Source organism: Pseudomonas sp. VD-NE ins (assembly GCF_031882575.1).
Taxonomy (GTDB): Bacteria; Pseudomonadota; Gammaproteobacteria; order Pseudomonadales; family Pseudomonadaceae; genus Aquipseudomonas; species Aquipseudomonas fluorescens_BZ.
Window position 1 is genome coordinate 367,194 of record NZ_CP134772.1, and the last position, 452,807, is coordinate 820,000.

Here is a 452,807-nt window from a genome sequence, read left to right on the forward strand (position 1 = left end):
CGTATTGAAGCGTATGATGTTGCGCGCGGCCTCCAACATCGCCGATCGCCTGCAGATCGAGGCGCTGGTCACTGGCGAGGCGATCTCCCAGGTGTCGAGCCAGACGCTGCCGAACCTGTCGGTGATCGACTGCGTGACCGACAAGCTGGTCCTGCGTCCGCTGATCGTGGCGCACAAGCAGGACATCATCGACACCGCCAACGAGATCGGCACGGCCGATTTCGCCCGGCACATGCCGGAATACTGTGGGGTCATTTCGGTCAACCCGAAGACCGCCGCCAAACGCGGTCGCGTTGAACACGAAGAGAAAGAATTCGACATGGCAGTCCTCGAGCGTGCGCTCGAAAACGCCAAACTGGTGCCAATCGATCGGGTAATCGACGAATTGGGCCAGGACGTACAGATTGAAGAAGTCAGCGAAGCACTGGCAGGCCAGATCGTGATCGACATCCGTCACCCGGATGCCGCCGAGGATGAGCCGCTGGAACTCGCTGGCGTAGAAGTACAGACGATGCCGTTCTACGCAGTGAACGCTCGTTTCAAGGAGCTGGATCCGACTCGCCAGTACCTGCTGTATTGCGACAAAGGCGTGATGAGTCGCCTGCATGCTCACCATTTGCTCAGTGAGGGGCATGCCAATGTGCGCGTTTATCGACCGAGCTAAGTGCCCGGGGCTGTTTGCCTGTGGCCTGCGTCACCGGCCCCCCGACACCGCCGTCAAGCTGTAACGGCCATGCCGGACACTACTGCTAATCGCTGCCAAGACTTGTCAGCAAACCGAATCCTCTGATCGAGATACACAAGTGATCGAAAATCTACGCAACATCGCCATCATTGCCCACGTTGACCATGGTAAAACCACCCTGGTAGACAAACTCCTGCGTCAATCCGGCACTCTGGAGCGCAACGAGCTCAACGACGAGCGCGTGATGGACTCCAACGACCAGGAAAAAGAGCGCGGTATTACCATTCTGGCGAAAAACACCGCCATCAACTGGAACGGCTACCACATCAACATCGTGGACACCCCGGGCCACGCCGACTTCGGTGGCGAAGTTGAACGCGTAATGTCGATGGTTGACTCCGTTCTGCTGCTGGTTGACGCTCAAGACGGCCCTATGCCGCAAACCCGTTTCGTGACCAAGAAGGCTTTCGAAGCCGGCCTGCGTCCAATCGTGGTGATCAACAAGGTTGACCGTCCAGGCGCGCGTCCGGACTGGGTTCTGGACCAGATCTTCGACCTGTTCGACAACCTCGGTGCAACCGAAGAACAACTGGACTTCCAGGTTGTTTACGCTTCGGCCCTGAACGGCATTGCCGGTCTGGATCACACCGCCATGGCGGAAGACATGACTCCGCTGTACCAAGCGGTAGTCGACCACGTTCCGCCTCCGGCTGTTGACCGTGACGGCGCGTTCCAGATGCAGATCTCCGCTCTGGACTACAACAGCTTCCTGGGTGTTATCGGCGTTGGCCGTATCGCTCGTGGCCGCGTCAAGCCGAACACCCCGGTTGTGGCGATCGGTGCCGACGGCAAGCGCCGTAACGGCCGTATCCTGAAACTGATGGGTCACCACGGTCTGCACCGCATCGACGTTGAAGAAGCTGCAGCAGGCGATATCGTTTGCATCAGCGGTATGGACTCGCTGTTCATCTCCGACACCCTGTGCCACCCGGACACTGTCGAGGCGATGAAGCCTCTGACCGTTGACGAGCCAACCGTTTCGATGACCTTCCAGGTAAACGACTCGCCATTCTGCGGTAAAGAAGGCAAGTTCGTGACGTCCCGTAACATCAAGGACCGTCTGGACAAAGAGCTGTTGTACAACGTTGCACTGCGCGTTGAAGAAGGCGACACCGCTGACAAGTTCAAGGTTTCCGGCCGTGGTGAGCTGCACCTCTCGGTACTGATCGAAACCATGCGTCGCGAAGGCTTCGAGCTGGCCCTGGGCCGTCCTGAAGTAATCATTCGTGAAGTGAACGGCGTTAAACAAGAACCGTTCGAAAACGTCACCATCGACATCCCTGAAGAAGCTCAGGGCAAGGTCATGGAAGAGATGGGTCTGCGTAAAGGCGACCTGAGCAACATGGTTCCTGATGGCAAGGGCCGTGTTCGTCTGGAATACAACATCCCTGCTCGCGGTCTGATCGGTTTCCGTAACCAGTTCCTGACCCTGACCAACGGTGCTGGCATCCTGACCTCGATCTTCGATCGCTACGACACCGTCAAGTCGGGCCACATGTCCGGCCGTCAGAACGGCGTTCTGGTTTCGGTTGAAACCGGTAAGGCACTGACCTACTCGCTGGAAACCCTGCAGGCTCGTGGCAAGCTGTTCGTAGAACACGGCCAGGAGATCTACAACGGTCAAATCGTTGGTCAGAACAGCCGCGACAACGACCTGGGCGTTAACCCTACCAAGGGCAAGAAGCTCGACAACATGCGTGCTTCGGGTAAAGACGAAACCATCGCTCTGGTACCACCTGTTCGCTTCACCCTGGAACAGGCTCTGGAATACATCCAGGAAGACGAGCTGTGCGAAGTGACTCCTAAGTCCATCCGTCTTCGCAAGAAGATCCTGGACGAAAGCGAGCGTACCCGCGCTGCCAAGAAAGCCAAGGTGTAATTTAGCCCGAGCTTGAAAAAAACGCCCCCGGTCGCGAGACCGGGGGCGTTTTTGTTTGTCTGGGGGAAGTGTGTTGAAGCTGAAAAGCCCCTCACCCTAGCCCTCTCCCGGAGGGAGAGGGGACTGACCGTGGGATATTCATGAGATGCATCGACTTGAAAGAATTCTGCTGAATCCATAATCGATTTGGTGGGGCTGTACCGAATCTATAATCGACTATATTTTTCAGGTCGATGTCAGGCGCAAGACACTTCGGTCGGCTCCCTCTCCCTCCGGGAGAGGGCTGGGCGGGCGGCGTTCCGATGAGGGTAAGCTTTTAAAACTTCTCGATCGCGCGGAAATTCTGCACGCGCTCAACTTCTTTCGGCTTGTAAGCGCAATACCCCGGCCGCGGCCCGATCTTCGGGTGATTGCGGCAGGTATCCGGGCGCTTGTCATAAATGGTGCACAAGCGGCTCTTACGATCCAGGTAGTAGCAATCGTTGTTGCTCATGCGCTGCAGGGTAAAGATGCCGGACTTCTGATTGAAACGCTCAACCAAGCCTTCCTTTTGCAGACGCTTGGCGATGTTCTTTGGCGGATCGCCCAGTTCGAACTCGTCGACCACACCGATGCGCACCAGATCCTTGATCTTCACCTCGACCGGCAGCGTGCAGCAGCTGGACACGCAGGAACCGCACATCGGGGCTGAGTATTTTGCCCACGTATCGAGACGATCGATCTCGGCGGCGGCAATCAGGTTGGGCTTCATCATCGGGAGTTACCAGGCGTGTGTGCATCAGGGCGCGCGATCATACCGGGACTGGTGGATTTTTGAACAACCTTTCGCCAGATTTTTTCTGCGTGCAGGCACATTGCCGGACAATTCGGCACGGCCCCTGCATTCATTAGCTCACTCGACAAGGTAATGCCGGGCTATCTCACAGTCTCAGGAAATACTGCCGAACCAGAGCCCTCACCGTCGGTCAGACCGTCTAGGCTCAGACAATTCCCGCTCGCTCGAGGTCCTATTGATGACTCAAGAACCACTAGTTCGCGAAGCAGAGGTGGCCGCATTCCGCGACGCCGTCCTGACCAAACTCACCTATGCGGTGGGCAAAGACCCCGATCACGCGTTCGACCATGACTGGTTCGAAGCCATCGCCCTCGCGGCGCGTGATCACATGGTCGAGCACTGGATGGACCACACCCGGCAGATCTACCGCAAAGGCCAGAAGCGGGTGTATTACCTCTCGCTGGAATTTCTTATCGGCCGTTTGCTCTACGACAGCTTGAGCAATCTTGGCTTGCTCGACGTCGCCCGTGAAGCGTTGACCGAACTCGGTGTCGATCTGGAGCGCATTCGTTTGCTGGAGCCCGATGCTGCGCTTGGCAACGGCGGCCTTGGTCGTCTGGCGGCGTGCTTCATGGAAAGCATGTCGACCCTCGGTATCGCCGGCCATGGTTATGGCATTCGGTATGAGCACGGCTTGTTCCGCCAGGCCATCGTCGACGGCTGGCAGCAGGAGCAGACCGAGCACTGGCTGGATTTCGGCAACCCGTGGGAGTTCGAGCGGCCAGAGGTCGTCTACTCCATCGGCTTCGGCGGCAGCGTCGAAACCGTCACCGATGTCAGTGGTAAATCCAAACAGGTCTGGTCGCCGGCAGAAACCGTCCGCGCGATCGCTTATGACACGCCGGTGGTTGGCTGGCGCGGGGCGAGCGTCAATACACTGCGCCTCTGGCGTGCCCGCGCCATGGAAGATTTGCACCTGGAGCGCTTCAACGCCGGTGACCACTTGGGCGCCGTCGCCGAAGTGGCCCGGGCCGAAAGTATCTCCCGCGTGCTCTACCCGGCGGACAGCACTGAAGCAGGGCAAGAGCTGCGCCTGCGCCAGGAATACTTTTTCGTCGCGGCCTCGCTGCAGGATTTGCTGCGTCGTCACCGCAACATGCACACCTCGGTGCTGACCCTTGGTGATCACGCGGCGATCCAGCTCAATGATACGCACCCTTCGATTGCCGTCGCCGAGCTGATGCGGCAACTGGTCGACGTCTACGACGTCGCGTGGGATGCGGCGTGGCAAGTGACCGTCGACACGCTGTCGTACACCAACCACACGCTGCTGCCGGAAGCGCTGGAAACCTGGCCCGTGGGTTTGATGGAGCGCATGCTGCCGCGACACATGCAGATCATTTACCTGATCAACGCTCAGCACATCGATTCGCTGCGCGCCAAGGGCATCCACGATTTCGACGTGCTCCGTGCGGTGTCGCTGATCGAAGAAGACAACGGTCGTCGCGTGCGCATGGGCAACCTCGCATTCCTCGGTTCGCACAGTGTCAACGGCGTGTCTGGCTTACACACGCAACTGATGCGAAAAACCGTGTTCGCCGAACTGCACAAGCTGTACCCGGAGCGGATCAACAACAAAACCAACGGCATTACCTTCCGCCGCTGGCTATATCAGGCCAACTCCGAACTGACCTCGATGCTGGTCGATGCGCTAGGGCCGGATTTGCTGGATAACCCCGAAGAGCGACTGCTCGATCTCGAGCCTTTCGCCGAGAAAACCGCGTTCCGCAAAGCCTTCGCCGAACAACGCCTGCACAGCAAAAAAGCCCTGGCCTATCTGATTCATGAACGTTTGGGTATCGCGGTCAATCCGGCGGCGATGTTCGATGTGCAGGTCAAACGCATCCACGAATACAAACGCCAGTTGCTCAACCTGATGCACACCGTGGCGCTGTATCAGGCGATTCGCGCCGAGCCGGAAGTCGACTGGGTGCCACGGGTGAAAATCTTCGCCGGCAAAGCGGCGGCGAGTTATCACCAGGCCAAGCTGATCATCAAGCTGACCAACGATATCGCCCGTGTGGTGAACAACGACCCGACCGTGCGCGGCCTGCTCAAAGTAGTGTTTCTGCCCAACTACAACGTCAGTCTGGCGGAGAGCATCATTCCGGCGGCGGACTTGTCCGAGCAGATTTCCACTGCCGGGTTCGAGGCGTCGGGCACCAGTAACATGAAGTTCGGCCTCAACGGCGCGCTGACCATCGGCACGCTGGACGGTGCCAACGTCGAGATGTGCGAGCGCATCGGTGCGGAGCACATGTTCATCTTCGGCCTCAGCGCCCAGCAGGTCGAGGCGCGCAAGCAGAACCACGAGTTCAGCGCGTTGCCGGACATTGCCGCGTCGCATCGTTTGAACGATGTGCTGCAAGCGATCCGCAGTGGGGTGTTCTCGCCGGATGACACCTCGCGCTATACCGGGCTGATCGATTCGCTGGTGGATTACGACCGCTTCCTGGTCTGCGCCGACTTCGATTCCTACTGGGAAGCGCAAAAACGCGTTGAAGCGCATTGGCACGATTCCAACAACTGGTGGCGTTCGGCGGTGCTCAACACGGCGCGGATGGGCTGGTTCTCTTCGGACCGGACGATTCGCGAGTACGCCACGGATATCTGGAAAGCGTTGGAGTAACTTTCCACAACAAATGTGCGCAAGGCCCAACGTTTGTTGGGCCACATCGATATACTGAGCGCCGGTTACCGGCTGCTCCAGTCACCACCGATCCAATGTGGGAGCGAGCCTGCTCGCGAAGCGGTTGTCATGTTAAACAGAAATGTTGGCTGACAAACCGCTTTCGCGAGCAGGCTCGCTCCCACAGGGTTTGTGCCTAGACTGAAGCAATCGCCGGACTCGCCCCGTCTTGGGGCTGCTTAGGGATATCGACCATGCAATGGATGTTCATGTTGATCGGGCTGGTGCTCGGCTGGCTGCTTGACGAGTCGTTCAGCGCGGCTTTGTTGGGCGCGCTGCTGGGGCTGGCGATCGGGCAAACGATCCGCATCGCTCGGCTTGGCTCGCTGGCGACGGCGCAACAGCAGCAACTTGAGCAGGCGAAAGTCGCTTTGCAGGGTGTCGAGCAACGTCTGTTTTTGCTGGAGGGCGCGCGCCTTCATGCTGCCCCTCCACCGAGTGCGGCGCCGGTTACCGAGCCCGTCGCAGAACCCGTCAAAGTCGCCGAAGAAGCCCCGGCCCCCGAACTGGTCTGGGAACTGCCGCCCGAACTCGAACCGATTGCCGCCGTCGCCAGTGAAACCAGTCAACCGCTGCCCGCTGATGTCTGGCGCCTTGACGCCGTCACGCCTGAACCGCAACAACCTGCCGAACCCCGTGGCCCGAACCTCATCGAGCGCGGCATCAGCGCCGCGCGCAACTGGTTGTTCGGCGGTAACACCGTACTGCGCGTCGGTGTTGTGTTGCTGTTCTTCGGTCTGGCGTTCCTGCTGCGCTACGCCACCGAAGGCATGGTCGTGCCGATCGAGGTGCGCTACGCCGGTGTTGCGGCAGCTGCGTTGGGCTTGCTCGCGCTGGGCTGGTGGCTGCGGCGGCGCAACAGCAGTTACGCGTTGATGCTGCAAGGCACCGGGATTGCGGTGCTGTACCTGACGGTGTTTGCGGCGATGCGCCTGCATCCGTTGCTCGATCCGTCTGCCGCGCTGGGATTGCTGGTCGCGGTGACAGTCTTTTCGGCGATTCTGGCAATCACCCAAGACTCGCTGGCGCTCGCCGCTGTGGCCGCACTGGGCGGATTCGCTGCACCGATCCTGACCTCGACCGGTGCCGGTAACCATGTCGCGCTGTTCAGTTATTTTGCACTGCTCAACGCCGGCATTCTCGCCATCGCCTGGTTCAAGGCCTGGCGCCTGCTCAACCTGATCGGTTTTGTCGGCACCTTCGGTATCGGCTTCGCCTGGGGCCTGCGTTCGTATGCGCCGGAGCTGTTGTGGAGCACCGAGCCGTTCCTGATTCTGTTCTTCCTGATGTACCTCGCTATCGGCCTGCTGTTTGCGCGGCGCAAGTTGCGCGACATGCCTGATGCGCCGGCAAATGACGACCGCGAAGCGTTGTTGCAGTGGTCAGCACGCAAGGGCGATTACGTTGACGGCACCATGCTCTTCGGCCCGCCGATTATTGGCTTCGGTTTGCAGTTTGCGCTGGTGCAGCATCTGGAATTTGCCGCCGCGTTCAGTGCGCTCGCACTGGGCATGATCTACATGGCACTGGCCAGGGTATTGATGGGCGGCCGTGCGGTGCTGCTGGGCGAAACCTGTCTGGCGCTCGGGGTGATTTTTGCCAGTCTGGCGATTCCGTTGGGTCTCGATGCGCGCTGGACGTCGGCGGCATGGGCGGTGGAAGGTGCGGGGATTTTCTGGCTCGGTCTACGTCAGCATCGACCGTTCGCCCGGGCCTTTGCCTTGCTGCTGCAATTGGGTTCGGCGTTGGCATTTCTCAGTCAGTTGCGCTTTGGCGAGAGCAGTTTGCTCGACGGTGCGCCGTTGGGCGCTTTGATGCTCGGCCTCGCGTTGCTGTTCAGTTTCTACCAATTGCGCAAGGCTTCGCCGGAACAAGCCGCGCCCTGGGAACGTCAAGGTTTGCCGGTGCTGGCGTGTCTGGGTTTGACATTCCTCTATCTACTGGCGCCGCTGTTCTTCTTCGTTCAGGCCACGGCGATCAGTTGGGCGTTGGCCGGTTTGGTGACGTTGTTTGTCGGTCTGCGGATTCAATCGCGTACGTTCCTGTTCAGCGCGTTTGCCGTGCAGTTGCTCGGCGGCGCGCTGTTCTTGTTGCGCCTGCAAGGCGCGGGCGAAGATTCGGCGGCGGTGTTCAGTGCGGGGTGGAGCGGTTTGCTCAGCGCTTCGTTGATCGGTCTGGCGCTGATCGCCGGCATGCTGTTGGCGGCACGCGATGAGATGGTGCGCGGTGATGTGCGTCTGCTGCGCGGGCTGTCGGTAGTGTTGCTGGCCGGGTTGGTGTTGATCAATCTCGCGGTGTTGTTTGTCCTGCCGTGGCAAACGGCGAGCGCGGTGTGGGCGGCGAGTGGTTTGCTGATCATCTGGCTGAGTCTGTACCTCAAGCAACGCGTGAGTTTTGTCTTCGGCCTGCTATTGCAGGTGATTGGCGGCGCGGCGTTCTTGCTGGCCGGGCCGGAGCTGCTCGGGCCGCTGTCCAGCGAAGGCCTGAAGCCGTTGGCCCACGGTGGATTCTGGACGCCGCTGGTGCTGGGGCTGGCGGCGATGATCGGTGCCTGGCGCCTGCAACTGGGCAATCACGCTTCGGCATTCGACGCGTTGAGTTTGCAGCGTTTGTCCGAAGTCTTGCTGGTGTGGGGCGCCGGTTGGTGGGCGCTGGCGTGGGTCAGTGAAGTGCTGCGTTTTGCCGTGCCGAGTCTGCAAGGCTCGTTGTTGCTGTTGGTTGCAGCCGTAAGCGTGGCGTTGTGGACTGTGTTCTCGCTACGTTTGAAATGGCCGGCGCTGGGCTTGCTCTGCACCTTGCTGATTCCGGCGGCGGGTCTGGTGTTGCTTGCTGCCTGGCATTCGCGTTATCACCCGGCAGCCGATTTCGGTTGGCTGGCGTGGGCAGCCGTGTTCGCCGTGCATTTCTTCAGCCTGCGACGTTTGGCACCGATGCTGCCGGCGCGCGCCTTGAGCACGGCGCATGTGCTCGGCTGCTGGCTGCTGATCGGTGTGCTGGCGCTGGAGTTGCGCTACGGTCTGCTGCTGTTGTCCGAGCAATACAACGCCTGGCGCTGGCTGGGCTGGGCGATTCTGCCGAGCGTTTATCTGTTGCTGGCGGCGGCACCGCGCACTTGGCCATGGCCGGTCGCCGCGTTTGCCCGCGAATACCGTTTGTATGCCGCCGCGCCGTTGGCGGTGTTGATGCTGGCGTGGTTCTGGCTGGCGAATGGTGTCAGCGATGGCAATGCTGAACCGTTGCCCTACGTGCCGCTGCTCAACCCGCTGGAGCTGGGCCTGCTGTTCGCTTTGTTCGGCGTCTATGTCTGGTCGCGCAGTGCGATTTCGCAGTTGTCGATCCGTCAGGACTACGCCGATTACGGCACGCAATTGATCGCCGGAGTTTCGCTGTTCGCCTTCTGCACAGCGATGGTTACCCGCGCCGCGCACCATTGGGCCGGGATCCCGTTCGAGCTGGATACGCTGCTCGCCTCGATGCTGGTGCAGGCCGGTTTGTCGATCGTCTGGACGCTGATGGCGCTCGGGCTGATGATCGGCGGCCACCTGCGCCATCGCCGCGAGGTCTGGCTGATCGGCGCGGCGCTGATTGCGCTGGTGGTGGCCAAACTGATTTTTGTCGAACTGAGCAACCGTGGTGGCCTCGCCCGGATCGTCTCGTTTATTGGCGTCGGCGTGTTGCTGCTGGTCGTTGGCTATTTCGCGCCGCTGCCGCCAAAACGCCTAGACGTTGAACCAGCGGCGGACAAACCGGCCCCGAACACCGAAGGAGTTTCATCTTGAGTCGCATGGGAAATCTGTGTTGGTTGGCGTTGGGCGTGGTGATGGTGGCCGGTGCCCAGGAAAAACCGGCGGACTTCGCCACGCAGGTGCCGTTGGCAGTCAGTGGCAACGGCCCGTGGTATCGCCTCGAATTGCCGCTGAGCGTGCAATTGCAGGCGCGCCAGACCGATCTCAGTGATCTGCGGGTGTTCAACGCTGCCGGCGAACCGCAGGCTTACGCTTTGGCACGCGAGTCGGCGCAGACCCGCGACGACGGCCAGTTGCACGAGGTTAAGTGGTTCCCGCTGTACAACGCCGCCGACGCCAGCGAACGCGCGCCGAACGTGCGCGTGCAATCGACCACCAACGGCACGCTGGTCGAAGTACAACCGTCCAGCCAGTTGGAGGCGGGTGAAGAAGTGCTGCGAGGCTGGCTGCTCGATGCCAGCGCGATCAAGGCGCCGTTGCAGCAGTTGATCCTCGACTGGACCAGCGAACGCGACGGCTTCCAGCGCTTCAGCATCGAAGCCAGCGATGACCTGCAACACTGGCAAGCGTGGGGCGAGGGGCAGGTGGCACGGCTGACCTTTTCCGATGAACGCATCGAGCAGCACGAAGTGCCACTGCCGGGGCAGTCGGCGCGTTATGTGCGGTTGTTATGGGAGTCGCCGAATTCGGCGCCGATCCTGACCGCGGCACAATTGAAAAGCAGTGATCCGCGCAATGTGCCGCTGCCGTTGGTCTGGTCACAGGCATTGGCCGGCAGCAGCACCAAGGCCGGTGAATACACCTGGCAGCTGCCGATGGGGTTGAACGTCGAGCGGGTCCAGGTCGAGTTGAAGCAGCCGAACAGTCTGGCGCCGGTGACATTGGCGGGACGCCGCGAAAGCAGCTTGCCATGGCAGGCCCTGAGCAGCGGTTTGCTGTATCGCCTGACCCAGAATGGTCAGGACGTGGTGCAGAACGAATTGCAGCTCTACGGGCAGACCGTGCAGCAGTTGAAGCTGACGGTGGATGAGCGCGGCGGTGGTCTGGGCGAGCAGGCGCCAAGCGTGAAGTACGCGGTGCGGGCGACACAGGTGATTTTCCTTGCGCGCGGGGAGGGGCCTTACAGTCTGGCGCTGGGTAATCCGACTGTAAAAACGGCGAACTTGCCTCTGGCGACGCTGATCCCGGATTTCAAACCGGAGAAGCTGGCGGCGTTGGGTAAGGCTGTGGTTCAGGGGGAGGCGGTGAGCACGCAGACTTCGCCGGCTACCACGGCGGCAGTGGCTGAGACCAATTGGAAGAAAATCGGCTTGTGGGCGGTGTTGTTGCTCAGTGTGGTTTTTCTCGGTGCGATGGCGTTCAGCTTGTTGCGCAAGCCGCCGACCAACACCTGAGAATGGCTGGCGCTGCTCGCCATTCGCTGGCAAGCCAGCTCCCACAGGTTATTTGGTGTACACAAAATAGATGAACGACCGAAGTCCTTGTGGGAGCTGGCTTGCCAGCGATGACGGCCGATCAATCAACAAAAATCCTCAACCTGCCGCTATCACTCAACCACCATCCGTCCCGAACCGGACTACGCTAAACCCGCTACCTGAACTCTCCCCCGACAATCACGTCTCATACAGGCAATTACACCCCAACGCACGTTACCGGGCGTCTTCGCTCGCTACGTTTTCAGACTCCCTGTAAACTGCGCGGGTTTTTAGCCCCCCATTCCACCGGAGCCGTCCATGTCCCGCGTTACCCTGAGTCGCTATTTGATTGAGCAGACCCGCAGCAATAACACTCCTGCTGATCTGCGTTTCCTGATCGAAGTGGTGGCGCGTGCTTGCAAAGAAATCAGCCACGCCGTGTCCAAAGGCGCCCTGGGTGGTGTTCTGGGCAGCATGGGCACTGAAAACGTTCAAGGCGAAGTGCAGAAGAAGCTCGACGTGATCTCCAACGAGATCCTGCTCGAAGCCAACGAGTGGGGCGGTCACCTGGCCGGCATGGCGTCCGAAGAAATGGACAACGCCTACCAGATCCCGGGCAAATACCCGAAAGGCGCGTACCTGCTGGTATTTGACCCACTGGACGGCTCGTCGAACATCGACATCAACGCCCCGGTCGGCACTATCTTCTCGGTACTGCGTTGCCCGAACGAATACCTGAGCCAGAACGAGCCGCTGAACGAGAAAGCGTTCCTGCAGCCAGGCACTCAGCAAGTTGCCGCCGGTTACGCAATCTACGGCCCGCAGACCATGCTGGTACTGACCCTGGGCGACGGCGTCAAAGGCTTCACCCTCGACCGTGAAATGGGCAGCTTCGTGCTGACCCACGAAGACATCACCATTCCTGAATCGACCCAGGAATTCGCCATCAACATGTCCAACCAGCGTCACTGGGAAGCCCCGGTACAACGCTATGTGGGCGAGCTGCTGGCCGGTGAAGAAGGTCCGCTGAAAAAGAACTACAACATGCGTTGGGTCGCCGCGATGGTTGCCGACGTACACCGCATTCTGACCCGTGGCGGTCTGTTCATGTACCCGCGCGACAGCCGTGAGCCATCCAAGCCAGGCAAACTGCGTCTGATGTACGAAGCCAACCCGATGTCGTTCCTCGTGGAACAAGCGGGCGGCGCGTCCACCGACGGTCACCAGCGCATTCTCGACATCCAGCCGGAAGGCCTGCACCAGCGCGTAGCAGTGTTCCTCGGCTCGAAAGAAGAAGTCGCCCGCGCTACGGCCTACCACAAGGAGTAAATCATGACCGCGCCCTGGCAGCCGTTGCTCGATTGGTGGTTCGGACAAGCCGAATCCCCCGACGAGATTGCGGCTGACAAGGGCAAGTTGTGGTTCGGCAAGCGAGACAGCCAAGACCTCGAAGCGCGTGAGCGTTTCGGGGTCTTTGTCGATCAGGCCCTCGCTGGCGGATTGATCGAGTGGACGCAACGTCCCGAAGGTTGGCTGGCGGTAGTGCTACTGCTCGATCAACTGCCGCGAATGATCTTTCGCGACACCCCCAAAGCGTTCTCCGGTGATCTGCGCGCGCAGAAACTCGTCGCCCAAGGCATTGCGGCGGATTTTGATCGGCAGTTGAAACCGATCCAGCGTGTATTCATTTATCTGGTGTTTGAGCACTGCGAGAATCTTGCGGTGCAGAACGAAGCGGTTTCCAGATTTATTGAGTTGGTGGCTGAACAGCCGGAAGGGGAGCGGTCGGTGTTTGCCGACAATCTGGATTATGCCGAGCGGCATCAAAAGGTGATTGCACGGTTTGGCCGGTTTCCGCATCGCAATGCGGTGTTGGGGCGGGAGTCTACGGCTGAGGAGTTGGTGTTTCTTTCCGAGCCTGGCTCTAGATTTTAAGAGCTTACCCTCACCCTAGCCCTCTCCCTGAGGGAGAGGGGACTGACCGAGGTGATTGGGCGAGGTACGCCGACCTGAAATATCGAGTCGAACTCAGTTCTGGAACACCCCCCGATCGGCTCCCTTTCCCCCTCGCCCCCTTGGGGGAGAGGGCTGGGGTGAGGGGGTAAAGCCCTTGATCTTTAAATGCGAAAGCTACCGACCAACTGTTTGAGACGCGCCGCCTGCTGCTCCAGATCCGAGCACGCCCGCAACGTCGCCTGCAAGTTCTCCACACCTTCCTGGTTCAGCGTGTTGATCTCGTTGATATCCACGTTGATCGATTCAACCACAGCGGTCTGCTCTTCAGTCGCGGTGGCCACCGACTGGTTCATCCCGTCGATCTCGCCGATACGCTGGGTCACGCTGCCCAGGCGTTCGCCTGCCTGATTGGCGATGCCGACGCTGCTTTCGCTCTCGCGCTGGCTCTCGGTCATGATGCTGACTGCCTGACGTGCGCCGACCTGCAGCTCTTCGATCATCTTCTGCACTTGCTGCGCCGAATCCTGAGTGCGGTGCGCCAAGTTGCGCACTTCGTCCGCGACCACCGCGAAACCACGACCGGCTTCACCGGCACGCGCAGCTTCAATCGCGGCGTTGAGTGCGAGCAGGTTGGTCTGCTGGGAAATGCTGGTGATCACTTCGAGAATCTGGCCGATGTTCACCGTGTTGCTGTTCAGGGTTTCGATGTTGCCGCACGAATCGCTGATCTTCGCCGACAACTGCTGCATGGCCTGGATGGTTTTATCGACAACCTGCTGACCGTCGACCGCGAGGCTGCGCGCATCACTGGAGTGCTGCGAGGCGAGCGCAGCGTTCTGGGCAATTTCCTGGGCGGCGGCGCCGAGTTGGTTGATCGCCGCGGCCACGCTGTTGGTGCGGGTGGCTTGCTGGTCGGAGTTGTACATCGACGAGTTCGACGCTGCGACCACGCGCAGGGCGACTTCGTTGACTTGGCCGGTGGCCGAGGACACTTCGCGGATCGAGGTGTGGATGCGCTCGACGAAACGGTTGAACGAGGTGCCCAGCGCGCCGAATTCGTCGTTGCCGTGAATCACCAGACGTTTGGTCAGGTCGCCTTCACCTTCGGCAATGTCATGCATCGCGCGGCCCATGGTCAGCAGCGGTTGCATCAGCACACGGATCAGCATGCCGAGCAGGGCGATGATGATCACCACGGCAATAACCATGGCGATCAGCGCCGATGTGCGGAATTCGCTGAGCATCGAGAACGCGGTGTCCTTATCCAGCACCAGCGCCACGTACCAGTCGGCCGACGGCACGCCGTTGATGTGGGTGAAGGAGATCAGTTGGGTCTTGCCGGCGAACTCGACTTCTTTCAGGCCCGGGCTGACCTTAGGTGCGCCGTTCGGATAGGCCTCGGCGAGGGTCTTGAGTACCAGTTTGCTGTCCGGGTGAATCAGGATCTTGCCCTCGGTGCTGACGATGAACGCGTGGCCGTGGCCGCCGAAATTCAGCGAGTTGATGATCGCGCTGACGCTGGTCAGGTCGATGTCGGCACCGGCAACGCCGAGCATCTGGCCCTGACGTTGTACCGGGGTGGCGACGGTGATCACCAGTTTGCCCGAGGAGGCGGCAATGTACGGTTCGGTGACGATAGTCTGCTGCGCGCTGTTTGCCGCTTTGTACCAGCCACGGGCGCGTGGATCGTAATCCGGTGCGCGGTTGCCGGCCGGTACGGAGAACATCACGCCGTCAGCGCCACCGAAGTAACTGAGCTGGAAATTGCCGGTGTAGGCGGGCAGGTCGATGATGCGTTTCAAGCTGGCCGGGGCGTTGCCGTCGACGGCCACTTGCTGGGACATCGATTGCAGCAACTGAATGCGGCTTTCCAGCCACGTCTGGATGTTGCTGGTGGTCAGGCTGCCCAGCTCCTGCATCGACGCTTCGGTGCTCGTGCTCAGGGCTTCGCGCTGTCGATAGTCGTTGAAGAAAATGAAACAGGCGAACGCAACGGCCACCACGAGGGCGGCAGCCAGCAAGATCTTGTGGCTGAATTTCATGTTTCTGGTCATCGAATGAACTACCGCGAAGGGGCTGGTCAAGAAAGGGCGGCAATTTGCCACACTCGGGGGCTTTGCGCTGCTCTTATTTCGACCGCGGCGCGCCAAAGATTAGGCGTCTTTTGTGAAAGGCGACGAAATGCTCAATAGCCCTACAAAGTGTCTGATTTACCGGCAAATGCCAGACGGGCGGGCTAATAAATAGCCATTCCACCACGGAACCAGATGAGGGTTTTCTCTTCTAAGCTTCTGGTTGGCACCATGCCATCCCCCCTCGTTCCAGGAGTTACACCATGTCGCTGCGATCTCTCGCCCTGCTGTCGTTTTGCGTGCTGTTGGCCGCATGCAGCAAGGTCAATCAGGAAAACTATTCGAAGCTCTCGGCCGGTATGGCCAAGGCTGAAGTCGAGACTCTGCTCGGCAAGCCCACCGATTGCTCGGGCGCGCTCGGCATGTCCAGTTGCACCTGGGGCGACAAGAACAGCTTTATCAGCGTGCAGTACGCCGGTGACAAAGTGCTGATGTTTTCCGGCCAAGGCCTGAAGTAAACCGGGGCTTCGCGCCCACGGAGAAGAAAAATGAAGCGGTTATTGCTGATCCTTTTTGCCGGCCTGGTACTGGCCGGCTGCGCCACTTCCGGCGTCGACCCGTTGGCGCCGAAAACCGTCAACAGCGTCAATCTCAAGCGCTATCAGGGCACGTGGTACGAGCTGGCACGCTTGCCGATGTACTTCCAGCGCAATTGTGCGCAGTCCGAAGCCCATTACACCCTCAAGCCTGACGGCAATGTCGCGGTGCTCAATCGCTGCCTGACCCCGCAATGGCAGTGGGAAGAGGTCAAGGGCACGGCTTATCCACAGGTGTCGGGCAAGACCGACAAGCTCTGGGTCGAATTCGATACCTGGTTCTCACGCCTGATTCCGGGTGTGGCGAAAGGTGAATACTGGGTGCTGTACGTCAGCGATGACTACAAGACCGCCATCGTCGGTGACCCGAGCCGCAAGTACATGTGGTTGTTGTCGCGCACGCCGACCGTTAATGGTGTGGTGCGTGAAGAACTGCTGAGCAAGGCGCGTCAGCAAGGCTATGACACCACGCGCTTGATCTGGCGCGCGTCGGATCGGCAGATGGCCAAGACCTCAAATTAAGCATCGCCACAAATCAAATGTGGGAGCGAGCCTGCTCGCGAAGGGGGCGTGTCAGTTAACGAAAATGTTACTGATACACCGCTTTCGCGAGCAGGCTCGCTCCCACATTTCGTTTGTATCAGCCTAAAAGATCGCGCAGGACCTGGGTGAAGGCACGCGCACTGTCTTCTTCGCCAGCATGCCGGCCATCACGTACAACCCACTGGCCATTGACCAATACATCGCGCACCTGACGATCGCCGCCGGCAAACAGCCAGCGATTCAAAATTCCGTCGCCACTGGCCGTCGCCAGATACGGATCATTGCCATCGAGCACAATCCAGTCCGCACGCTTGCCCACTTCCAGCGCCCCGATCGGCTGCCCCAACGCCTGCGCACCGCCATCCAGCGCCGCGTCATACAACGTGCGCCCAACCATCGGCTGATCCGCACCGTACAAACGGTTACGCCGCTGATCGCGCAGACGCTGGCCGTATTCCAGCCAACGCAACTCTTCCACCACACTGAGCGACACATGGCTGTCGGAACCGATGCCCATGCGCCCGCCCTGAGCGAGGAAATCCACCGCCGGGAAAATCCCGTCGCCCAGATTCGCTTCAGTGGTCAGGCACAGGCCGGCAATGGCGCGACTCTTGGCCATCAGCGTGACTTCTTCCGGGTTGGCGTGAGTGGCGTGCACCAGGCACCAGCGCTGATCGACTTGGGTATTTTCGTACAGCCATTGCAGCGGCCGCCGACCGCTCCAGCTCAGGCAGTCGTCGACTTCCTTCTGCTGTTCGGCGATGTGAATATGCACAGGGCATTGCTTGTCGCTGGCCGCCAATACTTCGCTGATCTGCTGCGGCGTGACTGCGCGCAACGAGTGAAAGCACAGGCCCAGCGACTGCGCCTTTTGCTGCGCCAGTAACGGCTGCAAACGCGATTGCAGGTTCAGGTAATTTTCGGTGCTGTTGATAAAGCGACGCTGGCCGTCATTCGGTGTCTGGCCGCCAAAACCGGAGTGGCTGTAGAGCACCGGCAGCAAGGTCAGACCGATGCCGCTTTCGCTTGCGGCCTGACTGATGCGCAACGCCAGCTCAGCCGGATCGGCATAAGGCTGGCCGTTGCTGTCGTGGTGCACGTAGTGAAATTCGGCGACCGAGGTGTAACCGGCCTTGAGCATTTCGATGTACAGCTGACGGGCAATCACGCCGAGTTGATCGGGGCTGATTTTTCCGACGAGCCGGTACATCAGATCGCGCCACGTCCAGAAACTGTCATTGGGGTTGCCGGCCACTTCGGCCAGTCCCGCCATCGCCCGCTGGAACGCGTGGGAGTGCAGATTCGGCATGCCCGGCAGCAGAGGACCACTCAGCCGTTCGGCGCCATCTGCGGTGGAATCGGCCTGGATTTGGGTCAGCACGCCCTCGGCGCTGACCTCAAGACGTACATTGTTGGCCCATCCGTTAGGCAGCAGCGCGCGTTCGGCAAAGAAGGCGGACATGGTTCAGCACCCCATCGTGTGTTATTTGTATATACATATACAGACGTTTGCCTGCCCGGTAAACTCCGGCAAGCTAGCCACTTTCACCAATGAACAGGGATCAACCGTGCCGACTCCGCCTCCAGTCTCCCCGTTGGCCGCGAACATGGGCGACAGTCCGGCGCCCTTGTACGCCCGCGTCAAACAGATGATCACCCAGCAGATCGACAGCGGAAACTGGCCGCCGCACTACCGCGTGCCGTCCGAAAGCGAGCTGGTCAATCAACTCGGCTTCAGCCGCATGACCATCAACCGCGCCCTGCGCGAGATGACTGCTGACGGCTTGTTGGTGCGCATGCAAGGCGTCGGCACGTTCGTCGCCGAACCGAAGAGCCAGTCTGCGCTGTTCGAAGTGCATAACATCGCCGACGAAATTGCTTCCCGTGGTCATCGCCACACCTGCCAGGTCATCACCCTCGAAGAAGAGGCCGCCGGTTCCGAACGCGCGCTGGCGCTGGACATGCGTGAAGGGCAGAAAGTATTTCACTCGCTGATCGTGCATTACGAAAACGATATCCCGGTGCAAATCGAAGACCGTTTCGTCAACGCGCTGGTCGCCCCGGAATACCTCAAGCAGGACTTCACCCTGCAAACGCCTTACGCCTATTTGAACCAGGTGGCGCCGCTGACCGAAGGCGAGCATGTGGTCGAAGCGATTCTTGCCGAGTCGTCCGAATGCAAGTTGCTGCAGATTGAAAAAGGCGAGCCGTGCCTGTTGATTCGTCGCCGCACGTGGTCGGGGCGTCAGCCGGTGACGGCTGCACGTTTGATTCACCCAGGTTCCCGTCATCGTCTGGAAGGGCGGTTCCATAAATAGAGAGCATAAATGAGTCCGGTGAAGGTTTTACGCGCTGAAGGCTACCCGCGCATGCCGTGGAAAAACGGCGGTGGCAGCACTGAAGAAATCACCCGTGATGCGGGCGCCGGTCTGGACGGTTTCGGCTGGCGCCTGTCGATTGCCGACATCGCCGAGTCGGGCGGCTTCTCGACCTTCGCCGGTTACCAGCGAGTGATTACGGTGTTGCAGGGTGACGGTATGACCCTGTGCGTCGACGGCGACGATACGCGACCATTGCTACCGCTCGACCCGTTTGCCTTCAGCGGCGAAAGCCAGGTGTCGTGCACACTGCTCGGTGGCGCGATTCGTGACTTCAATCTGATTTACGCGCCACAGCGTTACAGCGCGCGTTTGCAGTGGCTGGACGGTGAGCAGCGGTTCTTCAGCTCGGCGGGGACGGTATTGGTGTTCAGTGTCAGTGAGCTGCTGGAAGTGGCGGTTGGCGACAGCACATCGCAGTTGGGGCGACATGATTGTCTGCAGCTGGACGGTAACAGTGGGCTGGCCGAAGTCTCCACCAATGCCGCATGCTGCGTGATCGAGCTGACTGCGCGCTGATTCAAAAATCTTAAAAGATCGCAGCCTTCGGCAGCTCCTACAGGGACTACATGAATCCCAATGTAGGAGCTGCCGAAGGCTGCGATCTTTTGCTTTTGGGGTGTTCCCAACCCACGCACCAACTTGTTACCGAACGCCCCAGCGTGGCGCAAAATCACGCTCTCGTAACAATCCCCCAACTCCCCAAAATACTCCCGCAAAAAATTTCATCCACGCCAGAACCCTCGATTCAGGCGCTCTCCAGCCGTGCCCGCGATTTTTCTTGAACGCCCCTCCAACAAGTTGGCCGCTTGATTGCATATGCTTGTATGTACAAGTAAAGACGTATGCGTATGAGTCGCTCGAGGCTCTCCGCAGCGTCCACTGATTCGCTTGTCGCGCATCGAAGCGCACAGGCTGCTTGCCCACTGCCAGGGTTGGTTTGAATTGATCGCTGAGGAGTCTTTTTCGTGACTGACAATAAGCCTACTAAGGTTCGTAACGTCGAAATCCGTGCATCGCGCGGCAACAAGCTGACCGCCAAGAGCTGGCTGACCGAAGCGCCGCTGCGCATGCTGATGAACAACCTCGACCCGGAAGTCGCCGAGAACCCGAAAGAGCTGGTGGTTTACGGTGGTATCGGTCGCGCCGCGCGTAACTGGGAGTGCTACGACAAGATCGTCGAAAGCCTGACCAACCTGAATGACGACGAGACCCTGCTGGTGCAATCCGGCAAGCCGGTCGGCGTGTTCAAGACCCACAGCAATGCCCCGCGCGTACTGATCGCCAACTCCAACCTCGTCCCACACTGGGCGAGCTGGGAGCACTTCAACGAACTCGACGCCAAAGGCCTGGCCATGTACGGCCAGATGACCGCCGGCAGCTGGATCTACATCGGCAGCCAGGGCATCGTGCAAGGCACCTACGAAACCTTTGTCGAAGCCGGTCGCCAGCACTACAACGACAACCTCACCGGCAAGTGGGTGTTGACCGCCGGCCTCGGTGGCATGGGCGGCGCACAACCGCTGGCAGCAACCCTGGCCGGCGCTTGCTCGCTGAACATCGAATGCCAGCAAGTCAGTATCGATTTCCGTCTGAAAAGCCGTTACGTCGACGAGCAAGCCAAAGACCTCGACGACGCCCTGGCGCGCATCGACAAATACACCAAGGAAGGCAAAGCGATCTCCATCGCCCTGCTCGGTAACGCGGCAGAAATTCTGCCGGAACTGGTCAAGCGCGGCGTGCGCCCGGACATGGTCACCGACCAGACCAGCGCCCACGACCCGCTCAACGGTTACCTGCCGGCCGGCTGGACCTGGGACGAATACCGCGCCCGCGCCAAGACCGAACCGGCCGCTGTGATCAAAGCCGCCAAGCAGTCGATGGCCGTGCACGTCAAAGCCATGCTGGAATTCCAGAAGCAAGGCATTCCGACCTTCGACTACGGCAACAACATCCGTCAGATGGCGCAGGAAGAAGGCGTCGAAAACGCGTTCGATTTCCCGGGCTTCGTACCGGCCTACATCCGTCCGCTGTTCTGCCGTGGCATCGGCCCGTTCCGTTGGGCGGCGCTGTCGGGCGATCCGCAAGACATCTACAAAACCGACGCCAAGGTCAAAGAGCTGATCCCGGACGACGCGCACCTGCACAACTGGCTGGACATGGCCCGCGAGCGCATCAGCTTCCAGGGTCTGCCGGCACGTATCTGCTGGGTCGGTCTGGGCCTGCGCGCCAAGCTCGGTCTGGCCTTCAACGAGATGGTCCGCAGCGGCGAATTGTCCGCACCTATCGTGATCGGTCGCGACCACCTCGACTCCGGCTCGGTCGCCAGCCCTAACCGCGAAACCGAATCGATGCAGGACGGCTCCGACGCCGTGTCCGACTGGCCACTGCTCAACGCTTTGCTCAACACCGCGAGCGGCGCGACCTGGGTTTCCCTGCACCACGGCGGCGGCGTCGGCATGGGCTTCTCGCAGCACTCGGGCATGGTGATTGTCTGCGACGGCACTGACGAAGCGGCCGAGCGTATTGCGCGCGTACTGCACAACGACCCGGCCACCGGTGTCATGCGTCACGCCGATGCCGGTTACCAGATCGCCATCGACTGCGCCAAGGAACAGGGCCTGAACCTGCCGATGATTACCGGCGGCAAGTAACACGTTTTGGCTTTATGTGGGAGCGAGCTTGCTCGCGAAAGCAATCTGTCAGCCAGCAAAGATGTTGAATGTGCTGGCCAATTCGCGAGCAAGCTCGCTCCCACAGAAAAGCAGCCCTACCGGCTCAGTGAACAATTTAAACAATCCACAGAGGTTGAATCATGGCTGTCAACACCGATCGTGCAGGCAACAAACCGTTGATCGAAAGGCGTTCGATCGACTACATCCCGGAAGCGGAAAGACACGGTCGTCTGTTTAGCCAGTTCACCCTGTGGATGGGGGCCAACCTGCAAATCACCGCGATTGTCACCGGGGCGTTGGCCGTGGTGCTGGGCGGTGATGTGTTCTGGTCGCTGATCGGTCTGTTGATCGGTCAATTGCTCGGCGGCGGGGTGATGGCGCTGCACGCGGCGCAAGGGCCGAAACTCGGTCTGCCGCAGATGATCTCCAGCCGTGTGCAGTTTGGCGTGTATGGCGCAGCGATCCCGATCGTGCTGGTGTGCCTGATGTACCTGGGTTTCACCGCAACCGGCACCGTGCTTTCCGGCCAGGCGCTGGGCCAGTTGTTTGGCGTCAGCGACAGCGTCGGCATCCTGATTTTTGCCAGCGTCATCGTGCTGGTGACGGTGCTCGGTTATCGGGTGATCCACTGGATCGGCCGTGTTGCCAGCGTCATTGGCGTGATCGCTTTCGTCTTCCTGTTCTGGCGCCTGATGAGCCAGACCGACGTCGGCGCACTCCTGCAAATTCGTCATTTCAGCTGGAGCAGCTTCCTGCTCGCGGTGTCGCTCGCGGCCTCCTGGCAGATCGCGTTCGGCCCCTACGTGGCTGACTATTCCCGTTACCTGCCGAGCAACACGTCGGCGGTCAAAACCTTCTTCGCCGCCGGTGCCGGCTCTGTGGTTGGCGCGCAAGTGGCGATGATCCTCGGCGTCTTTGCTGCAGCTTCTGCCAACGGCCAGTTCGCCGGTCATGAAGTCGCCTACATCGTCGGTCTGGGCGGCACCGGTGCCACCGCCGCGCTGCTGTACTTCAGCATCGCGTTCGGCAAGGTGACCATCTCGACACTGAACTCCTACGGCAGCTTCATGTGCATCGCGACCATCATCAGTGGTTTCAAAGGCCACCTGACCGTAACGCGCATGCAACGTCTGGTGTTCGTGCTGGTCATCGTTGGCACGGCGACCTTGATTGCGCTGCTCGGCCAGCACTCGTTCCTCGGTGCGTTCAAGTCTTTCATCCTGTTCCTGCTCGCGTTCTTCACGCCTTGGAGCGCGATCAACCTGGTGGATTACTACTGCATCACCCGCGAGCGTTATGACGTGCCGGCACTGGCCAATCCGAACGGTCGCTACGGTCGCTGGAACCTGCTCGGCATCAGCGTCTACGTGTTCGGCGTGCTGGTGCAGCTGCCGTTCATCTCCACCAAGTTCTACACCGGCCCGCTGGTGGCGGCCCTCGGTGATGTGGATATCTCCTGGATCATCGGCCTCGTGCTGCCGGCCGTCGTCTACTACGTGTGCGCAAAAAAATGGCACAGCGCGGTACCCGATCAACTGATTCTGCCGGTCGAGCAGAACAGCGTTGTACAACCTAAAACAAGCGGGGCCGGTCGCGCTGCGGCGCAGGCCTGATTTGGACGTGGACAGGGCTGGATGCCTCTTGACTGCCGTAAGCCAATTCATGATTAGGAGCGTCACAACAATGAAATCGAACAAGACCCTGCTGACCACATTGCTGTCCATGGGCCTGTTGGCCAGTGCCGGTGCGACGCAAGCCGCCGGCTGGTGCGAATCGGGCAAACCGGTGAAGTTCGCCGGTCTGAACTGGGAAAGCGGCATGCTGCTGACCGATGTCCTGCAAGTGGTGCTGGAGAAAGGTTACGACTGCAAGACCGACAGCCTGCCGGGCAACTCCATCACCATGGAAAACGCCCTGAGCAGCAACGATATTCAAGTGTTCGCCGAAGAATGGGTCGGCCGCAGCGAGGTCTGGAACAAGGCCGAGAAGGCCGGCAAGGTCGTCGGTGTCGGCGCTCCGGTCGTCGGCGCGGTGGAAGGCTGGTACGTGCCGCGCTACGTGATCGAAGGCGACGCCAAGCGCAAGCTTGAGCCGAAAGCCCCAGACCTGAAAAACATCGCCGACCTGGGCAAATACGCCGCCGTGTTCAAGGACGCTGAAGAGCCGTCCAAGGGCCGTTTCTACAACTGCCCGGCCGGCTGGACCTGCGAACTCGACAACAGCGAAATGCTGAAAAGCTACGGCCTCGAAAGCAGCTACACCAACTTCCGTCCGGGCACCGGCCCGGCGCTGGATGCGGCGGTGCTGTCGAGCTACAAGCGTGGCGAGCCGATCCTGTTCTACTACTGGTCGCCAACCCCGCTGATGGGCCAGGTGGATCTGGTCAAACTCGAAGAAAAACCGGGTGTCGACAAGACCGTAAGCATCAAGGTCGGCCTGTCGAAAACCTTCCACGACGAAGCCCCGGAACTGGTCGCCGTGCTGGAAAAGGTCAACCTGCCGATCGATCTGTTGAACCAGAATCTGGGCCGCATGGCCAAGGAACGTATCGAGTCGCCAAAACTGGCGAAAATCTTCCTCAAGGAACATCCTGAGGTCTGGCATGCGTGGGTCAGTGCAGACGCAGCCAAGAAAATCGACGCGGCGCTGTAGGTCGATACCTCCCGGTCAACCGTGAGGCTGGCCGGGAGATATGCCGTAAACGCTTGATTGAGATTTCTGATTGAGAGCCGCTTATGTTTCCCGAAAGCTTTACCTTTTCCATCGCCGACTGGGTCAACGGTTGGGTCGATTCGCTGGTCACCAACTACGGTGATGTATTCCGCCATATCTCCGACACCCTGCTGTGGGCCATCGTCAACCTTGAAGGCTTGCTGCGCGCTGCGCCGTGGTGGTTAATGCTGGCGATCGTCGGTGTGGTTGCCTGGCACGCCACGCGCAAAGTCGTGACCACGGCGGTCATCGTCGGTCTATTGTTCCTGGTCGGCGCCGTTGGCTTGTGGGACAAACTCATGCAGACGCTGGCGCTGATGATGGTCGCGACGATCATTTCGGTGCTGATCGGCATCCCGCTGGGGATCCTCTCGGCGCGCAGCAATCGCCTGCGTTCGGTGCTGATGCCGCTGCTCGACATCATGCAGACCATGCCCAGTTTCGTGTACCTGATCCCGGTGCTGATGCTGTTCGGTCTGGGCAAGGTCCCGGCGATTTTCGCCACGGTGATCTACGCCGCACCGCCGCTGATTCGCCTGACTGATCTGGGTATTCGCCAGGTCGACGGCGAAGTGATGGAAGCGATCAACGCGTTCGGCGCCAACCGCTGGCAGCAGCTGTTCGGCGTGCAACTGCCGCTGGCGCTGCCAAGCATCATGGCCGGGATCAACCAGACCACGATGATGGCCCTGTCGATGGTGGTGATCGCCTCGATGATCGGTGCCCGTGGCCTCGGTGAAGATGTGTTGGTGGGGATTCAGACCCTCAACGTCGGACGTGGCCTCGAGGCCGGTCTGGCGATCGTGATTCTCGCAGTGGTCATCGACCGCATTACTCAGGCGTACGGTCGGCCACGGCATGAGGTGAGCAAATGAGCAACGCAACCGTGAGCAAGATCGAAGTCAAAAACGTCTTCAAGATTTTCGGCAACCGCGCCAAGGATGCACTGGCGATGGTCGGCCAGGGCAAGACCAAGGATCAGGTGCTGAGCGAAACCGGTTGCGTGGTCGGCGTCAACGACCTGTCGCTGAGCATCGGCACCGGCGAGATCTTCGTGATCATGGGCCTGTCCGGCTCGGGCAAATCGACGCTGGTGCGCCACTTCAATCGTCTGATTGACCCGACCAGCGGCGCGATCCTCGTCGACGGCGTCGACATCCTGCAATACGACATGGACGCCCTGCGCGAATTTCGCCGGCACAAGATCAGCATGGTGTTCCAGAGCTTCGGCCTGCTGCCGCACAAGAGCGTGCTCGACAATGTCGCCTACGGCTTGAAGGTGCGTGGCGAGAGCAAGCAAATGTGCTCGGAACGCGCGCTGCACTGGATCAACACCGTGGGCCTCAAAGGTTACGAAAACAAATACCCGCACCAGCTCTCCGGCGGCATGCGCCAGCGTGTCGGCCTGGCCCGTGCTTTGGCGGCGGACACCGACATCATCCTCATGGACGAAGCGTTCAGTGCGCTGGATCCGCTGATCCGCGCGGAGATGCAAGACCAGTTGCTGGAGCTGCAAAAGACGTTGCACAAGACCATCGTCTTCATTACCCACGACCTTGATGAGGCGGTGCGCATCGGCAACCGCATTGCGATTCTCAAGGATGGCCGGCTGATTCAGGTCGGTACGCCGCGCGAGATTCTGCATTCGCCGGCGGATGAGTATGTCGACCGGTTTGTGCAGCGGCGGGCGGCGGTGGTTTAAGCAGTTTTGTGTTGGCTGGGCGGGCCTCTTCGCGAGCAGGCTCGCTCCCACAGGAGACTGCATTCCAATGTGGGAGCGAGCCTGCTCGCGAAGGCGGCGGCACAGCTGCATCAATGTTCGGATGAGGTTAATGATGTCCCAGGCTGAAAAAATCGTTATCACTGGCGCCCCTCTGCGCTGGCAGGACGTAGTCGCTGTCGCCCGTCACGGCGCGCCTCTGGAACTGTCCAGCGACACCTGGGCGCGCATCGAAAATGCCCAAGGCATCGTTCAGCGCATCGTCACCAGCGGCGAACGGGCCTATGGCGTCAACACCGGCCTGGGCGGTTTGTCCAATGTCTCGCTGCAGGACGAACAACTCAGCCAGCTCTCGCGCAACACCTTGCTCAGCCACGCCTGTGGCGTCGGCCCGGTACTCGCCGACGAGCAGACTCGCGCGATCATCTGCGCGGCGATCCACAACTACAGCCACGGCAAATCCGGCATCCACCGCCAAGTGGTCGAAGGCCTGCTGGCGCTGATCAATCGTGGCATCACTCCGCAAGTACCGTCGCAAGGTTCGGTGGGTTATCTGACCCACATGGCGCACATCGGCATCGCGTTGCTCGGCGTCGGCAATGTCAGCTATCGCGGCCAGATCACTTCGGCGCAACAGGCATTGGCCGAAGAAGGCTTGAAACCAGTGCAGCTAGGTGCGAAGGACGGTTTGTGCCTGGTCAACGGCACGCCGTGCATGACCGGCCTCAGCTGCCTGGCGATTGCCGATGCCACGCGTCTGGTGCAGTGGGCCGATGTCATCGGCGCGATGAGTTTCGAAGCCCAGCGCGGTCAGATCGACGCGTTCGATGCCGAGATCATCGCGCTGAAACCACATCCGGGCATGCAGCAAGTGGGGATCAATTTGCGTGCGTTGCTCGATGGCAGTGAAGTCATCGCCTCGAGCAAAGGCATTCGCACTCAGGATGCGCTGAGCATCCGTTCGATTCCGCAGGTACACGGTGCCGCGCGTGATCAACTCGACCACGCAATCAAGCAAGTCGAAGCCGAACTCAATGGCTGCACCGACAACCCATTGCTGCTCGGCACGCCGGACAACTTCCGGGTGATGTCGCAAGCCAACCCGCACGGTCAATCGGTGGCGATGGCGGCGGATCTGCTGGCGATTGCCATGGCCGAAATCGGCTCGATTGCCGAGCGTCGCCTCGATCGTCTGGTGAACCCGCACGTCAGCGGTTTGCCGGCGTTTCTGGTGGCCAATCCGGGGGTGAACTCGGGGATGATGATCGTCCAATACGTCGCCGCATCGCTGTGTGCGGAAAACCGCCAATTGGCGCAACCGGCGGTGCTCGACAACTACATCACCTCGGGCTTGCAGGAAGACCATTTGAGCATGGGCACCAACGCCGCGCTGAAGCTGCACCGCGCGCTGGAAAACTGTACGCAGATCCTCGCCATCGAATATCTGCTGGCGGCGCAGGCGTTTGAATTCCTCAAGGAACAAGGCTTTGGCGTGGGCACTGACCGCGCGTGGCGACTGCTGCGCGAAACGGTTCCGGCCTACGATCAGGACCGCTGGCTGGCGCCGGATATCGCTGCCGCTGCGAGCGTTTTGAAAAACCCGAATTCGCTGCACAACGTATTACCGAATCTGCACTGACAATACCCACGCCAGCGTGCCAAGGCGCGACTCCCCAAAAGGCGAGACGCGACGGACAACGGACATCTCCGGAGCGTCTGGCGAGTTAATAACAAACTCTCAAAAGGAGCACAAAATGACTGCGCTGAACCTGATTCCCGGCCAACTGAGCCTGGCCCAACTGCGTGACGTCTACCAGAACCCGGTCAAGTTGACTCTCGATAACAGCGCCTCGGCGCAGATCGAAGCCAGCGTCGCCTGCGTTGAGCAGATCCTCGCCGAGAACCGCACTGCGTACGGCATCAACACCGGTTTCGGCCTGCTGGCCTCGACGCGCATTGCCAGCGAAGACCTGGAAAACCTGCAGCGCTCACTGGTGTTGTCCCACGCCGCCGGCGTTGGTGTGCCGATCAGCGATGAGCTGGTGCGGCTGATCATGGTGCTCAAGGTCAACAGCCTCAGCCGTGGTTTCTCCGGTATTCGCCGCGTAGTGATCGATGCGCTGATTGCGCTGATCAACGCCGAGGTTTATCCGCATATTCCGCTGAAAGGTTCGGTGGGCGCTTCGGGTGACCTCGCACCATTGGCGCACATGTCGCTGGTGCTGCTGGGCGAGGGCAAGGCGCGTTACAAGGGTGAGTGGATGGAAGCCACTGAAGCGCTGAAAGTTGCTGGCCTGACGCCGCTGACTTTGGCGGCTAAAGAAGGTTTGGCGCTGCTCAACGGTACTCAGGTTTCTACCGCGTTTGCCTTGCGCGGTCTGTTTGAAGGTGAAGACTTGTTCGCTGGCGCACTGGCGCTGGGCGGTCTGACGGTTGAAGCCGTATTGGGTTCGCGTTCGCCGTTTGATGCACGCATTCACGCCGCGCGTGGCCAGAAAGGTCAGATCGACGCGGCTGCCGCTTACCGCGATCTGCTCGGTGAACGCAGTGAAGTCTCCGACTCGCACCAGAACTGCGAGAAAGTGCAGGATCCGTACTCGCTGCGTTGCCAGCCGCAAGTCATGGGTGCCTGCCTGACCCAGTTCCGTCAGGCTGCTGAAGTATTGGTCGTCGAAGCCAACGCCGTTTCCGACAACCCGCTGGTCTTCGCCGCAGAAGGTGATGTGATTTCCGGCGGTAACTTCCATGCCGAACCGGTGGCCATGGCCGCTGACAACATGGCGCTGGCTATCGCTGAAATCGGCTCGCTGAGCGAGCGCCGCATCTCGCTGATGATGGACAAGCACATGTCGCAGCTGCCGCCGTTCCTCGTCGCCAATGGCGGGGTGAACTCCGGGTTCATGATTGCTCAGGTGACTGCAGCGGCGCTGGCCAGTGAGAACAAGGCGTTGTCCCATCCGCATTCTGTCGACAGTCTGCCGACTTCGGCTAACCAGGAAGACCACGTGTCGATGGCGCCTGCTGCGGGCAAGCGTTTGTGGGAAATGGCCGAAAACACCCGCGGGATTCTTGCGGTGGAATGGCTGGCGGCGGTGCAGGGGCTGGATCTGCGTAACGGCCTGAAGACTTCGGCGAAGTTGGAGCAGGCGCGGGCGATTCTGCGTAAGGAAGTGCCGTTTTATGAGAAGGATCGTTTCTTTGCGCCGGACATTAACGCGGCGACTGAGCTGTTGGCTTCGCGGTGTTTGACTGGGTTGGTTTCGGCGAAATTGCTGCCTAGTTTGTAAGTGTGTTTTCAGGGGGAGTTTTGTTGTTAGTGAAATCGATCCCCCTCACCCCAGCCCTCTCCCCCAGGGGGGAGAGGGGGAAGGGAGCCGATCTTCGTGGTTTTTAAAGCCTGAGTTCGGCTCAAGATTTTCAGGTCGATGTACTTCGACAGAACAACCCCGTCAGTCCTTCTTCTCCCGGGAGTGACAGAGGGAAGGGAGCCGATCTTCAGGGTTTTCAGAGCCTGAGTTCGGCTCAAGATTTTCAGGTCGATGTACCTCGACAGAACAACACGGTCAGTCCTGCTTCTTCCAGGCGAGAGCAGGGAGCCGATCTTCAAGGTTTTCAGAACCTGAGTTCGGCTCAAGACGTTCAGGTCGATGTATCTCGACAGAACAACCCCGGTCAGTCCCCTCTCCCTCCGGGAGAGGGCTAGGGTGAGGGGCTTTTCGGGGCCGCCCACCAAACCAGCCCCAACGGAGGCCAACAGTGAAAACCCTCTGGCAACACTGCCATGTCGCTACCATGGCGCAAGGCGTCTACTCGATCATCGAGGATGCGGCCATCGTGACGTCCGGTGCGCTCATCGAGTGGATCGGCCCGCGCAATCAATTGCCCTCCGGCGAGTACCCGGCGGTCAATGACCTGCAAGGCGCATGGGTTACTCCCGGCCTGATCGATTGCCACACCCACACGGTGTTCGGCGGCAACCGCAGTGGCGAATTCGAAAAGCGCCTGCAAGGCGTCAGCTATGCGGAAATCGCGGCATCCGGCGGCGGCATCGCCAGCACCGTGCGCGCGACGCGCGAAGCCACTGAAGACGAACTGTTCGTCAGCGCCGCCAAACGCCTGAAAAGCCTGATGCGCGACGGCGTGACCACGGTTGAAATGAAGTCCGGTTACGGTCTCGATCTGGTCAACGAACGCAAAATCCTCCGCGTGATTCGTCGCCTGGAAAAAGAGCTGCCGATCAGCGTGCGCAGCACCTGCCTGGCCGCCCACGCGTTGCCACCGGAATACAAAGATCGCGCCGACGACTACATCGACCTGGTCTGCAGCGAAATGCTTCCCGCGCTGGCTGCCGAAGGGCTGGTCGATGCCGTGGATGCCTTCTGCGAATACCTGGCGTTCTCGCCAGAGCAAGTCGAGCGCGTGTTCATTGCGGCGCAAAAACTCGGCCTGCCGGTGAAGCTGCACGCCGAACAATTATCGTCGCTGCACGGCTCCAGCCTCGCCGCGCGTTATAAGGCGTTGTCCGCCGATCACCTGGAGTTCATGGACGAGGCCGACGCCATCGCCATGGCCGAAGCTGACACCGTCGCCGTGCTGCTGCCGGGCGCGTTCTACTTCCTGCGTGAAACCCAACTGCCGCCGATGGAAGCCCTGCGCAAACACAAAGTGAAAATCGCCATCGCCAGCGACCTAAACCCCGGCACCTCGCCGGCGCTGTCGTTGCGCCTGATTCTGAACATGGCCTGCACCTGTTTGCGCATGACCCCGGAAGAAGCCCTGGCCGGCGCGACCATTCATGCCGCGCAGGCGTTGGGCATGGCTGACACCCACGGCTCGCTGGAAGTCGGCAAGGTCGCGGACTTTGTTGCTTGGCAAATCGATCGTCCGGCGGATCTGGCCTATTGGCTGGGTGGCGATCTGGACAAACGCGTCGTGCGTCACGGCGTCGAATCAAGTCTGTAGGAGAGCGGTTGTGGATAAGGTTCTGAACTTCAAACAAGGTCGCGTGCCGCTGCTGATCAGCATGCCGCATGCCGGGGTGCGGTTGACGCCAGCGGTGGAAGCCGGGTTGATCCCGGACGCGAAAAGCCTGCCGGACACTGACTGGCACATCCCGCAGCTGTACGACTTCGCCGAAGAGTTAGGTGCGAGCACTTTGGCTGCCGAGTACTCGCGGTTCGTCATTGACCTGAATCGTCCGTCCGACGACAAACCGCTGTACGCAGGGGCGACCACCGGACTGTACCCGGCGACGTTGTTCGATGGCATTCCCTTGTTCAGGGACGGGCTCGAGCCGTCGAAAGAAGAGCGCGCGACTTACCTTGAGCAGATCTGGACGCCATATCACCGCACGCTTCAAGAAGAGCTGGCGCGGTTGAAAGCCGAATTCGGTTACGCGCTGCTGTTCGATGCGCACTCGATCCGCTCGATCATCCCGCACCTGTTCGACGGCAAACTGCCGGACTTCAACCTCGGCACCTTCAACGGCGCCAGTTGCGATCCGCAACTCGCTACGCAACTGGAAGCGATCTGCGCACGCCACAGTGATTACAGCCATGTGCTCAACGGTCGCTTCAAGGGCGGCCACATCACCCGTCATTACGGCAACCCGGCGCAGAACATCCACGCGGTGCAACTGGAACTGGGCCAGTGCACGTACATGGAAGAGTTCGAACCGTTCCGCTATCGCGCCGATCTGGCCGAGCCGACGCGGGTGGTCCTCAAAGAGTTGTTGCAAGGCTATCTGGCCTGGGCAAAGTCTCGCTACAGCGCATAACCCCTGTCTTGATCGTTGCCACGCTCCGCGTGGGAATGCAGCCCGTGACGCTCCGCGTCACTGGACGCGGAGCGTCCCAAGAGGCATTCCCACGCAGAGCGTGGGAACGATCAGGCCCCGGAGCATGCTCATTGACGTAAATCGGGTTTATGATGCCCAACGGCAGAATAATAGAAGTCCCCCCAGGGATGACCTCGACCCCTTACGGAGCGCGCAATGCAGACTTTGTTTCCGCAGATCAAACCTCACGCCCGGCACGATCTGGCTGTCGACGACACCCATACGCTATACGTCGACGAAAGCGGTTCACCGGAGGGTTTGCCGGTTGTGTTCATTCATGGCGGCCCCGGCGCCGGTTGCGACGCGCAGAGCCGTCGCTATTTCGATCCGAACCTGTATCGCATTGTCACCTTCGACCAGCGCGGTTGCGGCCGCTCCACGCCGCATGCCAGCCTCGAGAACAACACCACTTGGGATCTGGTCGCTGACCTTGAGCGCATCCGCAAACACCTGGGCATCGACAAGTGGGTGCTGTTTGGCGGTTCCTGGGGCTCGACCCTGGCGCTGGCTTACGCACAAGCCCACCCTGAGCGTGTGCACGGTTTGATCCTGCGCGGGATCTTTCTCTGCCGTCCACAGGAAATCGAGTGGTTCTATCAGGCCGGTGCCAGCCGTCTGTTCCCTGATTACTGGCAGGATTACATTGCGCCAATCCCGCTGGACGAGCGCGACGATCTGCTCAGCGCATTCCACAAGCGCCTGACCGGCAACGACCAGATTGCGCAGATGCACGCGGCCAAAGCCTGGTCGACCTGGGAAGGGCGCACCGCGACCCTGCGGCCGAACCCGCTGGTGGTCGACCGGTTCTCCGAGCCGCAGCGCGCTCTGTCGATCGCGCGGATCGAATGCCATTACTTCACCAACAACGCCTTCCTTGAGCCGAACCAGCTGATTCGCGACATGGGCAAGATCGCCCATCTGCCGGGCGTGATCATTCACGGTCGCTATGACGTGATCTGCCCGCTCGACAACGCCTGGGAACTGCATCAAGCCTGGCCGAACAGCGAACTGCAGGTAATCCGTGATGCCGGCCACGCAGCTTCTGAACCGGGCATCACCGATGCACTGGTGCGCGCTGCGGGCAACATGGCCCGGCGCCTGCTCGACCTGCCGCCCGAAGAAGCATGAAGGGCCTTTTACAGCGCGTTCGCGGTGCGCGAGTTGAAGTGGCTGGTGAAGTCGTCGGCGCGGTAGATCACGGTTTGTTGGTGCTGGTGGCGGTCGAACCCGACGACACGCGTGTCAGCGCCGACAAACTTCTGCATAAGCTGCTTAACTATCGGGTATTCAGTGACGCGGAGGGCAAGATGAACTTGTCCCTCGCCGACGTTGGCGGTGGGTTGCTGCTGGTCTCTCAGTTCACCCTGGCTGCCGACACCAAAAGCGGGTTGCGCCCGAGCTTTTCGACGGCGGCGCCGCCGGCCTTGGGCGAGGAATTGTTCGACTATCTATTGAGCAGTGCGAAACAGGTGCATGGCACTGTGGCATCAGGTAGATTCGGCGCCGATATGCAGGTGCATTTGGTCAACGATGGCCCGGTTACCTTTTTGTTACAGACCTGAAAGCGCTTGAAACACCTTTTTGGGAAATTTCGAGCGTTTTTAGGGTGTTTTCGCGATAAATACTTTGTTACCCCTGATGCGTTGTCATGCGGGCTACTAGATAATCGCGCGCACTGGGATCAGCGTTCGCTGATCCATTTTTCACTAGGTAGAGACTTGTCCGGATCCGATTGGGGAATCATTTTGCCCCAGCGGAGTCGGAACAATGCTCGCCAACCTGGCATATAGATAGCTGGCCGTTGGTTTATTGATCTGTTTTCGGCGAGGGTTGCTCGTGATTGTTAGTCCCTGTAATGCAGCAAAAATGTCTGCCAAACGCATGCGAAGTGCCCTGGTAGCGGGTTCGGCGCTCCTGTGCCTGCTCAGCGCCGGTCAGCTTTGGGCGTTCAATCTTGACGATGTATCGGCCAAGGCCAAAGAGCTGGCCGGGCAGAAGTTCGAAGCCCCGCGCAGCAACCTGCCGAACGAATTCCGCGACATGAAATTCGCGGACTATCAGAAAATCCGCTTCCTCACCGAAAAGGCTGAGTGGGCTGATCAGAAGACCCCGTTCAAACTGTCCTTCTATCACCAGGGTATGCATTTCGATACACCGGTGAAAATCAACGAAATCACAGCGAACACCGTCGAAGAGATCAAATACGATCCGACGCGCTTCGATTTCGGCGACCTGAAATTCGATCCGAAAGCCACCGAACAACTGGGTTATGCCGGTTTCCGTGTGCTGTACCCGATCAACAAGGCCGACAAGCAAGACGAAATCATGACCATGCTCGGCGCGAGTTACTTCCGCGTTGTCGGCAAGGGCCACACCTACGGCCTCTCGGCGCGTGGTCTGGCGATTGATACCGCGCTGCCGTCGGGTGAGGAATTCCCGCGTTTCCGCGAGTTCTGGATTCAACAGCCGAAGCCGGGCGACAAGCACCTGGTGATCTTCGCCCTGCTGGACTCCCCGCGCGCTACGGGTGCCTACCGTCTGATTCTGCGTCCGGGCAGCGACACCATTGTCGACGTCAAGGCGCAGATGTTCCTGCGTGACAAGGTCGGCAAACTGGGCATCGCACCGCTGACCAGCATGTTCCTGTTCGGCGCCAACCAGCCGTCGAAAGTCCTCAACTACCGTCGTGAACTGCACGACTCCAGCGGTCTGTCGATCCATGCCGGCAACGGCGAGTGGATCTGGCGCCCACTGAACAACCCGAAACACCTGGCCGTGAGCAACTTCAGCGTCGAGAACCCGCGTGGTTTCGGTCTGCTGCAACGTGGCCGCGACTTCAGCCACTACGAAGACCTCGACGACCGCTACGACAAGCGCCCTAGCGCCTGGATCGAACCGAAGGGCGAGTGGGGCAAAGGCACCGTTGATCTGGTAGAGATTCCGACCGCCGACGAAACCAACGACAACATCGTTGCGTTCTGGAGCCCGGAAAAAATGCCGGAGCCGGGCCAGCCGCTGGACTTCGCTTACCGCATGCACTGGACCATGGACGAAGCGGCGATTCACGCGCCGGACAGCGCCTGGGTTTCCCAGACCCTGCGTTCGACCGGTGACGTCAAGCAATCGAACCTGATCCGTCAGCCAGATGGCAGCGTTGCCTACCTGGTCGACTTCGAAGGTCCATCGCTGGCCGCGCTGACCCCGGATGCCGACGTGCGCAGTCAGGTCAGTGTCGGCGACAACGCCGAACTGGTTGAGAACAGCGTGCGCTACAACCCGGAAACCAAAGGCTGGCGCTTGACCCTGCGGATGAAAATCAAGGACGCGAGCAAGTCGACCGAGATGCGTGCCGCTCTGGTTCAGCCAGTCGTGACCGCTGATCTGGCGAAATCGGTGCCGGCGTCCAACTCGTCCGTTGCCAAGGCCGACAAGGTTGCCGCCAAGCAACAAGAGAAGATCGACAAGGAAGCCAAGGCCGCCGAAGCCAAACAGGCCGACGCCAAGCCAGCCGCAGATGCCAAGGACAAGGCCAACAAAGACGCCAAGCAGCCAGTTGCTGCGGACGCGGCCCCAGCCACACCGGAATCGGCACCGACTGAAGAAGTCCTGACCGAGACCTGGAGCTATCAGTTGCCTGCCGATGAGTAACTCTCAAGTACAGCCAGAGACTCTGTCCGAGTATCTGGCGCATCTGCCGATGACCGACGAGCAGCGCGCGGAACTCGCAGGCTGCCAGTCGTTCAGCGAGCTGCATGAACGCCTGTCGTCTTCAACGTTCGACGCTCCTGCCGAGGCCGCCCAGGCTTCGGTCGGCAAGCGCTTGATCCTGAGCACTGCCGAACAGTTGGAAGAAGCGGAAATGCTGGTGCTCGACGCCAGCGGTCGGGTCAGCCTGAAAGCGACCCCGCCGATCCGTCGGACCAAAGTCGTGCCGGAGCCATGGCGTACCAATATTCTGGTGCGTGGCTGGCGCCGGATGACCGGTCGCACCAACCCGCCGCAGCCGCCGAAGGACGAAAACGTCCTGCCGGCCGCGCGCTGGCGCACCGTCGGTTCGATCCGTCGCTACATTCTGTTGCTGCTGATGCTCGGCCAGACCATCGTCGCCGGCTGGTACATGAAAGGCATCATGCCGTACCAGGGCTGGTCGTTCGTCGACCTCGACGAGGTTCTGCATCAACCGCTGCTGCAAACCGCCACGCAAGTGCTGCCGTATGCGCTGCAAACCAGCATCCTGATTCTGTTCGGGATTCTGTTCTGCTGGGTGTCGGCCGGCTTCTGGACCGCGCTGATGGGCTTCCTCGAGTTGCTCACCGGTCACGATAAATACCGTATCTCCGGCAAAAGCGCCGGCAACGAGCCGATTGCCAAAGACGCGCGTACCGCGTTGGTCATGCCGATCTGCAACGAAGACGTACCGCGCGTGTTCGCCGGTCTGCGCGCGACGTTCGAGTCGGTCGCTGCCACCGGTGATCTCGATCGCTTCGACTTCTTCGTCCTCAGCGACAGTAACGACACCGATATCTGTGTCGCCGAGCAACAGGCCTGGCTAGACGTTTGCCGCGAAGCCAAAGGTTTCGGCAAGATCTTCTATCGCCGTCGCCGCCGTCGTGTGAAACGCAAGAGCGGCAACCTCGACGACTTCTGCCGTCGTTGGGGCGGTGACTACAAGTACATGGTCGTGCTCGACGCCGACTCGGTGATGAGCGGCGAGTGCCTGACCAGTCTGGTGCGCTTGATGGAAGCCACGCCGGACGCCGGGATCATCCAGACCGCGCCGCGTGCGTCGGGCATGGACACCCTGTATGCGCGCATGCAGCAGTTTGCGACCCGCGTATACGGCCCGTTGTTTACCGCCGGTCTGCACTTCTGGCAGTTGGGTGAATCCCACTACTGGGGTCACAACGCGATCATCCGGATGAAGCCGTTTATCGACCACTGCGCTTTGGCGCCGTTGCCGGGTAAAGGCGCGTTCTCGGGGGCGATTCTGTCTCACGACTTCGTTGAAGCCGCGCTGATGCGCCGTGCCGGTTGGGGCGTGTGGATTGCCTACGATCTGCCGGGCAGCTACGAAGAGTTGCCGCCCAACCTGCTCGACGAACTCAAGCGTGACCGTCGCTGGTGCCACGGCAACCTGATGAACTTCCGCCTGTTCCTGGTCAAAGGCATGCACCCGGTGCATCGCGCGGTGTTCCTGACCGGCGTGATGTCGTACCTGTCGGCGCCGTTGTGGTTCTTCTTCCTGGTGTTGTCGACCGCGCTGCTCGCGGTGAACACATTGATGGAGCCCCAGTACTTCCTCGAACCGCGTCAGCTCTATCCGTTGTGGCCACAGTGGCACCCGGACAAGGCGATCGCGCTGTTCTCGACGACCATCGTGCTGCTGTTCCTGCCGAAACTGTTGAGCATCATCCTGATCTGGGCCAAGGGTGCGAAAGAGTTCGGCGGCAAGTTCAAGGTGACCCTGTCGATGCTGCTGGAGATGTTGTTCTCCATGCTGCTGGCGCCGGTGCGGATGATTTTCCACACCCGTTTCGTCCTCGCCGCGTTCCTCGGCTGGGCCGCGACCTGGAATTCGCCGCAGCGTGACGACGACTCGACGCCTTGGAGCGAAGCGGTCAAACGCCACGGTCCGCAGACCTTGCTGGGTTTCTGCTGGGCGCTGCTGGTGATCTGGCTGAACCCGAGCTTCCTCTGGTGGCTGGTGCCTATCGTCGGTTCGCTGATGCTGTCGATCCCGGTGTCGGTGATCTCCAGCCGCGTTGGTCTGGGCCTGAAGTCCCGTGACGAGAGCCTGTTCCTGATCCCTGAGGAATACAATCCGCCACAGGCGCTGTTGGCGACCGATCAGTACACCCACGAAAATCGTTACCACGCCCTCAACGACGGCTTTGTCCGTGCGGTGGTCGATCCACAGCAGAACGCTTTGGCGTGCTCGCTGGCGACCTCGCGTCACGGTCAGGCCGAGCCGATCGAGTGGCTGCGTCAGGAGCGTGTGCGTCACGCGCTCAAGGTTGGCCCGGCCGGGCTGAACAACCATGATCGTCTGCAACTGCTGAGCGACCCTGTTGCCTTGGCGCGTCTGCACGAGCAGGTTTGGGCCGAAGGTCACGCCGAGTGGCTGGATGCCTGGCGGGCGTCGGTGAAAGCTGATCCCCATGCGCCGTTGCTGCCGCTGCGACCGGTGAGCTTGCAGGCGCAACCGGCCTGATGAGAAAACCCCGCTGATTCAGCGGGGTTTTTTTATGGCGCCGAAAAGCCCCTCACCCTAGCCCTCTCCCAGAGGGAGAGGGGACTGACCGAGTTGGATGTTCGAGTTACACCGACCTGAGATATCGAGTCGAACTCAAGTTTTGAATATTCCCCGATCTGCTCCCTTTCCCCCTCGCCCCCTTGGGGGAGAGGGCTGGGGTGAGGGGGTAGCTCTTGATTGTTAAACAAATCGTCCATTAAACCTTGTGCAAAAAAACGAGTGCGTTAGCATCCGTCCCCGAATTGGCGCACCCGGGCTTTTTTGCCCGTCACTGTTGGTTTTCGCGCCGCACACGCAATGGTTTTGGGGGCTTGAAGATGAAGAAGTATCTGTCGATGCTGCTGGTCGGCGTCACGGCACTGGTTGCAGTCAATGCGGCGCAGGCTGGCGCAATCGATGACGCGGTCAAGCGCGGCACGTTGAAAGTCGGTATGGATCCGACCTACATGCCGTTTGAAATGACCAACAAGCGCGGCGAAATCATCGGTTTCGAAGTCGACATTCTCAAAGCCATGTCCAAGGCCATGGGCGTCAAGCTGGAACTGGTTTCCACCGGTTACGACGGCATCATCCCGGCACTGATGACCGACAAGTTCGACATGATCGGCAGCGGCATGACCCTGACCCAGGAACGCAACCTGCGCCTGAACTTCAGCGAACCGTTCATCGTGGTCGGCCAGACCCTGCTGATCCGCAAGGAGCTGGAAAGCACCATCAAGTCGTACAAAGACCTGAACACCGCCGACTACCGCATCACCTCCAAGCTCGGCACCACCGGCGAAATGGTCGCCAAGAAGCTCATCTCCAAAGCCAAGTACCACGGCTACGACAACGAGCAGGAAGCCGTGCTCGACGTGGTCAACGGCAAGGCTGACGCCTTTATCTACGACGCGCCGTACAACGTCGTTGCGGTGACCAAGGTCGGGGCCGGCAAACTGGTGTTCCTCGACAAGCCATTCACCTACGAGCCATTGGCGTTTGGTCTGAAGAAGGGTGACTACGACAGCCTCAACTTCATCAACAACTTCCTGCACCAGATCCACGAAGACGGCACCTACGATCGCATCCATGACAAGTGGTTCAAGAGCACCGAGTGGATCAAGGACATGGAATAAGCCCGGTCAGATAGACCGAGTCGCCTCATTCGCGAGCAAGCTCGCTCCCACATTGGAATGCGTTCCTCTGTGGGAGCGAGCTTGCTCGCGAAGGGGCCATCCAGCGCAACACAAAATCCGGAACCTGCAATGAAACAGAAAAAAGCCCAATGGCCCTGGCACGTCCTCACCGTGCTGGTGCTGGTCGGCCTGGCCGGCGCGTTGTATTACGCGACGTCGCTGATGTCCTACGAATGGCGCTGGAACCGCGTGCCGCAGTACTTCGCCTATCAGGCTGAAGAAACCCAGCGCGCCACTGACATTTCCACCGTCACTGAACTCGTGCGCAAGGGCAGCAGCGCGCAAGTCACTCTGCGCAATGACGCCGGTGACGAGCAGCACCTGACCGTCGACGAAAACAGCCTGCAATTCGCTCAGGGCGACGATGTCGCTGAAGGCGACGTCGTGGGCGTCACTCGCCATTGGGCAGCAGGCCCGCTGTTGTGGGGGCTGTGGACGACGCTTTGGCTGTCGGTGGTGTCCGGGATTCTCGGGTTGTTGATCGGTCTGGTCACTGGCCTGTGCCGTCTGTCGAACAACCCGACCTTGCGCGACCTCTCGACCATTTACGTCGAACTGGTACGCGGCACGCCGCTGCTGGTACAGATCTTCATTTTCTACTTCTTCATCGGCACAGTGATGAACCTGTCCCGCGAATTCGCCGGGATCGCCGCACTGTCGCTGTTCACTGGCGCCTACGTGGCCGAGATCATCCGCTCCGGAGTGCAATCGATTGCCCGTGGCCAGAACGAAGCGGCGCGCTCGCTTGGTCTGAGTGCCGGTCAATCGATGCGCCATGTGGTACTGCCGCAGGCGCTGAAACGCGTGCTGCCGCCGCTGGCCGGGCAGTTCATCAGTCTGGTCAAGGACACCTCGCTGGTGTCGGTGATCGCCATCACCGAGCTGCTGAAAAGCGGCCGTGAAGTCATCACCACGTCGTTCTCGCCGTTCGAGATTCTGTTCTGCGTCGCCGGCCTGTACCTGTTGATCAACCTGCCGCTGTCGAAAATCGCCAGCCGGCTTGAGCGGAGGCTCGCGCAAAGTGATTGAAGTCCGCGATCTGGTAAAAGTCTTCGACACCCGTGGGCAAGTGGTGCGCGCGGTGGATAACGTCAGCACCACGGTCGCCAAAGGCGAAGTGCTGGTGGTCATCGGGCCGTCCGGTTCCGGCAAGTCGACCTTCCTGCGCTGCCTCAATGGTCTGGAAGAATTCGACTCTGGTTCGGTGAGTATCGACGGCCTGCAACTGGCCGACCCGAAAACCGACGTCAACGCCTACCGCCGCGAAGTCGGCATGGTGTTCCAGCATTTCAACCTGTTCCCGCACATGACCGTGCTGGAAAACCTCTGTCTGGCGCAGAAAGTCGTGCGCAAGCGCGGCAAGAAAGAGCGCGAAGCCAAGGCGATGGAGTTACTGCAGAAGGTTGGCATCGCACAGAAGGCCAACGAGTTTCCGTCACGCCTGTCCGGCGGTCAGCAACAGCGCGTGGCGATTGCCCGGGCGCTGGCGATGGAGCCGAAGGTGATGTTGTTCGATGAGCCGACTTCGGCGCTTGACCCTGAGATGGTCGGTGAGGTGTTGGACGTGATGAAAAACCTGGCCGTGGAAGGCATGACCATGGTCTGCGTGACGCACGAGATGGGCTTTGCTCGGGAAGTGGCGGATCGGGTGTTGTTCTTCGATCACGGCAAATTGCTGGAAGATGCTGCGCCGGCAGAGTTCTTTGATGCTCCGAAGGATCCGCGTGCACAGGCCTTTCTGCGTCAGGTCTTGTAACTGCGGCGTCCCCTCGGACGCCATCGCTGGCAAGCCAGCTCCCACAGGATTTGTAGTCGATCACAAAGTTTGTGTTCAACCCATTCACTGTGGGAGCTGGCTTGCCAGCGATAGCATCACCTCGGTTCACAGCGAGCCGAGGTGGATGGATCACCTCAAACCTTGAATCGCCCCACCAGCATCTGCAAGTGCGTCCCCAACCGCGCCAGCTCAACGCTGGACGCCGCGGTCTCTTCACTCGCCGCCGATGTCTGATCCGACACATCCCGCACATTCAGCACGCTACGGTTGATCTCTTCAGCCACCGCGCTCTGTTGCTCGGCCGCTGCCGCAATTTGCTGGTTCATCGCCTGGATCGCCGACACGGTGCGGGTGATGCTTTCCAGCGAACCGCCCGCGCGACGGGTCAGCTCAACGCTGCTGTCGGTGAGGGTGCGGCTGTTGTCCATGATCGTCGCCACTTGCTGGGTGCCGTTCTGCAGGCCGACGATCAGCTCTTCGATCTCTTCGGTGGACTTCTGCGTGCGCTGCGCGAGGCTGCGTACTTCATCGGCCACCACGGCGAAGCCGCGTCCGGCTTCACCGGCACGCGCAGCCTCGATGGCCGCGTTGAGGGCCAGCAGGTTGGTTTGCTGGGCCACGGATTTGATCACGTCGAGGACGCTGCCGATCTTGTCGCTTTCGCGCTTCAGTTCGCCCATGGCCTCGGTGGAGTGGCCGACTTCAAGCGCCAGACGCTCGATCTGCGCGATGGCTTCGCCGACGACTTTGTCGCCTTCGCGGGCTTGTTGGTCGGCAGCCACGGCAGCTTCAGACGCTTCCTCGGCGTTGCGCGCGACTTCCTGCACGGTGGCGGCCATTTCGTTCATGGCGGTGGCGACCTGATCGGTCTCGATTTTCTGATTGTTGACCCCGGCGCTGGTCTGCTCGGTCACGGCGGAGAGTTCTTCGGCGGCGCTGGCGATCTGGGTGACGCCGTCGCTGATCCCGCCGACCAGTTCACGCAGGCCTTGGGTCATGCTCTGCATCGAACGCTGCAACTGGCCGAGTTCGTCGCGGCGCAAGGACACCAGATTGTGGGTCAGGTCGCCGGCGGCAACGCGCTCGGCGACTTTCAAGGTCTGGTTCAGCGGGATGATGATCTGGCGAGTGATCGCCCAAGCGGCGAGCAGACCGAACGCCACGGCCAGTAGAGTGGCGATGATCAGCATGTTCTTGGCGTGAGCGGCGTCGGTGTCGCGCACGATGGTTTGCGATTCAGTGAGTTTCTTGCTGACGTCGATGAGGATGTCGCCCTGCGTCGACATGCGCGCGGCGGCCTTGGCATTGTTGACCTGCGAGTCGCGGAACTGCGCAACGGCCGCACGATAGGCTTTGATCGAGGCGGTAGCCTGTTGCAGGTTGGCGATGTGCTGTTCCGGTAGTTTTGCCGGCAGGCTGTCGAGGTTTTTCAGGGCGTTGTCGATGGCGTCGAGCGCCGGTTGCTCGGCTTCGGCCTTGCCGCTGTAGGTGTAGCCGCGTACTTGGTAGCGGGCTTGCTGCAGCAGTTTGCTCAGCTCGATCACGCTGTTGAATTGCGCGACGCTGTCACCCGCCAGCATGGACTTTTCCACTTCGGCGACTTTCGCCACGGCATTGTCGGCGCTGGCGCCGAGCTTGCTGCGGGCGTCTTCGCGTTGCACGGTGGCTTGGGTCATGTCGGCAAATGCGCGTTTGTATTCGGCAACGGCGGCCAGTTGTTGATCGACCATCGCCGCGTCGGACGGCTGTTCAATCAGGCTGCGAGCGGTTTGCAGGCCGCTCTCGAGTTTGTTGAGCAGATCGGTGACCGCGCCCGGGCCTTGTTCGCCACGGCGTGCTTCGTAGTCCAGACGCGCGAGGCGCAGGTCCTTGGTCAGCTCATTGAGGCTGGAGATAAAACCGAGCTTGTCACCACGGCTGATAATGCCGCTCATGCCGGTCCAGCCGGTGAAGGTGATCAACAGTGTCAGCAACAGCACCAGGCCGAAACCGATTCCCAGCTTGCGTTTGACGCTGACGTTTCCAAGATTCTCGGCTAACCAACGGTACATGCGACGACTCCCCGACCACTAATTGGACTTATGGGGAGGGTATCGGCCGAATGATGGCAATCTGTAACACCATTTATCCGCCGGCCCCGCACGGTGCAAATGTAGGAGCTGCCGAAGGCTGCGATCTTTTGATCTTGCTTCTAAAAACAACATCAAAAGATCGCAGCCTGCGGCAGCTCCTACAGGGGAGCGGTGTTTGGTTAGAAGAGGCGGGCGAGCAGGGCGGTGACGGCGGTTTCGACGCGCAGGATGCGTTCGCCCAGTTGCACCGGTTGCAGGCCGGACTTGGCCAGCAGATCGATTTCGTAGGGAATCCAGCCGCCTTCAGGGCCGATGGCCAGCGTCACGGGTTCGCTGAGCGCGCGTGGGCACGGTGGATAGTTACCTGGATGGCCGACCAAACCGAGGGTGCCGTCGGTAATCGCCGGCAGCCGATCCTCAACAAACGGCTTGAAGCGCTTCTCGATGATGATCTCCGGCAGCACGGTATCGCGGGCTTGTTCGAGGCCGAGGATCAAGTTTTCGCGAATCGCCTCAGGCTCAAGAAACGGTGTCTGCCAGAAGCTTTTTTCGACCCGATAGCTGTTGACCAGAATCACCTTGGACACGCCCATGGTCGCCACGGTCTGAAACACTCGGCGGAGCATTTTCGGCCGCGGCAGCGCCAGCACGAGAGTCAACGGCAGCTTGGCTGGGGGCGGCTGATCGAGAGTGACGCGCAGCTCAGCTTCGCCTGTTTCCAGTCGCAGCAACTCAGCCGAACCCATCAGCCCGTTGATGCGCCCGACGCGCAGGCTGTCACCGACTTCCGAACGGTGAACTTCCTGCATGTGCGTCAAGCGCCGATCACGCAGCACTACACGGTCGGCCGCAATGAAGTCGGCCTCTTCGAGCAACAGCAGGTTCATGCCTGGGTCGCTGGCGGCTGGTCGTTGTGGTCGTCGGCCGGGTTCTCGTCCGGGCGCTCGCGCTTGCTGATCAGGCCACCGAACAGGATGCCGATTTCGAACAGCATCCACATCGGCACGGCCAGCAGGGTCTGCGAGAAGATGTCCGGTGGCGTCAGGATCATGCCGACCACGAAGCAGCCGATGATCACGTACGGGCGGATTTTCTTCAGGTATTTGACGTCGACCACGCCGATCCACACCAGCAGCACCACGGCCACCGGAATCTCGAACGCCACGCCGAAGGCGAAGAACAGCGTCATGACGAAATCGAGGTAACTGGCGATGTCGGTCATCATTTCCACGCCGGCCGGGGTGGCCGCAGCGAAGAATTTGAAGATCAGCGGGAACACGAAGTAATAGGCGAACGCCATGCCGGTGTAGAACAGCAGGATGCTCGACACCAGCAATGGCACCGCGATGCGCTTCTCATGCTTGTACAGGCCCGGCGCGATGAAGCCCCAGATCTGATGCAGGATCACCGGGATCGCGAGGAACAGCGAGACCATCATCGTCAGCTTCAGCGGCGTCAGGAACGGCGACGACACGTCGGTGGCGATCATCGTCGCGCCGACCGGCAGGTATTGGCGCAGCGGCGTCGAGACGAAGGTGTAGATCTGCTGGGTGAAGGCGAACAGCCCGGCGAAGATGATGAAGATCGCCGCCACACAACGTAGCAGGCGGGTGCGCAACTCGGTGAGGTGCGAAACCAGCGGCATGTGCTGGTCGTTTTCGGGGAGATCGCTCATGGGGCTCGCGGCGGCAGAGTAGGGTCGTGAGGCGCGGGTGTAATCGGCGCGGCGGTTGGGGCTACGTGTTCAACCGAAGGCTCTGCAGTTTCAGGCACAGATTCAGTCGGCGCTACAACGGCAGCGGGTGCCGGTGCTGGCGTAACAGGCGCGGTCGGCGCATGAATCGTCTGCTGACCCACATGCTCAACCGGCGTCGACTCTTGCTGAACAGGGCTGAAAATCTTCCGCGCTTCCTGCTCCAGCGACAGAATATGCTCGTTGTGCAGTTGCCGACGGATCTCGTCGGCACCGATTTCACGTTCAACTTCCTGTTTGATCGCGTTGAAGCTGCGCTTCAGCCGCCCGACCCACAGGCCGGCGGTGCGCGCAGCGCCCGGCAAGCGCTCGGGACCCAGCACCAGCAGGGCAACGAGGCCGACGAGCAGCAGTTCAGAGAAGCTGATACCAAACATTAGTCAGTGCTCACACGTCTTTGCGGATCGGCTCTTCGACTTTCTGCGCCTGCACGTCGATGGTGTGCGGCGGGTTGGCCTGAGCGGTGGCTTGCGGCTGCACCGGTGGCACCGGCTGCGCAGGCGTCACGGTTGGATCAGCGGCAGGCTTCTCGTCGTCGTTCATGGCTTTACGGAAGCCCTTGATCGATTCGCCAACGTCGGTGCCGAGGTTTTTCAGTTTCTTGGTGCCGAACACCAGCACCACGACAACCAGAATGACGATCCAGTGTTTCCAGTCAAAAATGCCCATGTTGCTGTTCCTCTCTAAAAGTTGTTCAGGCGGACGGACGCGAGGCTTTCTCGACGTGTCCGGACAGGCCGAAGCGACGATCCAGTTCATCCAGCACGGCCTGCGGATGCTGCCCCAGTTGGGCGAGCATGACCATGCTGTGGAACCACAGATCGGCGGTCTCGTAGATCACGTCGCTGCAGTCGCCGCTGATCGCGGCGTCCTTGGCGGCAATAATGGTTTCGACCGACTCTTCGCCGACTTTCTCCAGAATCTTGTTCAAACCCTTGTGGTACAGACTGGCCACATAGGAGCTGTCGGCGGCTGCGCCTTTGCGCTCTTCAAGTACCTGAGCGAGGCGGGTCAGGGTGTCACTCATGTTTGTGTCCTGCGGAATAGATAGCGTGCGGGTCTTTCAGAACCGGGTCGACGGTCTTCCAGTCGTCGTTCTCGAAGACACGGTAAAAGCAGCTTTTACGGCCGGTATGGCAAGCGATGTCGCCGATCTGTTCAACCATCAGGATGATCACGTCGGCGTCACAGTCCAGACGCATCTCATGCAGCGTCTGCACATGGCCGGACTCTTCGCCTTTGCGCCACAGCTTGCCACGGGAACGTGACCAGTAGATTGCACGGTTTTCCGCAGCGGTCAGTTCGAGCGCTTCGCGGTTCATCCAGGCCATCATCAGCACGCGTCCGGTCTTGTGATCCTGGGCAATCGCCGGCACCAGGCCATCAGCGTCCCATTTGATCTCGTCCAGCCAGTTTTTCATCTTCAATTCCCGAAACGCAGCTACAAGCTTTGAGCTTCAAGCTGCAAGTAAAAGCAGATTGCGGTGTTCCAGTATCGTCAGGCTTGCAGCTCGCAGCTTATAACTTGCAGATGATTCGTGCTATCGGCGAACGACCAGATACAAGCCCACGGCCACCATGATTCCGGCCGGCCAATGCCCCAATTCGTGCAATGGGCCACCGATGGCGAGGATCACCCCGCCGGCCAGATGCGCGCAACCGAGCAGGCGCAGGAACCAGTCATCCTTGCGTTTGTGCCACGGTGGTGGCGGGTCGTAGGCGTGCGGCTGGGACATGCGTTCGAGCAGATCGCGAGCCATGTTGGCCAGGTGCGGCAGTTGTTCGAACTGGCTCTGCACGTTGCCGAGCAAGGCTTTCGGGCTGACGCGCTCGCGCATCCAGCGCTCCAGGAACGGCTGCGCGGTGTTCCACAGATCCAGATCCGGGTACAGCTGACGGCCGAGGCCTTCGATGTTCAGCAGGGTCTTTTGCAGCAGCACAAGTTGCGGCTGCACTTCCATGTTGAAGCGCCGCGCAGTCTGGAACAGACGCATCAGCACCTGGCCAAATGAAATATCTTTTAACGGTTTTTCGAAGATCGGTTCGCACACGGTACGGATCGCCGCTTCGAATTCGTTGAGCTTGGTTTCCGCCGGCACCCAGCCCGAGTCGATGTGCAACTGCGCCACACGCCGGTAGTCACGCTTGAAGAAGGCGAACAGATTGCGCGCCAGATAGTCCTGGTCTTCCGGGGTCAGGCTGCCGACGATGCCGCAGTCGATCGCGATGTACTGCGGGCTCCACGGATTGACGGTGCTGACGAAGATGTTGCCCGGGTGCATGTCGGCGTGGAAGAAACTGTCGCGGAACACTTGGGTGAAGAAAATCTCCACACCGCGTTCGGCAAGCATTTTCATGTCGGTGCGCTGGTCGGCGAGGGTCGCCAGATCGGTGACCTGAATGCCGTAGATGCGCTCCATCACCAGCACTTTCGGCCGGCACCAGTCCCAATAGACTTGCGGTACATACAGCAGCGGCGAACCTTCGAAGTTGCGCTTCAATTGGCTGGCGTTGGCCGCCTCGCGCAGCAGATCGAGTTCGTCGTAGATGGTTTTTTCGTAGTCCTGGACCACGTCGACCGGGTGCAGCAGGCGCGCGTCGGCCGAGAGTTTTTCAGCGGCGCGGGCGAGGATGAACAGCCACGCCAGATCCTGGGCGATGATCGGCTTCAGGCCCGGACGAATTACCTTGACCACCACTTCTTCGCCGGTTTTCAGTTGCGCGGCATGCACCTGCGCCACCGAGGCCGAAGCCAGCGGTTCGACGTCAAAGCGGCTGAACACGTCGCTGATCTTTTTGCCGAGCTGTTCTTCGATCAACTTGATCGACAGCTGCGAATCGAACGGCGGCACGCGGTCCTGCAACAGCATCAGCTCATCGGCGATGTCTTCCGGCAGCAGGTCGCGGCGGGTCGAGAGAATCTGCCCGAACTTGATGAAGATCGGCCCGAGATCCTGCAGCGCCAGACGCAAACGCGCACCGCGGCTCAGGTCCAGCGGCTTGCGCGGGAACCAGCGCCACGGCAGCACATAGCGCAGCGCCAGGAGAAACCAGGGCAGCGGCAGATCGAACAGCAGGTCATCGAGGCGGTAGCGGATCACGACAGACTGGATGCGCAGCAGACGGCGGACGGCGAGCAGCTTCATGCGTTATCGCTTGGGTCGAGGGATCGGGAAAGGCGCTCGAAACGCGCCTCGAGGCGTTCCAGATCAAGTTTGATCCGGTCCAGTTCGCTGAACCGCGCTTCGGCTTCGCGTTGCCCGACGAGGGTGCGCGATTCTTCGGCGAGGTATTCGGCGAGATTCTGGTTAAGGCTGGCAAATCCTTGTTGATACCAGCGCGAGCGGCTGCGCAGATGGCCACCGACCAGTTGCGTGGCGACCGGGCCGAGCCAGCGCGAGAGTTCGTACTCCCAGTCCAGCTCCAGGTCTTGCAGCACACCGGCCAGCTCCAGCAGCACGCCACTGTCGCCATCGAGCTCGACTTCCGGGGCGTGCAGCACCGCGGTCTTGTCTTTGCTCACGGCCAGTTTGATCAGGCTCGAGGCCGGCGCACGCAGGGTGCAGTCGACGCCGGTTTCCCAGTGCGAGGCCAGCATCAAACCTTCGTCGCTCGGCAGGATGAACAGTTGCAGCGCCGGGCTGCGGCAGTCGACGGCAATCACCTTGCCGGTCATGTGCGCCAGCCGCGGCAGCGCCGTGCTGTCGAGACGCAACACCCGGTTGAGGCCGAGTTCAACGCTGGCGAGCAGCCCGGTGAGCAACATCAGGGCTTGATGCCACGGTGCAGGGCGACGATGCCTGCGGTCATGTTGTGATAGGTCACGCGGTCGAAACCGGCATCAACCATCATCGACTTCAGGGTTTCCTGATTCGGGTGCATGCGGATCGATTCGGCCAGGTAGCGATAGCTTTCCGAGTCGTTGGTGATCAGCTTGCCCATCAGCGGCATGAAGGCGAACGAGTAAGCGTCGTAGGCTTTCGACATCAGCGCGTTGGTCGGCTTGGAGAATTCCAGCACCAGCAGACGACCGCCAGGCTTGAGCACGCGCAGCATCGAACGCAGGGCGTCTTCTTTATGCGTCACGTTGCGCAGGCCGAAAGCGATGGTCACGCAGTCGAAATGGTTGTCCGGGAACGGCAGTTTTTCGGCGTCCGCCTGCACGAATTCGACGTTGCCGGCGACACCCAGATCGAGCAGGCGGTCACGGCCAACCTTGAGCATCGATTCGTTGATGTCGGCCAGCACAACCTGACCGGTAGGACCGACCAGATGCGAGAATTTTTTGGTCAGGTCACCGGTGCCGCCGGCGATGTCGAGTACGCGGTTACCGCTGCGCACGCCCGACAGTTCGATCGCAAAACGCTTCCACAGACGGTGCATGCCGCCCGACAGAAGGTCGTTCATCAGGTCGTACTTGGCGGCTACCGAGTGGAAAACTTCAGCGACTTTTTCCGCTTTCTGGCTTTCCGGAACGTTTTTGAAGCCGAAGTGAGTGGTGGGTTCGGCATCGCTGCCTTTGCGCTGATCAGTCATATCGCTGTCACCAAAAGAGAATGCGCGACATTCTAATCCCCAAGCCATGCTTTGTCTTGGAATGGCTAAAGGTAAGATGGACAACCTTCGGGACGATTTGCCGCAGCGGCGGTCAAGATTTACCGACACATCTTTTTCGCCCCATTCAAAAAGCAGGAGTCAATCAATGGCCAAAATCACTGTTGAGCGTGCCCACAACCTGGGTAAGGAAGCCGCCCGCGAGAAGGCCGACAAGCTGGCGCAGAAACTCTCCGATCAATACGGCCTGGAGCCGCAATGGTCGGGCGACACCCTGAACCTCAAACGCTCGGGCGTGAAAGGCGCGGTGCATGTGACGGACGATTCGATCAAGGTCGACGTGGAACTGGGCATCATGATGTCGGCCATGAGCGGCATGATCAAAGCCGAAATCGAAAAAGCCCTCGACAAAGCCCTGGTTTGAACATCAAAAGATCGCAGCCTTCGGCAGCTCCTACAGACGAACACATTCCCCTGTAGGAGCTGCCGAAGGCTGCGATCTTTTCATTCAGGCACCACCGATTCATGTCAGTTGTTAGGGTGCCGTTTCTAATTTTTCTGCCTACTTTGTGCCAGAGCCCGACACTTTCGCGGGCAGTTCCTCAAACCTTCTGCGCGTGAGGTGCACCATGGCCAAAGTTATTTTGAAGAAAAAAATCGACGCTTCGACTTCTGCTCTGAGCGACGTCAAATCCTATGCCCGCAAGATCTGGCTGGCAGGCCTGGGTGCCTACGCCAAGGTCGGCCAAGAGGGCAGCGACTACTTTCAAGAGTTGATCAAGGCTGGTCAAACTGTTGAAAAGAAAGGCAAAAAAGCCGTCACCGAAAAACTCGAAGCGGCCAACGCCGAGATCGATGAAGCCAAGAGCGAAGTGAGTTCTTTCAAAGGTCGTGTCGAAGTGCAACTCGACAAGGTCGAGAAGGCGTTCGACTCCCGTGTCGCAAGCGCCTTGAATCGTATCGGCATTCCGTCTAAACATGACGTTGAGACACTCTCTGCTAAGCTCGATGAGCTGACGGCATTGCTCGAACGCGTCGCGCGTAAATCTTAAGGAGAACGGGATGGCTGGTAAAAAGAACACCGATAAAGAAGGCAGCTCGTGGATCGGGAAAGTCGAAGACTACTCCCGCAAAATCTGGCTGGCTGGTTTAGGCGTGTACTCGAAGATCGACACTGACGGCAGCAAGCTCTTCGATACATTGGTCAAAGACGGCGAGAAAGCCGAGAAGCTCACCAAGTCCGCAGTCGGCAAAAAAGTCGATGCTGCCAAGGATTCCGCTTCTTCGGCCAAGTCGCGCATCAGCGGCGTGAAAGATCGCGCACTGGGCAAGTGGGACGAGCTGGAAGGGGCTTTCGACAAGCGCCTGAACAGCGCAATCTCGCGCCTGGGTGTACCGAGCCGCAATGAGGTCAAAGCACTGCATAGCAAGGTGGAAACCTTGACCAAGCAGATCGAAAAACTCACCGGTCTGAAAACCCAACCGGTGGCTGCGAAAACCGCTGCGGCAAAACCGGCAGCGAAAACGGCTGCGGCCAAACCAGCGACCAAGTCTGCTGCCAAGCCGCTGGCCAAAGCAGCAGCTAAACCTGCTGCAAAAGCCGCGGCTAAACCGGCTGCGAAAACCGCTGCCGCCAAGCCAGCAGCCAAAGCCGCAGCCAAACCGGTTGCCGCTAAAGCCGCTGCGAAACCGGCAGCAAAACCTGCGGCCAAAACGGCAGCGAAACCAGCCGCCAAGCCAGCCGCGAAAACCGCTGCCGCCAAACCGGCTGCCAAGCCTGCAGCCAAACCGGCTGCGGCGAAAAAACCGGCAGTGAAAAAACCGGCCGCGCCGAAAGCCGCTGCGCCGAAACCGGCTGCACCTGCTGCAGCCAAACCGGCTACCCCGGCAGCTCCGGTAAGTGCGTCGAACTCCGCCGCAGCACCGACTCCGGTGGCTACCCCGACTGTTGCATCGACGCCGTCGACGCCAACCAGTCAGTCCTGATTTTTCAGGGCAAAATAAAGCGCCCGGCCTGCGAAGGTCGGGCGTTTTTGTTTGTGCATTTCAAGGCCGCCCCTCACCCCAGCCCTCTCCCAGAGGGAGAGGGGGCAGACCGCAATGTCTTGCGTCATGCATCGACCTGAAAAACCGAGTCGATTATGGATTCAACAGAGAAATTTCAGGTCGGCGTAGCTCATCAGCATCCCCCAATCAGTCCCCTCTCCCTCCGGGAGAGGGCTAGGGTGAGGGGCTCTTGATTCACTCGTGATCTTCGAGGTATTGCAGGGCCATGCGTTCGGTGGCGACCTTAACCGGCGGCAGCAAATGCGGCGCCACCAGCATCATGATCTGATAAACCACCAGCCTCACTTCCCCCTCACGATCAAGAATCCGCTGATAATCCAGCGAAAACAGCAGCGTCATGGTGATCTGCTCCACCAGTTGCCCCAACGCCTGCGTATCACTGACCAACTGACCCCCAGCCTTCAACCGTGCCAACAGCGATGCCAGCGTACGCTTCAACGCATTGAGCAGATGACGAATGCCCTTGGCCAGCTTCGGCAACCGCCCGGCGAGGTTCGACAGGTCCTGAAACAGAAAGCGGTACTGCGCCAGCCGCTCGACGATCAAATGCAAAAACAGCCAGTAATCTTCCGGCGCCAGTTCCACATCCGCCGGCGGATCGAGCAGTGGCGCCAGTTCATTCTGGAAACGTTCGAACAACCCGAGAATCAGCGGTTCCTTGCCGTGGAAGTGGTAGTAAAGGTTGCCCGGGCTGATGCCCATTTCGTTGGCCACCTCCATGGTGGAGACGTTCGGCTCGCCCTTTTCGTTGAACAGTTGCAAAGCACATTCGAGAATCCGGTCGCGGGTTTTCATCCAGTCTTCTTAGAAAAGTTCGGTTAAGCGTCAGCGCACGCGCACGTAGGTACCGGGTGCGGCCTCCATCGGTGGATAGTTCGGGTTACCGAGGGTGAACGAGGTGTCGTGCTGGGCGCCGGAGCGCTGTTGAATCCATACCAGCCACTGCGGCCACCAACTGCCGTCAACGTGCTTGCCGTCGTAGTACCAGGCACGCGGGTCGCTGCTCATCTTGGCGTTCTCGACGTAGGCGGCTTTCGGGTTGCTCGGCGGGTTGAGGATGCTCTGCACATGGCCGCTGTTGGACAGCACGAAGCGCCGCTCGCCACCGAGTAGCAGGGTCGAGCGATACACCGCATCCCACGGCGTGATGTGGTCATTCATGCCGGCGACGCTGAAGCTGTCGACAGTGACTTTCTGCAGATCGATCGGCGTGCCGCAGACCTCCAGACCACCCGGATGGGTCAGCGGGTTGTGCTTGAAGAAGTCCAGCAGGTCACCGTGAAATGCCGCCGGCAGACGGGTGTTGTCGTTGTTCCAGTAGAGGATGTCGAAGGCCGGCGGCTCTTTGCCCAGCAGGTAATTGTTGACGAAGTAGCTCCAGATCAAATCGTTGGGGCGCATCCAGGCGAAGACCTTGGCCATGTCGCGACCGTCGAGCACGCCCTTTTGATACGAGCGGCGCTTGGCGGCTTCGAGGGTTTGTTCGTCGGCGAACAGCGTCGCCGAGGTTTCGATTTCACTGTCGAGCAGGCTGACCAGATAGGTTGCGCTGGAAACCCGCCGCAGTTGTCGTTTGGCCTGCAAATGCCCTTGCAGAGCGGCGATGGTCAGCCCGCCAGCGCAAGCGCCCATCAGATTGACCTCGCGGGCGCCGGTGATCGCGCGGCAGATGTTCATCGCTTCTTCCACCGCTTCGACGTAGGTCGACAGGCCCCATTCGCGATGGCGTACATCCGGGTTGCGCCAACTGATCATGAAGGTCTGCAAGCCGTTCTTCAGGGCGTACTGGACGAAGCTGTTGTGTGGGCTCAGGTCGAAAATGTAGTACTTGTTGATTTGCGGCGGCACCACCAACAGCGGCTTGGCGTACTGCTTTTCGCTCATCGGTCGGTACTGGATCAGCTCAAGCAGATCGTTGCGAAACACTACCGAGCCGGTGGTGGTGGCGACGGTCTTGCCGACCTCGAAAGCCTGTTTGCTCACCTGACGTGGCAGGCCGTCGTTGTGCAGCAAGTCATCGAACAAATGGCTGAGGCCGCGCACCAGGCTGTGCCCGCCGGAGTTGAACAGCTCCTTGACCGCCAGCGGATTGAGCAGGGTGTTGGACGGCGCCACGGCGTCGTTGAGCAAGGTGAAGGCGAAGTGCGCGCGGGCACGATCGTCATCGCTCATGTTGCTTTCGTCGATCCAGCTTTTGACCTGTTTTTGCCAGGCCAGATAGGCCTGCAGGCTGCGCCGGTAGAACGGATTGAGGCTCCACGCCGGATCAGTGAAACGGCTGTCGTTCGGATTGGTCGGGTGCAGGGTTTCGCCGAGCAGCACGCGGCCCAATTGACCGCCGAGTTTCAACGCGTGCTTCGCACTGTGAATCGGATTGCGCAGGCCATGGGCGGCGACGCTGCGCAAGGTCGAAATCAAATCCCGCCCACGCAGGCCGGTGATCGCACTTTGTGCATTGATAAACACGGCGGGGCTGGGCACCACGCCCGTCGCTGGTTTGTCGCGCATGACTCAACACTCCTTCGTCTTCAGGCCAAAAACAAACTCACCGAACCAGAACACCATAGACGCTGTTGCGGGTTGCTGCCTGCGCGGCGTCCTGCCGCGCACTCTTTGCCAAAGGCCTGCATAAAGCCTGCCGCCGGGGTTAACCGCCGAGCGGTGTCGGATGCGGGTGCATCACCGCCCGCTGACGTTCCTCCTGAAGGAATTTCATGATGATCGGCGCCACCGCTTCAGCACGGGTAATCAGGAACAAATGACCGTCGTCGATGATGTGCAGTTGGGCATTGGGAATGCGCCAGGCGAGCATGCGCATGTTGATCAGCGGGATCAGCGGATCGTCGTCACCGGCCAGCACCAGCGTCGGCTGATGGATCTTGTGCAGCCAGTGAATGCTGGTCCAGCCGAGGCCGGCGAACAGTTGCCAGTAATAACCGAGCTTGCCCGCTGAACGCACTTTTGCCGCGTGGCTGGCCGCCAGCGTCGGGTCGCGACGGAACGAGCCGCCGTATATCAGCGGCGCGATGCGGATCACATGGGACGGCTGGATGTAGCGCCGGGGACTGGCCATCATCCACAGCACTTTCGGTTTGCCCGGCACCATCACTGCACCGGCCGCGGTCGCCGCCAGCACCAGTTTCTTGCAGCGCTCGGGGTAGTCGTAGGCGAACTGCTGCGCGAGCGCACCGCCCCACGACACGCCGATGACGTTGACCTGACCGTAGTCGAGGTAATCGAGCATGCGCGAGGTCAGCTTGGCCAGCCCGGGAAAGCGATACGGCCGGTTCGGCGTCGAGGAACCGCCGACACCGGGCACGTCGAAAGCGATCACTTCCAGATCCGGGTCCAGCGCCGCGACAAACGGAAACACCAGCTCCAGGTTGGCGCCGATGCCGTTGAAAATCAGCAAGGGCGTCAAGTGAGGCTTGCCGGGGCGCACCGCCGTGCGGAGGGTCTGGCCATCCAGATCGACGGTACGGAATATGAACGGTTGCGGCATGCTTCAGGCCCTTCGGGTTAGAGTGGAGCAGCTACAAGCAGCAAGCTTCAAGCAGAACCTGCTCAGCTTGCGGCTCGTAACTTGTGGCTTGCCGCTATCTTTCATGAACATAAGTGCCCGGCGATGCTTCTCCGGCTGGGTACGCCTTGTTGCCCAGTTTCAGCGGGGCCTTTTTCAGGTTGCCCGAGCGCTCGGCCTGCCATGTCTGCCAGTACAGCCACCAGGAATCAGTGTGCTTGGTCGAATTCTCTTGCCATTCATCGGCATTCGCCGCCATCTCTTCGCTGGTCATGTAACGCGATTTCGGGTTGCCCGGCGGGTTCAGGATGCTCTGGATATGCCCGCTGCTCGACAGCACGAACTCAACCTTGCCGCCAAACAACTGCGCCGACTTGTAGCAGGACTTCCACGGCGTGATGTGGTCGTTGGTGCCAGCCAGCGAGAAAATGTCGGCGGTGACCTGCTTGAGGTCGATCGGCGTGCCGCACACTTCCAGTGCATTCGGGCGAATCAGTGGATTGTTTTTGAACATCTCGATCAGGTCACCGTGGAACGCCGCTGGCAACCGTGTGGTGTCGTTGTTCCAGAACAGGATGTCGAACACCGGCGGCTCGTTGCCGAGCAGGTAGTTGTTGACCCAGTAGTTCCAGATCAGATCGTTCGGGCGCATCCAGGCGAAGACCTTGGCCATGTCTTTGCCTTCGAGCACGCCGGCCTGATACGAGTGGCGCTTGGCGGTCTCCAGGGTCTGCTCATCGACGAATAGCGCGACGTCGCTGTCCAGCGTCGTGTCGAGCACGCTGACCAGCAGCGTGAGGGCATTGACCTTCTTCTCGCCGATCGCCGCGTAGTGGCCGAGCAGGGCGGTGCAGGTGATGCCGCCGGAGCAGGCGCCGAGCATGTTGACGTCTTTGCTGCCGGTGATCGCGGTGACCACGTCGACGGCCTCTTTCAGCGCGTCGATATAGGTCGACAGGCCCCACTCGCGCTGCGCCTTGGTCGGGTTGCGCCAGCTGACGATGAACGTCTGCACATTATTGCGCAGGCAGAAGCGCGCCAGACTCTTGTCCGGACTCAAGTCGAATACGTAGAACTTGTTGATCTGCGGCGGCACCACCAGCAAGGGACGCTCGTGGACTTGCTCGGTGATCGGCTTGTACTGGATCAGCTCCAGCACGTCGTTGCGAAACACCACCGCGCCTTCGGTCACGCCGAGGCTCTTGCCGACCTCGAACGCGCCCATGTTGACCTGGCTCGGCATGCCGCCGTTGTGCACCAGATCCTTGGCCAGATGCGAGAGACCGTCGAGCAGACTCTTGCCGCCGGTTTCGAAGAAGCGTTTCACGGCGGCCGGGTTGGCGGCAGTGTTGGTCGGGGCCATGGCTTCGGTCATCAGGTTGATGACGAAGTGGCCGCGCGCGATGTCCTTGGGTGACAGGCTGCTGTCATCGATCCAGGCATGGAGTTCCTTGCGCCACGCCAGGTAAGTTTGCAGATAACGTTTGTAGAGCGGGTTCTGGCTCCACGCAGGATCAGCGAAGCGACGGTCATCGCCTGCCGGTTGCAGTTCGGATTTGCCGAACAGCACGTTCTTCAGTTCGAGGCCGAAATGGGTGACGTGCCTGACGCTATGGATCGGTTGTTTGATGGCCTGTTTCAGCACCATGCGAGCAGAGGCCAGCAGATCCTTTCCGCGTAGCCCAACGACGGGATTAAGCCCCAGGGTGTTTTCCGAGGCTTGGTACTTCAGGTCATCGTTATTCTTGTTACTCATCTACGACGCTCCATTGTCCTGAGACGAGTACCCGGTTTTCTGCTGTGCAGTTCCACAGCCAATGCCAGGTACTACTGCTCGGGTGACCGTTAATTCTGCATAGCTGCTTTACAGTCGTAGAGCACTGCAGGGAACTTGCCAGCTCCATTGGTTACCCGAGTTTAATTTTTTTCGCAAGCAGGCCGATCCTCGGCCACACAGCAGAGCATTCAAACAGATGAATTTAGAAAATGCCCTCTAATGAGCGCAACGCTCGGGCTAGAGCATCAGCTTGACGATCGACTCACTCGGGTCCCGGGTTTTTCCGGCGGCTTTGAGCTCGGCCAGATAATCGGCCCAGAGTGCGTCATAACGTCGCCCCAGCTCGTAGAGATAATCCCAGGTGAACAAGCCGCTGTCGTGACCGTCGTCGAAGGTCAGTTTCAGTGCGTAGTGACCGGCCGGTTCCAGCTTGCTCAGGCCGACGTTGAGCTTGCCGAATTGCAGGATCGGTTTGCCGTGGCCCTGAACCTCGGCGGAGGGGGAATGCACGCGCAGAAATTCGGCGGGCAGGGTGTATTCCTCGCCGGACGCGTAGGTGAGCGTCAGGGTTTTCGAGGCTTTGTGCAGTTTGATGTCGGTGGGAATCATAAAAACAGCCCTGAGCGGCAAGCAACAAGCTGCAAGCTTAACTCAGCCCGCATCTTGTCGCTTGCAGCTCGGAGCTTGCCGCTCTACAGAATGTAGCGGGACAGGTCTTCGTTCTGCGCCAATTCGCCGAGGTGGCTGTTGACGTATTCGGCGTCGATCAGAATCGGCTTCTCATCGTGGGTGCTGGCCAGATCGCCGGCACTGAACGACACCTCTTCAAGCAGACGCTCAAGCAGGGTGTGCAGACGACGGGCACCGATGTTCTCGGTTTTCTCGTTGACCTGCCAGGCGATCTCCGCCAGACGCTTGATGCCTTCGGGCTGGAACTGGATGTTCAGGCCTTCGGTTTTCAGCAGCGCGCAATATTGCTCGGTGAGCGAAGCGTGCGGTTCGCTGAGGATGCGTTCGAAGTCCGACGGGCTCAGGGCTTTGAGTTCGACACGGATCGGCAGACGACCTTGCAGCTCAGGCACCAGATCGCTCGGCTTGCTCAGGTGGAACGCACCGGACGCGATAAACAGGATGTGGTCAGTCTTGACCATGCCCAGCTTGGTGTTGACGGTGCAGCCTTCGATCAGCGGCAGCAGGTCGCGCTGTACGCCTTCACGGGAGACATCGGCGCCGCCGACGTTACCGCGCTTGGCGACTTTGTCGATCTCGTCGATGAACACGATGCCGTGCTGTTCAACCGCTTCCAGCGCTTTCGCCTTCAGCTCTTCTTCATTGACGAGACGCCCGGCTTCTTCGTCGCGCACCAGTTTCAGCGCTTCTTTGACCTTGAGCTTGCGCGCCTTCTTCTTGCCCTTGCCCATGTTGGCGAACAGCGACTGCAACTGGTTGGTCATTTCTTCCATGCCGGGCGGCGTGGCGATTTCGATGCCGGCCACTTCGGCGACTTCGATCTCGATTTCCTTGTCATCCAGCTGACCTTCGCGCAGGCGCTTGCGGAACAGCTGACGAGTGTTGGAATCGCTGCTCGGCGCTTCTTCATTGCTGAAGCCCATGCGGGCCGGCGGCAGCAGTGCGTCGAGGATACGATCCTCGGCAGCATCTTCAGCGCGATGGCGAACGCGGGTCATTTCCTGCTCACGGAGCATCTTGATCGCGGCGTCGGCCAGATCACGGATGATCGATTCGACGTCACGGCCAACGTAGCCGACTTCGGTGAACTTGGTCGCTTCGACCTTGATGAACGGCGCGTTAGCCAGTTTCGCCAGACGACGGGCGATCTCGGTTTTACCGACACCGGTCGGGCCGATCATCAGGATGTTCTTCGGGGTCACTTCAACGCGCAGCTCTTCAGGCAGCTGCATGCGGCGCCAGCGGTTGCGCAGGGCAATCGCGACGGCGCGCTTGGCATCGTCCTGGCCGATGATATGGCGGTTGAGTTCGTGGACGATTTCGCGGGGAGTCATGGACATAGTAGTTGGCGGTCCTCAAGCACAAACAAGCCGTGGCACGGTGGCCAAGACAGGCTTATTCGGCGAGATCCTGCTCCTCAATGGTCTGAGTGTGGTTGGTGAATACACAGATGTCGCCGGCGATGCCAAGGGCGGTTTCGACGATTTCGCGGGCCGACAGGTCGGTCTTTTTCAACAGGGCGCTGGCCGCGGCTTGCGCGTAGCCGCCGCCGGAACCCATGGCGATCAGGCCATCTTCGGGTTCGACCACGTCACCGTTGCCGGTGATGATCAGCGAGGCGTCTTTGTTGGCGACCGCGAGCATGGCTTCGAGGCGGCTCAGGGAGCGGTCGGTGCGCCATTCTTTGGCGAGTTCGACAGCGGCGCGCACCAGGTGGCCCTGATGTTTTTCAAGCTGGCCTTCGAAACGTTCGAAGAGGGTAAAGGCGTCGGCGGTGGCACCGGCAAAACCGGCGATGACCTGGCCGTGGTACAGGCGACGGACTTTTTTCGCGTTGCCTTTCATCACGGTATTGCCGAGAGAAACCTGGCCGTCGCCGCCCATGACGACTTTGCCGTGACGGCGGACTGAAACGATGGTGGTCAAGGGAAGAGTCTCCACACAGCGGGGCGAAAGTGCCTTATGCCCATTCATATGGGGGTGCTGGAGAGGATTTCAACCGGGGAGGGTGCGGAGGGACGAACGGCGAGGACTGATCAGGCATATGTGGTGTTGCAAACATTGCCTTCGCGAGCAGGCTCGCTACCACAGGGAAAGCGCATATCCTGTGGGAGCGAGCTTGCTCCGGGCGGCGTTCCGACGAATGAACGATGACGCGGTACTACTGGTGGAATCAGCGGCTTTGGCGTTGTTGTAACAACAGGTTACTGAAGCCGGCGCCGGCCAGTTGTTTTTGCGCAGTAGTCAGCTGTTCGCGGTTGCTGAACGGGCCGACCAACACGCGATACCAGGTTTCATCCTTCACTGTGCCGGACTCAACCGCGACCGCCTGGCCGAGCAGAATGATCTGCGCGCGGACCTTGTCGGCATCGGTTTCCTTGCGGAACGAACCCGCCTGCAGGAAGAACTTGGTCACCGGCGCGGCTTTGCTCACTGGTGGCGCTGGCGGCGGGGTAATCCCGGCCAGCGCGGCCTGAGCGCGCGCGGTGTCGATCTTCGCCGCTTCCGCCGGTGTCACTGGCGTAGTCGGAATGGCCGGCACTTGTGGCGTCGGCAAGGTCTTCTCCGGCACCGCGTCCGGCGGCACGATCACTTCCGATTCCGGCAACAGGGTGTAGAAGTCGTACTTCGGCTTCACCGGTTGCGTCGGGCTCGGCGGGGTCTTGTTGGCCTCGGCGATCTTCGACGCTTTCTGTTGTTGCGCCTGTTCGACCTTCTCACGCTTGACCGTGTCGCTACCCTTGCCCGGCTCCAGCTTCATCAGAAACACGATGAATGCGCCGACCGTCAGGCCGATGGCCATCCACAGCCAACCCGGAATCGGTTGCTTCGCAGGAGCTTGGTAACGGCTGGCGCCACGCTTGGGTGCAGGTTTTTTCTTGGCAGCCAACTTACATACGCTCCAGAGTTTCCAGACCCAACAGCTCCAGGCCTTGCTTGAGGGTGCGACCGGTCAGCGCGGCCAGGCGCAGACGGCTCTGCATCTGGGCTGGCGTTTCGGCAGCGAGGATCGGGCAGTTCTCGTAGAAGCTGGAGAACAGACCGGCAACGTCGTACAGATAAGTGCAGAGAATGTGCGGCGTGCCTTTGTCGGACACGTTGTTCAGCACTTCGCCGAACTGCGCCAGTTTCGCCGCCAGCTCCAGTTCGTGTTCCGCCTCGAGAACGATCTGGCCATCGACTTCGCTGAAGTCCTTGCCCAGTTTGCGGAACACACCGGCCACACGGGTGTAGGCATACAGCAGGTACGGTGCGGTGTTGCCTTCGAAATTCAGCATCAGGTCGAAGTTGAAGCTGTAGTCGCTGGTGCGGTGCTTCGACAGGTCGGCGTATTTCACCGCGCCGATGCCGACGACTTTGGCGATGTTGCGCAGTTCGTCTTCGGCCAGTTCCGGGTTCTTTTCTTTGACCAGGTTGTAGGCACGTTCCTGCGCTTCGGTCAGCAGGTCGATCAGCTTCACGGTGCCGCCGTCACGGGTCTTGAACGGACGGCCGTCGGCGCCGTTCATGGTGCCGAAGCCCATGTGCTCCATTTCCATCGGATGGGTGACGAAGCCGGCCTTGCGCGCCACGGCGAACACTTGCTGGAAGTGCAGGGCCTGACGCTGGTCGACGAAGTACAGCGCGCGATCGGCTTTCAGCTTGCCACTGCGGTAGCGCACGGCGGCGAGGTCAGTGGTGGCGTACAGGTAGCCGCCGTCAGCCTTGACGATGATTACCGGCAGTGGATCGCCGTCGGCGTTCTTGAACTCGTCGAGGAACACGCACTGTGCGCCGTTGCTCTCGACCAGCATGCCGGCCGCTTTCAGGTCGTTGACCACATTGATCAGGTCGTCGTTGTAGGCGCTTTCGCCCATCACGTCGGCCATGGTCAGTTTGACGTTGAGCAGTTCGTAGATCTTCTGGCAGTGCGACAGCGAGATGTCCTTGAACTTGGTCCACAGCGCCAGGCACTCGGCGTCGCCGGCCTGCAGCTTGACCACCAGACCACGGGCGCGGTCGGCAAACTCTGCGGATTCGTCGAAACGCTGCTTGGCGGCGCGGTAGAAGTTCTCCAGGTCAGACAGCTCATCGCTGGTGATCGGGTTTTCTTGCAAGTAGGCCATCAGCATGCCGAACTGGGTGCCCCAGTCGCCGACGTGGTTCTGACGGATCACTTCGTCGCCAAGGAATTCGAGTACGCGGGCCACGCCGTCACCAATGATGGTCGAGCGCAAATGGCCGACGTGCATCTCCTTGGCCAGGTTCGGCGCCGACAGATCGACCACGGTGCGTTGCGCCGGACCGGCCTTGCGTACGCCAACATGGACGTCCGCCAGTGCAGCGTCGAGACGCGAGGCCAGCGCCTGGGTGTTCTGGAAGAAGTTGATGAAGCCCGGGCCAGCGATTTCGGCCTTGGTGACGTTCTCGTCGGCCGGCAGCGCGGCGATGATTTTTTCCGCCAGATCGCGCGGCTTCATGCCCGCAGGCTTGGCCAGCATCATCGCGATGTTGCTGGCGAAGTCGCCGTGGGTCTTGTCGCGGGCGTTCTCCACCTGGATCGCCGGCGACAGGCCTTCAGGCAACACACCTTCGTTGACGAGTTGGGTGAGGGCTTGTTGGATCAGCTGGCGAATGGTGTCTTTCATGGTCTTCTCTTTCGACCGCAAGCGCGGCGGGCGCATCGATGCGCGGGTGGAAAAACTGGGCATTATCCGTTGCGAAGACGGGCTTGCCAACCTTAGCAGGCAGGATGTGGATATGTGGTGACATTAAAAGCAAAAGATCACAGCCTGCGGCAGCTCCTACACGGGGATCCGGGTTTTCCTGTAGGAGCTGCCGAAGGCTGCGATCTTTTGATCTTCAATACAAATCGACGGGATCGACATCCAGGGACCAGCGCACCGCCCGCCCACTCGGCATTTGCTCCAGCACCAGCAACCAACTGGCCAGCAACCGATGCAGCGGCGCCCGCGCCGTCGCCTGCAACAACAACTGCGCGCGATAGCGCCCGGCGCGGCGTTCCATCGGTGCCGGCACTGGCCCGAGCAATTCGATGCCGGTCAAATTTTGCTCAGCCAGCAACCGTTCAGCCTCGCTGCACGCTTCATCGAGAAAACCTTCAGCTTGCCCCGGCTTGTGCGCTTCGGCACGCAGCAGCGCCAGGTGCGCAAACGGCGGCAGCCCGGCGGCCCGGCGCTCGCTCAAGGCTTGCTCGGCGAAGGCGAAATAACCTTGCTCGGTCAGTTGTACCAATAAAGGATGGTCGGCGAGGTGCGTCTGAATAATCACCTTGCCCGGCTCTTCCGCTCGCCCGGCGCGCCCGGCCACTTGAACGATCAACTGCGCCATGCGCTCGCTGGCGCGGAAGTCACCGGAGAACAGCCCGCCGTCGGCATCCAGAATCGACACCAGCGTCACCCGTGGAAAATGGTGACCCTTGGCCAACATCTGCGTGCCGACCAGAATGCACGGCTGGCCCTTCTGAATCGTCGCGAACAGCTGATTCATCGCGTCTTTGCGCGAAGTACTGTCACGGTCGACGCGCAGCACCGGATAGTCGGGAAACAGAATCGCCAGACGTTCTTCCGCGCGCTCGGTGCCGGCGCCCACCGGTCGCAAATCGACCTTGTTGCACTTCGGGCACTGGCGCGGCGTGCGCTCGACGTAGCCGCAGTGGTGGCAGCGCAGTTCACCGTAACGCTGGTGCACGGTCATCCGCGCATCGCAGCGCGAACATTCGGACATCCAGCCGCAATCGTGGCACAGCAACGTCGGCGCGAAACCGCGACGGTTGAGGAACACCAGCACCTGTTGGCCATTGGCGAGGGTCTGGCCGATGGCTTGTTGCATCGGCCCGGAAATCCCGCTGTCCAGCGGACGACTTTTTACATCGAGGCGTAGGAAACGTGGCTGCTTTGCGCCACCGGCACGCTCATTCAGGCGAAGGAGGCCGTAACGACCGGTGTAGGCGTTGTGCAGGCTTTCCAGCGATGGCGTGGCGGAACCGAGGACGATCGGAATGTTTTCCTGCCGCGCTCGCACCAGCGCCAGATCACGGGCGTGGTAGCGCAAACCTTCTTGCTGTTTATAAGAGCCGTCGTGTTCTTCATCGATGATGATCAGCCCGGGATTTTTCATCGGTGTGAACAGCGCCGAACGCGTGCCGATAATAATGTCGGCTTCGCCATCGCGTGCCGCGAGCCAAGCGTCCAGGCGCTCGCGGTCATTGACCGCCGAATGCAGCAGGGCGATGCGCGCATTGAAGCGCTGCTCGAAGCGCGCCAGGGTCTGCGGGCCGAGGTTGATTTCCGGGATCAGCACCAGCGCCTGTTTACCGGCCTCGAGGGTTTCGCGGATCAGTTGCAAATAGACTTCGGTCTTGCCGCTGCCGGTGACCCCGGCCAGCAGGAACGCATGATAGCTGTCGAACCCGGCGCGGATCGCCTCGTAGGCAGCGCGTTGCTCGGCGTTGAGCGGCAATTCCGGTTGCGCCAGCCAGTGTTCGTGACGCGCGCCCGGTGCGTGGCGGCGGATTTCCACCTGCACCAGATTTTTCGCCAGCAACAGATCGAGGCTGTCCTTGCTGAGCATCAGTTTGCTCAGCAACTGATGGGCGACGCCATGCGGGTGCTGGGCCAGCGTCGCGAGTGCTTCGCGCTGGCGCGGGGCGCGGGCGATGCGCGGATCATCAAGGCTGGCGCCGGGTGTGATCGACCAGAAACGCTCCTGCCGGGCCTCGGCCAGTTCGCCTTGGCGCAGCAGTACTGGCAGCGCCCAGCTCAAGGTGTCGCCGAGGCTGTGCTGATAATACTGCGACGTCCACAGGCACAGCTTGAACAGCGCTGGTGGCAGCGGCGCTGTGGCATCGAGCAGGGCCAGCGCCGGTTTGAGTTTCTCCACCGGCACTTCACTGGTGTCAGTGACCTCGACCAGAATCCCGATCATCTCGCGCCGACCGAACGGCACCCGCAGGCGCATGCCCGGCTGCAATTGTTCACGCAGCACGCCGGCCGGGGCTCGATAGTCGAACAGGCGGCGCAAGGGTGAAGGCAGGGCTAGGCGCAGAATGGCGTCGGGCACGCGGGGGGATCTCTATAAACGCAAAAGAAGGGTTGAGCGCAGATCAATTGTGGGAGCGAGCTTGCTCGCGAAGGCGGTGTATCAGGCGCTTAAAGACTGACTGACACAACGCATTCGCGAGCAAGATCGCTTCCACAGGGGAATGCGTTCAAGGCCGGGAGCCTAGCAGACGGTCGGTCTCGGTGACAGCTTGCGTGTTTGAAAAGGTCTGGTAGAATCCGTGGCCTAATTACGTGCGGTATTCAACAATAGTGTTGGGTGGCGGCACGCTAGCTGAGGAAGACACCATGAAAGCTGATATCCACCCGAATTACCCAGTCATCGCTGTTACCTGCAGCTGTGGCAACAAGTTCGAAACTCGTTCGACTTTCGGCAAAGCTCTGCCAATCGACGTTTGCAACGAATGCCACCCGTTCTACACCGGTAAGCAGAAGACTCTGGACACTGGCGGCCGCGTTCAGCGCTTCGCAGACCGTTTCGGTGCTTTCGGCAAGAAACCTGCTGCTGCAGAGTAAGGTTGAAGGGCCCGGTGGGCTTTTCCTCGTTGCTGAAAAAGGCGTCCCTCGCGGGCGCCTTTTTTGTGTCTGCGATTTGGCTAACCGGCGCGCAGGCCTTCTGCCCGGCGCCTGTGGGACTGGCCAGCGTCACGGTGCAGCGCGTGGTCGATGGCGACACGCTGCGCCTGAGCGATGGTCGCAGCGTACGGATGATCGGCCTCAACACGCCTGAGTTGGGCAAGCAGGGCCGCAGCGACGAACCGTTTGCAGTAGCGGCACGCAAACGCCTGCAAGCGCTGGTCGATGCCAGTGGCGGTCGCGTCGGTTTGCAGCCCGGCAAGCAAGCCAAAGATCATTACGGGCGTACGCTCGCACATATTTACAGCGCCAGCGGCGCCAATCTCGAAGCGCAAATGCTCGCCGATGGCCTGGGTTTCCAGGTCGCCGTTGCGCCGAATGTCGATCTTGTTGCCTGCCAGCAAGCCGCCGAACGCAGTGCGCGAAAGGCCGGGCTGGGCCTCTGGCGGCAGTCGCCTGTACTGAAAGCGGAGCAGATCCAGCGCTCGGGTTTCGCCGTGATCAGTGGGCGTGTGAGCAAGGTTCAGCGCAATCGTGGCGGAATCTGGATCGAGTTGCAGGATGCGCTTGTATTGCGCGTTGCACCCAATCTGGTCGGACAATTCGACAATGCTCGTTTGCAGGCCCTGAAAGGCAAGCAGATCGAGGCTCGCGGCTGGATCGTTGATCGTTCCCGGCGCGGTGGATTGCAATCCGGTCAGTCGCGCTGGCTACTTCCATTGACGGATCCTTCAATGTTGCAAACGCCGCGCTGAAGAAAAATTGTAGACATTTTTTCTGTCGATTGTGAACAGTCCAGCCCTTGTGCGCCGTGGCTCTTGGCCCAAAGTCGTAGGGCAGGGCGCTTGACAGGGGTGACCGCTCAGTCTTGTGGGGACTTTGCGAGGCGCGTATCCTCGCTGACCAGTCTGTCCAACAGTAAAAAGCGGAATGCCAAAATGTCTGATCTGAAAACTGCCGCTCTCGAATATCATGCCAATCCTCGTCCAGGGAAGCTGAGTGTCGAGCTCACCAAGGCCACTGCTACCGCTCGCGACTTGTCGCTGGCCTACAGCCCCGGCGTAGCTGAACCAGTGCGTGAGATCGCTCGCGATCCTGAACTGGCCTACAAATACACCGGCAAGGGCAACCTGGTTGCAGTCATTTCCGATGGCACCGCGATTCTCGGCCTGGGCAACCTCGGCCCATTGGCTTCCAAGCCAGTGATGGAAGGTAAAGGCGTACTGTTCAAGCGCTTCGCCGGCATCGACGTTTTCGACATCGAAGTCGACTCCGAAAGCCCGCAAGCCTTCATCGACACCGTAAAACGCATCTCCATCACCTTCGGTGGCATCAACCTGGAAGACATCAAGGCACCAGAGTGCTTTGAGATCGAGCGCGCTCTGATCGAGCAGTGCGACATTCCGGTATTCCACGATGACCAGCACGGCACCGCGATCGTGACCGCTGCGGGCATGATCAACGCCCTGGAAATCGCTGGCAAAACCCTGCCGGAAGCCAAGATTGTTTGCCTGGGCGCCGGCGCTGCCGCCATCTCCTGCATGAAATTGCTGGTGAGCATGGGCGCTCGCATCGAAAACATCTTCATGGTTGACCGTACCGGCGTGATCCACTCCGGCCGTGACGACCTGAACCAGTACAAAGCAGTATTCGCTCACGCCACTGACAAGCGCAGCCTGGCTGACGCACTGGCAGGCGCTGACGTGTTCGTCGGTCTGTCCGGCCCGAACCTGCTGAGCGCTGAAGGCCTGCTGTCGATGGCGGCCAACCCGATCGTGTTCGCCTGCTCGAACCCGGACCCGGAAATCTCCCCGGAGCTGGCGCACGCTACCCGTAGCGACGTGATCATGGCCACCGGCCGTTCGGACTACCCGAACCAGGTCAACAACGTACTGGGCTTCCCGTTCATCTTCCGTGGTGCCCTGGACGTTCGCGCCAAGCGCATCAACGAAGAGATGAAAGTGGCTGCCGCCAACGCCCTGCGTGAACTGGCCAAACTGCCTGTTCCACAGGACGTGTGCGATGCCTACGGCGGTGCTCCGCTGGAATTCGGCCGTGAGTACATCATTCCGAAGCCAATGGACAAGCGCCTGATCACCCTGATCTCCGACGCTGTGGCCAAAGCCGCGATCGAGACCGGTGTGGCGACCCTGCCGTATCCGAAGAACTACCCGCTGAAAAGCGTGGATGACGTGTTCAACGGCTAAGTCGTTGTAGCGCTTCAACCGAAAGCCCCGGCTCGTGAGAGTCGGGGCTTTTTTGTTTCTGGGAGTTCTCAGGATCGCATTTCATATCAACAAGGGCCCTCACCCTAACCCTCTCCCAGGGGGAGAGGGGACTGATTGGGGGATGTTCGGGAGTTACGCCGACCTGAACGTATTGTTTTGAATCCATAATCGACACAGCTCTCTCAGGTCGATGTAGAGCGCTAGACAACTCGGTCAGTCCCCTCTCCCTTTGGGAGAGGGCTAGGGTGAGGGGCTCTTGATCTTCAGGCAATAAAAAGCCCCGCACTTCAATCGAAGGCGGGGCTTTTCAGTGTCAGCGGATCAGAACAAATCGATCGGCGCCTGCTCATCCGCCGGCAACGGGCTGCCCGGCGCAGTGCCATTGCCCAGCTCATTCACCGACGGCGGCGTGTCTTCAGACTTGAACAGCTCGAAATACGCGCCTGGCGTGCTCGGCGTCGCCGCTCGGCCACTGACCGGGTCCACGCGCAGGCTCAGCAAACCTTCCGGCTCAGGCTGCACGTGCGGCGGCTTGTCCTTCAGTGCAGCCGACATGTAGTTCATCCAGATCGGCAGCGCCACAGTACCGCCGAATTCACGACGACCGAGGCTTTCCGGCTGGTCGAAGCCAGTCCACACCGTGGTCACGTAGTCGGCGTTGTAACCGGAGAACCACGCATCTTTCGATTCATTGGTGGTACCGGTTTTACCGGCGATATCGCTGCGGCCCATGGCCAGCGCGCGACGGCCGGTGCCGAGCTTGATCACGTCCTGCAACATGCTGTTGAGGATGTACGTGGTGCGGCCGTCGACAATTCGCTCGGCCACGGCTGGTGCCTGCGGCTCGGCCGCGCTGCCCGGCACTTCGCCCGCAACAGGTGTGGCGTTGACCGTAAACGAATCGGTGTGCGGCGCCGCGATACCGTCCGTCGCCGAACCACCCTGCGGCACGGTCGGCGGATTGGCGACGAACAGCGTGTCGCCATTACGGCTTTCGATCTTGTCGATGATGTACGGGGTGATCTTGTAACCGCCGTTGGCGAACGTACTCCAACCGGTCGCAATCTCCATCGGCGTCAGCGTTGCAGTGCCCAGCGCCAGCGACAGGTTGGGCGGCAGATCCTGCTTGTTGAAACCAAAGCGAGTGATGTAGTCGATGGTCTTGCCCACGCCCATGGCCTGCAGCAGGCGGATCGACACGAGGTTACGCGACTTGTACAGCGCTTCACGCAAGCGGATCGGGCCGAGGAAGGTGTTGGTGTCGTTCTTCGGGCGCCAGACCTTGTCCAGGTACTCGTCGACGAACACGATCGGCGCGTCGTTGACCAGCGTCGCAGCGGTGTAGCCGCTGTCCAGCGCGGCGCTGTAGACGAACGGTTTGAAGCTCGAGCCCGGCTGACGCTTGGCCTGCATCGCGCGGTTGTAGTTGCTCTGTTCGAAGGCAAAACCGCCGACCAGCGAGCGAATCGCACCGTTCTGCGGATCCAGCGACACCAGCGCACCCTGCGCTTGCGGGATCTGGCTGAATTTCAGCGAATTGTCTTTCTGGCGCTGCACGCGAACCAGGTCACCGACCGCCGCGACATCCGACGGCTGGCGCGGATTGGCGCCCATGCTGTTGGTGTTGAGGAACGGTCGTGCCCATTTCATGGTGTCCCAGGCGACGTGTTCTTCGCCGGTGCGGGTCAGCACTTGCAGACCGTTCTTGTCGACCTGAGTGACGATGGCCGGTTCGAGGCTGCTGATGGTGCGTTGTTTGGTCAGCTCACTGGCCCAGGCTTCGCGCGTCTTGCCTGGCAGGCGCGACTCGGGGCCGCGGTAGCCATGGCGCTGGTCGTAGGTCATCAAACCTTCGTGCAGCGCGGTATTGGCCATTTCCTGCAGGTTGCTCGGGACCGTGGTGGTGACGCGGAAACCTTCGGTGTAAGCGTCGCTGCCGTAGCGGCCGACCATTTCGGCACGGGCCATCTCGGCGATGTACGGCGCGTTCACTTCCGGGGTCGGCACGTGATAGCTGGCGTTCAGCGGTTCATTGATGGCGGCGGTGTAATCCGCTTCGCTGATCTTGCCAAGCTTGTACATGCGCCCAAGGATCCAGTCGCGGCGTTCTTTACTGCGCGCCGGGTTGGCCAGCGGGTTGAAGCGCGACGGGGCTTTCGGCAGGCCGGCGATCATCGCCATCTGCGCCAGGCTGACATCGCGGATCGATTTGCCGTAATACACCTGCGCCGCCGCTTCGATGCCATAGGCGCGGTTGCCCAGATAGATCTTGTTCACGTACAGCTCAAGGATTTCGTCCTTGGTCAGTTGCCGCTCGATCTGCAGTGCCAGAAGAATTTCAGTGGTTTTGCGCGAGAAGCTGCGTTCGCTGGTCAGGAAGAAGTTCTTCGCCACCTGCATGGTGATGGTGCTGCCGCCGGACTGAATGTGGCCGCTTTTGACCAGTTGGGTCGCGGCGCGCATCAGGCTGCTCGGATCGACGCCATAGTGGTTGGCGAAATTGTCGTCTTCAGCACTTAGTAACGCATTAATGAAATTGGGCGGAATGTCGGCGAAACGGATCGGTGTACGGCGCATTTCGCCAAACTCTGCGATCAACTTGTTATCGCTGGAGTAGACGCGCAACGGAATCTGCAACTGAATGCTTCGCAGAGCCTCCACAGACGGCAAACCCGGACTAAGGTAAAGAAACGCGCCGCTGAGACCTAAAAGCAGTCCGCAGAAAACGGCGACGATGGACCAACCGAAAAATTTCAGCAGACGAATCAAGGCTTTTGGACATCCAGTGCAAAGAATGAATTTGGCGACGGGGTTCCGGCTACACAGAACCATCCGCGCTTGCAGTAAAAAGCGGAAAAAAAACGCTGGGCATTATAAGCACTTTTCTGCTGGGGGCGTCATTTGCGCTTCTGTCAAGACGGGGTGAAGGAACGCAATGCGTATTACAGAGTCCGTAACTCACGGAAAGTCATAGGGAATTGGTAGTGCTGGGACTCTTCAATAAAAAGGCCAATACGTTACTGGGGATCGACATCAGTTCCACATCAGTGAAGCTGCTGGAACTGAGCCGTCAGGGTGATCGCTACCGGGTCGAGGCGTACGCGGTAGAGCCATTGCCTGTCAACGCCGTGGTCGAAAAGAACATCGCCGAGCTTGAAGGTGTCGGTCAGGCCGTGAGCCGCGTGCTGGTCAAGGCGCGCACCGGGCTCAAGAGCGTGGCGGTGGCAGTGGCCGGTTCCGCCGTGATCACCAAGATCATCGAGATGGACGCCGGGCTGTCCGACGACGAACTGGAAAACCAGCTCAAGATCGAAGCCGACCAATACATTCCCTATCCGCTGGACGAAGTTGCCATCGATTTCGAAGTCCAGGGCGTGTCGCCGCGCAACCCCGAGCGGGTCAGCGTGCTGCTGGCCGCCTGTCGCAAGGAAAACGTCGAAGTTCGCGAGGCGGCGCTGGCCCTCGCCGGGCTGACCGCGCGGGTAGTCGATGTCGAAGCCTACGCCCTGGAGCGCTCGTTCGGCTTGCTGGCAACACAACTGGCCGCCTCTCAGGAGCGCCTGACCGTCGCCGTGGTCGACATCGGCGCGACCATGACCACCCTCAGCGTCCTGCACAACGGCAAGATCATCTATACCCGCGAACAACTGTTCGGCGGTCGACAACTGACCGAGGAAATCCAGCGCCGCTATGGCCTGACCCTCGAGCAGGCCGGGCTGGCGAAAAAGCAGGGCGGCCTGCCCGATGATTACATCAGCGAGGTCTTGCAACCCTTTCGCGAGGCGCTGGTGCAGCAGGTGTCGCGCTCCTTGCAGTTCTTCTTCGCCTCCGGGCAATACAACGCGGTCGATCACATTCTGCTGGCCGGCGGCACGGCGTCGGTGCCCGGGCTGGACCGCTTGATCGAGCAACGCCTGAACACGCCAACGCAAGTGGCCAACCCCTTTGCCAACATGGCCTTGAGCAGCAAGGTCAACGCTGGGGCACTGGCCAGCGATGCGCCGGCTCTGATGATCGCCTGCGGGCTCGCGCTCAGGAGTTTCGACTGATGGCGCGGATCAACCTCCTGCCCTGGCGCGAAGAGCGTCGCGAAGAGCGGCGCAAACGCTTTCTGCTGGCCTTGATCGGCGTGGTGGTCGGCTCGGTGGGCGCGGTGCTGATTGCCGATCAGGTCATCAGCGCGGCCATCGAGCGGCAAGTGGCGCGCAACGACTACATCGGCAAGCAGATCGCCGTGGTCGACGAACGGATCAAACAGATCAGCGATCTCAAGGCGCGCCGCCAGCAACTGGTCGAACGCATGCGCATCATCCAGGACTTGCAGGGCAACCGGCAGATCAGCGGGCGGATCTTCGATCAACTGGCACGCACGCTGCCGGACGGGGTGTATTTCACCGACGTGAAGATGGTTGGCAAGACACTGTCGATCAGTGGCGCCGCAGAATCGAACAACCGGGTCTCCGAGCTGATGCGCAATCTGGATGCCTCCGACTGGTTCGACGCACCGAGCCTCAATGAGGTGAAAGCGACGACCGCAGGTCAAGTGGATCAGGCCAACACGTTTGAACTGACCGTGCGGCAGACCCAGCCACGCACCTTGGAGGACGAGCAATGAAGCCGTCCGAATGGCTGGAAAGTCTGCGCGACATCGATTTCAACGACCTCGATACCAGCAACATCGGCTCGTGGCCGGCGGCAGTGAAAGCCATCGCCGGGGCGCTGTTGATGGTGCTGGTATTGGCGCTCGGCTATAACTTTTTTATCAGTGATGTGGAGAGCCAGCTGGAGGCCAAACGCGAAGAAGAGGCCACGCTCAAGGAGCAGTTCGCCAGCAAGGCGCGGCTGTCAGCCAACCTTGAGCTGTACACCCAGCAAATGAAGGAGATGGAAAACACCTTCGGCGTGTTGTTGCGGCAATTGCCCAGTGACACCGAGGTGCCGGGCCTGCTCGAGGACATCACCCGTACTGGTCTGGGCAGTGGCCTGGAGTTCGAAGAGATCAAGCTGCTGCCGGAGGTCACTCAGCAGTTTTATATCGAACTGCCGATCCAGATCACCGTCACCGGCGCCTATCACGACCTTGCTACCTTCGTCAGTGGCGTGGCGGGGCTGCCGCGCATCGTTACCTTGCATGACTTCGAACTCGCTCCTGCCGATAAAGAGGGTGGGCCGAAGCTGCGCATGAGCATCCTTGCCAAGACCTACCGGTATAACGACAAGGGGCTGCAGAAATGAGCCCGATTCGTTGCATCGCGTTGTCGATGACGCTGCTCGCGTTGAATGGTTGTGGTGGCAGCGATGACTTCAGCGATCTTGATGCCTACATGAATGAAGTACGCCTGCGCCCGGCAGGCAAGATTGAACCAACCCCGACATTCCGGTCTTACCCGACATTCACTTACAGCGCGGCCAACCTGCGCAGTCCGTTCTCGCGCCAGGTGCGTGTCGATCTGGCCGGGCAGAAACATGGCTCGCGCAACGTCAAGCCCGACCCCAATCGGGTCAAGCAATACCTCGAAGGTTTCAACATCGAGCAGTTCGAGATGGTCGGCACGATTGCCAATGCTTCCGGCTCCTTCGCGCTGCTGCGCGGTGCTGGCGGCGTGCATCGATTGAAAGTCGGCGATTACCTGGGGCGCAACGACGGTCGCATCGTCGCCATCAGCGCCACCCAGGTCGATGTGGTCGAGATCGTTCCCGACGGCGAAGGCGCCTGGCTGGAGCGTCCGCGCACCATTCCTTTGAAAGAGCACTCATAGTGGAAGTCGAACAATGAACAGGATTTTCTCCACCCTCGGTTTTTCGCTATGGATAGCGCTGATGTCGCCGATGGTACTCGCGGCCAATCTGAAGACGCTGGACGTGGCGGCATTGCCGGGTGATCGCGTCGAGCTGAAGTTGTCGTTCGACGGCCCGCCGCCACAACCCAAGGGCTACACCACCGAATCGCCGGCACGGATTGCGCTGGACCTGCCCGGTGTCGCCAGTCAGTTGCCCAACAAGAACCTCGATCTGGGTAGTGGCAATGCGCGCACGGCCACGGTGGTTGAGGCCAAGGAGCGGACGCGGCTGATTGTCAGCCTGACGCAGCTCGCGCCTTACAGCACGCGGGTCGAGGGCAATAATCTGTTCGTAGTGGTCGGTCAGGGCGCACCGGCACCCGTGTCGCGTCCTGCTGCCGTTGCGCCGCGCGTTACCGCTAAAGCGCCTGCGCCCGCCAGGGCATTTGTGCCGAAAACCCGGGCGATTCGCGGTGTGGACTTCCAGCGCGGTACGGCAGGTGAAGGCAATGTCGTCATCGACCTGTCTGACCCGACCATCGCTCCGGATATCCAGGAGCATGACGGCAAGATCATCCTCAGCTTCGCCCGCACGCAATTGCCGGAAAAGCTGCGCGTACGCCTCGACGTCAAGGATTTCGCCACACCGGTGCAATTCGTCAATGCCGGAGTGAGCGCTGATCGCACGGTTATTACCGTTGAACCCAGTGGCACCTACGAGTACTCCACCTTCCAGACCGACAACAAACTGACCGTCAGCATCCGGCCGATGACCGTCGATGATCTGCAAAAGCGTAACGCAGATCGTCAGGCTTACGTCGGCGAAAAGCTCTCGCTGAATTTTCAGGACATTGATGTGCGCTCGGTGCTGCAACTGATCGCCGACTTCACCAACCTCAACCTGGTCGCCAGCGATACGGTGCAGGGTGGCATCACTTTGCGTCTGCAAAACGTGCCGTGGGATCAGGCGCTGGATCTGGTGTTGAAAACCAAAGGCCTGGATAAACGCAAGATCGGCAATGTGCTGCTGGTGGCGCCGGCCGATGAAATCGCTGCCCGCGAGCGCCAGGAACTGGAGTCGCAGAAGCAGATCGCCGAACTGGCGCCGTTGCGCCGCGAGCTGTTGCAGGTGAACTACGCCAAAGCCGCGGACATTGCCAAGCTGTTTCAGTCGGTGACCAGTGCCGAGGCGAAAATCGACGAACGCGGTTCGATTACAGTGGATGAGCGGACCAATAACATCATTGCCTATCAGACGCAGGATCGACTCGATGAGCTGCGGCGGATCGTGGCGCAACTGGATATTCCGGTGCGTCAGGTGATGATCGAAGCGCGAATTGTCGAAGCCAACGTCGATTACGACAAAAGCCTCGGCGTGCGCTGGGGCGGCTCGATCCAGAACAAGGGCAACTGGAACGCTTCCGGGGTCAACGGTTCATCGACGACCATCGGCACGCCGGGCAGCACCAGCACCAACTCGCCGTTCGTCGACATGGGCACAGTGGGCAATACCTCAGGGATCGGCATCGCTTTCATCACCGACAACGTGCTGCTCGATCTAGAGCTGACCGCGATGGAGAAGACCGGTAACGGCGAAATCGTCTCGCAGCCGAAGGTGGTCACCTCCGACAAGGAAACCGCAAAAATCCTCAAAGGCACCGAGATTCCGTATCAGGAAGCCAGTTCCAGTGGCGCGACGTCGGTGTCGTTCAAGGAGGCTTCGCTGTCGCTGGAAGTCACCCCGCAGATCACCCCCGACAACCGCATCATCATGGAGGTCAAAGTCACCAAGGACGAACCGGATTACCTGAACAAAGTGCAGGATGTGCCGCCGATCAAGAAAAACGAGGTCAACGCCAAGGTGCTGGTCAACGACGGCGAAACCATCGTGATTGGCGGTGTTTTCTCAAATACTCAAAGCAAGGTCGTAGATAAGGTGCCATTTCTTGGCGATGTGCCGTATCTTGGCCGCCTTTTCCGGCGTGATGTGGTTTCGGAGAAAAAATCCGAGCTGCTGGTATTTCTCACACCACGTATCATGAATAACCAGGCGATTGCTGTGAGTCGTTGATTCTGTGCGAAATTTGATTCTTGTAGGACCGATGGGCGCTGGCAAAAGCACCATCGGCCGGTTGCTGGCCAAAGAGCTGCGCCTGCCGTTCAAAGATTCCGACAAGGAAATTGAACTGCGCACGGGCGCCAATATCCCGTGGATCTTCGACAAGGAAGGCGAACCCGGCTTTCGTGACCGTGAGCAGGCGATGATTGCCGAGCTGTGTGCGTTCGATGGCGTGGTGTTGGCGACCGGCGGTGGCGCAGTCATGCGCGATGCCAATCGCAAGGCCCTGCATGAGGGTGGGCGAGTGGTGTATCTGCACGCCTCCGTCGAACAGCAGGTCGGGCGCACGGCTCGCGACCGCAATCGACCGTTGCTGCGCACTGCCAATCCGGAGAAAACCCTGCGCGACCTGCTGGCGATCCGCGATCCGCTCTATCGGGAAATCGCCGATCTGGTGGTGGAAACCGACGAACGGCCGCCACGCATGGTCGTGCTCGATATTCTCGATCGTCTGGCGCAGTTGCCTCCCCGTTAAAGCATCGCTCGAAATGCGCTATCCTCGGCGTCCTGTCACAGCCCGCCGAGGTTGTGGCGGATGGCGGGCGAGCGGCGTCATACCCGCTATAGGCCGCAGATAACCAATAATTCAGGGCAGGACGCCTGCTTCCATCTTCACTGTGGGGACACATGCAGACACTCAAGGTCGATCTAGGCGAGCGCAGCTACCCGATTCATATTGGCGAAGGTTTGTTGGATCAGTCCGAGTTGCTGGCACCGCATATCCATGGGCGGCAGGTGGCAATCATCTCCAACGAGACCGTTGCGCCGCTCTATCTCGAACGTCTGACTCGCAGCCTGGCGCAGTACTCGGTGATCTCCGTGGTGCTGCCGGACGGCGAAGCCTTCAAGAACTGGGAAACCCTGCAACTGATCTTCGACGGTCTGCTGACCGCCCGTCATGATCGCCGTACCACCGTGATCGCCCTCGGCGGCGGTGTGATCGGCGACATGGCCGGTTTCGCCGCTGCCTGCTACCAGCGCGGCGTCGACTTCATCCAGATTCCCACAACATTGCTGTCCCAGGTCGATTCGTCGGTGGGCGGCAAGACCGGCATCAATCACCCGCTGGGCAAGAACATGGTCGGCGCGTTCTATCAGCCGAACGTGGTGCTGATCGATACCGCGTCGCTGAAAACCCTGCCAGAGCGCGAGCTGTCCGCCGGTCTGGCCGAAGTCATCAAGTACGGGCTGATCTGCGACGAGCCGTTCCTGACCTGGCTCGAAGACAACGTCGACGCCCTGCGCGCACTGGACCAGAAGGCCCTGACTTACGCCATCGAGCGTTCCTGCGCAGCCAAGGCTGCGGTGGTCGGTGCCGATGAGAAGGAAACCGGTGTGCGCGCCACGCTCAACCTTGGCCACACCTTCGGCCACGCCATCGAGACCCACATGGGCTATGGTGTCTGGTTGCACGGGGAAGCGGTCGCGGCTGGCACGGTGATGGCGCTGGAGATGTCCGCGCGTCTGGGCTGGATCAGTGAGCAGGAGCGTGATCGCGGTATTCGTCTGTTCCAGCGCGCCGGCCTGCCGGTGGTGCCGCCGACGGAAATGACCGAAGCCGATTTTCTTCAACACATGGCAATCGACAAAAAAGTGATCGACGGTCGTCTGCGCCTGGTGCTGCTGCGCCGGATGGGCGAAGCGGTAGTGACCGACGATTATCCGAAAGAGGTTCTACAGGCCACGCTGGGAGCGGATTACCGCGCCCTGGCTCAGCTTAAAGGTTAATAAGATTCCGATGACTAGTTTGCATGCCGACGAGGCGTTCCTCGGCCATTTCCAGTTAAGTCACGACCCGTTCGCGCCACGCGTTCCGGGTTTCAAGTTCTTCCCGGCCCAGCGCAAACCGGTGCTGGGTCAATTGCATCATCTGGCGCGCTATAGCCAGTTGCTGCTGGTGGTCACCGGGCCGCAAGGCAGCGGCAAGACGCTGCTGCGTCAGGCGCTGGTCGCCAGCACCAACAAGCAGTCGGTACAGAGCGTGGTGGTTTCCGCCCGTGGTGCCGGTGATGCCGCTGGCGTGCTGCGCCAGGTGGCGCAGGCGCTGAACGTCGCTCAGGCCGAAGTTGGCGCGATTCTGGATCAAGTGGTGCAACTCGCACTGACCGGCCAGGAAGTCTATCTGTTGGTGGACGACGCCGAGCAGCTCGATGAATCCGCCCTTGAAGCGCTGATGGCGCTGGGTGCCGGCGCACCGGAAGGTCGCCCGCACGTGTTCCTGTTCGGTGAGTCGTCGCTGATCGCTCAGCTCGAGGCTTTGCACCTTGAGGAAGAGCGTTTCCACGTCATCGAGTTGCAGCCGTACACCGAAGAAGAGACCCGCGAATATCTCGACCAACGGCTCGAAGGTGCGGGCCGGGGTGTCGAACTTTTCAGCGCAGATCAGATCTCTGATATTCACGAAAGTGCCGAGGGTTGGCCGGGCAACATCAACCAGGTCGCTCGCGATGCTCTGATCGAAGTCATGATTGCCAGCCGCTCTGCGGTCAAGCGTCCAAGTATGGGGTTCAACATGCCGAAGAAACACGTATTGGCCATTTCTGCCGTCGTTGTGGTCGCGGTCGCCGCCGCCTGGCTGATGCCGGGTCGCAACAAGGCGCCGACCACCGGTGCACCGGCCAATGAGCAGGCACAGTTGCCATTGGGCCAGGGCGCAGCCAATGGCGGCGCGCCGAACGTCGAGTTCGCCGGTAATACACAGCCGATGCCGCTGCCGCTGGTCGGCAACTCGCAACCGGTGATGCGCGGCCCGCTGGCCGAAGCGGCCGGTGGCATTACCGAAGGCGACGATGGCGTGCCGCTGGAAGGTTCCAGCGCTACTCCGCCAACCGTGACCACTTCCGCGCCACCTGCGGGCGTTCCGGCCGGTCCTGCGCCGACTCCGGTTCCGTTGCCAGCCGCCAAGCCGACGCCGGCGCCGACGCAAGTTGCCACCGCCAAGCCTGCTCCGGCAGCGCCAGCGGCGAAACCGGCTCCAGCGCCGGCCAAGCCAGTGGCTGCCGCCAAACCGGCCGAGAAGCCGGCGACCGTCGCCAAGGCTGCCGGTGGCAGCTGGTACGCCGGCCAGCCGACCGGCAACTACGTGGTGCAGATCCTCGGCACCAGCTCCGAAGCCACTGCGCAAAACTTCGTCAAAGAGCAGGGCGGCGAGTACCGTTATTTCAAGAAAGTCCTCAACGGCAAACCGCTTTACGTGATCACCTACGGCAACTTTGCCAATCGTGATGCGGCCGTTTCTGCCATCAAGGCCTTGCCAGCGAAGGTTCAGGCTGGTAAACCTTGGCCTCGCACTGTCGCCAGCGTCCAACAGGAACTGGCAACAACTCGCTGAAGATTCGGCGGCCTTACCCAGGCCGCCTCTCCAAGCACCTCAAAATTTCTACGAGTGCGCGCTTCCTTCCAGGTCGCGTGCCTTGTGGTGTCTGCGTCACAGTAGTCTTTGAGTCGTTGCGGTCAAAATTAAAAAAGTTTTGACTAGCACAGCAGATCGCTTTAAACCTTTCACAAATGCGACATGAATTTGCGACATTTCGTCGTCAAATTTGTGAGCCTCTGTGTCGCTGTGTACAATGACCACCCTTTTGCCCCCGCCAAGCCGGCGTACGTTCGGCGCAGGACGCAAGTGGTTGAATTGAAAAGAAATTTGCCTCGAAAAGAGGCAGCCTGGTGAGAAAGTGTCTATGAAAGCAGGTCTGTACCAACCAGATGAATTCAAGGATAACTGCGGTTTCGGCCTGATAGCCCACATGCAGGGCGAGCCCAGTCATACCCTTTTGCAAACGGCCATCGAGGCCCTGACCTGCATGACCCACCGCGGTGGGATTAATGCCGACGGCAAGACCGGTGACGGTTGCGGTCTGCTGATTCAAAAGCCTGACGCGTTCCTGCGTGCCATTGCCCAGGAAACCTTCAGCGTCGAACTGCCCAAGCAATATGCCGTGGGTATGGTCTTCTTCAACCAGGATCCGGCCAAAGCCGAAGCCGCTCGCGAGAACATGAACCGCGAGATCCTCGCTGAAGGCCTGCAACTGATCGGCTGGCGCAAAGTGCCGATCGACACCAGCGTCCTCGGCCGTCTGGCCCTTGAACGCCTGCCACAGATCGAGCAGGTGTACATCGGCGGCGAAGGCCTGAGCGATCAGGACATGGCCGTGAAGCTGTTCAGCGCACGTCGCCGTTCGTCGGTGGCCAACGCCGTCGACAGCGACCACTACATTTGCAGCTTTTCGCACAAGACCATCATCTATAAAGGCCTGATGATGCCGGCCGATCTGGCCGCGTTCTATCCAGACCTGAGCGACGAGCGCCTGCAAACCGCGATCTGCGTATTCCACCAGCGCTTCTCGACCAACACCCTGCCGAAATGGCCGCTGGCTCAGCCATTCCGCTTCCTCGCCCACAACGGCGAGATCAACACCATCACCGGCAACCGTAACTGGGCACAGGCCCGTCGGACCAAGTTCACCAATGATCTGATGGATCTGGAAGAACTCGGCCCGCTGGTCAACCGTGTCGGCTCCGACTCGTCGAGCATGGACAACATGCTCGAGCTGATGGTCACCGGTGGCATCGACCTGTTCCGTGGCGTGCGAATGATCATTCCGCCTGCGTGGCAGAACGTCGAAACCATGGACCCGGATCTGCGTGCGTTCTACGAGTACAACTCGATGCACATGGAGCCGTGGGACGGCCCGGCTGGCGTAGTAATGACCGACGGTCGTTACGCGGTGTGCCTGCTCGACCGTAACGGTCTGCGTCCGGCGCGCTGGGTCACCACCACCAACGGTTTCATCACCCTCGCCTCGGAAATCGGCGTGTGGGATTACAAGCCTGAAGACGTGATTGCCAAGGGCCGTGTCGGCCCTGGCCAGATCTTCGCGGTGGACACCGAAACCGGGCAGATCCTCGACACCGATGCGATCGACAACCGTCTGAAGTCCCGTCATCCGTACAAGCAATGGTTGCGCAAGAATGCCCTGCGCATTCAGGCGACCATGGAAGACAACGACCACGGTTCGGCGTTCTACGACGTCGATCAGCTCAAGCAATACATGAAGATGTATCAGGTCACGTTCGAAGAGCGCGATCAGGTGCTGCGTCCGCTCGGCGAACAGGGCTACGAAGCCGTTGGCTCGATGGGCGACGACACGCCGATGGCCGTGCTGTCGCAGCGCGTGCGCACGCCGTACGACTATTTCCGCCAGCAGTTCGCGCAGGTCACCAACCCGCCGATCGACCCGCTGCGTGAAGCGATCGTAATGTCGCTGGAAATCTGCCTCGGTGCCGAGCGCAACATTTTCCAGGAGTCGCCGGAACACGCTTCGCGCGTGATCCTCAGCTCGCCGGTCATCTCCCCGGCCAAGTGGCGCTCGCTGATGAACCTCGACCGCCCGGGTTTCGAGCGGCAGATCATCGACCTCAACTACGACGAAAGCGTTGGCCTCGAAGCGGCGATCCGCAATGTCGCCGATCAGGCTGAAGAAGCCGTGCGCGGCGGGCGTACCCAGATCGTCCTGAGCGACCGCCATATCGCCCCGGGCAAGCTGCCGATCCACGCCTCGCTGGCGACCGGTGCCGTGCACCACCGTCTGACCGAAAAAGGTCTGCGTTGCGATTCCAACATCCTCGTTGAAACCGCGACCGCCCGTGACCCGCATCACTTTGCGGTGCTGATCGGTTTCGGCGCCTCGGCGGTGTATCCGTTCCTGGCCTACGAAGTGCTGGGCGACCTGATCCGTACCGGTGAAGTGCTGGGCGACCTCTATGAGGTGTTCAAGAACTACCGCAAAGGCATCACCAAAGGTCTGCTGAAGATTCTGTCGAAGATGGGCATCTCGACCATCGCTTCGTACCGTGGTGCGCAGCTGTTCGAAGCCATTGGCCTGTCCGAAGAAGTCTGTGACCTGAGCTTCCGTGGCGTGCCAAGCCGCATCAAGGGTGCGCGTTTCGTCGACATCGAAGCCGAGCAGAAAGCACTCGCCACTGAAGCCTGGAGTCCGCGCAAGCCGATCCAGCAGGGCGGTCTGCTGAAGTTCGTCCACGGTGGCGAATACCACGCCTACAACCCGGACGTGGTCAACACCCTGCAAGCCGCTGTGCAGCAGGGCGACTACGCCAAGTTCAAGGAATACACCTCGCTGGTGGACAACCGTCCGGTGTCGATGATCCGCGACCTGTTCAAGGTCAAGACCCTCGATACGCCGCTGGACATCAGTGAAATCGAGCCGCTGGAATCGGTGCTCAAGCGCTTCGACTCCGCCGGTATCTCGCTGGGCGCCCTGTCGCCGGAAGCTCACGAAGCCTTGGCCGAAGCCATGAACCGCCTCGGTGCGCGTTCCAACTCCGGCGAAGGTGGTGAAGACCCGGCGCGTTACGGCACCATCAAAAGCTCGAAAATCAAGCAGGTTGCGACTGGCCGCTTTGGTGTGACGCCGGAATATCTGGTCAACGCCGAAGTGCTGCAGATCAAGGTCGCGCAAGGCGCCAAGCCGGGCGAGGGCGGGCAACTGCCGGGCGGCAAAGTCAACGGGCTGATCGCCAAGCTGCGTTACGCAGTGCCGGGCGTAACCCTGATTTCGCCGCCGCCGCACCACGACATCTATTCGATCGAAGACTTGTCACAGCTGATTTTCGACTTGAAACAGGTCAACCCGAAGGCGCTGGTTTCGGTGAAACTGGTAGCTGAAGCAGGCGTCGGCACTATCGCCGCCGGTGTGGCCAAGGCCTATGCGGACTTGATCACCATCTCCGGCTATGACGGTGGCACCGGTGCTTCGCCGCTGACCTCGATCAAATACGCCGGCGCACCGTGGGAACTCGGCCTCGCCGAAACCCACCAGACCCTGCGCGGTAATGACCTGCGCGGCAAAGTCCGGGTGCAGACCGACGGCGGCCTGAAAACCGGTCTCGACGTGATCAAGGCTGCGATCCTCGGCGCCGAAAGCTTCGGCTTCGGTACTGCGCCAATGATCGCGCTGGGCTGCAAATACCTGCGTATCTGCCACCTGAACAACTGCGCCACCGGCGTTGCGACCCAGAACGAGAAGCTGCGCAAGGATCACTACATCGGCACCGTCGACATGGTGGTGAATTTCTTCACCTACGTCGCCGAAGAAACCCGTGAGTGGCTGGCCAAGCTCGGCGTGCGCTCCCTCGAAGAGCTGATCGGTCGTACCGATCTGCTGGAAATCCTCGAAGGCCAGACCGCCAAGCAGAACCACCTCGATCTGACGCCGCTGTTGGGCAGCGATCACATCCCGGCGGACAAGCCACAGTTCTGCGGCGTTGAGCGCAACCCGCCGTTCGACCAAGGCCTGCTGGCCGAGAAAATGATCGAGATGGCCTCGTCGGCGATCAATGACATGAGCGGCGCCGAGTTCGATCTGGACATCTGCAACTGCGACCGTTCGATCGGCGCGCGGATCTCCGGCGAAATCGCCCGCAAGCACGGCAACCAGGGGATGGCGAAAGCGCCGATCACCTTCCGCTTCAAAGGCACTGCCGGTCAGAGCTTCGGCGTGTGGAACGCCGGCGGTCTGAACATGTACCTGGAAGGCGACGCCAACGACTACGTCGGCAAAGGCATGACCGGTGGCAAGCTGACCATCGTGCCGCCGAAGGGCAGCGTTTACAAAACTCAGGAAAGCGCCATCATCGGCAACACCTGCCTGTACGGCGCGACGGGCGGCAAGCTGTTTGCCGCCGGCACCGCAGGCGAGCGTTTCGCCGTGCGCAACTCCGGTGCCCACACGGTTGTGGAAGGCACTGGCGATCACTGCTGTGAGTACATGACCGGTGGTTTTGTCTGCGTTCTGGGCAAGACCGGTTACAACTTCGGCTCTGGCATGACCGGTGGTTTCGCCTACGTGCTCGACCAGGACAACACCTTCGTTGACCGGGTCAACCACGAACTGGTGGAAATTCAGCGGATCAGCGGCGAGGCGATGGAAGCCTATCGCAGCCACCTGCAAAACGTGCTGAACGAGTACGTCGCGGAAACCGACAGCGAGTGGGGTCGTGAACTCGCCGAAAACCTCGATGACTACCTGCGCCGTTTCTGGCTGGTCAAACCGAAGGCGGCGAGTTTGAAATCTCTGCTCTCCAGTACTCGTGCGAGTCCGCAATAACGGCGCAGCTGCAAGCCACTGGCTTCAAGCGGCAAGCTGGAGCCAGTGCGCGCTGTAATGGACTAATGTGATTTTCTTGCAGCTTGAAGCTTGTAGCTTGGAGCTGTCGTGTAAGAGGTTTTGAAGATGGCCGAACGTCTCAGTAACGACTTTCAATTCATCGATGTCGGGCGCAAAGATCCGAAGAAGAAACTGTTGCGTCAACGCAAGAAAGAGTTCGTCGAAATCTACGAACCGTTCAAACCCCAGCAGTCGGCCGATCAGGCCCACCGCTGCCTGGGTTGCGGCAACCCGTATTGCGAATGGAAGTGCCCGGTGCACAACTTCATTCCGAACTGGCTGAAGCTGGTGGCCGAAGGCAACATCCTTCAGGCCGCCGAACTGTCGCACCAGACCAACACCCTGCCGGAAGTCTGCGGCCGGGTGTGCCCGCAGGATCGTCTGTGCGAGGGTGCCTGCACCCTTAACGACGGTTTCGGCGCGGTGACCATCGGTTCGGTCGAGAAATACATCACCGACACCGCGTTCGCCATGGGCTGGCGCCCTGACATGTCCAAGGTCAAACCGACCGGCAAACGTGTCGCGATCATCGGTGCGGGCCCGGCGGGTCTGGGCTGTGCCGACGTGCTGGTACGCGGCGGCGTGACCCCGGTGGTGTTCGACAAGAACCCGGAAATCGGTGGCTTGCTGACCTTCGGCATCCCCGAGTTCAAGCTTGAGAAGACCGTGCTGAGCAATCGTCGCGAAGTCTTCACCGGCATGGGCATCGAGTTCCGTCTGAATACCGAAGTCGGCAAAGACGTGACCATGGAGCAACTGCTCGCCGAATACGATGCGGTGTTCATGGGCATGGGCACCTACACCTACATGAAGGGCGGTTTTGCCGGTGAAGACCTGCCGGGCGTCTATGACGCACTGGACTTCCTGATCGCTAACGTCAATCGCAACCTGGGCTTTGAAAAGTCGCCGGAAGATTTCGTCGACATGAAAGGCAAAAAGGTTGTGGTGCTCGGCGGCGGCGACACGGCGATGGACTGCAATCGCACGTCGATCCGTCAGGGCGCCAAGTCGGTGACCTGCGCTTATCGTCGTGACGAAGCGAACATGCCCGGCTCGCGCAAAGAGGTGAAGAACGCCAAGGAAGAAGGCGTGAAATTCCTCTACAACCGCCAGCCGATCGCTATCGTCGGTGAGGACAAGGTCGAAGGCGTTAAAGTGGTCGAGACCCGTCTCGGCGAACCGGACGCCCGTGGCCGTCGCAGCCCTGAGCCGATCCCGGGCTCCGAAGAGATCATCCCGGCCGACGCCGTGGTCATCGCCTTCGGTTTCCGCCCGAGCCCGGCGCCGTGGTTCGAACAGTTCGAGATCCAGACCGACAGCCAGGGCCGCGTTGTTGCGCCTGAGCAAGGTCAGTACAAGCACCAGACCAGCAACCCGAAAATCTTTGCCGGTGGCGACATGGTGCGCGGTTCCGACCTGGTGGTGACGGCGATCTTCGAAGGCCGCAACGCCGCCGAAGGGATCCTTGATTACCTGGGCGTCTAAACCCGTCTAGCTGACTGCAATGCAATACCTGTGGGAGCTGGCTTGCCAGCGATAGCATCACCTCGGTTAATCTGGCACACCGAGGTGTCCGCATCGCTGGCAAGCCAGCTCCCACAGTGTTTTGTGGTGTTGCAAAATCTGTATTCCAACGCAATAAATTGACCCGATAGACAAAAGGCTGACCTGCATCCGTGCCTTTTGCGTCGCGCTCTGAGAAAATGCCCGCACTTTTTTTCCGGATGCCGACATGACTGCCCTGAAGAACGACCGTTTCCTCCGCGCCCTGCTCAAGCAACCCGTTGACGTCACCCCGGTGTGGATGATGCGCCAGGCCGGCCGCTACCTGCCGGAATACCGCGCCAGCCGCGCCCAGGCCGGTGATTTCATGAGCCTGTGCATGAATCCGGAATTCGCCTGCGAAGTCACGATGCAACCGCTCGACCGCTATCCACAACTGGACGCGGCGATCCTGTTTTCCGACATCCTCACCATCCCCGATGCCATGGGCCAGGGCCTGTACTTCGAGACCGGTGAAGGTCCGCGTTTCAAGAAAGTTGTCAGCACCCTCGCTGACATCGAAGCCCTGCCGATCCCTGATCCACACAAAGACCTCGGCTACGTCATGGACGCGGTCAGCACCATCCGTCGCGAACTGAACGGTCGTGTGCCGCTGATCGGTTTCTCCGGCAGCCCGTGGACCCTGGCGACCTACATGGTCGAAGGCGGTTCGTCGAAAGACTTCCGCAAGACCAAAGCGATGCTCTACGACAACCCGCAAGCCATGCACCTGCTGCTGGATAAACTGGCGCAGTCGGTGACCTCGTACCTCAACGGCCAGATCATGGCCGGTGCGCAAGCGGTGCAGATCTTCGATACCTGGGGCGGCAGTCTGTCGGCGGCGGCGTATCAGGAATTCTCGCTGGCCTACATGAAGAAAATCGTCAGCGGCCTGATCCGCGAACACGACGGACGCAAAGTGCCGGTGATCCTCTTCACCAAAAACGGCGGCCTGTGGCTGGAAAGCATCGCCGAGGCTGGCGCCGACGCATTGGGCCTGGACTGGACCTGCGACATCGGCAACGCCCGCGCCCGTGTTGGTGACAAGGTTGCGCTGCAAGGCAACATGGACCCGACCGTGCTCTACGCCAAACCGGAAGCGATCCGCACTGAAGTCGGACGCATTCTGGCCAGCTACGGCAAGGGCAGCGGCCACGTGTTCAACCTCGGCCATGGCATCACCCCTGAGGTTGATCCGGAGCATGCTGGCGCTTTCCTGCGTGCGGTGCATGAGTTGTCGGCGCAGTATCACGAGTGATCGCCACACAGCTCTAATAACAGAAAACAAAACGCCCGGCTTTTGCCGGGCTTTTTTTCAAGATCAAAAGATCGCAGCCTTCGGCAGCTCCTACATGGGATTAATGTAGGAGCTGCCGAAGGCTGCGATCTTTTGCTTTCAGGCTCTGACACCGCTGAGAGGCGGCAACTTCGCCAGTTTCAACGCCACCAGCAACGCGATCAGCAACAACGAGCCGATAAACAAACCAATCCCGTTCCAGCTGCCCAAATGCCAGAACACCCCGCCCGCCGTCCCGGCAATGCTCGACCCGGCGTAGTAGCTGAACAGATATAACGACGACGCCTGCCCCTTGGCCTTGGTCGCGCGACGGCCGATCCAGCTGCTCGCCACCGAATGCGCGCCAAAGAAGCCAAAGGTGAAAATCAACATGCCGACAATCACCAGCGGCAGCGGCGTAAACATTGTCAACGCAAGACCGGCAAACATCAGCGCAATGGTCGCCCACAACACTTTGCGTCGCCCCAGTTTATCGGCGAGCGAACCGATCTTCGCCGAGCTGTAGATACCCGACAGATACACCACCGACAGCAAGCCCACGAACACCTGATCAAGGTTGTACGGCGCCGCCAACAGGCGATAGCCGATGTAGTTGAACAGCGTGACGAATGCGCCCATCAACAGGAATGCTTCAAGAAACAGCAGCGGCAGGCCGGCATCACGAAAGTGCATGGTGAAACCGTCGAGCAAACTGCGTGGGTGCAGTGAGCGCGAACGGAAGTTGCGCGACTCCGGAAGGATCTTCCAGAACACCGCTGCGGCAATCATCGCCAGACCGCCGATCACCAGCATCGCCGTGTGCCAGCTGACAAAATCGATCAGCACACCGGTGATCAAGCGCCCGCTCATCCCGCCAATCGCGTTGCCGCCGATGTATAAACCCATCGCAAGACCGATGTGTTGCGGATAGATCTCTTCACTCAGATAGGTCATTGCCACCGCCGCAAGTCCGCTCAGCGACAGCCCGATCAGCGCACGCATGATCAGCACGCCTTCCCAACTCGGCATCATCGCACTGGCCATCGTGCAAAGCGCTGCCGCGAACAGCGCAGTCACCATCACCGGCTTGCGTCCGACCCGATCAGAGATCGGCCCGGTGATCAGCAGGCCGATGGCGAGCATGCCGGTGGCGACCGAAAGGATCAGGCTGCTCTGCGCCGCGTTGATCCCGTACTCATGGGACAACAGCGGCATCATCGGCTGCACGCAATAGAGCAGGGCAAACGTCGCGAAGCCGCCGCTGAACAGCGCCAGCACCGTGCGCATGAACATCGGCGTGCCTTTTTCGATGTAGATATCTTGCAGCTCGGCGACGACATCGTCGGCCGCAGCGGGCGGGACTTCATGGGCTAGGGGCGCGACAGCAGTTTTCACTTCAGACCTCGGAGGGCACGGCCAGGCAGGCAATGAAAAAATCATATAGCTGGCTAATGTTTCTATCCAATATATTGTTCGACCTGTTTGATAGCTTTAACGACCTAATGGGGTTTCCATGGAATTGCGTCATCTGCGCTACTTCATCGCCGTCGCCGAAGAACTGCATTTCGGCCGCGCGGCACAAGTGCTGGGCATCTCGCAGCCGCCGCTGAGCCAGCAGATTCAGGCGCTGGAGCAAGAGGTCGGTGCGCGCTTGTTCGAGCGCACCAATCGTCGGGTCGAGCTGAGTGAGGCGGGGCGATTGTTTCTGGAGGAGGCGCGGCTGGTGCTGGCGCAGGTCGACAAAGCGGCAGATGTTGCCAGGCGTGCGCAGCTCGGTGAACTGGGCGAGTTGAAGATCGGTTTCACCTCGTCGGCGCCATTCAACTCGACTATTCCGCAGGCGATCTTTTCCTTTCGCCAGCGTTTTCCGGCGGTGCACCTCAACCTGCGCGAAATGAGTAGCACGCAAGTTGCCGAGGGCTTGGTGGATGAGTCAATCGAGGTAGGGATCATGCGCCCGCTGGGGTTGCCGGATTCCTTGAGTGTGGTGGAGTTGATGCGCGAGCCGCTGGTCGCGGTGCTCGGTTCCAAGCATCCGTTGGCGCAAGGCAGTGAAGAAGGACTGTTCCTCTCGGCGCTGGCGCTGGAGCCGTTCGTGTTCTTTCCGCGCAGTTACGGCAGCGGGCTGTATGCGCAATTGCTGAGCCTGGCGCGCGATGCCGGGTTCAGCCCGCACTTCGCCCAAGAGGCGGGCGAGGCGATGACCATTATCGGCCTGGTCGCAGCGGGGCTGGGGGTTTCGGTGCTGCCGGCGTCTTATCAGAGGATGCGCATCGACGGCGTGGTCTACCGACCGTTGCTCGATCCGGAAGCGGTGTCTGCGGTGTGGCTGGTGCAGCGCAAGGATCAGAAATCGCCAATGGCCAAGGCGTTTGTCGACCTTCTTACGCGAAAGGTCGAGTCCGCTTAAAAGATCGCAGCCTTCGGCAGTTCCTACGGAGAAACGCGAATTCCATTGTAGGAGCTGCCGAAGGCTGCGATCTTTTGATCTTGCCGTTAGGGCAACCGCACCAAATCCCCCCTCAACGACACCCGCGTGACAAATATCCCCGCCCTGCATTCATACGTATTCAAATCCTTGCGCACATGCTGGTCGTAATAACTGACGATATTGACCACCGCATTCGCCCCGACCCGTTTGGCATCGGCCTGCAGCTTGATCAGATTCGACTGCAACACCCACTCGCAGGAATCGTGGTCACTCTTGTTGAAGCCGTTGGTCTTCAAATCACTGACCACCCCCCGGCGCAACAACTGCTGCGTCCCCTGCGGCCCATTGCCGAGCAGATAGAACTTCACGCTGCCATCCAGCCGTCCGGCGCGAATGGCGTCCGAGAGCACGGTTTCGAAGGGCATGTACATCAGGTGGGTGGCGTGGCTGGCGCTGGGCAGTAGCGCGAAAAGCGCGGCGGCGATCAGGGCTTTCACATGCATGGTCATCTCCTTGACGTAGCGATGAACATTCGCTGATTGAAAGAGTGTAGACACCGTACATCTGCTACAGAGAAAACAGTGTGGAGCATGTGTAGCTCAAAGGCTACACTTCGGCCATGACTGAGATTCTTCGAAGTTCTACATTTTCCAGCTGGCTTTTAAAGTTGGCTGATAGTCGCGCCAGGATGCGTATTCAGGTGCGGATTGATCGTATGGCTGACGGAAATTTTGGCGATGTCAAAGCTATCGGTGAAGGGCTCAGCGAAGTCAGAATTGACTATGGCCCCGGAGGAGTCTATTTCATGCAACAAGGTCGGCAAGTGGTCATCCTCCTATGCGGCGGAGACAAGAGCAGCCAACCCCGAGACATCAAGCAAGCCAGGCTCATCGCGGAGTCCTGGCAGGAGCAAAACCCATGACCGAAAAATTCACTCGTTGGGACTCAGCCGAGTACCTCAAGACAGAAGAGGACATGGCTAACTATCTGGACGCCTGCATGGAGGAGGCTGGAGATGACCCGGCTTTTATCGCCAAGGCACTTGGCACCATAGCGAGAGCGCGAGGCATGACTCAGGTCGCACGTGACGCAGGGTTGTCCCGAGAGAGCCTCTACCGCGCACTATCAGGTGAAGGAAACCCCGAGTTCGGAACAATCCTGAAAGTGGTGAAGGCGTTAGGGTTGAAGTTACACGCCAGTACTTGATCCGGGCTGAATGACAAAGGGCGCCGAATGGCGCCCTTTGTCGTTTCTACAATCCCATCAATCCACGTGCGCCAGATCCCCGCGCAACGCCACACTCGACACCACCAGCCCGGCACGGCACTGGAATTTTTCGGTGTCTTTGTACAGGTCGCGCTGGTCGACGCTGGCGATGTTGATCACCGCGTTGGCGTCGGCTTTCTTCGCGGCGTTCTGCAAGGTGGCCAGCGCCGATTGCAGGGCCCAGAAGCAGGCGTCTTGGTCGGATTTGTTCGAGCCGTTGGTCTTGCGGCTGCTGCTCACGGTGTCAAGTTTGCGCACCTGTTTTGGCAGCGTTTCGCCAGCCAGGTAGAACTTCACGCTGCCATCGAGCAGGCCGGCGTCGGTGGCGCGTTTGACGCCTTCACGGAAGCTCAGGTAAGTCGGCTCGTCGGCGCCTTGTTTGACGATGCCCAGGTCGTTGACGAACTCGATGTCCGGGTTGATCGACAGTTCTTTGAGCACGTTGTCGCGCAGGCGGTTGACCCAGCGGTTGTAGTTGCCGTGGATCTTGCCGTCCTTGGCATCGAGGCCGTAGCTGCTGCGGTAGTCGATTTCGAACGAAGTCGGGGTGAACGGAATGTCGACCTCAGCGTGATGGCGACCGCGTACGGTGATCGCCGCTTTGATCATGCCCGGACGCACCGATTGCACGACCCATTGGCGGTCGTTGAGCGCGGTGACGATGGCGCGGCTCATCTGTTGCTGGGTGAAGCCGAGGTTGGGCGAGAACTCTTCCTTGGCGTTGTAAACCGGTTTGCTGGTGCAACCGCCGAGCACAAAAGCCAGTGCCAACAGAGCGGCGATGCGGTGAAACTGAGTCATTCCCTTCACTCCAAACGTGGTGCGGTCAGTGCCAGCGGCGGAAAATCAACGAGGTGTTGACGCCACCAAAAGCGAAATTGTTGTTCATCACATAGTCGTGATGCATCTGGCGGAATTCGCCGCGCAGGTAATCGAGTTTGCCGCAGTGCGGATCGACCTCGTCGAGGTTGAACGTGTGCACGTACAGGTCGCGGTTCATCATCTCGATGCTGAACCACGACTCCAGCGCGCCGCAGGCGCCAAGGGTGTGGCCGAGGAAGCTCTTCTGCGAGCTGATCGGCATGCGTTCACCGAACAAACTGCTGGTCGCCAGTGTTTCGGCAATGTCGCCCTGTTCTGTAGCCGTGCCGTGACCATTTACATAACCAATGTCATCCGGGGTCAGGCCGGCGTCTTCCAGCGCCAGTTCCATGGCGCGGCGCATGGTCACTTGTTCCGGGCGTGTGGTGTGCTGGCCGTCGGCGTTGCTGCCGAAGCCGACGATCTCGGCGTGAATGTGCGCACCGCGGGCGAGGGCGTGCTCCAGCTCTTCGAGGACCAGAATGCCGCCACCTTCACCGATCACCAGACCATCGCGGCCCTTGTCGTACGGGCGTGGACTGGTCTGTGGCGCATCGTTTTTCAGGCTGGTGGCGTAGAGCGCGTCGAAGACCATGGCTTCGGTCGGGCACAGCTCTTCGGCGCCGCCGGCGAGCATCAACGGCAGGCGGCCGAACTTGATCGCCTCGTAGGCGTAACCGATGCCCTGGCTGCCGCTGGTGCACGCGCTGGACGTCGGGATCAGCCGCCCGGTCAGGCCAAAAAAGATGCTGATATTGGCCGCCGTGGTGTGCGGCATCATCCGCACGTAGGAGTTGGCATTGAGGCCTTCGGCCACCGAGTTGAGCAGCATGTTGCCGAACGCTTTGATCTCGTCGGTGCTGCCGGTAGACGAACCGCAAGCCACGCCCATTCTGCCGTCCTTGATCGATTCGTCACCGAGCAAACCGGCGTCAGCCAGGGCGTTTTCTGCCGCACGAACCGCCAGCCGCGACACCCGACCCATGCTGCGCAATTGCTTGCGGGTCCAGTGCGCGGGCACTACAAAGTCATCGATCGGCCCGGCCAAGCGGGTGTTGAGTTCGCTGAAACGATCCCACTCGTCCATCCGGCGGATGCCACTGCGGTTGGCTGCGAAGTTGCCGGCGATGGTCTCCCAGTCACTGCCCAGCGAGGTGATGCCGGCCATGCCGGTGACGACGACGCGCTTCATCAGCACAAGCCTCCGTTGACCGCCAGCACCTGGCGGGTGATGTACGAGGCTTCCGCCGACATCAGGAAATTCACCGCACTGGCCACCTCTTCCGGGGTGCCCATGCGTTGCGCGGGGATCATCTTCATCAATTCTTCCACCGGCACGTTTTCGTCGAGCATCGCGGTGTCGATCAGGCCCGGTGCGACGCAGTTAACCGTGATTTTGCGCTTGCCCAGCTCGATCGCCAACGCCTTTGCCGCGCCGATCACCCCGGCCTTCGAAGCGCTGTAGTTGACCTGGCCACGGTTGCCGATCAGCCCCGACACCGAGGTGATGCAAACAATGCGACCCGCGGCGCGACGGCGGATCATCGGCATCATCACCGGGTGCAGAACGTTGTAGAAACCGTCGAGGTTGGTGCGTAAAACTACGTCCCAGTCGTCGTCGCTCAGCGCCGGAAAGGCACCGTCGCGGGTCAGCCCGGCGTTCAACACCACGCCGTAATAGGCGCCATGGGTTTCGACGTCGGCTTCCAGAATGGTTTTGCAGGTTTCGCGATCGGCGACGTCGAATTGCAGTATCCGCGCCTTGCGGCCCAGCGCTTCGACATCAGCCTGAACGGCTTGTGCTTCGGCCATGCCGCTGCGGCAATGCAGGACGATATCGTGCCCGGCCTGCGCCAGACGCAAGGCAATGGCGCGGCCGATGCCACGGCTGGAGCCGGTGACCAGTACGGATTCAGTCATCGTTCGACTCCTGTGTCTGTTGCAGATATTGGGATGGCTGGGGTGGGCGGAACACGTTCAGCCGCGCGCTGGCATGGATGCCGGCGCCGTGGATATGACATTCGAATACGCCCATGCCGTTGTCGTCTTCCAGCGAGCGCAGACCATGGATGGTCAGTTCGCTGCCGGCGGGAAACGCTTCGACGTTGCACTCGAACTTGCGCGTACCGAGCAGAAAGCCCAGTTCCACTGGATTGCCTTTCTGCCGCGCGTGGCAACCGGCAAATGCGGCGACGCTCTGCGCCATCAGTTCGATGCCGACCCAGGCCGGCAGGCTGCCGTCGGGCAGGTTGAACAGGCCATCTGGCTGGACCGTGAGGCGGGTGTAAATCTGCTCATCGTCAAAGCTTGAGATGTTGTCGATCAGAATCATGTCGCCCGCGTGGGGCAGCAATTCGGCGAGCGGCCAATCAATCATGGGGCGTCTCCGATAATCAGGCTGACGTTGTTGCCGCCAAAGGCAAACGAGTTGCTCATCAGGTAGCGGGGTGCAATGGACGTCAGGCGTTCGCTCGCGGTCACCCACTTCAGCGGCGGCAGCGCGGGATCGGCCTGCGCATCCCAGACGTGCGGCGGCAAGGCGTGAGCGGGGTTGTCGGCGCTCAGGCTCAGCCAGCAGAACGCCGCTTCCAGTGCGCCGGCTGCACCGAGGGTGTGGCCGGTCATCGGTTTGCTCGATGAGCAGGCGACGCCCTCGGGAAACAGTTCGGCGACCGCCAGACTTTCCATGGCGTCGTTGTGCTGGGTGGCGGTGCCGTGCAGGTTCAGGTAGTTGATCTGCGCTGCTTGCAGATGTGCGCGGCTCAAGGCTTTCTGCATCGCTTGCAGAGCGCCGCGCCCCGTCGGTTCAGGGGCGGAAATGTGATGGGCGTCGGAACTGGCGCCGGCGCCGAGCAGGGCAATGGCCGGGCCTTCGCCTTGTTGTTTGCTCATCACGAACAGCACCGCTGCTTCGCCGATGTTGATACCGCTGCGGTTGGCCGAGAACGGATTGCAGCGCTCGTCGGATATCGCTTCGAGTGACGAGAAACCGTTGAGGGTCAACTTGCACAGGCTGTCGACGCCGCCACACAGCACCGCGTCGCACAGACCCAGATCGAGCAAGCGCTGAGCGCTCATCAGCGCCCGGGCGCTGGAGGTGCACGCCGTGGAAATCACATAGGCCGGGCCGCTCAGTTGCAGCCAGTCGGCGAGGAAATTCGCCGGCGCGCCGAGTTCCTGTTGACGGTAATCGTATTCCGCCGGGAACTGCTGCTCGCGGATGTAGTGCGCCAGACCACGGCTGGCCTCGTCGATGCCCGAAGTGCTGGTGCCGAGGACCACGCCGATGCGCTCACGGCCGAAGGTCTGGATCGCTTGATCGATGTCATCGCGAATCTGCAACGCCGCCTCCAGCAGCAGCTGATTGTTGCGGCTGCGCTGATCAGCCAGTTCTGCGGGGATCGGCGCCAGTTCGCCGTGGACGGCGGCCACCGGCAGCTCACGTTCCGCCACCCAGCCGGACTCGCGACGCATGCCCGAGCAGTCACCGGCGAAGAGGTTGCGCGCGACGGTTTGTTTGTCGCGGCCCAGTGCGCAGATCACGCCGAGGGCATTCAGGTAAGCGGTCATGGCGTCGGTTCACCCAACGGAGAAACGCGATAGCGCGGGCCTTGAGGCAGGTTCAATTCGAAGCTCAACGGTTGTGAATAACGGATATCCCAGCGCGCCGGCAGAGAACGTTGCCCGGCCTGTACCTGCGCAGTGGGGTAATTGCGCAGCAGCTCGCCGGACGGGGTCAGGGCGAACAGCAGCGCGGCAAACAACTCCCGGGCTTCCGGGTTCGGCGGCAGCAGACCATCGGCCTGCCAGCGACCGTCAATCAGTTGCTGACGGGCCTGAGGAATACCCAATGGATCCATCATCGACCAGCGAATGCCGGGGCCTTCGCGCTGGATCACCAGCAGCCAGTCCTGGCGTTGTTCGGCTTGTTGGCGTTCGATGTGCAGTTGCAACGGGAGAGGCAAAGTCGGGTTGCCCGCAGGCAGCGGGGCCTGGCTCGCGCAGGCACTCAGGAGGACAAATACCACCAACATTAGCCACGCCACAAACCTTGTGGGAGCTGGCTTGCCAGCGATGGCGTCGGCACATCGAGCATTTTTGTTGACTGACACACCGCTATCGCTGGCAAGCCAGCTCCCACAGGGTTTCGGGTGTGCAGGTCGATAGCTGTGCATCAGAAAGTACCTTGCAGCGGCTTGCGCGCTACCACGTTGACCAGCGTTTCCTCACGCTGCCCGAAGGGTTTCGGCTTGCGCACCCCAAACCGCTCCAGCAACCCAAAATCCTTCGACCGGCTCCACCACAGATACGGGTACGAAACGTTGCGTTCGGCAAACTCAAACCCCTGCCCGCGAATCATTTCCAGATACTGCGCCGCACTCTTCTGCACGTGCATCGGATGGCGGAACAACCAGCGAATCACCCACGTATCAATGTATGCCTCGGTGGACTCGGCGAACAGCAGATAGCCGCCCGGTTTCAGCACCCGATAAAACTCGGCGAGGGCCTTTTCCTGCTCGACCAGATGATGAAAAGTCTGATGGCAGAACAGCAGATCGACACTGGCGTCCGGCACATTGAGCGTCGCGCAATCGCTACCGATCAATTCCACGTCCAGATCCAGCCGCGCCGCTTCTTCGCAACTCAATTCAAGGCTGTGCGGATCGGCATCAACGCCGATCAAACGCTGTGGCGCAAAGGTCTGGCGCAGATGACCGAATGACTTGCCTTGACCGCAACCGGCGTCCAGCAACACCGGGTTTTCCGGCAGCGTTTCACTGAACAAGCCGCGTAAATCATTGATCGCCACGCGCAACACGTGGTGCTGCCAGGTGTGGCTGCGCAGGAACCAGAAACCGAAACGGGTTTCCTCGACGTAGCTGTCGCTCAAGTAATTCATGTGGCGTCCTTTGCACAGAGTTCGGAAATCATCTTCAAGCGGCGGCGCGCTTCGCTGACGAACGGGTTGCGTTCGTCCCAGGCGTAACCGGCGAGGATCGAGCAGATCATCCGGCGAATTTCCGCCTGGCTGTCTTCATAAAAAATCACGTCCTGGAAGGTGCCGGCGTACCAGCCCTCGACGTAGCAGCGAAAGGTGTCGACGCCGCGCTTGAGCGGTTCGGCGAACTCGCTTTGCCAGTCGACGGTTTCGCCCTGCAACTGACGGTGCAAAACCGCTGCCGCCATGCTCGCCGAACGCATGGCGATGGTCACACCGGAGGAGAACACCGGGTCAAGAAATTCTGCCGCGTTGCCGAGCAAGGCAAAGCCTGGCCCGTGCAGGCTTTTCACATTGGCCGCGTAACCGCCGAGCGTGCGCGCCGGGATGTCCCACACAGCATTGTCGAGTACGCCGGCAAGGCTCGGGGTTTCGGCGATGAAACCGCGCAGGCAGGCATCCAGATCGCTGTCGCGGCCGTTGAAATGCTCTTGCGCTGCGACCACACCCACCGAGCAGCGTCCGTTGCTGAACGGGATCGTCCAGAACCAGATATCGCGGTGTTCCGGATGGGTGGTGACGAGAATTTTTTCGCGGTCGAACGCCGGGTTGTCGATGTGATCTTCGACGTGGGTGAACACTGCCTGACGCACCGGGAAATTCGACGGTGCTTCCAGGTCCAGCAAGCGTGACAGCACACGACCGTAGCCGCTGGCATCCAGCACAAAATCGGCTTCGACGCGGTATTCGCTGCCGTCCTCGCGGCGCACGTCGAGGTGCGGTTTCGCTCGGCTGAAGTCGACGCTGACGATGGCATCGCCGTAGCGGATTTCCGCGCCTTGCAGCGCTGCTTGATCGGCCAGCAGTTTGTCGAAGTCGGCGCGTTGCACCTGAAACGTGCTCGGCTTGCCATCGGTGAAGGTGTCGCTGAAATCGAAGGCGCTGTAGCGCTCGCCCCAAGCGAAGGCGGCGCCGGTCTTGCGCTGGAATCCGGCGGCGTTGACGGCATCGAGCATGCCGGCCTCTTCGACGAAATCCAGGCAATGGCTGAGCAGGCTTTCGCCGATGGAAAAGCGTGGAAAGTGCTGGCGCTCGAGCACCAGCACATCGTGGCCCTTGCGCTTGAGCAGCGCTGCGGCGATGGCGCCTGAAGGGCCGGCGCCGATGATCACGACCTGACGGGATTCCATTTCAACGATTGGCACGTGAACTCCGGGGCAGAGGATGTTGCAGATTCAAAGGCGCGCGATGCAGGCCGATCAGGGCCGGTAGCAGCGTCGCGATCAGGCCCATCAGCATCAGCGCGAAGTACAGCGCCGGGGTGATGAGCTGTTGTTGCAAGAGCAAATTGAGAAAGACGATTTCGCTCAGGCCACGAATGTTCAGCAGCACACTTTCGCGCCAGCGGCTGGCGCCTTCGAACGAGGCGCCGGCCCAGCCGAGGCCGAGCCAGTTGCCGAGCAGTTTACTGGCAATCGGCAACAGCAGCAGCGCCGCCCATTGCAGCGGACCAAGGCTGGAAAGGGCGCTGTGCACGTCGATCTGGACGATGCCGAACGTCAGAATCAGCGGAATCGCCAGCCACGTTTGCAAACGGCTCATCCAGCGCGCCGGCAACGGTAGCACCAGCGGCACTTTCAGCGCGGCCATGCACAGCAGGTAGCCGATGCCGAAGATCAACGCGTTGAGTTTGTAATGCTCAGCCATCACCAGCAGTGCAAAGAAACCGAGGCTGTAGGTCAGCGGCCGACGCACACGCAACAGATTTAATAGCAGCGGCACACAGGCGAGACCCAGCGGCAGCAACAGACTGCTCAGATGCAGACTGCCCTGGGCGAGGCCGAACAGTGTCCAGCAGGTCAGATCGATGAGGATCGCGGTCTGCACCAACCGGCGCGTGGCGGCGGGCGGATAATCGATGTGGCGCAGGTAAAGGTACAGCACCGGGATCGCGGTAATCGCGAACACCAGACCCACGGCCAGCGAGTTGAGCCACGGTTGCGCCGGCAGTAGCCAATACGCCGCGGCAAGGCCACAGGCGAACGGCACGACAAAACTCGGCACGGCGATTTTCACACTTTGGCGATCGAGTTTCAGATCGATCACGTCACTGAGAATGTGCCCGAGCAGCAAGGCAAAGCTCAGGCTGTAGAGGTTTTTCAGCCAGTCTGGCGCGATCAGTTCGGCGCCACTGAGCTGCCAGCCCGGTTCGATCCAGAAGTACATCAGCAGCGGCAAGCCGAAGCTCGCCAGCAGCAACTGGCTGACAATCGGGATCAGGCCGAAATGGCGGCCAATACGAGTGGCCACGGCGAACAGCGCCATGGCCAGCACCCAGAAACCGAGGACCATCACGTTGCTGGCTCCGCGACTGTCGCGGCGTGTTCGTGACGTCCGGCCCACGGTGCGAGCATGAAGCTGAAGGCCAGACCGAGGCTCACCGACAGGCCGAAATTGCTCACCGCCGGTGTGCTGGAAACCGCCAGCAAACCAAACGACAGCCACGTCGTCACAGCGGCGAGCAAGGTGCCAAGCAGGCTCACCGCCGCACCACCGACTTGTTCACGCATGAGAATCGCGTAGTCGACGCTGATCGCCGTGACCAGCAGCAGGCCGAACAGGCTGAACAGGGTCAGTGGCTGACCGAGCCAGCCAAGGCTGGCCAGACTGCACAGCGCCGCGAGCAGCGGCAGGGCAACAATGCGCAGCGCGCCGCCGAGACCAAATGGCAGCATCAACACCAGCACGATCAACACACAGGAGGCGAGTTTCAGTTCAGCAGCGCTGATTTGCGTGGCGGCAAAAACTTCATTCAATTCCCCGAGGCGATCGACCAACACCACCCCTGGCAAATCGAGCGCCTGTACCCGCAGCAGCGCCGGGTTATTCAATCCTTGCAGACTGGTCATTGCCGCCACGCCGTCTTCGCTCGGACCGAGCCAGAGCGTGCGATAAGGCTCGCCGAGCGGGCCGGCCAATGCCGCGTCGATGTCTTCGGCGGGCACAGTCTGCAATTGCTGTAGTTCGCTTTGCAGCGCGGCGAGCGGCACGCCGAGGTCGAGCAGTGGCTGCCAATATTGCGGCAGTTTGTTCAGTGCCTGGCGTACCTGTTCTTGCTGGTTCGGCGGGCTGACCAGTTGATCGAGGGCGAGATAGCCTTGCAGCTTGTCGAGGTTGACCAGTTGCTCCAGACGCTCGCTCAGCGCGGCCTGCCGCTCGAGCAATTGCTGCTGATTGTTGGCGCGCACGAGGAAAAACTGGCTGGTCGGCTGATAGCCGGTGATGCGCGCGATGGTCTGCGCTTCGTCGGTCAGATGTTGCGGTGCGCCGACCCATTGGCGGATGTCATTCTTGCTTTGCAGCTGCACCAGACCACCCACACAGAAGGCGATCAGCAGCGCCAGCAACACCGGCGTACGCACGCGTTCGAGGAGTTTTTCGCGCAGGTTGACCATGCGCTCGGCCAGATGCAGCGGCCATTGCGCGGGACGCAGTTCGACGTTTTTCAACAGCGCCGGCAACAGGCATACCGCCGACAAATACGCGCCGAGCAGGCCGGCGGCAGAGAACACGGCGATTTGCGTCAGCGCCGGGAACGGCGTCCACGCCAGTGCCAGATAACCGATGGCGCTGGTGATCAGACTCAGGGTCAGACCAGAAAGCGTCAAACGCAACGCCGGCCAACTGCGCCAAGGCTTCAGGCTCCAGCTCTTCGATAGATAATGCAGCGGATAATCCACCGCCACGCCGATCAGACTGGAACCGAGCACCAGCGTCATCACATGCATATGGCCGAACAGCGCCACACACGCCACCGCGCCGAACAGCATGCCGACCAGCACCGGCACGAACGCCAGCAACACGCGCCAGCGACGAAAAGCGAGCAACAGCAGCAGCAGAATGCCGACCGTGGCACCGCCACCGACCCAGGTCATTTCGCGAGTCGCTTGCTGCTGACCGTTGGCCGCATACAACAGGCCACTGGCGGCCAGCAGTTGCACGTCTGATTTCGCGGCCTGCTCGCGGCTGTGTTGCAGCAGCGCGGCGACTTGCAGCGGCAGGTTCATATCGAAGGCATTGCCGGTGGTGCGTGCGCGCAGCAGCACCCAGCTCTTGCCGTCGGCATCGGCAATCAACGCGCCGCTGCCGATGTCCAGTTGTACCGAACCGTGCTGCGGCTGGCTGTTCTGGATGCGCCCGGTCAGGCCGAGCCAGTCGTCCTGACTCGGCACCAGACTGAAACCGCTGAACGGGTCGAACAACGCCTGCACCCGTTGCTGAATGAACACGTCGGGGTGTTCGATCAGCAATTGTCGGTCGTCCGCCGAGAGCATCGCCAATCGCCCTTGCAACAGTTGTGTGCGCAGCGCTGGCAGGTCTGCTTGCAGATTCCACTGCACCTTTTCGAACAGGCCGCTGGCTTGCCATTGCTCGCCCAGCGTCTGCGCCATGGCCACGGCTTGCTGGCGATCGGCGTGGCCGACCAGCACCAGCATTTCGCGGTTGAGCGGCTCCTGCATGCGTTGCTCGGCGCGCTGTTCAAGGGCGTCCGGGTGAGTGCCGGGCACCAGCTCCATCAGGTTCGCCGACAGGGGCGCACCGTCGCGCCATTGCCAACCGGCCAACGCGACGACCGCCAGCAGCAGGATCAGGAAAAACCAGGGCAGCCTGCGTTCACTCGGCAAAGTCATGTTGCTCCGCGTCGCTCAACGGTTGGCCAGCGGTGCTGTCCTGCATGCGCAGCACGGTGCTGTCGCCCTGGGTTTCCAGCAGTTCGATGGTTTGCACCAACGTGCCGCCGTCGATATTGATCTGGTTGAACACTTGCTTGAGCAGCAGGGAACGCGGGGTCAGGGTGAGTTTCCACTGCTGTGCGTCGCCGCTCAGCGCCAGTTCGAAATCCCGTTGCAGGCCACTGCTGTCACCTTGCAACACGGCGAGGAACAAACGGTTTTGCTCGGCGCCGGCGCTCTTGTTCGGCAACAACTGCCAGCCATTGCTGTCACGCCGGGCGATGCCCTTGGCGGTGATACGGTAATCCTGCTGCAGCGGCGTTTTCAGCAACCAGAGCAGGCCGTGGTTTTTGGCGAGGACGAAACTGCCCTTGCTGATCAGCGGCTGGGGCAGGGCGCGCAGGTGTTTTTCCTGTGTGAAATGGCCGTGGATCACGTCCGGTTTCGCCAGTTGCGCGCTCAGTTGTTGCAGGTCGAAGGCATTGGCCAGCGCTGACATCGTCAGCAGCACCAATACGCTCAGGCTTTTAACCAAAACATTCATCGCAGCATCCTTTCCACGGCATCGGTGAAGACTTTCGGCGAAGCCAGTTGCATCTCGCGGCTGCTGACTTCAACGGCGACCTGCACCGAGCTGGCGCGGGTCAGGCGCTCGCCGCTGTGCAGGTCGGTGATCAGGTAATTGATCTTCAGACGGTTTTCCCATTCGACCAGACTGGCGCGCACATTCAGGCGCTGACCGAACACCGCGCCGCGCACATAGCGCAGTTGCAGGTCGATGACCGGCCAGGCGAACCCGGACTCGACCATGTGCGTGTAGTTGTGGCCGATCTTGTCGAGCAGCGCGCAACGCGCCACTTCGAGGTATTTGACGTAATGGCCGTGCCAGACGACGTGCATGGTGTCGATGTCGAAAAACGGCACAAGGATTTCCGTGTCGGCGTGAAGCACTCCGGCGCTACGCATGCAGCCTCCAGTGTTGCGCGGCGATGCGTTGCAGGCACAGGCGCAATTCGCCTTCCAGGGCACGGTCTTCGATCACCGGCGGGAAGTCCTTGGCCAATTCTGCGTGCATCGCCGCCAGCGATGGCGGCAGCGGCCGGGCGTCTTCGGCCTGGGCGCGCAGCCACACGCCTTGGTTGGCGGCGAGCAGGGTGGCGGCGGCGACCTGTTCGGTCAGCTCCAGCACGCGGATCGCATCGCGGGCGGCGATGGTGCCCATGCTCACCTTGTCCTGGTTATGGCACTCGGTGGAGCGCGAGAACACGCTGGCCGGCATGGTGTTTTTCAGCGCTTCGGCGGTCCAGGCGCTGGTGCCGATCTGCACGGCTTTGAAGCCATGGTTGATCATCGCGCGGTCCGCTGGCGCGCCGGAGAGATTGCTCGGCAGACCGTGGTTGTAGCGCTCGTCGACCAGCAAAGCGAGCTGGCGATCCAACAGGTCGGCGACGTTGGCCACGAGGTTTTTCAGGCTGTCCATGGCGAACGCAATGTGGCCGCCGTAGAAATGCCCGCCGTGCAGCACGCGTTCGGCTTCGGCGTCGATGATCGGGTTGTCGTTGGCGCTGTTCAGTTCGGTTTCGATAAACGAACGCAGCCAGTTCAGGCTGTCGGCCAACACGCCGAGCACGTGCGGTGCGCAGCGCAGCGAATAGCGATCTTGCAGGCGATGCAGCGGCGCGGTCGGCGCGTCGATCGCCAGATCCTTGCGCAGCCACGCAGCGACCTGCATTTGCCCAGGATGCGGTTTGGCGGCGAACAGACGCTCGTCGAAGTGCTCCGGATTGCCTTGCAGCGCGACCACATTGAGCGCGGTGATGCGCGTGGCCAGTTGCAGCAGGTAGTCGGCGCGAGCGAAAGCGAGGCAGGCGAGACCGGTCATCACCGCAGTGCCGTTCATCAGTGCCAAGGCTTCTTTCGGGCGCAGCACCAGTGGCGTCCAGCCGAGTTCGCGATGCACGTCGGCGGCCTGACGGCGTTCGCCACGGAACATCACTTCACGCTCGCCGGAGAGTGTCGCGGCGACGTAGGACAGCGGCGTCAGATCGCCGCTGGCACCGACCGAGCCTTCCTCGGGAATCAGCGGCAGGATGTCGTATTCGAGAAACGCGTGCAGGCGTTCGAGAAGCTCTACGCGCACTCCGGAAACACCGTGGCACAACGACTGCAAACGTGCCGCCAGCACCGCACGTGTGGCTTGTGCATCAAGCAGTTTGCCCAGCCCGCAGCCGTGGAAGGTGTAGAGATGACGCGGCAGCGCTTCGACGTGATGCAACGGCACCGCGACCACGCAGGAGTCGCCGTAGCCGGTGGTCACGCCGTAGATCACGCCTTCCTTGTCCAGCAGCGAATCGAGGAACCGCGCGCCCTTGGCGATGCGTTCGCGATAGTCGGCGTCGCTCTGCAACTGCACGGGTGCCTGACGGTTGGCCAGGGCCAGCACGTCTTCGATGCGCAAAGGGCGTTCGCCGAAGGTTACCGGCTCATGGGTTGGCGTGGTCATCGGTCTTCCAGAAAGGGTAAAAGTTGAACCATTGTTGCGGCGCTTCGAGGCAATAGTGACTCAGGCGCTGCGCATACCGGGTGGCCCACTGATGAATGACCTGCTCGCGCTCGCTGCGCTTCCATACCACGGCGTCGGCGAAGGGCTCGAGGGTCAGGCGATAGTGGCCGTCCGGCTGTTTCAGGCACATCAACAGATTGACCGGGCATTTCAGCAAACCGGCCAGCAGCCACGGGCCTTGCGGGAATGGCGCCGGGTGGCCGAGGAAGTCGACGGTCACACTGCGGCCGCCGTGCAGCGGCACGCGATCGCCGGCAATCGCCAGCCACTCGCCGCGCTCCAGCCGTTCGTGCAGTTGCAGCATGATCACCGGGTCGAGTTCGCTGACCTGAATCAGGCGCAGATTGGTCGCGCCGGCTTCACCGAGCAAGCGGTTGAATTGCTCGGCGTGCTTGGTGTGCACCAGCACGTTCATGGTGACTTTCTCGCCGATCTCGGCCAGTGCGCGACAGACTTCGAGATTGCCCAGGTGCGCGCCGACCAGCAGTTGTCCGCGACTGCCGCGCAACTGATTGCGCAGCAGCGCCGGGTCGATGATTTCGATCTGTTCGATACGGAGTTTGCCGTTCCACACGTCGAGCTTGTCGAGCATGGAGTCGGCGAAGGCCATGAACTGGCCGAACACCCGCCAATGTGTCGGGCGCAATTCCTCGCGCTGGCTCCATGCGGCCAGGCGCTGCTGGTATTGCCAGGCACTGCGCCGTGCGGTGCGGCCGAACAGGAAAAAGTACAGAACGATGCCGTACAGCAATGGGCTGAGCAGGCGTCGGCCAAGGACCTTGGCGGCGAACGCGGTGAATCTCATCAGCAGGAAACTGCCGCGCTCTTCGCGGTCAGCCCAGTGCTTCTTGTCGGCCTCGCCAGTCATGCGCGCCACCGCCGCCAGAGGATCACCGGGAAACGCAGCAACATGCCGAGAAACAGCCGCGTGTGCATGCTGGAAATCAGCGCGTTGTCGTGGAACAGACGGAAGTGCGACACGCCGTCCAGCGGGTAGTGCACGCTGGTTTGCAGCCAGCGCATCGGCTGATTGCGCCACGACAGGCGCACGAGAATGTCCGAGTCGAAATCCATGCGTTTGCCGACTTTCGCCGAGTCGATCACCGCCAGCGTTGGGGCCAGTGGATAGACGCGGAAACCGCACATCGAATCGCGGATCTGCAGCGACAGCGTGTTGATCCAGACCATGACGTGGGTCAGATAACGTGCGTACAAACGGCCTTTCGGCACGCTCTCGTCGAACAGCGGATAACCGCAGATCATCGCCTCGGGATGGGCGCGGGATTCATCGACGAAACGCGCCACGTCGTGCAAGTCGTGCTGGCCGTCGGCGTCGACCTGCAATGCATGGGTGAAGCCCAGCAGCGCGGCCTCGCGCAGACCAGTCATCACCGCGCCGCCCTTGCCTTGGTTGGCGGTGAGGCGTACCAGATGCACGTTGTCGCGCTCGGCCAGAGCGTCGAGGACCCTGGCGCAAGAGGGCTTGCTCGCATCGTCCACCAGAATGCACGGCAGGCCTTGCGCGAGCAGAGCATCGACCACAGTGCCGATGGCAGTTTCGTGGTTATAAACCGGGATCACTGCACAAGGATTATGCATACCGGTGATCCCTGCAGGAGCGAGCCTGCTCGCGATTGAGTGCGCAGCACTCACCAAGATCAATCATGCTCTGCACCCACAAGAATCCGCCCACTGGAGCAGGTTGCCGTGTCATTACGGTAAGCGAAATACAACTTGCGGCGCTCCGGATCGAAGCGCAGGTGCAACTGGATTTCATCGCCGGGGCGCACCAGTTGCTGGAACTTCAGCACTTCCATGCCGGCAAACGGGCCGGTCAGGTTGAGCAGTTGGCGACCGAGGTTCAGTGCCCATTCCACCTGCACCACGCCGGGCAGGACCGGGGCTTTGGGGAAGTGGCCGCTGAAGTAGGCCAGGTCCGGGGGCACGCTCAGTTGCAGGCTCCACTCGCCAGCGGTTTCGACTTGTTCCAGCACTTCGGGCGCTTTCGCTCGCGGTGCCATCAGCAGCGCTTCGATATCGGCCTGCGGCAGCTTGCCTTGGCTGTTCAACGGCAATTGCCGCACCAGTCGCCAGCGTCGTGGCAGCGCCAGGGCTTCGCAGTGTTGGCGCAAATGCTGGCGCAGGGTTTCGGTCAGGCTGCGGCGGCCGTGTTCACGCAAGGCAAACAGGCCCGACTCGCTGAGCACCAGCAACGCACCGAGGGAGGCGCGGTTTTCCTGCACTACGCCGAGACGTGCTTCGGCGACCCAGTCGTGGGCAACCAAGGCTTGTTCGAGCATCGGCAGCGAGATGCGTTTTTCTTCCAGTTTGATGATCCGGTCCAGCCGTCCGAGCAGTTCGAAGCGGCCATCGGCGGCGATGCGCGCGGCGTCAGCGGTGTGCTCGATGTGGCCTGCAGGCAGGTAGGGCGAAGCAACCAGCAGCGCACCGTCGCTATCCTGGCTCAGCTCGACACCGGCAAAGGGTTGCCACAGCGGTTGGCCCTGACGCCAGGCGATACCGCCGGTTTCCGAGCTGCCGAGGATTTCCGTCGGCCATTGCTGCAAGCGTTGTTGCAGGCTCTGCGCAGCTTCAAAGGGCAACGCGCCGCCGGAGGAAAACACCCGGCGCACGGCGCTCAGGGCTGGCCAGTCGAGGTTGTCGCCCATGCGTTTGAGCAACGCCGGGCTGGCGACCCAGGCGAAGGCTGGATGTTCGCGGCTGGCACGCTGCAAGTCTTCGGGGAACGCCAGTTGTTTGCGCACAAACGGGCGTCCGGCGCACAGCGGCCACAGCACCCGAAACAGCAAACCGTAAATATGCTGGGTGGCGACGCTGCCGATAATGCAGGCCTCACCGAGACCCGCGCCCCACAGTTGTTCCAGCGCTTCGACCTCGTTGGCCAGTTGGCGCAGGGTCTTGTCGATGCGTTTGGGCTCGCCGCTGGAGCCGGATGTGCACAGGCTCAGGCGACACTGGTCGAGGTCCAGTTCGGCGCCGGCTAGCGGCGGCTGCTGAACGTCGTTCAGTTGCGCATCATCGGCTTGATCGGTCAGCCACAGATCGACTTCAGCCGACCAGCGCTGGCGGGTTTGTGCTTGCAGATCCGAAGGCAGCAGAACACTCACGCCGGCACGCCATGCGCCCAGCAGAGCGATAGCCAGTTCGGCGGCATCTTCCAGGTGCACAGCCAGGCGTTTCACGCCTTGCGCTTGCAGACCGGCGGCAACGCTCAGGGCCTGTTCGCACAGTTGTGTGTGTTCGAGGGCCGGTGCGTGGCTGATGGCCCGCGCCGGCACAGGCTTGAGCAACAGCTGCTCAAGTTTTATCCAGTTCATGTACGGCCTCTTACCCGTTGTCGTATCAGCCATTCAATGGCAAACATCAGGCCGATCAATCCATAGGAGATCAGGCCGGTGTACAACATCCACCAATTCAGCGGCGCCCACAGGGTCAGCAGGGCGGCGCACAAACCGTTGCAGAAGAAAAACACGCTCCAGGCCACGGTGACCTTGCGCGTATAGCGAATCGCAATGGCCGGCAGCTCTGGCTCACGCAGGCGCGCCAGGCGCTCGACCATCGGTGGCCCGAATTTCAGGCTCAGGCTGAACAGCACCAGCATGAAGCCGCTGATCAGCACCGGGTACCAGCGCAGCAACAGCGGACTGTCGAACAGCGCCAGCAGCAGGCAGAACACAATGGCCACAGCGGCCATCCACAGGCTGCCGGGTTTGCGTTCGCCGGTCAGCGCCCGCGCCAGCCACAGGCTGCCCAGCAGCAGACCAAACTGCCACGGGGCAAAGTGCTCCATGCCGAAATACACCGCAAAGGGGTACAGCAGACCGGCCAGCAGCAGGCCGAGGCCGATCAGTCGGCTCATGCGGCCGGTTGAACCAAGCGGTAGACCGCCTCGACCACGTCACCGACAGTGCGCACCGATTTGAATTCGTCGGCGGCGATTTTGTAGCCGGTCTGGCGCTTGATGTGATCGATCAGATCGACCGCGTCGATGCTGTCGATTTCCAGATCCTGATACAGGTTGGACTCCAGGCTCACACGGGCCGGATCCAGTTCGAACAGCTCGACCAAGGCAGCGCGCAGGGTGTTGAAAATATCGTCACGAGTTTGCATGGTCCGGTCTCAAGCTGCCTGTTTTGCCGTGACGAATGCCGCAAGGCTGGCCACGTTGGTGAAATGGTTACGGGTGTCTTTGGCGTCGGCGTCGATTTTGATGCCGTATTTTTTCTGGATCGCCAGACCCAGTTCCAGCGCGTCGACGGAATCCAGGCCCAGGCCTTCGCCGAACAGCGTCTGCTCATCGCCGATGTCGTCGACGCTGATGTCTTCGAGGCCGAGGGCATCGATGATCAGCAGTTTGATGTCACGATTCAGATCGCTCATCTTCGGCGAGCTCCTTAATGAAGTAGGTGTGCAAATAATCGTTGAGCTTGCGCGAGGCCTGCGGTGCGGGCCCCTGCGCGGCGAAAGTCTGTGGGTCTATATCGGCCCCGACGCGAAAACTGAAGTGCACGCGGCGGCTGGGGATCCGATACCAGGGTTCGGCTTTGGTCAACGTGGTCGGGCTGACCTTGATGATCACCGGCGTGAGGATTTTCGCACCGCGCAGGGCAATTGCCGCGGCGCCCCGATGGAAGGCTGGCGCCTGGCCCGGCTGGGTGCGGGTGCCTTCCGGGAAAATGATCAGGGTCTGGCCGTTTTGCAGGGACTGCGCGGCGGCATCGAGCATGTCCATGCTGCCGTCGTTGCTGATGTATTCGGTGCTGCGCAACGGGCCACGGGTGAAGGGGTTTTCCCACAGGCTTTTCTTCACCACGCAATTGGCCTGGCGCACCAGGCCGATGAGGAACACCACGTCGATCAGCGACGGGTGGTTGGCGATGATCATCTGCCCCGGTCGACCCAGACGTTCGGCGCCCTGAATGTCATAGGTCAGCACGCCGGTGCGGGCCATGAACCGCACAAAAAACCAGAACAGCCGACTGACGGTCTCCCGCGCGCGCTGGCGATGCACAACGGCGTCACCGGGCAGGCAAGCCAGCAGCGGAAACACCAGCACACGCAGGCACAGCCCGCCTAGCCCGAACAGGGTAAAGCTTGCGGCGGTGGCCAGCAGGCGCCAGTAATAGGCATCGCGGTTTTTTTCGGTCACGGATTGCGTTGCCAGGTCCATACACGATTTTTCCAGGCATGTTGGCAATGGGTTTGCTGGCCAAGCAGGGTTTGCAACAGATTGAGCGCGTGGGGCCAGTGCGCTTTTGACCGTGTTTCTGTGACGCTGTTCAGGGTCAGCCGCCAGTCGGTACCGGGGGTCAGCAAAAGACCGAGCGCGTAGGGAAAAGGCACATCGTCGATCCACGCTGAATAGGCTTCGGGTGGTTGTTCTTCGGTGATCACCAGCAGCACCGCCGGGGCGCCTTCATTGAGCAGCGCCGCCGCTTCGAGCATGCCGTGCTCAAGACCGTCGCCGGCCGCGGCGAGGGCAGTCATTTCGCTGGTTTCGCCACGCATGATCGACCACAGGCCGATGATCGCGTTGTGCACGGACAGGCTGAACTGGGTCGGCGACAGCGGCTGCTCGGTCGCCAGATCACTGAGAATGTCGTAAGTGCGTGGGGTTTCACCGTGGCGCGAGATGAATACCAGCGGCAGATTGTCCCGTCCGTCGGCCAAGGGCCAGCCAACACTGAACGCCATCCGTGCCAGTCGGCTGAGGCGGCGGCGCTGCATGGCCGGCAAGAACGACACATCGGGCGCGGCATCACTGCGCTGGAGCACGACCGGTTGTCGGCTCCAGGCCTGCCAGGCGTCCACGCTGTCGAGGCCAGGGGCCCACGCGCGCCATTGGGCGATGTTGAAGTTGATCACGGACATTCATCCCGCCCCTGCGGGCTTTTGTTGACGCGTTTGGTCGCCAAAGCCGCAGCAGGCTTGACGTGGCGCTTGGCGCCGGGTGGCGCGCATTATCCCGGTGCGACGAGTGTGTAGCAAATGCTGGTTACATTTTGCGCAGCGAAATGTACCGAGTGGTTCGCAAGAAAACTGTCACTTGGCCATTATCCAGATTGTCAGCGGCTTGTCTGTCGGGGATCTCGGCGATCAATGGCGGTAATTGCGCTATCTGTCCGCGGATATTTGCACCTGACTCTGTAGTCCATGTCCGTGAAGGTAGCGAAGCGAGGTCGCGCGCATCTACACTCGGTCATTCTTTGATACACGGAGGTTTGGTCATGCGGCGCGTGGTGTTCAATCAGAAAGGTGGCGTAGGCAAGTCCAGCATTGCCTGCAATCTGGCGGCGGTCAGTGCCAGCGAGGGTTATCGCACGTTGTTGGTGGATCTCGATGCCCAGGCTAATTCCACTCAATATCTGACCGGGCTCACCGGCGACGACATTCCGATGGGTATTGCCGACTTCTTCAAGCAGACCCTGTCTTCCGGGCCGTTCTCGAAGAAGAATCAGGCGGACATCTACGAAACCCCGTTCGACAACCTGCACATCATCACCGCCACCGCCGAGCTGGCCGACTTGCAGCCCAAGCTCGAGGCCAAGCACAAGATCAACAAGCTGCGAAAGTTACTCGATGAGCTGTCCGAGGATTACGACCGGATTTACCTCGATACGCCGCCAGCGCTGAATTTCTATGCGGTATCAGCGTTGATTGCAGCCGATCGCGTGCTGATCCCTTTCGATTGCGACAGTTTCTCGCGTCAGGCCTTGTACGGGCTGATCGCGGAGATCGAAGAGCTGAAGGACGACCACAATGAAGGCCTGGAAGTTGAGGGCATCGTGGTCAACCAGTTCCAGGCCCGGGCAAGCCTGCCGCAGCAGATTCTTGATGAGTTGATTGCCGAGGGGTTGCCGGTACTGCCGGTGTATCTGACCAGTTCAGTGCGCATGCGCGAATCGCACCAGGCCAGCATGCCGCTGATCCACCTCGACCCGCGCCACAAGCTGACCCAGCAGTTTGTCGAACTGCACAATCTGCTCGAAGATCACTGATCTCGTGAGCTATCCATGAACCCCTGTGGGAGCGAGCTTGCTCGCGAATGCGTCAGTTCAGTCGACATCCTCGTTAACTGATCCACCGCTTTCGCGAGCAAGCTCGCTCCCACAGTGGGTTCTGGGTGGGTCAGATCCCTTGGCTACGCAGCCACGCCATCAACTGCGGCAACGGCAACGCACCACTCTGCCGCGCCACTTCCCGGCCGTTCTTGAACAGAATCAAGCTCGGAATCGAACGAATCCCCAACTGCGCCGACAATTGCTGATTCGCTTCGCTATCAAGCTTGGCCAAGCGGCACTTGCCCGCCAACTGCGCCGCCGCCTGCTCGAACACCGGCGCAAACGACTTGCACGGCCCACACCAGTCCGCCCAGACATCCACCAGCAACGGCAGATCACCCTTGATCTGGCTGGCGTAATCGCCTTGCTTGAGTTCGAACGGTTTGCTCAGCAGCACGGCGGATTTGCAGCGTCCGCACTTGGGTTGATCCGCAAGGCGCTCGGCGGGGATGCGGTTGAGGCCGTTGCAGGAGGGGCAGGGGATGAGGAGTGGTTCGGACATGATGGGTTCTCAGGCAGGACGTCTATGAGACTGATCTGGAGGCAAAGTCACGATTATCAAGGAATTGATCTGTAGGTCGTTACCTTCCTCAGTTGAGGAAAGGGCCTACGCACGTCTGCGCGGAGGCTGACTATCTGTATTTTATCTAATCGGTCATCTTGTGCAGAACTGAGCGAAATACCTTCCTATGACCGTCAAGACCGTTAAACGCCTTCCACTCTCGGAGCTTTTGAAGGGCTCTGAATATCTAAAAACCTTAAATGCCCGGACGAGTTGTTCGCTCACCGGGGACTCTGTTGGCTTTGAGAGTGTTTGCCTTGATTCCGGTGCGTACCAAGGTTCGGGTCTCTTTACTCGTTTTCTGCAGTTGCCAGAAAACGAAGAAGACTACGATGCCTTGGTGTTGGCGGTCGACGAACTGCTGGAAATTACCGGTGATGACGAGTCTCATCCGTTGATGAGCTTGGTGGATATCATTGGTGACTGGATTGAAGAATGGGATCAAACGCACCACCCGGTCCCAAAACCTCCGGGTTTTGAAGTATTGGGATATCTGATGCGTGAGCATGGTTTGACCCAGAGCGACTTGCCTGGAGTGGGCACTCAGTCAGTCGTCTCTGAGATCCTGAGCGGCAAGCGGCAACTAAACCTGCGACAGGTTCGATGGTTGGCTGAGTACTTCAAGCTGCCTGTAGACGTGTTTATCTAGGCCGCCTCAGGAAGAACAACTGATCTCCAAATGCTTGCCCCACTCCGGCGGCCGCTCGGCATAACCGTCCATCCCCGACTGCTCTTCAAATGGTTTGCTCAGCACCGCGTGCAGCCGGCGTACTTCTGAGTAATCCCCTTGCTCAGCCGCATCGATGGCTTTTTGCGCCAGATAATTGCGCAGGATGTACAGCGGATTGACCGCATGCATCCGCGCTCGGCGCTGTTCCTGGTCAGCGTCGCCATCGCGGGCAACCCGGGCGACGTAGCGTTCACCCCAGGCATCAAAACCGTTGATGTCGACGAAGTCATCACGCAACCGGGCGACGGCCTGTTCGGCGGATTCTTCACCGAGTCGACGGAAGAACAGCGTGTAATCGACGCCGCTGTTCTGCATCAGTTGCAGCAGGTTTTCCAGCAGCGTTTGGTCGTCATCTTCAGCTGTGGTGAAGCCTAAACGGCGGCGCATCAGGTCGAGGTAGTGCGCCTGGAACAATGGCAAATACAAGCCGAGGGTTTCGCGCAGGGCTTCGACACTGATAAACGGCGTCAACGCCTGCGCCAGTGCGCTGAGGTTCCACTGGCCAACCGGCACCTGATTGCTGAACGAGTAACGCCCCTGATCATCCGAATGGTTGCAGATGAAGTTCGCGTCGAAGTCATCGAGAAAAGCGAACGGGCCGAAGTCGAAAGTGATGCCGAGGATCGACATGTTGTCGGTGTTCATCACGCCGTGACAGAAGCCATAAGCCTGCCATTTGGCGATCAGTTCGGCATTGCGCTCGACGACCTCGCGGAACATCGCCAGATACGGTTCCGGCTGTTCCAGACATTCGGGGAAGTGCATCGCCAACACGTGCTCGCCCAGCTGCTTCTGCTGCTCGGGGCGTTTGGTGTAGTAGAAATATTCGAAGTGACCGAAGCGGATGTGGCTCGGCGCCAAACGCAGCACCATCGCCGCGCGCTCCTGTTTTTCGCGCCAGACCGGGGTGTCGGAGCCGATCACGCAGGCCGCACGCGAGGAGGGAATGTTCAGCGCGTACAAGGCTTCGGAGGCAAGGAACTCGCGGATCGACGAACGCAGCACCGCACGACCATCACCCATGCGCGAAAACGGCGTCTGCCCGGCGCCCTTGAGGTGCAGGTCCCAATGCTCGCCGGCTGCGTTGTACACCTCGCCCAACAGCAAGCCACGACCGTCACCCAATTGCGGCGTGTAACCGCCGAACTGATGCCCGGAATAGACCATCGCCCGCGGTTCGGCATCAGCCCACAACTTGTGGCCGCCAAACAGTTCGGCAAATTCCTCGGTTTCAGCGGTCGCCGGGTCGAGATCCAGCAAAGCCAGCGCCGCCGGGCTCGCGACGACCAGACGCGGATTGTCGATCGGCTCGGGCAGCACGTGGGCGGAGAACGCATCGCCCAGGCGGGCGAAGCGATTGTCGAAGGTCAGTTCGTCGAGGGCTTTCAAGGGCCGGCTCCAGCAGAATGTCCGAGCATTCTGCTGGGATTAGACCGGTTAGTCGAGTTTGGCCGGCGGCGGCTCTTGCAGCGGTTTCTGATCGTCGGCGACCGGCACGATGGTTTTCGTTTCCGGCTCGATCGGCACCATCTTGTATTCCTGACCGTGGAGGTTCTTCAAGTAGACCTCCATCTGGCGGAACGAGATGTTGATGTGCTGCTTCTTGAACTCGCGGTTGATGAAGCGGTTGACCTCATCGAGCACCGGGTTGCGGTCACCGAGGTCACGCACGTGCATGCGCAATTCGTGGTCAAGGGTACTTTCGCCGAAGTTGAGGAAGTACACGTGTGGCTCTGGCTCTTTGAGTACGCGCGGGTTTTCCCGGGCAGCCTTGAGCAGCAGTTCCTTGACCAGATCCAGATCCGAGCCGTAGTCGACGCCGAGTTTCAGCGTGACGCGGGTGATGGTATCGGTCAGCGACCAGTTGATCAGTTGTCCGGTGATGAACGTCTTGTTCGGGACAATGATGTCCTTGCGGTCGAAGTCGGTAATGGTCGTGGCGCGGATGCGGATCTTGCTCACCGTGCCCGACAGGTTGCCGATGGTGATGGTGTCACCGATCCGCACCGGACGTTCGAAGAGGATCATGATGCCGGAGATGAAGTTCGCAAAGATCTCCTGCATACCGAAACCGAGGCCGACCGACAGCGCCGCCACCAGCCATTGCAACTTGTCCCAACTGACGCCGAGGGTCGACAGGGTCGAGACGAAGCCGACGCCGGCGATCACGTACGACAGCAGCGTCGTGGTCGCGTAGGCACTGCCCTGAGCCAGATTGAGCTTGGACAGCACAAACACTTCGAGCAGGCCCGGCAAGTTGCGCGCGAGGGCGAAGGTGATGCCGATGATGATCAGTGCGCCGAGCATGTCGCCGATGCTGATCGGCACCATGCTCATGTTGGCGCCGGTGCCGCTGGTGTATTCGTAGAGGGTGATGTTGTCGAGGTACGAGAACACCGAAATCAGGTCCGACCAGACCCAGTACAACGCGGCAATGAAACCGCCGAGCAGGGCCAGACGGATCAGGCGCAGGGACTGCTCGTTGACCTTTTCGATGTCCAGCGTCGGCTCTTCGATCACCGCTTCACCGTCGCCAGCCTCTTTCGCCGCCTGCCGTTTGGCCAAGGCACGCTGATAGGCCAGACGTCGCGCGGCGACGCTCAGGCCACGGACGAAAGTCGCTTCGATCACCAGCCAGAACATCAGCAGGTACAGGGTGTTGATCAAGCGGTCGCTGAGCTTCAGCGCGGTGTAGTAGTAGCCAAAGCACACCGCCACGAACAACGCGATCGGCAGCAGGGTGAACATCACGCCGACGGCTTTGCGGAACAGCGACGTGTTCTCGTGAGCCGGGCTGCTGATCAGCAAACGGCTGAGCAGCCATGCCATCAAAGCGTAGCAGGTCAACACCACCGGCATGCCGAGCACATCGTCGGCGAGTGCGGCCGGTTGCAGTTCGGCCACGGCAACAATGGTCACCAGCGCCATGACCACCAGACCCAGTCGACGGATCCAGCCCTGGAGGAATTCAACCTGCGGCTTTTCCCAACGGAAGTGCAGTTCTGCCACACCACCCGGCGCGAGAATCCGGTAAGCGGTGTAGAACACCAGCCACGCCTGACCCATCTGCAGCAAAGCCGCGCCCATGTTGGCGTTCTGTCCGCGCGCGTCGATCTGCAACGCCAGACCACACAAGGCCAGGCCCAACGCGACCGGCATCGCCAACAGAATATTGATCAGAATCGCCTGCGGCGTGTGCCACTGGCTGTCACGCTTGAAGTGGCCGATGTCCTGGTGAACCTTGTTCAGCCGCGCATACAGATTCTTGCGTCGCCACAGCAATGCACCGATCAGCAGCGCCAGCGGCAGGAACAGCAACGGTCGCTGGATCAGACCGTCTGTCAGCTCACTCAGGCTGGAGGCCCACGGCAGGGTGTCGACCTGACGTTTCAGGCGCTCTGGCACTGCGCGCATCCATTCCAGGTCCAGCGGCTTGTTGCTGGGGATCCAGAACATCTGCTCATCCAGCGTAGCGCGCAGGCTCTGTGCGGTGCTCAGCAGTTGTTTCTGGTTGAGTTGCAGGGTAATCGACTCGTTGAGCATGGCGCTCAGTTCGCGATTCAGTCGCTCCAGCAGGTCGGCGCGGGTATTGGCCAGCTCCAGCAGGTTTTTGCGCAATTGCGGGGTGACCTGCTCCGGTGGCTGCGTGGACAGCAGATTGTCGACATAGGCGGCCGGATTACTCAGTTGCTCACGCTGCTGGCTGACGTCGAATTGCCACAGGCGAATGTCGGCGATCTGATCCGCCAGATCGCGATCGACCTTGAGCCGCGGCAGGGCTTGTTTCTGCTTATAGAGAATCTTCGACAGCAACAGGCTGCCCTTGAGCACGCTGATCTGCTCGTCCAGTGCTGAATCGCTTTGGGTCAGGCTGTCGAGCTGTTGTTTGGTCTGCAGATTCTGTTGGGTGACTTCGTTGAGGCGGTCAGTGCTTTTGAGCAGGTAGTCGGAGAGCTTGAGGTTTGCCGTGCTTTCGATGGCCAGCAGGCTGCTGCTACCGGCCTTCTGCGCCTCGATCGACTGCTGCGTTACGGTTTCCTGCGACTGCGCCAGACGTTTCTGGTTGATCAGGGTTTGCAGTTCCTGGATCTCGCGGTCGAGGCGCTCGGACTTCTCCGAGAGCAAGTCATGCTGAGCATTGCCAAGATCCTGCAACTGGCTGTTGCCGGCCAGTTCCTGGCGACGCAGTGGAATCAGCGCATTCAGCGCCGCCAGTTCGGCGTTCAACTGATCGCGCTGTTCGGCGGTGACGGTTTTACCCGCGTCCTTGCCGGATTTGAGGATGTTGTTGATCTGCTGGATGCGCGTCTGGCTGGCGGATATCTCCGCTTGCGCGCGCTCGGGACGCGTCTGCGCGGTGATGATCAGGCTGTTGGCGTCGGCCAGGGCCTTTTGCAGGTCACTTTGCTGGGTCGAGCGATCGGTGAGGATTTGCTCCAGTTGCTGAATCGACTCCTTGGGAAAACGCTGCGCCACCGGCACCACGGGCGTGGCCTTGAGGCGTGTCAGTTCGCGGGTGTTTTCAATCGTCTGCTTGGGCGCGGTCGCCAGTTGCTGCTTGAGATCGATCAGCTTCTGTTCGTAATCACGCTGGTTGTTCAGCTGATTGAGCGTGTTCTGCAGGACGGTCTGCAGGCTCTTTTTATCGGCATCCGGCAGTTTGCTGTCGGCGAGTTTGTCGAGGCTGGCCTGCACGGCGTCGCTGGACGGTGGTTCGGCGGCGTACAGCGGGCCGACAGTAAGACTCAGGCCCAGCAGGGCCGCGGCGAAAAAGGAGCGCAGGGTAGGCATAGAGACCGGTCAAGCAAGTGAGAGTGGACGCAGTTTAGAGGAAGAGCCCGGGGCCCGGGCGACTTCCTTCGGGGAATCTGACGCCCACTTTGCCGATCTTGTTCCCGTCCATGACCGCAACCGTCCAGTGGGTGTTGTTCCACTCCACCTGGTCACCGACGATCGGTGCGCCGCCGACTTTGTGCGCGATGAAGGCGCCCAGGGTCATGTACGGATCAATGCCCTCGGCCGGCAACCCGTAGAGCGCCGCAACCGCTTTAAGCTGGGCGTCTCCTTCGAGCACGAAGTCACCGAAGAAGCGCAGATCGAGACCGCGTTGCGGCGCCTGGCTGAAGAGTTTTCCGAGGGCGCCAAGGTTGTGTTCATGGCCGATAACACACAGTAAATCATCGACTTCCAGCACCGTACTACCCGACGGATGGAGCAGTTGCTGACCACGAAACAGTGCAGCGATACGCGTGCCTTCGGGCATTTTCAGCTCGCGCAGGGGCGAACCGATGCACCATTTCTCCGCGCCGAGCTTATAAACGAACAGCTCCCACTCGCTGGTGACGTGGACTTCCAGCGCCGCGCGGGAAATCGGCGCTGGCTCCGGCGGTACGGTCACCTTCAACAGCTTGGCCACCCACGGCAGGCTCGTGCCCTGCACCAGCAGCGACACCAGCACGATGAAGAACGCGAGGTTGAAGTACAGCTGCGCATTCGGCAGCCCGGCCATCAGCGGGAACACCGCCAGAATGATCGGCACCGCTCCGCGCAGGCCAACCCAGGAAATAAACGCTTTTTCGCGGCCATGGAACGCCTTGAACGGCAGCAGACCGACCATCACCGACAGTGGCCGCGCAAACAGAATCATCCACAGTGCCAGACCCAGCGCGGGCAGGGCGATTGGTAGCAAATCATGCGGCGTCACCAGCAACCCCAGCACGAGGAACATGCCGATCTGTGCGAGCCACGCCATGCCGTCGAGCATGTGCAGAATGCCGTGACGGCTGCGCACCGGGCGGTTACCGATCACCAGACCGCACAGATAAACCGCGAGGAAGCCGCTGCCATGCAGGGCGTTGGTCAAGGCGAATACCACCAGACCGCCGGCGATCACCAGAATCGGATACAGGCCGGCCGCGAGATTGATGCGGTTGACCAGTTGCAGCATCAACCAGCCGCCACCGAGGCCGATCACGCCGCCGATGCCGAACTCGCGGATCAGGTGGGTCAGCAGGCTCCAGTGCAAACCGGTCTGGCCGCTGGCGAGCATATCGATCAGGGTCACGGTGAGAAACACCGCCATCGGGTCATTGCTACCGGATTCGATTTCCAGGCTGGCCGTCACCCGTTCGTTCAGGCCTTTGCCGCCGAGCAGCGAGAACACTGCTGCGGCGTCGGTTGAGCCAACGATGGCGCCGATCAACAAACCTTGAATCAGATTGAGGTCGAACAGCCATGCGGCGGCCATGCCGGTCAGCCCGGTGGTGATCAACACTCCGACCGTGGCCAGCGACAGCGCCGGCCACAAGGCCACGCGGAAACTCGACACCCGCGTACGCAAGCCGCCGTCGAGGAGGATCACCGCGAGTGCGAGGTTGCCGACCAGATAGGCTGTCGGGTAGTTATCGAAAATAATGCCGCCGCCATCGACCCCGGCGGCCATGCCAACCGCGAGAATAATGACCAGAATCGGGATGCCGAGACGGGAGGAGAGGGAGCTGACGAGAATGCTTGCGCCTACCAGCAACGCGCCGATCAAGAACAGGCTGTTGATGGTCGTCGCATTCAAAGGCAGTACTCCAGAAGCGTAAAGACGGGCACAAACTGACCATGCAGTCTGCGTGCCAGCGATTCTAACCTGTTGAAATGTGATGCTGTCAAAAAGGTTTTTCAGTGTGGCATCAGGTTTTGTGTTCGGCGGGCGATTGCTGCCCTCACCCTAGCCCTCTCCCGGGGGGAGAGGGGACTGATCGCGGTGTTTGTTCAAGTTACACCGACCTGAAATTCCGGGTCGAACTCAGGTTTTGAAAAAACACGAAGATCTGCTCCCTTTCCCCCTCTCCCGGGAGGAGAGGGGGACTGATCGCGGTGTTTGTTCAAGTTACACCGACCTGAAATTCCGGGTCGAACTCAGGTTTTGAAAAACACGAAGATCTGCTCCCTTTCCCCCTCTCCCTCTGGGAGAGGGCTGGGGTGAGGGGCTTTTGACCTTAATCTCAAAATTTACAGGCTGAACCGCCCAACCATGTTGTTCAAATCCAGCGCCAACCGCGACAGCTCATTACTCGCCGCACTGGTCTGATTCGCCCCGGTCGCCGACTGCACCGACAGATCGCGGATGTTGACCAGATTACGATCCACTTCCCGCGCCACTTGCGCCTGCTCTTCAGCCGCGCTGGCGATCACCAGGTTGCGCTCGTTGATCTCGACGATGGCGGTGTTGATGGTGTCCAGCGACATGCCGGCACCACGAGCGATGTTCAGGGTCGACTCAGCGCGCTCGGTGCTGTTGCGCATCGAATCCACGGCGTGTTCGGTGCCGCTCTGAATGCTGCCGATCATCCGCTCGATTTCGCTGGTCGACTGTTGAGTGCGGTGCGCCAAGGCACGTACTTCATCCGCCACCACGGCAAAACCACGACCGGCTTCACCGGCGCGTGCCGCTTCAATCGCTGCGTTCAGAGCCAGCAGGTTGGTCTGATCGGCCAGACCACGGATCACATCCAGCACCTTGCCGATGTCACGGGATTCATTCGCCAGATCACCGATCAGCGAAGCAGTGCTCTGCACATCGGCGCTCATGCGTTCGATCGCGCTGACGGTTTCCTGCACCAGATCACGGCCGTCGCCGGCAGACGTGGTGGCGTTTTTCGAAGCTTCCGAAGTGCTCACGGCGTTGCGTGCGACTTCTTCCACGGCGCTGGTCATCTCGTTGACCGCCGTGGCCGCCTGTTCGATTTCATTGTTTTGCTGAGTCAGGCCACGCGCGCTTTCGTCGGTGACGCTGTTCAGTTCTTCAGCCGCCGAAGCCAGCTGAGTGGCCGAACCGGAAATGCGCTGCAGGGTGTCACGCAGCTTCGATTGCATTTTGGCCATGGCCGCGAGTAGACGTCCTGCCTCGTCTTCACCGTCAACGTGGATCGGCTGGGTCAGGTTGCCTTCAGCGATGGTTTCCGCAGCGTCCAGTGCTTTGGAGATCGGCTTGGTAATACTCACGGTCAGCAGCCAGGCGAAGAGGAACGTCAGGCCAGTGGCGATCACCAACAACGTGACCACAAGGTTGAAAGACATCGAAAACTGATCGCTCGCGCCTTTATCCGTCTCGGCGATTTGCTGGGTGTTGATCTCCAGCAGGCGCGCCAGGGCGGTGTTCACCGCTTCCGAGTTGCTCAGCAAGTCCGAGTTGAGCATCTGCCGCAGTTCATCAATCTGATTGTTGCGCGACAGGGTTTTCATCCGGTCTTCAAGCTGGCGGTACTGCGCGAGCAACTGCACGTATTGATCATAAGCCGCACGTTCTTGCGGGCCGTCGATCAACGGTTCGTAGGCGCGCTGGGCGTCGGCGATCTGTTTGTTGCGCAACTCGAACAGTTCGACAGTCTTTTGTTGAACGTCCGGTTCACGGTTGATCAGCAACCGATACGACAAGACGCGCAGGCGCAGGGTCAGTTGGGTGAATTCGTCGAGAGCCTTGATGGAAGGCACGCTGGCCGTCGCAATGTCTTCGCCTGCTGCGCGGATTTTGCTCATCTGATTCAGCGCGAACACGCCGAGAATCAGCATCAGGCCGCCGATCAGGGCGAAGCCGGTAAACGCCCGTGGGGCGATATTCATATTGCGAAGGGACATGGGGCGGATACCAAGAGAGGGCCGCATCCATGCGGGCTGAGACTGCTGTATGGATGACTTATCGGTCATACGACTAAAGTCTTGAGGCACTGTGCGTATTTGTCGCAGAAGGGCTCGGGCGACGAAGTGCAGGAACCAGATCGGCAGATCACAGTCTTTAAAACTCGCGAGAACGGTCGGCCACCAGGAAAATCAAGGCTTTGCGCCGGTTTAACCCTGGCATCCGTGATGACTTTTCTTTATCGTACGCGCCCTTTGAAAAACGCTTGGAAGATCAAAATGTTGGAAGCATCCCTCAGCCAATTGGAACAGCTCGTCAGCGACCTGGTGCAACAGAACCAGACCCTCGCGCAAACCAACCAGACCCTGTCCACGGAACTGGCCCAGGCCAAGGATGAAAACGAAAGCCTGCAACTGAACCTGATGGAGCAGGAAGAAAAGCACGGCGCCACCGCCGCCCGCATTCAAGCCCTGGTTGATCGCGTCAACGCAGGTCCTGTCAGCGCATGAACCACCACACAGCAGGGGTAAAGGTCGTCTCCATTCTCGGGGAGGACTATTCGATCAAGGCACCGGCCGGGGAAGAACAGACCCTGCTGGACGCGGCCATGATGCTCAAGGCAGCGCTGGATGACACCAAGCGCAAATACCCGACATTGATCGGTGACCGCTTGCTGGTGCTGGCGGCGATGAATCTGTGCTCGCAGCAGATTGAAATGAAGAAACAGCACCAGGAAGAACTCGACCGTTATCAAGAGCAAGTCAGCGCCACGGTCGATACCATCGCCAAGACCATCAATCAGGGTTGAAGCGCGTTTTTGCAGCGCCTCGGTACTTCGAGGCGCTAAATTTCGGACAGCTCTGTGTTTATTGAGTTTTAGTTACTGGCTGCCAGTAGATCTTCCTCAACCACTCTCCGTTGGTTTGCTTCTTGAACTCTCCGTGGGAGACCCTGTAGGTCGTCTCGTCGATCGTCACTTCATCTCCGCGCGAAAGCAGGTTTTGATATTCCGATCCTGCGATTGGCTGAATTGTGCTGTACGTTGCGCCTGAGAACGTGGTGATCGTCGCTTTGTAATGGATTACGGGGAAAACCATGACTTCGGTAAAGTGTTTTCGGGTGATCACCGATAGCATGCTGGATCCGTCGACAAAGTCGCCGACCTGCGCTGATTTCACAAACGTATCGTTGTCAGACATTGTCTGTACAAAGCTTTCAGCTGGACTTGTATCAGCCATGATTTTTCTCCTGCTAGTACAGCGTGAGTCTGTGAAGCGAACGCTTGGGCACAGACAGGGAAACTGCAATCTATGCCACGCGATGCGAGCTGTAACCTGTCAGAGTTGACAGTGTTCTCGCCATGAAATCGGCCCGCTTCTTGCTGGTCGAAGATCACTGCTTCAAGGTTTGTCTCTTGTTTACGTGATTTTTGTATACATCTGGCGCGACAGTTGCAGTGTTTCTGCCTCTTATCCTTTGGGGGTGCTCCATGCAGTTGTGGCGACGCAGTATTCAATGGCAGTTGATTCTCAGCATGGGCACGGCCCTGCTGGTCAGCATCCTGATCGTGGTTGGCATTTATACCCTGGTGGTCAACCGCCTCGCCCAGAGCTATCTGGTCGAACAAGCACTGCCGTCGAGCATCGAAGCGACGCGCAACGATATCGAACGGATCCTCGTCCAGCCGCTGACGGCGGCCAAGGACATCGCCAGCAATTCCATGGTGCGCGATTGGCTCGCATCCGGCGAAGACAGCAGCAAAACGGCGGCCTTCGCGCAGTATCTGGAAGGCATCCGCGCCGAACATAAAGCTTTCACGGCTTTGATCATCGGCACCGAATCCAATCACTACATCACCGAAAAAGGCCTGGATCGCACCCTCAGTCGCGCCAAACCGGCGGATGCCTGGTTCTATTCTTTTCTCGACAGCAATCAGCCGCGCACCCTGAACATCGACAACGACGGGGCGACCGGAGAGTTGGCGCTGTTCATTGATTTGAAGGTGGAGCAGGCCGGCAAAGTGGTCGGCGTGGCCGGGCTCGGTTTGAGCATGAAAGAGCTGTCGGAGCTGATCCACAATTTCAGCTTTGGTGAGCGCGGCAAGGTCTATCTCGTGCGTTCCGACGGTTTGATTCAGGTGCATCCGGAAGCGCAGTTCAGCGGCAAACGCACCTTGAGCGAGCAAATTGGCGCCCATGCGGCGCAGGCCGTCATGGGCCAGAAAGCGGCGATCAGCAGCAGCTTCCAAAGAGATGGCGAAGACTTTCTCGCCTTAAGTCTGCCTTTGCGCGATCTGGGCTGGACGCTAGTGGCCGAAGTGCCGCAGTCGCAGATCTACGCCGAGGCCCGTAAAGCGATGTGGATGAGCGGCGGTATCGGTCTGGCCGTGGCGCTGGTGTGCCTCGCTTTGGTGGTGTGGCTGGCGCAAGGTTTGGTGCGACCGATTCGCCAAGTAACAGCCGCGCTGGTAGCAATCGGTAGCGGTGGTGGAGATTTGACCCATCGGTTAGATTCCAGCCGTGCCGATGAGCTGGGCGACCTCGCTCGCGGTTTCAACCGTTTTCTCGATAGCCAGCGCGGGATGATCGGCGAAGTGCTGACAACCAGCGAACGTCTGCGCACGGCCGTGGGGCAGGTGGCGAAGGTAGTGGAGAACACCGCTGAGCGTTCTGGCCGTCAGCAGGAAATGACTGACATGGTCGCCACTGCCGTTCATGAGATGGGCCTGACCGTGCAGGAAATTGCGCAGAACGCCGGCAACGCGGCACTGGCCTCGCAAACCGCGCGGGATGAAGCGATGCAAGCGCGGGAAGTGGTCGGCGGCTCGATCAAGCATATTGAAAGCATGTCCGATGAGATCGGCGTGGCGGCGGGCGCGGTCGGCGAGTTGGCGCATCAAGTGGCGTCGATCGATTCTGTATTGGCGGTGATTCGTGGTGTGTCCGAGCAGACCAATCTGCTGGCGCTCAATGCCGCCATCGAGGCGGCCCGAGCCGGTGATATGGGGCGCGGCTTTGCAGTTGTCGCCGATGAAGTGCGCACCTTGGCGCGCCGCACTCAGGCATCTACTGACGAAATCCAGCAAATGATCGGCAGCCTCAAGCAAGGCGCGGAAAACGCTGTGTCGTCGATGCGCACCGGCCAGGCGGCGACCGGCACCGGGGTTGAGTCGAGCCAGCGCACCGGGGCGTCGTTGACGGCGATTACCGGGCAGGTCGAGCGCATCAGTGACATGAACCATCAGGTGGCGACGGCGACGGAAGAGCAGTCGGCGGTGACGGAAGAGATCAACCGTAACGTGCAGGGGATTTCTGATTTGGCCCGGGCGACGGCGGGGGAGGTTCGGGCCTGTCGTGAGGATTGTCAGATGTTGCAGAGGCTGGCGGATGATCTGGCGCGGCAGATGGGTGGGTTCAAGTTGACTTGAGTGCTGAGCCAGAAAAGCCCCTCACCCTAGCCCTCTCCCAATGGGAGAGGGGACTGACCGAGTGGTGTTGCGTCATGCGCCGACTTGAACGACCGAGTCGAATATGGATTCGGCAAGGCACTTTCAGGTCGATGTACTTCTTAAATATCCCCCGGTCGGCCCCCTCTCCCTCTGGGCGGTCCGACGTTTCGGGAGGGCTGGGGTGAGGGTCGGCTTTCAGAACCACGCATCCTGCATCGCCAGACACGTATCATCCCGCGCCTCCAGCAACGCCAGTTCATGGTGGCACCCCGGCACTTCCCACGTCAGAAAATACCGCGCCGCCTGCAACTTGCCCTTATAGAAGTCGATATCCGCCGCATTACCTTTCAGCAACCCTTCCTCAGCACGAATCGCCTGCTCCAGCCAGCGCCAGCCAATCACCGTGTGCCCGAACACCTTCAGGTACAGCGCCGAATTCGCCAGGCTGCTGTTGACCTTGCCCTGCGCCAGATCGGTCAACAAACCGATGGTCACCGTTTGCAGGCGCGCCACCAGTTTCTCTAAAGGCTCACGCAGTGCGGTTAGCGAATCGTACGCCGTAGCGCGCTCGGCGGTGTTGGCGATCAGCCGAATCAACTGCTTCAGTCCTGCGCCACCGTTCTGCGCCAATTTACGCCCGAGCAAGTCCAGCGATTGAATGCCATGGGTGCCTTCGTGGATCGGATTCAGGCGGTTATCGCGGTAGTACTGTTCAACCGGGTATTCGCGGGTGTAGCCGTGGCCGCCAAGGATCTGGATCGCCAGTTCGTTGGCCTTGAGGCAGAACTCCGACGGCCAGGATTTGACGATCGGCGTCAGCAGATCCAATAGCTCATGGGCCTGTTTACGCTCGGCTTCGGTTCCCAGCGTCGTGGTGTCATCGAACAAACGCGCCGCGTACAGGCCAAGGTCGAATGCACCTTCGACGTAGGATTTTTGCGTCAACAGCATACGTCTGACATCCGCGTGCTGAATGATTGCCACTGGCGCTGTGGTCGGATCCTTGCTGTCCGGCACCCGCCCTTGTGGACGCTCGCGAGCATACTCCAGCGAATACAGATAACCGGCATAACCGAGCATCACTGCACCCATGCCAACGCCGATCCGCGCTTCGTTCATCATCTGGAACATGTAGCTCAAGCCGCGGTGCGGCTCGCCCACCAGATAACCGACACATTCACCGTTATCGCCGAAGTTCAGCGCTGTGGAGGTGGTGCCGCGCCAGCCCATCTTGTGGAACAGCCCGGCCAGCAGCACGTCATTGCGTGGGCCGAGGCTGCCGTCATCGTTGACCAGAAACTTCGGCACGATAAACAGCGAGATGCCTTTCACCCCCGGCGGCGCGTCGGGCAGCTTGGCCAGAACCATGTGCACGATGTTTTCCGAGAGCGGGTGATCGCCGCCGGAAATGAAGATCTTGTTGCCCTTCAGGCGATAAGTGCCGTCGGACGCCGGCTCGGCGCGCGTACGAATATCCGACAGGGACGAACCGGCATGCGGCTCGGTCAAGGCCATGGTGCCGAAGAAGCGGCCATCGATCATTGGCTGCAGGAAGCGCTGTTTCTGCTCGTCGGTGCCAAAGCTCTCGATCAGGTTCGCCGCACCCATGGTCAGGAACGGGTACGAAGTCGACGCAGCGTTGGCCGACTGAAAATGGGCGAAGCAGGCTTGCGACAGCAGTGTAGGAAGCTGCATGCCACCGGCATCGAAACTTCTCGCAGCGTTGAGGAATCCTGCCTCAAGGAAGGCATCCACTGCCGGTTTCACTTCAGGAATCAGAATCGCCTTACCGTCTTCATAGCGCGGCTCGTTCTCGTCGCCCTTGCGGTTGTGCGGTGCAAAGTACTTCTCGGCGATGTTGCGCGCGGTGCCGATGGCGGCGTCGAAGGTCTCGCGGTTGTGCTCGGCAAAGCGCTCACGCCGGGTCAGGCCCTCGGCATCAAGGACTTCATACAGCTCGAAAGCCAGATTGCGGGAACTGAGCAGCGTCTCGGACATGGCGGCCTACCTGAAATTGGGGTTGGGCCGAGTCTAGGCGTGCTGATAAACACTGAACAGGAAGATTGATAAGCGTGATATTGGAGCCGCGCGCAGACTTAACAAACACCCCCAAAACACTGTGGGAGCTGGCTTGCCAGCGATGGCGGCAGTTCAGTCGACATTGATGGTGACTGAAAAATCGCTATCGCTGGCAAGCCAGCTCCCACAGGGACTGTTGCTATGCCGGGCACCTATGCAGGTGACCGGTTTATCGCTGTTAACCGATAGTCATCAAGCTCGCATTACCACCCGCCGCCGCAGTGTTAACGCTCAACGCCCGCTCGATCACCAGACGCTCCAGTGCAATGTTGGTCTCGCCCTGGGACAAGCCCTGAACCCCAACGATCGCGCCGGCACGCTTGGCAATTTGCTGGCAAACGCCGCGCAACTGGTCGGAATGGCCGTGATGCAGAACCGCATCGAACACCACCTCATCCTTGTTCCAGTCGGAAACCAGCTTGATCCGCACCTGAATCTCCTTCGGCAAGCGTGCGAACAAGGCCTTGCTGATGTCGGACTCCGGCCAAACTGCCGAACCGCCCACGGCCAATACCGCAGCCAGTTGCGTCAGCAGATCACCTTCAACCTCCGCCAGGCACAGCACGTGCTCGCGCGGCAGAATCGCATAGCTGTTTTTCTCGCCGGTCGGGCCGGCCAGCATGCGGGTGATGCCGCTCTGCGATTGCGCAGCGTACTGCACGCACAGCGTGCTCAGGTCGGCAAACTTGTTGCTTTCAGCCCAGGCTTTCAAGGCGTTCAGCGGTTTGCTCATGGCGTCGCGCAAACGAACGTCCGGGGCGACAACGGCGTCACCGCGAGCGAAGGATTGTTCGATGGCATCGGTAGGGCGGGTCGCCAGCAAACGGTACAGGTACAGCGGGCCACCGGCTTTCGGGCCAGTACCCGAGAGGCCTTCGCCGCCGAACGGCTGCACGCCGACTACAGCACCAACGATGTTGCGGTTAACGTAGACGTTACCGGCGTTGACGTTGTCGATCACCTTGGCGATGGTCTCGTCGATTCGGGTGTGCACGCCCAGCGTCAGGCCATAACCGGAAGCGTTGATCTGGCCGATCAGTTGATCGATCTCTTTGCGCTTGTAGCGCACCACGTGCAGCACCGGGCCGAAGATCTCGCGTTGCAGCTCGTCGAAGCTTTCCAGTTCGATCAGGGTCGGCATGACGAAGGTGCCGCGTTTGACCTCTTCGGTGTCGGCGATCGCCACCTGGTAAACGTTGCGACCTTTATCGCGCATGCCCTGGATGTGCTTGTCGATGCCCGCCTTGGCTTCGGCGTCGATCACCGGGCCGATGTCCACGGACAGACGCTCAGGGTTGCCGAGACGGCTTTCAGCCATGGCACCTTTGAGCATTTCGATGACGCGATCGGCGGAATCTTCCTGCAGGCACAGTACGCGCAGCGCCGAGCAACGCTGACCGGCGCTGTCGAAGGCCGAGGACACCACGTCGATCACAACTTGTTCGGTCAGTGCCGATGAGTCGACGATCATCGCGTTCTGGCCACCGGTTTCGGCGATCAGCGGAATCGGACGGCCCTGGCTGTCGAGACGGCCAGCGATGTTGCGTTGCAGCAGACGCGCGACTTCGGTGGAGCCGGTGAACATCACGCCTTTGACGCGCTCATCACCGACCAGACCGGCACCGACGGTTTCACCGCGACCCGGTAGCAGTTGCAGCACGCCTTCCGGGATACCGGCTTCGAGCAGCAAGCGCACGGCTTGAGCCGCCACCAGTGGAGTTTGCTCGGCAGGTTTGGCCAATACCGGGTTACCGGCTGCCAGTGCGGCAGCGACTTGGCCACTGAAGATTGCCAATGGGAAGTTCCACGGGCTGATGCACACCACCGGGCCCAGTGGGCGGTGGGCGTCGTTGCTGAAATCGTTGCGCGCCTGCACCGCGTAGTAACGCAGGAAGTCGACCGCTTCACGGACTTCGGCAATGGCGTTGGCGAAAGTCTTGCCGGCTTCGCGAGCCAGCAGGCCCATCAGCGGCTGGATCTCGCCTTCCATCAAGTCAGCGGCACGTTCCAGAATTGCGGCGCGTTCGGCAGGCGGGGTGGCTTGCCAGATCGGTGCGGCGTTCAGTGCGCATTGAATGGCGTTGTCGACGTCTTCGACGGTGGCTTCCTGCACGTGACCGACCACATCACGGTGATCAGCCGGGTTCAGAACAGCTGCCGGCGTTTCAGTGCTGGAAGCGCAGCCGAGCATCGGCGCGGCTTTCCAGTCGTTGTGTGCGGTGGCCAGCAAAGCGCAGGACAGCGAAGCCAGACGATGTTCGTTGGCCATGTCGATGCCGCTGGAGTTGGCGCGTTCGGAACCATACAGATCACGCGGCAGCGGAATGCGCGGGTGCGGCAGGCCGAAACCACCTTCCACGGTTGCCATCTGCTCGATCTGCGCCACCGGATCGGCTACCAGTTCCTGAATCGAAATCGACTGGTCGGCGATGCGGTTGACGAACGAGGTGTTCGCGCCGTTTTCCAGCAAGCGACGTACGAGGTACGCCAGAAGGGTTTCGTGAGTACCCACCGGAGCGTACACGCGGCACGGACGGTTCAGCTTGCCTTCGGAAACCTTGCCTACAACCTGTTCGTAAAGCGGTTCGCCCATGCCGTGCAGGCACTGGAATTCGTACTGGCCCGGGTAATAGTTCTGACCGGCAATGTGGTAAATGGCCGACAGGGTGTGGGCGTTGTGCGTGGCGAACTGCGGGTAGATGACTTCCGGCACCGACAGCAGTTTGCGTGCGCAAGCAATGTAGGAAACGTCGGTGTACACCTTGCGGGTGTAAACCGGATAGCCTTCCAGGCCTTCGACCTGGGCACGCTTGATTTCGCTGTCCCAGTACGCGCCTTTCACCAGACGGATCATCAGGCGATGACGGCTGCGACGGGCCAGATCGATCACGTAATCGATCACGTACGGGCAACGCTTCTGATAAGCCTGGATGACGAAACCGATGCCGTTCCAGCCAGTCAGTTGCGGCTCGAAGCACAGGCGCTCGAGCAGATCCAGCGACAGTTCGAGACGGTCGGCTTCTTCGGCGTCGATGTTCAGGCCGATGTCGTATTGCTTGGCCAGCAGGGTCAGCGACAGCAGGCGCGGGTACAACTCGTCCATCACACGCTCGTACTGCGCACGGCTGTAACGCGGGTGCAGTGCCGAGAGCTTGATGGAGATGCCCGGGCCTTCATAAATCCCACGGCCGTGGGAGGCTTTGCCGATCGAGTGGATGGCCTGTTCGTACGACGCCAGGTACTTCTGCGCATCGTGTTCGGTCAGTGCCGCTTCACCGAGCATGTCGTAGGAATAACGGAAGCCCTTGGCTTCGAACTTGCTCGCGTTGGCCAAGGCTTCGGCAATGGTTTCGCCGGTGACGAACTGCTCGCCCATCAGGCGCATGGCCATGTCGACGCCCTTGCGGATCATCGGCTCGCCGCTCTTGCCGATGATGCGACTCAGCGACGACGTCAGGCCGGCTTCGTTGTGCGTGGACACCAGTTTGCCGGTCAGCAGCAGGCCCCAAGTGGCGGCGTTGACGAACAGCGACGGGCTGTTGCCCAAGTGCGGATGCCAGTTGCCGGTGCTGATCTTGTCGCGGATCAGTGCATCGCGAGTGCCCTTGTCCGGGATACGCAGCAGCGCTTCGGCCAGGCACATCAGGGCTACGCCTTCCTGGGACGACAGAGAAAATTCCTGCAGCAGACCCTGAACAATGCCTGCACGACCGCCGGCACTTTTCTGGTTACGCAGTTTTTCCGCGATGGAGGCGGCGAGCTTATTGGTGGCTTCAGCCATGGCAACCGGCAGGCGAGCCTGCTCGATCAGCATCGGCACCACTTCCGGCTCAGGGCGACGGTAAGCGGCAGTAATCGAAGCGCGCAGAACCGACTGCGGCAGGATGCTTTCGGCGAATTCGAGGAAGCACTGGTGGGCGTGATCGGTGTGGATTTCGCCCGCCTCATCGGCGTCCTTGGCGGTCAAACCGTTCAGCTCGGTCAGGGTTGCACCACCCTCGAGTTTTTCCAGGTAATTGAAAATTGCCTGCTTGATCAGCCAGTGCGGTGTGCGATCAATCGAGGTAGCGGCGGCCTTCAGGCGCTCGCGGGTCGGGTCATCGAGTTTGACCCCAAGGGTGGTGGTAGCCATATTTTTATCCTCATGGTTGCCACAGTTGCGTGGCATCAGCTGGCGGCAAGATTAGCCGTGCGCTGAAAGAGGTGCAACCGGGTGCAACCCTTTTTTATCGGAATAATAAGCAGCTCGTCAGGAATTATTTTCTGGTACGAAAGTGCCGCACTTGCTTGGTGCTTTTGCTTCTAGCAACGCGCCTTGACTGCGCTAAAAGGGAGCAAAAACCGCCTGTTTCTCGGAATATCCGACTAGGTGCAACTGATTCTCGCGAAACTGGTTGCACCTTTTTAACTTTGTTGCATAGCATTCGCGCCCTAGGTGCAACCGGGATAACCCGGTGCATCGGCTGGTGGCTTTCCTGGGGAAACATCAGTCCTAAATGCGCGGGATCCCGAATCGTCTGCCAAACGTCGTCGTTTGCGCGGGGTTCATCACCGCTGCTACATAAAAACAAAGCCAGGGCGTAACTTAATGAGCGTAAGCAATCCAACACTGATCACGTTCGTGATCTACATCGCAGCAATGGTGCTGATCGGCTTCATGGCCTATCGCTCCACCAATAACCTGTCTGACTATATTCTTGGCGGCCGTAGCCTGGGCAGCGTCGTCACCGCGCTGTCTGCCGGTGCTTCCGACATGAGCGGCTGGCTGTTGATGGGCCTGCCGGGCGCCATTTACATGTCCGGTCTGTCTGAAAGCTGGATCGCCATCGGCCTGATCGTCGGCGCCTACCTGAACTGGCTGTTCGTTGCCGGCCGTCTGCGCGTGCAGACCGAGCACAACGGCGATGCCCTGACCCTGCCAGACTACTTCTCCAGCCGTTTCGAAGATAAAAGCGGCCTGCTGCGCATCATTTCGGCGATCGTGATTCTGGTGTTCTTCACCATTTATTGCGCTTCCGGCATCGTGGCTGGCGCCCGTCTGTTCGAAAGCACCTTCGGCATGTCCTACGAGACGGCGCTGTGGGCCGGTGCTGCGGCGACGATTGCCTACACCTTCGTTGGCGGTTTCCTCGCGGTGAGCTGGACTGACACCGTGCAAGCCACGCTGATGATTTTCGCGCTGATCCTTACGCCAATCATCGTGCTGCTGGCCACCGGCGGCGTCGACACCACGTTCCTCGCCATTGAAGCCAATGACCCAAGCAACTTCGACATGCTTAAAGGCACCACTTTCATCGGCGTCATCTCGCTGATGGGCTGGGGTCTGGGCTACTTCGGTCAACCTCACATCCTCGCGCGTTTCATGGCGGCGGATTCGGTGAAGTCGATTGCCAAGGCACGTCGCATCTCCATGACCTGGATGATCCTGTGCCTGGGCGGCACCGTGGCCGTGGGCTTCTTCGGTATTGCTTACTTCTCGGCACATCCGGAACTCGCCGGCCCCGTCACCGAGAACCACGAGCGTGTGTTCATCGAACTGGCCAAGATCCTCTTCAACCCATGGATTGCCGGTGTGCTGCTGTCGGCCATTCTGGCCGCTGTGATGAGCACCCTGAGCTGCCAGTTGCTGGTGTGCTCGAGCGCCCTGACCGAAGACTTCTACAAAACCTTCCTGCGTAAATCCGCTTCGCAACTGGAGCTGGTCTGGGTCGGTCGCGCCATGGTGCTGTTGGTTGCACTGATCGCGATCGCCCTGGCAGCCAACCCGGAAAACCGCGTGCTGGGCCTGGTGTCGTACGCCTGGGCTGGTTTTGGTGCTGCGTTCGGTCCGGTTGTACTGATCTCGGTGGTCTGGAAAGGCATGACCCGCGACGGCGCACTGGCCGGTATTCTGGTCGGCGCGATCACCGTAGTGGTGTGGAAGCATTTCGAGGTGATGGGTCTGTACGAAATCATCCCGGGCTTTATCTTCGCCAGCCTGGCCATCTACATCGTCAGCAAGATGGGCGAGCCGACCAAAGGCATGGTGCAGCGCTTCGAAGCGGCGGAAAAAGATTTCCACCTGAACAAGTAATGCCCTGAGCTTCGGCTCACACGAAAACGGCCCGTTTCCTACAGGAGGCGGGCCGTTTTTTTGTGCCTGTGTTTTTTTGCTGACACTTGAGAAACCTGTGGGAGCTGGCTTGCCAGCGATAGCGGTATGTCAGTCAGCGAATAGGTTGAATGTGCCGACCTCATCGCTGGCAAGCCAGCTCCCACAGGATTCGTGGTGGGATTTTAGGATTTGTCTGTAGTTGAAGGCGCCGCTTTTTGCAGGGTTTTTCATCAATGAAAGTAGGGCAAATCTGATTTTCCCGTCACCCATTCATCACCCCTTGCCCCTCATGCAGAATCGCCCGCCCTTCATTCTGCAGAGAGACATCGGATGTTCGCGCCTGCCAATCAACCGCGTTTCACGTTGACACTCGAAGGCGCCCAACATGACCTCAAGGTCCTTGAGTTCACGGGCAAGGAAGCCATCAGCCAACCCTTTCGTTTCGAGCTGGAACTGGTCAGTGAGCGGCCGGATCTGGATCTCGAAAGCCTGCTGCACTGTCAGGCGTTTCTGAGCTTTGATGCGGACGGCTCCGGCGTTCACGGTCAGATTTATCAGGTCGGGCAGGGCGATTCCGGGAAACGTCTGACGCGTTATCACCTGAGTCTGGTACCGCGTCTGACGTACCTCGGTCACCGCATCAATCAGCGGATTTTCCAGCATCAAACGGTGCCGCAGATTATTGCGCGGGTGCTCAAGGATCATTCGATCCTGCGTGATGCCTTCGAATTTCGCCTCGGCAGCGAATACCCGGTGCGCGAGTATTGCGTGCAGTACGCCGAGAGCGATCTGGCGTTTATCCAGCGTCTGTGTGCCGAGGTCGGCATTCATTACCATTTTCAGCACAGCCCCCAGGGTCACCTGCTGGTGTTCGGCGACGACCAGACCGTGTTCCCGCGTCTCGCCGAGTCGACGGTGTATCTGCCGGGCAGTGGCATGTCCGCTGGTGCGCCGGCGATTCAGCGTTTCAATGTTCGCGTGGAAACCCGCACCAGCGTGGTCACTCGGCGCGACTACAACTTCGAAAAGCCGCGGCTGCAGTTGCAGAGCCGTATCGACGGCGAGCAGCGCCCGGTGCTCGAGGACTATCACTACCCCGGTCAATTCAACGATCGTGAAACCGGCAAGCACCGGGTGCAGCGTGCGCTCGAGCGGCATGTCGCCGACTACCGTCAGGCCGAGGGCATCAGCGACGAATCCGCGCTGGTTTGCGGACATTTCCTGCACCTGGCCGAGCATCCGCGCCACGACTGGAATGACCTGTGGCTGTTGACCGCCGTTGAACACCATGGCCGTCAGCCGCAAGTGCTGGAGGAATCGGTGACCAGTGATGGGGAAGGATTCCAGGGTTACCGTAATAGCTTTCTCGCCACGCCGTGGGACGTGTTCTTCCGCCCGGCGCTGGGGCTGGAGAAGCCGCGCATGCTCGGCTATCAACCGGCGGTTGTGACCGGGCCGAAAGACACCGAAATCCACTGTGACGAGTATGGTCGGGTCAAGGTGCAACTGGCCTGGGATCGCGACGGAGAATTGAACGAACATTCCAGTTGCTGGCTGCGCGTTGCCACTAACTGGGCCCATGACCGTTACGGCAGCGTGTTGATCCCGCGAGTCGGCATGGAAGTACTGGTCGGCTTCATTGATGCCGACGCCGACAAACCCTTGGTCGTGGGCTGCCTGCCCAACGCCGCGACGCCGATCCCGCTGGATCTGCCCGCAGACAAGACCCGCAGCATTTTCCGCAGCCAGAGCAGCCCCGGCGGTGGCGGCTACAACGAACTGCGCATCGAAGATCGCAAAGGCGCCGAAGAAATCTACCTGCGCGCCCAGCGCAACTGGACGCAGCATGTGTTGAATGATCAACAGGTGCAGGTCGATAACCAGCGCAGCATTGTTGTCACCGGGACCGCTCGGCACGAGTTGAAGGCTGATGAGCAGCGCATTACTCACGGTCAGCGGCAGACCGAAGTGAAGCAGGACGACCATCTGAGCGTGATCGGCGACCGGCATATTCGCGTGAGCAATCAGGCGATCAGCGCCAGTGGGCAATTCCACGTCAGCGCCGGTCAGCAAGTGGTCATTGATGGCGGGGCGAGTGCGACGATTCAGGCCGGTGGGCAGTGGATCAACATCGGCCCGGGTGGCATTTTCAGCAGCGTGCCGATTGTCGTGGGCGGCGCGCCGATGGCGGCGATGAGTGCCGCGCCGGTTGTACCGGGATTGCCGGAGAAACTCGCCGCCGCGCCGGCTGCCATGCTGACGGCTGCACAAATCATGAGCTTCAAGGGTGACGCGCCATTCTGCGAAGAGTGTGAACGTTGTAAGGATGGTCTCTGTGCAGCCTGATTTTCTTTTGCCAGCCGATTGGTTGGCGCGGGAGCCGTTGAAAGCGTCCGAGCAAATGTTCGCGGTATTCAGCAATACCAGCGAGGCGAAGCCGCTTGAGGGTTGGCCAGGCATGGCGAGTCCGATCTGGGCCGAGACGATCTATGCCGAGTGGGATGCGGTGATGCCTTACGTGGGAATTGTCGCTACTGACAGTGAGTTTCTGCATTGGGTCGCCACTACCGAGTCGCTGGATTGGGGATGGTTGGCGGTTTCTTCGGCGAATCTTGAAGAGGTGGTGGCGCACTTTCGCAGCCTGACTCAAGTGCTGATGCCTGACGGCAAAACGGTGTTTTTTCGTTTCTGGGATGGGCGGTTTCTCTTGCCGATTTTGCAGGCCGATGAGGTGGGCGCGGCGCAACTGTTTCCGCTGATCGGGCGTTGCTTGATCAATGGGCAGGCGCTGGAAATTGGTGGCAGGGCGCAGGTTTCGGTGCGGTCATTTCCGTGGTGGCAGGTGCCGGAGTCAGTGCTGGCACAGCAGGGTAATGACGTTCCAACGGCCAACGCGTTGCAGTGGTTGAGCGAGGAGTATCCGGCTCTTTTCGAGGCCTTTCCCGAAGCAGTTTTGCGTTGCAAGGTCAGGCGGTTTTTTCAGGTTTCAATGTCGGAAGAATCGTCGCAATCGGCGTTGCTGGCGTTTTTGCTGGCAGAGTCGGAGTGAGTTTTCGGGGCGAAGGTCTCGGACGATTCCTTCGAGTTGCGGCGGTTTTCATGAACTGGTGGGCGGTGGGTTGCAGGGATAGTCTTAAAAGGTCACCGCAGATGCGGCGACAGGGTGTAGGAGCCTTGAGACTAGAAGAGTGCATAAACGTCGTTGCCTGGTTTGCGGCAGTCTATGTGCGTCCGTAAGATCATTTGCGGCGGTTATGTGCGGGCACGCTTCGGCGTGGCCGAGTTCTCTGGTCTCGGTACTCCTACCCCGCGCATGGCTGCCACCCAAACCCGTAGGAGGGCGATGGTGGAAGCTCATTTCACTACCAGAGGTTCAAAAATGAAAACGCTAACACCCGATCCACCCTACGAAAAGATCATCCCTCATCCCGACAACCGCTTCATGGCCCTGACCGGCAATTGCAGCGACATGCCGGCCCTGTTCATCGACACCCACGTGCCTCTCGACATCCTCATGGACGCCGCCAACCATCGTCTGCGCGCCGTGATCCAGGTGCTGGAAAACATGTGCATGCGCGGCTCGGTCGAATGCGACTCCGTCATCCTCAGCGATTTCGCCCAGCTCTGCGTTATCCCATTGCGTGATGGCTGTGATGTGCTTGATGTTATCGGCAGGCGCCTGCGCAGCATGCCCTCCTGAAAAAGATCAAAAGATCGCAGCCTGCGGCAGCTCCTACACCGGAATAACGTTCACCCTGTAGGAGCTGCCGAAGGCTGCGATCTTTTGATGTTGATGGCGATCGGAGCGTCAGTCGGAAATGTACGCGTCCTGAGTGTTGATAAAGCGGTTGAACGCCTCGGAGTTGTAGACCTTCAGGCACGCAAGGAACACTACTTTTTCATTCGAGTATTTGCTGTTTGAAGGTGTCTGTTGGTAAGCCGCCAACACGTAGTTTCGGGTTTCTTTATAGGGATCGTGCAGCACCTGCAGCGTGTCTTCATTTTGCAGAATGGTATGCATGCCTTTGCCCATAAACGAATAGGCATTGGCGGACAGTGCAATGTCTTTTTCCAGCAAGGAGTGTTCGTTGAATGGCTTTAGGATGCAGTGGCTCAGGCCGTAGTTCTTTAGTGTCTGGCGTGCCTGTTCAATGTGGGTTTCGTCGGCAAGGGCGAGGTATGGGTCAAGCAGACTGAGTAAGCAGATGATCAGATATCGCATGAGTTTTTGACTTCCTGTCGTCATGGTTAGCCAGTTTAACGCCATAAAAGCAAAGCCCCTCACCCTAGCCCTCTCCCAGAGGGAGAGGGGACTGGCCGAGGTGTCTGGGGGATATACGCCGACTTGCGACTTCAGTGGTGAACTTCGCTTGGCCAAGCCTGGATGTTGGTGTTCTTTCGGGGGGACTGACCGAGTTGTCTGGGTGATGTACGCCGACCTGCGAGTTCAGCGGTGAACTTTGTTTGGCCAAGCCTGGATGGGGGTGTTGTTTCGGGGACTGACCGAGTTGTCTGGGGGATGTACGCCGACCTGCGACTTCAGTGGTGATCTTCGCTTGGCCAAGCCTGAGATCACGCTGATCTTTCAGGTCGATGTAACCCGCAAGATCACCACCGTCAGTCCCCTCTCCCTCCGGGAGAGGGCTAGGGTGAGGGCAGGCTTTTGTCCGCTCGGCTGCGAACCCCTGACTTGCCGCCCGGTAAAAGGTAAACTTTGCGCCCTTCGCAGGAGCAGCCATGAATTATCGTCACGCCTTCCATGCCGGCAATCACGCCGATGTGTTCAAACACCTGACCTTGACCCGCCTCATCGCCCTGATGTCGCGCAAGGAGCAGCCGTTTGCCTATCTCGACACGCACGCCGGCATCGGTCTGTATGACTTGCAGGGTGATCAGGCCAACCGTACCGGTGAGTACCTGGAAGGCATCGCGCGCTTGTGGGAGCAGCCGGATCTGCCAGCGCTGACCGCCGACTACATGAAGGTGCTGCACGAGATGAACCCGGACGGCCAGTTGCGCTACTACCCGGGTTCGCCGGAGCTGGCGCGGCGCCTGACCCGCCCGCAGGATCGGGTGATGCTCAACGAGAAGCACCCGGAAGACGGCGTGCTGCTCAAGGACAACATGGCCGGCGATCGTCGGGTCAAGGTTCATCTCGGCGAAGGCTGGCACGTCGCTCGGGCGATGTTGCCGGTTCAGGAAAAACGCGCGGTGATGTTGATTGATCCGCCATTCGAGCAGCTCGACGAAATGCAGCGTTGCGCAGCGTCGTTGAAAGAGGCGATTGGCCGGATGCGTCAAACCGTGGCGGCGATCTGGTATCCGGTAAAGGATCAGCGTTCGTTGCGGCGTTTCTATCAGGATCTGGCCGGCACCGGTGCGCCGAAGTTGTTGCGCGTGGAATTGTTGGTGCATCCGCTGGATACGCCGAACAGCCTGAACGGTTCGGGCATGGCAATTGCCAATCCGCCGTGGGGGCTGGAAGAGGAATTGCGTGAGCTGCTGCCGTGGTTGTCGAAGAAGCTGGGGCAGACTCAGGGTGGCTGGCAGATGGATTGGCTAATAGCGGAGTAAAGCTTCGAGCTACAAGCTACAAGCTGAAGCGAACGGAGCGCTTGCAGCTTGACGCTTGTAGCTCGCAGCTTTAGTTCGGCATGCACACGCCGGTGCCGCCAATCCCGCAATAGCCTTCAGGATTCTTCGCCAGATACTGCTGGTGATACGTCTCGGCGAAGTACACGGTCGGCGCCTGTTCGATCTCGGTGCTGATTTCACCCAGACCCGCCTTCGACAGTTCCGCCTGATACACAGCCTTGCTCTTCAATGCCGCATCCAGATGCTCAGGCGAGGTCGCGTAGATCACCGAGCGGTACTGCGTGCCGATGTCATTGCCCTGACGCATGCCCTGCGTCGGGTTGTGCAATTCCCAGAACATCGCCAGCAGCTCTTCGTAGCTGACTTTGGCCTTGTCATACACCACCAGCACCACTTCCGCGTGGCCGGTCAGGCCCGAGCAGACTTCTTCGTAAGTCGGGTTCGGCGTGAAACCGCCGGCATAACCGACGACCGTGCTGACCACGCCTTCACGCTGCCAGAAGCGCCGCTCGGCGCCCCAGAAGCAGCCCAGACCGAAAATCGCAAAATCAACGTCCTGGAAAAACGGGCCAAGCAGCGGGGTTTCTTCAAACACGAAGTGCTTTTCAGGCAGGGTCATCGCGGTTTCGCGGCCGGGCAGAGCTTGTTCTTTAGTCGGGAGCACGTTTTTGTTCACCAGAATTTCCGAGCGCAGAACCATGATCGTTCCTCTCAGTCAGGTTGGATGTAAAAAGTCAGACCGCCAGTGTGCCCAATGATGCCCGACTTCGCACTCTCCAATGTAGGAGCTGCCGAAGGCTGCGATCTTTTGATCTTGTCTTTAAAAAACAGGATCAAAAGATCGCAGCCTGCGGCAGCTCCTACATGAGGGGGCGGCGGGAGTTAGAGGCAGAGCGGGCCGCGCGGGTAGCGTTTGAGCGCCTGGATCAGTTCGCCGCCGGGTATCGGCCGGTCGAACAGGTAGCCCTGGCCGACGTCGCAACGATGCCGACGCAGGAACGCCAGTTGTTCGGCGGTCTCGATGCCTTCGGCCACGACCTTGAGTTTCAGGTTGTGCGCCATGGCGATCACCGCTGAGGTGATTTCCATGTCGTCCTGATTGTCGGGGATTTCGTGGATGAAGCTGCGATCGATCTTGATGATGTCGATCGGGAATTTCTTCAGATAGCTCAGCGACGAATAACCGGTGCCAAAGTCGTCCATGGCCAGCGTCAGTCCGAGGCGCTTGAGTTGATCGAGTTGCAAGTGCGTGTCTTCGGTAGCTTCCAGCAACAGACCTTCGGTCAGCTCCAGTTCGAGCAGATTGGCCGGCAGCGCTTCTTCCTTGAGGATGTTGGCAATGGAGGCCACCAGATCCGGGTCGGAGAACTGTTTCGGCGACAGGTTGATCGCCACTTGCAGATTGCCCATCCCGGCAGCGGTCAGCGCTTTGCTCATGCGGCAGGCCTGGCGCGCGATCCACTTGCCGATCGGAATGATCAGGCCGGTCTCTTCGGCGACGCTGATGAACTGGTCCGGGCGGATCATCCCGCGTTCCGGGTGGTTCCAGCGCAACAGCGCTTCCATGCCCAGCAGACGACCGCTGCGCAGGCACAGCTTGGGCTGGTAGAACACGTCCAGTTCGTTCTGGGTCAGGGCGCGGCGCAGGTTGTTCTCGACGAACAGTTTGTAACTGGCCTCGGCATTCAGTGCTTCGGTGAAGACTTGTACCTGATGTTTGCCGTTGGCCTTGGCCTTGTGCAGCGCCAGACCGGCGTTACGCATCAGGGTTTGCGGGTCGCGACCGTGCAGCGGCGCGCACGCCAGGCCGACCGAACCGGTCACGCTGATCAATTGGTTGTCGACAAACATCGGCTTGTCGAGGGTCGCCAGCAATTGGTTGGCGATCTGCTGGCCGGTGGCAAGGTCGGTGTCATCGAGCAACACGGCAAACTCGTTACTGGCAAACCGCGCGAGGCTGCCGCTCGGACTCAGGCTGTTGCGCAAGCGTCGGGCCAGACTGATCAGCAGTTTGTCGCCGGTCTGATGACCGAGGCTGTCGTTGATCCGCTTGAAGTTGTCGATGTCCACCAGCAACAGGCTGATCGGCGTATCGCTGTCGCGGGCGAAGCGTTCGTCCAGATTGCGGATAAACGCCGGGCGATTGCCGAGGTTGGTCAGGTTGTCGGTGTAGGCCAGACGCTCGATGCGCTGCTGCGCCAGTTTGGTCTGGGTGATGTCTTCGTAGATGCCGATGTAGTGCGTCAGTTCGCGGTTGTCGCCATAGACCTTGGAGATCGACAACTGGCCCCAGTACGGTTCGAGGTTTTTCCGGCGGCTCTTGAATTCACCCTGCCAGCTGTTGCTCTTGGCCAGCGCCGAGGGCGCGTCGAACAACAGTTCACTGAGGTTTTCCAGCGCCGGCAGCTCGGACAGACGCTGGCCGTGGACTTCTTCGGTGGTGTACTGGGTGATCGCGGTGAAACTCGGGTTGACGTACTCGACCACGCCGTCGCAGTTGACCAGCAAAAACGCGTTGGCGCTTTGCTCGACCGCACGCTGGAACAGGTGCAGGGCGCTGGTGGCGGTGCGGCGGTTATGGTTGTTGATGACTTGCGCGAACTGGTCGGCGAGCTCGCCGGCAAAAGCGATTTCGTCGGACTGCCAAGCGCGGGTGACGCCAGTCTGCTCCAGGCACAGCACGCCGACCACCTGGCCATCGACGCGAATACTCGCGTCGAGCATGGCGTTGACGTCGCGCGGGCGCAGCGCTTCGGCCATCTCCCGGGTGCGTGGATCACGCATCGCATTGTGTGCGTCGATGGCGCGGCTGCTGTGCAGCGCTTCCATGTAGTCGGGGAAACTGCTGATGTCGATCCCGTCCGGGAGGATGTATTCCTGGGTCGCGCGGTGATACGCGGAGATCGGTACTAGCTGCTGGCCTTCGAGGTTCCACAGGCTGGCGCAGTCGATTTCATAGATATCGCAGGCACAGCGGGTGATCAGCTCAGCGGCTTCCTGCAGCGAGTTGTGCGTGCTGTAGCGCTGACGAGCGAGCAACAGAATCAAGTCCTGCTGGGCGCGCACGCGTTCCAGGTGCTGCAGTTGTTCCTGCTGCGCCCGTTGGTTGAGTTCAAGGGCGATTTGCAGGCGCGAATTCTGCGTTTCGAGGTCGACGGAAGGCGGCAGTGGCACTTCATCGAAGACGTGATCCACCGCCAGCAGGTAGCCGCGCAGCAGGTGACGATTGTGTTGTTTGTAGGCTTCGCCCAGCTCAAGGATGTTCAGCGCCCCGGCAGCCGTGTGCAGGGTGTATCGCACCAGATAATGCGGGCTGGCGGTCAGCTGTTGCTGGATCGTGTCGTGCAGTTGGTAACGCGCTTCCGGTTCCATCAGGCTGGCGTAGGGTGAGCCGACCAGCGCGCAAAGCTCGACGGCCGGCTGACCGAACTGGCGTTCGCAGTTGGGATCGAGAAACAGCATGGCCCAACTGGCTTCATTCAAGCGCTCGAAACGCAGCATGCCGAGCCGCGAGGGCACAGGCAACTGCGTCACTACCTCGGCCGCCATACGGCTGGCGGCATCGGGTTGGCTCTTCATGAAGGGAACTCGCTTGGAAATATGCTGAACGCGCCGGGCTCGCGCCCTCTTTACTGTTGCCTGCGGCAAGGTTGCATCATTGCGGCACCGACTGACAAGAGACATGAAGGCCAAGTGCTATAAGAATATGTCGGCTGCGCTGAACATTTCTCCAGCGTGCGCTGAAAACTAATGCTGTTGAATTGAAAGAACGCCGTCCCAGAGCGGTTCTCGCCCCGCCACGGCGCACTTTTGACCGGCGCATCAACGCAGTGCAATGCTGATCGATTGCAGGCGTTTGCCATCGCGGTCGTGGTAATTGACCTGAATCTGGCCCGCCTCGACGACCAGGTGAGCGAAATTGTCTTCACTCACCACGGTGCTGGTCAGTTCATGCCGGTAATCGCCCGCCGCCGTGCGCACCAGCGGCTGATCCAGAATGAACGTGGACGTTTTCGCATACGGCAGCAGTTTGCTGTTGCACAGCGGCGAGGACACGATGGTGTGCACTTCGAAGTCCGGGTCTTCGCTGTGACTCAGGCGAGCAGTCAGCGAGCCATGCACGTCCCCGGAGATGAACACGACATTCTTGATGTGCCGGGTACGGATGGTTTCCAGCAGGCGCAGGCGTTGCTCGGGGAAGGCTTTCCAGGCGTCATCGCCATGAAGTTTGCGATCCGGATAGAACATCACGCTGGTGACCACGAACTTGACCCGCGCCGTGCTGTTGCTCAGCCATTTGAGCAGGGCCTGTTCCTGTGCCTCGTCAAGGATGCGTCGGTCATCGACTGACAAGTTGCGGCGGGTGCGGCTATCAGTGACAAACCATTCGATATCGCCGTCGCTGAATTGATACCAGTAATGCTCAAGTTTCGAGTGATCGACTTCACCGTTAGTTGTCAGCGGATGTGCTGGACTGTGACTGGCCTGATACAACTCATAAGCGGCCATGGCGTTACGGTACAAGTCACCGTCGGACTTGCTGGCATTGGCGGGCCAGTTGTCTTCGATTTCGTGATCATCAAGAATCATGTAAGTCGAAGTGCCGGACATCAGACGTTGAATATTCGGTTGGGAAAAGGCAGCGCGGTACTTGCTGAGGATGTCTTGGTATTCGCGGTCCGGTGCGATCAAGTTCAAATCGTCCACATAGATTTGATCACCGGTCATCAATACCGCGCTGATCGGTGGTTGCAGGCCTTCGATCACCTGGTTGATGGACGCGAAGATCCGGTCGCCCAGTTGCGGCCGCGAAGCGATACCGGCGGTCATGCGCAGATAGCGGCAGGAGCCGACGATATAGGCTCTGGGTTGCAAGGCTTTGCTGGAGCGGGTGCGCAGGCGGTAGATTTCTCGCGGCCATTGCAACGGCAACTCTGCAACGCTGTCCGGCGTATGCACCGGATTCATCGGGCTGAACCAGCCGGCCTGATATTCATATTCGGTGTCGGCACTCAAGTTGTTGAGGGCAAATACTTGCGACATGTCACGTATTTCGCTCAATCGTGCGAAATGACCTTTTGACCATGCTTGTGTGCCGGACACACGGTAACGTACTCCAGCAAATACCAATGCATTGTTCTGCCGCTCGCCACGCATGAATATACGCGCGTGATGAGTTGTAACGTGGCCGATTATCGGGCCGATAGTTGGTTTTAACATGTCGAATCCATTCGAATTAACTTTAATTAACAGGTTTCTACTAAGTCTTCTTAGTTGAATTGGCTGCGCCTAGGTTAGTTGCGTATCGAATAAAAAAGATCGGTGCCAAGTCGACTGTGGTTGTGGCCGATGTCAGCGCGACATGTGGGAAAAGAACCTGAGGTGGGTTTCTTCAGGCAAAAAAAAGCCCCGCCAAACTGACGGGGTTGAGGTACGAGCGTGTGGCGCTCGAAAGGGTGCAGCAATCGGCCCTCCGTTGCCGGAGGGCCGATCGAGTTACAGCAGGATCGTGCGGATGTCCGCCAGCAGGCTGCCCAGACGCTGGGTGAAGCGTGCGGCAGCAGCGCCGTTGATCACACGGTGATCGTAGGACAACGACAGTGGCAGCATCAGTTTCGGCTGGAAGGCTTTGCCGTCCCAGACTGGCTGGATGGTTGCCTTGGAAACACCGAGGATCGCCACTTCCGGCGCGTTGACGATCGGCGTGAAGCCGGTGCCGCCAATGTGGCCGAGGCTGGAAATGGTGAAGCAGGCGCCTTGCATGTCGTCAGCGGTAAGCTTCTTGTCGCGGGCCTTGGCGGCCAGCGCAGCGGCTTCGGCTGCCAGTTGCAGCAGGCTCTTCTGGTCGACGTTCTTGATGACCGGTACCAGCAGGCCATCCGGAGTGTCGACGGCGAAGCCGATGTTCACGTATTTCTTGCGGATGATCGCTTTGCCGCTTGGTGCCAGCGAACTGTTGAAGTCCGGCAGCTCCTTGAGCATGTGCGCGCACGACTTGAGCAGCAGCGGCAGGATGGTCAGCTTGACGCCAGCCTTCTCTGCAACGGCTTTCTGTGCCACGCGGAAGGCTTCCAGCTCGGTGATATCAGCCGAATCGAACTGAGTCACGTGCGGGATGTTCAGCCAGCTGCGGTGCAGGCTCGACGCGCCGATCTGCATCAGGCGAGTCATCGGCACTTCTTCGATTTCGCCGAAACGGCTGAAGTCGACGACCGGGATCGGCGGGATGCCCGCGCCACCGGTTGCGCCCGCTGCAGCGGCCGGTGCTTCCTTGGCCTTCTGCATCATCGCTTTGACGTAAACCTGCACGTCTTCTTTCAAGATACGACCGTGCGGGCCGCTGGCGCCGACAGCGTTCAGCTCGACGCCGAACTCACGGGCCAGTTGACGCACGGCTGGGCCGGCGTGAACTTTGGCGTCCGGCTTGGCCGGTGCGGCGGCCGGTGCGGCGGCTGGAGCGGCAGCAGGTGCAGCGGCAGCCGGAGCGGCAGGTGCCGGAGCGCTCGGAGCAGCAGCAGCAGCGGCAGCAGCAGGCGCTGCGCCTTTGACTTTCAGCTTGAGGATCAGGTCGCCGGTACCGACTTCGTCATCCAGCTTGATGGAAACGCTTTCCACCACGCCAGCGGCAGGCGATGGAATTTCCATGCTCGCCTTGTCGGATTCCAGAGTGATCAGCGACTGGTCGGCTTCAACGCTGTCGCCAGCCTTGACCAACACTTCGATGATCTTGGCTTTGCCGGCCGAACCGATGTCCGGAACGTGGATGTCCTGAACGCTGTCAGCCACCGGGGCTGCTGGCGCGGCTGCCGGAGCAGGCGCAGCGGCAGCGGCCGGTGCAGCAGCCTGAGCCGGAGCGGCCGCAGCAGGGGCCGCAGCACCCGCCACTTCCAGATCCAGAATCAGGTCGCCGGTGCCGACTTCGTCGTTGAGCTTGACGCTGATGGCCTTGACCACGCCAGCGGCAGGCGACGGGATTTCCATGCTCGCCTTGTCGGATTCCAGAGTGATCAAAGATTGATCAGCCTCGACGGTATCGCCGACCTTGACCTGGATTTCGATGATCTGCGCCTTGCCCGACGAACCGATGTCCGGCACGTGCACTTGCTGGACCGATGCGGCAGCAGGGGCAGCGGCTGGTGCAGCGGCAGCAGGCGCGGCAGCCGGTTTGGCCTCCGCTTTTGCAGCCGGTGCAGCGGCAGGAGCAGGGGCCGCTTCAGCGGCGCCCTCGACTTCCAGCTCAAGCAGTTCGTCGCCTTCTTTCAGACGGTCGCCCAGCTTCACTTTCAGGCTTTTGATGACGCCGGCTTTCGGGGCCGGCACTTCCATGCTGGCCTTGTCCGATTCCAGAGTCAGAATGCTCTGGTCGGCTTCGATACGGTCGCCGACCTTCACAAACAGTTCAATTACTTCACCTTCACCGCTGCCGATGTCAGGTACGCGAATGAGTTCGCTCACAAAATGTCTCCTCAGCAGTCCAGTGGGTTGCGTTTTTCCGGGTCGATGCCGAACTTGACGATGGCCTCAGCCACCACCTTAGGTTCGATATCACCACGGTCAGCCAGTGCTTCCAGGGCTGCCAACACCACGAAATGACGGTCAACTTCGAAGAAATGACGCAGTTTCTTGCGGCTGTCGCTGCGGCCGAAACCGTCGGTTCCGAGGACTTTGAATTCCTTGGATGGTACCCACTGACGGATCTGCTCGGCGAACAGCTTCATGTAGTCGGTAGACGCGATAACCGGACCTTTACGGCCGTTCAGGCACTCTTCGACGTAGCTCAGCTTAGGCTTCTGGCCCGGCTTCAGACGGTTGCTGCGCTCGACAGCGAGGCCGTCGCGACGCAGTTCGTTGAAGCTGGTAACGCTCCAGACGTCAGCGCCAACGTTGAACTCTTCACGCAGAATCTTCGCCGCTTCACGGACTTCACGCAGGATGGTGCCGGAGCCCATCAGCTGGACGTGGTGCGCCGCATCGCGGGTGTCTTCTTCGAGCAGGTACATGCCTTTCTTGATGCCTTCTTCGGCACCGGCCGGCATGGCTGGCTGCTGGTACGACTCGTTCATCACGGTGATGTAGTAGAAGATGTCCTGTTGCTCTTCGGTCATCTTCTTCATGCCGTCCTGAATGATCACCGCCAGCTCGTAGCCGTAGGTTGGATCGTAGGTGCGGCAGTTCGGGATGGTCGCGGCCAGCAGGTGGCTGTGACCGTCTTCGTGTTGCAGACCTTCACCGTTCAGGGTGGTACGGCCGGCGGTGCCGCCGATCAGGAAGCCACGGGTACGGCTGTCGCCAGCGGCCCAGGCCAGGTCACCAATCCGCTGGAAGCCGAACATCGAGTAGAAGATGTAGAACGGCAGCATCGGCTGGTTGTGGCTGGAGTACGAAGTACCGGCAGCGATGAACGAGCTCATGGCGCCTGCTTCGTTGATGCCTTCTTCAAGGATCTGACCTTTCTGGTCTTCCTTGTAGAACATCACCTGGTCTTTATCGACTGGCTCGTAGAGCTGGCCGACGGACGAGTAGATGCCGAGCTGACGGAACATGCCTTCCATACCGAAGGTACGGGCTTCGTCCGGGATGATCGGGACGATGCGCGGGCCGATTTCCTTGTCCTTGACCAGTTGCGCGAGGATCCGCACGAAGGCCATGGTGGTGGAAATTTCACGGTCGCCGGAACCGTCAAGGATCGCCTTGAGGGTGTCCAGGTCCGGAGTCGGCACGCTGAAGCTTTGTGCGCGGCGCTGAGGCACGAAACCGCCCAGTGCAGTGCGACGCTCGCTGAGGTAGCGGGCTTCGGCGCTGTTTGGCTCTGGCTTGAAGAACGGCAGGTTCTCCAGCTCTTCGTCCTTGACCGGGATGTCGAAACGATCGCGGAACAACTTCAGGCTGTCGACGTCGACTTTCTTGGTGTTGTGCGCAGTGTTTTTCGCTTCGCCGGCACCGGTGCCATAACCCTTGATGGTCTTGGCGAGGATGACGGTTGGTTGTTCTTTGTGGTTGACCGCTTCGTGGTACGCCGCATAGACCTTGTACGGGTCGTGGCCGCCACGGTTGAGTTTCCAGATCTCGTCGTCGGACAGATCAGCAACCATCGCCTTGAGTTCTGGCGTGTTGAAGAAGTGTTCACGGACGAACGCGCCGTCTTTGGCTTTGTAGTTCTGGTACTCGCCGTCGATGACTTCGTCCATGCGACGTTGCAGGATGCCGTCGACGTCTTTGGCCAGCAGTGGGTCCCAGAAACGGCCCCAGATGACTTTGGTCACGTTCCACTGAGCACCGCGGAACACGCCTTCGAGTTCCTGGATGATCTTGCCGTTGCCGCGAACCGGGCCGTCGAGGCGCTGCAGGTTGCAGTTGATGACGAAGATCAGGTTGTCCAGCTTCTCGCGGCCGGCCAGGGAGATCGCGCCCAGGGATTCCGGCTCGTCACACTCGCCGTCGCCCAGGAAGCACCAGACTTTCTGTTTGCCCGGCTGGATGAAGCCACGGTGTTCCAGGTACTTCATGAAGCGTGCCTGGTAGATCGCCTGGATCGGACCCAGACCCATGGAAACGGTCGGGAACTGCCAGAAGTCAGGCATCAGCCAAGGGTGCGGGTAGGACGACAGGCCCTGACCGTCGACTTCCTGGCGGAAGTTGTTCATCTGGTCTTCGGTGATGCGGCCTTCCATGAACGCACGGGCGTAAACGCCTGGCGAAGTGTGGCCCTGGAAGTAGATCAGGTCGCCGCCGTGTTCGTCGGTCGGGGCCTGGAAGAAGTAGTTGAAGCCGATGTCATACAGGGTCGCACTGGAAGCGAAGCTGGAGATGTGACCACCCAGGTCAGAATCTTTCAGGTTCGTACGCATTACCATGGCCATCGCGTTCCAGCGTACCAGCGAGCGAATGCGGCGTTCCATGAACAGGTCGCCAGGCATGCGTGCTTCGTGGGTTACCGGGATGGTGTTGCGGTAAGGCGTGGTGATGGCGTAAGGGAGCTGCGAACCGCTGCGGGTTGCCAGTTCACCCATACGGGTCATCAGATAGTGAGCACGGTCTTCGCCTTCTTTGTCGAGAACCGATTCCAGGGCGTCCAGCCATTCCTGGGTTTCGACGGGATCGAGGTCTTGCATGGCTTGCTCCAGGGCGGAAAGGCTTCCAGAATCGGTTGCCTGAGTTTGCGACTGGCCTTGTGGGCAGACGATTTAAAATTCTTGGATTGCCGATAGGTTGTTCCGGCGGCGTGTAGTTTTACTACAAATCTTCCGGCATTTCAGCCTTTCGAATGTATAGACGAGTAGTAAAACTACAGAAGAATGGCTTGTGGCCTCCGGCTGCGTTGTGAGAATAATCGTTAAGGTTGGTCTTTTGCCATCTGAAAAAGGTGAAACTTTGATGTTCGCTGCCAAAGAGAAAGAAATTTCAGCTATTTCTAACTTTTGTTCGACAGTCCTCCGGGTAGCGGCTTTTCACCAATCACTACAAGCGGCCATTTACACGCCGATCAAGGATAGACCATGACCCTGCCCGTGCTTGCCGAACTGCCCGCCATTCTCCTGCCGTTGGTCACTCGATCCGAGCAGTCGTTCCGTACGGCCGTCGCTGCGCTGGAAAACGATCACGGCTTCGCCAACTGGACGCCAGAGCGCTGGGCGCAGTTCGCCCGCGTCACCGGCGCCAGCGAGTTTGTCATTGAACAGAGCGTTCGTGACCCTTTGATGTTGCTTGCGCTGGTGCAGTCCGGCGAGCTCGACCGGGCCTTCGCGCCGGGTGAATTGTGTGCGCAGATTGCCGCGGCGGTGAACGCCGCGCAAACCGAAGATGAACTCGGCCGCGCCTTGCGTCGTCAGCGCGCTCGACATCAAGTGCGGATCATCTGGCGCGATCTCACCCGTCAGGCCGATCTGGTGCAGACCTGCCGTGATCTCTCGGACATGGCCGACGCCACCATCGACCAGGCTTATCAATGGTTGTACAGCCGCCATTGCGAACAGTTCGGCACGCCGACCGGCCGCCGCAGCGGTGAGCCGCAGCAAATGGTCATCCTCGGCATGGGCAAGCTCGGCGCGGTGGAGTTGAACCTGTCTTCCGACATCGATTTGATCTTCGCCTACCCCGAGGGCGGCGAAACGGTGGGCGTGAAGCGCTCGCTGGATAATCAGGAGTTTTTCATCCGCCTCGGTCAGCGCCTGATCAAGGCGCTGGATCCGATGACCGTCGACGGCTTCGTTTTCCGCGTCGACATGCGCTTGCGCCCGTACGGCTCGTCCGGCGCGCTGGTGCTGAGCTTCAATGCGCTGGAGCAGTATTACCAGGATCAGGGCCGCGACTGGGAACGCTACGCGATGATCAAGGCGCGGGTGGTGGCCGGTGATCAAGTCGCAGGCGCGCAGTTGCTCGACATGCTGCGCCCGTTCGTTTATCGGCGTTATCTGGACTTCTCGGCAATCGAAGCGCTGCGCACCATGAAGCAGTTGATCCAGCAGGAAGTGCGGCGCAAGGGCATGGCCGACAACATCAAACTCGGCTCCGGCGGCATTCGCGAGGTCGAGTTCATCGCTCAGGCCTTTCAGTTGATCCACGGTGGCCGCGACTTGAGCCTGCAACAGCGTCCTCTATTAAAGGTGCTGAGCACGCTGGAAGGGCAGGGTTATCTGCCGCCGGCAGTGATCAGCGAGTTGCGCGAAGGCTACGAATTTCTCCGTTACACCGAGCACGCCATCCAAGCGATCGCCGACCGCCAGACCCAGATGCTGCCGGACGGTGCACAGGATCAGGCGCGCATCGCCTTCATGCTCGGGTTCGCCGACTGGGACGCCTTCCACGAGAAGCTGATGTTCTGGCGCGGTCGCGTGGCCTGGCACTTCGCTCAGGTAATTGCCGACCCCGATGAGGATGAAGGCGCTGAAAGTGAAGTGGTGGTCGGCGGTGAATGGCTGCCGCTGTGGGAAGAGGCGCAGGACGAAGAGGCGGCGTGCCGGCAGTTGGAGGAGGGCGGTTTTGCTGACGCGAGCAAAGCCCTGAAAGCGTTGGCCGGATTGCGCAGCAGCCCGCAACTGCGCGCGATGCAGCGGTTGGGACGGGAGCGTCTGGATGCCTTTATTCCGCGTTTGCTCGCGCAGGCGGTTGAGCACGCCAACCCGGACCTGGTGCTTGAGCGGGTGCTGCCGTTGGTGGAGGCAGTTGCTCGGCGTTCGGCTTATCTGGTCTTGCTGACGGAAAACCCCAGTGCATTGCGACGCCTGCTGACGTTGTGCGCAGCGAGTCCGTGGATCGCTGAGCAGATCACCCGCTTCCCGCTGCTGCTGGATGAATTGCTTAACGAAGGTCGTTTGTTCAAGCCGCCCTTGGCGCCGGAACTGGCCGCCGAGTTGCGCGAGCGGCTGACGCGGATTCCCGAGGACGACCTCGAACAACAAATGGAAGCGCTGCGCCATTTCAAGCTGGCGCACCGTTTGCGCGTCGCTGCTTCGGAAATTGCCGGCAGCCTGCCGCTGATGAAAGTCAGCGATTACCTGACCTGGCTCGCCGAGGCGATTCTTGAGCAAGTGCTGGCCTTGGCCTGGCGCCAGACGGTGGCCAAGTACGGCACGCCGCTGCGCACCGACGGCACGTTGTGCGATCCCGGCTTCATCATTGTCGGTTATGGCAAGGTCGGCGGTCTGGAGCTGGGGCATGGTTCCGATCTCGATCTGGTGTTTATCCACGACGGCGATCCGCAGGCGGAAACCGATGGGCCGAAGTCGATCGATGGCGCGCAGTTCTTCACGCGGCTCGGGCAGCGGATCATTCACTTGCTGACGGCGCAGACCAACTCCGGTCAGCTCTACGAAGTGGACATGCGTCTGCGGCCTTCCGGTGCTTCGGGGCTGTTGGTGAGTTCGCTCGGCGCGTTTGCCCGCTATCAGGAAAATGAAGCCTGGACGTGGGAGCATCAGGCCTTGGTGCGCGCACGGGTGTTGGTCGGCAGTCAGGATGTCGGACAGGCGTTCGAGAAGGTGCGCGCGCAGGTCTTGGGCAAGGCGCGTGATCTGGCGAAGTTGCAACAGGAAGTCAGCGAGATGCGCGCGAAGATGCGCGATAACCTTGGCACCAAGAGCACCGCAGCCGGTATGGCAGCAAATGCCTTCGACGCCACGGCGCCGTTCGACCTCAAGCAGGACGCCGGAGGTATCGTCGATATTGAATTTATGGTGCAATACGCGGCTCTGGCGTGGTCGCACAGCCACCCGCCACTGCTGCGCTGGACCGATAACATCCGCATTCTGGAAGAGCTGGAACACGAAGGGCTGATGCCTGCCGAAGATGCCAGTCTGCTGCGTGAGGCCTATAAAGCCTACCGCTCCGCCGCCCACCGGCAGGCCTTGCAGAAGGACGCCGGGGTGATATCGGGCGATCAGTTTGCCGAAGAGCGCCGGCAGGTTTTGCGGATATGGAAAGAGATGGGGCTAAGCTGAGTCGCAGATGTATGAATGAATGCAAAACCCTGTGGGAGCTGGCTTGCCAGCGATAGCGAAGTATCAGACGACAATAATGTTGGATGTGAAAACCCCATCGCGAGCCTGCCCGCTCCCACAGTAGATCTACAGTGTTTGTAGAATTATCGAGGCGGGGAGGCGTAAATGCCTCCCCGGTTCGTTTTTGGAAACCACATGAATATTCTGATCGTTGGGCCCAGTTGGGTCGGTGACATGGTGATGGCGCAGACACTGTTTCAGTGTCTCAAACAGCGCCACCCGCAATGCGAAATCGACGTGCTGGCCCCTGAGTGGAGCCGGCCGATCCTTGAGCGCATGCCCGAAGTGCGCAAGGCCTTGAGCTTTCCGCTCGGTCACGGCGCGCTGGAATTGGCGGCGCGTCGGCGCATCGGCAAATCCCTGCGCGGTCAGTACGATCAGGCGATCCTGCTGCCCAACTCGCTGAAGTCGGCGCTGGTGCCGTTTTTCGCTGGCATCCCGAAACGCACCGGCTGGCGCGGCGAATTCCGCTACGGCTTGCTCAATGATGTGCGCACTCTCGACAAAGAACGCTATCCGCTGATGATCGAGCGCTTCATGGCGCTGGCCTATGAAGCCAACGCCGAGCTGCCGAAGCCGTATCCACGGCCAAGCCTGCAAATCGACCCGGTCACCCGCGAAGCCGCACTGACCAAGTTCGGCCTGACCCTCGACCGTCCGGTGTTGGCCCTGTGCCCCGGCGCCGAATTCGGCGAGTCCAAACGCTGGCCGTCCGAGCATTACGCCAAAGTCGCCGAAGCGCGTATTCGCGAAGGCTGGCAGGTGTGGCTGTTCGGTTCGAAAAACGATCACTCAGTGGGCGAAGATATCCGCGCACGTTTGATCCCGGGCCTGCGTGAGGAATCGGTCAACCTCAGCGGCGGCACTTCGCTGGCCGAGGCCATCGACTTGATGTCCTGCGCCGACGCGGTGGTCTCCAACGATTCCGGTCTGATGCACGTTGCCGCCGCGCTGAACCGCCCACTGGTCGCCGTCTACGGCTCGACCTCGCCGGGTTTCACTCCGCCGCTGGCCGAGCACGTTGAAGTCGTCCGTCTGGGCCTTGATTGCAGCCCGTGCTTCGACCGTACCTGCCGTTTCGGCCATTACAACTGCCTGCGCCAGCTGATGCCGGACGCGGTCAACGATGCCTTGCAGAAACTGCAGGGCGCTGTGGTCGAGGTTCATTAAGTTGCGGGTATTGCTGATCAAGACTTCATCGCTGGGCGACGTGATTCATGCGTTGCCGGCGCTGACCGACGCCGCCCGAGCCATCCCCGGGATCAAGTTCGACTGGGTCGTGGAAGAAGGCTTTGCCGAGATTCCGACCTGGCACCCGGCCGTCGACAAAGTGATTCCGGTGGCGATTCGCCGCTGGCGCAAAAACATCTGGAACACCATCACCAGCGGCGAATGGAAACGCTTCAAGCAAAGCGTGCGCGTCAACAAATACGATTTGGTCATCGACGCTCAGGGTTTGCTGAAAAGTGCCTGGCTGACCCGTTATGTCAAAGCGCCGGTGGCCGGACTCGACAAAGGTTCGGCCCGTGAGCCGATGGCTGCGCGTTTCTATGATCGCAAACTGGCCGTGGCCCGTGGTCAGCACGCCGTCGAACGGGTGCGGCAGTTGTTCGCCATCGCCCTCGGTTACGACTTGCCCAAAGGCTTGGGCGACTACGGCCTCAACGTCGAACGACTGGTCGAGTTGCCGCGCAAAAACGCCTTTGTGGTGTTCCTCCACGGCACCACGTGGGACACCAAACACTGGCCGGAAAGTTACTGGCGTGAGCTGACCGAACGCGTCGGTTATCTCGGCGTCGGCGTAAAGCTGCCGTGGGGCAACCCGCAGGAAAAGGCTCGTGCCGAACGCATCGCCGCCGGTTTCAAACACGCCGAAGTGCTGCCGAAGCTGAATCTGGCCGGCGTCGGCAAAGTTCTCGCTGGCGCGCAAGCGTGCGTGGCGGTGGACACCGGTCTCGGCCATTTGGCCGCCGCGCTGGATGTGCCGACCATTTCGCTGTTCGGCCCGACCAACCCGGGTCTGACCGGCGCTTACGGCAAGCTGCAGATTCATCTGGCCAGCGATTTCCCGTGCGCACCGTGTCTGCAAAAGAAATGTACCTATCAACCGACCGCGCAGGATGCCCGTCAGTTTGACCTGAAGCGTGAACAGCCGCTGTGCTTCACGCGTCTGAACCCCGAGCGTGTCGCCAGCCGACTGAGCACGTTGTTAATGGCTGAGGAGCTGCGCTGATGCAATTGGCATTCGTCCTGTACAAATATTTCCCGTTCGGTGGTTTGCAGCGCGATTTCATGCGCATCGCCCTCGAATGCCAGAAGCGCGGGCATCAGATTCGCGTCTACACACTGATCTGGGAAGGCGACGTGCCGCCCGGTTTCGAGGTGCTGGTGGCGCCGGTCAAGGCGTTCTTCAACCATCGTCGCAATGAAAAACTCAGCGCATGGATGGCAGCGGATCTGGCCAAGCGTCCGGTGGATCGCCTGATCGGTTTCAACAAGATGCCAGGGCTGGACGTCTATTACGCGGCCGACGGCTGCTTCGAAGACAAGGCGCAAAACCTGCGTAACTCGCTGTACCGTCGCTGGGGTCGCTATCGCCACTTCGCCGAGTACGAGCGCGCAGTGTTCGCCAAGGACGCGAAGACCGAAGTGCTGATGATTTCCGAAGTGCAGCAGCCGCTGTTCATCAAGCATTACGACACGCCGCTTGAGCGTTTCCATCTGCTGCCGCCAGGCATCGCCCAGGATCGTCGCCGCCCGGCGGATGCCGATGAGATTCGCGGCGGTTTCCGCGCTGAGTTCAATCTCAAGGACGACGAGCTGTTGCTGGTGCAGATCGGCTCGGGGTTCAAGACCAAAGGTGTCGATCGCAGCCTGAAAGCGCTGGCCGCCTTGCCCGCCGAACTGAAGAAACGCACCCGGCTGTTTGTAATCGGCCAGGATGACCCCAAATTGTTCCAGATGCAGAGCGCGACTTTGGGTCTGGGCGACAACGTGACGTTCCTCAAGGGACGCAGCGATATCCCGCGTTTCCTGCTCGGCGCCGATCTGTTGATCCATCCGGCGTACAACGAAAATACCGGCACGGTGTTGCTGGAAGCGCTGGTCGCCGGATTGCCGGTGCTGGTCAGTGCAGTCTGTGGTTACGCCCATTACATTGCCGAGGCCGATGCCGGGCGAGTGCTGGACGAGCCGTTCGAGCAGGCGCAGCTGACGCAATACCTGACTGAAATGTTGAATGATGACGCTGCACGCGCGGCCTGGAGCCGCAATGGTCTGGCCTTCGCCGAGACGGCCGACCTCTACAGCATGCCGCAGCACGCGGCTGATGTGATTCTGGCGGAGCACGCTTAATGAAGTTGATGCTGGCTGAACCGTTCAAGAGCCTTTGGGCCGGACGCGACCCGTTCGCCGAAGTCGAAGGCTTGCAGGGCGAGGTATACCGCGAGCTGGAAGCGCGTCGGACACTGCGCACGGAAGTCGACGGCAACGGATTTTTCGTCAAGATCCACCGTGGCATCGGCTGGGGCGAAATCTTCAAGAACCTGCTGACCGCCAAGCTGCCGGTACTCGGCGCAGGTCAGGAGTGGAAGGCTATCCAGCGTCTGCAGGAAGTCGGCGTGCCGACCATGACCGCCGTTGCTTACGGCGAGAAGGGCAGCAACCCGGCGGATCAGCACTCGTTCATCGTCACCGAAGAGCTGGCGCCGACCATCAGCCTGGAAGACTTCAGCATCGACTGGGTCAAGCAGCCGCCGGAGCCAAAACTCAAGCGCGCGCTGATCGCCGAAGTCGCACGCATGACCGGCATGATGCACCGCGCCGGCGTCAACCATCGCGACTGCTACATCTGCCACTTCCTGCTGCACACCGATAAACCGGTGACACCTGAAGACTTCAAGCTCTCGGTGATCGACCTGCACCGTGCCCAGACCCGCGCGAAAATCACTCAGCGCTGGCGCAACAAGGATCTGGCCGCGCTGTATTTTTCCGCGCTGGACATCGGCCTGACCCGTCGCGACAAACTGCGGTTCCTCAAAGGCTATTTCCAGCAACCGCTGCGCCAGATTCTGGCGCAAGAAGCCCCGCTGCTGAACTGGCTCGAAGGCAAAGCCAACAAGCTCTATGCACGTAAGCAGCGTTACGGGGATGCGCTCTGATGGCGGGTTGGACTCTCGAGCCGCAATACAGCGAGCTTGCCGAAGACTTCGGCAGCCTCGAAGCGGTATTTGCGTTGCAGGGCGAACGCCTGACCCGTGATCCGCTGTCGGAAGTGATTCGCGTGCAGCGCAATGGCGTCAACTATTACGTCAAACGCTATGTCGGCGCCGGTAAAGGCTTGCGCCGCTACCTCGGCAAGCCGCGAGTAAAGATGGAATGGCAGAACCTCAAGCGCTTCGCCAAGTGGGGCATTCCCACCGCTGAAGTGGTGGCCTGGGGCCTGGAACGACGTGGCGCGGCGTATGATCGCGGCGCCATGATCACCCGCGAATTGCCCAACACCGAAGACCTTTCGGCGCTTGCCGAGCGCAAGGATCCGAAGCTCAAGGATCGCGCCTGGGTCGACGGCGTCAGTCGGCAATTGGCCGGCTATACCCGGACGATGCATGATCACCGATTTACCCATAACGATCTGAAATGGCGCAACCTGTTGATCGATGAGCAGGCCCGCATATTTCTGATCGATTGCCCTAACGGCGAGTTCTGGCGCGGCTTCTGGCTCAAGTATCGGATCACCAAGGATCTGGCCTGTCTCGATAAACTCGCCAAATACCACCTGTCCAATACCCAGCGCCTGCGTTTCTATAAGCAATATCGCCAGTGCGATCGGCTAGATAGCGCCGACAAGAAACGGATTCGGCACGTGGTGAGATTTTTCGAGGGACGCGAATGACTGATTTTCTGGCTGCTGAAGACCGCGCACTGCTTGAGCGCCATGGTCTCGGCACTTTCGACGCACTGTGGGCCAAACAGCTTGAAGCTGTGGACGAACCCAATACCGCCCGTGGTGGCTGGAGTAGCGTCTTCCGTCTGGACCTGGAAGGGCAGGGTTATTACCTCAAGCGCCAGAGCAATTACCTGACGCGCACCTTGCACGCGCCTTTCGGTGAACCCAGCTTTGCCCGCGAGTTTCGCAATATCAGCCGCTATCGCAAGCTCGGTATTCCCGCGCTGCAAGCGGCGTTCTTCGGTGAGCGCAAGGTTGACGGCGAGGTTCGCGCGATCCTGCTGACCCGGGCACTCGATGGCTGGAGCGATCTGGAGTCGCTATTGCAGCGTTGGGCACAGCTCAGTGCCGCGCAACATTCGGCCATCCTCAAGGCCTGCGGATTGCTCGCGCGACATCTGCACGGTGTGCGTCAGGTGCACGGCTGCTTCTATCCCAAACATATTTTTCTGCGCGCCAGCGGTGACGGGTATCAGGCGCAATTGATCGACCTGGAAAAAACCCGCCCCTTGTTGTTCGGCATGCGTGACCGGATCAAGGATCTGGAGCCATTGCAGCGCCGCGCACCGGAATGGAACGAGGCGCAGCTGCGTGAATTGCTGGCGGCTTATCTTGATCAATCGACCGACAGCTCGCTGCTCGACAGCTGGCTCGCCCGGCTGACCGCGCGCCGCAGTCACAAGGAGACGCGCTGATGCAATTGTCCGAGCTGGCCGGTGTCGGGCGAGCCCCACAACTGCCGCTGACGGTGACTCTGGCCGATGCCGCTGGCAGTGCGGATCTGCAATTGCTGAGTCTGCTGCGAGTCCTGCCGGGGCAGCGTTACGTCGGCGCCGGTGTCTGGCGCGGGCGTCCGGTGTTGGCCAAATTGCTGGTGGGCGGCAAGGCTGCCCGGCATTTTCAGCGCGAACTGGAAGGCGTGCGCTTGCTGGCGGGGCAAGGTATGACGACACCGCTGCTGCTGGCCGATGGCTTGCAGAATGGCGAAGGTGGCTGGCTGCTGTTCGATTTCCTTGAAGGTGCTGAAAGCCTCGGCGATGCCTGGGCGAAAGTCGAGTCGCTACCGGTATTGGCCGACGAACAATCGACGGTGCTGGCCGAAGCGTTGGGCGCCATTGGCCAATTGCACGGCAAAGGGCTTTGGCAGGAAGACCTGCATCTGGACAATCTGCTGCGTCACGGTGGCCAGTTGTACTTGATTGATGGTGCCGGTATTTGTGCCGAGACCGCCGGCCAGCCGCTGTCGCGACAAAAAGTCCTGGAAAACCTCGGGGTGTTTTTCGCCCAGTTGCCCAAAGCGCTGGAGCCATTCACCGAAGAGCTTTTGGTGTATTACCTGTTGAGCAACAGTGAGCACGCGTTGCCGCTGGAGGCCTTGCAGAAGCAGATCGACAAAGTGCGGCGCTGGCGCTTGAAGGATTTTCTGATCAAGGTCGGTCGCGAGTGCACGCTGTTCAGTGTGCAGCGTGGAGCGTTCGCTCTGCGCGCGATCCGTCGCGAAGAAGAATCAGCCATGCTGCCGGTGTTGGAGCAGGCCGATGCGTTGCTCGATCAGGGCCATCTGTACAAGACCGGTGGCGCGGCGAGCGTCGGCAAGGTTCAGGCCGGTGCGCGCACGCTGGTGATCAAGCGCTACAACATCAAGGGCTTTGCGCATTGGCTCAAGCGTTTCTGGCGTCCGAGTCGCGCCTGGCATTCGTGGCGCGAAGGCAATCGCCTGGCGTTCCTCGGTATCGCCACACCCAAACCGCTGGCGGTGCTGGAGAAGCGCTTTTTGTGGCTGCGCAGCCGTGCGTATCTGGTGACCGAGTTCCTGCCGGGGCCGGATATCATCGAGCGCTTTGCGCCGTATGTGGAAAATGGCGATGCGCCGGAAGCGGAACTGCAGGCGCTGGACCTGTTGTTCGCGCGCTTGATTGACGAGCGCATCAGCCATGGCGACTTCAAGGGGCACAACCTGTTCTGGCAGCAGGATCGCTGGGCGCTGATCGATCTGGATTCGATGTGCCAGCATGGATCCGCCGGCAGTTTCGCCCCGGCCTATGTCCGTGACCGTGCGCGATTCATGCGCAACTGGCCCGAAAGCAGTGCGCTGTATCAGATTATTGATCGGCGTTTGCCGAAAGACATTTCCAGCGCGGCCTGAGTCAAACCACTACAGCAGTAGAGGACAAGATTCAGCGACTTGTCCTACAGCTTCTCCAGAAGGCATGAACTGTGCCCCGTTCAGTCCCGATGCTAATTTGCCCGACGACCTTGGAGGGCGAATCTTGACCATCAAACAGACTGTAACGCTGGGCGTATTTTCATGGGTTCTGGCTGGCTGTGGCAGCACCATGACCGTCTTGCAGGACGATGCCGACGTGGCGCGGGACATGCGCAAGCAAAAAACCTATTGCCAATCCATTCCGCGGATTTACAGCGGTCTGGCCTTTGATTTCTGCGTATTGAATGCGCCTCCTGATCCCAGCGGATTTCTTGTACCGTTCGTGCTGCTGGATCTGCCATTGTCCGGTGTATTCGATACAGTCGCGTTGCCCTATACGGTTTATCGTCAGGTCACTGATGGCAACCTTGGCATTTACTGGCGCAGGGGCGGTTATTGAGCAGGTGGGCAAGGTTTCTCCCAACCATTCACCCTGAGGCAATCGCACAGGGTAATTCCCCTCTCGTTTACGCTATAATCCCGCCCTTTAGCTGTCACTCGCCGTGTGCGAGGGCACATCAATTTTCAAGGCGCATCGCGCCTGCACGCAGACTAAAGAGGCTAGACCCCTGTGGCATTGACGATTCTTGGCCTGTCCGGCGCCCTTAGCCATGACCCTTCAGCAGCCTTGTACATCGACGGCAAGCTGGTGGCGGCGGCTGAAGAAGAGCGCTTCGTACGCGATAAGCATGCAAAGAACCGCATGCCCTACGAATCGGCGAAGTTCTGTCTTGAACAGGCCGGCATCAAGCCGTCCGACGTTGACGTGGTAGCGATCCCGTTTGCGCCAATCAGTTTGTTCGGCAAGGCCCGCTGGCACTACGCCAAGCGTTACTGGTACGCCCCGGACCGCGCCCTTGATGCGATCCTGATGGGCAACCGTCGCTACAAGCGCTATCGCAACAAGATTGTCTGGTGCCTTGAACAACTGGGTTTCGATCCGAAAAAGATCAAGATCGAGCCGGTCGAGCATCACCTGGCCCACGCCTCCAGTGCTTACCACTGCTCCGGTTTCAAAGAGAAAACCGCGATCCTCGGTATCGACGGCAAAGGCGAATACGCGACAACCTTTTTCGGCTATGGCGAAAATGGCAAGATTCACAAGATCAAGGAATTCTTCGATCCGGACTCCCTCGGCGGCCTGTATGGCGCGATCACCGAGTTCCTCGGTTTCGAGATGCTCGACGGTGAGTTCAAGGTCATGGGCATGGCGCCGTACGGCGACGCCAGCAAATACGATTTCTCGCGTCTGGCCTCGTTCGAGAATGGCGAACTGGTGATCAACACCGACTACGCCAACGTCATCGGCCTGCGCCGCTACAAAGAGAAGGGCAAAGGTTTCTACTTCTCGCCGAAGCTGATCGAATGGCTGGGGCCGAAGCGCGAAGGCGATATCGCTGACGAGCCGTACATCCACTACGCCGCGAGCATGCAAGCGTTGTTCGAGAAACTGGCGTTGCAGATGATCGACCACTACCTGGGCGACGTGCTCAAGGAAACCGGCAAGCTGGCATTCGCCGGTGGCTGTGCGTTGAACGTCAAGCTGAACCAGAAAATCATCGCCCGCGACGACATCAAAGAACTGTTCGTGCAGCCGGCGTCCGGCGATGCCGGTACTGCGGTCGGTGCCGCTGCCTACGTGTCGCACGCTCGTGGCGTACCGGTCGAGAAGATGGAACACGTCTACCTCGGCCCGTCGTACAGCAACGAAGACGTGATCGCCGCCTGCGCCCGTCACGAGAGCAAGCCGACCTGGCGCAAGCTCGACAACATGCCGGAGCAGATCGCCAAGATCATGGTCGATGGCAATCCGGTGGCCTGGTTCCAGGGGCGCATGGAGTTCGGTCCGCGTGCTTTGGGTGGTCGTTCGATCATCGGTTGCCCGAGCGTGGCCGGGGTAGCTGACCGGATCAACCATCAGATCAAGTTCCGCGAGCGCTGGAGGCCATTCTGCCCGTCGATGCTCGACACCGTGGCGCCACAGATGATCAAGATCGATCACCCGGCGCCGTTCATGACCTTCACCTTCGAAGTGGCGGAAGAGTGGAAGACCCGCGTGCCGGAAGTTGTCCACGAAGACGGCACTTCCCGTGCCCAGGTGCTCAAGCGTGAATACAACCCACGCTACTACGACATGATGAAGGCGCTGGAAACCCTGACCGGCAACGGCGTATCGCTGAACACCTCGCTTAACCGTCGTGGCGAACCGATGATCTGCTCGCCGACTGACGCGCTGAACATGTTTTTCGGCTCGGATCTGGAATACCTGATCATGGAAGATATTCTGGTCGTAAAAGAGGGTGTAAAAGGATACGAACTTGACTGAAACACTGATCAGCGTCGTCATTCCGGTTTACAACTATGCGCGAACCCTGCCACGTGCAGTGGAGTCGGTGTTGGCGCAGTTGGATGAGGCGGCGGCGGATCTGCTGGTTATCGACGACGGGTCGACGGACGATACGCCTGAGGTAGTAGAACAGCTCCTGCTCAAGCATGGCGGGCGTTTTCGCGCGCTGCGTAAAAGCAACGGTGGCTTGTCGTCGGTGCGCAATCGGGGGCTGGAAGAGACAGCCGGACGGTATCTGGTGTTTCTCGACTCCGATGATGAAATGGCGCCCGGTGCCTTGGCTGCACTTTCCCAGCACCTCGAAAGTAATCCACACAGCCTGATGGTGATCGGCGCGCATTGGTCAGTGTTTGCTGACGGGCGCCGCAGCTTGCAGGCGGCCAAGCCGCTGCCTGTGACGCCCCGCCAGTGCCTGCAGGGTTACCTGCTGAACAAGACGGTGTCGATTTCCAACGGTGCCTGTGCGATGCACCGCGATGTATTCGTTTTGGGTAATTACCCGGAAAATTTGCGCAACGTCGAGGACTTGCCAGTATTCGCCCAAGTGCTGGCGCGCTACCCCTGCACCGTTCTGGACGAGCCCTTGGCGCTGATTTACAAGCACGCCGACAGCATGCGCCATGATCTGCGCCAAAGCCTTGCTGCCGGAACGGAGCAGGTGGTCAGTGAAGTTTTTTCCAGTCGGCGGATGCCCGAGGAAATGTTTGATTTGCGCCAGGCGTTTTTGGCGCAGCGTTGCCTGTCGTTGTTTCGCGACTGTTATTCCCATGGCGAGTACAAACTGGCCAAATCGTTTTACTTTCAGGCCTTGCGTGCAGACTGGCGGACGTTTTCGCGCTGGTCTTACACGCGCAAGGCGTTGCGGGTGCTGTTTCGGTAATCGGGTCGCGGAGACTATGCGGACCCTGTAATGGATGTCGGTGAGGTGGCTGGGTGAAAGGTACGGGCGGCAAGGTGGGAGCTCAAGTCTCCAGAATCATCGACGAATACCCGGTTTGGCTGGCGTTTCTGGGCAGTGCGCTGTTATCGCTGATAGCAGTCATGGGCACCGCGACAGTGGGGCGTGATGCCGCGCTGTACATTGATATCGCGCAACAGGTCACCGAGCACGGGCCTAATGTGGCCTGGGCCGCTTTCGACTGGCCCTGGTTTTCCTTTTTGCTGGCCGCTACTCATGCCGTCCTGCATTTGCCGCTGGAGCTGAGTGCCTATCTGTGGTGCGCGCTCTTTTTTGCCGGCACCAGCGCGCTGATGGTGGACTGCGTACGTCAACGGTCGGTGCATCTCGCCGGTTGGGCTTGTCTGGTGGTATTGGCAATGCCGGCGGTGAATGCCTTCCGAAACGACATCATCCGTGAATGCGGTTTCTGGTTCTTCTGCACCCTGACACTCTGGCTCGCGCTGCGCTGGCAAGCCCGTGGCGGCTGGCTGCGGGCGGCACTCATTCATGTGGCCGTCATCGCGGCAGCCTTGTTTCGGCTCGAAGCCTTGCTGCTGGTGCCAGCATTAGCGCTGTGGCAGTTGCCCAATCTTTGGTCGTCGAACCGGCGAATGCAGTTCGTTCAGTTTTCGCTGTTGCCGGTTTTAGGGCTGCTGGCTGTTTCGGTCTCAGGTGTGCTTCTGTCGGCACGCGTGATGCTGTATCTGGACATGATTGCGCCACACAGCGTGTTTGCTTCCTTCCAGATGCTGTGCGATCAGTTTGCCAATTCGCTCATCAACAAGTACTCCCAGGATGAATCTGGCCGGATCATTTTCTTCGGCATCCTGGCGACCATGACCATCAGTTTCGTGAAGCTGATGGGGCCTTTCGCCGTTCCCTTCATTCTGCGGCGCAACTGGGGGGTGCTAGCTGTCTACTGGCGCGACTATCGACCTTTTGCCTGGACGGCATTGCTGTATCTGATGGTACTGGTGCTGTTTTTCATCAAGCAGCAGTTCATGAATACGCGCTACCTGAGCTTTCTGAACCTGTTGTTTGTGCCCGTGCTGGCGATGGGGCTGGCGGCGTTCGTTCGCGAGTTCCCGCGTTGCGGCAAATGGCTGGTGGTTCTGGGGTTGCTGGTGATGCTCTCGAACGTCATTTCCACAGGGGCCGGTAAAACCCATTACGTCGAGGCCGGCCACTGGATGTCTGCCCACGTCGAGCCAGGTGCGAAGACGTATTTCGAGGATGGGCGGATCAGCTATTACGCCGGTCGCGGCTACGTGATGCCGGTGCTGACCGCAGAGGAAGCGATGTCGGCAGCGCACGCTGGCGACTATCAGTACTTCCTCATCGAGGCCAAAGGTGACGAGCCGTGGCTGAGTGAGTGGCTGGCGGCGCACAAGCTGCGCATCATCGAGCATTTCGCCAATCGCAAAGGGGCTACCGTGGTGGTCATCGGCCGCTAGGGTTTAGCCGAGCAGCGGACGCAGGCGCGAGATCAGTGGCGCTTGTCGGTGGCTCGGCAGCGCCTGGCGATAGCCTTCGACAAAGGTTTCGCCGGCGTCCTGGCCGAGCAGCCATTGGCGATCTTCCTTGTAACGCAGCAAGTGCGCGAAGTTACGCAGGCGCTTGCTGTCACTGAGTGCGCGCTTCTGGCAGCGTAGATCGGCGATATCGATCAGGCCCAAGCGGTTGTCGGGGGTCTGCACGACGTTGCCGAAGTGCAGTGATCGAAAGTACACACCTTTTTCGTGCAGCAGGGCGAAGTACCCGCCCAGCTGGAATCTCAGTGTGTCAGCCTCATCGCCAGCGCTCTGCAACTGACGCACCGTATGGCCTTCCAGCGGGCTGTAATACACGCAGTCACGTTCGATGCTCGGAATGCGATAGACCGCAATGACTTTGGGGCAAAGGATGCCGCGTTGTTCGAGGGCGCGGGTGTTGTCGGCAAAGCGTTGCGCATAGGGGTAGAACAGCGCCGAACTAAGCAACCGCTTGCGGCGGAACAGCTTGAGCATGCGTCCATCGGCCAATCTGAGCACCTTGTCGCCGGAACCGTCGGCTTCCAATACGTGTGCACCCTCGCGCAGTGCCTCGTAAGTGCTGTGATCAATCGATTGCATATCGGGCTCCCCATCATTAGCGGAGTATCTTAACCGACTTGGTCGAAGGCTGGCTTGAAGTCATGTTTATCGGGGCAAAAACGCGTGTGATATCATCGGCGCCTCACTGAATTGCGCGGATCACCATGAGCAGTCCTGAACCGAAAGCCCAGTCCACGCTGGCGATCTATTTCCGCCTTTTGGCTTACGTGCGGCCTTATGCCGGCCTTTTCCTTCTCAGCATCGTCGGGTTTTTGATTTTCGCATCGACTCAACCGATGCTCGCTTACATCCTCAAATATTTTGTCGACGGTCTGGCCAATCCTGAGGCCAGTCTGTTCCCGGGCAACCCTTATCTGGGCAAGCTGCAGCTGCTCGAGACCGTGCCACTGATGATTGTATTCATCGCACTGTGGCAAGGCGTGGGGTCGTACCTGGGTAACTTCTTCCTGGCGCGGGTTTCGTTGGGTCTGGTGCATGACTTGCGGGTGGTGCTGTTCAACAAATTGCTGGAGTTGCCCAATCGCTTCTTCGACAAGAACAATTCCGGCCATCTGATTTCCCGAATCACCTTCAACGTGACGATGGTCACCGGTGCGGCAACGGATGCGATCAAAGTCGTCATCCGTGAAGGCATGACCGTGATTTTCCTGTTCTGCACGCTGTTGTGGATGAACTGGAAACTCACCTTGGTGATGGTCGCCATCCTGCCGTTGATCGGTTTGATGGTGAACAGCACCAGCAAGAAATTCCGCAAGCAAAGCAAGAAGATTCAGGTCTCGATGGGGAACGTCACGCACGTCGCCTCCGAGACCATTCATGGCTACCGCGTTGTGCGCAGCTTCGGCGGCGAGCAGTACGAAAAGGATCGCTTTCGCGATGCCAGCCAGAGCAACACCGACAAGCAGTTGACGATGACCAAGACCGGCGCGGTTTACACGCCGATGCTGCAACTGGTGACGTACAGCGCCATGGCGGTGGTCATGTTCCTCGTGCTGTACCTTCGCGGCGACGCTTCGCCGGGCGATCTGGTGGCTTACATCACCATGGCCGGTTTGCTGCCCAAGCCGATCCGTCAGTTGTCGGAAGTCAGCTCGACCATTCAGAAAGGTGTGGCCGGTGCCGAAAGCATTTTCGAGCAACTGGATGAGCCAGCGGAAGTGGATCAAGGCACGGTCGAGCAGGATCGTCTCGAAGGTCGTCTGGAAGTGCGCAATCTGAGTTTCCACTACCCCGACACCGACAAGGCGGTGCTTAACGACATCAGCTTCGTCGTCGAGCCGGGGCAGATGGTCGCTCTGGTGGGGCGCTCGGGCAGTGGCAAGTCGACCCTGGCCAGCCTGATTCCACGCTTCTATCAGCATGATCACGCGCAGGGCCAGATCCTGCTCGATGGCGTGCAGGTGCAGGACTTCACCTTGCGCAGCCTGCGTCGGCAGATTGCACTGGTGACCCAGCAGGTCACGCTGTTCAACGATACGGTGACCAACAACATCGCCTACGGCGATCTGGCCGGCGCACCGTTCGATGAGGTCAAGCGCGCGGCTACCGAGGCGTATGCCGACGAGTTCATCATCAAGATGCCGCAGGGCTACGAAACCATGGTCGGCGAAAACGGCGTGCTGCTGTCCGGCGGCCAGCGTCAGCGCATCGCCATTGCCCGGGCGCTGCTCAAGGATGCGCCGCTGCTGATTCTCGACGAGGCTACTTCCGCGCTTGATACCGAGTCGGAGCGGCATATTCAGGCAGCGCTGGATCATGTGGTGAAAAACCGCACGACCCTGGTGATCGCCCACCGCTTGAGCACCATCGAGAAAGCCGACCTGATTCTGGTCATGGACGAAGGCCGTATTGTCGAGCGTGGCTCTCACGCGCAATTGCTCGAGCAGAACGGCTATTACGCGCGTCTGCATGCCAAAGAGTTTGAAGAGGGTGACGAACCTCAGCCGGCACACGCGACCGACGTATGCTGACGATGTTTCGCAGCTTTCGCGAGCGTGGCTGGAGCGAAATCGACCGCGACATCTACGCTCAAGCCTGGCAGCGTTTCGGTGGCAGCTTTGCCACGCATCCCGAAGTCGTCGAGCGCTTGTCGACGTTCCTTGGCATCGAATTACGCTACCTGGGCTGGATCGTGGGTGGTGATGTGCTGGCCGCCATCCCTTGCTGGGGGCGGCATGTCGCGTTGTCCAAGGAAGTGCTCAAGCGCGAGGGCAAGCGCGGATTGCTGGACATGGGCAATGCGGAAATCATTCTGCCGATCGCAGCCGATGTCAGCGTGCCGGTGCGCCAGCGCATGGCGTATGTGTCCCAGCTCAATGCCGGGCAGATCAGCACGTTGAAGCCGCAGCCCGAAGGCCTGGCCCTGGCCCGGTTGCCGGAAGAGTATTCGAAGAAGTTTCGCTACAACCAGCGTCGTGAGCAGCGCCTGCTGGAAGAGGCCGGTGGATCACTGGTGCCGATGTCCGACTTTACCCCGCAGGAACAAGCCGCTGCTTACGGTGATTTGTTTCAGCGTCGCTGGGGCTTTGAGGTGCCGGGCAAGGCCGGGCTGGTTGAGGTCTTTACTTTGTTGCGCGAGTTCATGACCGGTTCGGTGGCGATGCTCGATTCGGCACCCGTGGCCATTCAAGTGCTGTACCGGGTCGAGGCCCCGCAATGGGTGTCGCTGGAGTACATCAACGGTGGCGTCGATCCGCAGAGCCGCGAGTTCAGTCCCGGCAGCGTGCTGAGTTTCGTCAACACCCAAGAGGCCTGGGCGCACGCGCAAGCGCTGGGCAAACCTCTGCGTTATTCATTCGGTCGTGCCGACCGTGAGTACAAGGATCGCTGGTGCCATACGGTGCCGGTCTACAAGGTCTGAATTCATGAGTGCTCGCAAGCAACAGCTTCTCAAGGCCCATCGGCGTAACAAACGTCTGTTCCTGATCGCCTTTCTGGCGGGGTTGTTGCTGATCGGATGGCTGGTTGCGTGGTGGCTGGTGCCATTGTTGCTGGTGCTGGCCTGGATCGCACACGAGGCCTGGTTCGCCGATCATCTGTTCTATCGGCCTGCTGACGACTATCAATACAACTTTCCAGCGCAAGCGGCCCGCCAGAGTGTGAGCCTTGAGGGCAGTCTGTTGCGTCTGAGCGAGCCGCTGGCGCAGGGCGAGACATTGGTACTCGAGCTTGAAGTGAAATCCACTTGGCTGGGGCGTTGGCTCGATCCCTGCGTTGAGGTGGGCGATGATCGCCAGGACTTCGAGCGCGGCGTCAAAGGGCGGCGTTTCCTTAATCTGTCCGGTCAGGCCGATGCGCTGGCGCAAGGTACTCTGGCGCTGCGTGGCCGATATTGCGTACCGGCTGCGACCGGTGTGTTGTGGGTCATGGCCAATCCTGAGTATTCCCGCCAGCGGGTGATGGTCATTGCTCCCCATGCCGATGATGCGGAACTCGCCGCATTCGGCCTGTACAGTCGTTGCGAAGACGTCAGTATCGTCACCCTGACCCAAGGCGAGATCGAAGCTGAAGACTTCCAGCGTCTTGGCCTTGATCAAGCCGCAGCGGCACGTTTGAAGGGCCGTTTGCGCAGTTGGGACAGTCTGGTGATCCCTCTTTGGGGGGGCGTGCCTGCCGATCGCTGCGTGCAATTGGGTTATTACTGCCTGCAACTGCCCTCGATGGCCGAAGCGCCTGCGAAGGCGTTCGGCTCTCGTGAGTCGCAGGAAAACGATGTGCGCAGCGTGCGCCGGCACAATCCGTTGACCCTGCCTGCCGACATCGATGGGCAGCCGACCTGGCAAAATCTACTGGGCGACCTGAAGGCCCTGCTTGAGCACTATCGTCCAGAAGTGGTGGTGACGCCCCATCCTGAGCTCGATCCCCACAGCGATCACGTAGCCTCGACCCGGGCGTTGCTTGAGGCTATCGCGCTGAGTAGCTGGAAGCCGACAACCCTGCTGATGTACGCCAATCACCTGCACGACAACGATCGTTGGCCGATGGGGCCAGCCGGTGCCGGTATTGCGTTGCCACCGGCCATCGAGCCGTTGCCGGCTGACCGGCTGTGGAGTCCGCTGCTGTCCGCGGAGGTGCAACTGGACAAAGCCATGGCCTTGGCCATGGAGCACGATCTGCAGGGCGAACAGGTGTTCAAACGGCAATTGCGCCGCTGGATCCAGCAGGTGCTGGCGGGGCGTCGCTGGCCTGAAACGGGCAGTAACGAGTTTTTCCGCAAGGCGGTCCGGCGCCACGAGTTGTTCTGGGTGCGCGACCTTTCAGATTGAGGCGGACGGCGCTTTACCCTGTGTTAATATCGCGCCCCTGTTCATTTTGTATGTGGGTTGCTCCATGAAGTTGTCCATGCCGCGTTTCGATCAAGCCCCGGTCTTGGTAGTCGGCGATGTCATGCTCGACCGTTACTGGCATGGCGGAACCTCACGGATTTCCCCTGAGGCGCCGGTGCCGGTCGTTAAGGTCGAGCAGATCGAAGATCGTCCGGGCGGTGCCGCGAACGTTGCCTTGAACATTGCCGCGCTGGGTGCGCCGGCGTCGCTGGTCGGTGTGACCGGCGACGACGAAGCCGCCGACAGCCTGAGCAACAGTCTCAAAGGCGCGGGCGTACGCGCTCTGTTCCAGCGCATTGCGCACCAGCCAACCATCGTCAAGCTGCGGGTCATGAGCCGGCACCAGCAACTGCTGCGTATCGACTTTGAAGAACCGTTCGCCACCGACGCTCTGGCCCTTGGTTCGCAGGTCGATGACCTGCTCGAAGGCATCAAGGTACTGGTGCTCTCCGACTACGGCAAAGGTGCCCTGAAAAACCATCAGGCACTGATCCAGGCCGCCCGCGCGAAGAACATTCCGGTGCTGGCCGACCCGAAGGGCAAGGATTTCTCGATCTATCGCGGCGCCAGCCTGATCACCCCCAACCTCAGCGAATTCGAAGCCATCGTCGGCGGTTGTGTCGATGAGCATGAGCTGGTGAGCAAGGGCGCTGCGCTGATGCACGACCTCGAACTCGGTGCGCTGCTGGTAACGCGTGGCGAGCATGGCATGACCCTGTTGCGCCCGGACCAACCGGCGCTGCACCTGCCGGCCCGTGCCCGTGAAGTGTTCGATGTCACCGGTGCTGGCGACACGGTGATCTCCACCCTGGCTGCAGCGATTGCCGCCGGTGAAGACCTGCCCCACGCCGTCGCGCTGGCCAATCTGGCCGCCGGCATCGTGGTTGGCAAACTCGGTACGGCCGCCATCAGTGCCCCGGAACTGCGTCGCGCCATTCAGCGTGAAGAAGGTTCCGAGCGTGGTGTTCTGGGTCTTGAACAGTTGCTGCTCGCCGTGGCCGATGCCCGCGCGCACAACGAAAGGATCGTCTTCACCAACGGCTGCTTCGACATCCTGCATGCCGGGCATGTCACCTATCTGGAGCAGGCACGGGCACAGGGCGATCGTCTGATTGTCGCGGTCAACGATGATGCTTCGGTCAGCCGCCTCAAAGGCCCGGGCCGTCCGATCAACAGCGTTGATCGACGCATGGCGGTTCTCGCCGGCCTCGGCGCGGTGGACTGGGTGATCAGCTTCCCTGAAGGCACCCCGGAAAATCTGCTGCGCGAAGTTAAACCGGACGTGCTGGTCAAGGGTGGCGATTACGGCATCGATCAGGTGGTCGGCGCCGATATCGTTACCGCTTATGGCGGCACCGTAAAGGTCTTGGGGCTTGTGGAAAACAGCTCGACAACGGCGATTGTCGAGAAGATTCGCAGTCGTTGATCAGATGAACTTTTACCGTTGTGTACTGCGTGTGAACGGATTTTGCCTTGGGGATTTTACCGTTTCCGTTGATGTAGGCAGCTTTGAATCCGATGCGCTTGCCTGCCTACGTCGCGTGGTCAATTAATCTATGAAAGTCATGCTCCTGGTGATGGACGAGCAGCGGGTCATTCTCGACCGGCTCTACGACATCGTGCAGCAGAACTGTGATGAATGTTTCATCTATCGTTTGAGCAAACAGCAGCAGTTGAATCTGGGGGCGTTTCTCGCCTCGGTCGATTACCAGACCTTCGATCGCGTGGTGATTTTCTCCCGGGTCAAACGTCTGGCGACACAACTGCGGGTGCTCAAATGCATACCCGGGCTGGTCTTTCTCGAGCACGACGCCTATCAGAACTACATGCCAGCGAGTAAGTATCGCGGTGTGTATTCAAGGCTCTACCGCCGCCTGCCGAGTTGTCGTGCACTGGTGTCCGGTGCTGTTGTCGCGCGCAAGATGCAGGCGGAAGGTATCGACACGGTGTTCGTCTCCAAGGGTTATGACGAACAGATGCTGCACAATACTGGCGTTGAGCGGGACATTCCCATTGGCTTTCTTGGCAGCCTGAAAAGCACCGAGTACGCCGAGCGTAAAGCCATGCTCGAGTCGCTCTCCAAGCGTACCGGGATGCTGGTAACCCGCACCAAGTCGGGTGAGGAGTACCTGCAGACGCTCAATCGCATCATGATTTTCGTCAGTGCCGACATCGGCATGAACGAGTTCATGATCAAGAACTACGAAGCCATGGCATGCGGCTGTGTGCTGCTGGCCTGGAGTCAGGGCGAAGAAGACCGCTTGCTCGGCTTTGAAGACATGCACAACACCGTGTTCTACCGCAGCGAAGAAGAGGCGGTGGAGAAGATCAAGCTGCTGCAAAGCGATCCGGACCTGGCAGAGCGCATTGCCCGCAACGGCCAGGAGTTCGCGCAAAACCGCTATTCCTTCGCCCGTGTCGGTCAGGCGCTGGCCACGGAAATCCAGCGTGAGATGCGCCCGTGGCAACCGCCTTCGGCGTTCACACGCTTCTGGGTGAAGCTGCGTTACGGGATGAAGGTGCCGGTCTGAATGAAGGACGAACACATGGCGCTGGATGCGCTGCCCGGTGGTGATCAGTCCGTACTGGGGGCTTTACCTCCAGAACTTCTCGACTGTCTGAGCCGTGCGCCTCGGGTTGTGCTGATTGCCAACAATCCGGCCATCACCGCAGAGGACTTTCAGGCACTGAACATTGGCGTCGATGACGTCGTCGTCAGCTTCAATGCCTGCATCAAGGCAGCGCTGCTCAACGAGCACAGCGTCAATCTCTTCGTGCATGGCTATAACGCGCCGGATGCGTATTTTTTTGGTCTGCCTTACGCGCCGCCGCTACAGCGGATGTTCGAGCAGTCGAGCGAGCGCTGTTTCAGCATGCTGGTGGGCTGCGCCGCACCGATGTGCCCACTGCCACGTGTGGCCATGTACTGGGATCGCATTCCACTGCCGCCACTATGGAACTACCCGGTCGATCGCCCGGGTGGCAAGCGCTACGTCGGGCCTTCCACCGGTTTCAACACGCTGGTGTTGTTCGACTGGTTGCGCGCTCATGCCGGTTTCAGCTATCAGCTCATGACGCTGGGTTTTTCCAACGAAGCAGGAAAGTTGTGGGGTGGCCATGCCTGGGACTATGAGCGTGACTGGCTGCAGAAGTCGGACATCATCGTGGTGCCGCTGCAGCCCCGTCGCTGGTGGCAAAAGTTGTTCCGGCAGAAGTAAGCGATATCGTCTATCCGGTTGGCAGCAGGCCCGACCTACTTTCAAAAGGTGCTGTTGAGTGTTGAAAATTGCCGTGGCTTTTTTCGGGATCCCGAGAAATTCGCCGATCTGTTTCCCTTCCATCGAACAGAACGTGCTGGCGCAGCTGCCTGCGGGCAGCGACGTGAAGTGCTTCTACCATCTGTACAAGATCGATGAGGTGCAGAACACGCGGTCCGGCGAAACAGGCGAATTGAAGGCTGATAATTATCAGCCCTTCGAGTCGATGACCGGTGCACTTACTTCGACCGCAGGCGTGCTGGAGCGCTGGGATTTCGAGCAGGTCAAGGCACAGGGCGACACTTGGGCCGATGACTATGCGTCATTGCGCAACTTGATCTATCAGCTCAACTCACTGCACACCGTGACCGCGATGATCGAATCCTTCAATCCGGATTTCGTCGTGTTCGTGCGACCGGATAACTTTTTCCACACGGCGTTGCCCGGCTATGTGTTCAATCATCCGCAGGTGCGGCGACACAATGTCTACATTCCGGACTGGCAGTGGTGGGGCGGTTTGAACGACCGTTTTGCCGTGTGTGGGCGCGATACCTATGTCGCGTACGGCAAGCGCATCGAGCGCATTTTCGAATTCTGCAAGGCGACAGGTCGCAAGCTGCATTCCGAACGCTTGCTCAAATATGCACTGCAGCAGGTGGATGCGAAAATCTGCACGCTGCCGACCCAGGCATCACGGGTGCGCATTACCGGCGCATTTGCCGAAGAATCGTTTTCGCCCAAGCGCGGCATGGGCAAGCGCGAAAACCGCTATTTTCATTTCTTCGCCGGGTTGCGTACCTGGTGGGATCGCCGCCGCTAAACCGCTATTTGGCGGTTTTTTTGCCCAGACCGACCAATCGCAGCGCCTTGATACTCAACTGCTTGAGCCCCTGACGCGGGGTTTTCGCCGGTTGCAGGCCCTGTTGCACCAGCCAGTCCTTCCAGCGAATCCGCTCCTCGCGCACGACCCAGCCGGTTTGGGTCGCAAAGCTTTCGGCCAGGTACAGACCACGGGTGCTGGCCGGTACGAGTTTGTCGCGCTTGAGTGTGTACAACTCGGCCAGTGGTGCGCCGTCCTTGAGTGGCATCAAGTACAGGTCGGGCCGCTTGCGGTCGAGCCGTGCCACCAGTTGATCACCCTCCAGACGCTCATCGACATGGAACAGGCTCAGGGACTTGGCTTCCTTGGGCACATCCAGGCGCAAATCGTAGATCAATTGCAGTGACGCGGTCGGCAGGTGCACATAGGCCCGTGGCCGTTCGAGCAATTGCAGATTGGCGCTGCGTATGGGCCGCGCCGAGCCGGACAACGGGGTCAGGCGAAACGGCAGAGCCTCGCGATAATGCAACGCCGCCGAGTAGGGCGCCGGCAGCCAGGTCTCGTTGAAACGTCCGCCGAGCCAGCCTTCCGGTGTCTCGAGCAAGCACTCTTCGGCAATTTCCTGAATGGCCGTGTGCAGTGGAATATTCAATTCGTGGGCCGGCACGTAACCGGAAATCAATTTGAGCACGACGTCGCCGCGGTCCTGACGGCGCTGGCGCACCAGCACCCAATAGTCGCGATTCTGCCAATGCAGGGTCAGGCGCACCGAAACGCCGAGATTGGCCAGCTCCAGCGAGAAACGCTCAGTGTCGGCGACGCTCACCGGTTTGCGCCGCTGCAAGGTCTGCGCGAAGTTCAGCGGCATGCCGACGCTCTGGTAGGTCAGGCCTTCTGGGGTAGCTTCGACGAACAGCGGCAGGGTCTTGAAGTTGCTCGGGTTCTTTCTGATGAGCGTGCGCGGCATATCGGCTCCTGCTTAAGGCCGCGAGGCGGCGTCAGTGACCACGTAGGACCTGGGCAACGGTCGCAACGTTGTGGGCGAGGTGCAGCGGATTGATCGTCCCGACAATAGCACTGGCCACGCCAGGCTGCGCGAACAGCAATTCGAAGCTGGCGCGCACCGGATCCACGCCCGGACTCAAGCAGACGTGACCGCTGGCCAAGGCTTTTTTCACCAGAATGGCTTTGCCGTGGGCAGCAGCATAGTCAATGACAGCTTTCTCGTTTTGTTCGTTCAGATTGTAGGTGACCATCGCGCAGTCGCCTTGCTCCAGTGCTTTCAAGCCACCTTCGACGGTTTTGCCGGAGAAGCCGAAGCCGCGAATCTTGCCTTCGGCCTTGAGCGCCGCGAGGGTGACGTATACCTCTTCGTGCTCGAGGATGGCCATGTCGTTGCCGTCGGAATGCACCAGCACCAGGTCGATAAAATCGGTTTCAAGACGTTGCAGGCTGCGTTCCACCGACATCCGTGTGTGCGCCGCGCTGAAGTCGTGGCGCGACAGGCCATCGGCAAACTCCTCGCCGACCTTGCTGACGATTACCCAGTCTTGTCGCTGGCCGCGTAGCAACGGGCCGAGGCGTTCTTCGCTGCGGCCATAGGCCGGGGCGGTGTCGATGAGGTTGATGCCCAATTCCCGCGCCTGACGCAGCAGCATCCGCGCTTCGTCATCACCTGGGATCTGGAAACCGTTGGGGTATTTCACCCCTTGGTCGCGGCCGAGTTTGACCGTGCCCAGACCCAGTGGCGAAACCATCAGGCCGGTGCTGCCCAGCGGGCGATGAAAGTCATGCAGGCTGGCAATGGTCATGGCAGCAGTTGCTCCCAGGCTGGAACGCCCATCGGTGGTTTTGGCAGGGCCGGTAAAGGTTCAGAGGATTGCGGCTGGATGCCGTCGCGCTCGAGGGAGGCAATGACGCGATCGGCGAAGTCCGGCGCCAGCGCCAGTTTGGTCGGCCAGCCAACCAGCAAGCGACCCTGTTCGGCGAGGAAGGCGTTGTCCGGGCGCGTCAGGCCGGTTTGCAGCGGCTCGGCACGGTCCACTCGCAAGGTCGCCCATTGCGTAGTGCTGAGGTCGATCCAAGGCAACAACTGCGCAATCTCTTTCTGTGCGGTAGCGATCTGCTCGGCCGGCTCGCGGTGCACACCTTCGCTTTCGGCGATGTCGCCGCCCATGTACCAGACCCACTGGCCGTCAGCGGCCGGATGGGTGGTCACGGTGATGCGCGGTTTGGTGCCGCCGCCCAGGCAGTGGGCATACAGCGGTTTCAGGCCCGGGCCTTTGGCGATGATCATGTGCAGCGGGCGGCGTTGCATGGCCGGCTGGCTCAGACCGAGGTCTTCGAGCAGTTGGGCCGTACCAGCGCCGGCGCTGAGGACGATGCGCTGGGCGCGAATCTCGAGGCCGTCGACTCTCAAGCCGACCAGCACGCCCGCTTCCAGCAACGGTTCGATGGTCTGCCCGGCGAGCAGGCCATCGCCGGCCAGATCGGCCAGACGCTGGATCAGGCTCGGGACATCGACCACCAGTTCGGCGAGGCGATAAACCTTGCCCTTGAAGCGCTTGTCTTGCAGGGCCGGCGGCAGCTGCTCGCCCTTGACCTGATCGACCCGGCCGCGCACCGCTTTACTGGCGAAGAAACTGGTGAGGTTGCCGGCCAGAGTGCCCGGCGACCACAAATAGTGAGCTTCGGACAGCAGGCGCACACCGGACAGATCCAGTTCGCCATTGCCGGCCAGCGCTTCACGCCAGCGCCGCGGCATGTCGGCGATGGCTTCCGAGGCACCGGTCAGCGCACCGTGCAACGCGTATTTGGCGCCGCCGTGGATGATGCCCTGGGACTTCACACTCTGCCCGCCGCCGAGGCTGGCGCTTTCCACCAACACGGTCGAAAAACCCTGACGACGCAGGCGCGCATTCAGCCAGAGGCCGGCGACACCAGCGCCGACAATCAGAACGTCGGTGGAAATAACGGATGGCATGCAACGACCTCGGGGCTTAGAGAAGCCGCAAGTTTCAAGCTTCAAGCCGCAAGCTGCAACCCGGCGCTGGAAAATCAGCTCTGCTTGCCGCTCGGGGCTTGATGCTTGTCGCTGCTTTTAATGGCCGGCGGTTTTCGAGAACAACTGGATCACCACGACGCCAAGCACGATCAACGCCATCCCCAGCATCGCCGGGATATCCAGCTTCTGCCCGTAGATGAACAGCGCCGCGACGCTGACCATCACAATCCCCATACCCGCCCAGACCGCATAGGCCACGCCGACCGGAACGGTACGCACCACCAGCGTCAGCATCCAGAACGCAATCGCGTAACCGACGATAACCAGCACCAACGGCAGCGGCGTGCTGATGCCTTTGACGGCTTTCATCGACACAGTGGCGATCACTTCGGCGCAGATGGCAATGGCCAGGTAGGCGTAGGCGTTCATGTTCAAATCCTCAATGTGAAACGTTGCTTGCTGAGGCGGCATTCTAGTGATTCGTCAGATGGGGTAAAGTCATTACCTATCTGTTAAAGAGATGGGTCGGTGAATCAGCATGCAGTGGAATCTGGATCAACTTCGGGTGTTTGTCGACGTCGCCGAGCACCGCTCGTTTTCCGCCGTGGCGCGTCAGCAGCGTAAAGCGCAGTCGGCGATCAGCAGCGCGATTGCCATGCTCGAAGATGACTTGGGCGTCAGCCTGTTCGAGCGTAGCAGCGGCCGTCAGCCAACGCTCACCGAGGCGGGCGAAGCGCTGTTGGAAGAGGCGCGTGAAGTCCTGCGCCAATGCGAGCGTCTCAACGGTCGCGCCATGGCGATGATGCGCGGTCAGGAAGCGCAACTGCGCGTGGCCCAGGACGAGGCGATGCCCTATCAGGCATTGGTGGAAAGTTTCGGTGAACTGGCCGAGCAGTTCCCCAGCCTGGAAGTGCAACTGACCAGCGCCGCGCAAGGCGAGGTCGCGCGCAAACTGGTCGAGCGTCGTGCCGACCTCGGTCTGCTGTTTTATCACGATGAAATCCCCGAGGCGCTGGAGCGCCGAGTGCTGGGCAGTGTGGAAATGGTCACGGTCTGCGGCATCAATCATTCGCTGGCGAAGCAGTCTTATGTGACCTGCCAGCAACTGGCACAACATCGGCAATTGCTGATGTCGACGCAAACCAGTGTCTATCCCGGCAACGAGCCGGCCAGTCCGCAGGTGTGGCGCGCTGACAGTTTCTACGTGATGTCCGAATGGCTGGTGCGCGACCTCGGCTGGGCCTGGTTGCCGCGGCATGTGGTGCAGTACTCGGCCTATCAGGGTTTGATGGTCGAACTCGACAGCGAATGGACGCCACCCGCGCTGGTGGTCGAACTGGTCTGGCGCCGCGACGAACCCCTCGGCCCGGCCGCGCGCTGGCTGGCCGAACGTTTTGCCGTGCACTTGCGGGCGATCGGCGACAAAAGTCGATAAACTCCGCCGCCATGAATAGAACTCTGTACACCGCGCTGTTTTACCTGGGGCTGCCATTGGTGGCAATTCGGCTGTGGCTGCGCGCACGCAAGGCGCCGGCGTACGCCAAGCGGATTGGCGAACGTTTCTCCTACGGCATGCCGACACTGCAACCCGGCGGCATCTGGGTGCACGCGGTGTCGGTGGGCGAAAGCATCGCCGCCGCGCCGATGATCCGCGCCTTGCTGCAACGTTATCCGACGCTTCCGATCACCGTGACCTGCATGACCCCGACCGGTTCGGAGCGGATTCAGGCGCTGTTCGCCAATGAGCCGCGCATCCAGCATTGCTATTTGCCGTACGACTTGCCGTGTGCGGCGGCGCGTTTTCTTGATCGCGTTCAGCCCAAGCTCGCGGTGATCATGGAAACCGAGCTGTGGCCCAATCACATTCATCAGTGCGCCAAGCGCGGAATTGCGGTGGCATTGGCCAATGGACGCTTGTCCGAGCGTTCCGCCAAAGGCTATGGCCGCTTCAGCAAACTGACCGCGCCGATGCTCGCCGAAATGAGTTTGTTCGCCGTGCAGACCGAAACCGAAGCCCAGCGTTTCCGCGATCTGGGTGCGCGCCCGGAAACGGTCGAGGTCACCGGTTCGATCAAGTTCGACCTGACCATCGACCCGCAACTGCTGCAACGCGCCGCTGAACTGCGTGGCCAATGGCAGGCGCTGGAGCGTCCGGTGTGGATCGCCGCCAGCACACATGAAGGCGAGGACGAAGTGATCCTCGACGCCCATCGGCGCTTGCTGGCCAATCACCCGGATGCGTTGCTGATTCTGGTGCCACGTCACCCGGAACGCTTCAATTCAGTGTTCGAACTGTGCCAGCGCGAAGGCTTCGCCACGGTGCGACGTTCGACCGGCACCCATGTCGATGCGCAGACGAGCGTGCTGCTCGGCGACACCATGGGCGAGTTGCTGTTTCTCTATGCCTTGGCGGACAGCGCGTTTGTCGGCGGCAGTCTGGTGGCCAACGGTGGGCACAACCTGCTGGAGCCGGCAGCACTGGCGAAACCGGTGATCAGTGGCCCGCACCTGTTCAACTTCCTCGATATCGCCGCGCAATTGCGTGAAGCCGGGGCGTTGGCGGAAGTGGATGATGCCGAAGGGCTGGCGGTGGAGGTGCAACGCTTGTTCGAATTGCCGCGTGATGCGCAGCGTATGGCCGAGGCCGGGCTGGCGGTGATGCGCCGTAATCAGGGCGCGTTGCAGCGTTTGCTGGATGGCTTGGGCCGACTGATCAAGTAAAGCAAAAAGATCGCAGCCTTCGGCAGCTCCTACATTGGAATACGTTTCCTGTAGGAGCTGCCGAAGGCTGCGATCTTTTGTTTTTAAGGGCGGGCCTTGAGCTGCGCCTCGGCAGCCTTGGCCAGATCCGGCGGCAGGAAGTCCTTGTCCGGGTTGTAGTCAGCCTTCAGATAGCGCCGCAGATCTTCCAGATCACCCGGGTTCAACGTCCCCGCCGCCTGCTTCAAGCGCAGGTTGTCGAGAATGTAGTCGTAGCGCGTGTTGTTGTAATTGCGCACCGAGGTGTACAGCTGACGCTGCGCATCGAGCACGTCAACGATGTTGCGTGTACCGACCTGATAACCGATTTCCGTGGCTTCCACCGCGCTCTGGTTGGAGATGATCGACTGGCGGCGCGCCTGCACTTGCTCGACATCGGTGTTCACTGCGCGGTGCAGGTTGCGGGTGTTCTCGACGATTTGCCGACGAAGCGATTCGCGCTGTTGTTCGCTCTGATTCAGTTGCTCATACGACTGGCGCACTTGCGAGCTGGTCAGCCCGCCGCTGTAGATCGGGATGTTCAGTTGCAGGCCGACTGTGCTTTGTTCGACGTTGCCGTGATAAGGCGTGCCGAAAGAGTTCGGGTTGGCGAAACCCAACGCATCGTTGTCACCTTTTTCGTATTTGGCTACCGCATCAAGGGTCGGCAGGTGACCGGCCTTGCGCTGCTTCAACGTTTCTTCTGCCGAGCTGACGGCGAAGTTGCTGGCGAGCAGATTGAGGTTTTGCCGCGCCGCCGTGTCGACCCAGGATTTCGCATCGTTCGGCGCCGGCGGCAGGATCGGCAGCGTGTGGACGATGCCCTGAAGCGAGTTGTACTGGCGGTTGGTCAGGGTGATCAATGCTTCGAAGGCATCATCGACCTGACGCTGGGCAACGATGCGGTTGGCCCGGGCGGTGTCGTAACTGGCTTGCGATTGCAGGACGTCGGTCTTGTCCGACAGGCCAACATCGAAACGCTCGTTGGACTGATCGAGCTGGCGCTTGAACGCGGCTTCTTCGGCTTTGGTCGAGGCGAGGTTGTCCTGGCTGCGCAGTACGTTGAAATAGCTTTCCGCCGATTGCAGGATCAGGTTCTGTTCGGTCGCCGAGAGCTGCAATGCGGCTTGTTCGTTGACGTCCTTGGCCGCCTGATACTGGAACCAGCGATCTGCACGGAACAACGGCTGCGCCAGCGTCGCTTGATAAGAGTGAGCGCTGCGATTGGCAATGGCCGACGGCTGATCGATCGAGGTGCGCACGTTGGCGGTCTCGGCGCCGCCGGACAAATTCGGCAACAGCCCGGCGCGGGCCTGCGGCACCACTTCTTTCTGCGCGCCGTACTGCGCGCGGGCGGCGGCGAGGTCGGCGTTGTTGTCGACCGCCTCCTGATAGACGCTGACCAGATCGGTTTTGGTCGACAAAGGCGCTTCTGCTGCCCAGGCCATTGCGTTGGACGCACAAGACACGGCAACAGCCAGTGAGAGTTTGCGCAGCATGAGGCGATCCCTAGCATTAATATTATGGAAGTAATCCGGGCGCCAACGTTAAGGCGCAGGCCCCGCAGCGTCAAGGCGTGGCGGGGCAAAGCGAGTGTAGTTGTGCATTTGCCTCACAACAATCGGCCAAGCCCCTGTATTTATGCCATTCATCATGGTGTTTGCTGCGGTGTTGGCGTTCTTTGCCGGTTGTGTCTAGACTGGCCGGGTTCTTGTCGGGGTGCCTTGCTATGAGGCTGAGATCGAATAATTTCGGATCCCGTTGAACCTGATCAGGTTAGCGCCTGCGTAGGGAACAAGATTTCTCGTCACCCGGCGAGTCCTCTTGTGCTTCGTCCGGGAAATTGTTCGACAATCGAACGCTCGACGACGATGCACAGCACCGGTCCCGGTGCGTCCGTGCCTTTCAGGTTCTGCTCCGACAATCCACTGCCTGGATGCTGTCTGGAGAGCCCGTGATGACTACAAAATCAAAAAACGCGATCAACCTGAGTGACTCGGCCAAGGTCGATGAGCAATCGGTCAAGCCGTTCACCCGTTCGCAAAAAGTCTACGTTCAGGGCTCCCGCCCGGACATCCTCGTGCCGATGCGCGAAATCACCCTTGACGTGACGCCGACCGATTTCGGCGGCGAAATCAACGCGCCGGTGACCGTCTACGACACCTCGGGCCCGTACACCGATCCGAACGTGGTGATCGATGTGCGCAAAGGCCTCGCCGATGTGCGTTCGGCGTGGATCGACGACCGCGGCGACACCGAGCGTCTGGCGGGTCTGAGTTCCAACTTCGGTCGCGAACGCCTTGCCGATCCGGAATTGACCAAGCTGCGCTTTGCCCACGTCAACAACCCGCGCCGCGCCAAGGCCGGCGCCAACGTCACGCAAATGCACTATGCGCGTCAGGGCATCATCACGCCCGAGATGGAGTTCGTCGCCATCCGCGAAAACATGAAGCTTGAAGTGGCCCGCGCCGCTGGCTTGCTGGATCAGCAACACCCGGGCCACAGCTTCGGTGCCAGCGTGCCGAAAATCATCACCCCGGAATTTGTCCGTGAAGAGATCGCCCGCGGCCGCGCAATCATTCCGGCCAACATCAACCACACCGAACTGGAACCGATGATCATCGGCCGTAACTTCCTGGTGAAGATCAACGGCAATATCGGCAACAGCGCGCTGGGTTCGTCCATCGAAGAAGAAGTGGCGAAACTGACCTGGGGCATTCGCTGGGGCGCGGACAACATCATGGACTTGTCCACCGGCAAGCACATTCACGAAACCCGCGAGTGGATCATCCGCAACTCGCCGGTGCCGATCGGCACGGTGCCGATCTATCAGGCACTGGAAAAAGTCGGCGGGGCGGCCGAAGACCTGACCTGGGAGCTGTTCCGCGACACGCTGATCGAGCAGGCCGAGCAGGGCGTCGACTACTTCACCATTCACGCCGGCGTGTTGCTGCGCTACGTGCCGCTGACCGCCAAACGCGTGACCGGTATCGTGTCCCGTGGTGGTTCTATCATGGCCAAGTGGTGCCTGGCGCATCACAAGGAAAACTTCGCCTACACGCATTTCGAAGAAATCTGCGAAATCATGAAAGCCTATGACGTCAGCTTCTCGCTGGGCGATGGCTTGCGTCCGGGGTCGATTGCCGACGCCAACGATGCCGCGCAATTCGGCGAACTGGAAACCCTCGGCGAACTGACCAAGATCGCCTGGAAGCACGACGTGCAAACCATGATCGAAGGCCCGGGCCACGTGCCGATGCAGTTGATCAAAGAGAACATGGACAAGCAGCTGGAGTGCTGCGACGAGGCGCCGTTCTACACCCTCGGCCCACTGACCACCGACATAGCGCCGGGCTACGACCACATCACCTCGGGTATCGGTGCAGCGATGATCGGCTGGTTCGGTTGCGCGATGCTTTGCTACGTGACGCCGAAGGAACACTTGGGCCTGCCGAACAAGGATGACGTGAAGACCGGGATCATCACTTACAAGATCGCGGCGCACGCAGCGGACTTGGCCAAAGGACATCCGGGCGCACAGATTCGCGATAACGCCTTGAGCAAGGCGCGTTTCGAATTCCGTTGGGAAGACCAGTTCAACCTCGGTCTGGACCCGGATACCGCGCGTTCGTATCACGATGAAACCCTGCCGAAGGATTCGGCGAAGGTCGCGCATTTCTGTTCGATGTGCGGGCCGAAATTCTGCTCGATGAAGATCACCCAGGAAGTCCGTGAATACGCGGCCAACCAGCGGATCGACGCGGTCGACGTGGACGTCGCCCAAGGCCTGGCGGAACAGGCCGAGCGGTTCAAAAAGGAAGGCAGTCAGCTGTACAAGAAAGTCTAGCCCCGAGCGGCAAGCCACAAGCTGCAAGATCAGAAGCAGTCCGCGCACTGCTTCTAACTTGTAGCTCGCAGCTTGCAGCTTTTTCTCTGCTCCTTTTTGAGATAACACCCTTGAGCATTCAACCCAGCACCTATTCTCCCGATCTCGCCGTACCCGCCGACAAGCGTGTGTTCGGCGGTCGTGATCTGTTTTCCCTGTGGTTCTCCCTCGGCATCGGCCTGATGGTTTTGCAGACCGGTGCATTGCTCGCGCCTGGCCTCGGCCTGTCCGGTTCGCTGCTGGCGATTTTGCTTGGCACGCTGGTCGGCGTACTGTTGCTGGCCGCCGTCGGCGTGATCGGCAGCGATACCGGCCTGTCGTCGATGGCCGCCCTCAAACTGAGCCTCGGCAGCAAAGGCGCGAGCCTGCCGGCGCTGCTTAATCTGCTGCAACTGATCGGTTGGGGCTCGTTCGAAATCATCGTCATGCGCGACGCCGCCAGCCTGCTCGGCACCCGCGCGTTCAGCGAAGGTTCGCTGTGGTCGAACCCGATGTTGTGGACGCTGTTTTTCGGCGCCCTGGCGACTCTGCTTGCGGTCAGCGGACCGCTGACTTTCGTCCGGCAGATCCTGCGCAAGTGGGGCATCTGGTTGCTGCTGGCGGCGTGCCTGTGGCTGACCTGGAACCTGTTCGCCAAAGCCGATCTGGCCGATCTCTGGTCGCGTGCCGGTGACGGTTCGATGCCATTTGCCGTGGGCTTCGACATTGCCATTGCGATGCCGCTGTCGTGGCTGCCGCTGATCGCCGACTACTCGCGTTTCGGCAAACGCGCAAAGAATGTTTTCGGTGGCACGGCTGTCGGGTTTTTCATCGGCAATTTCTGGCTGATGAGCCTCGGCGTTGCCTACACATTGGCCTTCGCGCCGAGCGGTGAAGTCAACGCGCTGCTGCTGGCACTCGCCGGCGCCGGACTGGGCATTCCTTTGCTGCTGATTCTGCTCGATGAGTCGGAAAACGCCTTCGCCGATATTCACTCGGCGGCGGTTTCGAGCGGGATTCTGTTGCGCCTGAAAGTCGAGCATCTGGCCTTGGCCATCGGCGTGATCTGCACGCTGATCGCACTGCTGGCGCCGTTGGCGCAGTACCAGAACTTCCTGCTGTTGATCGGTTCAGTGTTTGCGCCGCTGTTCGGCGTGGTGCTGGTGGATCACTTCATCCTGCGCAAGCGCAGTGCTCAGGTCGCATCGGCTGCATTGCGCTGGCCGGCGTTGTTGGCGTGGCTGGGTGGCGTGAGCACCTACCATTTGCTGGCGAATCTGTATCCGGATGTCGGCGCAACCCTGCCGGCGCTGGTGCTGGCAGGGCTGTTGCAGCTAGTGCTCGGTCGGGCCTTCAGTTACGGCCGGGAAACAGCTCAGGCTTGAGAATGCCGTTCAGGCGCGGGTAAGGAATCTTCAGTTCGACGTGGCCCAGCGCGTAAGGCGCAATGGTGCTCACGTCGTACTTGAGGATCACGCCGCCATAGGTCAGCGCCACGTTCGGGGTTTTCACGAACGGCCAGCTCTTCACAAAGTCCGCTTCCTGATCGAGCTTGGTGCTGATCAACCAGCTGTTGTGCGCGACCTGCGCTGCCTTCCAGAACGCCTCTTCCTGACCCGGCACAAGCATGTCGGACAGGTTCAGTACTTTGTGCTGCTGGCGCGAATAATTGATGAAACCGCGACCCGGTGTGCCATGGGCGCCGCCGGTGTCGAGGTAGCTCGACACCTCGATGATCACCAAGCCGTCATGCTGCTCGCGTACTTTTGCTTGCAAGTAGCTGCTGTTGCGCGGACTGGCGCTGGCCAGGAACTGATCACGGTAGGCCGCCAGGGTTGGCGCTACCGGGGCGTTTTTCTCTGTGCGGGTCATTTGCAGCAGGCGTTTTTCGATGATGCCGTCCAGCGCAGGTTCGGCCGGGAAGCGCAGGGTGTCGATGTTCACCAGCGGGCAATCCGGGTTGGAACAGCCCGGTTTCAGTTGTTCCGACGCATCGCGGGTGGTCTCCAGCGGCGTGCGGTAGTTGGGCTGGAACAGGCTTGCGCACGCGCCGAGGGTCAGGGCGATGGCGGCCACGGAGGCAATTTTGAAAAGCGACATGGGCGTCCTTTCGAAAGCAGGGGAAGGCAAAAAGATATCCGCTTCGACTCTCGCAGAAGCAGTCAGTTCGCCACTAAGCTAATTAGAGTGGGTTTCGCCTCCACCGTCCATCCCGCTGACGGTAAAGGGGCTGCATCAAACGGTGCGGGCGCGTTAGGATGGCGCGAAGTCGAGGTTGCCAGTAACAAGCGGCAACTCGTAATGGATCTGCAGTAAAGAGGATGCTCATGACTGATTTTGCCAACGCCATTCCGACCACCGTCGACGTCGTGCGACGCGAACGCTGCTACGAGGGTTTTTACAAACTCGACCGTTTGCACCTGCGCCATGAATTGTTCGCCGGTGGCATGAGCCGCGAGATCAACCGTGAAGTGTTTGTGCGCCACGACGCGGTGTGCATGCTGCCCTACGATCCGCAGCGCGACGAAGTGGTGTTGATCGAACAGTTCCGCGTCGGTGCCATGGGCAAGGCCGACAATCCGTGGCTGGTCGAGCTGGTCGCTGGTCTGATCGACAAGGATGAACAACCGGAAGAAGTTGCTCACCGCGAGGCGCAGGAGGAAGCTGGGCTGGACATCAAGGCCTTGTGGCCGATGACCAAATATTTCCCGTCGCCGGGCGGCAGCAACGAGTTCGTGCATTTGTATCTGGGGCGTTGCAGCACTGACGGCGTTGGCGGCCTGCATGGCCTGGAAGAAGAGGCAGAAGATATCCGCGTCACGGTCTGGGCCTTTGAAGATGCCTTGCAGGCCGTCCGTGACGGTCGCATTGCCAACGCGGCGAGCATCATCGCTTTGCAGTGGCTGGCGCTGAACCGCGCCGAAGTGAGGGGGTTATGGTCGTAAACAAGTTGCGCGATCGTTATCGAGTCGACCTCGTGGGGCTGCAAGCCGCCTGCGAGGCCAACTATGCGCGCCTGATGCGACTGGTGCCGGACATGCGCAACGAGCCTGAGGCGCGGCGCATCGCCGTGACCCAGGGCGAGCAGATGCTCGGCGTGCTGGCCCTCGAAGTGCTGCAAACCTGCCCGTACACCACCACCTTGCAAGTGCGCCAGGAACACAGCCTGCCATGGCTACCGGTCCCGCAACTGGAAGTGCAGGTCTATCACGACGCGCGCATGGCCGAAGTGGTCAGCGCCGAACATGCACGACGCTTTCGTGGTATCTACCCTTACCCGAACGCGGCCATGCATCAACCTGATGAAAAGGCCCAGCTCAATCTGTTCCTGGGGGAATGGTTGAGTCATTGCCTGGCGCTGGGGCACGAGTACGAAGTCGTTCGTTAGTTGTGAACTGCGTCCGGTTCGGCGGTTTCCTCTTTTACTGATCCCCCAGCATAATTGCCGCACTTGATCGATTCCGTGCTTTTGCCTTGGGAGAACGCCTTGCCGAGCGTATCCACGTTGACCACCGCCGATACGGCGCTGCTGGTGCAGTTGTCCGACAGCCATCTGTTCGCTGAAACGGATGGCACGCTGCTGGGCATGAACACCCGCGACAGCCTGCAAAAGGTCATTGAGTTGGTGCTGGAGCAGCAGCCGCAGATCGATCTGATTCTGGCCACTGGCGATATTTCACAGGACGGCACGCTGGAGTCGTATCAGCAGTTTCGCCAGATGAGCGCGCAGATCGCTGCGCCGGCGCGCTGGATTCCCGGCAACCACGACGAACCGATGATCATGGCCCAGGCCGCTGTGCAGAGTGCCTTGCTGGAATCGGTGGTCGATATCGGTAACTGGCGGGTGACTTTGCTGGATTCGGCGGTGCCGGGTTCGGTGCCGGGTTTTCTGCAGGACGATCAACTGCAACTGCTGGCCCGCTCGTTGAGCGAAGCGCCGGAGCGCCATCATCTGGTGTGTTTTCACCATCATCCGGTGTCGATCGGTTGCGCGTGGATGGAGCCGATTGGCTTGCGCAATCCTGAAGCGTTTTTCGACGTGCTGGATCGTTTTCCACAGGCCCGGGCAGTGTTGTGGGGGCATGTGCATCAGGAGATCGATCGCCAGCGTAATGGCGTGCGCTTGATGGCTTCGCCTTCGACGTGCATTCAGTTTGAGCCGGGGAGTGAGGATTTCAAGGTGGGGGAGCAGGCGCCTGGGTATCGCTGGTTGCGGTTGTTGCCGGATGGGCGGTTGGAAACCGGGGTTGAACGTGTCACCGGTTTCGCCTTCACTGTCGATTACGGCTCCAACGGCTATTGAGCGACAAATCAAAACCCTCATCGGAACGCCGCCCGCCCAGCCCTCTCCCGGAGGGAGAGGGAGCCGACCGAGGTGTCTGGCGTCATACGCCGACCTGAAAGAGTGTGTCGATTATGGATTCGGTGAAGAACTTTCAGGTCGGCGTACTTCTGAAATATCCCCCAATCAGTCCCCTCTCCCTCCGGGAGAGGGCTAGGGTGAGGGCCGCACCTGCTGAATGACCAATTTCTCGAAACCACCCCCCAATCCAATCTTCTCTCCCTGTAAACTCCGCAAACCCAAACCGACACCCAGGGAGCTCAAATGTCCGGTTCGATCCTCTATATCCACGGTTTCAACAGCGCCCCGGCCTCAAAAAAGGCCTGTCAGCTGGTGACGGTGATGGAGCAACTGGGTTTGAGCGACAAGCTGCGTGTCCCGGCACTGCATCACCATCCGCGCGAAGCCATCGGTCAGTTGGAGCAGGCAATCGCCGAGCTGGGCAGCCCGCTGCTGGTGGGAAGCTCACTCGGCGGCTACTATGCGACTCACTTGGCCGAGCGCCATGGCCTGAAAGCCTTGCTGGTCAACCCGGCGGTCAGCCCGCACCGGATGTTCGACGGCTATCTGGGCCCGCAGAAAAACCTGTATACCGATGAAACCTGGGAATTGACCCACGACCACGTCACCGCTCTGGCTGAACTGGAAGTGCCGGCGCCTCAGGATGCCCAGCGCTATCAGGTCTGGTTGCAGACCGGCGATGAAACACTGGATTATCGCCTCGCCCAGCAGTATTACCGGGCCTGTGCCTTGCGCATTCAGGCCGGCGGCGATCACAGTTTCCAGGGTTTTGCCCGGCAATTGCCGGCGTTGCTGAGTTTTGCCGGCATTGGCGCCGATGTGTATCAGGCAATCGATTTCACCGCATTGTGAAGTCTTGCCCCTATTTCATGAATGACTGACGACGAGACCCTATGGCCACTCCCAGCGCTAGCTCTTATAACGCCGACGCCATCGAAGTCCTCTCGGGCCTCGACCCGGTGCGCAAACGCCCCGGTATGTACACCGACACCAGTCGGCCGAACCACCTCGCCCAGGAAGTCATCGACAACAGTGTCGACGAAGCCCTGGCCGGCCACGCCAGATCGGTGCAGGTCATCCTGCACGCCGACCACTCGCTGGAAGTCAGCGACGACGGCCGTGGCATGCCGGTCGACATTCACCCGGAAGAGGGCGTGTCGGGCGTCGAGCTGATCCTCACCAAGCTGCATGCCGGTGGCAAGTTTTCCAACAAGAACTACCAGTTCTCCGGCGGTCTGCACGGCGTGGGTATTTCCGTGGTCAACGCCTTGTCGACCGAAGTCCGCGTGCGCGTAAAGCGTGACGGCAACGAATACCAGATGACCTTCAACGACGGCTTCAAAGCCTCGGAACTGGAAATCGTTGGCACCGTCGGCAAGCGCAACACCGGCACCAGCGTGTACTTCGCGCCGGATCCGAAATACTTCGATTCACCAAAATTCTCCATCAGCCGCCTCAAGCACGTGCTCAAGGCCAAGGCCGTTTTGTGCCCGGGGCTGCTGGTCAGCTTTGAAGACAAAGGCACCGGCGAGAAAGTCGAGTGGCATTACGAAGACGGCCTGCGCTCCTATCTGGTCGACGCCGTCAGCGAATTCGAACGCCTGCCGAACGAGCCGTTCTGCGGCGCTTTCGCCGGTAACAAAGAAGCGGTCGACTGGGCGCTGCTGTGGTTGCCGGAAGGTGGCGACGCGGTGCAGGAAAGCTACGTCAACCTGATCCCGACCGCGCAGGGCGGTACCCACGTCAACGGTTTGCGTCAGGGCCTGCTCGATGCCATGCGCGAGTTCTGCGAATTCCGCAGCCTGTTGCCGCGCGGTGTGAAGCTGGCGCCGGAAGACGTCTGGGAGCGCATCGCGTTCGTCCTGTCGATGAAAATGCAGGAGCCGCAATTCTCCGGCCAGACCAAAGAACGTTTGTCGTCCCGTGAAGCGGCGGCATTTGTCTCCGGCGTGGTCAAGGACGCCTTCAGCCTGTGGCTCAACGCCAACCCGGAAACCGGTCTGGCGCTGGCCGAACTGGCGATCAACAACGCCGGTCGTCGTCTCAAGGCCAGCAAGAAAGTCGAGCGTAAACGCGTCACTCAGGGCCCTGCGTTGCCGGGCAAACTGGCCGACTGCGCCGGGCAGGACCCGATGCGTTCCGAGCTGTTCCTGGTCGAAGGTGATTCCGCCGGTGGTTCCGCCAAGCAAGCGCGGGACAAGGAATTCCAGGCGATCCTGCCGTTGCGCGGCAAGATCCTCAACACCTGGGAAGTCGACGGCAGCGAAGTGCTGGCCAGCCAGGAAGTGCACAACATCGCTGTGGCCATCGGTGTCGATCCGGGCGCGGCGGACATGAGCCAGTTGCGTTACGGCAAGATCTGCATCCTCGCCGACGCCGACTCCGACGGTCTGCACATTGCCACGCTGCTCTGCGCTTTGTTCGTCCAGCACTTCCGCCCGCTGGTGGATGCCGGTCACGTCTACGTGGCGATGCCGCCGCTGTACCGCATCGACCTGGGCAAAGAGATCTACTACGCCCTCGACGAAGCCGAGCGCGACGGCATTCTCGACCGTCTGGTCGCCGAGAAGAAACGCGGCAAACCACAGGTCACTCGATTCAAAGGTCTGGGTGAAATGAACCCGCCGCAGCTGCGTGAAACCACCATGGACCCGAATACTCGGCGTCTGGTGCAACTGACGCTGGGTGAAGACTTCGCCGAAACCTCGGAAATGATGGACATGCTGCTGGCGAAGAAACGCGCCGGTGACCGCAAGACCTGGCTCGAATCCAAAGGCAACCTCGCCGAGGTGCTGGCCTGATGCGGTTTGGCTGGGCCTTGGCGGGTGCGTTGCTGCTGAGTGCGATGAGCGTGTCGGCCGAGCCGTTGCAGGAATTGCGCGTGCTCTCCGAGCACCCGGTCGACGGCATGCGCGGCGGCAACCTGTCGGGGCTGGCCATGTGTGGCGGCGAGTTGTGGACGGTGTCGGACCGCGATGACGATCAGATCTATCGGCTCAATACCGCCGATAAGGTCTGGCAGGCCGAAGCCTTGCACATCGACGTGCCGCTGGTGCCGGACACCGGTTTGCCGTGGGGGTTGCGCTCGCGCAATTGGGCCGCGTCGTTCGTGCGCGGTGGCGATCTGGATTTCGAGGGCATCAGCTGCGACAGCGCCGGCAATCGCTACATTGTCAGCGAAGGTCATGCGGCGGTCTTGCAGGTGCCCGTCAGCGGCCCGGTCAACTGGCTGAAGATCTCGCCGATGATGGTTCGCGAAGCGCGGGCCAGCGGCATGCTCCTGCACTTCAATGCGATCTTCGAAGGCCTGGCGATCAGCCCAGCGGGCGATCAGATGTGGCTTGCCGCCGAGCGGCAAAGCCGTGGCTTGCTGCTGATCAAGCGCCAGCAGACGGTGTGGGATTGCGACGGTCGTTGCGTGCTGCTCAGCGAAGGCGGCAAGGAAATGCAGCCGCCGCAGTTCCCGAAGGCCAGAGCGGTCGACCGAGACTTTTCCGACCTTTCGTTGTTTAACGGCAAATTGTTTACCCTTGAGCGCAACGCCTTCCAGATTTGTCGGCGCGATGCGCAGACCGCCAAGGTCGAGCGTTGCTGGTCGTACGCCGCTGAACTGTTGCAGGCCAACCGCCGTTATTCGCAGAACTTCGGGTTGGAAGAGGCGCTGATCGTTGACGCTGATGGTGCATGGGTCGGCGTCGACAACAATTTCGGCCCGCGCGCCGACGGTGAGGTTCGCCCGATCGTCTGGCGCTTCGCCGCACCTGACGGTGGCTGGAGCGCCAAGCCATGAGCCAGCAACCGCCGGGCAAGCGCGCCGGTCGGGTGCTGATGATTCTGGCGTGGTGCGCGGCGCTGTTTCTGGCCACACGGTTTTTCGGCCAGTGGGAGCAGCGCCAGCAGAATCCGAACGTGGTGGTTACGTCGGAGCAGGGCGAAGGTTTTATCGAGGTGAAACTGGCCGGCAACGCCCAAGGGCATTTTGTCGCCAGTGGTCAGATCAACGGTGAGCCGGTGGAGTTCATGCTCGACACCGGCGCAACCGACGTGGCGATCCCGGCGGATCTGGCCAAGCGTTTGAAACTGGAAGAAGGTTTCGGTGTGACCCTGAGCACGGCCAATGGCTTGAGCCAGGGCTATCGAACCAAAATCGACCGCCTGCAACTGGGCGACATCGTGCTGCGGGATGTTCGCGCACTGGTGGCGCCGGGGCTGCATGGCGATCAGGTACTGCTCGGCATGAGCGCCCTGAACAAACTTGAATTTACTCAGCGCGGTGGCACCATGCTGCTGCGCCAGACAACGAACCGATGAGGCCTGCATGAGCAACCCCCTTGATCTCAGCCTGGACGGTGTAGAACGCCGCTCGCTGGCCGACTTCACCGAAAGTGCCTACCTCAACTACTCCATGTACGTGATCATGGACCGTGCCTTGCCGCATATCGGCGACGGCCTGAAACCAGTACAGCGTCGCATCATTTATGCGATGAGCGAGTTGGGTCTGGACGCCGATTCCAAGCACAAGAAGTCGGCGCGTACCGTCGGTGACGTGCTCGGTAAATTCCACCCGCACGGCGACTCGGCGTGCTACGAAGCGATGGTGCTGATGGCCCAGCCGTTCAGCTATCGCTACACGCTGGTCGACGGCCAGGGTAACTGGGGTGCGCCGGACGATCCGAAGTCCTTCGCCGCCATGCGTTACACCGAAGCGCGTCTCTCGCGTTATTCCGAAGTGCTGCTCAGCGAACTCGGCCAGGGCACTGCCGACTGGGGTCCGAACTTCGACGGCACCCTGCAGGAACCGCTGGTGCTGCCGGCGCGTCTGCCGAACATCCTGCTCAACGGCACCACTGGTATTGCCGTGGGCATGGCCACCGACGTGCCGCCGCACAACCTGCGTGAAGTCGCCACCGCTTGCGTGCGTCTGCTCGATGAGCCGAAAGCCACGGTCGAGCAGCTCTGCGAACACATTCAAGGCCCGGACTATCCGACCGAAGCGGAAATCATCACGCCGCGCGCCGACCTGCTGAAGATGTACGAAACCGGCAAGGGTTCGGTGCGCATGCGCGCCGTGTACCACGTCGAAGACGGCGACATCATCGTCACCGCGTTGCCGCATCAGGTCTCCGGTGCCAAGGTGCTGGAGCAGATCGCCGCGCTGATGCAGGCGAAACCGTCGAAAGCCCCGCAGATCGCTGACCTGCGCGACGAGTCCGACCACGAAAACCCGTGCCGCATCGTGATCATTCCGGTCAACAGCCGCGTCGATCACGAAGCGCTGATGCAGCACCTGTTCGCCAGCACCGAGCTGGAGTCGACCTATCGGGTCAACGTCAACATCATCGGTCTGGACGGCAAACCGCAGTTGAAAAACTTGCGCGCGCTGCTGGTCGAATGGCTGGAATTCCGCGTGCTGACCGTGCGTCGCCGCCTGCAATTCCGCCTCGACAAGGTCGAGCGACGTCTGCACCTGTTGGACGGTTTGTTGATTGCCTACCTCAATCTGGATGAAGTGATCCACATCATCCGCACCGAGGAACACCCGAAAGCCAAGCTGATCGAGCGTTTTGCCCTCAGCGAGATTCAGGCCGACTACATCCTCGATACCCGTCTGCGTCAGTTGGCGCGCCTGGAAGAGATGAAGCTGCGCGACGAGCAGGACGAACTGCTCAAGGAACAAGCCAAGCTGCAAGCCCTGCTGGGCAGCGAAGCCAAGTTGAAGAAGCTGGTGCGTACCGAGCTGATCAAAGACGCCGAAACCTATGGCGACGACCGCCGTTCGCCAATCGTCGAGCGCACCGAAGCCAAAGCGTTGACCGAACACGATCTGCTGCCGAACGAGAAAGTTACCGTCGTGCTGTCGGAAAAAGGCTGGATCCGTTCCGCCAAAGGTCACGACATCGACGCCACCGGCCTGTCGTACAAGGCTGGCGACGGCTTCAAGACCTCGGCGGCGGGGCGTTCCAACCAGTCTGCCGTGGTAATCGACTCCACCGGCCGCAGCTATTCGGTCGCCGCGCATACGCTGCCGTCGGCGCGTGGCCAAGGCGAACCGTTGACCGGTCGTCTGACGCCGCCGCCGGGCGCTTCGTTTGAATGCGTGCTGATGCCGGAAGACGACGCGCTGTACGTGATCGCTTCCGACGCCGGTTACGGTTTCGTGGTCAAAGGCGAAGACCTGCAAGCCAAGAACAAGGCCGGTAAAGCCCTGTTGAGCCTGCCAAACAACGCCAAAGTGATCGCACCGCGACCAGTGGCCGATCGTGAGCACAACTGGCTGGCCTCGGTCACGACCGAAGGTCGCCTGCTGATCTTCAAAATCAGCGATCTGCCACAATTAGGGAAGGGCAAAGGCAACAAGATCATTGGTATTTCCGGTGAGCGTGTGGCCAGTCGCGAAGAATATGTCACGGACATCGCCGTGCTTCCGGAAGGCGCCACCTTGGTGCTGCAGGCCGGAAAACGGACCCTGTCGCTGAAGGCCGATGACCTCGAACACTACAAGGGTGAGCGTGGACGTCGTGGCAATAAGCTTCCAAGGGGCTTCCAGAGAGTGGATGCGCTGCTCGTCGAAAACCTCAATTAGGCGTCCTAGAGAGCTCGATCCACGATTTAACGCGTAGATCGACGCTTTGGCGCTGGAGTCGGAACGCATATTCACGGATGATATGGCCTTTCCAAGCGCCGGCGTGGCCGAGCGTTCTTCATATTTATTGAGTATTTTCACTGTGGTCAGCCTTGTGGCGGCCACCTGGACGGGATGATGACAGCTCTGCGCCCCCTTATTTTCCTGCTCGCCGGCGTTTTGGGCCTGGCGGGTTGCAGCGTTCACCAGCCGGTGTCGCTGTATCAACTGGACAGCGGAAGTCCGGTTCAGCCTGCGCAAAGCGCAGGCATGGCGGTTTTGTTAGGCCCGGTAGTCGTAGCCGATTACCTGCAACGTGAGACATTGCTGCAACGTCAACCCGATGGCAGCCTGCAAGCGGCGACCGACGGTCGTTGGGCTGGCAGCCTTTCGTCGGATATCGATCAGTTGTTGATGCGTCAGGTTGCTGGCCATCTGGATAGCCAGCGAGTGGTACTGGCACCGGCCACCACGGGGTTCACTCCGGATGTGCAGGTGTTGTTGACTATTACGCGTCTGGATTCCGGTGAGAAACAACCGGCAATTCTCGATGCGCAATGGCGCTTGATTGATCGCCGTGGTCAGGTGCGCGATAACCGCATCGTTCATCTGCAGGAACTGCATGCCGGCAGTACCGCTTCGCAGGTGCAGGCACAGGGTATTTTGCTGCAGCGTCTGGCCGAGCAGTTGTCAGTGGCGTTGAAACCGCTGGCAAACCAGCCTCCGGTGGCCGAGGCGCCGCGTAAAGCAGCACCGAAGCCAGCAGCGCCAGCGGCGGAAGCCGAGAAGCAGCCGAAGATTCCAATGGCATCGCCGATTCGTACGGATATGGAAGTGTTCCGCTTCTAAGCTGGATCGAGTCAGAACAGAGCCCGCCTTGTGCGGGCTTTGTTGTGTCTGGGGGCTAGAGGATCAAAAGCCCCTCATCGGAACGCCGCCCGCCTAACCCTCTCCCGGAGGGAGAGGGGACCGATTGGGGGATATTGCAGAGTTACGCCGACCTGATCGTCCTGCTGTGAATCCATAATCGACTCGATTTGTCAGGTCGATGTATAGCGTCAGACACCTCGGTCAGTCCCCTCTCCCTTTGGGAGAGGGCTAGGGTGAGGGGGAAAGTGCAGGCAACAAAAAAGCCCGCAGATAATCACTCATCTGCGGGCTTTTGTGTTTCAGGCTTAAGGCTTAAGCCCGGCGCTCATGCATCCGCGCCAGTTGCCGCTCGAGCATCGATGGATAAGGCTCCATCAATCGCTCCACACAGCAAGCACCCTCAGGGCTGGCGATCGGCCGGATCCGCGCGCGCTGTCGGATCAACGCATCGTCACTGATCTTGCGTTCAACCAGCAGCAGGTTGCGGCTGTGCTGCGACAAGGCCAGGGCATCCTGCGCCGAATCGGTCAGCAACAGATCAATCTGGCTCAGACCAAACAGCTCATCACCCAAGGTCAGGCCCAACTGCAATTGCAAGGTAATGCCACTGTCCGCGACTTCAATCTGCAACTGATGACCCAATGCCCGCAGCAGTTCACCGCAGCAGATCGCGTTGGTCAGGTAATCGTCGCCGCTGTCTTCGGTGTGGAACAGCATCAGCGTGCTGCCGTCGTTCAGGGTTTCGATTTCGCCCTGATACAACGAAGCGGCCTGATCGAGGCAGTCGCGATAGCGTTCCTGCAATTCTTCCAGGCGTGCCCGTGGCAAGCGGCGCAGTTGCTCCTGCGAGCCCAGTTGCACGGCCAGCACGGCGGTGTGCTGCGGCACGCTTGGCGACGGTTGGCGGATAATGGGTTGGGGCGCGACATTGAGCGACTCGTCTCGCAGGTCGGCGAATGCGTCATCGTCATCATCGTCTTCGACGGTGCTGACCAAATGTCGCGGCGCCGGCTTCTGCGCAGCCATCGGACGGGTTTCGTCGAAACTCGGATCACGCAAGTTGCGCACCTCGAATTCCGGCTCGTCCTCTTCGTCCTCGAACTCAGGCTCCGGTTCAGGTGCAGGCTCCGGCGCGTAGTTGGCGTGCAGCTGACGCGCCAGATCGCCGATTTCATCCTGACGATCGATGCCCGGCGTGTGCTCGTCGATACGGCGCAACCAGACGCGCAATTGCAGCAACGGCGTCGACAGGTAGCGACCCATGCGCAGGCTCAAGGCCAGCGACAGCGCCAAAAGAATCCCACTGAGAATGCCCATGCTTTGCAGGCTGATGGTCATTGGCTGCTGGAACTGATCCATGTCCAGGCTGATGCGCAGTTGCCCGGCGGTCACGTCCTGGAAGGTGATCTTGCTCTCGTACATGCCTTCGGCTTCGCCCAGCAGGCTGTGCTTGGGCCGCTGACCGGACTCGGCGAGGATGCGGTTATCCACGCTGTAGATCGCCGCGTGGGCCACCAGTTTGTTCTTGGTCAGGTTGTTGAGCAGCACGTTGAGGCTGAGGATGTCGTTGGACACCAACAGCTCGGTGGCCGAGGTCGCGGTCTGCGTGGTCAGGCTTTCGCCCAGCGCATCGGCCTGCTGGTGCATGGCCTGCTTGAATTGCAAACCCATCACGCCGGCATAGATCACCAGGGCCAGAGCGACCAGGATCACGTTATGGCTGGCAATGCGCAATGCAATCGGTACACGGCGGTGGCGCAGTGCACGGAAGATCAGCAGGAAGAAGTTATCGGTTTTAACTGGCGTGGGCCGGTTCACTGAGCTCGGCTCTTTTGTCCGTGAAGTTGACGCGCAGTATAGCGACAGGCCCTAGACCGGCAAAGCGCTCGCGGTGCCCGATGGTCACTGAAAGTGGGTAGAATGCGGTTTTTTTCCAGTTGCGGGGGTGCGCGTTGCGCGAAATCGTCCTGATTAACATCACGGGAGTCGACCGTCCGGGTCTGACGGCAGCCATTACCGGTGTTCTGGCACAAGGTGGTGTGAACATTCTCGACATCGGTCAGGCGGTGATCCACGACACCCTGTCGTTCGGCATCCTGGTTGAAATTCCCGATTCCGAGCAGGGTAAATCCGTGCTCAAGGACATCCTGTTCAAGGGCTACGAGCTCGACCAGCAGGTGCGTTTCACGCCGGTGTCCGAAGAGGATTATCAGCAATGGGTGGGCAATCAGGGCAAGAAGCGTCACATCGTCACCCTGCTGACCCGCAAAGTGACCGCTGGCCAATTGCAGGCCGTCAGCTCGATCACCGCCAAATATGGTCTGAACATCGATCACATCGACCGTCTGTCGGGTCGCATGCCGCTGGACACGCCAGCCGACAAAGGCAAAGGCTGCATCGAGTTCTCCGTCCGTGGCGAAGCGGCTGATCCGCAGGCGCTGCGTGCCGAATTCCTCAGCGTTGCCCAAGAGCTGAACGTCGACATCGCCTTCCAGGAAGATTCGCTGTTCCGTCGCAACCGTCGTCTGGCGGTGTTCGACATGGATTCGACCTTGATCGAAGCCGAGGTCATCGACGAACTGGCCAAGGCTGCCGGGGTTGGCGAACAAGTCTCCGAAATCACTGAGCGGGCCATGGCCGGCGAACTGGATTTCCGCGCCAGCTTCAAAGAACGTCTGGCCTTGCTTAAAGGTCTGGATGTCAGCGTGCTGAATTCGATCGGTGCTTCGCTACGTCTGACCGAGGGCGCCGAAACGCTGTTCGCCGAACTCAAGCGTCTGGGTTACAAGACCGCGATCCTCTCTGGCGGCTTCACTTATTTCGCCAAGCAATTGCAGGCCAAGCTCGGCATCGACTACGTGTTCGCCAACGAACTGGAAGTAGTTGATGGCAAGTGTACTGGCGTGGCGATCGAGCCGATCGTCGATGCCCAGCGCAAGGCTGATTTGCTGAAAGAGCTGGCGCACAAGGAAGGTTTGCGTCTGGAGCAGACCATCGCGGTCGGCGACGGCGCGAATGACCTACCGATGCTGGCAATTGCCGGGTTGGGTGTGGCGTTCCGCGCCAAACCACTGGTCAAGCAGTCGGCGAAGCAGGCGATTTCGACGTTGGGGCTGGATGGCGTGTTGTATCTGCTGGGTTTCCGCGATCGTGACGGGCAGCTCTGAGAGCTCTATCGCCTGACTTGGCCTCTTCGCGAGCAGGCTCGCTCCCACAGTGGAAATGCATTCCAGTGTGGGAGCGAGCCTGCTCGCGAAGGTAGCGCCGCCGATCCATTGGCGGGCACTTAAAGCGACTTCCACAACGAATCGAAATCCTCCTCACTCCCGCCATTTTTCGCAGCCTCCAGCGAGCGATAGGCAAACTGATTGAAGCTGTGCGTGCTCGCCACCCGTCGATCCAGCCCGGCGCGGTGTTCTTCGCCCTGGGTGTTGATCAGCACTTTACTGCCTTCCTGAAACGGCAAGCGCGGCGCCAGCAAGGTTGCCGGCAAATCTATCGCACTGATCTCCGGTAACAATAATCCGCGCAAATACTGACTGTGATCGTCCCGTGAGCGCACCAGTTGCAGGCCGCAAGGCTGGGCATGTGGCGCCACCAGCTCAATGCCCATTTGCATGCCGCCGCCGCGCACCTGGCGGATCCAGCGAATGACCGCGATGCTCCAGCCCAGACTGACGCTGTCGTGGATGCCGAGCATTTCTCCGGCCTGCAACTCGGCGGGCACTTCATTTGGCCACGCCAGGCAATAACCACCGGGGCTGTGATTGATCACCTGTAGCGCGTAGGTCGGGTAATGCGGTGTACTGTCGGTGCCGCTTTCGTCCTCGAGCAAATGGTCGTACTGGATTTCCTCGTAAGGCAAAAATTCATCAGTTTTGCTCTGCGGTGCAGCGTCGAAGGCTTGGCTCCAACTGTCCTTTTCACCTTTGGCGACGGCACTGCTGAAATTCGCCGAGCGCGTTCCGGGGTGCTTGAGCAGCTCGCTGAAACTGCGCTCGCCACCCAGATAAAAGTGCAGGGCGCTCATGCCCACGCACACGGTCAGATGTCCTTGGCCGACGGTGCGCTGAAAGCTGCGCTCGGCGGCTTGTCCCCAGGTGGCGTGCAGGTGTTGCAGGGTGTCGAAGCTCAGCCCGGGCGGAACGGGCAGCGGCGTCGATGTGGGTTGATGCTGCAAATGCGCTTCGATGGCGTTCACCAGCGGCTGCGGATCGAAGCCGAGCAATCCGGCCTGTTCTTCGCTGCGAAACATGTTGCGATAGCGCGGGCCGGCATCGATTGCCGGGCTGATCGCAAACAGGCCTTCGCTTGAGCGACCGGGATGTAATTTGAGCAGGGCGCTCCACGGTTCGAGCACTTCGGCCAATCGGGCGATCTGGTTCTGCCGCAATTGATTGCAGCGGGCACTGCCCAGGAGCAGGGCAGCGATGTAAGTCTGTTCCAGCGTGAGTTCGGTGGTAAGGCTGGCGAGATCGTCGTGGACCCGGCGCTGTTGCAGTTGCAGTTCGCAGGTGATGCGATACAACTGATGCAGTTCGAACCACGCATGCTCCGGTGGCGAGCTATACAGCTGCGTGGCGCGCAGCACCTGGCCTTTGAGTGCATGGGCCGCCCGTTGCAGGGCGGTGCTGACCAACGCCGCACGATCCTTGCTGTACTTCGGCGCAATTCGCAGCACGATTTGCTTGTAGCCGATGGCCAGATGGCTTTGTAGTGCCTGGCACAGATTGCTGATCTTGCGCGAACGCTCGTCGAGCATGATCGCCTGATGCAGGAAGTGCCGCTCCAGATGCTGGCAGACGAAATACACCTCGGGGCGCAGCAGCTCCAGCAGGTTGAGGCGGTTGTCGCTGGGCGTGAGCAACTGGTTGAGTTCGCCCAGGCCTTGATACAGCAGGCGGGCGGTTTCGCCGATGTTGGCCTTGGGCAGGCCGGCGATCCAGCGCTTGAGGTCGCGCGGGGTGGCTTCGCAAAACGACAGGCGCGTTTGCGTCGGGATCGGGGCGCTCAGCGGTGGGGCGGAGATGGTCTGGCTCATGCCAAAAACCATAGCAGCAAATGGACGAACCGGCCTTGAACCTGTAGGAGCTGCCGAAGGCTGCGATCTTTTGATGTTGATTTTAGAAACCAGGATCAGAAGATCGCAGCCTGCGGCAGCTCCTACAAGGGGGCGACCGTCAGTCCGGGGATCAGGCTGTTGGCAGCGCCAAGCCTTGGCCCATCTGCACTGGCGAACCGGCGACCAGTTCTTCAGCCCATTTAACCTGATCCGGCCCGAACAGCACGATCGCGGTCGAACCCAGCTTGAAGCGGCCCAGTTCGGCACCTTTCTCCAAGTGAATCGGCGCGCGCGCGGCTTCGTCGTAGCGGAAGGTTTTCAGTTCACGCTTCGGCGGCGTGACCAGGCCGGCCCACACGGTTTCGATCGAAGCGACGATCATCGCGCCCACCAGCACCACAGCCATCGGCCCGCGTTCGGTGTCGAAGATGCACGCCACGCGCTCGTTACGGGCGAACAGTTCCGGAACGTTTTCAGCGGTGGTCTGATTCACCGAGAAGATCCGGCCCGGGATGTAGACCATTTCGCGCAGGGTGCCGGCCAGCGGCATGTGCACGCGGTGGTAGTCCTTCGGCGACAGGTAAATGGTGGCGAAGTCGCCGCCCATGAACGGCGCTGCGTTGGCTGCATCACCGCCGAGCAATTCGAGCACGCTGAAGCTATGGCCCTTGGCCTGGAACACGCGACCATGTTCGATCGGGCCGAGTTGGCTGACTGCGCCGTCGGCCGGGCTGAGGATCGCACCCGGGGTTTCGTCCAGCGGACGCGCGCCGTCTTTCAGGGCGCGGGTGAAGAAGGCGTTGAAGTGCTCGTAAGCGGTCAGGTCTTCGACCAGCGCTTGCGACATGTCCACTTGATAACGCTTGGCGAACCACTGGGTGAAGGCATTTTTGAACCAGCGCACGCGGCATTCGGCAATGCAGCCGGCCAGGCGCGACAGCAGGTGATGAGGCAGCAGGTACTGGCTGAGGATAAACAGACGCTCTTTCATTAGTTGTCCTTAAAAACCTTGAATCTCGACAGGCGTGTCAGGGTGGTTACCCCATTCGCCCCAGGAACCGGCGTAGCCCTTGACCCGCGGATAACCGAGGGACTTGGCCACCAGATAAGTGAAGCCCGACCGGTGGTGGGTCTGGCAGTGGGTAATGATTTCTTTGTCCTTGGTGATCCCCAGGTCTTCGAGGATCTGCGGCATGTCCGTGCGAATGCGCAGCTGACGAGCCTTGTCCATGCCCGCCGTCCATTCGAAATTGACCGCGCCGGGGATGTGCCCGGCCTTGGCGGCCAGTACTTTCTCGCCGGAGTATTCCAGCGGCCCGCGCGCATCCCAGATCGCCAGATCGGCGGCGCCAAGACGACTTTGCAGGTATTCGCGGGTTGCCGTCGGCTCTTCGTGCAGAATCAGCGGCAGCGGGCCACCGACGACCGCCGGCACTTGAATCGACATCGGCATGCCATCTGCCAGCCAGGCTGGCAGACCACCGTCTATATAGTGGTATTTGTCGTGACCGATCACGTCGAGCAGCCAGATGAAACGTCCGGCCCAGCCGCCACCTTCGTCGTCATACACCACGTAGACCGCGTCTTTGCGATGGCCCAGCTCACCGAACAACGCTTCCAGATCGGCTTTCGCCGGCAGCAGCCCCGGCGCCGGCGGCTGGCCAAGCTGCGTGCGTTTCGGGTCGACAAAGCGTGCGCCGGGGAGATGACCTTCGGTATAGCGGGCAGCGCTGGTCAGATCCACCAGAATCAGTTCAGGGGAATCGAGGCGCGGGAGCAGGTCGCTCGGCTCGATGACGAGCGGCAAGCCAGAGAAGTCAGACATGTGAGGTCTCCAGGGCACAAAGGGGGGGATTGTAGCGCAGCCTCATCGGCCACGGCTGCTAAAGCTGTGCAGGGCTTTTTCGATGCACTGCGCGGTTTTGCCAAAGGCTTGCACGGTGATGTCGGCGAACGGCCCGCCGCCCTGATCGGCGACGACAATCATGATCACCCGGCCGTTATTGACCAGTGAGCGCAGGAACAGATGCTCGCCACGAAACAGTGTGCGCAGGCCCAGTGGCAGCAGCGCGGAGAATTGTGCGTTGTTGTCCGGGGTAATCCGCACTTGCGCCTGTTGCGCCAGCAGCCGTTGCAACACGCTGCTCTGGCTGACGACAAAATTCAGCGCCGCCGCTTCTTTCGGCAGCCCGGCGGTTTGATTCACGCGCAGATTCGACTGCGTACGGTCGGCCATCAGGATCATCACCCGGCGCATGCCGCTGGCGACCAGCGCATCACGGGCGGCGACGGTCAGGCTCATCGCATTAGTGAAGCGGCTGGGCTCGGCGAGCAGTTCGGCGCATTGCTTGCGCCACTGGCCCAGGTCTTCAGCGCTTGGCGCGGCGGCGGGCAACATGCCGGCCGGCAAACGACGGGTGCCCCACGGCCACAGCAATGAAACCGCCGGGTGCCACAAATCGGGCATCGCATGCTGACGCGCACTGTTGGCGGCCTGCTGGTGCAACTGTTGTTGCACCTCGTCCATGGAAATTTGCAGATAAAGGCTGGTGAGGTACTGCCAGCGTTCGCTGTGCGGACTGTCCCAGGCCTGTTGTGCCGACAGCGCCAGACCGTTGGCCAGCAACACGGTGTTGGCCGGCTGGTTGAGCCAGCGGCGCAGGGTCGGATCGTCGTCGAGGCGATTCTGCTGGCGCAACGGATGTTCGCTGTCGCGGGCGATGCGCAGCACTTTGACCAGTTCGCGTTGCTCACTGAGCAGCAGTTTATAGCCCTGCTGCACCCAGATCGGCAGATGCCAGGCCTGCACCAGTGCCTCGGCGATTTTCAGCAGGCGTACGCCGAACAACTGCTGTTCGACCACGCGCGCCGATTCGCCCTTGTGGATAACCCGCAGTTCCCATTCTTCAAGCAGTTGCGGATAGGTCAGCGCCAACGGCCACAACGGTGACAGAAACAGCAGGCTACCCCAATGAATGTCCTGCCACAGCCGCGCCAGGCGACTGGCGAAAAAACCGTTGGCCTGTTGCGTCGCGTGCTGGCTGATCATTTGCAGCTGGCGCAGGGCCTTGGGGATTTGCATCTGCGGTTCGGCGGGCAGACGCGCCAGCAGTTCTTCGGTGCGGGCAAGGCCGAGTCGATTGATCGCCACCTCGAGATTTTCCGCTGGCGTGGCCATGGTGCCGTGGGTGTGACGATTCGCCTCACGGATGATGCTCAAGGCCAGTGCCGGGCTGTCCTGCATCAGGTCGGCGATGTCGCGCAACGAGCTGCGATTGTCACGGATCGCGCGGCAGACTTTGTCGTGAGCCTCTTGCGGCACGGGCAGTCGCACGCCATCGAGCAACTTTACCCAGCCGTCGAGGGTGGTCGGTTTTGCGTGTGGGACGTTCGTTTCATTAGCCATGTCTGGACGGGATCTTCACTGACTGTAGACGCGCCCGGCATGGGCTAAATTGGCTTTTCGCCTGAACTGGCTATAGTCTGGCGCAGTTTTGCCGATAAGTAGAAGAAGAGATTTTTTAACTTCCGAATATGACCTTGAACCCGACTTAAGTAAGTACTTTCTACCTATGGCTAAAATTATCGGCATCATCGTCGTATTCGCGAGCGTGCTCGGCGGATACGTGCTCTCCCACGGCAAGATTGCCGCCCTGATCCAGCCTTTCGAGGTGATGATCATCGGTGGTGCTGCACTCGGTGCATTCCTCCAGGCCAACCCCGGCTACATGACGATGCACGTGCTCAAGAAATCCCTGAGCATGTTCAGTTCGCGCTTCAGCCACACTTTCTATCTGGAAGTGCTCGGGCTGATCTACGAGATCCTCAACAAGAGCCGCCGCGAAGGCATGATGGCCATCGAAGGCGACATCGAAGATGCCGCTGCGAGCCCGATCTTCGCCAAGTACCCGGCAGTGCTCAAAGACGAGCGCATGACCGCGTTCATCTGCGATTACCTGCGCATCATGTCTTCCGGCAACATGGCCCCGCACGAGCTGGAAGGCTTGTTCGACATGGAGCTGTACAGCCTCAAGGAAGACCTCGAGCATCCATCCCACGCGGTGAACGGCATCGCCGACGCCATGCCCGGTTTCGGTATCGTCGCGGCGGTACTCGGTATCGTGGTGACGATGGCCTCGCTGGGTGAAGGCGATCAGAAGTCGATCGGTCTGCACGTGGGTGCGGCACTTGTGGGTACCTTCTTCGGTATTCTCGCGGCGTACGGTTTCTTCGGTCCGCTGGCCCACTCGCTGGCCCACGATGCCAAGGAAGAACTGAACGTCTACGAAGCCATCAAGGCCTCGCTGGTGGCTTCGGCTTCCGGCATGCCGCCATCGCTGGCGGTCGAGTTCGGTCGCAAGGTGCTGTACCCGGCCCACCGTCCAAGCTTTGCCGAGCTGGAACAAGCTGTTCGCGGTCGCTAAGTCATGGAAAATAATCAGCCGATTATCATCAAGCGCGTCAAGCGCATAGCCGGCGGGCATCACGGCGGGGCGTGGAAAATCGCCTTCGCCGACTTCGCCACGGCGATGATGGCGTTCTTCCTGGTGCTGTGGCTGCTGTCTACCGCCACGCCTGAGCAGAAGATCGCCATCGCCGGTTACTTCAAAGACCCGGTCGGCTTCTCCGAAAGCGGCACGCCGTACATCATCGACCTGGGCGGTACGCCGACCCTGGCCCCGGAAAACACCCTCAACCCGGAAGTGAAATCGCAACCGCAGCCCGACAAGGTCACGGTCGACACCGAACAGGTTGAAGGCATGGCCGAGCAGGTCGAGAAGGAACGTCTGGAACTGCTGCTGCAAGAACTGCAGAACAAGGTCGACGAGAACCCGCAACTGCAGAAATTCAAGGATCAGATTCTCTTCGAAATCACTCCGAATGGCTTGCGCATCCAGATCATGGACGCCGAGAACCGGCCGATGTTCGACTCGGGTTCTGCTCGCCTGAAGCCGTACTTTGAAGACATCCTGCTGGCCATGGCCGACACCATCAAAGCGGTGCCAAACAAGATCAGCATCAGCGGTCACACCGACGCCAAGCCGTACACCGGCACCGGTGATTTCGGTAACTGGGAATTGTCGGCCAACCGTGCCAACGCTGCCCGTCGTGCACTGGTCGCCGGTAGCTATCCGGATGCGCAAGTGGCGCGGGTCGTCGGTTATGCCTCGTCGGCGCTGTTCGACAAGGAAAACCCGTTCAACCCGGTCAACCGTCGCATCGACATTGTGGTGTTGACCAAAAAAGCCCAGGCGGCCATCGAAGGTTCGCAAGGTGCGGATCCGGCGAAACCGGCGGATCAAGGTCAGAATGGTGCCGCTCCGGCAGCCCCAGTCGACCCGAATGCACTGCCGGCGGATCAGCAACCGGTGCCGGCGCACGAACTGCGCGAACGCCTGAACCTGTTCGACGACGCTGCGCCGAAACCGGCTGAGCCGGGGAGTGCGGCGCCAGCGCCTGCTGCTCCGCCAGCCACTGCACCGGCCCCCGCGCCGAAGCAGTGATCCACAAAAAGCCACGGTCTCCGTGGCTTTTTTGTATCTGCCTGCGTCGCAATGACCAGTCGCAGTTTTCGCAATCACGGAAGATCAGTAAATGGAAAGACTCAAAGCCTATTTTCAACGGCACGGCAACGCACCCTTCAAATTTGGCGAGGGGCGGGTCAGTGGCTATATATCAGCCACCCTCGGGCTGTTGAGCCTGCTGGCGGTGTTCTGCTTTCTGTTTCCTGAGTGGCTGACCACAGCCGAACTGCGCAAGGTCTATGACGAGCAGTTCGCGCGCACCACGCTATTGCTCGGTCTGGTGGTTTCGTTCAGCCTCGGCACCCTGAATATCCTGCTCAACAAACGCAAGCGTCTGGGGATTACCGGTCTGGTTGCATCGGGGCTGGCGGTGTTTCTCGGTGGCACCAATGTTCAGGTCAGTTCGATCGGACAGACGCCGTACTCGCTCGGTCTGGACTGGTTCGTGCTGGCGCTGCTGGTGTCGGCGATCGTGTTCATTCCGCTGGAAAAGCTCTACTCCAAAAATCCCGAGCAAAACATCCTGCGCCCGCACTGGCGCACCGACCTGACCTACTTCTTCGTCAGCCACATGCTGGTGCAGTTCATCCTGATCTTCATCACCGCCTCGTCGAGTTACATCGCCGGTTGGGCGATGTCGCCGAGCGTGCAGACCAGCGTACAAAGCCTGCCGTTGCTGGTGCAGTTTCTGCTCGCGGTACTGGTTGCGGATCTCGGCCAGTATTGGTTGCACCGGCTCTATCACGTGGTGCCATTTCTGTGGCGCCTCCACGCGGTGCATCACTCCAGCACGCACATGGACTGGCTCGCCGGCTCCCGCGTGCATTTCATCGAAATCCTGCTGACCCGCACCGGTGTGCTGGTGCCGTTGATGCTGCTGGGCTTCGCCCCGCAAGCGTTGAATGCCTATGTGATTCTGGTCGGTGTCCAGGCCGTACTGGCCCACGCCAACGTGCGAATCAACGGTGGCTGGCTGAACTACCTGATCGTGCTGCCGCGCTACCACCATTGGCACCATGCCCGGCACAAGGATTACATCTACAAGAACTACGCGATCCACACGCCGCTGGTGGACATGCTGTTCGGCACCTTCAAATTGCCGCCCAAAGAATGGCCGGTACGTTACGGCGTGTTCGGTAAGGAGTTGCCGGGCGGGATTGTGCGTCAGCATCTGTATGCATTTCAGAAACCTGAGCCGAAGATGGCTACGCCAAAACCGCCCGCCAGCGCTTGAGGCAAAAAAAGCCGCGAGATGATCGCGGCTTTTTTATGTCTGGCTACTTAATAACCGTTTTCCGGCAGGCTGGCGATGATCGAGCGGTAGCTGTTCATGCGCTGCTGCTGCACACGGCCATCTTCCAGCGCCTTGAGCAGTGCACAACCCGGTTCGCGGTCGTGTTTGCAGTCGCGGAAGCGGCAGGTGCCGAGCAAATCATCGAATTCGATGAAACCGGCTTCGACATCGGCGCGGCTGACGTGGCCCAAACCGAATTCACGGATACCCGGGGAGTCGATCAGTTCGCCGCCGCCAGGGAAGTGGAACAGTCGCGCGGTGGTCGTCGTGTGCGTGCCTTGGCCGGACAGCTCGGACAACGGCCCGACGCGGGTTTCCACTTCGGGCAGCAGGCTGTTGACCAGCGACGACTTGCCGACGCCGGACTGGCCGACGAACACGCTGATGCGCCCGTCGAGTTGCTGTTGCAACTGCTCCATGCCGTTACCGTGGTGCGCCGACACTTCCAGCACCGGGTAGCCCAGCGTGCGATACACCGCCAACAGCGCATTGAGCGCCGGGGCGTTCTGCTCGTCGATCAGGTCGAACTTGTTCAACAGCAGCAACGGACGGATGCCGGCGTGTTCGGCCGCAACCAGATAGCGGTCGATCAGGTTGGCATGCGGCTCCGGCAGCGGCGCGAAGACGATGACGATCATGTCGACGTTGGCGGCTACCGGTTTGAGCTGGCCACGGCTGTCCGGACGGCACAGTTCGGTGGTGCGCGGCAGTTGCGCGACGATCACACCGATGCCCTGATTGCCGGCACGCCAGACGACTGTGTCGCCGGTCACAAGCGCAGGCAGGTTGGCGCGCAAGTGGCAGCGGAACACCTGGCCGGCCTGATCGCCGTCAACAGCTTCGACCTCGACCTGCACACCGAAGTGGGCGATCACCAGGCCGGTCTGTTCCGGGCCCAGGTCGCCACCCTCGAGCGCTTCGACAGCCGAGGACTCGCGTTTGGCGGCGCGCGCTGCGCGCTCGCCCTGAATCTTTTCGATGCGCCAGTTTTGACGACGATTGAGTTGGCGTTTGGCCATGGGTGTTCCGTCTGAAGAATGCAGCGATTAGGTAAAACGGCCGCGAGTTTAGCACGCCCGGCCACCGGCCTAGGCTAAACTGCGCAGCATTGCCTAGGAGCCGAAATATGCCAAACCCGCAGAACCTGATCTGGATCGACCTGGAAATGACCGGTCTGGATCCGGAAAACGACGTCATCATCGAGATGGCCACCATTGTCACCGACAGTGACCTCAACACCTTGGCCGAAGGCCCGGTGATTGCCATCCACCACAGCGACGAAGTGCTCGCGCGGATGGACGAATGGAACACCCGCACCCACGGCAATTCCGGCCTCACCCAGCGCGTGCGCGACAGCCGTATCAGCATGGCCGAAGCTGAAGCCGAAACCATCGCCTTCCTGGAGAAGTGGGTGCCGAAGGGCAAATCGCCGATCTGCGGCAACAGCATTTGCCAGGATCGGCGCTTCCTTTATACCCACATGAAGGCGCTGGAAAGCTACTTCCACTACCGCAATCTTGACGTCTCCACGCTCAAGGAACTGGCCGCGCGCTGGGCGCCGGACGTGCGCGACAGCTTCAAGAAGGGCAGCACGCACCTGGCACTGGACGACATCCGTGAGTCGATCGCCGAGCTGCAGCATTACCGCAAGCATTTCATCAAGTTCTGAAGTGGTTTGTGTAGGGGCTGCCGCAGGCAGGGATCTTTTTTGCGCTTGTTATGCATTCACAAATATTAAAAGATCACGGCCCTTGGCAGTTCCTGAATTGAAACGTGCCGCTCACGCTCTGTCGCGCCAGTGCGATATGGTTTGGTGACGTCCACGCTGATCGGCGACATCTGTTGCAATAACATTCTGCTAATCTTTCGAAGCGAGCTTTATGCCGACGTTACGGTGCATCCGTCTAATGTTGCGTATTGTGCGTTTGTCTAGTGTTTCCGGGCGGTTAAGCAAGCATGATGAGTTCAAGCTGGAGTGTTGTATTTTGCATTGCAAGTTTGAATTCAGATGTGGCGGTGAATATTGCTTGTTACGTGATTGAGTCATGCAGTGGCTTTGGCGGGTTTCAATTGGGTTGATTTTCTCTAGTTAAACCTTTGATCATTTTTTTGTTTTTCTTACACTTATGGATAAGCGGTTTTTCTGCGCGCATGTTATTACTGGTGCTCTGAGTTTGAACAGTTGGACTGTTCAGGAAAATGTCTATCAAGGAAGAAAACCAATGAGCGAAGATTTGACTGCGTCACAGGATCAATCCCATGAGCCAGGCGCCGCAGAAAGTATCGGTAGTCTTGTCGTAAAGTTTGACGCGGGTGCATCCAGTCGAAGCAAAGTGCTATACGCTAATGGGCGCATGCAGGTTAAGGTTCAGGTTGTAGTTGCCGGTTTGGATCGCAACGGTGATGTCGTTGCTGTTTCCGACGAGGTCATGGAGAGTATTCGTCTTATTCACTATGATAGCGGTAAAACCTTGCGCAATGGTTGGCGAGCCAGCACGGAGCAGGGCCCTTTCACCTTGGCGGTAGCGCACACCGCCAACGGTATGGAGGAGGATGATGGCGACGAGGATCATTCGGGCCAGCGTCAGGTACGAACGTTCTGGGTTTCCAGCGAAAACGTTGAAAGCATCCACATCGGTGCGTCCATAAAATTTGATAACACGGTCATCCGCAGTAATGGAACAACTCTGTCGAGCAGGCATGACAGCAGTATCAGTATTGAGGCTCTCCTGCCGCTAACCTATGCGATTGAGCAATTCCGTTGGGAAGATGTCTGGTATGACGGCGGGTTTGGAAATCAGCGTATTTACAAATACTATCTCGGCTTGTATCCCCATGCACAAAAAGTAGAGTTGGTGGACTGGATTGTTGAAGGTTCTGATGAGGACGTTGTATTTGCCTTCGGTAATAAAGTCGATGCATGGAATGCAGCGTTTCAGGCAGGAATTCTGATCCGCCCGGACAGCCAGACGTTTAACGTGTCATTACCGTTTGTCGAGAGTTCCGGTTCGACACCAGATTCCATCAGGTTTATTCATCGTGAGAAAGACTATAAAGTTAAAGTCAATGACCGCTTCGGAGAATTGACTGTTGTCCAGGTACTGTCCCCGCAATCACGAAATCAACCGCCCGTCGACAGGTCGGAAGTTTTCCGCTTCACCGCTCTGGATCAATTTGGCACTAAACATAAGCTGGCTATTCGCACTAACTTTAAAGAACGAAGCTTCAAGCTGGAGCAAGGCTGAACGTTCATTTTTCTGCAATACCAAAAAGACAAATTGCCTTTAAGCATTCGTACAAGGAACCCCGGAGTTGCAGATTGTAACTGTTACTCTGGATGCCTTCGCCGATTCGCAGTGACGCTGGGTGGTGACGCCGACTATCCGTTACGTCATTAATGACGGCGGTTTCCGTCGTTTGTTTATAACGACGAGCATTGATGTTTGTTGCAGTCGGGGCATTTGCTGGAAAACCCGTGAGTCGCTGGCGGCTTGCAAATGTATGTTTCTTACATTTTTCATTTTGCCGATTTTTTTGAAGTCATGTATCTCTGCTGTTGGTAAATTCAAATTGTCATCTGCAAATATATCTATTGAAAGGAGTGAAGCATGAGTGAAAGTATGGACGCTACACAGGGTCAGCAAACCAATTCATCCGGTTTTGAAACAATTGCCAGTTTCAAGGTCAAGTTCGATGCCGTCGACAGTAGTCGCAGCAAAACGCTTTTTGGTAATGACCGGATGCAGGTCAAAGTACAAGTTCTGGTGTCCGGGGTGGACGCTAATGGCAACGCCATGCACGTCCCTGCGGATGTAATGGACAGCATCGAACTCATTCATTACAACACTGGCAAGACGTTGCGCGACGGCTGGGCTGCGAGCACCGAACAAGGGCGGTTTACCGTTGAGGCGCAAACTCCATTCACCGTCAGAGAAGTTGAAGAAGATGATGTAGGCAATGACAGCGTCCATCCTCAGGTTCGCACGTTCTGGGTATCCTCCAAGGGCGCTGGTACGACCCAGATCGGTGCGCGCTTGTCTCTGAACGGGGTGAGGATTGTCAGTAACGGGACCACGCTTTCCAGTGTTCATGACAGCAGCGTAACGCTCGAAGCGCAACCACCTGAGACCTATTCGATTGGACTGTTCGACTGGTTTCAGACGCGGCGCGGCAATGAGGAGCGTCGCAATCGTATCTGGAACTATTATCTGGGCCTGTTTCCGCAGGGACGGCAGATCAGACTGGTCGACTGGATTGTAGATGGAGTAAAACCCGGCGAGGATCACCTCTTTGCGGGAGGTAACAAACTTGATGAACCACAAACGAACTATATGGAGGCTACGCTTGTTCGCCGCGAACGATCTGAGGTCACGACGTACTTGCCGTTTTCCGCAAGTAAGGATCGGTACAGTTGTACTGATGACGCCATAACAAGGGACGAGAAGCGTTATAGCGTCATCGTCAATGACCGCGACGGTTATCTGACCGTCGTTCAAGCCCTGTCCGAATACTCGAAAGATGCGGAGAAATACAAAGTCGGCAATGTGCTTCACTTCAGTGCCATTGATCAATACGGCACAGAGCATAAACTGGCGATTCGCACGAATTTTTATGAGCGTAATTTATATCTGGAGCGAGGCAACTGACCATCCACTGATGGCTCTCACCGGCCACCGTTCGCTTCTCCAGCAATGTTGCATCCGTTCCATCATCAATGACGGCGATTTTAAATTGGAGTTCGGTTAGCGTCATCTCTGTTGGTGCCGGCGTGTAGTGGCTAAACTGCGCGCCTCACTGCCAGGATTGCCACCATGTTGCTGATGCTCTATCTGATCGCCATCACCGCCGAAGCAATGACTGGCGCCCTTTCTGCCGGTCGGCGCGGCATGGACTGGTTTGGCGTCGTGCTGATCGCCTGTGTAACAGCTTTGGGCGGTGGTTCGGTACGCGATGTGCTGCTCGGGCATTACCCGCTGACCTGGGTCAAACATCCGGAATACCTGGTGCTGACCTCGGTTGCGGCAATGTTCACGGTGTTCACCGCGCGCTGGATGCGCCACCTGCGCTCACTGTTTTTGGTGCTCGATGCCGTGGGATTGGTGGCGTTTACCCTGATCGGTTGCATGACCGCGCTGGAAATGGGCCACGGCATGCTGGTGGCTTCGGTCAGCGGTGTGATTACCGGGGTTTTCGGTGGCATCCTGCGCGATATCTTCTGTAACGACATTCCGCTGATCTTCCGCCGTGAACTTTACGCCAGCGTGTCTTTTGCCGCCGCGTGGTGCTACATGTTATGCCTGTATCTGAACGTGCCGGGCGAACAGGCCGTTCTGATTACTCTGTTTGGCGGGTTTTTGTTACGTCTGCTGGCCATTCGTTTTCATTGGGAAATGCCAAAGTTCGTTTATAACGACGAACATTGATGTTTGTTGCAGTCGGAGGGTTTGCTGGATAAAACTTGTGAGTCGCTGGCGGCTTGCAAATGTATGTTTCTTACATTTTTCACTTTGTCGATTTTTTGGAAGTCATGTATCTCTGTTGTTGGCAAATTCAAATTGTCATCTTCAAATATATCTCTCAAAGGAATGCAGCATGAGTGAAAGTATGGAAGCTACCCAGGGTCAGCAAACCAATTCGTCCCTTTTCGAAACTATTGCCAGCTTCAAGGTCAAGTTCGATGCCGGCGATAGTACTCGCAACAAAACGCTTTTTGGTAACGGCCGGATGCAGGTGAAAGTGCAAGTTCTGGTGTCCGGGGTTGACGCTAACGGCAACGCGATGCACGTACCCGCGGATGTAATGGACAGCATCGAACTTATTCATTACAACACTGGCAAGACGTTGCGCGACGGCTGGGCCGCGAGCACGGAACAAGGACGGTTTACCCTGGAGGCGCCAACTTCAATCACCGTTGGAGATGTTGACGACACCGTAGACAGTGACAGTGTCGACCCTCAGGTTCGCACGTTCTGGGTATCCTCCGAGGGCGCTGGTACGACCCAGGTCGGTGCGCGCTTGTCTCTGAACGGCGTGAGGATTGTCAGTAACGGAACCACGCTTTCCAGCATCCATGACAGTAGCGTCACTATTGAAGCACAGACACCGACGGCCTATGGTATTGAACAATTTCGCTGGAATCACGTCCGGCGCGGCAATGAAAAGCCCGGTAATCGTATCTGGAACTCTTATCTGGGGCTGTACCCGCAGGGTCAGCAAATCAAACTGGTCGACTGGATAGTGGAGGGGGTACCGGCAGGCGCTAGCTGTGATTTTGCGGGCGGTAACAAACTTCACAAAACAAGAACAAATTATATGACGACGATCCTTGTTCGCCCCGAACAAAGTCTGGAAATAGTGTATTTGCCCTATGACGGCGATTCTATCGGATACTTGTTTCCAGACGCCTTGGGAAGAAAAATCCAGAGTTATACTGTAATGGTCAATGACCGCGACGGTGAGCTGACCGTTGTGCAAGCAACGTCCGAATACTCGAAACAACAGCGTGAAGAAAAATACGGCGGGCTGCTTCACTTGAGCGCCATTGATCAGTACGGCACGGCGCATAAACTGGCCATTCGCACGAGATTCGAAAACAGCACTATGTCTCTGGAACGAGGTGATTAAACCTTCATTGATGCATTTTTTTTAGGTGTAGTAGATATATATGTTTTTGTAACTTTTACTGCAGGTAAGCTGTGATGTTCAGTTACCCGATATTCGCATAAAAAATATTTTTATATATGTCTTGCGTTGGCCTTCAGTTATGCGGGGCCAACGTCACCACACCTCAAGGATGAGCACCCATGATTGGCAAACCGCCAAAGGTCAAACCTGTTCCTGCCCCAACTCAAAACCCCGATACCAGTGTCAAGAGTAATCATCTGCCACCGTCCGCCTCTTCAGCAATGCCGCCTCTGCCCATCCCGCGTCGTCTGGATCCCTTGCACCCTTCCTTCGGGCCTGACTCGGTCGCAGTGACCCGAGCGATCAGTGTGAGCGTGACCCCGAGATCTTCCGCGATCAATGTCGCGATGCATGCCACAAAATCCTCACTGGCAGATTACTGGATACTCACACCCAAAAGCCTCGGCGAGGCCGATGCGCAGGGCATCCGGCTTGTGAAGCAGCGTCAGTATGTCGCCTTGGCCGATGACCATATCGTGCAAGTGGTGCTGGACGCTGAGAATGGTCTGTTTCGCGCCACGCTGGCCAGTGAACTCGACCCTTCCGGCCCGCTACTGAAACCGGACAGCGAGGGCCCGTTCTGGAAACCGCTGGACAGCGATGGCCTCACTTTCACTGATTCAATATCAATACAAACCGCACAACTTTTTCGCCGGATGGGCCGTTCTGTGGCGCAGTTTTCCGACGCCACGGTTGCACGCCTGCTGGCAGTGAGCGGGGTCAATGAATCAGTGCTGCGCGATGTGCTCGTAAATGATCGTCATGCGCCTTTTTTACTGGAGGACACCATCAGGCGATTCGAACTTGACCAGAAGATGCAGGCGCAAGGACGCGGGGCCGCACCAGAGCGGTTTACGCTGTTCAAGAATCTGGAAGATGCATTTGAATCCGATTGCGATGAAAACACTTTGCGGATACGCCGGGTATTTCCAGATCTACCGAAAACGGCTGCGCTGGCAATATGGCGCACTACCAGCGCTGCAGAGCGTTTACATATGCACAACCAGCCAGGCATGCCTCAGCGAGTGGCGAAAGAGGCACTGGTGGCGCTGCGAGACATTCGCCTGACAAGGGCCGCAGAAGGCATTTATTTAGAGGCGATATCCAACCCTGACAGTGATCAGTTAGTGCTGCATATGCTCGGAAATCTCGCGAACTGGCCACGGCAGACTCGTATCGAGATTCGCCAAGGGACGATGGACGGGGATGTCCTGAGCGCGATCGGCGATGCCCGATCGCCGTTTCGTCACATACTGATTCGTCAGGATGATGGCTATGCCATCCAGAACCGCGACGCCCAATTCCCTCAAGGATCGAAGGATCTTTATTCAACAATCTGGTTTCTGTTGTTGCCCAAACATCGACAGTTGCTGGGTGTGACAGAAGGTGGTGGTGCGGCACTGCAACAGTTGATCCGTGCACAGCCGTTGCCGCCACGTGAAACCGTGAGCGAGTTGCTGGGGATGGCGCCGCTTGCGATTACCGTCGATCCTGCCGCTGCACAATACCGGCACACGGGGCAGTTGCGAGGAGGGGGCGACATCGACCAGGTCCGTTGCCGACCGAGTGCGTGATCTTTATCCGCATCTTCCAGATGAGGATGTGAAAACGTTTATCTCCGAGCGCTTGAAGAGTGATCCATCCGGCGTAATGCTGCGCCTGGAAAAAGAGTTTGCGACATTGCGTGATGAATTGGCGATATGGAATGCCGATGGGGCGTCACCTCATGCGCGGATGTCGGAACCGGAGGGCGCACCGACACTTGCCGAACGAAGCCAGGCTCGCGAGCAGTTCAGCGCAAAGCTGCAAGATATCTGGCAGCGCAAGTCGGTTTCAGAGTGGGGCTTCGGTGACTATCACTTTTCTCACACTGTTGATTCTCCTGATGAATTACCAAGATTGTCTGCCAGATTTGAATATGTAACAGAGTTAATACTGGACGTAGGAAGGCCGGGCGCACGGATAGGCGCATTCCTTGACAGTTTTCCCAGTGTTAAGCATCTGATGGTCACCGGCATAAAAATGGAGGCCTTCCCGTCAGGGATCTTTCAGATGCGTGAATTACGTCAACTCACGTTGGATGGTTGCTCACTCAGGCTTTCCGAGGAGATGGCTGAAGGGCTTTCCAGAATTGAAACGCTTACATTACTGAACTTGGCAAAAAACCCTCTGACAGTTTCTCCATATGTAGGCTATATGCCGAACTTGGTGGAGTTGATGCTGTATGACGCCAATCTTTCCAGAATGCCTTCAGGTATAGATACGTTAAAAAAGCTCCAGGTGTTGGCGTTGCAGAATAATAGTATTTCGAATGTAGGGGATGAGCTGTTCGATATTCCGGATACACAGGACTTGTTTGTTGGCTTGGCGAATAACCCGCTGAGTGATGCGTCAAGGAAACGGATCAGTCAGTATCTTGAAAGCTCCAGTATGGATCGAAAGATTGAAATCCAGACGGAGGATGTGGTTTCGGAGTTTGACTCCGACAGTGAATCTTCAGAGAGCGGGTTCTCGACAGGTTCAGACAGTGACTGAATGTTGGAGGAAGTAACGGCTCCTTTGTTTTTCTAACACAACCGGACAAGAATAAACCTCCTCAACCACTCCCCTTCTGATTCTGTGCAGTTGAAATCAGGAGGGGAGATGCATTATTGAGTGCTGGAATCAAAGGGGGCGGAAGGGCGTTGTTGAATTGCGTATCATGAAGTCTGCGATTGTTGAACATATTAGTATTTGTGTGGGTTATTGAAGGGGGTGTTGAAATATTGCTCCTTCACAATTTGTCGAATGTTGCTGGTGTTAATATTTAAATAGAGCCTCAATACTTTGTTGAGCCCTTAAAGGGCGAAGTCTATTAATCAGCAAGGTGTTGTTAAATGTTTGATGATCAAGTTGGTGTTTCCCGTATCGAGGTAAAGCTCGACTCCACAAAGTCAGGTCAGCATAAAGTGCTATATGCCAACGGTCGCATGCAGGTGCGGGTTTTGGTGCTTCTGCACGGGATTGATAACAATGGCGACGGCGCATCGCTGTATGGACATCCCGCATTGCAGTCATTGCGGTTGATTGCCTATAACGGTGCTCGGCCTCTGGAAGGGGGGTGGAGCGTCTCGCAGCAGGAAAACCGTTATGCTCACGAAATGTCGGGGGGGGCAACGCGGCTGGCGGAAGTCCCACGTACTACGGACAACCGGATAAGCGACGTCTCTGATCCGGTACAGATTTTTCAGTTCTGGGTTTCTGCTTCCACACCGGGAATCATGGAAGTGGCTGCCGAGATTTGCATGGACGGCGTGGTATTGCGAAGTAACGGAATTGGTTTCGACAGCAGTGTTACGCTGGAGGCGATCCCCCCGAAAGAATACTCGCTAAGCAACTTTTCGTTGAACAAATATGATGAGGAACTGAAGAGGGGGCGATATGACACGATTCAGCACTATCATATTGGTCTGCGCGCGGAAGGCAGGCAGATTCACCTCCTTGACTGGTACAGCACTGACGTAAAACTTGATCCTTATGATTCCGAGGACGCGGTGCTGGTCTATGTCTCCGGTAATATTCCCGGTATACAAGGTAGTCGCAAGGTTTTTTATGGGTATATGGCACCGATATATGGCCTGCGAGCAACATTTCGCGGCCCCTTCAGCTACGTCCCTGTACCTATCAATAAAGTGCCTGGACAGTTGACGCTTATTCAGTATGTTTCCACTGAATCACAAGCAGCGGGGGAAAATAAAAGCGCATTCGAGTTTGCCGTGATTGATGAATTCGGTTCGGAGCACAGGCTTTGTATCGATGGTGATAAAGAGCGGCTTACTTTTATTCTGGATGAATCCAGGCGGTCAATGAAACAGCTAGTCTGATTTCGTTTTGTGGTCAGCGTTTTTTCGCTGGCCAGTTCGACCTGCCTTATCTGCATCTGGAGTAAAGGAGATTTTCTATGGGAAGTAATTCGTCTTCCGCTGTTCAATCAAACGCTTTTAACTTCGGTGAGTTTGTTTCCGGAGGCGTTGATCCCCGCACGGGCATATACACGTGCGCCTTTTCGTTGGGCAAGTTGCATTCGTCCGATCTTAACGGCCCTGAGTTTGCGCTCTCACTGGGTTTCAATCCGCTCAATCAGACAGATGTCGGTTTCGGCGTTGGCTGGTCTCTGACCATGACCAACTACGATTTGCGCAGCAAAGTCATGACACTGTCCAGCGGCGAGCGCTACAAGGCTGTAGAAACGTCTACCGGTCTGAAGTTCAAGGAAATGAAGCTGGAAACGGCAAAGGTGTTGGTCACCGGAGCAGGGCGCTACGAAGTTCGATACAAGGATGGTCGCCGTGAACTGCTCAAGGTTTTGCCTGGCACTCAGGTTGCCGTAGCGGAAAAAATAATCGCGGCGAACGGTGTGAGCATTGCGTTGAAGCACGAGTTGTTCAACCAGTTTCCCAGGTTGGCCGAAGTCCGTGACGCCAAACGATGCCTGCTGAAAATCACCCGTAAGGCAGGTCAGCTGACATTGACCCGGCATCCCGATACCACGTCCAGTTCCAACTACAAGTTGATCTTGAAAAACGCTCGGGTAACAGCGATCGAGCTTCCGCTAGGTAAAAGTTGGGAGCTGGAATATGAAGTCATCGATGAGGCCAGCTATTTGCACCGCGTCGTCAACCCATTGCGCGGCGTAGAAATCATTCGCTACAAGCGCCAGGGTCATAGCTTCGTAAATGGCGTGGAACAGACACTGCCGTTTGTTATCGCTCACGATACCTACCCCGGGCGCGGCCAACCCAAACTCTGCAAGACGTACACGTATTCCGATCATAACTTCCTTGGGCAGGGCCTTCTCCCGGCCAAGGATAGTGACCTGGATCCGCTCTATCTGGCGCCCGGTCACTATGTTTACACCTCGGACGAGCAGTTGTTACTGAGCGGCAAAGTACATACACGCATTAGACGCACCTACAACAAATTCCATCTGTTGGTGGCTGAGGTTACAAACTGTGGCGACGCCCAGATCGCCACCGCCACCGAGTATCATTGCTCCGTCACGAAGCCTTTCAATGAGCAGGTGGCTCAGTTCCGCATGCCGAAAGTCCATACAGTGACTCACCTTGATCGGCGTACCCAACAGCAGCGTGTGGAAACCACCGTCACCGAGTTTGATTCCGAAGGCAACTTGCTCAAGCACATCGAGCCGAGCGGGGTGACGACTTCGACCGAATTTTATCCGGCAAGTGGTGGAGATAATTGCCCAGAGGACCCGCTGGGTTTTTCCAGATTCCCGAAAAAGAGGACGGTCACCGCTGCTGCATCGGGTGGTGCTTCGACTGTCACCTACTACGACTATGTCTTGCATCCCGCACTGGAAGGTGCGGAATTGGCCTCCGTGTTACCGGTCGGGGAGCGTTTTTTTGAAGTTGTGGAAAATGTTGAGGTTTTGCGTTCGAAAACCGAGCGCAGTTATCTGAACTCGCCCAAGGATCCACTCAAGCACGGGGCCACCAAAGAGCAAAGTGTCATCTTGAATGACAAAAAAACCTCTACCGAATTTTCCTATGATCTTGAGGGCGACAGGTTACGGGTCAAGTCCAGTACGCGCGGGTTTGACGATGCGCTGCAGACCAGTGAGAAAGTGCTCTCGACGCTGACCGGATTACAGGTGTCGGAAGTCGGTGTCGAAGGCGAGCACATCGAACATGAATTCGACGCAATCGGTCGGGCAGTGCGCAGAACGGTTGCTTCCGGGACCCCTTATGCGGCTGCCACCCAGTGGACCTATCAGGCTGCCAGCAAAGAGCAGCCGGCCACAATGGTGACCACGGATCCCGTCGGCGGTGAGCAAAGAGTGAACTATGACGGCCTTGGGCGAGTGATCACCGTTCAGGAAAAGGACTGCGACCATCCCGACAAGGACGGGCTCATCCCGACTCGCACGCTTTATTCTGCCCTGCATGATTCGGTCGGTCACAAGGTGGAAGTGAAGCTGACCGATTGGCGGGATGGCAAGCCCTATCCGGTCAGTACCCGTTACGAATTCGATTCCTGGGGCCAGGTCAGCAAGACGCTGCATGCCGATGGGCGTATCGAACACAGCGAGACGGACCCGGTCCTTCGCCAGCAAACCCATTGGCTCCAGGGGATGGGCAAGACACTCACCCTCGTCAATGACTTCGGTAAACCGCTGAGTGTCGAAAGCTTCAATCTGAAGGGCAAGAGTCTGGGCAAAACCGTTTACACCTATGACGGGTTCGGGCGCACAACCAGCGAGATAGATCCTGTCGGCAATATCACTCGATATGAGTACGACGTTTTTGACCGGATAATCCGCAGTGTCCTGCCTGATGCCAGTGCGGTAGTGACCGACTACGCCGAGCATAGCGATGAAGGGCTACCGATTGGCATAAAGGTCGGTGACAAAGTGTTGGGGCAGCAAGCGTATGACGGTTTGAGTCGTTTGACACAAAGTATCGTAGGCGGACGAAAGTCCGAGACGGGTTATGAAGCGGGCTTCACTCAGCCACAGTGGTACAAAAGCGCCGACGGCAAAAAAACCGAATTCACCTATTTGCGAGCTCTGGGCGGTTTGCTGACGGAGCGCAAGGCAGGGGAACTGGTCACCACCCTGACTTATGATCACGTCAGTGGCAATCCTTTGAGCTGTACCGAAAACGGCAGGGAACGCAGCTTTACCTATTACCCTTCCGGACGCCTCAAATCCGAAACGACGACCTTCGGCGCTATCACCAAAGCAACGTCCAGTACCTGGTCCCTGCAGGGGCGACCAGTCACTCATATCGATGTGCTCGGAGCCGAAAGCACATCCGCGTACGATGAGCACGGCCGCCTGTTGACCACCACCCAGGGCTCGTTGAAAACTGAATTCCACTACGACATCCAGACCGGGATGCTGGGCTGGACGAAGACCGAAGACACGTCGATCAAGCGCCATATGATCACCCGGTTTGCCTATGACGATATCGGTCGTGAAACCCGGCGTACTTTCGAGATTCAGGGCCAGCCCGACCAGACGCTGGAATCGACTTATACGCCTGCCGGTAAACTGGCGCAGAAAGTGTCCAGGCGTGGCGCGCAACTACTGCGCGATGAGCAATTCTCCTACGATGTGCGCGGGCGTCTGATCCAGTACGACTGTGCCGGCACCCAAAAGCCCCGCGATCCGTATGGCAAGGAGATTATCCAGCAGACGTTCACCTTCGATGCGCTGGATAACATTCTTACCGTGCAGACGAAGTTCCCGCTGGGCGTAAATCTGACCACCTTCAGTTATGACAATCCCGATCCGGTACAGCTCAGTGCAGTCAAGCATTCCCACGTCGATTATCCACCGGCAGTGACGCTGGAGTACGACGCCAACGGCAGGATGATCAAGGACGATCAGGCGCGAACTCTGGCCTATGACGCGTTCGGACGTCTTGAGCAATTGTCCGGCGCAGGGGAATCAGTCATTCGTGGCTACCATTACGACGGTTTCGACGATCTGGTTGAACTGTCGCAACCCGACAAGGTAACTACGCAGCGTTACTACTACGCAGGCCGGGTCGCCAATGAGGTGAGTGGTGAAAATTCATCCAGCGTTGTACGTCACGGTGGAGCGCTGGTGGGGCAGCAGCAACTCGGTTTGAACGCCGGCGCGCAGCTGTTTGGTACCGATCAGCAGCAAAGCGTGCTGGCAACGCTGGGCAAGGAACAGTTCACCGATTGCGCCTACAGCCCTTACGGGCATCGTCCTGCCGAAGGTGGATTGTTCAGCCTTGCGGGGTTTAACGGCGAGCAACTGGATCCGGTGACCGGGCTGTATTTGCTGGGGAACGGTTACAGGGCCTATAGCCCGACATTGATGCGATTCCTCGCCCCCGACAGCATGAGTCCATTCGGCGCGGGCGGATTGAATGCCTACAGTTATTGCCTGGGCGACCCTGTCAATCGTGTTGACCCTACCGGGCATATGTCGTGGGAAACGGTTCTGGGGATCGGCCTCGGTGTTCTCGGAATTATTGCCAGCGGGCTGACGGCGGGCGTGGCAACGCCATGGGTCATGACGGCATTTTGGCTGGGCGTTACTTCAGGCCTGGCGGGTATTGCCAGCTCCTGTTTCGAGGAGTATGCACCGGATAATCCAGCAGGAGAGATATTGGGTTGGATCAGTTTCGGTCTTGGGCTGGCTTCGCTCGGTGCAGGTTTGGCGGCGGGTGCAAAAGCTGCTGTGAATGCTGGCAGGAAGATGGCTTCAGCCTTTGGCAAAGGTTTCAGTCCTGATGGTAAGAGCACAACCAAAGCGGCAAAACATTTTTACAAGCCTGGAAAAGGCGCCAAGGCTGCGAACAAGAGGGCTGCGAAAGCCAGTCAGCCGGTTCAGGACGAGGCCGAAAAGAAATGGACTCTGGTCAGAAACTATTCAGACACAGAAGTCATTGATCTGACCCTAAAAACCGCAGAAGCGAAAAAGGCTAAAGCATTTCTGGACGCGATTGAGGCTGGTGATCACCCGGTAACTGCGGCCCAAATAGCACGAGGCAAGTACAAGCCATTGAAGGGAAACTCCAACTCTTCGGGGCGGGAAATGCATTTTTATGTAACGGATGCTGACCGTGTGTATTTGTGGGAGGACTCCAAAAACAGGATTGCCACAATCACTAAAGTGGGCGGCCATTATGCAAAAGGTAGCTGACATGCTTTGATGGCGCGCTCGGCGCGCAGGGGCAATGGCCGAGAACCGATAATCATGATTTGAGCGCTTTGCCCGCCGATTTGACATGCGCATCTCGGGCATGCTGCTCAAGTGCCCACTCCACATGCTCCCTGACCAAATCCGACGGATAATCCCGTCGCGCCTTCAACGCTTCCAGCACCGGAATCGTTGAAGGCGCATTGCCCAGTCCCACCGCCAGATTCCTCAACCAACGCTCATACCCCGCCCGCCGCAACGGCGAGCCTTCAGTGCTGCTCAAAAACTTCTCTTCATCCCACAAAAACAACTCGGCCAGTTCGGCATTGTCGAGGTTGTGTCGTGGCTTGAAATCGCTTTCCCCTGAGGGCTTGGCGAAGCGGTTCCACGGGCAGACGATCTGGCAGTCGTCGCAGCCGAACACGCGATTGCCAATCAGCGGGCGCAGCTCTTCAGGGATGGCGCTTTTCAGTTCGATGGTCAGATAGGAAATGCAGCGCCGCGCATCCAGCACATATGGGCCGACGAAGGCGTTGGTCGGGCAGATATCCAGACACGCAGTGCAACGGCCGCAATGTTCGCTGGTGTGCGGTTCATCCACCGGCAGCGGCAGATCGACGAACAGTTCGCTCAAGAAGAAATAACTGCCGGCCTTGCGATTGAGCACCAGCGTGTTTTTGCCGATCCAGCCCAGTCCGGCCTGTTCGGCGATGGCTTTTTCCAGCACCGGGGCGCTGTCGACAAAGGCGCGGAAACCGAACGGGCCGATCTGCGCCTGAATCTTGTCGGCCAATTGCTGCACACGTTTACGGATCAATTTGTGGTAATCGCGGCCCAAGGCATAACGCGACACGTAGGCTTTTTCCGGTTGCGCGAGCATTTGCGCCATTTGCGTATCGCCCGGCAAGTAGTCCATGCGCAGCGAAACCACGCGCAACGTGCCCGGCACCAGCTCTTCGGGGTGCGAGCGTTTGCTGCCATGGGCGCCCATGTAGTCCATTTCGCCGTGGTAGCCGGCCTCGAGCCAGCGCGCGAGGTGCTGCTCATGCTCGGCCAGATCCAGGCCGCTGATGCCGACTTGCTGGAAGCCCAGCTCGCGGCCCCAATCCTTGATCGATTGGGCGAGGGCGGGCAAGTCTGTGGTGATGGCGGACATGAGGCGAGAGAAACCGGAGCTGAGGTGCGTATAATTCTGCCAGACATCGGAGCCCGAAGACGCATGCCGCACACGAAAGATCAATTACCCGACGCGCTGTATGGCGCCGCACAGGTGCGCGAACTCGATGCACGGCTGATTGCCGCCGGCACGCCGGGCTTCGAATTGATGCAACGTGCCGCGCATGCGACGTGGCGAGCGCTGGTGCGGCAATGGCCATCGGCGACGGAGCTGACGGTGCTGGCCGGGCATGGCAACAATGCTGGCGACGGTTATCTGGTCGCAGCGATGGCACAACGCGCCGGCTGGCCAGTGCGGGTGTTGGCGGTCGGCGATCCACAGCGTTTGCAGGGCGATGCCGTGCTGGCCCATGCCGAGGCGTTGGCTGAAGGTGTCGCGGTGCAGGGCTGGCAGGCTGAAAGCGAATTGCGTGGTGTCATTCTCGATGCATTGCTCGGCACGGGTCTGAGCGGGGATGTGCGTGAGCCTTACGTGTCGGCGATCAAAGCAATCAACGCCAGCGGTTTGCCGGTGGCAGCCGTTGATATCCCTTCCGGGCTATGTGCTGACACCGGACATGTGCTGGGTGTCGCCGTGCAAGCCGATCTGACGGTGACGTTCATCGGGCTGAAACTCGGCTTGTTCACTGGAGACGCGGCGGATCACATCGGCGCCTTACTGTTTAATGATCTGCAGGCAGGCGCCGACATCTATCGTGACATTCCGGTCATCGCCCAACGGCTCAACACGGCTAATCTTCCGAAGTTGGCAGCGCGTGCGCCGACCTCGCACAAGGGCCGTTTTGGCCATGTGCTGCTGATCGGTGGCGATCACGGTTTTGGCGGGGCGATTCTGCTCAGCACCGAAACGGCACTGCGCAGCGGCGCGGGCATGGTTTCGCTGGCGACCCGGCCAGAACATGTGCCAGCAGCCCTGACCCGTGTGCCGGAAGCCATGGCGCTTGGTACCTCATCGGCCAATCAGTTGATGGGTTTGCTGGAAAAAGTCTCGACGCTGGTCGTCGGTCCTGGTCTCGGTCAGGCCAGTTGGGGCCGAGCGTTGCTGTCGGCGGCAGCCAACGCGGCCTTGCCGCAAGTGTGGGATGCCGACGCACTGAACCTGCTGGCCAGCGATTTCATTCAACTGCCCAAGGATTGCGTGATCACGCCGCATCCGGGCGAAGCCGCGCGTTTGCTGGGAATCAGTACCGCCGAAGTACAGGCAGATCGTCCGGCGGCAGCGCTGGCGCTGAGCAAAAAATATACAGCAGTGGTTGTGTTGAAAGGCGCAGGCAGCCTGATCGCGCATCCCGATGGCCGTTTGGCGTTGTGTCACCAGGGCCATCCGGCCATGGCCACCGCAGGACTCGGCGACGTACTGGCCGGTTTGACCGGTGCGTTGCTGGCGCAAGGCATGGGCGGTTTCGAAGCCGCCTGCCTGGCCGTCTGGCTGCACGCCAATGCCGGTAAGCAACAAGGAAAATTGGGCCGTGGGCTGGCGGCCAGTGATCTGATTCCAGCCATTCGTCAGTTGTTGGAGGAGCAAGCACCGTGTCTGAAGTAACCCTGTACCTGGCCGATGAACAGGCCATGAGCGACTTTGGCGCACGGATCGCCCGCGTGACCCAGGGTCACGGGCTGATTTTTCTCGAAGGTAACCTGGGCATGGGCAAAACCACCCTGTCGCGGGGCATCATCCGTGGCTTGGGCCATGTCGGCGCGGTAAAAAGTCCGACCTTTACCTTGGTCGAACCCTACGAAATCGGTGACGTCCGCGCCTTCCACTTCGACCTGTATCGACTGGTCGATCCGGAAGAACTGGAGTTTCTTGGCATCCGCGACTACTTCGAAGACGATGCAATGTGTCTGATCGAATGGCCCGATAAAGGTGCAGGCTTTTTGCCAAAGCCTGACCTGACCATTACCATTAGCCCGCAAGACAGCGGGCGTTCGCTGAAAATTTTATCCCAGGGCTCGCGTGGCGAGGCCTGGTGTGCCGCTTTGGCATTGGAATCCAATTAAATGATGGGGTTAGGTATGCGCTTTCGCGCGTTGGTGGCTGCCGCTGGACTGTTGTTGATGGCAGTAACCGTCAACGCTGTGGCCGATTCGAAGGTCAACAGCGTGCGCCTGTGGCGGGCGCCGGACAACACGCGACTGGTCTTCGACCTGAGCGGCCCGGTGCAGCACAGCGTCTTCACCCTGACCTCACCAGACCGGCTGGTGATCGACATCAACGGCGCCACCCTGGGTGCGCCACTGAATGTGCAGACTGCGAACACGCCGATCACCGCGATGCGTTCGGCCCAGCGTACGCCGACTGATCTGCGCGTGGTCATCGACCTGAAGAAAGCCGTCACCCCGAAAAGCTTCTCGCTGGCGCCGAACGCGCAGTACGGCAACCGTCTGGTGGTCGACCTGTTTGATAACCCGGCCGACGCCGCACCGCCGCCTGCGCCAACGCCGCAGGTGGCGACCGTGCCAGCGGTGCCGGTAACCCCGACCGAGCCGGCTATCAAATTGCCGCCAGCCCCGGCCGGTAAACGCGACATTGTCGTGGTGATCGACGCCGGCCACGGTGGCGAAGACCCGGGTGCATCCGGCTCGCGTGGCCAGCGTGAGAAAGACGTAGTGCTGCAGATCGCTCGCGAACTGCAGCGCCAGGTCAACGGCATGAAAGGCTTCCGCGCCGAATTGACCCGTACCGGCGACTACTTCATTCCGCTGCGCGGCCGTACCGAAATCGCCCGCAAGAAGGGCGCTGACCTGTTTGTGTCGATCCACGCCGATGCGGCGCCGTCTGCTGCCGCCTTCGGTGCGTCGGTGTTTGCCCTGTCTGATCGCGGCGCGACGTCGGAGACTGCACGTTGGCTGGCCGACAGCGAAAACCGTTCTGACTTGATCGGTGGTGCCGGCAACGTCAGCCTCGACGACAAGGACCGCATGCTTGCGGGCGTACTGCTCGACCTGTCGATGACTGCCTCGCTGACCTCCAGCCTCAACGTCGGGCAGAAAGTCCTGACCAACATCGGTCGCGTCACGCCCCTGCACAAACAGCGTGTGGAACAGGCCGGGTTCATGGTGTTGAAGTCGCCGGACATCCCGTCGATCCTGGTCGAAACCGGGTTTATCTCCAACGCCAACGAAGCCAACAAGCTCTCGGCATCGAGCCACCAGCAAGCGCTGGCCCGCTCGATCAGCAGCGGCGTGCGCCAGTTCTTCCAGCAGAACCCGCCACCGGGCACCTACATTGCCTGGCTGCGTGATTCCGGCAAGATCGCACAAGGCCCGCGCGACCATCGCGTTGGCCCGGGTGAAACGCTGGCAATGATCGGTGTGCGCTATCAGGTGTCGCCGGCCACGTTGCGCGCGGCCAACAGCCTGAAAAGCGATGAGTTGAAAGTCGGTCAGCACCTGACCATTCCAGGCACCGAACTGGCGTCCAAAGAATGAACGAAGTGCTGAACGCCGCCGCCCGCATCGAACTGCTCAGCCCACGGCTGGCGAACCAGATTGCCGCCGGTGAGGTAGTTGAACGTCCGGCCTCGGTGATCAAGGAGTTGCTGGAAAACAGCCTCGACTCCGGCGCCAAACGCATTGATGTCGACGTCGAGCAGGGTGGCGTCAAGCTGCTGCGGGTGCGCGACGATGGCAGCGGCATCTCTGCCGATGACCTGCCGCTGGCCCTGGCCCGTCACGCCACCAGCAAGATCCGCAACCTCGAAGACCTTGAGCAGGTGATGAGCCTCGGTTTCCGTGGTGAAGCACTGGCGTCGATCAGCTCCGTGGCACGCCTGACCCTGACCTCGCGCACGCGCGATGCAGACCAAGCCTGGCAAGTCGAAACCGAAGGCCGCGACATGGCGCCTCGGGTGCAACCGGCAGCGCATCCGGTCGGTACTTCGGTGGAAGTTCGCGACCTTTTCTTCAACACCCCGGCGCGGCGCAAATTCCTCAAGACCGAAAAAACCGAATTCGATCATCTGCAAGAAGTGATCAAGCGTCTGGCGTTGGCGCGTTTCGACGTGGCGTTTCATCTGCGCCACAACGGCAAGACCATCCTCAGCCTGCACGAGGCCCACGATGATGCGGCCCGCGCGCGGCGTGTGGCGGCGATTTGTGGCTCGGGTTTCCTCGAACAGGCGCTGCCGATCGAGATCGAACGCAACGGCTTGCATCTTTGGGGGTGGGTCGGTTTGCCGACCTTCAACCGCAGTCAGGCGGATTTGCAGTATTTCTTCGTGAATGGCCGGGCGGTGCGCGACAAATTGGTGGCCCACGCGGTGCGTCAGGCCTATCGCGACGTGCTGTTCAACGGCCGTCATCCGACCTTCGCGCTGTTTTTCGAGGTCGATCCAGCGGCGGTCGACGTCAACGTCCACCCGACCAAACACGAAGTGCGCTTCCGTGACGGGCGCATGGTGCATGACTTTCTGTATGGCACGCTGCACCGCGCTTTGGGCGATGTGCGTCCGGAAGATCAACTGGCCGGTTCTGTGACCACAGCCGTCGTGCGGCCTACGGGCCTCGATGCTGGTGAGTTCGGGCCGCAGGGTGAAATGCGTCTGGCGGCCAATGCGCTGTTGGAGCAACCGCAGGCGCAACCGGCGTTCAATACTTCGTCCGGTGCCAGCGCTGGCGGCGCTTACCAGTATCAATACACGCCACGCCCGCAATCGGCGGTGCCGCCGGCGGCTGAGGCGCAGGCTGCCTATCGCGAGTTTTTTGCGCCGTTGCCTGAGGCCAATGCCAACGCATTGCCGGCCGGCCAGGAAGACATTCCGCCGCTCGGTTATGCCTTGGCGCAGTTGAAAGGTATCTACATTCTTTCCGAAAACGCCCAAGGGCTGGTGCTGGTGGACATGCACGCCGCTCACGAGCGGATCATGTACGAGCGCCTGAAGATCGCCATGGCCAGCGAAGGCTTGAGCGGCCAGCCATTGCTGGTGCCAGAGTCGTTGGCAGTCAGTCAGCGCGAGGCTGATTGTGCTGAAGAGCACGCGGCATGGTTCCAGCGTCTGGGCTTTGAGTTGCAGCGTCTGGGCCCGGAAACCCTGGCGATCCGTCAGATTCCAGCCTTGCTGAAACAGGCCGAAGCCAACCGTCTGGTCGGTGACGTACTGTCGGACTTGATGGAATACGGCACCAGCGACCGGATTCAGGCGCACCTCAACGAATTGCTCGGCACCATGGCCTGCCACGGCGCGATCCGCGCCAACCGGCGCCTGGCCCTGCCGGAAATGAACGGCCTGCTGCGTGATATGGAAAACACCGAGCGCAGCGGACAATGCAACCATGGCCGACCGACCTGGACCCAACTGGGCCTGGACGATCTGGACAAACTGTTCCTGCGCGGTCGTTGATGAGCCAGCTCCCTCCAGCGATTTTCCTGATGGGCCCGACCGCTGCGGGCAAGACCGATCTGGCCATCGAGCTGACCAAGGTGCTGCCGTGCGAGCTGATCAGTGTCGATTCGGCGCTGGTCTATCGCGGCATGGACATTGGCACTGCCAAGCCTTCGAAAGAACTGCTGGCCGAATATCCGCACCGCTTGATCGATATTCTCGACCCGGCCGAGGCTTATTCGGCTGCGGATTTCCGTCGCGATGCCCTGCAAGCCATGGCCGAGATCACCGCGCGCGGAAAAATTCCGCTGCTGGTGGGCGGTACGATGCTCTATTACAAGGCTTTGGTCGAAGGTCTGGCTGATATGCCAGCGGCCGATCCCGAGGTTCGCGCGCAGATCGAAGAAGAGGCTGCACGCCTTGGCTGGCAAGCCTTGCACGATCAGTTGGCGATCATTGACCCGGTGTCCGCGGCGCGGATTCACCCGAACGATCCGCAGCGACTGAGTCGCGCACTGGAAGTTTACCGAGTCAGCGGTCAGAGCATGACCGCCCTGCGCCAGCAACAATCTGCGCAAAGTACTGAAGCAGCCGCTTCGGGACTGCAACAATTGCCCTATACTGTCGCGAACTTGGCCATTGCCCCGGCAAATCGTCAGGTATTGCACGAGCGCATTAAACAAAGATTCACAATTATGTTGGAACAGGGGTTCATCGACGAGGTCGTAGCCCTGCGTAAAAGAAGTGACCTGCATTCAGGGTTGCCGTCTATACGTGCGGTAGGCTACCGCCAAGTCTGGGACTACCTGGATGGCAAGCTGACGTTGGCCGAAATGCAGGAGCGCGGCATCATCGCCACGCGCCAATTGGCCAAACGCCAGTTCACCTGGCTGCGCAGCTGGGAAGATCTACACTGGCTGGACAGTCTTGATTGCGACAATCTGCCACGCGCCTTGAAATACCTTGGGACCATCTCCATATTGAGCTGAGTCCTTGCAATTGCCGTCTATCCTTGGGGGTGTGGCGGCCAAAGCCATCTGAATTACCTATTTTTTATTATTGAATCCTTAAAGGAGTGCGGCACATGTCAAAAGGGCATTCGCTACAAGACCCTTACCTGAATACTTTACGTAAAGAGAAAGTTGGGGTTTCCATCTACCTGGTCAACGGTATCAAACTGCAAGGCACGATCGAGTCGTTCGACCAGTTCGTGATCCTGCTGAAAAACACCGTAAGCCAGATGGTTTACAAACACGCTATCTCGACAGTAGTGCCGGTTCGTCCAATTCGTCTGCCTAGCGCAACCGAATCCGAAGCGGGTGACGCTGAGCCAGGTAACGCCTGATAGGAGTCTCCTTTGTTCTTTGAGCGCCACGGTGGTGGTGAACGAGTCATCCTCGTTCACTTGGATGGACAGGACCCTGAGGCGCGCGAAGATCCGCAGGAGTTTCAGGAATTGGCTAATTCGGCCGGCGCCGAGACCGTTGCGTTTTTTAACGTGCCGCGTCATCGGCCAACCGCCAAATACCTGATCGGCAGCGGCAAGGTCGAGGAACTGCGCGACCTGGTCAAAGCTGAAGAAGCCGATCTGGTGATTTTCAATCACATCCTCACGCCCAGTCAGGAACGTAACCTCGAACGTGTTTTCGAGTGTCGCGTGATCGACCGTACCGGCCTGATTCTCGATATTTTCGCCCAGCGCGCCCGTACCCATGAAGGCAAGCTCCAGGTCGAACTGGCCCAGCTTGATCACATGAGCACGCGGCTGGTTCGCGGCTGGACTCACCTTGAGCGTCAAGGTGGCGGTATCGGCATGCGCGGTCCGGGTGAAACCCAGCTCGAGACCGACCGCCGTTTGCTGCGGGTTCGCCTGCGCCAGATCAAGGGCCGGCTCGAGAAGGTGCGCAGCCAGCGCGAGCAATCGCGGCGCGGCCGTTCCCGTGCGGATATTCCGACCGTGTCTCTGGTGGGATATACCAACGCCGGTAAATCCACACTCTTCAACAACGTGACGAAATCCGACGTCTACGCGGCCGACCAATTGTTTGCCACGCTGGACCCGACCCTGCGCCGTCTGGAACTGGACGACCTGGGGCCGATTGTCCTGGCCGACACCGTGGGCTTCATTCGTCACTTGCCGCACAAACTGGTCGAGGCATTTCGGTCTACCCTCGAAGAGTCGAGCAATTCCGATCTGTTGTTGCACGTGATCGATGCGGCCGAACCGGATCGCATGTTGCAGATCGAGCAGGTGATGGTGGTGCTGGGCGAGATTGGTGCCCAGGACTTGCCGATACTCGAGGTCTATAACAAACTCGATTTGCTTGAAGGCGTTGAGCCACAAATCCAGCGCGACGAAAACGGCAAGCCCCAGCGGGTCTGGCTTTCGGCGCGTGATGGCAGTGGTCTGGAATTGCTTGAACAGGCCATCGCCGAATTACTCGGCAGTGATTTGTTCATCGGCACATTACGCTTGCCGCAACGATTCGCCCGACTGCGTGCGCAGTTTTTCGAGCTCGGTGCGGTGCAGAAAGAAGAGCACGACGAAGAAGGCATCAGTCTGCTGGCCGTTCGTTTGCCCCGTGTCGAGTTGAATCGACTGGTAAGCCGCGAGGGATTGCAGCCGATGGAATTCATCGAGCAACACACTTTGCAATAAAAGCCTGACAAAGCGGTTGTGCCGCAACGGCAGGCATTCTGTAGCATTGGTCGGCGCGCCGTGGGTGCGTCTTTGCTTTATCAGATGGAGAGCGCTATGGCTTGGAATGAGCCGGGTGGCAACTCGAATAATCAGGATCCTTGGGGTGGCAAGCGCCGCAATAACGGCGACCGCAAGGGGCCACCGGATCTCGACGAGGCCTTCCGAAAGCTGCAGGAAAGCCTGAACGGGTTGTTCGGTGGTGGTAAGAAACGTGGTGATGATGGCGGTGGTTCGGGCAAGAGCAGTGGCGGCTTCGGCGGTCTGCTCGGCATCGGCCTCGTTGTGCTGGCGGCTGTCTGGCTGTACAGCGCGGTCTACGTGGTGGACGAGCAGGAGCAGGCCGTGGTGCTGCGCTTCGGCAAGTACTACGAAACCGTCGGCCCGGGCCTGAACATCTACTTCCCGCCGATCGATAAAAAGTACATGGAAAACGTCACGCGCGAGCGTGCCTACACCAAGCAGGGCCAGATGCTGACCGAAGACGAGAACATCGTCGAAGTGCCACTGACCGTGCAGTACAAGATCAGCAACCTGCAGGACTTCGTGCTGAACGTCGATCAGCCGGAAATCAGCCTGCAGCATGCGACCGACAGTGCTCTGCGCCACGTGGTGGGTTCGACCGCCATGGACCAGGTGCTGACCGAAGGTCGTGAGTTGATGGCCAGCGAAATCAAGGAGCGTCTGCAACGCTTCCTCGATACCTATCGCACCGGTATCACCGTTACTCAGGTCAACGTACAGAGCGCAGCGGCACCGCGTGAAGTGCAGGAAGCCTTCGATGACGTGATCCGCGCCCGTGAAGACGAGCAGCGTTCGCGCAACCAGGCTGAAACCTACGCTAACGGCGTCGTGCCGGAAGCCCGTGGTCAGGCCCAGCGCATCCTCGAGGATGCCAACGGCTACCGCGACGAAACGGTATCGCGCGCCAAGGGTGAAGCTGATCGCTTTACCAAACTGGTCGCCGAATATCGCAAGGCACCTGAAGTGACCCGCCAGCGTCTGTACCTGGACACCATGCAGGAAGTCTTCAGCAGCACCAGCAAGGTACTCGTGACCGGCAACAAGAACGGCCAGAGCAACCTGCTTTACCTGCCGTTGGACAAAATGATTCAGAACAGTTCGGGCAGCAATGCACCGGTCACCGGTTCGGCCGCCGCCAGTAACAACACGGATGTCGCGCCGCATGTCACTGATCTGCCGCAGTCGCGCACAAGGGAGACCCGCTGATGAGCAATAAATCGCTGATCGCCCTTATTGTTGGCGTCGTTGTCGTGCTGGTGGGCTGGAACTGCTTCTACATCGTCGCTCAGACCGAGCGTGCGGTGCTGCTGCAATTCGGTCGTGTGGTTCAGGCCGATGTTCAGCCGGGCCTGCATGTGAAAGTGCCTTACGTTAACCAGGTGCGTAAATTCGACGCACGTCTGATGACGCTGGATGCACCGACACAGCGCTTCCTGACCCTGGAAAAGAAAGCCGTGATGGTCGATGCCTACGCCAAGTGGCGCGTGAAAGATGCCGAGCGCTTCTACACCGCGACTTCCGGCCTCAAGCAAATCGCCGACGAGCGTCTGTCCCGTCGTCTGGAATCCGGTCTACGTGACCAGTTCGGCAAGCGCACCCTGCACGAAGTCGTGTCCGGTGAGCGTGATGCGCTGATGGCTGACATCACCGCATCGCTGAACAAGATGGCGGAAAAAGAGCTGGGTATCGAAGTCGTCGATGTCCGGGTCAAGGCCATCGATCTGCCGAAAGAAGTAAACCGCAGTGTGTTCGAACGTATGAGCACCGAGCGTGAGCGTGAAGCTCGCGAGCACCGCGCCAAGGGTAACGAGCTGGCTGAAGGCATCCGTGCCGATGCCGATCGTCAACGCCGCGTGTTGCTGGCTGAAGCCTATCGTGAATCCGAAGAGGTTCGCGGTGACGGTGATGCCCAGGCCGCTGCGATCTACTCCAAGGCCTACGGCCAGGATCAGGAGTTCTACGGTTTCTACCGTAGCCTGCGTGCCTACCGTGAAAGCTTCGCGAACAAGTCCGACGTACTGGTCCTCGACCCAAGCAGCGACTTTTTCCGTTACCTGGAAAAGTCCAAGCCTTGATACGACGTTGACCCGAATCATTCCGCCCGGCGGCTAAAACCTCGGGCGGGGTGATCCTTTGGGAAAACGTGTGTATGATGCGGCAGCCGGGAAATTCCCGGCTTTTTTGCGTCTGCACGTTTGATTGCTGTTTTTTGTTGCAGGCTTCGGGTTGAATGGCCCGAGAGTATTTCGAGGAAAGTGATGGGCGAAGCCGGTAACAGGCCTTTCGCCGCGTCGTTCATGCGCGTGCGTTTTGAACGGTTCGGTCATTTTCTGCTTCACTCAAGGCTCGCCCGCAGGCTGGCCGCCCGGATCAAAGGGGAATGGCGTAATGGCAACGGTAGACCGCTGGCTGCTGCCAGATGGCATCGAAGAAGTACTGCCACCGGAAGCGGCGCGCATTGAAGTCGCGCGTCGTCAGGTGTTGGATCTGTTCCAGAGCTGGGGTTACGAGTTTGTCGTGACTCCCCATATCGAGTACCTGGAATCCCTGCTGACCGGCGCGGGCCAGGACCTGGATCTGCGTACCTTCAAGGTCATCGACCCGCAATCGGGCCGGCAGATGGGTTTCCGTGCCGACATCACGCCGCAAGTGGCTCGCATCGATGCGCATACCCTGCGTCGCGAAGGCCCGAGCCGTCTGTGTTACGCCGGCAGCGTGCTGCATGCCCAGCCGCGTGCACTGTCGTCCTCGCGCAGCCCGATCCAGTTGGGCGCCGAGTTGTACGGCGACGCCAGCCCGAGCAGCGACGTTGAAGTGATCAGCCTGATGCTGGCCATGCTGCAACTGGCCGACGTGCCGGATGTGCACATGGACCTTGGTCATGTCGGCATCTACCGTGGTCTGGCGCGTGCCGCCGGTCTGTCCGGTGAAGTCGAGCAGCAGTTGTTTGATGCGTTGCAACGCAAGGCCATCGACGAGGTCATTACCTTGACCGAAGGCTTGCCGGCCGACCTGTCCGGCATGCTGCGGGCGCTGGTTGATCTGTGCGGCGGCCGTGAAGTGTTGAGCGCTGCCCGCGAGCGTCTGGCCAATGCGCCGGCGCCGGTTCTGGCGGCACTGGAAGATTTGCTGGCGATCGCCGAGCGTCTGTCGGCACGCTTCCCGGAGCTGCCTTTGTACTTCGATCTGGGCGAGCTGCGTGGCTACCACTACCACACCGGTGTGGTGTTCGCGGTGTTCGTACCGGGCGTTGGCCAGTCCATCGCTCAGGGCGGTCGTTATGACGACATCGGCGCCGATTTTGGCCGCGCCCGTCCAGCGACAGGCTTCTCCACCGATTTGAAAACCCTGGTGACCCTGGGGCGTGCTGAGATCGAGCTACCGTCTGGCGGTATCTGGATGCCTGACAGTACGGATGCGGCACTCTGGCAGCAGGTTTGCCAGTTGCGCAGTGAGGGTCAGCGTGTCGTTCAGGCGTTGCCTGGGCAACCTTTGGCCGCCGCCCGTGAAGCGGACTGCGACCGGCAATTGATTCAGCAGAACGGGCTTTGGCAAGTATCGCCACTGGCTTCTTGAGTTTTCCTGCCGGCCATCGCCGGCACCAAGTTTGCGCGAATGAGGACAAGTGTTATGGGTAAGAATGTCGTAGTCCTGGGCACCCAATGGGGTGATGAGGGCAAAGGCAAGATCGTTGATCTGCTGACCGAACATGCTGCAGCCGTAGTGCGCTACCAAGGTGGCCACAACGCTGGCCACACACTGGTGATCGACGGCGAAAAAACCGTCCTGCACCTGATCCCGTCGGGCGTACTGCGCGAAGGCGTGCAGTGCCTGATCGGCAACGGCGTGGTGGTTGCACCTGACGCCCTGCTGCGCGAGATCACCAAGCTGGAAGAGAAAGGCGTACCGGTGCGCGAGCGTCTGCGTATCAGCCCGTCCTGCCCGCTGATCCTGTCCTTCCACGTGGCGCTGGACCAGGCCCGTGAAAGGGCCCGTGGCGAGCTGAAGATCGGTACTACCGGTCGCGGCATCGGCCCGGCGTACGAAGACAAGGTTGCTCGTCGTGGCCTGCGTGTTGGCGACCTGCTGAACATGCCGCGCTTCGAAGACAAACTGCGTGAGCTGGTGGATTACCACAACTTCATGCTGGTCGGTTACTACAAAGAGCCGGCCATCGAGTTCGAAAAAACCCTGGCCGAATGCAAGGAATACGCCGAGCTGCTGAAGCCGCTGATGCTCGACGTGACTGCCGAGCTGCACGACCTGCGTCGCGCCGGCAAAGACATCATGTTCGAAGGCGCCCAGGGTTCGTTGCTCGACATCGATCACGGTACCTACCCGTACGTGACCAGCTCCAACACCACCGCTGGCGGCGTTGCGACCGGTTCGGGCGTTGGCCCGATGTTCCTGGATTACATCCTGGGCATCACCAAGGCTTACACCACTCGCGTTGGTTCGGGTCCGTTCCCGACTGAGCTGTTCGACGACGTCGGTGCGCACCTGGCCAAGCAAGGTCACGAGTTCGGCGCCACCACCGGCCGTGCCCGTCGTTGCGGCTGGTTCGACGCCGTTATCCTGCGTCGCGCTATCGATGTGAACAGCATCTCGGGCATCTGCCTGACCAAGCTGGACGTCCTCGACGGTCTGGAAACCATCAACATCTGCGTTGGCTACAAAGATGCCGAAGGCAATGCTGTTGCTCCGACCGACGCTGACAGCTACGTAGGCCTGCAGCCTGTGTACGAAGAAGTGCCGGGCTGGACCGAATCGACCGTGGGCGCCAAGACCCTGGAAGAGCTGCCAGCTAACGCTCGCGCTTACATCAAACGCGTTGAAGAGCTGATCGGCGCGCCGATCGACATTATTTCGACGGGCCCGGACCGCAACGAAACCATCGTTCTGCGTCATCCGTTTGCTTGATAAGTCGTTGATGTAAAAACACAAAGGCCCCTTAATCGGGGCCTTTGTCGTTTATGTCTGTTGGACGGCATGACCTTTGCTGTGAATCTGTCTACAAGAGTGCCATCAAATTAATGGCGTCAGAAGTAGAGGGATTCACAGTGTCGGCCGTTCTCTCACTGTTACAAAGCCGTTTGTTGCGGCCCGTGTTCGTTACCCTTGGTATCGCCCTTTTGGTGCAGGTGTTGGTGGCCGTTGCCCTGACGCGGAGCACCGTCACGGCGCTGGAAGCTGATCTGGCCGTGCGCCTCGGCGCCGATAGCCAGAAACTCTCCGGTGAACTGGAGCAGGCCGGGCGTGAGGTCACGTCGAGTCTCGATAACCTTTCTTCCAGTACCCGTCAGCGACTGACTGCCGGTCTGTCTTCGCGCCTGAAAGACGAGCAGGCGCAGTTGCGTGCGACCTTGGAAAAGGATCTGAAAGATTCGGCCAATGACATGGCGCAGTTACTGGCCTCCGTCGCCCCGCGAGCCATGTGGGACAGCGACGTGCCGACCCTGTCCGAGTTCGCCCGGCGGGCCCAGCGCAATCCCAATGTGTTGTTTGTGGTGTATGACGACGCCACCGGTCAGCACCTGACCCGCTATCTCAACCGCGAAAACCCGATCAATAAGGCCCTGTTGGAAAAAGGCCAGGGCGAGCGTGCGCTGGATAAAGTCTTGGATGCGGCGAAGAATGATCCCTCGGTCTACTACCTCGAAGCGTCGATCAACCCTAATGGCGTGGAAATCGGCAAAGTGCTGATGGGCGTTTCGACGGCCTCGGTGGAAACCGATCTGGCGGCACTGGACAAGCGCTTCTCGGCGTTGATCGCCAGCAGTGATCAACTGGTCGGTGACAGCCTGAAAGGCGCTGCAGCGGACAGTGCCAAAGCCATGCAGGCGCGTCTGCAATCGGCGCAGTCTACGGCCGTCGAGATGAAAGCCAACACCGCCAATACCGTCCAGGAAGCGGCAGCAACCCTGCGTTGGCGGATCGGCATGGGCCTGGCACTGGTCGGCTGCGGCGTGTTGCTGTTGCTGGCAGTCGTGCTCGGCCATCGCGTAGTCAATCGTCTGAAGATGCTCAACGCAGCCATGGATGACCTGGCGGCGGGCGAGGGCGACCTGACCAAGCGTGTGCAGATCAACAGCAAGGATGAAATCGGCGACATGGCCGCGGCGGTCAATCGCTTTGTGGATAAGTTGCAGCCGATCGTGCGTGAGGCGGGCGATGTGGCTCAACGTACCGGCGTTGAGATTGGTGCGATGACCCTGCGCAATGCTGGTGCGGATGCAGCGGCCGGGATGCAGCGTGATGAAGTGGCGGAGAGCCTGCGCGCGCTGTCGCAAATGGCTGACGAGGCGCAATCGGAAAGCCATGCGATGCAGGCGGCTTTGAAGCAGGTGGTGGATATTCGCCAGGCCACGGATGAAAACACTCGCACCTCCGCCAAGGTCGGCGGCTTGATCGAGGCGCTGGCGGGGCAGGTGGATACCGGGGCGAAAGTCATCGAGCGGCTGGCGCAGCAGAGTGAGCAGATTGAAGTGGTGTTGACGGTGATTCACGGGATCGCCGAGCAGACCAATCTGCTGGCGCTCAACGCCGCTATCGAGGCGGCGCGGGCGGGAGAGACCGGACGTGGTTTTGCGGTGGTGGCCGATGAAGTGCGGGCGTTGGCGAGCAAGACACAAAGCTCCACAGGCGATATTCAGGCGCACATCGTCGCGTTGCAGCAGGGCGCCCGCGAGGCGGTCGAGGCGATCGGTCAGGCCGGGCGTCAGGCCAGCGAAGGGTTGCTGGTGTTGCGCGACAGCGCGCGCTTGCAGCAGTCAGTGCAGGCCTCGGTCGAGCAAGTGCATGCGGCGATTGGCCTGGCGACGCAAGCGGCTGCGCATCAGGCGCAGGGTGCGCAGGCGGTGCGCGGGCGGGTCGAGACGATTCATGCGCAGGCCGAGAAAGCGGCGCAGGCGGTGGTGGAGACCACTGCGAGTGGCAAGGTGCTGGATGGTTTGGCGGCGCAACTGAAGGCAAGCCTGGGACAGTTCAGGGCTTAAGATCAAAAGATCGCAGCCTGCGGCAGCTCCTACATTGAAACGCGAAATCCCATGTAGGAGCTGCCGCAGGCTGCGATCTTTTAGCGGCTCAGATACATCCGCGTCGTTAGCAGATAAACCGGCAATCCCGATACCAAAATCAACAACGCCGCATAAGGCGCCGCCGCCGCAAACTCGACATTCGCGGTGTGCGCCCACACCTCGGTCGCCAGCGTGTTCAGTCCGGTCGGGCTGAGCAGCAACGTCGCCGTCAACTCCTTCATCGCATCCAGAAAAACCAGCGCAAACGCCGCGCCCAATGCCGGGAAGATGATCGGCAGCGTCACCCGACAAAACGCCGTGAACGACGAAGCGCCCAATGTGCGCGCGGCCTCTTCCAGTTGCGGCGCAGCCTTGTTCAGCGCCGTACGAATCGGCGCCTGCGCCAGCGGCAAAAACAACAACGCATAAGCGATCAGCAGCAATCCCGAAGTCTGGTACAGCGCCGGCACGTAATGCAGGGCGAAATACACCAGCGTCAGCGCAATCACCAGGCCCGGCAGCGCGTGCAGAAGATAGGGCAGGCGTTCGGCCCAGATCGCCAACTGGCCTTTGTAACGCACCACCAACAAGCCGACCGGTACGGCCAGCACCAGGCAGAGCGCCGCGCCACCGAGCGACAGCGCCAGCGACGACAGCAGTGCCTCGGTGATCGCCGCCACCGGGAAGGCCGCCGACGAACCGACCGCCAGCCAATACGCCAACATCCCCAGCGGAATCCCGCTGCCGACAATCGCCAGCATCAGGCAATACAACTGACCGGCTGCTGCCCATGGCCCTAGCCGAACCTGTTCAGCCTGACGCGCCGCGCCTTGCCCGGTGCGCACATGCCGGCCTTTGCCGCGCACGCGCAACTCCAGCCACAGCAGCACCAGACACAGCGCCAGCAATACGGCCGACAGCATCGCCGCGTTGGCGTTGCTGAATTCCAGTTCGAATTGCTGATAGATCGCCGTGGTGAAGGTTTGCAGGCCGATGATCGACAGTGCGCCGAATTCCACCAGCATGTGCAAGGCAATCAACAGCGAGCCGGCCAGCAGTGATGGCCAGAGCAGCGGCAGCGTGACGCGAAAAAACACCCCCCAGCGATTCTGCCCGAGGGTGCGGGCCGATTCTTCAAGAGAGGGATCGAGATTGCGCAGCGTCGCCGCCACCGGCAGAAAGATCAGCGGGTACTTCGACAGGCTCATCACCAGAATCGCCCCGCCGAGCCCTTCGAACTGCGCGCTCAAAGAAACCCAGGTGAAGCTGCTGACAAACGCCGGCACCGCGAACGGCAGGCATAGAATCACGCCCCACAGACGTCGTCCCGGCAAATTGCTGCGTTCCAGCAGCCAGGCCAGCGACAGGCCGATCACGCCGCAGGTGATCGTCACGCCAACCATCAGCGCCAAGGTGTTGCGCAGCAGGCCGAATACATACGGGCGCCACAGCAAGTGTAAGGCCTCGGTCCAGCCGGCCTGCCAGGCTTTGAGGCCGACATAGGCCAGCGGCAACAAGCTCAGTAGCACCAGCAACAACACCGGCAGCACCAGCCAGATTGATGGCCGCTTGCGTTTTGGCACGTAACCCCCGCGCGCGACGGGGGCGGATAACGATGCGGCCATCAGTTCAAGCCAACTTCACGTTCCAGCTCCAGCGCTTCTTCGGCATTGCCCAGATCGGCTGGAGTCACGTTCGGCGCTTCCAGTTCGCTGAACGGCTTGAGTCCGCGATCCGATTCCATACCTTTGTGCAGCGGATACTCGGCGGTGGTCTGGGTGATCACGCGCTGACCTTCTTCGCTGGCCATGTAGGCGAGGAATTGCTGGGCTTCTTTTGGATGTTTGCTGGATTTCAGCACGGCTGCGCTGGACACCGTGATCAAGCCGCCGACGTCGCCGCCGGTGAAGTAATGCAGTCTCGAATCCAGTTTGCCTTTCTCGCGCTGCAGGGCGAACCAGTAGTAGTTGTTCACCAGTACGGTGGCGACTTCGCCGTTTTCCACGGCTTTGAGCGCAACCATGTTGTTGCTGTAGGTCTTGCCGAATGCGCGCAGGCCGGTGAGCCATTCTTCGGCGGCGTCACGACCGTGCAGCTTGATGATCGCCACGGCCTGTTCCTGGAATGCGCCGCTGGTCGGTACGAAGCCGACTTTGCCCTGCCACTTCGGATCGGAGAATTCCATTACCGATTTTGGCAGGTCTTTTTCGTCGACCAGTTTCGGGTTGTAGGCAACTACGCGAACGCGCGCCGTCACGCCGATCCAGGTGCCGTTACCAGCCACGTATTTTTCCGGAAGCACGGCCAGGGTGGCGTCATTGGTTTTGGCCAGCAGGCCGAGTTCGCCGAGATTGTTCAGTGGTGGCGATTCTTCGGTGTAGATCACGTCGGCGGGGGAGCGGTCGCCTTCTTCGATGACCTGGCTGGCGAGTTGATTGCTGCTGCCTTTGCGCACATTGACGTGAATGCCGGTCTTGGCTTCGAAGGCTTTGGCAATCGCGTCGCCGACTTCCTTGTGCTGGCCGTTGTAGAGAGTCAGGGAAACCGCATCGGCAGCCTGGGTGAGGGGAGTGGCGAGCGCCAGGCCGAGGAGGGAGAAGGTCAAGCCTCGGCGCAGGGTATTTCGAAACGTCATTCGCAGGGTTCCTCACTGTCGCATTGCAAAAACTTGCAACAATGATAAACGATATTGTTTCTCAAGTGCGCCTTGCGAGAGGCTGCCAGCTCTGATGCGGCGTCTGCGTTGAACCGTAGGAGCTGCCGAAGGCTGCGATCTTTTGATCTTGCTCTTTGGAAAAACAAGATCAAAAGATCGCAGCCTTCGGCAGCTCCTACATGGAGATATCAGGGTTTCTGGAGGGCAGAAACGCAAAAACCCGCTTTCGCGGGTTTTTGTGAAACTCAACGTCGTAACCTTGAGTTTGAATTGGTGCCCAGAAGAAGACTCGAACTTCCACGACCGTAAGGTCACCAGCACCTGAAGCTGGCGTGTCTACCAATTTCACCATCTGGGCAATCATCGCTAGCGTTGCCGCTGTTGATGTGGCGCACTATACGGAGCGCGTTTTGATCTGTAAACCCCTGATTTAATTTTAATAAATCAGTTTTAAGAAAACCCGGGCTTAGAATGCAAAAAACCCGCTTTCGCGGGTTTTGTGTGAGCCTTGAAACTGATCTAGTCTCAAGCTCGAAATTGGTGCCCAGAAGAAGACTCGAACTTCCACGACCGTAAGGTCACCAGCACCTGAAGCTGGCGTGTCTACCAATTTCACCATCTGGGCAGTATCGGCAGCGCTTGTGCGTCGTCGATGGCGCGCACTATACGGAGCGTCTTTTTAACTGTAAACCCCTGCCAGCAAAAAACATGATTTTTTTTACCGGTGGTGGTCAAAACGGCTTTCCAGCGTCGATACAAGGCCTCAGTTGGGCCTTATATAGTCGGAAATTTCCCGTTTCATGGCGCCTATGCCAAACTAACCCGCATATAGACAAGGTGAAAACTCTCTAATGGCCGATTGGCAGTCCCTCGATCCCGAGGCCGCTCGTGAAGCGGAAAAATATGAAAACCCTATTCCTAGCCGCGAACTGATCCTGGCGCATCTCGCCGATCGGGGTTCGCCTGCTGCCCGCGAGCAACTGGTCGAAGAGTTTGGTCTGACCACAGAAGACCAGATCGAAGCCCTGCGCCGCCGTCTGCGCGCCATGGAGCGCGACGCTCAACTGATCTACACCCGCCGTGGCACTTACGCGCCGGTCGACAAGCTCGACCTGATCCTCGGCCGCATCAGCGGTCACCGTGACGGTTTCGGCTTCCTGGTGCCGGACGACGGCAGCGACGACCTGTTCATGAGCCCGGCGCAAATGCGTCTGGTGTTCGATGGCGACCGTGCGCTGGCACGTGTTTCCGGTCTCGACCGTCGTGGTCGCCGCGAAGGTGTGATCGTCGAAGTGGTTTCGCGAGCTCACGAAACCATCGTCGGTCGCTACTTTGAAGAGGGCGGCATCGGTTTCGTCGTTGCCGATAACCCGAAGATTCAGCAAGAAGTGCTGGTCACCCCGGGCCGCAACGCCAACGCCAAGATCGGTCAGTTCGTCGAGGTGAAAATCACCCACTGGCCAACGCCGCGCTTCCAGCCGCAAGGCGATGTGGTCGAAGTGGTCGGCAACTACATGGCGCCGGGCATGGAAATCGATGTTGCCCTGCGCACCTACGACATTCCGCACGTCTGGCCTGAAGCCGTGCTGAAAGAAGCGGCCAAGCTCAAGCCGGAAGTCGAAGAGAAAGACAAAGAGAAGCGCGTCGACCTGCGCCATCTGCCGTTCGTCACCATCGACGGCGAAGATGCCCGCGACTTCGACGATGCGGTTTATTGCGAAGCCAAGCCGGGCAAGCTGCGCCTGTTCTCCGGCGGCTGGAAGTTGTACGTGGCGATTGCCGACGTTTCCAGCTATGTGAAAATCGGTTCGGCGCTGGATAACGAAGCGCAAGTGCGTGGCAACTCGGTGTATTTCCCCGAGCGCGTGGTGCCGATGCTGCCTGAGCAGCTGTCCAACGGCCTGTGCTCGCTGAATCCGCACGTTGATCGTCTGGCCATGGTTTGCGAGATGACCATCTCCAAGTCCGGCGAAATGACCGACTATTGCTTCTATGAAGCGGTGATCCATTCCCACGCTCGTCTGACTTACAACAAAGTCAGCGCGATGCTGGAAACACCGAAAATCACCGAGGCGCGTCAGCTTCGTGGTGAGTACAACGACGTTCTGCCGCACCTTAAACAGCTGTATGCGCTGTACAAGGTTCTGCTGGCTGCTCGTCACGTCCGTGGCGCGATCGATTTCGAAACGCAGGAAACCCGAATCATCTTCGGTACCGAGCGCAAGATTGCCGAAATCCGTCCGACCACCCGCAACGACGCGCACAAGCTGATCGAGGAATGCATGCTGGCGGCCAACGTGGCCACCGCCGAATTTCTCAAGAAGCACGAAATTCCTGCGCTGTATCGCGTCCACGACGGTCCGCCACCGGAGCGTCTGGAAAAACTGCGTGCGTTCCTTGGCGAGCTCGGTCTGTCCCTGCATAAAGGCAAGGACGGCCCGTCGCCGAAGGACTATCAGGCCTTGCTGGCGAGCATCAAGGATCGCCCGGATTTCCATCTGATCCAGACCGTCATGCTGCGTTCGCTGAGCCAGGCGGTGTACAGCGCTGACAATCAGGGCCACTTTGGCCTGAATTACGAAGCCTATACCCACTTCACTTCGCCGATCCGTCGCTATCCGGACTTGCTCACGCACCGCGCGATCCGCAGCGTGATCCATTCGAAACAGGACACCCCGCACGTTCGCCGTGCCGGTGCGATGACCATTCCGAAGGCGCGCATCTATCCGTACGACGAAGCAGCGCTCGAGCAGCTCGGCGAGCAATGCTCGATGAGCGAACGCCGTGCCGACGAAGCGACCCGCGACGTGGTGAACTGGCTCAAGTGCGAGTTCATGAAGGATCGCGTGGGCGAATCGTTCCCGGGTGTGATCACCGCAGTGACCGGTTTCGGCCTGTTCGTCGAGCTGACCGATATCTACGTCGAAGGTCTGGTGCATGTCACCGCGCTGCCGGGCGATTACTACCACTTCGATCCTGTGCATCACCGCTTGGCGGGCGAGCGCACCGGTCGTAGCTTCCGTCTGGGCGATACCGTTGAAGTGCGCGTCATGCGCGTTGACCTCGACGAGCGCAAGATCGACTTCGAGATGGCTGAAAAAACCATCAGCGCGCCAATTGGCCGCAAGAAGCGTGGTGCTGAAACTGCTGCGCCTGCTGCGAAAACCTCGGAAGAGAAGGCTCCAGCGAAAACCGCTGGTCGCCGTCCGGCCAAGGAAAAGGCTGCTGAAGCCTACCGCCCGAGCGACGCCGTGGCGAAAAACGCCGAGTTGCGCAAAAGCCGTGAAATGAAGAAAGCGCTGCTTTCCGACGCGAAAAACGGTGGTAAAGCGGCGTCCGGGGGAAAGACCGGACGGTCGGCGCCTGAAAAGGCCTCCGGCGGCAAGCCAGCGAAACCGAGCAAACACCGTAAAGGCCCGCCAAAAGCGGGTTCTGCTCCAGCCAAAAGTGGCGGGGCACGTAAACCGAAGGCGAAGTCATGAGTCAGTTGGAAAAAATCTACGGCGTTCACGCGGTAGAAGCGTTGCTGCGTCACCACCCGAAACGCGTCAAGCAGATCTGGCTGGCGGAAAGCCGCAACGATCCGCGTGTGCAGACGCTGGTTGAATTGGCCAACGAGAATCGTGTTCAGGTAGGTCAGGCCGAGCGTCGCGAAATGGACGCTTGGGTTGAAGGCGTGCACCAGGGTGTGGTCGCGGAAGTCAGCCCGAGCCAGGTCTGGGGCGAAGCCATGCTCGACGAGCTGCTTGATCGCACTGAAGGCGCGCCGCTGTTGCTGGTGCTCGACGGTGTGACCGATCCGCACAACCTCGGCGCCTGCCTGCGTTCGGCCGATGCGGCCGGTGCGCTGGCGGTGATCGTGCCGAAAGACAAGTCGGCAACTTTGACGCCGGTCGTGCGTAAAGTCGCTTGCGGCGCGGCGGAAGTGATCCCGCTGGTGGCAGTGACCAACCTCGCTCGTACCCTGGAAAAACTTCAGCAGCGCGGTCTGTGGATTGTCGGCACGGCGGGTGAGGCCGAGGTCAGCATTTATGACCAGGACCTGACCGGCCCGACCATCCTGATCATGGGCGCCGAAGGCAAAGGCATGCGTCGCTTGACTCGCGAGCACTGTGATTATCTGGTGAAGCTGCCGATGGCCGGTAGTGTCAGCAGCCTGAACGTCTCGGTCGCGACTGGCGTGTGCCTGTTCGAAGCCCAGCGTCAGCGCGGTGCAAAAGCCAAGGCTGCCGCGAAGAAGTAGTCTTGAGCTGAAAGCGGTTCAAATGTGGGAGCGAGCCTGCTCGCGAAAGGGGTGTGTCAGACGACATTAATGTTGCCTGATGTATCGCATTCGCGAGCAGGCTCGCTCCCACAGTAGTTTTGGGCCAGGGCGAAGATCGTTGGTTGTTCAAATAATCACCAATTGCCTTGCACCTCTTCTGTCCCTTCTCTACAATTGCGCCCCTTGCTGTGACGGCAGGCACGCATGTGCCCCGCGCCAGCAAGTCCATTAGTGTCATTCACTCCTTGTCTGACCGTTTTTGAGCGGCAGGCTACAACCCGTAAGGAGCATTCATGCGTCATTACGAAATCATCTTTTTGGTCCACCCGGATCAAAGCGAGCAAGTCGGCGGCATGGTTGAGCGTTACACCAAGCTGATCGAAGAAGACGGCGGCAAAATCCACCGTCTGGAAGATTGGGGCCGTCGTCAACTGGCCTACGCAATCAACAATGTTCACAAGGCTCACTACGTGATGCTGAACGTTGAGTGCACTGGCAAGGCCCTGGCCGAGCTGGAAGACAACTTCCGCTACAACGATGCAGTGATCCGTAACCTGGTCATCCGTCGCGACGAAGCCGTTACTGGCCAGTCCGAGATGCTCAAGGCTGAAGAAAACCGCAGTGAGCGCCGTGAGCGTCGCGATCGTCCTGAGCACGAAGGCGCTGAAAGCGCTGAAGGCGAAGAGAACGACAGCGATAACGCTGACGAGTAATCCACGGACCTTATTAAGGAGCCTATCAAATGGCACGTTTCTTCCGTCGTCGTAAATTCTGCCGTTTCACCGCTGAAGACGTGAAAGAGATCGATTACAAAGATCTCAACACTCTGAAAGCCTACGTATCCGAGACCGGCAAAATCGTTCCAAGCCGCATCACCGGTACCAAAGCTCGTTATCAGCGTCAGCTGGCCACCGCTATCAAGCGCGCCCGCTTCCTGGCCCTGCTGGCCTACACCGACAGCCACGGCCGCTGAGACCGGGCAGTCGACAAGTAGCAAAGGATTGAATGCATGCGTGCCTTAGCTGAGTTCATCATGCGAGGCCGTATGCAGGCCACTCTCGTGGTGGCCGGATGTGCAACATTGCCGTTGTTGTATTGGTTGGGCGCTGCCGCCGGGAGCCTTGTGCTGCTGCGGCGCGGACTGACGGACGCCTTGGGTGTTCTGTCTCTGGGGCTGCTGCCGGCATTGATCTGGTGGCTGTATGCCGATGACCCACGGGCACTTCTGGTGCTGCTGGGGTCTTCGGGACTTGCGTTGGTTTTGCGCGCAAGTGAGTCCTGGGTCCGCACGCTGCTGGTCAGCGTAGTGATTGGAGTGGTGTTTTCAGTGGTGCTCGGGGCTGCGTTTGCGGCCCAGATCGAGATGCTCGCGCAGGCCTTGATAAAGGTCATGCCGGCGCTTCTCGGTGAGACCTACAAGCAATTGTCGGTCGATGAGCAAGCGCGTTTCGCGTCCCTGATTGCACCAGTCCTGACCGGACTGATTGCGGCGTTGTTGCAGATCGTCAGCGTGCTGAGCCTGATTGTCGGGCGGCATTGGCAGGCGTTGTTGTACAACCCGGGTGGTTTTGGTCGCGAGTTTCGCGCCATCCGGATCCCGCTGGGGCCGGCGATGTTACTGCTGGCGTTGATGCTTCTGGGCCCGAATCTCGGTGCACAGATGGCCATGTTGACGCCGTTGTGCAGTGTACCGTTGGTGTTCGCCGGACTGGCCCTGATTCACGGGCTGGTCGGGCAGAAGCGACTGGCCGGTTTCTGGCTGGTGGGGTTGTACGTCACGCTGCTGTTGTTCATGCAGCTGATCTATCCGTTGCTCGTGGTTTTGGCCATTGTCGACAGCCTGATTGATTTTCGCGGTCGTCACGTGTCGAAAGACACCGATAACGCGAACGGTGAAGGTTAAAAGTTAAGAGGATTTCCACATGCAACTGATCCTTCTGGAAAAAATCGCCAACCTGGGCAACCTGGGCGACAAAGTAAACGTTAAGGCCGGTTACGGCCGTAACTACCTGCTGCCTTTCGGCAAAGCTACCGCTGCGACCGCTGCCAACCTGGCTGCGTTTGAAGAGCGTCGTGCCGAGCTGGAAAAAGCTGCCGCAGACCGTAAAGCATCGGCTGAAAGCCGTGCTGCCCAACTGGCCGAGCTGGAAGTGACCATCACTGCCACCGCTGGCGACGAAGGCAAGCTGTTCGGTTCGATCGGTACTCACGACATCGCTGACGCACTGACCGCCTCCGGCGTTGAAGTTGCGAAAAGCGAAGTTCGTCTGCCGAACGGCACCATCCGCAACGTGGGTGAATTCGACGTGGCTGTGCACCTGCACGCCGAAGTTGAAGCCACCGTACGCGTTGTCGTGGTAGCAGCTTAAGCAACACTGATCGGCTGGCGGCTTGTCCGCCAGACGGTTAACATCGGGCACGATCCTGTTTACAGGTCGTGCCCTTTGTCTTTCTGAATTCCCTGTTTTTCCAAACAACACAAGTGGCCATGAACGATATCTCCGCTCCCGAGCAATACGATCTGCAAACCGCTGCCCTGAAGGTGCCGCCGCATTCCATCGAAGCCGAACAGGCTGTACTCGGTGGTCTGATGCTGGACAACAACGCCTGGGAACGCGTGCTCGATCAAGTCTCCGACGGCGATTTCTATCGACATGACCACCGTCTGATTTTCCGGGCGATCGCCAAGCTGGCCGATCAGAACATGCCGATCGACGTCGTGACCCTGTCCGAACAACTGGACAAGGAGGGTCAGACCTCGCAAGTCGGCGGTCTCGGTTACCTTGGCGAACTGGCGAAAAACACGCCGTCCGTCGCCAACATCAAGGCCTATGCGCAGATCGTTCGCGAACGAGCGACCTTGCGCCAGTTGATCGGCATCAGCACCGAAATCGCCGACAGCGCCTTCAACCCTGAAGGCCGCACCGCTGCAGAGATTCTCGACGAAGCCGAACGGCAGATCTTCCAGATTGCCGAGGCCCGCCCGAAAACCGGTGGTCCAGTAGGCGTGAACGATTTGCTGACCAAGGCCATCGACCGCATCGACACCTTGTTCAACACCGACAACGCCATCACCGGCCTGTCCACCGGCTACACCGACCTCGACGAGAAGACCAGCGGCCTGCAGCCGTCCGACTTGATCATCGTCGCCGGCCGTCCGTCGATGGGTAAAACCACCTTCGCGATGAACCTGGTGGAAAACGCCGTGTTGCGCAGCGAGAAGGCGGTTCTGGTGTATTCCCTCGAGATGCCAGGTGAATCGCTGATCATGCGTATGCTGTCCTCGTTGGGCCGCATCGACCAGACCAAAGTGCGTTCCGGCCAACTGGAAGACGATGACTGGCCACGCCTGACCTCGGCGGTCAACCTGCTCAATGATCGCAAGCTGTTTATCGATGACACCGCCGGCATCAGCCCGTCGGAAATGCGTGCGCGGACCCGGCGTCTGGTGCGTGAGCACGGCGACGTCGGCCTGATCATGATCGACTACCTGCAGTTGATGCAGATCCCCGGTTCCAGCGGTGACAACCGGACCAACGAAATTTCCGAGATCTCGCGATCCCTGAAAGCGCTGGCCAAGGAATTCAACTGCCCGGTAGTGGCGTTGTCGCAGCTCAACCGCTCCCTCGAACAACGCCCGAACAAGCGTCCGGTGAACTCCGACTTGCGCGAATCCGGAGCGATCGAGCAGGACGCCGACGTGATCATGTTCGTGTACCGCGACGAGGTGTACCACCCGGAAACCGAGCACAAGGGCATCGCCGAAATCATCATCGGCAAACAGCGTAACGGCCCGATCGGTTTTATTCGCTTGGCGTTTATCGGCAAATACACACGCTTCGAAAACCTTGCGCCGGGCAGTTACAACTTCGACGACGACGAATAAATGTTGGCCGGAATCTTTCGGCCAACACCCGTATCTGTCGACTTATGCGCTTGCGCCCAGCGCTTCTTCAGCGGTGTTGGTCGCTGTGTACTCGGCAAGCTCTTGCCGGGTCAGTGTTTCGACCAATGCTGCTTCCTCAATCATCCACGATGCTCGCATCGCTTTGGATTGCGCGTCGTAATCGGCAAACGACAGCTCACCGGCCTCGTGTGACTCTGTGAGTGCCGCATGCCGATCCTGAAAGGGTTGGCGCTGTTCTTCGAAAAACTCCTGGTGCTTGTGGGTGAGGAATTTTTGCCAGAACTCTCTCGACACCAATTCCTGGAATTCTTCCGGAGAGTTATCCAGCGCGATGACTTTCTTGTACGCGTCCTCCAGTTGCGCTTCCGAAACGCTGGCCAGACGAGGAAATCCCATTCTGTCTGGTTGTCCCGGCAATTGCAGTCGGTCTTTCAACCCGTGGCGATAGAAGAGCCTGATTTCGACCTCCTCCGGAATATGAGGCGGTCCAAGTAATACTGCTTCTTCAGGTGACCTGGTTGCTGCAATCGCGGCTTCGCGTTGTGCAATGTCCGCCGAGGCAATTTTGTCGACTTCGTGCAAACGGAACAGCGCTTTGGATAATGCGAACAGTTTTGGCCCCTGCGCCTTGTCGCCGGCCTGGGCAAGGGCGGCATGCATCATCATTCTGGTTTCCAGATTGGCAAAGGTGAACGCTGCCCGATCGCAACAGGTTGCTTCACCCGCCCGATTGAACACTTCGCTGCGCAGACGTTCGGACTCTGGAGTGTTCTCGGTAATGCTGTCGATCAGCCTCCAGACTCGACTCTGAAGTTCCTCGTGACCGGTGGAAGGCTTCAGCAAGAGTTTTAATGTATTGAACAGGCCATCCGAGAGTGGCTGATTACGCAGGGTCTGCCACTGGATTCTTCTGGCTGCCAACTGTTCCGCCGTGAGTCCTGCTGTCCAGCGCGCCATGGAAGCACTAATGGTTCTCCTGTTGTTTGCACGAGGGCGACCTAGCGCTGTGTCGACCAGGTTTCTGGAGCCAGTCAGCGGAGTTCCGGCCTGTATCAGGCGGTCGTTGTACTCAGTCACCCGAGTCAGGGTCGCTGCGGACAGCGGATTATCGGCAATGTCCGTCACATTGTTGATGCGCACGGTGTGCGCCAGGCGCTCGTCCGGCGGTGCGATCAGAGAATCGGGAATCTGCGTGATTCGATTGTTGCTCAGGTTGATACTGTCCAACAGCGGCTGATCGGCAATGCCAGTCGGGAAGGTGTCAACACCGGTGTTGGCCAGATCGACCGCGCGCAGATCGACGATCGCGCTGAAATCCGGTGTGATGCCCAGTCGCGGGTTTTCATGCAGCAGAAGGGCTCGCAGGGTTGTTCGCTCTGACAGGATTCGGGCAGTATCGGCCGTCAGGGAAATCTGGTTTTCTTGTAGATATAGTCGCGTCAGTCCGTTCATTTCTCCAATGGCGGGTGGCAGTTCGCGCAATTGATTTCGCGCCATGACCAGCCACCGGACATGGCGAAAACGAGTCAGAAAACCTTCTGGCGAAGTGCTCAGTTGCATATTGCTCAGTTTGAGAGCGCCGACGTGACTGAAGTCCGCATCGATGTCCGGCAGGCTTGGCAGCCTCAGGCCACTCAAATCGAGAAGAAGGCCGATGGGCGTTCCGTCATTGGCCAGTTGTGGTTGTGTCTCCTGCCGCCAGCAACTGATAATCCGGTTACTGGCCGCGACCCTGTCAGGACAGGCTGTGGCGTTGAGTTCCAGTTGGTTCGCCCGAATGTATCCCGCGCGATTACCTGCGCCAGAGAAAACCCAGGCATCAAGCTGACGTTTCAGCGTGCCGAACTCCAGTTCGAGGCTGTGGACTTTAGCGGCCGCGGCATCACCGTCAAAGTTCCAGAGATATTCCCTGCACTGTTTGACATTCCTGTTTGGAAACAGTCGCCGGTAACGCTGCGTCAGCGAGTTGTCGCTATCAAACTTCACCTCGTAGTGAGAGTCCAGCAGATCGGGGGCTACCTCGTTTACACGCCGCCAGTATTTGTCGAAAATTTTCCAGTAATCGGGCGGGAAATCATTGCCATCGAGCAGCGTGCCGCGGTTGATGTGGGTGACCGCCAGCAACTGTTCTGGCGCCGGATTGATAAATTCCTGCGGCACTTCTTTCAAATGGTTATTGCGCAAATCAAGAGTGATCAAACCGGTCTTGTCCTGCAGTCCGGTCGGCCATTCATTGATCCCTGTTCCCTTCAAAAGCAGGTATTTCAACCCTGGCATGCTGCTGAAGTCAGGGAGCCGCGTCAGCTCAGGATTTTTGGACAGTTTGAGCGTTTCCAGGTGGCGCATGGCGCTGAGCGTTGCCGCACTTTGTTCGTCTAGTTGAAGTTGGTTATTACCCAGGTCGAGGTTGTTCAGTTTGTCCATTGCGGCAATGGATCGGGGTAAGGTTTCAATCCCGGAGTGCCTGATGGACAAGCGTGTCAGGTGAGTAAAGTTGGACAGGAATGTGTCCGCGTCACCCGACCAGACAACGTTGTCGAGATACAGGGATCTGACATGACTGAAGTCTGCGCGCAGGGCTGGGAGCGTCGCGTTGATGGAAAACATTTTCAGCGTTTCTCCAGAGTCTTGCAGCCAGCAGCCTCTGATGATTCTGGCGACGCGCTGCGCCTGTATTTTTGCGTTTGAGTCAGCGCTGGATGGGTCGGTCTGACTGCTGTCAACGTAGGCTTTCAACTGGGCCTCCAGCGAATCCAGTTCCTCGATGCGTCGAGCCAGTTTTATTTTGCCCTCATCATCCAGTCCGTTGAAAAAAACCCGAGCCTCTTGTGTGTTTTTGTTCGGGTAGAGCCGTTGCACTGTGGTGACCTCGGGCCTGTCACCCTCAAATCTGAATGCGCCGGCCAATGCGTTGGTGCTCAGCTGCGGGTGTTCGGTCGCCGCACGTTGCCAAAAAGCGTCAAGTTTTTCCCCGTAGTCGCGTGGGAAAGGATTGCCTTCGAACAGTGTGACGCTGTTGATCCGTGCGACCGCTTCGAACTCATCCGTCGAGGGGGTGAGATGGGCTTCTGGAACCTCGGTCAACTGGTTGTTGCGCAAGTCCAGCAGCGTCAGTTGTTGCAGATTGCACAAACCCGCAGGCCACTGATCCAGTTGTGCATTGCTCAGGTTCAGCGTTCCCAGTTCAGACATAGCGGAAAAATCAGGCGTTTTACCCAGTGGATTCCCAGACAGGTCAAGAATCTTGAGTTTGCCCAGGGTGCTCAGTTCTCCCGCCGTTTGCTCGTTGAGGGCAATACGGTTCGAACTCAGGTCCAGCTTGCTCAGGTTGGACATCTGCACAATGGCAGAGGGCAACGTACCCAGCGTTGAGCCAGTGATCTGCAGAGACTCCAGGCCGGAGAAATTGCCGAGAAATGTCTCGGCCGAGTCGGTCCAGTTGATCGATTGCAGCGTCAGTTGCCGAACATGGCTGAAATCCGCTGTCAACGCGGGCAGCGTTACGTTTCCGGCCTCCAGTCTGAGAATGTCCCTGCTCTGACGGCGCCAGCAAAGTTTGAGGCTTTTGGCCACCTGTTGCGCGTCGTTTCGCGATGTGCGAGGTGTCGACTCGAGGGAGGATTGCCTGATCCAGGCATTCAGTTCGACCTTAAGCGTTTTGTAGTCGGTTTCGCGGCGGGTCAAGCCTCCCGAGATGTCATCTCCCAGTGACGCGATGAAGCCACCTAGCTCGTCATCAGTGTGGTCCGGGAATAATTTTTTGGCGCGGGACTGCGGACTGCGTAATTGGTAGAGCGCCAGAGACAGTCGATCCCACAGCCCCAGACGCACAGGCGCACGACTGCCATCGCTGCGTATCATCCCGCCCGCACCGGCGACGGTGGTACCCACCCAGCCTTGTACGGCATCGAAAACAATCGGTTCCGACCTTCCCGGGCGCGTCGCGACATACCGGTTGGCGCTGTCACTGGCCACCGGGTCGTCGCTGCGCACTATGCGCATCACTGCCGCCAACGGGTTTGATTCATCGGCATCGTGCAGGACCTGATAGGCGTGGTTTTCGATCACCACGTAGAGCTTGCCGTCAAATCGATGAAGTCCGTCGTTGCCGGGTTCTGCGTGGCTGAAATCCAGCCCTGTGCGAAACGGTTCCAGCCGGGTTTCGCTTAAACGAAAGGTGTTCGGTTCAAAGTCTTCCAGCTTGTGCCACAGCCCGCTTCCGGGATCACGCAGGAGCAATGGGCCGGACGGTTTTGATTCGCTCGACAACCTGGCCCGCATCAGGCCGGTAAGCGGATCCTTGCCAACCTGCACGATGCCGCCGTCGGCCATTTCAGCGTAGTGACGACTCTTGTGCGTCCTTAAACCGTTGGCATCGGCTGGCGCCAGTCCCGGCGCTGCGGCGAGCCGGTAATCTTCCAGTGGCCGATTGCCCGGAAGGGATATGTCTGGCGCCGAAGGGGGCGAATGCACCGTGATGGAGGGTGCCGGCTCGATCACGTCGAGGTCGGTTCGCGCCCCTGATCTGCCCGGTCGCGGTGAATGGCCGCCCGCTGTCGAGATATCAATACCTGTGGTCGGTGGCAGGTCAAGGCGCGGGGTGTTTACCTCTGGTGCGGTCTTCGGGGGAACGAGGGGGGGACGGGGAGTGTTGCCATTAGGAGGCCGTTTAACGGACATGGTTTATTTCCTTATAAGGTGTGCGCATCAGCGGGCATAGGCTGATGGCAGGGTCGGCGTCATTGCCTGAAAGACGAGTGACAGTTGGCCAGAATCATTTGGCCAACTGTCACGTTGCATCGATTACAGCGTTGCGCCACTCGGTCCCGGCGTTTCAGCCGTAGGCTGGACGTTGGCAGAAGTGGATGCTTGAGGTTGCAGTTCCTGCCGCGTCAGCGTCTGAATCAAGGCCGCTTCCATAACTGCCAGCTGTGCTGTCACATCATCGGTTTGTGATTGGTATTGAGCTTCGGTCAGCAGGCCTTGTGACGACTGACTGTCGAGAATGTCTTGCCGATCCCGAAACGGTTGACGGCTCGCATCGAATTGCGGCTGGTATTTGTGAATGATGAAGTCTTGCCACAAATCCATCGAGACCAACGCCTGAAACTCTTCCGGCGAACCATTCAAAGCTCTGACTTTTCGATAAGCCGCGTTCAGCATTGCCGGGGTAACGCCGGCCATTTCGGAATAAGCGACGATATCTGGCTGAAACGGCAATTGCAGGCGTTCCGCAAGACCAAAACGGTAGGCCATGGTCATTTCGTGCGGATCGCGTATGCGCTCACGTTGGCGCTCTCGCAGCTGCCGGGAGGCTGTCGGATCGTTGGCGATGGCCGTGCTCGCTGCGAGGTCTGCCGCCGCGATGTCGTCGACTTGCTTCAGACGAAAGAACTGTCTGGACAACTCCACCAATGGCGCGCCATTCAGATCCAGTCCGGCTTGCACGCGAGCCTTGTAAGTCGCGGTCAGAATTTGCAGGTCGGTAAAGGTGGCGGCGTTGAGGTCACGGCAACCGGCTTCGCACGCACGATCCAAAAGCTCTCTGCGCAAGGCTTTCGATCGCGGATCGGTTCCGGTGATGAAGTCGATCACGTCCCAGGCCTGGCGCCGGAAATCAGGATGGTGGCCAAGTTTTTCAAGTATGTTGATAAAGCCGGCCGAGCCCTCCATTTCTTGCAACCTGAGCCATTGAGCTTTTCTGGCAGTTGCCTGAGCATCGGTCAACCCCTGAGTCCAGCGCGAGTTCAGCATCGGCCTGTTTATTGTACGGCGGGGTCGTACGACAGAGGAGGTGATCAGGTTGTCCCCGCTCTCCAGCGATAACCCGGCCATTCTCAGTCGCTCATTGTAGGCGTGAAGCCGAGAGCGGGTCGCGTCAGACAACGGATTGTTGTGCACCAAAGTGCCTGAGTTGACCTGCACCGAATGCGCGAGGCGCTCCGGGGGCGGTGCTGTGACAAAGTCAGGGATCGTGGTGATCCGATTGTCGTGCAGCTCGATCGTGGCCAGCCGGGGTTGATCAAACAGGCCGGTCGGCCATTGGTTGATCCCTGTGTTATTCAGCGTGACGCTGCGCATATCGGGAATCTGGCTGAAGTCCGGTATCACGCCGAGTTGGCGATTGTTGTGTATCCAGAGTGCTCTGAGGGTGGTGCGCTCGGCCAGTATCTGCGCCGTCTCTGCGGTGAGTTCCAGCTGGTTGTCGTGCAGAAGCAGGCGTGTCATTCCATGCATTTCCCCTAGCGCCGGGGGTAAATCCCTGAGCCGGTTATTCGACATGTCCAGCCAGCGCACATGACGAAAACGAGTGAGGAAACCTTCCGGAGACGTTGCCAGGTTCATGCCGCTCAATCTGAGTGAGCCAACATGGGCGAAGTCGACGCTCAGGTCCGGCAGGGTCGGCAGTATCAGGCCGCTCAGGTCCAGTTCCAGGCCGATCGGCGTGCCGTCGGCTGCGTGCATCTGCGGCGTTTCGCCTCGCCAGCAACGGATGATTCGTTCCCGCGCTGTGTTGCGGTCATTACGGGTTACAGCGTTGATCTGCAGTCGATTGAACCGCGTGTACTGCAGCCGGTTGCGGTCTCCGGAATATACCCAGTCATCGAGCTGGATTTTCAGCAGGTCGAACTCTTGTTCCCGAGCGAGCAAGCTGGATACCACGGTGGCTTTGTCAGGATTCCAGATAAACTCCCTGCATTCCTTGATGCTCTTGGCCGGGTACAGTTTTCTGAAACGCTGCACCCTGGATTTCTCGCTATCGAAAGCCGCGGGGTGTGCCGGTTCCATCAGCTCAGGATGAGACTTTTGCAGGCGCCGCCAGTAGAAGTCGAATTTTCTCCAGTATTGGGAGGGGAACATATTGCCCTCAAGCCGCGTGACATTGTTGATCCGCGCGACGATGGGCAGCGCCTCGTCTGTCGGGTCGAGGTTCGCCTCGGGGACCTCGGTCAAGCGGTTGTTGCGCAGGTTCAGGCTGGTCAAACCGGTTTTGTCCTGCAGCCCCGCAGGCCACTGATTGAGGCCCGTGTTCTCCAGGTTCAACACCCGCAACCCGGACATGGCGCTGAAATCAGGCACTGCATGCAGTGGGTTGTTGGACAGATCGATATGTTTCAAGTGGCGTAACGAACCCAGCGCCAAAGCGCTTTGCTCATCCAGTTTTATCCGGTTCGAACTCAGGTTCAGAAATCTGAGCTTGTCCATCTCGGCGATTTTGCCGGGCAGTTTATCAATGCCGGACTTTACGATGGTCAGGTTGCTCAGATTGGGACAGTTGGACAAAAGAGTATTGGCGGTGTCGGACCAGGTCACCGAGTCGAGAGTGAGCGATCTGACATGACTGAAATCCACGGTCAGCAACGGCAGTGGACCGTACACCGGTGGCAGCATCAGCACGCCATTCGATTCCCCCAGCCAGCAATCTCTGATGATTTTCGCCACGAGGGTTGCGTCGGTTTCTTTCTGACGCCTGACGCTGGTCGAGGCGGCTCGACGGTCGGCTATGTAGGTTTGCAGTTGAGTTTCCAGCAGATCGAACACTGCAACGCGTCGGGTTATCTGCTCTTCGGCGCCATCACCCAGGCCGATCAAATATTTCCTGGCGGCTTGCGGACTCTTGGCCGGGTACATGCGGCGTACCATCGCCACTTCGGGAATATCCCCATCCAGTCTGAACGCGTCTACGCGGGGGCCAGTGCGCATTGCCGGATAATCGGCCACCACTCGCTGCCAATAAACCTCGAGCGATCGCCAATAGCCCGCAGGGAAGGGGTTGCCTTCAATCAGCGTGACCGAGTTGATGCGGGCGATGGCCAGAAGCTGATCGCCTGGCGGGTTGAGGATTGACTGCGGAATTTCGCGCAGCTGGTTGTTACGCAAGTCGACCACTTCCAGTGCCAGCTGATCGTGCAGACCGGTCGGCCAATGATCCAGTTGCGCATTGCTCAGGTTCAACGATTGAAGTTGCGACAGGCTACTGAAGTCCGGCGTTCTTACAAGCGGGTTGCCCGACAGGTCGAGGTGTTCGAGCTGGTTGAAGCCGCGCAGTTTTGCCGCGGTTTGCTCACTCAGCCCGATCCGGTTCGAGTTCAGGTCCAGGGCCTTGAGATCAGTCATCTGCGCGATACCCAGTGGCAGCTTGTCCAGCGACGAGTGGGTTACCGACACTTTTTCGAGGTTGGGGAAACAGCCAAGAAAGGTTTCAGCGGTGTCTGACCAAGCGACTGCCTTTAGCTCCAGCGCCCGGACATGGCTGAAGTCTGCGGTCAGCGGCGCAAGGATCGCGTCGCCCAGTTCAAGCTTCAGCGTGGTCCCGGTTTGCCGTTTCCAGCAGCGTTTTATTTCTTCGACGGCACGCTCCACCGAGGGATGTGCTGTTTTGTCCGGCGATTGCGAGGACGTCTTCTTGATCCAGGACGCGAGGTCCGTCTTCAGTGCCTGGTATGTCGCCTCCTGCAGGGTCAGATAGTCGCGGACGCCATTCCCCTGCGAACGCAGAAGATTGGTGATGTCGTCGCGTACGAGGCCCGGAAACAGCCTCTCTGCGCGGGCCCGTGGTGGCAGCAATTGTCTGATTGCCGTGGCCAGTCGCTCACGCAGACTTGGGTGCGCGGGGGCGCCTGGCTCACTGCGGAACATCCCGCCGACGCCGCCTACCGCGGTACCGAGCCAGCCTTCACTGGCATCGAAAATAATCGGTTCCGAGCGCCCCGGACGCGTGGCGATGTAGGTATTTGTGGGGTGATCGGCCACCGGATCCTGCGCTCGGACGATACGCATCACCGGGGTTGACGGGGTCGAGGCGTCGATGTCGTGCAGTACCTGATAGCTGTGCCCGTCGATTACGACGTAGAACTTGTCATTGAAGCGGTGTAGTCCATCGATGCCGCTTTGAACGCCGCTGAAATCCAGTGGCACACGGAATGCTTCCAGGCGCGTGGCCGACAGCGGCACACCGATCGGCTCGAACTGCCCCAGCTCATGCCAGGCACCGGTGCTGGAGTCGCGTAGCAACGCAGGCCCCGAGGGTATGGCTTCGCTCGGCAGTTTGGCTCGATAAAGACCCGTTTCCGGATCCTTGTCGACCTGCACGATGCCGCCGTCGGCCAACTCGGCATATTGCCGTCCTTTGTGTTCCCGTAAACCTTCAGCATTGGCTTGTTGCAAGGCGGCTGGCGCTGGACGCCGAAAATGTTCCAGCGACTGAGATTCCGCGGCTGAGGTTTGTATCGGCATCGATGTCGGGTGAACGGTGATGGTGGGGGCGGGCAGGATCGTCTCCAGGTCCGCGCCAGCGGTTGTCTTGCCAGGTCGCGTTGCACTGCCGATCAGTATTGAAGAGCCGACGTCGGTACGCGGTAGCGTGTCAGGGCGCGGAATCTCCAGCTCCGGTGATGTGCCAGGGCGCGGGTTATTCACCTGTGGCGGTGTGCCAGGGCGTGCTGGTGGAGGGAGGCCAGAGGAGCCTCCATAAGTCGTTTTTATGGGCATTGTCATTCTATCCTTGAAAAATGGCCGATCTGTTCTCGCGGGTGAGAACAGACCGGACGTTCGGCGTCTTGCCGGATCAGGGTGTTGCTGCCAGCCCCGTTACCGGGGCTGGATATTCATTGGGGGGGCTCAGCGGCGCTGCTGGCGAGTGCGAACAATTTGCTGGCTGTGTTGCCATCGAACGTTTGACGCCAAATGTCGACATGCGGCAAGCCGGCCCGCGCATCGCGGCGCTGGGATTCAATACCCCGTTTGCTCTGCTCAAGCGTTTTAAGATGACCACCATCGATGCGGGCGAAACTCAGAGGCAGGCTGTCATGCCGGTCATAATGAAAATGCGCTTCCCATAATGGACGTTTGTTGGCGCGATCCCTGATCGAAAACACATCCAGAAACGACTTCTTCTCGCCTTTGCCGATTGGTTTGCGATCCACGGTCTTGTGTACGGATACTTCGGCGTGATCCATCAGATAGTTCAGGCGCATGACATCCAGCACATCCTTGCTCTTGAACTTGCGTAACAGGATTTGTTGCGCTTCGGTCTCCAACCGTTGGCCAGCGGTTTTCAGTTGCCCGGCAAGGGCAGTGACTTCACTATCGTTGGCAGCGTTTTCGTAGTGCTCCAGCCGTCTTGCCTGCTCATGAAGCAATTTGGCGGCGCTCTCCAGATCATCGACGATGTTGGCTGTCATTTCCTTTTTGCCGACTCTCGTTCCGGCTTCGGCAATTTCCTGATCAACGTTGGCCAGTAGCCGCTTTGCCGTGCGCACGAGTTCCGGCCTCGGAGACCGGGTGAGGGGCGGGCGTACGGGCTGCCACTCACCCTGCCTTTTTTCGTACCGTTGCGCCGGGCCATCCGGCTGGAAAGGGTTGCAAACTTTGACGGTCACACTGCCGTCCGGGGCCGTTTCCGTATCGCCCACCAAGACCCTGGAAGTACCGTGCTGGCGAGTTCGAAACACTTTCCTGGGTGGGGCGGGACGAGAGGCTTCGCCATCGAGAGGCTGAGGAGGAATGAAGTCGAAATCGATGTCCTGATCAAGGCTCGGCAGTTCGGTGCGGCGATCGAACGCGTCGAGGATGTCAGTCAGTCGGCGCTCGACGCGTTGTTCGAATGGCTCGGTCAGGGCAATGATTTGCTTGATGTATTCAGCGTCGGGACCATTGTCGGCCAGCCGTATTTCAAATCTGTTCTTGTCGTTTCTGATCTGGTCCAGCGTCAACATCAGCACCATCGGATGTTTGTTCCGGGGAAGGTTGGCGAGATCGCCAGTGAACAGGTCGATGGACACAAGCGAGGGCATGATTGTGCTGGGCGCATGCTCGGGTGTACCTGCAAGCAGGTGGACGTTGAGAGTCAGTTTGTTGAAATTGATGCGCTCGGCCGACGGCACTTGCTGCCTGAGTTCTTCAAGTGTCGGAGCCGTTCCGGGATCGGCTTTTCTGATCTCGGCCATCATCACTTCACGTTCTTCGATATATCTCAGTTTCTTGTTCAGGTGGGCGATGGCCCTCTTGCAACTGTCGGCGTCCAGCATGGAAAGCGCAGGCCTCACCCGCCAGTCCATGACCGCCATGAGCCGGTTGATTGTTTCCACATAGTCCATCCTGAACGTGCTCAGTTCCCGCTTGTACGCACCGCTTATTTTAAGGAGGATCAGCCATCGCTTGTTTAACACTACCGACTCTATGAAATCCGCTTGCAGGTGGTTGTGCTTGAGCAAACTCACTTCGAGGGTGAGCAGTTTTACGTTTCTTTCTGCACTGTCCCCCGGTAATGCGGTGATTTCATCCCACAGGGTGTTATGCAGCTTATTCGACTTGTCCAGCGCTGTGTGCTTCCTCTTGATAGGTGCATACATCTGCATCAGGTTTTCTATGCTTAATTGCGCGATCTCGGCATCCTGCAGGTCAGCCTTCCGGGGCGGTAAATGGTAGACCCAGGCATCGCCGTCCTCTCGCCTGACGGACCGCGTTTCGCCGCTGCGGCTGGCCCGGTAGATATTCGCGTTATCGCTTGCCACGGGGTCTTTCTGGTTGATGATTCGCCATGCTTTTTGTGTCGCAGTGGATGCGCTCACATCGTGCATGACTTGATAAGCGTGGCTGTGAAGGCGCAGGTACAGGCGATTATCGTGGCGAAATATTCCTTCGCCGTTGGCCACGATGCCAGTGAGTTCCAGATCCGTGCGAAAGGTCTGCAAGTGGGTATCGAGCAAGGTAACGGTGTCACCGTCATGGATCGGCTGCCATAGATGCCTGTCGCTGTCGCGCAGCAGCAACGGGCCTGAGGCAACACGTTCGGATTCAAGTCGGGCACGGTAGAGCCCGGTCTCTGGATCGACGGCGACCATCACCACGCCACCGTTTTCCACATCGACATAGTCGCGCTCCCGGTACACTCTGAAACCCTCGGCATTGGCCTGTGGCAAACGCTCAGATGCCTTGACCAGGTAGTGCTCCAGCGGTCGCTGCCGCGCTGTATCGATGTTGACGAGGGGCGCTGTCGAGTGCGTCATGACGACGAGGGCCGGTTTTGTCGCCGCAGGCTCGGCAACACGTTGGGAACTGGTCTGTCGCGTCTGGATGTCGAGGGGTAATGGTGGTTCAAGTCTCGTGTGCGGTGCTTGTCCTGAATTGTCGTGCGGTGTCGCATCCGGGGGCGTCGGGCGCTTGCCACGGATGTTTTTTTTGGGAGCCATGTTTTTTCATCCTTGAAAAATGCTTACTCGCCCTGGTTCTGGGGGGCGTGATTTGGGGAAGCCAGCTGGAATATTCTTTGCGCTGTCGACAGGTCGATGTCTTCTCGCCAGATACGTACATGCGGGCGGCCGGCCAGTTCATCCCGGCGTTGGGATGACGTCCCCAGCCTGTTTTGCTCACGGGTTTTCAAATGGCCGCGGCGCTGGATGAACTCCAGCCCGGGAGTGTCTTTTGCAGGGTAGTGAAAGTGGGCGTACCACAGCGTTATGCCGGTCAGCCTGTCGTTCAGCGCATAGACGTCGAGGAAGTCCTTTTCATTGCCTTTGCCCAACTGCACCCGGGTCTGGATTCGACTGGCGTCCAGATGGTCATGGCTGATCAGATACGAGACCCGATCAACGCTCAGCCAGGCAGGGTCTTTGTACAGTCGTACGCGAATCTGTTCGCCTTCCCTGAGCAAACGCTGACGGTCCTGATTCAAGCGTTGCAGCAGAGGCGCAATGTCGCGGTTGGCCGGATTCGGTGAGCCTTCGATCTGCCGGGCAAGCTCGTCGAGGTCGTCGGTGTGCTCTGTCAAAGACTCGACAATGCTGTTGGCGTTGCGTCTATGGCGTTCATCGTACAAGGCGCTGTTCAGTCGGGACCTGGAATGCGTCAGCAATTGGTCTGCCTGGTTGATCAGCGTCGCGAGGTTTCGTCGTTGCCGGGCGACCTGTCTGCGCCATTCCCCATCACGGCGTTCAAAGGTTTGCAGGACCTCGGTCGGGTCAAGGGGGTTGAGCACGTCGATCAGCTCTTCGCCGGCATCGGTGCGGCGTGGCCGACCGACGCGGATCTTGTAGACGCCGTTGTGTTTGCTGCGGAACATTTTCCTCGATGCCGAGACAGACTGGTTCTGGCCTTGTGTCGGAATGAAATCGAAATCTATCGGTTGCAGGTGCGGCGGCAACGCGGACGTTTCTTCCTGCGCGAGGTGATAATGATGCAGGTGCTGCTCCAGGGTGTTCTCGAATCGTTGGATCGCCTGAGTGATTTCCTGGCATGAATGAGCGTGCTGCGGATCGGGGGGTAGCTGCAGCTTTTCGAACGACGCTCTGATTATGGATGCCTCATCGAGCAGGTCGCTGAGTACCGGGATGCGTGTGTCGACTGGAATGCTGTCGATGTCCCGGAAGGCCCACGTCACATCTGCGAAACAGGAGGCAAGATACTTGGCGCGGATATTATTGACATCGACTGTTGCCTGCGCGTCGATGAACATTCGGCTTTTGGCGAAGACCCAGAATGCAATGTTCTGATGCATTTCTATCGGGTCGTGGCTTGCTTCCTTCAGTTCACTCGGTTCCACGCGCCATTTGCTCACGAGTTCATCGGCGATGTCCTGACGTTTTTTCAGAATGACCAGTTTATTGTCCAGATGGGCTACCACGGAGGCATATTCTGCGGGGGGGCCTTCGAAGATCCTCGGGTTGTCCAGTAGCTTGCGCGAATCGCTGGCGACAATGAGTTCGCTGTACGCCAGCATTCGTCGTTTCTGCAGCGCGATGATTTTTTTTTGATAGATATCGCGACCTGTGGCCGCGACAAGTTCTTTCTTTTGCCCGGTATGCAGATCGAATGAGCGTTGCAGAATCTCCAGTTCCTGTTGGTGCTGGGCTTCGAGGCGCTCGAGCAAATTGCGTTCGTGCACCGTACCTTTCACCTTTGGCCACAGGTTCTGTAGTCGGTCCCCGATGGCCGAAGCGTTCTTGAATTGCAGATCCAGATCGAGAATCTCGAGCGCGAGGTTGGGGGAAAGAGAAGCGTCGTTACGATCGGTCCTGCGTCGCCCCCCTCCCGCGCCGCCCACCAGCGTTCCCACCCAGCCATCGACATCGAAAACAACCGGCTCCGATCTTCCCGGGTGGCCAGCGACGTAATCATTGCCGGAGTCGTCAGCCCTGGAACTGTCGGAGTGGATTATGCGCATCACGGTCCTTGCCGGTGAGGATGCCTCGACATCATGCAAGACTTGATAAGCACGGTTTTCGATGACCACATACAGCTTGTTGTCGTATCGATACAAGTGATCCTGACCGGGTTTTACACCCGTGAAATCCAGATCGCTGGCAAAGGTTTGCAGGCGCGCAGCGGACAAAGGAAAGGTGCTCGGCTCGAACGCCTCCAGTGGATGCCAGAGCAAGTCGTCGGGATCACGCAGAAGCGCTGGCCCGGAAGCGATTCGTTCGCTGGGCAGCTTCGCTCGGTACAGACCGGTCTGCGGGTCCGCCACGACATGCACGATGCCGCCGTCCGGCACATCAACGTAGCGGCGGTCCTTGAATGTCCTGAAACCTTCTGCGTCGGGAAGAGGTAGCGAGATCTGTTCGTCGACCCGGTAATGCTCGAGCTTCAGGGGCGACGTCGGTGCTCCGTGATCAGCCGAGGGTATCTGGCTGATCACGACCGAGGGTGCCGGAGTAATGGCCTCCAGGTCAGTTCCCGCCATGGTTCTGCCGGACGCATGCCCGGGGCGCCGGGGCACTGCGTCGGGTGGCACAAACGGACGCGGCACAGGCTGGGAGGGTGGCTCGTGGGGATGATGGATTTCGGCGGTAACGATGCGTTTGGGTGGTGATTTGGGCGACATTTCTTCGTCCTTGAAGAAAGGGTGGATGAGCTATTTCGCAATGGACTTTGACGCCAGGTCGAAGATTTGTTGCGCTGTTTTATGATCCAGATTGGGGCGCCATATGGGGATATGCGGGCGCCCGGCTTGCTCATCCCGGCGTTGGGACGAGATGCCCCTGCGGGCTTGCTCAAGGGTTTTCAGATGACCAAGGTCTTTGAACTTCGATGCAGGCGCGTCTATGTCCGGGTAGTGAAAATGGGCTTCCCATAAACGTTCACCCGTACGCTTGTCCCGCAGTGAATAGGTGTCCAGAAAATCTTTGTTCGCACCCCGGCCCAGCGGCTGGCGACTTTGGGTCTGTTTGACCAGCAGTTCATCGTGGTTGATCAGATGCACCACCCGGTCGGCGCTCAGGTAGCTCTTGTCCTTGTACAGCCGGATGCGGATGGCTTCGGCTTCGTGGCGCAATCGCTCGCTGTTTTGCGCGAGTCGCTGTACGACAGCGCCAACATCGATAGCGGACGGGTTCGGAGCCTGATTTATAGATAAAACGAGGTCATCGAGCACGATGGCTTTTGTGACCAGCTCATGGACGATGCCCGATGCGTTGTGTTTTGCCTTCTCATCGCGCCAGGCCCTGCGTAAATATTCATCGGACATTGCCAGGTGCTGCTCGGCTTCGGTGGTCAGCTTCGACAGGTTTTTTTCCTGGATGGCTACACGGCGGTGCCACTCGCCCTCTCGTCGCTCATATGTCTGCAGGATTTCGGTAGGGTCGTGTGGGTGCATGACATCCATCAACTCTTCGTCAGCGGCCCCCCGTCGCGGTCGGCCGATGCGGATCTTGTGAACGCCGTCATGTTTGCTGCGGAACATCCTGGTCGGCGTCGGCTCGGGCTGGTTTTCGCGCTGCGCCGGTATGAAGTCGAAGTCGATGTCCTGATCGGACGGGGGTAACAGTGGAACGCTTTCCAGAGCCAGGTGATATCCGGCCAGACGCTCTTCCAGCGTGCTCTCGAACGAGCTGATGGCATCGACGATCTCTTGCCGGGACGTGGTGTGGGCGGGAGGGAATTCAAGGTACTCAAAGGAGTTCCTGATCGAGGTGCATTGTTCCAGCAGATCGCTCAATACAGGAATGCGGGTCTCCCGCGGGATAGCGTCGACATCGAGAAAGGCGCGCGTCAGTTCTGAAAACGGCAGCGCAAGGAACACCGGCATGTTACTGCCCTGTTCGGCGGCCAGCACCCTACACTTTGAATACACCCAGTCGGCAGTGTCTCTGTGAATTTCCATAGGGTCGTAACCCCATTCGTCAAAATCATTTTGCGTGTATTGCGATTTTTGCAGTAATTCATCGGCAAGGATCTGACGCTTGCGCAAAAGGGCGAATTTGCCCTTCAGATATCCCGCGTTCGAACGATACTGTTCGACAGTGATCTGCGTCATATGCGGCATGTCTATGAGTTTGCGCTGATCGCCGGCCTGCATGATTCTGCAAAGTACTTCGAATCGCCTTAGCTGAATCTTGAACAGATCGGCCTCGTAATCACTGATGCCTTTATAGATCAGGAATGAGACCTGCTCCTTGAGGAAGAAATCGAGGCATTTTTCCACCGCGGCCAGATGTCGACGGTACTGCACCTCATATTTGACGATTGCCGTTCGCTCACCCTCTTGACCCTTCAATTCGTGCCAGGCGGTCTGCAACTGTCTGGCAAGCGCTCCCGTCTCATCCATCACTTTCGTATGGTCAGCCATTTCCCTGTTCAGGTCAGCGATGGTGCGAATGGGCAGCGTCTCCCCCGAGGCCAGCAGCGGCCGCCAGAGTTTGCTCTGCGGGTCAAGCCGCAGCACTGGGCCTGAAGGATTGCGCTCACTCGTCAGCGTGGCTCGATAGAGGCCCATGGCCGGATCAATCACCACCAGCACGGCGCGACCCTCCGGTACATCGACGTAACGGCGTCCATCGAGGATGCGCAAGCCTTGCGTGTCGGCAGCAGGCAGGCGGACGTCCTCGGGAATCCAGTATTCCTCCAGCGATCGTCGCGCAGGTGCCGGCACCAGGGGCGTGCCGGACGATGATCGGCTGCCCGTTGCGCGGGGTTGCATCTCGGTTCTGACCGGGTGGCCTGTTATTTCTCCTGGTCTGCTGGTGGATGAACCGGCGACCACGGATTGCGAACTGTTGGGCGTGCGTGGATTCGCGGTGGTCGACTGCGTGGCTCGTGTAGGGGTGTTGCTGGCAACGTTGCCTTTGGCAGGTAATTTGGGAGACATTTCTTCATCCTTGAAGGGTGTCGTATCAGCAGGGCAAGCTCTGGGCTGATGATTATCGGGTTTGATCAGATGTTTTCCGGCATCTGGCGCTTTGTCCGTCACGCCTGGCGCGGGCGCTGAGAGAAACCGACCACCGTCGTCGGAATTGGTCAAAATTTGTGCTATATTCCGCGCCCGCGATTTTTCACTTCAACACCGGTCGTCGACATGCAAGCAGCCAAGCCGTTATTTGACTATCCAAAATATTGGGCCGAATGTTTCGGGCCAGCGCCATTCCTGCCAATGAGCAGGGAGGAGATGGATCAGCTTGGCTGGGATTCGTGCGACATCATCATTGTTACCGGTGATGCCTACGTCGATCACCCGTCGTTCGGCATGGCGATCATTGGCCGGCTGCTGGAGTCGCAAGGCTTCCGCGTCGGGATCATTGCCCAGCCAAACTGGCAGTCCAAAGACGACTTCATGAAGCTCGGCGAGCCGAACCTGTTCTTCGGCGTCGCTGCGGGCAACATGGACTCGATGATCAACCGTTACACCGCGGACAAGAAAATCCGCTCCGACGACGCCTATACGCCGGGCGGCATGGCCGGCAAGCGTCCGGATCGCGCGAGCCTGGTTTACAGCCAGCGCTGCAAGGAAGCGTACAAGCATGTGCCGATCGTGCTCGGTGGCATCGAAGCTTCCCTGCGCCGCATCGCCCATTACGACTACTGGCAGGATCGCGTGCGTAACTCGATCCTGATCGACGCCAGCGCTGACATTCTGCTGTACGGCAACGCCGAACGCGCGATTGTCGAAGTCGCTCAGCGTCTGTCCTATGGTCACAAGATCGAAGACATCACTGACGTGCGCGGCACTGCGTTCATTCGTCGCGATACGCCGAAAGACTGGTACGAAGTCGACTCGACGCGTATCGACCGTCCGGGCAAGGTCGACAAGATCATCAACCCGTACGTGAACACTCAGGACACCCAGGCCTGCGCCATCGAGCAGGAAAAGGGGCCGGTCGAGGATCCGCAGGAAGCCAAGGTCGTACAGATCCTGGCCAGCCCGCGCATGACCCGTGACAAGACGGTCATTCGCCTGCCATCGGTTGAAAAAGTGCGTGGCGACGCCGTTCTGTATGCTCACGCCAACCGCGTGCTGCACCTCGAGACCAACCCGGGCAACGCCCGCGCGCTGGTGCAGAAGCATGGCGAAGTCGACGTCTGGTTCAACCCGCCGCCGATTCCGATGACCACCGAAGAAATGGACTACGTGTTCGGCATGCCTTACGCCCGTGTTCCGCACCCGGCGTATGGCAAGGAGAAGATTCCGGCCTACGACATGATCCGTTTCTCGGTGAACATCATGCGCGGCTGCTTCGGTGGCTGCACCTTCTGCTCGATCACCGAGCACGAAGGCCGGATCATCCAGAACCGCTCCGAAGAGTCGATCATTCGCGAAATCGAAGAGATCCGCGACAAGGTGCCGGGCTTCACCGGCGTCATTTCCGACCTCGGCGGCCCGACCGCGAACATGTACCGCATAGCCTGCAAAACCCCGGAAATCGAATCCGCGTGCCGCAAGCCGTCCTGCGTGTTCCCGGGCATCTGCCCGAACCTGAACACCGACCACTCGTCGCTGATTCAGCTGTACCGCAGCGCCCGTGCGTTGCCGGGTGTGAAGAAGATTCTGATTGCTTCCGGTCTGCGCTACGACCTCGCGGTCGAGTCGCCGGAGTACGTCAAAGAGCTGGTGACCCACCACGTCGGTGGTTACCTGAAGATCGCCCCGGAACACACCGAGGAAGGTCCGCTCAACCAGATGATGAAACCGGGCATTGGCAGCTATGACAAGTTCAAGCGCATGTTCGAGAAGTACACCAAGGAAGCGGGCAAAGAGCAGTACCTGATTCCGTACTTCATCGCCGCCCACCCGGGCACCACCGACGAAGACATGATGAACCTCGCGCTGTGGCTCAAGGGCAACGGCTTCCGCGCCGACCAGGTGCAGGCGTTCTACCCGTCGCCGATGGCCACCGCCACCGCGATGTACCACTCGGGCAAGAACCCGCTGCGCAAGGTCACCTACAAGAGCGACGGCGTGACCATCGTCAAGAGCGAAGAGCAGCGTCGTCTGCACAAGGCGTTCTTGCGTTATCACGACCCGAAAGGCTGGCCGATGCTGCGTGAAGCGCTGATCCGTATGGGCCGTGGTGATCTGATCGGTTCGGGCAAGGATCAACTGATCCCGACGCATCAGCCGGCGACCGACAGCTACCAGAGCGCCCGTCGCAAGAACTCGACGCCCGCCGGCAGCCACAAAGTGGCCAAGGAAGGCAAAGAGAAGACCACCAAGATCCTCACTCAGCACACCGGTTTGCCGCCGCGTGCCAGTGATGGTGGTAATCCTTGGGACAAGCGTGAGCAGGCCAAGGCAGCGGCGTTTGCCCGCAACCAGCAGGCGGCCAAGGAGCGCGAGGACGCCGCGAAAGGCAAAGGGCCGAAGCCGACCCGTAAGCCGGTGGTGCCGCGCTAAACATTGCTGAGTTGAACAGAACGCCAACCTTCGGGTTGGCGTTCTGCATTTCTGCCGTTGGATTTATGCAGGCCGCAAGATCCATCCCCCTCACCCCAACCCTCTCCCCCATGGGGGGCGAGGGGGAAGGGAGCCGATCGCTGTACTTTTCACAATCGAAGTTCGACTCAGGACTTTCAAGTCGGCGTATCTCCAACATCCAACGCGGTCAGTCCCCTCTCCCCCCGGGAGAGGGCTAGGGTGAGGGGCTCTTCGCAGCAGATCTCCATGCTTTTCAAACCTGAGTTCGACTCAAGACTTCCACGTCGGTGTATCTCCAACAGCCACTCGGTCAGTCCCCTCTCCCTCTGGGCGGTCCGACGTTTCGGGAGGGCTAGGGTGAGGGGCTCTTCGCAACATTTACGTGCAATCAGCCCAAACCATTTCCCCGCATTGCCCGATTTTGGTGCTGTACTGCCCTAAGCATTCCGGGAAAGCGCCCAGGCCTCTGTATGGCATAAGTCTTGCGCGCTTTCGAATACGCTTAGGCTCGCAGGAGGCACGCCGTGTCGATTCATGTCGCATTGCATCACGTCACGCATTACCGCTACGACCGCGCTGTCGAACTCGGCCCGCAGATCGTCCGTCTGCGCCCGGCTGCCCACAGCCGCACGCGGATTCTGTCGTATGCGCTGAAAGTCTCGCCCGAGCAGCATTTCATCAACTGGCAGCAAGACCCGCAGGGCAACTACCTCGCGCGCCTGGTGTTCCCCGAGAAAACCAATGAGTTGCGCATCGAGGTCGATCTGCTCGCCGAAATGGCCGTGTTCAATCCGTTCGACTTCTTCCTCGAACCCTACGCCGAGAAAATCCCTTTTTCCTACGCCGCCGATGAGCGCAAGGAGCTGGCACCGTACCTCGAAACCCTGCCGCTGACGCCGAAATTCAAAGCCTATCTGGACGCTATTGACCGAACGCCGCTGCCGGCGGTGGACTTTTTGGTGGCACTCAACCAGCGCCTGAGCGAAGACATCGGCTACCTGATTCGCATGGAGCCGGGCGTGCAGACGCCGGAACACACCCTCGAACACGCCTCCGGCTCTTGCCGCGACTCCGCGTGGTTGCTGGTGCAATTGCTGCGTAACCTCGGATTAGCCGCACGATTTGTCTCCGGCTACCTGATTCAATTGACCGCTGACGTGAAAAGCCTCGATGGCCCGTCCGGCACTGAAGTCGACTTCACCGATCTGCACGCCTGGTGCGAGGTGTATTTGCCGGGGGCTGGCTGGATCGGTCTCGATGCGACTTCCGGGTTGTTTGCCGGTGAAGGGCATATCCCGTTGGCCTGTAGTCCCGATCCGTCCTCGGCGGCACCGATCAGTGGCTTGGTCGAGCCGTGCGAATGCGTGTTCAGCCACGAAATGTCGGTGGAACGGATCTGGGAGGCGCCGCGCGTCACCAAGCCTTACTCCGATGAACAGTGGCTGGCGATTCAGGCACTGGGCCGGCAGATCGATGCCGACCTGCTGGCGGATGACGTGCGCCTGACCATGGGCGGCGAGCCGACCTTCGTCTCAATCGATGATCCGGATGGTGCCGAGTGGAACACCGCCGCGTTGGGTGCGGATAAACGTAGGCTTTCCGCCGAACTGTTCCAGCGCATGCGTAAACACTACGCGCCGAAAGGCCTGGTGCATTTTGGCCAGGGCAAGTGGTATCCCGGCGAGCAACTGCCGCGCTGGTCGCTCAATTGCTATTGGCGCGGTGACGGCGTGCCGATCTGGCACAACGATGCTTTGATCGCCGACGAGCAGCAGGATTACGGCGTCGATGGCGAATTGGCCGGGCGCTTCCTCGCCAGTGTCGCCGAGCGCCTGAAATTGCCTACGCGTTTTGTCTTCCCGGCCTACGAGGACAATTTCTATTACCTCTGGCGCGAGGGCACGTTGCCGAGCAATGTCAGCGCCGAAGATTCACGTCTTGAGGAACCTCTTGAGCGCGCACGCCTGCGCAAGGTCTTCAGTCAGGGGTTGAACAAGGTGATCGGCCAGGTGCTGCCGCTGGCGCGCACGGCCAAGGGCGACCAATGGCAGAGCGGGCGCTGGTATCTGCGTGACGAACATTGCCGACTGGTGCCGGGGGATTCGCCGCTGGGCTATCGCCTGCCACTGGGTTCGCAGCCGTGGGTGAAAGCCGCCGAATATCCGTTTATTCATCCACAGGATCCGAATCAGGACTTCCCTGATCTGCCGGAAACGGCGCAGCTCAACAGCCCGGGTGAAGCGGCGACGGCGGACGAACGCGTGCCGAAAATCGACGAATCCGCCGACTGGCTGACCCGCACCGCATTCTGCGCTGAGGCCCGCGAAGGGTGTTTGTACTTGTTCATGCCGCCGCTGGAGCGGGTCGAGGATTATCTGGAGCTGGTGGCCGCCATCGAAGCCACCGCCGAAGAGCTGCATTGCCCGGTGTTGCTGGAAGGCTACGAGCCGCCGAGCGATCCACGTCTGAGCAATTTCCGCATCACCCCGGACCCGGGTGTGATCGAGGTCAACGTGCAGCCGTCGGCAACATGGGACGAGTTGGTCGAACGCACCGAGTTTCTTTATGAAGAGGCGCGCCAGACTCGGCTGACCACCGAGAAATTCATGATCGATGGCCGTCACACCGGCACCGGCGGCGGCAACCATTTCGTGCTCGGTGGTGCGACGCCGGCGGATTCACCGTTTCTGCGTCGCCCCGATCTGCTGCGCAGCCTGATCAGCTACTGGCATAACCATCCATCGTTGTCGTATCTGTTTTCCGGACTGTTCATCGGCCCGACGTCGCAGGCGCCGCGTGTCGACGAGGCGCGCAATGACGCGCTGTACGAACTGGAAATCGCTTTCGCGCAGATGCCCGAACCGGGCGAGGAATGCGCGCCATGGCTGGTTGACCGACTGCTGCGCAACCTGCTGATCGACGTCACTGGCAATACGCACCGTGCCGAGTTCTGCATCGACAAACTGTACTCGCCGGACGGCGCCACCGGGCGTCTTGGCTTGCTGGAATTGCGCGCCTTTGAAATGCCGCCGCACGCGCGCATGAGCCTGGCTCAACAGCTGTTGCTGCGGGCGCTGGTCGCACGTTTCTGGCGCGAACCTTATGCGCCGCCGAAACTGGCACGCTGGGGCACTGAACTGCACGATCGCTTCCTGTTGCCGCACTTTATCGAGCAGGATTTCGCTGACGTCATCGTCGAACTCAACAACGCCGGTTATCCGCTGCGCGCGGAATGGTTTGCCGCGCACCTGGAATTTCGTTTTCCAAAAGTCGGCGATTACGCCGTCAACGGCATCGAACTGGAGCTGCGTCAGGCGCTGGAGCCATGGCATGTTCTGGGCGAGGAGGGCGCGGCAGGCGGCACAGTGCGTTACGTCGATTCATCGCTGGAGCGCTTGCAGGTCAAACTCAAAGGCCTGCCGCCGCAGCGTTATCTGTTGACCTGTAATGGCATCGCCGTGCCGTTGCATCCGACCGGGCGGGTTGGCGAGTTCGTTGCCGGGGTGCGTTATCGCGCGTGGCAACCGGCTAACTGCTTGCAACCGACAATACCCGTGCACGCGCCGCTGGTGTTCGACCTGCTCGACACCTGGATGGGGCGTTCGCTGGGCGGTTGTCAGTACCATGTCGCCCATCCGGGCGGGCGCAATTACGAGACGTTGCCAGTCAACGCCAACGAAGCCGAGAGCCGGCGTATGGCACGGTTCTTCCGCGTCGGACACACGCCGGGGAAACTTCCTGTACCGAACGTGGAAATCAGTGACGAGCTACCGATGACAATCGATTTACGACGTTTCTAGATCGCACGCGACATGCGGATTTTTCGTATATCCGCATGTCATGTGCCTGCGTTAGTCTGACCGTTCCTTGCTGTCTGCCGAGCTTTCCATGCCTGACCTGCTAGACCGCTACCCGCTTACGGCGGGCACTTATCACGAACTGCTCGACGGCAGTGGCGCGGTGCGTCCGCACTGGCGGCGGCTGTTCGATCAGTTGCAACGCAGCACGCCGGCGCAACTGGTGCAGCGGCAGGCATTGCTGGCGCGGCAGATTCAGGAAAACGGCGTCACGTATAACGTCTATGCCGACCCGAAAGGCGCGGATCGGCCATGGGAGCTGGATCTGTTGCCGCATGTGATTGCGGCGGATGAATGGCAGCAATTGTCGGCAGGCATCGCTCAGCGCGCGCGACTGCTCAACGCTGTGTTGGCAGATTTGTACGGGCCGCAGCGGTTGATCAGTGAAGGTTTGCTGCCGGCAGAGCTGGTCTTTGGTCACAACAATTTTCTCTGGCCTTGTCAGGGCATTGCACCGCCGGAGGACGCGTACCTGCATCTGTACGCTGTGGATCTGGCGCGTACCCCGGATGGGCGCTGGTGGGTGACGGCCGATCGTACACAGGCGCCGTCCGGCGCCGGTTATGCGCTGGAAAATCGCACCATCGTGTCGCGCGCCTTTCCCGAGTTGTACCGGGATTTGAAGGTGCAGCATCTGGCCGGTTTTTTCCGTACGCTGCAGGAAACCATGGCCCGTCAGGCCCCTTGCGATGACGACGCACCGCTGGTGGTACTGCTCACGCCGGGGCGCTTCAACGAAAGCTATTTCGAACATTTGTATCTGGCTCGTCAGCTCGGTTACCCACTGGTCGAGGGCGGTGATCTGACGGTGCGCGACGCCACGGTCTACCTGAAAACCCTCAGCGGTCTGCGCCGGGTGCACGCGATCATGCGCCGGCTCGACGACGATTTCTGCGACCCATTGGAGTTGCGCACGGACTCGGCGCTTGGCGTTCCCGGGCTGCTTGAGGCGGTACGCCAAGGACGAGTGCTGGTTGCCAATGCGTTGGGCAGCGGGGTGTTGGAGTCACCGGGGTTACTGGGCTTTCTGCCGAAGATCAATCAATACCTGTTTGGCGAAGAACTGATTTTGCCGTCGATCGCGACGTGGTGGTGCGGTGAGGCGCCGGTGTTGGCCCAAGCCCTGGAAAAACTTCCCGAACTGCTGATCAAACCGGCGTTTCCTTCGCAGAGCTTCGCACCGGTCTTTGGCCGTGATTTGAGTGAAAAACAGCGTCAGGCGCTTGCCGAGCGCATGCAGGCGCGTCCTTATGCCTATGTGGCGCAAGAGTTGGCTCAATTGTCCCACGCGCCGATCTGGCAGGCTGAAAACGGTCAACTGCAACCACGGGCGATCGGCATGCGCATGTACGCCGTGGCCAGTGGTGAGGGTTATCGCGTGCTGCCCGGTGGTTTGACCCGGGTGGCCGCCGAGGCTGACGCCGAAGTGGTATCAATGCAGCGCGGTGGCGCCAGCAAGGACACTTGGGTGCTCGGTGATCGCCCGCCAAGCGGCGAACAATGGAAAACCCAGCGCAATGTCGGTGTGCATGACCTCGTCCGGCGCGATCCGTATCTGCCTTCGCGAGTGGTGGAAAACCTGTTCTGGTTCGGCCGTTACTGTGAACGCTGTGACGACAGTGCGCGACTGCTGCGGATCATGCTCGCACGCTATGTCGATGGTGATGACCCGCAAGCGTTGCAGGCGGCGGTCGACCTCGGTGAGCGGCTGACGCTGCTGCCGGATGAAGGTGAACTCCCTGAGCGCCTGTTGGCGGCGCTGCTGGGTGAGGACTGGTCGTTCAGCCTGCGTTCCAACCTGCAGCGTTTGCAGTGGGCGGCCTCGCAGGTGCGCGGCAAGCTCTCGCGGGAGAACTGGCAAGCGCTGGTGGAGCTGCAGCGCGAAGCGATGGAACTGGACACCGACGAACCCGACTTCGGCGAACTGCTGGATTTTCTCAACCGGTTGGTGATGTCGCTGGCGGCGTTGTCCGGGTTTGCCCTCGACGACATGACCCGTGACGAAGGCTGGCGCTTTCTCATGATCGGCCGGCGTATCGAACGTCTGCAATTTCTCAGCAGCAGCCTCGCGGCGTTTCTGCGTGGTGCAGCTGCGTTCGATCAAGCGGGACTGGAGTGGCTGCTGGAACTGGGCAACAGCAGCATCACTTATCGATCCCGTTATCTGGCGGTGGCGCAGTTGATTCCAGTGCTCGACCTGTTGCTGCTCGATGAACAAAACCCGCATGCGGTGTTGTTCCAGCTAAAACTCGTCACACGCACCTTGAAGCGTTTGAACGATGATTTCGGTGTGCCACGGGAAGCGGGGCTGCCGCAGCTGGTCGAGTGTCTTGCGCGTTTTGATCTGGGTTGCCTGGAGAACCCATTGTTCGGGGAGTCCAGCGTCCGCGCCGCGCTCAATGGCCTTGCCGATCTGCTGCAAGAAATTGCCGATGCCAGCGGCCAGGTTTCGGATCGACTGGCGCTGCGCCATTTCGCCCATGTCGATGACGTCAGCCAACGCACGGTGTCTGTCTGATGAATGCTCGATACCAGATCTTCCACGACACCTGTTACCACTACGACAGCCCGGTGTCCCTGGCGCAGCAACTGGCGCACTTGTGGCCGCGAAAATGCGAATGGCAGCGCTGCACCGAGCAGCAATTGCTCATCAGCCCGGACCCGACAGCGCGGCGCGATGAGCTGGATGTGTTTGGTAATCCGTTGACCCGACTGGCCTTTGAACGGCCGCATGACGAATTGCAGGTCAATGCACAACTCACCGTTGAAGTACTGGCGCGGCCGGTGCTGGACTTCAAGCAGTCACCCGCTTGGGAACTGACCCGCGATGCGCTGACTTACAGCAGTCAGCCGTTGTCCGCTGAGTTGCTCGAAGCCTGTCGCTACCGGTTTCAGTCACCGTACGTGCATTTGAAACGCAGCTTTGTCGAGTTTTCGCAAAGCTGTTTTCCGGCGGGACGCCCGTTGCTGTTGGGTGTGCAGGATTTGATGGAGAAGATTTTCAGCGAGTTCACCTTCGATGCCGAAGCGACCCAGGTGGCGACACCGTTGGTGGAGGTGCTGGAGCGGCGACGCGGGGTTTGTCAGGACTTCGCGCATTTGATGCTGGCGTGCGTGCGTTCGCGAGGATTGGCGGCGCGTTATGTCAGTGGTTATTTGCTGACTCAGCCGCCACCGGGGCAGCCACGCTTGATCGGCGCTGATGCGTCGCATGCCTGGATTTCAGTGTTTTGTCCGGTGCTGGGCTGGGTGGATTTTGATCCGACCAACAATGTGCAACCGGCGCTGGAACACATCACGTTGGCGTGGGGGCGGGATTTTTCCGATGTGTCGCCGTTGCGCGGGGTGATTCTCGGCGGTGGCAATCACGACCCGGAAGTGCGCGTTACCGTAATGCCCCTGGATTAGCGATGATCAAAGATGTGGGAGCACTTGGGAGGGGGAGGGCTGTGAGGGCCGGCGGTGAAACCGCCAGCCCCGTCACAAATCCGCAGGGTCTGATTCGATGATCAAACCCGGTGGGGCTCAGGCGTCGGGCGCCTGATCTTTCGGTGCTTCGGTTGCATCAACATCATCTTCCGGTGCCACTTCACCCTCAGGGTTCAGTGCTGCTTCTTCAGCGGTTTGTTTCTTGCGCTGAAGCTTTTCCTCTTTCTTCTGTTCCTTTGCCAGGTCTCGTTGACGTTTGGCGAAGGAGTAATTGGGTTTGGCCATGGGCGTTCCTCTTGGTCGAAGGTGAGGTTGAGCGGCGCGTATTCTGCCCTGTATCGGTGCCCGGTGGTTAGCCGGGTTTTTGGTCAACCCATTTGGGCGTGACGGTCGGCTTCCAGTTGTCCAGGGTGTCGAGCAGCGTTTGCGGCGATTCGCTCACTTGCAGCATGTCACGGTGTGGCGCGCGAACGAAGCCTTCGCCGACGATATGGTCAAGAAAAGCGGTGAGTTTGCTGTAGAAACCGTTCACTTCCAGCAGGCCCAGCGGCTTGCCGTGGTAACCGAGCTGGCCCCAGGTCCAGACTTCGAACAGCTCTTCCAGCGTGCCGAGGCCGCCGGGCAGGGCGATGAAGGCGTCGCTCAGCTCAGCCATGCGCGCCTTGCGCGCGTGCATGCCGTCGACCACTTCCAGGCGTGTCAGGCTTTTGTGGCCGATTTCCTTGTCCATCAGGCTCTGCGGAATGATGCCGATCACTTCACCGCCAGCGGCCAGCGCGGCGTCGGCGACAATTCCCATCAAACCTACAGCGCCACCGCCGTAGACCAGGGTCAGCTTACGTTCGGCCAAGGCCCGGCCAAGGGCAATGGCGGCTTCGGTGTAAGCCGGGTCAGTGCCGGCGTTGGCACCACAAAATACACACACGGATTTCAGAGACATGCCTTCCTCCTGGGTCAATCCGTCACAGGGTAATGGCTGGCACGCCGTGATCCAAGGGCTAAACTTCGCGTTCCGGTGATTCAAAGGTACCGCTGGCGCCACAGGCGTAGGCGGCGAGCAAACTGCACAACAGACCGTTAAAGAACATGACAGGCACTCCGTCTCAGTAGATGCGCCGATCATAGGGCCGTCCGGGGAATCTGGCCGTTAGATTGTGTCGATGAGTGTCATAGCCTGAAAGTTGTATACAATTTTTGACTCAAGTCATAGGAACTTGCGAAGATTTCAGGCAGTCTTTCCACCATTCGTGTTTTTGTTAACCCTGCCTTGGAGATTCACCATGTTTTCCAAAGTTGTTGCGGTATCCCTGCTGGCGCTGGCCAGCAGCCAATTGATGGCTGCCGAGTGCAAAACCACCGTTGACTCCACCGATCAGATGTCCTTCAACACCAAGGAAATCGTGATCGACAAGAGCTGCAAGACCTTCACCGTCGAACTGACCCACTCCGGCAACCTGCCGAAGAACGTCATGGGCCATAACCTGGTGATCAGCAAAGAAGCTGACATGCAGCCGATCGCTACCGCTGGCCTGGCCGCCGGTATCGACAAGAACTACCTGCCGGAAGGTGACGCGCGCATCATCGCTCACACCAAGATCATCGGCGCCAAGGAAACCGATTCGCTGACCTTTGACGTAGCGAAGATTGCTGATGGCGGCTACGGCTTCTTCTGCTCGTTCCCGGGCCACATCTCGATGATGAAAGGCACGATTACCGTCAAGTAATCGGGACCACCGCGTTATCGTTCTTCGCGAGCAGGCTCGCTCCCACAGGTTAGCGCCGTCAATGTGGGAGCGAGCCTGCTCGCGAAGGGGCCATCCGCATCAATGAATGCAATGGCCAAAGAAAAGCCCGCTGAGGAGCGCTCCTCAGCGGGCTTTTTCATTCCATCCGCGCTTACGGCGCAAACGGCATCACGCGCTTGTGATGGGTCTTGTTGTAGGTCGCGACGATGATGTCGAACGCTTCCTGTCGCACCGGCTCGCCATGCAGGAACGCATCAATCTCGGCATATGTTACGCCGTGGGATGCTTCGTCCGGTTTGCCCGGCGACAGGTCTTCCAGATCCGCCGTCGGGACTTTCTCGACCAGCGACTCCGGCGCACCAAAGCTGCGTGCAATCGCCCGCACCTGATTCTTCACCAGACCACTGAGCGGTGCGAGATCACAAGCGCCGTCACCGAACTTGGTGAAGAAGCCCATCACCGCTTCCGCCGCATGATCGGTACCGATCACCAGACCGTGCGCCGCGCCGGCGATGGTGTACTGAGCAACCATGCGCATCCGCGCCTTGGTGTTGCCAAGGACGAAATCCACCGACACCGCGTGCTTGCCTTCAAACGCCGCGACTTCACTGGCCAGCGACTTCACTGCCGGGCCGATGTTGACCGTGTGGCGCTCGTCCGGCGCGATGAAGTCCACCGAAGCCTGGGCGTCGTGCTCGTCGAACTGGGTTTCGTACGGCAGGCGCACGGCGATGAACTTATAGCTGTTGTCGCCGGTCTGGTCGCGCAGCTCACGCATCGCACGCTGGGCCAACAGGCCGGCAGTCAGCGAATCCACGCCACCGCTGATGCCGAGCACCAGCGTCTTGAGCCCGGAATTGACCAGGCAATCCTGAATAAAGGTAATGCGCCGGGCGACTTCGGCCTGCAGAGCCTTGTAGTCGGCGAACGGCGGTTGCACCTTGAGCTGTTCAGCAATCTCACGCTGTACGGCTTGCATGAATTCACTCCTTGCTAGATAGACTGGAATCGGCAGGAACCTGGAACACGTGTCGCAAATAGGCGACGAAATTCGGGTCTTTGCAGTGGGACTTGCCTGGCTCGTCGGAGATCTTCGCCACCGGTTGGCCGTTGCAGGCAGTCATTTTAAGCACGATGCTCATCGGTTCGACACCCGGAATGTCACAGGTGAGGTTGGTGCCGATGCCAAAGCTGACGTTGATCCGACCGTGCAGCGCGCGGAAGATCTCCAGCGACCTGGGCAGGGTCAGGCTGTCGGAGAACACCAGGGTCTTGCTCATCGGGTCAATGCCGAGCTTGTGATAGTGAGCGATGCATTTTTCGCCCCACACCACAGGATCGCCGGAGTCGTGGCGCAGGCCGTCGAACAGCTTGGCGAAGAACAGGTCGAAATCGCCGAGGAAGGCATCGGTTGTAATGCAGTCGGTGAGCGCGATCCCCAGCAGGCCACGGTATTCGCGGACCCAGCAATCGAGCGCGGCGATCTGGCTGTCGATCAGCCGTGGGCCGAGTTGCTGGTGGGCCATGATCCATTCATGGGCCATGGTGCCCAGCGGTTTCATGTCCAGTTCTCGCGACAGATGCACGTTACTGGTGCCGACAAAACGTCCCGGGAAGTCGTGTTTGAGCACATTCACCACTTCGGCCTGTACGCCGTACGAAAAGCGGCGGCGGGTGCCGAAATCGGCGACCTGCAGTTGCGACAACTCATCGGCCGAGGCATTGGCGGTCAGCCAGTCGAACTTGCGATAGAGCTGCTCGCGCGCTTGTTCGAGCACGGTTTCGCGGTAGCGATAGCGATTGCGCACTTCGCTGACGATCGCCAGCAACGGCACTTCGTAGAGAATCACATGCAGCCACGGCCCGCGCAGACGGATGAACAGCTCGCCGTTCTCGATGCCGGTGTGCAGATAACGCAGGTTGAAGCGGAACAATCCGAGGAAACGCAGGAAATCCGGCTTTAGGAAGCTGATGCGCTCGAGAAAACTCAGTTGATCGGCGCTCAGGCTCAGTTCCGCCAGACGCTCGATCTGAAAGCGGATCTCGGCCAGATAGGGGCGCAGATCCTCGCTGTTACGGCAACGGAACTCCCATTCGACTTCGACGTTGGGGTAGTTGTGCAGCACCGCCTGCATCATCGTCAGTTTGTAGAAGTCGGTGTCGAGCAGGTTCTGCACGATGCGATCGGCAAACACACTCTCGCTCATAACGGGGTCTCCAGGTGCGCCGCGCTGTGGCGCGGTCTCAAACAATGGCGCTAGTGGCGCATATCAGCGGTGGGGATTGCCAGTGCTTTTTTGATTTCAGGTGAAAGATCCGCTGAGGCCATACACCTTAGCCCGCAAAAATTGTTCATTTTCGGTTGTACCTCAAGTGCGGCGTGAAGCACTTGTTCAAGACAGTCCCAGCTCTTTATATACTCGGCGAGCAGAGAGTGTCTTGGTATCAGTTTGGTTTCAACTGCTTTAATCATGGCAGCTCTTATCATTTCGTTGGTTGCAATTTTATACATGGATGAAACGTCCTTTGAAGGAGATCTGTTCCAGCGTATCAACACCATCCTGAAGTAATACATAGGCAGGGAGTATTAGTCGATAGAAGTCAGAGTCGTTGGTCCCTTTAATAGTGACTGAGGTGAACGTCTCCAGGAGACTGGCGGCGGCGCGGATTCTGAAGCAGGCGTCTTCAAATAACTGATCAGGTGCGGCGTGCGAGTCTATAAAGAAGGTGGGAATGTTAGTTGCGTTTGCTTTGAGCGGATGAAATCGATTCATGGGGTAAGGTCCTTCAGATTGTTTTAGACGTGACACATCGAGGAATCTAATATTGTTTTAGTTCGAAGGTTGGGTTTATTGGTTTGCCTTCTGCAGAGCCATTACTTGGTGTAATGACTCTGCATCTGTTCTATCTAAGCCTGAGCAATCTGTTTGCTGATTCCCGGGGAGTCAGAGGACTCACTAAGTTTCATTGTGCTTGAGCGGCACGCTAGCGGTGGCCACGCCAGAGGATCAAGATCCAGATCAGGAAATAATTTTGAATCGAAAATGGGTGTCTCGACTCCGGCGCGGCGTTGGTCATCGTAATCACGCAAGATGCGCAGGCATATCTTGAAAAGCAAGGCCATCGTTATCAGGTTGACGAGTGCCAGTAACGTCATGGTGATATCTGCAAAAGCCAACACAGTGGAAAGATCTTCAATCGATCCCCAGAATACTAGAGTCAACACTAGCGCACGATAGAGCATCAGCACCTTACGAGGTTCGTCAAACATGAAGCGCAAACTGTTTTCTCCCAAGTAGTAGTTGTAAAGCATCGCCGTGAATACAAACAACGCAAGCACCACGCTGATAAACATCCGCCCCCAATCTCCTACAACGGCTGCCAGCGAGTTTTGTGCCAGAGCGATCCCGTCACCTTCAAGGCCCTGAGTGTAGAAACCGGACAGCAAAATCATTAGTGCAGTGCATGTGCAGATCACGAACGTATCGATGAAAACACTGAGTGCTTGTACGACGCCCTGTGCAACCGGATGACTGACCTTCGCTACTGACGCAACGTTGGGAGCGCTACCTAGTCCTGCTTCGTTGGAAAATACCCCGCGTCTGACACCCATGATAATTGCACTTCCAATCAAACCACCAAGCGCCTGATCCAGACCGAGTGCGCTTTTGATAATGGTCACTAGCATTGTCGGAACTTGATCGAACTGCAGAATTAACACGTAGCCCGTTACGCCGATATAGGCGAGGACCTTGATAGGAACCAAAAGGTCGGCTACTGCTGCTATGCGCTTTATCCCGCCGATGAGGACGACGCCCAGCATCAAGGAAAGTGCGAGTCCTGACCACATGGGGGGCAGACCAAACGCATCCTTTAGCGAGTGAGATACTGCATGGGACTCGAGTCCATTGATTGCAAAGCCGAAGGTCACCAGCATTAATACAGCCGCTATTATCCCGAGCCAGCGTTTGCCCAGACCGTGCTGGATGTACCAACACGGACCCCCTCGATAGAGACCGTTTTCGTCGTTGCGTTTGTAGAGCTGGCCCAGCGTGCATTCGAAGAGGCTGCTTGACATACCCAAAAGTGCGGTCATCCACATCCAGAATACGGCGCCTGGCCCACCCATGCTGACGGCAATCCCGACCCCGACGATATTGCCGGTACCCACGCGTCCGGCAAGACTGAGTGTGAGCGCCTGAAATGAACTCAATTGATGGCTGCCTGCGCGCCAACTTCCGTGTAAAACACCGAACATGTGGCCGAAATATCTAATTTGGACAAATCCCGATCGGATAGTGAAATAGCTTCCCAATCCAAGAACTAAAGGTATTAATACCTTGCCCGACAAAAAATCGTTGATGACGTCTAGCATTCAAAGCTCCTTGCTATATAGAGTGCTGGCGAATTAATGGTGTCGTCAGTCCTGAAGGCTTTCAGGTGGCGTAATATCCAGCCATATTTCATTCGGCGCAATTTCGCAAGTTGCTTAAAAGTGATGCGAGTTGCTGCTATGGTTGCCTCTTCTTGATTTTTGTTGGGCTACTGTATGTGTGAGTTTCTTTCGGCAAACTTGAGACTGCTGTGCAGTCACTACCGATCTGTCGCGGAGGTTTGTAGGAAAGTTCGCATTAATCGTGGGCAATTCAATAAGTATCTTTGTGGGAAAAGCGTCCCCACACCTTTTAATCTCAAACGAATCTGCGACTTCTTTGGTGTGGAGGAGTTTGAGATTGGACTTCCAACGGAGCAATTCATCAGCCTGATTTGTGTGAAAGCCCGTAAGAATCAAGCCTTGGGCGAGGTAACTGCGCCACAGATAATGCATGAGCATCTGCGTCTGAAGTCTTCAGCGGAACTGAAAGCCCACATCGGTTATTACTACGAGTATTACCACGCAATGACTGACCCCGGCTCCATTCTGTGTTCGCTCGTCCATGTGCGGGGGGAGGGGGATGACGTCGTCTACGAGAGAAACGAGCGCTTACAGATAGCCGGGGCGGGGGAAGATTTTGAACGGTATCAATATCTGGGTGTTGCTTATTACCTGCGTGATCGCTTGTTTTTCATCGATTATGAGTCGCTTACCTCCAACGAAATCAGCCAGACCATTCTCATCCCAAGTTTTAAAAGCTGTATTACACGGCTCAATGGTTTGAAAATAGGGGTTTCAGCGGCTGATCATCGTGCTCCTGCATGCTCAAGGGTTGTCTGGGAATATCTGGGGCAGGAAATCAATCGCGTCGATGCCTATCGACGCGTTCGGTTGTACAAGCCTTATGATTGCGCTATCGATGACGATCTGCGCGCGCGTCTGGCTCAGACTCAGGTTGTTGAGGGCCTGTTTGTTATCGCCTGACAGAACCCATAGCAGGCTGCGATCTCTTGATGTTGGCTTGTTAAGATCAAAAGATCGCAGCCTCGTTGCACTCGACAACTCCTACAGGGCGATCGGTCAGGGATTGTCGATCTGTTCGAGCATCCACTTCACAAAGTCCCGTACCTTGGGCACTTCCGCCGCATGCTCGGGGTATGCCAGGTAGTAGGCATCGGTGCTGGGCATGGCATGCTCAAAGGGAATGACCAGTTTGCCGTCGGCCAATTCCTCTTCCACCAGAAACCGTGGCAATAAGGCCACACCGCAACCGACCTGCGCGGCACGAATGCACATATAAAAGGTTTCGAAGCGCGGACCATGGTAGCTGTGTTCGGTCTGGTAACCCTGACTGTCGAACCAGTCGTGCCATGCCTGTGGGCGCGAGGCATTTTGCAGCAGGACCAGATCGGTGAGTTGCGTCGGATCAGTGAACGGGGTGTCCGGCAGGCTGCCCGGCGCACACACCGGCACCAACTCTTCGCCGAACAACTTCAGGCATTCAGTGCCGGGCCGTGAGCCCTGGCCGAAATAGAAGGCCAGATCGCTGCGCCCTTGCAGCAAATCATCTGCTTCCTGTTCGTTGCACAAGTCCAGGTGGATCGATGGATGGCGCAGACGCCAGCCTTTCAGGCGCGGCACCAGCCAGCGTGCGCCGAAGGTCGATGGCGTAGACACGCGCAGGACTTCTGTTTCGCCGCCGTAGGAACGCAGGTAATGCGTCGACATTTCCACTTGGGTGAGGATTTTTCTTACTTCAACCAAGTACAAATCCCCAGCCGGGGTCATCTGCAAGCGCCGCCGCACCCGGCGGAACAACAAGTGCTGCAACAACTCTTCAAGCTGCGCGACCTGCTTGCTGACCGCGCTCTGGGTCAGGTTCAGTTCTTCGGCGGCGCGGGTGAAACTCAGGTGCCGGGTCACGGCCTCGAAACACTGCAGGGCGGTGATCGACGGCAAGTGGCGTTTGTTCAGCATGGCTGATCCTTTTCTTGTCTTTCTATGCCCAGCATGAATAAACGGAATGATATCTCGCGTAAAGGTCGTTTGTTGCCTCGCCATTGTGACGCTACAACTAAAGGCCTGCCCGGTCGCGAAAAAGCGTCCGCACACATTCAGTTTTTTGCTTGAGGAGTGACCCATGGTTGCCGCATTGCTTGATCGTCTAGGTGTGAACCCGGCCCTTTACCAGAACGGCAAAGTGCCGGTGCATTCGCCGATCGACGGCAGCCGCATCGCCGCCGTCAACTGGGAAGGCCCAGCCGAAGTCGAGCAACACATCAGTCGCGCAGATCATGCGTTCGAGCAGTGGCGCAAGGTGCCGGCCCCGCGTCGCGGCGAACTGGTGCGTCAATTCGGTGAAGTGCTGCGCGAATACAAGGCTGATCTTGGCGAGCTGGTTTCCTGGGAGGCCGGCAAGATCACTCAGGAAGGCTTGGGTGAAGTGCAGGAGATGATCGACATCTGCGATTTCGCCGTCGGCCTGTCCCGCCAGCTGTACGGTTTGACCATTGCCTCCGAGCGTCCGGGCCACCACATGCGCGAAACCTGGCATCCGCTGGGCGTGGTCGGGGTGATCAGCGCGTTCAACTTCCCGGTCGCGGTGTGGGCGTGGAACACCACGCTGGCGCTGGTTTGCGGTAACCCGGTGGTGTGGAAACCGTCGGAGAAAACTCCGCTGACGGCACTGGCCTGTCAGGCACTGTTCGACCGCGTGGTGAAGAACTTCACCGATGCCCCGGCGAACCTTTGCCAAGTGATTATTGGTGGCCGCGATGCCGGCGAAGCGTTGGTCGATGACCCGCGTGTCGCGCTGATCAGTGCCACTGGCAGCACGCGCATGGGCCGCGAAGTGGCGCCGAAAGTCGCCGCGCGTTTCGCCCGCAGCATTCTGGAACTGGGCGGTAACAACGCGATGATCCTCGGCCCAAGCGCCGATCTCGACATGGCGGTACGTGCAATTCTATTCAGCGCGGTCGGCACTGCCGGGCAGCGTTGTACCACCCTGCGTCGACTGATTGCCCATGAGTCGGTGAAGGAAGAAATCGTTACTCGCCTCAAAGCTGCGTACTCGAAAGTGCGCATCGGCAATCCGCTGGAAGGCAATCTGGTCGGGCCATTGATCGACAAGCACAGCTTCGAAAACATGCAGGACGCACTGGAGCAGGCGTTGAGCGAGGGCGGTCGGGTGTTTGGCGGCAAGCGTCAGCTCGAAGATCAATTCCCCAACGCCTATTACGTCTCGCCGGCCATCGTTGAAATGCCGGAGCAAAGTGATGTGGTTTGCAGCGAAACCTTCGCGCCGATTCTCTACGTGGTCGGTTACAACGATTTCCAGGAAGCGCTGCGCCTGAACAACGCTGTGCCACAAGGCCTGTCGTCGTGCATCTTCACCACCGATGTTCGCGAAGCCGAGCAGTTCATGTCGGCGGTCGGCAGCGACTGCGGCATCGCCAACGTCAACATCGGCCCGAGCGGTGCCGAGATTGGCGGCGCGTTTGGTGGCGAGAAAGAAACCGGTGGTGGTCGTGAGTCCGGCTCGGACGCATGGCGCGCCTATATGCGTCGCCAGACCAACACCGTGAACTACTCGCTGGAGTTGCCGCTGGCGCAGGGCATCACCTTCGATTAAGCAGCGGCAAGCTCCAAGCCCCAAGCTACAAGCAGATCGGCTTGCTGCTTGTAGCTTGAAGCTTGCAGCTGCTCCGACAGGAGCTTGGCAATGCCGTTACGTGAAGAATGTCTGTGGGAAAAACTCACGCCGCACAGGCCGGATAACACCGCGCTCAAGGGCGAAGTCAAAGTCGATGTCTGCGTGATCGGCGCCGGGTTCACCGGGCTGTCGGCGGCGCTGCATCTGTTGGAAACAGGCAAAAGCGTCTGCGTGCTGGAAGCTCATCGCGCGGGCCATGGCGGTTCCGGGCGCAACGTCGGACTGGTCAATGCCGGCATGTGGATCCCGCCGGACGAGATCGAAGCCGGTTTCGGCGAAGCGGTTGGCAGTCAGCTCAACCGCATGCTCGGGGCCGCGCCGGCACTGGTGTTCAGCCTTGTCGACAAGTACAACATCGATTGCCAGTTGCGCCGCGAAGGCACGCTGCACATGGCGCACAACGCCAAGGGCGGGGCGGATCTGCGCAGCCGTGAACAACAATGGAAGCGCCGTGGTGCGCCGGTCGAATTGCTCACCGGCAAGGCCTGCGAGCAAGCCACCGGCACGCAAAAGATCGCCGCCGCGTTGCTCGACCGTCGCGCCGGCACGCTCAACCCGATGGCTTACGTTACCGGGCTGGCCAATGCAGTGATCACTCTCGGCGGGCAAATGTTCGATCATTCGCCGGTCACTCGCCTCGAGCGTCAGGGCGCGAAGTGGTCGGTGCAGACTGAGCACGGTTCAGTACTGGCCGAGCAAGTGGTCATTGCCTCCAACGCCTACACCGAAGGCGACTGGACCGAACTCAAGCGCAACTTTTTCCCCGGTTACTACTATCAGGTCGCTTCGGTGCCGTTGACCGAAGACGCCGCGCAGGAAATCCTCCCGGGCGGGCAGGGCTCGTGGGATACACGCCAAGTATTGAGCAGCATCCGCCGCGACAAAGAGGGGCGGTTATTGCTCGGTAGCCTGGGCAACGGTAATCAGAAACCGACGTGGTTTCTCAAGGCCTGGGCCGACCGCGTGCAGCAGCATTACTTCCCCAATCTGAAACCTGTCGAGTGGGAATGCACCTGGACCGGGCGCATCGCTTTCACGCCTGATCACCTCATGCGCCTGTTCGAACCGGCACCGGGTCTGGTGGCCGTCACCGGTTACAACGGCCGTGGCGTCACTACTGGCACCGTAGTCGGCAAAGCCTTCGCCGACTATTTGTGTCACGGCAATCCGCAAGCCCTGCCAATTCCCTTCGCACCGATGCAGCCCCTGGCTGGCGTGGGCTTGCGCAGTTGCCTGTACGAGGCCGGGTTCTCGCTGTATCACGCGGGCCAGTGCCTGCGCATTGTGATTTGAGTGTTGAAATATGTTGCCGGAAGCGGCGCTTTTCGATGCAGCGACTAGCCTGTAATGGTGCGGGTTGTAGCAGTCCCGCACCAGCAGTGTGCAGTTCGGTGACGCGGGCTGTTACAGGCTGGTTGCACGTCGTTTGGCGCCGCGGTTGCAATGATGGCGCGCGCGGGTTGCGCCCGAAAAAATAAATGGTTTCACCTTCCGCGGTTTAGACGGTTGCACGCCCAATGAAAATGGGAACGAAACAGTCGAAATAACAAGAAAGCAGCGACTTTTTGAAGAATAAAAAACCGATGGCACGGCCCTTGCTCAGAGCATTCAGTGAAGTGAAGTCGCAGTGCCAACTAAAAAAAACCTTGGAGCACCACCTCATGTCCCAGACGTTTTACAAGAAAGGCTTTCTGGCCCTCGCAGTGGCTACTGCGTTGGGTGTTTCTGCGTTTGCTCAAGCTGATGTGAAAATCGGTGTAGCGGGTCCAATGACTGGCGCCAACGCGGCATTTGGCGAGCAGTACATGAAGGGTGCACAGGCAGCGGCTGATGCCGTCAACGCGGCAGGCGGCGTCAACGGGGAGAAAATCGTACTGGTCAAGGGCGATGACGCCTGCGAACCGAAGCAGGCCGTGACGGTCGCCAAGGACCTGGTCAACCAGAAAGTCGCTGGCGTGGTCGGTCACTTCTGCTCTTCTTCGACCATTCCAGCCTCGGAAATCTACGACGAAGCCGGTGTGATCGCGATCACTCCGGGTTCCACCAACCCGCAAGTAACCGAGCGCGGCCTCAGCGCCATGTTCCGTATGTGCGGGCGTGACGACCAGCAAGGCATCGTCGCCGGCGACTACATTGTCGACGTGCTCAAGGGCAAAAAGGTTGCCGTGCTGCACGACAAGGACACCTACGGCCAAGGCCTGGCGGATGCCACCAAGGCTCAGCTTGAAAAGCGTGGCGTGAAGCCAGTGCTGTACGAAGGCCTGACCCGTGGCGAGAAAGACTTCAGCGCCGTGGTCACCAAGATCCGCGCGGCTGGCGCCGATGTCGTCTACTTCGGCGGTCTGCACCCGGAAGCCGGTCCACTGGTCAAACAACTGCGTACCGAAGGCCTGAAAGACGTGAAGTTCATGTCTGACGACGGCATCGTCACCGACGAACTGGTGACCACCGCTGGCGGCCCGCAATACGTCGACGGCGTGCTGATGACCTTCGGCGCCGACCCGCGTCTGCTGCCGGAAAGTAAAACCGTCGTCGATGCATTCCGCAAGGCCGGCACCGAACCAGAAGGCTACACCCTGTACGCCTACGCTTCGGTTCAGACCCTGGCCGCAGCCTTCAATGGCGCCAAGTCCAACAGTGGCGAGAAAGCCGCCGAGTGGCTGAAAGCCAATCCGGTGAAAACCGTCATGGGCGAGAAAGCCTGGGACAAGAAAGGCGACCTGAAAGTCTCCGACTACGTGGTGTACCAGTGGGACGCGACTGGCAAATATCACCAGCTGGAAAAACAGAAGTAAGGGCTGACGCGATCAGCTGATCCCCACCAGTCACTGTGGGAGCGGGCTTGCCCGCGATGGCGTCAAGTCAGTCGACACACAGGTTGACTGATGTACCGCTATCGCTGGCAAGCCAGCTCCCACAGGGTTTGGGGTGATCGGGTCAATCGCGCTCTGACATTGCTCCGACGTAAATCTGTATTTTTCCTAGAAGAGCCGCACATCACAGGTGTGCAGGTTCTCACTGCGTGAGATTGCGTTATGGATGGTATTTTCCTGCAGCAACTGGTCAACGGCCTGACCCTCGGGTCGGTCTATGGCCTGATCGCCATCGGCTACACAATGGTCTACGGCATCATCGGCATGATCAACTTCGCCCACGGCGAGGTTTACATGATTTCTGCTTACCTGGCGGCAATCAGTCTGGCTCTGCTGGCGTACTTCGGTATCGAATCCTTCCCGCTGCTGATGCTCGGCACACTGATCTTCACCATCGTCGTCACGGCGGTGTATGGCTGGGTCATTGAGCGAGTCGCTTACAAACCCCTGCGCAACTCCACCCGACTGGCACCGCTGATCAGCGCCATCGGGATTTCCCTGATCCTGCAAAACTATGCCCAGATCAGCCAGGGCGCCCGCCAACAGGGTGTTCCGACACTGCTCACCGGCGCCTGGCGCGTCGACATCGGTACCGGCTTCGTCCAGCTCACCTACACCAAGATCTTCATCCTGGTGGCCGCATTCGTCGGCATGGGGCTGCTGACCTACGTGATCAAGTACACCAAGCTCGGCCGCATGTGCCGCGCCACTCAGCAAGACCGCAAGATGGCTTCGATCCTGGGGATCAACACCGACCGTGTTATCTCTTACGTGTTCATCATCGGTGCAGCCATGGCGGCGTTGGCCGGCGTACTGATCACCATGAACTACGGCACGTTCGACTTCTACGCAGGCTTCGTCATCGGCATTAAAGCGTTCACTGCCGCGGTACTCGGCGGGATCGGTTCGCTGCCGGGCGCGATGCTGGGCGGGATCATTCTCGGCATCTCCGAGTCGCTGTTCTCCGGTCTGGTCAACTCCGACTACAAAGACGTGTTCAGCTTCTCGCTGCTCGTACTTGTTCTGGTCTTCCGGCCGCAGGGCCTGTTGGGCCGTCCTCTTGTGTCGAAGGTGTAAGCGATGTCTTCAACCACTCAAAAAAGCATTGATATCAAAAAAAGCCTGGTTGAGGCGATTCTGGCCGGTCTGATTGCCCTGATCGTTTTCGGGCCGATTGTCGGCGTTGTACTCGAGGGTTACAGCTTCAACCTCGAACCGACCCGCGTGGCCTGGATCATCGGCATTGTCATGATCGGCCGCTTTGCCCTCAGCCTGTTCCTGCAAACGCCCAAGGGCCTGAAAATTCTCGACGGATTCGAGAGCACCGGTTCCGGTGTGCATGTGCTGCCGGCCGATCACAAATCACGCCTGCGCTGGATCATCCCGCTGCTGATTGTGCTGGCCGTCATCGTGCCGTTTGTCTCCAACTCCTATCTGCTGGGCGTGGTCATCCTCGGGTTGATCTACGTGCTACTGGGACTGGGGCTGAACATCGTGGTCGGTCTGGCCGGTCTGCTCGACCTCGGTTACGTGGCGTTCTACGCCATCGGTGCCTACGGTCTGGCGCTCGGTTACCAGTATCTGGGTCTGGGTTTCTGGACGGTGCTGCCGCTGGCGGCAATCACCGCAGGTCTGGCCGGTTGCATCCTCGGTTTCCCGGTGCTGCGCCTGCATGGCGACTACCTGGCGATCGTGACCCTGGGCTTCGGTGAAATCATTCGCCTGATCCTCAACAACTGGTTGTCGCTGACGGGCGGCCCGAACGGTATGCCGGCACCGCTGCCGACGTTCTTCGGTCTGGAGTTCGGCAAACGGGCGAAGGATGGCGGGGTGCCGTTCCACGAGTTCTTCGGCATCGCCTACAACCCGGACGTGAAGTACTACTTTATCTACGCGGTGCTGTTCCTCGTGGTGCTGGCTGTGCTGTACATCAAGCATCGTCTGGTGAAAATGCCGGTCGGTCGTGCGTGGGAAGCTCTGCGTGAAGATGAGATCGCTTGCCGCTCGATGGGCCTCAACCACGTGCTGGTCAAACTCTCGGCGTTCACCATTGGTGCATCGACGGCAGGTCTCGCCGGGGTGTTCTTCGCGACCTATCAAGGCTTCGTCAACCCGACCTCGTTCACCTTCTTCGAATCGGCACTGATCCTCGCCATCGTCGTGCTCGGCGGCATGGGCTCGACCATCGGCGTGGTGATCGCCGCATTCGTGCTGACTGTCGCTCCTGAACTGCTGCGCGGCTTCGCCGAATATCGCGTGCTGCTGTTCGGCATCCTGATGGTGTTGATGATGATCTGGCGACCACGCGGGCTGATCCGCATCAGCCGTACCGGGGTCACTCCACGCAAAGGTGCCATTCACTATGAGAGGACTGCGCCATGAGTGAAGTCGTACTCTCTGTTGAAAAACTGATGATGCATTTCGGTGGCATCAAGGCCTTGAGTGATGTCAGCCTGAAGGTCAAACGCAACTCGATCTTCGCCTTGATCGGCCCCAACGGCGCTGGCAAGACCACGGTGTTCAACTGCCTGACCGGGTTCTACAAGGCCTCGGGTGGCAAGATCGAACTCAACGTGCGCGGCCAGCAGACTAATGTCATCCAGTTGCTGGGCGAGTCGTTCAAACCGACTGACTTCGTCTCGCCGAAATCTTTCCTCAGCCGCCTGTACTACAAAATGTTCGGCGGTACGCATTTGGTGAACCGTGCAGGCCTGGCGCGAACCTTCCAGAACATTCGTTTGTTCAAGGAAATGTCGGTGCTGGAAAACCTGTTGGTGGCGCAGCACATGTGGGTCAACCGCAACATGCTCGCCGGCATCCTCAACACCAAGGGCTACCGCAAGGCGGAGAGCGACGCGCTGGACGTCGCGTTCTACTGGCTCGAAGTGGTCGATCTGGTCGACTGCGCCAACCGGCTCGCCGGTGAACTGTCCTACGGCCAACAGCGCCGTCTGGAGATCGCCCGGGCCATGTGCACGCGTCCGCAGATCATCTGCCTCGACGAACCGGCCGCCGGCCTCAACCCTCAGGAAACCGAAGCGCTGAGCGCGATGATCCGGCTGCTGCGCGACGAGCACGATCTGACCGTGGTGCTGATCGAACACGACATGGGCATGGTTATGAGTATTTCCGACCACATCGTGGTGCTGGACCACGGCATCGTCATCGCCGAAGGCGGGCCTGAAGCCATTCGCAACGATCCGAAAGTGATTGCCGCCTACCTGGGCGCCGACGAAGAGGAGCTGGTATGACGCAACCGATCCTCGAACTCAAAGACCTCGACGTGTTCTACGGACCGATCCAGGCGCTCAAAGGTGTTTCGCTGCAGATCAACGAAGGTGAAACCGTCAGCCTGATCGGCTCCAACGGTGCGGGCAAATCGACGTTGCTGATGTCGATCTTTGGCCAGCCACGGGCGGCGGGCGGGCAGATTCTCTATCAAGGCGTCGACATCACCCACAAGTCCTCGCACTACATCGCTTCCAACGGCATTGCGCAGTCGCCGGAAGGGCGGCGGGTGTTCCCCGACATGACCGTCGAGGAAAACCTGCTGATGGGCACCATTCCGATTGGCGACAAGTACGCCAAAGAGGACATGCAGCGCATGTTCACGTTGTTCCCTCGGCTGGAAGAGCGGCGCACGCAACGGGCGATGACCATGTCCGGCGGTGAGCAGCAAATGCTCGCCATTGCCCGTGCGTTGATGAGTCGGCCGAAGCTGTTGCTGCTCGATGAGCCTAGCCTCGGGTTGGCGCCGATTGTGGTGAAGCAGATCTTCGCGACCCTGCGCGAATTGGCGAAAACCGGGATGACCATTTTCCTCGTCGAGCAGAACGCCAACCATGCGCTGAAGCTGTCGGACCGGGCGTATGTGATGGTCAACGGCGAGATTCGCCTGACGGGCACGGGTAAAGAGTTGCTGGTGAATGAGGAGGTGCGTAACGCTTATCTGGGCGGGCACTGATTCCTCGACGTTATGCACAGCCCCGGCGACGCAAGTCCCGGGGCTTTTTCATTCCTCAAACATACCGCACGCCTGTGTAGGAGCTGCCGAAGGCTGCGATCTTTTGATGTTGTCTTTAAAGATCAAAAGATCGCAGCCTTCGGCAGCTCCTACAGGGAATTGATCAGTGATTTCAAGTGTTGCGTGGAATTGTGGAAAACAAATTCCCCAAGCTGTGAAAGCGCGACATATAGACGCTGCAAATGGCTGTTTTTCCACAGATTTGACTTGTCCCCGTTTACTGTGGAGCTGGCTGTGAATAACGTGGGTGTATCTGGCTGCGCGCCATGTAAACCGTGGCCTGCAAGTGTGTGGTTGTTTTTTGATCAGGCGTTTTTGCGGGGCTTGAAGTCTTTGTTGTCAACCATTTTATAGCGTCGCGGATAGCAGTGATTCCGGGTGAACAAGCCTGTGGATAAGTCTGTGATTAAACTCTGGAAAGACTGCGCTGAGGGCCGTAATTACTGGCCTCGCGCAATCACTGCGTTGACGCGTCAGTCGTGCAAAATGCCATCTCCGGCACATCCGCCGCTTCAGGGTCAAGCAAAAAACTTTCTATTTCACCCGCAAAGCCTTGTGTGGCGCGGCTTTGCGCGTTTGCACTTGCCCCCGGAAACTGTGGAAGGGACTGTGGATAACATGCGCGCACATGGCTACAGGCCACGGTGGCTATGGCGTTGGCGGAGTTGGTTGTTTTTTGTACCGCTTGTGGGTGTTGCCCGTGCGTGCAGGGCCGGGCATGCTGCCTGCTGATTTTCTATTCCAAGGGCTGCCCCGGTGGCCGAAGCAAGGAGAACACGATGTCCAACACCCTGTTTATCACCGGCGCGACGTCCGGATTTGGTGAAGCCTGTGCCCGCCGTTTTGCCGAGGCTGGCTGGAAACTGGTGCTGACCGGCCGTCGTGAAGAACGCCTCAATGCGCTTTGCGCCGAACTGTCGAAGCAGACCGAAGTGCATGGCCTGGTGCTCGATGTGCGCGATCGCAAGGCGATGGAAGCGGCGATTGCCAATCTGCCGCCGTCGTTCGCCAAGCTGCGTGGCCTGATCAACAACGCCGGTCTGGCACTGGGCGTGGACCCGGCGCCGAAATGCGATCTGGACGATTGGGACACCATGGTCGACACCAACGTCAAAGGCCTGATGTACGCCACCCGCCTGCTGCTGCCACGCCTGATCGCCCATGGTCGTGGCGCCGGCATCGTCAACCTTGGCTCCATTGCCGGCAACTATCCGTACCCGGGCAGCCATGTGTATGGCGCGACCAAGGCGTTCGTTAAACAGTTCTCGCTGAACCTGCGTTGCGACTTGCAAGGCACCGGCGTGCGGGTCAGCAACATTGAGCCGGGGCTGTGCGAGAGCGAGTTCTCGCTGGTGCGTTTTGCCGGTGACCAGGAGCGTTACAACGCGACCTACGCCGGTGCCGAGCCGATCCAGCCACAGGACATTGCCGAGACGATTTTCTGGGTGATGAATGCGCCGGCGCACATCAACATCAACAGCCTGGAACTGATGCCGGTGAGCCAGACCTGGGCTGGTTTTGCCATCGAGCGTAACAAGGCCTGACACCGCGTCACGGCCAATCGCTGGCAAGCCAGCTCCCACAGGGTTATCGGTGCACACGAATCTTGTGAGCGACTCGGTACTTGTGGGAGCTGGCTTGCCAGCGATGAGGCCAGCACAGGCAATAAATCCCGATAAGGTAAACTCCCCTCGCAACAACCCAACCGCACCCCGCGGTTTTCAAGGTTTTTCGAGGAGTCAAAGTGAGTAACCGAGGTGAGCAGGCACTGCTCAAACAATCGACCATTCTGATGTTGGCGGTGGCGATTGCCGGGATCGTCACCGGTTTTGTTTCAGGTTCGCAATCCATCCTGTTCGATGGTTTTTTCTCGCTGATCGCAACCTTCATCAAAGTCCTGATGCTGATCACTGCCAAGCTGATCGCCAAGGAAAGCAACCACCGTTTCCAGTTCGGTTTCTGGCACCTGGAGCCGATGGTGCTGCTGATCGAAGGCAGCTTCCTGATGTTGATCGCGATCTACGCGTTTCTCAACGGCGTGTTCGGCATCATCAACGGTGGCCGTGAGATCGAGTTGGGGCTGGTGATCATTTATGCGGCGGTATTTACCGTTGTCGAATTCGCCTACTTCTTCTACGTGCGGCAGCGTAATCGCAAGCTCAAATCCAGTCTGATCCAGTTCGACAACATCAGTTGGCTGGTGGACGCCATGCTTTCCGTGGGCCTGTTGATAAGCTTCCTCGCGGCGCTGCTGCTCAAGTCTCAGGGCTATGGCCAGTGGGCGGTGTATGTCGACCCGTTGATCCTGATCGTGCTGGCCCTGACCATGTTGCCGCCGGCATTCAAGATCCTTGGCCCGGCCTTACGCGATGTGCTGGGGATCGCGCCTGACACACTGGATGATCAGGTGCGCCAGGTGATGGACGCGGCGAAAACCGAACACGGTTTCGACGATTACGTGTCGTACGTGCAGAAGCACGGCCGGGCACGGTTTATCGAGATTCATGTGGTGTTGCCGGCGAATTATGCGCTGAGCAATGTCGGGCAGCTGGATGCGTTACGCGAAGAGATTTCCGCGAAACTGGGCAAGCCGGATGCGGCGCGCTGGTTGACCATCAGCTTTACCGGGGACAAGAAGTGGATCGCCTGAAGACCGCGTAACGGCCATTCGTCGGATCGCCGCCCGGAGCAGGCTCGCTCCCACATTGAATTGCGCTGAACACACTAATTGTGAGCCGCACAATCACCTGTGGGAGCGAGCTTGCTCGCGAAAGCGATCTATAAATCAGCGAAGATATTCAGCCAGACCGTGGTAGCAAGTCGCCAAGTGATACGGCGTAGTCGAAGGCATGTCCTTGCGACTCACCTCTCCCAATTCATCCCGGCACTCATGCCAGCCACCGGCATGCAGAAATCGCTGCTGCAACGCCTGCAACTGGCGCAGCACCACCGCTTCACTGCCCTGACGCAACGTCAGCGCGCGCAGATATTCCGCCTGCGCCCAGATCCGCTGGGTCGAGTCTCGCGGGCGTCCATCCGTTTCCAGATCAAGCATCGCCCGTACCGCACCGGATGACTGCACCACACCGTATTGCTCGGTAAAGGCAAACGCCCGATCCAGCGCCGCATGCAGTTTCGAACTACGCAACAACGCCGACGATTCGAGCAGGAAATACCATTCGAACTGATGCCCCGGCTCGTACCAGTTATCCACAGCCCCGAGCGGTTTCTCCATCAGCACGCCATATTGCGGATCGACGAACTGCTTGTGCATGGCTGTGCATAACTCCAGCAATGCCTGCTGCGTCGGGGCATCTTCGCGAACCGCCAGGGTGGCCAGAAACGCTTCGGCCAAGTGCATCAACGGGTTCTGCAGTGGACCGGTTTGCAGGGTGATCCAATCGCGCTCCAGGCAGGCTTCGTACAAGCCATCGCCGGTGGCAAAGCGTCGGCCAATGATTTCCAGCGCCGCATTCAACGTCGACTCGACCAGCGAATCGCGGGACTTCTCCCAGTAATGCGCGCAGGCAAACAGGATAAAGGCGTGGGTGTAGAGATCCTTGCGCTGATCCAGCGGCTTGCCCTGCGCATCGATGCTGTAGAACCAGCCGCCATGCTCGGCATCATGAAAGTACCGCTGCAGCGAGCGGAACAGCGCCGCGGCGCGGACTTCAGCGTTATCCACAACCCCGATCAGACTGGAAAACAGGTACAGCTGCCGTGCACAGGCCATCGCTCGATAGCGTTGCGGTGGCAGCGGTTGGTGCGTGGCATCCAGCGCCTCGTAGGGCAGCGCCATGTCGGCGTTCCAGCCCGGGCCTTGCCAGAGGGGCACGATCACATTGACGAAGTGCTGCTGCACAGCGCCGAAGAGGGCGGTCAATTCGGGCAGGGAGGTGGAGCGGGAAGCGTGGGGCATGGGCGGACGTCGTCACGGGCTGGGGCGATTGCGCGACATGGTAGCAGAGCGGCGGGCTTTAGAGGTTTGGTGTCTGATCGGCCGTCATCGCTGGCAAGCCAGCTCCCACAGGTTATTGGGTAAGTCCACAATTGTGTGAACACCAAATATCCTTGTGGGAGCTGGCTTGCCAGCGATGAGGCCGGCTCAGGCGATAGAGATTAGCCTGCCAGCAGCCAGGCGCCTGTGATTGCTGAGGCAGCACCTGCAAGGCGCACCAACGGTGCAGCCGCCCGAGGCAGGAAACGCACCACCGCATAACCAGCGGCATGCAGTGCGGCCGTCGCGGCGACGAAACCTGCCGCATACGCCCAAGGACTGCTCATGTCCGGCAATTCCAGCCCATGCGCCACACCGTGGAACAACGCAAACACCGCCGTCGCCAACACCGCCATGACCAACGGCGGACGCACCGCCAGCGCTACCGCCAGACCCAGCGCCAGCACCGACGCCGCAATCCCGCTTTCCAGCGCCGGCAGTTCCAGCCCTTCAAACCCGAGCATGCCGCCTATCAACATGGTGCCGACAAATGTGCACGGCAGCGCCCAACGCGCAGCGCCTTGCTGCTGCGCCGCCCACAACCCAACGGCAATCATCGCCAACAAATGGTCGAGACCACCGATCGGGTGGCTGATGCCGGCGATCAAACCACTGTCACCATGCCCCGGGTGTGCGAAAGCCAGCGCCGGGGTCAGCAGCAGCGCCACGGCGCCAAGAATACGTTTAAGTGTCATGGATAAGCTTCCTTGTTGATCAGTGAATCAGGCTGCAGTCAGCAGGCCCTGGCGTTCGATGAAGGCGATGATTTGCTCAAGGCCCTGACCGGTTTTCTGGTTGCTGAAGACGAACGGCTTGCCGTTGCGCATGCGTTTGGTGTCGCTGTCCATCATCTCCAGCGAGGCGCCCACCAGCGGCGCCAGGTCGATCTTGTTGATCACCAGCAGATCGGATTTGCAGATCCCCGGGCCGCCCTTGCGCGGCAATTTGTCGCCCGCTGAGACGTCGATCACGTAGATGGTCAGGTCGGACAGTTCCGGGCTGAAGGTCGCCGACAGGTTGTCGCCGCCGGATTCCACCAGAATCAGATCCAGTCCCGGAAAACGCCGGTTCAGTTGATCCACCGCTTCAAGGTTGATCGAGGCGTCTTCGCGGATCGCCGTGTGCGGACAGCCACCGGTTTCCACGCCGATGATCCGCTCAGGTGCGAGGGCTTCGTTGCGCACGAGAAAATCGGCGTCTTCGCGGGTGTAGATGTCGTTGGTGACCACGGCGAGGTTGTAGCGCTCGCGCAGGGCCAGGCACAGGGCCAGGGTCAACGCGGTTTTGCCGGAACCGACCGGGCCGCCGATGCCGACGCGCAGAGGTTGTGTGTTCATCGAGTGTTTCTCCTAAGAACGGAAGAGGCGGCTGTACTGGCGCTCATGGGCCATGCACGCCAGGGACAGACCGAACGCGGCGCTGCCCCTGTGTTCGGGGTTGATTCGGCTGGCGTCCTGCTGCGCCTGTTGCAACAACGGCAGCAGTTCGCTGGTCAGGCGTTGCGCGGCTTGCTGGCCCAGCGGCAGGGTTTTCATCAGGACGGCGAGCTGGTTTTCCAGCCAGCTCCATAACCACGCGGCGAGGGCGTCTTGCGGGCTGATGCCCCAGGCGCGCGCGGCCAGCGCCCAGCACAGGGCCAGATGCGGTTCAGGGCATTGAGCGAGAAAGTCGCGTGCCGGCGCGTCGAGTTCCGGCAAGCCGTTGAGCAACTGCTGCAACGAATAGCCCATCTGCCGGCTCTCCAGATGCAACTCGCGCGTCTCGCGACTGGTGCGATGGCTTTCGCAGAGGCTGCGCAACTCGGTCCATTGTTCATCGGCGGCTGCCTGGCAATGCGCAAGCAACAGCGGCGCTTCGAAGCGCGACAGATTGAGCAGCAACTGATCGCTGATCCAGCGTCGAGCACTGTCCGGGTTGTTCACGCGGCCGTTATCCACCGCCATTTCCAGACCTTGCGAATAGCTGTAGCCGCCAATCGGCAGTTGCGGACTGGCCAGGCGCAGCAGCGCCCAGGCCGGATTCACAGGCGTACGCCGAACTGATGGAGTTTCGGCGCGTAGTTGAAGTCTTCGTCGCCGTGGCGTGAATGGTGATGGCCGCCGCCATAGGCACCGTGTTCCGGCTGGAACGGCGCTTCGATGGCTTCGACCTGCGCGCCGAGTTGTTCGAGCATGGCTTTGAGCACGTAATCGTCAAGCAAACGCAGCCAGCCATCGCCAACCTGCAAGGCAACGTGACGGTTACCCAGGTGATAAGCAGCGCGGGTCAGTTCGAAGGCATTGGCGCAGGTGACGTGCAGTAATTGCTCGGGACGGGCGCAGACGCGGACGATGCGGCCGTCTTCAGCTTGTAGGCATTCGCCGTCATACAGCGGCGACTGACCGCGCTCCAAAAACAACCCGACGTCTTCGCCCTCGGCACTGAAACAGCGCAAACGGCTTTTGCTCCGCGCTTCGAAGGTCAGGTGCAACTCGGCGGTCCAGACGGGTTGAGGGTCAATTCTGCGGTGAATCACCAGCATCGGAAAACTTCCAGCTATGGACAATGATTGGGTTAGAGCAAGGGGCTTGCCAATCGGACGAGATGTAGGAAATCCCTGTCGGAGCGTAGTGGATGTTTCAAGATGTTGCGGGAATATGGAATGTTTTGGTGCGTGAAGATTTTTTAATGCACCAAATGGAGGCTGATGCGCCGAACCAAATGTGGGAGCGACGGTGCGACGATTCGACTTGCTCGCGAATGCAGAGGGTCAGAGATATAGATGTTGACTGACACGACGCCTTCGCGAGCAAGCTCGCTCCCACAGGGAATCTTGTGTGTCAGTCATAAAAGGGAGTTACTCGGTACTGCCCAAGCCTTGCCAGTGCTTGAGGCCAATAAAGATAAAACGCAGTTGCTGGGTGATCTTCGCCTGCGGCGTCAGATGCTCCGGCAGCGCTTCAGCGGGTGGGTCGATGATGTCGGGGAGGGTGGCAAAGACCGACTTGACGATCAGATCTGCCATCACGCTCAGGCCCTCGGCGTCCAGATGCTGCAGCTTGGGCATCATCGTCAGATCAGAAGCCAGGTCCGAACTGATGTTCTCGCGCAATCGGCCGATTGCCTGACGCACAGGCAGCGAGCCGCCGTATTGCTCACGCGCGAGAAACAGGAATTGCGAGCGATTGGCGCTGACTACGTCGAGAAAGATCCGCACCGAGGCATCGATGATGCCGCCCATGACGAATTCGTTGTGCCGTACCAAGCGGATGGTTTCGCGGAAGGTCTGGCCGACTTCACTGACCAGCACCAGGCCCAGCTCATCCATATCGGCAAAATGCCGGTAGAAACCGGTGGGCACGATGCCGGCGGTTTTTGTTACTTCGCGCAGGCTCAGGCTGCCGAATCCTCGGCCGCTTTCCATGAGGTGGCGGGCAGCGTCCATCAAGGCGTTGCGGGTCTGTTGTTTCTGTTCGGCGCGGGGCAGCATCGCAGAGTGTGTTCTTTGGCAGGACAAGCGCCGCACTCTAGCAAATCGGCTTTGTCGGCGTCGAACGGGGAGGGCGTGGAGCGGAAGATTTTATCGGGCCGGAAAAGTCAAAAGCCCAATCCGGTGATTGGGCTTTTTTTCCAGGCCGCCATGGGCTTAGCTCAAGGCGCTATTGCGTTCGATCACACGGTCACCACCACCTTCGGCAAGGGTTTGACCTTGTGGAGTGCGGTCACCACCGTCGGAAGCAAGGGTCTGGCCTTGTGGAGTGCGGTCGCTGCCATCGGAAGCCAGGGTCTGGCCTTGTGGAGTGCGATCGCTGCCGTCGGACGCCAGGGTCTGACCTTGTGGGGTCTTGTCGTAGCCGTCCTGAACCAGGCCTTTCTCTTCCAGACGTTCACGGCCGCCTTCAGCCAGGGTCTGACCTTGTGGAGTGCGGTCGCCACCATCAGCGGCTACGGTTTGGCTGAACACCGAGTGGCTGGATTTCACTTGCGGAGTAGCTTGATCGGCAGCCGGCAGGGCAAAAGCAGTGCTGGCTAGCATCGACAGGGTAAGGCTGAGCAGTAATTGGCGTTTCATGATGGGTTGCTCCTTGGGAGGGCGATAAAGTGGGTACGAGGGCAATGCTACTCTCGATAAGTCGATATAAAAGTTCATAAACGCAATGGTAATAATCAACAGAATTGATTGTTCTGCCGGGAGGCTCTAGATCGCGGCTTTGCGGACGACGGTTATGCACCGGGGTGGGTATTTCCGACTCACTCGCGCCTCGCAAAAGTGCGGGTCGCGGTAACACTGTTCGACTGATTGGTCAGATTTCGCGCGGCTTTTTGCGCCTTAATCGACCTTTCGATTAAACCTGCGGCTGGTTTGCCAGTCGTAGATTTCATGAGGGCCGCTTTGGCCCGCCGTTTCAGCCGTACGCTGCAGTCTTTGCGTGCGGTCGTGATCAGGAGCTTTGTGCATGACGCGCACTGGAAAAATCTTCAGCTGGACCTTCGCCATCCTCGTGCTGCTACTGGCCGTGCTGGTTTTGATCATCGTGTTCTTCGACTGGAACCGGATCAAACCGCCGATCAACGCCAAAGTCTCGGAAGAACTGCACCGACCGTTTGCTATTAACGGCAACCTCGCGGTGATCTGGCAGCGCGAGCCGGACGAGGGCGGCTGGCGTGCGTGGGTGCCGTGGCCGCACGTGGTGGCCGAGGATTTGAGCCTGGGCAACCCGGACTGGTCGAAGAAACCGCAGATGGTCACGCTCAAACGCGTTGAGCTGCGTATCTCGCCGCTGGCATTGCTGGCGCAACGGGTGGTGATTCCGCGCATCGACCTGACCGAACCCAATGCCGAGTTGCAGCGTCTGGCCGATGGCCGCGCCAACTGGACGTTCAAGTTCGATCCGAAAGATCCGAACGCCGAGCCGTCGAATTGGGTGGTCGACATCGGCGCCATCGGTTTCGACAAGGGCCACGTCACCCTCGATGATCAGACGCTCAAAACCAACCTTGATGTGCTGATTGATCCGCTGGGCAAACCGATTCCCTACAGCGACATTGTTGGTGCCAAAGCGGCGAAAACCGCCCAGGACAAGGGCGGTGCGCCGCAGGATTACGCGTTTGCGTTGAAGGTCAAAGGCCAATACCACGGCCAGAACCTCACCGGCCAAGGCAAGATCGGCGGGCTGCTCGCTTTGCAGGATGCGCGCAAGCCATTCCCGTTGCAGGCGCAGGCGAAGATCGGCGATACCAGCATCGAACTGGCCGGTACGCTGACGGATCCGCTCAACCTCGGCGCCCTCGATCTGCGTCTGAAACTGGCCGGTGCCAGCCTCGGCAACCTTTATCCACTGACCGGCGTGACCCTGCCGGACACCCCGCCGTATTCCACTGACGGTCACTTGATCGCCAAATTGCATGACGAGGCGGGCGCGAAATTCACCTACGAGCAGTTCAACGGCAAGATCGGCAGCAGTGATATTCATGGCGACCTGACCTACGTGGCCAGCCAGCCACGGCCGAAACTCAGCGGCGCATTGCTCTCCAATCAACTGTTGTTCGCTGACCTCGCACCGCTGATCGGCGCCGACTCTAACGACAAGCAAAAGGCCCGCGGCGGCGAAAGCAAACAGCCAGCGGATAAAGTGCTGCCGGTCGAAGAGTTCAAGACTGATCGCTGGCGTGCAATGGACGCCGACGTCGAGTTCACCGGCAAGCGCATCGTCCATAGCGAGAAGCTGCCGTTCAACGACCTCTATACCCACCTGAAACTCAACGACGGCGAACTGAGCCTGGAGCCACTGCGCTTCGGCGTCGCTGGCGGCAATCTCGATGCACAGATTCGCCTCAACGGTCGCACCGAGCCGCTGGAAGGCCGGGCGAAACTGACCGCACGCCGCTTCAAACTCAAAGAGCTGTTCCCGACCTTTGAACCGATGAAGACCAGTTTCGGTGAGCTCAATGGCGACGCCGATATCACTGGGCGCGGCAACTCGGTGGCCAAGCTGCTGGGCGGTGCCAACGGCAAATTGAAGATGTTGATCAACGACGGTGCGATCAGCCGTGAGCTGATGGAACTGGCCGGGCTCAACGTCGGTAACTACGTGGTCGGCAAGATCTTTGGCGACAAGGAAGTGAAGATCAACTGCGCGGCGGCGGACTTCGACATCAAGAGCGGTCTGGCCACCACACAGCTGTTTGTCTTCGATACCGAGAACGCGATCATCTACATCGACGGCACGGCGAACATGGCCACCGAGCAGCTTGACCTGACCGTGACGCCGGAATCCAAGGGCTGGCGTTTGATTTCCTTGCGCTCGCCGCTGTATGTGCGTGGCAAGTTCATCAAACCGGATGCCGGCGTGAAGGCTGTGCCGCTGATGTTGCGTGGAGCGGGGATGGTGGCGTTGGGCGTGATCGCGGCGCCGGCGGCGGGGCTGTTGGCGCTGGTGGCGCCGAGTGGCGGTGAGCCGAATCAGTGTGCGCCGTTGCTGGAGCAGATGAAGGCGGGCAAGGCGCCTGTCACCGTAAAACCTACTAAATAGTCGGTGTCCATAAGGGCCTCTTCGCGAGCAAGCTCGCTCCCACATCGACCGCATCCACCAGAAGGAATGCGGTCGAGTGTGGGAGCGAGCTTGCTCGCGAAGGCGGGTTAAAAGGGTTACAGGTCGTTCAGGATGTCAGCCATGTCATCGGCATGCTCTTCTTCCTGCGCCAGAATATCTTCGAAGATACGCCGGGTAGTCGGGTCTTTCTCGCCGATATACTGGATGATCTCGCGATAGCTGTCGATGGCGATCCGCTCGGCAACGAGGTCTTCGTAGACCATCTCTTTGAGGGTGTTGCCGGCCACGTATTGCGCGTGGGACATTTTCGACAGCAGGTCGGGGTTGAACTCAGGCTCACCGCCCAATTGCACAATGCGCTCGGCGAGGCGGTCGGCGTGCTGGGCTTCCTGGGTGGCGTGCTCGAGAAACTCTTCGGCGGCCACATGGGCTTTAACACCATTGGCCATGAAGTAGTGGCGCTTGTAACGCAACACGCAGACCAGTTCGGTGGCCAGCGATTCATTGAGCAAGCGCAGCACCTCTTCACGGTCGGCGCTGTAGCCTTCGGTGACGGCGCCGTTTTCGACGTGTTGGCGCGCACGATCGCGCAAGGTTTGAACATCTGACAGATGCAGGTCGTCGCTCATTTCGATCTCCTGGAGGCTAATCCGATGGGCGCCACGTTCTGCGGACGCGGTCGCTACCTAAGCTGTGAGTCATGAGCGTCGCAAAAAGTTTTATCGGTTTACGCAACCCCTGCAGGAGCTGCCGAAGGCTGCGATCTTGGCGCCAGCCCGGACAAAACTGCTTCCTCGCGCAACCAGGCAAAAAACGCCCGCACCGGCGGATGCCTCTCGCGCCCCGGCACGCACAACGCGCTGTAGCCGGCGCCATCGACTTGAACCTGGCCCATGAACGGCACCAGCAAACCGCTGGCGACACTTTCCGAGACCAGAATATTGCTCGCCAGCACCAGCCCTTGCCCGGCGATCGCCGCTTGCAGGGCGTAATGCTCTTCATCGTATTCGCGGATGGCCGGCTGCGGGTTCAACCAGTTTTCGCCAGCCTTGGCGCACCACGCTTCCCAGCCATGGGCGTAGAGCTTGGAGTTGTGCCAACGCACGCTGATCAACGTCGGAGTGCGCCGCGCGGCCAGCGCCACTTGCTCGGGCGAGCCGTAAACACCGAACGATTCATCGAAAAGGCACAGACCATACAGATTCGGGTAATCGTCGAGGCTGTAGCGCAAAACCAGATCGACACTGGCGTCCTGATGCAGATCGATGACTTCACAGTGAGTATCGAGGCGCACGTTGATGTTCGGGTGTTGCGCATAAAAACGCCCGAGGCGCGGCACCAGCCACAGTGCTGCGAATGCGGCGGTGGTCGAGAGCGTCAGCGTGCTGGCGTTGCGCTGCGGGCGCAGGGTGTCGACGCTTTGCGCCACTTCCAGCAGCGCGCCATGCAGGCTGCGAAACAGGCGCTCGCCGCCCTCGGTCAGACGCACCTGGCGTGGCAGGCGTTCGAACAATGCGACGCCGAGCCAGTCTTCCAGCGAACGAATCTGGTGCGAAATCGCCGTGGGCGTGACCGACAGTTCTTCGGCGGCAGCCTTGAAACTGAGCAGCCGTGATGCCGATTCGAAAGCGCGCAGAGCGGTCAGCGGCAGTGAGGCGAACATTGAAAGCTCCATGGGTGAAATGAATTCATCCCGACTGATTTTTGCTCATTTGAGGCAACGGTGTGCTGCCTGCAATCTGCAGTGACACAGCCATCAAAGTCTAGCCTCAAGGAGTTTCAGATGAGCAAAATTCTTGCGATACATGCCAGCCCACGTGGCGACCGTTCCCACTCACGGCGTCTGGCGGAACATTTTCTCAGTGCCTGGCAGGTGCGTCATCCGCAGGCGCACGTCACTCGCCGCGAGGTCGGGCGAGTGCTGATTCCGCCGGTCAACGAAGCCTTTGTCGCCGCCGCTTTTTATCCACAGCCCGAAGCACGCCCACTGTCGATGCAGGCGGATCTGGCCCTGAGCGATCAACTGGTCGGCGAGCTGTTCGAGCACGACCTGCTGCTGATTTCCACGCCGATGTACAACTTCAGCGTGCCCAGCGGCCTCAAGGCCTGGGTCGATCAGATCGTGCGCCTGGGCCTGACCTTCGATCATACGCTGGACAACGGCGTCGCCCAGTACACGCCGCTGTTGCAGGGCAAGAAGGCGCTGATTGTCACCAGTCGCGGCGGTTTCGGCTTCGGCCCGGGAGGCGAACTGGAAGCGTTGAATCACGCCGATCCATGGCTGCGCACGGCACTGGGGTTCATCGGCATCAACGACGTCACCGTGTTTGCGGCCGAGGGCGAAGAGTCCGCTGAACGCACCTTTGCGGTGTCGCTGGCCGAGGCCGAGCAGCGTTTACTCGACCTCGCGCGGGTGTTCTAAATGGCCTGGCTGTTCCTGCTGATCGCCGCCGGGTTTGAGGTGACCTTCGCCATGGGCATGAAGTACGCCGAAGGTTTCACCCGACTCTGGCCCTCGCTGATCACGGTGACTGCGGCGGTCGGCGGGATCTACTTCCTGACCTTGGCGATGCGTGAACTGCCCGTGAGCATCGCCTACCCGATCTGGACGGCGATTGGCTCACTGGGCACGGTGTTCCTCGGTTTTGCCCTGCTCGGCGAGAGCCTGACCCTGGTCAAACTGGTTTCGGTCGGTCTGATTGTGGCGGGGGTGGTGGGCCTGAAGTAGGCTGGTCGATGAGTTGTCATCATCACGGAGGATGCTTGGCGGGCGTTTTGCACGCCTGCATCCACTCATCGAACACAAGGATGTTTGCCCATGTCGACGCGTTATCCATTGGTGCTGGTGCCCGGCATGCTCGGGTTTATCCGGCTGGTGCTCTATCCGTACTGGTACGGCATCATCAAGGCACTGCGCCGTGGTGGTGCGACGGTGATTGCGGTGCAGGTGTCGCCGCTCAACTCGACTGAGGTGCGCGGCGAGCAGTTGTTGGCGCGCATCGATGAGATCTTGCGAGAGACCGGGGCGCAAAAGGTCAACCTGTTCGGCCACAGTCAGGGTTCGCTGACGGCGCGCTATGCGGCGGCGAAACGGCCGGATCTGGTGGCATCCGTCACGTCGGTGGCCGGGCCCAATCATGGCTCCGAGCTGGCCGATTATCTGGAAAAAAATTATCCGGCCGACAGCGCCAAGGGGCGGCTGCTTGAGGTGTTGCTGCGGTTGGTCGGGTGGTTGATGGCTGTTTTGGAGACCGGTTACCACGGGCCGAAACTGCCGGTGGATATCCACGCCTCGCATCAATCGCTGACGACGGAGGGCGTGGCGCTGTTCAACCAGCGTTATCCACAGGGCTTGCCTGACACCTGGGGCGGGCACGGGCCGGAAGAGGTTAACGGCGTACGTTATTACTCATGGTCGGGGACGTTGCAGCCGGGCAAGACCGATCGTGGCGGCAATCTGTTCGATGGAACCAATCGCAGCTGTCGCTTGTTTGCGAAAACCTTTGTGCGTGAGCCTGGGCATTGCGACGGCATGGTCGGGCGCTACAGCTCGCATCTGGGCACGGTGATTGGCGATGACTATCCGCTGGATCACTTCGACATCGTCAATCAGTCACTGGGGCTGGTGGGTAAGGGCGCGGATCCGGTGCGGCTGTTTGTCGAGCATGCGGCGCGGCTAAAGGCTGCCGGGGTTTAGCCCTGAGACCGCGTCATCGTTCTTCGCGAGCAGGCTCGCTCCCACATTCGAATGCATTCCAACAGAAGGAATGCGGACACCTGTGGGAGCGAGCTTGCTCGCGAAGAGGGCCTATCAGGCGACGCTTAATTTGCGGCCCAACACGGTGGTCCAGCGCTCGGAAAGAATCACCCCGCCCAACGTCAGCAATCCACCCACCAGGTGATACATCGCCAGTTGCTCCTTCAACACCACCGCCGCAATCAGCGCGGTAATCAACGGCAGCAAGTTGAAGAACAACGTCGTGCGGCTGGGCCCCAGACGCTGCACCGCCTGCATCCACGCCAGCGGCGCGAGCATCGACGCCAGCAGACACGCATACAGCACCAGTGGAATATTCTGCAGGGTCAGCCCGGTCTTCGGCGAAGCGGCATACAGCGGAAACAACACGACAATCGCCACCAGCACCTGCAAATACAGCAACACCAGCGGCGGCAGGCGCAGTTGCCATTTTTTCAGCAAAGTGCTGTAGATCGCATAGGCCAGAGTGGCGATCAACATCATCGCATCACCCATGTTCACCCCGTGTTGCAGCAACGCGCCGAGGCTGCCGGACGAGACCACGACCAGCACACCGGCAAACGACAACACGGCACCGACCAACGCGCCGGCGGTCAGGCGCTGCCCAAGGCTGATGATCGCCATGGCCAGCGACATCAACGGCATCAGCGACAGGATGATGCCCATGTTGGTCGCCGTGGTCAGAGTCGCAGCGAAATAGGCGAGGCTCTGATACACCGCCATGCCGAGTACGCCGAGGATGAAAATCTTGCCCAGGTTCGGGCGGATCTGCGGCCAGTGCGCGATCACCGCTTTGAGCATGAATGGGGTGAACAGCAAACCGGCGAGCAGCCAGCGATAGAAACCGATCTCGGCGGGAAAAATTGCCCCGACCGCCAGTTTGTTGATCACGGTATTGCCGGCCCAGATAAAAATCGCCAGCAGCGGAAACGCGTATTGCATGAGTTGAAACCAGTACGTTGATGAAGGGCAATTATCCCTTGTCTGGATGCAAGCCTATACTGCGAACCGGACAACCTGCCTCTGAAACCGGACAGCATGAACAGCAAACACATCGATCTGCTGGATTTCAGCGAACTGCCATCGGCGGTGTACTTCCGCTACGCCGACTTCAACGCCCATGAATACGCTGCGCCGCATCGCCATCCGTGGGGCACGCTGGAATACGCGGCGCACGGCGTGCTGCACATGGACGTCGATGGCAGCCGCTTCATGTCGCCGCCGCAATACGCGGTGTGGGTGCCGCCGCAGGTCGAGCACAGTTTCTACAGCCATCAACCGGTCAACTATCGCGCGGTATGCCTCGACCCCAAGGTCTGCGCCGAACTGCCGAAACGCGCCTGCACCCTGGCGATCAGCGATATTCTCAAGGCGATTCTCAAAGACTTCGCCGCCCGCGACGTGAAGATTCCCGAACTCGATGCCGACCAGCGTCTGGCGCAAGTGTTGGTCGATCAACTGCAACAGGCCCTGGTGCATGAGTGTTATCTGCCCTACGCGAGCAGCCCGGGTTTGCTGGCGATTCTCGAAACCTTGCAGGCCGAGCCGGGCAACAATCAGCCGCTGGCGCATTGGGCAATGCAAGTGCATGTCAGCGAACGCACGCTGGCCCGGCAATTCGTTCGGGAATTGGGAATGAGTTTCGGCGAGTGGCGCCAGCGTCTGCGCTATCTCGCCGCGATCGAGGCGCTGGAAACATCGCGCAGCGTGCAGGAAATCGCCTTCGATCTCGGTTACAGCAGCGGCTCGGCATTTATCGCCATGTTCGCGCGGCAGGCCTGGTGTACGCCGGAGCAGTATCGCCGTAGCCACCTGGAAGGCAGGAAGGTGTAACAAGATTTGGCTACACTCCAGCAGATGCCGCCCCCATCGGTGCGGCGACAAGGAGAAAACTCCATGAAGATGTTGCGTGTGCCGTTGTTGATGATTGGTTTGCTCCTGTGTTCCCAGGGTTTCGCCGCTACGGCGCAACAGAACAAGATGACCACCTGCAATGCCGATGCGACCGCCAAGAGTCTGAAAGGCGATGAGCGCAAAACCTTCATGAGCACCTGCCTCAAGGCAGCGCCGGCGGCCAACGATGCCAAGGCCCTGACCCCGCAGCAGGAAAAAATGAAAACCTGCAACGCCGACGCGAAAACCAAAGCCCTGACCGGCGATGCGCGCAAGACGTTCATGAGTGATTGCCTGAAGAAAAAATAACTTGATTCGGTGGGGTACCTGGTCGACGCGTCCGCTTGAGATTTGCCCTCACCCTAACCCTCTCCCGGAGGGATAGGGGACTGACCGCGGTGTCTCAAGAAACTCGTCGACCTGAGAAATCCGGTCGATTATGGATTCCATGGCGCTGTCTCAGGTCACTGGATATCCAGAGCATCCCCCAATCGGTTCCCTCTCCCGGAGGGAGAGGGGACTGACCGCGGTGTCTCAAGAAACTCGTCGACCTGAAAAAAAACCGGTCGATTATGGATTCCATGGCGCTATTTCAGGTCACCGGGTATCCAGAGCATCCCCCAATCGGTTCCCTCTCCCGGAGGGAAGAGGGGACTGACCGTGTTGTTTTCAGATATCCATCGACCTGAACTATCTGGCCGATTCTGGATTCAATACAGGACTGGCAAGTCGCCGGATTTCTTCGCCATTCCTCGATCGGTTCCCTCTCCCTTTGGGAGAGGGCTAGGGTGAGGGGACCTGAAGCACCGCATATTTCTAGTGCTCCCCCCAGAACGCTGGCAGACTGCCAATCCTTTTACGCCGTTCGTTTTGAGGCTGTATGCCAACGTTTTCTGAGCGTCATGTAGTGTTCTGGGTCAGTTGCATCATCATTTTCGGCGGTTTGCTGCTGGTGCTGCCGCTGCGCTTGCTGCCCAGTCTGTTGGCCGGATTGTTGGTCTATGAACTGGTCAACATGCTCACCCCGCAACTGCAACGGCTGATCGAAGGCCGCCGTGCGCGCTGGCTGGCGGTGGCTTTGCTCGGCACACTGGTGGTGAGTGTGCTGGCGCTGATCTTCGCCGGCGCGATCAGTTTTCTGCTGCATGAAGCGGAAAACCCCGGCGCTTCCCTCGACAAGTTCATGGGCGTGGTCGACCGCGCGCGCGGGCAATTGCCGCCGTTCATCGACGCCTATCTGCCGGCCAGTGCTGCGGAGTTTCGCGTGGCGATTGGCGAGTGGATGAGCAAGCACCTGTCGGACCTGCAACTGGTCGGCAAGGACGCCGCGCACATGTTCGTGACATTGCTGATCGGCATGGTCCTCGGCGCGATCATCGCCTTGCAGCGCATCCCCGACGTCACCAAACGCAAACCGCTGGCCGCCGCGCTGTTCGACCGTTTGCACCTGTTGGTGCAGGCGTTCCGCAACATCGTCTTCGCGCAGATCAAGATTTCCCTGCTCAACACTTTCTTCACCGGGATCTTCCTCGCGGTGATCCTGCCGATGTTCGGCATCAAGCTGCCGCTAACCAAAACCCTGATCGTGCTGACCTTCCTGCTCGGCCTGTTGCCGGTGATCGGCAATCTGATGTCGAACACGCTGATCACCATCGTCGGCCTGTCACTGTCGATCTGGGTGGCATTGGCGGCGCTGGGTTATCTGATTTTTATCCACAAGCTCGAGTACTTCCTCAACGCGCGGATTGTCGGCGGGCAGATCAGTGCCAAGTCATGGGAGTTGCTGCTGGCGATGCTGGTGTTCGAGGCCGCGTTCGGCCTGCCGGGGGTGGTGGCGGGGCCGATTTATTACGCGTATCTGAAGAGTGAGTTGAAGCTGGGCGGAATGGTTTGACAGCAGCTTCGAGTTGCAAGCTTCAAGCTACAAGTAAAAGCAGAAGCGAGAGCGCAGTGGCTCTTGCTTTTGCTCTTACTTGCCGCTTGCAGCTTAAAACTTGCAGCTGCCGTTAAACGCCATAGCGTTTTCGGGCTTCAATCGCCAGACCGCTACCAATGCTGCCGAAGATATTGCCTTCGACATGTCGCGCATTCGGCAACATCGCCGAGACGCTGTTGCGCAGTGCCGGAATGCCGCTCGAACCGCCGGTGAAGAACACCGTGTCGACCTGATCCACTGCGACACCGGCATCGTTCAACAGTTGTGTGACGCTGCCACGCACCCGCTCCAGCAGCGCATCGATCGCCGATTCAAACAGCGCGCGGCTCAGCTCCACACTCAACCCGGCCTCGATCCGGTCCAGCGGCACATGGCGGCTGTCGGTGTGGGTCAGCTGGATCTTGGTTTCTTCGACTTCCATCGCCAGCCAGTGCCCGGCGCGTTGCTCGATCAATTTGAACAGGCGATCGATGCCACCGGTGTCTTCGATGTCGTAGCGCATGCTGCCCAGGGCCAGGCTGGATTTCTGCGAGTACACCGAGTTGATGGTGTGCCAGGTCGCCAGGTTCATGTGGTGGCTGGTCGGCATGTAGGCGCCGCTCTTCATGCGGCTGCCGTAGCCGAACAGCGGCATCAGGCCTTGCAGGCTCAGCTGTTTGTCGAAGTCGGTCCCGCCGATGTGTACGCCGCCGGTGGCGAGGATGTCATCGTGACGGTTATCGAGGCCACGACGCTCGGGCGACAGGCGCACCAGCGAGAAGTCGGACGTACCACCGCCGATGTCGACGATCAGCACCAGCTCTTCTTTCTCGATGGTCGACTCGTAGTCGAAGGCCGCCGCAATCGGTTCGTACTGGAAGGAGACTTCCTTGAAACCGATCTTCTTGGCCACATCGACCAGGGTGTCTTCTGCTTCCTGGTCAGCCAGCGGATCGTCGTCGACGAAGAACACCGGACGGCCGAGCACCACTTGCTCGAATTCCCGACCGGCGGCGGTTTCCGCACGGCTCTTCAGTTGGCCGATGAACAGGCCGAGCAAGTCCTTGAACGGCATCGCCGTGCCGAGCACGCTGGTGTCGTGCTTGATCAGCTTGGAACCGAGCAGGCTTTTCAACGAGCGCATCAGGCGGCCTTCGTAGCCTTCCAGGTACTCGTGCAGGGCCAGACGACCGTAAACCGGGCGGCGCTCCTCGATGTTGAAGAAGACCACCGACGGCAGGGTGATCTTGTCGTCTTCCAGCGCGATCATCGTTTCCATGCCGGGGCGCAGCCAGCCGACGGTGGAGTTGGACGTGCCGAAGTCGATGCCGCAGGCACGGGCTGGAGAGGCGTCTTTCATGTCTTTCGGTTCCGGTCAAAAAAACGGCCGCGCAGTGTATGTCAGTGCGCGCCAGATTCGAAGGCCGGTCATCTGCTATTTCACGACTAAACTGCCTTGAAACCTCAAGCTTTGCCCCAAACTTGCTGGCATGGGCCGGCAGAACCACCGGCGGTCGCAAGAACCGCCGTCCACTGCCGATAAACTTCTGCAGCGCCACCCGGTCACAACCTTGAGATCGGTCAACCTGGCACGCGCGAATCGGCGCATGCTGGCATCGGCGCGAAATCGATAACGGATGGTGATTCCTTCAATGGACTTCAAAGACTATTACAAGATACTCGGCGTGGAGCCGACAGCAGACGACAAGGCAATCAAGGCGGCCTATCGCAAGCTGGCGCGCAAATACCACCCCGATGTCAGCAAGGAAAAGGACGCCGAGGCCAAATTCAAAGACGCCTCGGAAGCCTATGAAGCGCTGAAAAGCGCCGACAAACGCGCCGAATACGACGAGCTGCGCCGCTATGGCCAGCACGGTCAGCCGTTTCAGGGGCCACCGGGCTGGCAGAGCCGTGGCGGCTTTGGCGGTGGCGGTGGCGACACCGGCGACTTCTCGGACTTCTTCAGTTCGATCTTCGGCAATCGCGGCCCCGGTTTCGGTGGCGGCGAAGGTCGACAACAACGCAGTGCAGGGCGCCGGGGGCAAGACGTGGAAATGGAACTGCCGATCTTCCTCGAGGAGACGCTGGCGAACGAGTCGAAGAAAGTCACCTTCCAGGTGCCGCAGTACAACGCCAACGGCCAGCACGTCAGCAACACCAGCAAGAGCCTGAACGTGAAGATCCCGGCGGGCGTGACCGACGGCGAGCGCATCCGCCTCAAAGGCCAGGGCGCACCTGGCGTCGGTGGCGGGGCCAATGGCGATCTGTACCTGACCATTCGTTTTGCGCCGCACCCGAAATTCGATGTCGAAGGCGAAAACCTCATCATCACCTTGCCGCTGGCGCCTTGGGAATTGGCATTGGGCACGGAAGTAGCCGTGCCGACCCTGACCGGCAAGATCAACCTCAAGGTGCCGGCCGGCAGCCAGAATGGCCAGCGCATGCGCGCCAAAGGTCATGGTCTGAAAAACAAGGCGGGCGAGCGCGGTTACCTGTTCGTGCAGCTCAAAGCCGTGATGCCGAAAACCTCCGACGACGAGGTCAAGGCGTTGTGGCAGGAACTGGCGAAGAAAGCCGCTTTCAACCCGCGCGAGAACTTCTGAACCCGACGACGGAGTAGCCCATCATGAGCAGCCCCCTGATCGTTCAACTGGACCTGGCAGAATTCTGTGAGGCGGCCGATTTGTCGGACGTCTACGTGATCGAAATCGTCGAACACGGCATCCTCGAACCTCAGGGCGCGCAGCCCCGGGAATGGCGCTTCACCGATTACGAATTGGCCTTGGCCAAGCGTGCGGCGAAGTTGCGCCGTGATCTGGAGCTGGAGTGGGAAGGTGTCGCGCTGGCGCTGGATCTGCTGGAGGAGGTGCGTGAGTTGCGTGCCGAGAACCGCATGTTGCGCCAGCGCTTGGGGCGACTGGTGGTCGAGTAGTCTGTCACACGTCTGCCGATAGCCCGAGTCACGAGCAGGGTTAGTGTTTGCAGGTGTTTCTCCCGGTATTAACCGGCCGCACGCTCTGATAGTTTTCCAGGCAAAAGTCGGCAATGGATGCCGACTGCCGTAGCGCCAGCCAGCCTGGTCGGTCGCTGCGACATCTTTGCAAGGAAGCCTGTTCATGCCAGTCAAGCCCAAGCCGCCCAAGACGGGCGCAGTCGATGTAAACACCCCCCCGCGCACGTCCGTGGATTCGCCTCCCCACGGCTCCGAGTTGTTGCATCTGCCCCCCGACTCATTCATTCGCAAGACCCCGTCCGATACGAACGAGCCCGGCGGTAGCAAGCCGCAAATAGAAACGTCGGCCGCGCCGCACAACGTGCAAAGTCATCCGGTGCCGTCCACGTCTGCTTCTCTTTCGGCGACTGCAGCCTCTTCTCTGCAGGATTACCTGATTCCTTCAACAATCGATTTACCGGAAGCGAATACTCAGGGATTTCGCGTGTACAACAGACGCCTCTACGCTGACGTGCAGGGCGGCGGTACTGTGCAGATCGGCGTCGATGCCGAAACCGGTCTGTACCGCGCCAAGCTGTCCAGAGAGCTGGAGCCGTCAGGCCCCTTTCTCGACTACGATCCGTTGAACAAACACTGGTACTTGCTGCAGGATTCCAGCGCGTCGCCGGACGGCACCGCCGTTGTGTCGCGCAAAAGCCGCAGGGTCTCCCGGCAGAGTGACGAGGACTATGAATCTGCTCTGGAAGAACTGCCCGACGATGCAGGTGCGACGCAGGAGCACTTTTATACGGCCTCTGAATCGATGCCCGTCAAACCCTTCACCGCTGACGAACTGAGTACGATGCGCAGCGAAACGCTATTTTCATACCTCGGCAATCGAGCAGGGGTCTACGACCGTGCCAATAATGGCAAATATCCATTCAGAGATATGGTCGGCAGACCTGTGCGCATAAAAAAACTGCAGACCCTGGTGCGTTACGAAGACGGCGGCCGGTACACCTCGGAGCAGGTCAAGCCCTACATCAAGTATGGAGCGTATGAAAATGTCGCGCGCTTGTATGAAGAAAAACTGCAATGGCGATTGTTCACTGAGACCGACATGAGGGGGCCCGGAGAGCAGGCCTTGATCGGCCAGTCCATGGTGGTCGCCAACCGAAGAATCAACCCAGGCGAGGTGGTTGGCGTTTATGGCGGCGCCATCACGCCAGGACGTCGCGTTCCGCTTCGTGAACAGTCCTACACCATGAAAGCAGGAGAGCGTTTTCTGCCCGGACCTGGATATTTTGTTCCCGACGAGCTTGTGATAGTGGGTGATACCATTATTTCCCGGATCAATACGAACTTCTGGTATAACGTTGCGGGTAAGCCGGTTCGTCAGGCAAGGGATGGCTACAACGTCGAATTCGTTCCGTTCGATGTTGAAGCGCAACAGTGGCTGGGCAAGAAGCTGGTGACCAGAGAATTCATTCTCAATGCCATATTCGCAACCGAAGCCATTCCGGCTGGAACCGAGTTGCGTATAAATTACAACTACAGCGATGAGGACATCTCGACGTTGTTTCCTTGATTGAGTCAGCGATAGCTGCCCTTCGCCATGAGTCTGCTTTTTCCGTAAACCAGTAACCTGCCAGGACGGTGGTAATGCAGCCGTATCAGGTTAATGTTTGCAGGTGTTTCCCGGGTTTCAACCGGGGGCACCTGTCTGGTAGTTTTCCCTGTCAGAGTCGGCAATGGACGCCGGCCAACGCAGCGCCCGCCACACCGGTGGGCGCTGGGTAAAACTTTCAGGGAGAAGCATTCATGCCAGTCAAACCAAAACCGCCAGCCCCCGGCGTGGGCAGTGTCGACGCTCACGCTCGCCCGCGTACGTCCTCCAGTTCAACCACTCAAGAAGTCGAAGCACTGCGTTTCACGCCTGATCCTGTCCTCCACAAACAGGCGGGCGATTCCGCAGCGGCCAGCAGTAGCGCGCCTGAAATCAACGCTGCGTCAGCGACCTCGAGAGTGCAGGTTCACCCATCATCTGTATCCACCGCCACGTCGGTTGTTGCTACTGATGTGTTGGTACTGCAGGATTACGTGATTCCATCGGCAGTCGACCTGCCCGAAGCGGACGCCCGGGGAATCCGTACGTACAATGCGCGCGAATACGTCGATGTGCAGGACGTCGGTACCGTGATGCTCGGCGTAGACGCCGAGACAGGTCTGCGCAGGGCCGGATTTTCGAAAGAACGGCACCCTTCAGGGCCGGTACTTGCGCATGATCCGGCGAGCAACAGCTGGTATCCGCTGCAAGACTTCTCTGCTTCCACGCCGGACAGTGCTGTCGCCGCACCGCACGAGCGTCGCAGGTCTCCTCGACAAAGTGAGGATGAGTACGAATCGGCACTGGAAGAGTTGCCCGGGCATGATGACGGATCAGAAGCGTTTTATCTGGCCTCTGAATCCATGCCGATCAAACCGTTCACGTTAGAAGAGCTGAACCTGATGCGCAGTGAGACGCGCTATTCGTTTCTGGGCAATCGGTTGGGCTCCTATAATCGCGCGAATAACGGCAAGTATCCCCTCAGGGACACGGACGGCAGACCGATTCGCATTCGACAGCTGCAGACAAAAGTACGTTTTAAAAACGGCGACCAATTTACCTCCGAACAGATAAAACCCTACATCAAGTTCGAAGGTTATGAAGATGTCGCGATGTTGTACGAAGAAAAGCTGCAATGGCGACTGTTCACCGAGGCCGATGTCAATGTTCCCGGTGAAAGTGCGCTGATCGGGCAATCGATGGTAGTCGCCAACAGGCGTATCGCCAAAGGCGAGGCGATCGGTGTCTACGGTGGCGTCATTACGCCGAAAAGGTTCATACGGCGCAATGAACAAACGTTCAGCATACTGGCCGGGATGCGCGTGCGGTATGGCCCTGGAACATTGCTTCCCGACCCGTTGGCCATACTGGGCGACAACATTATTTCAAGAATCAACTCCAACTTCGATTACGACGATACAGGCAAGCCAATTCGCCAGGCAGCCGGCGGCTACAACGTTGAGGCAGTGCCATTCAACGTCGAGGCGCAACAGTGGATAGGTAATAAACAGGTAACCAAGAAATTTATTCTGAGCGCCATATTCGCCTCTGACGACATACCTGCCGGCGTCGAGTTGCGTCTGGATTACAACTACACCGAGCAGGAGGTGTCGTGGGCATTTGCGTGATTCGTTGACCATCGCGCCTGAATACGTACTCGCTCGTCCGTATTCAGGTCGCAAGGACTTCAGAACAGAAAATACCGCTGCGCCATCGGCAGTGTTTCCGCCGGTTCGCACCAGAGCAACACACCGTCAGCCTTGACCTGATACGTCTGCGGATCGACATCGATATTCGGCAGATAGTCGTTGTGGATCAAGTCGGTTTTCTGCACGTCACGGCAACCTTTGACCACGGCGATTTTCTTTTTCAGTCCCAATGCTTCAGGCAACCCGGCTTCCTGTGCCGCCTGACTGATAAAGGTCAGGCTGGTGGCGTGCAGCGAGCCGCCGTAGCTGGCGAACATCGGGCGGTAGTGCACCGGTTGCGGTGTCGGAATCGAGGCGTTGGCATCGCCCATCAAGCTCGCGGCAATCGCGCCGCCCTTGAGAATCAGCGTCGGTTTCACGCCGAAAAACGCCGGACGCCACAGCACCAGATCGGCCCACTTGCCGACTTCGATCGAACCGACTTCATGGCTGATGCCATGGGTGATTGCCGGGTTGATGGTGTACTTGGCGATGTAGCGTTTGGCGCGGAAGTTGTCGTTGCCTGCGCCGTCCTGCGGCAGCGGGCCGCGCTGCTTTTTCATCTTGTCGGCGGTCTGCCAGGTGCGCGTGATGACTTCGCCGACGCGGCCCATGGCCTGGCTGTCGGAGCTGATCATCGAGAACGCACCGAGGTCGTGAAGAATGTCTTCGGCGGCAATCGTTTCGCGACGGATGCGGCTCTCGGCGAACGCGACGTCTTCGGCAATGCTCGGGTCGAGGTGATGGCAGACCATCAGCATGTCGAGGTGTTCGTCGATGGTGTTGCGGGTGAACGGCCGGGTCGGGTTGGTTGAACTCGGCAGCACGTTGGGGAAACCGCAGGCCTTGATGATGTCCGGCGCGTGACCGCCACCAGCACCTTCGGTGTGATAGGTGTGGATGGTGCGGCCCTTGAACGCACCGAGGGTGGTTTCGACGAAACCGGATTCGTTGAGAGTGTCGGTGTGGATCGCCACCTGCACGTCGAACTGGTCGGCGACGCTCAGGCAGTTGTCGATGCTCGCCGGCGTGGTGCCCCAGTCCTCATGCAACTTGAGGCCGATGGCGCCGGCCTTGACCTGCTCGATCAGCGGCTCCGGCAGGCTGGCGTTGCCCTTGCCGGTGAGGCCGATGTTCATCGGGAAGGCGTCGGCGGCCTGGAGCATGCGCGCCAGATGCCACGGGCCCGAAGTGCAAGTGGTGGCGTTGGTGCCGGTGGCCGGTCCCGTGCCGCCGCCGATCATGGTGGTGACGCCGCTCATCAACGCTTCTTCGATCTGTTGCGGGCAGATGAAATGGATGTGCGTGTCGATGCCGCCGGCAGTGAGGATCATGCCTTCGCCGGCGATCACTTCGGTGCCGGCGCCGATGGCGATGGTCACGTTGGGCTGCACGTCGGGGTTGCCGGCCTTGCCGATCGCGGCGATGCGGCCGTCCTTGAGGCCGACGTCGGCTTTGACGATGCCCCAGTGATCGATGATCAGTGCGTTGGTGATCAGTGTGTCGACCACTTCGGCGGCCAGCAGTTGGCTCTGGCCCTGGCCGTCGCGGATGACTTTGCCGCCACCGAATTTCACTTCTTCGCCGTAGGTGGTGAAGTCTTTTTCGACTTCGATCCACAGCTCGGTGTCGGCCAGGCGCACCTTGTCGCCGACGGTGGGGCCGAACATGTCGGCGTAGGCTTGTCTGGAGATTTTCATGCAGCGTCCTTCAGGAAAATAGTGGTGAGCCATCGACCCTCACCCTAGCCCTCTCCCAGAGGGAGAGGGGACTGTACGCGGTGGGCCGGCTATCGGTAATCGACTCCGCAGAGGAGACAGTTCACGGTGGAGCGGCTATCGGTGATCAGCTCCGGAAAGGGGGCTGTTCACGGTGGGTCGGCTATCGGTGATCGGCTCCCTCTCCCTCGGGAGAGGGCTGGGGTGAGGGGCAGCGGTGCACGCAGATGTCAGAGGTCACCCATGACCCGCCCGGCAAACCCGAACACCCGCCGATGCCCGGCGTAATCCACCAGCTCGACTTCGCGGCTCTGCCCCGGCTCAAAGCGCACTGCCGTGCCCGCCGGAATATTCAGGCGCATGCCACGGCTGGCGGCGCGATCAAAAGTCAGCGCGTCGTTGGTTTCGAAAAAGTGATAGTGCGAGCCGACCTGAATCGGCCGGTCGCCGCTGTTGGCGACCTTCAGGCTGAGGGTGCGGCGGCCAACATTGAGTTCGATGTCGCCGGGCTGGATCTGGTACTCGCCAGGAATCATCACTGGGCTCCTTGCAGAATCTTGAAATAGAGGGCGGTTGGCCGATAGGTGCCATTCGGGTCGCAGGCGTAATCGGGAATCTGACCCGCACGGGTGTAGCCCAATGCCTTGTAGAAATCTTCGGCGGGCGAGCCGGCCTCGGTGTCGAGGTAGAGCATGCCGCGCTTGTGTTTGGGCGCTTCGAGTTCCAGCGCACTCATCAATTGCTGACCGAGACCGCGACGCCGTGCGTGTTCGCGCACCAGCAGTTTCTGCACCTCGGCGCGGTTGAGGCCGTTGGCCTTCTGGCACAGGCCCAATTGCACACTGGCCAATACCTGTTCGTCCTTGACCACCACCCAGAGCAACACGCTGCCTTTGTTGACGTTGTCCTGAACCTCATCGAAATACGCGCGCGCTTGCGCCGCATCGAGGTCGGCCATGAAACCGACGCTGGCGCCGTAACCCACGGCGTCCAGCAGCAGGTCGATCAGACCCTGACGGTAATGCGCAAAACTTTCAGCATTGACGCGGCGCAGTTGGGCGGCGTTCATCGGTGTCACTCCTTGTTGGCGTCAGGCGGCTCCGCGCCAGGGTTGAGGGTCAGTTGCATGAAGGTCAGATCGAGCCAGCGGCCGAACTTGGTGCCGACCTGCGGCATTTGCCCGGTGATGCTGAAACCGGCGCGTTCGTGCAGACGAATCGAGGCGGCGTTGCCGCTTTCGATGGCGGCGACCATCACGTGTTTGCCGCAAGCCCGGGCGCGCTCGATCAGCGCCGTCATCAGTTGCGGGCCGAGGCCATTGCCGCGCTGGTCGCTGCGCACATAAACCGAGTGCTCGACGGTGTGGCGAAAACCGTCGAATGGCCGCCAGTCACCGAATGAAGCGTAGCCGAGCACGCTGTTGTCGCCGTCGATGATCACCAGAATCGGATAGGCCTGTGCCTGACGGGCGCTGAACCACGCCTGGCGATTGCCGAGGTCGACGGCCTGTTCATTCCAGATCGCCGTAGTGTTGAGCACGGCGTCGTTGTAGATGTCGCGGATCGCCGGCAGATCGGCATGGACGGCATCACGAATGGAGTAAGTCATGGCGCGGCCTCAGACGATCGGTTGGTGGACGGTGACCAGTTTGGTGCCGTCGGGAAACGTCGCTTCGACCTGGATTTCCGGGATCATTTCCGGGATGCCTTGCATCACTTGTTCGCGGCTGAGCAGGGTGGTGCCGAAGTGCATCAGCTCAGCCACGGTCTGGCCGTCACGCGCGCCTTCGAGCAGCGCGGCGGAGATGTAGGCCATGGCTTCCGGGTAATTGAGTTTCACGCCGCGAGCCAAACGCCGCTCGGCGACGAGGCCGGCGGTGAAGATCAGCAGCTTGTCTTTTTCGCGTGGGGTCAGGTCCATTGTGGGGTTCCGTCAGGGCAGATTTGTGAGGTTCTTGCGGGCGTGGGGTGCCAGTTGGAGCAGCCCCTCACCCTAGCCCTCTCCCGAGGGAGAGGGGACTGATCCCGGTTGTTTTCAATGGCCGGTTCAGTCAGCGGTATTCGTTCAGTCAGTTGAATTCATTTCAAGCGACTCGGTCAGGCTCTCTCCTTCGAGGGAGAGGGGACTGATCCCGGTTGTTTTCAATGGCCGGTTCAGTCAGCGGTATTCGTTCAGGCAGTTACATTCATTTCAAACGACTCGGTCAGGCTCCCTCTCCCTCCGGGAGAGGGCGGGGGGTGAGGGGCTTTTTCAGGTACTCCATATTCTGGGAGATACCGCCTCACGGCCTAGAAGCACCGGCCGTAGCAAACGCCAAAGATCAATAAGCCAGGCGCGAGCGAGCAACGCTTCACTGGCCAGACAACGGGCCACCAACAACCCCGGCAACTGGGTCAGATCCCCGCGAATGTCGTGATCCAGCGAACGACAACGCTCAAGCAACTCGGCATCAATCTCACCGGTGACCAACAACGTCGCAAACACCGGATTGCCATCCAGTCCGATCGGCGAATCAAGCAAACCGTCGCCACCGACGATGCGCTGGCGCTCATGCCAGAGCAATCGACCATCGCGGCGAATATCCAGGTGCGCCTGAAAATGCCCACGGTCGAAACGTTCGCCACTGGCCGGACGACCCAGCGCCACCACGTCCCAGTAAAACAGCCGCGCATCACCTTCAAGATCAATCGAAGTGCTCAGTTCAGCCTGCGCGGCGCTGTAGACGATGGTTTCCTGCGGCAGCCATTCCAGCGTCGCTCCGGCAGCCACTTTCAAGTCAAGTTTCTGATAAGCCGGCCCACCGGCGCGATACCACTTGGCCGCGCCGGGGCTGGTGATCTGCGCCCAGGCGTCTTGCTCGACACGGGCGCAGATGTCCAGTCGATCACCGCCGGCAATCCCGCCGGGCGGGTGGACGATGATGTGCTGACAAACCTCGGGACCTTCGGCGTACAGGTGCTTTTGCACCCGCAGCGGGCCGAGATGTCGGCGCATGACCGGGCGCGTGCAGTCGCCGAAACGGGCGTAAGCGAGTTCCAGCTCGGCGTGCCAGCTCGGGGTAAACAGGGCAGGTGCAACAGTCGAATTCATGGTTTGTAATTATCGTTAGGAAGCTACAGATTAGTTCGTTGTACTAGATCGTTACCAGCCCGCGTACACCCTCGGCCTCCATATTTTCACCGCGCCCCTGCTGCACGATCTCGCCCCGGGACATCACCAGGTATTGATCGGCCAGTTCCGCCGCAAAATCGTAGAACTGCTCGACCAGCAAAATCGCCATGTCACCACGGGCTGCAAGCTTCTTGATCACCGCGCCGATCTCCTTGATGACCGAGGGTTGAATGCCTTCGGTAGGCTCATCGAGGATCAGCAAACGCGGGCGGCTGGCCAAAGCGCGGCCGATCGCCAACTGCTGTTGCTGACCGCCGGAGAGATCACCGCCGCGACGCTGCTTCATTTGTAGCAGCACCGGGAACAATTCGTAGATGAAACTTGGCACTTCTCTGGCTTCGCTGCCGGGAAACCGCGACAGACCCATCAGCAGATTTTCTTCCACGGTCAGGCGTCCGAAGATTTCCCGGCCTTGCGGCACGTAAGCGATACCGGCGTGAACCCGCTGGTGCGGCTTGAACGTGGTGATCGGTTTGCCCTCCCAGTTCACCGCGCCTTCTTTGGCCGGCAGCAGGCCCATCAGGCACTTGAGCAGGGTGGTTTTGCCCACCCCGTTACGGCCGAGCAGGCAGGTGACTTCGCCGATCTTCACGTCGAACGATAGACCGCGCAGGATGTGGCTACCGCCGTAGTACTGATGAAGTTGTTGGACCTGTAGCATCGGAACTCCGTTAGTTGGGCTTCAAGCCGCGAGCTGCAAGCTGCAAGCAAGAGCAGGGCTGTTTATGATTTTGCTTTTACTTGCTGCTTGAAGCTTGCTGCTTGCAGCTGGCCGATTTATCGGCCCAGGTAAACCTCGATCACGCGCTCGTTTTCCTGCACTTGCTCAAGCGAGCCTTCCGCCAAAACGCTGCCCTGATGCAACACGGTGACGTGGTCGGCAATCGAGCCGACAAAGCCCATGTCATGCTCAACCACCATCAGCGAATGCTTGCCCGCCAGGCTCTTGAACAATTCGGCAGTGAACTCGGTTTCGGCATCGGTCATGCCCGCCACCGGCTCGTCGAGCAGGAGCAATTGGGGGTCCTGCATCAGCAACATGCCGATCTCGAGAAACTGCTTCTGACCGTGGGACAACAACCCGGCCGGGCGATTGACCGAGGTGGTCAGGCGAATCGTCTCCAGCACTTCGCTGATCCGGTCCTTCTGCTCACCACTCAGCCGCGCACGCAAACTGGCCCACACCGACTTGTCGGTCTTCTGCGCCAGCTCCAGGTTTTCAAACACGCTCAGCGCTTCGAACACCGTCGGCTTCTGGAACTTGCGACCAATGCCGGCCTGGGCAATCTGCACTTCGCTCATCTGCGTCAGGTCCAGGGTTTCACCGAACCAGGCCTTGCCGTGACTGGGCCGGGTCTTGCCGGTGATCACGTCCATCAGCGTGGTTTTGCCCGCGCCGTTGGGGCCGATGATGCAGCGCAACTCACCCACGCCGATGTACAGATTCAGATTGTTCAGTGCACGAAAGCCGTCGAAGCTGACGCTGATGTCTTCCAGGGTGAGGATGGTGCCGTGACGCGTATCGAGGCCCGGGCCGACGCTTTGCCCGAGACCGATCGAGTCGCGGCTGGTGCCGGCGTCCTTGTTCGGTTCGACGGGAAAAAAGGCCGGCTCCAACATGAATTCAGCGCTCGCCGTGACTCTCATTGTTCACCTCGTTTTTTCAGCAGGCCGATCACGCCCTTGGGCAGGTACAGCGTCACGACGATGAACAGCGCGCCGAGGAAGAACAGCCAGTATTCGGGGAAGGCCACGGTGAACCAGCTCTTCATGCCGTTGACCACACCGGCGCCGAGCAGCGGGCCGATCAGCGTGCCGCGACCGCCGAGGGCCACCCAGACCGCCGCCTCAATCGAGTTGGTCGGCGACATTTCGCTCGGATTGATGATCCCGACTTGCGGTACATACAGCGCCCCGGCCAGACCACACAACACCGCACTCAAGACCCACACGAACAACTTGAAACCGCGCGGGTCGTAGCCGCAGAACATCAAGCGGTTTTCCGCATCACGCAGCGCTGTCAGCACGCGACCGAACTTGCTTTGCGCCAGGCGCCAGCCGATGAACAGACTCGCCACCAGCAGCAACACCGTGGCCAGAAACAACACCGCGCGGGTGCCCGGTTCAGTGATGCCGAAACCGAGAATCGTGCGGAAATTGGTGAAGCCGTTGTTGCCGCCAAACCCGGTCTCGTTGCGGAAAAACAGGAGCATGCCGGCGAAGGTCAGGGCCTGGGTCATGATCGAGAAATACACGCCCTTGATCCGCGAACGGAAGGCGAAGAAACCGAACATCAGCGCCAGCAATCCCGGCGCCAACACCACCAGACACATGGCCCAGAGGAAGCTGCTGGTGCCGGTCCAGTACCACGGCAATTCGCTCCACGACAGGAAGGTCATGAACGCCGGCAGACCATCGCCGGCGGCCTGACGCATCAGGTACATGCCCATCGCATAACCGCCGAGGGCGAAGAACAGACCGTGACCCAGCGACAGCAGACCGGCGTAACCCCAGACCAGATCCAGCGCGAGGGCGACGATGGCGTAGCAGAGGATTTTGCCAACCAGCGTCAGCGTGTACGCCGAGACCGACAGGGTATTTTCCGCCGGTAATAACGACAGCAGCGGCAAGGCAATCAGCAGGGCGAGGATCACCGCGCCAACGGCGATGGTGACTTTCGGGCCGGCCTTTTGTGTGGCCGTGACTAACAGAGGCTGGTTCATCAGTCGATCACCCGTCCTTTCAGTGCGAAGAGGCCTTGCGGACGTTTCTGGATAAACAGAATGATCAGCGCGAGGATCAGGATCTTGCCGAGCACCGCACCGATCTGCGGTTCGAGAATCTTGTTGGCGATGCCCAGGCCGAACGCGGCGAGCACGCTACCGGCCAGTTGCCCGACACCGCCGAGTACCACCACCAGGAACGAGTCGATGATGTAGCTCTGGCCGAGGTCCGGGCCGACGTTGCCGATCTGGCTCAGCGCCACACCGCCGAGGCCGGCAATGCCCGAGCCGAGGCCGAAGGCGAGCATGTCGACGCGCCCGGTCGGCACGCCGCAGCAGGCGGCCATGTTGCGGTTTTGGGTGACGGCGCGAACGTTGAGACCCAGGCGGGTCTTGTTCAGCAGCAGCCAGGTCAGCACCACCACGAACAGCGCGAAAGCGATGATGACGATGCGGTTGTACGGCAGCACCAGATTCGGCAGCACTTGAATGCCGCCGGACAGCCACGCCGGGTTGGCCACTTCAACGTTCTGCGCGCCGAACAACAAACGGACAAGCTGAATCAGCATCAGGCTGATACCCCACGTTGCGAGCAGGGTTTCCAGCGGGCGGCCGTAGAGGTGACGAATCACCGTGCGTTCCAACGCCATGCCGATTGCCGCCGTGACGAAAAACGCCACCGGCAAGGCGATCAGTGGATAGAACTCAATCGCCTGCGGTGCGTAGCGCTGGAACATCAACTGCACCACATACGTCGAGTAGGCACCGAGCATCAGCATCTCGCCGTGGGCCATGTTGATCACGCCGAGCAGGCCGAACGTGATCGCCAGACCGAGCGCGGCCAACAGCAGAATCGAACCGAGCGACATGCCGCTGAAGGCCTGGCCGAGGATTTCGCCGATCAGCAGTTTGCGTTTGACTTGGGCGAGGCTGGTTTCAGCGGCGGTGCGCACGCTAGCGTCGGCTTCAACGCCGGGTTCGAGTAAACCTTCCAGGCGCGTGCGGGCCAGTGGATCGCCGGTTTCGCCGAGCAACCGCACGGCGGCGAGGCGCACGGCCGGGTCGTTGTCGACCAGTTGCAGATTGGCTAGCGCCAGGCTCAGGGCGGCGTGGACGCTTTCGTCTTTTTCACCCGCGAGTTGCTGGTCGAGGAATTTCAGCTGCGCGGGTTTCGCGCTTTTCTGCAACTGCTGCGCGGCACTCAGACGGATTTTGGCGTCGGCGGCGAGCAATTGATGGCTGGCCATGGCGGTGTCGATCAGACCCCGCAGGCGGTTATTCAGGCGCAGGGTTTTGGGTTGGCCGTCGATGGTCAACTCGCCTTGTTGCAGGGCGATGATCAGTTCGATACGGGCCGGGTCGGGCTGCGCGGCCCAGGTTTCCAACAGTTTGGCCTGTTGCACGGGATTGGCCGCGACGAAGTCTTCGGCGTCGCCGGCGTGGGCGAGCATCGGCAACAGCAGTGCGATGGCCAGAAACAAGCGGAATATGGCAGTGGGCATGAGTGGTGTTTCCTTTCTTGCGGTGGCCGATGGAGCGGTGTCCGGCTGTGAATCCGCCCCTCACCCTAACCCTCTCCCAGAGGGAGAGGGGACTGACCGAGTTGTCAGATCATCCAACACCGACCTGACGTTCCTGCGTCGAACTCAGATTCTGATAGCTACAGATATCAGCTCCCTTCCCCCTCGCCCCCCTTGGGGGAGAGGGTTGGGGTGAGGGGGAAAGATCTCCGCCCCACAACAAAACCCAAGTCAGACTCAGTTGCTCTTCACCGCATAATCCGGCTTCTTGTCGTTGCCCTGAATGAAGGGGCTCCACGGTTGCGCGCGGATCGGCCCTTCGGTCTGCCACACCACGTTGAACTGACCGTCGCTCTGAATCTCGCCGATCATCACCGGTTTGTGCAGGTGGTGATTGGTCTTGTCCATGGTCAGCGTGTAACCGGACGGCGCGGCAAAGGTCTGGCCGGCGAGGGCGTCGCGGACTTTGTCGACGTCGGTGGATTTGGCTTTCTCAACCGCTTGCGCCCACATGTGGATGCCGACGTAAGTGGCTTCCATCGGGTCGTTGGTCACGGCTTTGTCCGCGCCCGGCAGGTTGTGTTTCTTCGCGTAGGCCTTCCAGTCATCGACGAACTTCTTGTTCACCGGATTCTCTACCGACTCGAAGTAGTTCCACGCCGCGAGGTTGCCCACCAGCGGTTTGGTATCGATGCCGCGCAGTTCTTCTTCGCCGACCGAGAACGCCACAACCGGTACGTCGGTGGCTTTCAGACCCTGGTTGGCCAGCTCTTTATAGAACGGCACGTTGGAGTCGCCGTTGACGGTCGAGATCACCGCAGTCTTGCCACCGGCCGAGAATTTTTTGATGTTGGCGACGATGGTTTGATAGTCGCTGTGACCGAACGGCGTGTAGACCTCTTCGATGTCCTTGTCGGCGACGCCTTTGGAGTGCAGGAACGAGCGCAGGATCTTGTTGGTGGTGCGCGGGTAGACGTAGTCGGTGCCGAGCAGGAAGTAGCGCTTGGCGCTGCCACCTTCTTCACTCATCAAATATTCAACGGCGGGGATCGCTTGCTGGTTCGGCGCGGCGCCGGTGTAGAACACGTTCGGCGACATCTCTTCGCCTTCGTATTGCACCGGGTAAAACAGCAAACCGTTGAGCTCTTCGAACACCGGCAACACCGATTTGCGCGACACCGAGGTCCAGCAGCCGAACACCACGGCGACCTTGTCCTGGGTCAGCAACTGCCGGCCTTTCTCAGCGAACAGCGGCCAGTTCGATGCCGGATCCACCACCACCGGCTCAAGCATCTTGCCGTTGACGCCGCCCTTGGCGTTGATCTCGTCGATGGTCATCAGCGCCATGTCTTTGAGCGATGTTTCGGAGATCGCCATGGTGCCGGACAACGAATGCAGAATCCCGACCTTGATGGTCTCGGCGGCCTGGACAGTCCAGGTCATGCCCATCGCGGCAATGGATGCCGTGAGTGTGAAAGCCTTGATCAAACTGCGACGCTTCATTGTGCGATCTCCATGAACATTTAATTTTTCTGGTTGGCAGATGCGGACGACTGAAGGTGTGTTTTGCAAGGGCTGTGCCCGGTCGGGATCGGGTAGGAAAATGTCGTGTTAGAGCGGTTGCACAGCAGTAGCGCGCACCAGTAAGGCACAGGGTGCGGGCGTTGGTGCGTCCAGGTGCGCCAGATTGGGGCGCGCCTGTGCTGGCAGATGAGGATACATAAACGATAAACATGTACCACGGGCCCGCAGGCCTGCAGGACCACACTCATTCGATCGTTATCCGATTCTTTTTCGCAGGATGCTTATGATGAATGACGTGTCAGGTCAGACCGGCCGCACTGGAATACCTTCCCGCAATTTCAGGATGCCTTCCCTGAGTCCCGCGTTCCTCACGGAGGAGGATGCAGCCTATTGGGTCCATAACCGGATACCTCTGAAGACGGACAGGGAATATGGCAGCGTGATCCTGCTTCGCCCGGATGGGCGATTCGTCGCAACCTCACCGATCCCGGGAGAAGTCACACGCTTCGATTTCGGTACCATCATCGAAGTCGATGCCGCAGGCCACTACGTGCACCCTCGTGGCTATAAATGCGTGGCGAACCTGCATTGCCATGCGCCTCTGTACGAGGAAGTTCGCAAAGCCAATCCGCGTCAGGATGAACGGATGATAAGGCTGTTCATCAATTTTTTCTCCGATCTGGATTTTGTCGCGGATGTGGCAGCGAAGGACTTTTTTCGCAGTGCTTATCTGTCCGGACCCGATGGAACCTTGCTCAAATATTCGCCGAGTGGCTCGAAAGAGGAGTTCAGTTACTACCTCTGGCGCAAGGCCGGCTCGCCGGCGGGTAATCCGGTGGGGACTTATGACGTCATGAGCATCATCAACAGACTTGCGTCCGTGGGTGAACTGAAAGTCATTGTTTCGCACGCAGACTGGGGGCATTCCGTCGGTCAAGTGCCGCCGGACTGGAAAGCCGGCCAGCCGTTTAACAAAGGCAGGGTGACCGGGTTACCACTGATGACCCGCGTCTGTGCCAGTGCTGAACGCGCCGTTCTCGCGGCACTGAAGTCCAGAGGCGCGCAAACCTGGGGGCTGCTGCTGAAAAAGACTGCCGGCGAGGAGTATGTAGCGACCCATGCGCGGCCGGCCGGACTGGCGTCATGGGATCCTGCGAAGATCTTTGCGGCGGATGTTGAGGGTCAACTGCAGTTGCCCAAAGGCTATGAGCTGGAAGGCTTCTACTACGCATCACGCCCGGATCCTTCGCAGTTTCCTCCTGCTCAACCGTGGCTCTACGAGAATTTCTTCACGCCGCAGGAGATAGCTTTGGCCATTGCCTGTCAGGGCCGGAGCAGAAAGCTGTCGGCGGTCCGCCGGCCTTTGTCGCTGTACATGCTGGCGCAAGATGCCTCCATGTTGAAGTACAGCTTCAGCGGCAGTGAGATTGAAAGCGCACTGAGCGTCGAGCATTCCGACGGGGCGATCAACGATGCCGGGGTGCAATCCAGACTGTTGAACGGGGCATTGCAGCCACGGGAATTTGTCTCGATGCTGATATTGGCTGGCCGGCTCGAGGTAGTGCGGGGCAGCGCGCTATGGGCGCGTTTGGGGAGGCTGGACCTGGCGTGGGCGCCTTTCGCGGACTTCCCCTGGCCGCTATTGAGTCGGGCGTTTTTATCCGCCGATGACGCCGTTCGGTATGCCCACGAACAAGTCGGAATTCGACGTGACCGCCAGTACGCAGGCTATGTATTTCAGCGCAGCGACAAACGCTTTGTGGTCACCGAGCCGCTGGAAGGGGACATCGATGCGCTTGACCAGGGGCAGCTTTATCCTCGGGATAATCGAGGGCGTGCGGTTTTTCCCGACAACCACGTGTTGCATGCCCGTTATGTCTCCCATGTAGCGCTCTCGCGGCTGGAACCGGTCGATATCGATTACCGGCAGTGGACGTTTGAGGAGGCATTGCTCAGCCTGCAGATGTTGAGAGTCGAGGAGATCCGCCAGGTATTGCTTGATGAGACCGTTCTGTATTGCTCCGCTGCCAAGGACAGCCTGGTCAGATTCGCATCTTATGCAACCCTGGCTTCGAAGGATCTGGCGAGACGCCTGGGAACACGCTTGCACCCCGGTCCATTGGCTCTGGATCTGGACAAGGGCAGCAAACGCCCGCAAGACTTCATCAGGGAGCAGGTGGCGGCCGGTGAGTTGTTCAACCTGCTCGATAACGAGTTGTGGGGCTATCGCGGACAAATAGTCCCGGGCTGGAGCTTGCCGGCATCGCCGGAGGTGACAACAACTGAACCGATGACGCCTTTTCCGACGCTGCCCACGCCATCGGGGGCCGAACCAAAGCTACCGCCGTTTCCCTCATCCACTTCGCCCCGGCCGATATCGCTTTGGCCTTTGCCATGGAAGCGGCCGGAGTTCGTCATGTACGGTGCGGTCTATTCCTCGGCGGACGCAGCGGCAGAGCATCTGTTTGCTCGCGACGGCCGCCTGCATGATGAGCGCCGAGCCTGGTTCGGATTCATCCTCAAGCACGAGGTTCGGGAAGAATACATTGGCACTGAACTGTTTCCCGTCAGCGCTCGGGACAGCGATCCGTTTCGCCTGGATTCCGTGTTTGCGTCTCGACGGTCGGCACCCTGGTACCAGTACCCGGAAGGCTTCGGGATGTATGGGAGCTTTTATGTGCATCAGCGAATAAGAGCACCATCGAGCAGCCCCGAGAGCTGGCTGGGGCAGTATTTCATATCGCCAGACAATCTGACCGCGGCGATGTACTACGGTCGCCGTCGGCCTGTCATCGCGTCGTCGCCCGCAGCGTTTTATCTCGCCGCCCGGGACGGTGCTCTGCTGAAGTACGCAAGCAGCACGGCCAGCAAGTTGTTCCACGATGACACGTCCCGGGCAACACTTGACCAGATCAAACAAGGCCTCGCTTCCGGAGCGTGGCTGCCGACTGACTTCATCCATGAAGTCGCCGCGAGCGGTGAACTCTCGGTGGTGCGCACGAGCTTGTGTTGGGATCGCTCAGGACAGGTCACGCCAACGTGGCAGCCGTACGCGAATCTGGAACGTCGATGGCTCGGCCCCGCATTTCAACGCGCTGATGATGCGGCGGCATTTGCCAGATCGGTATTGCCCCGTCTCAGCGACAAGGTTTTCGGCGGCGTGATTGTGCGAAGGCCAGACAACCTCTATGTGGCCACGACGCCCATCGAGGTTTCGCGGGAGGATTTCGACATCACCGAGATCTTTCCGGATGAAGCCAAAACCGCCGGATTGTTTCCTGCTGGCTGCAGCATCACGGCGCGTTATCGATCCAGAGTGGCGAGGGAACTGTCGGTCATTCTTTCTCGTGTTGAAAAGCAGATTTACCTCAACATGCTGTCGGTTGACACCGTGTATTTGGCCTTCACCCGCAAGCCGGCGAGGACCTGGGATGAATACCTGTTCGGACCCGACGGTTCGTTGATTCGCTATCAGCCGGGAATATGGGAGCGCGTGCGAGGCGACCTGTTGGCCGTTCTGACGGATTACAAAGCGGTACCGGCCGACCTGGATGGTGATGCGATCAAGCAGCGCATACGTAGCGCAAAACTGAAACCGAGTGAATGGGTCGACGCGCTGGCGAAGGCGGGTTACTTGCAGGTTGTCATCGGCAGTGACATCTGGGGCTTGCCGCGCCAGGTGAGTCACTGGGTTGATTATTCCGCGGATCTGCAGCCCGTAATGGATTACACCAGGGCGACAAGCGCCCCTCTGTGCAGTCCGGTGTTCATTCAGGCAGACGCTGCCGCGCGGTATGTTCATGACGTGGTGGTGAGCAGGGATACCCAGACTTTCGGTTTCATACTGCGCGCTCGGGATGGCTTGTTCCTCGCCAGTCTGCCCGTTGAGGTGCAACGCTCTGAACTGGCCGTGGATCGGGTATTCGAACAGGCCCGACTGCTTTCAGGCTACGCACTGGACTCGATTTATCTGCGTGCAGCACTGCCTCCACTCGGCGCAAGGCCCAATGATTTGCGCCATTTCCTCCTGACTCCCAACGATGTCCAGCAAGCCTGCCGACGGGCCAGTACGCCGCAGGGGTACAAACCGATCTACATTTCCTGTGCCGATGGCGCGTTGTTGAAACTGCAATTGCATGCCTTTGAGCCTGGTGTGTTCTACGACAGGTTCGGGCAGGTTGAATTGCGCCCCAATACGTTTGTTTCACGCGAGCAGGCGGCGATTGATGAACGAGACATAGCCAAAGGTCTGTTCAGATTTACAGACTACGTGCAGCGGATGGCCCGGGCCGGCCGACTCGACGTCATTGAAACCAGTGATTACTGGTCGCGGCATGGTCAAGTGGATGAGCTTTGGCAACCGCGTATGACCGATGCTTCCAGCGAGCAACGCTGGCGCGACAATCCGGTGCCGGCGTTGGGGCCGGTCTTTCATCACTCTGACGATGCCGCCCGGTATGCGCAGCAGCGCACGGACGATGCTGTTCCCGGCGAAACCGGTTACGAGGGCGCGATCCTGGCGCGACTGACGAGCAGTCGATTTGTCCCGCTCGAGCCAATAGCCTGGTCTGCCTATGAAGAAGACCCTCTGTTACGCCTGTTCCGCTCGTCGAAGGATCCTTCGGTGAACTGGCGAAACCCGGTGGCGCGATATCCCAACGGCTATATTTTCGTGGCCAGCCACCAGTTCCATTTGTCGGGCAATACCACGCTTGCACCGGACACCGACGATGTCGGAGCCAATTTCGCTGCGCCTGCGCGGGTTCATGAGCACACACATGTGCTTAAAGGCAAAGGGTTCGATATTCAGGATTATTACTACTCAACGCCGAACCACGTGTTGATCAAGTACACGCCCGTTTATTCGCTGGCCGAAAGAACCTTATTGCTCACTCGCCCGGTGGATTTCGAAGCCGGGCGTTGGGTCAGCCGGCTTAGCCCGGGCGAGTTTGTCTCGCAGCTCATGGAACTGGGTGAGTTCAGGGTGCTGATCGCAGGGCATTACTGGCGTCAGACCGGACGAATGGGCACCGCCTGGAGGGCTCGTCGCCAGCAGTCTGCAACTGAGGGTGGTGCGCGAGTCAGGGACGAGTTGTAACGCTCGATCCAGCGGCTACATGGCCGGGAGTGTGCCGCCGTCGGCGGCCACTCCACATTGAGCCCGATTTACGTCGAGGCAGATTCAGCTTGCCGGTCAAAGCGCGATAGCAGCAATCGATCCAGTAACCAGACGACCACCAGCGAAGCGCCTACCAGCGGAAACACCACCGCCAAGGCCAACATGATCACCACGCCGGTTTTCCACTTCGGCAAATCATGACGCAACGGCGGTACGCCGAATTTGCCCTGTGGCCGACGCTTCCACCAGATCACCACGCCGCTGACAGCGCTGAGCAGAATCATCAGGCAGATCAGCAGTACGACGATCTGGTTGAAGGTGCCGAACATCTTGCCCTCGTGGAGCATCACGCCGATCTCGGTGGCGCGAGCGACGCTGCCGTACTGTTCGAAACGCACATCGGCGAGGACCTTGCCGGTGTATTGATCGATGTGCAGGGTGGCGTCGTTGCGCGGGTCGTCGGCGAACACGGCGATGGTGAACACGCCGGTGGCGGTGGTTGGCAGGGTGATGCTGTAGCCCGGTTCGACCTTGCGCTCGGTAGCGATGTTTTGCACATCTTGCAGGCTGATGGCGGGTGCTGCGGGGCCAGCGTTGGTGGCGCCGTGGTTCATGTGTTCGGCGTGGTCGCCGGACATTGGCATCGGCGTGTTTTCCATCGCCCAGGGCACGGTCTGGCGCGTGGCGCTGTTAAGGGTTCGCGCCTCGACGTCGGAGGTCGGCACGTTGTCCCACATCGCCGCCGGGAACACGTTCCACACCTGCGCGTATTGCTTGCCCCAGAAACCGGTCCAGGTCATGCCGCTGAGCAACATTACCAGCAGCAACGTCGCCCCCCAGAACCCGGTGACCGCGTGCAGATCACGCCACAGCACGCGGCCGCGACTGTTCAGCCGTGGCCACAAAATGCCCGCGGCCTGACCGCGTGGCCACCACAGGAACAGGCCGGACACCACCAGCACCACGCCCCAGCCGGCGGCCATTTCGATGAGGCGGTCACCGACGGTGCCGATCATCAACTCACCGTGGATGGCGCGGGCGATGGCTTGCAGATTCTGCTTGGCATCCTGCTCACCGAGAATGTCGCCGTGGTACGGATCGACGAATACGTTGAGCTCCTGCCCGGCATTCTTTACTACAAACTGTGCGCTGCGTTCGGCGTTGACCGGTGGCAGGTACTGGGTGATCTGGCCTTGTGGGTAAGCGCTTGTTACCCGCTGCAGCAGATCATCGGCCGGGACAGTGTGATGGCCGGCGGGGACGTTGAGCAGGCTGCTGTACATCAGCGAATCGAGCTGCGGTTTGAACAGGTAGATGATGCCGGTCAGGGCCAGCATCACCATGAAGGGGGCGACGAAGAGACCGGCGTAAAAATGCCAACGCCAGGCCAGGTTGTAGAAATTCGGTTTGGGCTGTTTCATCACGTGTGCTCCGCTTAGCGAATTTTTTAGAGCAAAAGATCGCAGCCTTCGGCAGCTCCTACAGGGGTACATGCGGGCTGCGATCCTTTGGCTTTTCTTGTTAGAAACTCATGTCGACCTTGGTCCAGAGCGTGCGCCCCGGCTCATTGATCGCTTGCGGGTCGTTGGCCGGGTAGCCGAACCCGGCGTTGCCCGCCAGGTTCAGGTGTTCGGCGTAAGCCTTGCCGAACAGGTTGTCGACGCCGCTGCTGACCTTCCAGTTCTTGTTGATCCGATAGGCACCGTTAAGCGAGAACACGCCGAAGCCTGAACTCTTGTCGTAATCCTTGCCGACCACGTTGCCCTTGTTCTGGTCGATACGGTTCTGCGCGGCAACCACCCTCCACAGTGCGCCAGCGCTCCAGTTGTCTTCGGAATAGGTCAGACCGAGGCGTGCATCCAGCGGCGGCATCTGCGGCAGTGCTTTGCCATCGCTGCTGTTCTTGCCCCAGGCGTAGGCCAGGGTCGCATCGGCTTTCCAGTGGTCGGTGAGTTTGTATGCGGCACCGAGTTCACCGCCCATGATCCGCGCGTCGATGTTCTCGGCGCGCGAGGTGCTCATGCCCATCATTCCGGGCGTGTAGTCGAAGAGGATGTAATCGCGGACCACGCCGATATAACCCGAAGCCCAGGCTTCAAGTTCGGCAGATTTGTAGTTCACGCCGAAGTCGAACTGGGTGGTCTTTTCCGGTTTGATCGAGTCGAACGCGTTGACGGATCCGGCGGGGCCGGACTTGGGCGAAAACAGCTCCCAGTAATCCGGAAAGCGCTGTGCATGACCGAGGCCCGCATAGAGCGTGGTCGGACTGTCGGCGAGATCATGCTCGTAGCGGATGAACCCGCTGGGCAAGGTGTCGGCGCGGGTGTCGTCGGCGGTCGGGTTCGGGCGGGACATCATTCCCGAGCCGGTGGTCTGCCGATAATCCTTGGCCGAAGCGCGGTCGACGCGGGCGCCGCTGATCAGCCGGTCACGGTCGGCGGCGTACCAGGTCATCTCGCTGAACACGCCATAGTTGTGGAAATCGGCATCCTTGCTGTACGGCTGATCCTTGTAGGTATCGATGCCCATGCCGCTGCGCTGGCGGTGTTCGTTGGTCTGCGCGTCGAGGCCGGTGATCAACTGAATATCAGCCCAACGCCAGGTGGCCTTGATCCGTGCGCCGAGGGTGCGGCGATCGACATTGGACGCCATCGGCCCCGACATCATGCCGGTGCCGGACGGCGTGCGCAGGGTGTAGTTGTCCATCACGTGGTCGGCGTAGTTGTAGTAGACCTGCGCTTCGAGTTTCTCCAGCACGTCAGTGATGTTGGATTTCTCGAAACGCAGACCGAGGCTTTCACGCAGGAACTGCGAACCGTCCATGCCGCGTCCGGCGTAGCGTGCTTCACCATCGCCCTTGCCGGCGGTCAGTTCGATCAGGGTGTCGGCATCCGGGGTCCAGCCGACTGCGATATCGCCGTTCCACTTGTCGTAGCGCGAGGCGACGATGTCGTTGTTGCCGTCGCGGTAATCGTCGGAATGCGCGGTGTTGCCGATCACGCGAACATAGCCCAACGGGCCACCGGCAGCGGCGTCGACGACCTTGTCGAAGCGTCCGTGGGAGCCAGCCAGAATGCTCGCGTTCACCCGCGTGCCGAGTTCGCCGAAGCTTTCCGGCTCGCGATCAAACAGCACCGTGCCCGCCGATGCACCCGGGCCCCAAAGCACGGTTTGCGGGCCTTTGATCACGGTGAGTTTGTCGTAGGTTTCCGGCGAGATGTACGAGGTCGGCGCATCCATTCGCCCCGGGCAGGCGCCTAGCATCATGCTGCCGTTGGTGAGGATGTTCAGGCGTGAGCCGAACATGCCGCGCAGCACCGGATCGCCGTTGGTGCCGCCATTGCGCACCAGCGCAAAGCCCGGAATGGTCTTCAGATAATCGCCGCCGTCACTGGCCGGCACCGGTTGGCGCGGGTCTTTTGGGTTGGTGACGACGGTCAGCGGTGAACTCGGGGCTATCGCGGTAATGACCGTCGGGCTGAGTTCTTCGTTGTGGCCGGCATGCTCATCGGCCAGCACCAGCGGGGACAGCAGGGCGCCGCAAAGGACGGCGGTAGCGTGCCTGAAACGAATCCGCGATTCGTTCAAAGCGAAGGACGCCGGGGCAGAACCCGAGCGTGGAACAGCAGCAAACCTGGACATGACAATTTCCATCAAACAGTCGTAAACGACACGGCCGGCAGCCTGAAGCTGTCTTCTCAACCGTGTGCAATCAAAGGTGCGTGTCTACGTTGCGATGGGCGGGGCGCGGCTGCGGGCGCCGGGGAAGAAGGTTTGCCGGGCATGACCCAGGCGTGGCGAGGGCGGGGTGAAGGTGTTCAGCGGCGGGATATTGAAGGCGACGAAGTCACCACCGCCGGTCAGTGCCGGGCAATTGAACAGCAGGCTGCAATAGCCGCATTTTTCCCATAACACATGGTGCGTGGATTGTGGCGGGCAGTGTTCGGCTGAGGGCTTGGCGTCGTGGCCGCTGTGATCCATGCCCGGCATGTCCATCGACATGTCCATGCTCATCGGCATCGATGTCGAGGCGTGTTGATCCATCGGCATCGACTGAGAAATCAGTGGGCCGATGAAGATCATCAACATGGCGAACAGGGCGATCCAGCTGCCGCGAGTCAGAGTTTGAGTCTGACGGCGTTGCCGGGAGGGCCTGGCGCTCAGCGGGCGCATGGGCGGAGTTTGCCGGAAGGCTTACTGGGCGTGCGCGTGGGCCTGCGTGGTTTCCGGCGGCTTCTTCTGCACCGAGACTTCGACGGTGACGTCACCGGCCTTCTCGAAATGCATGGTCAGCGGGAAGCGCTTGCCGTCACTGAGCAGGCTGCGATCGGTCGGGTTAAGCAGCATCACGTGATAGGCCATCGGCGCAAACGTCACGTTGCCGCCGGCCGGGATTTTCACGTTCGGCACTTGCTGCATCTTCATCAGATCGCCCTGCATCACGTGCTCGTGCAGTTGCGCTTCAGGAGCAATCGGCGAGTCGACGCTGAGCAACCGATCGTCAGTTTTGCCGGCGTTGTGAATGATGAAATAGGCGGCGACCGTCGGCGCATTCGGCGGCAATTCTTGCGACCACGGATGGGCGATTTCCAGCTCGCCGGCCTTGTATTCGTGAGCATGGGCAAAGCACGCCGGCAGCAGCAGTGCAGCGACGATGATGAGTTTGTTCAACATGGCAGTTCTCCAGAACGATTTGAAACGCAGGTCAATTGCGCGAACAAATCAAACCAGAGGGGAAGCGCGGGGATTGAGACTTGGCCATTGCTGGCGCGGCGTCGGTGTTTGCAGAGAGGCGGGCGCCACGCTGCGATTGCTTTCGTAACGGGCGAAATACAGCTGCGGCGAATGCCCTGGCAGCGCCACCAATGGCGCCGAGCCCGAGCAACACCAGCAATGCTGCATGTTCGAATGAGTGTCGTTGGTCGGGGCCTTTTGATCGGTGGCGCCGATGTTGATCGCCACCATCTTGGTCCCGCTGCCGGTGCAGAAACTGCTCCAGAGCAACTGTTCGACCGGTGAACCGGCCGCCTGCGCCATCGCTCCCGTCATCGGCATGGCGAGCATGTTGAACAGCACTGCAAAGCAGGCGATCCAGGCAATTGCCAGCCGGTGTCGGTTCATGGGACAGATCCATTGGGTGGGCGATCAGGCGCGGCTATTTAGCCTGATCAGGGCCGATAAGTAAAAAAGCGTCGTGCGGTTTGGTGTCGCAGCGAACTCTTCAATTACGCACTTAATTCACGGGTACGGCATGAACTTGCATATCTACACCAAGCGTAGCGCGGATTACCGAAAATATTTTGGCCAGGTTATCCATGCTCGGATTGCCTTTGGCTGAAAGCATTCGATGCAAGCTTTTACTCGGCTTTTCGGTCTCCCTCGCGAGCTCTTCGAAGCCGACAGTCGCATTGACGAGGTCGCGCAGAATTATTCTGGCCATTTCTGGCTCGCCATTCAGGAACAGAGTTGCGGCCTCATCCAGTAATGCTTGAGCAAACTCCGGGTCTCGTTGGGCGCGTTCTGCGATTGAATGTTTGTAGCTTCGAGTGAGAACCATCAATTACCTCCGGTTCTGTTCAGCTTTTTTCCGAATTCGGAATTCGGCTATCAAGGCTTTCGCCTGTTTGATGTCTTTCTTTTGAGTCGATTTGTCGCCGCCACCAAACAAAATGATCAGACGTTTTCCTTCTTGTATCAGGTAGATCCGGTAACCTGGCCCCCAATTGATTTTGTATTCACCCAAGCCATCGAACCATTTGATATTGGAAGTATTGCCCAATTCCAACCTGACCATGGCATTTGAGACCTTCAGTGCCGCCTGCACGCTCAAAGTGGAGATCCACCGACCAAATGGGCTTGATTCGTCTTCTTGTAGATATTCTTCGAGTGTGATCACGGCCAGCCCTGAAGGTAACAAATAGGTTACTTATCATGCAAGCTGTGGATCTTGCCCTATGAGATGAACTCCGCCAACGCAGCAAGTGTTTCTTGAAGCGACAGAAACTCCCGATCAACCCCCGGCAACTCCGGTCGCTTCAACACAATCACCGGCACCCCACGTTCACGCGCCACTTCCAGCTTCGGCTCGGTGGCGGTGCTGCCGCTGTTCTTGCTGATCAATACATCGATCTGCCGCCGCTCGAACAGTGCGCGCTCATCCTCCAGCAGAAACGGCCCACGCGCGCCGATCACTTCGCAGCGTTCGTTGCCGGGGTAGACGTCGAGGGCGCGCAGGGTCCAGAACTGCTCCGCTGGAATTTCATCGAGGTGTTGCAGCGGTTCGCGGCCAAGGGTGAATAGCGGGCGGCGGAAAGGCTTGAGCGCAGTGATCAGCTCGGCCCAGTCGCTGACTTCGCGCCAGTCATCACCGGGCTGCGGCTGCCATGCCGGGCGGCGCAGGGCCCAGCAGGGGATGTCGGTCAGTCGCGCGCCGGTCGCGGCGTTCCGGCTGATCTGTGCGGCATAGGGATGTGTGGCGTCGAGCAACAGATCGATGCCTTCGTCGCGAATGAATTGCGCCAGACCTTCAGCGCCACCGTAACCACCGACACGCACCTGACAGATCAGATCCGTTGGCACCCGGCCAACACCGGCGAGGCTGTAGATATGTGGCGGCGCGAGCGTGCGGGCAATTGCCAACGCTTCCGTCACGCCGCCCAACAGCAGAATCCGCTTCATGCAAAACCTCCGGCATGCCCGACAATGCCGCCCTGACGATCAATAGCAAACACCTCGACCTGTACCTGTGCCGGCACTACGCTGCGGGCGAAATTCAACGCATGTCGGCAGACCTCATCACCGAGGGCGATCCCCGTCGCACTGGCCATCGCCAAGGCTTGCTGACTGGTATTGGCCTCGCGAATGCCTTGCTGCAACGCCTCATCGGCGCCAATCGCCGCTGCCCACTTCGCCAGTTGCGGCAAGTCGATACTTGAATGCCGCGAGTGCAAGTCCATGTGCCCAGCCGCCAGTTTGCTGATCTTGCCGAAGCCGCCGCACAGGCTGAGTTTATCCACAGGCACTTTGCGCAGATGCTTGAGCACCGCACCGACGAAATCACCCATTTCGATCAGGGCAATTTCCGGCAGATCGTAGACCCGGCGCATGGTGTCTTCGCTGGCGTTGCCGGTGCAGGCGGCGATGTGCAGATAACCGTTGGTTTTCGCCACGTCAATGCCTTGGTGGATCGAAGCAATGTAAGCCGCGCAAGAGAACGGCCGGACGATGCCGCTGGTGCCGAGAATTGATAATCCACCGAGGATGCCCAGTCGCGGATTCATGGTTTTCAGCGCCAGCGCTTCGCCGCCTTCGACGTTGACGGTGACGTCGAAACCACCGCCGTAGCCAGTTTCGGCGGCGAGCAATGTCAGGTGGTCGCTGATCATTTTGCGCGGCACCGGGTTGATTGCCGGCTCACCAACGCCGAGCACCAGGCCCGGCCGCGTTACGGTGCCAACGCCTGCGCCGGCATTGAAACGAATCCCCGGCTCACTCAGCAGCCGTACCCGCGAATAGAGCAGCGCGCCGTGGGTCACGTCGGGATCGTCACCGGCATCCTTGATCGTCCCGGCCTCGGCGCCGTCATCGGTCAAACGACAGAACTCCAGACGCATCTGCACTTGCTTGCCTTTGGGCAACACGATCTGCACCGCATCCGCCGACAGCCCGCCGAGCAACAGGCGCGCGGCGGCGAGGCTGGTGGCGGTGGCGCAGCTGCCGGTAGTCAGGCCGCTGCGCAGGGGCGTGGGTTGTTCGGCGGTTTCGTCACGCATCGAGGGGTTTGACCAGATCGAGCAGAGTGATTGGCAGCGCTTGCCGCCAAGTGTCGAACTCGCCGAGCGGCTGCGCCTGGGCGACATGGATGCGCGTGAGTTCGCCGCCATAACGTTCGCGCCAGTTCATTAGGGCCACTTCGCTTTGCAACGTCACAGCGTTGGCGACCAGACGGCCACCGGGTTTGAGGTGTTCCCAGCAGGTTTCGAAGACGCCCTCTCGGGTGACGCCGCCGCCGATGAAAATCGCGTCCGGGCGCTCCAGCCCGGCCAGTGCCAGCGGTGCTTTGCCGCGAATCAATTGCAGGCCTGGCACCCCCAGCGCATCGCGGTTGTGCTCGATCAATTGCTGACGGCCGTTATCGGCTTCGATGGCCAGGGTGCGGCAGCTCGGGTGCGCGCGCATCCATTCGATGCCGATCGAGCCACTGCCGGCGCCGACATCCCAGAGCAGTTCGCCGGGTGTCGGGGCGAGGCGGGCGAGGGTAATGGCGCGCACATCGCGTTTGGTCAGTTGGCCGTCATGCTGGAACGCTGAGTCTGGCAATCCAGCAAGGCGTGACAGGCGCGGGGTATTGGCATCGGCCAGACATTCGACGGCGATGACATTGAGGTCGGCTATCGGCGTGTCACTCCAGGCGTTGGCGCTGCTGTCGATGCGTCGTTCGGCGTCGCCGCCAAGATGCTCGAGAACGCACATCCGGCTCGAACCGAAGCCGCGTTCACAAAGCAACTGCGCGACCGCCGCGGGGCTCTGACCGTCGTTGCTCAACAACAACAGCCGCACGCCACTGAACAGGTGGGCATTGAGCGCCGCCAGCGGTCGGGCCACCAGCGACAGCGTCACCACGTCCTGCAACGGCCAGCCGAGGCGGGCCGCAGCCAGCGAGCACGACGACGGTGCGGGCAGAATCAGCATTTCGTCGCTTGGCACCTGGCGGGCGAGGCTCGCCCCGACGCCGTAGAACATCGGGTCACCGCTGGCCAGCACGCAGACCGCTTCGCCGCGCTGCTCAAGCACCGGTGCGAGGGAAAACGGGGTGGGCCACAATTGCCGTTCGCCGCGAATGCACACTGGCAGCAGATCCAGTTGGCGCTGGCCACCGATGATCCGCGAGGCGCCCAGCAGGGCACGCCGGGCGTTTTTGCCCAGGCCCTTGAAGCCGTCTTCACCGATTCCCACTACCGTCAGCCAGGGTGACATCTATATTCCTCTAAACAGGCCGTTCCGACGGGCAGTCTTTTCATGCCAGCGGACAAAGCAGGCATAATACCGCGCCTTCGCCCGCGAAGCGCCTTTCCCACGCAGCCGGTCAGCCCCTTGAACGAACGCCCGATGTCCACCGCTTTACGCCCCTCGGCCTGCCCGGGGTTGCTGCGTATCGTCCAGGCACTGGACGGCGGCATCTGTCGGATCAAGCTCAATGGCGGCTCGATCAGTGCCGATCAGGCCGACGCGGTGGCCGAGGCCGCCGAACAGTTCGCCGGCGGAGCCATCGAGGCAACCAATCGCGCCAATCTGCAAATCCGTGGGATCGGCCTGCAATCTGCTGCACTGATCGAGCGCTTGCTCGCTGCCGGTCTTGGTCCGCGCACGGCGGCCGGTGACGATGTGCGTAACCTGATGCTCAGCCCGGCCGCGGGTATCGACCGGCAGATGCGCGTCGATACCCGCGCACTGGCCGGACAGATCCTCGACACCTTGCAAAGCCATCCACGGTTCCACGAACTGAGCGCCAAGTTCGCCGTGCAACTGGATGGCGGTGAAGCGCTGGCGATGCTCGAACATCCGCATGATCTGTGGTTGTCGGCGTTCGAGCGTGACGGTGAAACCTTGCTCGCGTTCGGTCTGGCCGGATGCCCGACGGATCGCGCGATCGGCGCGGTGGCGCTGGAACATGGCCATGCGCTGGTGGTGGCAGTGCTGGAGCTGTTCCTGGCGTTGGCGCGTCCCGAGCAGACGCGCATGCGCCATTTGCTCGAGGAATGGCCGATGTTGGCCATTCTCGAACAACTGAGAACGTGTCTGCCGATCAAGGCAATCAGCCAGTGGCAGCGCATGGCCGTGGCGGACGATCTGCACATCGGTGTTCATCCACAGAATACGGCGGGTCAGGTGTACATCGGTGCAGTGCCGGCGCTGGGCCGTCTCGATCCGGCGATGCTGCGCGGGGCTGCGCAACTGGCCCGCCAGTTCGGCAATGGCAGCCTGCGTTTCACGCCTTGGCAAAGCCTGCTGCTGCCGGACGTCAAAGCCAGCGATGCGGCTCAGGTGCTGGAAGGTCTTGAGCAACTGCACCTGTTGACCCGCGCTGCCGAGCCCCTCTCGCGCCTGATCGCCTGCACCGGTGCCAGTGGCTGCGGCAAAGGCCTGGCCGACACCAAGCAGGACGCCCGCCATCTGGCGACCTTGCTGCCCTCGGCCGTCAACGTCCACCTCAGCGGGTGCACGCGTTCTTGCGCTGCCGCCCACTGTGCCCCGGTGACGTTGCTGGCCGTCAATCCCGGTCATTACGACCTCTATTTTCGCGATGCAACGCAGCCGGGTTTCGGCGCGCTGCACGCACGCAACCTTACTATTGAAGCGGCCGCGACCCTGCTCGCCGCCCGCTCTCGGAGCCTCATTGATGCTTGATTACATCCGCGACGGTCAGGAGATTTATCGCAACTCCTTCGCGATCATTCGCAGCGAGGCCAATCTGGCGCGCATCCCGGCCGATCTGGAAAAACTCGCGGTGCGGGTGATCCACGCCTGCGGCATGGTCGAGGCCATCGACGGTCTGCAGTTCTCCGAAGGTGCCGGCAAGGCCGGGCGCGATGCGCTGGCGGCCGGTGCGCCGATCCTCTGCGATGCGCGAATGGTCTCCGAAGGCGTGACCCGTGCGCGCCTGCCGGCCAACAACGAAGTGATCTGCACCTTGCGTGATGAGAGCGTGCCGGAACTGGCGCGTGAACTGGGCAACACCCGTTCCGCCGCCGCACTGGAGCTGTGGCGTCCGCATCTGGAAGGCAGCGTCGTGGTGATCGGCAACGCGCCGACCGCACTGTTTTATCTGCTGGAAATGCTCGACGCCGGCGCACCGAAACCGGCGCTGATCCTCGGCTTCCCGGTCGGCTTTGTCGGCGCCGCCGAATCGAAAGCCGCCCTGGCCGCTGACAGCCGTGGCGTGCCGTTCGTGATCATGCAAGGCCGCCTCGGTGGCAGTGCCATGGCCGCCGCTGCGGTCAATGCCCTCGCCACGGAGGTCGAATGATGCAGGCCAAAGGACGTTTGCTTGGCCTGGGCGTTGGCCCGGGTGATCCGGAACTGATTACCGTCAAGGCGCTGCGTTTGTTGCGTGAGTCGCCAGTGGTCGCGTACTTCGTCGCCAAGGGCAAAAAGGGCAACGCGTTCGGGATTATCGAGGCGCATCTGCAAGACGCACAGAATCTGCTGCCGTTGGTCTACCCGGTGACCACCGAAGCGCTGCCGGCGCCGCTTTCCTATGAGCAGGTCATCAGCGATTTCTACGATGAAGCTGCCGAGACCGTGGCTGCACATCTGGATGCCGGTCGCGATGTGGCGGTGATCTGTGAGGGTGATCCGTTCTTCTACGGTTCCTACATGTACCTGCACGATCGCCTCGCCAGCCGTTACGAAGCCCAAGTGGTGCCGGGCGTGTGCTCGATGCTCGGCGGCGCTTCGGTGCTCGGTGCGCCGCTGGTGTATCGCAATCAGAGCCTGTCGGTGCTCTCCGGTGTATTGCCCCATGAAGAGTTGAAGCGGCGTCTGGCCGATGCCGACGCGGCGGTGATCATGAAGCTGGGGCGCAACTTCCCGAAAGTGCGTCAGGTGCTGGAAGAACTCGGTCTGGCCGAACGCGCGCTGTATGTCGAGCGTGCAACCATGGCCAATCAGAAGATCGTGCCGATGGATCAGGTCGAGCCGATGTCGTCGCCGTACTTCTCGCTGATCATCGTGCCGGGCGAACGGTGGCAAGGCTGATGACTCAATCCACCCCCGCCATCGTCATCCTCGGTCAGGGCAGCCTGGCCACCGCGCGGCGCATTCAGCAGGTCTATCCGGCGGCGCAGATCCACGGCCTTGCCGGGCGGGTCGAAGGCGCCGATTGCACGTATCAGGAGTTCGGCGCGACCCTGCGTGCGCTGTATCAGCAAGACACACCGATCATTGCCCTGTGCGCGGCCGGCATTGTCATCCGCACGCTGGCGCCGCTGTTGCTGGAAAAGGGCGCCGAACCGGCAGTGCTCGCCGTGGCCGAAGACGGCAGCGCCGTGGTGCCGCTGTTGGGCGGCCTCGGCGGGGTGAATGTCATGGCGCGAGAGATCGCTGCCGGATTGCAAGTCGCAGCGGCGATCACCACCAGCGGCGAGTTACGCTTTGGCACGTGCCTGCTCAACCCGCCGAGTGGTTACGCGCTGGGCGATCTGGAACTGGGCAAGCGTTTTGTCTCCGATCTGTTGGCCGGTCACAGCGTGCGCATCGAAGGCGCGGCACCGTGGCTGGATCAGGCGCAACTGCCGGAAGATCCGCAGGCACAGCGCTCGATTCATGTCGGCAGTGCCGCGCGTGAGGCGAGTGCCAGTGAGCTGCTGATCTATCCGCGCAGCGTGGCGGTGGCGGTGAGTGCTGAAATAGCAGACCTGCCGGATGCTGTTCGCAGCGCGTTGCAGCAGTCAAAGATCGCCCTGCAATCGCTGGCCTGCCTGCTGGCCAGCGAGACGCAAATGGCTTCGCCACTTTTGCGTGAAGCGGCGCTTGAATTGGGTGTACCGCTGCGCTTTGTCGCGGCGCAAAGCGATATCGAAACCCTGGCGCGTGTCGCCGCGCCCGAGGCGACAGTCGTGGCCGGCCACGGCATGGCAATCGCGGTCGCCGAGCAGCCGTTAGATGTTTCCAGCATTGGCCGGCCACGCGGCCGTCTCGCCGTGATCGGCCTCGGCCCCGGCGCTGCCGAACTGATGGTGCCAGCGGTAAAGGCCGAACTGGCGCGCGCCACCGATGTGCTCGGTTACGAAACCTACGTACGCATGGCCGGGCCGTTTCGCGACGATCAAGTGCAGCACTGCACCGACAACCGCGAAGAGATGCAGCGCGCCCGCCACGCTTTCAGGCTGGCAGCCGAGGGGCGTTCGGTGATTGTTGTGTCCTCGGGCGATCCGGGTGTGTTCGCCATGGCCGCCGCAGTGCTTGAAGCGTTGCACGAGTCCTCGGACCCGGCGTGGCACAGCGTCGATCTGGAAATCCTCCCGGGCGTGTCGGCCTCGCTGGCTACCGCCGCGCAGGCCGGTGCACCGCTGGGTCATGACTTCTGCGTGATGTCGCTGTCGGACAACCTGAAACCCTGGTCGATCATCGAGAAACGTCTGGATCTGGCCGCTGAAGCGGATCTGGCCCTGGCGTTCTACAACCCGATCTCCCGTGCACGTCCGTGGCAACTGGGCAGGGCGCTGGAGATCGTCGCGCAGCATCGCACGCCGCAAACACCGGTGGTGTTGGGCCGCGACATCGGCCGTCCGGGGCAGACCTTGCGCACCACGACGTTGGGCGCATTAACTCCCGAGCAGGTGGATATGCGCACCATGGTGTTGATTGGTTCTTCGACCACCTGCACGTTCCCGCGCGGCGACGGCGGCGTCTGGGTTTACACACCGCGCTGGTACGGTGAAAAACCTGTGGTTTGAGAACGTCGTGTCGAGCGTCCTGCGAAGTTGTAAGCAACTGCTTTAGGCGTGATATCAGGTTAACGATTCGGATTGAATCATCCCGCTCGAACACAAGGCCGCCGATCTTCTGGATTGGCGGCCTTGTGCGTTTGTGCGCGGGTAAGAAAACAGGCAATTCATTGCCGCATGGTTCAAGCGCAAACCCTGAGTGTTATTGAGTGTTTCACCGGACATCGTTTGAGTTTGTTCGGATTTGAGTGTGGCGCTTGGGCTCAATAGTTTCGTGGCGAACGAAGCCGTTATTGAAGAAGTGCCACGATGAAAACCAACCAGCCGTACGAAATCATGTCCGCCGAAGACTTCTCGCAGTTGCAGCGGGCGCTGAGCGCGTTTGCTGGCAGCGCTGAATACAAGGCGTTGCTGTCGCACTATGAACTTGCCAGACAAACCACTGATGACCCGCAGCGACTGCTGTTGATCAAGCTGTTTCAGGAGGCGCTGGAGTCGTTGCTCCAACGCAGGGCTCTGCCCGTTTCCGAAGCCATCAGCCAGATCCGATCAGATCTCGTCAAGTCTGTCGCCAGGCTGGAGGGTACGCACGCCATGCTCCATGGCGAGGCCCGACCCGTGGCGAAAATCATGCATTTTGTCTGGGTGGGCGGCAGTGAAGTCGGGTTCAATCAGCGCGACTACATGAACATCTGGCGCCAGGTGCTGGAGCCGCAGGGTTACCGCTTCAACCTCTGGTACGACAGTGATGCGTTGCTGGCCTTTGAAATGAACCGGGTGATCCTCGACAGCGCCAGAGTGGATGCGCTGGAGTCGGGCGGTGACAAGGTCAGCAAGGCTTTTCAGTTGTCGCAGATGATCGAAGACCGTGCGCGGGTGTTGAAGCAGCAGATGTTTGCCCATCTCCAGCAACCGCAGTGGCAAGGTCGAGCCGACGAGGCGCGTATCGATTTGATGGTGCGTGCTTACGGCAAGGATCGAATGACGCTCGAAGCCTTTCGCCAGCGCTGCCTGCAGACGCATCAGGCAATGGTCGGGACGGACCTGCAACTGCGCGATGTCGGCCACGAATTTGCCGGGCACTTTTTGCAGGATGTCTATCAGCGCGAGGTGGCCATGCGCGGCAATTTTGCGGCGGCGAGCGATGTCGTGCGGTTGCAGGTCGAATACCTGGAAGGTGGCCGTTACAGTGACATGGATTACTTGCCGCCACTGGCGGACACGTTGGCAGGCGTCGATATCCTCAGCGTCGGTGAAGAAGGCCGAATCGGCGTTTTTCAGTTGCTGTTGAACCACAATGAAGCGTTGATGCCGGGACGCGACCGCCAACGCTATCTCGATCGCACCGACAAGATCCCCGCAGAACACCTCGAGGCATTGACGGCGTTTGCCCGTGAGCAACACCCGCCAAGCGAGATCTTTGTCGCACCACAAGATCACGCGGTGCCACGGGATGCGCTTCGTCTGGGAACGGCCTATGGCTTGCCGGACTGGGCCGAAATGAATGCGCACATGCTCGCCCATCCCGGCAGTGCCATGACCCTGGCGTACATGCAGATGATCCGCCTCAATTACGACTGCCTGCTGGAAGTGGAGCGCCGGGCGGCGGTCGCCGGCATCGACCCGGCGGACCAGGCGCGGATGTTTGATGTAGTCGAAAATGTGGTCAATGCGGCTCAGGCGCAGGGCAAGCTGCCTGAAGCACAGAGCGATGTGTTCCGCTCCAGGTTGATCGACGCGATTTTTACCTATTACCGCGATGGCATTCGCCTTGAAGCGCGCGGCACCATTACCTTGACCGGCCCAGGGGCTGCTGCGGCCGCGCTGCTCAAATACATCGAACAACACTTGCAACCGGATCGACAGGTGCAGATTCGCCAACACTTGAAGTTGCTCGAGGGCTACAACACCCACACCGAGGAGGAGATGATCTCCGGCTGGACCGTCGACGGCAAGGCCGAGCAATGGTTACTCGAAGAGCGGGAGAAGTGGCGAACCGGCAAACTCAAATCGCGCTACGCCGGCCAGTTGGCAGATCTGTTGAAACCGCACACGCTGATCTTCAAACAGGGCTGGCCGGTCATTGAAGGCAAGCCGGTGTTGCTGACCCCGGTATTGCAGCAATTGATGGACGATCTGGGCGAGCCGTTCATGCGCGCGATGAGGGAGAAGTTGAGCGGCGAGATTACGTTCAATTCAGCCATCTCCATCAGTCTCGACAACCATGAGCTGATACGCGCGCAAACCGTCAGTGAGATTCCGTTTTCCCATGGCGCCGAGGCCACCGGCAACCTCAACGAGTTGTTCACTCTCGTAGACCATGGCTCGATGGTGGTTGAACAACTCAGCCCCCTGCAGCGCGTGATCCTCGGCGCAATGTTTGGCGCGAAGAGTCTCGATGCTGCCGGGTTTGCCCCTGCCTGGCAGAGCATCATCGACGTTGCTCGGGAAACCTCTGAGGGCGGATTGTTCGCCCGATACCACGCCATCGAAAAGGCACTGATTGGGCACGCGTCGCCGGCCTTCAAGGCCGGTCTCGCCGCTGCGAACAACCACGGCACGCACATGGCGCGCGAACTCAAGGCGTTGGCGATGAGCGAACCGCTGACGCTGAAACACTGGGGCGAGCGCATCGGACAGATCAATCGCACGGCGCAACGTGAATATCACACGCATATTTTCAAGCGTAGTGGACAGGTGCGCGATGCGTTCTTCCAGGCCGGAGCCGTCTCCGTCAGACAGTTGCCGCAGGATCTGTTGCTGCGCACCCCGGGCGATCCGGGACGTCGTTGCTATCCGCTGGCGTTGTTGATGGGCGCCGCCGTGGCGGCTGGCGAGTTGGCCGAGCGTGCACTGATCGGACGGGTGGCCAATGCCAGCCTGAGGCCGGACGACGTTGATTCGCGGGCATTGCTCAGCGCGCTGGATGAACTGGGCGGGGTGCCCGAGCGTGCGATCGGACAGGCTCGCGGCCGGCAAAGTCTCGACAGCGTGATGCAGACACTGGAAGCGAAAACCGCCCCCGGCGTCCTGCTGCTCGATACAGGCAATCACGCTTTGCTGGTGGCTAAAGTGCAAGTGGCTGGGCAAACGCTCTATCGCTTTTATGACCCCAATTTTGCGCTTTACGGGTTTGCCGGATACGCGCAATTGAAGGTGGGCGTGGAGCGTTACTTGCGCGACGACGACACTTTGGCCAGGTTGTACGGCTTGGCTGACATCGGTTCTGCACAGTTCGATGTCATCGAACTGGACACTGTTGCGCTCGCCGAGCGGACATTGTCGTCCGGGTTACACGTCGAGAGTTTTTTGCAAACCGCAGCCATCGCCGACCCTCAGGCGGCTTCGGTCTGGGCGAAGCAAGCTGTGGCACGCACGCGCTCACTCAGTGAAAACGCGCGGCTGGGGGCTAGCCTCGCGCAGTTGGACGCGCGTTACTGGGCGCAGGAATTTGATCACGCGACCCGGCAATTGCGCGCTGAACACACATTGGGTCGCAACTATTTGCCACTCCTGGATACGGTCAAGGCAAACTCAGACACGGGTTATTCGCTGACGCTGGTGGATGTGCAGAACCCGGGCAGATCACTGACGGTCGGCACCGCCGATGCACGCTTCGACAGGCTTAAAAAACACCTTCAGCGTTTGGTTGGCGCATTGGCGGGCAAGCCAAGTGCCGCCGTCGAAGCCGACGGCGGCAGTCGTCTGAGTTTCGCCTTCGCGATCCAGACGTTGATCACTGAAATGCGCCATCGTGACTATCAGGCTGATGGCGAGCGGGCGCCGGTTTTGTCGATAGCCCTGCAAGTGCAGGTCTATTTCAGCTATGCGCAGTTGGGTTTTGGCGTGTTGAGCGACACCGCGCAGACGATCAATCTGGTGCGTCAGGTGGCGGCCAGCGAACGGGCATTGGCGCTTGGTCAGTCGTCGTTGTCCGGGCGTCTGCTGGGGCGTGCCGCCACGGCAGGCGGATTTGTATTTTCGCTCGCCAACATCGGCTTCGATCTTCACAACCTGTCGGTGGCCGAGAACCACGAGCAACGCTCGCGGTTCTCCACCTCACTGGCATTCAACGTTGCGGCATTGGGGCTGGATGTTGTTGCTTTGGCGGCTGGCGGGGCGGTGGGCACGGCAGGGGCCGTGCTCTCGGTGCCGCTGCTCGGGGTCGGCATCGGTGTGACGGCCATTGCCAGCAACCTTGGGCAGATCAGGGACAAGGCTACGGCGGTGGGCAATCATTTGCGGGCGATCTGCCATGCTTACCGGCGAGGTGCCTACACACTCAAGGGTGGCGTCCTGCAATTTCCCGCAGAAGCGGTCATCGTCAGTCTGAACCTGCAAACCAATGAAGTGCGCTTCGACAGCCAGAAGTTTTACCCCTGGACGGGCGGATCACTGGAATTGCCGCAGTACAACGATGACCCGAAAGACCTGCACCTGTCCCTCGATATCCGCCAGGCACTGGGGCTGCCCGAGATCGTCCATCTTTACCGCGACGAAACCGATGCGCTCGAGACGCTGGTGCTGCCGTGCACGCCGATCTGCCATTACGGTTACGAGTATCAGTTGAAGGGGCTGGGCGGATACACCTACGAACCGATTCCCGGCGAGGCGGGAGACGCTGGCGATATGAGCGGGCAAACCCGCTACCCGCAAGTGACGGATCGCATGGCGGACGCTCTGGAGTATGACCAGCACGGAAACCGGCGCTTCTATCTCACCACCACCCCGTCGCTGCCGCACATTCTTTACAAGCTACATCCGGTCTATCAACCGACAGATATCAGGCTGGTGCTGGACAGTCAGGTACGGCAGTTGGTGGTGCCGACACTGGAAGCGCTGGTGCACAAAAAGATTTCCTACGCGATCCGCGCCCCTGAAGGGCAATACCGGATCAGGCTTGTACCCGGTATCGTCTCGGTAAAATTCCAAGGCCCAGCGACGTGGATAGTGCATGCGGCCTGGGCCAGTCTTGCACAGGTCAGTTTTGCCGCCTCGCTCAGGGAACATGATGACGAAGTCCAACTGATTGTCGACGGTATGGCGCTGTCGGTTTTCGATGGCTTGATCGAACTGGCCGAGGGCATGTTTCGGGTCGATGGGTGGGAGCGTTGTCTGCGGTTGCAGTCTGTCACCCTCGATGATCAAAACCGCCTGCCATCAGTACTGGCGATGTTGCGCAAGCATGCCGACGAAGGCCGATTGGTCGCAAGCGTTGTGCCGCTGTACAAGTTCCGGGTGCCCGCTGCGCCGAAGGTGATGACTACCGCCTGGTATGACGCGATACGGAATCGTCTGTTGTACGCGCGCAATTTGCCGGGCGCGGTGAATGAGGGATTGGTATTGGGCGGCGCCAGTAATCGCCATGCCTGGTTCTACCATCCGCAGCACGCGACGGTCTGGCGTGTCGACGCGATCACCGGCACGGTTGTGCATCGCTACCGGTTGATGAATCCCGCGAGCGGATCGCACATCATTGGCTGTGCACTAGACGCCGATGGCAGTTTGCGAATATTGCAGCGCTTGTTGCTCGATGCCCGGATTTCGGAAACCGAAACCACGCTGGAGTACCGCGTTAGCGATTCGGCAGTGGCGCTGACGGGCATCAAATCATCGTTTACCGAGGAACCCACCGTGCGGGCCGGGCAGGGCGACTTGCATCACTTTACAAACTTCGGCGCGTACAACGACGAAACATCGGGTATGGCCGATGTCATCAGCACTTGGGCCTACGCGCCGTTCGTTTATGCCCGTACTTACTATTTCGAGGGGTTGCGCCAGCGCGCCTGGGTCAACAAGCGCACGGGCCAATATTTCTCGGCAGGGTTGGGCAGTGAGGCGGACATGGTCATGCTGATGCCCGCCGATCCCGAGAGCGGTGCCCTGCTGTTTTATAGCAAGCAAGCACAGACGATCAGCCGAGGCGTCGAGCCCAAGGTCGGTCGATTCATCAACTTTGTCATCGAGCGCGATATTGTCGAGGTCACGCAAACGGCCGGCAGCTACATTGCCACCAAGGCCGATGGCCGCCTCTTTGAGATCGACATCCATGACCTCTTCCTTGAGGACAAACAATGGATTGGCCAGCCTTTGAGAAGGAGCATTCTGAAATTCGTCGGCCTCGGTCAGCATTGGCTAAAACTTAACCCTGATTGGCTGGATGCCTTGTCTGCACTGGCCAAGGCCTACAAAAACGAACCTTTCCCGATTATCGGGTTGGGTGCCCGCAGCGGTAATGCTTTCCTGGCGGCCTGGTGCGTCGACGATCGATTGGTGCTGACAGCCCTCGGTCAAGAGGGACAATCGACGCTACTGGGAATGACCCCGGACACACATGCCGCATGGTTGTTGGATGGCTTGACCGCAAAACTCTATCGCCAACCGACCATTGCGGTCGAGTCATTGCGCGTAGCGTTTGCTGCGGGGGCGCAGTGGTTGCGCCCTGAGTCGTTACCCAAACCAGAGAGGCCGTGGCCGCACTGGTCGTTTGCTCAAGTGCTGAAGCATGGGCAAGGTTTGCTCGGTCAGACGCGCGACGGAGTCAATGTCGAACTGCGCGATCAGCAGGCTGCGCGGATCATCAGTGTGGAGAATCGCTGGTCCTGCGTTCAGGGTGAGACGGCTGAACAGCTACGGAGACGCTTGAAGGCATTGCTGGCAAGGCATGCCCATGCGCCGTTCCTGCCGGTCGAAAATACCGGCACCCGTTACACGTATTACATACCCGCGCAGGATCGGCTTTTTGATGTCGTCGGCCGCGACGATGGGCAGTGGCCAACGTTTCTTGGCATGCGCAACAACATTGCAGCACTGATGTTCGACCCGGTTGAAGGCCGTGTTTTCAGCACTGATTCTGCCGGTCTTCAGTCGGTGTCGATACCGGACTGCCATGCGCAGCGTGAAGGCGACGTGTTGTCCCTTGCTTTGAGCGATGGAGTGGTCGAAGTCACAGCATTGTTGCCCGATGGCGTCGACACACTGATTCTGGCCTTAGAATCCCGGACCGCCGGGTATCGTATTACGGAACAGGCCTGGCAGCGTCTGGACTGCATTGTGGTCGATACGCAGCTGGCAGATAACGCTGAAGGTGCGGGCTCAAACCTGCTGCTTCTTGAAATGGCTGACTGCGCACGGTTGTTGATGTCGCTGGTCGACGGGCATCTGATGTTTACTGACCCGGACAGTGCTCACACGCTGATCGTCAGAGATGTCGATCCGCCATACTCCGAGACGAGAAAACACATGGTGTTGGAAGTCAGCGTCGACACTCAAGTCTTCAGGTTTACGCTCGAACAATGGATTGCGATTTTTTCACGGATGCGCGGTGATGAGGCAATAGTTGAACTGTTAACAGTGATTAAAGTTTTGTCCTGAAATATATAAAATATTCAATCAAGGATCGTCAAAAGTTGTCGGTGATTATCTTTTTGTTTTGTTTGTGTGACCGTGGCGACTGTTTTGTTGTGGCTTTCAGCGGCGTCCAGTCGCTGTGATTATTATAATGTTTGTGTTTTTGTCAGGCTGGTTGCAATTTGTTTTGTCTGACAATGTTTGATTTTATTTGAATTTGAATGGATCGTGTCTGCTCGTTAGTTTGGTCTCTCTCTTTTTTACTGAGGCAAAACTCTGTGCAGAACATCAAGAAGCTTGAAGTTAATGAAGCAAATTTTGAAAACGTTATAAGTCTCGCAGACCTCCAGCAGGCTTTGTTGCCTCATGAGGGTTTCCCGGTTTACGAAGAGGTCATGCGTTATTACGATGCTTGCCTGCAAAGAACGGGCTCATCAAGGTTGCTGGAGCCGTTAAGACTGTTGCGCCAGACCCTGGAACCCCTGCGCAAAGGCAAGCGGAGCAAGCGTGGTGTGGGCTCGTCAACGGCCCGCGCGGATGAAACAACCCCGAATGTTTCGGATATTTATAACAAGGTCGAGAGTTTCGAATCTCTCGTTCAATACAGTGCTGGGCTGGTCAATACCCCTGCGACGGAAGTCCCCAGGATTATGCACTTTGTGTGGGTCGGTGGCGGCATCGGTGCCATTCAGCGAGATTATCTGAATGTATGGAAGCAGGTGCTTGCCGAGCACGGCTATACGTTCAATCTCTGGTACGACAGCGATGCACTGCTCGCACATCAGACCAATAAACTGATTGTTGAAGCGGCCAAGGCAGATGCTCTAAAACAGGTGGCTGGGAAAACCGTTTCCGAAAATGAACTGGCTTCTCTTTTTGAAAGTCGGGCAATTGTTTTGAAACAACAAATGGCCGCGCATATCAATGCAGCGGTCGCCAGAGGTGAGTTGGCTGATGATGCCCGGATTGATTTACTGACTCGCGCTTATGGTCAGGATGCCAACGTCCTGAAGGAGCTTAAGTCACGAAACCGCGAGAGCATAGAAGTGCAACTCGGTGATGGTTTTCAGTTACGTGACCTTGATGGCAGTGACGGGCTTATACAGTTGCAAGATGCTTACGAGCAGGAAACTCGCCTGCGCGGCAATCTCGCGGCAGCGTCTGATGTCGTTCGTGCCGAGGCTCTGTATGGCGAAGGCGGGAGCTATGCCGACGTCGATAATTTGCCGCCATTGCGCAAGAGTATCGGTGATACGGACATCAGCGCCTTTACCGATCCCGAGCGTTTGGGCGTATTGCAGCTCTTGCTCGACAAAAATCCGCACTGGATGCCAGGACGCGCGGCGATGCGTAGCAGTTATGGCAATCATGTCGACGACATCCCTCAGGCATCGCGCTCGGCGCTGGAGGCGTTTGCCCAAAGCAAGCCCGCCATGAGGCAAGTCTTCGAGCTTCCGGCAGATCGTCTGGTACGGCCGTTCGCTGTGCGGGCCGTGTCTCAGGGCAGTGCGATCAATAACGCGTTTCTGATGGCTCATCCTCGCGCGGCAATGCTGCAAACCATTATTGGGCGCATTCGATTCAGCTATGAGGTGGTCAATGACGCTATTCGCCGGGCAGCACAACAAAGAATAGCGTTGATCGATTCGAAGAGTATGCAGACATTGACTGCAGAGTTTATTGCGAGCCGTTGGGGGCCTTTGATTGACCTGCCTTCAGAGCGTTCCGTTTCTGCAGATTATCTGGCGTATTGGGCTGCGCGCTACTTCAGTGATGGTATTCGTCCGCAAAGCGAGAGCACCATCTACCTCAGTGGCCCCCGTGCTGTCCGTGACGGCATGGAAGATTTCGCGCGAATTCACCTGACCGAGCGTGACGGGCAAATCCTTCACGATGACGCCTCCATTGTTCCGCGAGTCAGCGTTAATCGCGTCACGGAGGAGGAACAGGATCACTCCTGGAAAGAAAATGAGAATGATGCCGTGAAGTGGGTCAGCGGCGAGCAAGAGCGCTGGCAAAAGGGCCAATACCGCACGCGCTACAACGGTGACATGACCGAGCTGCTCAAGGGCTCGGCCATCGAGTTCGAACAGGGCTGGCCATTGATCGAGGGGCGGACGGTTCTGCTCTCCAGTGTATTGCAAGGTCTGATCGATGGACTCGGCGAGCCATTCATCAAGGCGATGCAGGAGCAGCACAGCGGTGTCATCAACTTTGAAGCCGCGCTGCCGCTGAGCTTTGACGATCGTCAGTTAATCAAACAACAGGCCCACAATGCACTGCCTCCGGTGTTTCTTGGCGCTGCACGGATTCAGGAACTGGGGCTGGACGAAGTCTTGGTGACAATGGGCAATGGTGAACTGGATGTTCTCCATCTCACGCCATTGCAGCGATTGTCACTCGGTGTTCTGTTGGGAATGGACTCACTGCACAGCGTTAATTTCGAGAAATACAGCGTCGAACTCGACAACCTGGTCAACAGCTTTCACAAACTGGGGGTGTCGAGTCGTTATGCGGCGATCGAGCGACGGCTTTACCAACTCAAGGCTCCGGCATTTCTGAGTGGTCTGGATTTCGCTGCCGTCGACTCTGAAGCCTCGCCAGCCAGTGCGCTGAGTCTGAAAAAGGCTGCACTGATGAAGGCGTATACCCTGCAGCAGTGGGGGCGATGTGCGGCGCAGATTCAGCAGGTCGCCATAAAGGAGCATCGTCTCCTGGTCGGCGAGAAACTGGATCAGGTACTCAGTGAATTCGATAGCGAAGCCCGCAGCGTCAAACTGGTGCCTCAGGATTTGATGCTCAACGGTATCGGCGAGACGATTGGAGGACGTTGTTACCCATTGGCGTTGGTGATGAGCGCCGCCTTGACCGAAGGCGGACTGGCCTCTCATCGATTGCGCGAGCGCTTTTATCTCGCGGCTCTTGAGCCGCAGCAAAGTGATTCGATCGCTTTTGGGCTCGCGCTGGAAGAGCTTCGTGGTACTGCGTTGAGTGAAGTCGGCACACCGTTTGGCCATGCCGATCTGAAGCAGGTTTGCGCCGCTCTGGAGAGTCACACCGGTACTCGCACGATGATGCTCAACTCCGAAAACCATTCGATGCTGGTGGCGAAAACTGTAGTGGGTAACGTGGCGACTTACCATTTTTATGACCCCAACTTCGGTCTGTTCGAGTTCGAGAGCGCCGCCCAGTTACAACGTGCGCTCGAGCACTTTTTCGTACGTCAGAAAATGGCCGACTATTACGCAGCGTACGCTGGCGAAAACGGTCCTCGGTTCGATCTGGTGGAATTGCATGGCGATCAGATTTCGGCTTTGCACCTTTCAAGCGGTTTTGAGGTAGCAAGACTGCTCGGTCCGGATTCGCTGCCGAAGCAACCCCCTGGCAAGATTCGTCAGCGTCTTGACAGTGCGCATGGACGCTCGCTGATTGAAAACTCACACCTGGGGGCCAGTCTGCTGGGGCTGGACAGCCACTGGTGGGGGCAGCAGATCGCCAACGCCACGGCGGCGTTGCAAGAACTGCATACTGGGGCGACACCTTTGGTGCCACTGTTTGAAACCCTGCAGGTTACATCGCAGGGCCACTACCAACTGAGCCTGGTTGATCCAGCGAACCCCGAACACGTGGTCGAAGTGGTCAGCGATGACTACCGGCTGTTGCGCATCAAACACTGGTTGTCCGAGCAGTTTTCCACGCTGGCGCGCAAACCGCAGCAATTCGCCGGTGTGCCGGATCCGACCGAGGCTGGCAGCGTACACACGCTCAATGCCGGGTTTACCATTCAGGCCTTGATGAACGCGTTGCGCAATCGCGAAGGGGACGGACGCATATTGACCATGGCGGTACGTCTGCATGCTTACCTCAACTATGCGCAACTTTTGCATGGAAACGTGGTGGATGTGGTCGGCCTGATTCGACTGGTTCGAACCGCATTGAACGAGGAGAAGATCATTGCGCGCACCACTTCATCCGTCGTCGGTGAAGCCTTGGGGCATACGGCCAATGAAGGTGTCGGCGCCGTGTTGGGGCTGGCTAACGTCGGTTTTGATATTTATCAGCTTGGCAATGCACAGGATGGCGTTGAACAAGCGCAGTTCGGCACGCAACTGGCCTTCGACTCTGCCAGCCTCGCATTGACCGCAGGGGGCATCGGGGCTGCGTTGACTGGCGCGTCGACGGCCGCAGCGGTGTTGGGGGGGGCCGGGGTGATCCTTGGCGGGCTGGCGGTAGGTGTCGCGGCGCTGGCCCAAGGCTTTGCTGTCATTGCTCGAGATGCGCAGAGCGTCGGCAACTTTTTCGCCGACATGGAGGAGGCTTACCGGGGTATCGGGTATCACTTCGATTCTGAGTTCGGCGCCTGCATTGCCAACCCAGCATTGATCATCAAGCGAATTGATCTGGGGGCGGGCACGGTGTTGCTCGACAGTCCGAAGCTATACCCGTTGCGCAATCACTTCGGCGTACCGGACTTTGATGTCGACTATTCCCGGGCGATTGATATCCGCAGTGAGTTGAAGCTGCCTGCCCGGATCGGATTCACCGCGCCGGTCGCGCAAGCGATCGTACTGCCTTGCACCCCGCAGACCTGCTACGGCTATGAGTATCAGGCGCTACCGTTCGCCAATTCACGCCACGACCGCGGCTTTGACACGGCAAGGCGTCTGGAGCAAAAGAAGCCTGACGGTGACTGGTTGTTTCTGTTCTCGTTTTACTCTTTTCCCTCCCATTACATCGTGCGGCGCCTATTGCCCGATTACCGCGATACGCTCATCGAGGTTCAGCTGGATGGTATTGAGCGCACGCTGGTGATGCCGTCATTGCCGGATGTCTGGAAGGGCAAACTGACGTACAGGATCACCGGGTCCGGCAATGCCTGCGCACTGACGCTCAGTCGCGGTGGCAAACTCGAACTGCAAACACAGAGTGCGCAAGCGAGCCGCTGGCAGTTACACGCCACATGGGCCAATGAAGCCGACATTCGAATCGAGGCCACAAACGAGCTTTACGTCGGCGATGTGCAAGTGACGCTTGGCGAGGGGGCCCACGAGGTGATGATCGGTACTGCCGACGGACAGATGTTCGGCATTGACTGGGCCAGACGCCAGTTGACCATCCTTGAGCAACGCGCGCCGTTTGGGCTCAATGAACAATCATTGCTCGAACATTACAAATCCTTGGCTCAGGAGCATCGTCTGACACTGGCTTATACGCCAATCAGGGATTGGTTGATTCCATTCGAGTCGCCCCATCAGCCGCGTTATGTCAGTGCCTGGTATGACGCGCAGGAAGACCGCTTCCTGTATATCCGCAACGAGCGTGCGGGTGAAACCGATAGCGCACAACTGGCACTGGTGAGCGGTGGCTACGCCTGGTTCTGTGTATCGGACGGTTACGATATCTGGCAGGTGGATGCGGTTACCGGATTGCTCAAGAATCGCTATCGCCTACTGTTGGCGAAGGGCAAAAGCACCCTCGGTGCCCTGCAAGCGGACGAGCAAGGCACGATTCACTTCGTGCAGACTGTGGAGGGTGCGACGGGGACTCAGCTGTTCGGTTACCTGATTCACGATGGCCAACTGCTGTTGAGCTCCGTCACCTACGAGCAGAATCGCGAGTTACAGGCGGAGGTTTTCGCCGACAAGACGCTGAAGGACTGGACAGTGGTGCTGGGCAAGTACCTGACGCCCCGCGCCGTGTCGGCGGCGGATGGTTTTTCGACGCTTGACTGGCAGCCGGCACCGTATGTTTCGGTCTGTTGGGCATTCGATCCTGACAAGCGCGACCTGGTGTGGGTGCGCAGCCGCGACGGGCTTTTGATCCATCCGCTGCCTTTGCCCCGTCATGCCCGTGGCTGGCACGACTCGATCAAGAACCTGAGCGACCTGGTGCTGTTGCCGATGGCGGACGAAAGCGATCTGTATTTCATCTATAACCGTCTCGATCAGACGCTCTGTCGTCTGCAAATGACCCTGCAACAGGGGCTGGTGCAATGGTCGCACCGATGGGTTGAACCTGAGGGGCTGAAGCAGGTGATGGCTGTCGAAAATGGCTACCTGGTTCTGGACGATCAAGGCCGGTTCTTCAATCTGAAAATGTCAGGGGAATTGCAGTTGGGCGGGGTCGGTGAGCAGTGGCTGAAGGATCACAGCCATTGGTGGCAGGCGCTGGAGCCGCTAGCCAAGCGCTATTCGATGGACAGTTTTGCCATTGTCGGCTTAAAAAATGTCACGGGAGACGGTTACCTCAACGCTTGGTACATCAATGATCATTTGTTGCTGTGTGATCTTGGCCGCGACAAGTCTGTACGCCTGCTGGGCGTGACGCCGGATAACCGATCGGCATGGTTGTTTGATCTGGCCAGCGGTGCAATCTGGAGCCAGGAACTGGTCGAGCCACAATCGCTGGTCGATGCGTTTGATGAACGCGCGCAGTTGCTGCATACGGACGGGTTGCCGACGCCCGGACAGGATTGGGCCGATTGGCGGTTTGCCGAAGTGTCCATCGACGGCGCCGGGTTAACAGGAACGACGGTGGACGGTGTCTCGCTGAGGTTGAGTTACCTCGAGCCTGAAGTGATTACCGGTGTCAGTCAGGACTGGGTTAATGCGCAGCACGGGCCGTTGGTTGAGCGACTGCAGACGTTGCTGAGCGATGTGGATCATGAAACATTTGTGCTCGTCGAGTCCGCGCCCGGCAGTTTGCAATGGTATGACTCACAAAACGCGAGACTGATAAAGATTGCCGACAAGATGCTGCCCACCGATTCAGTGCTGCTGGGTACACAGCAACGCTCGAATGTGTTGTTGCACGACCGGCGTGAGGGAGACTTGAAGGCCTATCCGCAAAGGCGAAGCATAGGGTCGTTCGACTACCTGCAGCGAAACGCTCAGGTGTTGACGGTTGAGGCGCGTAACAGACTGGGTGATCTACTGCCGCTGATCCCCGATGACGTGACGACCCTGATTCTGCGAATGGGTCAGGGTCATGTGACTTGCCGGTTGTCGAAAGCCGCCTGGTTGAAGCTGGATTCGTTGATTATCGACTGTCGGCATGCGCTGGGTGAAGTATCGTCAGTACCGGGAAAGCTGATCTGGGATTTCGATTCGCCGCAGGAGCTGTTATTTGAAATCGTCGGGGAGCATCTGTTGATCGTCGATCCTGATACGGAACACAGCCTGATCTTTCGTGATGTGTGCGGCGCTGATCCTGACTTGCGCGGAGAAGTGTATCTGGCCTTCAAGGACCAGCAATCACATGCGATTTCGACGTGGGTGCAACGATTGCAGGCGCGAACTGAGCGCAGCGCTCGGGTGACGATGCAGACGCTATTGGCAAAACCGTATGTCGCGGACTGATCTGGCCACTTGATAAAACGCCGCAAACGGTTTCGTTTGCGGCGTTTTCCCATGCATCCATCTCGGTATACCGACACTCAGGGCACCAGATAACCTTTGACCCCGGTAAAGATGATCTGCGCCGCCAGAGCGCAGACAAACAGCCCCATCAAGCGGCTGACAATTTGCAAACCCTGATCACCCAGAATCCGTTCGATACGATTCGACAGATACAGCACCACGCCTACGGTGAAGCTGGCCAGCGCAATACTCATGATCGCGGTGAGCTTGTCGTCCCAATGCGGCTGGCTGACGCCCATCACCAACAAGGCACCGATAGTGCCCGGGCCTACAGTCAGCGGAATGGTCAGCGGCACGATGGTGACGTCCTGCTGCACGTTGTCGGCCTGTACCGCCGGTTTACCCTGCGCCATGCCCAGCGCCGAAATGAAAAGTACGCTGCCGGCGCCGATGCGAAACGCATCCACGGTGATGCCGAACACATCGAAAATCACCCGTCCGAACAAATACAGCAGGACGCTGGAGACCAGCGTCGCAACAGCGACTTTCCAGGCCAGGCGCCGTTGCTCCTTGCGCGAGTAGCCACGGGTCAGGCTGATAAAGCAGGACAACACGAAGAACGGGCTGTAGAGCACCAGCATCTTCAGGTAAACGCTGAACAACACGTGGAGCATGGTCATGTCTCGCAGGGAAGGAGAATGGGGATGGAGTCTATCAGCGCTTTACGGGGTTGGGGTATCGACTTTTACAATGCTGATTGTTATTGATTTAGTTGTTTGTTAGTTGCGTTGTTTATTGGTTTGGTAAGGGGTGTTACATGTTTTTGTTTGTAGGGTGTTGATGTCTTTGGTTATGGTTGTTTTTGCAGGTTAATAAAGGCTTGCTTAAATAATGATAAGGAATTCAAAGTGAATAACCCAGTAATGCAACAGCTCTATGTCGCCAACTGTATTAGTGCTCTGCAGCAATATGAAATTGATGAAGTTCCAACTATTCAAGGCCGTGGTGTTGCCTTGACCCTTAACTCGGGTGACGCTGTGGAAGCGCCGACAAAGGCGGCAGTTGTTGGCGAGGGGCTTTTGGCATTTTCTGCTCATCTGACCGATGACAATCGCACCGACGCACAAAACGCCTTTCTTTTCGCGACACTTGTAGCCAACAAGAAATTCCCGCTCGAAAGCCAGGGCCTGGAGTGGTATTTGCTGTTTCGCGAGGTCATGACCAACTCAGGCTGGACGCCTGTCACCAAGTACTACAACGATCTGGAGGTTGCGGGCACCAGCGTACGGATGGATAAACTGGTCCTGGAAATTCTCGGCTCGGTGGTAGCGGGTCTTGCGGTGCCAGGTCCTGCAACTGCGCTGATGCTGAAGACGGCGGGCGACGCCATCGCCGCTCTGAAAAAACGTGATACCGCATTGACTCTGTATGAGCGCAATCTGCTGAACCACGGTGTTGGCGGCATCACCGCTGGTGTCTGTACCGAAGTTAATGGCGAAGCCATCATGGCCGTCGGCGCTGTGCGTTTTCTGCGTCGCAATACTTCCACTAAAGTTATGTTTGTCGATGTGGATATTCGCAATGTGAAGTTGTACACCGGTGAAACGATCTTTGCCAAGAATACCGAAGTTGCTGATAAGGCGCGCATGGCCATCAGGACTAAGCTGGGTCTGAACGTTGTATCGAAAATCGAAGAGTATGAAATCTGATTGAGCGAAGAAGGGCAGTCATGGCGACTGCCCTTTTTTATTGCGGAGGCCTAACATGGATGATGAATGTTTAGTTCTGGTTGTCGGGGCTTGCGTGGTGATTATTCCCGATGGTGAACGGCTGGAAGTTTATAGCGATCTGGTCAATTCGATTTTGCTGGCGCAACTGGTTGCCAATAAGAAACGTGAAAAATCCCTGTCCCCGGATTGGTACGGCACGTACGTGAGTGTCCTTGATGATTTCTGGTTGCGTCATCAGAAGTCGAAGCAGACATGGCAGGTCAGGAATCCCGGAAGTCAGTCCGCGCTGGAGTTTTTCAATACAGCGTTAAGCAATGATGCAATGCCTGAAACCCGAATAATGGGCGCAGTACTGCAGCGAATGGCACAAATACCGGGCGACGAACTCGCCATCCAGCGACTGCGCGGTTTCATGAAAATATCGGCTACTGCCGAGTTGGACAGCATGCCAGCGCCGTTGGCGAAGGTGCATCTACTGGTGATTGTCGCGAATGCTGCCGATTCGATCGCAAGCGCGTTTGTTGAGTTCGAGACGTCACTCGAGTTAAGCCAGAATCCATTTCAACAGTTGTATCAATGCGAAGAGGTTCAAGGCTTGGTCCATGTGCATCACGCCCGGGCAAGTCTGTCGGAAATTCGCTACAGCGGCGCGCGTGAGGCGATTGCCAGGAAAGTCAGGGACAAATTTGCGGACAGCATGGCAGTGCTGACTCTGACCAAGGAGATTACGGCATGAAGGAATTGATTACACCGCAGGCTGCGGTGGTCGGCGGCAGTGTCGTGGCGTTTGCCGGTGGCCTGCCTGCGACCCATCGAGACGACATTTACATGAGCACAGCCTATGCGCAAAGAGCAACGCGCGCGGCGTTCGAGGACGGGCTATCGGGGGACTGGTTCGACTACTACAGGAATGTCCTGAAATTTGTCGGATGGGACGTGCCGAAACCGCAAACCTTGACGCCGTCGCGCAATAATCTGATGGCCGGTCAGGCAACGCAGCGTATCGCGGCGGTATTGGGTGAGCAGTTCTGCGAACCTATGCGGCGTGCGCTGCAGGTGATGGAACGTAACGCATTGGCACTCAGGCTGTTCGAGTCCACGAGCCTGCGTGCCAATGTCGGATATTTTCAAATGATCCCCTGCGTGATGAGTGGCCCGAACAAAGTGGAAATGGGCATCTATCACCGTCAGTTCCAGATCGAGAGAGAGGCCAGCGGTTTTTTGTTCAGCGAGGATGAAACACTTATCCACAACAGCGTTGAACAAATTGCTGCCATTACATTCAACACGCTGCATTACGCACAGTTTCGCGAAAAGGTGAAAAACTCCGTCATCACCGGCTCACTCAAATACATTGATGGCCTGGAGATCTGATCGCATAACCATACGATCCTGCTCAGAAGGTCGATGCCGTCCGGTTCTGCTGATCACGCTGGGCTACCCAGTGTTCGATCAGCTCGCGCAATTGCGACAACTCGACCGGCTTGGACATGTGACCATCCATCCCGGCCTGACGCGCGCGCTCTTTGTGCTCGGCAAGAATGTGCGCGGTCAACGCCACGATCGGCGTGCGAATGCGTTGGTTGCTGACTTCCCAGGCGCGCAATTGCTGGGTCGCTGAGAAGCCATCGAGTATCGGCATTTCGCAGTCCATCAACACCAGGTCGTAACGCTGCGCTTTCATCGCCTGCAGCGCTTCTTCGCCGTTGGCGGCGGTGTCCGGTTGCAGGTTGAGCTTGCCGAGCATGCCGCGAATCACTTTGGTTGAAATCGTATTGTCTTCGGCGACGAGGATGCGGAAATCGCTAGGCACTTTGGCGGCCGTGGCCGGGGTGACCACTTGCGGCTGGAACACCACCTGACCTTTGTTGCGCTGGTTGAGCTCGTCGGCCAGGGTGGTCTTGAGCGTGTAGCCGGCCACCGGTTTGGCGAGGATGCGTTTGATCCCCGAGTTGCGCGCAATTATCTTGCTCGGCGCATTGCTGATGCCGGTGAGCATGATCAGCAGGATGTCGTGGTTCAGGCTCGGGTCTTCCTTGATCTTGGCCGCGAGCTGCATGCCGGTCATGCCCGGCATGTTCTGATCGAGCAGCACCACATCAAAGTAATCACGCAGGTGCGCTTTGGTTCGCAGCAAGGCCAACGCTTCCTTGCCGGAAGGCACCGCGCTGACATTCAGCCCCCACGCACTGCATTGCTGGACCAGTACTTTGCGGCAGGTGTCGTTGTCGTCGACCACCAGCACCCGCGCGCCTTGTAGCGGGCTGTCGAGATCGGAGGTCGGGTGTTCGAGGCGATCGGGATCCAGTGGCAGGGTCAGCCACAAGGTGCTGCCCTGACTGGCGCCGCTCTTGATGCCGAATTCGCCATGCATCAGACGAATCAGCTGGCGTGCGATCACCAGTCCCAGATTGCCCCCCAAGCGGTTGGCCGAGAGGAAATGCTTGCTGTGCAGTTCGGCGTGCATCAGCGCGTCGCGTTCTTCCTGATCCATCGGTTGGCCGCTGTCCTGCACGGCGATGCGCAGGCGTGGCTTGCTGCTGCGTTCGTCGAGTGCGACGACGATCAGCACTTCACCTTCATCGGTTTTCTTCAGAGCGTTTTCCAGCAGGCTGAGCAAGGTCTGGCGCAGACGCGTCGGGTCACCGCTGATCACTCGCGGTACTTGCGGCTGGATAAAGCTGATCAGCTCGACGTTCTGCTGTTCGGCCTTGGCCCGATAGATGCTCAGGCAGTCATCGATCAGGGCATTGAGGTCGAACTGCACGTCGTCCAGTTCGATCTGCCCGGACTCGAGTTTGGAGATGTCGAGAATCTCGTTGATCAGCGTCAGCAATTCGTTGCCGGCGCTGTGGATGGTCTGCACGTAGTCGCGTTGCTTGACCGACAGCGGCGTGCCCAGCAGCAGTTCGGTCATGCCCAGCACGCCGTTCATCGGCGTGCGGATTTCGTGGCTGATCTTGGCAAGGAACTCGGCTTTGGCGTTGATCTCGGCATTGCTCGCGGCGAGGTCACGGCTGACGCTGAAACGGCTTTCGGTGATGCTGCGCTGACGCTCGCCGAGGGCAATGCTCATCAACAGGCCGCTGATGCAGATGAACGCCATCAGGGTCATGATCAAGCCTTGTGGCGACACCAGTGTCAGCCCCAGCAAGGCAGGCAGAATAATCAATGTGCCGATGTTGAACACCACCATCGCGGCGACGAACAGGCGCGCCGGGCGGTAACCCTTCTGCCAGTGGTAGAAGGCGACAAACAACATGCTCAGGCCGGCCAGGGCCACCAGGGCATAGGTGATGATGTTCAGCGGCAGAGTGTTGACGAACAGCAGCAACAGGCTGCAGGTCACGATAAACAGAATGTCGCCCAGCAACAGTTTGTTCAGCGGGTGCGGGCCGAGCGGAGCGAAGAAACGATAGGCGAACATCAGCCCGGCCGGAGCCGTCAGCAGCAACGCCAGATAGGCGCCCGGTGTTTGCACCGCATGCCAGTTCGGCAGCCAGGGACCGGCGAGGTTGAGCAGCAGCAACAGGCTCAGCCCCAGCAGGCCTTCGCAGACCGCCAGCCACAAACTGCTGCGCGAACGGGAATAGGCGTAGCGCACCAGGTTGTGCAACAACAGCATGCCGAGGCAGCCGAACAGTAAACCGAAGACCAGCGTCTGATTGTGGTTGGCCGCGCTCATCACCGCCGATTGCAGGGTCACGTGCGGGCGCAATTGATGATCGGACACCAGGCGCAGATAGACCTCGAGGGGTTTTTCGCTCTGCGGCAACGGCAACATGAAGTCGCTGCTCGGCAATGGCCGTTCGGCCTGCGGCTGGTCGGTGCCGGTGTTGCGTTGCTCGATCAGCTTGTCGCCGTCGAGCACGTAGAGATTGAGCTGTGACAGGTCAGGGGCAAAGATGCGCAGCACTTGTTCGTGCTTGCCCGGCGCCAGTTTGAAGCGCAGCCACAGGGCGCCATCGGGCGCGGACGCGGTGAGGCGGTCAAGGTCGATGGGGCTGAATTGATTGGTGTAGCGAGCGGAGCGGATATCGCTCAGTTGCAGATTGCCCTGATCGTCAAGCAATACCGACCAGCCACTGCCTTGGGCGGCCTGGGCCGGGAGCATGCAGAGCAAGGTCAGCAACGTGACGGTGAAACTTATGGCAATCCTGAGCCAGCGCACGGCGAAATCCCTTCGTAGGTTGATGCCAGAATATAACGATGCGCGACGGTGGAACAGCCCGGCAAGGAACGGTATCCCTTGCCGGACTTGATGAACAGCTTATTCCTGGGTTTCGCCACGTTCACGGGCAATGGCGCGGTAGCCAATGTCCTTGCGGTAGAAGCAGCCTTCCCAGTCGATGGCGGCTGCCAGCTTGTAGGCTTGCTGCTGGGCCTCGCTCACGCTGGCGCCCATGGCAGTGGCGCACAGTACGCGACCACCGGCAGTTACCACGTTGCCATCTTTGAGCGCGGTACCGGCGTGGAAGACTTTGCCTTCCAGGCTCGCCGCGGCGTCCAGACCGTTGATCGCCGCACCCTTGGCGTAGTCGCCCGGGTAGCCGCCAGCGGCCAGCACGATGCCGACGCTCGGGCGTGGATCCCACTGTGCTTCAACCTTGTCCAGCGCTTGCGCCAGAGCGGCTTCGACCAACAGCACCAGGCTCGATTGCAGACGCAGCATCACCGGTTGGGTTTCCGGATCGCCGAAGCGGCAGTTGAACTCGATGACTTTCGGATTACCGGCCTTGTCGATCATCAGACCGGCGTAGAGGAAACCGGTGTAGACGTTGCCTTCATCGGCCATGCCGCGCACGGTCGGCCAGATCACCAGGTCCATTACGCGCTTGTGCACGTCGGCGGTGACAACCGGGGCAGGGGAATAAGCACCCATGCCGCCAGTGTTCGGGCCGCTGTCGCCGTCGCCCACACGTTTGTGATCCTGGCTGGTGGCCATCGGCAGAACGTTTTTGCCGTCGACCATAACGATGAACGAAGCTTCTTCGCCGTCGAGGAATTCTTCGATGACCACGCGCGAACCGGCGTCACCGAAAGCGTTGCCAGCGAGCATGTCACGCACGGCGTCTTCGGCTTCGGCCAGGGTCATGGCGACGATCACGCCTTTACCGGCGGCCAGGCCATCGGCCTTTATCACGATCGGTGCGCCTTTTTCACGCAGATAAGCCAGAGCCGGCTCGATCTCGGTGAAGTTCTGGTAGTCGGCGGTTGGAATCTTGTGGCGTGCGAGGAAATCCTTGGTGAAGGCTTTCGAGCCTTCCAGTTGCGCAGCGCCGGCGGTCGGACCGAAGCAGTCCAGACCACGGGAGCGGAACAGATCGACAACGCCTGCCACCAGCGGCACTTCCGGACCGACGATGGTCAGGGCAACGTTTTTCTCGGCGAAGTCGGCCAGTTGCTCAAGGGCCAGCACGTCGATGGCGACGTTTTCGCACTTGGCTTCAATGGCGGTGCCAGCGTTGCCCGGTGCAACGAAAACCTTCTGCACGCGCGGATCCTGAGCCACTTTCCAAGCCAGGGCGTGTTCACGGCCACCGCTGCCAATGATCAAAACGTTCAAAGAGAGACTCCTTCGGAGAAAGCTGCAAGCTATAAGCTGCAAGCAAGAGCGAATGTGTGGCTCTTAACTACAGCTTATGGCTCTGAATTAATAAGGCTGCATCTGCAAGAAAGAGCGACACATGCCTGCTCTTTCTTGCAGCTTGCAGCTTGAGACTTGTAGCTGCCGTATTTCAGTGACGGAAGTGGCGCATGCCGGTGAATACCATCGCGATGCCGGCTTCATCGGCAGCGGCAATCACTTCAGCATCACGCATCGAGCCGCCTGGCTGGATCACTGCTGTGATCCCAACCTTGGCCGCGTTGTCGAGACCGTCGCGGAACGGGAAGAACGCGTCCGAGGCCATCACCGAGCCGGCGACTTGCAGACCGGCGTGCTCAGCCTTGATCGCGGCGATACGCGCCGAGTTTACGCGGCTCATCTGGCCCGCGCCGACACCGATGGTCTGACGGTTCTTGGCGTAGACGATGGCGTTGGACTTAACGTACTTGGCGACTTTCCAGGCGAAGATCAGGTCGTGGATTTCCTGTTCGGTCGGGGCGCGTTTGGTCACGACTTTCAGGTCATCGGCGCTGATCATGCCGATGTCGCGGCTCTGCACCAGCAGACCGCCGTTAACGCGCTTGTAGTCCCACGCGGCTGCGCGGTCAGCCGACCACTCGCCGCAGGCCAGCAGGCGCACGTTGGCTTTGGCCGCGACGATGGCGCGGGCTTCTGCGCTGACGCTCGGGGCGATGATCACTTCAACGAACTGACGCTCGACGATCGCTTTGGCGGTCTCGGCATCCAGTTCACGGTTGAAGGCGATGATGCCGCCGAATGCCGACTCGGTGTCGGTGGCATAGGCCAGTTCGTAGGCCTGACGGATACCGCCTTCGGCGTCCGGGCTTACCGCCACGCCGCACGGGTTGGCGTGCTTGACGATCACGCAGGCTGGCTTGACGAAGCTCTTCACGCATTCCAGCGCGGCGTCGGTGTCGGCCACGTTGTTGTACGACAGCTCTTTGCCTTGCAGTTGGGTCGCGGTGGCGATGCCGACTTCAGCAGGTTTGGCTTCCACGTAGAACGCCGCGCTCTGGTGCGGGTTCTCGCCGTAGCGCATTTCCTGGGCCTTGATGAACTGGCTGTTGAAGGTGCGCGGGAATTCGCTGCGGCCTTCAGTGCTCAGGGTTTCAGCCGCCTGATTCACGGTGCCCATGTAGTTGGCGATCATGCCGTCATAGGCGGCGGTGTGTTCGAACGCCTTGAGCATCAGGTCGAAACGCTGAGCGTAGGTCAGGCCGCCGGCTTTCAGGCCTTCGAGGACGCTGGCGTAATCGCTGGCATTCACCACGATCGCTACGTCTTTATGGTTTTTCGCTGCCGAGCGGACCATGGTCGGGCCGCCGATGTCGATGTTCTCGATGGCGGTCGGCAGGTCGCAGCCTGGCTTGTTGATGGTGGCTTCGAACGGGTACAGGTTAACGGCAACCAGATCGATCGGCTTGATGCCGTGCTCGCTCATGATTGCATCGTCGATACCGCGACGACCGAGGATGCCGCCGTGGATTTTCGGGTGCAGGGTTTTCACCCGACCGTCCATCATTTCGGCGAAACCGGTGTAATCCGCGACTTCCACTGCGGCAACACCGTTGTCGCGCAGCAGCTTGAACGTCCCGCCGGTGGAGAGGATCTCGACGCCCAGAGCTTCAAGCTCCTTGGCGAATTCGAGGATCCCGGTCTTGTCGGAAACGCTGATCAAGGCGCGGCGGATCGGCAGGCGGGTAGTCTGGTCGGTCATCTCAATTTCCATCAAAAGCAAAGGAAGTCAGCAAAAAAGGCGACCGTTTTTTACGCGGGCGCCTTTCTGGTTTGATTGAATGCTTACAGCAGATCGTACTGCTTGAGTTTCTTGCGCAGCGTGCCGCGGTTAAGTCCCAGCAGCTCACTGGCCTTGGTCTGGTTGCCCTTGACGTAGTTCATCACGCTTTCGAGCAGGGGAGCCTCGACTTCGGAGAGCACCAGGTTGTACACATCCGTGACGGACGCGCCCTCAAGGTGGGCGAAATAATTGTGCAGCGCCTTCTCGACACTCCCGCGAAGGGTCTGGCCTTCTTCGCTCGGGGTATTGAGGTGCTGTTTCAAATTCACGTTGTCGCTCACGGGTGCTGTTCCACTCACTAAAGTCTCGGTCATCATCGTCATGCGGCCACCCCTTCTTCGTCCCCTGTCAGGCTCTTGTAACGCTCGGCGAAGAACTCCCGAACGTTGGCGCATTGTGTTTCCGTACCATCCAAACGATTGAAGTGGGCGCGAAATTCCCTGGCGCCCGGCAAGGTTGCGAGATACCAGCCCACATGCTTGCGCGCAATGCGCACGCCCATCACATCCCCATAGAAAGCGTGAAGTGCGGCCAGATGCTCTAGCAGTATGTGTTCCACCTCGATCAGCTCCGGTGCCGGCAATTTCTCGCCGGTACGCAGGAAGTGTTCGATCTCGCGAAAAATCCATGGCCGCCCTTGGGCGGCACGGCCTACCAACAGGCCATCGGCACCGGTCGCGTCGAGCACGTAACGGGCCTTTTCCGGCGAATCGATATCGCCATTGGCAAACACCGGGATCGACACGGCCTGCTTGATCGCGGCAATCGTGTCGTACTCGGCTTCACCGGTGTACAGATCGGCGCGCGTGCGGCCATGCACTGCCAGCGCGGTGATCCCGGCCTGCTCGGCGATCTTCGCCACGGTCAGGCCGTTCTTGTTGTCGCGATCCCAACCGGTGCGGATCTTCAGGGTCACCGGCACATCTACCGCAGCCACAACGGCCTGCAGGATCTCGGTGACCAGTGCTTCGTCCTTCAACAACGCGGAACCGGCGGCCTTGTTGCAGACCTTTTTTGCCGGGCAACCCATGTTGATATCAATAATCTGTGCGCCCAGTTCGACGTTAGCCCGGGCTGCATCCGCCAGCATCTGCGCATCGCCACCGGCAATCTGTACCGAGCGTGGCTCGGGATCGCCTTCGTGGATCATGCGCATACGCGACTTGCGGGTGTTCCACAGGCTCATGTCGCTGGTGACCATTTCCGAGACTACAAGCCCTGCGCCCAAACGCTTGCACAGCTGACGAAAGGGCTGGTCGGTGACCCCCGCCATCGGGGCGAGAATCAAGCCGTTCTGCAATGTGTATGGGCCGATGCGTACCGCCGACATAGGACTTCCCTGAGGTGGGGCCGGATCATGAGAGTTCGAAAAAGGGTTGGCATGATACCCGCTCTCGATGACTGGATAAAGGCTGAATTGAACAAAATCTGAACAGTTATTCTGTTATCGCCACCGGTTTGGTTGTGGGTGGCAAAGTCAGAAAACCGCCGTCAATTCGAAAGCGACGCAGGGATTCACTCGGGCGAGTGGAAACTCAGGCTGTAATTCACCGCTTTCGGGCCTGGATCGAGAATATCCAGCGCAATATGGATCGGCGTCTGCGGCGGCATTTCCGCCAGACCTTCGAGATCCCCTCTCAGGTATTCGCCGGGTTTGAAGCGACGACTGGCGATCAGGTGACCGTTGAGGTCGGCGAAACGCAGCTCCAGTAATGGAAACGGCTGAGAGAACGTCGCACGGTTGTAAATGATCGCATCGACCACCAGTGCGCCGTTGAACTCCGGGTGGCTGCGCACCACCAAGTTGCTGCTCTTGATTCGCGCGATGTCGACTTTGGACGGCACCGTGCAGCCGATCTGCGGGCAGAGTTGCTGGAACCACGGGCGGTATTGATCCTGCCGGGCCAGTTCATCGAAATGGTAGGCGATGTACTGCGCGGCCAGTCCGCCTGCCGCCAGCAGGACCAACAGCAGCCAGAGCAAGCGGCGTCCCCACGGCGAGCGGCGTTTTTGCCAGTCCAGCTGCAGCGGGTCGTCGGTCAGGTCTTGCAGGACTTCGGCGCGTACTCCGGGCTCTGCGCGCTCGCGCTTTTTGCGCAGCGGTTCGATCGATGGCAAATCGTCGTCATCGACGTCGTCGCTGGTCGACAAGCGTTCGCGGCGGGCATTCGGGTCGATCGGGTCGTGCAGGCGCAGGTGCGGAATCGCCGGTTCGTCATCCAGATCCACCGGTTCCAGTGACAGCGAAGGCTCGGTGCGCTCGGATTTGACCGGTTCACTCTCATCAATCGGCGGCTCGTCTTGCGGTTCAGGCATTCGCTCGTCGGCGGGTTCGCTGAACAGACTGCCGGGCCATGCCGCGTCATCCGGCTCCGGGCTGTCGCGACGGGCACTCAGGGTGTCTTCGCGCGGGCGGCCGAGGTCGGTGGCAGGCTGGATTTCCCGTTGTTCGAGGCGGGCGAGCTCTTCGTCCAGATCGAGGCTGTCGAGATCAAGCGCCGAGGCGCTCCACTGCTTTTGGCTGATGGCGCGCGGCTCGGGCTGCTCGATGGTGGGCGGTGGCTCAACGGCCGGCGGCACTTCTTCAGGCAGCGCGGCAATGAGCGGCGCAACCGGCGTCACCACGTCCTTGCCGGCGTGTTGTTCCAGCAGCTGTTTGGCGGCGTTGAACACTTGCAGGCAGGAGCCGCAGCGAACCACTCCGCGGGCCACGCTCAATTGAGCATGGCTGACACGGAAACTGGTTTGGCAATGCGGGCACTGGGTGACGAAACTGTCGGTCATGCGGCGATCCGGATTATGCAGGCGGTCATATTAACGCCGACGGCCGGTGATGCGCACCCAGCCATCGCGATTGGCGATCGGGTCGAGGTCAAAGTCCTGGGCATAAGCGGCAGCGACTTCATCACCTTGTTCGGCAAGGATGCCCGACAGCGCCAGACGCCCACCGGACCTGACCAGCCCGGACAGTTGCGGCGCCAGCGAAACCAGCGGGCCGGCGAGAATGTTGGCGACCAGCACGTCGGCTTTGACCTGCGGCAGATCTTCCGGCAGGTACAGCGGGAACAGTTCGTCGGCAATGTTGTTGCGCCCGGCGTTGTCGCGCGAGGCTTCCAGCGCCTGCACGTCGATGTCGGTGCCGACCGCTTCCTTGGCGCCGAGCAGCAGGGCGGCGATTGCCAGGATCCCCGAGCCGCAACCGAAGTCGAGTACGTTGCAGTCTTTCAGGTCCTGACCGTCGAGCCATTCCAGGCACAGCGCGGTGGTCGGGTGAGTGCCGGTGCCGAACGCCAGGCCCGGATCCAGCAGCAGGTTGACCGCATCAGGTTCCGGCGCCGCGTGCCAGCTCGGCACGATCCACAGGCGCTGGCCGAAACGCATCGGCTGGAAACCGTCCATCCAGCTGCGTTCCCAGTCCTGATCTTCGATGACCTCGCTGTGATGCTCGGGCAGCGGGCTGCCGGTCAGCAGTTCCAGATGGGCCAGAACCGGTGCTGGTTCCGTGCCGCCTTCGAACAGCGCCAACAGATGCGTGTGCGCCCACAGCGGGGTGGTGTTGAGTTCCGGCTCGAAGATCGGCTGATCTTCGGCGTCCATGAAGGTCACCGACACGGCGCCCACTTCAAGGAAAGCGTCTTCGTAGGTTTCGGCTTGTTCCGGGCTGATGGCGAGACGTACTTGCAGCCAAGGCATGGCGGGCACCTTTGAAAAATATTGATTGCAGCCTAGCGGCCGGCGAGAAGCGCGCAAGTTTACGCGAGCGCGCGGCAGAACACGAACATGGTTGAAGATCAAAAGATCGCAGCCTTCGGCAGCTCCTACAGGGGAATGCATTCGAATGTAGGAGCTGCCGCAGGCTGCGATCTTTTGACTTTGCAGCAGAAACAACAAAGCCGCCCGAAGGCGGCTTTGTCTGGTGCGGGCTGAAGCTTAGTGCTTCTCGCCAGCCAGCTTGTGCTCGAGGTAGTGAATGTTCACACCACCCTTGCAGAAGCCTTCGTCACGAACCAGATCACGGTGCAGCGGGATGTTGGTCTTGATCCCGTCAACCACGATTTCGTCCAGGGCATTGCGCATGCGGGCCATGGCTTCGTCGCGGGTGGCGCCGTAAGTGATCAGCTTGCCGATCAGCGAGTCGTAGTTCGGTGGAACCGCATAACCGCTGTACAGGTGCGAATCGACGCGAACGCCGTTGCCGCCTGGAGCGTGGAAATGCTTGACCGTGCCCGGGCTCGGCATGAAGGTTTTCGGGTCTTCAGCGTTGATCCGGCATTCCAGCGAGTGACCGCGGATAACCACATCATCCTGCGTGAACGACAGTTTGTTGCCAGCGGCGATGCTGAGCATCTCCTTGACGATGTCGATACCGGTGACCATTTCCGAAACCGGGTGCTCCACCTGAACACGGGTGTTCATTTCGATGAAGTAGAAACGACCGTTCTCGTACAGGAACTCGAAAGTGCCGGCGCCGCGGTAACCGATGTCGATGCACGCCTTGACGCAGCGAGCCAGTACTTCCTCGCGAGCCTTCTCGTCGATGCCCGGTGCCGGCGCTTCTTCGAGAACCTTCTGGTGACGACGTTGCAGCGAGCAATCGCGGTCGCCCAGATGGATGGCGTGGCCCTGGCCGTCGGACAGCACTTGCACTTCGACGTGGCGTGGGTTGGTCAGGAATTTTTCCAGATAGACCATCGGGTTGCCGAACGCCGCGCCGGCTTCGGTGCGGGTCAGTTTGGCGAAGGCGATCAGGTCTTCTTCCTTGTGCACAACGCGCATGCCGCGACCACCACCGCCGCCAGCGGCTTTGATGATCACCGGGTAGCCGACTTCACGACCGATGCGCAGCGCCGTTTCTTCGTCTTCCGGCAGTGGGCCGTCGGAGCCTGGAACGGTAGGCACGCCCGCTTCGATCATCGCGTGCTTGGCCGAAACCTTGTCGCCCATCAGGCGAATGGTGTCGGCTTTCGGGCCGATGAAGGCGAAGCCGGAGTTCTCGACCTGCTCGGCGAAATCGGCGTTTTCCGCGAGGAAACCGTAGCCTGGGTGAATGGCGGTAGCGCCAGTCACTTCAGCGGCAGCGATGATGGCCGGGATGTGCAGGTAAGAGTGCGCGGCAGAAGCCGGGCCGATGCAGACGGATTCGTCTGCCAGACCCAGGTGCATCAGCTCTTTGTCGGCCTTGGAGTAAACGGCGACGGTCTTGATGCCCATCTCTTTGCAGGCACGCAGAATCCGCAGGGCGATCTCACCGCGGTTAGCGATCAGAACTTTTTCCAACTTCGCAGTCATCAAAGGCTCTCCGCAGTTCAAACGATGGTGAACAGCGGTTGGTCGTACTCAACCGGCTGGCCGTCTTCGACGAGGATGGACTCGATCACACCGCTGGTTTCAGCTTCGATGTGGTTCATCATCTTCATGGCTTCGACGATGCACAGAGTGTCGCCTTTCTTCACGGTCTGGCCGACTTCAACGAAGGACGGCGAGGTTGGCGAAGATTTACGGTAGAAGGTGCCGACCATCGGCGAACGGGCAACAGTGCCGTTCAGCGCTGGGGCAGCAGCGGCAGCCGGGGCTGCAGCGGCAACCGGAGCAGCTGCAACAGGTGCGGCTGCCGGCGCTTGCATCGGAGCTGGCGCGTAGTACTGCTGAGCCGGAGTCTTGCTGTGACGGCTGATGCGTACGGACTCTTCGCCTTCCTTGATCTCGAGCTCGTCGATGCCGGACTCTTCCAGCAATTCGATCAGTTTCTTAACTTTACGGATATCCATGAATCATCAACTCCCAAGGGTCGGTCAGGGGCGCTTAACGCTTGTAGTTCAAGTCGTTGCCTGTGTTTCAAGCTGTTCTAGTGCAGCCTCCAGGGCCAGTCGGTAACCGCTGGCGCCAAGGCCGCAGATCACTCCCACCGCTACATCGGAGAAGTAAGAGTGATGGCGGAAAGGTTCGCGTTTGTGCACGTTGGACAAATGCACTTCGATGAATGGGATGCTCACTCCCAGCAACGCGTCACGTAATGCGACACTTGTGTGTGTAAAAGCTGCTGGATTGATCAGAATGAAATCGACACCTTCGCCACGTGCAGCGTGGATGCGGTCGATCAATTCGTACTCGGCATTGCTTTGCAGATACAGCAGATGATGGCCGGCTTCACGGGCGCGACGCTCCAGATCCTGATTGATCTGCGCCAGGGTCGTTGAACCGTAAGTGCCGGGTTCGCGGGTGCCGAGCAGGTTCAGGTTGGGGCCGTGCAGCACCAGTAGGGTTGCCATCTGCGTAGTCCTTGTTATGAATGAGCAATCGTCAGAACCCGGCGACTATGCCGCAAAGACTTTGTGACTGTCCAGTTCTATGCAATAGCCAGCACGATGGCCGATGTTTGCGCGAAATATGTGACCAAGTGATTTGATCCGGTCACTTGTGGTGGCTGGACTGACGCCTTCGCGAGCAGGCTCGCTCCCACAGGGGTATGCATTCCAATGTGGGAGCGAGCCTGCTCGCGATAGCGGTCTATCAGACGCGAAATGCCTGAACAGCTGTATGCAATTGCCCGCCCAATACCAGCAAATTCTCACCCTGTTCGCGTCCGCGACCGATACGCACCAGATTATCCCCACCCAACTGATGAATCCGCTCGCTGTGATCGCGAATCTCGCTGACCGCACCGCTTTGCTGCGCGGTGACATCAGCAATGCGGATCGCCGTGTCGGAAATGGTCTGGATCGCGCCGACGATTTTATCCAGCGCGCCATCCGCCGCTTGCGCCTGATTGGCCGTGGCTTCGGCGTGCTCGACCTGCGCGCGCATGCCTTCGACTGATTGGCGGGCGGCGGTTTGCAGGCCAGCGATCAGCGTCTGAATCTCGGCTGTCGCGCCGGCGGTGCGTTGTGCCAGCGAGCGCACTTCCTCGGCGACCACGGCAAACCCGCGACCCATTTCCCCGGCGCGCGCCGCTTCAATCGCCGCGTTCAGCGCCAACAGGTTGGTCTGGTCGGCAATCGAGCGAATCACCGTCAAAACGCCGCCGATGGTCGCTGACTCCTCGGCCAGATGCTCGATCATCTGCGCGTTGCCTTGTACTTCGCCGACCAATGCATGCAGCCCGGTCAGGCTCTGGCCAATCACGGTCTGGCCATGCTCGACGGCCAGTCCGGCATGACGGCTGGCATCCGCCGCCTGCTGCGCGTCGCCGGCAACTTGCTGAATGGTTGCCTCCAGTTCGCTGAGTGAGTCACGGATCAACGCGGTATCGCCGGCCTGATGTTCAGCGCCGCTGTGCAAGTCGTTGCTCAACTCGGCAAGCGTGCGGCTGCTGCCTGCGACTTGTTCGGCATTGCCACGAATGGTGCCGACCAGATCCACCAGATACGCCCGCAAGCGGTTCAGCGACGCTTCGATGTCGTGCAGTTCGCGGTTGGTCTTGCCCAGATGAATGTCGCGGCTGAAATCGCCCTCGGCCCAGGTCGACAACGCCGGAGCGAGATTGGTCAGGGTGCGTGAGAGTCGGCGTTGCAAGGTGTCGATCAGTAGCGCGATCAGCAGAATCAAACCGATCATCCCGCCCTGCATCAGCCGCACTTCGCTTTGAATCTGCCCGTGCTGAGCGCGCACGACCGGTTCCAGTCCAGCGATGGCTTGCTGCACAGCGGCGATTTTCTGGTGAGTGGCAGTGCTCAGGTCGGTGCGTTTCTGGATCTGATCGCGCGTGCGTGCAAGCTCCGCCGGATAACGTCCGAGCAAGCTGTTGAGTTCGCGCTTGAGGCCGACGCCGGCGTCTTCGGCGACGGCTTTTTCGGTGTTCTCGATGCCCATCATCGCTGCGAAATCGTCGCTGCCCGATTCACTCTTGGTCACAACGCCGAGCAGGGGCAGGGCATCAATCGCTTGAGCCTGCGAGCGGATATTGCTGACTTCACGCTCAACGTCGGCGGCCAGCTCACTGCGCCCGCTGCTGACCAGTTTGTCCCGTGCCAGCGACAGTTTGCCCAAATGCTGCGATGCGGCGAGCAGCGGCGCCAGATAAACCGCGTTACCGTTGGCGTAAGTGCTGAGCTGATCGAGGCTGGCGCTCAGTTCGCGCTCTGCCTGCAACAGCAAGGCCTGCGGGTCACCGGCCAGCTTGCCGGCCGCGAGCAGGTCGGTCTTGCTGAACTCATCAAGGCCCGACAGGCTCGGGCGCAGGGTGTCGGCCAGCGCTGGCGGCAATTCGCCGAGTTCTTTCTGCAAAACGTCGATGGCCTGACTGGCGCTGCTCAGGCGCAAGGCGTCGCCGCTGGCGAGGTAATCCTCGACGTTGCGCGCCACTTCGTTCTGAAATTGCTGCGACAGCCCCAGATAACGTTCCATCAACAGATACGGGCGTTCGAGGGCTTTTTGCGACCACCACAGCGTTGCGCCGAGTGCGAGGCACACGGCGACCAGCAACAGCGTATTGAGATTGGTGAGCAACTTCAGGCGCATGACGGCTACCAACGGCAGAAATGGTAAGCGCCTGAATTTATTGCGGTTCTGTTACAGGGTTATGACCGAATCAGTGGAATCCGATGAAAAAGTGGCACTTTGCTTTGAGTCGCGCGCGGTCTGCACGCGATTGCGTCCGGCGCCCTTGGCGCGGTACAGCGCCTCATCGGCCTGACTGGCCATCATCAGGCTGTCGCAGTCGTCGTGCATTTCCACCACACCGGCGCTGAAGGTGCACCACAAATCCTGCGGCTGCGCCGGGTAATGGATCTCGGCGAAGCGCTGGCGGATTTCGTCGAGCACTTTGTGCGCGGCTTCTATATCGGTGTCGGGCATGACGATGGCGAACTCTTCGCCGCCATATCGGCCAATGAAATCGGTCTTGCGCAAACGCTGCTTGAGAAACAGCGCGAGGCTCTTGATCACCCGGTCGCCCATCGGGTGGCCGTGGCTGTCATTGACCCGTTTGAAATGGTCGATGTCGAGCATGGCAAAGCTCAATGGCTTGTTCTCGCGACGGGCGCGGAACGAGCAGTCTTCGAGCAGTTGCAGAATATGCGTGTGGTTGTACAAGCCGGTAAGGCTGTCGCGGACCATCCGCGCCTTGAGATTGCGCGCGCGGGCGGCGCGGTTGCGCACGGTGGTGATCAGGTGGCGCGGCTTGATCGGTTTGGTCAGGAAGTCATCGCCGCCCTCGCTCATCGCGTCGAGTTGCTTGTCCAGATCGTCCTCGGCCGACAGGTAAATGATCGGCACGCTGACATAGCGGTCGTTATGGCGAATCACTTTGGCCAGTTCGGTACCGGTGCAGGCCGGCATGTACATGTCGAGGATGATCAGGTCTGGCTGGAAATCCGCCAGTTCGGCCATCGCCTGAATCGGTTCGATCAAGGTGCGGGTGACGATGCCGGCGCTGTTGAGCAGGCGCTCGGTGTGCAAGGCCTGCGCGCGCGAGTCGTCGATGATCAGCACTTTATAAGGCTCGTACTGGGCGACGCAGGTGAGGACTTCGATTTTTTCCAGCAGACTCGACGCTTCGAGGGTGCCGGTGAGGAACTCCTGGCCGCCGGCGCGCACGGCGGCAAGACGGGTCGGCGTGTCGGTTTCGTGCAGGCTGAAGAACAGCAGCGGCAGAGGTTCTTCCAGGCCAACCTGGGCTTCGGCGGCGAGCTTCAGGCCGATGCCGGCGCCGCTGAAATCCACGTCCATGACGATCGCGGCCGGCAGGCGCTCGACCATCGAGGAGCGAAACGCCGAGACACTGTCCAGCGCCTGCGCGCTCAGACCGAAGAACTCCAGTTGCTTGGCCAAGCGTTCGGCGCGGTCGTGATCCTGCAGCATCACATAGATCGGTTTGCGCAGCGGTGGCAGGAACGTCTGGTCGAGTTGATCGCCATGGCGCAGGCCGGTGCGTGACAAGCGCTGCATCAAACGATTGAGGTCGGTGATCAAACCACTGCTCAGGCGACCGCGATTGGCGTCCACTGCTTCCAGCGACTGGCTGATGTGACGCGCCAGCTGAGTGTGTTCGGGCTGTTCGAAGCGCTCGGCAAAACGCAGCAGGCGCAGGTTGGCCTCGCTCAGTTCGGCGAGATCGACAGTGGACCACTCACTGCGTTGCAGGCGCTGCCATATCTCAAGAATCTGACGTGCCTGATGAATTACCCGCTGGGCAAAGTGGTGCTTGAGACGCTCACGGCTGGGGTCTTCTGGCTCGGTCATATCCTGACTACTAGTTAGGCTGCATGCTGAGATCGACTGGTGGCTCTATGCTAGCACCTCTTTTCCCTTACACGAGTGTCGTACGTCAATAATCTGCAATGCGTCACTATTCAGTTTCTGACCGGGTGGTTTTGTTTTCGACCTGCAGGTGGACGAGGAGCCCGCTACCAGGGTGTTTAGAGACGTTTCCTGTCCTTTGCGGCGACGCTTCCCGATCCTTGGCGGAGGGTGTCTGTCAGTTCTTTCTGATTTCTCGCCGAAGCATTTTCACCGCGTTATGGATCGGTAGAGTTCAGGGATTCCCTTAGAGGCTTTCTATAAAAATCTTCTGCTGCAAAGCAGGGGAGTTGCCTTGGGGATGCGCTCTTTGTAACTGGATTACAAGGATTTCAGCACCATCAGAGTCGTGGTGGCGGATGTGCAACATTTAACTCCTGATACATGAACACCAAGGACGAAGCTCCATGACGGATCAGACGCAGCGTTGGCGGAGAGTTCTCCCCTTCATCAAACGATTGGCTCAAAACGTGACACTCGGCAGTTGCGTCGCCCTGACATTGGGTTGTTCGGCTGTGGGCAAACCGAACACATTCGCCTTTGTTCCTGACTTTCCACCCAACTTCAGGTACGACCTGACGGCCACCTATGTGCCCGCCAGAGATCAAACATGTTCGGTACCGGGTGGGAAAGGTACTCAGCTTGGGTTCAACAAAACCAACATGAAATACGAAGGCACCTCCGTAGTCCCGCTTTACAGAACCGTAAGCGACTGCCCGCTGGCGCTGAACCATGTGGAGATCAAGATCATCGGCGTTTTTGGTCCGGAGCGAAGTGACAGCAGTTATGACTACGCCTCATTTGCGGTGCGCCCGGAGTTGCTGGAGCGACAAATGGGTACTTTCAGAGATGACGAGACAGCTGAGTTCTTCGGTGAGTGTATGTGGTCCTTCCGCACGGTGGGGCCGAAGCGTTACCTGATCAAACTGCTGACCTGCAGAAAAATGGATGCGCAGGGCAATGTCGGGCGAAGCCGTCCTTCCACGGCGTACACGCTGACTCAGCTAGCGGGGATAACCGTAAGGCTGAAGATCAAGTTGTCCGATCAGGAAAAACCCGCCATTGAAGATACCTGGAGCAAAGTGCCCGGTGGATGGAAGCGCTGCATGGGCGACAACTTTGAAGACCAGTACGCGTTTTGCTACGGCAATCACAAGGACTTCAGCACCTTCAGGATGGTGGATGAACGGATCTGCACTATTTATCCGGGTTGCACTGAAAACAAGGACGAAACCCCATGAGCATTGAACCGTTAGATCCGAGCATCGCTGCGTTTATGCAAGGCAACATCCACGCTTGCCCACTGCGTGGGCATTCAACTAGTTTCCAATTGGTGGACGAGTTCGGTGCTGGCAAACCCTATGCCGGATTGACATACGAAATCATCGATTACGAAGACACCGTTTACACGGGCAAACTGGACGCCACAGGTTACGGCAAGTTAGAAAACCATTACTGTGGCCCGGTGGTACTCAAACTGTATAACGCATATCGAGGCAGTGAGAAAACATACACTTTTTTACAGGGCAGACCCCACTATCCACTTCCCATTACTGAGCTCCAGGTGCGCGCCGAAAAAACCCGGTTCTTCAACAAATCAGGTGTACGCACCCAAGCCAATCCTGCAAAAGACCTTGCGGCAAACGCTGCCTATTACCAGGTTGAAGTGAGCGAACTGGTCAAGCATGTAGCGCACTTGCCGCCCTTGGCCCAGCGTAGTGATCCGCCGAATATGGTGGTTCACGCACTTATGCGATCCGCGCCAAAAACCAGATCCTTTGTGCAAGTTGATGAAAATTTGCCGGACAAAGGGGCGAGCGCGATCTTCAGTCAGGGACAACTGGCCACGGTCGAGTTGGGCTTTTCCCCGCCGCCGCCCAAATCCCAAGGCATTGCCTTGCTGCCTAACAAACATCATGTGCTGGAGGTGCGCCCCATGAGGGCATTGCGCCCGATGCTTTCGACGAGCAATGAATTCTGCGCACTCAACCTCTATCAACTGTCGTTGATGGCGACCCTGAGTTACACCGACTTCGGACAGGAGCCCAATACTCAACCGGTCAAGACCGACAGTGTGAGCTTCCCCTTGCAGCCCAGCAGCGGCAACTGGTTTGGCCATGCCCTGCCGCAGTTTGATGAACTGTGGAAAGTTGATGCCACCCAGAGCAAAAAGTATTACCCGCTCTACGAGGAAGTGCCCTACTCGAAACGCCTGGAAGTGGTGCCGTTCGACCCGCACCTCTATCCCGAGGTCAACGCCCCGGCATTGGGTGATGAGCAGGAGCACCCGGCCAAGCTGCACTTTTTTGATGATAGCCAACAGGTCCAAAGCACGGACACACAAGCCTTCATCTGCCACCACGACGAGCTGATCCTCATCAGCGTGCGCGGCACCAGTGAGATATGGCCTGACGGCCTGCGTGATGGCGATGCCTATCAGGTTCCGTTCGAAGAAGGCGAAGGCAAGGTGCACCGCGGATTCTACGGTGGTGCTTTAGCGGCTTATCCGTTCATCGTGACTTATCTGGAAAAGTTCTACAGCGGCCAAAAACTGCTGATTACCGGACACAGCCTGGGCGGTGCGATAGCCCTGATCTTGTCCGAGATGCTGCGCCGGAATCAGCGCTACCAGCCGGATATCGTGCTCTACACCTACGGCGCCCCTCGCGCCGGCGACACCACTTTCATCGACAGTGCCAAGGCGTTGACCCACCACCGCATCGTCAACCAGAACGACCCGGTTCCGAGCGTACCCGCCACATGGATGAATACCTTCGCCAATCCAAAGCCAATGTATATCGCCAACGGCGCAGTGCTGGTTATTACCCCGGCTGCCGGTTTTGCCTTGCTTGTCTGGGGAATGACCAACTTCTTTGGTGACGATTACGGCCATCACGGCGCGCTGCGCCATTTCATGCCAGTGGTGTTTGGCAAGGAACACCAGTCATCCATTCTCTGGCAACCGGGCTGCAGCATCATCAACGATCACGGCTGTGCCGAAGCCTTGCGAAATATCAATGGCCTGCCCAAGCGCGGCTCTTTTCTGAAGCAGCTCTTCGCGGCAGGCGATCACTCGATGGTCGGCAGCTACATCCCCGGCTGCTGGGCCAGCCTGCGCCGCTGGCAGGAAGCACAGCAGCTCAAGCGCTCGTTGGTCACACCACGGGAGTTCGAATGGGTCAGCGGCGCATTGGAAAATATCAGAAAGCAACTGCGTGCCCTTGAGCGCGAGATCCAGGCTCACCCCAGCGCCTATGTCCGTCACCAGGAAAGAAATCACAAGACCACGGTTCTCAACAACGAAATAGACAAAATCAAAATGACCCATGACCGCCTGGTCGCCCTGCGCGGCCAGCGGGTCACCGAAGCCGACGTTTACGGCAGCTATGCCGACCAGCCCGAGTGGGTGCAGGAAAACCTGCTGCGCTGGAACGCTCACCCGGAAAACCTCGTTCAGGAACAACTGGCGATGATTCCTCCCGCCGCCGAAGACCACGATGCCGCTATTGCCGCAATGACCGGTGGGCATGCCGTTGGCGCGCCGTTTCATCTGGATATTGACTCTATTGTGTAGCCCCAACGTTTACGGGACAAAGCTCAGCATCTATTAATGAAGATCTTTGGAGCCTGATTCGGCGTCTATCCTTACGCTCACTGGCAACACTGGGCTGCTTTTTTCCGGATAACTCCTACGGCGGGTGCCCGGCTCTGGCACGTTGTTGTATGGTTGTGGTCGAACCGTTGAACCCAAGATTTGAAAGGATATCGCCATGCTGGACTGGAAAAACCGCGCGGGCAGCGCGCCTGAACGTGCCGCTGAACCCAAGTCGGCCGCCCGCAGCTATGTCGGCGGGGTGCTGTTCAGCCGAGCTTTGGCCACGCTGATCGGCCTCTATCTGCTGGTGACCATTGGCCTGGGCTGGTACTGGAGCCAGGAGCCGGCGCTGTTTCCGGTCGCACAAAATGCGCAAGTGGCTGCCGAGAAAGAAGGCAAGCAGATGGTGATCGGCTACACCACGGTCGAAACCCTGAAGACCGTTGCCGGCACCTTGCTCAACAAGCCGGGCGGCTACATTTCCAATGACCGCTTCCCGCCGGGCCTGTGGATGGACAACACCCCAAGCTGGGAATACGGCGTGCTGGTGCAGGTACGTGACCTGACCCGTGCCCTGCGTAAAGACTTTGCCCGTTCGCAGTCGCAGTCGGCTGAAGATGCCGATCTGGCCAAGGCCGAGCCGCGTTTCAATTTCGACAACAAGAGCTGGATCCTGCCGTCGAGTGAGTCGGAATATCAGGAAGGGATCAACTCGCTGAGCCGCTATCAGGCGCGCCTGTCCGATCCAACCCAGAAAAACGCGCTGTTCTATGCGCGCGCTGACAACCTGAACAACTGGCTCGGCGATGTCGGCACCCGTCTCGGTTCGCTGTCGCAACGCCTGTCGGCCAGCGTTGGCCGGGTCAAACTCAATACCGCGCTGAAAACCGAAGTGCCGGCCATCGGCGAAGTGCCGCAGGTTGACGAAGAAGTCGTAGAGACCCCGTGGATGCAGATCGACAACGTGTTCTACGAAGCGCGCGGTCAGGCCTGGGCACTCTCGCATCTGTTGCGCGCCATCGAAGTCGACTTCGCCGACGTGCTGGCGAAGAAGAACGCCACCGTCAGCGTGCGCCAGATCATTCGTGAGCTGGAAGCCTCGCAGGAACCGGTCTGGAGTCCTATGATTCTTAACGGCAGCGGCTTCGGCGTGCTGGCCAACCATTCGCTGGTCATGGCCAACTATATTTCCCGTGCCAACGCTGCTGTGATCGATTTGCGTCAACTGCTCAATCAGGGCTGATTCATGAGCCAGAACGCCAAAGAGGCGGCCCATCGCGCCGCCTCCGATGCTGAACAGATCGCCTGGGTCGACGAGCAGGACAACCTGCTCGGCGCTCTCGTGCGCGCGGATTTGCGCGAGCGTGGGCTGATCGGCCGTGGCACCTACATCATGTTGTTCAATTCCGCCGGTGAGTTGTGCGTGCACCGGCGCACCTTGAGCAAGGCGATTTATCCCGGTTACTGGGACGTCGCGGCGGGCGGCATGGTGCAGGCTGACGAGAGCTACGCCGAGTCGGCGGCCCGTGAGCTGGAAGAGGAATTGGGTGTCAGCGGCGTAGAGCTGACGGCCCATGACCATTTCTACTTCGAAGACACTGGCAACCGTCTTTGGTGTTCGGCGTTTTCTGCCGTGTGGGACGGCCCGCTTACATTGCAGCCTGAAGAAGTCCTCGAAGCACGCTTTATTCCGGTCGAGCAGGTCATGCGGGAAATCGGGCAGAAGCCTTATTGCCCGGACTCTCTGGCAGCGTTGAAGCGCTATCTGAAGGCGCAGCAAAGCGACGTCGCAAAGAACACATAAATTGGCGCCGATTGGCACTTAGCAAGTCGCTTTTTTGCCGTTACACTGCGCGACCTTTTCAAGCTGCACCGTCCTGCTTTCATTGAAGCATCGGTGCAGTAGCGCTGCCCCTGCCTGAGTGGGGCTTCGCGGTCGCTGACCTTGCCCAAGGTTGCGATCAGTCTTTGTCCTCCCAAGAGGATTGCCGGTGGCCAAAAAAGCCGCATCCTTCGCCGCCTTAGGTGGCCTGGTATTTTCCACCGACGCAGGTCGTCATTGCCCGGAATGCAGCAAACCGGTGGACGCCTGTATCTGCAAACAAACCGTGATCCCGGCCGGCGACGGCATTGCCCGCGTGCGTCGCGAGAGCAAGGGCCGTGGCGGCAAGACGGTGACCACCATCACTGGCGTGCCACTGGCCGAAGACGCGCTCAAAGAGTTGGCGACAACGTTGAAGAAACGTTGCGGCACTGGCGGGGCGTTGAAAGACGGGATTATCGAAATCCAGGGCGATCATGTCGAGCTACTCTTGGCGGAGCTGATCAAGCACGGATTCAAAGCGAAGAAGTCCGGCGGCTAGCAGCCTCTGTGAAAACCACCTGCGGCTTGATCCGGCGCTGAAACAGTTCAGATCCGGCGTCGTCTCCATGGTTTTCACAGAGCCTGTTCATGACCGGTTTCTAAACTCCACGCGGTCAGCGCGGTCTACCGCCGCGCTGACGAATCGTCATTTTCATACTTTAGACTGCGCCGGCCTGAGATCAGGCGACGCACTATGACTTCTTTATAGGGGACTTCGATGTCCGTACGACGCACACGCAAAGACGATGGCAGCCAATGGACAGTTGCGGACAGCCGCAGTGTTTACGGAATTCGCCATTGGGGGGCCGGGTATTTCGCGATCAATGACGCCGGTCGCGTCGAAGTTCGTCCGAACGGCCCGAGCAGTTCGCCTATCGACCTGTTCGAGCAAGTCGACCAACTGCGCAAAAGCGGTTTGTCCTTGCCGTTGCTGGTTCGTTTTCCTGACATCCTGCAAGACCGTGTCCGCCAGTTGACCGGTGCCTTCGATGCGAACATCGAGCGCCTGGAATACCAGAGCAAGTACACCGCGCTGTACCCGATCAAGGTTAATCAGCAAGAAGCGGTGATCGAGAACATCATCGCCACTCAGGACGTTTCCATCGGTCTGGAAGCCGGCTCCAAGCCTGAGCTGCTGGCCGTGCTGGCACTGGCGCCGAAGGGCGGCACCATCGTCTGCAACGGTTACAAGGACCGCGAGTTCATCCGCTTGGCGCTGATGGGTCAGAAGCTTGGCCATAATGTGTTCATCGTCATCGAGAAAGAATCCGAAGTCGGTCTGGTGATCGAAGAAGCGGCTTCGTTGAAGGTCAAGCCACAGGTCGGCCTGCGCGTGCGTCTGTCGTCGCTGGCGTCGTCGAAGTGGGCGGACACCGGTGGCGAGAAATCCAAATTCGGTCTGTCGGCGGCGCAACTGCTGTCGGTGGTCGAGCGTTTCCGCGCGGCGGGCCTGGATCAAGGCATTCGCCTGCTGCACTTCCACATGGGTTCGCAGATTGCCAACCTCGCTGACTATCAGCACGGCTTCAAGGAAGCGATTCGTTACTACGGCGAGCTGCGCAACCTCGGTCTGCCGGTCGATCACATTGATGTCGGCGGCGGTCTGGGTGTCGACTACGACGGCACGCACTCGCGCAACGCCAGTTCGATCAACTACGACATGGATGATTACGCCGGTGTCGTGGTCGGCATGCTCAAGGAATTCTGCGACGCGCAGGCCCTGCCGCATCCGCATATCTTCTCCGAGAGCGGCCGTTCGCTGACCGCGCACCACGCCATGCTGGTGGTGCAGGTGACCGACGTCGAGAAGCACAACGACGAGATCCCGCAGATCGAAAACAAAGAGTCGCTGCCGGAAACCGTGCAGTGGCTGGTTGACCTGCTCGGCCCGACCGACATCGAAATGGTCACCGAGACCTACTGGCGCGCCACTCACTACATGAGCGACGTGGCCGCGCAGTACGCCGACGGCAAACTGACCCTGGCCGAAAAAGCCTTGGCCGAGCAGTGCTACTTCGCGGTGTGCCGTCGCCTGCACAACTCGCTGAAAGCCCGTCAGCGTTCGCACCGTCAGGTGCTCGACGAGCTCAATGACAAGCTGGCCGACAAGTACATCTGCAACTTCTCGGTGTTCCAGAGCCTGCCGGACACCTGGGCGATCGATCAGGTGCTGCCGATCATCCCGCTGCATCGTCTCGACGAAGAGCCGCTGCGTCGCGCGGTGCTGCAGGATCTGACCTGCGATTCCGACGGCAAGATCAACCAGTACGTCGACGAGCAGAGCATCGAAACCAGCCTGCCGGTGCACGGTTTGAATGAAGGCGAAGATTACCTGCTGGGCGTGTTCCTGGTCGGCGCCTATCAGGAAATCCTTGGCGACATGCACAACCTGTTCGGTGACACCGACTCGGTGAACATCTACCAGAACGCCGATGGCAGCGTGTACCACGCCGGCATCGAGACCCACGACACCATCGAAGACATGCTGCGTTACGTGCACTTGTCGCCGGAAGAACTGATGACTCACTACCGCGACAAGTGCGCCAGTGCCCGCATCAGTGCCAGCGAGCGCACGCAATTTCTCGATGCCTTGCGTCTGGGCCTGACCCGCTCCTCCTACCTGTCTTCCTGAGACCCGGTGGCGATCTCGCCGGGTTGTCCGAATTTTTTCCGAAAGTAGCGGAAAATTCGGATGACCCGGTGGGACATCTCCCAAAATCTTCGCGAAATGCTTGGCGGTCCTGGCCAGCAAAGTCATCCGGTCTGCTTTTCGCGTAGGTCATTTCCTAAGTTGTACTTCAGCTCTCTACTCGGCCATGGCTCTCGGCGAGAATCCCCGACCGCCCCTCCTGTAGAGATCCGCCCATGTTCGATCCAGTCAACGAGTCGTCGTTTCGTCTCGATGTAGCGGGCCTGTCCGACCCCTTCGAAGTCCTGGCCTTTACCGGTAGCGAAGCCCTCAGCGAATCCTTTGCGTTCGAGATCGATGTATTGATCGACGATCCGCACCTGGACCTCGCCGGCCTGCTTTACCGTTCGGCATTCCTCTGTTTCGGGCTGCCAGGGGAGGGCGTGCACGGGCAATTGCAAAGCCTTGTCCAGCATGAACACGCCGAAGGCTTGCGGTTGAGCCGGATCCGTCTGGGGCCCAGGCTAGGTTGTCTCGCGTTACGCTTCAGCCAACGCATCTTCAGTGGCCGTTCGGTGCCGCAGATCATTGAACAGGTGCTCAGGGAACACGGGATCGTCGGTGCCCAGCGCCGTTTCGAATTGCGTGGCGATTACCCGGTCCGCACGTTCTGCACCCAATACCGCGAGTCCGACTTGCAACTGCTCCAGCGCGTATGCGCGCAGTCGCGGATTCACTACTACTTTGAACACCACCGCGACCGGCACTGTCTGGTGTTCGCCGATGATCCGGCGCAGTTGCCATTGGCAGGTGTCGCGCGGTATCGGCTCGAGGACGAGGAACACGACGCGTCTCCTGCCTTGCACCAATGGCAGCTGCAAAGGGTTGCCCAAGCCAATTCTTCGGCTGCGCAACGAGCCGAAGGTCGCAGTGATCTGACGGCGTTGCGCAGCGGTCACTGGCTGCAATTGGCCGGTCATCCCTTCGCCGAGTGCAATCGCCCATGGTTGCTGACACGCATTGAACATCGCGCCGACCCCTGCCTCGAACCCTCTTACGCCAACCGCCTGTTCGCTGCGGCGCAAGTGCCATGCCCATCGACCTCCGCGCCATCGCGCCCGCGCATGCACAGCCTGCAAAGGGCGTGGGTGGTGGCTGTCGATGAGCCGCAACCCGATCGCTTGCGACCGGTGGCGGTGCAATTCGACTGGCTCTACCAAGGAGAAGGGGCCGCGCCGAGTCACTGCTGGCTGCCCCTCGCGCCGTCCCTGATGCAAGCGTCAATAACGGCGCTGAGCGATGGCGTCGAGGTGGTGGTGAGTTTCTTCGAGGGCGATCCGGATCAGCCGATGATCAGCGGGGTGCTGCAGTCCCCGCTCGCTGTCGCCGAGACTGCTGAAGCCTCGCCATTGCCACTGCCCGATACCTTGGCGAGTGAGGGTTTGCAGCAACTGCTGGCGTCCGGTGAACCGTTGCTGTTGTTGTGCCTGATGCCCGGCGGCGGCAGTTTCAGCCACTGCCCTGAACCCGTGTGCAGCTGTCGACTGGTCACCGCGCTCGAACAGAGCGGCGCAACATGAGTGGCGCGGCGTTTGAACCCGTGGCGCAGTGGCTGTTACTCGATGTCCCGGATGCACATCAGGCCCTGTTGACATTGCGCCGGGCGTTTGCCGAGGTGCGGAGTTTCAGCCTGTTCGATGGCACAGAGTTCGAATCGGTCAGTGAGCACGGCCCGGTGCTGGTCGAGTTGCGCGATTGCCCGGCATTGGCCGCGTTGTGTCACAGCGACCCGTATACCTGGCGCGGGCTGTTGCTTGGCACTGAGGCCTCGGCGCAACAACTGCTGAGCCACTTGCAACGTATGCTCACGGTATCGTTCGGGTTGAGTCATCGGGCGCTGCTCAGCTATTACAACCGGCAGACCGCGAGCTATTTTTTCGACGCCTGCGACGCTGCTGAGCTGAGCCGCTGGCTCGGGCCGATCCGCCAGTTGCGCTGGTTCGGCGGGACCTGGGCCGACCGGGCGATTGGCAGCCAGGGCTGGCAGCAGTTGCGCAATCCGGGGCTTGCCGTCGAGCCGTTGAGCATCGAAGAAAGCCTGACACGGCGCCAGCGCGAACGCCTGCAAACCTGTCTGCTGGAGCAGCATATCTGGCGCTGGTGCCAATCGCTGGGAACCGATTACGCGACGATGTCCTCCCATGTTCAACAAGGTCTGGCGCTGGGGTTCAGCGACCGCAGCGTGCTCGATGGCTGGTTATGGCTACGCTTGCTGCATCCGCGTGCCGTGTTGGTGCCGCCGCCGGTGGGGCTGACCCAGCAGCAGCGGCTTGACCATGTACGGCGCCAGTGGCGCGGCGATCAGTCCTGAGGTGAGGTTCGGCGCGTATGGCAGGGTTATTCCGGCAAGGGGTCGCAGCAATGATCGGCACGGTGCTGCTGATGGCGCTGAGTGCTTGTTCGCCGGTGCAGTTGCTCAACGCGCTGACCCCGGACAGTACGTACGTCAGAACCGTAGGTATTGCATATGGCGATGACCCTCGACAGAAGCTCGATGTGTATGCGCCGCAGCAGCCGATGCCGGGCGCGCCGGTGGTGGTGTTTTTCTATGGCGGCAGCTGGAACAGCGGTTCGCGCGTCGACTACCGCTTTGTCGGTGAAGCGCTGGCGTCCAAGGGGATTGTCACCGTGGTGGCGGATTATCGTTTGTATCCACAGGTGCGCTATCCGCTGTTCCTGCAAGACGGGGCGCGGGCGGTGGCGTGGACCAAAGCGCATATTCACGAGTTTTCCGGCAACCCGCAGCGCTTGTATCTGATGGGCCACAGCTCCGGTGGGTATAACGCGGCGATGCTCGCGCTGGATGACGAATGGCTTGCGGCGGTGGGCATGTCGCCCGGGGATGTGCAGGGCTGGATCGGTCTGGCCGGGCCTTATGACTTTTTGCCGATCAAGAATCCCGAGGTGCGTCCGGTGTTCTTCTGGCCGGACTCACCGCCGCAATCGCAGCCGATCAACCATGTCAGTCGCGGTGCACCGCCGGCGTTGCTGATTGCGGCAAGCAAAGATGATCTGGTCAACCCGACCCGCAACACCGGCGGCCTTGCGAACAAGCTGCGCGAGGCCGGCGTGCCAGTGCAGGATTTGTACTACTCGCGGCCCAGTCACATCACGTTGGTGGCGGCTCTGTCGCGACCGTTGCGGCGTCTGGCACCGGTACTCGATCAGGTGGTCGGGTTTATCGCCCACACGCCAGCTCAGTGAGCGCCACCACTGAACCAGCCATCGCTGCGCTTGAGCCACCAGGCTTGCGCGCCGAGCGTCAGACTGCGCAACACCATGAACAGCAGAAAAGATATCCACAGCCCGTGATTGCCCAGACCTTGCAGGGCCCAGGCGAACGGCATTAACAGCACCACAGTGATCAGCATGCCGTTGCGCATTTCCCGCGCGCGGGTGGCGCCGATAAACAGACCGTCGAGCAAGTAGCTCCAGACTGCAATCAGGGGCAGCACGGCGAGGTAGGGCAGGTAGGCGAACGCAGTGTCGCGCACGCTCTGAATGTCGGTCTGCATCTCGATGAACAGGTGTCCGCCCAGCAGAAACAGTATGGCGAAGCCGAGGCTGGCGATCAGTGACCAACCGCCCGCGACCACCAGTGAGCGACGCAGCGCCAGGCGATCACGGGCGCCGATGGCGTGTCCGCACAAGGCTTCGACGGCATGGGCCAGACCGTCCAGCGCATGCGCGGTCAGCAGCAAGCCATTGAGCAGCAGCGCGTTGGCGGCCACCGTCGAATCGCCCAGCCGCGCGCCTTGCACGGTGATCAGGAAAAACACCGATTGCAGCGCCAGACTGCGGATGAAGATGTCGCGGTTGACCGCCAGCAGTGGACGCCAACTTTGCCAGACCCTCAACGCCGCCCACGCGATGTGCCCCGGATAAGCCCGCAACGCCTTACGGGTCAGCAGCAGGCCGAGCAGGGCGCCGCTCCATTCGGCGATCACCGAGGCCCGTGCCGAACCCACCACACCCCAGTCCAGACCGATAACGAACCACAGATTGAGAGCAATGTTGATCAGGTTGGTGCTCAGCAGAATCGCCAGCGGCGCCCGGGCGTTTTGTGTACCGAGGAACCAGCCGACCAGCGCATAACTGGCCAGCGCCGCCGGCAGGCCGAACAGTCGCGTGTGGAAGAAGTCCCGGGTGAGTTGATCCAGTTCCGCCGACGGTTGCATGAAGTGCAGCGCTATTGCGCTCAGCGGCACACCCAACGTGCCAAGCACGAGTGCCAGTCCCATCGCCAGCAGCAGGCCCTGCAACAGAATCTGCCGCAACGCCGCACCGTCGCTGCGCCCGGCAGCCTGCGCGGCAAATCCGGTGGTGCCCATGCGCAGAAAACCCATGGCCCAGGCGAGAAAAGTGTAAAGGCTGGCGCCGACCGCCACCGCGCCCAATTGATGGGCGTGGGGCAGGTGGCCGATGACGGTGCTGTCGACCAGCGCCACCAGCGGTACGGAAATATTGGACAGAATCATCGGCGCGGCGAGTGCCCAGACCTTGCGGTGAGTCGGGCGGTCGCGCCAGTCGGCGATCAGAGTGGTCATGCGGGCTCCTTGGGGAGCGGGCATTGTAGCGACTCACTAGGGATTTACCGCATTCGGGGGCTGGGCCGGGCTGCGATGGTGCTCACCGATGGCACATTCAGATATGTGCGCAGCAAAAAATATGCCTCGTATATCCATGTACCGCATGCAAGGAAAACCGGCGGGATTAAATCCTCTTGCAATTCATCTATGACCAGACTCAAGAGGCAATGTATGAGTAAAAACGAAAAAGTCATGAACGATATCTTCAATTCTATGCTGGCTGCGCTTCGTCGCTGGGACTATTACACCAGCCCTGAATTTGCGCCAGTGAGCGAGTCCTACCGAAAACATGTCTTTTGGCTGCCTAAGCGCGACAACGAAGAAAACTTCTCCATTGAGATTGAAGCAGTCGTAACCATGGTGGGAGATTGTGACCCTTCAGTCTCTGTCTTTCCCAAATTCCTCGATGGCGTCCTGTTCGCTGATCTATCGGGTCATTACCAGATTGATAAACCGCACAACCGCTATGCAAACCGATTAGTGAGCTGCCGGAACAAACCTGCCAAGACATACAGGATGAGGCTTTCCGAGAACGAGATTTTCTACTCCAGCAGCCGCCCGATCGTTATCCACGCTCACCAGGACATTGATATCTCGTACAGAGTAGTCGCCAGAGTCGCTGATACCGCCGACTGACCCCAGATATATATGTACCGCACACCCGGTTTGCACTCGGGGTTCAATCGCCTTCAAACATTCAAACACGATACTGGAAGGCGTATATGGATCACTCTGAAAGCATCATCTCTGGCATCGTCAACGCTGTTGTGACGGCGCTTCGCTCCACCGGTTATTTCGAAAGTGCAGAGAACGCGATAGTCAACGCCCCCTATCGCAAACATATTATCTGGCTGAAAAAGCGCAGCGATGAAGCATCCCTTGAGGTCCTCATCAAGGCTGAGATAACAAGGAGCGTTGACTGCAACGTGACGACTACGTTGCCAGGCAGACTTCACAAAGAGTCGCTGGGATATTTCCGGCTTGACTTGCCGATAACCATGTCGACAAGAAAGGGATGCCCGGTCACCCACCAAGAAACGATGTCGTTAGTGCTCACGGATAACACGTTCGATTATTCGAGCAGATACCCCATCGTTATTCATGCGCACGAGAATATTGATATTTCCTACGCGATTGAAAAAAAGCGCACGGCGATTAGCGGTTGAGCGTTTGCTGAAGAAAAAAACTGCCGGGTATATCGCTGTGGCGCATGCCCGGAACATTAATGGATTGAATAGGCCTGTGTTTATCAATAATCAGGCTGTAAGGAAACGACATGGAAAACGAGCGAAACATCATCCACGAACCAGTGACTCAGGAAACTTTGTGCGACAGGGGCTATTGCGAACAGCCGGAGAATATCCGGATACAAGCCCCTGATCGGAAACATGTTTTCTGGCTGCCGAGGCGCGACGATGCGCAAACGCTGGTCGTACGGATTCAGGCCAGGATCACCGTTATTGGAGAATGCAGGTTTTGGGCAGACTGCGGAATGGGGGGCAATCTGTTTTTCGCTGATCTGGAGGCGATTCCGGAGGGTTATTACAAGGTCCATAAACCCTATGAATTGACTACACAGCGACTGAAATGCAGTCGTGACGCCAAGACTTACAAACTGATACTCAGGGACAGCCTGCTTGCCTATTCCAGCACCGTTCCAATTGTTATTCACGCACATGAGGACATCGATATCAATTACACCGTAGAGGCCCGGCCCGCAGAATCCGGGAGCTGAGTGCCGTCAGCATTCATTTGATTGATCCTGTATTTGATCAGCCCCCTGAAGTTAGGGGGCTTTTACAGGATCAATGAATAATCCAGCTCAATAACCACAACCCCAGCAACAACCAGATGACCCCGGCAATGATCGAGGCATTCATGAACGCCCGAATCGCCGACCACAAGAGCATCAGGCCGACAATCAAGGCGATGATGCTGATGATCGACGTATCCATCCCCAGTGTCTTCGCCAACCCGTCGACAAAGTTGCCGCCGGCATTACTCAGAATGTTGAACAAGCCACTGAGGCCATCGACGATAAACCGGATGACCGAACCGAGCGCCTGGCCGAGCCATTCGAAAAAGCTTTCTACCTGCATATGTGCATCCTGATGAAAGAGCTGAGTCTTGGGCCACAGCGCCGGTGGCCGAGTTCCCTGCATGATAGACGGTTTGCGCTTGCCTTCATGCAGCATCCCCCCGAAGCTATACGCCTTCAGGAGAGCCCGATGAACCTTGTTGAACTGACCGAACGCCTGCACGCCATTCGCGACCGTAATGACTGGCGGCAATTTCACAGCCCGAAAAATCTGGCCATGGCCGCCAGTGTCGAGATGTCCGAACTGGTGGAAATCTTCCAGTGGCTGACGGAAGACCAGTCGCGCCAGCTGTCGGCGGACAAGCTCGCCCATGCCGGGCAAGAAGTCGGCGATATCGTGCTGTATCTGTTGTTGCTGTGCAGCGAGTTGGGACTGGACATGAATGAAGTGGTGCGCGCCAAGCTTGCCGACAGCGAACGGCGGTTCAGCTGATGAGCGACCGGCATTTCGATCAGTTGGCGACGCGGTTCGCCGAAAAAATCTACGGTGGCGCCAAAGGTGCGATCCGTCTCGCGGTGTTGCAGGCCGACCTTGGCGAAGCGCTGCCGGATCGCCCGTTGCGCGTCCTCGACATCGGTGGCGGCCTTGGCCACATGTCGCTGTGGCTGGCCGAGCGCGGCCACGAGGTGACCTTTACCGAACCGGCTGCACCGATGCTCGAAGGCGCGCGCCAGCGTTTCGCTGAAGCCGGGCAAACCGCGACGTTCATTCAGGCGCCGTGGCAGGAACTGCTCGGGCAACTCACCGAACCGTACGATCTGGTGATCTGCCACGCCGTGCTGGAATGGCTCGCCGAACCCCACGCGATCCTGCCAGTGCTGCATCAACTGACCAAACCCGGCGGCTGGTTGTCTTTGGCGTTCTACAACCGCGACGCGCTGATCTACCGCAACCTGCTCAAAGGCCATTTCAAGAAAATGCGCAAGAACAGCATGGCCGGGGAAAAGCAGAGCCTGACCCCGCAACAGCCCCTCGATCCACGGGAATTGGCAACGCAACTCGACGGCCTGTGGCAGGTCGAAACCCAGAGCGGGATCCGGGTTTTCCACGACTACATGCCGGTGGAGTTCCAGGCCCGCGCCGAACTCGCGGATTTGCTCGAGATGGAGCTCGCTCACCGCCGTCACCCAAGCTTCGCCGGGCTTGGGCGCTACTTGCACTGGATCTGCCGGCCGATCTGATCGGAGCGCGACATGAAAGCTCAATCCGGGTTATTGCTGATGTGTCTGGGCTTGGCTGCCTGCCAGGGCAGCAACCCGTACGTGGCGCAATCGCGACCCTTGCCGCCGGCGCCGGCGCAAGCGGCCAGCACCTTCGACCGCAGCGCATACCCGGCGCCACCGCGTGACTACGGACGTTATCGCAGTTGGGCCTGGCTCAACGGGCAACTACCGCCGGGCACGGCCTGGGCTGATTCGGCGCAAGTGGCCGAAGCAGTGAGCAATGCCCTCGATCAGCGCGGCTTGCGCCCGCTGCACGACAATCGCCCGGCCGACCTGTTGGTCAGCGCCAATCTGCGCCTGGAAACCCGTTTGCGTCAGGTCCAGGACGACTACGGTTATTACGGCGGCGGTTACGGTGGCTATGATCGATATGGCCGTGGTTACGGCATGTACAACACGGTGCCGATCGTGCGCACGTATTCGGAGCAGGTCGTGGTGGTGCAAGTCGATCTGTTCGATGCCGGCACGGGGCAACCGGTGTGGAGCGCCAGCGCCGAAACCGCGAACAAGGGCAGCGAAATCGATCGCACCGATTCGATCCGCGAGGCTGTGGAAAAGGCCATGTCGGCGTATCCTCCCAGTTAGCTTCCTGCCCATTCGAAGCTGCCGCAGGTTCATGTCTTCAACCGGAGAAAACCCATGTTCCGCCGTCTCGCTCTACTGGCCATGGCCGCGCTGCTCAGCGCTTGCGCCGCCAACCAGGTCAATCACGATTTCGATGCCAGTCGCGACTTTGCCGCCTATCGCAGCTGGAGCTGGAAAGACCCCGCCCTGCAATATCGCCCGGATGATCCGCGAATCAAAAGCGACCTGACCGAGCAGCGCATCCGCCAGGCCGTCGCCGACCAACTCGATCAGCGTGGTTTGCGCCCTGCAGCGGCGGGCGCCAAGGCGGACTTGAATGTGCAGACTTACCTGATCGTCGAGGATCGTCAGCAGCAAGTGACGACCAATTACGGCGGCGGTTGGGGTGGCCCGTGGAACGGCTACTGGGGCGCGCCGATGTACAACGAAACGCGCAACATCACCTATAAAGTCGCGACCATCCAGATCGACCTGCTCGACGGCAAGGACGGCAAACTGGTGTGGCGTGGCAGCGATGAGCAGATGCTCGCTAGCAAGCCGAATCCGCAGGATCGCAGCAATGCCATTCGTGAGACGGTCGGACGGATTCTGGCCAACTATCCACCGCGTTGAGTCTGTTCAGAAAAAACGGGAGCCTCTGAGCTCCCATTTTTTTTGCGCTGTGACGACCCCCGGTAGGAGCTGCCGAAGGCTGCGATCTTTTGATTTTGCTTTTTAGAGGCCAAGATCAAAAGATCGCAGCCTTCGGCAGCTCCAACGGGGGATTGCGCGTCTACACTCAGTTGCACCAATGGAGCTAGCGGCAAAGGAGTGCGCCATGTCGCCTCGTTCGCGATTCAACGGCCTGGCCCGGCAGCGCGGGGCGATTGGCTTGATGGCGGCGGCCACCCTCAGTCTGGCGGTGGTGATGATGTTGCTGGTGGTCGACACCGGCCGCTTGTACATGGAACAACGCAAGTTACAGCGGGTGGTCGACAACGCCGCCCTCGAAGCCGTCAGTCGTGGCGGCAATTGCCTGCCGGGGCTGAGCGCCGCCAGTTACGCCGGGCAAAGCGCCGTGCGCAATGGCTACATTGTTGATGCCAGCAACACCCTCGCCACCACGTGCGGCACCTTGGTGACCGCCGCCACCGGCCTGCGCACATTCGCGGTGGATGCCACGCAAGCAGCGGCGGTCAAAGTCGTTGCCAGTCGCACCGTGACCACCAGTTTTGCCGGTGGTGTACAGGCCTTGTTCAGCGCTACACCGGTCAGTCTCAATACCACGCTCAATGCTTCGGCGGTGGCCGCCAAACCGCAGCCGACGGTGGCCCAACTGAATATTCGCAGCAACCTGGCGAGCATCGATACGGCCCAGTCGAACATCCTCAATCCGCTGTTTTCCGGGCTGCTCGGCGGCAACGTCAATCTCACGGCACTGGGCTGGGATGGCCTGCTGAACACCGACATCAACTTGCTCAAATACCTTGATCAACTGGCGATCAATCTCAACGTCGCGGCGGGCAATTACACGCAATTACTCAACACTCAGGCCACGGTGACGCAACTGATTCAGGCGGCGGCGACCGTGGTGCAACTCAATGGCGCGACCGCGCAGGTGACTACTGCGCTGGGCCAATTGCAGGTGGCGGCGATCAACGCGGCGCCGGTCAAACTGGGCGACATCCTGCAATTGCAGACCGGCACCACGGCAGCAGGGCTGGACGCCAATCTGCAACTGCTGCAGCTGATTCAGGGCGTGGTGCAACTGGCCAACAGCAAGAGTGCGGTGGCGGCGACGTTGCCGATCAGCGTGCTCGGGCTGGCGAATGTCACGGTGCGGGTGAAAGTGATCGAGCCGCCGCAGTTCTCTGCGATTGGCGATCCGGCGCGGGCCAAGGTCAACCCGACCGGGGCGGACCGGATTTATGTGCGTACGGCGCAGGTGCGCACGCTGGTTTCAGTGAATCTGCCGGTGCTGTCCGGGGTGACGGGCTTGGCCAATGCGGTGCTGGGATTGGTCGGTGCGTTGACCCCGACGCTCAATGCGCTGCTGAGCCTCAATCTGGCGGCGACACTCAATTCAGTGCTCTGTCTGCTCGGGGCAGGATGTGAGCAACTGGCGCCGAGACTGTTGCCATCGCCGCAAATCGATATCAGCCTGGATGCCGGCGGCGCGAAAAGCTATGTCACCGATTACAGCTGCCCGACAGGCACTACGGGCAGTAAAAGCCTGACGGCACACACCATTACGTCCATCGCCGATCTGAAGCTTGGCAAGATCGACCCAACCAACGCCTTTTCTTCGGCAGCCGAGCCAACGGTCGCGCCATTGCCATTGATTGATCTGGGCATCGAGACTTGTTACGGACTGTTCGGCTGTGATGCCAACTCCCATGTGCAATTCGGCGCGGGCGGCATTGCGATCAAACTCGACAGCAGCGTCGCGCAAAACACTCAGGATCTGGTCTTCTCCAGTACCACGCCATTTGCTGCTCCAGCCAACCTCAAACTGCCGCCGAGCATCTTGCCGGCAGCGCCAACCAGCAACATCGTCGGCAGCCTGTCGAATACCCTCGCGGGGATCAATCTGATCGTCTACAAACCGCAGGGCAGCAATCCATTGGGTGCCATCGTTACCGGCGTCGCCTCGTTGATCAGCGATGTCACCAGCAAGTTGCTGCCGGTGGTGACCAGCCTGATCAGCCCGTTGCTCGATCCGCTGCTGAACAACCTGCTCAAAGGCCTGGGCATCAACCTGATGGACGTCGACGTCGGCGCCAATATGACTTGCGGTCAGACCGGCAAGGCCTATCTGGTGATCTAGGCGTCTGCGGTGATCGGCAATTCAATGCAGAACCGCGCGCCCTCTAGCGAGTTGTGCACGCTCAACTCGCCGCCCATGTTGTCGATGATGCCGTAGCTCACCGAAAGCCCCAACCCGGTGCCGACGCCGATCGGCTTGGTGGTGAAAAACGGTTCGAAGATCCGCTCCAGCAAGCGCGGGTCGATGCCACCACCGTTGTCCTCGACCCACAGCCGTACGCTCTGTTCATCGCGTTCAGCGTAGATCGCAATCCACGGTTTGAAGCTCGAGTCCTTCTCGCGTTTGCTCAGCAACGCGTCGCGCGCGTTGACCATCAGGTTGATCAGCACCTGCTCAAGCTGATCGACGTAGCCACGCACCTGAACTTCGAACCCGGTCTCGCTGATGCGCAGATCCACACCTTTGCCGCGCATGCCTTCGGCCAGCAACGACAGCGTGCCTTCAATGGCCGAGGCCGGGTTGAACAGTTGCTGTTCGATCTCCGAACGCCGACCGAATACGCGCATGTGATCGACTACTTTCGCCGCGCGCTGCACCTGCGCATCGATGCGATTGAGTTTGTCGGTCAGGTAGTCGACCTGCACATCGCCGTTGCCCAGACGCTTGAGTACGTTGACGATGGCCATGCGCATCACGTTCAGCGGCTGATTGATTTCATGGGCGAGACCAGTGGCCATTTCACCGAGGGTGGCCATTTTCGCGCTTTGCGTGAGTTGCTGCTGCGAGCGACGCACCTCGGTGTTGTCGCGGCCCACCGCTTGCACTTCGATCAATTGGCCGTGTTCATCGAACACGCCGCGATCGGACCACACCCACCAGGCGTGCTCGCGGCCGGGCAGTTGCAGGCTGATTTCCGCAGTGCTTACCGGCTGCTCCGTCGTCAGTGAGCCGAGGCGCTGGACGAATGCGGCGCGTTGCTCGTCGGACATCCAGCTGCCCAGATCGACCCCCGGCAGCTGCTCCGGTGTGCATTCCAGGTACGTCGCCAGCGGCCGGTTGCCGAACGTCAGAATCAGGTCCGGGCGGTAGCGACAGATCATCGCCGGCGAGTCCTCCACCAGGATCCGGTAGCGCTCCTCGCTCTTTTTCACCTGCTCGGCCGCCAGGGTCGCTTCGGTGACGTCCAGCCACAAACCAACCGCTTCGACCGGCAGGCCGAGGTCATTGCGCAGCAGTCTGGCTTCATCAAGCAGCCAGTGATAATCGCCGCTACGGTCGCGCAACCGATAACGCGCGCGCACCGAACCTTCGCGCAACAACTGACGGCTGCGGGCGAAATACAGATCGCGATCTTCGGGATGGATCATCTCGACCAGTGCGCCATCGCCGCAATCCTCAAGGCTCCAGCCCAGCAAGGGTTGCAGACTGGCACTGAAGAACGCCGGGATCAGCGCACCTTCGTGGTAGTGCTGGACGTAAATTACTGCGGGCGAACTGGCGATCAGGTTGTCCAGCCGTGCATGCGCGGCGGCGGCCCGTTGTTGCTGGTTCTGGATGTCGCTGATATCGAGCATGAAACCGACCAACCGGCGGTACTCGCCATTGCCAATCACTTGGCCCTGCACGCGATACCACGTGGGTGCCTGCTCGTTGTTACCGGCGTGCAGGCGCACCGATAACGTCAGGGCTTCACCGTGTTGTTGCAAGGCTTGCAGACGGCTGCGCAACTCGTCGCGGTCGGCGGGATGGATTTGCGCCAGCCAGTCTTCCAGCGGTAATCCGCCAGGGTTCACGTTCAGGGCCGCCGCCAGCGCGGGGGCCAGTTGAATGTGGGCGTCGCCCGCCAAAATTTCCCACCAGCCGGTGCCGAGCAGGGTTTGCAGCGACTCGATGCGCTCCAGTTGCAGGTGATGTTGCTGTTCGCGCAGGCGCCCGAGCAACGGCCCGGCGAGCGCGCCGAAGAGTGTCATCCAGTCGCGCTCGGTCAGGTATGGCGCGGCACTGTCCACGGGATAAAAACCGCAGAGCAGCCAGGCCACCACACCGCGCTCATCGCTATACGGCACCGCGAAACCTTCGGCACTGCCAAACAGAACCTGCACCCGCGAATGCTCATCGAGGCCATGGTGCGCGCCAACACGTTGCGGCGCGGCACCGTTCAGGCTGTCCAGCGGCGTGCCCAGGCGCTGCCCGTCATGCCATAGATCCGGCGCATCGTGGGCGCGATACTGGCGATGGATTTGCCAGCCCTGTTGCTCATCATCGAGCAAGGCCAGCGCCAGACAAGGGATGTGCCAACGCTGGGCGATCATTTGCAATTGTTCGCTGACGATCACCGGCAAACGCACTTGGCTGCAGGCGCGCAGCTGTTCGCTGATCTGCCCGGCCAGCAATTGGCAGGCATCACGCTGGCGCGATTGTTGGCGTTCGAGCAGCAAGTCAGCGATGTCGATCAACTGCATCAGCCAGCCGTCGCCCAGCGGCTGTACCCAGCCCCGCAGGTGCACGGTTTGCTCACCCAGACCGAAGAAGTCGAGATCGAGCAAAAGCCCCTGCCACTCCCGTGGCCGACCTTCGATGGTCAGTATGCTGTGGGGCAGCAGATAAGTGCAGAGTGGCAAGGGCCGATCTTGAGGTTTGAACTGCGCCAGCAAATGCCGCAGCGGCCCGGCCATGTGCAGCACGTCACCGTCGTCGTTCAGGTACAGGTGCAAGCCTGTTGCGGGTGAACCGAGTGGGTCGGGCAACTCATGGGCGGCGGGCGGTGTGCGTTTGAGCAAGCGCCCGAACAGTTTGTCTCCCGACGTCAAAATTGCAGACTCGATTTGGCGGTCAGGTAGGTGGGCAGATTGGGCACTGTACCAACGACCGGAAGCACCAGAAACGGCATGACCTGATTCAACTTGCTGACCGGATAATCCACTCGCACCGTCAGCAGGCCTGATGCGCTGTATTGGGTGCTGGTATCAACGCCGATCACCAGGTTGAAAACCGGCGGAATCCAGGACAATTGCTGGGTCAGCGTGGCGTTCGCGGTGTTGAACACGACCGTTGAATAGTTGGGCGTGTTGGGGTCGACCGCGACACTGCGGCGCACCGCCTCGGACGTGGCCTGATTGAATGATTGCATCATCACCAAGGGCAGGCTGTAACTGACCAGACCGTAAAACACGGCGAAAAAGATGATGAACACCAAGGCGAACTCGATCGCCACCGCACCTTTTTGCGACTTCCGAAAGCCGGTTTTCATGAGTGCGTCTACCCTGACTGTCACTGCGTAGTATCAGCATAGAATCATTCCGCAAAAATGGACGGTTTTTACCCGATGTACAGTTTTGTCCTCCTGATCTGGTTGGGGCTGTGCGCTGCGCAAGACGCTCGCCAGCGGCGCATTGCCAATGGGCTGACCCTTGGCGCGGCGGCGCTGGCGCTGATCTGGCTGCTGTGGACGGGCAGCACCTGGCTGGGCGCAGACGCAGGGCAGGGCGGCTGGGCCTGCCTGATCGCACTGGGGCTGACTCTGCCGGGGTTTTTCATGGGCCGGATGGGCGCCGGCGATGTGAAATTAATGACAGCTCTTGGCCTTGCGACGGACGGTCTGTTCATTCTCGGCGTGTTTATTGGTGCGGGGTTCGCCAGCGTGATCTGGCTGCTGCTGGCGCCAAGAGTCTGGCTCCATATGAGTCAAGGGCTTAGAGAACGTCTGCGATATCTGGCTCCCGACATGTCAAAAAAGCTGCCATTTGCTCCGTTCGTGCTGGTCGGTGCTGTGCTCGTTGTACTTTGGATCCATTAGTCGCCAAGCGCCACTAGTTCTATGTACATAGTCGGAAAGTACGTCTACTTTCAAAGTAACTGGTTATACAGCCAAAGGCTGGCAGTACAGGAATGGTCAGCTTTGGCCTGGGACATGGAGTAGCACGTGAACAAGCTTACGTCTGCGGTAAAAGTCCTCGTGGTCGACGATCAGCCGTTGATTGTGGAGGAGTTGTGCGAGTTTCTTGAAAGTAGCGGTTATCGCTGTGTGCCGTGTGAGTCCAGTGCGCAGGCGATCGAGCGTTTCAGTGAGGACGCGGAGATCGGTCTGGTGCTGAGTGATCTGCACATGCCGGACATGGATGGCATTCAGTTGATTCAGGAATTGCAGCGGCTGGCGGGCAAGCATCGGGCGTTCGAGGCGATCATGCTGACTGGGCGTGCCGACAAGCAGGATGTGATCAAGGCGTTGCGTGCCGGGATTGCCGATTATTATCAGAAACCGATTGATCTGGATGAGTTGCTCGAAGGTGTGCGACGTCAGGAGGTGGCGCTGCAGGATCGGCAGAAGAATCTGCATTTGGGGCATTTGAATCAGAAGTTGCAGTATTTGTCTGAGTCGATTGATGACCTGTATCAGGATCTGGACAAGGTGCGGCGCAGTCCGGCTTCGGCTCGTGATGTGGCGCAGGTGGCTGAGGCTGAGGCGCTGGAGACGCCGGCGATTTTCAATCAGTTGTCGCCACGGCAATTGGATGTGGCGCGGTTGGTCGGTAAGGGGCAGACCAATTATCAGATTGCCTGTGAGTTGGGGATTACCGAGAACACGGTGAAGCTTTATGTTTCGCAGGTGTTGCGGTTGACGCATATGCATAATCGGACGCAGTTGGCTTTGGCTCTTTCGCCGAGTGCATCGGCTGCGCGGCAGCGGGTTACGGCGCATTGACTTGGCGGCCTGTGGGCCGACCAGGTTCTTGAGGTTTGGTGTGTTTATCCGTTTTTTTGGGTGTTGTGGCTGGCGGTTTCGCCCTTACGGCGAGGCACTTTTTCCAGACGCCGAAAAAGTACCCAAAAAGGCTTGCCGCAACGTTCGGCCCACTCGCTGAGGCTCGGGGTTCCTTCGCTCCGGGATCGATCCGGGGGGCATCGCCTACGGTTTGCTTCGCTGCACCTCCTCTCGATGTGTTCGACTTCGTCGAACGGTCGCTGCGCTCCCACCCCCGGATCAATCCCTCCACTCAGCCTGCCGACGCGGCCGGTGAATCAAGATCAAAAGCTGCAGCCGAGCTAACGCTCATCCTGTTGAGTGGTTAGGAGCGGGTGAGGGGCTTTTGATCTGTTTCAGAATCTGAATTCGGCTCGGTATTTCACGTCGGCGTAGCTCTCACAAACGACTCGGTCAGTCCCCTCTCCCTCTGGGAGAGGGCTAGGGTGAGGGGGCTTTTGATCTGTTTCAGAATCTGAGTTCGACTCGATATTTCACGTCGGCGTAGCTCTCACAAACGACTCGGTCAGTCCCCTCTCCCTCTGGGAGAGGGCTAGGGTGAGGGGCTTTTGATCTGTTTCAGAGTCTGAATTCGACTCGGTCTTTCACGTCGGCGTAGCTCTCCCAGACACCGCGGTCAGTCCCCTCTCCCTCTGGGAGAGGGTTAGGGTGAGGGGCTTTTGATCTGTTTCAGAATCTGAGTTCGACTCGATATTTCACGTCGGCGTAGCTCTCACAAACGACTCGGTCAGTCCCCTCTTCCTCTGGGAGAGGGTTAGGGTGAGGGGCTTTTGATCTGTTTCAGAGTCTGAATTCGACTCGGTCTTTCACGTCGGCGTAGCTCTTACAAACGACTCGGTCAGTCCCCTCTCCCTCTGGGAGAGGGTTAGGGTGAGGGGCTTTTGATCTGTTTCAGAGTCTGAATTCGACTCGGTCTTTCACGTCGGCGTAGCTCTTACAAACGACTCGGTCAGTCCCCTCTCCCTCTGGGAGAGGGCTAGGGTGAGGGGCTTTTGATCTGTTTCAGAATCTGAATTCGACTCGGTATTTCACGTCGGCGTACCTCTACCAAACACCGCGGTCAGTCCCCTCTCCCTACGGGCGGTCCGACGTTTCGGGAGGGCTAGGGTGAGGGTCGGCTTTTGGCTGTTTAAATTTGTGTCAAATAACCAGAACCTTCCCACACTGTTTTCAGGTTGTCCGTCGGACGTGAGCTCTCTAGTCTCTGGCTGTCGCTGCCAATTCAGCGACCGGGTGTGGAAACCTGAATTTCAAGTAGATGCGTTGCATCGCTACCGCAATCATTGTCGGCGTCTTCTTTCGTCTGCAAACTGTGTCGCGGCGGCTGTGCGCGGGCAGGCTTCGGTCTGGCCGGTTGCCTACTTATCGGTTTTCCACCCTGCGTACAGCTGCCACCTTTTGTCGTGTGGAAACGACAAAGGTTGGCTACTCAGCCAAGTAGGAGTTGTTATGGACAAACTGATCCCCGACCCACCCACCGAATCCACCACCCCGCTCGAAGAAGCCATCCGCGCCGACAACCTCGAAAAAAACCGCGAAGCCATCAAACGCGCTCTCGATTTTTACCTGTGTCCCGAACCTGCAAAACCCCGCCAGCCCAGCACGATGTTCCTCATCCATCCTAAAATCGACACCGAAAGCCTGCTCGCCCATGCCTGCGAATCCCTGGCTTCGGCCAACACGCTGGCCGGTAACTTTGCCGATCAGTTGGCCCGGCCTGAGCGCAATACCGCGCTGGCGATTCAGCAGATCATCATGCTGGCCGAGCTGGCGGTAAACCGGGCATTGGATCGGGTGGACCCACAGACCTGATCCGCCAGGCACACCGCGTCATCGTTCTTCGTGAGCAGGCTCGTTCCCACAGGTGGAGTGCATTTCAAAAGGTGGGAGCGAGCCTGCTCGCGAAAGCGCTCGCAAGGTCAGCACCTCACTAATTCCTGGTCTCGATCTTCCCACCCGCATCCGGATCATAAAAATCCGGAATCTCATATTTGTACTTCTTCAGCCACCGCTGCATCGCCAGATCCCGTTCAGTCGCGGTCGCTGTTTGTGGTTTGGGCGAGGCGGCTTTGTTGCGGCTTTGCAGGACCAGCCAGCCTTCGGTTTCCTGTTGTTGCGCCGAGGCGGGGCCGGCGTCGATGGCGGCGGCGCTGAGGGGCAGGCTGAGCAGGGTCAGGTAGCACAGGCCTTTGAAGGGATGCATGGCTGTCTCCTTATTTGATCGGTGACGGCAACGGGTCGGCGACGGCGGCCACTTGGTTGCTGGTGGCCGGTTTGGCCTTGACCGGGGCTTTGAGTTTTTCTGCGCGTTCCTGGGCTTCGGTGAATTGCTCCGGGGTCAGTTTGGCGCGGCTGACGATTTCGGCGGCTTGTGGCCAGTCGTTCTGGTACAGCAGCAGGGTGACCATGTTCAGCGTCGCCAGTTGGTTGTTCTGCTTGAGTTCGATGGCGGTGAGGAACTCGAAACGTGCGTCGTTCAGGCGCAGTTGGTTGAGGTAGACCACGCCGAGGTCGTTGCGGATTTTTTCGTCGGTGGGGGCCAGGCGGGCGGCGCGCTGCAGGTGGGCCTGGGCCTGGCCGTTGTCGCCGCGAGCAGCGTAGAGCTGGCCGAGTCCATGTTCGGCTTCGGCGGTCAGGCAGCCGCCGAGCAGGCCGCGATACAGCGGCTCGGCTTCGCTGCGGCCGAGCAGACGATAAACCTTCGCCTTGCGCAGGCGCACTTCGCTGATGTTGTCCGGCAGGCTTTGCAGGTTGGCCAGGCTGGCGTGCAGTTTGCCGTCGTTGGCCAGGTCGTCCGCGAGGTTCAGGGCCAGTTCCTGCTCCTGGGTCATTTTGCTGCAACTGCTCGGTGACAGCAGCGCCGTCCACGGTGCCTGGCCGTCGGTGGCGCAACCGCCGAGCAGCAACAGACTTGCCATGACTATCAGTACTTTCATCAAACGCTCTCCATGAGCAAGGTCAGTTGGCGAACGCCCGGGCAATCGCAGTGAAACCCGGGCCGGCGAGGACGATCAGCAGTGCCGGAAACAGAAACAGCATCATCACCACCGACATCTTCGCCGACATTTTCGAGATGTATTCCTGCAAACGGGTCAGGCGCCGGTCATCCAGCAATTGCTTGAGCGCCAGCAGCGATTTCATCGCGCCGCCGCCCTGTTGAATCAGTTGTTGAAGGATTACGCAGGTATCAGTGAATTCGTCGACGGCGAGCATCACCGCGGCTTTGTTCAATTCCTGGCCGAGTTCGAGGCCTGAGTCGACACGGGTCAGGATCAGGCGCAGTTCGCTGGTCAGTTCCGGCAGCAGCTTTTGCGCCTCAATGCTGAGTACACGCAGTGCCTGTTCGACGGCCATACCGGATTCGAAGAGGATGCGCAGCAGTGGAATGAACGTCGACACCTCCACCGCGATGGTTTTCTGCCGGTGTGCCGCCGCGTAGGCCAGCAAGCGTTTGGGCAGCAGATAGCCGCCGCCGGTGGCGAGCATCGGCACGATCCAGCGGTTGTCAGCCTGCGGGAAAAACACCTCTTGCAGAAAGATCGCCAAACCCAATGTCAGCAACGGCGTGCCGATCTGGCAGGCGGCGTACAGCGCCCGTTCGCTAGAGCGGCGCCAGCCGATGCGGTTGAGCAGGGTCTGGGTTTCGCTGTCGATGCTCACCGAGCGTTGTCCGAACTTGCTGCCGCCCAGTGCGCGCAGCCAGCTGCCGAAGCGGTTTTCACGCACCAGATGCCCTTGCAAGCGCTGATTGACCTGACGCACCCGACGCCGTTCGGTCAGCAAGTGATTGACCACGAGTAGCAGGGCGCCGAGCAGCAACATGAGAGCGGCGAGGTAGACCATGTCAGACGCTCCGCAACATGCGCCACAGCGCCAGGCTGCCGAACACTTGCAACACGGCGGCGCTGATCAGCATGTGCTGCCCGCTCGCGTCGTTCCACATCCCGAGCATGTAGCCGGGGTTGGTCAGCATGAAGTAACTCACCAGCAGCAGCGGCAACAAGCCGAGTACCCAGGCGGTCATGCGCGTTTCGCCGGTGAGGGCGCGTAGTTGCCGGGCGCCCTGGTCGCGTTCGCGGATCAGTTTGATCAGGTTCTCCAGCAGCTCGCTGGCGTTGCCGCCGTAGCGATGATTGACCTTGAGGCCGAGGGCGAACATGCGCAGTTCGTCCTGTTCATACAGTTCGGCAAAGTCGCTGACCGCGTCGGGCAGGTTCACCCCCAGTTGCACGTTGCGCTGGACCCGGCCCATGGCTTTTTTCAGCGGATCTTCGCTGGCTTCAATGCCGCCCATCACCGCGTCGCTCAGAGTGCGCCCGGACTTCAGGCTGCGTACGGTGTGATCGAGCAACTGCGGCAGTTGCTCGATCATGCGTTTGATCCGGCGCTGGTAAAGAATGGCGATGTACAGCCGCAACAGCAGTGGCGGTATGACGATCATCAGCAGCAGGCCGATCCAGTCGGCAAGAAAATACCCCAGCACTATCGCCAGCGCCCACAGACTCAGCCACAGGCCGAAACGCTCGGTCGGACGGCCCAGCCCGGCGCGCAGAAACATCCGTTCCAGGCCAACCCAAACCGGTTTTTCGGCAGCCAGTTGCGGTTGTCCGGCGGCCAGTCGGTTGAGCACTTTTTCCGTGGCGGTCTTGCGCAGGCCTTGCAGGAACAGACGGATCGACAGCCCCAGCAGCGTCAGGCAGATAACAATGAGAATGATCGGTCCCAGCATGCTCGCTGCTCCTTGCCGTCAGCCCAGATGCGTCTCGTGGCGTAGCTTGTCGCCGGCCGGATTGACGGCTTCGCGCAGGAAGCCGAAACCGCTGCGGCGGTCGAGGCGGAACAAGGTGTTGGTGACGTAGACGTCCTCGCGAATGCCGACCACTTCCACGACCTCGCTGACGCAGCGGCGCCCGTCAGGCATGCGCGTCAACTGGATGATCACGTCGAGGGCGGCGCAGATCATCTGGCGCAGGGTGCGTTCGGCGATGGCGCGGCCGGTCAGGCCGACCAGTGTTTCCAGGCGCAACAGCGCATCCTGGGCGTTGTTGGCGTGCACGGTGCTCATCGAACCGTCGTGACCGGTGTTCATCGCGGTGAGGACGTCGACCACTTCGACGCCACGAATCTCGCCGAGGATGATCCGGTCAGGGCGCATCCGCAGGGCGTTGCGAATCAGGTCGCTGGCCTTCACTTCACCGTGGCCTTCGGCGTTCGGCGGGCGGGTTTCCAGGCGCACCACGTGCGGGTGACCGAGCTGCAATTCGGCGACGTCCTCGATGGTCACCAGACGTTCGTGCGGGTTGATCAACTGGCTGAGAATATTCAGCAGCGTGGTTTTGCCGGTGCCGGTGCCGCCGCTGATGAGGATGTTGCAGCGCTTGCCGACGGCATCCTGGAAAAACTCGAAGATCGACAGGTCGATGGTTTGCATGGCCATCAGGTCACTGCTTTTGAGCATGTCCTTGCGAAACTTGCGGATCGACAGGCACGGGCCGTCGAGGGCAATCGGCGGAATGATCGCGTTGACCCGGCTGCCATCCGGCAGGCGCGCGTCGACCATCGGCGAGGATTCGTCGAGGCGCCGACCGAGCGGCGCGAGGATGCGTTGCATCACGCGTTCGACGTGGTGCGCGTCGATAAACCGCAGGTCACTCTGGTGCAGCACACCGTCGCGTTCGATGAACACCCGGTGCGGGCCGTTGACCAGAATCTCGGTCACCGACTGATCGCGCAGCAACACTTCCAGCGGGCCGAAACCGGTGAGCTCGTCGACGATCTCTTCGGCCAGGCGCTCCATTTCGTAACGCGATATCGCCAAGTGCAAACGCGCGATGTACTCGGCGACTTTGTCGGTGACGAATTGCGCGAGTTGCTGGCGTGAACCTTCCAGCAGGTTTTTGCCCGACTCTTCGAGGGCGTCGATGATGTAGCGATGCAGGACCAGTTTCAGGCCTTCGTGATCGCTGTTGCCGACGCCACTGCGGGGCGCCGCACCGAAGAGTTTTTCTGCGCTCATGAGGTGCCTCGCAAGCGGTCAAACCAGGTCACTTTCGGTTTGGCCAGGCCTTCGGAACGTTTGGCCAGGCGTTCGCCGAGCGCGCGCAGGCTCTGGGTGAGTTTTTCTCGCGGGGCCAGTTCGAACAGGCTGACGCCCTGGTTTTTCGCGTTCAGACGAACTTCTGGAGTGAGGGCCAGCGTGGCAATCACTTCCAGGTTGAAGGTCTTGCCGAGGGTTTCCGAATCGGGCGCGACGTTGCTCAAGTAGCGGTCGATCAGCAGGCGTCCGTGGTCGAGCTTCATGCCTTTTTCGCGCCACAGATTGAGCACGGCAAGGTTGCGTCGGCAGTTGAGCACGTTCTGATCGGTGTACCAGAGCAACTTGTCGCAGTGGCTGACAAAGGTGCGCAAGGCTTCGCTGTCGGTCTGCCCGGTGAGGTTCACGACGATGTGCTGGAAGTGCTGGCGCAAGGCGCTGAGCAACATGTACAGCTCGGCGGCGCTGGTGTTTTCCAGCGGCTCGTCGTTGCTGGCGTAGGCGAGAATGCGCAGGCCGGCTTCGGCACTGGTGAAGGCGCTGTCGATCAACGTGGCGTCGAGCCTTCGCAAGTGGCGCAAGGCATCGCCGAAGTGGAACGAACTCTCCAGCCCGAGCAGGGCGAGGCTGTCACCGCGCGGCAAACCGAGATCAAGCAACAAGGTTTGCTGACCGCTTTTTTGCACCACCAAGGCCATGTGATTGGCCAACAGTGCGCCGTCGGAACTGCTCTGCACGCCATACATGACCGTGAGGCCGCCCAGTTGCGTATTCGGTGCCACGGGCGGCAGGCGTTTGCTCAAGCGCCGCACCAGCCCGGCGACTTCGCTGGAACGCGAACCGTAGGCGACAAAATCGCGGGCGCCGGCGCGCATCGCGTTGAGCACCAACTGATTGTCCATGCCGTCGCCGAGGGCCACGATCGCCAGCATCGGTTTGGCCTCCAGCGCGCCTTCGATCAATGCGCTCTGGGCGACCACGTGCTCGCGATCAAGACCGACGAACACCAGATTGGCAAAGGTCACGTCCACCAGCGCCAGGAGTTCGTCGAGGCTGCCGCCACCGGCGCTGACCACTTGGCCCAACGGTGCGAGCGCGCCTTGCAGCCACTCCAGATCGGTGCTGTTGCGGGTGATGGCGAGAAAGGTCTGGCTCAGGCTCTGGCTCATTGCGATAACCCGCTGCGCTTGTCGAAGTTGCCGTTTTCAAGGAAGAACATGCGGTAGAAGTTCGGGTCGTAGTTGCGCAGTTTTTCGCCCGGTAACGACGGCAGTTGCGCATCGGCGGCCAGTGGCTGGACCAGATGCGGGGTGACGATCATCAGCAGTTCGCGTTCTTCGCGCTTGATCTGCGAGCCTTTGAAAAAGGCGCCGAGCACCGGGATGTCGCCGAGGCCGGGAAACTTGTTCACTTGCGAACTGTTGGTGGTGCTGATCAAGCCGCTGATGACGAAGCTTTCGCCATCGCCGAGTGACACGCTGGTGTCGGTGCGGCGGATGGTCAGGGCGGGCACGGTGGTGCCGGCGATCTGCACCGCGTTACTGAAGTCCAGTTCGCTGACTTCCGGGGCGACCTTCAAGGCGATGCGATCGCGGCCGATGATGGTCGGCGTCAGGGTCAGGCGAATGCCGAATTCCTTGTACTCGATCGACACGCTGTCGCTGCCGGAACTGGGCACCGGAATCGGAATTTCACCGCCGGCGAGAAAGCTTGCGCTCTGCCCGTTCAGCGCCACCAGACTTGGCCGCGCGAGGGTGTAGGCGAAGCCGCTGGTTTCCAGGGCGTTGATGATCGCCATGGTCTTGCCGCCGATCCAAGAGAAGTTGAACAACGAGTTGTCCACCGGCAGCCGGGGCTGCGGCACACCATCAATCGGTGGCAGGGTGCCGGGCGAACCGAAGAGAAAGTTGCCGCGCGTGCCGATCAGTGAGGCGGTGGCTTCCTTGAGTTTGGTGCGGCTGACTTCGACGAAGCGAATATCGGTCTGCACCTGGGACGGCAGGTTTGGGTCATCCGATGGCAGGGTGCCGGTCATGGCGGCCGTGGCGGCGCCCTGAACGAAGACCATGCTCTGGCGCGGCTCGCTTGAACACGAGGTCCAGACCATCAGGCTGGTGGCGCCGGGCGCCACACCGGTGAGCAAAAAGGACGAGCTGCCGTTGGCATGCACGTCGGCGATTTTCGGGTCGCCAATCGCCAGACGAGTGATCGCCACTGGCGATTGCACGTCCTGCTGAAAGCCTTCGCCGATTTCGATCACCGGCGGCATGCGCCCCAGTGCCGAACAGTTGCCGACCGCCGCGAACGCGGCGTCCATCGACAGGCCCATCAGTAGCAGGGCGCGCAGCATGGGTTTGAATGTCGGCCTGGAACGACTCTGCATGCCCTTGGATCCTTGCGCAGTCATGGGTTTTGTTGGGTGATCTGATTGCCGCGAATAATTTCCACGGCAGGCCTCGGGGGCGCGCCGGAACCGCCGCCGGTAGGCGCTTTCGGTGCGGCACCCATGGCCAGTTGGGTGAACTGGAAGAGTTGGCTGTTGGCAGTGTTCAGATGTGCCGGCGCCTGAGTTTCGCCGGCCCAGTATTTGGCCAGGCGTTGTTCTTCACTGCTGCGTACGGCCAGACGCAAGGTGCCGACTTGCGTCGCCAGCATCAGACGACTGAGCAGTTGTTCCGGCACTGCCAGCACCACGGTGCGCGCGGCGATGCGGCGTTGATCCTGTTTGAGTTTTTCATCGGCGCTCAGGGCCGGCGAAGCAGGTTGGCCGTCGTTGGTCAGGCCGTACTGTTCACCCACCCCGAGCACGCGCATGGCCGGTAAAACGATCTGTGCCGACTGTTCGAGGTTGCTGGAATCCTGGCGCAGGTAGAGCAAAACATCGACGTAATCCCCGGGGATCAGTTGCCCGGCCGCGCCGATCACTTCGTCGACGGCCACGGTGAGGGCGCGTTCATCGCTGTGAATCATGCGTGCCAGTGAGCCGCCGGCGCTGAAGCTTTCATCGTTCAGCCAAGTGCCGGCGCTGAGGTGCCGCCAGGGTGTGCGGCCGATGGCCTGATCGACATTGCTCAAGCTGCCGGCCGGTGCACTGCGCAGTTTTTCCACCGCGACATCGGCTGCCGTCAGCGCGGTGAACGGCGGTACATCGTGCAGCAGCACCACCACCGGTTGGCGGGTCTGGTCTTCGGCGATCGCGACAGTTTTTTCAACGGTGACGGCTGGGGCAACGGGGGCTTCGGCGACGGGTGCCGGTTGACGACTGAGCACCAGTCCCCAGTAACCGACGAAGATCGCTCCAAGCATAAGGATGGCTGCATGGCCCATGGTGACGCGACTGTTCATGACGGCTCTCCCTTTCCTGCTGCACTACCCACCGCACTTGCTTACGAGAGAAGTTCCCAATCCGGCAGCTATGAACATGCAACTATTTCGCTATTTCCACGCTAGCTGATCCAAGCCAAAACGCCATTACTGACAGGAAAATAACCCACTAAAGTATGAGTCTTGGCCAATTAACAGCAGCAATCGGCAACTTCGCGATGTGATTAATCCTTTGTGATTAATCCGTTCTTACAGTTGTTGGGTGGGGGTTTGTTGACAATGCTCAAATGGCACGGTGGAACCTTGCCGCTGTAGTGCGACATCGGCGCCAATGGCGCGAAGGAGTGGATGTATGTTCCAGATGATTGTTGATTACTTGATGGCCCGAGTCCGTCTGTTGTGCAGAAACGAGGAGGCTGCTTCGGCGATCGAGTACGCGATTGTGGTGGCGATGGTGGCCGTGGTGGTTGTGGCCTTTGTGACCCCTCTCGGTAACCGGGTGCTGTTCTACTTCAACAACATATTGACCGGACTTGGCGGCACTGCCGTGACCAGACCCTGACGACCGAGGAGAACTGCGATGCTCTTTGAATACCTGATGATTCGCGCCCGCAGTTTCCTGGCCAACGAAGACGCAGCATCGGCCATCGAGTATGCGATTGTGGTGGCGATGGTGGCGGTGGTGGTCATAGTGTTTGTTACGCCGGTAGGTGGCCGGGTATTGATCATGTTCGATAATCTGTTGGTGGCGTTGGGTGGAACGACGGTTCAGGCACCACCCGCGACCCCCTGACCGAGATGACGCTCAATGCCCGGCGAATGTCGGGCTACACTCGGGTTCACTTTCAGTTTTCAGGGATTGCCCATGAATGCTCCTTCGCAGCAGCGCCAACAGTTGCTTCTGGTTGACGATGAAGAGGACGCGTTGCTGGAGTTGGCGGAGTTGCTGGAGGGGGAGGGGTTTGTCTGTCATACGGCAACGTCGGTGAAGCTGGCGTTGCATCATCTGACGCGCCATCCCGATATTGCGTTGGTGATTACTGATTTGCGTATGCCGGAGGAGTCCGGGATGTCGTTGATCAAGCGGTTGCGTGAGCATACGTCGCGCCAGCATTTGCCGGTGATTGTGATGTCGGGGCATGCGGATATGGAAGATGTCAGTGATCTGTTGCGGTTGCAGGTGGTGGATCTGTTTCGCAAGCCGATTTATTACCTGAGGTTGTTGGAGACTCTGGATAATTTGTTTCCCAAGCCTCGGAGTAATGTGGCTGGGTGATTGGGGGGATATCCGTTGCTGCGGTAACGGCGGCTTAGGGTTCCGCCCTTACGGCGGGTCACCTTTTCCAAACGCCGGAGTGCCGGCCCAGCGAAAAGGTAACCCAAAGGCTTGCTCCTACGTGCGGCCCGCTCGCTGAGGCTCGGGGTTCCTTCGCTCCGGGATCGATCCGGGCGCAGCGCCTACGGTTTGCTTCGCTGCACCTCCTCTCGCTGTGTTTGGCTGCGCCAAACGGTCGCTACGCTCCCACCCCCGGATCAATCCCTCCACTCAGCCTTCCGACGTCGCCCGTGGATCAAGATCAAGATCAAGATCAAGAGCTGCAGCCGAGCTAACGCTCATCCTGTTGAGTGGTGAAAAAGCGTAGGAGCGGCGTGGGTCGCTTTTGCTTTTCTGTGGGCGCGAGCTTGCTCCGGGCGGCGGTCCGACGAAGGCGGCCTGATAGCCGACCAATTTCTCTCTGGATGCACCTAATTCAACTGTGGGAGCTAGCCTGCTAGCGAAGGCGGCCTGCAATCCGATCCATTTCTGCCGGTTGTACACTCCACCCGCCGCTCCCTAAGCCTCTTTGGTGCTGCAGCTTACAACTGATAACTGAAACTGATGCTGTAACGGGGCTTGCGATTGAACGTGTCCAACGCTTCATCCGACATCGCCTTCGCCGCCTCCAGCGCAATGTTGTAGTACTTGGCATCGCCAAACCGCAGCCCGATCGCGGCCGATGACAGGTTGTTGGCCTTAACCGGCAGTTCATTGAACCAGCTGCGCGAGCGGTCGAGCACGACATACGGTTGCAGGATGCGTACCCAGTTGCCGTCGCGGTTGAAGCTGTAGTTGACCTCGTACGCCACGCCCCAGCCCTTGTCGCCAGACGCCTGATCGTCGGGATAACCGCGACCGAAATTCTGCCCGCCGAACACCGCGCGCTCGCTGTCGGGCAGGGTGTCGTCGCTCCAGTACAGCGCGGCGGACAGCACGCCTTGCCAGTTGTCGAGGAACTTGTTGCTCTGCACCCCGGACAGGCGAACGCGGAAAAAATCGAGGTCGATGTCGTCGTAGTTGGTATGCGCGCCCAGGCTGTCGAAACCCTGGTACACGCCGCCACTGAGAATCCGCAGTTGCCGGGCATCGGCCTTGCGCCAGTCGCCTTCGAAGGCCAGAGCGCGTACGTCGGTGCGGAACTCGGTGCTGAACGGGAAGTTGATGCCGTTGTAGCGGGTCTTGTCATCGACTGCGTACAGACGCGAGCCGGCGGTCAGCAGTTCGTTGGAGGCGGCAATCAACGGCAGGGTGAAACCGATGGAGTAGCGGTCGTTTTCGCGATGGGTGCTGAGTCGACCACCGCCGTTGATGAGGACTTCGGTACTGGGATCGGCGCGGTAGCGTGAAGCGGATAAGGCAAGTTGCGCGCCCTCGTCATTGAGGAACTGGTTGTAGTCGAGGCGGTAGTAATGTTCGTGATCATCACCCGGTGGAAACAGACCGCTGAGGGTCAGTTGTTCGCCCATCGAGGTTTGCGAGTTGCTACTGACGCCGAGCAAAGCCTGGGTGCCGTTGCGGTTGTCTTCGGTGGTGCTCAGCGTGCTGGTGAAGGGTTTGCGACTGGCCTGGGCGACCAGCGTTGTCGCGCCGTCGGTGGTGCCGGGCGGTGGCACCTGGGCCTGGATCGTGACGCCGGGGATGCGCGTCATCAGCGTGGTGTAGCGCTCGAATGTCTTGCGGGTCAGCGGCCGTTCGGCCTGGATCTTCGCCGCCAGTTTGTCGAGCAGCGCTCTGACCCGGCCGACATCGCCCTCGATCTGGATATCGCGAACGTAGCCTTCCACCAGCACCACGCGTGCTACGCCGTCATTGAAATTTTGCTGCGGCAGGAACGCGTAGGACAGCAGGTAACCGTCCTGCTGATAGCGTCGAGTGATGTTGCGCGTGGCTTCGATCAGTTCGGCGAGCGTGGCTTGGCGGCCGATCAGGGGTTTGTAGATTTCGGCGAGCTCGTTGAGCGGGTAGAGGGTTCCGCCTTCGATTTGCACGGTTTGCAGATTGATTTTGGTCTCCATCAACAGCGGTTGCGCAGCGGCGGCACCGGCGTCCGGCACTTGCACGGGCGTGGCGCTCGGGCGATAGGCGTCGGCGGGCAGGTTCGGCACCGGCAGATTGCGGATGGTTTCGTTGCTGTTGAGAAAACTGGGCAGGGTGTCGGCGAGGGCGGCGGAACTGAGACTGAGGAACAGCAGGGATGCCATTACGCGCATAGGACACTCCATGGTCAGATCACAGCACTGGGCTGAATTCTCCTAAGAAAAAAGGCGGAAGACTCGTGGGAATCTTCCGCCCTCAACCAAGCGTAGGCGCTGTAGGTGAGGCCGTCGAATCGGCCAGGTGCAATTTAGCGTTTGTTGCCCCCCAGGGTATTAGTCAGACCACCGAGTACACCGCCCAGACCGCCACCGGTGGTAGCTCCGCTGGTACCCCCGCTGGTTCCGCCGTTGACCAGTCCACCGACGGCGGCAACGGTGCCGCCCACGTTGCTGACCAGACCACCGACCGCTGTGGTGACCGGGTTGTTGGTCGCGGCAATGGTGGTGCCGATACTGCTGACCGCACCGCCAACCTGGCCGGTGAGACCGGCGACGGGTGATCCGATACCGGTCGCTGCGCCGACTTGTTGAGTCACGTTGGTCACAGCGCTGGTGACCGGATTCAGGCCCGTGCCCACGGTGGCGCCAACCGTGGCCAGAGGTGAGGTTGTCGCGGTGATCGGGGTGCCCGATCCGCCGAGTACGGTGTTGAGCGAAGCGACGGTATTACCGAGGCCGGCAGCGGTAACGCCACCGGCGCTGACGACGGCATTGGTATTGCCGGCATTCAACCCTGCGCCGACGTTGACCACGGCGCCGCCGACGGTTTGCAGCAGGCCAGTACCACCGAGGCCACCGCCCAGACCACCACCTACGCCACCAGTACCTGAGCCGGTGCCGTTGGACACCAGACCTCCAGCCTTGCCGACCGCGGTGCCGGTATCGCTCAACGCGCCGCCGAGGGTGTTGGTCAAGGCATTGCCGTTACCCGCATCGGTGACCTTGCCGCCCAGGGTGTTCACCGCGCCACCGACTTGCGCAACTACGCCTTTGAGTGGATCGCCGAGCCCGGTGGCAGTGCCGAGTTTGTCGGTGGTACTTTCGACCATCGCGATCACGGGTACCAGACTACCGCCGACCTTGTTCGTCAGTTGGCTGGTCGGGCCATTGGTCAGCGTGGTGTCGAGGGTATTGCCGAGCATGGTGACTTTCTCGCCGACACCATCAAGCAGCGGCGCGACTTTGGTCACAACACCGCCCACCACCGGAACGCTGCCGGTCGCGGTTGCCAGTTTGCCGCTGAGATCAGAGACGCCGTTACCCACATCTGTCACCACGCCGCCGACCGAAGCGACGGTGGTGGTCAGGCCTTTAGGGTCGGTCGCCAGCTTGCCTACGCCATTGGCGACACCGTCACCCAAGGTGCTGACGACATTGCCGGCGGTGTTGGCCGCACTTTGTACAACGCCACCGACAACAGGAACGCTGCTCAGCGAGTCACCGATCTGGCCAACGCCATCGCCGACGCCAGCGACGGTATTACCGACATCCTGCACCAGCGTGGTGGTCACCAACGGTGTGGTGGTTGGATTAGTCGGGTTGGTGGGGTCGGTCGGATCTGTCGGGTTGGTTGGATTGGTCGGATCGGTGCCACCTGTACCACCGGTTCCGCCAGTACCACCTGTGTTACCGGTGCCACCGGTTCCGCCAGTGCCGCCAGTGCTGCCAGTGCCGCCAGTACCAGCAGTATCACCGGTGCCACCCGTACCGCCGGACCCCGAGGTGCCGCCAGTTCCCGCAGTACCGTCCGCCGCAGAACTGCCGGAGCTGCTGTGATGGCCGCCACCGCCGCTGCTGCAGCCAGCGAGGCCAAGGGAGAGAATCAATGCCAGAGCGATTGCTGATTTGCACCACACGTCTTGAGTTTTCATGATTGAGATTCCTTGCACCTGTCACAACGTTCGTTGACTTCGATGGCTCGCCGATCTGTCGTCGGTGATGCCTTCGACCGTTGTGCTCAATCTCAGTCCAGGGGCGGGTTTCAGACCATCCTCAAGTTGGTATTAACGCCTTTATATAGACGGCGAAATTCAGCGCCTAAGGACTAATACCCACGATATAGCCGCACAAAAAAAGGCCTTGATAATCAAGGCCCGGGTTTTTTCAGTGGAAGGGGGAAGGACGGCGAAAACTTAAGTTATATACACACAATTAACGGTGTCCCGCGTGCTCAGGCAATCGGTTGCCACTGCCCGACCATGTGCTCCAGGTCTTGTGCACCGATCAGCCGCAACTCACCACTGGACCCCGCCGCACTCGCCAGCAAGGTCACCTCACTGGGCAGGCGCACCGGTTTACGAAAGTGCACGGCGATCTCAAGGTTGGCCTTGGGCAAATGATCGCCCAGCGCCGCGAGCGTTCGCGCCTTGTTCCACAAACCATGGGCGATCGCTGTTGGGAAACCGAACAGCTTGGCGCTGGCTGCACTCAGGTGAATCGGGTTGTAGTCTCCGGACACTTTGGCGTATTGCCGACCGATATCGGCCGGCGCTTTCCAGCGCCCCACCTCCACCAGCGATTGCGAGGGTTCCCAGGTTTGTTCGACAGCTTCGCCCTCAAGCTTCACGCCGCGACAGAGCATCTGGCTTTCGGCTTCCCACAACGGCCCAAGCTGGTCATCCAGGGTGGTCAGCAGGTCGAACGTTGCACCTTTGGGATGCGCTTGCAGATTCGTCACGCGCACGCTCACTTGCGCCCGACCGATTCCGCCCATCGGGCGCAACACGCGAATGCGGTTGCTCAGATGAATCAGCCCCAACAGCGGGAACGGAAATGCCTTGGCGGTGAGCAATTGCATCTGCAACGCAAAGGCGAGGATATGCGGATACGTCGGCGGCAACAGACCGTCATCGACGAATCCGCAGACCTTGCGATAGGCCGCCAAGCGTTTGCCATCGACATCGACCCAACAGCGCAAACCGCTGTCGGGTAATTGCGTGCCGGTGATTTTCCGTCGCGTCGCCGCCCGTGCATACAGCCCGGGCAGACTCGGCTCGCGATCCAGCGTATGCCATTCGATGCTCATGCCTAAGCCCCCAGAACACTTTGTCCACAGACTCGCAGCGCCTGCCCGGTGAATGCGCCGGTACCCGGCTGCGCCAGCCATGCGACAGCTTCGGCGACGTCCTGCGGCAAACCGCCCTGACCCAGCGAACTCATGCGCCGGCCAGCCTCACGCAGGCCGAACGGAATATGTGCAGTCATCTGCGTCTCGATAAAACCGGGCGCGACGGCATTGATGCTGATCCCACGTTCCAGCAGCGTCGGCGCCCAGGCTTGCGCCAGACCGATCAGCCCGGCCTTGCTCGCGGCGTAGTTGGTTTGCCCGCGATTGCCGGCAATGCCGCTGATCGAGGCCAGCAGTATCACCCGCGCGTTGTCGCGCAGCGTGCCGCTGTCGAGCAGCGCCTTGGTCAGTACTTGCGGAGCATTGAGGTTGACCGCCAGCACCGCGTCCCAGAATTCCGGGGTCATGTTGGCCAGGGTCTTGTCGCGGGTGATGCCGGCGTTGTGCACCAGAATATCGAGGCCGTCGGGCAATTGTTCGATCAGTTGCGCGGCGGCATCGGCGGCGCAGATATCGAGGGTAATCGCACGGCCGCCGAGGCGCGCGGCGAGGGCTTCCAGATCGGTCTTCGCCGGTGGCACGTCGAGCAGGATGACCTCGGCGCCATCGCGAGCCAGGGTTTCGGCAATCGACGCGCCGATACCGCGCGCAGCGCCGGTGACCAACGCCTTGCGCCCGGCCAGCGGCCGTGTCCAGTCAGTCACTGGCGTCGCACAAGCTGTCAGGCGAATCACCTGCCCGGACACGAACGCACTTTTCGGCGAGAGGAAAAACCGCAGCGGGCCTTCCAGTTGATCTTCGGCGCCTTCACCGACGTAGATCAGTTGCAGCGTGCCGCCGCTGCGCAGTTCTTTGGCCAGCGAACGGGCAAACCCTTCCAGCGCTCGTTGCGCACTGGCGGCAAACGGATCACTGAGGGTTTCCGGTGCACGGCCAAGAATCACCAAATGGGCGCTGTGCTCAAGATTCTTCATCAACGGCTGGAAGAATTCGCGCAGTTGCTTGAGCTGGTCGGTGTGCAGCAGTTCGCTGGCGTCGAACACCACGGCTTTGAGTTTCGGGCCGTGGCCGGGAATCCATTCAGTGGCAGTTACCGGTTGTTCGCCGTAGCGGTAGATGCCGTCGGTCAAACGGTTGGCGAAGGCGCTGATGCGCTCGGTCAGCGGCCCGCCGCCGATCAGCAGCGCCCCTTCCACCGGCCGCAGGCGCCCGGCCTGCCAGCGTTCCAGTCGCACCGGCGACGGCAGGCCCAGCGCCCCGACCAGACGATGGCCGATGGACGAATTGGCGAAGTCGATATAGCGGTCAGACATGGAACGCTCTCCAGAAGTTGGGGTTCAAAGTGTGGACTGTCGATGGCAATCAATCGTTCGATCCACGCAATAAGGCCTACGCTAGACAGCAGAGTAGACCACCGACCCTGTGGGAGCTGGCTTGCCAGCGATAGCGGAGTGTCAGCCACTGAAAAGGTTGGATGTGCCGGCCCCATCGCTGGCAAGCCAGCTCCCACAGGGTTCTCTATGAACCCGGATATTCAACAAGGAGTTATTCATGAGTCAGCTGCGCCGCGTCGCGATCATCGGCGGTAACCGTATCCCTTTCGCCCGTTCCAACGGGCCGTACGCCACGGCCAGCAATCAGGCAATGCTCACCGCCGCCCTCGAAGGCCTGATCGAACGCTACAACCTGCACGGCCAGCGCATCGGCGAAGTGGTGGCAGGCGCGGTACTGAAATTGTCACGAGATATGAACCTGACCCGTGAATGCGTGCTCGGCTCGCGTCTGTCTCCGGCGACGCCGGCCTACGATATTCAGCAAGCCTGCGGCACCGGCCTGGAAGCGGCGATCCTGGTGGCGAACAAAATCGCCCTCGGCCAGATCGAGAGCGGTATCGCTGGCGGTGTCGACACTACGTCGGACGCACCGATCAGCGTCAACGAAGGCCTGCGCAGAATCCTCCTGCAAGCCAACCGCGCCAAGACCACTGGCGACAAGCTGAAAACCTTTCTGCAACTGCGGCCGCAACACCTGATCCCGGAGTTTCCGCGCAACGGCGAACCCCGCACGGGTCTGTCGATGGGGCAGCACTGTGAACTGATGGCGCAAACCTGGAACATCCCGCGTGAAGAACAGGATCAACTGGCCCTCGAAAGCCATCACAAACTCGCCGCGTCGTACAGCGAAGGCTGGCACAACGACTTGATGACGCCGTTCCTTGGCCTGACCCGCGACAACAACCTGCGCCCGGACCTGACCCTGGAAAAACTTGCGACATTGAAACCGGCCTTCGAAAAAAGCGCGAAAGGCACGCTGACCGCGGGCAACTCCACGCCGCTGACTGACGGTGCCTCGGTGGTACTGCTCGGCAGTGAAGCGTGGGCCAAAGAGCGAGGATTGCCGATCCTTGCCTACCTGCGCGATGGCGAGGCGGCGGCAGTCGATTTCGTCAACGGCGCCGAAGGGCTGTTGATGGCGCCGGTGTATGCAGTACCGCGGTTGCTGGCGCGCAACGGGCTGACCTTGCAGGACTTCGACTACTACGAAATTCACGAGGCTTTTGCGGCGCAGGTGCTGTGCACGCTGAAGGCTTGGGAGGATCCGGAATACTGCAAAACCCGCCTGGGCCTCGATGCACCGCTGGGCTCGATCGATCGCAGCCGACTGAATGTGAAGGGCAGTTCGCTGGCGGCCGGGCATCCGTTTGCTGCGACTGGCGGGCGTATCGTCGCCAATTTGGCCAAGCTACTCGATGCGGCAGGCAAGGGCCGGGGCCTGATCTCGATTTGTGCTGCGGGCGGGCAGGGCGTCACTGCCATCATCGAACGCTAACGCGAGAAGAGCCCCTAACCCTCCCGAAACGTCGGACCGCCCAAAGGGAGAGGGGACTGATTGGGGGATGTTTGAGGGATACGCCGACTTGAACGTGCTTCACCGAATCCATAATCGACGGTGTTTAACTCAGATGTTTGGCCCGGTCCATAATCGACGGTGTTTCAGTCAGATGGTTAGCCCAATCCATAATCGACGCGGTATTTCAGGTCGATGTATAACGCCAGACGCCTCGGTCGGCTCCCTCTCCCTCGGGGCGGTCCGACGTTTCGGGAGGGCTGGGGTGAGGGTAAGAGGGCTGAATGGCAAATGTCAGATTCTGTCGCAAATGCCCTCGACGGCCGATACCAACAAACAGGCAAGGCTCGGCTATGATTCGCATCGGTCGATTTTTTCGGCACAGTGTGTGCATTCACAGGTTCACAGGTCGGCAACCCCTCCCCGTAATGCGAGGATTGCCGTATAACGAGTGACATTCGCGTGTTTGGTAATAAAGGACCCACAATAAAAGCTGATGAAGACTCCAAAACGCATTGAACCCCTGATCGAGGACGGTCTGGTCGACGAAGTGCTGCGCCCACTGATGAGTGGTAAAGAAGCAGCTGTTTATGTGGTGCGCTGCGGCAATCAGTTACGTTGCGCAAAGGTCTACAAGGAGGCGAACAAACGCAGTTTCCGCCAGGCGGCCGAGTATCAGGAAGGCCGCAAGGTGCGCAACAGCCGACAGGCTCGCGCAATGGCGAAAGGCTCCAAGTTCGGTCGCAAAGAGACCGAGGATGCCTGGCAGAACGCCGAGGTGGCGGCGCTGTTCCGTCTGGCCGGCGCCGGTGTCCGGGTGCCCAAGCCGTATGACTTCCTCGACGGCGTGCTGTTGATGGAATTGGTGGCCGATGAGTTCGGCGACGCTGCGCCGCGTCTGAACGACGTGGTGCTGGAGCCGGATCAGGCGCGCGAGTATCACGCGTTCCTGATTTCGCAGATCGTGCTGATGTTGTGTACCGGTCTGGTGCACGGTGACCTCTCGGAGTTCAACGTGCTGCTGACGCCAACCGGCCCGGTCATCATCGACCTGCCGCAGGCCGTCGATGCTGCCGGCAACAACCACGCGTTCAGCATGCTGGAGCGGGACGTTGGCAACATGGCTTCGTACTTCGGTCGCTTTGCCCCGGAATTGAAGCTGACCAAGTACGCCAAGGAAATGTGGGCGTTGTACGAAGCCGGCACCCTGCACCCGAACAGTGTGCTGACCGGTGAGTTCGATGATCCGGAAGACCTGGCCGACGTGGGCGGGGTGTTGCGCGAGATCGAAGCGGCGCGCCTCGACGAGGAGCGCAAGCAGGCCATCCGTGCAGCGGACGACGAGCCGAAAGGCAAGTCCGACGAACCACCGCCTCCGCCGTGGATGCAGTGATCGCTTGACGGGAAACCCGGCTTCGGCCGGGTTTTTTGTTTGAATCAGATGCCCCCAAAGCCCTCACCCCAGCCCTCCCGAAACGTCGGACCGCCCTGAGGGAGAGGGGGCCGACCGAGGTGTCTTGCGTCATACATCGACCTGAAACACCGGGTCGATTATGGATTGAACGAGGTCAGCATTTGGACCTGTTTGGATTCGGTAAAGAAATTTCAGGTCGGCGTATCTCCACAGCATCCCCCAATCAGCCCCCTCTCTCTCCGGGAGAGGGGGCCGACCGAGGTGTCTTGCGTCATACATCGACCTGAAACACCGGGTCGATTATGGATTGGATGAGGTCAGCATTTGGATCTGTCTGGATTCGGTAAAGAAATTTCAGGTCGGCGTATCTCCAAAGCATCCCCCAATCAGTCCCCTCTCCCCCTGGGAGAGGGCTAGGGTGAGGGCCTCTTTCGGATCAACGCAATTTCACGTCTACTGTCCACCGCCCCAACCACACTCAAGGACTGAATGTGACCACCCCCCGTAACACCCACCTGATCATCACCGCCCGCCTGATCTCCGATTTCGGCGCCTTCCTCAACATGGTCGCGCTGGCCACCTACGTCTACCTGCTGAGCAACAGCGCCATGAGCGTCGGGATCTTCCTCGCCAGTCGCGTGGGCGGCGGGATTTTTGCCAGTCTGATCGGCACCGCGTTTTACCGCCGCTGCAGTGGACGCGCACCGCTGATCGCCTTTGACCTGCTGCGCGCCAGCGTGCTCGGTCTGTTGTTGATCGTGCCCGTCAGCCAACAGGCCTTGCTGTTGCCGGTGATCGCCTTCGGTCTGGGTCTGGGTAACTCGATGTTCGCCATCGGCCTCAACAGCCAGTTGCCGCGTTTGATCGCCGCCGATCAATTGCTCAAGGCCAATGCCTGGATCACCTCGGCCTCATCCGCCGCGATGGTCGGCGGTAGCCTGGTTTCAGGTTTGCTGGTGGCGGGGTTTGGTTTTGAAACGGTGTTCGCACTGAATGCGCTGACCTATTTGCTGGCAGCGTTATTGATTGTGCCGCTGCGGTTCGAACCTGCAACCGTCAACGAAGAAGCGGAACGCGGCGAATGGGCGGCGCTCATGCAAGGCCTGCGTTCTGCGCCGGTAATTGCTGCGATGCTCGCGGTGACCATGGCCGACACCTTGGGCAGTGCCGCGCACAACGTCGGCTTTCCGATCATCTCCAAACTGCTCACGCCGGAGTCGGCGAGCACCACGCTGGGGCTGATGCTCGCGGTATGGGCCAGCGGCAAACTGCTGGGCGCGCGCATCGCCAGCCGTCTCAAAGGCTCAGACAACATCAACCTCGAACGGCGGTTTTTCTTCGGCGTGGCACTGATGTCCTGCGGCTTTATCCTGATGTTCCAGCAGCACAGCCTCTACGGCCTGCTGCTGTTTTCCTTGCCGGCGGGTTTGGGTGATGGCTTTTCCGAGGTCGGGCTGTTGTCGCGACTGCAACGCGAACCCGAGCAGTTGCGCCTGCCGATTTTCAGCGTCCTGACTTTGCTGCAAATGACTGGGTTCGGCATCGGCATGCTGGTTGCCGCGCCGTTCTACGCCTGGTGGACGCCAGGTGCCGTGGTCATGCTGTTCCACGGCATTCCCCTCGGCACATTGCTCACGGTGAAAGTGCTCGCCCTCAAGCGCGGGCGGGTTGCGCGCAGCAGCCCGAGGCCAATTCCTTGAGGATCGGGCAATCGGGGCGATGGTCGCCGTTGCAGTGCTCGACCAGGTCTTGCAGGGTGTCGCGCAGTTCGCCGAGCTCGCGGATCTTCTGATTCAACTCGTCGATGTGCTGGCGCGCCAATGCCTTCACATCGGCGCTGGCGCGTTGGCGATCCTGCCAAAGGGTCAGCAGTTTGCCGACTTCCTCCAGCGAAAAGCCCAGATCCCGCGAGCGCTTGATGAACGCCAGCGTGTGCAGGTCATCGTCGCTATAGACCCGGTAACCGCTGTCGGTGCGATGGGCCGCTTTGAGCAGGCCGATCGACTCGTAATAGCGGATCATTTTCGCGCTCAAGCCACTGTGTCTGGCCGCTTGGCCGATGTTCATCGGTGTTCCTCCAGGTCCTTGGGTTTCCAGGTTTTCAACAGTAGCGCATTGCTCACCACGCTGACGCTCGACAGCGCCATGGCCGCACCGGCCAGCACCGGGTTGAGGAAACCGAATGCCGCCAGCGGAATGCCGATCAGGTTGTAGACGAAGGCCCAGAACAGGTTCTGGCGGATCTTCGCATAAGTCTTGCGGCTGATCTCCAGCGCCGCCGGCACCAGCCGTGGATCACCACGCATCAGGGTAATGCCCGCCGCGTGCATGGCCACGTCGGTGCCGCCGCCCATGGCGATACCGATGTCGGCCGCGGCGAGGGCCGGGGCGTCGTTGATGCCGTCTCCGACCATGGCGACCACGCCGGTTTTTTTCAGCTCGGCGACGGTGGCAGCTTTGTCCGCCGGCAGCACTTCGGCGTAGACATTGCTGATGCCCAAGGCTTCGGCAACGACGCGAGCGCTGCCACGGTTGTCGCCGGTCAGCAGGTGGCTGTGGATATCCCGGGCGGCGAGTTGTTGCACCGCTTCCAGCGCGCCGGGTTTCAAGGTGTCGCCGAAGGCGAACAAGCCGAGCACTTTCGGTTCAGGACTTTGTTCGATTAACCACGACAGGGTGCGGCCCTCGGCCTCCCATGCCTGGGCAGACTCGCTCAGGTTGCCCGCGCTCAAACCACTTTCTTCGAGCATGCGCCGATTGCCCAAGGCCAGACGTCGGCCATCGAAATTACCGGCGATGCCGCGACCGGTCAGCGATTGACTGTCGCTGACATCCGGCACATTCAGGCCTCGTTCGGCGGCCGCATCCAGCACCGCTTTGGCCAATGGATGTTCACTGCCGCGTTGCAGCGCACCGGCCAGTTTCAGCAGCGTGTCTTCATCACCATCCACTGCACTGAAATGGGCGATGCGCGGAGTACCGGAGGTCAGCGTGCCGGTTTTGTCGAACACCACACTGCTGACTTCATGGGCGCGTTCCAGCGCTTCGGCGTCCTTGATCAGAATGCCGTGACGCGCGGCCACGCCCGTGCCGGCCATGATCGCCGTCGGCGTGGCAAGGCCCAGCGCGCACGGGCAGGCGATGACCAAAACAGCGACGGCATTGATCAACGCGGTTTCCATTGGCGCGCCGTAGAGCCACCAGCCGATCAGCGTCGCCAAAGCGATCAGCAACACCGTTGGCACAAAGATCTGGCTGACCTTATCCACCAGTTTCTGGATCGGTGCTTTCGCGGCTTGAGCGTCCTCAACCAGACGAATGATCCGTGCCAGCACGGTCTCGGCGCCGAGCGCCTGAGTGCGCACCAACAAGCGGCCTTCACCATTGATCGCGCCACCGGTGACCTTGTCCCCCGGTTGTTTCGGCACCGGCAGGCTCTCGCCGCTGATCAGTGCTTCATCGGCGTGGCTCTGGCCTTCGATGACTTCGCCGTCGACCGGGAAACGCTCGCCAGGTTTGACCAGCACCAGATCGTTGAGGCGCAAAGCGCTGATGGCGACATCCTGCTCGCGACCATCGATCACTTGAATCGCTCGCTCTGGACGCAATGCTTCCAGCGCGCGGATGGCGCTGGCAGTCTGGCGTTTGGCGCGACTCTCCAGATATTTGCCGAGCAGCACCAGCGCAATGACCACCGCCGACGCTTCAAAGTACAGATGCGGCATGCGCCCGGCAGCGGTGGCCCATTCGTACAGGCTCAAGCCATAGCCGGCGCTGGTGCCGAGGGCAACCAGCAAGTCCATGTTGCCAGCGCCGGCGCGCACGGCTTTCCACGCGGCGACGTAGAAGCGTGCACCGAAAATGAATTGCACTGGCGTGGCGAGGGCGAATTGCGCCCAGGCCGGGAGCATCCAGTGAATGCCGAACGGTTGCAGCAACATCGGCGCCACCAGCGGCAGGGCGAGGGCGATCGCGCAGATCAGCGCCCAGCGTTCATGCTGCAGCTTCTGTTGCTGGTTATCGGTTTGCGGGTGCTCGGCTTGCCAGATGCCGGCCGAATAACCGGCCTTGCTGACGGCTTCGATCAGGCGTTGGGGGTCGACCTGACCGAGCAATTCGAGGTGCGCGCGCTCGTTGGCGAGGTTGACGCTGACGCTTTTCACACCGGGGGCTTTGTTCAAGGCGCGCTCGACGCGACCAACGCACGAGGCGCAAGTCATGCCTTCGATATTCAATTCGATAGTCTGCTGCGGGACGCTGTAACCGGCGCGTTCGACTGCGTCCATCAGCGCCGGCAGACTGTCGCCCGGGGCCTGCACGCGGGCCTGCTCGGTGGCCAGGTTGACGCTGACGGCACTGGCGCCGCTGACTTTGCTCAACGCCCGCTCGACACGGCCGGCGCAACTGGCGCAGGTCATGCCGGCAATCGGCAGATCGAACGTGATGGAATCGGACATCGGTCGTACTCCCTGTAGTAGATGCCTACAAGGATCAACCTTGCCATGCGGGCAAGGTCAAGCGCCAATCTGAAAAGCAAAAGATCTGATCGTTCCCACGCTCTGCGTGGGAACGCCTCCTGTGACGCTCCGCGTCACGCTTCGGGACGCAGAGCGTCCGTGGCTGCATTCCCACGCGGAGCGTGGGAACGATCTCGATTTACTTAATATTCGAGATCGGCGCGTTTCAAATAGACGCCTTCCGAATTCATCGCCAACCGATACTTCAGCACATCACCGGCATGCAATTTGATTTCCTGCGACCCCGGCGCGAGCATCCCCGGATTGCAGCCGGCGACCTGTCCCGGCAGCAACTTCAAGCGCAGCGAAACAGTGCCCGGCGGCAGGTTGAAGGAAATGCTTTGCTCCTGCAGCAGTCGCGCCGATAGCTGATCCTGGATGTACACGCCGATCTCGCAGGAGGTCGACACTTCCAGACGTTCGCGGGAAATGATCAGCACCGCATAATCCTCACCAGCGGCTTGCACTGTTGGAATTGCGGCAAAGAGACTGAGAAAGCCAAACAGGCTGAAAGCTGACCAGCGCATGGCTGAATCTCCTGAATCGAGTCATTGATGTACGCAGCTTGGCCGAGCGCGGCGCCGATTGCCAGCCCGGCAGTTTATTGAAGAACTTGACCTTGCCATCGTGGCAAGCTCGAAAGTGGCGGCAACCTCACTCAAAGGAGTCATTCCATGCAAGTGTTCAACGTTCAAGGCATGTCCTGCGGTCACTGCGTCAAAGCCATCACCAACGCTGTGCAGGCCAAGGATCCGGCGGCCAGTGTGCGGGTTGATCTGGCCGCGAAAGAGGTCGGCGTGGAAAGCGCGCTGAGCGCCGAGCAGGTGATCGAGGTCATCAGCGAAGAAGGCTACGCAGTGAAACTCGTCTGAAGTTTTATAGTTAGCGAGCTATCGGAATGTTCAAGGCGTCCGGGCGCGGCTAGACTGTCGGGCTGCCGACTTGCCTACCTGGATGCCTGATGAACTTTCGTACCATTCTGATTCTCGGTGCCTTGACCGCCTTCGGGCCCTTGGCGATCGACTTCTATTTACCTGCCTTTCCCTCGATGGCGCTGGCGTTCGGCACCGATGAGAAACACGTGCAGATGACGCTGGCGGCGTATTTCGCCGGTCTGTCCATCGGCCAACTGGCCTATGGCCCGGTGGCGGATCGCTTTGGACGACGCATCCCGTTGCTGGTGGGCCTCACGCTATTCACCCTGGCATCCCTGGCCTGTGCTTATGCGCCAAATCTGGAATGGTTGATCGGTGCGCGTTTCGTCCAGGCGTTGGGCGGCTGTGCGGGGATGGTGATTTCCCGGGCGGTGGTCAGCGACAAGTGCGACGCGGTGGGTTCGGCGAAAGTCTTTTCGCAATTGATGCTGGTGATGGGCCTGGCGCCGATTCTGGCGCCGATGCTTGGTGGCCTGTTGGTCAACACCACAGGCTGGCAGTCGATCTTCCTGGTGCTGACCGGGTTCAGCGCATTGGCCGGATTGGCCGTGGCGCTGGGTCTGCCGGAAAGTATGCCGGCGCACATGCCGCGCCAGCCGTTGTCCGGCGCGCTGCGTCAGTACGGGCGCTTGCTCAAGGACCGGGTTTACCTCGGCCATGCCCTGACCGGCGGCATCGCCATCGCCGGGATGTTTGCCTACATCGCCGGTTCGCCGTTTATCTTCATCAAACTGTATGGCGTGCCGGCCGAGCATTTCGGCTGGCTGTTCGGCACCAACGCGGCGGGGTTCATTTTGGTGGCGCAGGTCAACGCGCGGATGTTGGCCAAGCGCGGCCCGGCGTTCCTGCTGTCGCGGGCGGTGTGGGTTTACTTCGGCGCGGGGCTGGCGTTGCTCGCGGTCAGCGCGATGCATACCGAATCCTTGTGGCCGTTGCTGATTCCGCTGTTTATCTGCGTGTCGAGCCTGGGCTGCATCAGCCCCAATGCCGCTGCCTGCGCGATGAACGGGCAGGGCGCACGCGCCGGCAGTGCCTCGGCACTGCTCGGCTGCCTGCAATTCAGCGTCGCCGCCGGGGCTTCGGCGCTGGTCGGGGTGTTGCACGATGGCACAGCCGTGCCGATGGCAATCGTCATCAGTCTGTGCGGTTTGCTGGTGGTGTGCGTGGCGCTACTCACCCGCCGTCTGCAGAATGCCCGGGCACTGGCGCAAGCCCAGGCCGAGGCATAAGCAAGCCTCAGCCGGCGGCGCGCTGCTGGCTGCGGTCGGGAATCTGATGGGGCGCGCATAGTCGCGCTTCGAGGGTGCGGGTGAAGGCCAGTGCTTCGGCTTCACTGCGGAATGTCACGGCGTGCTGGTCCAGACGAACCTGCCATTGAGACTTTGCCACTTCTTTTATCAGGATCTTCATTGCTGACCTCCCTTGCGTAAAAGATGTATCGCAGAGGCTTCGATTGTAGACCTGAATACGATCGCAATTGTGACAAGGGTCAAGCATCGGACTGACGGCAAAAAACAGCGCAGCCCCACCGACCGCTCTAGACTCGGCAAGGGCTGCGATGTGCGGTTTTTTAGAAACCTTCTAAAACAATTTTGCCCTTGGCTTTGCCACTTTCCAGCAACTCATGGGCGCGGCGCAGGTTCGCCGCATTGATCGTGCCGAAGTGCTCGCCCACCGTAGTCTTCAACGTCCCGGCATCAATCAGCTCCGCCACGCGATTGAGCAGTTTGTGCTGCTCGATCATGTCCGGTGTCTCGAACAGCGAGCGGGTGTACATGAACTCCCAGTGCAGCGACAGGCTCTTGCGCTTGAGCTTGCTCACGTCCAGCGACTTCGGATCATCGATCAATGCCAGTTTGCCCTGCGGCGCCAAGGCTTCGACCAATTGATCGAGGTGCTGATCGGTCTGGGTCAGGCTGGCAACATGAGACACGCTGTCGATCCCGGCGCGCTTGAGCTCTTCGCTCAGCGGCTGGCTGTGATCGATGACCAGATCGGCGCCCAGTTCTTTGACCCAATCGCGGGTCTGCTCGCGGGAAGCGGTGCCGATCACCTTCAGGCCGGTCAGTTGTTTGGCCAATTGCGTGAGGATCGAGCCAACCCCGCCGGCGGCACCGACGATCAGCAGGCTCTGATCTTCGTTGGTTTTGCTTTCGCGGATCTGCAGGCGTTCGAACAACAATTCCCACGCGGTGATCGCGGTCAGTGGCAGTGCGGCCGCGTCGGCAAAACCGAGGGATTTCGGCATATGGCCGACGATGCGCTCATCCACCACGTGCAGTTCGCTGTTACCGCCGGCACGGGCGATGGAGCCGGCGTAGAAGACTTTGTCGCCAGCCTTGAACAACGTCACGTCGCTGCCAACAGCCTTGACCACACCGGCAACGTCCCAGCCCAGCACTTTCGCCGCGCCGTTTTCCGGTGCCGCGTTCTGCCGCACTTTGGTGTCGACCGGGTTGACCGAGATGGCTTTGACTTCCACCAGCACATCGCGCGGGCCGGCGACCGGCTCTGGCAGTTCGATGTCTTGCAGGGATTTTGCGTCGCTGATTGGCAGTGAAGCGTAATAGGCGATGGCTTTCATGAGTGGCTCCGTACAGGTAATAGAAGAAGGGGTCAGGCAATCGCGCCGAGGCGCTTGAGCTGAAAGTGTTCGATGGCGTGGCCGGCGCTGGCCTGGAAATGCTGGAAGTGCGCGCTGGCGTTGTGCGCCACGAGAATCGCCTCGCTGGCCCAGTGCTCAATCACATAGAACACCTGTGGGTCGGCGAGGTCGCGGTGCAAGTCGTACTGGCTGCAACCGTCTTCGGCGCGGCTTGGCTCAACCAGTGCGCGCAGGCCCTGTTCGAGAAGATCCTGTTGGCCGGGCTTGGCGATCAGGGTGGCGATAGCGGTGAAGGGCTGGGACATGCTCGGCTCCAGAGAAGCGGGATGAATGCGATGGAGAGATGATTGGCTATTTCTCTGCGAGATAAAACCGGCTAAAAGAGCAGTCTCTTTCAATATTTTTTTGATAATCGAGGCTGAACATGCTGCGTTTCGATGACTTGCAGTTGTTTGTCCGGGCGGCGGATCTGGGCAGTCTGTCGGCGGCTGCGCGAGTAATGGACATGTCTGCGGCCGTGGCCAGTGCGGCGTTGAAACGGATCGAGCAGCAACTTGGCGCCCGCTTGCTGGCTCGTTCAACTCGCAGCCTGCGCCTGACGGCCGAGGGCGAAGGCTTTCTTGAATATGCGCGAGCGGCACTGAGCAACCTTGATGAAGGCCGGCGCTTGCTGGCCAGCGGCCAGGATCAGGTCAGTGGGGTCTTGCAGTTGTCGGCGCCTTCGGACTTCGGCCGTAACCTGTTGCTGCCGTGGCTCGACGAATTCCAGCGCGAGCACCCAAAGCTGACCGTGCGCTTGCTGCTCGGCGACCGCATCGCCGATCTGTTCCGTCAGCCAGTGGACGTCGCCTTGCGCTATGGCGAGCCGGAAGACTCAAGTCTGGTTGCTTTGCCCATCGCCCCGCACAACCGCCGCGTGCTGTGCGCCTCCCCGGCTTATCTGGCCCGGCACGGCGAACCGCGCCAGCTTGAACAACTGGCCCAGCACAACTGCCTGCTGTACATGCTCGGCAGCCGGGTTCATGACCATTGGAGTTTCCATGACGGTAAACGTGAGGTCGGCCTGACCGTCAGTGGCGACCGCTTCAGCGATGACGCTGACGTCGTGCGCCTGTGGGCGGTAGCCGGCGCCGGAATTGCCTACAAGTCGTGGCTGGACGTGGGTGCCGATGTGCTCGCCGGGCGGCTCAAAGTGCTGCTGCCAGAGCTGCTTTGTGAGCGCGCACCGCTGAATTTGTTGTGCGCTCATCGCGCCCAATTGAGTAAGCCGGTGAACCTTCTGAGGGAAATGCTCGCCAGCCGATGCGCCGAATTGAGTAGTCAATTTCCCGTTTTTTCGGAAGTTGATCATTAGTCGCAGGTAAATAGAGAAATTTCTGTCAGGAACAATCACCACCTGCGCAGGCCCCGGCGCGGGACGCGGGGGCTAACCCGCTTATACTAGCGCCCGCCTCACGCCAGCACCGACACCCCGGCCCGGAGACCCTCGCACCGCGTCGCCAGTCTTCGAGTGACGGTCGCGCAACTGCTGCGGGTTCTGTGCCGGAGCAGGCTGCGTCAGTGGCTTGCCTCGCCCCGGTTCATGGCGATTTTCGCGTCTTGGCCGATGACTCATTACCGGCCAAGATGTCTCCGAGCAGTAGACGATACGATTCAACAGGGAGTGAACACATGGAACATGCACCTTGCATCAGCCAGATCGCCACGTTGCTGGCCGACCCCAAGCGCAGCGCGATGATGTGGGCGTTGATGGATGGCTCGGCCCGGCAAACCGAGGAGCTTGCGCTACTGGCAGGGCTGTCGCCGTCGTCGGCCAGTGCGCACCTGGCGCGGCTATCCACGGGTGGTCTGTTGAAGGTCGAAGTCCGTGGTCGCAAACGCTTCTTCCGTCTCTCGGCACCGGAGGTCGGCGCCGCGATAGAAGCCTTGGCCAGCGCCACCATCGCCAGTGCTCCAAGGGACGTTCCCGAGGTATTCAAACGCACCACCCCCATGGCCAAACCGCAGACAGCGCCGTCCTCGCTGCTGCGCGCGCGTTTTTGCGACGACCATCTGGGCGGTACGCTGGCGGCGGATCTTTATCAGCGGCTGCTTGATGCCGGCTGGATCGAACAGCTCGAACAACGCGTCGTGGTGACCCACAAGGGTGCGAAGTTGCTGGCTGGGCGCGGCGTATTCATTCAGGCGCTGGCCCATCGCAACGTGCAAGTGGCGTGCGCTTGCCCGGACTGGAGCGAGCGTCGTCCGCACATGGGGGGCTCACTGGGCGCCGCGTTGTTGCAGTTGTTCATGCAGTCCGGTTGGCTGACGCTGCCCAACGACTCAAGAGCCCTGCAATTGACGGCGACTGGCCAACGGGAACTGCATCGTTTCGCCAAGGAAACCGAGCTGGAAATGGCGTTGTAGAGCACTGGCTTTCCACGTCAGCGCTTCTGGCGTCGTCCACGGTTGCGAACAGGTCGCATCCAGCGCGAACGCGGTGTCGCTATCGCGCACACTCGATCCGGGGACATTTCGGATAGGGGGGCGGCATGGACACTCACGGCTACAGCGCGGCAGAACGCTTGGAAAGACTGCCCATCAGCGGTTATCACCGGATCATTTTCATCATCATCGCCCTGGCTTTTTTCTTCGACTCCATGGACCTGGCGATGATGACGTTCCTGCTCGGCTCGATCAAAGCCGAGTTCGGTCTGAGCAGTGCACAAGCGGGTCTGCTCGCCAGTTCGAGCTTCTTCGGCATGGTGCTGGGGGCCTCGCTGTCGGGCATGCTCGCCGATCGTTTCGGGCGCAAACCGGTATTTCAGTGGAGCATCGTGTTGTGGGGCGTGGCCAGTTATCTGTGCTCGACGGCGCAAACGGTCGAGACGCTGACGCTGTTCCGCATCCTGTTGGGGATTGGCATGGGCATGGAGTTTCCGATCGCCCAGTCGATGCTGTCCGAGCTGATTCCGGCCCAGCGACGCGGGCGTTACATCGCGTTGATGGATGGCTTCTGGCCGCTGGGTTTCGTGGCGGCCGGCGTGCTGTCTTACTTTCTGCTGCCGCTGATTGGCTGGCGCGACATCTTCCTGGTGTTGGCGGTGCCGGCGGTGTTTGTGCTGGCCATCCGTTTTTTCATTCCCGAATCACCGCGCTGGCTGGAACAGGCCGGAAAGCATGAGGCGGCAGACAAGGTCTTGAGCGGCATCGAGGCGCGTGTGCGCAACTCGCTGGGCGGTGCGGCGCTGCCGGAACCGATTCGTTTGCCGCGCACGGTGACGCCGCCGGGCAACTTCTTCTCAGCGCTCAAGCAGATCTGGTCGCCGCAATACCGTCAGCGTACGACGATGATCTGGAGCCTGTGGTTCTTTGCGCTGCTCGGCTTTTACGGGTTGACGTCGTGGCTCAGCGCGTTGCTGCAACAGTCGGGTTTCGCCGTGACCCAGTCGGTGTATTACACGGTACTGATTTCCTTGGGCGGGATTCCGGGATTTTTGATGGCCGCGTGGCTGGTTGAGCGCTGGGGGCGCAAGCCGGTGTGCATCGTCACGTTGCTTGGCGGCGGAGTGATGGCGTTTCTCTACGGCCAGAGCGCAGTGTTTGGCGGCAACGTGGCGCTGTTGATCAGCACTGGATTGCTGATGCAGTTTTTCCTGTTCGGCATGTGGGCGGTGCTCTACACCTACACGCCAGAGTTGTATCCGACGTCGGCACGGGCGACGGGCTCGGGGTTTGCCTCGGCCATTGGTCGCGTGGGTTCGTTGCTCGGGCCGTTGGTGACGGGGCTGGTGTTCCCGATTACCGGGCAGGGCGGGGTGTTTGCGCTGGGCGCTGCGTGCTTTGCGATTGCGGCGGGGGTGGTGTGGCTGTTCGGGATGGAGACGCGCGGTAAAACCCTGGAAGAATTGACCGAAGCAGAAGTTATTGGCTGACCCCTAAACCAACTGTGGGAGCGAGCTTGCTCGCGAAAGCGGTGTATCAAACAACATCATTCGTTGAATGACAGACCGCTTTCGCGAGCAAGCTCGCTCCCACAAGGGTTTTGCGCTGTTGCTTACGGTTTTACCAGTCGCGCATCCAGGCTGTTCTGCGCCAGACGCTTGGCCTGATCCTGGGTCATGCCCAAGTGCTCATGCAGCGCGTAGAAATTCTCGGTCACGTAACCACCGAAGTACGCCGGGTCATCGGAGTTCACCGTGACCTTCACGCCACGCTCGAGCATGTCGAGGATGTTGTGCTGCGACATGTGATCGAACACGCAGAGTTTGGTGTTCGACAGCGGACACACGGTCAGCGGGATCTGCTCGTCGATGATCCGCTGCATCAGGCGCTCGTCTTCGATAGCGCGCACGCCATGGTCGATGCGCTGGATTTTCAGCAGGTCGATGGCTTCCCAGATGTACTCCGGCGGGCCTTCTTCGCCAGCGTGAGCGACGGTCAGAAAGCCTTCGTGACGGGCGCGATCGAATACACGCTGGAACTTGCTCGGCGGGTGACCCATCTCGGAGCTGTCGAGACCGACCGCGACAAACGCGTCACGGAATGGCAGCGCCTGATCGAGGGTTTTCTCGGCTTCTTCTTCGCTGAGGTGGCGCAGGAAGCTGAGGATCAAACCGCTGGTGATGCCCAGTTGCTGTTCGCCATCCTTCAATGCCGCAGCGATGCCGTTGAGCACCACTTCGAACGGGATGCCCCGGTCGGTGTGGGTTTGCGGGTCGAAGAACGGTTCGGTGTGAATCACGTTCTGTGCTTTGCAGCGCAACAGGTAGGCCCAGGTCAGGTCGTAGAAATCCTGCGAGGTGCGCAACACGTCGGCGCCCTGGTAATACAGGTCGAGGAATTCCTGCAGGTTGTTGAAGGCATAAGCCTTGCGCAGGGTTTCCACGTCGTTCCACGGCAGGGCGATCTTGTTGCGTTCGGCCAGGGCGAACAGCAGCTCGGGCTCCAGCGAGCCTTCCAGGTGCAGGTGCAGTTCAGCCTTGGGCAAGGCGTTGAGCCAGTCGTACATATTCTTTTCTCATCAGGTGCAATGGCGGCATTCTACAGATGCTCGCCGAAACAATTGGCAAAACCTGACCAAGCGATCCATCAAACGGCTTCCTGCTCACGGCGATAGGCGTAGGTATCGGCGAAGCGCGACAGCAGGAATTCGGCGCAGGTGGTCGTCGGATATTTCGCCGGATGCTGTGCGTCCTGACATCCGGGCAGGCATTCGATGCGCGTGTCCGGGTGTGGCTCGGCAAAGAACGGCATCGAGTAGCGGTCCACGCCGAGCGGGCTGATCACCCGGTGCGGGGTCGAGCGATAACGGTCGTTGCTCCAGCGCGCCATCATGTCGCCGAGGTTGACCACGAAGGTGCCGTCGATCGGTGGCGCGTCGATCCATTCGCCTTTGACGTTCTTCACTTGCAGGCCGCCGGCGCTGTCCTGATAGAGCAGGGTGATGCAGCCGTAATCGGTGTGCGCGCCGGCACCTTGCTGCTCGACGGAGCTGGCGGTGTGGCGCGGTGGGTAGTGGATCATGCGCAGGACGCTGACCGGATCAACGAAGCGGCTGTCGAAGAAGTCGCGTTCGATGTTCAAAGCGATGGTCATCGCGCGCAGCAGGGTTTGCGCGAGGGCCTGCATGTCGAGGTAGTGCTGCTCCATCAGGGTTTCCCAACCCGTTTGCGATGGATGCCGGTTAGGGCCGCGCAACGGTTTTTCGGCGAGCACGTCGGGATGGTTGGCCGGCAGGTGCAGGCCCATGTCGAAGGTTTCTTTCAGATCGCTGGGTTTGCTTGGGTCGAGTTGTTCGGTGGCGATGGCGCCGTAGCCGCGATGGTGACGGGTTTGGGTGATGTCGATCTTGAGTTTTTCTGTTGCGGGCAGGGCAAAAAAACGCTGAGTCTGATCGAGCACCGCGTCGATGCGTTGCGCCGAAATCGGGTGACCCTTGATATAGAAAAAGCCCCACTCGCGGCAGGCGTGGTCGATTTGCTCGGCCACGGCGGGCCAGGCGTTTTCGTCGGCGGAATAGAGCGGGCTGATGTCGATGATCGGAAGCTGATCCATACACAATCCTTGAATACGCTGAGTTTCCAATGTGGGAGCGAGCCTGCTCGCGAAGAGGGAGTGTCAGACAACATTTTTGTTTAATGACACACCGCTTTCGCGAGCAGGCTCGCTCCCACAGGGTTTTGTGTGGTGAATCGGGGGATTACTTCGGCATCTCGGCCTTCATGCCTTCCACGTAATAGTTCATCGACGCCAGTTCCGCAGTGGTCGCGCTTACGCCTGCGGGGATTTTCTCGACCCCGGCCTGATCCTTGATCGGCCCGGTAAACGGTTGCAGCGCGCCACTCTTGATGTCGGCAATGATCTGCTCGGCCTCGGCTTTCACCGGCGCTGGCACCAGATCACTGATCGGCAGTTCAACCGTGCCTTCCTTCAACCCGCCCCAATAATCCTGTGATTTCCACGTGTGGTCGATCACGCTTTGCGTCGCCTGAATGTAGTGTGGCGCCCAATCGTTGACGATCGACGTCAGCACGGCTTTCGGCCCGAAGTGCGCCATGTCCGAGGCGTAACCCACTGCGTAAACGCCACGACGTTCGGCGGCCTGAATCGGCGCCGGGCTGTCGGTGTGCTGGAACACCACGTCGACGCCCTGATCGATCAGCGCGTTGGCGGCATCGGCTTCCTTGCCCGGGTCGAACCACGAGTTGACCCACACCACTTTGATCTCGGTGCCGGGGTTGTACTTGTTCAGCGCCAGTTGAATCGCGTTGATGTCGCGGATCACCTCAGGGATCGGGAACGAAGCGACGTAACCGATCTTCTTGGTCTTGGTCATCTTCGCCGCGAGGAAACCGCCGACGTAGCGACCCTCGTAAGTGCGCGCCAGATAGGTGCCGAGGTTCTTGTCCTGTTTGTAGCCGGTGGCGTGTTCGAAGGTCACCTTGGGAAATTGCTTGGCGACCTTCAGTGTCGGGTTCATGTAGCCGAAGGACGTCGTGAAGATCAGGTTGTAGTTGTCCTTGGCCATGTTGCGGATCACTCGCTCGGCGTCGGCACCTTCGGCGACGTTCTCGACGTAGTTGGTGGTGATCTGATTGCCGAATTTTTCCGCGAGTGCCTTGCGTCCCTGCTCATGCTGATACGTCCAGCCGTGGTCACCGATCGGGCCGATGTAGACGAAACCGACCTTCAGTGGATCGGCAGCGCTGGCGCTCAGACTGATCCCCAAACCCAGGGCGGCGCACAGCAGTTTGTGCAGCGGACGTATTTGCATGAATTGGAGCTCCATTTTGTTGTGTGTGGTCAGGGCCAATGCAAATTGCTGACCAACAGGACAACAAACCGCTTTGAAACCGTGTGAAGGCCTTCGCGAGCAGGCTCGCTCCCACAGGAGTTCGCATTTCAAGGTGGGAGCGAGCCTGCTCGCGAAGAGGCCGGCAAGGCCAATAAAAGTGCATCAGGTAAAAGTCCCGCTATCCGTTGGTGCGCTAAGGTGTAACGAAACGTTAGCGCCGCCCCGCAGTCAGTAGCTCATTCGCACTCTTCGGCAAAAGGCCCGCCATGCTCACAATCCTCAAGCAAGAAAGCTTTCTGCTCCTGGCCGTCATCGCCGCGTGCGTCGCCTATCCGTTGGAACACTGGATGCTGCACAGCGGCCAGATCGTCGCGCTGACTGCCGGCCTGGTGCTGATCGCTTTCATCGTCGCCGCCTCAATGCGCGTCGCCCATCACGCCGAATTGCTCGCCGAAAAGGTCGGCGACCCTTACGGCACGATGATCCTCACCCTCGCCGCCGTGCTGGTCGAAGTGGTGATTCTGGCAATCATGATGAGCAACGAAGCGTCGCCCACGCTGGTGCGCGACACGATCTATTCGGCGGTGATGCTCGACATCAACGGCATCCTCGGCCTCGCGGCGCTGATGGGCGGGATCAAACACGGCGAACAGTCCTACAACGACGATTCCGCGCGCAGCTACAGCGTGATGATCCTCACCGCCATGGGCGTGTCGATGGTGGTGCCGGAGTTTATTCCCGAGGCTAACTGGAAGATTTATTCGGCGTTCACCATCGGCGCGATGGTCGTGCTTTACGCGTTGTTTCTGCGCATGCAGGTCGGCCCGCACAGTTACTTTTTCAGCTACAGCTACCCCGACAAACGCCGTAAGAAAGAACCGCAGGACGCGCAGGTGAAAGCACCGAGCATCGGCCTGTCGATCGGCATTCTGGTGTTTGGCATTGTGGTGATCGGCGCATTGGCCGAAGTGATGTCGAAGACCCTCGATCTGGGCCTGGAAGGCACGGGTGCACCGCCGGTGATCACGGCGATTCTGGTGGCGGCGATTTCTGCGGCGCCGGAGATTTTGACGGCGTTGCGTGCGGCGCTGGCCAACCGTATGCAGTCGGTGGTGAACATTGCGATGGGCGCGTCACTGTCGACGGTGATTCTGACGGTGCCGGTGATGGAGGCGATGGCGTTGTACACCGGCCAACCATTTCAAATGGCGATGACGCCGGTGCAGACGGTGATGATTTTTCTGACGTTGATCGTCAGCGCGATCAACCTCAATGACGGCGAGACCAACGCCATCGAAGGCATGACCCACTTCGTACTGTTCGCGACGTTCATCATGTTGTCCCTGCTGGGCCTTTGAGGCTGGCAGAAACCAATGTGGGAGCGAGCCTGCTCGCGAAGGCAGTGTGTCAATCAACAAAAATGTTGCCTGACATTCCCTCTTCGCGAGCAGGCTCGCTCCCACAATTTTGAACGGCGGGGGATCAGGTACCGGCGATCAGTTGGCGAGCCGCCTGGCTGTGGTCGGCGATCAGGCCCTTCAGATCCAGCCCTTCAACCTGGCCATCCACCACGCGCCACTGGCCACCAATCATCACCCGATCCGCCCGATCCGCACCGCACAACAACAGCGCGGAAATCGGATCATGGCTGCCCGAGAAGCGCAGCTCATCGAGCTTGAACAACGCCAGATCCGCCTGCTTGCCCACGGCAATCTCACCGATATCGGTACGGCCCAACAAGCTCGCCGAACCTTTGGTCGCCCAGCCCAGCACGCGTTCCGGGGTGATCTTCTCGGCGCCGTAACGCAGACGCTGGATGTACAGCGCCTGACGCGCTTCGAGAATCATGTTCGACGCATCGTTGGACGCCGAACCGTCGACGCCCAGACCAAACAACGCGCCCGCGTCAGTCAGATCGATACTTGGGCAAATGCCGGAGGCCAGACGCATGTTCGAACTCGGGCAATGGCAAATACCGGTGCCCGCCTCGCCGAGACGAGCGATTTCGTCCGGGTTGAAATGGATGCCGTGGGCCAGCCAGGTGCGCGGGCCGAGCCAGCCGACGCTGTCGAGATAATCGACGGTGCGCAGGCCGAAACGCTGCAGGCAGAAATCTTCTTCGTCGAGGGTTTCGGCGAGATGCGTGTGCAGGCGCACGTCGAGCTTGTTCGCCAGATCAGCACTGGCCGACATGATTTCCGGGGTCACTGAGAACGGCGAGCATGGCGCCAAAGCGATCTGGATCTGCGCGCCGTCGCCACGCTCGTGGTACTCGTGAATCAGGCGCTGACTGTCGTCGAGAATCACTTGGCCTTCCTGCACGGTCTGCTGCGGCGGCAGGCCGCCGTCCTTCTCGCCGAGGCTCATCGAACCGCGGGTGAGCATGGCGCGCATACCCAGTTCACGGACGCTTTCGACTTGCACGTCGATGGCGTTTTCCAGGCCGTCCGGGAACAGGTAGTGGTGGTCGGCAGCGGTGGTGCAGCCCGACAGCAGCAGTTCGGCCAAAGCGACTTTGGTGGCGAGCGCGAGTTTCTCAGGCGTCAGGCGCGCCCACACCGGGTACAGGGTTTTCAGCCACGGGAACAACGGCTGATTGACCACCGGCGCCCAGGCACGGGTGAGGGTTTGATAGAAGTGATGGTGGGTGTTGATCAGGCCCGGCAGGATCACATGCTCGCGGGCATCGAACACTGCATTGCACGGCGCCGACGGCTGCTGGCCAGCGGCAAGGACTTCGACAATGACACCGTCTTGCACGACAAGACCGCCACGGGCATCGAGCTCGTTGGAGGTGAAAATGGCGAGGGGATTTTTTAACCAGGTACGGGTCGCGGGCATGTTGCCGGCTCCTCTGAAAATGGGGTTCAGGGTTGCCAGCTCAGTGATGCCCTGTCTGCTGATCCAGGGTCGCCGCGGGGACGAGGTGCGCAGTTTCAAACAAATTGTTGCAGCGGGCAAGCCCAACCCGACAGGACAGCATCACCAAAATACACAACCCCTGTAGGAGCTGCCGAAGGCTGCGATCTTTTGATTTTTTTTAGATCAAAAGATCGCAGCCTTCGGCAGCTCCTACAGGGGGATCATCAATTACCAGGGGATGGTTTCACCCTTGTAGTTGATGAAGTGATGCCCGCCCTTGCCGGTGTACGCATTCACCTGATCAACCAAACCACGGGTGCTTGTCTCGACATCAAGGTCCGCGCCTTCGCCGCCCATATCGGTCTTCACCCAACCCGGGTGCAGCGACAGCACCGTCATCTTCTGCTCGCCCAATTGCGTGACAAAACTGTTGGTCATCGAATTCAGCGCAGCCTTGCTCGCTTTGTACAACGCCAGCTCCGGCGCGTCCGGCACCGTCACGCTGCCCAGCCCGGAACTCATGAACGCCAGCACGCCGCTACCATCGCGGATCTGCCCGACAAAACGCTGGGCCAGATTGATCGGCGCCACCGCGTTGGTGAAAAACAGCTGACCGACTTCGGCCAATGTCGCGCCACCCGGGGTCTGATCGGCCGGGCCTTTGACCCCGGCGTTGACGAACAGCAGATCAAACGTTTCGCCCTTGAGTTGCTGACTCAAAGCGATCACCGCTTGCTGGTCGTCCATGTCGAGCTTCTCGATCCGCACCTTGCCTAATGCTTCTAGCGGTTGAGCATTGGCAGGATTGCGCACGGTGGCGGTGACTTGCCAGCCGTCGGCGAGCAGGGTTTTCACCAGACCGAGGCCAAGGCCCCGGGAGGCGCCGATGATCAGTGCGTTTTTTGCAGACATGATGGGCTTCCTTGATGAATGAGGATCATGGATTCAATGGACAGGCCTGACCGAGCCGGAGTTGCAATTCCTGACGCAATACGTCGAGTTCGCCCATGCGGGTTTCGATCAGTTGTAGTTTGTCGCGCAGAAGTTGCGCCACGGCGTTGTCCGGATCGGGCGCGTTCCACAACGCGGCAACGCTGTCGCCGATCTCGCCGAGGGTAAATCCCAGACGCTGCGCCGTTTTGATATAGAGCACCAGTTGCACCATCTCCGGTGGATAGTCGCGATAACCGTTGGCGCTGCGCTGCGCCGCGATCAACCCGCGTTGCTCGTAGAAACGCAAGGTATCGCGGCTGACGGCGCTGGCCTGGGCTAATTCACCGATACGCATAGTGGCTCTCAAAACAGCTGTTGACCCTGGAGCATACTCCAGGCTTTACCGTGCTTGCTTCCTGAATTTCCGGAGCATGGATGATGTGGACTTCAACGCAGTATCGCAACGTGGTGCGCGGCAGCGCCTGGTATGACCTGATCGTCACGGCGGCGTTTGCCACGCCGTGGAGTTTTGCGCTGGTGCATGGATTGTTGAGCGCACTGGATTTGCCCGGCGAATTGCCGGCGTTTCAGCCTGTGCACATGTTGATGGCGAATCCGTTGGGGTCGGTGGTGTGTGTTTGGGCGGTGCTGCGGATTCGTGATCCGCAGGCGCTCTATGGACGGTATGACGCGGTGGCCAGATTCTTGTTTGCGGCTTGGCAGGGGTATGCCTTGCTACACGGCGCCAGTTCGATTTTGCTGGTTTTTCTGGTTTTCGAACTGACGTGGGGCATTGCTCAGGTGTTGCCTGTCAGGGCCTCATCGCTGGCAAGCCAGCTCCCACAGGTTCAGTGTTGATCACGGATTTTGTGCACGACATAGACACTGTGGGAGCTGGCTTGCCAGCGATGGGGCCATTGAAATCACCACATCAATGCCCCGCCTGCCAAGGCTGCCCCAGCGACACCGGCGCATACAATCTTGTGCGCAGTGCATCCCGCGACAACAACACCAGCACCACAATCGTCGCCACATACGGCAGCATCGCCAGCAGACTCGACGGAATCGCCAGCCCCAACCCCTGCGCGACCAAATGCAGGATGCTGGCGAGCCCAAACAGATACGCCCCAAGCAACAACCGCCACACCCGCCAACTGGCAAACACCACCAGCGCCAGCGCGATCCAGCCACGCCCGGCGGTCATGTTTTCCGCCCACATCGGCGTGTACGCCAGCGACAAGTACGCTCCGGCCAGCCCGGCCATCGCCCCGCCAAACAGCACCGCCAAGGTACGCACGGTCAACACCGGCAAGCCCATCGCACTGGCCGCGTCCGGGTTCTCGCCAACCGCCTGAATGATCAACCCGACACGACTTTTGATGATTACCCACGCCACCAGCACAAACAGCGCGAACGACAAATACACCAGCAGATCCTGGGCAAACAGCATCCGTCCGATCAGCGGAATTTCACTCAGATAAGGAATCGCCAACGGCTCGAAACCGGCCAGTGGTTTACCCACCCAGGCCGCGCCGACAAAGGTCGACAGCCCGACACCAAAAATCGTCAGGGCCAATCCGGTCGCTACCTGATTGGCGTTGAACACCAGCGCCACCAAGGCAAACAGCGACGACAACAACATCCCCGCGAGCATCGCCAACAACACGCCCAGCCACAGGTTGCCGCTGTTGAGGGCGACGATAAAACCGATCACCGCGCCAAACAGCATCATCCCTTCCTGCCCGAGGTTGAGCACGCCGCTCTTCTCGCAGATCAGTTCACCCAGCGCCACCAGCAACAGCGGCGTGCCGCAACGCACCATGGCGTAGAAAATATTGCTCAACAGATCGATATCCATCACAGCGCTCCAGCGGTTACGGCAGTGGTCGACGTGCGCTTCACCCAGCGCAGGTTCAGGCGTGGCCGATAGAGAATCAGCACGTCACAAGCCAGCAAGAAAAACAGCATCATTCCCTGAAACAACTGGGTGATCGCTTGCGGCAGGTTCATCGTCATTTGCGCGCTCTCGCCACCGATGTACAGCAGCGCCATCAACAGACTCGAAAACAGAATCCCGATCGGATTCAGACGCCCAAGAAACGCCACGGTAATCGCCGCGTAGCCATAACCCGGCGACACTTGCGGCACCAATTGGCCAATCGGCCCGGTGACTTCGCAGACTCCCGCAAGCCCGGCCAAGCCGCCGCTGATCAGCAGCGCCAGCCAGATCAGCCGCTTCTCGCGAAAGCCGACAAACCCCGCCGCACGCTTGTCCAGCCCGAGTACTTTGATCTGGAACCCAACAAAGCTTTTCTGCAACAACACCCACACCGCGACCAGTGCGAGCAAGGCGAAATACACCCCGGCGTGCACGCGGCCATCCTCCATCAGCAGCGGCAAACGGCTGGCATCGCCGAACATCGCCGACTCGGGAAAGTTGAACCCGGCGGGATCTTTCAGCGGCCCGTGCACGCAGAACAGCAACAGATTCAGCGCGATGTAATTGAGCATGATGCTGGTAAGGATTTCGTTGGCATTGAAACGCGTGCGTAACCATGCAGTGAGCCCGGCCCATGCGGCGCCTGCGAGTGTGCCGGTGAGCAGAATCAACACCAGCGCCCAACGGCTTTGCAGGTCGATGATGTTTACCGCCAAGGCACTCCCGGCGAGGGCGCCGAGGAGCAATTGCCCCTCAGCGCCGATGTTCCAGATCCGCGCCTGATACGCCACCGCCAACCCAAGTGCGCAGAGCAGAATCGGCAGCGCCTTGACCAGCAATTCGGAGACGCCATACAAGTCGCTGACCGGCGCGATCAGCAGCGTGTGCAAGGTTTGCAGCGGCTCATGACCGAGGGCGATAAATAGCAGCGAGCCGCAGCCAAGCGTCAGCGCCGCCGCCAGTAACGGCGAGCACCACAGCATCAGGCGCGATTGCTGGCCACGGGGTTCGAGGGAAAGCAGCATGTGTATAACTCCGTTAAACCGTGGCGGCTGAAGGTGCGTGGTCGAACTGGCCGGCCATCCAGCCGCCGACGTCACTGAGTTGGGTATCGGTGGTGTTGCGCAGCCCCGACAGACGGCCGCCGCACAACGCGCCGAGGCGGTCGCTGATCTGGAACAGTTCGTCGAGGTCTTCGGAAATCACCAGAATCGCCGCGCCGGCATCGCGCAACGCGATCAAGGCACGGTGGATAGTCGCGGCGGCGCCGACGTCGACGCCCCAGGTCGGGTGCGCGGCGATCAGCAGTTTCGGTTGCTGGAGGATTTCCCGGCCGAGGATGAATTTCTGCAGGTTGCCGCCGGACAGGCTGCGCGCAGCGGTTTGCGTGTCCGGGGTTTTCACGCCGAAGCGCTGGATGATCTGTTGGGCGAGGGTTTCGACTTTGCCGCGCTCGACCAAACCGTGGCTGACCAAGCCTTGCTGGAAAGCGGTGAGCAGGGCATTGTCTGCCAGACTCAGTTCCGGCACCGCACCATGACCGAGACGTTCGGCCGGCACGAATGCCAGGCCCAATTTGCGTCGTGCATCCGGGCGCAAATCGGCGACGTTCTGCGCAGCGAATCGAATGGTTGCCGCTTCGGCCCGAGGTAAAGTCTGTTCGCCGCTGAGCAGAGCCAGTAACTCATCTTGACCATTGCCCGCGACGCCGGCGATGCCGACGATTTCACCGCTGCGCACCTGCACATCGATGTCATTCAGCGAGCAGCCAAACGGGTCCGGGTTGTGCCAACTCAAACCCTTCACCTGCAAAAACGCTGCGCCGCCGCTGACCTTCGGGTAGTCACCGATCAACGCCGCTGCTTCGCCTACCATCATCTGCGCCAATTGCTGATCCGAACATTCGGCCGGCAGGCAATGCCCGGCCACTCGACCACCGCGCAACACCGTGGCGCTGTGACACAAGGCGCGCACTTCAGCGAGTTTGTGGCTGATAAACAGAATACTGCAGCCTTCGGCGGCGAGGCGGCGCAGGGTGATGAACAGTTCGTCGGCCTCTTGCGGTGTCAGCACCGAGGTTGGCTCATCAAGGATCAGCAGGCGAATGTCCTGCATCAGGCAGCGAATGATCTCCACCCGTTGCCGTTCGCCGATCGACAGGCTGTGGACAAGTCGCTCCGGCTCCAGCGCCATGCCGTAGCGGCGCGACACTTCGCGAATTTTCGGTTCCAGTTGTTTAGGCGTGCCAGCCTTTGCGCCCATCGCCAGCGCAATGTTTTGCGCGACGCTGAGGGTTTCGAACAGCGAGAAATGCTGGAACACCATGCCGATACCCAACTGCCGCGCCTGGGCGGGATTATGGATATTCACCCGTTGACCTTGCCAGAGCATCTCGCCCGAATCAGCCTGGGTGACGCCGTAGATAATCTTCATCAAGGTACTTTTGCCCGCGCCGTTTTCACCGAGCAGGGCGTGGATTTCACCTGGGGCGATGGTCAGGTCGATGGCATCGTTGGCCAGACAACCGGGGTAGCGTTTGCTGATGTGGCGCAGTTGCAGGCGCGGGGTGTTGGAAGCAATTGGCATGACAGGCTCGACTTGCTTGAAGTTGTGCCTGTGGATAAAGCAATTTCCTGGCCATTGAGTCAGGAACGCGAGCGGGCCGCGTGTCGAGGTGCTTGGCGCAGAGCATTCAGCAGCGAATCACGCGCGACGGCGGCACCAATTCAGAGCAAAGCCGTTGATCGGGCGCCAGTTTTGCCCGTCGGCAACTGATCAAAAAACGAGCAAACCCTTGTGGACTAGGCGGGACCTGCGACTGCGCCAGCCATGAACGGGTTATCCACAGCTTGTTCCACAGTTATTGTGCGCAAGCTGCGAACCCGGGCATAAGCACTGCGGTGCTTTCTTCTAATGGTGATAAACCGTGCTAACTGACTGTTTCTGTTTAAATTTTTCGTTTCATCGGATGAATTGAACGAAAAGTGAACAAACCGCGCAAAGCCACGTGACAGAAGGGTTACAGCGGAATGTGCTCAGGTTATCCACAGTCGGGTGCACAGCAGATGTGGGCAACTCCGGGGAATAACGGAAAAGGGTGATGCCCTAAAAGATCGCAGCCTTCGGCAGTTGCTACAGGGGAACATATTTCAAGTGTAGGAGCTGCGGAACGCTCGGGCCGCGATCGGACGATTTTTAGATCTTGCTTCACCGCTGCAACAAAATCCGCCCACGGCTCAAATCCGCCAATTGGCTTTGCAACAACTCGATCTGCGCCTCACCCACCGCCAACTTCAACTCAACGCCGTTCGCCGTGAAGTTTTCTTCGACAACCAATCCATCGAGATCGGCTACGCGCAACTTCACCAACGCCAACTCGGCAAATCCGCAGCTACAACTCAACGGCACACGGCTGATCAATTCGATTTTGGCCGCCGTTTGCAGGCACTTGTTCGCGCCACCGCCATAGGCACGGGCCAATCCGCCAGTGCCCAACTGAATCCCGCCGTACCAGCGAATCACCAGCACCGCGACCTGATCGCAATCCTGCGCTTCAATTGCCGCCAATATCGGTCGCCCAGCGGTACCGCCCGGTTCGCCATCGTCATTGCTGCGATATTGGTCGCCGAGTTTCCAAGCCCAGCAATTGTGCGAAGCATTCAAATCGCTGTGCTGTTCAAAGAACGCCTGCGCCTCGGCAGGGCTGCCGATCGGCGTGGCGAAAGTGATAAAGCGGCTTTTGCGAATCTCTTCGCGGTACTCGCAAAAACCGCTGAGGGTGAAAGGCATAAACGTCTTATAGAGGAGGAGTGAGGCCGCAGCCTTTGAGAATGATACGGATCAGGTTGTTGCCGGCGTCTTCCATATCCTGCTTGGTCAGCTTGCTGCGCCCGCTGACGCGGCAGATCTGCGTGGCGAAGTCGGCGTAATGCTGAGTGCTGCCCCATAACAGGAAGATCAAGTGCACCGGATCGACCGCGTCCATTTTGCCGGCATCGATCCACGCCTGGAACACCGCTGCGCGGCCGGTGAACCAGGTGCGGTAATCCTGATTGAAATATTCGCTCAGGCATTCGCCGCCGCTGATCACTTCCATCGCAAAGATCCGCGAGGCCTGTGGTTGGCGACGGGAAAATTCCATCTTGGCGCGAATATAGCGAGTCAGTGCTTCGGCCGGATCGTCCTCGGCGGTGAGGGTGTTGAAGGTGCTGTCCCACAGCTCGATGATGTTGCTCAGCACCGCCACGTACAAACCGAGTTTGTTGGTGAAGTAGTAATGCAGGTTCGCCTTGGGCAACCCGGCATTCTGCGCGATGGTGTTCATGCTGGTGCCTTTGTACCCGTGACGGGCGAACTCGTCTTCGGCGGCTTTGAGGATGGTCTCTTCGTTCTTCTGACGAATGCGGCTGGCGGGTTTGCCGCCATGGGCTGGGACTTCAAAGGTCATAGGCACTTCCGGGTTTGTCTGTGGGTGCAACCAATTGCGTTGATAGCGCACCCACAGGCATCCGACAAGTCCTTGCGCAATAAAACCGTTACGCCTGTTCGATCTTGTTCAGCGGCGCATGCACTTCAGCGGTCTCGATTTTCGACTCCGGCAGCAACAGGCAAAGGATGATCGCGGTCAGGCCACCGCTGGTGATCGCCGAGTCAAACAGGTTCTGCACCAGTTTCGGCAGCAGGTGCAGCAGGTTCGGTTGCGCAGCGATGCCCAGGCCGACGCCGAACGACGTGGCGATGATCAACATGCTGCGTCGATCCAGCGGCGACTGCGCGAGGATGCGCACGCCGGCAGCGGCCACCGCGCCGAACATCACCAGGGTCGCGCCGCCGAGCACCGGTTTCGGAATCTGTTGCAGCACCGCGCCGATCGTTGGAAACATACCCAGACAAAACAGGATCGCGCCGATGTACAGCCCGACGTAACGGCTGGCGACGCCGGTCAACTGGATCACGCCGTTGTTCTGCGCAAACGTGGTGTTGGGGAAGGCGCTGAAGGTCGCGGCGATCATGCAGCTGACGCCATCACCGAGCACGCCACCGCGCAGGCGGCTGATATAAGAAGGGCCGCTGATCGGTTGGCGGGCGAGCATGCAATTGGCGGTGAGGTCGCCGACGGTTTCGATGGTGCTGATCAGATAAATCAGCGCGACGGGCAGGAAAGCCGTCCAGTCGAAGCTGAAGCCAAACTTGAACGGCGTAGGAAAACTCACCAGCGGCAAGTCAGGCAATGGCTGCGGCAGCAGTTTCCCACTGAACCACGCGGCCAGACTGCCGAGCAGCAAACCGATGATGATTGCCGACAAGCGCACCCAAGGCGTGTTCGAGCGGTTGAGCAAAATGATCGTCAGCAACACAAACACGCCCAGCGCCAGATTGCCCGGCGCACCGAAGTCCGGCGCATTGAAGCCACCGCCCAGATCGGTGATGCCGACCTTTATAAGGCTGATGCCGATCAGGGTGATGACGATCCCGGTCACTAACGGCGTGACGACTCTGCGCAACTGGCCGATGAAGCGGCTGAGGACGATCTGCACGATTGCGCCGAAAAAGCACACACCGAAAATCATCGCCAGAATGTCTTCCGGGCTGCCGCCACGTTGCTTGACCAGAAATCCCGCCGACAGTACCGCCCCGAGAAAGGCGAAACTGGTGCCCTGCAGACAAATCATCCCCGCGCCAATCCCGAATGGCCGCCGCGCCTGAATAAAGGTGCCGACGCCCGAAACCATCAAGGCCATGCTGATCAGGTACGGCAAATGCGCGGTCAACCCGAGGGCCGAGCCGATCACCAGCGGCGGCGTGATGATGCCGACGAAACTGGCGAGCACGTGTTGCAGCGCGGCAAGGGTGGCGGCGAGTGGTTTGGGGCGGTCGTTGAGGCCGTAGATCAGGTCGCTGGATTGTTCGGAATCTGGCTGCATGGCTGAAGGCTTCTTATCAAAGGAACGAAGTAATTCTTCCTCTGCAAAAACCTGTCCACTTGCTCAGCTTTATCGGCAAATAACCCGCAAATGTAGGAGCTGCCGCAGGCTGCGATCTTTTGATCTTGCCTTCAACGCGTCGCCGCCAGACTTTCCAAAAAGCTCTCCAGCACCAAATGAGGGCGCCGCCCCTTGCGCGTGACCGATGCCAGACTCAAATCGTAAAACCGCGTTCCTGCTTTCAAAGCACGCAAACGCCCCTGCTGCACCCAAAGACTGGCGTAATGATCCGGCAAATACCCAATATAACGCCCGGTCAAAATCAAAAACGCCATACCCTCACGGTCAGAAGCACTGGCCGTGCAATTGAGCGCCTGGTAATGCGCCTGAATCTCCGCCGGCAAACGGAACGTCGGCGCAATCGCGTCCTGACTGTTCAGGCGTTCGTCATCCAGTTGCTTGTCATCGACATAAAACAGCGGATGCCCCACTGCGCAATAAAGCAGTGAACGCTCGCTGTACAACGGCTGATATTCCAGTCCCGACAACGCACTGGCCTGCGGCACCACGCCAACATGTAAACGCCCATCGAGCACGCCTTGCTCGACTTCATTCGGCGCAATCATGCGGATCTGGATCTGCACATCCGGCCCGCGCTCCTTCAACTGGGCGAGGGCGTGGGTGATGCGCATGTGGGGCAGGGTGACGAGGTTGTCGGTCAGGCCGATGATCAGTTCGCCGCGCAAATGTTGGTGCAGGCCGTTGACCTCGGTGCGGAAGCTTTCCAGCGCACTTAATAGTTGTAGCGCCGACTGATACACCTCGCGACCTTCTTCGGTCAGCGAAAACCCTGCGCGACCCCGCTGACACAAGCGCAAACCGAGGCGCTGCTCCAGGTCGCTCATCTGCTGACTGATCGCCGAACGACCGATGCCGAGCACGGTTTCCGCTGCCGAGAAGCCGCCGCATTCCACCACGCTGCGAAAAATTCGCAGCAGACGAATATCAAAGTCACTGACCTGGGCCAGCGGATCGGGGCGGCGGCTGCTCATCTTATTGTTCTCATTGTTTAGCAGAGTTCTAACTGAAGGTTAGAAGAGTTGGATTTCACCGACTTTATCCGCGTGGCAATTTAGCTGCAACAACGCTTTTTATCTCCCTGACGCTTATGCCCTGCGAGGTTTTGCCCGATGAACATGCCTGAAAACGCGCCGTCGCCACTGGCCAGCCAACTGAAGCTGGACGCGCACTGGATGCCGTACACCGCCAACCGTAACTTCCAGCGCGACCCGCGTTTGATCGTTGGTGCCGAAGGCAGTTGGCTGATCGACGACAAGGGCCGCAAGGTATATGACTCGCTGTCCGGTCTGTGGACCTGCGGCGCCGGCCACACCCGCAAGGAAATTCAGGAAGCAGTCTCGAAACAGTTGGGCACCCTCGATTACTCGCCGGGCTTCCAGTACGGCCACCCATTGTCGTTCCAGCTGGCCGAGAAAATCACCGAGCTGACCCCGGGCAATCTGAACCATGTGTTCTTCACCGACTCCGGTTCCGAGTGTGCTGACACCGCGGTGAAAATGGTCCGTGCCTACTGGCGCCTGAAAGGCCAGTCGACCAAAACCAAAATGATTGGCCGTGCCCGTGGCTACCACGGCGTGAACATCGCCGGCACCAGTCTCGGCGGCGTCAACGGCAACCGCAAACTGTTCGGTCAGGCGATGATGGATGTCGATCACCTGCCGCACACTCTACTGGCCAGCAATGCTTTCTCCCGCGGTATGCCGGAGCAGGGTGGTATCGCTTTGGCCGATGAACTGCTGAAGCTGATCGAGTTGCACGACGCTTCGAACATCGCCGCCGTATTCGTTGAGCCCATGGCCGGTTCCGCTGGCGTACTGGTGCCACCGCAGGGCTACCTGAAGCGTCTGCGCGAAATCTGCGATCAGCACAGCATCCTGCTGGTGTTCGACGAAGTGATCACCGGTTTTGGTCGTACCGGCAACATGTTCGGTGCCGACACCTTTGGCGTCACCCCGGACCTGATGTGCATCGCCAAGCAAGTCACCAACGGCGCGATCCCGATGGGCGCGGTGATTGCCAGCTCCGAGATCTACCAGACCTTCATGAACCAGCCGACGCCTGAGTACGCGGTGGAATTCCCGCACGGTTACACCTACTCGGCGCATCCGGTGGCTTGCGCCGCTGGCCTGGCAGCGCTCGATCTGCTGCAAAAAGAAAACCTGGTGCAGAGCGTCGCTGAAGTCGCGCCGCATTTTGAAAACGCGCTGCATGGCCTGAAAGGTTCGAAGAACGTTATCGACATCCGTAACTTCGGCCTGGCCGGTGCCATTCAGATTGCCCCGCGTGACGGTGACGCCATCGTGCGTCCGTTCGAGGCGGGCATGGCGCTGTGGAAAGCCGGGTTCTACGTGCGCTTCGGCGGCGACACTTTGCAGTTCGGCCCAACCTTCAACAGCAAGCCGCAAGATCTGGATCGTCTGTTCGACGCGGTCGGCGAAGTGCTGAACAAGCTCGACTGAGTTTTCCTTCTATATAGCTATGCAAATAGCAGGCGCCTCTTGCGGGCGTCTGCGCACAAGAATTCAGGAGTTTTCGATGAGCGTTATCCCGCATTTGATCAATGGCGAACTGGTGACCGAGAACGGTCGCGCAGTTGATGTGTTCAACCCGTCCACCGGTCAGGCTATCCACAAGCTGCCACTGGCCAGCCCGGCAACCATCCAGAAAGCCATCGATGCCGCCAAGGCTGCGTTCCCGGCCTGGCGCAACACGCCACCGGCCAAACGTGCGCAGGTGATGTTCCGCTTCAAGCAACTGCTGGAGCAGAACGAAGCACGCA

The 452,807-nt window shown here is 59.7% G+C and carries 365 protein-coding genes, 2 tRNA genes, 4 pseudogenes and 1 riboswitch (2 of these 372 cut by a window edge); of the genes and pseudogenes, 195 read left to right on the plus strand and 176 right to left on the minus strand.

Annotated elements, in window-relative coordinates:
• Both thiI and typA read left to right on the plus strand, forming a co-directional pair.
• On the plus strand, nucleotides 1-664 hold the final stretch of the coding sequence (gene thiI / locus RMV17_RS01590) for a tRNA uracil 4-sulfurtransferase ThiI (protein WP_034153004.1). The gene continues 791 nt to the left of window position 1, outside the view; only the last 664 of its 1,455 coding nucleotides appear in the window; its start codon lies off the left edge, out of view; the stop codon is at nucleotides 662-664.
• Nucleotides 665-803: 139 nt separating this feature from the next.
• The gene (gene typA, locus RMV17_RS01595) at nucleotides 804-2,624 is read left to right on the plus strand and encodes a translational GTPase TypA (RefSeq protein WP_311885064.1); all 1,821 of its coding nucleotides are present in this window, start codon (nucleotides 804-806) and stop codon (nucleotides 2,622-2,624) included.
• Between the two features lie 316 nt (nucleotides 2,625-2,940).
• Here typA and RMV17_RS01600 read toward each other — a convergent pair whose 3' ends face one another.
• On the minus strand, nucleotides 2,941-3,378 hold the full coding sequence (locus RMV17_RS01600; protein WP_016985748.1) for a YkgJ family cysteine cluster protein: 438 nt from the start codon (nucleotides 3,376-3,378) through the stop codon (nucleotides 2,941-2,943).
• A 259-nt stretch (nucleotides 3,379-3,637) separates the two neighbouring features.
• Here RMV17_RS01600 and RMV17_RS01605 point away from each other — a divergent pair, with 259 nt between their 5' ends.
• The 5 genes from RMV17_RS01605 to RMV17_RS01625 all read left to right on the plus strand — a co-directional run bounded on the left by RMV17_RS01605 (nucleotide 3,638) and on the right by RMV17_RS01625 (nucleotide 13,244).
• The gene (locus tag RMV17_RS01605) at nucleotides 3,638-6,088 is read left to right on the plus strand and encodes a glycogen/starch/alpha-glucan phosphorylase (RefSeq protein WP_034153001.1); all 2,451 of its coding nucleotides are present in this window, start codon (nucleotides 3,638-3,640) and stop codon (nucleotides 6,086-6,088) included.
• A 254-nt stretch (nucleotides 6,089-6,342) separates the two neighbouring features.
• A complete protein-coding gene (locus RMV17_RS01610; protein WP_311885068.1) occupies nucleotides 6,343-9,927 on the plus strand; it encodes a DUF2339 domain-containing protein in 3,585 nt (1,194 codons plus the stop codon).
• On the plus strand, nucleotides 9,924-11,288 hold the full coding sequence (locus RMV17_RS01615) for a DUF3999 domain-containing protein (protein WP_311885070.1): 1,365 nt from the start codon (nucleotides 9,924-9,926) through the stop codon (nucleotides 11,286-11,288). The genes RMV17_RS01610 and RMV17_RS01615 overlap by 4 nt, the downstream gene beginning before the upstream one ends.
• A gap of 339 nt (nucleotides 11,289-11,627) precedes the next feature.
• Entirely contained in the window at nucleotides 11,628-12,638 is a 1,011-nt protein-coding gene (locus RMV17_RS01620; RefSeq protein WP_007909265.1) for a class 1 fructose-bisphosphatase, read from the plus strand.
• A gap of 3 nt (nucleotides 12,639-12,641) precedes the next feature.
• The gene (locus RMV17_RS01625; RefSeq protein WP_311885073.1) at nucleotides 12,642-13,244 is read left to right on the plus strand and encodes a DUF924 family protein; all 603 of its coding nucleotides are present in this window, start codon (nucleotides 12,642-12,644) and stop codon (nucleotides 13,242-13,244) included.
• Between the two features lie 182 nt (nucleotides 13,245-13,426).
• Here RMV17_RS01625 and RMV17_RS30040 read toward each other — a convergent pair whose 3' ends face one another.
• Both RMV17_RS30040 and RMV17_RS30045 read right to left on the minus strand, forming a co-directional pair.
• The gene (locus RMV17_RS30040; protein ID WP_371850962.1) at nucleotides 13,427-14,191 is read right to left on the minus strand and encodes a methyl-accepting chemotaxis protein; all 765 of its coding nucleotides are present in this window, start codon (nucleotides 14,189-14,191) and stop codon (nucleotides 13,427-13,429) included.
• 93 nt (nucleotides 14,192-14,284) lie between these two features.
• Nucleotides 14,285-15,319: pseudogene (locus RMV17_RS30045) on the minus strand (cache domain-containing protein); the annotation flags it as partial.
• Nucleotides 15,320-15,600: 281 nt separating this feature from the next.
• Here RMV17_RS30045 and RMV17_RS01635 point away from each other — a divergent pair.
• On the plus strand, nucleotides 15,601-15,855 hold the full coding sequence (locus RMV17_RS01635) for a lipoprotein (RefSeq protein ID WP_034152995.1): 255 nt from the start codon (nucleotides 15,601-15,603) through the stop codon (nucleotides 15,853-15,855).
• A gap of 30 nt (nucleotides 15,856-15,885) precedes the next feature.
• Entirely contained in the window at nucleotides 15,886-16,455 is a 570-nt protein-coding gene (locus tag RMV17_RS01640) for a lipocalin family protein (RefSeq protein ID WP_034152994.1), read from the plus strand.
• Nucleotides 16,456-16,573: 118 nt separating this feature from the next.
• Here the strand turns inward: RMV17_RS01640 and RMV17_RS01645 are convergent, their stop codons facing one another.
• On the minus strand, nucleotides 16,574-17,938 hold the full coding sequence (locus tag RMV17_RS01645) for a formimidoylglutamate deiminase (protein WP_311885078.1): 1,365 nt from the start codon (nucleotides 17,936-17,938) through the stop codon (nucleotides 16,574-16,576).
• Between the two features lie 145 nt (nucleotides 17,939-18,083).
• Here RMV17_RS01645 and hutC point away from each other — a divergent pair, with 145 nt between their 5' ends.
• The 9 genes from hutC to hutH (RMV17_RS01690) all read left to right on the plus strand — a co-directional run bounded on the left by hutC (nucleotide 18,084) and on the right by hutH (RMV17_RS01690) (nucleotide 29,248).
• On the plus strand, nucleotides 18,084-18,794 hold the full coding sequence (gene hutC, locus RMV17_RS01650; RefSeq protein WP_162130175.1) for a histidine utilization repressor: 711 nt from the start codon (nucleotides 18,084-18,086) through the stop codon (nucleotides 18,792-18,794).
• Nucleotides 18,795-18,803: 9 nt separating this feature from the next.
• Nucleotides 18,804-19,373, plus strand: coding sequence for a HutD family protein (locus RMV17_RS01655; protein WP_311885080.1), 570 nt, complete (start codon nucleotides 18,804-18,806; stop codon nucleotides 19,371-19,373).
• A gap of 449 nt (nucleotides 19,374-19,822) precedes the next feature.
• A complete protein-coding gene (gene hutU, locus RMV17_RS01660; RefSeq protein ID WP_311885082.1) occupies nucleotides 19,823-21,508 on the plus strand; it encodes a urocanate hydratase in 1,686 nt (561 codons plus the stop codon).
• 161 nt (nucleotides 21,509-21,669) lie between these two features.
• The gene (locus tag RMV17_RS01665) at nucleotides 21,670-23,142 is read left to right on the plus strand and encodes a cytosine permease (RefSeq protein WP_311885084.1); all 1,473 of its coding nucleotides are present in this window, start codon (nucleotides 21,670-21,672) and stop codon (nucleotides 23,140-23,142) included.
• A gap of 70 nt (nucleotides 23,143-23,212) precedes the next feature.
• Nucleotides 23,213-24,181 (plus strand): ABC transporter substrate-binding protein, encoded by a 969-nt coding sequence (locus RMV17_RS01670; protein ID WP_016984618.1) that lies wholly within the window; start codon nucleotides 23,213-23,215, stop codon nucleotides 24,179-24,181.
• Between the two features lie 83 nt (nucleotides 24,182-24,264).
• Complete coding sequence (locus RMV17_RS01675) at nucleotides 24,265-25,116, plus strand: ABC transporter permease (RefSeq protein ID WP_007949591.1); 852 nt, start codon at nucleotides 24,265-24,267, stop codon at nucleotides 25,114-25,116.
• Nucleotides 25,113-25,943: a glycine betaine/L-proline ABC transporter ATP-binding protein gene (locus RMV17_RS01680; protein WP_034153058.1), complete on the plus strand. Its 831-nt coding sequence runs from the start codon at nucleotides 25,113-25,115 to the stop codon at nucleotides 25,941-25,943. Before RMV17_RS01675 ends, RMV17_RS01680 begins: the two co-directional genes overlap by 4 nt.
• Before the next feature lie 133 nt (nucleotides 25,944-26,076).
• Nucleotides 26,077-27,600 (plus strand): histidine ammonia-lyase, encoded by a 1,524-nt coding sequence (hutH, locus tag RMV17_RS01685; RefSeq protein WP_311885088.1) that lies wholly within the window; start codon nucleotides 26,077-26,079, stop codon nucleotides 27,598-27,600.
• 115 nt (nucleotides 27,601-27,715) lie between these two features.
• On the plus strand, nucleotides 27,716-29,248 hold the full coding sequence (gene hutH, locus RMV17_RS01690; protein WP_311885090.1) for a histidine ammonia-lyase: 1,533 nt from the start codon (nucleotides 27,716-27,718) through the stop codon (nucleotides 29,246-29,248).
• Nucleotides 29,249-29,274: 26 nt separating this feature from the next.
• Here the strand turns inward: hutH (RMV17_RS01690) and RMV17_RS01695 are convergent, their stop codons facing one another.
• Entirely contained in the window at nucleotides 29,275-29,691 is a 417-nt protein-coding gene (locus tag RMV17_RS01695) for a hypothetical protein (RefSeq protein ID WP_311885092.1), read from the minus strand.
• A gap of 26 nt (nucleotides 29,692-29,717) precedes the next feature.
• Between RMV17_RS01695 and hutI the strand changes: the two genes are divergently transcribed.
• The 9 genes from hutI to RMV17_RS01740 all read left to right on the plus strand — a co-directional run bounded on the left by hutI (nucleotide 29,718) and on the right by RMV17_RS01740 (nucleotide 40,981).
• On the plus strand, nucleotides 29,718-30,923 hold the full coding sequence (hutI, locus tag RMV17_RS01700; protein ID WP_311885094.1) for an imidazolonepropionase: 1,206 nt from the start codon (nucleotides 29,718-29,720) through the stop codon (nucleotides 30,921-30,923).
• 10 nt (nucleotides 30,924-30,933) lie between these two features.
• Complete coding sequence (hutG, locus tag RMV17_RS01705) at nucleotides 30,934-31,737, plus strand: N-formylglutamate deformylase (protein ID WP_311885096.1); 804 nt, start codon at nucleotides 30,934-30,936, stop codon at nucleotides 31,735-31,737.
• A 216-nt stretch (nucleotides 31,738-31,953) separates the two neighbouring features.
• Nucleotides 31,954-32,925 (plus strand): prolyl aminopeptidase, encoded by a 972-nt coding sequence (gene pip, locus RMV17_RS01710; protein ID WP_311885098.1) that lies wholly within the window; start codon nucleotides 31,954-31,956, stop codon nucleotides 32,923-32,925.
• Nucleotides 32,922-33,359 (plus strand): D-aminoacyl-tRNA deacylase, encoded by a 438-nt coding sequence (gene dtd / locus RMV17_RS01715; RefSeq protein WP_034152982.1) that lies wholly within the window; start codon nucleotides 32,922-32,924, stop codon nucleotides 33,357-33,359. Before pip ends, dtd begins: the two co-directional genes overlap by 4 nt.
• A gap of 304 nt (nucleotides 33,360-33,663) precedes the next feature.
• Nucleotides 33,664-35,445 carry a glucan biosynthesis protein G gene (locus RMV17_RS01720; protein ID WP_174244426.1) on the plus strand — a complete coding sequence of 594 codons (1,782 nt, stop codon included), beginning with the start codon at nucleotides 33,664-33,666 and terminating at the stop codon, nucleotides 35,443-35,445.
• Nucleotides 35,438-38,008: a glucans biosynthesis glucosyltransferase MdoH gene (gene mdoH / locus RMV17_RS01725; RefSeq protein WP_034152981.1), complete on the plus strand. Its 2,571-nt coding sequence runs from the start codon at nucleotides 35,438-35,440 to the stop codon at nucleotides 38,006-38,008. Before RMV17_RS01720 ends, mdoH begins: the two co-directional genes overlap by 8 nt.
• 359 nt (nucleotides 38,009-38,367) lie before the next feature.
• Entirely contained in the window at nucleotides 38,368-39,165 is a 798-nt protein-coding gene (locus tag RMV17_RS01730; RefSeq protein ID WP_311885103.1) for a transporter substrate-binding domain-containing protein, read from the plus strand.
• 129 nt (nucleotides 39,166-39,294) lie between these two features.
• A complete protein-coding gene (locus RMV17_RS01735) occupies nucleotides 39,295-40,254 on the plus strand; it encodes an amino acid ABC transporter permease (RefSeq protein ID WP_034152979.1) in 960 nt (319 codons plus the stop codon).
• The gene (locus tag RMV17_RS01740) at nucleotides 40,247-40,981 is read left to right on the plus strand and encodes an amino acid ABC transporter ATP-binding protein (RefSeq protein ID WP_095120739.1); all 735 of its coding nucleotides are present in this window, start codon (nucleotides 40,247-40,249) and stop codon (nucleotides 40,979-40,981) included. The genes RMV17_RS01735 and RMV17_RS01740 overlap by 8 nt, the downstream gene beginning before the upstream one ends.
• A gap of 155 nt (nucleotides 40,982-41,136) precedes the next feature.
• Here RMV17_RS01740 and RMV17_RS30050 read toward each other — a convergent pair whose 3' ends face one another.
• From RMV17_RS30050 to ubiE, 11 genes and pseudogenes are all read right to left on the minus strand, one after another.
• A complete protein-coding gene (locus RMV17_RS30050) occupies nucleotides 41,137-42,009 on the minus strand; it encodes a methyl-accepting chemotaxis protein (RefSeq protein WP_371042266.1) in 873 nt (290 codons plus the stop codon).
• A 30-nt stretch (nucleotides 42,010-42,039) separates the two neighbouring features.
• Nucleotides 42,040-43,053 (minus strand): annotated as a pseudogene (locus RMV17_RS30055) (methyl-accepting chemotaxis protein); the annotation flags it as partial.
• 200 nt (nucleotides 43,054-43,253) lie between these two features.
• Nucleotides 43,254-43,961 (minus strand): 16S rRNA (uracil(1498)-N(3))-methyltransferase, encoded by a 708-nt coding sequence (locus tag RMV17_RS01750; protein ID WP_034152976.1) that lies wholly within the window; start codon nucleotides 43,959-43,961, stop codon nucleotides 43,254-43,256.
• On the minus strand, nucleotides 43,958-44,749 hold the full coding sequence (gene tatC / locus RMV17_RS01755; protein ID WP_016984605.1) for a twin-arginine translocase subunit TatC: 792 nt from the start codon (nucleotides 44,747-44,749) through the stop codon (nucleotides 43,958-43,960). Before tatC ends, RMV17_RS01750 begins: the two co-directional genes overlap by 4 nt.
• Nucleotides 44,746-45,204, minus strand: a complete 459-nt coding sequence (gene tatB / locus RMV17_RS01760; protein WP_080762001.1) for a Sec-independent protein translocase protein TatB — start codon at nucleotides 45,202-45,204, stop codon at nucleotides 44,746-44,748. Before tatB ends, tatC begins: the two co-directional genes overlap by 4 nt.
• A 10-nt stretch (nucleotides 45,205-45,214) precedes the next feature.
• On the minus strand, nucleotides 45,215-45,496 hold the full coding sequence (locus tag RMV17_RS01765; protein WP_003220847.1) for a twin-arginine translocase TatA/TatE family subunit: 282 nt from the start codon (nucleotides 45,494-45,496) through the stop codon (nucleotides 45,215-45,217).
• Between the two features lie 25 nt (nucleotides 45,497-45,521).
• Nucleotides 45,522-45,854, minus strand: a complete 333-nt coding sequence (locus tag RMV17_RS01770) for a phosphoribosyl-ATP diphosphatase (protein WP_003220849.1) — start codon at nucleotides 45,852-45,854, stop codon at nucleotides 45,522-45,524.
• On the minus strand, nucleotides 45,847-46,248 hold the full coding sequence (gene hisI / locus RMV17_RS01775; RefSeq protein WP_311885114.1) for a phosphoribosyl-AMP cyclohydrolase: 402 nt from the start codon (nucleotides 46,246-46,248) through the stop codon (nucleotides 45,847-45,849). The genes RMV17_RS01770 and hisI overlap by 8 nt, the downstream gene beginning before the upstream one ends.
• 120 nt (nucleotides 46,249-46,368) lie before the next feature.
• Entirely contained in the window at nucleotides 46,369-47,973 is a 1,605-nt protein-coding gene (ubiB, locus tag RMV17_RS01780) for a ubiquinone biosynthesis regulatory protein kinase UbiB (protein ID WP_038360035.1), read from the minus strand.
• Complete coding sequence (locus RMV17_RS01785) at nucleotides 47,970-48,593, minus strand: SCP2 domain-containing protein (protein ID WP_311885118.1); 624 nt, start codon at nucleotides 48,591-48,593, stop codon at nucleotides 47,970-47,972. Before RMV17_RS01785 ends, ubiB begins: the two co-directional genes overlap by 4 nt.
• A complete protein-coding gene (gene ubiE / locus RMV17_RS01790; protein ID WP_008080626.1) occupies nucleotides 48,593-49,363 on the minus strand; it encodes a bifunctional demethylmenaquinone methyltransferase/2-methoxy-6-polyprenyl-1,4-benzoquinol methylase UbiE in 771 nt (256 codons plus the stop codon). The genes RMV17_RS01785 and ubiE overlap by 1 nt, the downstream gene beginning before the upstream one ends.
• Nucleotides 49,364-49,529: 166 nt before the next feature.
• On the opposite strand from ubiE, the gene RMV17_RS01795 reads away from it, so the two are divergent.
• From RMV17_RS01795 to RMV17_RS01805, 3 genes are all read left to right on the plus strand, one after another.
• Nucleotides 49,530-49,805: a polyhydroxyalkanoic acid system family protein gene (locus tag RMV17_RS01795; protein WP_034152972.1), complete on the plus strand. Its 276-nt coding sequence runs from the start codon at nucleotides 49,530-49,532 to the stop codon at nucleotides 49,803-49,805.
• 205 nt (nucleotides 49,806-50,010) lie between these two features.
• Nucleotides 50,011-50,433 (plus strand): phasin family protein, encoded by a 423-nt coding sequence (locus RMV17_RS01800; RefSeq protein WP_034152971.1) that lies wholly within the window; start codon nucleotides 50,011-50,013, stop codon nucleotides 50,431-50,433.
• 10 nt (nucleotides 50,434-50,443) lie between these two features.
• Nucleotides 50,444-51,367 (plus strand): phasin family protein, encoded by a 924-nt coding sequence (locus tag RMV17_RS01805; RefSeq protein WP_311885123.1) that lies wholly within the window; start codon nucleotides 50,444-50,446, stop codon nucleotides 51,365-51,367.
• A 255-nt stretch (nucleotides 51,368-51,622) separates the two neighbouring features.
• Here RMV17_RS01805 and RMV17_RS01810 read toward each other — a convergent pair whose 3' ends face one another.
• From RMV17_RS01810 to argS, 9 genes are all read right to left on the minus strand, one after another.
• Nucleotides 51,623-52,243 carry a TetR/AcrR family transcriptional regulator gene (locus RMV17_RS01810; RefSeq protein WP_064388882.1) on the minus strand — a complete coding sequence of 207 codons (621 nt, stop codon included), beginning with the start codon at nucleotides 52,241-52,243 and terminating at the stop codon, nucleotides 51,623-51,625.
• Nucleotides 52,244-52,273: 30 nt separating this feature from the next.
• Nucleotides 52,274-53,956, minus strand: a complete 1,683-nt coding sequence (gene phaC, locus RMV17_RS01815) for a class II poly(R)-hydroxyalkanoic acid synthase (protein ID WP_311885126.1) — start codon at nucleotides 53,954-53,956, stop codon at nucleotides 52,274-52,276.
• A 139-nt stretch (nucleotides 53,957-54,095) separates the two neighbouring features.
• Nucleotides 54,096-54,950: a poly(3-hydroxyalkanoate) depolymerase gene (phaZ, locus tag RMV17_RS01820; protein WP_034152967.1), complete on the minus strand. Its 855-nt coding sequence runs from the start codon at nucleotides 54,948-54,950 to the stop codon at nucleotides 54,096-54,098.
• A gap of 94 nt (nucleotides 54,951-55,044) precedes the next feature.
• Nucleotides 55,045-56,724 (minus strand): class II poly(R)-hydroxyalkanoic acid synthase, encoded by a 1,680-nt coding sequence (gene phaC / locus RMV17_RS01825; protein ID WP_034152966.1) that lies wholly within the window; start codon nucleotides 56,722-56,724, stop codon nucleotides 55,045-55,047.
• Between the two features lie 258 nt (nucleotides 56,725-56,982).
• Nucleotides 56,983-57,354 (minus strand): gamma-butyrobetaine hydroxylase-like domain-containing protein, encoded by a 372-nt coding sequence (locus tag RMV17_RS01830; RefSeq protein ID WP_108224330.1) that lies wholly within the window; start codon nucleotides 57,352-57,354, stop codon nucleotides 56,983-56,985.
• A gap of 83 nt (nucleotides 57,355-57,437) precedes the next feature.
• Nucleotides 57,438-58,775 carry an ATP-dependent protease ATPase subunit HslU gene (gene hslU, locus RMV17_RS01835; RefSeq protein WP_064388878.1) on the minus strand — a complete coding sequence of 446 codons (1,338 nt, stop codon included), beginning with the start codon at nucleotides 58,773-58,775 and terminating at the stop codon, nucleotides 57,438-57,440.
• A 55-nt stretch (nucleotides 58,776-58,830) separates the two neighbouring features.
• Nucleotides 58,831-59,361 carry an ATP-dependent protease subunit HslV gene (gene hslV, locus RMV17_RS01840; protein WP_016984593.1) on the minus strand — a complete coding sequence of 177 codons (531 nt, stop codon included), beginning with the start codon at nucleotides 59,359-59,361 and terminating at the stop codon, nucleotides 58,831-58,833.
• Between the two features lie 247 nt (nucleotides 59,362-59,608).
• Complete coding sequence (locus tag RMV17_RS01845) at nucleotides 59,609-60,325, minus strand: SPOR domain-containing protein (RefSeq protein ID WP_007909385.1); 717 nt, start codon at nucleotides 60,323-60,325, stop codon at nucleotides 59,609-59,611.
• A 1-nt stretch (nucleotide 60,326) separates the two neighbouring features.
• A complete protein-coding gene (gene argS / locus RMV17_RS01850; RefSeq protein WP_311885136.1) occupies nucleotides 60,327-62,063 on the minus strand; it encodes an arginine--tRNA ligase in 1,737 nt (578 codons plus the stop codon).
• On the opposite strand from argS, the gene RMV17_RS01855 reads away from it, so the two are divergent.
• Entirely contained in the window at nucleotides 62,062-62,184 is a 123-nt protein-coding gene (locus tag RMV17_RS01855) for a hypothetical protein (RefSeq protein ID WP_016772057.1), read from the plus strand. The two genes, argS and RMV17_RS01855, sit on opposite strands and share 2 nt — an antisense overlap.
• 93 nt (nucleotides 62,185-62,277) lie before the next feature.
• Here the strand turns inward: RMV17_RS01855 and RMV17_RS01860 are convergent, their stop codons facing one another.
• The gene (locus RMV17_RS01860; protein WP_311885138.1) at nucleotides 62,278-64,497 is read right to left on the minus strand and encodes a primosomal protein N'; all 2,220 of its coding nucleotides are present in this window, start codon (nucleotides 64,495-64,497) and stop codon (nucleotides 62,278-62,280) included.
• Nucleotides 64,498-64,784: 287 nt separating this feature from the next.
• Between RMV17_RS01860 and rpmE the strand changes: the two genes are divergently transcribed.
• The 3 genes from rpmE (at nucleotide 64,785) to RMV17_RS01875 (ending at nucleotide 67,279) form a co-directional block, all read left to right on the plus strand.
• Nucleotides 64,785-65,012, plus strand: coding sequence for a 50S ribosomal protein L31 (gene rpmE, locus RMV17_RS01865; RefSeq protein ID WP_016984589.1), 228 nt, complete (start codon nucleotides 64,785-64,787; stop codon nucleotides 65,010-65,012).
• Nucleotides 65,013-65,026: 14 nt separating this feature from the next.
• Nucleotides 65,027-65,827 carry a thermonuclease family protein gene (locus RMV17_RS01870; RefSeq protein ID WP_311885142.1) on the plus strand — a complete coding sequence of 267 codons (801 nt, stop codon included), beginning with the start codon at nucleotides 65,027-65,029 and terminating at the stop codon, nucleotides 65,825-65,827.
• Nucleotides 65,828-66,010: 183 nt separating this feature from the next.
• Entirely contained in the window at nucleotides 66,011-67,279 is a 1,269-nt protein-coding gene (locus RMV17_RS01875; protein WP_064117089.1) for a malic enzyme-like NAD(P)-binding protein, read from the plus strand.
• 342 nt (nucleotides 67,280-67,621) lie between these two features.
• On the opposite strand, the gene RMV17_RS01880 is transcribed toward RMV17_RS01875, so the two are convergent.
• Nucleotides 67,622-70,066 (minus strand): penicillin-binding protein 1A, encoded by a 2,445-nt coding sequence (locus RMV17_RS01880; RefSeq protein WP_409373124.1) that lies wholly within the window; start codon nucleotides 70,064-70,066, stop codon nucleotides 67,622-67,624.
• A 218-nt stretch (nucleotides 70,067-70,284) separates the two neighbouring features.
• Between RMV17_RS01880 and RMV17_RS01885 the strand changes: the two genes are divergently transcribed.
• The 11 genes from RMV17_RS01885 (at nucleotide 70,285) to hemE (ending at nucleotide 86,185) form a co-directional block, all read left to right on the plus strand.
• The gene (locus RMV17_RS01885) at nucleotides 70,285-71,349 is read left to right on the plus strand and encodes a pilus assembly protein PilM (protein ID WP_311885147.1); all 1,065 of its coding nucleotides are present in this window, start codon (nucleotides 70,285-70,287) and stop codon (nucleotides 71,347-71,349) included.
• Nucleotides 71,349-71,915, plus strand: a complete 567-nt coding sequence (locus RMV17_RS01890) for a PilN domain-containing protein (RefSeq protein ID WP_034152958.1) — start codon at nucleotides 71,349-71,351, stop codon at nucleotides 71,913-71,915. Before RMV17_RS01885 ends, RMV17_RS01890 begins: the two co-directional genes overlap by 1 nt.
• Nucleotides 71,912-72,535 (plus strand): type 4a pilus biogenesis protein PilO, encoded by a 624-nt coding sequence (pilO, locus tag RMV17_RS01895; protein ID WP_016983853.1) that lies wholly within the window; start codon nucleotides 71,912-71,914, stop codon nucleotides 72,533-72,535. The genes RMV17_RS01890 and pilO overlap by 4 nt, the downstream gene beginning before the upstream one ends.
• Entirely contained in the window at nucleotides 72,532-73,059 is a 528-nt protein-coding gene (locus RMV17_RS01900; protein ID WP_034152956.1) for a pilus assembly protein PilP, read from the plus strand. The genes pilO and RMV17_RS01900 overlap by 4 nt, the downstream gene beginning before the upstream one ends.
• Before the next feature lie 13 nt (nucleotides 73,060-73,072).
• Nucleotides 73,073-75,151 (plus strand): type IV pilus secretin PilQ, encoded by a 2,079-nt coding sequence (gene pilQ / locus RMV17_RS01905; protein WP_311885152.1) that lies wholly within the window; start codon nucleotides 73,073-73,075, stop codon nucleotides 75,149-75,151.
• A 4-nt stretch (nucleotides 75,152-75,155) separates the two neighbouring features.
• A complete protein-coding gene (gene aroK, locus RMV17_RS01910; protein WP_025110261.1) occupies nucleotides 75,156-75,674 on the plus strand; it encodes a shikimate kinase AroK in 519 nt (172 codons plus the stop codon).
• A gap of 152 nt (nucleotides 75,675-75,826) precedes the next feature.
• On the plus strand, nucleotides 75,827-76,927 hold the full coding sequence (aroB, locus tag RMV17_RS01915; protein WP_034152954.1) for a 3-dehydroquinate synthase: 1,101 nt from the start codon (nucleotides 75,827-75,829) through the stop codon (nucleotides 76,925-76,927).
• Between the two features lie 10 nt (nucleotides 76,928-76,937).
• The gene (locus RMV17_RS01920) at nucleotides 76,938-78,530 is read left to right on the plus strand and encodes an AAA family ATPase (RefSeq protein ID WP_034152953.1); all 1,593 of its coding nucleotides are present in this window, start codon (nucleotides 76,938-76,940) and stop codon (nucleotides 78,528-78,530) included.
• A gap of 349 nt (nucleotides 78,531-78,879) precedes the next feature.
• Entirely contained in the window at nucleotides 78,880-83,325 is a 4,446-nt protein-coding gene (gltB, locus tag RMV17_RS01925) for a glutamate synthase large subunit (RefSeq protein WP_311885158.1), read from the plus strand.
• Between the two features lie 126 nt (nucleotides 83,326-83,451).
• Nucleotides 83,452-84,870 (plus strand): FAD-dependent oxidoreductase, encoded by a 1,419-nt coding sequence (locus RMV17_RS01930; RefSeq protein WP_039757038.1) that lies wholly within the window; start codon nucleotides 83,452-83,454, stop codon nucleotides 84,868-84,870.
• A 247-nt stretch (nucleotides 84,871-85,117) separates the two neighbouring features.
• Nucleotides 85,118-86,185, plus strand: coding sequence for a uroporphyrinogen decarboxylase (hemE, locus tag RMV17_RS01935; protein ID WP_311885165.1), 1,068 nt, complete (start codon nucleotides 85,118-85,120; stop codon nucleotides 86,183-86,185).
• Nucleotides 86,186-86,323: 138 nt separating this feature from the next.
• Here the strand turns inward: hemE and RMV17_RS01940 are convergent, their stop codons facing one another.
• Complete coding sequence (locus tag RMV17_RS01940; protein WP_311885167.1) at nucleotides 86,324-87,598, minus strand: MFS transporter; 1,275 nt, start codon at nucleotides 87,596-87,598, stop codon at nucleotides 86,324-86,326.
• Between the two features lie 118 nt (nucleotides 87,599-87,716).
• Between RMV17_RS01940 and RMV17_RS01945 the strand changes: the two genes are divergently transcribed.
• The gene (locus RMV17_RS01945) at nucleotides 87,717-88,613 is read left to right on the plus strand and encodes a LysR family transcriptional regulator (RefSeq protein WP_034152950.1); all 897 of its coding nucleotides are present in this window, start codon (nucleotides 87,717-87,719) and stop codon (nucleotides 88,611-88,613) included.
• An 86-nt stretch (nucleotides 88,614-88,699) separates the two neighbouring features.
• Here RMV17_RS01945 and RMV17_RS01950 read toward each other — a convergent pair whose 3' ends face one another.
• Nucleotides 88,700-89,137, minus strand: a complete 438-nt coding sequence (locus RMV17_RS01950) for an excinuclease (protein ID WP_311885169.1) — start codon at nucleotides 89,135-89,137, stop codon at nucleotides 88,700-88,702.
• Between the two features lie 116 nt (nucleotides 89,138-89,253).
• Between RMV17_RS01950 and RMV17_RS01955 the strand changes: the two genes are divergently transcribed.
• The gene (locus RMV17_RS01955; protein ID WP_311885171.1) at nucleotides 89,254-89,556 is read left to right on the plus strand and encodes a type II toxin-antitoxin system RelE/ParE family toxin; all 303 of its coding nucleotides are present in this window, start codon (nucleotides 89,254-89,256) and stop codon (nucleotides 89,554-89,556) included.
• The gene (locus RMV17_RS01960) at nucleotides 89,553-89,840 is read left to right on the plus strand and encodes an addiction module antidote protein (protein ID WP_038360089.1); all 288 of its coding nucleotides are present in this window, start codon (nucleotides 89,553-89,555) and stop codon (nucleotides 89,838-89,840) included. Before RMV17_RS01955 ends, RMV17_RS01960 begins: the two co-directional genes overlap by 4 nt.
• A gap of 57 nt (nucleotides 89,841-89,897) precedes the next feature.
• Here RMV17_RS01960 and RMV17_RS01965 read toward each other — a convergent pair whose 3' ends face one another.
• From RMV17_RS01965 to RMV17_RS02065, 21 genes are all read right to left on the minus strand, one after another.
• Nucleotides 89,898-90,701: a hypothetical protein gene (locus tag RMV17_RS01965; protein ID WP_034152947.1), complete on the minus strand. Its 804-nt coding sequence runs from the start codon at nucleotides 90,699-90,701 to the stop codon at nucleotides 89,898-89,900.
• 25 nt (nucleotides 90,702-90,726) lie between these two features.
• Nucleotides 90,727-91,953 (minus strand): beta-ketoacyl-ACP synthase, encoded by a 1,227-nt coding sequence (locus tag RMV17_RS01970; protein ID WP_311885175.1) that lies wholly within the window; start codon nucleotides 91,951-91,953, stop codon nucleotides 90,727-90,729.
• Complete coding sequence (gene fabG, locus RMV17_RS01975) at nucleotides 91,953-92,681, minus strand: 3-oxoacyl-ACP reductase FabG (protein ID WP_311885177.1); 729 nt, start codon at nucleotides 92,679-92,681, stop codon at nucleotides 91,953-91,955. The genes RMV17_RS01970 and fabG overlap by 1 nt, the downstream gene beginning before the upstream one ends.
• Complete coding sequence (locus RMV17_RS01980) at nucleotides 92,674-93,138, minus strand: hotdog family protein (RefSeq protein WP_311885179.1); 465 nt, start codon at nucleotides 93,136-93,138, stop codon at nucleotides 92,674-92,676. Before RMV17_RS01980 ends, fabG begins: the two co-directional genes overlap by 8 nt.
• Nucleotides 93,135-94,331, minus strand: coding sequence for a beta-ketoacyl-[acyl-carrier-protein] synthase family protein (locus RMV17_RS01985; RefSeq protein WP_034152943.1), 1,197 nt, complete (start codon nucleotides 94,329-94,331; stop codon nucleotides 93,135-93,137). Before RMV17_RS01985 ends, RMV17_RS01980 begins: the two co-directional genes overlap by 4 nt.
• Entirely contained in the window at nucleotides 94,328-94,795 is a 468-nt protein-coding gene (locus RMV17_RS01990) for a hypothetical protein (RefSeq protein ID WP_409373111.1), read from the minus strand. Before RMV17_RS01990 ends, RMV17_RS01985 begins: the two co-directional genes overlap by 4 nt.
• A 140-nt stretch (nucleotides 94,796-94,935) precedes the next feature.
• A complete protein-coding gene (locus RMV17_RS01995; protein WP_311885183.1) occupies nucleotides 94,936-95,661 on the minus strand; it encodes a methyltransferase domain-containing protein in 726 nt (241 codons plus the stop codon).
• On the minus strand, nucleotides 95,658-96,905 hold the full coding sequence (locus RMV17_RS02000) for an NAD(P)/FAD-dependent oxidoreductase (protein ID WP_311885185.1): 1,248 nt from the start codon (nucleotides 96,903-96,905) through the stop codon (nucleotides 95,658-95,660). The genes RMV17_RS01995 and RMV17_RS02000 overlap by 4 nt, the downstream gene beginning before the upstream one ends.
• Nucleotides 96,892-98,052 carry a sodium:proton antiporter gene (locus tag RMV17_RS02005; RefSeq protein WP_409373125.1) on the minus strand — a complete coding sequence of 387 codons (1,161 nt, stop codon included), beginning with the start codon at nucleotides 98,050-98,052 and terminating at the stop codon, nucleotides 96,892-96,894. The genes RMV17_RS02000 and RMV17_RS02005 overlap by 14 nt, the downstream gene beginning before the upstream one ends.
• Nucleotides 98,052-100,391, minus strand: coding sequence for an MMPL family transporter (locus RMV17_RS02010; RefSeq protein WP_311885189.1), 2,340 nt, complete (start codon nucleotides 100,389-100,391; stop codon nucleotides 98,052-98,054). The genes RMV17_RS02005 and RMV17_RS02010 overlap by 1 nt, the downstream gene beginning before the upstream one ends.
• The gene (locus RMV17_RS02015) at nucleotides 100,375-100,977 is read right to left on the minus strand and encodes an outer membrane lipoprotein carrier protein LolA (protein WP_311885192.1); all 603 of its coding nucleotides are present in this window, start codon (nucleotides 100,975-100,977) and stop codon (nucleotides 100,375-100,377) included. Before RMV17_RS02015 ends, RMV17_RS02010 begins: the two co-directional genes overlap by 17 nt.
• Nucleotides 100,974-101,399, minus strand: a complete 426-nt coding sequence (locus tag RMV17_RS02020) for an acyl-CoA thioesterase (RefSeq protein ID WP_311885194.1) — start codon at nucleotides 101,397-101,399, stop codon at nucleotides 100,974-100,976. The genes RMV17_RS02015 and RMV17_RS02020 overlap by 4 nt, the downstream gene beginning before the upstream one ends.
• A complete protein-coding gene (hutH, locus tag RMV17_RS02025) occupies nucleotides 101,392-102,936 on the minus strand; it encodes a histidine ammonia-lyase (RefSeq protein WP_034152935.1) in 1,545 nt (514 codons plus the stop codon). The genes RMV17_RS02020 and hutH (RMV17_RS02025) overlap by 8 nt, the downstream gene beginning before the upstream one ends.
• The gene (locus RMV17_RS02030; RefSeq protein WP_311885197.1) at nucleotides 102,917-103,864 is read right to left on the minus strand and encodes a glycosyl transferase; all 948 of its coding nucleotides are present in this window, start codon (nucleotides 103,862-103,864) and stop codon (nucleotides 102,917-102,919) included. Before RMV17_RS02030 ends, hutH (RMV17_RS02025) begins: the two co-directional genes overlap by 20 nt.
• Nucleotides 103,861-104,595 (minus strand): glycosyltransferase family 2 protein, encoded by a 735-nt coding sequence (locus tag RMV17_RS02035; protein ID WP_311885199.1) that lies wholly within the window; start codon nucleotides 104,593-104,595, stop codon nucleotides 103,861-103,863. The genes RMV17_RS02030 and RMV17_RS02035 overlap by 4 nt, the downstream gene beginning before the upstream one ends.
• Before the next feature lie 59 nt (nucleotides 104,596-104,654).
• Nucleotides 104,655-106,334 (minus strand): AMP-binding protein, encoded by a 1,680-nt coding sequence (locus RMV17_RS02040; RefSeq protein WP_311885201.1) that lies wholly within the window; start codon nucleotides 106,332-106,334, stop codon nucleotides 104,655-104,657.
• A complete protein-coding gene (locus tag RMV17_RS02045; protein ID WP_311885203.1) occupies nucleotides 106,331-106,876 on the minus strand; it encodes a hypothetical protein in 546 nt (181 codons plus the stop codon). Before RMV17_RS02045 ends, RMV17_RS02040 begins: the two co-directional genes overlap by 4 nt.
• Nucleotides 106,873-107,127 carry an acyl carrier protein gene (locus RMV17_RS02050; protein ID WP_034152930.1) on the minus strand — a complete coding sequence of 85 codons (255 nt, stop codon included), beginning with the start codon at nucleotides 107,125-107,127 and terminating at the stop codon, nucleotides 106,873-106,875. Before RMV17_RS02050 ends, RMV17_RS02045 begins: the two co-directional genes overlap by 4 nt.
• A 9-nt stretch (nucleotides 107,128-107,136) precedes the next feature.
• Complete coding sequence (locus RMV17_RS02055; protein WP_016983882.1) at nucleotides 107,137-107,397, minus strand: phosphopantetheine-binding protein; 261 nt, start codon at nucleotides 107,395-107,397, stop codon at nucleotides 107,137-107,139.
• The gene (locus RMV17_RS02060; protein WP_311885207.1) at nucleotides 107,378-108,187 is read right to left on the minus strand and encodes a lysophospholipid acyltransferase family protein; all 810 of its coding nucleotides are present in this window, start codon (nucleotides 108,185-108,187) and stop codon (nucleotides 107,378-107,380) included. The genes RMV17_RS02055 and RMV17_RS02060 overlap by 20 nt, the downstream gene beginning before the upstream one ends.
• Nucleotides 108,163-108,888 carry a beta-ketoacyl synthase chain length factor gene (locus RMV17_RS02065; protein WP_311885209.1) on the minus strand — a complete coding sequence of 242 codons (726 nt, stop codon included), beginning with the start codon at nucleotides 108,886-108,888 and terminating at the stop codon, nucleotides 108,163-108,165. Before RMV17_RS02065 ends, RMV17_RS02060 begins: the two co-directional genes overlap by 25 nt.
• Nucleotides 108,889-109,244: 356 nt before the next feature.
• Here RMV17_RS02065 and RMV17_RS02070 point away from each other — a divergent pair, with 356 nt between their 5' ends.
• Nucleotides 109,245-110,015, plus strand: a complete 771-nt coding sequence (locus RMV17_RS02070) for a ParA family protein (RefSeq protein WP_034152927.1) — start codon at nucleotides 109,245-109,247, stop codon at nucleotides 110,013-110,015.
• Nucleotides 110,016-110,145: 130 nt separating this feature from the next.
• On the opposite strand, the gene trxC is transcribed toward RMV17_RS02070, so the two are convergent.
• The gene (trxC, locus tag RMV17_RS02080; protein WP_034152926.1) at nucleotides 110,146-110,580 is read right to left on the minus strand and encodes a thioredoxin TrxC; all 435 of its coding nucleotides are present in this window, start codon (nucleotides 110,578-110,580) and stop codon (nucleotides 110,146-110,148) included.
• Nucleotides 110,581-110,941: 361 nt separating this feature from the next.
• Here trxC and RMV17_RS02085 point away from each other — a divergent pair, with 361 nt between their 5' ends.
• Nucleotides 110,942-111,289, plus strand: a complete 348-nt coding sequence (locus RMV17_RS02085; RefSeq protein ID WP_311887009.1) for a transcriptional regulator — start codon at nucleotides 110,942-110,944, stop codon at nucleotides 111,287-111,289.
• Nucleotides 111,290-111,295: 6 nt separating this feature from the next.
• Here RMV17_RS02085 and selO read toward each other — a convergent pair whose 3' ends face one another.
• From selO to RMV17_RS30065, 5 genes and pseudogenes are all read right to left on the minus strand, one after another.
• Nucleotides 111,296-112,759: a protein adenylyltransferase SelO gene (gene selO / locus RMV17_RS02090; RefSeq protein WP_311885213.1), complete on the minus strand. Its 1,464-nt coding sequence runs from the start codon at nucleotides 112,757-112,759 to the stop codon at nucleotides 111,296-111,298.
• A gap of 48 nt (nucleotides 112,760-112,807) precedes the next feature.
• A complete protein-coding gene (gene mscK / locus RMV17_RS02095) occupies nucleotides 112,808-116,161 on the minus strand; it encodes a mechanosensitive channel MscK (protein ID WP_311885215.1) in 3,354 nt (1,117 codons plus the stop codon).
• 34 nt (nucleotides 116,162-116,195) lie between these two features.
• Complete coding sequence (locus RMV17_RS02100; protein WP_311885217.1) at nucleotides 116,196-117,938, minus strand: potassium/proton antiporter; 1,743 nt, start codon at nucleotides 117,936-117,938, stop codon at nucleotides 116,196-116,198.
• A gap of 434 nt (nucleotides 117,939-118,372) precedes the next feature.
• The gene (locus RMV17_RS30060) at nucleotides 118,373-119,245 is read right to left on the minus strand and encodes a methyl-accepting chemotaxis protein (RefSeq protein ID WP_371042268.1); all 873 of its coding nucleotides are present in this window, start codon (nucleotides 119,243-119,245) and stop codon (nucleotides 118,373-118,375) included.
• 30 nt (nucleotides 119,246-119,275) lie between these two features.
• A pseudogene (locus RMV17_RS30065) lies at nucleotides 119,276-120,067 on the minus strand (MCP four helix bundle domain-containing protein); the annotation flags it as partial.
• 210 nt (nucleotides 120,068-120,277) lie between these two features.
• Here RMV17_RS30065 and RMV17_RS02110 point away from each other — a divergent pair.
• Both RMV17_RS02110 and RMV17_RS02115 read left to right on the plus strand, forming a co-directional pair.
• Nucleotides 120,278-120,508: a hypothetical protein gene (locus RMV17_RS02110; RefSeq protein WP_007909525.1), complete on the plus strand. Its 231-nt coding sequence runs from the start codon at nucleotides 120,278-120,280 to the stop codon at nucleotides 120,506-120,508.
• On the plus strand, nucleotides 120,505-120,807 hold the full coding sequence (locus RMV17_RS02115; protein WP_016987569.1) for a cell division protein ZapA: 303 nt from the start codon (nucleotides 120,505-120,507) through the stop codon (nucleotides 120,805-120,807). Before RMV17_RS02110 ends, RMV17_RS02115 begins: the two co-directional genes overlap by 4 nt.
• Before the next feature lie 58 nt (nucleotides 120,808-120,865).
• Here the strand turns inward: RMV17_RS02115 and RMV17_RS02120 are convergent, their stop codons facing one another.
• Entirely contained in the window at nucleotides 120,866-121,237 is a 372-nt protein-coding gene (locus RMV17_RS02120) for a hypothetical protein (RefSeq protein ID WP_034151711.1), read from the minus strand.
• 296 nt (nucleotides 121,238-121,533) lie between these two features.
• Here RMV17_RS02120 and RMV17_RS30070 point away from each other — a divergent pair.
• Nucleotides 121,534-122,511, plus strand: a pseudogene (locus tag RMV17_RS30070) (cache domain-containing protein); the annotation flags it as partial.
• A gap of 207 nt (nucleotides 122,512-122,718) precedes the next feature.
• A complete protein-coding gene (locus tag RMV17_RS30075) occupies nucleotides 122,719-123,426 on the plus strand; it encodes a methyl-accepting chemotaxis protein (protein ID WP_409373126.1) in 708 nt (235 codons plus the stop codon).
• A gap of 216 nt (nucleotides 123,427-123,642) precedes the next feature.
• Here the strand turns inward: RMV17_RS30075 and RMV17_RS02130 are convergent, their stop codons facing one another.
• Nucleotides 123,643-125,445, minus strand: a complete 1,803-nt coding sequence (locus RMV17_RS02130; protein WP_311885227.1) for an acyl-CoA dehydrogenase — start codon at nucleotides 125,443-125,445, stop codon at nucleotides 123,643-123,645.
• A gap of 259 nt (nucleotides 125,446-125,704) precedes the next feature.
• Entirely contained in the window at nucleotides 125,705-129,658 is a 3,954-nt protein-coding gene (putA, locus tag RMV17_RS02135) for a trifunctional transcriptional regulator/proline dehydrogenase/L-glutamate gamma-semialdehyde dehydrogenase (RefSeq protein WP_311885229.1), read from the minus strand.
• 456 nt (nucleotides 129,659-130,114) lie between these two features.
• Between putA and putP the strand changes: the two genes are divergently transcribed.
• The 4 genes from putP (at nucleotide 130,115) to RMV17_RS02155 (ending at nucleotide 135,320) form a co-directional block, all read left to right on the plus strand.
• Complete coding sequence (gene putP / locus RMV17_RS02140; RefSeq protein ID WP_034151707.1) at nucleotides 130,115-131,599, plus strand: sodium/proline symporter PutP; 1,485 nt, start codon at nucleotides 130,115-130,117, stop codon at nucleotides 131,597-131,599.
• Nucleotides 131,600-131,950: 351 nt separating this feature from the next.
• On the plus strand, nucleotides 131,951-133,966 hold the full coding sequence (locus tag RMV17_RS02145; RefSeq protein WP_311885232.1) for a type VI secretion system tip protein VgrG: 2,016 nt from the start codon (nucleotides 131,951-131,953) through the stop codon (nucleotides 133,964-133,966).
• Nucleotides 133,956-134,669, plus strand: a complete 714-nt coding sequence (locus tag RMV17_RS02150) for a DUF4123 domain-containing protein (RefSeq protein WP_311885234.1) — start codon at nucleotides 133,956-133,958, stop codon at nucleotides 134,667-134,669. Before RMV17_RS02145 ends, RMV17_RS02150 begins: the two co-directional genes overlap by 11 nt.
• A gap of 330 nt (nucleotides 134,670-134,999) precedes the next feature.
• Nucleotides 135,000-135,320 carry a hypothetical protein gene (locus tag RMV17_RS02155; RefSeq protein ID WP_311885236.1) on the plus strand — a complete coding sequence of 107 codons (321 nt, stop codon included), beginning with the start codon at nucleotides 135,000-135,002 and terminating at the stop codon, nucleotides 135,318-135,320.
• Nucleotides 135,321-135,428: 108 nt separating this feature from the next.
• Here the strand turns inward: RMV17_RS02155 and RMV17_RS02160 are convergent, their stop codons facing one another.
• A complete protein-coding gene (locus RMV17_RS02160) occupies nucleotides 135,429-135,842 on the minus strand; it encodes a hypothetical protein (protein ID WP_311885238.1) in 414 nt (137 codons plus the stop codon).
• A 515-nt stretch (nucleotides 135,843-136,357) separates the two neighbouring features.
• On the opposite strand from RMV17_RS02160, the gene RMV17_RS02165 reads away from it, so the two are divergent.
• Nucleotides 136,358-137,194 carry a 23S rRNA (adenine(2030)-N(6))-methyltransferase RlmJ gene (locus tag RMV17_RS02165; protein ID WP_311885240.1) on the plus strand — a complete coding sequence of 279 codons (837 nt, stop codon included), beginning with the start codon at nucleotides 136,358-136,360 and terminating at the stop codon, nucleotides 137,192-137,194.
• 70 nt (nucleotides 137,195-137,264) lie between these two features.
• Here RMV17_RS02165 and msrA read toward each other — a convergent pair whose 3' ends face one another.
• The 5 genes from msrA to aceE form a co-directional block, all read right to left on the minus strand.
• A complete protein-coding gene (msrA, locus tag RMV17_RS02170) occupies nucleotides 137,265-137,915 on the minus strand; it encodes a peptide-methionine (S)-S-oxide reductase MsrA (RefSeq protein WP_034151702.1) in 651 nt (216 codons plus the stop codon).
• A gap of 182 nt (nucleotides 137,916-138,097) precedes the next feature.
• Complete coding sequence (locus RMV17_RS02175; protein ID WP_311885243.1) at nucleotides 138,098-140,794, minus strand: EAL domain-containing protein; 2,697 nt, start codon at nucleotides 140,792-140,794, stop codon at nucleotides 138,098-138,100.
• Between the two features lie 243 nt (nucleotides 140,795-141,037).
• Complete coding sequence (locus tag RMV17_RS02180) at nucleotides 141,038-142,435, minus strand: alkaline phosphatase D family protein (RefSeq protein WP_311885244.1); 1,398 nt, start codon at nucleotides 142,433-142,435, stop codon at nucleotides 141,038-141,040.
• 276 nt (nucleotides 142,436-142,711) lie between these two features.
• Nucleotides 142,712-144,670, minus strand: a complete 1,959-nt coding sequence (aceF, locus tag RMV17_RS02185; RefSeq protein ID WP_311885245.1) for a dihydrolipoyllysine-residue acetyltransferase — start codon at nucleotides 144,668-144,670, stop codon at nucleotides 142,712-142,714.
• An 11-nt stretch (nucleotides 144,671-144,681) separates the two neighbouring features.
• Nucleotides 144,682-147,327 carry a pyruvate dehydrogenase (acetyl-transferring), homodimeric type gene (aceE, locus tag RMV17_RS02190; RefSeq protein WP_007915682.1) on the minus strand — a complete coding sequence of 882 codons (2,646 nt, stop codon included), beginning with the start codon at nucleotides 147,325-147,327 and terminating at the stop codon, nucleotides 144,682-144,684.
• Between the two features lie 384 nt (nucleotides 147,328-147,711).
• Between aceE and glnE the strand changes: the two genes are divergently transcribed.
• The 12 genes from glnE (at nucleotide 147,712) to RMV17_RS02250 (ending at nucleotide 162,606) form a co-directional block, all read left to right on the plus strand.
• Entirely contained in the window at nucleotides 147,712-150,651 is a 2,940-nt protein-coding gene (gene glnE, locus RMV17_RS02195) for a bifunctional [glutamate--ammonia ligase]-adenylyl-L-tyrosine phosphorylase/[glutamate--ammonia-ligase] adenylyltransferase (protein WP_311885248.1), read from the plus strand.
• Nucleotides 150,652-150,846: 195 nt separating this feature from the next.
• On the plus strand, nucleotides 150,847-151,881 hold the full coding sequence (waaF, locus tag RMV17_RS02200; RefSeq protein ID WP_311885250.1) for a lipopolysaccharide heptosyltransferase II: 1,035 nt from the start codon (nucleotides 150,847-150,849) through the stop codon (nucleotides 151,879-151,881).
• A gap of 1 nt (nucleotide 151,882) precedes the next feature.
• Nucleotides 151,883-152,944, plus strand: coding sequence for a lipopolysaccharide heptosyltransferase I (gene waaC, locus RMV17_RS02205; protein ID WP_034151696.1), 1,062 nt, complete (start codon nucleotides 151,883-151,885; stop codon nucleotides 152,942-152,944).
• Complete coding sequence (locus RMV17_RS02210; RefSeq protein WP_311885252.1) at nucleotides 152,944-154,065, plus strand: glycosyltransferase family 4 protein; 1,122 nt, start codon at nucleotides 152,944-152,946, stop codon at nucleotides 154,063-154,065. Before waaC ends, RMV17_RS02210 begins: the two co-directional genes overlap by 1 nt.
• Nucleotides 154,065-154,871 (plus strand): lipopolysaccharide core heptose(I) kinase RfaP, encoded by an 807-nt coding sequence (rfaP, locus tag RMV17_RS02215; protein WP_311885254.1) that lies wholly within the window; start codon nucleotides 154,065-154,067, stop codon nucleotides 154,869-154,871. The genes RMV17_RS02210 and rfaP overlap by 1 nt, the downstream gene beginning before the upstream one ends.
• On the plus strand, nucleotides 154,871-155,605 hold the full coding sequence (locus RMV17_RS02220; protein ID WP_034151693.1) for a lipopolysaccharide kinase InaA family protein: 735 nt from the start codon (nucleotides 154,871-154,873) through the stop codon (nucleotides 155,603-155,605). The genes rfaP and RMV17_RS02220 overlap by 1 nt, the downstream gene beginning before the upstream one ends.
• A complete protein-coding gene (locus tag RMV17_RS02225) occupies nucleotides 155,602-156,354 on the plus strand; it encodes a lipopolysaccharide kinase InaA family protein (protein ID WP_034151692.1) in 753 nt (250 codons plus the stop codon). The genes RMV17_RS02220 and RMV17_RS02225 overlap by 4 nt, the downstream gene beginning before the upstream one ends.
• On the plus strand, nucleotides 156,354-157,805 hold the full coding sequence (locus RMV17_RS02230; RefSeq protein ID WP_311885259.1) for a lipopolysaccharide kinase InaA family protein: 1,452 nt from the start codon (nucleotides 156,354-156,356) through the stop codon (nucleotides 157,803-157,805). Before RMV17_RS02225 ends, RMV17_RS02230 begins: the two co-directional genes overlap by 1 nt.
• A gap of 124 nt (nucleotides 157,806-157,929) precedes the next feature.
• On the plus strand, nucleotides 157,930-158,265 hold the full coding sequence (locus RMV17_RS02235; RefSeq protein ID WP_034151690.1) for a YceK/YidQ family lipoprotein: 336 nt from the start codon (nucleotides 157,930-157,932) through the stop codon (nucleotides 158,263-158,265).
• Nucleotides 158,266-158,436: 171 nt separating this feature from the next.
• Nucleotides 158,437-160,191, plus strand: a complete 1,755-nt coding sequence (locus RMV17_RS02240) for a carbamoyltransferase (RefSeq protein WP_034151689.1) — start codon at nucleotides 158,437-158,439, stop codon at nucleotides 160,189-160,191.
• A complete protein-coding gene (locus tag RMV17_RS02245; RefSeq protein WP_034151688.1) occupies nucleotides 160,184-161,092 on the plus strand; it encodes a glycosyltransferase family 2 protein in 909 nt (302 codons plus the stop codon). Before RMV17_RS02240 ends, RMV17_RS02245 begins: the two co-directional genes overlap by 8 nt.
• Nucleotides 161,093-161,145: 53 nt before the next feature.
• Nucleotides 161,146-162,606 (plus strand): hypothetical protein, encoded by a 1,461-nt coding sequence (locus RMV17_RS02250; RefSeq protein ID WP_034151687.1) that lies wholly within the window; start codon nucleotides 161,146-161,148, stop codon nucleotides 162,604-162,606.
• 3 nt (nucleotides 162,607-162,609) lie between these two features.
• On the opposite strand, the gene RMV17_RS02255 is transcribed toward RMV17_RS02250, so the two are convergent.
• Nucleotides 162,610-163,263 (minus strand): toluene tolerance protein, encoded by a 654-nt coding sequence (locus RMV17_RS02255; RefSeq protein ID WP_034151686.1) that lies wholly within the window; start codon nucleotides 163,261-163,263, stop codon nucleotides 162,610-162,612.
• Nucleotides 163,264-163,388: 125 nt separating this feature from the next.
• Here RMV17_RS02255 and msbA point away from each other — a divergent pair, with 125 nt between their 5' ends.
• The 7 genes from msbA to RMV17_RS02290 all read left to right on the plus strand — a co-directional run bounded on the left by msbA (nucleotide 163,389) and on the right by RMV17_RS02290 (nucleotide 171,647).
• Nucleotides 163,389-165,215: a lipid A export permease/ATP-binding protein MsbA gene (gene msbA, locus RMV17_RS02260; RefSeq protein WP_093430136.1), complete on the plus strand. Its 1,827-nt coding sequence runs from the start codon at nucleotides 163,389-163,391 to the stop codon at nucleotides 165,213-165,215.
• The gene (locus RMV17_RS02265; protein ID WP_311885265.1) at nucleotides 165,209-166,105 is read left to right on the plus strand and encodes a GNAT family N-acetyltransferase; all 897 of its coding nucleotides are present in this window, start codon (nucleotides 165,209-165,211) and stop codon (nucleotides 166,103-166,105) included. Before msbA ends, RMV17_RS02265 begins: the two co-directional genes overlap by 7 nt.
• Nucleotides 166,106-166,109: 4 nt before the next feature.
• Nucleotides 166,110-167,510, plus strand: a complete 1,401-nt coding sequence (locus RMV17_RS02270; protein WP_311885267.1) for a PIG-L family deacetylase — start codon at nucleotides 166,110-166,112, stop codon at nucleotides 167,508-167,510.
• 64 nt (nucleotides 167,511-167,574) lie between these two features.
• Nucleotides 167,575-168,996: a bifunctional D-glycero-beta-D-manno-heptose-7-phosphate kinase/D-glycero-beta-D-manno-heptose 1-phosphate adenylyltransferase HldE gene (hldE, locus tag RMV17_RS02275; protein ID WP_034151682.1), complete on the plus strand. Its 1,422-nt coding sequence runs from the start codon at nucleotides 167,575-167,577 to the stop codon at nucleotides 168,994-168,996.
• Nucleotides 168,997-169,126: 130 nt separating this feature from the next.
• A complete protein-coding gene (locus tag RMV17_RS02280) occupies nucleotides 169,127-170,101 on the plus strand; it encodes a glycosyltransferase (protein WP_311885269.1) in 975 nt (324 codons plus the stop codon).
• Nucleotides 170,102-170,788, plus strand: coding sequence for a hypothetical protein (locus RMV17_RS02285; protein WP_108224374.1), 687 nt, complete (start codon nucleotides 170,102-170,104; stop codon nucleotides 170,786-170,788).
• Between the two features lie 58 nt (nucleotides 170,789-170,846).
• Nucleotides 170,847-171,647, plus strand: coding sequence for a hypothetical protein (locus tag RMV17_RS02290; protein ID WP_311885273.1), 801 nt, complete (start codon nucleotides 170,847-170,849; stop codon nucleotides 171,645-171,647).
• Nucleotides 171,648-171,651: 4 nt separating this feature from the next.
• Here RMV17_RS02290 and RMV17_RS02295 read toward each other — a convergent pair whose 3' ends face one another.
• The 4 genes from RMV17_RS02295 to RMV17_RS02310 all read right to left on the minus strand — a co-directional run bounded on the left by RMV17_RS02295 (nucleotide 171,652) and on the right by RMV17_RS02310 (nucleotide 175,080).
• On the minus strand, nucleotides 171,652-172,614 hold the full coding sequence (locus RMV17_RS02295; protein WP_034151678.1) for a hypothetical protein: 963 nt from the start codon (nucleotides 172,612-172,614) through the stop codon (nucleotides 171,652-171,654).
• Nucleotides 172,615-172,645: 31 nt separating this feature from the next.
• Nucleotides 172,646-173,458 carry an aldo/keto reductase gene (locus RMV17_RS02300; protein WP_311885276.1) on the minus strand — a complete coding sequence of 271 codons (813 nt, stop codon included), beginning with the start codon at nucleotides 173,456-173,458 and terminating at the stop codon, nucleotides 172,646-172,648.
• Nucleotides 173,455-174,630 carry an FAD-dependent oxidoreductase gene (locus RMV17_RS02305; RefSeq protein WP_311885278.1) on the minus strand — a complete coding sequence of 392 codons (1,176 nt, stop codon included), beginning with the start codon at nucleotides 174,628-174,630 and terminating at the stop codon, nucleotides 173,455-173,457. Before RMV17_RS02305 ends, RMV17_RS02300 begins: the two co-directional genes overlap by 4 nt.
• Before the next feature lie 117 nt (nucleotides 174,631-174,747).
• Nucleotides 174,748-175,080 carry a DMT family transporter gene (locus tag RMV17_RS02310; RefSeq protein ID WP_007915730.1) on the minus strand — a complete coding sequence of 111 codons (333 nt, stop codon included), beginning with the start codon at nucleotides 175,078-175,080 and terminating at the stop codon, nucleotides 174,748-174,750.
• A 109-nt stretch (nucleotides 175,081-175,189) separates the two neighbouring features.
• Here RMV17_RS02310 and RMV17_RS02315 point away from each other — a divergent pair, with 109 nt between their 5' ends.
• Nucleotides 175,190-176,086 (plus strand): LysR family transcriptional regulator, encoded by an 897-nt coding sequence (locus RMV17_RS02315; RefSeq protein WP_108224377.1) that lies wholly within the window; start codon nucleotides 175,190-175,192, stop codon nucleotides 176,084-176,086.
• 11 nt (nucleotides 176,087-176,097) lie between these two features.
• Entirely contained in the window at nucleotides 176,098-177,372 is a 1,275-nt protein-coding gene (waaA, locus tag RMV17_RS02320) for a lipid IV(A) 3-deoxy-D-manno-octulosonic acid transferase (RefSeq protein WP_311885282.1), read from the plus strand.
• Nucleotides 177,373-177,455: 83 nt separating this feature from the next.
• Here waaA and RMV17_RS02325 read toward each other — a convergent pair whose 3' ends face one another.
• A complete protein-coding gene (locus tag RMV17_RS02325) occupies nucleotides 177,456-178,889 on the minus strand; it encodes a TolC family outer membrane protein (RefSeq protein WP_034151673.1) in 1,434 nt (477 codons plus the stop codon).
• Between the two features lie 206 nt (nucleotides 178,890-179,095).
• A riboswitch (TPP riboswitch) is annotated at nucleotides 179,096-179,201 on the plus strand.
• A gap of 146 nt (nucleotides 179,202-179,347) precedes the next feature.
• Here RMV17_RS02325 and thiC point away from each other — a divergent pair.
• Complete coding sequence (gene thiC / locus RMV17_RS02330) at nucleotides 179,348-181,237, plus strand: phosphomethylpyrimidine synthase ThiC (protein WP_007915736.1); 1,890 nt, start codon at nucleotides 179,348-179,350, stop codon at nucleotides 181,235-181,237.
• Nucleotides 181,238-181,347: 110 nt separating this feature from the next.
• Nucleotides 181,348-182,640 (plus strand): putative hydroxymethylpyrimidine transporter CytX, encoded by a 1,293-nt coding sequence (gene cytX / locus RMV17_RS02335; protein ID WP_311885287.1) that lies wholly within the window; start codon nucleotides 181,348-181,350, stop codon nucleotides 182,638-182,640.
• On the opposite strand, the gene RMV17_RS02340 is transcribed toward cytX, so the two are convergent.
• Nucleotides 182,609-183,355: an RsiV family protein gene (locus RMV17_RS02340; protein ID WP_311885289.1), complete on the minus strand. Its 747-nt coding sequence runs from the start codon at nucleotides 183,353-183,355 to the stop codon at nucleotides 182,609-182,611. The genes cytX and RMV17_RS02340 overlap by 32 nt on opposite strands.
• 227 nt (nucleotides 183,356-183,582) lie before the next feature.
• On the opposite strand from RMV17_RS02340, the gene RMV17_RS02345 reads away from it, so the two are divergent.
• From RMV17_RS02345 to RMV17_RS02385, 9 genes are all read left to right on the plus strand, one after another.
• Complete coding sequence (locus RMV17_RS02345; protein ID WP_108224381.1) at nucleotides 183,583-184,200, plus strand: NUDIX domain-containing protein; 618 nt, start codon at nucleotides 183,583-183,585, stop codon at nucleotides 184,198-184,200.
• Complete coding sequence (locus RMV17_RS02350; protein WP_034151669.1) at nucleotides 184,191-184,643, plus strand: DUF1249 domain-containing protein; 453 nt, start codon at nucleotides 184,191-184,193, stop codon at nucleotides 184,641-184,643. The genes RMV17_RS02345 and RMV17_RS02350 overlap by 10 nt, the downstream gene beginning before the upstream one ends.
• 99 nt (nucleotides 184,644-184,742) lie before the next feature.
• Entirely contained in the window at nucleotides 184,743-185,558 is an 816-nt protein-coding gene (gene cpdA / locus RMV17_RS02355; RefSeq protein WP_108224382.1) for a 3',5'-cyclic-AMP phosphodiesterase, read from the plus strand.
• A gap of 303 nt (nucleotides 185,559-185,861) precedes the next feature.
• Entirely contained in the window at nucleotides 185,862-186,470 is a 609-nt protein-coding gene (locus tag RMV17_RS02360) for a YqiA/YcfP family alpha/beta fold hydrolase (RefSeq protein ID WP_311885295.1), read from the plus strand.
• A 41-nt stretch (nucleotides 186,471-186,511) separates the two neighbouring features.
• Complete coding sequence (gene parE / locus RMV17_RS02365) at nucleotides 186,512-188,419, plus strand: DNA topoisomerase IV subunit B (protein ID WP_093430155.1); 1,908 nt, start codon at nucleotides 186,512-186,514, stop codon at nucleotides 188,417-188,419.
• Nucleotides 188,419-189,408 carry an esterase-like activity of phytase family protein gene (locus RMV17_RS02370; protein WP_034151666.1) on the plus strand — a complete coding sequence of 330 codons (990 nt, stop codon included), beginning with the start codon at nucleotides 188,419-188,421 and terminating at the stop codon, nucleotides 189,406-189,408. The genes parE and RMV17_RS02370 overlap by 1 nt, the downstream gene beginning before the upstream one ends.
• The gene (locus RMV17_RS02375) at nucleotides 189,405-189,929 is read left to right on the plus strand and encodes a TIGR02281 family clan AA aspartic protease (RefSeq protein WP_034151665.1); all 525 of its coding nucleotides are present in this window, start codon (nucleotides 189,405-189,407) and stop codon (nucleotides 189,927-189,929) included. The genes RMV17_RS02370 and RMV17_RS02375 overlap by 4 nt, the downstream gene beginning before the upstream one ends.
• Before the next feature lie 7 nt (nucleotides 189,930-189,936).
• Nucleotides 189,937-192,201: a DNA topoisomerase IV subunit A gene (gene parC / locus RMV17_RS02380; RefSeq protein ID WP_034151664.1), complete on the plus strand. Its 2,265-nt coding sequence runs from the start codon at nucleotides 189,937-189,939 to the stop codon at nucleotides 192,199-192,201.
• 177 nt (nucleotides 192,202-192,378) lie between these two features.
• On the plus strand, nucleotides 192,379-193,089 hold the full coding sequence (locus RMV17_RS02385) for an ABC-type transport auxiliary lipoprotein family protein (RefSeq protein ID WP_311885302.1): 711 nt from the start codon (nucleotides 192,379-192,381) through the stop codon (nucleotides 193,087-193,089).
• A gap of 333 nt (nucleotides 193,090-193,422) precedes the next feature.
• On the opposite strand, the gene RMV17_RS02390 is transcribed toward RMV17_RS02385, so the two are convergent.
• On the minus strand, nucleotides 193,423-194,928 hold the full coding sequence (locus RMV17_RS02390) for an AhpA/YtjB family protein (protein WP_311885304.1): 1,506 nt from the start codon (nucleotides 194,926-194,928) through the stop codon (nucleotides 193,423-193,425).
• A 134-nt stretch (nucleotides 194,929-195,062) separates the two neighbouring features.
• Between RMV17_RS02390 and serB the strand changes: the two genes are divergently transcribed.
• Complete coding sequence (gene serB / locus RMV17_RS02395) at nucleotides 195,063-196,277, plus strand: phosphoserine phosphatase SerB (RefSeq protein WP_311885306.1); 1,215 nt, start codon at nucleotides 195,063-195,065, stop codon at nucleotides 196,275-196,277.
• A 119-nt stretch (nucleotides 196,278-196,396) separates the two neighbouring features.
• Here serB and RMV17_RS02400 read toward each other — a convergent pair whose 3' ends face one another.
• The 4 genes from RMV17_RS02400 to RMV17_RS02415 form a co-directional block, all read right to left on the minus strand.
• A complete protein-coding gene (locus tag RMV17_RS02400) occupies nucleotides 196,397-198,151 on the minus strand; it encodes a molecular chaperone (protein ID WP_311885308.1) in 1,755 nt (584 codons plus the stop codon).
• A 151-nt stretch (nucleotides 198,152-198,302) separates the two neighbouring features.
• Nucleotides 198,303-199,163: an archaetidylserine decarboxylase gene (gene asd / locus RMV17_RS02405; RefSeq protein ID WP_311885310.1), complete on the minus strand. Its 861-nt coding sequence runs from the start codon at nucleotides 199,161-199,163 to the stop codon at nucleotides 198,303-198,305.
• A 9-nt stretch (nucleotides 199,164-199,172) separates the two neighbouring features.
• Entirely contained in the window at nucleotides 199,173-199,997 is an 825-nt protein-coding gene (rhdA, locus tag RMV17_RS02410; RefSeq protein WP_034151658.1) for a thiosulfate sulfurtransferase, read from the minus strand.
• A 42-nt stretch (nucleotides 199,998-200,039) separates the two neighbouring features.
• On the minus strand, nucleotides 200,040-201,578 hold the full coding sequence (locus RMV17_RS02415) for an HDOD domain-containing protein (RefSeq protein WP_311885313.1): 1,539 nt from the start codon (nucleotides 201,576-201,578) through the stop codon (nucleotides 200,040-200,042).
• Nucleotides 201,579-201,744: 166 nt separating this feature from the next.
• On the opposite strand from RMV17_RS02415, the gene motA reads away from it, so the two are divergent.
• The 3 genes from motA (at nucleotide 201,745) to RMV17_RS02430 (ending at nucleotide 204,931) form a co-directional block, all read left to right on the plus strand.
• On the plus strand, nucleotides 201,745-202,596 hold the full coding sequence (motA, locus tag RMV17_RS02420; RefSeq protein WP_007952169.1) for a flagellar motor stator protein MotA: 852 nt from the start codon (nucleotides 201,745-201,747) through the stop codon (nucleotides 202,594-202,596).
• Nucleotides 202,597-202,599: 3 nt separating this feature from the next.
• A complete protein-coding gene (gene motB / locus RMV17_RS02425) occupies nucleotides 202,600-203,676 on the plus strand; it encodes a flagellar motor protein MotB (RefSeq protein ID WP_034151656.1) in 1,077 nt (358 codons plus the stop codon).
• Between the two features lie 91 nt (nucleotides 203,677-203,767).
• The gene (locus RMV17_RS02430) at nucleotides 203,768-204,931 is read left to right on the plus strand and encodes a sterol desaturase family protein (RefSeq protein ID WP_311885315.1); all 1,164 of its coding nucleotides are present in this window, start codon (nucleotides 203,768-203,770) and stop codon (nucleotides 204,929-204,931) included.
• A gap of 47 nt (nucleotides 204,932-204,978) precedes the next feature.
• Here the strand turns inward: RMV17_RS02430 and rsgA are convergent, their stop codons facing one another.
• A complete protein-coding gene (gene rsgA, locus RMV17_RS02435) occupies nucleotides 204,979-206,010 on the minus strand; it encodes a small ribosomal subunit biogenesis GTPase RsgA (RefSeq protein ID WP_034151654.1) in 1,032 nt (343 codons plus the stop codon).
• A gap of 107 nt (nucleotides 206,011-206,117) precedes the next feature.
• Here rsgA and orn point away from each other — a divergent pair, with 107 nt between their 5' ends.
• From orn to RMV17_RS02480, 9 genes are all read left to right on the plus strand, one after another.
• Nucleotides 206,118-206,660: an oligoribonuclease gene (orn, locus tag RMV17_RS02440; RefSeq protein WP_034151653.1), complete on the plus strand. Its 543-nt coding sequence runs from the start codon at nucleotides 206,118-206,120 to the stop codon at nucleotides 206,658-206,660.
• Nucleotides 206,661-207,213: 553 nt separating this feature from the next.
• Entirely contained in the window at nucleotides 207,214-208,236 is a 1,023-nt protein-coding gene (locus tag RMV17_RS02445; RefSeq protein WP_311885318.1) for a hypothetical protein, read from the plus strand.
• Between the two features lie 363 nt (nucleotides 208,237-208,599).
• Nucleotides 208,600-209,637, plus strand: a complete 1,038-nt coding sequence (locus tag RMV17_RS02450; RefSeq protein WP_311885320.1) for a hypothetical protein — start codon at nucleotides 208,600-208,602, stop codon at nucleotides 209,635-209,637.
• Between the two features lie 165 nt (nucleotides 209,638-209,802).
• Nucleotides 209,803-210,414: a trimeric intracellular cation channel family protein gene (locus tag RMV17_RS02455; RefSeq protein WP_034151650.1), complete on the plus strand. Its 612-nt coding sequence runs from the start codon at nucleotides 209,803-209,805 to the stop codon at nucleotides 210,412-210,414.
• 169 nt (nucleotides 210,415-210,583) lie between these two features.
• Nucleotides 210,584-211,615: a hypothetical protein gene (locus RMV17_RS02460; RefSeq protein ID WP_311885322.1), complete on the plus strand. Its 1,032-nt coding sequence runs from the start codon at nucleotides 210,584-210,586 to the stop codon at nucleotides 211,613-211,615.
• 179 nt (nucleotides 211,616-211,794) lie between these two features.
• Complete coding sequence (locus RMV17_RS02465) at nucleotides 211,795-213,249, plus strand: DUF6543 domain-containing protein (protein ID WP_311885324.1); 1,455 nt, start codon at nucleotides 211,795-211,797, stop codon at nucleotides 213,247-213,249.
• A gap of 28 nt (nucleotides 213,250-213,277) precedes the next feature.
• The gene (locus tag RMV17_RS02470; protein WP_311885326.1) at nucleotides 213,278-214,210 is read left to right on the plus strand and encodes a hypothetical protein; all 933 of its coding nucleotides are present in this window, start codon (nucleotides 213,278-213,280) and stop codon (nucleotides 214,208-214,210) included.
• 341 nt (nucleotides 214,211-214,551) lie between these two features.
• Nucleotides 214,552-215,538 (plus strand): hypothetical protein, encoded by a 987-nt coding sequence (locus tag RMV17_RS02475; protein ID WP_311885328.1) that lies wholly within the window; start codon nucleotides 214,552-214,554, stop codon nucleotides 215,536-215,538.
• A 77-nt stretch (nucleotides 215,539-215,615) separates the two neighbouring features.
• Nucleotides 215,616-220,355: an RHS repeat-associated core domain-containing protein gene (locus tag RMV17_RS02480; protein WP_311885330.1), complete on the plus strand. Its 4,740-nt coding sequence runs from the start codon at nucleotides 215,616-215,618 to the stop codon at nucleotides 220,353-220,355.
• A 52-nt stretch (nucleotides 220,356-220,407) separates the two neighbouring features.
• Here RMV17_RS02480 and queG read toward each other — a convergent pair whose 3' ends face one another.
• Nucleotides 220,408-221,508: a tRNA epoxyqueuosine(34) reductase QueG gene (gene queG / locus RMV17_RS02485; RefSeq protein WP_311885332.1), complete on the minus strand. Its 1,101-nt coding sequence runs from the start codon at nucleotides 221,506-221,508 to the stop codon at nucleotides 220,408-220,410.
• A 63-nt stretch (nucleotides 221,509-221,571) separates the two neighbouring features.
• Between queG and RMV17_RS02490 the strand changes: the two genes are divergently transcribed.
• The 12 genes from RMV17_RS02490 (at nucleotide 221,572) to RMV17_RS02545 (ending at nucleotide 236,569) form a co-directional block, all read left to right on the plus strand.
• A complete protein-coding gene (locus RMV17_RS02490; RefSeq protein ID WP_311885333.1) occupies nucleotides 221,572-223,071 on the plus strand; it encodes an NAD(P)H-hydrate dehydratase in 1,500 nt (499 codons plus the stop codon).
• Nucleotides 223,059-223,529, plus strand: a complete 471-nt coding sequence (gene tsaE / locus RMV17_RS02495) for a tRNA (adenosine(37)-N6)-threonylcarbamoyltransferase complex ATPase subunit type 1 TsaE (RefSeq protein ID WP_108224393.1) — start codon at nucleotides 223,059-223,061, stop codon at nucleotides 223,527-223,529. Before RMV17_RS02490 ends, tsaE begins: the two co-directional genes overlap by 13 nt.
• Nucleotides 223,530-223,586: 57 nt before the next feature.
• Nucleotides 223,587-224,960, plus strand: a complete 1,374-nt coding sequence (locus RMV17_RS02500; RefSeq protein WP_409373127.1) for an N-acetylmuramoyl-L-alanine amidase — start codon at nucleotides 223,587-223,589, stop codon at nucleotides 224,958-224,960.
• A gap of 8 nt (nucleotides 224,961-224,968) precedes the next feature.
• Nucleotides 224,969-226,870 carry a DNA mismatch repair endonuclease MutL gene (mutL, locus tag RMV17_RS02505; protein ID WP_175559558.1) on the plus strand — a complete coding sequence of 634 codons (1,902 nt, stop codon included), beginning with the start codon at nucleotides 224,969-224,971 and terminating at the stop codon, nucleotides 226,868-226,870.
• On the plus strand, nucleotides 226,870-227,841 hold the full coding sequence (miaA, locus tag RMV17_RS02510; RefSeq protein ID WP_311885334.1) for a tRNA (adenosine(37)-N6)-dimethylallyltransferase MiaA: 972 nt from the start codon (nucleotides 226,870-226,872) through the stop codon (nucleotides 227,839-227,841). Before mutL ends, miaA begins: the two co-directional genes overlap by 1 nt.
• Before the next feature lie 95 nt (nucleotides 227,842-227,936).
• A complete protein-coding gene (hfq, locus tag RMV17_RS02515) occupies nucleotides 227,937-228,197 on the plus strand; it encodes an RNA chaperone Hfq (protein WP_007902656.1) in 261 nt (86 codons plus the stop codon).
• Between the two features lie 12 nt (nucleotides 228,198-228,209).
• Entirely contained in the window at nucleotides 228,210-229,511 is a 1,302-nt protein-coding gene (gene hflX / locus RMV17_RS02520) for a ribosome rescue GTPase HflX (RefSeq protein ID WP_007915827.1), read from the plus strand.
• Between the two features lie 96 nt (nucleotides 229,512-229,607).
• On the plus strand, nucleotides 229,608-230,780 hold the full coding sequence (gene hflK, locus RMV17_RS02525; protein WP_034151640.1) for an FtsH protease activity modulator HflK: 1,173 nt from the start codon (nucleotides 229,608-229,610) through the stop codon (nucleotides 230,778-230,780).
• Nucleotides 230,780-231,649 (plus strand): protease modulator HflC, encoded by an 870-nt coding sequence (gene hflC / locus RMV17_RS02530; RefSeq protein WP_034151639.1) that lies wholly within the window; start codon nucleotides 230,780-230,782, stop codon nucleotides 231,647-231,649. Before hflK ends, hflC begins: the two co-directional genes overlap by 1 nt.
• A gap of 313 nt (nucleotides 231,650-231,962) precedes the next feature.
• The gene (locus RMV17_RS02535) at nucleotides 231,963-233,150 is read left to right on the plus strand and encodes an ATP phosphoribosyltransferase regulatory subunit (protein WP_034151638.1); all 1,188 of its coding nucleotides are present in this window, start codon (nucleotides 231,963-231,965) and stop codon (nucleotides 233,148-233,150) included.
• A gap of 54 nt (nucleotides 233,151-233,204) precedes the next feature.
• Nucleotides 233,205-234,494: an adenylosuccinate synthase gene (locus tag RMV17_RS02540; protein WP_311885338.1), complete on the plus strand. Its 1,290-nt coding sequence runs from the start codon at nucleotides 233,205-233,207 to the stop codon at nucleotides 234,492-234,494.
• Between the two features lie 140 nt (nucleotides 234,495-234,634).
• Entirely contained in the window at nucleotides 234,635-236,569 is a 1,935-nt protein-coding gene (locus tag RMV17_RS02545) for a methyl-accepting chemotaxis protein (RefSeq protein ID WP_034151637.1), read from the plus strand.
• 80 nt (nucleotides 236,570-236,649) lie between these two features.
• On the opposite strand, the gene RMV17_RS02550 is transcribed toward RMV17_RS02545, so the two are convergent.
• The 4 genes from RMV17_RS02550 to RMV17_RS02565 form a co-directional block, all read right to left on the minus strand.
• Complete coding sequence (locus RMV17_RS02550; protein ID WP_311885340.1) at nucleotides 236,650-238,215, minus strand: iron ABC transporter permease; 1,566 nt, start codon at nucleotides 238,213-238,215, stop codon at nucleotides 236,650-236,652.
• On the minus strand, nucleotides 238,215-239,225 hold the full coding sequence (locus RMV17_RS02555; RefSeq protein WP_311885342.1) for an extracellular solute-binding protein: 1,011 nt from the start codon (nucleotides 239,223-239,225) through the stop codon (nucleotides 238,215-238,217). The genes RMV17_RS02550 and RMV17_RS02555 overlap by 1 nt, the downstream gene beginning before the upstream one ends.
• 292 nt (nucleotides 239,226-239,517) lie before the next feature.
• A tRNA-Leu gene (locus tag RMV17_RS02560) sits at nucleotides 239,518-239,604 on the minus strand.
• Between the two features lie 180 nt (nucleotides 239,605-239,784).
• Nucleotides 239,785-239,871, minus strand: a tRNA-Leu gene (locus RMV17_RS02565).
• A 226-nt stretch (nucleotides 239,872-240,097) separates the two neighbouring features.
• Between RMV17_RS02565 and rnr the strand changes: the two genes are divergently transcribed.
• From rnr to dnaB, 7 genes are all read left to right on the plus strand, one after another.
• The gene (rnr, locus tag RMV17_RS02570) at nucleotides 240,098-242,728 is read left to right on the plus strand and encodes a ribonuclease R (protein ID WP_311885344.1); all 2,631 of its coding nucleotides are present in this window, start codon (nucleotides 240,098-240,100) and stop codon (nucleotides 242,726-242,728) included.
• The gene (gene rlmB, locus RMV17_RS02575; RefSeq protein WP_127925618.1) at nucleotides 242,725-243,489 is read left to right on the plus strand and encodes a 23S rRNA (guanosine(2251)-2'-O)-methyltransferase RlmB; all 765 of its coding nucleotides are present in this window, start codon (nucleotides 242,725-242,727) and stop codon (nucleotides 243,487-243,489) included. Before rnr ends, rlmB begins: the two co-directional genes overlap by 4 nt.
• Before the next feature lie 314 nt (nucleotides 243,490-243,803).
• Nucleotides 243,804-244,223, plus strand: coding sequence for a 30S ribosomal protein S6 (gene rpsF, locus RMV17_RS02580; RefSeq protein ID WP_007915844.1), 420 nt, complete (start codon nucleotides 243,804-243,806; stop codon nucleotides 244,221-244,223).
• Nucleotides 244,224-244,252: 29 nt separating this feature from the next.
• A complete protein-coding gene (gene rpsR / locus RMV17_RS02585) occupies nucleotides 244,253-244,483 on the plus strand; it encodes a 30S ribosomal protein S18 (protein ID WP_002551829.1) in 231 nt (76 codons plus the stop codon).
• A gap of 36 nt (nucleotides 244,484-244,519) precedes the next feature.
• Nucleotides 244,520-245,413, plus strand: coding sequence for a hypothetical protein (locus RMV17_RS02590; RefSeq protein ID WP_016983782.1), 894 nt, complete (start codon nucleotides 244,520-244,522; stop codon nucleotides 245,411-245,413).
• Nucleotides 245,414-245,432: 19 nt separating this feature from the next.
• Nucleotides 245,433-245,879 carry a 50S ribosomal protein L9 gene (rplI, locus tag RMV17_RS02595; RefSeq protein ID WP_003186385.1) on the plus strand — a complete coding sequence of 149 codons (447 nt, stop codon included), beginning with the start codon at nucleotides 245,433-245,435 and terminating at the stop codon, nucleotides 245,877-245,879.
• 119 nt (nucleotides 245,880-245,998) lie between these two features.
• Complete coding sequence (gene dnaB / locus RMV17_RS02600) at nucleotides 245,999-247,396, plus strand: replicative DNA helicase (protein WP_007915846.1); 1,398 nt, start codon at nucleotides 245,999-246,001, stop codon at nucleotides 247,394-247,396.
• A 42-nt stretch (nucleotides 247,397-247,438) separates the two neighbouring features.
• Here dnaB and RMV17_RS02605 read toward each other — a convergent pair whose 3' ends face one another.
• From RMV17_RS02605 to RMV17_RS02625, 5 genes are all read right to left on the minus strand, one after another.
• Nucleotides 247,439-252,097 (minus strand): NEL-type E3 ubiquitin ligase domain-containing protein, encoded by a 4,659-nt coding sequence (locus tag RMV17_RS02605; RefSeq protein WP_311885352.1) that lies wholly within the window; start codon nucleotides 252,095-252,097, stop codon nucleotides 247,439-247,441.
• A gap of 123 nt (nucleotides 252,098-252,220) precedes the next feature.
• Nucleotides 252,221-256,837 (minus strand): NEL-type E3 ubiquitin ligase domain-containing protein, encoded by a 4,617-nt coding sequence (locus tag RMV17_RS02610; RefSeq protein ID WP_311885354.1) that lies wholly within the window; start codon nucleotides 256,835-256,837, stop codon nucleotides 252,221-252,223.
• A 188-nt stretch (nucleotides 256,838-257,025) separates the two neighbouring features.
• Nucleotides 257,026-259,611, minus strand: a complete 2,586-nt coding sequence (locus RMV17_RS02615; protein ID WP_311885356.1) for a hypothetical protein — start codon at nucleotides 259,609-259,611, stop codon at nucleotides 257,026-257,028.
• 23 nt (nucleotides 259,612-259,634) lie between these two features.
• Nucleotides 259,635-262,241: a hypothetical protein gene (locus tag RMV17_RS02620; RefSeq protein WP_311885358.1), complete on the minus strand. Its 2,607-nt coding sequence runs from the start codon at nucleotides 262,239-262,241 to the stop codon at nucleotides 259,635-259,637.
• Between the two features lie 30 nt (nucleotides 262,242-262,271).
• Nucleotides 262,272-264,656, minus strand: coding sequence for a hypothetical protein (locus RMV17_RS02625; RefSeq protein WP_311885360.1), 2,385 nt, complete (start codon nucleotides 264,654-264,656; stop codon nucleotides 262,272-262,274).
• Nucleotides 264,657-264,710: 54 nt separating this feature from the next.
• Between RMV17_RS02625 and RMV17_RS02630 the strand changes: the two genes are divergently transcribed.
• The 4 genes from RMV17_RS02630 to RMV17_RS02645 all read left to right on the plus strand — a co-directional run bounded on the left by RMV17_RS02630 (nucleotide 264,711) and on the right by RMV17_RS02645 (nucleotide 274,309).
• On the plus strand, nucleotides 264,711-267,023 hold the full coding sequence (locus tag RMV17_RS02630; RefSeq protein ID WP_311885362.1) for a YgiQ family radical SAM protein: 2,313 nt from the start codon (nucleotides 264,711-264,713) through the stop codon (nucleotides 267,021-267,023).
• A 545-nt stretch (nucleotides 267,024-267,568) separates the two neighbouring features.
• Nucleotides 267,569-270,844 (plus strand): transglutaminase family protein, encoded by a 3,276-nt coding sequence (locus RMV17_RS02635; RefSeq protein ID WP_311885364.1) that lies wholly within the window; start codon nucleotides 267,569-267,571, stop codon nucleotides 270,842-270,844.
• Between the two features lie 88 nt (nucleotides 270,845-270,932).
• On the plus strand, nucleotides 270,933-273,419 hold the full coding sequence (locus RMV17_RS02640) for a circularly permuted type 2 ATP-grasp protein (RefSeq protein ID WP_034151627.1): 2,487 nt from the start codon (nucleotides 270,933-270,935) through the stop codon (nucleotides 273,417-273,419).
• Nucleotides 273,419-274,309: a transglutaminase family protein gene (locus RMV17_RS02645; RefSeq protein WP_311885367.1), complete on the plus strand. Its 891-nt coding sequence runs from the start codon at nucleotides 273,419-273,421 to the stop codon at nucleotides 274,307-274,309. The genes RMV17_RS02640 and RMV17_RS02645 overlap by 1 nt, the downstream gene beginning before the upstream one ends.
• A 117-nt stretch (nucleotides 274,310-274,426) precedes the next feature.
• On the opposite strand, the gene RMV17_RS02650 is transcribed toward RMV17_RS02645, so the two are convergent.
• Both RMV17_RS02650 and RMV17_RS02655 read right to left on the minus strand, forming a co-directional pair.
• A complete protein-coding gene (locus RMV17_RS02650; RefSeq protein WP_034151625.1) occupies nucleotides 274,427-274,615 on the minus strand; it encodes a hypothetical protein in 189 nt (62 codons plus the stop codon).
• A gap of 67 nt (nucleotides 274,616-274,682) precedes the next feature.
• On the minus strand, nucleotides 274,683-275,270 hold the full coding sequence (locus tag RMV17_RS02655; protein ID WP_311885370.1) for a TIGR00730 family Rossman fold protein: 588 nt from the start codon (nucleotides 275,268-275,270) through the stop codon (nucleotides 274,683-274,685).
• Nucleotides 275,271-275,610: 340 nt separating this feature from the next.
• Between RMV17_RS02655 and azu the strand changes: the two genes are divergently transcribed.
• Nucleotides 275,611-276,054, plus strand: coding sequence for an azurin (gene azu / locus RMV17_RS02660; protein WP_095138131.1), 444 nt, complete (start codon nucleotides 275,611-275,613; stop codon nucleotides 276,052-276,054).
• A gap of 172 nt (nucleotides 276,055-276,226) precedes the next feature.
• Here azu and nadE read toward each other — a convergent pair whose 3' ends face one another.
• The 5 genes from nadE to RMV17_RS02685 form a co-directional block, all read right to left on the minus strand.
• Nucleotides 276,227-277,054, minus strand: a complete 828-nt coding sequence (gene nadE, locus RMV17_RS02665) for an ammonia-dependent NAD(+) synthetase (protein WP_212620505.1) — start codon at nucleotides 277,052-277,054, stop codon at nucleotides 276,227-276,229.
• A gap of 4 nt (nucleotides 277,055-277,058) precedes the next feature.
• Nucleotides 277,059-278,282, minus strand: a complete 1,224-nt coding sequence (gene pncB, locus RMV17_RS02670) for a nicotinate phosphoribosyltransferase (RefSeq protein ID WP_311885376.1) — start codon at nucleotides 278,280-278,282, stop codon at nucleotides 277,059-277,061.
• A 50-nt stretch (nucleotides 278,283-278,332) separates the two neighbouring features.
• A complete protein-coding gene (locus RMV17_RS02675) occupies nucleotides 278,333-278,587 on the minus strand; it encodes a hypothetical protein (RefSeq protein ID WP_038360419.1) in 255 nt (84 codons plus the stop codon).
• Nucleotides 278,580-278,849 carry a hypothetical protein gene (locus RMV17_RS02680; RefSeq protein WP_311885380.1) on the minus strand — a complete coding sequence of 90 codons (270 nt, stop codon included), beginning with the start codon at nucleotides 278,847-278,849 and terminating at the stop codon, nucleotides 278,580-278,582. Before RMV17_RS02680 ends, RMV17_RS02675 begins: the two co-directional genes overlap by 8 nt.
• A gap of 134 nt (nucleotides 278,850-278,983) precedes the next feature.
• Nucleotides 278,984-280,450, minus strand: coding sequence for an alanine/glycine:cation symporter family protein (locus RMV17_RS02685; protein WP_311885382.1), 1,467 nt, complete (start codon nucleotides 280,448-280,450; stop codon nucleotides 278,984-278,986).
• Nucleotides 280,451-280,624: 174 nt separating this feature from the next.
• On the opposite strand from RMV17_RS02685, the gene RMV17_RS02690 reads away from it, so the two are divergent.
• Nucleotides 280,625-281,434, plus strand: coding sequence for a helix-turn-helix transcriptional regulator (locus tag RMV17_RS02690; protein WP_311985949.1), 810 nt, complete (start codon nucleotides 280,625-280,627; stop codon nucleotides 281,432-281,434).
• A 96-nt stretch (nucleotides 281,435-281,530) separates the two neighbouring features.
• On the opposite strand, the gene RMV17_RS02695 is transcribed toward RMV17_RS02690, so the two are convergent.
• Nucleotides 281,531-282,427, minus strand: a complete 897-nt coding sequence (locus RMV17_RS02695; protein WP_311885386.1) for a LysR substrate-binding domain-containing protein — start codon at nucleotides 282,425-282,427, stop codon at nucleotides 281,531-281,533.
• A 163-nt stretch (nucleotides 282,428-282,590) separates the two neighbouring features.
• Here RMV17_RS02695 and RMV17_RS02700 point away from each other — a divergent pair, with 163 nt between their 5' ends.
• The 9 genes from RMV17_RS02700 (at nucleotide 282,591) to RMV17_RS02740 (ending at nucleotide 293,709) form a co-directional block, all read left to right on the plus strand.
• Complete coding sequence (locus RMV17_RS02700; protein ID WP_095121854.1) at nucleotides 282,591-284,081, plus strand: aldehyde dehydrogenase family protein; 1,491 nt, start codon at nucleotides 282,591-282,593, stop codon at nucleotides 284,079-284,081.
• A gap of 90 nt (nucleotides 284,082-284,171) precedes the next feature.
• Nucleotides 284,172-285,455 carry an FAD-binding oxidoreductase gene (locus RMV17_RS02705; RefSeq protein ID WP_311885390.1) on the plus strand — a complete coding sequence of 428 codons (1,284 nt, stop codon included), beginning with the start codon at nucleotides 284,172-284,174 and terminating at the stop codon, nucleotides 285,453-285,455.
• Nucleotides 285,456-285,823: 368 nt separating this feature from the next.
• Nucleotides 285,824-286,957: an ABC transporter substrate-binding protein gene (locus RMV17_RS02710; RefSeq protein ID WP_064117213.1), complete on the plus strand. Its 1,134-nt coding sequence runs from the start codon at nucleotides 285,824-285,826 to the stop codon at nucleotides 286,955-286,957.
• Nucleotides 286,958-287,197: 240 nt separating this feature from the next.
• On the plus strand, nucleotides 287,198-288,112 hold the full coding sequence (locus tag RMV17_RS02715; protein WP_008078282.1) for an ABC transporter permease subunit: 915 nt from the start codon (nucleotides 287,198-287,200) through the stop codon (nucleotides 288,110-288,112).
• Between the two features lie 3 nt (nucleotides 288,113-288,115).
• A complete protein-coding gene (livM, locus tag RMV17_RS02720) occupies nucleotides 288,116-289,417 on the plus strand; it encodes a high-affinity branched-chain amino acid ABC transporter permease LivM (RefSeq protein WP_034151618.1) in 1,302 nt (433 codons plus the stop codon).
• The gene (locus tag RMV17_RS02725) at nucleotides 289,414-290,286 is read left to right on the plus strand and encodes an ABC transporter ATP-binding protein (protein ID WP_034151617.1); all 873 of its coding nucleotides are present in this window, start codon (nucleotides 289,414-289,416) and stop codon (nucleotides 290,284-290,286) included. The genes livM and RMV17_RS02725 overlap by 4 nt, the downstream gene beginning before the upstream one ends.
• Complete coding sequence (locus RMV17_RS02730) at nucleotides 290,283-290,999, plus strand: ABC transporter ATP-binding protein (RefSeq protein ID WP_077570681.1); 717 nt, start codon at nucleotides 290,283-290,285, stop codon at nucleotides 290,997-290,999. The genes RMV17_RS02725 and RMV17_RS02730 overlap by 4 nt, the downstream gene beginning before the upstream one ends.
• 839 nt (nucleotides 291,000-291,838) lie before the next feature.
• The gene (locus tag RMV17_RS02735; RefSeq protein ID WP_093430198.1) at nucleotides 291,839-292,603 is read left to right on the plus strand and encodes an SDR family oxidoreductase; all 765 of its coding nucleotides are present in this window, start codon (nucleotides 291,839-291,841) and stop codon (nucleotides 292,601-292,603) included.
• Nucleotides 292,604-292,803: 200 nt separating this feature from the next.
• Nucleotides 292,804-293,709, plus strand: a complete 906-nt coding sequence (locus RMV17_RS02740) for a cation diffusion facilitator family transporter (protein WP_034151614.1) — start codon at nucleotides 292,804-292,806, stop codon at nucleotides 293,707-293,709.
• Between the two features lie 135 nt (nucleotides 293,710-293,844).
• Here RMV17_RS02740 and RMV17_RS02745 read toward each other — a convergent pair whose 3' ends face one another.
• The 7 genes from RMV17_RS02745 to RMV17_RS02775 all read right to left on the minus strand — a co-directional run bounded on the left by RMV17_RS02745 (nucleotide 293,845) and on the right by RMV17_RS02775 (nucleotide 299,107).
• On the minus strand, nucleotides 293,845-294,978 hold the full coding sequence (locus RMV17_RS02745) for an AGE family epimerase/isomerase (protein ID WP_311885403.1): 1,134 nt from the start codon (nucleotides 294,976-294,978) through the stop codon (nucleotides 293,845-293,847).
• A 200-nt stretch (nucleotides 294,979-295,178) separates the two neighbouring features.
• Nucleotides 295,179-295,751 (minus strand): HupE/UreJ family protein, encoded by a 573-nt coding sequence (locus RMV17_RS02750; protein ID WP_311885405.1) that lies wholly within the window; start codon nucleotides 295,749-295,751, stop codon nucleotides 295,179-295,181.
• A 27-nt stretch (nucleotides 295,752-295,778) separates the two neighbouring features.
• Complete coding sequence (ureG, locus tag RMV17_RS02755) at nucleotides 295,779-296,393, minus strand: urease accessory protein UreG (RefSeq protein ID WP_007915910.1); 615 nt, start codon at nucleotides 296,391-296,393, stop codon at nucleotides 295,779-295,781.
• A 12-nt stretch (nucleotides 296,394-296,405) separates the two neighbouring features.
• On the minus strand, nucleotides 296,406-297,080 hold the full coding sequence (locus RMV17_RS02760) for an urease accessory protein UreF (RefSeq protein ID WP_311885408.1): 675 nt from the start codon (nucleotides 297,078-297,080) through the stop codon (nucleotides 296,406-296,408).
• Complete coding sequence (gene ureE / locus RMV17_RS02765; RefSeq protein WP_311885410.1) at nucleotides 297,077-297,577, minus strand: urease accessory protein UreE; 501 nt, start codon at nucleotides 297,575-297,577, stop codon at nucleotides 297,077-297,079. Before ureE ends, RMV17_RS02760 begins: the two co-directional genes overlap by 4 nt.
• Nucleotides 297,578-297,892: 315 nt before the next feature.
• Nucleotides 297,893-298,525 carry a TetR family transcriptional regulator gene (locus RMV17_RS02770; protein WP_008086186.1) on the minus strand — a complete coding sequence of 211 codons (633 nt, stop codon included), beginning with the start codon at nucleotides 298,523-298,525 and terminating at the stop codon, nucleotides 297,893-297,895.
• Between the two features lie 156 nt (nucleotides 298,526-298,681).
• Nucleotides 298,682-299,107: a hypothetical protein gene (locus RMV17_RS02775; protein WP_311885415.1), complete on the minus strand. Its 426-nt coding sequence runs from the start codon at nucleotides 299,105-299,107 to the stop codon at nucleotides 298,682-298,684.
• A 385-nt stretch (nucleotides 299,108-299,492) separates the two neighbouring features.
• Here RMV17_RS02775 and RMV17_RS02780 point away from each other — a divergent pair, with 385 nt between their 5' ends.
• Nucleotides 299,493-301,568, plus strand: a complete 2,076-nt coding sequence (locus tag RMV17_RS02780; protein ID WP_311885417.1) for an AsmA family protein — start codon at nucleotides 299,493-299,495, stop codon at nucleotides 301,566-301,568.
• Nucleotides 301,569-301,684: 116 nt separating this feature from the next.
• Here RMV17_RS02780 and RMV17_RS02785 read toward each other — a convergent pair whose 3' ends face one another.
• Together RMV17_RS02785 and RMV17_RS02790 are read right to left on the minus strand one after the other, a co-directional pair.
• Nucleotides 301,685-302,218, minus strand: coding sequence for a bacterioferritin (locus RMV17_RS02785; RefSeq protein WP_034151608.1), 534 nt, complete (start codon nucleotides 302,216-302,218; stop codon nucleotides 301,685-301,687).
• A gap of 98 nt (nucleotides 302,219-302,316) precedes the next feature.
• Nucleotides 302,317-303,264, minus strand: coding sequence for a LysR substrate-binding domain-containing protein (locus RMV17_RS02790; RefSeq protein ID WP_196251114.1), 948 nt, complete (start codon nucleotides 303,262-303,264; stop codon nucleotides 302,317-302,319).
• Nucleotides 303,265-303,372: 108 nt separating this feature from the next.
• Between RMV17_RS02790 and RMV17_RS02795 the strand changes: the two genes are divergently transcribed.
• The 3 genes from RMV17_RS02795 (at nucleotide 303,373) to RMV17_RS02805 (ending at nucleotide 305,286) form a co-directional block, all read left to right on the plus strand.
• Nucleotides 303,373-304,011: an NAD(P)H-dependent oxidoreductase gene (locus RMV17_RS02795; protein WP_311885421.1), complete on the plus strand. Its 639-nt coding sequence runs from the start codon at nucleotides 303,373-303,375 to the stop codon at nucleotides 304,009-304,011.
• Nucleotides 304,012-304,317 carry a multidrug efflux SMR transporter gene (locus RMV17_RS02800; RefSeq protein ID WP_311885423.1) on the plus strand — a complete coding sequence of 102 codons (306 nt, stop codon included), beginning with the start codon at nucleotides 304,012-304,014 and terminating at the stop codon, nucleotides 304,315-304,317.
• A 90-nt stretch (nucleotides 304,318-304,407) separates the two neighbouring features.
• Nucleotides 304,408-305,286: a triacylglycerol lipase gene (locus tag RMV17_RS02805; RefSeq protein WP_311885425.1), complete on the plus strand. Its 879-nt coding sequence runs from the start codon at nucleotides 304,408-304,410 to the stop codon at nucleotides 305,284-305,286.
• Between the two features lie 114 nt (nucleotides 305,287-305,400).
• Here RMV17_RS02805 and RMV17_RS02810 read toward each other — a convergent pair whose 3' ends face one another.
• Entirely contained in the window at nucleotides 305,401-306,288 is an 888-nt protein-coding gene (locus RMV17_RS02810; protein WP_034151603.1) for a DMT family transporter, read from the minus strand.
• A 96-nt stretch (nucleotides 306,289-306,384) separates the two neighbouring features.
• Here RMV17_RS02810 and RMV17_RS02815 point away from each other — a divergent pair, with 96 nt between their 5' ends.
• From RMV17_RS02815 to RMV17_RS02825, 3 genes are all read left to right on the plus strand, one after another.
• Nucleotides 306,385-307,179 carry a helix-turn-helix transcriptional regulator gene (locus RMV17_RS02815; protein WP_311885428.1) on the plus strand — a complete coding sequence of 265 codons (795 nt, stop codon included), beginning with the start codon at nucleotides 306,385-306,387 and terminating at the stop codon, nucleotides 307,177-307,179.
• 63 nt (nucleotides 307,180-307,242) lie between these two features.
• Nucleotides 307,243-307,548, plus strand: a complete 306-nt coding sequence (locus RMV17_RS02820; protein WP_007950613.1) for a PsiF family protein — start codon at nucleotides 307,243-307,245, stop codon at nucleotides 307,546-307,548.
• Nucleotides 307,549-308,119: 571 nt separating this feature from the next.
• Nucleotides 308,120-309,133 (plus strand): AI-2E family transporter, encoded by a 1,014-nt coding sequence (locus RMV17_RS02825; protein ID WP_016984798.1) that lies wholly within the window; start codon nucleotides 308,120-308,122, stop codon nucleotides 309,131-309,133.
• Between the two features lie 112 nt (nucleotides 309,134-309,245).
• Here RMV17_RS02825 and RMV17_RS02830 read toward each other — a convergent pair whose 3' ends face one another.
• Nucleotides 309,246-310,514, minus strand: coding sequence for an Hsp70 family protein (locus RMV17_RS02830; RefSeq protein WP_311885432.1), 1,269 nt, complete (start codon nucleotides 310,512-310,514; stop codon nucleotides 309,246-309,248).
• A gap of 292 nt (nucleotides 310,515-310,806) precedes the next feature.
• Here RMV17_RS02830 and RMV17_RS02835 point away from each other — a divergent pair, with 292 nt between their 5' ends.
• From RMV17_RS02835 to RMV17_RS02850, 4 genes are all read left to right on the plus strand, one after another.
• On the plus strand, nucleotides 310,807-311,757 hold the full coding sequence (locus RMV17_RS02835; protein WP_311885434.1) for a DnaJ C-terminal domain-containing protein: 951 nt from the start codon (nucleotides 310,807-310,809) through the stop codon (nucleotides 311,755-311,757).
• 23 nt (nucleotides 311,758-311,780) lie between these two features.
• Nucleotides 311,781-312,086, plus strand: coding sequence for a chaperone modulator CbpM (locus RMV17_RS02840; RefSeq protein ID WP_016984795.1), 306 nt, complete (start codon nucleotides 311,781-311,783; stop codon nucleotides 312,084-312,086).
• 184 nt (nucleotides 312,087-312,270) lie between these two features.
• Nucleotides 312,271-313,674, plus strand: coding sequence for a hypothetical protein (locus RMV17_RS02845; RefSeq protein ID WP_311885437.1), 1,404 nt, complete (start codon nucleotides 312,271-312,273; stop codon nucleotides 313,672-313,674).
• A 233-nt stretch (nucleotides 313,675-313,907) separates the two neighbouring features.
• The gene (locus RMV17_RS02850; protein WP_311885439.1) at nucleotides 313,908-315,320 is read left to right on the plus strand and encodes a hypothetical protein; all 1,413 of its coding nucleotides are present in this window, start codon (nucleotides 313,908-313,910) and stop codon (nucleotides 315,318-315,320) included.
• A 59-nt stretch (nucleotides 315,321-315,379) separates the two neighbouring features.
• Here the strand turns inward: RMV17_RS02850 and ureC are convergent, their stop codons facing one another.
• From ureC to urtA, 11 genes are all read right to left on the minus strand, one after another.
• Entirely contained in the window at nucleotides 315,380-317,080 is a 1,701-nt protein-coding gene (gene ureC, locus RMV17_RS02855; protein ID WP_141125769.1) for an urease subunit alpha, read from the minus strand.
• A 248-nt stretch (nucleotides 317,081-317,328) separates the two neighbouring features.
• Nucleotides 317,329-317,634 (minus strand): urease subunit beta, encoded by a 306-nt coding sequence (locus tag RMV17_RS02860; protein ID WP_034151594.1) that lies wholly within the window; start codon nucleotides 317,632-317,634, stop codon nucleotides 317,329-317,331.
• Nucleotides 317,634-318,167: a GNAT family N-acetyltransferase gene (locus RMV17_RS02865; RefSeq protein ID WP_034151593.1), complete on the minus strand. Its 534-nt coding sequence runs from the start codon at nucleotides 318,165-318,167 to the stop codon at nucleotides 317,634-317,636. The genes RMV17_RS02860 and RMV17_RS02865 overlap by 1 nt, the downstream gene beginning before the upstream one ends.
• A 5-nt stretch (nucleotides 318,168-318,172) precedes the next feature.
• Complete coding sequence (locus tag RMV17_RS02870; protein ID WP_311885447.1) at nucleotides 318,173-318,706, minus strand: N-acetyltransferase family protein; 534 nt, start codon at nucleotides 318,704-318,706, stop codon at nucleotides 318,173-318,175.
• A gap of 9 nt (nucleotides 318,707-318,715) precedes the next feature.
• Nucleotides 318,716-319,018 carry an urease subunit gamma gene (gene ureA, locus RMV17_RS02875; RefSeq protein ID WP_034151591.1) on the minus strand — a complete coding sequence of 101 codons (303 nt, stop codon included), beginning with the start codon at nucleotides 319,016-319,018 and terminating at the stop codon, nucleotides 318,716-318,718.
• A gap of 330 nt (nucleotides 319,019-319,348) precedes the next feature.
• Entirely contained in the window at nucleotides 319,349-320,188 is an 840-nt protein-coding gene (locus RMV17_RS02880; RefSeq protein ID WP_311885450.1) for an urease accessory protein UreD, read from the minus strand.
• Between the two features lie 43 nt (nucleotides 320,189-320,231).
• Complete coding sequence (gene urtE, locus RMV17_RS02885; RefSeq protein ID WP_311885452.1) at nucleotides 320,232-320,930, minus strand: urea ABC transporter ATP-binding subunit UrtE; 699 nt, start codon at nucleotides 320,928-320,930, stop codon at nucleotides 320,232-320,234.
• Between the two features lie 116 nt (nucleotides 320,931-321,046).
• The gene (gene urtD / locus RMV17_RS02890; RefSeq protein WP_108224426.1) at nucleotides 321,047-321,916 is read right to left on the minus strand and encodes an urea ABC transporter ATP-binding protein UrtD; all 870 of its coding nucleotides are present in this window, start codon (nucleotides 321,914-321,916) and stop codon (nucleotides 321,047-321,049) included.
• Nucleotides 321,913-322,992, minus strand: a complete 1,080-nt coding sequence (urtC, locus tag RMV17_RS02895; protein WP_311885455.1) for an urea ABC transporter permease subunit UrtC — start codon at nucleotides 322,990-322,992, stop codon at nucleotides 321,913-321,915. The genes urtD and urtC overlap by 4 nt, the downstream gene beginning before the upstream one ends.
• Nucleotides 322,992-324,494, minus strand: coding sequence for an urea ABC transporter permease subunit UrtB (urtB, locus tag RMV17_RS02900; protein WP_311885457.1), 1,503 nt, complete (start codon nucleotides 324,492-324,494; stop codon nucleotides 322,992-322,994). The genes urtC and urtB overlap by 1 nt, the downstream gene beginning before the upstream one ends.
• A 255-nt stretch (nucleotides 324,495-324,749) precedes the next feature.
• Nucleotides 324,750-326,015 (minus strand): urea ABC transporter substrate-binding protein, encoded by a 1,266-nt coding sequence (gene urtA, locus RMV17_RS02905; protein WP_108224428.1) that lies wholly within the window; start codon nucleotides 326,013-326,015, stop codon nucleotides 324,750-324,752.
• A gap of 307 nt (nucleotides 326,016-326,322) precedes the next feature.
• On the opposite strand from urtA, the gene RMV17_RS02910 reads away from it, so the two are divergent.
• Nucleotides 326,323-331,134, plus strand: a complete 4,812-nt coding sequence (locus RMV17_RS02910) for a DUF4329 domain-containing protein (RefSeq protein WP_311885461.1) — start codon at nucleotides 326,323-326,325, stop codon at nucleotides 331,132-331,134.
• 68 nt (nucleotides 331,135-331,202) lie between these two features.
• Here RMV17_RS02910 and RMV17_RS02915 read toward each other — a convergent pair whose 3' ends face one another.
• From RMV17_RS02915 to cbiE, 10 genes are all read right to left on the minus strand, one after another.
• Nucleotides 331,203-332,576, minus strand: a complete 1,374-nt coding sequence (locus RMV17_RS02915; protein WP_108224431.1) for a PepSY domain-containing protein — start codon at nucleotides 332,574-332,576, stop codon at nucleotides 331,203-331,205.
• A gap of 100 nt (nucleotides 332,577-332,676) precedes the next feature.
• A complete protein-coding gene (locus RMV17_RS02920) occupies nucleotides 332,677-334,797 on the minus strand; it encodes a TonB-dependent copper receptor (protein WP_311885464.1) in 2,121 nt (706 codons plus the stop codon).
• Between the two features lie 84 nt (nucleotides 334,798-334,881).
• Nucleotides 334,882-335,328 carry a DUF2946 domain-containing protein gene (locus tag RMV17_RS02925; protein ID WP_311885466.1) on the minus strand — a complete coding sequence of 149 codons (447 nt, stop codon included), beginning with the start codon at nucleotides 335,326-335,328 and terminating at the stop codon, nucleotides 334,882-334,884.
• Nucleotides 335,329-335,349: 21 nt separating this feature from the next.
• Entirely contained in the window at nucleotides 335,350-335,829 is a 480-nt protein-coding gene (locus RMV17_RS02930; RefSeq protein WP_311885468.1) for a copper chaperone PCu(A)C, read from the minus strand.
• Between the two features lie 48 nt (nucleotides 335,830-335,877).
• On the minus strand, nucleotides 335,878-336,276 hold the full coding sequence (locus RMV17_RS02935) for a DUF2946 domain-containing protein (RefSeq protein ID WP_311885471.1): 399 nt from the start codon (nucleotides 336,274-336,276) through the stop codon (nucleotides 335,878-335,880).
• Nucleotides 336,277-336,388: 112 nt separating this feature from the next.
• The gene (locus RMV17_RS02940; protein WP_025111781.1) at nucleotides 336,389-336,712 is read right to left on the minus strand and encodes a DNA-binding protein; all 324 of its coding nucleotides are present in this window, start codon (nucleotides 336,710-336,712) and stop codon (nucleotides 336,389-336,391) included.
• Between the two features lie 3 nt (nucleotides 336,713-336,715).
• Entirely contained in the window at nucleotides 336,716-337,051 is a 336-nt protein-coding gene (locus tag RMV17_RS02945; protein WP_008078140.1) for a type II toxin-antitoxin system RelE/ParE family toxin, read from the minus strand.
• Between the two features lie 56 nt (nucleotides 337,052-337,107).
• The gene (locus RMV17_RS02950; RefSeq protein ID WP_311885474.1) at nucleotides 337,108-337,833 is read right to left on the minus strand and encodes a cobalt-precorrin-6A reductase; all 726 of its coding nucleotides are present in this window, start codon (nucleotides 337,831-337,833) and stop codon (nucleotides 337,108-337,110) included.
• Entirely contained in the window at nucleotides 337,830-338,927 is a 1,098-nt protein-coding gene (locus tag RMV17_RS02955) for a cobalt-precorrin-5B (C(1))-methyltransferase (protein WP_311885476.1), read from the minus strand. Before RMV17_RS02955 ends, RMV17_RS02950 begins: the two co-directional genes overlap by 4 nt.
• The gene (gene cbiE / locus RMV17_RS02960; protein ID WP_311885478.1) at nucleotides 338,920-340,131 is read right to left on the minus strand and encodes a precorrin-6y C5,15-methyltransferase (decarboxylating) subunit CbiE; all 1,212 of its coding nucleotides are present in this window, start codon (nucleotides 340,129-340,131) and stop codon (nucleotides 338,920-338,922) included. The genes RMV17_RS02955 and cbiE overlap by 8 nt, the downstream gene beginning before the upstream one ends.
• Nucleotides 340,132-340,263: 132 nt before the next feature.
• Here cbiE and cobG point away from each other — a divergent pair, with 132 nt between their 5' ends.
• From cobG to RMV17_RS02990, 6 genes are all read left to right on the plus strand, one after another.
• A complete protein-coding gene (gene cobG / locus RMV17_RS02965; RefSeq protein WP_311885480.1) occupies nucleotides 340,264-341,562 on the plus strand; it encodes a precorrin-3B synthase in 1,299 nt (432 codons plus the stop codon).
• Nucleotides 341,555-342,181 (plus strand): precorrin-8X methylmutase, encoded by a 627-nt coding sequence (locus RMV17_RS02970; protein WP_034151575.1) that lies wholly within the window; start codon nucleotides 341,555-341,557, stop codon nucleotides 342,179-342,181. The genes cobG and RMV17_RS02970 overlap by 8 nt, the downstream gene beginning before the upstream one ends.
• On the plus strand, nucleotides 342,178-342,912 hold the full coding sequence (locus RMV17_RS02975; RefSeq protein ID WP_409373112.1) for a precorrin-2 C(20)-methyltransferase: 735 nt from the start codon (nucleotides 342,178-342,180) through the stop codon (nucleotides 342,910-342,912). Before RMV17_RS02970 ends, RMV17_RS02975 begins: the two co-directional genes overlap by 4 nt.
• Nucleotides 342,912-344,612, plus strand: coding sequence for a precorrin-3B C(17)-methyltransferase (gene cobJ, locus RMV17_RS02980; protein WP_311885482.1), 1,701 nt, complete (start codon nucleotides 342,912-342,914; stop codon nucleotides 344,610-344,612). Before RMV17_RS02975 ends, cobJ begins: the two co-directional genes overlap by 1 nt.
• A gap of 300 nt (nucleotides 344,613-344,912) precedes the next feature.
• The gene (locus RMV17_RS02985; RefSeq protein WP_311885484.1) at nucleotides 344,913-351,977 is read left to right on the plus strand and encodes a TcdA/TcdB pore-forming domain-containing protein; all 7,065 of its coding nucleotides are present in this window, start codon (nucleotides 344,913-344,915) and stop codon (nucleotides 351,975-351,977) included.
• A gap of 254 nt (nucleotides 351,978-352,231) precedes the next feature.
• Complete coding sequence (locus RMV17_RS02990) at nucleotides 352,232-359,311, plus strand: TcdA/TcdB pore-forming domain-containing protein (RefSeq protein ID WP_311885487.1); 7,080 nt, start codon at nucleotides 352,232-352,234, stop codon at nucleotides 359,309-359,311.
• 77 nt (nucleotides 359,312-359,388) lie between these two features.
• On the opposite strand, the gene RMV17_RS02995 is transcribed toward RMV17_RS02990, so the two are convergent.
• Complete coding sequence (locus RMV17_RS02995) at nucleotides 359,389-359,985, minus strand: MarC family protein (RefSeq protein ID WP_025111770.1); 597 nt, start codon at nucleotides 359,983-359,985, stop codon at nucleotides 359,389-359,391.
• A gap of 234 nt (nucleotides 359,986-360,219) precedes the next feature.
• Between RMV17_RS02995 and RMV17_RS03000 the strand changes: the two genes are divergently transcribed.
• From RMV17_RS03000 to RMV17_RS03010, 3 genes are read left to right on the plus strand one after another with little or no spacing between them, the layout of a single operon-like run.
• Entirely contained in the window at nucleotides 360,220-361,020 is an 801-nt protein-coding gene (locus tag RMV17_RS03000; RefSeq protein WP_007914578.1) for a hypothetical protein, read from the plus strand.
• Nucleotides 361,021-361,075: 55 nt separating this feature from the next.
• The gene (locus tag RMV17_RS03005; protein WP_311885490.1) at nucleotides 361,076-361,777 is read left to right on the plus strand and encodes a hypothetical protein; all 702 of its coding nucleotides are present in this window, start codon (nucleotides 361,076-361,078) and stop codon (nucleotides 361,775-361,777) included.
• Nucleotides 361,774-362,415, plus strand: a complete 642-nt coding sequence (locus RMV17_RS03010; protein WP_311885492.1) for a hypothetical protein — start codon at nucleotides 361,774-361,776, stop codon at nucleotides 362,413-362,415. The genes RMV17_RS03005 and RMV17_RS03010 overlap by 4 nt, the downstream gene beginning before the upstream one ends.
• A gap of 22 nt (nucleotides 362,416-362,437) precedes the next feature.
• Here the strand turns inward: RMV17_RS03010 and RMV17_RS03015 are convergent, their stop codons facing one another.
• From RMV17_RS03015 to prmA, 7 genes are all read right to left on the minus strand, one after another.
• A complete protein-coding gene (locus RMV17_RS03015; protein ID WP_311885495.1) occupies nucleotides 362,438-365,212 on the minus strand; it encodes a response regulator in 2,775 nt (924 codons plus the stop codon).
• Between the two features lie 99 nt (nucleotides 365,213-365,311).
• The gene (purD, locus tag RMV17_RS03020; RefSeq protein WP_034151569.1) at nucleotides 365,312-366,607 is read right to left on the minus strand and encodes a phosphoribosylamine--glycine ligase; all 1,296 of its coding nucleotides are present in this window, start codon (nucleotides 366,605-366,607) and stop codon (nucleotides 365,312-365,314) included.
• Between the two features lie 172 nt (nucleotides 366,608-366,779).
• Nucleotides 366,780-368,387 carry a bifunctional phosphoribosylaminoimidazolecarboxamide formyltransferase/IMP cyclohydrolase gene (purH, locus tag RMV17_RS03025; RefSeq protein ID WP_095047355.1) on the minus strand — a complete coding sequence of 536 codons (1,608 nt, stop codon included), beginning with the start codon at nucleotides 368,385-368,387 and terminating at the stop codon, nucleotides 366,780-366,782.
• 83 nt (nucleotides 368,388-368,470) lie between these two features.
• A complete protein-coding gene (gene fis, locus RMV17_RS03030; protein ID WP_003221275.1) occupies nucleotides 368,471-368,791 on the minus strand; it encodes a DNA-binding transcriptional regulator Fis in 321 nt (106 codons plus the stop codon).
• A complete protein-coding gene (gene dusB, locus RMV17_RS03035; RefSeq protein ID WP_034151568.1) occupies nucleotides 368,788-369,798 on the minus strand; it encodes a tRNA dihydrouridine synthase DusB in 1,011 nt (336 codons plus the stop codon). The genes fis and dusB overlap by 4 nt, the downstream gene beginning before the upstream one ends.
• 185 nt (nucleotides 369,799-369,983) lie before the next feature.
• A complete protein-coding gene (locus RMV17_RS03040) occupies nucleotides 369,984-371,252 on the minus strand; it encodes a DUF3426 domain-containing protein (RefSeq protein WP_311885503.1) in 1,269 nt (422 codons plus the stop codon).
• A 30-nt stretch (nucleotides 371,253-371,282) separates the two neighbouring features.
• Nucleotides 371,283-372,161 carry a 50S ribosomal protein L11 methyltransferase gene (prmA, locus tag RMV17_RS03045; protein WP_311885505.1) on the minus strand — a complete coding sequence of 293 codons (879 nt, stop codon included), beginning with the start codon at nucleotides 372,159-372,161 and terminating at the stop codon, nucleotides 371,283-371,285.
• 87 nt (nucleotides 372,162-372,248) lie between these two features.
• On the opposite strand from prmA, the gene RMV17_RS03050 reads away from it, so the two are divergent.
• Nucleotides 372,249-372,395, plus strand: a complete 147-nt coding sequence (locus RMV17_RS03050; protein WP_311885507.1) for a hypothetical protein — start codon at nucleotides 372,249-372,251, stop codon at nucleotides 372,393-372,395.
• Nucleotides 372,396-372,398: 3 nt separating this feature from the next.
• On the opposite strand, the gene accC is transcribed toward RMV17_RS03050, so the two are convergent.
• From accC to gcbA, 5 genes are all read right to left on the minus strand, one after another.
• Nucleotides 372,399-373,757: an acetyl-CoA carboxylase biotin carboxylase subunit gene (accC, locus tag RMV17_RS03055; protein WP_077570780.1), complete on the minus strand. Its 1,359-nt coding sequence runs from the start codon at nucleotides 373,755-373,757 to the stop codon at nucleotides 372,399-372,401.
• Between the two features lie 17 nt (nucleotides 373,758-373,774).
• The gene (gene accB / locus RMV17_RS03060) at nucleotides 373,775-374,236 is read right to left on the minus strand and encodes an acetyl-CoA carboxylase biotin carboxyl carrier protein (protein ID WP_007914603.1); all 462 of its coding nucleotides are present in this window, start codon (nucleotides 374,234-374,236) and stop codon (nucleotides 373,775-373,777) included.
• 48 nt (nucleotides 374,237-374,284) lie between these two features.
• Nucleotides 374,285-374,737 carry a type II 3-dehydroquinate dehydratase gene (aroQ, locus tag RMV17_RS03065; protein WP_007914604.1) on the minus strand — a complete coding sequence of 151 codons (453 nt, stop codon included), beginning with the start codon at nucleotides 374,735-374,737 and terminating at the stop codon, nucleotides 374,285-374,287.
• A 241-nt stretch (nucleotides 374,738-374,978) separates the two neighbouring features.
• Nucleotides 374,979-376,925 carry a methyl-accepting chemotaxis protein gene (locus tag RMV17_RS03070; protein ID WP_311885511.1) on the minus strand — a complete coding sequence of 649 codons (1,947 nt, stop codon included), beginning with the start codon at nucleotides 376,923-376,925 and terminating at the stop codon, nucleotides 374,979-374,981.
• A gap of 51 nt (nucleotides 376,926-376,976) precedes the next feature.
• Nucleotides 376,977-378,647 carry a diguanylate cyclase GcbA gene (gcbA, locus tag RMV17_RS03075; RefSeq protein ID WP_034151562.1) on the minus strand — a complete coding sequence of 557 codons (1,671 nt, stop codon included), beginning with the start codon at nucleotides 378,645-378,647 and terminating at the stop codon, nucleotides 376,977-376,979.
• 506 nt (nucleotides 378,648-379,153) lie between these two features.
• Between gcbA and RMV17_RS03080 the strand changes: the two genes are divergently transcribed.
• From RMV17_RS03080 to RMV17_RS03120, 9 genes are all read left to right on the plus strand, one after another.
• Nucleotides 379,154-379,945, plus strand: a complete 792-nt coding sequence (locus RMV17_RS03080) for a hypothetical protein (RefSeq protein ID WP_311887011.1) — start codon at nucleotides 379,154-379,156, stop codon at nucleotides 379,943-379,945.
• Entirely contained in the window at nucleotides 379,942-382,278 is a 2,337-nt protein-coding gene (locus tag RMV17_RS03085; protein WP_311885515.1) for a lipase family protein, read from the plus strand. The genes RMV17_RS03080 and RMV17_RS03085 overlap by 4 nt, the downstream gene beginning before the upstream one ends.
• A 196-nt stretch (nucleotides 382,279-382,474) precedes the next feature.
• Entirely contained in the window at nucleotides 382,475-383,542 is a 1,068-nt protein-coding gene (locus tag RMV17_RS03090; RefSeq protein ID WP_007914608.1) for a DUF2333 family protein, read from the plus strand.
• A gap of 3 nt (nucleotides 383,543-383,545) precedes the next feature.
• Nucleotides 383,546-384,103 (plus strand): NUDIX hydrolase, encoded by a 558-nt coding sequence (locus RMV17_RS03095; protein WP_311885518.1) that lies wholly within the window; start codon nucleotides 383,546-383,548, stop codon nucleotides 384,101-384,103.
• 187 nt (nucleotides 384,104-384,290) lie between these two features.
• Entirely contained in the window at nucleotides 384,291-384,662 is a 372-nt protein-coding gene (locus RMV17_RS03100) for a translation initiation factor Sui1 (protein ID WP_007914613.1), read from the plus strand.
• A gap of 219 nt (nucleotides 384,663-384,881) precedes the next feature.
• Nucleotides 384,882-386,795: an arginine decarboxylase gene (gene speA / locus RMV17_RS03105; protein WP_034151560.1), complete on the plus strand. Its 1,914-nt coding sequence runs from the start codon at nucleotides 384,882-384,884 to the stop codon at nucleotides 386,793-386,795.
• A 233-nt stretch (nucleotides 386,796-387,028) separates the two neighbouring features.
• Nucleotides 387,029-388,372: a contractile injection system protein, VgrG/Pvc8 family gene (locus RMV17_RS03110; protein ID WP_311885519.1), complete on the plus strand. Its 1,344-nt coding sequence runs from the start codon at nucleotides 387,029-387,031 to the stop codon at nucleotides 388,370-388,372.
• The gene (locus tag RMV17_RS03115) at nucleotides 388,369-389,163 is read left to right on the plus strand and encodes a DUF4123 domain-containing protein (protein WP_311885521.1); all 795 of its coding nucleotides are present in this window, start codon (nucleotides 388,369-388,371) and stop codon (nucleotides 389,161-389,163) included. Before RMV17_RS03110 ends, RMV17_RS03115 begins: the two co-directional genes overlap by 4 nt.
• Nucleotides 389,164-389,180: 17 nt before the next feature.
• Entirely contained in the window at nucleotides 389,181-390,056 is an 876-nt protein-coding gene (locus tag RMV17_RS03120; RefSeq protein WP_311885523.1) for an alpha/beta hydrolase, read from the plus strand.
• Here the strand turns inward: RMV17_RS03120 and RMV17_RS03125 are convergent.
• Nucleotides 390,050-391,399: an MATE family efflux transporter gene (locus RMV17_RS03125; RefSeq protein ID WP_311885526.1), complete on the minus strand. Its 1,350-nt coding sequence runs from the start codon at nucleotides 391,397-391,399 to the stop codon at nucleotides 390,050-390,052. The genes RMV17_RS03120 and RMV17_RS03125 overlap by 7 nt on opposite strands.
• A gap of 213 nt (nucleotides 391,400-391,612) precedes the next feature.
• Between RMV17_RS03125 and RMV17_RS03130 the strand changes: the two genes are divergently transcribed.
• The 3 genes from RMV17_RS03130 to RMV17_RS03140 all read left to right on the plus strand — a co-directional run bounded on the left by RMV17_RS03130 (nucleotide 391,613) and on the right by RMV17_RS03140 (nucleotide 393,176).
• A complete protein-coding gene (locus RMV17_RS03130) occupies nucleotides 391,613-392,077 on the plus strand; it encodes an ecotin family protein (RefSeq protein WP_311885528.1) in 465 nt (154 codons plus the stop codon).
• An 86-nt stretch (nucleotides 392,078-392,163) separates the two neighbouring features.
• On the plus strand, nucleotides 392,164-392,607 hold the full coding sequence (locus RMV17_RS03135; protein WP_311885530.1) for an ecotin family protein: 444 nt from the start codon (nucleotides 392,164-392,166) through the stop codon (nucleotides 392,605-392,607).
• 110 nt (nucleotides 392,608-392,717) lie between these two features.
• Nucleotides 392,718-393,176, plus strand: a complete 459-nt coding sequence (locus RMV17_RS03140) for an ecotin family protein (RefSeq protein WP_311885532.1) — start codon at nucleotides 392,718-392,720, stop codon at nucleotides 393,174-393,176.
• 70 nt (nucleotides 393,177-393,246) lie between these two features.
• Here RMV17_RS03140 and RMV17_RS03145 read toward each other — a convergent pair whose 3' ends face one another.
• On the minus strand, nucleotides 393,247-393,540 hold the full coding sequence (locus tag RMV17_RS03145) for a hypothetical protein (protein ID WP_311885534.1): 294 nt from the start codon (nucleotides 393,538-393,540) through the stop codon (nucleotides 393,247-393,249).
• Between the two features lie 129 nt (nucleotides 393,541-393,669).
• Between RMV17_RS03145 and RMV17_RS03150 the strand changes: the two genes are divergently transcribed.
• The 5 genes from RMV17_RS03150 to RMV17_RS03170 all read left to right on the plus strand — a co-directional run bounded on the left by RMV17_RS03150 (nucleotide 393,670) and on the right by RMV17_RS03170 (nucleotide 398,154).
• A complete protein-coding gene (locus RMV17_RS03150; RefSeq protein WP_034151553.1) occupies nucleotides 393,670-393,972 on the plus strand; it encodes a MazG-like family protein in 303 nt (100 codons plus the stop codon).
• Nucleotides 393,972-394,721 (plus strand): methyltransferase, encoded by a 750-nt coding sequence (locus RMV17_RS03155; RefSeq protein WP_311885535.1) that lies wholly within the window; start codon nucleotides 393,972-393,974, stop codon nucleotides 394,719-394,721. The genes RMV17_RS03150 and RMV17_RS03155 overlap by 1 nt, the downstream gene beginning before the upstream one ends.
• A 12-nt stretch (nucleotides 394,722-394,733) precedes the next feature.
• Complete coding sequence (locus RMV17_RS03160) at nucleotides 394,734-395,348, plus strand: DUF4136 domain-containing protein (RefSeq protein ID WP_034151551.1); 615 nt, start codon at nucleotides 394,734-394,736, stop codon at nucleotides 395,346-395,348.
• 54 nt (nucleotides 395,349-395,402) lie between these two features.
• On the plus strand, nucleotides 395,403-395,960 hold the full coding sequence (locus RMV17_RS03165) for a DUF4136 domain-containing protein (protein WP_311885537.1): 558 nt from the start codon (nucleotides 395,403-395,405) through the stop codon (nucleotides 395,958-395,960).
• Nucleotides 395,961-396,165: 205 nt separating this feature from the next.
• On the plus strand, nucleotides 396,166-398,154 hold the full coding sequence (locus RMV17_RS03170; RefSeq protein WP_311885539.1) for a pilus assembly protein TadG-related protein: 1,989 nt from the start codon (nucleotides 396,166-396,168) through the stop codon (nucleotides 398,152-398,154).
• Here RMV17_RS03170 and RMV17_RS03175 read toward each other — a convergent pair.
• Entirely contained in the window at nucleotides 398,151-400,904 is a 2,754-nt protein-coding gene (locus tag RMV17_RS03175) for a PAS domain-containing protein (RefSeq protein WP_311885541.1), read from the minus strand. The genes RMV17_RS03170 and RMV17_RS03175 overlap by 4 nt on opposite strands.
• The gene (locus RMV17_RS03180) at nucleotides 400,901-401,344 is read right to left on the minus strand and encodes a TadE/TadG family type IV pilus assembly protein (protein WP_311885543.1); all 444 of its coding nucleotides are present in this window, start codon (nucleotides 401,342-401,344) and stop codon (nucleotides 400,901-400,903) included. The genes RMV17_RS03175 and RMV17_RS03180 overlap by 4 nt, the downstream gene beginning before the upstream one ends.
• A 75-nt stretch (nucleotides 401,345-401,419) precedes the next feature.
• Here RMV17_RS03180 and RMV17_RS03185 point away from each other — a divergent pair, with 75 nt between their 5' ends.
• The 3 genes from RMV17_RS03185 (at nucleotide 401,420) to RMV17_RS03195 (ending at nucleotide 404,668) form a co-directional block, all read left to right on the plus strand.
• The gene (locus tag RMV17_RS03185) at nucleotides 401,420-401,890 is read left to right on the plus strand and encodes a prepilin peptidase (RefSeq protein WP_311885545.1); all 471 of its coding nucleotides are present in this window, start codon (nucleotides 401,420-401,422) and stop codon (nucleotides 401,888-401,890) included.
• Between the two features lie 126 nt (nucleotides 401,891-402,016).
• Nucleotides 402,017-402,796 (plus strand): response regulator transcription factor, encoded by a 780-nt coding sequence (locus tag RMV17_RS03190; RefSeq protein WP_311885547.1) that lies wholly within the window; start codon nucleotides 402,017-402,019, stop codon nucleotides 402,794-402,796.
• Nucleotides 402,797-404,305: 1,509 nt separating this feature from the next.
• A complete protein-coding gene (locus RMV17_RS03195; RefSeq protein WP_311885549.1) occupies nucleotides 404,306-404,668 on the plus strand; it encodes a DUF6124 family protein in 363 nt (120 codons plus the stop codon).
• Nucleotides 404,669-404,786: 118 nt separating this feature from the next.
• Here the strand turns inward: RMV17_RS03195 and RMV17_RS03200 are convergent, their stop codons facing one another.
• The 8 genes from RMV17_RS03200 to cpaB are packed head-to-tail and all read right to left on the minus strand — an operon-like array spanning nucleotide 404,787 to nucleotide 412,235.
• Complete coding sequence (locus RMV17_RS03200) at nucleotides 404,787-405,059, minus strand: DUF3613 domain-containing protein (RefSeq protein ID WP_311885551.1); 273 nt, start codon at nucleotides 405,057-405,059, stop codon at nucleotides 404,787-404,789.
• Between the two features lie 10 nt (nucleotides 405,060-405,069).
• Nucleotides 405,070-405,792 carry a tetratricopeptide repeat protein gene (locus tag RMV17_RS03205; protein ID WP_311885553.1) on the minus strand — a complete coding sequence of 241 codons (723 nt, stop codon included), beginning with the start codon at nucleotides 405,790-405,792 and terminating at the stop codon, nucleotides 405,070-405,072.
• A 22-nt stretch (nucleotides 405,793-405,814) separates the two neighbouring features.
• On the minus strand, nucleotides 405,815-406,699 hold the full coding sequence (locus tag RMV17_RS03210) for a type II secretion system F family protein (protein WP_034154788.1): 885 nt from the start codon (nucleotides 406,697-406,699) through the stop codon (nucleotides 405,815-405,817).
• 1 nt (nucleotide 406,700) lies between these two features.
• A complete protein-coding gene (locus RMV17_RS03215) occupies nucleotides 406,701-407,585 on the minus strand; it encodes a type II secretion system F family protein (RefSeq protein WP_311885557.1) in 885 nt (294 codons plus the stop codon).
• Nucleotides 407,586-407,603: 18 nt separating this feature from the next.
• Nucleotides 407,604-408,872: a CpaF family protein gene (locus RMV17_RS03220; RefSeq protein ID WP_311885559.1), complete on the minus strand. Its 1,269-nt coding sequence runs from the start codon at nucleotides 408,870-408,872 to the stop codon at nucleotides 407,604-407,606.
• Nucleotides 408,869-410,059, minus strand: a complete 1,191-nt coding sequence (locus RMV17_RS03225) for a pilus assembly protein (protein ID WP_123596019.1) — start codon at nucleotides 410,057-410,059, stop codon at nucleotides 408,869-408,871. Before RMV17_RS03225 ends, RMV17_RS03220 begins: the two co-directional genes overlap by 4 nt.
• Nucleotides 410,056-411,273 carry a type II and III secretion system protein family protein gene (locus RMV17_RS03230; RefSeq protein WP_311885567.1) on the minus strand — a complete coding sequence of 406 codons (1,218 nt, stop codon included), beginning with the start codon at nucleotides 411,271-411,273 and terminating at the stop codon, nucleotides 410,056-410,058. Before RMV17_RS03230 ends, RMV17_RS03225 begins: the two co-directional genes overlap by 4 nt.
• A 20-nt stretch (nucleotides 411,274-411,293) precedes the next feature.
• Nucleotides 411,294-412,235: a Flp pilus assembly protein CpaB gene (gene cpaB / locus RMV17_RS03235; protein WP_311885568.1), complete on the minus strand. Its 942-nt coding sequence runs from the start codon at nucleotides 412,233-412,235 to the stop codon at nucleotides 411,294-411,296.
• 331 nt (nucleotides 412,236-412,566) lie between these two features.
• On the opposite strand from cpaB, the gene RMV17_RS03240 reads away from it, so the two are divergent.
• The 3 genes from RMV17_RS03240 (at nucleotide 412,567) to RMV17_RS03250 (ending at nucleotide 413,490) form a co-directional block, all read left to right on the plus strand.
• Nucleotides 412,567-412,776, plus strand: coding sequence for a Flp family type IVb pilin (locus tag RMV17_RS03240; RefSeq protein ID WP_108227240.1), 210 nt, complete (start codon nucleotides 412,567-412,569; stop codon nucleotides 412,774-412,776).
• Nucleotides 412,777-412,794: 18 nt separating this feature from the next.
• The gene (locus tag RMV17_RS03245) at nucleotides 412,795-413,007 is read left to right on the plus strand and encodes a Flp family type IVb pilin (RefSeq protein ID WP_311885570.1); all 213 of its coding nucleotides are present in this window, start codon (nucleotides 412,795-412,797) and stop codon (nucleotides 413,005-413,007) included.
• Between the two features lie 72 nt (nucleotides 413,008-413,079).
• Nucleotides 413,080-413,490 carry a response regulator gene (locus RMV17_RS03250; protein WP_311885572.1) on the plus strand — a complete coding sequence of 137 codons (411 nt, stop codon included), beginning with the start codon at nucleotides 413,080-413,082 and terminating at the stop codon, nucleotides 413,488-413,490.
• 581 nt (nucleotides 413,491-414,071) lie between these two features.
• On the opposite strand, the gene RMV17_RS03255 is transcribed toward RMV17_RS03250, so the two are convergent.
• From RMV17_RS03255 to RMV17_RS03270, 4 genes are all read right to left on the minus strand, one after another.
• Nucleotides 414,072-415,742: a POTRA domain-containing protein gene (locus tag RMV17_RS03255; RefSeq protein ID WP_311885574.1), complete on the minus strand. Its 1,671-nt coding sequence runs from the start codon at nucleotides 415,740-415,742 to the stop codon at nucleotides 414,072-414,074.
• Between the two features lie 134 nt (nucleotides 415,743-415,876).
• Nucleotides 415,877-417,499: a collagen-like triple helix repeat-containing protein gene (locus tag RMV17_RS03260; RefSeq protein ID WP_311885576.1), complete on the minus strand. Its 1,623-nt coding sequence runs from the start codon at nucleotides 417,497-417,499 to the stop codon at nucleotides 415,877-415,879.
• A 299-nt stretch (nucleotides 417,500-417,798) separates the two neighbouring features.
• Nucleotides 417,799-418,653 carry a MaoC/PaaZ C-terminal domain-containing protein gene (locus RMV17_RS03265; protein ID WP_311885578.1) on the minus strand — a complete coding sequence of 285 codons (855 nt, stop codon included), beginning with the start codon at nucleotides 418,651-418,653 and terminating at the stop codon, nucleotides 417,799-417,801.
• A 2-nt stretch (nucleotides 418,654-418,655) separates the two neighbouring features.
• The gene (locus RMV17_RS03270; RefSeq protein ID WP_034154777.1) at nucleotides 418,656-420,008 is read right to left on the minus strand and encodes a 3-oxoacyl-ACP reductase; all 1,353 of its coding nucleotides are present in this window, start codon (nucleotides 420,006-420,008) and stop codon (nucleotides 418,656-418,658) included.
• Between the two features lie 238 nt (nucleotides 420,009-420,246).
• Here RMV17_RS03270 and RMV17_RS03275 point away from each other — a divergent pair, with 238 nt between their 5' ends.
• The 3 genes from RMV17_RS03275 (at nucleotide 420,247) to RMV17_RS03285 (ending at nucleotide 424,656) form a co-directional block, all read left to right on the plus strand.
• Nucleotides 420,247-421,524 carry an acetyl-CoA C-acetyltransferase gene (locus RMV17_RS03275; RefSeq protein WP_311885581.1) on the plus strand — a complete coding sequence of 426 codons (1,278 nt, stop codon included), beginning with the start codon at nucleotides 420,247-420,249 and terminating at the stop codon, nucleotides 421,522-421,524.
• Between the two features lie 514 nt (nucleotides 421,525-422,038).
• A complete protein-coding gene (locus RMV17_RS03280; protein WP_007914672.1) occupies nucleotides 422,039-422,935 on the plus strand; it encodes a PA4780 family RIO1-like protein kinase in 897 nt (298 codons plus the stop codon).
• Nucleotides 422,936-423,447: 512 nt separating this feature from the next.
• Nucleotides 423,448-424,656 carry an MFS transporter gene (locus tag RMV17_RS03285; protein ID WP_034154775.1) on the plus strand — a complete coding sequence of 403 codons (1,209 nt, stop codon included), beginning with the start codon at nucleotides 423,448-423,450 and terminating at the stop codon, nucleotides 424,654-424,656.
• Here the strand turns inward: RMV17_RS03285 and cueR are convergent.
• The 3 genes from cueR to RMV17_RS03300 all read right to left on the minus strand — a co-directional run bounded on the left by cueR (nucleotide 424,610) and on the right by RMV17_RS03300 (nucleotide 428,000).
• Nucleotides 424,610-425,023 carry a Cu(I)-responsive transcriptional regulator gene (gene cueR, locus RMV17_RS03290; protein WP_007962968.1) on the minus strand — a complete coding sequence of 138 codons (414 nt, stop codon included), beginning with the start codon at nucleotides 425,021-425,023 and terminating at the stop codon, nucleotides 424,610-424,612. The two genes, RMV17_RS03285 and cueR, sit on opposite strands and share 47 nt — an antisense overlap.
• Nucleotides 425,020-427,413, minus strand: coding sequence for a copper resistance metal-translocating P1-type ATPase CueA (cueA, locus tag RMV17_RS03295; RefSeq protein WP_311885586.1), 2,394 nt, complete (start codon nucleotides 427,411-427,413; stop codon nucleotides 425,020-425,022). Before cueA ends, cueR begins: the two co-directional genes overlap by 4 nt.
• A gap of 203 nt (nucleotides 427,414-427,616) precedes the next feature.
• On the minus strand, nucleotides 427,617-428,000 hold the full coding sequence (locus RMV17_RS03300) for a hypothetical protein (RefSeq protein WP_034154773.1): 384 nt from the start codon (nucleotides 427,998-428,000) through the stop codon (nucleotides 427,617-427,619).
• Between the two features lie 147 nt (nucleotides 428,001-428,147).
• On the opposite strand from RMV17_RS03300, the gene RMV17_RS03305 reads away from it, so the two are divergent.
• Entirely contained in the window at nucleotides 428,148-428,345 is a 198-nt protein-coding gene (locus RMV17_RS03305) for a cation transporter (protein ID WP_034154772.1), read from the plus strand.
• 89 nt (nucleotides 428,346-428,434) lie between these two features.
• Complete coding sequence (locus tag RMV17_RS03310) at nucleotides 428,435-429,637, plus strand: multidrug effflux MFS transporter (protein ID WP_311885589.1); 1,203 nt, start codon at nucleotides 428,435-428,437, stop codon at nucleotides 429,635-429,637.
• 7 nt (nucleotides 429,638-429,644) lie between these two features.
• Here the strand turns inward: RMV17_RS03310 and RMV17_RS03315 are convergent, their stop codons facing one another.
• From RMV17_RS03315 to RMV17_RS03325, 3 genes are all read right to left on the minus strand, one after another.
• Nucleotides 429,645-429,818: a hypothetical protein gene (locus tag RMV17_RS03315; RefSeq protein WP_007914687.1), complete on the minus strand. Its 174-nt coding sequence runs from the start codon at nucleotides 429,816-429,818 to the stop codon at nucleotides 429,645-429,647.
• 160 nt (nucleotides 429,819-429,978) lie between these two features.
• On the minus strand, nucleotides 429,979-430,992 hold the full coding sequence (locus RMV17_RS03320) for a zinc-binding alcohol dehydrogenase family protein (protein ID WP_311885592.1): 1,014 nt from the start codon (nucleotides 430,990-430,992) through the stop codon (nucleotides 429,979-429,981).
• Between the two features lie 32 nt (nucleotides 430,993-431,024).
• Complete coding sequence (locus tag RMV17_RS03325) at nucleotides 431,025-431,318, minus strand: putative quinol monooxygenase (protein WP_311885594.1); 294 nt, start codon at nucleotides 431,316-431,318, stop codon at nucleotides 431,025-431,027.
• Nucleotides 431,319-431,437: 119 nt separating this feature from the next.
• Between RMV17_RS03325 and RMV17_RS03330 the strand changes: the two genes are divergently transcribed.
• The 3 genes from RMV17_RS03330 (at nucleotide 431,438) to RMV17_RS03340 (ending at nucleotide 434,927) form a co-directional block, all read left to right on the plus strand.
• Nucleotides 431,438-432,367 (plus strand): LysR family transcriptional regulator, encoded by a 930-nt coding sequence (locus RMV17_RS03330; protein WP_311885596.1) that lies wholly within the window; start codon nucleotides 431,438-431,440, stop codon nucleotides 432,365-432,367.
• A 317-nt stretch (nucleotides 432,368-432,684) separates the two neighbouring features.
• A complete protein-coding gene (locus RMV17_RS03335) occupies nucleotides 432,685-433,419 on the plus strand; it encodes a helix-turn-helix transcriptional regulator (protein ID WP_311885598.1) in 735 nt (244 codons plus the stop codon).
• A gap of 125 nt (nucleotides 433,420-433,544) precedes the next feature.
• Nucleotides 433,545-434,927, plus strand: coding sequence for an MFS transporter (locus RMV17_RS03340; RefSeq protein ID WP_034154766.1), 1,383 nt, complete (start codon nucleotides 433,545-433,547; stop codon nucleotides 434,925-434,927).
• A gap of 122 nt (nucleotides 434,928-435,049) precedes the next feature.
• Here RMV17_RS03340 and RMV17_RS03345 read toward each other — a convergent pair whose 3' ends face one another.
• The 3 genes from RMV17_RS03345 to RMV17_RS03355 all read right to left on the minus strand — a co-directional run bounded on the left by RMV17_RS03345 (nucleotide 435,050) and on the right by RMV17_RS03355 (nucleotide 438,268).
• The gene (locus tag RMV17_RS03345) at nucleotides 435,050-436,003 is read right to left on the minus strand and encodes an adenosine deaminase (RefSeq protein ID WP_008082147.1); all 954 of its coding nucleotides are present in this window, start codon (nucleotides 436,001-436,003) and stop codon (nucleotides 435,050-435,052) included.
• 80 nt (nucleotides 436,004-436,083) lie between these two features.
• The gene (locus tag RMV17_RS03350) at nucleotides 436,084-437,049 is read right to left on the minus strand and encodes a 2-oxoglutarate and iron-dependent oxygenase domain-containing protein (RefSeq protein ID WP_311885604.1); all 966 of its coding nucleotides are present in this window, start codon (nucleotides 437,047-437,049) and stop codon (nucleotides 436,084-436,086) included.
• Between the two features lie 145 nt (nucleotides 437,050-437,194).
• Nucleotides 437,195-438,268, minus strand: a complete 1,074-nt coding sequence (locus RMV17_RS03355) for a BMP family ABC transporter substrate-binding protein (RefSeq protein ID WP_311885606.1) — start codon at nucleotides 438,266-438,268, stop codon at nucleotides 437,195-437,197.
• Between the two features lie 287 nt (nucleotides 438,269-438,555).
• Between RMV17_RS03355 and RMV17_RS03360 the strand changes: the two genes are divergently transcribed.
• Nucleotides 438,556-439,647, plus strand: a complete 1,092-nt coding sequence (locus tag RMV17_RS03360) for a calcium:proton antiporter (protein ID WP_008082140.1) — start codon at nucleotides 438,556-438,558, stop codon at nucleotides 439,645-439,647.
• A 124-nt stretch (nucleotides 439,648-439,771) separates the two neighbouring features.
• Here RMV17_RS03360 and RMV17_RS03365 read toward each other — a convergent pair whose 3' ends face one another.
• The 3 genes from RMV17_RS03365 to RMV17_RS03375 form a co-directional block, all read right to left on the minus strand.
• Nucleotides 439,772-441,130 (minus strand): 8-oxoguanine deaminase, encoded by a 1,359-nt coding sequence (locus RMV17_RS03365; protein ID WP_311885609.1) that lies wholly within the window; start codon nucleotides 441,128-441,130, stop codon nucleotides 439,772-439,774.
• 249 nt (nucleotides 441,131-441,379) lie between these two features.
• Nucleotides 441,380-442,066: an SDR family oxidoreductase gene (locus RMV17_RS03370; protein WP_108227224.1), complete on the minus strand. Its 687-nt coding sequence runs from the start codon at nucleotides 442,064-442,066 to the stop codon at nucleotides 441,380-441,382.
• Between the two features lie 22 nt (nucleotides 442,067-442,088).
• A complete protein-coding gene (locus RMV17_RS03375) occupies nucleotides 442,089-442,439 on the minus strand; it encodes a MerR family transcriptional regulator (protein WP_038360716.1) in 351 nt (116 codons plus the stop codon).
• A gap of 83 nt (nucleotides 442,440-442,522) precedes the next feature.
• On the opposite strand from RMV17_RS03375, the gene RMV17_RS03380 reads away from it, so the two are divergent.
• Complete coding sequence (locus RMV17_RS03380) at nucleotides 442,523-442,942, plus strand: hypothetical protein (protein WP_311887012.1); 420 nt, start codon at nucleotides 442,523-442,525, stop codon at nucleotides 442,940-442,942.
• A gap of 73 nt (nucleotides 442,943-443,015) precedes the next feature.
• Here RMV17_RS03380 and RMV17_RS03385 read toward each other — a convergent pair whose 3' ends face one another.
• The 7 genes from RMV17_RS03385 to RMV17_RS03415 form a co-directional block, all read right to left on the minus strand.
• Nucleotides 443,016-443,942, minus strand: a complete 927-nt coding sequence (locus tag RMV17_RS03385; RefSeq protein WP_311885613.1) for an ABC transporter permease — start codon at nucleotides 443,940-443,942, stop codon at nucleotides 443,016-443,018.
• Entirely contained in the window at nucleotides 443,942-445,048 is a 1,107-nt protein-coding gene (locus tag RMV17_RS03390; RefSeq protein ID WP_034154757.1) for an ABC transporter permease, read from the minus strand. The genes RMV17_RS03385 and RMV17_RS03390 overlap by 1 nt, the downstream gene beginning before the upstream one ends.
• Before the next feature lie 13 nt (nucleotides 445,049-445,061).
• Nucleotides 445,062-446,609, minus strand: coding sequence for an ABC transporter ATP-binding protein (locus RMV17_RS03395; protein WP_311885616.1), 1,548 nt, complete (start codon nucleotides 446,607-446,609; stop codon nucleotides 445,062-445,064).
• A gap of 621 nt (nucleotides 446,610-447,230) precedes the next feature.
• Entirely contained in the window at nucleotides 447,231-447,812 is a 582-nt protein-coding gene (locus RMV17_RS03400; RefSeq protein WP_311885618.1) for a YigZ family protein, read from the minus strand.
• A gap of 7 nt (nucleotides 447,813-447,819) precedes the next feature.
• Entirely contained in the window at nucleotides 447,820-448,470 is a 651-nt protein-coding gene (locus tag RMV17_RS03405; protein ID WP_034154754.1) for a TetR/AcrR family transcriptional regulator, read from the minus strand.
• Between the two features lie 88 nt (nucleotides 448,471-448,558).
• The gene (locus tag RMV17_RS03410) at nucleotides 448,559-449,947 is read right to left on the minus strand and encodes a nucleobase:cation symporter-2 family protein (RefSeq protein WP_311885621.1); all 1,389 of its coding nucleotides are present in this window, start codon (nucleotides 449,945-449,947) and stop codon (nucleotides 448,559-448,561) included.
• A gap of 131 nt (nucleotides 449,948-450,078) precedes the next feature.
• Nucleotides 450,079-450,999 carry a LysR family transcriptional regulator gene (locus tag RMV17_RS03415; RefSeq protein WP_102901587.1) on the minus strand — a complete coding sequence of 307 codons (921 nt, stop codon included), beginning with the start codon at nucleotides 450,997-450,999 and terminating at the stop codon, nucleotides 450,079-450,081.
• Between the two features lie 138 nt (nucleotides 451,000-451,137).
• Here RMV17_RS03415 and RMV17_RS03420 point away from each other — a divergent pair, with 138 nt between their 5' ends.
• Entirely contained in the window at nucleotides 451,138-452,487 is a 1,350-nt protein-coding gene (locus RMV17_RS03420) for an aspartate aminotransferase family protein (protein WP_311885625.1), read from the plus strand.
• Between the two features lie 76 nt (nucleotides 452,488-452,563).
• Nucleotides 452,564-452,807: the 5' portion of a CoA-acylating methylmalonate-semialdehyde dehydrogenase gene (locus tag RMV17_RS03425; protein WP_034154751.1), read on the plus strand. The gene runs 1,250 nt beyond the window's last position; 244 of the gene's 1,494 nt are visible here — the first part of the coding sequence; its start codon is at nucleotides 452,564-452,566; its stop codon lies off the right edge, out of view.

Coding starts and splice junctions, on each gene's coding strand:
- RMV17_RS30050 (WP_371042266.1), bottom strand. CDS start 42,009: ATGCAGAGCATGACCCAAGGCCTGCGTGAACTGGTCGGCGGGATCAGC.
- RMV17_RS02840 (WP_016984795.1), top strand. CDS start 311,781: ATGAGCAGCCCCCTGATCGTTCAACTGGACCTGGCAGAATTCTGTGAG.
- RMV17_RS01955 (WP_311885171.1), top strand. CDS start 89,254: ATGACTGAGATTCTTCGAAGTTCTACATTTTCCAGCTGGCTTTTAAAG.
- dusB (WP_034151568.1), bottom strand. CDS start 369,798: ATGTCGGCGGTACGCATCGGCCCATACACATTGCAGAACGGCTTGATT.
- RMV17_RS02180 (WP_311885244.1), bottom strand. CDS start 142,435: ATGTTAAAACCAACTATCGGCCCGATAATCGGCCACGTTACAACTCAT.
- RMV17_RS02970 (WP_034151575.1), top strand. CDS start 341,555: ATGCTTGATTACATCCGCGACGGTCAGGAGATTTATCGCAACTCCTTC.
- RMV17_RS02910 (WP_311885461.1), top strand. CDS start 326,323: ATGAATGACGTGTCAGGTCAGACCGGCCGCACTGGAATACCTTCCCGC.
- RMV17_RS01875 (WP_064117089.1), top strand. CDS start 66,011: ATGTCTGATCTGAAAACTGCCGCTCTCGAATATCATGCCAATCCTCGT.
- RMV17_RS03005 (WP_311885490.1), top strand. CDS start 361,076: ATGGATGATGAATGTTTAGTTCTGGTTGTCGGGGCTTGCGTGGTGATT.
- pilQ (WP_311885152.1), top strand. CDS start 73,073: ATGAACAGGATTTTCTCCACCCTCGGTTTTTCGCTATGGATAGCGCTG.
- RMV17_RS02265 (WP_311885265.1), top strand. CDS start 165,209: ATGCTGACGATGTTTCGCAGCTTTCGCGAGCGTGGCTGGAGCGAAATC.
- RMV17_RS02490 (WP_311885333.1), top strand. CDS start 221,572: ATGCCGCACACGAAAGATCAATTACCCGACGCGCTGTATGGCGCCGCA.
- RMV17_RS03140 (WP_311885532.1), top strand. CDS start 392,718: ATGGAAAACGAGCGAAACATCATCCACGAACCAGTGACTCAGGAAACT.
- RMV17_RS03240 (WP_108227240.1), top strand. CDS start 412,567: ATGTTCCAGATGATTGTTGATTACTTGATGGCCCGAGTCCGTCTGTTG.
- mdoH (WP_034152981.1), top strand. CDS start 35,438: ATGAGTAACTCTCAAGTACAGCCAGAGACTCTGTCCGAGTATCTGGCG.
- RMV17_RS01620 (WP_007909265.1), top strand. CDS start 11,628: ATGTCCCGCGTTACCCTGAGTCGCTATTTGATTGAGCAGACCCGCAGC.
- RMV17_RS02340 (WP_311885289.1), bottom strand. CDS start 183,355: ATGTCGCTTTTCAAAATTGCCTCCGTGGCCGCCATCGCCCTGACCCTC.
- RMV17_RS30075 (WP_409373126.1), top strand. CDS start 122,719: ATGGGCCTGACCGTGCAGGAAATTGCGCAGAACGCCGGCAACGCGGCA.
- RMV17_RS02310 (WP_007915730.1), bottom strand. CDS start 175,080: ATGAACGCCTACGCCTACCTGGCCATTGCCATCTGCGCCGAAGTGATC.
- RMV17_RS03050 (WP_311885507.1), top strand. CDS start 372,249: ATGGTTGAAGATCAAAAGATCGCAGCCTTCGGCAGCTCCTACAGGGGA.
- dnaB (WP_007915846.1), top strand. CDS start 245,999: ATGAACGATATCTCCGCTCCCGAGCAATACGATCTGCAAACCGCTGCC.
- RMV17_RS02850 (WP_311885439.1), top strand. CDS start 313,908: ATGCCAGTCAAACCAAAACCGCCAGCCCCCGGCGTGGGCAGTGTCGAC.
- urtB (WP_311885457.1), bottom strand. CDS start 324,494: ATGCCCACTGCCATATTCCGCTTGTTTCTGGCCATCGCACTGCTGTTG.
- hldE (WP_034151682.1), top strand. CDS start 167,575: ATGAAGTTGTCCATGCCGCGTTTCGATCAAGCCCCGGTCTTGGTAGTC.
- prmA (WP_311885505.1), bottom strand. CDS start 372,161: ATGCCTTGGCTGCAAGTACGTCTCGCCATCAGCCCGGAACAAGCCGAA.
- RMV17_RS02535 (WP_034151638.1), top strand. CDS start 231,963: ATGGCAACGGTAGACCGCTGGCTGCTGCCAGATGGCATCGAAGAAGTA.
- RMV17_RS02640 (WP_034151627.1), top strand. CDS start 270,933: ATGCCTGACCTGCTAGACCGCTACCCGCTTACGGCGGGCACTTATCAC.
- rsgA (WP_034151654.1), bottom strand. CDS start 206,010: ATGGCCAAACGCCAACTCAATCGTCGTCAAAACTGGCGCATCGAAAAG.
- pip (WP_311885098.1), top strand. CDS start 31,954: ATGCAGACTTTGTTTCCGCAGATCAAACCTCACGCCCGGCACGATCTG.
- RMV17_RS01830 (WP_108224330.1), bottom strand. CDS start 57,354: ATGATTCCCACCGACATCAAACTGCACAAAGCCTCGAAAACCCTGACG.
- RMV17_RS02385 (WP_311885302.1), top strand. CDS start 192,379: ATGACAGCTCTGCGCCCCCTTATTTTCCTGCTCGCCGGCGTTTTGGGC.
- RMV17_RS02845 (WP_311885437.1), top strand. CDS start 312,271: ATGCCAGTCAAGCCCAAGCCGCCCAAGACGGGCGCAGTCGATGTAAAC.
- RMV17_RS01720 (WP_174244426.1), top strand. CDS start 33,664: ATGTCTGCCAAACGCATGCGAAGTGCCCTGGTAGCGGGTTCGGCGCTC.
- RMV17_RS02685 (WP_311885382.1), bottom strand. CDS start 280,450: ATGCTAGACGTCATCAACGATTTTTTGTCGGGCAAGGTATTAATACCT.
- RMV17_RS02010 (WP_311885189.1), bottom strand. CDS start 100,391: ATGACTTTGCCGAGTGAACGCAGGCTGCCCTGGTTTTTCCTGATCCTG.
- urtA (WP_108224428.1), bottom strand. CDS start 326,015: ATGAAGCGTCGCAGTTTGATCAAGGCTTTCACACTCACGGCATCCATT.
- RMV17_RS03085 (WP_311885515.1), top strand. CDS start 379,942: ATGAGCATTGAACCGTTAGATCCGAGCATCGCTGCGTTTATGCAAGGC.
- RMV17_RS02450 (WP_311885320.1), top strand. CDS start 208,600: ATGAGTGAAAGTATGGACGCTACACAGGGTCAGCAAACCAATTCATCC.
- RMV17_RS01730 (WP_311885103.1), top strand. CDS start 38,368: ATGAAGAAGTATCTGTCGATGCTGCTGGTCGGCGTCACGGCACTGGTT.
- RMV17_RS01735 (WP_034152979.1), top strand. CDS start 39,295: ATGAAACAGAAAAAAGCCCAATGGCCCTGGCACGTCCTCACCGTGCTG.
- RMV17_RS02350 (WP_034151669.1), top strand. CDS start 184,191: ATGGTCGTAAACAAGTTGCGCGATCGTTATCGAGTCGACCTCGTGGGG.
- orn (WP_034151653.1), top strand. CDS start 206,118: ATGCCAAACCCGCAGAACCTGATCTGGATCGACCTGGAAATGACCGGT.
- miaA (WP_311885334.1), top strand. CDS start 226,870: ATGAGCCAGCTCCCTCCAGCGATTTTCCTGATGGGCCCGACCGCTGCG.
- RMV17_RS01965 (WP_034152947.1), bottom strand. CDS start 90,701: ATGACTCAGTTTCACCGCATCGCCGCTCTGTTGGCACTGGCTTTTGTG.
- RMV17_RS02985 (WP_311885484.1), top strand. CDS start 344,913: ATGAAAACCAACCAGCCGTACGAAATCATGTCCGCCGAAGACTTCTCG.
- RMV17_RS02605 (WP_311885352.1), bottom strand. CDS start 252,097: ATGTCCGTTAAACGGCCTCCTAATGGCAACACTCCCCGTCCCCCCCTC.
- speA (WP_034151560.1), top strand. CDS start 384,882: ATGTCCGTACGACGCACACGCAAAGACGATGGCAGCCAATGGACAGTT.
- RMV17_RS01995 (WP_311885183.1), bottom strand. CDS start 95,661: ATGAATTACTTGAGCGACAGCTACGTCGAGGAAACCCGTTTCGGTTTC.
- RMV17_RS02040 (WP_311885201.1), bottom strand. CDS start 106,334: ATGAACTGGATAAAACTTGAGCAGCTGTTGCTCAAGCCTGTGCCGGCG.
- putA (WP_311885229.1), bottom strand. CDS start 129,658: ATGGCTACCACCACCCTTGGGGTCAAACTCGATGACCCGACCCGCGAG.
- RMV17_RS02870 (WP_311885447.1), bottom strand. CDS start 318,706: ATGACTTACTCCATTCGTGATGCCGTCCATGCCGATCTGCCGGCGATC.
- RMV17_RS01605 (WP_034153001.1), top strand. CDS start 3,638: ATGACTCAAGAACCACTAGTTCGCGAAGCAGAGGTGGCCGCATTCCGC.
- RMV17_RS02005 (WP_409373125.1), bottom strand. CDS start 98,052: ATGGTCCTCGGTTTCTGGGTGCTGGCCATGGCGCTGTTCGCCGTGGCC.
- RMV17_RS02375 (WP_034151665.1), top strand. CDS start 189,405: ATGAGCCAGCAACCGCCGGGCAAGCGCGCCGGTCGGGTGCTGATGATT.
- RMV17_RS03365 (WP_311885609.1), bottom strand. CDS start 441,130: ATGCCCGCGACCCGTACCTGGTTAAAAAATCCCCTCGCCATTTTCACC.
- RMV17_RS02830 (WP_311885432.1), bottom strand. CDS start 310,514: ATGAAAGACGCCTCTCCAGCCCGTGCCTGCGGCATCGACTTCGGCACG.
- RMV17_RS02055 (WP_016983882.1), bottom strand. CDS start 107,397: ATGAGCGATCTGAATCGTGACATCAAACTGCTGATCATCGATGCCCTC.
- phaC (WP_311885126.1), bottom strand. CDS start 53,956: ATGCGCGACAAACCAGCGACGGGCGTGGTGCCCAGCCCCGCCGTGTTT.
- tatC (WP_016984605.1), bottom strand. CDS start 44,749: ATGAGCGATCTCCCCGAAAACGACCAGCACATGCCGCTGGTTTCGCAC.
- RMV17_RS02065 (WP_311885209.1), bottom strand. CDS start 108,888: ATGTCCGTGATCAACTTCAACATCGCCCAATGGCGCGCGTGGGCCCCT.
- fabG (WP_311885177.1), bottom strand. CDS start 92,681: ATGACTGAATCCGTACTGGTCACCGGCTCCAGCCGTGGCATCGGCCGC.
- asd (WP_311885310.1), bottom strand. CDS start 199,163: ATGAAAGAGCGTCTGTTTATCCTCAGCCAGTACCTGCTGCCTCATCAC.
- RMV17_RS03255 (WP_311885574.1), bottom strand. CDS start 415,742: ATGCGCGTAATGGCATCCCTGCTGTTCCTCAGTCTCAGTTCCGCCGCC.
- RMV17_RS03250 (WP_311885572.1), top strand. CDS start 413,080: ATGAATGCTCCTTCGCAGCAGCGCCAACAGTTGCTTCTGGTTGACGAT.
- RMV17_RS01655 (WP_311885080.1), top strand. CDS start 18,804: ATGAGTCCGGTGAAGGTTTTACGCGCTGAAGGCTACCCGCGCATGCCG.
- RMV17_RS01945 (WP_034152950.1), top strand. CDS start 87,717: ATGGAATTGCGTCATCTGCGCTACTTCATCGCCGTCGCCGAAGAACTG.
- RMV17_RS02795 (WP_311885421.1), top strand. CDS start 303,373: ATGAGCAAAATTCTTGCGATACATGCCAGCCCACGTGGCGACCGTTCC.
- RMV17_RS02880 (WP_311885450.1), bottom strand. CDS start 320,188: ATGAATTCGACTGTTGCACCTGCCCTGTTTACCCCGAGCTGGCACGCC.
- RMV17_RS03345 (WP_008082147.1), bottom strand. CDS start 436,003: ATGTACGACTGGCTCAACGCCTTGCCCAAGGCTGAACTGCACCTGCAC.
- RMV17_RS03150 (WP_034151553.1), top strand. CDS start 393,670: ATGAACCTTGTTGAACTGACCGAACGCCTGCACGCCATTCGCGACCGT.
- RMV17_RS02115 (WP_016987569.1), top strand. CDS start 120,505: ATGAACCACCACACAGCAGGGGTAAAGGTCGTCTCCATTCTCGGGGAG.
- RMV17_RS03210 (WP_034154788.1), bottom strand. CDS start 406,699: ATGGTCTACCTCGCCGCTCTCATGTTGCTGCTCGGCGCCCTGCTACTC.
- RMV17_RS02165 (WP_311885240.1), top strand. CDS start 136,358: ATGAATTATCGTCACGCCTTCCATGCCGGCAATCACGCCGATGTGTTC.
- RMV17_RS30060 (WP_371042268.1), bottom strand. CDS start 119,245: ATGGCCAAAATGCAATCGAAGCTGCGTGACACCCTGCAGCGCATTTCC.
- RMV17_RS02415 (WP_311885313.1), bottom strand. CDS start 201,578: ATGGCTAATGAAACGAACGTCCCACACGCAAAACCGACCACCCTCGAC.
- RMV17_RS03360 (WP_008082140.1), top strand. CDS start 438,556: ATGCTCACAATCCTCAAGCAAGAAAGCTTTCTGCTCCTGGCCGTCATC.
- rpsF (WP_007915844.1), top strand. CDS start 243,804: ATGCGTCATTACGAAATCATCTTTTTGGTCCACCCGGATCAAAGCGAG.
- RMV17_RS01810 (WP_064388882.1), bottom strand. CDS start 52,243: ATGAAAACCCGCGACCGGATTCTCGAATGTGCTTTGCAACTGTTCAAC.
- RMV17_RS02810 (WP_034151603.1), bottom strand. CDS start 306,288: ATGCAATACGCGTTTCCGCTGCTGGCGATTTTTATCTGGGCCGGCAAT.
- RMV17_RS02500 (WP_409373127.1), top strand. CDS start 223,587: ATGGCAGTAACCGTCAACGCTGTGGCCGATTCGAAGGTCAACAGCGTG.
- cbiE (WP_311885478.1), bottom strand. CDS start 340,131: ATGTCACCCTGGCTGACGGTAGTGGGAATCGGTGAAGACGGCTTCAAG.
- urtC (WP_311885455.1), bottom strand. CDS start 322,992: ATGAACCAGCCTCTGTTAGTCACGGCCACACAAAAGGCCGGCCCGAAA.
- RMV17_RS01795 (WP_034152972.1), top strand. CDS start 49,530: ATGGCCAAAATCACTGTTGAGCGTGCCCACAACCTGGGTAAGGAAGCC.
- RMV17_RS02060 (WP_311885207.1), bottom strand. CDS start 108,187: ATGGACCTGGCAACGCAATCCGTGACCGAAAAAAACCGCGATGCCTAT.
- RMV17_RS01970 (WP_311885175.1), bottom strand. CDS start 91,953: ATGAAGCGCGTCGTCGTCACCGGCATGGCCGGCATCACCTCGCTGGGC.
- RMV17_RS03420 (WP_311885625.1), top strand. CDS start 451,138: ATGAACATGCCTGAAAACGCGCCGTCGCCACTGGCCAGCCAACTGAAG.
- rhdA (WP_034151658.1), bottom strand. CDS start 199,997: ATGTCTGACTTCTCTGGCTTGCCGCTCGTCATCGAGCCGAGCGACCTG.
- RMV17_RS02615 (WP_311885356.1), bottom strand. CDS start 259,611: ATGGCTCCCAAAAAAAACATCCGTGGCAAGCGCCCGACGCCCCCGGAT.
- RMV17_RS03125 (WP_311885526.1), bottom strand. CDS start 391,399: ATGACCACTCTGATCGCCGACTGGCGCGACCGCCCGACTCACCGCAAG.
- RMV17_RS01680 (WP_034153058.1), top strand. CDS start 25,113: ATGAGCAACGCAACCGTGAGCAAGATCGAAGTCAAAAACGTCTTCAAG.
- RMV17_RS02690 (WP_311985949.1), top strand. CDS start 280,625: ATGTGTGAGTTTCTTTCGGCAAACTTGAGACTGCTGTGCAGTCACTAC.
- hfq (WP_007902656.1), top strand. CDS start 227,937: ATGTCAAAAGGGCATTCGCTACAAGACCCTTACCTGAATACTTTACGT.
- RMV17_RS01670 (WP_016984618.1), top strand. CDS start 23,213: ATGAAATCGAACAAGACCCTGCTGACCACATTGCTGTCCATGGGCCTG.
- msrA (WP_034151702.1), bottom strand. CDS start 137,915: ATGGTTCTGCGCTCGGAAATTCTGGTGAACAAAAACGTGCTCCCGACT.
- RMV17_RS03070 (WP_311885511.1), bottom strand. CDS start 376,925: ATGCGCCTGAAGTTGCTCACCAATCTCAATACGCTGTTGCTGGTCGCC.
- RMV17_RS01765 (WP_003220847.1), bottom strand. CDS start 45,496: ATGGGCATTTTTGACTGGAAACACTGGATCGTCATTCTGGTTGTCGTG.
- urtD (WP_108224426.1), bottom strand. CDS start 321,916: ATGAGAGTCACGGCGAGCGCTGAATTCATGTTGGAGCCGGCCTTTTTT.
- RMV17_RS02950 (WP_311885474.1), bottom strand. CDS start 337,833: ATGAAGCGGATTCTGCTGTTGGGCGGCGTGACGGAAGCGTTGGCAATT.
- ubiB (WP_038360035.1), bottom strand. CDS start 47,973: ATGAAGCTGCTCGCCGTCCGCCGTCTGCTGCGCATCCAGTCTGTCGTG.
- RMV17_RS02935 (WP_311885471.1), bottom strand. CDS start 336,276: ATGAACCGACACCGGCTGGCAATTGCCTGGATCGCCTGCTTTGCAGTG.
- RMV17_RS03130 (WP_311885528.1), top strand. CDS start 391,613: ATGAGTAAAAACGAAAAAGTCATGAACGATATCTTCAATTCTATGCTG.
- cueA (WP_311885586.1), bottom strand. CDS start 427,413: ATGTCCGATTCCATCACGTTCGATCTGCCGATTGCCGGCATGACCTGC.
- RMV17_RS02130 (WP_311885227.1), bottom strand. CDS start 125,445: ATGTCCGAGACGCTGCTCAGTTCCCGCAATCTGGCTTTCGAGCTGTAT.
- RMV17_RS03395 (WP_311885616.1), bottom strand. CDS start 446,609: ATGCCAATTGCTTCCAACACCCCGCGCCTGCAACTGCGCCACATCAGC.
- RMV17_RS03115 (WP_311885521.1), top strand. CDS start 388,369: ATGAGTGGCGCGGCGTTTGAACCCGTGGCGCAGTGGCTGTTACTCGAT.
- RMV17_RS03040 (WP_311885503.1), bottom strand. CDS start 371,252: ATGACCGACAGTTTCGTCACCCAGTGCCCGCATTGCCAAACCAGTTTC.
- rplI (WP_003186385.1), top strand. CDS start 245,433: ATGCAACTGATCCTTCTGGAAAAAATCGCCAACCTGGGCAACCTGGGC.
- aceE (WP_007915682.1), bottom strand. CDS start 147,327: ATGCAAGACCTCGATCCCGTCGAAACCCAGGAATGGCTGGACGCCCTG.
- RMV17_RS02110 (WP_007909525.1), top strand. CDS start 120,278: ATGTTGGAAGCATCCCTCAGCCAATTGGAACAGCTCGTCAGCGACCTG.
- RMV17_RS02825 (WP_016984798.1), top strand. CDS start 308,120: ATGCCAACGTTTTCTGAGCGTCATGTAGTGTTCTGGGTCAGTTGCATC.
- RMV17_RS02925 (WP_311885466.1), bottom strand. CDS start 335,328: ATGCGCCCGCTGAGCGCCAGGCCCTCCCGGCAACGCCGTCAGACTCAA.
- RMV17_RS03275 (WP_311885581.1), top strand. CDS start 420,247: ATGAGTCAGCTGCGCCGCGTCGCGATCATCGGCGGTAACCGTATCCCT.
- RMV17_RS01675 (WP_007949591.1), top strand. CDS start 24,265: ATGTTTCCCGAAAGCTTTACCTTTTCCATCGCCGACTGGGTCAACGGT.
- hutH (WP_034152935.1), bottom strand. CDS start 102,936: ATGACCACGCCAACCCATGAGCCGGTAACCTTCGGCGAACGCCCTTTG.
- RMV17_RS03280 (WP_007914672.1), top strand. CDS start 422,039: ATGAAGACTCCAAAACGCATTGAACCCCTGATCGAGGACGGTCTGGTC.
- putP (WP_034151707.1), top strand. CDS start 130,115: ATGAGCGTAAGCAATCCAACACTGATCACGTTCGTGATCTACATCGCA.
- RMV17_RS02480 (WP_311885330.1), top strand. CDS start 215,616: ATGGGAAGTAATTCGTCTTCCGCTGTTCAATCAAACGCTTTTAACTTC.
- RMV17_RS01770 (WP_003220849.1), bottom strand. CDS start 45,854: ATGAGTGACACCCTGACCCGCCTCGCTCAGGTACTTGAAGAGCGCAAA.
- RMV17_RS01920 (WP_034152953.1), top strand. CDS start 76,938: ATGACTAGTTTGCATGCCGACGAGGCGTTCCTCGGCCATTTCCAGTTA.
- RMV17_RS02280 (WP_311885269.1), top strand. CDS start 169,127: ATGAAAGTCATGCTCCTGGTGATGGACGAGCAGCGGGTCATTCTCGAC.
- dtd (WP_034152982.1), top strand. CDS start 32,922: ATGAAGGGCCTTTTACAGCGCGTTCGCGGTGCGCGAGTTGAAGTGGCT.
- tatB (WP_080762001.1), bottom strand. CDS start 45,204: ATGTTTGGTATCAGCTTCTCTGAACTGCTGCTCGTCGGCCTCGTTGCC.
- hutC (WP_162130175.1), top strand. CDS start 18,084: ATGGGCGACAGTCCGGCGCCCTTGTACGCCCGCGTCAAACAGATGATC.
- RMV17_RS02255 (WP_034151686.1), bottom strand. CDS start 163,263: ATGCAATCGATTGATCACAGCACTTACGAGGCACTGCGCGAGGGTGCA.
- RMV17_RS03390 (WP_034154757.1), bottom strand. CDS start 445,048: ATGCTGCTTTCCCTCGAACCCCGTGGCCAGCAATCGCGCCTGATGCTG.
- RMV17_RS01640 (WP_034152994.1), top strand. CDS start 15,886: ATGAAGCGGTTATTGCTGATCCTTTTTGCCGGCCTGGTACTGGCCGGC.
- RMV17_RS02550 (WP_311885340.1), bottom strand. CDS start 238,215: ATGGCCGCATCGTTATCCGCCCCCGTCGCGCGCGGGGGTTACGTGCCA.
- pilO (WP_016983853.1), top strand. CDS start 71,912: ATGAAGCCGTCCGAATGGCTGGAAAGTCTGCGCGACATCGATTTCAAC.
- RMV17_RS02315 (WP_108224377.1), top strand. CDS start 175,190: ATGCAGTGGAATCTGGATCAACTTCGGGTGTTTGTCGACGTCGCCGAG.
- accC (WP_077570780.1), bottom strand. CDS start 373,757: ATGACTGCGAAGTTGGAAAAAGTTCTGATCGCTAACCGCGGTGAGATC.
- RMV17_RS02775 (WP_311885415.1), bottom strand. CDS start 299,107: ATGAAACGCCAATTACTGCTCAGCCTTACCCTGTCGATGCTAGCCAGC.
- RMV17_RS03380 (WP_311887012.1), top strand. CDS start 442,523: ATGTGGACTTCAACGCAGTATCGCAACGTGGTGCGCGGCAGCGCCTGG.
- rpmE (WP_016984589.1), top strand. CDS start 64,785: ATGAAAGCTGATATCCACCCGAATTACCCAGTCATCGCTGTTACCTGC.
- RMV17_RS03090 (WP_007914608.1), top strand. CDS start 382,475: ATGCTGGACTGGAAAAACCGCGCGGGCAGCGCGCCTGAACGTGCCGCT.
- hemE (WP_311885165.1), top strand. CDS start 85,118: ATGACTGCCCTGAAGAACGACCGTTTCCTCCGCGCCCTGCTCAAGCAA.
- RMV17_RS02785 (WP_034151608.1), bottom strand. CDS start 302,218: ATGAGCGACGACCTGCATCTGTCAGATGTTCAAACCTTGCGCGATCGT.
- RMV17_RS03270 (WP_034154777.1), bottom strand. CDS start 420,008: ATGTCTGACCGCTATATCGACTTCGCCAATTCGTCCATCGGCCATCGT.
- cpaB (WP_311885568.1), bottom strand. CDS start 412,235: ATGAACAGTCGCGTCACCATGGGCCATGCAGCCATCCTTATGCTTGGA.
- RMV17_RS02155 (WP_311885236.1), top strand. CDS start 135,000: ATGAAAACGCTAACACCCGATCCACCCTACGAAAAGATCATCCCTCAT.
- RMV17_RS02270 (WP_311885267.1), top strand. CDS start 166,110: ATGAGTGCTCGCAAGCAACAGCTTCTCAAGGCCCATCGGCGTAACAAA.
- RMV17_RS03265 (WP_311885578.1), bottom strand. CDS start 418,653: ATGAGCATCGAATGGCATACGCTGGATCGCGAGCCGAGTCTGCCCGGG.
- RMV17_RS02700 (WP_095121854.1), top strand. CDS start 282,591: ATGGTTGCCGCATTGCTTGATCGTCTAGGTGTGAACCCGGCCCTTTAC.
- RMV17_RS02680 (WP_311885380.1), bottom strand. CDS start 278,849: ATGAATCGATTTCATCCGCTCAAAGCAAACGCAACTAACATTCCCACC.
- RMV17_RS02655 (WP_311885370.1), bottom strand. CDS start 275,270: ATGTCTCTGAAATCCGTGTGTGTATTTTGTGGTGCCAACGCCGGCACT.
- RMV17_RS03320 (WP_311885592.1), bottom strand. CDS start 430,992: ATGAAAGCCATCGCCTATTACGCTTCACTGCCAATCAGCGACGCAAAA.
- RMV17_RS03145 (WP_311885534.1), bottom strand. CDS start 393,540: ATGCAGGTAGAAAGCTTTTTCGAATGGCTCGGCCAGGCGCTCGGTTCG.
- cobG (WP_311885480.1), top strand. CDS start 340,264: ATGTCCACCGCTTTACGCCCCTCGGCCTGCCCGGGGTTGCTGCGTATC.
- RMV17_RS03330 (WP_311885596.1), top strand. CDS start 431,438: ATGCTGCGTTTCGATGACTTGCAGTTGTTTGTCCGGGCGGCGGATCTG.
- RMV17_RS02540 (WP_311885338.1), top strand. CDS start 233,205: ATGGGTAAGAATGTCGTAGTCCTGGGCACCCAATGGGGTGATGAGGGC.
- accB (WP_007914603.1), bottom strand. CDS start 374,236: ATGGATATCCGTAAAGTTAAGAAACTGATCGAATTGCTGGAAGAGTCC.
- rpsR (WP_002551829.1), top strand. CDS start 244,253: ATGGCACGTTTCTTCCGTCGTCGTAAATTCTGCCGTTTCACCGCTGAA.
- ureG (WP_007915910.1), bottom strand. CDS start 296,393: ATGAACACACAACCTCTGCGCGTCGGCATCGGCGGCCCGGTCGGTTCC.
- trxC (WP_034152926.1), bottom strand. CDS start 110,580: ATGTCCGAACCACTCCTCATCCCCTGCCCCTCCTGCAACGGCCTCAAC.
- RMV17_RS02465 (WP_311885324.1), top strand. CDS start 211,795: ATGATTGGCAAACCGCCAAAGGTCAAACCTGTTCCTGCCCCAACTCAA.
- RMV17_RS03095 (WP_311885518.1), top strand. CDS start 383,546: ATGAGCCAGAACGCCAAAGAGGCGGCCCATCGCGCCGCCTCCGATGCT.
- mscK (WP_311885215.1), bottom strand. CDS start 116,161: ATGCCTACCCTGCGCTCCTTTTTCGCCGCGGCCCTGCTGGGCCTGAGT.
- RMV17_RS03260 (WP_311885576.1), bottom strand. CDS start 417,499: ATGAAAACTCAAGACGTGTGGTGCAAATCAGCAATCGCTCTGGCATTG.
- RMV17_RS02400 (WP_311885308.1), bottom strand. CDS start 198,151: ATGAGCCAGACCATCTCCGCCCCACCGCTGAGCGCCCCGATCCCGACG.
- RMV17_RS02645 (WP_311885367.1), top strand. CDS start 273,419: ATGAATGCTCGATACCAGATCTTCCACGACACCTGTTACCACTACGAC.
- RMV17_RS01900 (WP_034152956.1), top strand. CDS start 72,532: ATGAGCCCGATTCGTTGCATCGCGTTGTCGATGACGCTGCTCGCGTTG.
- hslU (WP_064388878.1), bottom strand. CDS start 58,775: ATGTCCATGACTCCCCGCGAAATCGTCCACGAACTCAACCGCCATATC.
- RMV17_RS02590 (WP_016983782.1), top strand. CDS start 244,520: ATGCGTGCCTTAGCTGAGTTCATCATGCGAGGCCGTATGCAGGCCACT.
- RMV17_RS02555 (WP_311885342.1), bottom strand. CDS start 239,225: ATGACGTTTCGAAATACCCTGCGCCGAGGCTTGACCTTCTCCCTCCTC.
- rnr (WP_311885344.1), top strand. CDS start 240,098: ATGGCCGATTGGCAGTCCCTCGATCCCGAGGCCGCTCGTGAAGCGGAA.
- RMV17_RS02045 (WP_311885203.1), bottom strand. CDS start 106,876: ATGAGCCGACTGATCGGCCTCGGCCTGCTGCTGGCCGGTCTGCTGTAC.
- parC (WP_034151664.1), top strand. CDS start 189,937: ATGAGCAACCCCCTTGATCTCAGCCTGGACGGTGTAGAACGCCGCTCG.
- RMV17_RS01930 (WP_039757038.1), top strand. CDS start 83,452: ATGGCCGAACGTCTCAGTAACGACTTTCAATTCATCGATGTCGGGCGC.
- RMV17_RS02780 (WP_311885417.1), top strand. CDS start 299,493: ATGACGCGCACTGGAAAAATCTTCAGCTGGACCTTCGCCATCCTCGTG.
- RMV17_RS02930 (WP_311885468.1), bottom strand. CDS start 335,829: ATGTTGAACAAACTCATCATCGTCGCTGCACTGCTGCTGCCGGCGTGC.
- RMV17_RS03165 (WP_311885537.1), top strand. CDS start 395,403: ATGTTCCGCCGTCTCGCTCTACTGGCCATGGCCGCGCTGCTCAGCGCT.
- RMV17_RS02120 (WP_034151711.1), bottom strand. CDS start 121,237: ATGGCTGATACAAGTCCAGCTGAAAGCTTTGTACAGACAATGTCTGAC.
- RMV17_RS02015 (WP_311885192.1), bottom strand. CDS start 100,977: ATGAATGTTTTGGTTAAAAGCCTGAGCGTATTGGTGCTGCTGACGATG.
- RMV17_RS02790 (WP_196251114.1), bottom strand. CDS start 303,264: ATGGAGCTTTCAATGTTCGCCTCACTGCCGCTGACCGCTCTGCGCGCT.
- RMV17_RS02730 (WP_077570681.1), top strand. CDS start 290,283: ATGACGCAACCGATCCTCGAACTCAAAGACCTCGACGTGTTCTACGGA.
- RMV17_RS03245 (WP_311885570.1), top strand. CDS start 412,795: ATGCTCTTTGAATACCTGATGATTCGCGCCCGCAGTTTCCTGGCCAAC.
- azu (WP_095138131.1), top strand. CDS start 275,611: ATGTTTTCCAAAGTTGTTGCGGTATCCCTGCTGGCGCTGGCCAGCAGC.
- RMV17_RS02975 (WP_409373112.1), top strand. CDS start 342,178: ATGATGCAGGCCAAAGGACGTTTGCTTGGCCTGGGCGTTGGCCCGGGT.
- RMV17_RS03315 (WP_007914687.1), bottom strand. CDS start 429,818: ATGAAGATCCTGATAAAAGAAGTGGCAAAGTCTCAATGGCAGGTTCGT.
- rfaP (WP_311885254.1), top strand. CDS start 154,065: ATGAAGTTGATGCTGGCTGAACCGTTCAAGAGCCTTTGGGCCGGACGC.
- RMV17_RS01800 (WP_034152971.1), top strand. CDS start 50,011: ATGGCCAAAGTTATTTTGAAGAAAAAAATCGACGCTTCGACTTCTGCT.
- RMV17_RS03180 (WP_311885543.1), bottom strand. CDS start 401,344: ATGAAAACCGGCTTTCGGAAGTCGCAAAAAGGTGCGGTGGCGATCGAG.
- RMV17_RS02360 (WP_311885295.1), top strand. CDS start 185,862: ATGTCCGGTTCGATCCTCTATATCCACGGTTTCAACAGCGCCCCGGCC.
- fis (WP_003221275.1), bottom strand. CDS start 368,791: ATGACGATGATGACCGAGACTTTAGTGAGTGGAACAGCACCCGTGAGC.
- hisI (WP_311885114.1), bottom strand. CDS start 46,248: ATGAAAAACTGGCTGGACGAGATCAAATGGGACGCTGATGGCCTGGTG.
- RMV17_RS03375 (WP_038360716.1), bottom strand. CDS start 442,439: ATGCGTATCGGTGAATTAGCCCAGGCCAGCGCCGTCAGCCGCGATACC.
- RMV17_RS03230 (WP_311885567.1), bottom strand. CDS start 411,273: ATGCAGAGTCGTTCCAGGCCGACATTCAAACCCATGCTGCGCGCCCTG.
- RMV17_RS01990 (WP_409373111.1), bottom strand. CDS start 94,795: ATGTTGGTGGTATTTGTCCTCCTGAGTGCCTGCGCGAGCCAGGCCCCG.
- RMV17_RS03110 (WP_311885519.1), top strand. CDS start 387,029: ATGTTCGATCCAGTCAACGAGTCGTCGTTTCGTCTCGATGTAGCGGGC.
- RMV17_RS01855 (WP_016772057.1), top strand. CDS start 62,062: ATGGTCTTCTCTTTCGACCGCAAGCGCGGCGGGCGCATCGATGCGCGG.
- RMV17_RS02835 (WP_311885434.1), top strand. CDS start 310,807: ATGGACTTCAAAGACTATTACAAGATACTCGGCGTGGAGCCGACAGCA.
- RMV17_RS01625 (WP_311885073.1), top strand. CDS start 12,642: ATGACCGCGCCCTGGCAGCCGTTGCTCGATTGGTGGTTCGGACAAGCC.
- waaA (WP_311885282.1), top strand. CDS start 176,098: ATGAATAGAACTCTGTACACCGCGCTGTTTTACCTGGGGCTGCCATTG.
- RMV17_RS03200 (WP_311885551.1), bottom strand. CDS start 405,059: ATGCATCCCTTCAAAGGCCTGTGCTACCTGACCCTGCTCAGCCTGCCC.
- RMV17_RS02455 (WP_034151650.1), top strand. CDS start 209,803: ATGTTGCTGATGCTCTATCTGATCGCCATCACCGCCGAAGCAATGACT.
- RMV17_RS03415 (WP_102901587.1), bottom strand. CDS start 450,999: ATGAGCAGCCGCCGCCCCGATCCGCTGGCCCAGGTCAGTGACTTTGAT.
- RMV17_RS03340 (WP_034154766.1), top strand. CDS start 433,545: ATGGACACTCACGGCTACAGCGCGGCAGAACGCTTGGAAAGACTGCCC.
- RMV17_RS02710 (WP_064117213.1), top strand. CDS start 285,824: ATGTCCCAGACGTTTTACAAGAAAGGCTTTCTGGCCCTCGCAGTGGCT.
- RMV17_RS02915 (WP_108224431.1), bottom strand. CDS start 332,576: ATGAAACAGCCCAAACCGAATTTCTACAACCTGGCCTGGCGTTGGCAT.
- RMV17_RS02225 (WP_034151692.1), top strand. CDS start 155,602: ATGACTGATTTTCTGGCTGCTGAAGACCGCGCACTGCTTGAGCGCCAT.
- RMV17_RS02705 (WP_311885390.1), top strand. CDS start 284,172: ATGCCGTTACGTGAAGAATGTCTGTGGGAAAAACTCACGCCGCACAGG.
- hflK (WP_034151640.1), top strand. CDS start 229,608: ATGGCTTGGAATGAGCCGGGTGGCAACTCGAATAATCAGGATCCTTGG.
- RMV17_RS02820 (WP_007950613.1), top strand. CDS start 307,243: ATGAAGATGTTGCGTGTGCCGTTGTTGATGATTGGTTTGCTCCTGTGT.
- RMV17_RS03120 (WP_311885523.1), top strand. CDS start 389,181: ATGGCAGGGTTATTCCGGCAAGGGGTCGCAGCAATGATCGGCACGGTG.
- RMV17_RS02370 (WP_034151666.1), top strand. CDS start 188,419: ATGCGGTTTGGCTGGGCCTTGGCGGGTGCGTTGCTGCTGAGTGCGATG.
- RMV17_RS02070 (WP_034152927.1), top strand. CDS start 109,245: ATGCGGCGCGTGGTGTTCAATCAGAAAGGTGGCGTAGGCAAGTCCAGC.
- RMV17_RS02995 (WP_025111770.1), bottom strand. CDS start 359,985: ATGCTCCACGTGTTGTTCAGCGTTTACCTGAAGATGCTGGTGCTCTAC.
- thiC (WP_007915736.1), top strand. CDS start 179,348: ATGACTACAAAATCAAAAAACGCGATCAACCTGAGTGACTCGGCCAAG.
- RMV17_RS03010 (WP_311885492.1), top strand. CDS start 361,774: ATGAAGGAATTGATTACACCGCAGGCTGCGGTGGTCGGCGGCAGTGTC.
- ureA (WP_034151591.1), bottom strand. CDS start 319,018: ATGGACCTGACCCCACGCGAAAAAGACAAGCTGCTGATCTTCACCGCC.
- glnE (WP_311885248.1), top strand. CDS start 147,712: ATGACCCTGCCCGTGCTTGCCGAACTGCCCGCCATTCTCCTGCCGTTG.
- RMV17_RS03325 (WP_311885594.1), bottom strand. CDS start 431,318: ATGTCCCAGCCCTTCACCGCTATCGCCACCCTGATCGCCAAGCCCGGC.
- ureC (WP_141125769.1), bottom strand. CDS start 317,080: ATGAAAATCTCCAGACAAGCCTACGCCGACATGTTCGGCCCCACCGTC.
- RMV17_RS02695 (WP_311885386.1), bottom strand. CDS start 282,427: ATGCTGAACAAACGCCACTTGCCGTCGATCACCGCCCTGCAGTGTTTC.
- RMV17_RS03205 (WP_311885553.1), bottom strand. CDS start 405,792: ATGAAAGTACTGATAGTCATGGCAAGTCTGTTGCTGCTCGGCGGTTGC.
- RMV17_RS03385 (WP_311885613.1), bottom strand. CDS start 443,942: ATGGATATCGATCTGTTGAGCAATATTTTCTACGCCATGGTGCGTTGC.
- ureE (WP_311885410.1), bottom strand. CDS start 297,577: ATGCTGGTGATTCACCGCAGAATTGACCCTCAACCCGTCTGGACCGCC.
- RMV17_RS02305 (WP_311885278.1), bottom strand. CDS start 174,630: ATGCCATCCGTTATTTCCACCGACGTTCTGATTGTCGGCGCTGGTGTC.
- RMV17_RS03195 (WP_311885549.1), top strand. CDS start 404,306: ATGGACAAACTGATCCCCGACCCACCCACCGAATCCACCACCCCGCTC.
- RMV17_RS02325 (WP_034151673.1), bottom strand. CDS start 178,889: ATGCTGCGCAAACTCTCACTGGCTGTTGCCGTGTCTTGTGCGTCCAAC.
- gcbA (WP_034151562.1), bottom strand. CDS start 378,647: ATGACCGAGCCAGAAGACCCCAGCCGTGAGCGTCTCAAGCACCACTTT.
- RMV17_RS01805 (WP_311885123.1), top strand. CDS start 50,444: ATGGCTGGTAAAAAGAACACCGATAAAGAAGGCAGCTCGTGGATCGGG.
- RMV17_RS03400 (WP_311885618.1), bottom strand. CDS start 447,812: ATGCCTTTCACCCTCAGCGGTTTTTGCGAGTACCGCGAAGAGATTCGC.
- RMV17_RS02920 (WP_311885464.1), bottom strand. CDS start 334,797: ATGTCCAGGTTTGCTGCTGTTCCACGCTCGGGTTCTGCCCCGGCGTCC.
- RMV17_RS02020 (WP_311885194.1), bottom strand. CDS start 101,399: ATGCGTAGCGCCGGAGTGCTTCACGCCGACACGGAAATCCTTGTGCCG.
- RMV17_RS02630 (WP_311885362.1), top strand. CDS start 264,711: ATGCAAGCAGCCAAGCCGTTATTTGACTATCCAAAATATTGGGCCGAA.
- RMV17_RS02035 (WP_311885199.1), bottom strand. CDS start 104,595: ATGCATAATCCTTGTGCAGTGATCCCGGTTTATAACCACGAAACTGCC.
- RMV17_RS02475 (WP_311885328.1), top strand. CDS start 214,552: ATGTTTGATGATCAAGTTGGTGTTTCCCGTATCGAGGTAAAGCTCGAC.
- RMV17_RS02650 (WP_034151625.1), bottom strand. CDS start 274,615: ATGGCCAAACCCAATTACTCCTTCGCCAAACGTCAACGAGACCTGGCA.
- rlmB (WP_127925618.1), top strand. CDS start 242,725: ATGAGTCAGTTGGAAAAAATCTACGGCGTTCACGCGGTAGAAGCGTTG.
- RMV17_RS02345 (WP_108224381.1), top strand. CDS start 183,583: ATGACTGATTTTGCCAACGCCATTCCGACCACCGTCGACGTCGTGCGA.
- RMV17_RS01635 (WP_034152995.1), top strand. CDS start 15,601: ATGTCGCTGCGATCTCTCGCCCTGCTGTCGTTTTGCGTGCTGTTGGCC.
- RMV17_RS03300 (WP_034154773.1), bottom strand. CDS start 428,000: ATGCGCTGGTCAGCTTTCAGCCTGTTTGGCTTTCTCAGTCTCTTTGCC.
- RMV17_RS02800 (WP_311885423.1), top strand. CDS start 304,012: ATGGCCTGGCTGTTCCTGCTGATCGCCGCCGGGTTTGAGGTGACCTTC.
- RMV17_RS03310 (WP_311885589.1), top strand. CDS start 428,435: ATGAACTTTCGTACCATTCTGATTCTCGGTGCCTTGACCGCCTTCGGG.
- RMV17_RS02175 (WP_311885243.1), bottom strand. CDS start 140,794: ATGAAGAGCCAACCCGATGCCGCCAGCCGTATGGCGGCCGAGGTAGTG.
- purH (WP_095047355.1), bottom strand. CDS start 368,387: ATGACCGACCAGACTACCCGCCTGCCGATCCGCCGCGCCTTGATCAGC.
- RMV17_RS01985 (WP_034152943.1), bottom strand. CDS start 94,331: ATGACCGCTTACCTGAATGCCCTCGGCGTGATCTGCGCACTGGGCCGC.
- RMV17_RS01950 (WP_311885169.1), bottom strand. CDS start 89,137: ATGCATGTGAAAGCCCTGATCGCCGCCGCGCTTTTCGCGCTACTGCCC.
- RMV17_RS02620 (WP_311885358.1), bottom strand. CDS start 262,241: ATGTCGCCCAAATCACCACCCAAACGCATCGTTACCGCCGAAATCCAT.
- RMV17_RS02815 (WP_311885428.1), top strand. CDS start 306,385: ATGAACAGCAAACACATCGATCTGCTGGATTTCAGCGAACTGCCATCG.
- RMV17_RS03185 (WP_311885545.1), top strand. CDS start 401,420: ATGTACAGTTTTGTCCTCCTGATCTGGTTGGGGCTGTGCGCTGCGCAA.
- RMV17_RS02745 (WP_311885403.1), bottom strand. CDS start 294,978: ATGCCCCACGCTTCCCGCTCCACCTCCCTGCCCGAATTGACCGCCCTC.
- hutH (WP_311885090.1), top strand. CDS start 27,716: ATGACTGCGCTGAACCTGATTCCCGGCCAACTGAGCCTGGCCCAACTG.
- RMV17_RS02735 (WP_093430198.1), top strand. CDS start 291,839: ATGTCCAACACCCTGTTTATCACCGGCGCGACGTCCGGATTTGGTGAA.
- RMV17_RS02145 (WP_311885232.1), top strand. CDS start 131,951: ATGTTCGCGCCTGCCAATCAACCGCGTTTCACGTTGACACTCGAAGGC.
- RMV17_RS02445 (WP_311885318.1), top strand. CDS start 207,214: ATGAGCGAAGATTTGACTGCGTCACAGGATCAATCCCATGAGCCAGGC.
- RMV17_RS01980 (WP_311885179.1), bottom strand. CDS start 93,138: ATGATTGATTGGCCGCTCGCCGAATTGCTGCCCCACGCGGGCGACATG.
- urtE (WP_311885452.1), bottom strand. CDS start 320,930: ATGCTACAGGTCCAACAACTTCATCAGTACTACGGCGGTAGCCACATC.
- RMV17_RS02160 (WP_311885238.1), bottom strand. CDS start 135,842: ATGCGATATCTGATCATCTGCTTACTCAGTCTGCTTGACCCATACCTC.
- aroQ (WP_007914604.1), bottom strand. CDS start 374,737: ATGGCAACCCTACTGGTGCTGCACGGCCCCAACCTGAACCTGCTCGGC.
- nadE (WP_212620505.1), bottom strand. CDS start 277,054: ATGCAAGCCGTACAGCGTGAGATTGCTGAACAGCTCAAGGTGCAACCG.
- RMV17_RS02460 (WP_311885322.1), top strand. CDS start 210,584: ATGAGTGAAAGTATGGAAGCTACCCAGGGTCAGCAAACCAATTCGTCC.
- RMV17_RS02300 (WP_311885276.1), bottom strand. CDS start 173,458: ATGACCATTGCCAGCCTGCATGACTTTCATCGCCCGCTGGGCAGCACC.
- RMV17_RS02750 (WP_311885405.1), bottom strand. CDS start 295,751: ATGACACTTAAACGTATTCTTGGCGCCGTGGCGCTGCTGCTGACCCCG.
- RMV17_RS02210 (WP_311885252.1), top strand. CDS start 152,944: ATGCAATTGGCATTCGTCCTGTACAAATATTTCCCGTTCGGTGGTTTG.
- cobJ (WP_311885482.1), top strand. CDS start 342,912: ATGACTCAATCCACCCCCGCCATCGTCATCCTCGGTCAGGGCAGCCTG.
- RMV17_RS01665 (WP_311885084.1), top strand. CDS start 21,670: ATGGCTGTCAACACCGATCGTGCAGGCAACAAACCGTTGATCGAAAGG.
- hutH (WP_311885088.1), top strand. CDS start 26,077: ATGTCCCAGGCTGAAAAAATCGTTATCACTGGCGCCCCTCTGCGCTGG.
- RMV17_RS03305 (WP_034154772.1), top strand. CDS start 428,148: ATGCAAGTGTTCAACGTTCAAGGCATGTCCTGCGGTCACTGCGTCAAA.
- motA (WP_007952169.1), top strand. CDS start 201,745: ATGGCTAAAATTATCGGCATCATCGTCGTATTCGCGAGCGTGCTCGGC.
- RMV17_RS02230 (WP_311885259.1), top strand. CDS start 156,354: ATGCAATTGTCCGAGCTGGCCGGTGTCGGGCGAGCCCCACAACTGCCG.
- RMV17_RS03350 (WP_311885604.1), bottom strand. CDS start 437,049: ATGGATCAGCTTCCGATCATCGACATCAGCCCGCTCTATTCCGCCGAC.
- RMV17_RS02220 (WP_034151693.1), top strand. CDS start 154,871: ATGGCGGGTTGGACTCTCGAGCCGCAATACAGCGAGCTTGCCGAAGAC.
- RMV17_RS01890 (WP_034152958.1), top strand. CDS start 71,349: ATGGCGCGGATCAACCTCCTGCCCTGGCGCGAAGAGCGTCGCGAAGAG.
- RMV17_RS02715 (WP_008078282.1), top strand. CDS start 287,198: ATGGATGGTATTTTCCTGCAGCAACTGGTCAACGGCCTGACCCTCGGG.
- RMV17_RS02675 (WP_038360419.1), bottom strand. CDS start 278,587: ATGTATAAAATTGCAACCAACGAAATGATAAGAGCTGCCATGATTAAA.
- RMV17_RS03220 (WP_311885559.1), bottom strand. CDS start 408,872: ATGAGCGCAGAAAAACTCTTCGGTGCGGCGCCCCGCAGTGGCGTCGGC.
- RMV17_RS02865 (WP_034151593.1), bottom strand. CDS start 318,167: ATGAACGCCGCCCAACTGCGCCGCGTCAATGCTGAAAGTTTTGCGCAT.
- RMV17_RS02030 (WP_311885197.1), bottom strand. CDS start 103,864: ATGACTGGCGAGGCCGACAAGAAGCACTGGGCTGACCGCGAAGAGCGC.
- RMV17_RS02295 (WP_034151678.1), bottom strand. CDS start 172,614: ATGCCGCGCACGCTCATCAGAAAGAACCCGAGCAACTTCAAGACCCTG.
- pncB (WP_311885376.1), bottom strand. CDS start 278,282: ATGAGCGAGAGTGTGTTTGCCGATCGCATCGTGCAGAACCTGCTCGAC.
- RMV17_RS02955 (WP_311885476.1), bottom strand. CDS start 338,927: ATGCGTGACGAAACCGCCGAACAACCCACGCCCCTGCGCAGCGGCCTG.
- RMV17_RS03405 (WP_034154754.1), bottom strand. CDS start 448,470: ATGACCTTTGAAGTCCCAGCCCATGGCGGCAAACCCGCCAGCCGCATT.
- RMV17_RS01600 (WP_016985748.1), bottom strand. CDS start 3,378: ATGATGAAGCCCAACCTGATTGCCGCCGCCGAGATCGATCGTCTCGAT.
- queG (WP_311885332.1), bottom strand. CDS start 221,508: ATGTCCGCCATCACCACAGACTTGCCCGCCCTCGCCCAATCGATCAAG.
- RMV17_RS01785 (WP_311885118.1), bottom strand. CDS start 48,593: ATGTTGCTCACCGGGCTGCTCGCCAGCGTTGAACTCGGCCTCAACCGG.
- RMV17_RS01610 (WP_311885068.1), top strand. CDS start 6,343: ATGCAATGGATGTTCATGTTGATCGGGCTGGTGCTCGGCTGGCTGCTT.
- cueR (WP_007962968.1), bottom strand. CDS start 425,023: ATGAACATCGGCCAAGCGGCCAGACACAGTGGCTTGAGCGCGAAAATG.
- RMV17_RS02050 (WP_034152930.1), bottom strand. CDS start 107,127: ATGCAAACTCGTGACGATATTTTCAACACCCTGCGCGCTGCCTTGGTC.
- msbA (WP_093430136.1), top strand. CDS start 163,389: ATGAGCAGTCCTGAACCGAAAGCCCAGTCCACGCTGGCGATCTATTTC.
- hflC (WP_034151639.1), top strand. CDS start 230,780: ATGAGCAATAAATCGCTGATCGCCCTTATTGTTGGCGTCGTTGTCGTG.
- RMV17_RS01960 (WP_038360089.1), top strand. CDS start 89,553: ATGACCGAAAAATTCACTCGTTGGGACTCAGCCGAGTACCTCAAGACA.
- RMV17_RS30040 (WP_371850962.1), bottom strand. CDS start 14,191: ATGTACAACTCCGACCAGCAAGCCACCCGCACCAACAGCGTGGCCGCG.
- motB (WP_034151656.1), top strand. CDS start 202,600: ATGGAAAATAATCAGCCGATTATCATCAAGCGCGTCAAGCGCATAGCC.
- RMV17_RS03410 (WP_311885621.1), bottom strand. CDS start 449,947: ATGCAGCCAGATTCCGAACAATCCAGCGACCTGATCTACGGCCTCAAC.
- RMV17_RS02725 (WP_034151617.1), top strand. CDS start 289,414: ATGAGTGAAGTCGTACTCTCTGTTGAAAAACTGATGATGCATTTCGGT.
- RMV17_RS03135 (WP_311885530.1), top strand. CDS start 392,164: ATGGATCACTCTGAAAGCATCATCTCTGGCATCGTCAACGCTGTTGTG.
- aroB (WP_034152954.1), top strand. CDS start 75,827: ATGCAGACACTCAAGGTCGATCTAGGCGAGCGCAGCTACCCGATTCAT.
- RMV17_RS02805 (WP_311885425.1), top strand. CDS start 304,408: ATGTCGACGCGTTATCCATTGGTGCTGGTGCCCGGCATGCTCGGGTTT.
- RMV17_RS02770 (WP_008086186.1), bottom strand. CDS start 298,525: ATGCTGCCCCGCGCCGAACAGAAACAACAGACCCGCAACGCCTTGATG.
- RMV17_RS03160 (WP_034151551.1), top strand. CDS start 394,734: ATGAAAGCTCAATCCGGGTTATTGCTGATGTGTCTGGGCTTGGCTGCC.
- RMV17_RS02940 (WP_025111781.1), bottom strand. CDS start 336,712: ATGGTTCTCACTCGAAGCTACAAACATTCAATCGCAGAACGCGCCCAA.
- RMV17_RS03355 (WP_311885606.1), bottom strand. CDS start 438,268: ATGCAAATACGTCCGCTGCACAAACTGCTGTGCGCCGCCCTGGGTTTG.
- RMV17_RS02285 (WP_108224374.1), top strand. CDS start 170,102: ATGAAGGACGAACACATGGCGCTGGATGCGCTGCCCGGTGGTGATCAG.
- RMV17_RS02430 (WP_311885315.1), top strand. CDS start 203,768: ATGGAAAGACTCAAAGCCTATTTTCAACGGCACGGCAACGCACCCTTC.
- argS (WP_311885136.1), bottom strand. CDS start 62,063: ATGAAAGACACCATTCGCCAGCTGATCCAACAAGCCCTCACCCAACTC.
- RMV17_RS02860 (WP_034151594.1), bottom strand. CDS start 317,634: ATGATTCCTGGCGAGTACCAGATCCAGCCCGGCGACATCGAACTCAAT.
- phaC (WP_034152966.1), bottom strand. CDS start 56,724: ATGAGTAACAAGAATAACGATGACCTGAAGTACCAAGCCTCGGAAAAC.
- RMV17_RS03215 (WP_311885557.1), bottom strand. CDS start 407,585: ATGCTGGGACCGATCATTCTCATTGTTATCTGCCTGACGCTGCTGGGG.
- RMV17_RS03155 (WP_311885535.1), top strand. CDS start 393,972: ATGAGCGACCGGCATTTCGATCAGTTGGCGACGCGGTTCGCCGAAAAA.
- parE (WP_093430155.1), top strand. CDS start 186,512: ATGGCCACTCCCAGCGCTAGCTCTTATAACGCCGACGCCATCGAAGTC.
- phaZ (WP_034152967.1), bottom strand. CDS start 54,950: ATGCCGCAACCGTTCATATTCCGTACCGTCGATCTGGATGGCCAGACC.
- RMV17_RS03225 (WP_123596019.1), bottom strand. CDS start 410,059: ATGAGCCAGAGCCTGAGCCAGACCTTTCTCGCCATCACCCGCAACAGC.
- ubiE (WP_008080626.1), bottom strand. CDS start 49,363: ATGACTGATCAGCGCAAAGGCAGCGATGCCGAACCCACCACTCACTTC.
- gltB (WP_311885158.1), top strand. CDS start 78,880: ATGAAAGCAGGTCTGTACCAACCAGATGAATTCAAGGATAACTGCGGT.
- RMV17_RS03335 (WP_311885598.1), top strand. CDS start 432,685: ATGGAACATGCACCTTGCATCAGCCAGATCGCCACGTTGCTGGCCGAC.
- waaF (WP_311885250.1), top strand. CDS start 150,847: ATGAATATTCTGATCGTTGGGCCCAGTTGGGTCGGTGACATGGTGATG.
- livM (WP_034151618.1), top strand. CDS start 288,116: ATGTCTTCAACCACTCAAAAAAGCATTGATATCAAAAAAAGCCTGGTT.
- RMV17_RS03170 (WP_311885539.1), top strand. CDS start 396,166: ATGTCGCCTCGTTCGCGATTCAACGGCCTGGCCCGGCAGCGCGGGGCG.
- RMV17_RS01645 (WP_311885078.1), bottom strand. CDS start 17,938: ATGTCCGCCTTCTTTGCCGAACGCGCGCTGCTGCCTAACGGATGGGCC.
- RMV17_RS01750 (WP_034152976.1), bottom strand. CDS start 43,961: ATGAACCTGCTGTTGCTCGAAGAGGCCGACTTCATTGCGGCCGACCGT.